Genomic DNA, 461373 nt, shown 5'->3' with positions numbered 1-461373 from the left:
CTCTCCGCCACAAGCGAGGCCAACGGCAAATGCATCGTCGTTTGAGACCGCGAAAGAAAGGTCTTTGTAGCCGCCACTCGCGAGTAGGGACTGCGCTTCAGCGATCACCGTACCTTCCACACAACCGCCAGAAACAGAGCCTTCAAAAGTGCCGTCTGCGCGCACGAGCATCATGCTGCCGACTTGGCGCGGCGCTGAGCCCCATGTTTTGGTTACAACGGCAAGCGCTGCCTTGTGGTCAGCCAATAAGCTTGCGCGCAGGAGAGTTATTATATCTTTCATGGTCCCGGTGTATCTTCAGCTGTCATATCTTTATGGGGAAACGGTAATCGCCAAACACCGACGGGGCAAGCGCAGCTTGGGTGCTTGGTACGGTTTTGCCCGGTTTGGCTTGATTTGGGCCATTCTGGGCTATAAAAGCATGCTCAGTATTGCCTGAATATTGGGGCTAACAGTCAAGAGGGATTTATTATGGCGTCGCTTTTTGCGAATCCGGCAGGGAGGAACTTCCTGGGGAATTCAGCCGAGTGGTACAAGCTTACCATTTTGGCCTTTCTGGTTATCAACCCGATCCTGTTTTATATGGTCAATCCATATGTAGCAGGTTGGGCGCTTGTGCTTGAATTTATCTTCACACTCGCGATGGCACTGAAGTGCTACCCGCTGCAACCAGGTGGTTTGCTGGCATTTGAAGCTGTCGTGATTGGCATGACTTCGCCTGATACATTGAAGCATGAGATTGAGGCTAACCTTGAGGTTATCTTGCTGCTCGTGTTCATGGTGGCAGGCATCTACTTCATGAAGAATATGCTTCTGTTCGTTTTCACCAAGATTTTGGTGAAAGTGCGTAACAAGGTTTTGCTTTCCTTGATCTTCTGCTTCATGGCAGCGTTCCTGTCTGCCTTCCTTGATGCGCTGACAGTAACCGCAGTTGTGATTGCTATCTCTGTTGGTTTCTATTCCATCTACCACAAGGTGGCGTCGGGCAAAGAGTTTCACCATGATCATGACCATATGCATGATGGTGAACTTGATAAGCTTAACGAAGAAGATCTTGAAGGGTTCCGTGCCTTCCTGCGCAGCCTGATGATGCATGCGGCCGTTGGTACAGCGCTCGGCGGTGTGATGACCATCGTGGGCGAGCCGCAAAACATTCTCATCGGTACGCAAGCGAACTGGGAATTTATGGAATTCTTCTTCCGTATGCTTCCTGTAACGCTGCCGGTTCTGATCGCTGGTCTCGCGACCTGTGCGTTGCTCGAAATCACAGGTATCTTGGGATACGGTGCGAAGGTGCCGCCAAAGGTTCTCAACATCATCGTTGACTATGATGCGTATACAAGTGAGCGTCGCACTTCTCGCGACAACGCGTCTCTGATCGTTCAGGGTATTGTTGGTGTTTGGCTTATCATTGCGCTTCTGTTCCATTTCGCGCCAGTTGGTGTGATTGGTCTTTCCGTGATCGTGCTTGCTAGCGCGTTTACAGGTATCACTGAAGAGCATCAGATCGGCCATGCGTTTGAAGAAGCGTTGCCGTTCACCGCGCTCTTGGTCGTCTTCTTCACGATCGTGGGTGTTATTGCGGACAATGCTCTCTTTGCACCGGTAACCAACTTTGTGCTGAACCTTGATGGTCATGGCCAGATTACCGCGCTTTACATTGCAAACGGCGCGCTTTCTGCAATCTCGGACAACGTGTTTGTAGCAACGGTTTACATCAGTGAGATGACCAAGGCTCTCGCAAACGATGTTATCACGCGTGACACGTTTGACCTGATGGCAGTGGCGATCAACACTGGTACGAACATTCCAAGTGTTGCGACGCCTAATGGTCAGGCTGCGTTCCTGTTCTTGCTGACGAGCGCGCTCGCACCGCTGATCCGTCTTTCTTACATGACCATGGTGAAGATGGCGCTGCCATACACCATCGTGATGTCTATTGTAGGCTACATCGGGGTTGCGAAATTCCTCGAGCCTATGACGGATAAGTTGTACGAAAACCACTATATCGAGCATCACCATGAGAAAGTTGGTCAAGCTAGGGATGCTGGCGAACACTAAAAAATCGCTAGCTAAACAATAGCTTGAGTGGCAGCGCCCGTGACAAAACAGTTGCGGGCGCTGTTTTTTATGACTAGCATAACCAAAATTTTACTATCTTTAGTGCTTGTGCGTGGAATTCCTAAGGGGGGAATAGTATGGACGGCCGTAGTACGATCTGTTCTGAGGAACGGCCCGAAGAAATTGGCCAACAGGTAACCGGCAGGGTCAAATGGTTTGATGCTGTGAAAGGTTACGGCTTCATCGTTCCTGATGATGAAGACGGGGATGTGTTGTTGCATTTCTCTGTGTTGCGCAATGTAGGACGCCGCTCCGTGCCGGAAGGCACAACCGTTATTTGCGAGGCTGTTATTCGCGACAAGGGCCGCCAGGCGACCCGTGTGCAGTCTCTTGATCTATCCACAGCTGTTGCGCCCGAAGATTTGGGCCGCTCATCATTTTCACACCCGGGCATGGACATAGATGTCTCTCCTGAGTTTGAAGACGTTATTGTGAAGTGGTTCAATCGCACCAAGGGCTACGGTTTTGTCTCACGGGGGGAAGGTACGCAGGATATCTTCGTGCATATCGAGACGTTACGCCGCGCGGGCCTGACCGACCTTGAACCAGCACAGGAGGTTCGTGTGCGCATTGGTACGGGCGAACGTGGGCCGCTTGTTGCTCAGATCGCATTGCCTGGTGACGCGTAAGACATCTAGCGTTGAGTGGGGAAAGATGATGAAAAAAGCACGGGGGATATATACTGCCGTGCTTTTCTTGTTTTTGCCTCTCGCAGCTTGCAATGCCGCCGATGATGGCGGTGTGCCGGAGCAACCGCTGAGCCCAGACCCAGTGGTTATTGAAAGCGCTACAGGTGAGCACTCTTTTACGGTTGAACTGGCGCTAACCCCTGAGGCGCGCGCACGGGGGCTGATGTACCGGACCGAGCTTGCACCCGATAAAGGCATGTTGTTTGTCTTTGATGATTCCGCGCCACGATCTTTCTGGATGCGGAATACCTATATCCCTCTCGATATCATTTTCATTCGACTCGACGGGAAAATCCTGAATATTGTCCGTGAAGCACGCCCTCGTACTGAAACATCCCGGCAGTCTATCGGCAGCGCCATCGCTGTTTTTGAGATTGCAGGAGGGCGAGCGCAGGAACTGGGTATCGAGGCTGGGGATTATATTCGGCACCCGCTGATTGACGGTTGGCAGCCGCGCTGACATGTCACGCTCCTTGAAAGCCGGCCCTCGTAAAGCGACACCAGAAATGGTTCGGGAAGCGAACCCACCAATGGGTTTTGAGCCTATCCTGTCAAATAGTCCTTTTGGCTGGGAAAATGGGCCAATCTTTGAACGAACAGACGATCAGGGCCGTGAACGCGGTTTTCGCATTGCTGAGCGGCACATCAACGCGGGCGGTGCGTGCCATGGCGGTATGATCATGACCTTTGCCGACATTCTGTTGGCTACTGCTGTTTTCGAGGTGGCTGAACCTCCATTTGTAACCGTTCGCCTGACCACCGATTTTATCGGACCCGCATTTCAGGGCGAGTGGCTTTCGGGTAGGGCTGGGGCCAAGCTGGCGGGGGAGGGGATGATTGCGGTAGAAGGCACCATGAAGGTTGACGACCGCGTCATTGCCACGGCAAGTGGGCTTTTCAAGGCGTTGCGCCCCCGCTAAACTGGCAATGTGCCCTTTTAAACCCCGAGCAATGTGCAGGGAAATCTATGACTGACCAGAAACTTTATGGCGACTTCCTTGGGATATGGGAGTTGGAGCCCGAGACTTGTGAGTATGAGCAAAGTGAGCCGCCGCAACAGGGCCATTATATCATTTCAGAGTGCGCGGAGGGGCTTCTGTTCCAGATGACCTGGACCGATTCCGCTGGTGAAGAGCATAATTATAGCTTTACCGGTGTGCCAGATGGTACCGCGCGGCCCTTCGCGGGGGGTGAACTTGCGGACGCCTTGGCTGTTTCTGTGCCATCGGATAGTGAGCTTACATCATCTGCCTATTATAAGGGCAATGAGCTGATGCGGGCGACGCGGCTTTTGCATGCGGACGGTATGCATATGGATGTGCTCCAGACCGTGCATTTGCCGGATGGTACTAAGCCCACCAATAAAGCCAGATATCGCAGAAAGCTTCATTCCTGAAATCGGCCCGGGCGATGAAAATCAAACAGACGCAAAAATTTCATTTTTCCTCTTGCATTCCCCTCGGCTGAACATTAGAAAACGCGGGCGTCGGGGAGTGGCGCAGCCTGGTAGCGCACCTGTTTTGGGTACAGGGGGCCGGAGGTTCGAATCCTCTCTCCCCGACCACTTACTCTCCAGAGAGCTAAGTGAACGGCAATAAAATGGCTCGGTCTTCATGACCGGGCCTTTTTATTTTCGTCAGGGTCTAATTTCCGCCAAGTAGCGCGATTTCTGTGTTCCCTTTGTGTCTCGTTTGGGCTAGGGTGCGCGTCCGCTCAGGCGGATGATTAATCCGGCCTGTAAGACGATGGTCAACAGACTTTAGGGTGGTGTGCATACACTGGCTTATAGTCACAGTTCGAAGGATAGAAGCCCGTGAAAGCGCGCATTTATCAACCGGCAAAAAACGCAATGCAATCAGGCACGGCAAACACCCACAAGTGGGTGCTTGAATTTGAGCCTGAGCTTGCCAAAGACATTGATCCGCTGATGGGGTGGACAGGATCGCGCGATATGCGCGGACAAGTTCGCATGAAATTCTCCACCCAGCAGGAAGCGGAGGCTTATGCCGTGCGGCACAGCCTTCCCTTTGAGGTCAAGCCGGTGCACAAGAAAAAGCGGCATATTCAGGCCTACGCAGATAATTTCAAATAAGACGGCTTCCTGAGCCTTCTTTGTGCGGTCCCGTAGCTCAACTGGATAGAGCAGCTGACTTCTAATCAGCAGGTTCGGGGTTCGAGTCCTCGCGGGATCGCCATTATCTCCTCCGGTATTTAGTGCCTTCCATGTTCGTACTTTACAAATTGTTACATATGTAACTAATATTCGGCGCTCATCACCCATCAACGCACAAGAGGCCACTTATGTTTTCGCACCTGAACCCGCTGCCCGCTGACCCAATTCTTGGTCTTTCTGCTCTCTTTAAGGCAGATACAAACCCGGCCAAGGTTGATCTCGGCGTCGGGGTTTATAAAACGGCGGATGGCAAGACGCCAATTCTGGGTGCGGTACAACAAGCTTTCGAGCGCCTGAGTGCGAATGAAGGCAGCAAGGTTTATATATCACCAACAGGCTGGCCGGGGTTTACCGAGGGCTGTGCAAACCTTGTGTTTGGCGATGCGCTAGTTGAGAAGATGGGTGACAAACTTGGGGCTATTCAAACGCCAGGGGGCTGTGGCGCCTTGCGTCTCGCGTTTGAAATGATTGCTTTTGCAGACCCCGAAACGACGGTCTGGGTAAGCAACCCAACATGGGCGAACCATATACCAACGCTCGCGGCGGCAGGCCTCAAGCATAAAGTATATGATTATTATAATCGCGAGACCTCCGCCATTGAGGTTGAAGGCATGCTTGCGTCGCTTGAGGCGGCAAAGCCAGGCGATGTAGTGCTGTTGCATGCCTGCTGCCATAACCCGACCGGGGCGGACCTGAGCGCTGCGGATTGGACTAAAGTGCAGATACTTCTTGCGCGGAAGGGATTGGTTCCTTTCCTCGATATGGCTTATCAGGGTTTTGCTGCGGGGCTTGATGAAGACGCGGCAGCGGTACGTGCTATGTTCTCGGCGCTACCGGAAGCGATCCTGTCTTACTCCTGCTCCAAAAACTTTGGTTTGTACCGGGAACGTACAGGTGCTTTGTTCATTAAGGGCGAGAAAGACAACTCGCGCGACGCTTTGGTCACTAACCTCGCGCAACTCGCGCGGGCAAACTATTCAATGCCGCCATCTCATGGTGCTGCGCTTGCGACAACAGTGATGCAGGATGCTGAGCTTATGGCTGTGTGGGTCGCGGAACTGGATAGCATGCGCGACCGCATCAATGGGCTGAGGAACTCGCTTGCGGCGGCGCTCGAGGCAGAAGGTTTTGGGGACCGTTTTGCGGGTGTGGCGCGCCAAACGGGCATGTTCTCGCTTCTGAACCTGAGCCCGGAACAGGTCGCACGGCTGCAGTCTGAAAAATCCATCTATTTCCCCGGCAATGGGCGCATCAATGTGGCTGGCTTAACGGATGCAAATATCCCATATGTGGCCAAAGCAATCGCAAGCGTGGCCTAAAGGTTATCCGAGGGGCTGATCAGGCTTGCTGGTCAGCTGAAACTTCGGCATCTTGCCATTATGGCGATTTTCATAGATGCACCGACGGATTGGGGCCATAGGTTTGGTCCTTCATCTCATCTGATTTCAGATATTGCTGGTGTTGAAGGCACATTCGAGTTGACCGCTTTTGCGGATCAGATCGGTATGATGCCCGCATGGCTACAACATCGAGGCACTGAAAAAGAACATTTCGATCTTTTTGGGCCGCGGATCGACTGGGCGATTTCTTATGGTGCAGAGCTGGTTCACAGACGGAGAATTGTCACCATCATCCGAGAAAAACGCAGTTTTTATGCGTCGCTCAACGTTTGATGGTCTCGCTATAATCGGGGGACAATTTTTTAAGCCACGCGATCAGGTCAGCCCTGTCTGATAGTTCTGTAAAGGGGCGGAAAGCCATGTGAGTTCCGCGCCTGAATTTCTTCTCTTCAAAGATAAAGCTGTTCAGCCGCTCTGGTGTCCAGATGCCGCTTAGTTTAACGAGCTGTTCGCTATAGCCGAAACCTGGCGAAGAGGCGATCTCACGCCCCACCACGCCGTAAAGGTTAGGGCCAATTTTATTGGCGGCTCCAGCTTTAAAGCTATGGCACGCCTGGCAGGGATGAAACAGGCGTTTGCCGCGTTCCGCATCGCCGTTTTCCAGCGCTTGAAGTAAGGTATCTTCAACCTCAATATTGATTGTGCCGGGCCCCTGAAGCGCGAGAAAACTTACCAGGGCTTCTCTATCACTTGGGTTGTTGATCCCGCGGAAAGACATATCTGTACCCATGGCTACGTGATTGGGGCGCTCAATAAAGCTATTGAGGACTTCGGCTGTCCAGACACCGGAATATTCTTTCAGGGCCGGGCTGTAGTCAAAGTCGGGCAGGGAGGCGATCTTGCGCCCCATGATGCCGTATAGGTTCGGCCCGATGCGGTGATAACCACCTTCTTCAATCGTGTGGCAGTTTTGGCAACGTTTGAAAATCTCGCGTCCGCGCTCAATCACTGCATAGGATGTTTCATCAGCAAAACCGGGTGTGCCGATAAGCAGAAAAATGGTCAGCAAAAGTCGCATCTTGCCCTCCGTTGATAATCTCCAGCAAATCACATGACATCTGAAATGGAAACCATTTAGACTAGGGTGCGACGTTTCGTTCGTTTGAAGAGCTGGGCAGGGTACCGATATGCAGATACTGGATCACATGCGCGAGATAGATGTTTGGGCGCTTTTGTTTTTTGCGGTCGTTATCAGCCTCTATACATTGGTGACAGACCACAGTGCGCTTCGGCAGAGGTCGATCTCTGCGGCAATGGACCGTCAGCGCGATAACTGGATGCAGGCGGCGCGTTTCCGTGAGTTCAGAATGCTCGATAGCTCCATTTTAGGTGTTCTGGTCTCGGGTATCAGTATCTTTGCCTCCACCAATATCTTTGTGATTGGTGGGTTGATTGCGGGCCTTGCCTACAATGAGGAGCTGAGCACCGCCTTTTCGTCCATACCTTTTGCTGAGCCTATCTCGCCGGGTCGGTGGGCTATCAAATTAAGCCTGCTTCTCGGCATATTTGTGTATGCGTTTTTCAAATTCGCCTGGGCAATACGGCTCGCGAACTACTGCGCGATCACTGTTGGGGCTATGAGTGAGCCTGAGGAGGGTGCCACCGATGTTGCTGCGGCGCGCGCAGCGGCGGCTTCCCGCCTTGCGGCCTTGTGCGGCCATCATTTCAACAGGGGGTTGCGGGCTAATTTTTTCGGGCTCGCGGTGCTGGGCTGGTTCTTCAGCCCGTGGCTTTTTATGGTGGGAACCCTGTTTGTAGTGCTCATTTTAGTGCGGCGGGAGTTCTTCTCAGGCGCGCTCGCCGTTATGCGAACCACGCCATAATTTTTCATAAGGATCAGGGCGCTACCTAAAAGCCACACTCGGGTAGGCATTGGTGTGCGTTAAAAAACCTTCACCGCTCGTTAACTCAATTGTCACATTGCCAGCAGATCAAAAGGCAGGCCGACACCACATGGTGTGCGGCCCCATACTCATAACAAATTTGCAGGCTCAGAAAATGTCTTTTGAAACGCAACGCAAGCATGTGCGCCGCACCGCTATGGTGTCCGTCAGCGCTCTCGCTATGATCACCGCCACCTCCGCTTTTGCTGCCGATGTCACCGGTAAGGTAAAAACACAAAACAGCGCCGTCTCGCTTGAGGGCGCTGTTATCAAAATTGAGGAACTGAACCGCCGTGCTTCAACGGGAAGCGACGGTACTTTCCGTTTCTCCAATGTGCCGGCTGGCGAATACACCATTATCGTTTCCTACATCGGTACAGAGCCGATGATGAAAAAAGTGACTGTCTCGGAAGAGGGCGGTCGGCTCGAATTCACGATTGCTGGCAAGAAAGACGATATTGAAGAGATATTTGTCCTTGGCCAACGCGGTAGCCTAAACAGCTCGATCTCAAAACAGCGGGCGTCTGACAATGTTGCGAACTATCTGTCTGCAGACGCTGCGGGTAACTTCCCGGACCAGAACGTAACAGAGGCGGTACGCCGGATCGTTGGTTTGTCGGTGGAATCTGACCAGGGCGAAGGGCGCTATGTGATCATTCGTGGTCTTGATCCCAACCTGAGCTCATCGTCGGTTGGTGGTGTGCGCTTACCGTCACCGGAAGGTGGTGACCGTAAGGTTGCGCTTGATGTTATCCCGTCTGAGCTACTGGAGACGGTTGAAGTTACCAAATCTCTCACACCAGAGATGGATGGGGACGCCATTGGCGGTAACGTTGATATCAAGACGCTTTCCGGTTTTGATAAGGACGGCCTGTTCGTTAAAGCCAAAGTTGAAGGTAGCTATAACCGCCAGCAGGATGAGATTAACCCGAAATTCGGCCTTACGGTGGCGAACGCCTTTAACGAGCGTTTCGCGATAGCGGGGTCCTTCAGCTTTTATAACCGCAAGTTTGGTACAGATAATCTCGAGATCGATGGGGACTGGCTGAATGAGGACGACGAAGATCAGGAAATCGATGCGCTCTACCCAGAGGAACTTGAGTTCCGCGACTATGTGGTGGAACGCCGCCGCATCGGTGCTGCACTGAATCTCGACTTCCGCCCAAATGAAGATCACGACCTATACATTCGCGGCCTCTATTCAGACTTCAAGGATACAGAACACCGCAGCCGCATGGAACTGAAGCTGAGCGACGGCGAGTTTGACCTTGATGCCTCTGATGTTGGCGCTGGATACGTGTATCTGGACGGGATCGAGGCAGACCGTGACATGAAGGACCGTATCGAGACCCAGAAGATTTTGAGCGTCGTTGCGGGCGGTGAAAGCCGGTTTGATGAGCTGACAGCCACATACTCTATTGCCTATTCAAGAGCAGAAGAGGCTGAGCCGGACCGGGTAGATACGGACTTTCAGGGTGAAGACTTCAACGGCGGTGTGAGCTTCCTTGATCGTATGATGCCAGGGTCTGTCTTCAAGTCTCAGGCGGACCTTGACGGCATTCGTGACCTGAGTGCCTATGAGCTTGATACCATAGAGTATACCGACAACATCACGACTGATAAGCAACTCGCCTTCAAGCTGGACCTCGCCTATGACACTTACTGGGGTGATAATCCGGTACAGTTGAAATGGGGTGCAAAAGCGCGCCTGCGGGAGAAGATGCTCGACGCCAACTTCCTTGTTTATGAGGACTTGGGCGACTTCAGTCTCGCAGATTTTTCCACAACAATCGATTATCCGCTTGATTTTGCTATGGGCAATGTGGGCCCCGATAATGGTGCTCTCCGTGACTTTTTCTTCGCGAACCGCAGCGCTTTTGAGTTGAATGCGATTGATAGCGCCCTCGGTGATGAAGCGATCGAATATGACGCATCAGAAGACATCTATGCCACATATATGCAGGGCCGCGTTGACATTGGCGGCCTGCGTATCGTTGGTGGCTTGCGCTATGAATATACGGACTTCAAGACAAACAGTAATTTTGTGTTTGCTGGTGAAGAAGTTGTAATCGACCCGGACACTGGCACACCGGTGCTGGATGAAGATGGTGATCCCGAGACAGAAGACGTGCTGAACGTTAGCCCCGTGAGCCGCAAACGGGACTATGACTATTTCTTGCCAAGCGTGAACCTGCGCTGGGAGCCAAGAGAAAACCTCGTCACGCGTCTCGCGTACTTCCGCTCAGTTGTTCGCCCTAACATCAGCAAGGTCGTGCCGACAGGCGTGATCGAGTATGAAGAAGAGCTTGAGGACGGTGAAGTAGAACGCACCACTGAAGGCGAGATCGGGAACCCTGGCCTTGTACCAATGTGGGCAAACAACCTGGATGCCAGCATTGAGTGGTACCCGAACAACGACGCAGTACTGTCGGTTGGTGTGTTCTATAAGGACATTCACAATTTCATCGTTGACCGCACCCTTGAGGAAGTGACCATCAACGGTGTTTATTTCGATGAGGTTGTGCGGCCTTATAACGGCGACAAGGGCACAATCAAAGGTGTTGAACTGAACTATCAGCAAGCGCTTACCTTCTTGCCTGGCCTTCTTGACGGCCTGATCGTTGGCCTCAACTATACCTATGTTGATAGTGAAGCGGAGATTTTCGACGGCGAAGAAACTCGGGTAATCCCGATGCCTAAAACGTCCAAGAATATCGCCAATATTGTGCTCGGCTACGAGAAGGGCCCGATCAGCCTGCGTGCAGCCATGACATACCGCGATGAATATCTTGATGAGTTGAATGCAGGTGGTTTTGGTGACCGCTATGTGCTTGACCACACACAGTGGGACTTCTCTGCGTCATATGCGATCAACGATAATATCAAGATTTATGGTGAGGTCTCAAACGCCAATGATGAACCATTCCGCGCGGTTTACCGCAACGAAGGTGGCGACTTCCTGATGCAGCACGAACAATATGATTGGACCGCCAACATGGGCGTGAAGGTGAAGTTCTAAGCTTAAGGCGATGAGCTAAAAAGGAAAGGCGGGCACAAAAGTGCCCGCCTTTTTCTTGTTTGCAAGATGAGGTTATTTGCCCATGCGGTCCAGAATAGCTTCCGCTTCATCCATCAACCGGTTCATGCGGTTAATGAGGGTTGTGTATGGTACCTCAGACGCCAGATCGATTTTAGCGTCCTTCAGAAGCTCATACGGGTAGCGCGAGCCACCGGCCTCAAGCACGCCGATATAGTCATCACGTGCGGTTTCGTCGCCCGCCAACATACGCTCAGCGAAGGCAGTGCCACCTGAGATGCTGGTCGCATACTGATAGACATAGAAGTTGCGGTAGAAGTGCGGGATATAGGCCCACTCAATGGCGTAGGCATTGTCAATCTCCATCACGCCTTCATCATGGCCGTGGTACTTCTTCAGAAGCTCAAGATACAGCTCTGTCATCTTCTTGCCTGAGAGGGCTTCACCTTTTTCGGACATTTCATGAATGCGAAGTTCAAATTCGGCAAACATGGTTTGGCGGAAGAAAGTGCCGCGAATACCCTCAAGCGCACGGTCAATGTAATAGAGCCGTTCTGCGTCAGGCAGGTCTTTCGCGAGCATATGCTCCTGCAACAGCACCTCGTTTGTGGTTGAAGCAAGTTCAGCCGTGAATGTGGTGTAGCTGAAGTTCTCATACGGCTGGTTTTCTTTACTCAGCATCGTATGCACTGCATGGCCCCACTCGTGGCTGAAGGTGGAAACATCTTCAAAGCCGCTGTTGAAGTTGAGGAGCACATAGGGATGAACATCGTAAGCTGAGCCAAACATATAGGCGCCGGGGCGTTTGCCTTCCTGTGGGAAGACATGCATCCATTGTCCGGCAAAACCTTCTTTCAGGTGATTGAGGTATTTCTCGCCAAACGGCTCAAGCGACACAAGGGTCATTTCCTTGGCGTCATCCACGGTGAAAGTGCGATCAAGCGCGGTGACCTCCGGGTAGATGTCATAGTAGTGCAGGTCATCAAGACCCAAGAGGCGCTGGCGCAGCTTGAGGTACCGGTGCATGCTGGAAAGATTGTCGTTCGCTGCTTTAACGAGCGCGCGGTACACATCGGTTGGGATATTGCTGCCAGACACAGCGCTTTCGAGCGCGTTTTCATAGCCGCGAGACTTGGCATTAAAGATATGCCCCTGAACATGGGTACCAAGCGTCGCGCCAAACATGGCTTCATAGGTTTTCCACGCGCCCCAGAACGTATCAAACACCAGCTTGCGGTCTTCACGGTTGGAGACAGCGCGGAAGCGGGTGTAGGCAGACTGGTTCAGCATGACCTCTTCACCGCTTGAAAGCGTTACCGTAGGCCAGGGCAGGCTAGCGTTGGTCATCAGGCCATAGATTTGGCCGGGACCAGACAACACATCACCAGCATTTGCCAGCACACCTTCAGCTTCTTCGCCAAGGGTGAATTTTTCCTGCCTGAGCGTATCGCGCAGGTTGAAGGCATGTTTCGCAAGGCCAGGTTCCTTGGCGATAAACTTTTCAATTTTTTTGCTGCCTACCTTAATCAGCTCTGGCGATACAAAGGCCGCTGTCTGGCTGAGAGACGAGAGAAGGCTTTGTGCCAGGCTGCGCCGTTCCTGTTTCTCGGAAACCCGAAGGTCTTCATCGGCGGAAAGCACGGCATACACGAGAAGGCGGACAGCTTCTTTCTGGACCGACGAAATCTTGTCCATGGCGGCAAGCAATGTTTTTGCGTCTTTGCCAAGCTTGCCTTTGTATTCCTCAATGCCCTTCATGTCCTCTAGGACACGTTGGCGCTCGGCTTCCCAGGCATCGGCAGAGGTGTACAGATCGCTCAGGTCCCACTCAATTTTGCTGTTGTTCTCCTGGGCAAATGCAGGCGCAGGTGTCATGGCTGCGCTGACAAGAGCCGTTGAGGCTGCAAGCGCAACCAGTGAATATTTAAACTTCTTGGTAATCCCCATTGGTATATCCTCCCACATTGTTGTTATGCGAACTTTGCGAAAAGCATCGCTTAAGGCAAGATGCACTAAAGTTCATGGGCATGCTAACGGTATTGCGTCATGGTTTGCTATAAACAATAATTGATTGGTAGGTTAGGATAGAATTCTATAATGATTATCTTATCTTGACTGATCGACTGGGGGCGCGCGGGTGACACGTTTTTTCATAATCTGTAGTTTGTTTTTGGGTGCTTTCTCAGGCGTGAATGCCGCATCCCTGCAGGTTAACGTGCAAACGAAAGATGGTGCGGCGGCGGAAAACGCCGTGGTCAGTATCACCCCCATAACACCTGGGCTCATGCTGCCAGAGGTAGAAAACGCAGCCACGATGACCCAAAAGGATACTCTCTTTAGGCCATTTGTGCTTCCGATCAGCGTGGGCACAACAGTTACCTTTCCCAACCTCGATGAATTTCGGCATCAGGTATACTCCTTCTCGAAACCCAAGCGATTTGAACTGCGGCTCTATGGTCAGGACACCACAAATTCCATCACCTTCGACAAACCCGGCATTGTGGCCCTTGGCTGCAACATTCATGACAATATGCTTGCCTTTATTTATGTGAGCGAAGCGCCACTTGTCGGTAAAACGGACGCGAATGGCACGCTTTTGCTTGAGGGTTTACCCGCTGGTGAATACGGGCTCACCGTATGGCACCCTGACGAGAAAAAAGGGAAGGCCGTACCCGTAACAGTCACACTTGATGACGCTGCCCAAGCTAGCGCGCTGATGACCGTTGACCTCAGGTCTGTGCGGCGGGAACAGCAACCGCCAGCCGATGAAGGTTATTGATGATGTTGCGCTTTAAGTTCCAGACCAAGCTGACAATTGTCTACCTTGCTTTGTTTCTGGTGGTCATGAGCGTTATTGCGCTCGCTTTCTATCGCTCGGTCACTCAAAACGTACGCGATCAAATTCAAGGCCAGCTCGGTGCCTCGGCGCGGACGTTTGAACGCATTATCGATGATCGCGTGGAGAAGCTTGCAGCCAATGCGCTTTTGCTTGCCCGTGATTATGGGTTTCGTGATGCGATCAATAACCCGGATGATCAGGCGACTGTTATGTCGGCGCTTCGTAATCACCGGGCTCGGCTTGGGGCTGATCTCGCATATATCGTTGACCTCGACGATGAAGTCATTGCCACCACAGGGTCAGGGGAGGATGAACCCCTAACCGCCGCCATCCCCGATGAGATGAAGGTGATGGCGGAGAGCGACGGTGTTGCCAAGCGTATGGTGGAAATTGGGGGTCGTGTTTATGAGCTGGTTGTTGTACCGGTGCTTGCCCCGATCCCAACAGCCTGGATTGCCTTTGGGATGGAGCTTGACGAAGCAACAGCCCGTGAAATCAAGGCGTTATCGCCAATAGCACTAGAGATTGCCTTTATATACCGCGAGGCTGATGGTCAGTATGCGCTTGCGGGTGCCACGTCAGAGCGGCAAGCCATGACCGAGTTTTTAACTGGCTCTTTGCCCGAGGCTCCGGTGTTTGGTGCTGATTTTAACGGGCAAGACCATCTTTTCTGGCGATTGCCGCTCCATGCAAGTGATGATGCAGCGCAGATTAGCGCGCTCCTGTATTATTCCGTGGATGTGGCGCTTGAGCCGTTTGACCCGCTTGTGGTTGCGATGGTTGGTATCCTGATTGGTGGTCTGTTGCTCCTGATCAGCGGTAGCGTTGTGGTTTCGCGTGGGGTTACCCGGCCTTTGAGACGTTTGGCTGAGGCAGCACAGCGCATCATCGCAGGCGAATATCAGGAGGTTGATGCCCCAACAAAAGGCGACGAGGTGGCTGACCTTACCATGAGTTTCAACCAGATGGTTGGTGCGGTGCAGGAGCGGGAAAACAAAATTCGCTATCAGGCTTTCCATGATAGCGAGACAGACTTCCCGAACCGTCTCATGTTTGAGGAGATGCTGGAAGAGCAGATCGCAAAAAGCAGCTCCTTCGTGGTGATGGTGATCGAAATCCAGCAAGTGCCGGAACTGCGCAGTGTCCTGAACCACAGAAATATCAACGACCTGATGGTGTGTATCGGTGAGCGGCTCAATCAACTTTCTGATACAAGCGTTGCACGCATCGCGACAGAGAGCTTCGCGTTTATCCTTGAAGATGCAAGCGAAGCAGATACCGTAGCGTCCCTCGTGATGAACAGTTTCATGACCCCGTTTGACGTTGCCAGCATCATTATCGATGCACGCGCCAAACTTGGCCTCGTGAAATATCCCGGGGATGGTGACGATAGCGCTGTGCTGCTGCGCCATGCATACGCGGCGCTTGATAAAGGGCGCACCGTTCAAAAAGGTTTTGCGTGGTACGACCCGGATAGTGACAAGTCTCAAACCCAGCGCCTGTCGATGATGAGCGAGTTGCGGGTTGGCCTCAAAAACGGTGAGGTACGCTTTGCCTATCAGCCAAAACTGGATGTGGCGACGGGCAAGGTTACCTCGGTTGAAGCGCTGGTGCGCTGGATAAGCCCGACACGGGGTTTTGTGCCACCTGACGAATTTATTCCGCATGCTGAGCGTACAGGCGATGTGCGACACTTGACTGAATGGGGCCTCGAGGCCGCCGTTAGACAGGCAGCGGAGTGGCGCGAAAAGGGGCTGGAGTTAGCTGTAGCAGTGAACCTGTCGACCAACGACCTGATGAACCAAGGCTTGCCGGGGCAAATACTCCAACTGCTCAAACAGCATAAACTGCCTGCTAGCTTCCTGAAGCTTGAAGTGACCGAGAGCGCCGTGATGCATGATATGGACCGTGCGCTAGATGTTCTCAACATGCTGGCTGCCATGGGCCTTACGCTATCGATTGATGACTACGGCACAGGATACTCCTCACTAAGCTACATCAAGAAACTACCGGTAAGCGAGATCAAGATCGACAAATCCTTCGTCATGACCTTGGCGGAAAATGAGGAAGACAATATCCTTGTGCGGTCTACCATTGAGCTTGGGCATAACCTGGGGCTTAAGGTTACGGCCGAGGGTGTTGAAGACGAGGAATCGGTTAGCCGCTTAAAAGAATACGGTTGTGATACGCTTCAGGGCTATCATATCTCGCGGCCCGTTCCTGCGGCGGAGCTCGAGACATTTCTTAAGGAGGGTGGGTATGTCACCGCCTAGGAGGTCAAGCCTTTGTGGGGTCACGCTGCTCGCTGCATTAGTGGTGGCGGACAGAGCCTCAGCTGAGGGCTTGCCCAGTCTCGACATCGACTTTCTCGCGGATGCACGCCTTTCAATCGCTGACGGCGAACCAAGTTGGTTCAATGACTGGCTCGGCAAGGGCCGTTATGGTGGGGAACATTGGGGCAGTGGCAATGAAGAGAAGTTGCGGCTTGCGGAGTTCTCCGTGCTGGCGAAAGCCGAGATTACCTGGGATATCGGCGCCTTTGTGCATGCCAAATTTGACCCTGAGCAGAATAAGCCGCTGGATCTTGTGGAAGGGTATTTGACCTATCATCCAGCCCCCACATCTGCGCTGGCTTATGAGTTTCGCCTGGGGCTCATGTTCCCGCACATCTCGCGCGAGAATACAGGTGTCGCCTGGACAAGCCCCTATACCATCACACCGTCAGCCATTAATAGCTGGGTTGGGGAAGAGATCCGGGCTCTTGCGGCTGAAGGTAAGGCTACATACCGTGCTGGCGCAAACAAACTATCACTCACTGCGGCAATATTCGGATTTAACGACCCGGCGGGCACGTTGCTCGCTTTTCGTGGCTGGGCGCTGAATGACTATAAGGTGGGCGCTTTTAGCCAACTGCCGCTCGCCCATTTGCCGTCTATCGGGCCTGAATCCGATTTTCTTTCCAAACAACCTTTCTGGGTTCATCCCATCAGCGAGGTGGATGGCCGACCTGGCTATTATCTGGCGCTGGATTGGGACTATGCCAGGCGCTTCAAAACGGGTGCCTTTTATTATGATAACCGTGGTGACCCGGAAGCATTCGAGCGCAAGCAATATGGTTGGGATACCAAGTTCTGGAACCTGTATGCGGAGGCATCACCCGTTAAAGGCTTGACCCTCCTTAGTCAGTATATGACTGGCAATACCAAGATGGGTTTTGAGGAATATGGCGGCATGCGATCCGTCGACGTTGATTTTGAAGCCGTTTTTGCCCTTGCGAGTTATAAGTTCGACAAGAACCGGGTCAGCGCCCGTTACGACTGGTTCGAAACGACAGACAACAGCTTTGTAAGCGAAGACAATAACAACGAATGGGGCCATGCCTGGACCGTGGCCGTGTCGCGAGACTTCCGCGCGAGCGACCAACTGATCCTTGAGTGGCTGCGTCTCGATAGCTGGCGCCCCGCACGCAAAACCATTGGTTATGCGGCAGATCAAGAGCAGGACATTGTCCAGCTCAGCTACCGGTTACGCTTTTAGGGGATACGACCTTAGTCTTTAGCGCCAATATGCGCTGCGTAGCGCTCAAGCCCAGCCTCAAGATCAGCAATCAGGTCGTCCGTATCCTCAAGGCCAATATGCAGGCGCACGAGCGGACCGGGCGCATCCCAAGAGGTAGCACTGCGGCTGCCGTTCGGATCACTAGGTAGAATAAGGCTTTCGTAGCCGCCCCAGCTGAAACCCATCTTGAAAAGCTTCATGTCATCAACGAGGGCAGCCGTATCAGCATAGTCGCCGCCCTTCAGGACGATTGAGAACAGGCCGCTTGAGCCAGCGAAGTCGCGGGCCCACACCTCATGGCCAGGGCATTCTTCAAAGGCTGGGTGCAGCACGGTTGCCACTTCAGGTCTCTCCCGAAGCCAGGCCGCCACTTTCAGCGCATTTTCTTCATGCGCCTTGAGCCTAACCCCGAGCGTGCGGAGGCCGCGAGACGCAAGGAAGGCATCATCAGGCGAACAGGTCTGCCCCAACTGGTACGCGGTGCGCTGCAAAGCCTTGAAGGTACGTTTGTTGGCGGTTGCGCTCCCGAGCATAATGTCTGAATGACCACCAATATACTTGGTGCAGGCATGCACGGATATATCCGCCCCCATCGTGAGTGGGTTCAGAAGAAGCGGGGTCGCCCAAGTGTTGTCAGTGATGACATACAAGTCACGCTTTTTCGCGGCCGCGATGATCGCGGGCAGGTCTTGCACTTCAAAGGTGAGTGAGCCGGGCGCTTCGGTTACTACAAGGCTCGTGTTCTCGCGGAACAGCTCTTCAATGCCAGCGCCGACCATCGGGTCATAATAGGTGGTCTCGATCCCCATCTGGCGCAAAAGGCCGTTTGCGAAGGTGCGGGTGGGCTCATAGGCGCTGTCTGTTATGAGAATATGATCACCAGCCTTCACGCATGCGAGGATCGCGCCTGTAATGGCTGCAATGCCGCTTGGATAGAGCATGGTGCCTGTGCCACCTTCAAGCTCTGTGATGGCTTCCTCGAGCGACCACTGGGTTGGTGTGCCCTTGCGGCCATAAAACAGTTTTTTGGCGGACGGGTCGGCGCAGCGCTCCCGCAGTTCCGCATATGTTTCAAACAAGCAGGTCGACGCCCGGTATACCGGTGGGTTTACAACCCCGTGGCTCCACTCTTTACGGCGGCCGCCGGTCACCAGATAGGTGTCTGTTTTTTGCTTGGTATCCGTCATACTGCCTCCGCGGGTCCTGTCTCGATAGGCAGGCTGATATCGCCGCCCCATTCACTCCAGGACCCGTCATAAATGGCCACGTCGTGTTTGCCAAGGCTTGCGAGTGCAAGTTTAAGCACGCAAGCTGTCACACCAGACCCGCAGGTGGCGATGATGGGCCGGTTGAGGTCAACACCTGCCTCAGTAAATTTGGCACGCAGGGCATCACCGGTCAGCAAGGTATTGTCGTCATCAAATAATGTGTTGAACGGCAGGTTGCGCGCGCCGGGAATGTGGCCGCTGCGTAGGCCTTGCCTTGGTTCTGGCGCTGTGCCTTCAAAACGGGCGGTGGACCGTGCATCGAGTATCTGCTCGCCAGCTTTTCCTTTGGCTTGCAGAACCATGAGGATGTCATCGGCCGAGCGCATGATCTCGGGGTCGAATGTCGCGTTAAATGTGGCGGGTTGGACCCTGGTTTCTGCGTCCGTCAGGGCGCGGCCCTCTGCACGCCATTTCGCGAGGCCACCATCCAGCACATAGACTTTTTTGTGGCCCATGACGCGAAAGTTCCACCACACCCGGGCGGCGGAGCGGACGTCGCTGTCGTCATAGATGACGAGTGTAGTGTCGTTTGAGATGCCGAGCTTACCCGCAATGGCCTGAAATTTATCAAGGCGCTGGAGCGTATGCGGTAGCTGAGAGGCTTTGTGAGAGTTTTCATCGATATCGAAGAAAACGGCGCCAGGTATGTGAGCCTTGGCAAATTCTTCTGCTGCGTCACGCTTGCTGTCTGGCATATGCCAGGACGCGTCTACCGGCAGCAGGGTTGCGTCCACAGTTTGCGTTCCGGGGTCGCCGAGGCGGGAAGCCAGCCATTCCGTGGATACCAGTGGTGAAGCCATCATAGTCTTTTTATCCTGATTTCTGTCAGAAAGAACCGACACTATGGGCTTGGGGCGCCTTGTGCAACGGGACAATTGGCATGGCAGGCTTGCATTTCGCGCATGGGTGCGCGGCTTTTGGCCTGTGCAGAAGGCATAGATGAGCCGATAGGATACGATAAAGGCGTCTGCTGGGGTGCAGACGCCTCTACCTACTCATCCCCGGAACTCTGGGGTCATCACTGGGCCTGGGGGCTCGTAAACTCATGCTGAGCGGAGGGGGCGCTCAGTTTACTCGATACACGCAATACTCAGTTCACAATGTGCCGGCTCGCGAAATCACCGCTTCCTTGCGCTACGAACAACCTACTGAGGAGCGGGTGATCAAACGCTTCGGTTTCGGAACAAACTTCAAGATTGTCTTCCGCCACATATGTTGTGTGTGTTTCACCATCCACCAGTACATGGTACCAGGGGCGGTCTTTTGGCGGGTGCGAGCTAGCCATAATGTCATACCATTCAGGAGACTGGCTATACACCGCATCCACATCATAGATCAGGCCGCGATAGCCAAACCGACGATGGCGAACCACCGTACCGGGGGCAAAACGGGCTTTGTGGAACTGTGCCATTGTTCTTCTCCTACTTGTCGACCTCGTAATTCAGTCATGTTGGTTGCCTGAGTCGACCAGATCACTTCTTGATCTGCTACAAACCACTATACTTGGCGTGCATTAATAAATGCTGAACTAAAAATTCAAAAACGTTAAGGATTTGGTAATTATGTTACAAGGGTTAACGCCCGTGCAGCTGGCGTTTCTCTAGGATACCTGCGGTTTTCCGCGAAAAATCTTTGACAAAACCACCTTGGCACCGCATAGGCAGAGGCAAGACGAATTCATGCAGGATATGTGACATGGGCAAAGAAATTTATGAGGGCCTTGGCCAGCTTGGCGCCAAGGTTGACGCACCCCAAACCCCGGAAGAGGCGGTGCTGGAATATGTACCCAATCCGCGGCCCAAAGCAGACTATCTTGTGCGTTTCACATGCCCCGAATTTACCTCGCTGTGCCCGGTCACCGGCCAGCCTGACTTTGCCCATCTGGTCCTTGATTATGTACCGGGCGAGACACTGGTTGAAAGCAAGAGCCTGAAGCTTTTCCTGCAAAGTTTCCGCAACCATGCAGCCTTTCATGAAGATTGCACCGTGGGCATTGCTGAACGGCTGGTGGAAGAGATGAAACCAAAGTGGCTCAGGTTTGGGGGATACTGGTACCCACGGGGCGGGATCCCGATTGATGTATTTTTCCAGACGGGTGACGCGCCAAAGGGTGTGTGGATCCCCGAACAAGCTGTGCCAACCTATCGCGGTCGCGGTTAGGAGAATCTATCAATGCATCTTTGTTACCTTGCATGCCAGGCAACGCTGCCGGGCTCGCTCACACGCCGTGTTGATGCTTATGAGCATGACCAAATGATGGAAAACCTTAGGGCTGCGTTTGAAGCCAAAGGGGGCAGGGTGACAGCTGTGTCGTGGGATGATCCGGCGGCTGACTGGTCGCTCTATGACGCGGTGATGATTGGCACCACATGGGATTATCATGACCGTCTCGATGATTTCCTGGCTGTGCTGGCTGAAATAGAGACAAAAACAAAGCTCTTTAACAGCCGAAGCCTTGTTGAGTGGAACTGCCACAAGCGCTACCTGAAGGATTTAAGCGAGCGCGGTATCGCCACTATCCCCACGCTTTGGGCTGATGACGCGACACCTGCTGTCGTTGCCTCAGCGTTTGATCAGTTTGGGTGTGACACGCTAGTGGCAAAACGCCAGGTAGGCGCAGGCGGGGAGGGGCAGCATCGCCTTGAACGCGGGCAACCCGTACCGGATATGCCGTCGCCGATGAAAATCCAACCCTTTATGGAGAACATCCTCAAGGAGGGTGAGATCAGTTTCATCTTTATCGGCGGCAAGTACGTCTTCGCACTTCTGAAAACAGCGGCAGAAGGTGAGTACCGCATTCAGAGCTGTTATGGCGGTCAAGAGCAGGTGATCACCCCAGTGGCGGCGGACATTGTGGCGGCTTCCAAGGCTGTGGCTGCACTTGATGAAGTACCTCTTTATGCCCGAGTGGATATGCTGCGCGGTACAGACGGCGAATTGTTGCTGATGGAGTTAGAGCTTATTGAGCCCTTCCTCTACCCAGTGCAGGGCCCTGAACTGGGCGCAAGGGTTTTTGAGGCGCTTGGTGACTTGCTATAAAACATCCGGCTTGAGTAGGTCCTCATCCGGCAGGATGATTTTAACGGCGGGAACCTGAGCGAAACGCTGGGCGTCATCCAAGCTATTAACGTGTTGAATATAAACATCTGTGTTTGGTAGCCCATCAGCCAGTTGCTGGTCGAACTGGTCTTTTTCAAGAGTGACAGCGGTAATGCCATTTGCGCCCAACAGATATTTGAGCTTCAAGGTTTCATACAAGCGAATAGGCCATGAACTATGCATCGGTAGCGAAGTTGCCAAAGCGGTATGAATGCCCAAAGGCTTGAACGGGGCCAAGTGTGACGCGCTGTCTGATTCCACCATTACAAAAGGGCGTTTAGTATACCTTGTGGCCATGACCGCAAGCTGGTGCGCTGCGGTGCCCGCTTCGCTGTAGGCTAGGTCGGCCAAGTTGGTGAAGTTTAGCCAATAATGGGTTTTCTCCCCAAACTCGATCAGTATCGTTTTCAGGCGCAGGGGCGCTGCTTTGGCGCCCGCTTTTGGGTTTGCGACGATAAAGTGTTTGGCTTTTGCGTCGTAGGCGATATCCAGCTCAATACCCGGCGCGCCCTTGGCGACAGAGGCACGTATGGATGCCAGCGTATCCCCCCGAGGTTCCTCGGCATACCCACGGTGCGCCCAAACTTTTTGGGTGCTCACATTATAGTAATGATGGTTTTCAACATCCAAACGGTCATATCGGCTTTGGATCACGTAAAGGCCGAAAATTCCTGCAGCGAGACATATGATCATGTATCGAAGTGGTCTGGGAAGTCTGCCAAACAGGGAAGGTGTGTGTGTCATGCCTCGATTTGCGCCGTTTCTTTTATTTGGCGCGACCTTATCAGGGAATTTTTTTCGGTCAAACATATTGTTGGGGCTACGGGGCAGCTTTGGAAAATTACCGCCGAATGCCTATCTATAAGTTATAAATAGTATTTTCAGGAGGTCTGGATGAATGAGGAGCCCAACTCAACGGAGGAAGCGGCGAAAGGTCGCACCGAGCGCAGGGTGAAATACATCGGTGCCGGGCTCGCAATCGGCGTTGGCGTTGGCGTTGCGCTTGGCAATGTTGCCCTCGGTATTGCGCTTGGTCTCGTGTTTGGTGTGGCGCTTAGCCGCAAGGGCGGGCATGCCGCTTAGGGGATACCAATGAACTTATGTGTTTGCACGCTCAGCCGCCATTTTGGGTGTGCTTTGCAATAAGCGACAGCAGCAACTGTGTTTTCTGCCTGTTTGGGGCTGTCCATGGGTTGCAGGTAGAAGTTCTCAAAATCCAGATGCTCAAACTGGCTTGGCTCACCGCCCTCTTGCGGGAAAACAAGTTTCAGCTCTTGCCCTTTGGTGACAATCATCTCAGAGCCGATTTTCGGGCTGATACACAACCAGTCAATACCCGCGGGGGGCTCAACGGTACCATTGCTTTCAACGGCGATCTCAAAACCGGCTGCATGGAAAGCGCTGATGGCGGCGTCATCAAGTTGCAGGAGTGGTTCACCGCCGGTGCATACAATGAAAGGCACACCACCTGCGGCCTCAGGCCACAAAGCTTTAACCGCAGCGGCGAGGTCGTCAGCGGTTTTAAACTTGCCGCCCCCTTCACCGTCGGTGCCAACAAAGTCGGTATCACAGAACTGGCATATGGCTTTTGAGCGGTCCCTCTCAAGCCCACTCCACAGGTTACAGCCAGCAAAACGGCAAAACACAGCCGGGCGCCCGGCGTTCGCGCCTTCGCCTTGCAGTGTGTAGAACATTTCTTTGACCGTATAGACCATGGCAGCTCTAATCCTGATACCGGGTTGGGTCCGCGAGGCCCGCTTCTGAAAAGCCTTTGCGGCGAAGCTGGCAACTGTCGCAGTGGCCACACGCCTTACCTTCGGCGTCAGGGTCATAACAGCTGATGGTCATGGCATAATCAACGCCAAGGCGTGTACCAACGGTCACGATCTCAGCCTTGGTCATATTGATAAGCGGTGTCTGGATACGGATTTTCTCATCTTCCGTGACACCAGCCTTGGTAGCGAGGTTCGCCATCTTCTCGTAAGACGCGATATAATCAGGCCGACAATCGGGATAGCCTGAATAATCAAGTGCGTTCACGCCAATGAAGATGTCTTTTGCACCAATCACTTCAGCGTAAGCAAGCGCGAAGGAGAGGAATATGGTGTTGCGGGCTGGCACGTAGGTCACCGGGATATCATGGCTCATATCGTCGTCTGAGCGGTCTTTAGGGACCTCGATATCCGCCGTGAGCGCGCTGCCGCCGAAAAGGCGCAGGTCCAGTTCTGCGGTTTTATGCTCAAGCACACCCAGGTGCTCAACCACTCGGTCAGCGGCCTCTAGCTCAACGCTGTGGCGCTGGCCATAGCGGAAGGAGATAGCATGGACATCAAACCCCTGATCGCGGGCGATCGCGATCACCGTCGCGCTATCAAGCCCGCCGGAGAGGAGTACCACTGCTTTTTTCTGCGTTGTCATAGTCAACTCTTATAAAACAAAACTGCCGGGCGCCCTATAGCACCCGGCAGCCGGATTGATAAGAAAAACCTGCGTCTGTTTAGTCAACAGCTTCCGCACGGAAGGTTTCTTCGTCAAACTCGCCTTCCCACTTGGCAACAGCCGTGGCGACAGAAAGGTCACCGGTGACGTTCACGACCGTGCGACACATATCAAGTGGCCGGTCGAACGGGAAGATGAACCCAACGATGATGGCGGTTTGCGCGGCGTCGATATCCAGCACGCTGAGAACGGCAGCAAGCAGGAAAAGTGAAGCGCTTGGCACCGCCGCTGTGCCGATGGACACGAGGGTGGCTGAAAGCGCGATCAGCAGATATTCCGCAATGCCCATGTGAATGCCAAGGACCTGCCCGGAAAAGACAGCCAGAATGCCCACATAAAGCGCGGACCCGTCCATATTGATGGTGGCGCCGAGCGGCAACACAGAACCCGCGACCGGCTTTTTGATGCCGAGGTTTTCTTCCGCCACGGTCATGGTAACCGGCAGCGTTCCTGAGCTTGAAGAGGTTGAGAAAGCAACCAGTTGCGCGCCGGTGATATCCCGGAAGAAGCGGCTGGGCGGCAGCTTCAGGAGGAACTTCATGATCGCACCGTGCGTGATGATCACATGAATGAGGCAGGCGCTTATAAAGGTAATAACCAGCGGCAGCACATCAAGAAGGAGCGCAAGCCCGCCCGTTGCCACAACACCCGAGATCAGGGAGAAAACGCCAAATGGCGCCACTTCCATCACCAGATGGGTGATCTTGAGCATCACTTCTGAGCCGGATTCAAAAAGTGTCGCGATCGGTTTGCTTTTCTCGCTCGTGAGCAGTACGCCACACCCGAGCAGCAGTGCGAAGAAGATGATGGCAAGCATGTTGCCTTCCGCCAGCGCAGCAACAGGGTTAAGCGGGATGATGGACAGCAACCGGTCCTTCAGGGACTGGGCTTCCGCAATATCGCGCGCGGCGGAGCCAGCGATATCAACACCGGCACCGGGCTGAATGATGGCAGCGATAACAAGGCCGATGGTGATCGCAACAAGCGTGGTGCCCATATACATCACAAGCGTTTTAACGCCTAACGAGCCCAGCCGTTTCGGGTCGCCCATCGCCACAACGCCGGAAACCAGCGTGATAAACACAAGCGGCACAACGATCATGCGGATCAGGCGAATAAATAGCGCCCCGATCCATTCGATGGAAAGCGCAGCATCTGGCAGCAAGGCGCCAAAAGCAATGCCAAGCACCAGCATGCCCATGATGCGTTTCCATAATGTGATTTTAAACCAGGCGGAAAACATGGCTCTTTCTCCCCAGAACAGCCCAAATTATTTTTGCCTAGGCTTAAGGTATTCTCGTCACATGGCAAGGAAGAATTATAGTTTCCTGAAAACGTAAGGAGATGGCAGGCCGTTTTATGGTGTAATTCTGCCGCTTGCGCTTCTTAAAAACTGCGTTAGCTTAGATGGCGAAAAACAAAACATAGTGCACCACGCATGGGGGACCCGATGTACCATCGTAAACTACTGAAAAATATGGCTTTTGGCGTAGCGCTCTCCGCCGCGAGCTTTGGCGTGTTCGCGGACGAGGAAAAGTCGGACGACCTGCCGATACCCGAGCCCATGCGGGTGGAAAGCCAGCATAAAGGCACGTTTGGTGGTCAGAAGATGGACTATCAGGCCGTGGTTTCCAACATGCTGCTGAAGAATGAGGCGGGCGATGTGTATGCGAGTGCGGTAACAACCGCTTACACAGCAGGCAAGGGCCAGAACCGCCCGGTCACCTTCGTTTTCAACGGGGGGCCAGGGTCATCGTCGGTGTGGCTGCATATGGGGCTGGTGGGGCCAAAACGGGTTGTGGTGCCAAGTGATGCCGAGGATGCGGGCCACGCGCCTTACCGGCTTGAGGCCAACCCGGAAGCGCTCCTTGATATTACTGATATCGTGATGATCGACCCGATCGGCACCGGTTACAGCCGCCTGGCGGGCAAGGGCAAGCCTGAGGATGTGTATGGCCTCGCGGAAGATGCTAGCACGGTTGCGCATATCATCCGCGAGTGGACACGCCAGAACAACCGCTGGAATACGCCGATTTATATCATGGGTGAAAGCTTCGGCACTACGCGCGCGGCAGCGATTATGCCTTACCTAGAGGATGGGCCGGAGCCCCTGCGGGTGAACGGATTAATCTTGATATCCCAGGCTCTTGACTATACCGGCAGCACACCAGCGCATGACAATCTGGTCGCCTTTGTCACGTACCTGCCAACCATGGCCGCGACCGCATGGTACCACGGTAAGGTCGACAAAAGCCGGGATTTGAAAGAGTTTCTGGAGGAAGTGCGGGCGTTTGCGCTTGATGAATATCTGCCAGCCCTTTTTAAAGGGTCAAGCCTTCCGGGTGATGAATTTGACCGTATTGCAACCAAACTCGCGGGCTATACGGGCCTTGATGTTGCGTACGTAAAGCGCGCAAACCTCAGGGTTTTGGGCGGGCGTTTCATCAAGGAACTGTTGCGCGACCAAGGCCTTGTGACCGGCAGGCTGGATAGCCGCTACCTGATTGACGAGATCGACGATACCGCCGACAACCCTCGGTATGACGCCGCTGACGCGGCCAATTCTGGCGCTTATTCCGCCGGGTTTCACCACTATCTGAGGAACGAACTCGGCGTAGAGTGGGACGAGCCCTATTATATCTCTGGCCCTGAAGTGGGTCGCGAGTGGGAATGGGTACGCAGCCCACAAGGCTATTATGAGCCGGAATATGTAAACACAGCGCCGGATCTCGCGCAAAGCATGAGGTTTAACAAAGGCTTAAGGGTGATGGTCGCGTCAGGCTATTACGATATGGTAACCCCGTTTTTTGATGCGGAATATACCTTCTGGCGGCACGGCATTGATATGAGCCGGGTCACGATGACCTATTATGAAGCCGGGCATATGATGTATGTGAACCACCCGTCGCTCAAAGCTATTGCAAAGGACATCCGCGAATTCATCACGGGAAAATAGGTGAAAATTTCAGGTAATTTCTGGAGGTTTGTTCACCGTTCTTTCAGAAATTTATGTTAGGGTGTGTCATAAGTGAGGCTAAATGTGTGGCGTGACTGTGGCGGCGCTATACAGGGGTTAAATCGGGCAGGGAAGGGGCTGGAGTGCAGCATTTCCAACGGAAAACCTGGAAGCATAGCTTGATAAAGGGTGTGGCGGGCCTTGTGGCGTCAACTGTGGCTGCGGGGCATGCGATGGCATGTGTCAGCGCCGTTGAGGTGAAAGCCGATCAGATACGCTTTCTGGACATGCAGCTCCGCGTTGCTGCCCTTCAATGTCGCAACCGGGGGAACGCCTTCCCGGGCCTCTATAACGCCTTTGTCCTAACACACAAGAGCAAGATACAAGCGAGCCGGACACCGGTTGAAAATTACCTCACCCGGCTCTCTATCGGCTCGATGGACCATTACACCACAAAGCAAGCCAACCAGATCTCGTTTGAGAGCACACAGGTGGGCGACTTCTGCCGTGCTGCAGCGCTGGCTGCCACCTTTGCCATTGAGCTCAGTGACCCGATTGACAGCATGGATATCCTGCCAGTGCAATATAAGGCACCGCGCGTGGTGTGTGAGGATGCGGATGCTTTCCTGAAAGCGCGCCGCGCAGGCCCCGCGACCCTGCGCTAGCCTCGTCGCTCAGATCAAAACGCGCGCATGAAACGCGCATGAAAAAAGCCAGCACCGAGATGCTGGCTTTTCGCTATTTGGGGTTCAGCGCGCTGATTAGCGGCGCAGAACAATCTCTGCCCGACGGTTTTGCGGCTCACGCACACCGTCTTCCGTGGATACGAGCGGTGAGCTTTCGCCTTTTGCGTCGGTGATGATGCTGCTTGCGTCCACACCTTCTGCCATCAGCGCGGCTTTCACGGCGTCAGCCCGGCGTTTCGCAAGGCGTGCGTTATATTCTTCTGTACCGGCACGGTCAGTGTGACCGGTGGCAACAAGACGCACAGCCTTGTGCTCCTTGAAGGCTTTAGCGGCTTCACGGATGATACGCGCAGCATCTGATGTGATGTCGGATTTGTCAAAATCGAAGAACACCATGAACGGGCCAGGCAGCGCCACAGGTTTTGGCTCTGGCTTCGGTGCTGGCTGTTCAACAACTTCAGGCGTTGCAACAGGCTCAGGCTGCGCAGCAGGCTTAGGCGCTGGTGCAGGCATTGGCTCAGGTGCACGCTCTGGCTCATCCGCGCCAAACTTCCAGCTCAGGCGAACGAACAGCTCGTTGTTGCGCACTTTATAGCCCGTGGAACCATCAGATGTGTTCATGGAATTATCGAACGTGCGGAAGTGACGTGCGCCAAGACCAAGCTCAAGCCCACCAGGAAGCGACTTGATGATCTGCGCCATCACCTGGCCAGCGGTTGACCAGCTGCTGTCGTTGATGATGACTTTTGAACCGGTGCGGTAGTTGTTGGCGTCGATGTTTGCGACACCAAGGCCCGCGCCTGTGTAAAAGCCCCATTCCTCAGTACCGGCAAGGCGATACCAAACGTTACCCATCAGGGCGGTGGAGGTCAGTTTGCCGGATGCGCCGCGCGCGCCGAGCGGGAGCGCAGTTGCGCCACCACTGGCAACATCGATGCTTTCATAGCGGTTACGGCGCACGGCAAGTTCGCCTTCAACGCGCAAGCGGCCCATGGCTTTACCGAAATAAAGGCCGCCCATGCCACCCATCTTTTTCTCATCTTCCAGGCTCAGGCCGGTCAATGTCCGGTTCAGTTCGCTGTCGGTTGAAGAGCTAAGGCCGGCCTCGAAGCCGCCATAGAGGTGATCGTCGGCCATCGCAACAGTTGATGCGGTGCCAAGAAGAAGGGGGAGGAGTATCTTTCGCATAATTTCACCCTACGGAATATTGAGGTCTGGCTTAAAACAACGGCACGGATTCGCGCCACTAAGAACAATTATTGATCAAATAACCGGGAATTAAGGCGGAAACAAGATTTTTAGCCCCGAATTGCGGCATTTTGTGGCCATGCTGCCGCAGGGGTGTTGCATATGTATCGCAATGAAAATACTGGCAAATTTTAGGTAAAATTGCTGTATGAGGCTTATCGTACCATCTGTGGGGTGAGCCTCTTTGATGCAGAAATGCCATAACATTCCTGCAGGGTCTCAAGGAAGGTGGGCACAAGGGCGTGGTCGACACTGGCGGCGTGCAGTGTGGCTTCAAGCGTTTCTCCGTCACCGCTTTTCAGCATATCGCGGATTTCAAGGAGCGCCCGCCCGGTTGAAAGCGCGAGCGCGCTTTCTGTGAAAACCGTGGCGCCCCGCTGCACCATGGCGAGCATCAGGGCGGGGGTGAGCTTGCGGTTCACTTTAAGCTCGATGGCTTTCGCGTGAATGCGGTTTGGACTGGCACCTTCAAGCTGGTAACAAAGCGCCTCTGAGAGTGCATCCGTGTAAGCATCCTCAAGCGCTTTTGCGCGTTCCGCCCGTGATTTTGCGTTTGGGTCAATGATGAAATGCTGGCTTGAGAGGTGTTCCATGGTCATGAGGGCTCCAACGATACTCTTAAACTCTTCAGGGCATTCTGCCCAAAATGCTGACTACAAATGTTCAGCTACTCAGCGCTGTCGCATCTCTTGTTCTTTCCAGTCTCAACCCTATGAGGTGTGATTCCGGCCCCCACTTGAACAAGGTACTGCGAAAGCGCTTCCATAATAGCTCGTTCGCGTCTTGCGCGAAGCTATAAAAAATTTAGGCGAGTAGTTTAGTTTTTGCCTTTAGCGTCCTGAAGTGCCTGCTGAAGGGCAGAGTTCAGCATTTCCCGGGACGTATCGTCCAACCCAATAAGGGCCTGGTCTTTTTGTGTCTCCAGGTTTTCGAGTGCCGCTACTTGCCCGCCAATGCCAAGTGCCAGTAGCGCCATCGCGGCCAACTCTGCGTTTCTATCGGTTGTCGAAGCATGATAGGGGGCCATCCATTGCACGCTGTTCCACTCGCTAGGCGTGCTATATTTGTTGAGAAAGTCCAGCGTGTTTTGGTGCATGCCGGCTTTAAGGATGTAACCCATGGACATTATAGCGGACGCTCTTGCGCGATAGTCGTCTGCTGAAAGTTTGCCGTTTCCTGGCGAGAAGATGAAGGCATTCAAGGTGGAATACGCATTGGGCGCGGCGACAATACCTAGAATTGTTGCAACATTTGACCAGTGTGCTTCTTCTGCGCGATCGGACAGCCAAGGCTCAATTTGCGCGACCTCAGTTGCTGTATATTGCCTCGCTTCCTGATATTCTATGCCGCTTGGAAAAGAGCTTCTTGCAAAGTCTTCGATTGGAAGTTTGGCGACCACTCCTATGCTTTGTGGTGGTCCGGCTTCTTCTGCCATGAAACCAAGCTGCCTAATTTTATTACATTCGCTGCCAGTGAATTTTTTCCTCAGAGGCGAGATTGATGGATACATGATCGCATCGGTCGAATTTACCCTATGAGGTAGCCCTTTGCTGTGGCCAAATTCGTGTGCCAGCAGAGTACCTTCAAGTGATGGGTGATATCGCACCACCACCATGCATTGACCCGGTGTGTAGGCGCAACCGATAATGCCAGGTTTGGTCTCACCACAATGATAGATGGCGTTCACGACCTGCAGCTTGCGGGGGACACCAAAAAATTCGGCATTTTCTTCACTCAGAAGCCCGGCAGCACAGGCTTTTGACATATCCGTGCTGCTGGTAATGACTGAGGGTATTGAACCGAGGGTGCGGATGGCGCCATTTTGGCGGAAGGTTGCGTTACACTGGCTTAAGTGTTGTGACCCATCCCCCAATATGTTGCCGGCTTCAACCTGAGTGAGGGACGCGTTGGCATGTTTGCCGATATTAATCGGATGGGTAATGAGGCCCAATGGTTGTGGGGTGGGTAAATTTTTATCAGGTGAGTAGCTCCACGCAACGCCAATAATCAGAACAAGTATTATCACCGTAATATACGACTGCTTCATGGCTCTCCCCCTCCCTTTAGGGTTGCATTTGCGACATAATGTCGCATATCATAGGCCCAGTAAAGCATAGATGCGCAAAGGGGGCGCGGATGTGGGGGAAATTATCTCACCTTTTGTGGGTGATGATGTTCGTTTGTTCCGGTTGTGCATACATTTATGACGACGCAAATGTACCAGGTCGGCCGGACGAACAGGCGCTTGCTCTAGCCAACCAAAACACACGCAGTATCGGGTTGATATTTCAGGATAGATCTGTCGCGCTCGACAGTCTTCCTGTCGGGGCTATCATTCCCTTTTATCCATACGGCAATCTCGCGATCCCCGAGAACTGGCGATATTGCAATGGCGATGAGGTTGATGATCAGCTCTCTCCTCTATACGGCCAAAAACTTCCTAACCTGAACGATGACCGCTTTTTAATGGGCTCAACTACCAGTTTTGGCGAGCAGGGAGGAAGCAACAGCCATTTACCCGATGGGCAACACACCCATGTGGCGCGTGCTGATCGCGGTGGCCAGCACGACCACGGGGGGGCTACGGAGACGGAACAAAGTAATGGTGTGCTGAAGGAAATGGAGCAGGCAGGAGAAATCAATGTCAGAATGGTCGAGCAAGGGCACAGGCATGCCATCTCAGCCGACGGGGAACACCGGCACAGTGTCGCGGTCAACCCGTCGGGAGTTCATGATCACGGCGGCGATAACCGTCCCAAGTATTTTGGCGTTCTCTACATCATCAAGATCAAATAACAATAATAACCAGATCAAGGGCGGCTGGAGTTTTACTTCCTACGCCAATAACGAACCATACTCGAAAGCGTATGCTACGGCTTTTCGTGACGCGTTTGGCGCCGCACATATGGACAATGTGGGCACGTATCCCGGCAATGCAAAAAACGACATGATCAGCAGTTGGGGAGATGCCAACTATCTTGAAGCCAGCCATCTGGCGGTTATGCAATGCCACGGGAGCGTGTGGGGACCCAATCTGGAATATGTACCGCGTCTTGAGAAAAACGTAGGGCAATATGAGTGGGGAGAGGGTGGGAAAACCCAGTGGGTTGTGATTGGTGGATGTGATGTTCTTGGTTACACCATAAATGTCGATGGCACGCCATCGCACCATTATCCCAGGGCCAACAGGTGGAATGATAGTTTCAAGGGCATTTCGGGTATTCTCGGGTATCGGTCGTCGTCATGGTATCGGCCAACCGATCGAGGACTGGCAGCGAGTACTGCCCGGCTTTTTGCGAGCCGGTTGTTGTCTGGAGAAACCTTCTGGAACGCCTGGATTTCAGCGACGGACTATGTTCATCGTGTTATTGGCCGGAAGGCGGAGGCCGCTGTTTTTCCCAACTCTCGCGAGGCACTCAGGGATACGTTGCTGCAGTTTCGTTCCGAACGAACGGATGGTCTTGATGAGAGTTCTATTCGGCGCCGCACGGTAGGCCGTGGCCGGGCGCCATGTTATCATTATTGCCATCACGTAGATGCAAACGGAGAGCTGCGGTGTGACCATGCATGTTCTCCAAAGGAAGCATTGGCTGCCAAGCACGAAGTTTCACCGGGTTTTTTCTTAGATCCTGGGCTTGGAGATGCAACGCAAACCTTGCAAACATACAGGCTAGAGAGGGAGAGCAACACCACGCTCGGCACTCAGGTTTTGGCGGGCCTGGGTGGTGAGTATCAGGATGTATTGGGCGACAATGGCGATCTGTTGCTTCGTCGCTGGAATGTTCCCAGAAACGGAGACGGACCTCAAGCGGACGAGCTTGTGACGCGATTTCGAGAGGCCGCAAATGCGGATGGAATCACTTTTATGGTTGATGAGCGGGAAGCCGACCTCGCAGGAGAGGGAGATGGCGCCATTAAATGTATAGCGCTTGATCCAGTTATTTCTGATGCGCAGGGCGATGTAACGATTTCCGACTATGGGGTTGTGCTGGAATGGCGTGACGAGGACTTGATTGTTTCGGAGGGGCCAAGGCTAAAGATTACGCCCACCGGACAAAGCAAAACCATTAACCTGGACAGGCAGGCTTTGATAGGGGCTTTGGCTGGCTTTGTTGAGGAAAACTGGACGGTTGACGTTACCGACGTGGGTGCCATGTATCTTCCGAAAGTTGATGGAGGTGAGTGGGTATTGCAGGCAACGCTCGCGGCTCATGCCATTGTTCAGCGAGAAGAAACCCGACAGGCAGTGCAGGTCCTCTTATAGGAAAGCCGAAAGAAAAAGGGCCTAGCTGGTTTTCAGCTAAGCCCTTCATCAAATTGGCTCCCCAGGGCGGATTCGAACCACCGGCCAAGCGGTTAACAGCCGCTTGCTCTACCACTGAGCTACTGGGGATCATGGTAGATATTCGCTAGCGTCTCGCGCCGCGAATGGGTGCCTTTATACTGAAAAAATTTCGCCTGCCAAGCCCTAATTTCATTTTTCTGAAACGTGGGCTCTAAAACCCGCGAACGATAGGGTTTTTAAGGCTTACCCGGTTTGCCTGTAACGTGGGTGGGCTTGTCTAGCTGTAAAATTTTTTCAAAAGTTCATAGTCGCTTGCGTAAACGTCCCGAAGCTTTCGTCGGTGTTTCTCGCTGAGCTGATCAAGGCTTAATTTGGGGCCGCCAGTTTGCTTATGCGGCATCTCAAGCGTGAGGCCAGTGTGATTGCTCAGAAACGAAGCGGCTTCATCCAGCGCTTCAATCGGGAATACCTTATCATAGCGGCTGAGGTCATCCCCCAGGAAGCTGCTGATCGGGGCAGTGTGCCGCTGGATAGCGCGCGCATCTGCCTGATAATCCTCAAGATGATCGATAAATTCCTCAAGGCTGGGGTTGGGCTTCTGCGTTAGCTTGAGGGTGCCTTTTTTGATGCGCCAGGGCGCAAGGTCACCATGGAAAATGACCCGGTTTGCGTAAGCCGAGAGGAAGCGTTTCAGTGGGTCGCGTACCACAACAAAACTGGTGTGTGGCGAGAAACGTGTGAATACTTTTTCATCAAAGGGTTCTGCCGGGTTCATCACATCATGGATGTTGAGTTTGCGGCCCTTTGCATTCACCGGATGGTCAAACCATTTGCCGTGATTGAGGAAATACATCAGGTGCTTGACTGACGTGCAGGCAACTTTGGGCACGGGATAATAAACGAGGCCATGTTTTTGCGAGACGATAGGCAAGGCTGGTCCTTCTTTTTCCTCTGGTAACGATCGCCGCTAGGCGGTGGTGGGCAAGGCTATAATATATATGGCGGCGCAGGGCTAGGGGGCATATAGCGGCGGTATGCGACATGTAACGGCTTGTGCGTCGATGCAAAGCTGTGTGAAGCTGGCAATGAGGATAGTCAATAAAAGAGGGCATAAGATGCTTAAGAGTTTGAAACGGATTTATATTGGGGCGCTATTGTCAGGCGTCATGGGGGTGTCGGCCTTTGCCGCAGATTACGAGCTGCCGGACGAGGTAACGATCAGTGCCAGCCATGCTGCTTTCCAGAAAGCCATGGAGGAGGTGAATATCCCCGGTGGTTTGATCGCTGTTTATCAGAACGGCAAGATCCTGCATATCAAACCCTTTGGGCTTGCGAATGTTGAGCTTGATGTACCGGTCAAGGAAGACAGCGTGTTTGAGATAGGCTCGATCAGCAAACAGTTCACCACAGCGGCGGTGATGATGCTGGCCGAAGAGGGCAAGCTGGCGCTTGATGACCCGATCAGCAAGTATCTTGGCAACCTGCCGGGTGAATGGACACCGGTGACCATCAGGCAACTGATGCTGCACCAATCTGGCATCCCAGACTATGAAGAGATTCGCAGCTACGACGTATACCGGTTTCGTCTGACGCCGGAGGAAGTGATCAAGATAGCGCATTCCCGCCCGATGGATTTTGCGCCGGGTACCGGGTTTAACTACAGCAATACCGGTTATTTTCTCCTGAGCATGATTGTGGAGCAGGTTGAGGCGAAGCCGCTCAGGGACGTGCTGAAGGTGCGGATTTTTGACCCCCTCGGGATGAACCAGACCCGCTTCGCCGACCCAGCCGCCATCATCAAGCACCGGGTGGAAGGATACTGGGAAAACAAGGTGGGCGATTTGATCAACCGTAACCCGACCGAATATTCCTCAACCCTTGGGGCGGGTGGATTGCTGACCTCGGCTGCGGATATGGCCAAATGGGACGCTGCGCTGAACGGGGACGCGCTTCTCTCCGCCAAATGGAAGGAGGAGATGTGGACATCCGGCAAACTCCCTGACGGGACAGATACCTTCTATGGTTACGGCTGGGATGTGGAGCCTTACGATGCGAACCACAAGGCACGGTCTCACAGCGGGCAGGTTGGGGGTTTCTCGGCTTTTTATGTGCGGTTCCCGGATGAAGGTATCTCCTTCATGATGTTTATCAATCGCTATCAGGCGCGGGGCATCTGGAAGGCGACCCGCGAGATGATCAATACCTTCCTTCACATCCAAAAAGCTGAATAAAGCGGGATGAAGCGCAACTTTTCGGGCCAGACCATCAGCTTTGGCCCGAAAAGTCGATATGCCGTTTCTATTATGCGGTGAGTGACCTTTCTTTTGTTGGTCGGTTGGTAGAGCATGCTTTCTCGCTGGGAGGCATGGCAGGACACGATCAACGTTCCGGAGAAGGGGCAGTCTATATGCGAAAAGTTACAGTCAGTGCGCTGTTCGCCATGATGATGGGGGGCAGCATCCAAGCCGTGCATGCAGCAGAATATACCGAATATTGCGCGGGCATAGTTTTCAGGGAAACACCATTTGCCGATATCCGCTGCGCGCGTCCCCTTAGCCGTGAGGCTGTCGGTGAGACCAAGCATTTTGAGCTTGATTATGATGTAGACGGCAGGCTTCTGGAAGTGCGCCACAGCCAGACCGGAGAGCTGAGAGCTTTTTCTGACCGGTTTGTGAGAGCACCTCGAGTTACCATCCAATATCAAAACGACCAGGAAATTCGCCAGTTCTACAATGAATGGGGGCACCGCAGCCTGGTGTCCGGCGATGTGTATGAAGCGAGGTTCGATCTTGACGAGAAAGGCCGACGTATGGCGCTGGTTTTCTATGGTCTGGACGGCAAACCACTTGATAATGATTTTGGCATCTCGCGCTATGAGTGGGATGTCCGCGAAGATGGTGAGGTGATCGAGCGGCGCTATAACACGGCTGGCGAGTTGGTACGGAACCGGCCCGGCTTTGGCTATATGGTGACCCGGTTTGCCTATGACGCCAGGGGGTTGCTGACGCGCATGTATAACCTGGGTGAAAGTGGGGAGATGTTGACCGCTGACGAGGCCGGTATTGCCATGACCGAGATCAGCTATAATCGGCACGGGCAGTTCTCCGGCTGGCTTAACCTGGATATGGAGGGTAAAGCCCGGCGGGGGATGAGCGATATTGCCGAGATTGTATATGAACCCTCACAATATAGCAGTGAACAGGTTGCCATCTTCAATGACGCAGATGGCTCCCCGCAGACAACAGGGTGGGGCGCACACAAGGTTGTGTATGAGTTTGACCATTACGGCAACGCTATCGCGCGTTTCCTTTACGGTGTGGACGGGATGCCGGTGAATACCAACACCGGAGTTGGTCAGATCAAAAGCACATGGTCTGAGCGCGGGGCGTATCTGCTGAAAGATCAGTATTTTGACAAGGACGGCAACCCCGCCGCCAGCGGCTATTCAGGTGTGCACTCGATTGTCACCAGCTTGGGCAGCAACGGCCGACCGCAGACAATCACCTATCAGGACCTGAACGGAAACCCGACTGTTCATAAAGGCGAGGGCTATGCGACTGAGCAGTTTGAATTTGATGGTGAGGGGCGCCTGATATCACGCCGGTTTATGGACACCAATGGTTCCCTTGTGGACCACGGCACATGGGGTGTTGCCAGGTTTGAATATGAGCATGCCGCAGATGGCCGCCTTGTTTCTGTTCGCAGTTATACGGCGGCGGGGGAAGAAAAGCTCGCGGCATGGAACCCGGCCCATTAACCCTCAGATCAGCGAGTTCTCCTGCTAGAACTTGCGGGCCTGCACAATATAGGCGGGGACGGTTTCGTCCCCCACAGTTTTGCAGGCCTCAAGCCGGTTGACACCCTCAATCAAAACGTAGCGCCCTTTGCCTTCCCGCACGCGGACAGGCTTGCGCGGCACGTCGTCCATCATGGCGCTGACGATGGTGTCAATCTCGCTTTGATTGATCTCCTTACGGCGATCGGTGGGAACGTAGATTTCATCGATTCTCACAGGCACGGTTTTGAGCATGGTTTATCCCCTTATGCCCGCAGCCTATGCCTACCAATGCCCTACGTAAAGCTGATCTTGCAGGCGGGGTAGCGGCATCATCTCGTAAAAAGTGTAGAAACATACACATTCTATGGCCGTAAGGGTGGAACATAGCCGTTTTTTCTTCTACCATTGGCTGAGTAGTGCCGTGTAGCAGAGAGATGACAGATAGCCATATAGGGGGATGAGATGGCTACATGTAACACGTGCCTTGGCACCGGCAATATCGCCGGTTCAGATTATGAAAAATGTGGCGGATGTGGTGGAACTGGTAAAGCCGGGGCCGGCACATGCCCTTACTGTGGCGGCGGGGGTATGTCGTCAATCCAGAAAAGGGAGACCTGCTACACTTGTTTCGGGTCTGGCACAGTGCGTGATCCTGAACCCGTTTCGCGGTCATCTTCCAGCTCATCCCAGAAAGCCAAACCCGCCAAGAAGGACGAAGGTAACCCCCTGCAGGGACTGATTGGCATAGGTGTATTTATCGCCGTTGGGCTGATGACCTACAAAGCGGAGGAAGAGAACGGAGTTGCGGCGCTGATCGTTGGCGCCATCGCGGGCATTATCGCTGCGGCGCTTTATAAGCTCATTGTGTTTATCGGTATCGTTTTGGTCATCATCTATTTTGTGACCGAAGACGATAAGCCCAGCCGGCGGTATGACAGCACGCCTGCGACTTATGAAACGCAGAAGGCACCGCCAAAGACCGAGAAACCTATCGCGCTCCCGCAGCTTTGGGGTCCGAATGTGTATCGCAATTTCTATCTGAACAACCAGTGCCCCCGGACAATCAGCCTGGCGCTTACCTATCTGAATGAACAGAAGCAGTGGAAGACAGACGGATGGTGGACCTTGAGCGGAAACGCACGCCAATGGTTATCCGCAACGGATCGCAGTATAGTTAGGGTGGGGGAGGGCAATATCTATATTTATGCCGAGCTTCCTGATCAGAGTTATGTTTGGGTGGGTGAAGACCATCAGGCAGCATTTAGAGGCAGAACCTTAAAAATGCGCCGTTTTACACCCACACGGTATGCCACACAGAATGGGCCAATGGGCTATGAAGTGACTTTAACGTGCCCGGAGCTGAAGTGAAAAATCTAACCAGAAAATAACGAAAAAGAGCCTAGCTGGCACCAGCTAGGCTCTCTGAATTCTGGAGGCGCGGACCGGAATCGAACCGGTGTACACGGATTTGCAATCCGCTGCGTCACCACTCCGCCACCGCGCCTCTCTGTGGTGTGTCGAACCGTATAGAACCACCATACTAACCGGTCAAGGGACTTTTTGCCCATTAGGCACGCCTGTGGTTACCTGTACCGGCACTTGGTTCAATTTTAAGCTTTTCTTATAGGGCTATGATGATAATGCTGTTTTCACGACGCATATGCATGCGGGGGCATGAGCCATTTGGCATCTAGAAGCGGGGACAGGAATGAGCGCGACTGAAAAAATTCTGGTGATCGATGACAGCCCGGTCATTCTTGAGTTGCTGAAGAAAATTATTGGCGGCATGGCGGATGTAATTACGGCGCCAAATGGCAAGATCGGGCTCATTAAAGCGCTTGAAAGCAAACCCAAGCTGATTGTGCTGGATATTCGCCTGCCGGATATTGACGGCCTTAAAATGTGCCGTGCGATTAAAGCCGACCATCGCACCAAACATATCCCCGTAATCCTCATTACTGGTGAAGAGACCACAGAAGAAGCGGAAAGCGATGGCTTTGCTGCCGGGGCCGCGGATTATATCTGCAAGCCGCTTAAGCCTGCGGTTGTTCAGGCGCGGATAAAAACCCAGCTTGATCTCTATTTGCGCGCGGAAGCGTTGGTGAAAGCCAATTCTGAGCTGCAGCGCATGGTGAGTATCGATATGCTCACCACTTGCCTTAACCGGCATTATTTCCTCGGGATAGCAGACGCGGAGTTGAGCCGCATGCGTAGACACGGGTACGCAGTAACCGTCGCGATGCTGGATATCGACCATTTTAAAGCGATCAATGATACCTACGGCCACGCGGCCGGGGATGATGTCCTGCGCGCTGTTGGTGCCTGCATGAAAGAATGTGTACGTCATGAAGATAGCGTTGGCCGCATGGGCGGCGAGGAGTTTGCTATCCTATTGCCGGTCTCGGACGCTGATGGCGCGATGACTGTGCTCGACCGCATGCGGGAGCGTTTGGCGGCGCTGTCGTTTGACTTTGCTGGCCGCAGCTTTGGCATGACGGTCAGCCTTGGTATCGCCGAGGTTTTTGAAAGCGATTTGAAGATTGAAGATGCACTTAAGCGTGCCGACAAAGCGCTCTATCAAGCCAAAGAAGGTGGCCGCAACCGTATCGTTGTGGCGTGAGAATGCTGAAGTAACGGTATTTCCAGAAATCTCGAAATCAGACCGGTTGCGAATCAGGGGTTGCAACTATGGCCCTCAGAGCGGATACTTGCGCTGCACATGTAGGGTTTTTGCGAGTAAAATATGTCTGACAACCAGGTTTTGATTGTTGAAGATATTCGCGTGATGGCGAAGCTTCTCGAGTCCACCATCGCTGATATGGCGAAGGTGACGACCGTTGAAACCGGCGAAGCTGCCTTGCAGGTTGCGCGGGATCAGCAACCCAGCCTTATTCTCCTTGATATCGTTTTGCCTGACCTTGATGGTTTTGAGGTGTGCAAACGGCTTAAGGCAGATGACGCTACCAAGCATATCCCCATCATCATCATTACTGGCTTGCATACGGAAACCGAGGACGAGACCTCGGGTTTTGCCCTTGGTGCGGTGGATTATATCCTGAAGCCGTTTGAGCGCGCGATTGTAAGGGCGCGGGTAAAAACCCAACTTGACCTTGTGAACCGCACGCGGGAGCTTGAAGCCGCCAATAAGGAACTGGCCTATCTTGCTGCCGTTGATCCGCTGACCAAATGTTTTAACCGCCGCTATTTCATGAATACGGCGGAAAGCGAGATCGCGCGCATGAAACGCCACGGCACCGAGCTTGCCGTAGCCATGCTGGATATTGACCGCTTTAAATCAATCAATGACAGGTTTGGTCATGAGGTAGGGGATCGTATTCTCGCGGAAGTGGCTGAAATATGTGAACAGACGCTCAGGCGTGAAGACACCCTTGGCCGCCTGGGCGGTGAAGAGTTTGGTGTTCTGTTCCCGTCCACTGACCATGATGCCGCGATGGGGGTGTTGCAGCGCCTGAAAAGCCGCATCAGCCATCAGGTTTCTGTAATCGCACGGGAGACAGTGTCGCTCACGATCAGTATTGGCCTCACGGATGTGGACCCTGGCGATGAAAACATCGATGCCGCACTGAGGCGGGCCGACAAGGCGCTTTATATGGCGAAGCGGCTTGGGCGGAACCGGGTAATTTACGAGCCCAGTACACCTGCAGAATTGCCACCCAGCACCTTCCCGATGGAAGACCCGCAGGACGGGGAGTTTCACTGATTAAAGTGCCGAGCGAAGGGTGGGGCTAGGCCAAGCGTAGCATACTAGGGGCTGCAACGTTTTGCCGCAGGAACGCACCGGACGGTCGCAGGCTACGCGGTACGCAGACGCATTTAATGATAAATGCGGTGTTAAAAGAGCATTTTTAGAGTGAAAACGCGTTGCCACCGAGGGCTCGCCTATTTATAAAGCGGCAAAGCCGTATGCAGTTTATTTGAGATAGAGGTTCGAACCGTGACCGAATCAGCCCTTGCCCGTAGCCACATGATCGATTGTCAGCTTCGTGTAAACGAAATGAATGACGAGCGTGTTATCGACGCTGTTCGCGCCGTGCCGCGTGAGCTGTTTGTGCCCAAGGCTAAACGGTCTGTCGCTTATGTCGATGAAGACCTGCCAATCGGTAACGGTCGCTACCTGATGGAGCCGATGGTTTTTGCGCGCCTGCTAGGCGAAGCGCAAATTGGCCCGAAAGACCTCGTGCTCGATATCGGTTGTGCAACCGGCTACTCGGCTGCGGTGATGGCGGGCCTCGCGGATGCCGTTGTGGCGCTTGAGGCTGACGCTGATCTTGTAAAGCTGGCGGAGAAAAAGCTCGCGAGCCTTGAGATCATGAATGTGGCTGTGGTGCAAGGCGCGCATGCGGCGGGCGTTGCCAAACAGGGCCCGTTTGATGTGATTGTACTTGAGGGCGCTGTTGAAGAAGTACCCGCGGCACTCATTAAGCAACTCAAGGATGGCGGTCGCCTTTTGTGCGTGAAGCTTGACGGCGGGCAGGGCCGTGCCCATATCGTGACAATGAAGGCCGGTATCGCAACGGCGATGGATTTGTTTGATGCAAATATCCAGCCGTTACCGGGTTTCGAGAAAGAAGCAGGTTTTGTGTTTTAAAGAAGCCCAGTAGAATTTGATGCTAATTATACAGGCATCTCTAATCTGGGTAGAGTTGAAGTAAAAAAGGTGATAAAAACCACCAACCCCTTGGGTAGAAGCTGATAATCCGGCTTTTGGCCAATAATAAAACAAACAGCGAGGAAACAAGGAGACGCATATGAAAAAGGGGATCATATCACTGTTGGCAGTGACAACAGTGCTATCGGGCACTTTTAATCTTTCTGCAGAATCTCTCGAAGAGGCATTGGCTGCCGCTTACGAGAGCAACCCACAGCTGATGGCTCAGCGTGCGGCACTGCGCGGAGTCGATGAAGGTATTTCTCGGGCGAAGGCTGGCTTCCTGCCATCGCTCAGCGGTAGTTATTCTTACGGCGAAAGCGACACCAAGATTGGCGTAAGCCCAAGTGTTTCTGGTACGTCGGAATCATACGGACTTACCGCCAACATGAACCTGTTCCGCGGTTTTCAGGACCGTAACGGTATTAAGAACGCCCGCAGCAGCGTGATGGCTGGGCGCGCGCAACTGCAATCTGTTGAGCAGCAGGTTCTTCTCGACGCCGTTGGCGCCTACATGAACGTGGTGCGTGACGAAGCGGTTGTGTCCTTGAACATGAACAACGTGCAGGTGCTTGAGCGTCAGCTTCAGGCAAGCCAGGATCGTTTCCGTGTGGGTGAAGTAACCCGTACAGACGTTGCGCAGTCTGAGGCTCGCCTTGAGGGTGCCAAGTCAACGCTTCTCTCTGCGCAAGCAACGCTGGCGTCAAGTCGGGCCCAATACCGCCGTGTGGTAGGCCGCACGCCAGCAACACTTGAGACGCCGGGTGCAAAACCCGAGCTTCCGAGCAATCTGGATGCCGCTATTGAGCTCGCGATGGAACTTAGCCCGGGTGTGATTGCTGCCAAATATAGTGAGGAAGCCGCCAAGCATGCCATGAACCAGGCTAAAGGTTCACTGCTGCCAACTGTTGGTGTGCAGGCTGGTTGGAGCGATTCCACAAGCACTGGTGTTGACCGTGATACTGGTAATCCACTCTCCAGCTCAACTGAGCAGAAGACTATTGGTGTGCAGGTAACTGTTCCACTTTATGCAGGTGGCGCGCGCTATTCTGATATTCGTCGTGCAAAACAGCTGCGTAGCCAGCGTTTGATGGAAATCCGTCAGGCGGAACGTGTGGCGCAGGAGCGCGTGTTTGTAGCGTGGGACCAATACCGCGCGGCCGTTGGCCAGATCACATCATCCGAAGCACAGGTTCGCGCAAGTGAGATCGCGCTTGAGGGGGTTCGTCAGGAAGCCTATGTGGGTTCCCGCACCACCCTTGATGTGTTGAACGCAGAGCAGGAACTTCTGAACGCTCGCGTGGCGCTTGTGCGTGCGCAGCGCGATGAGTTTGTCGCTGCGTATAGCCTTGTTTCTGCAACGGGTCGGTTAACCGCGAAGGATCTTGGCCTTGGCGTAACTCGCTATGACCCAGATGCTTACACCGACAAGGTCGACGATAAATTCTTCGGTATGGATGTAGACTAAAGCACAGTTCATGCTGGATGGGGTTTAGGCCCCTGTGATGAATATGAAACCCCTGCCACCGGCGGGGGTTTTTTCTTGGGCCGATGAAATGGTATGTGGCGCCAATCTTCTCTATGCTATTGATAATAATATATAATTATCAATAAGTTATAAAAATATAGTCTTATAGTTCATATAGGAAAAGTGGCTCAAAAGCATATAGTCCTTCCCATGGTTTGGCTTGGTAACAAGCACATGTTTTGGGAGGGAGTATGCGCCGAAATCAGCTACTATTGGCCCTGGCGGCTACGTTATCTTTGTCAGCATGCGGTGGTGGCGGAGGGGTGTCCCCCGGCTCAGTGCCAAAAACCGCCAGCAACTATGCGCCGTCTCCTACTGTGCCAGCGCTGCCAGCAGCCAAACCTCTGACCGACCCAAACATCTCCACCGATAGCGAGGAATACCGCACGCACGGCGGCCTTGATATGATCAACATGGCGCCTGTGTATGAAGCTGGTTTTTCCGGAAAAGGGCAGATCATTGCTATTCTCGATGGTAGTTTTGATATCGACCATCCGGAGCTTAACGACAATATCCACCCTGCCTCAATCAATATCGCGAACCGCAATTTGGGCATGGAGGCTTTCAAGGATAGCTGGGAGGCGCATGAGCATGGCAACCTGGTCTCTGGTGTTGCGGTGGCGGAGCGCAACGGCGTGGGTATGCACGGCATTGCCTTCAACGCGCAGCTTCTCGCGATAGCGGAAGATGATGGCAGCAGTGATCAGGGCATCATCATTACCGCCGACACCATTGTGAAAGGCATAGATTACGCCATTGCCAATGGCGCGCGGGTTATCAGCACCAGTTCCCTTCTCCTGACCGGGGAGTTTAGCGATAGCGGCAACCAGAAGATATATAGCGCGATGAAACGCGCGGCGGCTAAAGGCGCAATTTTTGTGATTGCCGGTGGCAACGGTGCTCGGCCAACGCCTCGAAACTTCAACCCGGTGGCGCTGGGCCCTGAACTATACGGGCATGTGATTATCGCGGGCGGCTTGACTGAGGATGGAGTGATCCACGCGGTGGCAGACCGCGCGGGCGATGCACGCAGCATATATCTGTCAACACAGGCTAGGGGGCTTGGGCAGCTCAACAACCATGATGGCATCTGGTTTCCCACCCGGTTTCAAGGCACGTCAATTGCCGCGCCTCAAATCGCGGCAGCTATTGCAATCCTCTATGAGGCGTTCCCGAATATTGATGGGGAAGATGCGTTCAATATCCTGATGGAAACCGCCAAGGATCTTGGCGCTCCGGGTGTAGACGAAATTTATGGCGGTGGCCTGATAGATGTGGGAGCAGCAATTCAGCCGCTTGGCCAGCAAAAGGTTGCTGTGCTCAAGAAAGGCGGCAAGGTTGAGTTTGTTGACCTTGGGGCTTCCCTTCTCGCAACATCGCCCGCCTTTGGGGATGCTTTAACGCGAGGCGCCATCGGGAGGGTTATGACCCTCGATAAATACAACCGGTCATTCTTTGTCGATTTGCCGTCTCGTACACTTCAGGGCAGGGGGCCGTCTGACCTCAATCTCTTTATGGATGAGCTCAGGCGCCACCATGCCACACGTTTAACCATGGGCGGCGCCAACCGTGTGGATGTTTACTTCAGTGACAATAGAGAAGACCCGTTGGCGCCAACCACCCTGGCGTTCACGAATAGTGAGGTGGGCCACAGTGGCAGGCCTGCCCTTCGGTATTCCGCAGCTCTCGACGCAAAAAGTGATGCACAGTTTGCCTATGGGTTACCGGTTACGAGCTTGATGGGTGGTGGCCACGGTGGGCCACAGTTTTTCTCCGAAGGCTATAATCAGGATGCTGTGGGTCTCGCATTTACACCTGGTAAAAGTATTGCAGTCTCCCGGCAGTTTGGCGCGCGCTTTAAGGTCAGTATGGCGGTGGGCGAGGGCTGGTATAACACCGATGTTTTGGGTTATGGCCAGCACACTGGCGAAGCGCCACAGGTCTCCAGCGCACTTGTGCAGATAGAGGCCGGCATCGGGCCGTTGGATTTTGGTTGGCAGGTGCGGGCAATTCGGGAGGACGGCACGCTTCTGGGTAGTATGGCCTCCGGCCTAATGCAGTTTGACGCCCGAACTGACAGTACTTTCAATACTATCAGGGCCAACGCTAGGCTTGGCTCAGGGCTACGCATAACGGCAGACTATACGGTGGGCAACACGGATGTGAACGGCCAGCTAAATGCGCTTGTTGGGCGTGTGCGAGATATCCGCACAAATACGTTCCACATATCAGCGATTAAAGACGGCATCTGGGGCCGGGACGACCAGTTGGCGTTTGGTGTGTCCCAGCCGCTTCGTGTCTCACATGCTGTTGTATCCCTGAATACAGCAACAGGTAGGGACTATGAGACAGATACGCTTTTGTTTGAGCGCAGGAACCTGCGGCTTTCGCCAACAGGGCGGGAGATCAATCTGGACCTGGCCTATAGGGCGCAGCTTATGCCCGGTTCCCACTTTCAGGTGAATGCTCTTTACCAGATAAATAGCCGGCATGTAGTGAGTGCGAAACCGGAGACAGGAGTATTGTTGTCCCTTCAGTCCGTGTTTTAACGCCCGAAATACCACTGATTTCATGAATTAAGGGGCTTCTTTGCCCCTTTTTTCATATTTTTTGCTTACTTTTGAAACGCTTCGGCTATCATGGCAGTTGTTGTTAACTACCTTTGTTAGTTTAAGAATTATTGACACGTGACTCTCTAAACGGTACCTGTGGTCTAGGGAGTTCTAACACTGGCTGGTCTATGAGCGATAACGCATCTGAAGACGAACCGACAATGGAAGAAATACTGGCGTCTATTCGCCGGATCATTTCTGATGAGTCGGATGATGAGGCAGCGGAGCCGGAGGTTGAGGAGACCTTCGATGAAGCACCTGAACCTGAGCCGGAGCCAGAACCCGCGCCAGAACCAGAACCTATGCCTGAACCCGAACCTGAGCCGGAGCCAGAACCATGGCCCGAGCCTGAGCCGGAACCAGAGCCCGTTCCGGAACCGGAACCATTTCTGGAGCCCGAACCCACGCCGATGCCGGAACCTGAGCCGGAAGAGGATGTGTTTGAGCTCACGGAGTTCGCGAGCCAGGGTGAGGTTGACGCAATTGTATCGCCCCCGGTTGAGACCCGTACCGCAGAGAGCTTCGCGCACCTGACACAAATGATGGTAGCGGGCTATGAAGGGGCGGATAATACGCTGGAATCGCTCGTGCGTGCCATGCTCAAGCCCATGCTACAAGGTTGGCTGGATGAAAACCTGCCTGCCATTGTGCAGGACGCGGTTGAACGTGAGGTTGCCCGGATCGCTCGCCGGAAATAGGCGCCAGCGTCAAACCATACAAAAGATGCGGAAGCGCGGTCCTTGTGGAGCGCGCTTTTCTCTTATTCGCCGGGTATGATATCTGCGTTGCGGTGATAGGTGTCTACGGGGGTTGCGCTTGGTTTTGGCCGAAAGTCTTTCATGACAAAATCTTCATCGCCGGGCGTATAAATCACGTCATTGCTGATCTGAAAGCCTATGCCGCCATAGCGCACGCGGGGGTGCAGCAGGAGCTTTTCACCGGGCAGGTCAATGACATAGCGAAATGGCAGGAACATGCTCGCACCAATAAGGCCGTCTCTGTCTTCAAGCTGGCCAGGGGCGGATGGGCCGATGAAAACCGGGATATTGCGAAACAGCAGTTTGCCAAACTTCACGATCCCGAAATAGACAACGCCTTTTTTCTCCCGGCGCATTCCCTCCCGTTCAGAGGGCTTGGTTGCGCGGTCGAAATGCGTATCGTCCCAAAGTACAACACCGCCCGGGTAACCGGTGTCGAGCAGAAGTTTCTTTTGGGTCGGCCAGGTCTCCCACGGCAGGCGTGACCGGTGGATAAGGTAGGGCGTACCGTCATGCATGATCAGGTCGTGCTTCAGGCGGTAATGGCCTGAGAGGTCTGTGCCGGGCGGATACAGCTTCATCAGCTTCTCTGACGGCACAACTTCAACCACAAAACGGGCGAGGAAATCACGCCCTAAAATGCCGGTGAACTTGCCGCCGATATCGCCGATCACCGCTTCGCTGGCGCTGATATACAAGGTGGTTTCGCTGGTGAAACTAAAACCCTCCGTATGCAGTTCAAGCCCTCTGATCCGGTAGCCGGTGGCAGATGACGCAAAGGCGGGGAAGCTGATCGCCACACCTTGATGGTAGTTTGGAGGTGTAATGCCGGAGCTTTCAAAAAGCAGGGAGGTTGAAGCCCCGGTATCAAGGAGAAGGTGTTGGTCTCTACCTTCCACGGTGAAGCTTGCATGGATGCGATTGTCCGTCAGGTCTATTGGAACCGAGGCTATTGGTTGCGGTACACTATCCGTCGCACTTGCAAGGCTAACAAAGCAAGCGGATGTGAGCGCAACAAGTACGCATAAACGCATGAAATGGCTGATCCTTCCACGTCCCATACTGCATCATAACATAGCTGCGTACATCGCCCCAATGCCACTTTAGTGGAGTGACGACCGATAGTGTTCAGAAAGCTGGCTGAAAACGGCACTTCGCTCTTTCGTTTTGCGCTATAATTGTGCATTGTGCGCCCCCGGTTTGGCCGTATTTTGGTGAGGCCAGATGATAGGCCCTAACGTGGGGCCACAAATAATGAGATTAAGCGGAATAGAAGATGCTCGATAAGACATACTCCCCGGCGGATATTGAAACCAAATGGTACGAACATTGGGAAAGCTCAGGCGCGTTTGAATGTGGCAAGCGCGAGGATGCTGAGCCCTATGTCATCGTCATGCCGCCGCCAAATGTCACGGGCAACCTGCACATGGGCCACGCGCTTGATAATAGCCTGCAGGACGCGCTTGTGCGTTTTGAACGACTGCGCGGCAAGGATGTGTTGTGGCAACCGGGTACGGACCACGCCGGTATTGCAACCCAAATGGTGGTCGAGCGCCAACTGGACGCCGCTGGTGGCCCAAGCCGCACCGATATGGGCCGTGAAGCTTTTATTGAGAAGGTTTGGGAGTGGAAGGCGGAATCCGGCGGTGCGATCACTCGCCAGTTGCGCCGCCTTGGTGCCAGCTGTGATTGGTCTCGTGAAGCTTTCACGATGGACGAGCCACGCTCTGCCGCTGTGCTTAAAAAATTCGTCCAGCTCTATAAAGAAGGCCTGCTCTATAAAGATCAGCGCCTTGTGAACTGGGACCCGAAGCTCAAGACCGCGATCTCAGACCTTGAGGTGGAACAGAAGGAAGTTGACGGTAACTTCTGGCACTTCAACTACCCGATTGACGGGCAGGAAGGCCGGTTTATCGAGATCGCAACCACGCGGCCAGAAACCATGCTGGGTGATACTGCCGTGGCGGTGCATCCTGAAGATGAGCGTTACAAAGACCTTATCGGCAAGTTTGTAAAACTGCCGCTGGTCGGTCGGCTCATCAAAATCGTGGGTGATGAGCACGCAGACCCTGAGCAGGGCACGGGTGCCCTGAAGGTTACGCCTGCACATGATTTCAATGACTTTGAAATCGGCAAGCGGCACGGCCTTGAGATGATCAATATTTTTGACCGCGACGCGGCGATCAATGAAAACGCACCTGAGAAATACCGCGGTATGGACCGGTTTGAGGCACGCAAAGCCATCGTGGCCGACATGGACGCGGCAGGCTTCCTCGTGAAAGTGGTGCCGCATCGGCATATGGTGCCTTATGGCGACCGTGGCGGCGTGGTGATTGAGCCGTGGTTGACAGAGCAGTGGTATGTAGACGCTGCGACGCTTGCTAAACCCGCCATTGAAGCGGTTGAGACCGGTAAAACCAACTTTATCCCCAAAAACTGGGAAAAGACCTACTTTGAATGGATGCGCAACATTCAGCCATGGTGTGTGTCTCGTCAGCTTTGGTGGGGGCACCGCATCCCGGCATGGTACGCGGAAGATGGCAGTGTGTTTGTGGAAGAAACCGAAGAAGCAGCTTATGAAGCGGCCCGCGCCAAGCTGGGGGCTGACGTTAAGCTAACCCGTGACCCGGACGTGCTTGATACCTGGTTCTCATCCGCCATGTGGCCGTACAGCACCATCGATTGGCCAGATACAGACAGCGCCGCGCTCAAGAAATATTATCCGAATACCACGCTGATCACGGGGTTTGATATCATCTTCTTCTGGGTGGCGCGCATGATGATGTCCGGCATGCATTTCATGGGTGAGGTACCGTTCAAGAATGTGTATATCCACGCGCTGGTGCGGGATGAACACGGCGCCAAGATGTCCAAATCCAAGGGTAACGTGATTGACCCGCTGGAGTTTGTGGAGAAATACGGTGCCGATGCGCTTAGGTTCACGCTGATCGCCATGGAAGCGCAGGGGCGTGACATCAAGCTTTCCGAGAAGCGGGTTGAGGGCTACCGCAACTTCGCGACCAAGCTTTGGAATGCGGCACGTTTCTGTGAAATGAACGAGATCGCGGGCTCAGATAGCGCGGCAGCACCTGAGGCCACGCTCGCGGTTAATAAGTGGATTATCGGTGAGGTTGCTAAAACCGCGACTGCGGTAACCCAAGCCTTTGACGCCTTCCGTTTCAACGACGCGGCAGATGCGATTTACCATTTCACTTGGGGCACGTTCTGTGACTGGTATGTGGAATTGATCAAACCGGTATTCTGGGGTGATGACGAAGCGCAAAAGGCAGAAACCCGCCGTGTTGCTGGCTGGGTGCTGGACCAGATTCTGGTTCTGTTGCACCCCTTCATGCCCTTTATCACGGAGGAACTGTGGCACGCCACTAAGGCAGATCGCGCCTATGACCTTATCCACGCCGTATGGCCGGAAGCTGCTGAGGTTGACGCTGCGGCAGGCGAAGAGGTCAATTGGGCGATCCGGTTTATCTCAGAGATCCGTTCAACACGATCTGAGATGAATGTGCCTGCTGGTGCGAAGGCAACAGCACTTGTGGTGGGCGCGAGCGATGATACCAAAGCTCGCCTCGCAGACTTCCAGGAGATGATCTGCCGTCTTGCACGCCTTGAAAAGGCTGAGGCCGTTGCATCTGCGGAAAGCAAGGGGGCTGCGCAACTGGTTGTGGATGAAGCGACCGTTTACCTGCCGCTTGCCGATCTGATGGATCTGGATGCGGAAAAAGCCCGTCTTGAGAAAAACCTCGAGAAGGTCATGAAAGAAGCGGGTGCGCTTAAAGGCCGTTTGGGGAACGAGAAGTTTGTCGCCAAAGCGCCGGAGCATGTTGTCGCTGAAGCGCGGGAGCAACTAACCGACCTTGAAGCCCAAGCAGAGAAGGTGAAGGCAGCGCTCGCACGGCTTTAATTGCCTGAAAATGATCTGGTTTTGCAAAAGGGGTGCCGGCAACACCCCTTTTAATTTATCCCGAGGTATTTGCTGCGGTAGCGACTCGTGCGAATCGGGTAATGCGCATGATTGCGGGAAAAATTCATAAAAAATTAGGGAAGCTAACAGTATATATTGGTCATTGTTTTTAAAGGTTTAAGACGTATAACCTAGCTGGAGACAATGAGGGGCGGCCATGGAACGCCATCTTTATATCGCTGCCGTTATGATTATGTCGGCCTGCTTCGCGTTGGCCGGGCCTCTTCGCGCGAGTGAAAGCATCTCTTTGGGCGGGCCTTCTATTGAAGGAGTTTTTGCGGCGGATGGTGTGGGGCCTTATTGGGACTTCTTCACCGATGTTACCAGAGCGTCACCTCTGAAGGTCGACATCCGCCTCCTGCCCATCAAACGATATACACGCAGCCTGTTCTCTCGCGAAGTGGACTGCCTCTATATGGCGTCTGACGATGAGATTTTTTATACCGACCACGGCGCACACGTGAGTCAGTTTTTGGTGTCGCCATCGTTCAACCGCATCAACCTGCATGCATTTACATTGAAATCACGCCCGCTCATCCGCGATATGGCGGGTTTAGAAGGCAAGGCAATTGTGGGGGACGATTCCCTGCACGCGAGCACGATTGCACTCCGGCGCTTACCGTTCCTGACCAAAATTCACTATGCCCCCACGGTTGACGATACGTTCGAGCTTGCAATGGCGGGCCGCGCTCAGGTGGTGATTTCCTACATGATCGATGCTGAAGAGTATTTTGCTCGGGCAGGGCAGCCTGCTTTTCATGCGGACCCCAGCTTTATACTCTTAAGCTTGGGGGAGCGTTTTACCTGCTGGCCGTCTGATAAGGCCGAACGTTTCATCGCGTACGTTAGCGAGCGTATAGACCTGCTGCGCGAGCGGGATGAATTGAAGCAGAAATACGGTTTCTCAATGCCGTGAGGCAGTACGTTACGGCGCCGTAAAGATCCGGCGCCGCACCCATATAGGCTTTTACTGGCCGCGTGCTTCCGCAATCAGGTAAAGGATATCACAGGCGATTGTGGCGCCGGCGAGCGCTGTAATTTGGCCCGGCCCTTCATAGTGCGGTGCAACCTCAACCTGATCACCGCCAACGATATTCAAGCCTCTGAGCGCCCTTAACACATCACGTGCATAGGCCACATTAGGGCCGCCAACCACCGGTGTGCCCGTGGCGGGGGCATATGCGGGGTCGAGAAAGTCGATATCGAAGGTCAGGTACGCGGGCCGGTTGCCGACACGCTCACGAATGCGTTTGGCCATCTCGTCCGCGGATGTGCGGAGGCACTCAAGCCCGTCGTGCACCAGCATGCCGTGAGTGTCCGGGTTAGGGGTGCGCATGCCAAGCTGGATCGAGTTTTCGGGCACAATGATGCCTTCCTGAATGGCGTGGTAGAACATGGTGCCATGGTTCAGGTCGTCGTCTGTCCATGTGTCGGAGTGCGCATCAAAATGAATGAGAGCGAGCGGGCCATGCAGCCTCGCATGTGCGCGTAGGAGTGGGTAGCTGATGGAGTGGTCACCGCCGATGGTCAGGAGCTGGGCGCCGGTAGCCAGTACTTTATCTGCAGCTTCTTCAACGCACGGCATCATACGGTCTGTGTACGCGGTGAAACCGGTCACGTCACCAAGGTCTGCAACCTTGAATTTGTCACGGAAGTGATACTCCCACGGCCATACACCCCAAGGAAATTCTGCCATGGTGAGCGACATTTCCCGCACGCCGCGCGGACCAAAACGTGCACCAGAGCGGCCAGTAGTGGCCAAATCGAAAGGCACGCCCATCACGGCAATATCAAGCCCCTCCGCTGTTTCAGCGAAAGGCATACGCAGGAAACTAATCAGGCCCGCATAGGGTTCCATCATGCCTTGAGACACGGCATCTGCTCCTTAAAGGATGAAAAACGAGCCTCATCTATAGGCCGCACCTCGGTTTCAAGCAATGTCTTTGCGCGTAATTAAAATACAAAGATAAGGGTATTTTCTTTTCATTTCTTATCGACAGAAGCATGCACCGAAGTTATTGTCGCGCCCAATATGCATGTATGAAATTGTTTTTCTGTCCGGAGAAGCCCCGAATGCCTGAGTATCGTTCCCGCACTTCCACCCACGGCCGCAATATGGCGGGTGCCCGCGCGCTTTGGCGCGCTACCGGTATGAAGGACGACGACTTCAAGAAACCGATCATCGCGGTTGCCAACAGCTTCACCCAGTTCGTGCCAGGCCATGTGCACCTCAAGGATATGGGCCAGCTAGTCGCGCGGGAGATTGAGGCCGCAGGCGGTATCGCGAAAGAGTTTAACACCATTGCGGTTGATGACGGCATCGCCATGGGCCACGACGGCATGCTCTATAGCCTGCCCAGCCGGGAAATTATCGCGGATAGCGTTGAATATATGGCAAACGCCCACTGCGCGGACGCACTTGTTTGCATTTCAAACTGCGACAAGATCACGCCGGGCATGCTGATGGCTGCGCTCAGGCTCAATATCCCTGCTGTATTTGTTTCGGGCGGGCCGATGGAAGCTGGTGAGGACGACTATGACGGCGAGGTCAGGAAACTTGACCTTGTTGATGCCATGGTTGATGCCGCAAACCCGAATATCTCAGACGAGGAAGTGGCGCGTGTGGAGCGCAGTGCTTGCCCAACGTGCGGTTCATGCTCGGGCATGTTCACCGCGAACAGCATGAATTGCCTGACGGAAGCTTTGGGCCTCAGCCTGCCGGGTAACGGCACGACGCTTGCGACCCATGCCGACAGGCGTGAGCTATTCCTGACCGCCGCGCGCGTAGTGGTGCAGATCACCAAGCGATACTATGAAGATGAGGACGAAAGCGTGCTACCGCGCAATGTTGCGAACTTCAAGGCGTTTGAAAACGCCATGACACTTGATATCGCCATGGGAGGCTCCACCAACACAGTGCTGCATATTCTTGCCGCAGCGCAGGAAGGCGAGATTGATTTCACCATCGAGGATATCGACCGGCTTTCGCGTCGCGTGCCGAACCTCTGCAAGGTTGCGCCCGCCACCAGTAAATATCACATACAGGATGTGCACCGTGCGGGGGGTATTTTCGCGATACTGGGCGAACTATATAGGGCCGGGCTGATTAACGCCGACTGCACAACCGTGCATACCACCACGATGGCAGATGCACTCGCGCGGTATGATGTGGCAGCCAGCAATGACCCGGACCTCAGGCAGTTTTTCCTCGCGGCGCCCGGTGGGGTGCCAACCCAAACAGCCTTCAGCCAAAGCAAAAGATACACGGAGCTTGATCTTGACCGTAAAGACGGCTGCATCCGCTCGAAAGAGCACGCCTATAGCCAGGATGGCGGGCTTGCTGTGCTGTTCGGCAACATTGCGGAAGATGGCTGTATTGTAAAAACTGCGGGCGTTGATGAAAGCATCCTTAACTTCACTGGGCGTGCGCGGGTTTTTGAAAGCCAAGACGCTTCTGTTGCTGCTATTCTTGGCGGCGAAATCAAAGAGGGTGATGTTGTTGTTATTCGCTATGAAGGGCCAAGGGGCGGGCCGGGTATGCAGGAGATGCTTTATCCGACCAGTTATCTCAAATCCATGGGGCTCGGCAAAGCCTGCGCGCTACTTACAGATGGTCGTTTCTCCGGTGGGACATCGGGCCTTTCTATCGGGCATGTAAGCCCGGAGGCAGCGGAGGGCGGCGCGATTGGCCTCGTCGAAGAGGGGGATGTGATCGAGATTTCCATCCCGAACCGAACCATTAACCTGAAGGTTGATGAAGCGACCTTAAAGGCGCGGCGCGCTGCGATGGAAGCCAAGGGTGACAAGGCCTGGCAGCCCGCAAAGGCGCGCCCGCGCAAAGTTACTAAAGCGCTGCGGGCTTATGCCGCGATGACAACCTCGGCCAGCAAAGGCGCTGTTAGGCAGATATAAGCTGGGTTTTGCGTAGATGACGTTTCGATCATCAGTTCCTTCTGACTTGGGCCGCCTGTTCGATATTTGGCACGCGGCTGTTGTCGCAACGCATGACTTCCTGAGCCCGGAGCAAAGGCAGGAAATCGCGGAAGTGGTAAAAGCACAATACCTGCCGAGCGCGGATTTTCTGGTCTACGAAGACACCGATGGCAAGCCTCTTGGCTTCATGGGGTGTTCGGGAGCCAACATTGATGCCCTGTTTGTGGACCCAGAAGCCCACGGGATGGGTATTGGTACGCGCTTCATTGATCATATGAAGGTGCGACATGAGGTGCTGACGGTGCAGGTGAATGAACAGCAACCGCAAGCTCATGCGTTTTACCATAAGTGTGGTTTCCGGGATGTACGTCGTGATCCGACCGATGATGCCGGAAGACCATTCCCGATCATTCATCTGGAATGGGCGCGGTAGAACAGCAATTCATCATTATTTAAGCTTTTCATCCCCGCGCTACCACGCTAGCGTGCAAGAGTTCAATCTGGCATTTTCTCAGGAAGGCGCCATAATATATTGAATTATTTAGGGAAATTATTCAGGGGGTGAATATGCAACGGCTTCCCATTCTCGATATTGTTAAGCAATCCTTCGCGCTGCCCTTTTCTCGTCCGGTCGAGTTCTTCAAAACAATAGGTCTTTTTGTCGGTGTGGGCATACTGGCGGTAATAGCGGCCATGATCGTTGGCATGGCAAGCGGGCTATCGCCTGAGGTTATGATGACAATTCAGGAGCGCGTGGCAAACGGCGATCTCTCGGCATTTGCTGCGATGATCCCGGCCCTGCTGGTGATGGTAGTTTTTATCATGATGGCCGCGGCTTATATTTTTAACTTTTGGGTGCGGGCAGGTGCTTTTGGGTTTGAGCATGCGCGTATCACGCCGTTTGGCTCAGCGATGTCTGCGGCTTTTGTGAACGGTCTAAAGTTTGTCCTTATTGCCATCCTGCTTGGCATCGTTAGTTTTGTGGTGATCAGTATCTTGAGCACACTTGGCCTGACCAGCAGCTTCGGCGAGCAGATGGCATCGGCCTTGGGGGATGATTTGGCAGCAGCAACACGCGCAGGAATGCTGAACCAGATCGTCTCACTTGTAGTTGGCTCAATCATCTATTCGCTTTTCTCAGCTAACCTCACACAGACAGCGATGCGGACAGACGATGAAGGCTTGACCCACCCGCATACGGTGGACTTCGCGGTTGTGTTGATCCTTATTTATCTGGTGCTTCTGGTGCCGGTAACCCTCGCGGGCCTGATGGGGTCAATGTTGCTTTCCACAGTTTTCAATCTGGTGCTTGGCATTTTTATCAGCTTCGCGATTGGGGTCGCCCACGGTATTCGCTACCGCCTGTGCCGCGCCGAAGAACAACAGCCCGCCGATACATCAACTGAATAGGTTACTGAGGCGTTGCCGGGGGGTAACCTCGAACATCGGGACAGCCAAAATGAACGGAGATGCCAACATGCAGCCGAGTTTACCAATCCTAACGCTGCTTAAGAGCTCTGCGTGGGGCATTGCCAGCTACCGCAAAGGATTGATCCTGACAGCAGTATATTGCGTTTTGCTAACAGCGATCATGCTGGTGGCTCTTCTGTTTGCGACAGAGAACGGAGCAGAATATCTCCGGGGGCGCGGGTTTACCGAGAATATTCTGAATGTCGATGTTGTCTGGTCTCGTATGGCTTTTGTTGGTCTATTTCTGCTTGGAGTTTTGGTGTTGGGGGTGGGTGTGTTCAATATGTGGGTGCGTTTCGCCGTACTGGGTATTGATGAAGTCGGTTTCCCAAGCGTAGGCCAAGCCGTTATTGCTGCTGTCATCAACCTCGTGAAATTACTGGCTATCGGGATACTTGCACATGTCATTGGAATGATTCTGCTTTTGTTTCTATATTTGGTGTCAGGCCTAGAACAAAATCAACTGATCGACGATGCTATACCTGCGGTGTTGGCATGTTGTGCGTTTGCATTCTTCGCTGATACGCTTGTAAAAACAGCCCTTGCGCGAGATGTGGGGAATATCGGTCCGAAATATTGGGAACGGTTTGCCCTTCTGCTTTCGCTGCTTTGGGCCTTGGAGTATATGCTAGTGCTGTTACTCCTAGAGGTCATGAGCTTCTTTTGGGTGAGCATAGCGTTTCTGCCATTCGATATCATATCGGTAGCTCTGACGGCGGCACTTTTCGGTTACAGGCAGGTGTGGCGCCTGCGTGTCTTTGTAGGAGAGGACCACGAGGAGATTCCCGTTGAACGCCGCAACGGGGCTTGACGTTCCGGGGTGTGTAAGCCATATCCGCTATCGGTTGCAGATGTCCCGCAGCCTGATGTGAAAGGATAGGCCGGATGAGTAAACCACATCTTGATGGCGCCTTGCGCCCCTTCATGTATGGTAAGTTGCACCGCGTCACCGTGACGGGGGCGGAGCTGAACTATGTGGGCTCTATCACCGTTGACCCCATCCTATTGCGCGCCTCCGGCCTCATGCCTTATTGCGCTGTGGATGTGGTGAACATCACCAACGGTGAACGCATTACCACCTACATTATTGAAGGCACTGAAGGGTCCGGCGTTATCTGCCTGAACGGTGCGGCTGCGCATCAGTTCTCGAAAGGTGATCTGGCCATCATCATGGGATATGAGCAGGTGCCTGCACGCGACCTGCCGGGCCGTATCTCCCGTGCCGTGCATGTGGACAGCAAAAACCGCATCTCAAGCATAGATGAATATATCACGCCTGACCTGCACGAGCTGGGTATGCCAGCCAATAACCGGGAAGGTGAGGTCTACGAAACCGTAGACGCCTAGGCTCTATAGATAGTGTCAGACGTCGAGTTCGACCCACACCGGTGTGTGGTCGCTTGATTTTTCTTTGCCGCGCGGTACGCGGTCTACCTGACAATCCTTGAGGATATCCGCAGCTTGTGGTGACAAGAGCAGGTGGTCAATGCGGATGCCGTGATCTTTCTGCCATGCACCGCGCTGGAAATCCCAGTAGCTGTATGCGGCGCCCGTGGGCTTTATCTGCCTGAGGGCATCAAGGTAGCCAAGATTGATGATTGAGCGCAGGCGTTGCCGGCTTTCCGGCTGTGTGAGCGCATCATCAACCCATGCGGCGGGGTTGTGGCAGTCTTCATCGTGGGGGATTACGTTATAGTCACCCGCCAATACCACAGGCATTTCAAGGCTTAAGAGATATTCTGCACGTTTGATCAGGCGATCCATCCAGCTGATTTTATAGTCAAACTTGGGGCCGGGTTGCGGGTTGCCGTTCGGCAGATAGATGGAGGCGATGCGCACACCTTTGATGGTGGCCTCAATATAGCGAGCCTGAACGTCTTCTTCTTCATTGCCACCATCAAGTGCAGGCAAAGCGCGGTGGATATCCTCAATGGGGTGCTTTGAGATGAATGCCACGCCGTTGAACGCCTTCTGGCCGAAAGTTTCCACATGCCAGCCGCGCTCTTCAAATTCCATGCGAGGGAAGTTGTCGTCTACGCTTTTGATTTCCTGCAGGCAGGCAACATCCGGCGAAAATTCATCCAGCCACTCAAGGAGACGAGGCAGGCGTGCCTTCACGCCATTGATGTTGAAGGTCGCAATTTTCATATGCCTGAATGCCTTTATATAGCGAAAGAGGAGCCGCAGCCGCAGGAAGACGTAGCGTTCGGGTTTTTAACCTGGAAAGACGCGCCAACAAGGTCTTCCACAAAATCGACTTCCGAACCCATGAGATAAAGAAGAGACATATTGTCCACAAGGAGGGTAACCCCATTGCGTTCAATCACGATATCGTCGTCTTTCTGCTCTTCATCGAAATCAAAGCTGTACTGAAAGCCGCTGCAGCCGCCGCCTGAGACCGAAAGCCGAAGCTTCAGGTTGGGGTTGCCTTGCTGTGCGATCAGTGCCGCCACACGATTGGCCGCATTTTCGCTAAAACCAACAGGCGGTGCTTTTTCTGGTGTGCTCATGTAATGCTCATACTCGTTTGGGCTCGATTGGGTGAATCCATGGTCCTTATGTAGGCATGCAGGCGTGCGGCGTCAATTCACGAGGTTGTTGAAAGCCGGAATTCTATATGGTGAGCGGTAGCGTAGCTTAGTCCGCCGGACCGAGGTCGTCGTCGAATGAAACCTCAATTGACTGGCGTTTGCTGAAGTCAAACGCGAGCATCATGGTGTCAAGCACATCAGCTTCACCATTGTGGGAGAAGGGCAGAACAAGCGCAGTGAAGTCGATCGGGCGGGTTTCTTCTGGCTGGAACTGACCTTTGAAGTACATCGGCGCATCAGCTTTCGCGGTACTTGAAAGCATGTTGCGAACAAGCTCCCGCACGTTTTTGTCCGCTGGGTCCACCAGCCGGTCATGTGATTTGCTGAGTTTCAGCACCTCAAGCACAGTCGCGCCGGTGAGGCGGTCGTCATAGTCCTCGTCGCCGTTAACGGATACAATAGCCAGTTGCGGCAGGAAGCGTGGGAACTTCTGTGGACGAAACTCACGTTTGTCTGGGTAGCGCCTGCCGTTCTGGATCTCACGCCAATGATCAAGAATTTCCGCCTGAAAAGCGCCTGGCTCGACAGGAAGATCACCCTCAATTTTTGTAGCGTCTTCGATCATGTGAATCAGCTTAGTTAAAAAAGTATTAACTGGCAATGAATGGAATTAACGTTTTGTTAATAATTTCGATGGTGACAGACCTCTCGGGAGAGGACAAGAAAAATCCAGCAAACAGTTGCCCAAAAAATTGGGCAGCTTTAATGTGCCGAAAACGCGCCTATCATGAATTGGAGAGAGACATATGAACGATGCTTTGCCACGCTATGAAGAGACGCTCGCGTCTTATGCTTGCAAGCCGTCTGAAAGCCGTGGCCGGGTATTCAAGGAGCCCGAGACGCCGAATCGCAGCTGCTATCAGCGCGACCGCGACCGGGTGATCCATTCATCGTCCTTCCGTCGCCTTAAGCACAAGACCCAGGTTTTTGTGTATCATGAGGGTGATCATTTTCGCACACGGCTCACTCATTCCCTTGAAGTGGCGCAGATCGCACGGTCTATCTCACGCTCCATGCACTTGAATGAGGATCTGGCGGAGGCACTGGCGCTCGCGCATGATCTTGGGCATCCGCCTTTTGGTCACATTGGGGAAAGTGTTCTTGATGAGTGCATGAGCGGCTTTGAAGGTTTTGACCATAACGCGCAGGCGCTTCGGCTCCTGACCCGGCTTGAGCACCGCTATGCGTCCTTTGAGGGGCTGAACCTCACATGGGAAACGCTGGAAGGCCTCGCGAAGCATAATGGCCCCTTGATCGACGAGGCGATTGACCCGAAAAAACCACCGGAGCATCTGCCTTTTGGTATTCGGGACTATTTGCCGGAAAATGATCTGGAAATTCACACCTATGCATCGGCTGAGGCGCAGATCGCGGCGCTTGCGGACGACATCGCTTATTCGAGCCATGATCTGGATGACGGCTTGCGGGCTGGGCTGTTTGAGCTTTCTGAATTGAAGCGCATCCCGGTTGTGATGCAGTTGATTGATGAGGTGAAATGGACATATCCGGATGCGCCGAAGGATGTCACCATTCATGAACTGGTGCGCCGCCTTATCAACCGCATGGTGGCAGACCTGATGGTAGAAAGCACCAAGCGCATTACCGCTCTTGACCCCAAGTCACCGGACGATATCCGAAACGCGGGCCAGCCAACGATTGCGTTTGGCAATGACATGCAACAAGCCGTGAAGGAACTGAAAGGTTTCCTCTTTGATCGTATGTATCGCCACTATTTGGTCAACCGTATGGGCAGCAAGGCAAAAAGGGTGGTCACTGACCTCTTCAATCTATATATCTCTGAGCCCGAATGCCTGCCAACGGAATGGAGCGAGCGTGCTGGCGAGCGAAACTCAGCCGAAACCGCCCGTGTGGTGGCTGATTTTATCGCTGGTATGACCGACCGTTTTGCCTTCCGTGAACATGCTAAATTGTTTGATTTGAACCGAGTATCACTATGAATGTTTTTACCCATTTTCGGGGTGTTATTGACGACCTGCTGAACGGCTTTGCTGCAAATGGCAAGTTGCCGGAGGGGCTGAACCTGAAGAATATTGCCGTTGAACCGCCACGTGACGCGAGCCACGGTGATATTGCGACCAACGCTGGCCTTGTGCTTGCCAAGGAAGCACGCATGAAACCGCGCGATATTGCGGAACTTCTGGCCCCAGGCCTTGAGGCGCTAGATCAGGTTGAACGTGTAGAGATTGCCGGCCCGGGATTTATCAACATGCGCTTGGCGCCAGGATTCTGGCAGGCGCAAGTGAAGGCGATACTCGACGCGGGCACCAGCTTTGGTGACAGCACCCAAGGTGGTGGCGAGAAGGTCAATATTGAATATGTGTCTGCCAACCCAACGGGGCCGATGCACGTGGGGCACGTGCGGGGCGCAGTGTTTGGTGATGCACTTGCGAACCTGCTCGGTAAAGCAGGCTTTGAGGTCTGCAAGGAATATTACATCAACGACGCAGGCAGCCAGATTGATACGCTCGCGCGTTCTGCGCACCTCCGGTATCAGGAGGCTCATGGCCGTGATATTGGTGAAATTCCTGAAGGCCTGTATCCGGGCGACTATCTGGTGCCGGTTGGTGAAGCGCTCAAGGAAAAATATGGCGACAAGTTTCTGGATGCGCCGGAAGAAGACTGGCTCGCGCTTTTTAAGGTTGAAGCCTCAGACGCGATGATGGTGATGATCCGTGAGGATCTGCGCCAGCTTGGTGTCGAGCATGACGTGTTCTTCTCAGAGCGCTCACTTCATGAAAGTGGCCGTATCCCTGAGGCGGTGGAAGTGCTGCGTAGCCGCGGGCATATCTATGAGGGCGTGCTGGAGCCGCCGAAAGGCAAAACACCTGAGGATTGGGAGCCGCGTGAGCAAACACTGTTCCGGGCGACCGAGTTTGGCGATGATGTAGACCGGCCGCTGCAGAAATCTACGGGCGAATACACCTATTTCGCCGCAGATATCGCGTATCACCATGACAAATATGTACGTGGTTACAAGCAGATGATCGATGTGCTTGGCGCAGACCACGGCGGGTATGTAAAGCGGATGCAGGCTGCCGTGAAGGCGCTATCGGAAGATGGATCGCTCGATGTGCGGCTTTGCCAACTGGTGAAGCTATACCGCGATGGTGAGCCGTTCAAAATGTCCAAGCGTGCTGGTAACTTCGTGACGCTGCGCGAGGTCGTTGAAGAAGTGGGCGCAGGTGTGACACGCTTCATCATGCTCACGCGGAAAAACGATGCGCCGCTTGATTTTGATTTCAAGAAGGTGATGGAACAGTCAAAAGATAACCCGGTGTTTTATGTGCAATATGCACATGCGCGGGTGTGTTCGGTGCTTGCAAAAGCAAGGGAAGCTTTCCCGTCGCTTGATACATCAGATGCAAGCCTCGCTGCGGCTGATCTCTCGCTTCTATCGACAGAGGGTGAGATTGGCATGATCAAGCAGTGCATGGCGTGGCCACGCATGGTTGAGGCGGCCGCGGAAGCCCATGAACCGCACCGTATTGCATTTTTCCTTTATGATTTGGCCTCAGAGTTCCATACTTTCTGGAACAAGGGTAACGATGACGCGAGCCTGAGGTTCATCATCGAAGGGGATGAGGCTGTTACAAAGGCACGGATGGCGCTTGTACGCGCAGTCGCAATCGTGATTGCAAGCGGGCTTTCTGTACTGGGCGTAACGCCATTGGAGGAAATGCGGTAACATGTCCGATAATGACAGAAGCACACCAAACAGAGAGCCATTAACAGCCGAGAAGGATATTCCGCCTTGGTTGCAGCCCGTGCCGGAAGCGGAAGAGCCGACAGGCTTTCTTGCCGGCAAGCGCATGTGGGTGGCAGCCGCTGTTGCGGTGACGGTTGTGGCGCTTTTTGTTGCAGTTATCTTTTCGCTCTATGACGGCGGTTCAGATGAAGCCCCGCGGCATATCACGGCGGATAACAGTCCGGTTCGGGAAAAACCTGCGGAGCCGGGTGGCATGGATGTGCCCTATCAGGACAAACAGGTTTTTGAGCGTGCGAACGGGAGCCAGACGTCCTCAAGTGAAGTAAGCCTCGCACCGCAGCCGGAAGAGCCGCTTGAGGCGCTACCTGAAGAGGAAGACCTTGCTGGGGCGGATGACCCAATTGGTGATATTGCGGCAGAAGTTACCGAAACAACGACAGCTGCAAAACCGCAAATCGCAGAACCCAAGCCACAGCCGAAAGCTGAACAGAAGCCTGAAGCAACAAAACCTGCGCCTGCGCCCGCGAAAGCTGCGGCATCAGGGTTTAAAGTGCAGCTTGGTGCCTACGGCTCTGAAGAATCGGCGGAAAAAGCGTGGCGGGCTGTGCGCGGCAAGTTCAGCAACTTCCTCTCGGGCCTGAGCCCAAGTTATGAGGCTGTGAAAACAGGTGACCGTACGCTCTATCGCCTTCGTGTGGGCTCACTTGAAACACGGGCTGCGGCAGATGAGGTCTGTTTGGGTCTGCGGGCGCAGCAACAGGCTTGTATTGTTGTAAATCCTTGAAGGTCGAATAGATGATCCCTGTCATTTTTGGCTGCTCGGGCCCGGTGCTCACAAAAGAGGAGCGTGGCTTTTTTGAGCGCATGAAACCTGCGGGCTTCATTCTCTTTAAACGCAACTGCGTGGACGCTGATCAGATCAGGGCGCTGGTGTCTGACCTAAAGAAAGCCGTTGGTCGCCATAAGGTGCCTATCCTGATTGATCAGGAAGGGGGCAGGGTTCAGCGGATGGCGGAGCCCCATTGGCGCAAGTATCCGCCCATGGCCACCTTCGGTAATATGGCCAAGAAAGACCCGACGCTTGCGGCCAGCGCGCTCAGGCTCAATTGCCGTTTGATCGCCGATGACCTGCGCCGGGTAGGCATCAACGTGGATTGCCTGCCTGTCCTTGATGTGATGCGTGACGATGCGGACCCTATCGTGGGGGACCGGGCCTTCTCGCGCGACCCTGACCTTGTGGCCGCTTTTGGTCGTATTGTGGTGGACGCCTTGATGGATACGGGTGTGTTACCCGTCATCAAGCATTTGCCAGGGCATGGCCGTGCGACAGTGGACAGCCACCTTGAGCTTCCGGTCGTAGACACGCCAGTGGCAGAGCTCGATAAAACAGACTTTGTGCCGTTTCGTGCGATCAACGACGCGCCTTTCGGCATGACAGCACATATCAAATATAGCGCGATCGACCCAAAGGCTCCCGCTACGCTCTCAAAGGTGGTTATTGGTCGGGTTATCCGCATGAAGTTCGGATTTAGCGGCATCCTGATGTCAGATGACCTTTCCATGAAGGCGCTGTCGGGTGACTTTGAAACACTCACGCGGGGGTCGTTCGCAGCTGGTTGTGACCTCGTGCTGCATTGCAATGGCAAGTTGGATGAGATGCAGGCTATCGCAAACGCGGCGCATCCTATCTCAGGAAAGCTTGAGAAACGTATCGCTTCCCTCATATCAGAGGCGGACCAGAAGCCAATGCCGGACCGCGCGGACCTCAGGGCCCGTTATGAAGCTCTGATGGAAAAATTCTAAGCCACAAACTGCAGGCACAAGTTAAGAGGACCAATCCTTGTTGGACATGATGGCAGATAAAATTCATTTGCTCAGTATAATGGCGCTGCCGTTTTTGCTTGCGGTTACGCTTCATGAAGCCGGGCATGCCTTTGCTGCTAACGCCCTTGGCGATAGCACTGCAAAATCACAAGGGCGGCTATCTCTAAACCCACTTGTGCATGTTGATAAGGTAGGCACGGTTATCATCCCGTTGGTGGCGGTTTTGGCTAGCTTGCCGTTTCTGATCGGTTACGCAAAGCCGGTACCCATTCAGCCACGATATTTCAAGAATATGCGCCGCGATATGGTGATTGTCGCGCTTGCGGGACCGCTAGGTAACCTTGCAGTGGCGATTTTCTGTGCGTATGTGCTGCGGTTTTCTATCGGTTTTGGCGCGACTGGTGCCGACTGGATCACGAACACCATGTATTACGGCATCTTCATGAATTGCCTCTTTATGGTGTTTAACCTGCTTCCCATTCCGCCCCTTGATGGCGGTGGTGTTGTTGAGCAGTTCCTCCCCTACGAGGCGGCAAAAAGCTATCGTTCCATTGCGCCCTATGGCTTTTTCATCCTTATGGGTATTATCATTCTGGCAAAAGAGATAATCCTTGTGCCAACATTCTTCATGACTGATCTTGTTGTGAGCTTGGTTGGCGTGCCGGTGTAATGGAATTTGAAGAAGACATCAAAGGTGTAACACCCCAGGGGCATGACCCTGATCAGCTTGTGCTCCAGATGGAGGGGTTCGAGGGGCCTCTTGATGTGCTTCTTACTCTTGCGCGTGCGCAGAAGGTCGACCTCACCCAGATATCGATCCTTGAACTGGTAGAACAGTTCCTTGAGTTTGTGGCAGCCGCGAAAAAGTTGAAGCTTGAGCTGGCGGCTGACTATCTGGTGATGGCCGCATGGCTCGCATACCTTAAGTCGCGGCTGTTGCTGCCCAAGGAAGATGACGACGAAGAGCCATCGGCGGAAGAACTGGCTTTTCGCCTGCAACTGCGCCTCCAGCGCCTTGAAGCGATGCGCGAAGCGGGTGCACGCCTCATGGCGCGGGACAGGCTCGGGCGGGACGTGTTCAGGCGCGGTAAACCCGAAGGCCTGAAGCTTCTCAAAAAAGGCAGCTATGATGTGACGCTCTATGAGTTGTTGCGCGCCTACGCCGACAATCGCCAGCGGCATTCGATAACCGAGATCAGAATTGAACGGCGGCCAGTGTATTCCCTTGAGGATGCTATTGAGCGCCTATCCGGGCTGATTGGGGATGCGTTTACGTGGTCCACCCTTTCAACCTTTCTGCCGAATAACTTGAAGGACGACAGGCTGCGGCGCTCTGCGCTTGCAAGCATGTTCGCGGCCTCGCTTGAGCTAGCGAAAGCAGGGCAGGCGGATTTGAGACAAATGGAAACTTTTGGCCCCATCTATCTGCGCCAGCGCGTGCAGGACGATAGTGCCGGGGCAAACGATAACAAGAACGACTGATAACCATGTTGCAAACCGACACCACAGAAACTCAAGGCCGCGAGGCTCAACCCATCAGCCCGGAACTGGCAATCCAGCACCGGCGTATGGTGGAGGCTATTTTGTTCGCGAGCGAAAACCCGCTTTCCGTTGAGGATATTGCTGAGCGAGTGCCTGAGGGCGTTGATGTGGCCGCTCATATTGAGGACCTGCGGGAAGCTTACGCACACGCTGGTGTGAACATTGTGCAGGTGGCGGGCAAATATATGTTCCGTACCGCTGATGACCTCTCATTTCTTTTGCGCCGTGAAGTGGATGAGCCGCGCAAGCTGTCGCGTGCGGCAGTGGAAACCATGGCGATCATCGCCTACCACCAGCCGGTAACGCGGGCGGAGATTGAAGAAATTCGTGGTGTTTCCATCTCCAAAGGCACGCTGGATGTGTTGATGGAAGCCGGTTGGGCGCGCATGATGGGGCGGAAACGTACCCCAGGTCGCCCAGTCACTTACGGTACGACCGAAGACTTTCTCGTGCATTTTGGCATTGAAACAATAAAGGATCTGCCAGGTGTACAGGAGTTGAAGGCAGCTGGCCTTCTCGACAGTGTTGACGCTGCGCTTGACAAGATGGGCGGCATGCCAAACCCAGCGAAAGCGCTTGAGGAGGCCGAAGGCCAGATAGACCTTGAAGAAGCGATCGCAATGTCTGAGCGGGCGGAGCAGTCAGCCGCCGAGCCAGATGAAGGCATTGATGCAGAAATTGAAGACGAGGATGACCGCGCTGAACCATGACTTGTCATGGCTGGCGGGGCTTCCCAGATAGTGATACAAGCCAAAACAACATAACCACCAACCAGTTGGTGGCGAGAGGGAGAATAGAACGATGTTTCCGGGTTGGTTACAAATTGCACTGGTAGTGCTGTTGATTGTGCTTCTGTTTGGTCGTGGCAAGATTTCCGGCCTTATGGGGGATGTTGCGCAAGGCATCACAAGCTTCCGTAAGGGCCTCAAGGAAGGCATGGAAGCACCCGAAGACGAAGCGCCAAAAGCTGTTGAAAACAAAAAAACCATTGATGGTGAAGTTGTTAAAACTGCTGAACAAGAAAAAGACAAAACTGACGCGTAAACCAGCACCATCAGTTCTGAGGTCGGGAGTCCGTATTCATGTTTGATATCGGTGCGATGGAGCTTTTTGTCGTCGCTGTGCTGGCACTTGTTGTTGTTGGCCCCAAAGAGCTGCCGAAACTGCTGCGCACAATCGGCGGGCTTGTCCGCCGGATGCGCGAGCTCTCAGCTGAGTTCCGGCAAGGGGTGGAGCAGTTGGCAGCAGAAGCCGAGCGTGAGACGGACCCCTTCCGTGACCTCAGGAAAAAAGAGGGTCTGCGCCCAGGCATGAGCCCTGAGGAAATCACCAATCACATCATGAAAAACCGGGAAGCTGAGGAAGCTGAAGAAGCCATGAAAGTGGCGAAAAAAGCATCAAAAGGCCCCAAGGTGGTGGGTGATGAAGCGCCAAAGGCAACTGACGACGGGGGGGCAAAAGCATGATGACCCCTGAGCAGTTGGGCAGTGAAATACCGGGCAAACCAGATATAACCGATGAAGATGAGGTTGAAGCCAGCCGCGCGCCGCTTCTTGATCATCTGAACGAATTACGCTCGCGCCTGATCAAGGTGCTGATCGGTATGGCCATTACTTTTGGTATTGGTGTGTATTTCTCGGCGGAGATTTTCCAGATTCTCGCGCGCCCTTATATGGAAGCGCAGGCGGGTAACGAGAACGCCCGCATGATCTTCACCGGCCTGATGGAAGGTTTTGCGGTTAACCTCAAGGTAGCGCTTTATGGGGCGTTCATCGTTACCTTTCCGCTGCTGGCACTCCAGCTATGGAAGTTCGTGGCGCCCGGCCTATACCGGGATGAAAAGAAGGCGTTTTTGCCGTTCCTCGTCGCGACACCCATTCTTTTTGCGATGGGAGCCTCGCTCGCCTATTTCCTTGTCATTCCATGGGCTTGGCAATTTCTTTTGAGCTTTGAGCAGGCTGGCGGCGCGGGCGCTATTGCGATTACCGCTGAGGCGAGGGTAAGCGAATATCTATCGCTTGTGATGCAGATGATCTTTGGCTTCGGGGCTGCGTTCCTGCTGCCGGTTGCCCTAACACTGATGGGGCGAGTTGGTATTGTGTCGGCTGAATCGCTCAGGGCCAAGCGCCGGTATATGGTTGTTGGTACCTTCCTGGCAGCAGCTTTCCTGACGCCGCCAGACCCGATTAGCCAGATCGCCCTTGGCATTCCCATACTGCTCCTGTATGAGATTTCCATCCTGCTGATTGCAGCGACAGAAAAGAAAAAAGCGGAAGCTGAAGCCTTGGAAGACGAGGCGAGCTAAGCCTTCAATAAACCGAGAGTCCCATGTTTGACCTGAAATTCATCCGCGAAAACCCTGAAGCATTTGACGCGGCGCTCAGTCGCCGTGGCGAAGAGCCCCGCGCGAGCGAGATCGTAGAGCTTGATGCCAAGCACCGCGCGTTGTTGACCGAAGCGCAAGCCGCACAGGCGCGCCGCAACGAGGCCTCCAAACTGATTGGTCGCGCCAAAGGGCAGGGAAATGAAGAAGAAGCGCAGGCGTTGATGGATGAGGTCTCGGGCCTCAAAACCCGCCTGTCTGAGCTTGAAGAGGAAGAGCGCACCCTCGGTGAGACCCTGAATACGCTTCTGATGAGCCTGCCAAACATGGTGTATGATGATGTGCCGGACGGGGCAGACGAAAACGAGAATGTGGAAGTGCGCACGTGGGGCACGCCCGCAAGTTTCGATTTTGAGCCCAAGGAGCATTTCGACCTTGGTGAAGCCCTTGGCATGATGGACTTTGAGCGGGCAGCCAAGCTTTCCGGCTCACGTTTTGTAGTGCTTTCAGCTGGTGTGGCGCGGCTCTCTCGCGCGCTTGGGCAATTTATGCTCGACCTTCACACAAGCGAGCATGGTTATACGGAAGTCATCACACCTGCGATGGTGCGCGATACCGCGCTTCTTGGCACTGGTCAGTTACCAAAGTTTGGCGAAGACGCCTTTAAAACCACAACAGATCATTGGCTGATCCCAACCTCTGAGGTAACGCTCACCAATCTGCATTCAGGTGAGATTCTGGAAGAGGAAGATCTGCCACTGCGCTTTACAGCCCATAGCCAGTGTTTCCGCGCGGAAGCGGGCTCAGCGGGGCGTGATACCCGCGGTATGATCCGCCAGCACCAGTTTGAAAAGGTTGAGATGGTCACCGTGACCACCGAAGAAAAATCTGATGAAGAGCTGGAACGCATGACAGCGTGCGCGGAAGAGGTACTCAAGCGTCTTGAAATACCGTTCCGTACGGTAAAGCTTTGCACGGGTGATATCGGTTTTGGCGCGCGCCGCACGTATGACATTGAAGTGTGGTTGCCGGGGCAGGGTCGCTACCGCGAGATTTCCAGCTGTTCCACCTGCGGTGATTTCCAGGCCCGGCGTATGAAGATGCGGTGCCGTCCGAAGGGTGAAAAACAAACGCGTTTTGTGCATACCCTGAATGGATCTGGCCTCGCGATTGGCCGTACGTTGATCGCGGTTATGGAAAATTATCAGCAAGCTGATGGCAGCATCCGTGTGCCGGATGTGCTGAAACCCTATATGGGCGGCCTAGAGGTTATCGGCGCCTGAAAATAACGTAAGGCGGTTGTTATGGCAGCTATTTCTGCAGCACGTATTCTTGTCTCGAACGATGATGGTATCAACGCTCCCGGCCTTGAGGTGCTTGAGCGTATCGCGCGGCAGTTCAGTGACGATGTATGGGTTGTGGCACCCGAGGAAGAGCAGTCGGGCGCGGGCCACTCGCTCACGCTGTCCCGTGTGCTTCGCCTCAGGCAACTTGGTGAAAAGCGCTGGGCCGTGTCTGGCACGCCAACTGACTGTGTGATGATGGCCGTGAATAAGATCATGAAAGAGAATAAACCCACACTTATCCTCTCCGGTGTTAACCGGGGCGGCAATATGGCGGAAGATGTGACTTATTCGGGCACCGTATCCGTTGCAATGGAAGGCCAACTCGCTGGTGTGCCGTCTATTGCCTTCAGCCAATGCACTAGGCCAGATACACGCACGAAATGGGAAACGGCTGAGAAATTTGGACCTGAGGTGATCCGCCGCTTGCTGGAAGCTGGATGGCCAGAGACGGTGCTGATGAACGTGAATTTCCCGGCAGTATCACCTGACGAGGTGAAGGGCATCAAGGTTACAGAGCAGGGGCTGCGTGAGCTAACCGGCACCAATATCGACGAGCGTGTCGACCCCCGTGGTTTCACTTACTACTGGTTCGGGCTTGGGCGTGAAGTAGGCGTGCCTGGGCATGAGACAGACCTTAAAGCGATCAGGGAGAATTATATCTCTGTGACGCCGCTACACCTTGACCTCACCCACCATGAAACGCGGCGCTCTATGCTCGGCCTTGTTGATGGTGCGCTCTAAAATCGTGTTATAAAATAGCATTGGCATATTGCCGAACAAAGGGCATGCAGCTATCTTCAAAGTATGACGGGTGGAGGATCAAAAAGACGGCGGTATTTGGCTCCTATCGCATTGGGGATAGGGGCAATAGCTGTTCTTTCCGCATGCTCCTCCGGCTACCGGACGGTGCCACCGGCTGATATTCCCGCTGTGAGCTTCGTGCGTAACGCGCCAAAGCCCATTCCCTGGCCTAAAGTGAAGCCAAGGCCGCCTGTAAGATATGCATCAACAACACCGAGGTCTCCTGCATCGGTGACAACTGCTCCTACTAGCGCCCGTTCCTCAGGTGGTAGTCACATTGTGCGCAAGGGGGAGACGCTCTATTCCCTGTCGCGCCGCTACGATGTGCCACTGCGCACCCTGGTGGCTGCAAACGGTTTGAAGTCGCCCTATACCCTTGCGGTTGGTCAGCGGCTGAGTGTGCCAAGCGCGCAGGTGCATACGGTTGCAAAGGGAGAGACCGGCTACAGCATTTCGCGCCGTTACGGTGTGACGGTATCTGCTTTGATGCAGGAAAATAAGATCAGGCCGCCATATACGCTTGCGATTGGTCAGACCTTGCGTTTGCCAGGCGGCGCAGCGGGAAATACCACCACAGTGGCTTCTTCAAGCCCGCGCGTTGTAACATCGACACCACCACGAGGGCGATCTGTACCGCGCGCAACGCCACCACCACGATCATCAAGTGGGTTCGATTGGCCGGTCTCTGGCAAGTTGGCATCGCGCTACGGCCCCAAGCAGGATGGTCTGCATAACGACGGTATCAACATTATCGCCCGTCAGGGCACACCGGTTAAAGCATCTGATGCGGGGGTGGTCGTATATGCCTCCAACGCGCTTCAGGGCTATGGCAACCTGCTTCTGGTGAAGCATTCTGGTGGTTGGATTACGGCCTACGCCCACAATGAACGCCTGCTTGTTCGGCAAGGGCAGCAGGTCACTAAGGGCCAGGTGATTGCGCGTGTGGGCAACACGGGTGGCGTTAGTGAGCCACAGTTACATTTCGAGATCAGGAAAGGGCGGCAAGCCCTTGATCCACTTCGCTATCTTCAGCGCACACAGGCGTCCGCGTCACCTTAGAAACGCACGCGCTTACCAAGCTCACCGGCAACGCTGACAACAAATTGCCAGGCGGTCCTGCCTGATCTGTTGCCACGTGTTTTGGCCCATTCAAGAGCGGCAGGTCGCCAGTCGATGTTTCCTTTGAGGTCAAAGGCGGCCAGGTATCCTTCAATCATCTCAAGATATTCTGTTTGGTCACATGGGTGAAAGCCAAGCCAAAGGCCAAAACGGTCTGAGAGAGCGATTGTTTCATCCATTGATTCGTTGGGGTGAATGCCTGTGGCGCTTTCCTGTTCCATCATGGCGCGGGGCAACAGGTGGCGGCGATTGGAGGTGGCATAAAAGATGACATTCTCCGGCCTGCCTTCCAGCCCACCCTCCAGCACTGACTTGAGGGCCTTGAAATCCTGATCGGGGTTGTTGAAGGAAAGGTCGTCGCAAAACACAATGAAATTCCGGTCCGCGTCGCGCAGTTTGGTGAGAAGGCCGGGCAGGGCTGCGATATCCTCACGGTGAATTTCCACAAGTGCTGGCGCGTCTGCTGCTTTCTCCGCCACAACAGCGGCATGCACAGCCTTGATGAGCGTCGATTTGCCCATGCCGCGCGCGCCCCAAAGCAGAGCATTGTTGGCTGAAGCGCCTGCGGCAAATCGTCTGGTATTATCGAGAAGTGTGCGCTTGGCGCGGTCGATGCCCTTAAGAAGGGCCAGATCTGGGGCGGAGACGCGGTCGATGCCGCGCAGATACATACCGTCAGCCTCAAATACAAAAGCATTAGCAGAATCAAGCGGTTGTTGAAGGTTTTTTGTCTTGCCGCTCTGTGCGTCAAGTGCGTCGGTCAACCGTTCTATCGCGGCAATCAATCTGGTGCTGTCTTGCGTGCTGGCCATCGACCCTTGTATCCTTTTGCAGATAGACCCATTTAGGTTTGGCTTGATACCATGGTGATTGTTGCATTTGAAGGCAATGAAGCTATAGTCCCGGCAACGAAATTACCCGGTGGCCGAGGGAGCCACGTTACTTAAGAGGTTTGTCACATGTTCTTTTCACCAGTTTTCGCACAGGCAACCAGTGCGGCGCCACAGCAACCTGGCATGCTTGAGAGCTTTTTGCCGTTTGTTCTGATCATCGCCGTTTTCTGGTTTTTGATTCTCCGGCCGCAAAACAAAAAGATGAAAGCGCACCGCGAGATGGTGAATAACGTTAGCCGTGGTGACACTGTTGTGACCGCCGGTGGCCTCATTGGTAAAGTGAGCAAGGTCAAGGACGACAACGAGATAGAAGTTGAGCTTGCCGACGGCGTGCGGGTGCGCGTTGTGAAAAGCACTCTCACAGACGTTCGCTCCAAAAGCGAACCGGCAAAGACCGAAGAAAAGAAGTAATACCGCAGCCCGGAGCCAAAGGTTCCGGGCGCTCTCATTAGGGGATGCCGCATGTTGACCTTTCCACGCTGGAAAGTGCTGATGATCGCAGCCGTATGCCTGTTTGGTGTATTGGCTGCCCTGCCAAACTTTTTGACCGAAGAGCAGCGCTCTGAGCTGCCTGGTTTCCTGCCATCGAAAACACTGAGCCTTGGTCTTGACCTTCAGGGTGGTGTTTATCTGCTGCTTGGCGCGGAAACTCAGGATGTTGTTGATACCCGGCTCAATAATCTGGCCGATCAGGTCCGGGATATCCGTCGCTCTGTCAGGTCATTGAATTTCCGCAACGTGCGCACAGACGGCCACTCGGTCGTTTTTGAAGTTACCCGAGAAGATCAGGTTGAAGAGGCCCGTAAGGAACTTCTACCCCTGACCCAAAATTCCGTCGGCGCAACAAACCCGCTTATGGGGGGCGGCGTACAGGAAATCGAGATGAGCCACGAGGGGCTGGAGTTTCGTCTTGCGCTTACCGATGCAGGTATTGAGGTGCAAAAGCGCGAAGCGATTGCGCGCGCCATGGAAGTTATTCGCAAGCGCGTGGACCCTGATGGCACTAAAGAGATTACGCTTCAGCCACAAGGCAATGACCGCATCATTCTTGAGGTGCCCGGCGCAAGCGACCCTGAAGAGATCAAACGCCTTATCGGTAAAACCGCGAAACTCACCTTCCATGATGTAAACACCAATGTAAGCCCGGAAGATATCGCGCGTGGACGCCTTGGCCCGCGGGAACGAGCCGTTCCCATGTCTGACCAGCCAGGGTCTGTGGTGATCAAGGAACGTGTGATTGTCTCTGGTGATGACCTCACAGACGCCAAAGCTGCCTTTGACCAGAACGGTCGCCCCGCCGTGGCCTTCACTTTCAACACATCTGGCGCGCGCCGCTTCGGTAATCATACGCGTGATAATATCGGTCGTCCGTTCGCGATTGTGCTTGATAACTCTGTTATCTCCGCGCCGACGATCCAGTCTGCGATCATGGGTGGGCAGGGCCAGATCACAGGCGTTGGCAACTCTGCTGAAGCACAAGAGCTGGCAACACTTCTGAAGGCTGGTGCGCTTCCGGTGCCGCTGACAGTGATGGAGCAGCGCACTGTTGGGCCTGATCTTGGCTCAGATTCGATTGAAGCGGGTGAGTGGGCGGCAACGGTTGGCTTTGCGGGCGTGATCCTCTTCATGCTGCTGGCCTATGGTGGCTTTGGCATTGCCGCGAATATTGCCCTTATCACCAACCTCGTCTTGATAATGGGGGCGCTCAGCATGTTCCAGGCAACGCTTACGCTGCCGGGCATCGCGGGCATCGTGCTTACCATCGGCATGGCGGTTGATGCGAACGTGCTAATCTTTGAGCGGATCAGGGAAGAGCAGTCAAACGGTCGTAAGCCCTTTGGCGCGATGGAGCATGGCTACGGCGAAGCGCTATCAACCATCATGGATGCGAATATCACCACCTTCATTGCTGCAGCGGTTCTCTACATGCTGGGCTCTGGACCGGTGCAGGGTTTCGCGGTGACGCTGGCGATCGGTATTCTTACCTCCATGTTCACGGCTGTGGTATTGACCCGGCTTATCCTTGCAACCTGGCTGAAGCGGGCACAGCCTGCTCGCCTACCAGTTTAAGGGGGCGCGGATCATGCTTTTACGTCTCGTTCCAGAGAATACAAAAATTGCTTTCATGAAGCCGCGCAAGATTGCTTTTGCAGTCTCGGGCCTCCTTATCCTCGCCTCCATCGCGCTGTTCGCGATCAATAGCCTGAACTACGGCATCGACTTCAAAGGCGGTATCGCCATCGAGATCGGTATGAATGACCGCAGTGAAGTGCCGCTCGCAACCGTGCGGGAGACCGCAAGCGGGCTTGGGCTGGGCAATGTCTCGGTTAAGGAATATGGCGACGCATCTGAGGCGCTTGTGCGGGTTGAGCGCCAGCCGGGTGATGAAGAAGCGCAGTCTGCCGCCATGGTTAAGGTGCGGGAAGCACTGGCGGAAGCCGTGCCGGGCATTACCTTCCGGCAGGAAAATATCGTGGGGCCGGTGGTGTCCGGTGAACTGAAGCGCGACGGTACGCTTGCGGTTACCATCGCTGTTATCATGGTGCTGATATACATCTGGTTTCGGTTTGAGTGGCAGTTTGGGCTTGGCGCCGTCGTCGCACTTGTGCATGACGTTTTGCTGACTGTTGGCTTCTTTGCTGTTACCCGGCTTGAATTCAACCTGTCGGTTATCGCAGCGCTTCTGACTATTGTTGGTTACAGCCTTAACGATACTGTGGTGGTTTATGACCGTATCCGCGAGAATATCCGCAAATACAGGAAGCTGCCTCTCGAGGACCTGATCAACCTGTCACTGAATCAGACGCTCAGCCGTACCTTGATGACGTCCTTGACCACGCTTTTGGCGCTTCTGGCGCTCTATTTCCTTGGTGGTGCTGTGATCCAGGGCTTCACAGCGGCGATGATCTGGGGCGTTGTGGTTGGTACCTATAGCTCGGTCTTTGTGGCATCACCGCTGCTGTTGAGCTTCGATATCCGCCGTGATGCGATGATCAATGAGCCCGAGAAGGCTGACCCTACGGTGGACAAATCCCGCCCAACCAACCCGTTTGAGCAGATGTAGGGCATAATGGCAGGCAAAAGCTTCACATCCGGTGGTGTATCGCTTGAGGCACAATCCCGTGACGATCTGCTTCTGGTGGACGGATACGGAGACGGAGGCTTTCGCCTGCTTGGCCGCCGGGTAGAGGGGGGCGTGATGGTCCTGCCTACGGGGTTTTACCCTATCGAAGCGGAAGATGTGAAAAGCCTCACCGCAAACGACGTGGTGAAAGCCCGCGAAGCTGCGCAGAAGCCTGAACTGATCCTGATCGGGACGGGCGAGAAGATGCAGCTTGTGCCGTCTGCCTTCAAAAGTCACTTAGAGGCTGAGGGCATCGGGTATGATGTGATGGATACGGGCGCGGCCGCCCGTACCTATAATGTGCTCCTGATTGAAGGGCGTCAGGTGGCGGCCCTTCTCCTACCTGTGGATTGACCTCCGCCGCGTTTGTCGCTCAGGCACATCGCTTCGTCGCACATCACCGCATTTCGACGCAGTTTCCTGTCCGTCTGTCGATATCGCCTTCCGCTTCCTGATCATTCGGCGCAGTCTCAATATCACAAGAAAGTGATAAGCGCTGGCAACAGCATCAGCGCGTCAGACAGCAACAGGATAGGGCCTGCCAATGGGCCAGAAGTTACGGAGGTTATGATGCCAACACCGATTATCGATATCACAAATCAGGCGTCCTCAATGAAGCGGCGTATTGCCCTTATTGCAGGGCTTTCGCTTTCAACCATCATGCTCGCGGGCAACAGCGGCGCTATGGTCGCTTTTGACGACGAAGACAAGGTCGAGAACGCGGAAGAGAAGAAAGTTGAGAAGAAAAAAATCCGTGTGATCCGATCCGGCGGGCCAGTGACGGTTATCCGCGAAGACAAGGACGGTGCGGACAAGGTCGAAATTCAGAAACACGTCCGTGTGCATATTGACGAGGAGCGCATGCAGGCGATTGCTGAAACCAAAGAAGCGCTTGAGAAAGTGAATGCGCGCATTGAAAAAGCCCGCAAGAAAGGAGAAAAGCGAGCGCTTGAAGCTGCAAAGGATGGCCTTGAAACAGCGCTGAGGGCGCTTGAGAGCAAACGAGAGCATATGACCTATGCCTATGCTTATGGCCCGTCCCACGCAGAAATCCGCCGTATTGAGATTGATGCGCTTGAAGGTGCGCTCCGGGATATGGAAGTCCAGGTCGGTGATCTTGGCCGGATGCGCATTGAGCTGAAGGAAGACCTGGCCGAAGCGCGTGAGGATATCCGTGAGGCTTTTGAGGACATCGAACTGGAGTTTGAGTTTGATGCGGAAGCGCGGGAGCGCCACGTAATTGACCTTGATCATGCAGCGCGGTCACTTGACGAGATGGAAGAGCAGCACCTTGAAGAGCTTCGCCGCGCTGAGGAACAGCTGAAACGCGAGCGTGAGCGCCTTGAGCAAAGGCTTGATGAGCGGCGCGCGAAGGCGTTGGAAGAAGACGCCAAGCCTGAATAAGTGAGCACTATATAGCGAATTTATGGGAGGCAGGCCGAAGGGCTTTGCCTCCTCGCATTTTTGTGAAGCGTGCCAGATTAAAAGTTTACTTGAGCTTTTTGTAATAGTGTAGCATTCTTGGGCCAACTCAACGCTACCGGGGAATAGCAATGAAACCCTTAGCTATCATCGCACTTGCGACCACAGCCATTGTCGGCGGTTCTTCCTTCGCAGGAGAGCAGCTTACCTCATTTGATGGTGTGGGCTCCATGGTGCTTGATATGGCTGATGAGCCGACCCAGATGGCGGATCTATCGCCGGTTGCCTCATCCGAGCACAGCGGTGGACAGTGTGAGGAATCCCAGCAGGCGCTTAATGCTCGTATTGAAGGCATGTATGCTGAGTTTGAGCATAGCTTCAAAATCTCGGAAGCCATGATCACCGAGTTTGACGTGAATAAGATTGAAGCCCGGATTGAAGCTGCAATCGCGCCATTTGCCATGACTGCACCAGAGATGCAGGCAGTTGAGACGCGAGTGGTGGCGAACACCAATGTGCAGAACATGCGCCGGGAAGCGCTGGCTGAGGCACATGCGACGATTGAAAAACGCCGTCATGAACTGAAGGCGCGAATCGCAGATGTGAAAAGCCAGCAAAGCCGCAAAGCACTTATGCAGGCCGAGAAGGCCCTGAAGCGTGCGCAAGAAGCGCTGCACCACTAGTCTGCCTCTTGCATGTGCTAATCAAAGAGAACACCGGGTTTTGCCCGGTTTCTTTTTGTCTGAATGTGATGGGTTCTGCACTCTCACCTTAGATTATATCTATGTGGCGCAATAGAATTACTTAAACGCCATAAAAATCATTTCGATGATTGCGCAATGGCGTTGCACCCGCCGGTTTTATCCCTTAGAGCTAGGCCTTTGATGGCAGAGCCATCTCACTGAACATTTGTGTAAACCAATTCCGGATCAAACCTCATCATGAGCACGCAAGACTTTTACCGTATTCGCCGCCTTCCGCCTTATCTGTTTGCTGAAGTAAACCAGATGAAAGCGGCGGCACGAGCGCGTGGTGAGGATATCATCGATATGGGGATGGGGAACCCGGACCTGCCAACCCCGCAACACATCGTTGATAAGCTTAAGGAAACGGTGGATAACACAACAGCCCACGGCTACTCGGTCTCCCGTGGTATTCCCGGGCTACGCCGCGCCCATGCCGCTTATTATAAGCGCCGTTTTGGTGTGGACATCGACCCTGAGACCGAGAATGTCGTGACCTTGGGCTCCAAGGAGGGGCTCGCGAACCTCGCGTCCGCCATCACCACACCGGGCGACGTTATTCTCGTGCCGAACCCCAGCTTCCCGATCCACCCCTACGGTTTCATGATCGCAGGTGCGGCTGTTCGCCACCTCCCGATGGCGCCAGGGCATGATTTTCTGACGGAGCTTAAGTACGCGGTGCAGCATAGTGTTCCGACGCCAACGGCTGTAATCCTCTGCTATCCGGGTAACCCGACCGCAGAGGTCGTGGATTTGGCTTTTTATGAAGAAGTGGTGGACTTCTGCAAGAAACACGGCATCTGGATTTTGTCTGACCTCGCGTATTGCGAGATCTATTTTGACGATAACCCACCACCGTCCATCCTGCAGGTTAAGGGCGCGAAGGATATCGCGATTGAGTTCACCAGCCTGTCGAAAACATATTCGATGGCGGGGTGGCGCGTTGGCTTTGGTGCGGGCAACAAAGACCTTGTGGCCGCCCTCACGCGGGTTAAGAGCTATCTGGACTATGGCGCTTTTACGCCAATTCAGGTTGCTGCTGTGGCGGCGCTCAATGGCCCACAGGACTGTATTGAGCTTCATCGCCAGACCTATAAAAAACGTCGGGATGTTCTCGTTGAGGGGTTGGCGGCTGCCGGGTGGGAAATCCCAAGCCCCAAAGCCAGTATGTTTGCCTGGGCACCTATCCCTGAGGAGTTTAGGGAAATGGGCTCGATGGAGTTTTCCAAACTGTTGCTGACGGAAGCCAAGGTGTCGCTCTCACCCGGTATCGGGTTTGGGGAGTATGGCGAAGGTTTTGTCCGCATCGGCCTTGTGGAGAATGAACACCGCATCAGGCAGGCTATCCGCAACATTAAGAAATTCATGTCCCGCAAAGATGAGCTGATTGCGGCGTGGCGTGCTAAACAGAAATCAAAGTAATGGTTCGCGCGCGAGAGGCGCGCAAGAGTGGAGATCAGTATGAGTTTGACAGACGGGCAGGACATTGTCCTTGGTATTGCGGGGCTTGGCACCGTTGGTGGTGGTGTCATCAAAATCCTTGAAAAACACGCGAGCCTTCTGGCCGCGCGGTCAGGGCGCAATATCACGATTGGTGGTGTTTCCGCCCGTGACAGAAGCCGTGACCGGGGTGTGGACCTCTCGTCCTACGCCTGGTTCGATAATGCGGTTGATATGGCTGCGGCGGACACCGGCATCAATGTCATTGTTGAACTTATTGGCGGTTCAGATGGCCCGGCACTGGCGCTGGCGCGCGAGGCACTCGGGCGCGGCATCAGCCTGATCACCGCAAACAAGGCGCTTATTGCGACCCATGGCAAGGAACTGGCGGCACTGGCCGAGGAAACCGGTGCTGACCTCCGTTTTGAGGCCGCAGTTGCGGGCGGTATACCCATCATCAAGGCGCTTCGGGAAGGTCTGGCGGGTAACGGTGTCTCGAGCGTGCGCGGTATCCTTAATGGTACCTGCAACTATATCCTGACCCGTATGGAACGCGAGGGCCTGGCCTTTGATGTGGTTTTGAAAGACGCGCAACAGCTTGGTTATGCTGAGGCTGACCCTACCTTTGATATCGACGGCATTGATACAGCGCACAAAACGGCCATTTTGGCTGCGCTCGCGTTTGGTACGGAGCCGGATATCGAAAACCTGCCAACCGAGGGCATTCGCAACATCGCCCCGGTGGATATCGAATATGCCAAGGAGCTGGGCTATAGAATCAAGCTTCTGGGTGTTGCCCAGCAAACGGAAGAAGGTATAGAGACCCGCGTCCATCCTGCCATGGTGCCTATTGCAGCGCCGCTTGCCAATGTGATGGATGCCGTCAACGCCGTTGTTGTACACGGCGATTTTGTGGGGCAGACCGTCTATGAAGGCGCCGGCGCAGGCGAAGGGCCGACGGCTTCGGCTGTTGTGGCGGACATTATTGACGTTGCGCGTGGGCAAGGTGGCCCCCGACTTGGTATTCCTGCATCTAGCCTTAGGGTTGCAGCGCCTGTGCCGGTTTCTAAACATCGTGGCACCTATTATCTGCGGTTGCGCGTTGAGGATCGTCACGGTGTGATGGCTGATATCACCAAGATTTTGGCGGAAGAGCAGGTATCGATCGAGAGCATGCTCCAGCGTGGCCGTGCATCCGATGGTGGTGTATATATCATCATGACAACCCATGAAGTTGTTGAAGCTTCTGTTGCATCCGCACTTGAGCGTTTCACTGAACTGGAATGTGTGCTAGAGACCCCGGCAATGCTAAGAATAGAAGCTTAATAAGGGGAACTATCTTATGTCGTCACAGGATCTGAACCGCATCTTGGTTCTCGAGGTGGTTCGCGTGACCGAAGCGGGCGCAATTGCTGCAAGCAAATGGACGGGCCGTGGTGATGAAAAGGCCGCTGATGCTGCTGCCGTTGAGGCCATGCGCAAAGCGTTCAACAAACTGCCAATCGACGGCACCGTGGTGATCGGTGAAGGTGAGCGCGACGAAGCGCCAATGCTCTATATTGGTGAAAAAGTAGGCGCCGGTGGCCCGAAGGTTGATATCGCGCTTGACCCGCTTGAAGGCACAACAATCTGCGCGAAGGCAATGCCAAACGCGCTTGCGGTACTCGCAATCTCCGCCGAAGGTGGCCTTCTGAACGCACCTGACGTGTATATGGACAAGATCGCTGTTGGTGGTGGTTTGCCACAAGGCGTGATTGATCTCGACAAGAGCCCGTCAGACAACGTGCGCGCTGTGGCCGACGCCAAAGGCAAAGCTATCGATGAGATGACGGTTTGTGTGCTTGATCGCCCACGTCACGCAGCGCTTATCAAGGAACTGCGGGAGCTTGGCTGTGGTGTTGCATTGATTGGTGACGGTGACGTTGCTGGCGTGATCGCAACAACCGATGAAGCAACGGGTATTGACCTTTATATGGGCTCAGGCGGCGCACCTGAAGGTGTGCTGGCAGCTGCAGCGCTCCGCTGCATTGGTGGTCAGATGCAGGGCCGTCTGTTGTTCCGCAACGATGACGAACGCGCACGCGCAGCCAAGTGGGGGATTGAGGACCTGAACCGTAAATACGCCATGGAAGATATGGCATCCGGTGATGTGATCTTCGCGGCAACCGGTGTGACCGATGGTTCCATGCTCAAGGGCGTGCACCGCACGGCGGCTGGGTTCACCACGGATACCATCACCATGCGGTCAAAAACCAAAACAATCCGCCGCGTTCAGGCGACCCATGGGCCAGAAGGTCGGCAATAAGGGCACGCTTTGACACAAACGATTGAGAATACTGATGCGGCGGAGCCTCTTCTTGGGGTCCGCCGTTCTGCTTTGGGGCAGGCATGGATGATGCGGGGCGGTGTGCCGCGCATCGCTGAAGCCATTGCCGAAAAGCTTGGTGTGCCGATGGTGGTGGGCCAGCTTATCGCCGGGCGTGGCATCGGGCTTGAAGAGGCACCTGATTTTTTTGCGCCGTCTCTCAAGGAAAGCCTGCCGGACCCGTCTACCATTCTCGATATGGATAAAGCCGTCACACGGCTCGCAAGTGCCCTTCAGCACGGTGAAGAGATTGCTATTTATGGTGACTATGATGTGGACGGTGCGACCTCAAGCGCTGTGCTGTATCGCTACCTCACTGCTCTTGGCGCCAAGGTCCGCATCTATATCCCTGATCGCATGGTGGAAGGTTACGGCCCCAATGTGCCTGCGCTGCTGGGCCTGGGGGAGGCGGGTGTCAAGCTCATCATCACCGTTGACTGCGGCACGCTCTCATTTGAGCCGCTTAAAGCCGCGAAAGCTGCCGGGCTTGATGTGATCGTGGTGGACCACCATAAAGCTGAACCTGAGCTGCCTGAGGCCGTGGCGGTCGTGAACCCGAACCGACTTGATGACGATAGCGGGCAGGGCCAGTTGGCGGCAGTTGGTGTTGCTTTCCTGCTGGCAGTTGCCATGAACCGGGCGCTGCGGGAAGCAGGATGGTTTGCGGGTGAACGGCGGGAGCCGAACTTGCTTGGCCTTCTCGATATCGTAGCACTTGGTACCGTGTGTGACGTGGTGCCGCTTGTGGGTGCGAACCGCGCCCTGGTGGCCCAGGGGCTCAAAGTGATGGCCCAGCGCCGTACACCGGGGCTTGTGGCCCTTGCAGACGTGGGGCGCGTGTCTGAACAGCCTACGTGCTATCATGCGGGGTTTATTCTGGGCCCGCGGGTGAATGCCGGTGGCCGGGTAGGGGAAAGCTACCTTGGCGCACAGCTTCTCACCACGAATGATATCGTTGAGGCACGTGCGATAGCGGAAAAGCTCGACCGCTACAATGAAGAGCGCCGGGCGATTGAAGCCGAAGTGCAGGCGGAAGCCTTGGCGCAGGTGGAGCGCGCTATTGGTGCGGCGGGCAGCCCGGATACGGTTGTGGTCGCCGCAGGTGAGGGCTGGCACGCGGGTGTTATTGGCATTGTGGCGTCGCGCCTCAAAGATAAATACGGCCTGCCTGCCTTCGTGCTCGCGATTGAAAATGGTGAAGCCAAGGGCTCAGGCCGTTCCATCAGCGGTGTGGATATGGGCGCGGCGGTGATTGAGGCCGTGCAAAAAGGTTTGCTGATCAAAGGCGGCGGCCATGCGATGGCGGCAGGGCTTACGATGGCGCCTGACAAGATTGAGGAATTCACGGCCTTCCTGAAAGATTTCATGGGCAAGGCTGTTGCCAAGGCGTCGTCCAACCGTGCGCTTAAAATTGACGGGGTGGTGAGCCTCTCAGGCGCAACGGCTGAGCTTGTTGACCAGATCGATGCAGTAGGCCCCTTTGGGGCGGGCAACCCGACCCCCAACTTCGTGATCCCGGATGTGGACCTTATTAAGGCTGACCTTGTGGGGCAGAATCATCTGCGCTGTATCTTCAAATCCAAGGACGGCAAATCCATTAAGGCTATGGCCTTCCGGCAGTGGGAGGAACCCTTGGGCGAGCTTTTGCGCACAGGCATCGGCAGGCGCTTCCACGTGGCAGGAAAGCTCAAGAAAGACACCTGGGCCGGGGCCGGTAAAGTGGAAATGACGCTTGAGGACGTGGCGCTTGTTGGTGCACCGTAAGAAAAATGCAAAAAGGTGTTGACCGGGCTGCTGCACCCCGGTATCTAGGCCCCCGTCGCATCGGAGATTGATTTGCGGTCCCTTCGTCTAGCGGTCTAGGACGTCGCCCTTTCACGGCGAAAACACGGGTTCGAGTCCCGTAGGGATCACCATCTCCTGACAGACCATTCAAGTGAGAATGGTCCCTTCGTCTAGCGGTCTAGGACGTCGCCCTTTCACGGCGAAAACACGGGTTCGAGTCCCGTAGGGATCACCACTTCTCACCTTAAATGAGCCTCGCATTTCGCGGGGCTTTTTTGTTTTCACCGGTCATTCGCGATGCGCGAGTTGGCAAACCGTTGCTTTTCCAAAAAAATCTGGCACGTTAACTGGCGATAAAGTGCTTGCTGTTAGCTTTGGGGAGAAGCGATGGGAGTGTGGCATCGGTCGATCGTCATCTTAGCGTCACCTCATGGCCCGATTGTCTCTTTTTCGCCAAATGTTTGTCATATTGCATACACATGGGCTCGGCATAAAGGGTGCGGGCAAGGGATTAGGTGACGTTGAAGAAATTATCTCGCGACATTTTGACGGTGATGGGCGTCTTTGCTGGCATATCGGCAAGTGGTGCCGTTTTTGCCGAGAGTCCTGTGGCAACCGGTGTGATGCCCTCCGCCACACTTCATGCCACAAATGTCGCCACACTTTCCGCCACAGTGGCCCCGAATCCCGCCACAGTTTTGACGTCAGTCTCTCCTAAAAACCTGAACGATGGTGTCAGTCTCAAGGTACTTTCTTATAATATTCATGGTTTACCGTCGCCGCTGCGCAGTAAAACCACCCCGCTTTTTGAACGCATCGCTGAAATCCTACGCGCGCGCCGGGCGGAAGGATCGCAGCCAGAAGTGGTTCTCCTACAGGAGGCTTTCGACGGTGACGCCCGTATAATCGCGGATACCACCGGTTACCGGTATGTGCTTAAGGGCCCGGGGCGTAAGGATAATTCAGAGAAGGGGCGCGCCCACTGGGTGCCGCAAACCCGTAAAACCTATGCCAGTTTCTCGGACCCCCAGAAGTTTATCGGCAGCGGGCTTTATATCCTGTCGGATTATCCCATCGTGAAAGCCCAGCATAAGGTGTTCGATAGCGATATGTGCGCAGGCTATGATTGCCTGTCCAATAAAGCGATCCTGATGGCAAGTATTCAGGTGCCGGGCGTTTCCGTGCCTATCGATATTATCAACTCGCACTTCAATTCACGGCGGTCAGCCAAAGCGCCGTCCAAACATGTGTTTCGCGCGCACCAGCGCCAGACGGATACCCTCAGCTGGTTCATGAAGAAGCTTTGTGGTTCGGCTCCCGCTATTGTGGCAGGTGACTTCAACACCAAGCAGCGGGAGCGGTATGATTATTTCCGTGCGACCCTACCGCTTGTGGATGCCGCAGAAGACTGCCTTGGCACTGAAGGGGTCTGCCGCCTTGATGAAGGCACGCCAAAGGCTCAGGTGCTTTATAACACCAACGATAAACATTTTTTTCAGGGCTCAGAAAACTATCTGATCAAGCCGGTCTATATGGTGCGCAACTTCAAGGAAGAGCTGGACGGGCGAGAGCTTTCTGACCACCTTGGGTATGAGGTTGAATATCGCATTACGCCAAATGCGGCGAGCATAGCACCCGCATCAGGGCAATCTTCATGGACCTCACGCTAGGGCGTTTAACTGTCTTGGGTATTCTGGCGCTGGTGGCAACTCCGGCGTTTGCGCAGACTATTGATCTTGGGCGTACCGGTCAGCCTGTCTATATCGAATCTGTACCTGTGGAAGATGAGCGCAAAAACGATGCCTGGGTGGGGCAGGTAGGGGTTGCACTGAACCTCAGCCCGCGTGCCTTGGGGGCGGGTGAGCACGTGACCTCGCTTGGGCTAGACCTAAGGGTCAGCTACAAGGATACATTTTTTATTGAAAACAATAAGATAGGGGCTGTTCTTACAAGCCGCCGTCTGTTGCGGGCGGGTGTGATCGCGCGCTTTAATGATGGGCGACGTGATGATCTGATCCGCCCTGATCTCGGCCCCGCCGATGAGATTGGCGACGCGGTTGAGGTCGGCCTGTTCGCGGGCACTTCGCTTTATAAACTCTTCTTGACCGCCGAGGCCTATATGGGCACCGGTGAAGTGCATGACGGTTTTCAGGTGGAGCTGGAAGGCGGTTATCTTTTTGAAGTGAATTCAAGGTTCAAGCTCGTGCCCGTTATCGGCGGCACATGGGGCTCACCAGACTATATGCAAGCCTATTTTGGTGTGCCGCAAGGCCACGCCCGCTTCCCGGCGTACAGGGCGGGTGGTGGGCTTTATGAAGTGCATGCCGAGTTGTCATCCGAGCATCGCCTTGCTAAAAATTGGCTGCTGAAAGGCGGTGTTCGCCTTTCCAAGTTGAAAGACAACGCGGCCTTGAGCCCGCTGGCCCGCGAACACCGGGTGCAGGCAAGGGCACAGATTGGCGTTGTATGGCTGTTTTAAGGGATGAAGATGATCAAGGCACTTGTTTTAGGAGCGATGGTGGCCATGGGTGGTACTGCATCCGCTAGTGCGGAAGGCCATGAGGGCTTTGTGAACCTCGCAGACTATATTCCTGGCATTGTGGTTGAAACCCGCTACGCAGGGCACAAGAATTTCATGGGCCGCCCAATTGCGGGTTACTTGGCTGCAAAATCCCTGATGAGCCAGGAAGGGGCCGATGCACTTGCCGCTGTGCAAGACGACCTTCGGCCCATGGGCTATACCCTTATGGTGTTTGACAGCTACCGCCCCCAGCGTGCTGTGGATGACTTTATGGCATGGGTGAAAGACAGCGCTGATACCAAAAACAAGGCCAGCTATTACCCGAATATCAGCAAAGACCAGTTGGTGCCACAGGGGTATATCGCAGAAAAATCTGGCCACACGCGCGGCTCAACCATTGACCTGACCATAGCTAAGGTTGATGAGAACGGGAAAGCGGTTGAGCTCGATATGGGCAGCCCTTGGGACTTTTTTGGCCCAATCTCGCATGCGCTAAACACTGATATCCCGGTGGAGGCGCAGAAAAACAGGGCGCTTCTGCGTGGGCTTATGCTCAAGCACGGCTTCAAGCCGTATGAAGCCGAGTGGTGGCATTTCTCGCTTGCGGACGAGCCTTACCCTGATACTTACTTCGATTTTGTGGTGGAATAGGCGCTTGAGCGAGTAAGCGTCTAGGACGTTTTTACGAGGCGGTTCATATAGTCCTTGCCCGGCATGACCAGATTGTCGGCCTCCGCGCGGGTATACCGTTCCAGCAGTTCGGTTTGTGTCATATAACCGGCACCGTCCCTGATATCTGCTTCAATTGCGGCTTTAAGCCCGAACGGGTTGCGGGTTTCAATGGCCTGCATGATTTCCACATGCCTATCGGTCACATAATGTTTTTCAAGGTTCGCGAGTGCAAGGCGGTGCAATGGGCCAAGCTGCAACCAGATACGTTCGATCATCGGCAAGGTCACAGCGTGCGGGTGCGCCAGATAGAGCGCCCGGTGGAAAGCCTGATTGCCGATGATAATGCCCTGCGGGTCTGGGGCTTCAAAGGCCTTGTTCTGTTCATCATTCAGGGCATGAAGTTCGCTTAGCTTTGCGTCCGATATATAAGGCAGCGCCCGTTCAGCCGCGTGGACTTCCAGCATGATGCGAAGTTCCAGAAGTTCCGCAAGGCGGGCAGGGGACAGGTCAGGCACCATAATGCGGCGGTTGGATTTCAGTTCAAGCGCACCTTCGGAGGTCAGGCGCCTGAGCGCTTCCCGTACCGGCATGGCAGATACGTCCAGCATATCGGCAATACCGCGGATGGTTAGCGCCCGGCCGGGTTGGACCTGACCAGACATCACTGCAAAGCGTAGCGCGCGATATACCCATTCCTGAGCGGTTTCACCCGTCTCGTGCGCCAGCTTGTCAAAATTGATGTCGTTTTTGCTCATATCCTCTTTCTACGCAAGGAAGGCGAAGCCAATCAAGGATAATAGCGCCGCGAGGAATGCATAAGGCAACTGTGTCAGTGCATGCTGGATTGAGGTACAGCCGCAGCTCTGCGCCGTCAGCACCGTTGCATCTGCATAGAGACAAGCATGGCTGCCGAAAGTGCTGGCTGACAACGTCGCCCCGATAATGAGCGGGATATTGGCGTCTGTCGCGATGGCAAGCTCCGCAATAATAGGGAGTGCGATCACAAACATGCCCCAGCTTGAACCCGTGGCAAAGGCGATAAGCCCCATCACACCAAACACAATGAACGGCAGCGTTTGTGCGGTCATGAAGGGTTGGGTGAGCTCGAGGATATAGGTGGTGAGCCCCAGCGAGCCGTTTACGTCCTTGAGCATATAGGCCGCGAAGATGATGGCCAGAGGCTCAATCATGGTCTTAAAGCCTTCGATCACTGTGTCGAAAGTGTCATGCAGGTCAAGGATCTTGAGTGCGAGGACAGCGATAGCAGTCAGGCCCAGCGTCGCGATGGTGGCTCTCAGGAATTCAAGGTCAAAGTAGAGCGTGAGACCAACGAGGGTGAGGAGCGGGATTACAAAGAGCGAAATCCTGCGGTCTACCCCTTTGCGCTCCTGGATCGCGAGGTGCGCCTTGTGGATATGTTCAGCCCCCGGCGGAATCGACTGACCGCCAGCCGCACGTAACTCTGCCGCTTTCATTGGGCCGAAAAGCGGCAGCTTGCCCGATGCCACCAGTGGCACCATCAGCACCGCGATCCAGGGATAGAGCATATAGGGAATGCCGCTGATGTAAGCCATGATGCCGTGGCCTTCCTCTGCCATGCCGACATCAACAAGGATGGTGCCAAAAAACACAGCCCAAGTGGAGATAGGGATAATCACGCTCACAGGCGCTGCGGTGCTATCGATCACATAGGCCAGCATCTCGCGGGAGATTTTGAACTTGTCCGTGATTTTGCGCATGGCGGCCCCCACGGTGATGGAGTTCAGATAGTCATCTACAAACAGTGCTATCCCCATCAGCCATGTCGCCATCAGGGCACCGAAACGCGTGGTCACACCTTTCGTGACCTTTTCCATGAAAGCATGCAGGCTGCCGGTGCGGATAAAGATGCCAATGAGGCTGCCCATGCCGCCACAGACCAGAATAATCCAGGCGAGATCATCATCTTGCAGCGTACGCACGGCCATATCAGCAAAAGCGCCAACGGATTCTGTGCCATTCAGCATGATCACACCCATGATGGCACCTGCGAGCAGGGCCTCAATTGGCCGTTTGATCCATACCGCGATCACCAAAACCAGAAGTGTCGGGATCAGTGACAAGGCCCCCATATGGCTCGCGGATTGAAGCGCGTCTGCCGTTTCCATGATGTTTTTCTCCCCAGAACCCCATCGATCAGGTTTTTGCCTGATTGTTACGTCATCAAAAAAGGCGCGGGCCTAATGCCGCGCCTCTAATTTGCTATAGCTGAACCCACGTGGTTTTCAAGTTTGTATATTTGTCAAACGCGTGGAGCGATTTATCCCGGCCGAAGCCGCTTTGTTTGTAGCCCCCGAACGGTATGGATAGATCACCGGTTGGGTCCCAGCAGTTCACCCAGACGGTACCTGCCTGTAGTGCCCGCGCCATCCGGTGTGCGCGGCTGATATCCCTGCTCCAGACCGCTGCGGCGAGGCCGTAGATGGTGTTGTTGGCAATCTCGATCGCTTCCTCTTCACCATCAAATTCAATCACCGCCAGTACAGGGCCGAAGATCTCTTCACGCGCGATCGTCATCTCAGGCGTTACACCGTCAAATACTGTTGGTTCGATGAAATAACCGCCTGATTCTGCGCGGGCGACACTGCCGCCAACCTCAAGCTTGCCGCCCTCAGACTTGGCTTTCTCAACGAAGCTCATGATGCGGGCGTGCTGTTCCTTGTCGACGATGGCGCCAAGGTTGGTTTTTGGGTCGAGCGGATCGCCCGGTATCCAGCCCTTTGCGGCTTCCAGCACTTTCGCGAGGAACTTGTCTTTGATTTTCTTGTCCACCAACAGGCGGGAACCTGCAGTGCAAACCTCGCCTTGGTTGAAGAAAATAGCGCCAGCCGCAGCGTTCGCCGCTGCGTCAAGGTCAGGGCAGTCATCCATGATGATGTGTGGGCTTTTGCCGCCGCACTCAAGCGCGATCCGCTTCAGGTTCGACTGGCCGGAGTATTCCATGAAATATTTGCCAACCTGTGTGGAGCCAGTGAAAGCCAGGCCGTCCACGTCCATATGAAGGCCCAGCGCCTTGCCGGCGGTGTGGCCAAGCCCGGGCACTACGTTGAAGACACCTTTCGGGATGCCAGCCTCATACGCGAGCTCAGCGAGGCGAAGGGCTGTGAGCGGTGACTGTTCGGCGGGTTTGAGGATTACCGAGTTACCTGAGGCAAGAGCGGGCCCCAGCTTCCATGCGGCCATGAGGGCAGGGAAGTTCCACGGTACCACGGCAGCAACCACACCGATAGGCTCGCGCGTAACCATGGCGAGTGAGCCTGCATCCGTGGGTGCGATCTCGTCCAGCACCTTATCCGCCGCTTCGCCGTACCAGCGCAGGCAGTTCACAACGGCCGGGATATCGATAGATGTGGCGTCCGAGATCGGCTTGCCCATATCCATCACTTCAAGAACAGCAAGTTCATCCGCGTTTTCAGCCACAAGGCGGCTGAAATTGACCATGATCTGCCCACGCTTGGTGGGGTGCAGGTCTGACCAGCCTGTGCCATTAAATGCACGGCGTGCAGCCGTGACCGCTTTGTCCACGTCTGCCTTGTCGCAGCTCGCGATGCGGGCAATCACCTCGCCCGTGGCAGGATTGATGGTCTCGAATGTTTCACCAGAGGCGGCATCTACCCACTCACCATCAATGAAGGCTTTGGTCCGGATTTTGGCGTCTTTAGCTTTAGCTTGCCAGTAGCCACGTGTTTTTTCGCTCATGGTACACTCCTTACATGCGGCCAATTTGCTTTGCGGTGAGGTCAAGCGCGTTCCGTGCTTTTGCAACCAGCTCGTCAATCTCCGCGTTGGTGATAACAAGCGGTGGGCAAAGGATCATGGCGTCACCCACAGCCCGCATGATCAGGCCTGTGTTGAAGCAATGCTCACGGCACTTGAAACCAACGTCCAGAGCTTCATCAAACGGTTCGCGGGTTTCCTTGTCCGCCACCAGTTCAAGCCCACCAAGAAGACCGACCGAACGCACCTGGCCCACAAGCGGGTGGTCCGCCAATGTTGCCAGTTGTTCCTGGAAATAGGCGATACGCGGTTTGGCGGCGTCGCCCACAAGGCCGTCTCGCTCAAGAATCTCAATGTTCTTGAGGGCTACTGCACAGGCAACCGGATGGCCGGAGTAGGTGAAACCATGCACCATTTCGCTGTCACCCTTGGCGATTTCGTCAGCAATATCATGCCCGAGAGCCACGGCAGAGAGCGGCTGATAGCCGGATGTCATGCCTTTGGCCATGGTCATCACATCCGGCGTGATGCCGAAGTATTGACTACCAAACCATTCCCCCGTGCGGCCCCAGCCAGTGATGACCTCATCGGCCCACAAAAGCACACCATATTTGCGGCATACTGCCTCAATGCGAGGCCAATAGCCTGCGGGTGGGGGCATCATGCCGCCAGCACCCATAACGGGCTCACCCACAAAAGCAGCAACATTCTTTGGTCCAAGCTCAAGGATCTTGTCCTCAAGGGCCTGCACGCACTTGTCGGTGAATTCTTCCTCCGTGAGCCCTTGCCCGAACTTATAGTGATGTGGCGTTGGCCCGATATGGTGGATGCCCTCAATGGGGAGGTCAAACTGCGGGTGCATGCCGGTTAGTCCGGAAAGTGACGCTGCGACGGTGGTGGAGCCGTGATAAGCCCGCTCGCGCGCGATAAATTGTTTGCGCTGGGGCTGCCCCTTGAGGTTCCAGTAGTATTTGATGAGCTTATAGGCACTATCAACCGCTTCGGAACCTGAGCAGGCGAACAGTACCTGCGAAATGCCTTCAGGTGTCTTTTCAGCGACCTTTGCCGCGAGCTCAGTGGCATAGGGGTTCGATGTCATGAAAAAGAGGTTGTAGTAGGAAAGCTCACGCATTGCTTTGGTGGCAGCCTCCACAATCTCTTCGTTCCCATACCCCACCTGTGTGCACCAGAGGCCAGCCATGCCGTCGAGGATTTTGTGTTCCTCTGAATCGGTCAGATAGATACCCTTGGCCCCCGTGATCATGCGGACACCCCGCTCGCGAAGCTGCGGGTGGGTGGTGAAAGGATGCAAATGGTGGTCCGCATCCTGGCTCTGCCAGAATTTGGTCTGGTTTGAGAATTGGTTCATTAGTCTTACACCGTGAGTAGGAGGTATTTCGTTTCCCATGGGCTCAGGACGGAGGAATAACTGTCGTATTCCATAGCCTTGGCGTCGAGGTATGTTTCAACAAAGCCTTCGCCGAGAATTTCTTTGAGAGCGCTGCTTTCCCGCATGTTCTTGAGCCCTTCAAGGAAGTGGCTGGGCAAGGACCTGCCGCGTGCCTCATACGCAGAGCCGCGAAACTCTGGCGCTGGTTTAAGCTTGTTTTTCATGCCCAGATAACCGCATGCAAGGGACGCAGCGATCGCGAAATATGGGTTTACGTCAGAACCCGATACGCGGTTCTCGATACGGCGGCTTTCCTTGGCGCCGCCGGGTACGCGCAAGCCCACAGAGCGGTTTTCGCGGCTCCAGTGGGTGTTCGTGGGCGCGGACCACGCAAGCGAGAAGCGGCGATAGCTGTTCACAAAGGGGGCGATCAGCGGCATGGCTTCATGCATATAGTTTTGCAGCCCCGCAATGTGAGACAAGAACAGGTCCGAATGGCTGCCGTCCTCATTGGCGAAGATGTTTTTGCCGGTCTTCAAGTCAACCACCGACTGGTGAATGTGCATTGCACTGCCGTATGTATCCGGGTAAGGGCTCGCCATAAAGGTGGCGAACATATTATGCCGGATAGCGATCTGACGGAGGATGCGTTTGAAGAGGAACGATTGGTCTGCCACATTAAGTGCCGGGCCGTGCACTACGTTAAACTCAAATTGAGCCGGGCCAGCTTCATGAATAAGCTCATCTACATTGATGCGCTGCGCCTCACAGGCGTCGTACACATCATCAAAATAGGGTGCGAATTCATCAAGGCTGTCGATAGAATACGGCGCCGAGCCACTATCCCTGCGACCTGACATTCCAACCGGAGAAATCGGTGAGGATTCAACATCTTCTTGGCGATCTATAAGGTAAAACTCGAATTCAGGAGCAACGATTGGTTGCCAGCCTTCATCTTCATAAAGTTTCAGCACACGCTTCAAAACCTGGCGCGGTGAAAACTCCACCGGTGCGCCGTTGTCGAGTTCTGCATCACAGATCACCGCAGCCGTTGGTTCGGGCTGCCAAGGGGTCATGCAGAGGGTGTCGAGATCAGGGAGAAGCACAACATCCCGCTCGGTCTCCGACAGGTAATCGTTGAGGGCATAATCCCCGGTGATGGTCATGCCAAACACCGTTTCCGGCAGCCTGAGGCCGCGTGTCTTCAAGCCGTCAATGAATTTGGTGCGGGGCATGGACTTGCCGCGGGCAATGCCTGCGTTGTCTGCCACCATGCACTCGATGTCATCGATATTTTCGGCTTTCAGCCATTTATCCAGTTCCTCGATGCGCTTTGCATCATACATGGATCACCAATGCAGGTCCCATTGCTGGGCTCTGTCCTTCTCTAAAGGTTTGGGCTTAAGCCCTTTGTGTTGCACGCACGGCGTTGCCGAACGCTTCAAAAATCTTCGTCGATTGTGGGTTTTCCCACGCCTTCCATTCCGGGTGCCATTGCACCGCGAGGGCAAAATTGGTCGCGTCGTCTACGGATACGGCTTCAATCGTGCTGTCCGGCGCCAATGCTTCAACTGTTAGGCCGGGTGCGAGATCGCGAATGGCTTGGCCGTGCACTGTGTTGACCATAAATTCCTGTTCACCCGTGATCTTGTGAAGTGCGCCACCAGCTTTCACCGTTACGCTGTGAGCCGGGCCGTATTGAACCTCAACCGGGTCGTTTTTGTTTTCCCTGTGGTCCATACGGCCATCAATCTCATGCACGCGCGGGTAAAGCGTGCCGCCGAGCGACACGTTCAACTCCTGCAGGCCGCGACATATACCAAGCATGGGAAGGCCAGCCTCAAGCACTGCGCGCACAAGGGGGAGGGTGTTTTTATCCCGTGCGGGGTCTTCATGTTCCCCTTCAGGGGCGGGAATGTCACCATAGTGGTGACGCTGAATGTTGCTGTAACCACCTGTAAACAGCACGCCATCTGCTATATCGAGAATTGCGGCCGCAGCAATGGGCTCTTCGAGGGCAGGGATAAGCACTGGTGTCACATCTGAGCAGCGAATGAGCGCCTGAATATATTTATCGCCCACCTGATGATAGCGGTGAGGGCCCTGTTGGGTCGTGTCACAAACGATGGCTACAATAGGTTTTTTCATCTTCTTACTTCTTAAGCTTCTTGTGTTTCTTCTTCGTCCGCGTCAGCAGGGGCAGCCTCATGCCACTTGAAGAGGTTCATTTCGATAAAGAAGAAGGCCACGATCCACAGGAAAGCATCCCAGAAGCCCATAAAATCACCCAGCCACGCCCAATAGCTGCAGCAGGCGATAAGGGTTGCATAGAGCACGGCTTTCAGTACGCCGTTCCATTTATAGAGCTTTTCGGTCAGTTCCCGGCGGAGCTGCAGGAAAATATCGATCCAGAGCACGATCACGATCAGGACCCAGGTCGCGGCGTTGATTACATCCGTTAGAGCGAGATTTTCAAGATAGGGCAGCAGTTGAGCCGTGGTAAACGCGTTCAGATGTTCATTAAAGAAGGTGGCCCCTGGCACAAGCATGTTGCAGTTTTCTGTAGTCAAGTCGGGGAACTCATAGAGGTCAACGGCGATGCTGGAAACAGTGCCTACAGCCTCACATCCTGTACCCGTTAAATGAGGTATGAAGCCAAACATCACTTCCATATGATTGATGTAGCCCATGAGCGCTTGCAGGATCAGCACGTAGCAGATGCCTGCGAGTAGGTTCAGGCCCCACTTTAAGGCACCCTTTAGGTTTTCATCTGAAATAACATAGGTTTGCAGCTCAAAGATAAGAAGTAACACGAGCCAGGCGAATGAGTCAGTTGACTGGGAAAACGCGTCAAAAGCGTGGCTTATGCCAATGCCTTCCGGGAAGCGGATAGCAAGCGCGACATATTCCTCATGAAGGAAATAAATCAGGTTGATGAAAATCAGCGTATAGATTGTGTACTTGAACACTTGGAAAAGTGTTTCAGGTTTAAACCCTAGAATACGTCGCTCTGCGGTCACTCTTGTTCCCCCAGCGTCTCGTTGCCGTGCGGGCTTCTAGACGCCTAATTTATCTCGCATGGAATACCACCAGCATCCGATGGTGCTGAGCGGAACACTCAATAGTTGGCCGCCTGGGAAGCTGCGTGCCGGCATCCCGGCAAACACGTCAAACAGGCTGGCGTCGCCATGCACAGCTGCACCAACAAGCCGTCCCATCATGTGAGAGCTTGTCACACCATGGCCGCTATAACCATGGGCGAAATATGTCGCTTTGCCAAGACGTCCGACGTGCGGTAGCCGCGACCAGGTGAGGGCAATGTTGCCCTGCCAGCCAAATTCCACTTTCACGCCTTTGGTTGCGGGGAAAAGCCGCTCCATATTCGGGCGCAGGGCTTTCTCTACGTCGTCCACGTCTTCGCCGCCATAGACTGTACCGCCACCGAACAGCAGGCGCTTGTCGGCGGTCAGGCGGAAATAGTCGAGCACATAGTTGGCATCTTCCACGCACATGTCCGTTGGCAGAATGTCTTTTGCCATGGAATCGGAGAGCGGCTCGGTCACAATGATCTGTGTACTGGCTGGCAAGATTTTGGGGTAGAGCTCCTTCACGGTTTTCCCGAGATAAGCGTTACCAGCGAGCACAACATACCGGGCAGTGACCGAGCCGCTCTCCGTGTGCACAACGGGGGTATCCAGGTGATGATTAACACGGGTTACCCGTGTTTGCTCATATATAGTGGCGCCAGCCGCCTCAGCCGCTGCCGCCTCACCAAGAACGAGGTTGAGGGGGTGAATATGGCCGCCATTATGGTCGAGCCAGCCGCCTATGTATTCGTCCGTGCCAACATGTTTGCGTACATCAGCTTTGCTGAGCAGGTCGATACCGTCGCGCCCGAGCGGCTTCCATAACTCAATCGTCTCGGCAATGTCTTTCATCTGCCGCTCTGTGTAGGCGGTTAGCACTGAGCCATGCTTGAGGTCACATTCGATATCGTATTTTTTCGCATTCTCGCGGATGACGTTGCCACCTTCAAGCGCAAGGGAGGCGAGGGCAAGCGCACCTTCGCGGCCAACGGTTTTCTCAATATAATCAATCTCACGGCTAAAGCCGTTGATAATCTGTCCACCATTGCGGCCAGATGCGCCCCAGCCAACCTTGGCGCTCTCGAGAATCACAACCTTATAGCCAAGTTCAGCCAGCGTCAGGCCCGTGACAATGCCGGTGAAACCGGCACCAACGATACAGACATCGGTTTCAATATCGCCGGTGAGCTTTGGGCGCGCGGGTGCCGAGTTGGCCGTCGCTGCATAATATGAGCCGGTATGTTCAATCTGTTGCATCAAAATTACACCTTGCAAACAAATCGGTCGCTGTGAAGTCAGTGGCCGCTATTGATGAATAAAGTGATCACATTTTTCAGGCCCGGTCAAGCGGTAAAGCTAACGCGGGTAAGAAGGGGTATTGCTCTATTTATATGGCAAATCTTGCAATTTCGCCATAAACTTCTTTTTCTGCGCACAAAAAATCATGCCTCTATGTTGACAGTGTGAAATTATTGTGATCACATTAATTCACTTCGCGGGGGCTACCTCCCTTGGCGGGAGCGCGTATTGTCTTAAGTCTAGTGTCGTTTATTGGAGGTAGCGCCGCTTGCTTGTGCAGGCCCGCGCGGATGTAGGGGATTATCATGAAGTTAAGTGATCAGGCGCTTTTGAAAGCGCATGGCTATATTGGTGGCGCCTGGGTTGATGCAGCCTCAGGTGAAACTTTTGATGTGCGCAACCCAGCCACGGGTGATGTGTTGGCAACACTTCCTGATATGGGGGCGGTTGAGGCGCGATCTGCCATTGATGCAAGCGAAGAAGCATTTCGGTCCTGGCGCACGGCGACAGCTAAGGAACGGTCAGCCGTGTTGCAGCGTTGGTATCGCCTTATTATGGAAGCGCAGGAAGATCTTGCGCAAATTTTGACGGCCGAGATGGGTAAACCGCTTGCAGAGGCGCGCGGTGAAATTGCCTATGGTGCAAGTTTCATCGAGTGGTTCGCGGAAGAAGGCAAGCGTGTTTACGGTGATGTAATTCCGGCACCACAGGGTGACCGCAGGATTATGGTGATCAAACAGCCAATAGGGGTTGTGGGGGCAATCACACCGTGGAACTTTCCGAACGCCATGATTACTCGGAAAGTGGCGCCTGCGCTCGCTGTGGGCTGTGCAGTTGTTGTGAAACCTGCGGCAGAGACGCCTCTGTCGGCCCTTGCGCTCGCGGAGCTCGCGGAGCGCGCAGGTGTACCAAAAGGTGTGCTGAATATTGTTGTGGGCACCAAATCTCGCGATATCGGGGGTGAGCTGTGTGCGAACCAGACGGTGCGTAAACTAACCTTCACTGGCTCAACCGAGGTTGGGCGCATCCTGATGCGGCAATGCTCAGACGACATCAAGAAGGTTTCCCTTGAGCTCGGCGGTAACGCGCCATTCATCGTGTTCGATGACGCGGATATTGATGCAGCCGTTGATGGGGCCATGGCTTCCAAATACCGCAACTCGGGCCAAACTTGCGTGTGTGCCAACCGCCTCTATGTGCAAAGCGGTGTTTATGACGCTTTTGTTGAAAAGTTGGCTGCCAAGGTTCTTGAGATGAAGGTGGGTAATGGCGCGGATGACGGCGTGGTGCAAGGCCCACTGATCAACGATGAAGCGATTGAGAAGGTCGAGGAACATATTGCAGACGCGCTTTCCAAGGGTGGGGAGCTCGTGACCGGCGGTAAGCGGCACAGCCTTGGCGGTAGTTTCTTTGAACCCACACTGATCAGGAATGTAACGAAAGACATGAAAGTGGCCAGGGAGGAAACCTTCGGGCCGGTGGCGCCTGTTTTCCGTTTTGAAACCGAAGCGGACGTAATTGCGCAGGCCAACGATACGGAGTTTGGACTGGCGTCATACTTTTACGCGCGCGATCTCGCGCGGGTCTGGCGTGTTGCGGAAGCACTTGAATACGGCATGGTGGGGATCAACACCGGTATCCTCTCAACCGAGGTTGCGCCGTTTGGCGGTGTTAAACAATCAGGCTTGGGCCGCGAGGGCTCCAAGTATGGAATAGAGGACTATGTGGAGATGAAATACCTCTGCATGGCCGGTTTATAGTAAGGAGCGCGTGGCGCCTATGTCGGTTGATGAAGAGATTTCAAGTTTTCTGGAACAGCACCCTGACTTGGAGATTGTTGAGGTATTGATCGCCGACATGAACGGTATCTTCCGTGGCAAGCAGATGCCAGCCAGTGGCTTGAAGAAGTTGGCTAAAAATGGTGTGCCATTCCCGATTACTGTGCCGTTTCTCACCACCAATGGTGCCAGCGCCGATAGCATTCTTGAAGAATATGGCAGCGATCCGGACCGCATCTGCATGCCAGTTGCCGGCTCTCTGAAGCTTGTTCCGTGGACAGAGCGCAAAACAGCGCAGGTTCTGGTCACCATGCAGGATAGCGACGGCACGCCGTTTTTTATGGACCCCCGCGCGGTTCTCGGCCGGGTGCTGGAGAAGTTCACCAAAGACGGGCTTCGCCCGGTTGTGGCGCTTGAGTACGAATTTTTCCTGTTTGAGGCTGGCTCAATCCCGCCGGTGCCTGTATCGCCGCCTAACGGCATGGCCGCGGCGAGCGGCGCCAATTGCTACAACATGGATGTCTTCTCCGATTTTGAGACATTGATGCGGGAAATTGAGGATGCCTGCACCGCCCAGGGCCTCGATGTCATAGGCCTAGTGTGTGAGTACGGTAACGGCCAGTTTGAAGTTAACCTTCAGCATACTGATGACGTTGAACGCGCCTGCGACGATGCATTGGCGCTCAAGCGCGTCGTGAAGTCAGTTGCCCTCAAGCACGGTTTGCTTGCGAGCTTCATGGCCAAGCCGGTCTATGACGAGGTAGGTAATGGTTTGCATGCTCATGTCAGTATCCTTGATGAAGACGGGCTCAATATCTTCGGCAAGGAGGATAGCGGTGAGACAACGCTGCAGAACGCCATCGGTGGTTTGATCAAAACGATGCCCGGGGCGACAGCCTTCTTTGCCCCCAATGCAAACAGTTTCAGGCGGTTTGACCCTGAATGGTTCGCGCCGGTGGTGCCGAACTGGGGTGAAAATAACCGGCGGCTGTCTGTGCGGTTGCCGCTTTCCAATGCCAAAAACAGGCGTTTTGAACATAGGGTTTGCGGGGCAGACGTATGCCCTCATTTGGTGGTTGCTGCCATTTTGGCAGGCGCGCATTATGGGCTTACCCATGAAAGCGACCCTGGGCCGGAACTCGGTGAGTTTGATGCTGTAGAATTTGATAATGTTTTGCCGCCTCGGTGGCGTATTGCGCTTGACCGTCTTGATGTTAGCAAGGTAATGCGCAGCTATCTGGGCGATGATTTTGTGGACCTCTATCTGCAGGTTCGCCGTGCAGAAGAAGAAGAATGCCACAGGCAGATCAGCCAGTGGGACTATGAACAATACCTACGAGTGATATAGGAGCGCTAAAGCCTTATGCGGGTTCGGGATTCCATACATGACGATCGGTTGCCAAATTCCTATTATACGGCGACATGTAACGACTTGTCTGGCTTCAAACGGCTCGAAGGCAATATCAAGGTTGACGTCTGTATTGTTGGCGGCGGCTTCACTGGGGTGGCAACTGCCCTGCACCTGGCGGAAAAGGGATATGAGGTCGCCCTTGTTGAGCAGAACCGTATTGGATGGGGTGCTTCTGGCCGCAACGGCGGGCAGGTGATTGGTGGCTATGGCCAAGCGCTCTCCGATTTCTCCAAAATTGAGAGTTCATTCGGGGCAGGGAACGCGGCCGCCGTATGGAACATGGGCGTCGAGTGTGTCGACATCATTTCTGACTGGGTCAAAAAATATGGTATCGATTGTGACCTTAGGTGGGGGTACGTTGATCTCGCAATGAAAGAGAGCGAGATCGATGATCTCAAGAAATCAATGGATGCCCTGCAGGCCCGTGGGTACCCCCACGAGCAGAAATTGCTGAATGCGGATGAAGTTAAAGCTTATGTAGGCTCGGACCGCTATATCGGTGGTGTTACCAACATGGGCTGGGGTCACTGCCATGTCCTGAACCTCGTTATCGGTGAGGCGCGCGCGGCGGAGCGTCTGGGCGCCCGCATTTTTGAAGATGCGCGGGTCAGTAAACTTGATGTCCGGGACGACCGCGTTGTGGTGGATATGGACCATTGCCGTGTGACCGCAAACAAGGTGGTGCTGGCTGGTGGCGCCTATCTTGGCAAGCTGGTGCCCAAACTGGCGTCACGTGTGTTGCCGGCTGGCAGCTATATCGTGGCGACGGAGCCGCTTGATGAAGCGCTGGCAAATAAAATCATGCCGCAAGGTTTTGCTGCTTGCGACCAGCGCTGGGCGCTTGATTATTTCAGGCTAACCCCTGACAGACGCATGCTTTTTGGCGGGCTTGCGACATATTCTGGCCGCCACCCACGTGATATCGTCGCTGCCGTTCAGCCAAATATGGTGAAGGTATTTCCTGAACTTGAAGGCGTGCGCATTGACTATGCATGGGGCGGTTATATGGGCATCGGTCTCAACCGTATCCCACAGGTTGGTCGTCTTGAAGATCACATATATTACGCACAGGCCTATTCAGGCCACGGTGTGGCACCAACCCATATGTCGGCTAGGCTGATCGCGGAAGCGATTGATGGTGACACGAGCCGCTTCGAGATCATGGCAAACGTGAAACACCCACCATTTCCGGGGGGGCAGTTGTTCCGGCAGCCGATGTTGGCTGTTGGCATGGCTTACTATAGAATGAAGGATGCAATGGGGCGCTGAGATGGCACTGACCGGCAACATTTCTGGCAGTAACATGGAGCCACCATCTGGTGGTGCGCCGAAGATGACACCTGCGCAAGCATCAGGCTTTCTCGCGCGCGGCTATAAAGCGATGCAGCGCGGTGACTTCAAGGAAGCGGGTGGTTGTTGCAGCCTTGTGCTCAAGTATTTCCCCGATGCTAAAGAGGCCCATTTCCTTGTTGGGTTGATCGGAATTGAAAGCGGTGATTGGGCAACGGCAAAACGCGCGTTCCGCAATGTTGTCAGCCTGGATGAAAGCCATGCGGCAGGTTGGGCGCAACTTGCCCGCTGCTGTGTTACGATGGGGCAGTATAACCTCGCGGAAAAGGCGCTCCAGAACGCCATGGCTAACAAGCCAGAGGACCCGTTGGTATTGGATGTCATTGGTAACGTTCATAGCCTTCTTGGCGATCAGGTTGAAGCCCTGTGCTGGTTTGACCGGGCAAAAGCAAAAGCCAAATCATCCTTCTTTGACCTTAGCCGGGCCAAAGCCTTAACATTCTTGGGGCGCCTTGATGAGGCACGCGAGGCGCTTGAGGCTGTTCTGCGCGAGAAGCCAGATGCCGCGATTGCCCACTGGATGATTTCCCGCCTTGAGACTGTGACTGACCACACGCATCTTAATGTGATGCAGGAGATTGCCGCTCGCATCCCTTCAGGTCATCCGGACGCTTCATTTCTTCACTATGCGATAGGCAAGGAGTTTGAGGACCTGAGTGAATGGGATGAGGCTTTCTCAGCTTATGAAGCGGGAGCCAAGGCTCGCCGCGCGCACGTGACCTTTGATGAAGCAGAGGAAACCCGACTGTTCGAGACGCTTGAAGCCACCTTGACGCCGGAGTGGTTCGAACGGCAGGCAACTGCTGGGTTTGACGATGCTTTCCCTATTTTTGTGGTTGGGCAGCCGCGTACCGGTACCACGCTTATTGAACGCATTATCACCGCGCATTCTGACGTGGAATCGGCGGGTGAACTGCAGCAGTTTGCCATGGCGATGAAACGGGTTAGCGAAACCAGTTCTCCACGCCCGATGACGCCGGAAATTGTCGAGAAAATTGCCAAAGGGGATATGAAGGCCCTAGGTCAATTGTATCTGGAAACAACGAAGACGGTGCGCGGGTCAAGCGCACATTTCGTCGATAAATTACCGGTCAACTACCTTTATGTGCCGCTCATCGTGGCCGCGTTGCCGAATGCCAAGATTATTCACATTGTTCGAGACCCTATGGATAGTTGTTTCGCGAGCTATAAGCAGTTGTTCGCGGACGCCTACTACCATTCCTATGATCAGGAAGAGATGGCGCGCCATCACGTGCGCTACCGCAACCTAATGGCCCAGTGGCGTGAGGTGGTTGGCCCGCGCATGCTGGATGTGGTGTATGAGGACACGGTAGCTGACCTTGAGCCTAACGCGCGGAAGATTATCGATTTCCTTGGGCTTGAGTGGCAGGATGCTTGCCTGAGCTTCCATGAGCAGAAATCAGCGGTAACCACAGCGAGTGCCGCACAGGTGCGCGAGCGCGCACACACACGCTCAGTTGGGCGTTGGAAAAACTTTGAGCAGCATTTAGGGCCGATGCAATCGGTCTTGATAAACGCGGACCTCACAGAGAGGTCCGCATAAACCGGCTAAATCCCGGGGGGGATCGGCCATGTTTTAACATGAGAGCAGCAAACCGGAGATCTCTGTAAGCTGCTTTAAATAGGCCTGATGGCAGATCAGGTATAATCACCCTTAAGGGGAGGAGCAGAAAATGACATCTGTCTATCGTACCCGCAGTTTCAGGGCCAAAGCAGGGGCATCGCTGACGGCGATCCTTCTCTCTGGCGGCGCTGCGATCGCTCAAGACGCTGACTCTAGTGGGTTGGCGATCGAAGAAGTAGTGGTTACCGCTCAGAAACGGGTGCAGTCCACACAGGATGTTCCGGTTTCAATTACGGCGTTTGACGCCAATTTCACCAAGCGGGTCAATCTTGATGACGTTAAGGATCTGGTGAAATTTGCGCCAGGCTTCTCAGGCGACAGTAAAGATAGCTTCATCGACTATATCAACATCCGCGGTATCTCCACGAACGACTTTGGTGTGGGTGGTGATCCGTCGGTAGGTTTCTTCAAAAACGGCCTTTATCAGGGGCGCAACGGTGTTGTTGTGACCTCCATGTTTGATATGGAGCGTGCCGAAGTTCTCCGTGGTCCGCAGGGGTTCCTGTTTGGGCGTAACGCGATCAGCGGTGCTGTAAGCCTTTATACCGCCAAGCCGAATTTTGACGCGGCGTCGGGTTATATCGAGGCAGGTGTTGGTGAGCGCGGTATCTTCGAAGCGGAGGCTTGGGCTAACATTCCGATGAGCGATAATTTTGCGCTCCGTCTCGCGGCTTACCATAGCGAAGAAGATGGCTACGTCGACAACGCCGCAGAAATTGGTGATGACAACCTGGTCGCGCACGACAAGTCGGCCTTCCGGGCGACCGGTAGCCTGCGTGGTGACAATTGGGACGCAACCCTGATGCTCGAGTATGAAGACCGTGAGCAGAGTGGGTCGATCTACCGTCTCATTGAAGATGATGAAGTTGTGCCGCATCTTGAAGATGTTCTCGGGCGCGATATCAGTGTCCGTGGCGGAGTTCGCAGCGTTGATAACGATGCAAAACTTGGCAACTACGATATTGGCGAAATCCTTGCGGTCAGCGCCGAGATCAATGTTGACCTTGGTTTTGCGACGCTCACTTCAGTCACGGGCTATAAAGACCACGACTACAGCTACGCGGAAGACTTTGATGGCATGAACATTGGTTTCAATGATTATGCTCAGGATCAAAGCGGCGACTATTTTGAGCAGGAACTGCGGCTGGTTAGCCAAAGTGATGGCCCGCTTAGCTGGTATGCCGGTGTTTCCTACTATAAGGAAGAGATCAACGCTTTCTTCCGCCAGCGCGGTGATGAAGAGGTTATGTGCGCCGCTTACTATTATTACTCCTGCTCTGAAGTTTTTGCGTACTACGGCTGGGGTGAATTCGTACCAAGCGCTGATGGCCTTCTCGAACAAAACCGGGTTATGGGCGAATTTAGTGGTTGGGGCGCGTATGTAGACCTCACCTATGCTGTGAGCGACAAGTTCGAGCTTGGCATGGGCCTGCGTTACAACAAAGATAAGAAGAAGTTTGCGAACTCTATCTTGCCTGTGGACAGCTATCTCGGGCCGTTTTGGGCGTTTGGTGTGTACACCGATGGCTTCATTGAAGGTGAGCAAACGTGGGATGACTTCACACCACGCTTTGTCGCACGGTACCGCCCGAACGATGACTGGATGGTTTATGCCAGTGTGACCAAGGGCTATAAGGCTGGCGGGTTTGGTAGCTTTGCGATTGAGGCCGACGATGATGACGTCGCAGACGATGGTCTCGTGAGCAATGCAACCCTTAACCAGTTCGACCCTGAGACCGTATGGTCATACGAGCTTGGCACCAAGGGTGACCTGTTTGACCGGCGCATTCGTCTTGATATCAGTAGCTACTACTATCAGTACAAAGACCTGCAACTGAACTACTTCGACAAGGGCACGCGCGTGACCAACGTCGGTAAGGTGAAATCCTGGGGTCTGGAAGGTACCGTTCAGGCGATCGTGAACAAGAATGTTGATGTCTTCTTCGCTACATCGTTCAACGAGAATGAGATCTCTGGTGCGGAAGAAGTGGAAGAAGGCAGCACAGGCAATCGTTTGCCAGGTTCGCCCAAGTTCACTTTTGCAGGTCTCGTGAGCTATCATACTGAAGTTGGCGAAGGCGAACTCAACATGTCCGCTGACTTCCGTACCCAGACCAAAACATATGGTGGTCTGGGCAATCTTGCAGCCTTCCAAAACGATGGTTGGGCAGATTTCTCAGCGCGTGTTGGCTACGAAAGCCATAACCGCTGGGCCGTTACCGCTTATGTGGAGAATATCTTCAATAAAGCTTACTTCGACGGCACATCCGAGGCGGGTGGCTTCTTCCCGGGCCATGGTTTCGGCATTAGCCGCCCGCGCACATTTGGTGTGAAATTCTCATACCGTTTTGGCGAGTAAGCCTTTGGTGTCAAAGAGTTCAGGAAGGCCCGCGGGCCTTCCTTCCTTGTGCAAAATAGGTGTTTCATGGATGGCACAGATAAAAGAATAAACGACGATATGGCAGCCTATTGGATGCCTTTTACTCCCAACAAAGATTTCAAGACCAACCCGCGTATGCTCGAAAGCGCGGATGGTATCTATTATACGACCACAGATGGCCGCCAAGTGATTGATGGCTCCTCCGGCCTTTGGTGTTGTGCGCTTGGTCATAACCACCCGAAGGTTGTTGAGGCGATCCGCAAACAAGCGGGAGAGCTGGACTATGCAACAGCCTTCCAGTTTGGGCATCCAAAGGCGTTTGAGCTTGCCAACATGCTTAAAGACACAATGCCCGGTGATCTCGATCACATCTTTTTCACCAACTCAGGGTCTGAATCAGTTGATACCGCCCTTAAGATCGCGCTCGGCTACCACCGGCTGCGGGGTGAGGGGCAGCGTACTCGCCTAATCGGTCGCCTGCACGGGTATCATGGTGTTGGGTTTGGTGGCATCTCCGTCGGCGGCATGGTGAATAATCGCAAGTTTTTTGGCGCACAGCTCCCAGGCGTGGACCATCTTGCATTTCCATACAGTGCCGATATGAGGTACTCAAAGGGGCAGCCTGAAGACGGTGCGGCTTATGCGGATTCGCTTGAGGAAATTATCTCGCTTCACGACGCCAGCACGATCGCAGCGGTCATTGTTGAACCTGTTGCCGGGTCTGCCGGGGTATTCGTGCCCCCCAAAGGCTACTTGGAGCGTTTGCGCGAAATTACGCAAAAGCACGGTATCTTGCTGATATTTGATGAGGTTATCACCGCGTTTGGGCGCTTGGGTTATGCCACAGCGGCAGAACGGTTTGGTGTTGTGCCCGATTTGATTACAACGGCAAAGGCGCTCAATAACGGTTCCGTACCTATGGGGGCGGTTGCCGTTCGCAAAGGCATTTATGACACCTATATGGACGAAACCAAGGGTGGGATTGAGTTGTTCCATGGGTATACCTATTCCGCTCATCCTCTGGCGGTAGCGGCTGCGATCGCAAGCCAAAAAGCTTACCGGGAAGAGGGTGTCTATGAGCACGTGCGGGCAACCGAAGGCTATTTTGAAGCCATGGTGCACAGCCTGGGTGAAGCTGAAAGTATAACCGATGTGCGAAACCTTGGTTTCATGAGCGCGCTTACTTTTGCTCAGATTGACGGGAAAGTTGCCTCGCGCTCCGGCAAGATATTCCAGCGCGCGTTTGAGAACGGCTTGAAGGTGCGTATGAGTGGTGACCACATCGCGATTGCGCCACCACTGGTGACCAGCAAATCAGATATTGACAACATCGGTGAAATCATGCGGAAAACCATCAGCGAAGTTGGTTAACTGCTGGGCCCGAAACCTGTTCGGACATGTTCCGCATTGGCCGGCGGGAAATGAGAATGGGTTTCGCGTACCATGGTAAGAAAAACCGTAAAAAAAGTAATGCCTGCCAGCCGTCTCGGACGCATCGTGGTGGGCATTATGCTTATTATCGGCGGCATACTTGGCTTTCTGCCGGTGCTGGGGTTCTGGATGGTGCCGCTTGGCCTGTTAGTCCTATCGGTAGATTTTCCTGCTGTGCGGCGGTTCCGTCGTAATCAGGAGGTGCGTCTCGGCAGATGGTGGCAGCGGCGCAAGGCTAGAAACAATAGCGAGGAGGCAGAACTGTGAGTTTGGCGATCAATATTGAAGATATTCATTCGGCGGCAGAGCAGATAAAAGGTGCTGCGGTTCGTACGCCTCTCATTGAGCATCCTGCGCTAAACGAACTTGTAGGCGGCAGGGTCTTCATAAAGCCCGAAAACCTGCAGGTGATCGGTGCTTTCAAATTTCGCGGTGCTTATAACCGACTGTCCCGGCTGAGCGAAGCTGAGCGAGCAAAAGGTGTTGTGGCATTCTCGAGCGGTAACCATGCTCAAGGTGTGGCCAAGGCGGCCCAGATGCTGGGCGTTAATGCCACCATTGTCATGCCGAACGATGCGCCAAAGCTTAAACTCGCGAACACACGCTCCTATGGTGCGGAAGTGGTGCTTTATGACCGGTATAATGAAGACCGGGAGGAGGTGGCCAAACGGGTCGTAGGCGACAGTGGGGCGACTGTTGTACCGCCTTATAATGATCCGTACATCATGGCAGGACAGGGCACCGTGGGGCTTGAGGTCGCCCAGGATCTTGAGCAGATGGGCCTGAAGCCTGATCAGGCGCTTGTGAACTGTGGCGGCGGTGGTTTGGCTTCTGGCACTTTTGTGGCGCTTAAGCACCATTTCCCTGCGATGGATGGTTATGTGGTGGAACCTCAGGCATTCGACGATGTTTGTCGGTCACTGGATACGGGGTCAATTCAAACCGTGGACTTTGGCGCGCGCTCCGTTTGTGACGCGCTTCTCACCCCCAGCGCGGGCGAGCTGACGTTCCCGATTTTGCAAAGCAACGCCATAAAGGGCCTGACCGTCAGCGATGATGAAGCGTTGGATGCTGTACGTTATGCCGCGATTACCTTGAAAATGGTGGTGGAACCGGGTGGAGCAGCAGCCCTTGCTGCTTTGATGAACGGTCGCGTCGAGGCCAAAGGTCGCACAACGGTGATCGTACTTTCCGGGGGCAATATCGAGCCGGAGATGCTCGCGAAGTGCATGGGCTAAGCAAAATACTTGGCCCGCGCGATATGATGCGCTATAGAGCGGGAAATATTTCTTCAGCGTTGAACGCTAAGCAGTTGGGAGCCATCAGAATGGACATTCAAGAACAAGAGCGCACCTTCGAGGGTTTTATGAAGCACGGTACTCGGGCTACTGTTGCGATCATCGTGGTTATGGTGCTTTTGGCTGCGTTTGTTGCGTAACAGCACACGGTGCCAATAAAAAAGCGGCGTTTTGTGCGCCGCTTTTTTTATGAGCTATTCCAGGCCGAGTGTCTTCTAATGCCTCGGGATCGCCTTGAGTTGATATTGGCCTTTGCTGAGGTCCCCAAAAAGCTCGATCACCTCCGGATGATTCACAGGCTCATCTGAGACATCCGCTTCAAGGTTTTGCTGCGATACGTAAGCTTCATAGCTGGTGTCGTCATTCTCGGCAAACAGATGATAAAACGGCTGCTCTTTTGCCGGGCGGATTTCCGCAGGGATCGATTCCCACCACTCTTCAGAATTTGCAAACTCGGCGTCTACGTCAAAAATCACGCCCCGGAAGGGGAAGTATTTATGACGGACAACCTGACCAATGGTGAACAGCGGCGTTTTTACGATTTTGGGCTCGCGTTGCATTTCGCTTTGGCACTCCTATACAGATGCGTGAGATAGGCATCTTGAGCCTTGATGTCAACAGGACTTGCAATTCATCTCAAAGCAGGGCCACCTTAGCGCAAATTGGTTGGCAAAAGATTACCGAGCCACAAAAGTTTCCGACTTTTGACAGGAACTTGGGTACAGGGAAAAATAAGGGGACCGTTATGATCCGACAAACCGTTTCATCCATTGCACTTTTACTGGCGCTTGCTGCGTGCGAACCCGCACAGAAAAATGAACAAAAGACCTTCGGCCAGGACGCTGAGATCGCGCAGGAGCAGCAGGCGGAGGCGTTGGATAAATTTTTTGCCGACGCGATGGAAGCACGCCTTGCGCTCAACCCATTGCAGGCAGAACGGCTTGGTGACAGAAGCAACAACGACAAGTGGCCTGAAATATCAGATGAGGCCGACGCCAAAGAGCTACAGCTTTACAAAGACCAGCTTGCAGCGCTGAGGGCCTTTGATTTTGATACGCTGAGCGAAGAGGACCAACTGAGCTACCGCATTTTTGAGCTGACAGCAGAGCGATATATCAAGAACAACCGTTGGCGGGACTACGGCTATCCGATCAACCAGATGTTTGGCTGGCACACAGGCGTGGCCACGCATTTGATGACCGTGCACCGCATCAATGATGTGGCGGACGCAGAGGCTTATATCACAAGGCTCAATGGCTTGGCTGATTTCCTCGCACAGCTTTCCGCTGACCTGCAAGAACGGGCGGATAAAGGCATTCAGGCACCCAAGTTCGTTTATCCTTATGTGATCGAGTCTTCTCGCAACATCATAAGCGGTGCGCCCTTTGATGATAGCGGCGAGGACAATATCCTGCTCGCAGACTTCAAGAAAAAAGTTGGCAATCTTGAAATTGGTGAAGAAGAGCAAACGGCTCTTATCGCTAAAGCGACAGAAGCGCTGACTACCAACACCAAAGCCGGTTTTGAAACCCTGATCACCAAGCTGGAAGATCTGGAGAAAACCGCCACAACGGATGATGGCGCGTGGAAGTTCCCGGACGGGGACGCTTTTTACGCACAAGCGCTAGAGAATAACACCACCACAACCATGACGGCCGATGAAATACACCAGATCGGTCTGGACAATGTGGCGCGCATCCATGAAGCGATGAAAGAAATCATGGCTCAGGTGGGCTTTGAGGGCAGCCTGCAGGACTTTTTCGAGTTTACCCGGACGGACGACCAGTTCTTCTATCCGAATACGGAAGAGGGTAAGGCTGCGTATCTTCAGCAGGCCAATGACATCATTGATGCCATGCGTGAGCGGGTGCCGGACTTTTTTGACCTGACACCAAAAGCACCAATGGAAGTGCGCGCGGTTGAAAAGTTCCGCGAGGAATCTGCTGGTAAAGCTTTCTACCAGCGTTCGGCGCCAGATGGCTCGCGCCCGGGCATCTTCTATGCGAACCTGCGAAACACCAAATATATGCCAATCTACCAACTGGAAGCCTTGGCCTATCACGAGGGCATCCCAGGTCACCACTTCCAGATTGCGCTGACGCAGGAGCTTGACGGTGTGCCGCTGTTCCAGCGTACGGCACGCTTTACGGCCTTCACTGAAGGCTGGGGCCTCTATACGGAAGAACTGGGTAAGGATATGGGTTTCTACCAAGACCCATATTCAGATTTTGGTCGTCTTGCTATGGAACTCTGGCGCGCATGCCGCCTTGTAGTGGACACTGGTCTGCATTCTAAAAAATGGACGCGCGAGCAGGCGATTGACTATCTGTCTGAAAACACACCGAACCCACACGGTGACGTAGTGGCTGCAATCGAGCGCTACATCGTGATGCCGGGCCAGGCAACAGCTTATATGGTCGGCAAGCTCAAGATCATGGAACTGAGGCAGATGGCGATGGATGAGCTTGGTGACAAGTTTGACTGGAAAGGGTTCCACCGGGTTGTGCTCAAAAATGGCGCTGTGCCGCTTTCCATACTGGAGACCAATGTGAAAGCTTGGGTAGCGGACTTGAAAAAAGCCAGCTAAACTACCATATAGCGAACAAGAGCAGGCAGTGGTTGGGGTGACCTTAGCCGCTGCCTGTTTTATTTCTGTCATCGACGTGACAAAAAACTGTCGCGCTCCGATGTTACCAATGACGGTACCAAAAAAGTAAAATGGAAGAAAAATATGTACCAACCAATCGACAGTGCAGGGCTGCGTCGCCTTGTAAGCCTAGAGCTTAACAAGCTTCATCCTCGCACCCGTGAAGAAGCGCACCGCGCCATGACAGGTCGCATGGGCGCTTATGATACCAGCGGTGATGCGATTGAAGCAGGCATCAATGCCTATTTTGCCGAGAAGGCGCGCGCGCACTAGCACGCATCATTCACATAGGGGCATCAAGCATGCCCTCAAAAGCGACGAAAGGACGATCAAGCGGCATGCTGTTCGTCCTTATTGCTTTTTAGGGATGATGTTGCCTGTTTGGCTTATTCGGAAGGCTCAAGAAGCTTATGCAGGTGCACAACCACATATTTGGTCATTGCATCATCAACGTTCGCCTGGCTGACACTGCGCCATGCTTGCTCAGCTTCTGAGTAGGACCCATAGATGCCCACGATATCAACTTTGTTGAGATCGGCGAATTCGAGAGATTGCGGGTCTTTTACCTGACCGCCAAAGACAAGATGTAAAAGCTGCTGGTCTGCCATGGAACATGTTCCTGTTGAATTGGTTATATCCGTAACATCTGATTGCTTCGGTGGCGTTTATTTAGCAAACTCGCTGGAAAACACCACCCTTTTCTTAGGAGTACCATTGTGAGCACATCTGTGAACGACAAATTTCTGATTTCCATCATCGGGCTAGACCGTGTTGGTGTTGTCTCGGGTGTGACTGGGTATCTGTTTGAGACAGGCGCCAATCTGGCCGATAGTGCTTTTGCTGTCCTTGGTGAGGGATTCGAGTTTTCCTGCATTGCGGAGTTTGAGGCCGGTGCCGACGAAGATGAGGTGTCAGCCGGTTTGGCGGCGCTTGATGTGGTGGCAGGCGCACGTATTACCGTTAGTCGTTTCCCGTTTGCATTAGCCAGAGGCGAGAGTGCAACTATCACTCATATTGTTGATATTTCTGGCGGTGACCGACCGGGGCTGGTCGCACGTATCAGTGATGTGTTGGTGGAGTACGGCGCGAATATCGTTCGGATGAGCAGCAAACGCACAGCTGTTGATGCTGGCTTTGACTACCGTACTCGTTTCGCCATTAATTTGGGGGAGGGGCGATTTGCCGCCCTTGAGGCCGCGCTCTATAACACGGCGGGTAGCCTGAGGCTAAACTGCGGCGTTGAAGCTGTGGGCGACAACACCGCAGAATGATGATTGCTTTCTAGCGGGAAGCTTCCGCCTGAGAACCACTTGGCATGGTGTTTTGTGCACGCAGCCATGCGATCAGGCCGTCAAAACCGTCTTTCTTGATCTTTGACGAGAACAGGTCCCGGTTGGTGATCAGAAGGTTGATGCCTTCAAATTCCAGGTTCACGATCTGGAATTTGCCGTCTTTTTTACGGACGCGCCAGTCAGCCAGGATAGGTTGGCCTTCTTCACGGGTTACTTCTGTTCGAACATAGAGATGGCCCTGTTTACCGGAAGCCGGCTTGGTGCCACTCACTTCAAGTGACTTGAAGCCGATCTGGGCCATACGCTTGTCGAATTCTGCAATGATGTAATCGCCCATGGCCTGCATATAGGTTTCGCGCTGCTCTTTTGAGATCGTGCGGTAGTGCAGGCCCAACATGCCCTGTGCTAGAAGCTCAATATCCGTCGCGTCTTCAAAGATGGCGCGAAAGGCATTGTAGCGCTCTGCGGCGGAGAGCTTGCTGTCGCTCCATACAGCAATGGTCTCGGTGCTCAGGTTTTGCACAAATTCAATCGCCCCCCGAACATCGTCAACGGCACGGTCGCCGCCGTCCTGAGCTTGTGCACCGGGCACAGTCATCAGAAACAGAGTGAATAGAGCAAATAGGCGTTTCATCGGAATATCCTAACTGGCGCTAAGCCTGAATTATTCGCCCGCCACAGTTGCTGTCCGCAGATAAGCCATCAAGTCCATCCGGTCTTGCTCTTTTCTGAGGCCAGCGAAAGCCATCTTGTTGCCGGGCAGGAAAGTTTTGGGTGAGCCCAACCAGGCGTCCAACTTCTCTTCTGTCCATACAAAATCGGCTTCAGCAAGCGCTTTTGAGTATTTATAATCATCTTTGCTGCCAGCTTGACGGCCAAAAAGACCATCGAGGTTCGGACCCATGCGGGACCGTTCCGCAGCCGTAAGGTTATGGCACGCTTTGCAGCGGTTGAAAATACGTTTGCCCTTCTCGGCGTCGCCATGGGCGGAAATAGCCGTTGAGGCCGGGTTGTCGTCCGCCGCTGTCGGTAACGTTGCTGCACCGCAAAGCATTGCGAGGGAAAGGGCGGCCATATATTTTTTCATCGTCTGCTCCTGACATAATTGTGGCGGAGTTACCCCCGCCACATACTTCATTTTCATACTTAATATCGCATGAACATGGTTCAAGGTCGCTGTGTCACTTTGCCACTTCACTTTTATCGTGAGTATAAGGCTTTATCTCACCAGATTTCACTCTGGCAAGGTAGCTCTCCAGCATCTCTTTCACTTCCTTGCGCATGATAATAAGCCCCACGATGTTCGGGAAGCCCATCGCGAGAAGCAGCGCATCTGCCATATCCATTACAGGCGCGAGCGACATCGCGGAACCGATGATCAGGATCATCAGATAGGAAATCTTGAACGCGAAGTCCGCAGCGCTGTTGTTGCCAAACAGGTAAAGGAAAGACCGTTGGCCATAGTAGAACCACGTGATGGATGTGGAGAATGCGAACAGGATAACCGCGATCGTCAGGATATAGGGGAACCAGTCGATTACAGACCCGAAAGCGTTTGAGGTTAGCGCGATACCTGCTGACGTGCCCGACGCGTTTGGATCAAAAGACCCGGTCAGGATAATCACGAGCGCGGTGATCGTGCAGATCACAACGGTGTCAATGAACGGCTCAAGGAGCGCCACAAGGCCTTCAGCTACAGGTTCTTTGGTTTTTGCAGCCGAGTGTGCGATGGCAGCTGAGCCAAGACCAGCTTCGTTCGAGAAGCTCGCGCGGCGCAGACCCTGAATAAGCACACCAATGATGCCGCCCTGAACACCTTCGCCTGTAAACGCGCCAGCAAAAATCTGGCCGAAGGCCGCAGGAATATCAGCGAAATGGCTGAAGATAATCACGAGTGAAGCAGAGATGTAGATCGTTGCCATGATCGGCACGAGGAACTCTGTCACATGCGTGATTTGGCGAATACCACCGATAATTACAAGGCCCACAAAGAAGGCGAACATGATCCCGAAAAGCCACTGACGGCCATAGAACACGCTGTCTACACCACCGGTCAGCGCAGCAATCTCGTTCGTGAACTGCGTGGATGACTGGTTAACCTGGAACATGGCACCCGCGCCATACGCGCCGCCGATACAGATGATGGCGGCTGCGATTGCAAGGATTTTACCAAGGTTAGGCAGCCCGTGATTGGCAAGGCCGCGGGACAGATAGAGCATCGGCCCACCTGTAACTACGCCATTCTCGTCAATCTCGCGGTATTTAACACCGAGCGTACATTCAACAAACTTGCTCGTCATACCGAAGAAGCCTGCAAGGATCATCCAGAAGGTTGCGCCTGGGCCACCAATAGAAACGGCAATCGCAACGCCTGCGATATTCCCAAGGCCTACGGTGCCTGAAACGGCAGCGGTGAGAGCCTGAAAGTGGGTTACTTCGCCCGGATCGCTCGGGTTGTCATAGGTACCCTTGACGATGCGAATGGATTGTTTGAAGCCCCGGATGTTCGGGAACCCAAAATAAAAGCTGAAGAAAACAGCGCCGCCAACAAGCCAGAGCGCGATGAACGGGATACCCGGTGCATCTGCAATCAGCCAGTCCATTGGAACGGTGAAGAAAATCACGTCGGAAATAGCCTGGCTGATGGGGGCCATAACTTCGTTGACGGATTCGGCGAATGTTTTGTCGGTGTCTTGTGCGAAAACCGCACCAGCGCTGCCCAGAATTAGAATTATTGAAGCCAAAAGGCGTTTCATTGTTGCTCCCCAACACTCTGTTGCACTTGGGGCAGGAAAAAATCCTGCCACTTCATCAGTTTGTTCTTGGGACGAAGGCCTCGTCCGGTTAAAATTGTGCCGCATGCTAGCCCCTAATGTGGTTTGGCTCAACGGAAAGATGCTCACGTTTTCCAGAAGACTGGCGCTTTCCCGCCTTTGTTGCTGTTTCGTCTATCTTTTAACGGGCGATTAACCTGTTTGGCATAGCGTGCGCGTAGGACCTTTTTTAGATGGGAAGATAGATTTGTCTGACGCCAATAAGCTTTCAAGCGCCGATGTCGCCAAACTGTTGCAGGATCCGAACGAAAATAACCGGGCGGAGGCTGCGGCAAAAGTCGCTAGTACATTTGGGGCTACGGCGCTGACGGAAAGCGAACGCCAGATCGCGGAAGATATCTTTCGTGTGATGTTGCGTGACGCAGCGGTAAGGGTGCGTCAGGCTTTGTCTGAAAGTCTTAAGGACAACCCGGATGTGCCGCATGACGTTGCCGCAACACTCGCGCAAGACGTTGATGAAGTAGCGATGCCGGTAATCGAGTTTTCGTCGGTCCTTACGGATAAAGACCTGATTGATATCGTCCGCACCCGTGGCACGGATGTGCAAAAGGTCGTGGCGGGGCGCAAGGATGTGTCTGAAGATGTGGCGGATGCGCTGGCGGATGCTGGCGACGAAGAAGTTGTCGCAACTCTTGTGAGCAATAAGGGCGCAAAGATCAAAGAAGCGACTTTTGGCAAGGTGCTCGATAAGTTTAGTGATAGCGATGCTGTTAAAGCGCCGCTTGCGATGCGCGGTGAGCTGCCGATTGGCGTTGCTGAGCGTTTGGTGACGCTGGTGTCTGAGCAGCTGCGCGACCATATCATGACCCACCATGAAATTTCCCCGTCTATGGCGAGTGATCTGCTGATGGAGAGCCGGGAAAAGGCTACAGTTTCGCTTCTTGAAGGTGGCCAGAAGTCGACGACCGTTCAGGAGTTGGTGGACCAGCTGTTCGATAACGGCCGCTTGACGCCGACCCTGATGCTGCGTGCGCTCTGCATGGGGGACACGACATTCTTTGAGGTGGCGCTTGCCAAGCGGGTTGGTATCCCTGTTGTGAACGCATACAAGCTTGTGCACGACAAGGGTGATCTCGGCCTCAAGCGCTTGTTTGAAGTGGCAAAAATGCCTGAACAGTTCCTGCCGATGGCACGTGCGGCCCTTGATGTGGCTGATGAGATGCTGGAAACCGGGGGGGATGACCGTCAACAGTTCCGTCAGTTGATGATTGAGCGCGTGCTGACGGCGGTTGAGGACGATGTTGATACAGAGAACCTTGACTATCTGATTGGTAAACTTCAGCGCCATGAAGGCAGCTCATCTGACGCTGCATAAGAGGCAAGTACAGTCATGAAAGGGAACGAGGCGCCCGAGGGCGCCTTTTTATTTGCCCATCACACGGGGTAGCCAAAGCGCGAGGTCAGGCCAGAGAAGAAGCACAATCAGGCCAAAGAGCTGAAGTAGCACAAACGGAATGATGCCGCGGTAGATATCAGCGAGCCGCACGCCATCAGGCGCTGCGCCTTTCATATAAAAAAGGGCGAAACCAAAAGGCGGTGTGAGGAAACTGGTTTGCAGGTTAACAGCCATAAGGATGGCGAACCATACCGTGACTGTGCCTGCCTCAGGAAGGTGGCTCCCAAAATCGAGCGCAGCAATAATGGGGGCAAACACCGGCAGGATGATGAGGGTGATCTCGATCCAGTCGAAAAAGAAGCCTAAGAGAAAGACCGCAAGCATAAGAACGGCAAGCACAAGCCACGGTGAAATACCGTTCTGGTTGATGGCTGAGAGGATAAGGTCATGCCCGCCAAGCAGCGCGAATACATATGAGAACGCCGTGGCACCCACAAACAAACCAAAAAGCATCGTGGTCGTTAGTGCCGACTTTTCCACCACATCCTTGAGTGTGACGAAGGTTAGCTTCCTATTGAGCGCAGCTAAAACTAACGCACCGGCGGCACCAACCCCACTCGCCTCCGTGGGGGTTGCGAACCCACCAAAAATAGAGCCAAGCACCAGGATGATCAGCAATATCGGCGGTACAAAACTGCGGAGTATGCGCATGAACGTGAGTTGGCCCGCTGCAGCGTCGGCACCCAGTGGCGGTGCAAGGTGAGGGGCCATGGCGGTGCGGCCAAATATATAGAGCATATATAGCGCCGCGAGAAACAGGCTCGGGCCGATCGCGGCCAGGAATAACCCGCCCGCAGATGTAGACAATAGATCTGCCATAACCACAAGCATGATAGATGGCGGCAGCAGGATGCCAAGCGTGCCGCTGGCGGCGATGGTGCCGGTGGCAAGGGCTTTATCATATCCCCGCTCAATCATCACCGGGAGAGCGAGAAGCGTCATCATCACGACGCTCGCGCCAATAATGCCGGTGGTTGCGGCGAGAATGACGCCTAAAACGGTGACAGAAAGCGCAAGGCCACCGGGCACGCGCCGTGTCATCAGTTGAAGGGTATACAGAAGCTCTTTGGCAACGCCGCTGCGCTCAAGCATTGTGCCCATGAAGATGAACATCGGGATAGCGACAAGGACCAGCTTATTGACCACCCCGCCAAAAATGCGGCTCACGACAAGGAAAAAGCTGTTGGGGTTTTCAATGCCCAGCCCCACTGCGATAAGCCAGAAGAGAAGCCCGACACCGCCAAGCACAAAAGCAACAGGAAACCCGCTAAAGAGCAGGGGAACGAGCGCGAGGAACATCAACACAGGCAATAGCTCAATGATCATTTCCATCAGCTTTCTCCCGCTTGTGCATGCGCGCGGCCAAACCCGGTTTGGTCGGCGAGTTTTTTTGCACCGAAGAGATAGATGATCGCATCGCAAAGGCGTGCGAGTGCTGCCAGCCCCAGGAGAGCAAAACCAAAGGGTATGAAAGCCTTGATGATCCAGCGTTCGCTGAGGCCGGTGGGCGACGCCGATGCTTCATTGTAGGTAAGGCTATAGCTTACATAATCCATCCCAAACATCAGGATGGCCGCAACATAGGGAAGGAGGAAGATCAAGCAGCCCCATAGCTCGATCCAGGCACGCGTGCGTGCGCTCGCCCGGTCGCTTATCAACTCGATGCGTACATGTGCGTTGCGGCTGAACGCCCAGCCAAGGCAGGTTAGGAACAAGGCGCCGTGCAGGTGCCACTCCAGCTCTTGCAGCTTGGTGGAGCCGATCACAAACCATCTGCGCAAGGTAACGTCAGTGATAATGATGAGCATCAGAGCGACAATTGCCCATGCGCCGACCCGGCCCAAAAATGCCACCAGACGTTCAGCGCCACGCGCGAAAGTGAAGAGTGCTTGCACGGCTAGTCCTTCAGATAGCCGCGGTCAGCCCACGCCTTGTATTTCTCGCGAAAAGCTTCAAGCGAATGCCATACACGGGCAAACTCCGGGTCTTTTTCCGCGAGGTCTGTGACCACACGGCCCCAGGCTCCTTCAAGTTCATCAAGAATTTCGGGTGACCATGTGTGAATATTGACGCCTTTGGCTTCAAGCGCGGCCATGGCGTCTGCCTGTAAGGCTTCACCTTCGGAGATGCCATAGCGAATATTGGCGGCGCATGTCGCCTCTACCTGCGCCTGTTGTGTTTCGCTCAGGCTATTCCAGGCGTCTAGGTTGATCATCAGCTCAAAGAAGGTGGACTGCTGATGCCAGCCGGGGAAATAGTAGTGCTTCGCGACCTCATAAAAGCCCATGCGGTAATCAACTGCTGGCATTGCATATTCCGTCGCGTCGATGGTGCCAAGTTCAAGCGCTTGGTATATCTCACCCCCAGCAATAAGTTGGGGGGCTGCACCAACTTCTTCCATCACCTTGGCGCCAAGGCCAAAAAACCGAATCTTCAGGCCCTTAAGGTCATCAACGCTGTTGATTTCCTTCTTGAACCAGCCAGATGCCTCAGGCGGGGTCATGCCGCAAATGATGCCGTGGATATTATGTTTGTGGTAAGTCTCTTCAAACAGCTCCTTACCGCCGCCATAGTCGAACCACGCCAGATATTCAGGCGCGGATGGCCCGAATGGCACGCTTGAAAAAAGCTGGAGCGCCGGGTCTTTCCCAGCCCAGTAACCGGGGGTGGACCACCCGGCTTCAACAGCGCCGTAGCTGACGGCATCAAATGTCTCAAAAGGCGGGGCCAGAACGCCGGGTTCATAAAACTTGAGCTTAACCGAGCCGCCGGAGATTTTGGCAACCTCGGTCTCCAGCCGCTTACCCAAAGTGCCCAATTGAATGAGCGTGGAGGGATAGGTGCTGGTCATCCGCCACTCGACAGGCTCACCAACCTGATGAGTGTTTTGGGCGTCCGTGTTTTCGTTTGAACAGGCTGCCAGCATACATAACGATGCTACGGCAGCGGCGTTGACCGGTCGCATGAGCTTCCCCCCTCGTTGCGTCCTACCCGAGACTATTGTCAGCTGAACTTCTTCAGTGCCTGACCTAGCAGGATGTATAGCTTGCCCATGTCGGAAGATACAAGTGTCACCGAAAGGGCGCTGCCCCGGTCCCCCATCATCGCGCGTTCCATCATGCCTTCAAAATCACGGCAGTAACGCGCAACCGCTTCCCTGAACTCAGAGTCTGTCTGGAACTTGTCGGCAATGGCCTTTTTCGTCTTGCGGTCCGCATTTCTGACCGAACGCCGCATAAACACAGACCGATCACCAGACAAATAGGCCTCCCACACATCGTCGGGCAGGTCATGAGAGAGGGCTTTGTTGATATCGATAGAGGTCGATTGCAGGCTTTCCATGAGAAGCTGTGACGTGCGCGCAAAATCATTTTTTGTGGCACCGGCAATGCGCTTTTCAATCTCTGATGTTTTTTCAATGAAATGCTCGGCCCGCTGCGCCACCTTCTCGGCTTCGTTCCCGATCCGCATGGCGAGGAGTGCGCTTTCTTTTTCGGCCTGGTCTGCCGTTTCTTGATATTCCTTTAGTACACGGGCGAGGGTGCTTTGCATTTCTTCCTGCAAGAATGTGATGCGCTCGGCCGCACGGTTGGCAATATCGTCCATGCTTGCGGTCAGCTCGTTCCGTGTGTCCTCAACTGCGCGCTTCATATCGCCCTGCGCACGCTCTGTCTGATCCATCAGCGACTGGCTGGCAGCGTCGAGCCTTGTGGCCGCTTCCATGGAGCCGAGCGCGAAGTTCTCAACCTCTTTGCTCATGCTGTCAGAGGCCTGATTGAGCTTCTTGATCACTTCTTCTGTGTCATGGCCGATACGGTCACGCTCGCCGGCAAAGGCGTCGGCGGCGGAACCAAGAGCCTCGCGGGACTCCGCCAACTCGCTTCTGAGGGCCGAGGTTTTTTCAGAAAGCGCGTCTGATGCGCCTTCCAGTTCTTCGCGGGTTCCTTTGCCTGCGCTCTTCATCTCATCCATCAAGGAGACCAACTCACCAGACCGGCCTGCGATATCTTCTTGTGCAAGTGAGGCTGTGTCCTGAAGCGCTCGGCTCTGGTCACGGAAACGCTCTGCCGCTTCAATTACCCGGTCAGCCGCTTCCGTTGACGCGTCATTGAGGGCATCGCGCTGGGAGGTGAGGTCTTCCTCAAGCCGGGCCAGCTTCATGCGCGTTTCGTTCAGTACGCTTGATAGTACGCCGGTTTGCAGGCTCATTTGTTCCCGCACGTTCGCGAGCTCTTCGTTTGCGCCACCTGCTTTCTCTGCCAGTTCTTCCGCGCTTTCGCCCATCTCCTTCGTGAGGCTCGCGGCCTTGTTGCTCAGCTTGTCAGCGGTTTCGCTGAGGGCAGCGCCACTTTCTTCACCGGCACGAGCAAGCTCTTCCAGCTGTTCTTCAACACCTGCGCGAAGCTGGCGGATATGCTGTAGTGTGCGCTCTGCCGCGTCTTCCGCTTTTGATACGGCTTCATCACCATGGCCGGATATCGCTGCCATGGTAGCTTCAAGCGCGTGCCGTGCCCGCTCAAGCCCTTCACCGAGTACACGGTCAACCTGTTCTGCATGTTCCAGCACCGCTTTGCCTGTAGCTTCGGTGGTCTCCAGCGTTTTCTGGTTAACCTGCTCGCTCGTGGAAAGGGCTGCCGCACAGTGATCCTCAAGCGACTTGCCGGCTTCTTCGAGCAGGTTTTTGGCCCGTTCCACGGTTTCAATCGCCTGTGAGGACATGGCCTGTGTGCGCTCAGCGAAGATGCTGGATACTTCATTCGTACGCTCAAGTGCCTCGGTGGCTGCTGTATGCACTTCACCGACATGGCTTTTGAGTGTCTGCTCGATTTTTGCCGACTCTTGCGCGGCCAGTTGTGCCAGTTCAGCGAGCACAGTGGCCTGGGTCTGCATATGCTCAGATAGCTCTGCCGAGCGGCCCTCAAGGCCTTCAACGTCATGACGGAAGCGGTCCATGCCGGACAGGACGTTTTCCGTCACCGACTGCAGGCGCAACTCAACATCAACAACAATATCCTGCACTTCGCCCGCTTTTTTACCTACGTGTTGGCTGGCTTTGCCGAGCCGTGCTTCCATGGCTTCGGTCGCGCCCGCAAGGGCATCAAGGCTTGTATCTATTTTGCCGCGCGCGGTGTCGGCGGTGCCCGCCGCATGTTCGCCAGCGCCTTCAAGCCGTGCGGCCATTGTGCTGACCATGATCTCGAGGTTGTTGAAGCGGTCCTCAATCTCTTTTGTGGTTTCTCCCATAGATTGCCGCTCACGTTCCAGCAGGTCGCGAATTGAGGATGTACGGGCCTCCGTGTCTGCGGTCGCGGAGAAGAGGTTGCTGATCTGTTCCTGAAAGCGTTTTTCCAGATTGTTAATTCTATCAGATGCTAAATCTGCAACAGCTTCAATATTTTGAAGCTCTTTCTTCAGTGTTTTGTTTAATTGCCCCAGGCGCTGTTCAGCGACTTCAACTGGCGCCACTGCTTTATGGAGGCTTTGCGCCATGGCGAGGCGACGTTCAAGGAGCGGGTCTGTGCGTTGGAAGGCGAGTGCCACCAACCAGAAGATTGCGATTGGCGTAGTCAGACCACCGATAAAACTTGAGAGCGCGGTTGCAGATGCCTGAATTTCAACTAGCGCTGATGTTGACCATAGATAATATCCAGCACCGGAAAGCCACAAAACTGTGAAAGAACTCGCAAGGATGAAGGGAAGCATGCGCCGTGTGTTTCGGGCGGCAACGGCCTTGCGTTCAGCTTCATCCGGCTTGCTGGTTTCTGTGGTTTGTTTCACATCATCTTCCTGCTCAGGTTCAGGAAAATTCATTTCCGCTTTTGACATTGTGCCCTCAATGGTCTTCCCCGCGCGCGCTTTGCGCCTTGTGTTACAGTTTATGATTACATGCCGTCCGTCAATGGCTTGAACGGAGGTTTTTACGTGATGGCTGGTATTTTGTTACGAAGTTATGGCATCATTGAGGACGGGAAGAGGTTTCACGTTTTTCAGGAAGGGCTGCCATGGCCAATTTGACAATCGTGAAGACCGCGGGGGCAGTAAAGCCAAGTGTGGCGCAGCGGCGTTACCTTGAACGTGGTCTGAATGAGCCTGGGGGAAAGTTGCCGCTCTTTGATCGGCACGGCCAACGTATCAATGACCAGACAGTTCGTGCATGTCTGTCGAACGGCTGGTGTGAGCCCTGGCGTCGCAACCCCATCAAGCCAGATTGGCTGGTCTGTAAGCTCACAAGCGCGGGGCGCAAGGTGCTGGAGGCATGATGGGGGCACCACAATCTAACTGGAATGAGGATGTAGTGCTTGACCCGGATCACCTGCGGGGTTTCTCAGGCGGGGACCGCGATTTTGAGGCGCAGATACTTGCAGTGTTTGCCGACAAAGCGCCGGGGTATCTTGCTGACCTCTCCAGTGCTGGCGAGACAGACTGGCGATCAAATGCTCACAAGCTTAAAGGCGCAGCACGTAGCATCGGTGCATGGCGGCTCGCGCGGGAGGCGGAACGCGCAGAACACCAAGACGGCATCCATGAGGATGATACGCTGAAAACACGAGTGTTGCAGGAGCTGGATAGTCGCCTGCAACAGCTTTTGGACACCATTAAAAATCGCTAACGATGTGCATGTGAAATTGAAATGATTGACCGCGCGTAAAGTCAAGCGTTACAAGGAAATCAAAGGTTTATGAGAAGCCGGAGCTGTAGGGCCACTATATGAGCGATTATGATTTCGACCGGGTAAATGTTCTGTTGGCAGAGGATAGCCCCTTTATCCGTTCATTGCTTGTCAACTCCCTCAAGGTTCTTGGTGTGGGCAATGTCTTCGCGGTTGAGCACGGTGGTGACGCTATACACTTCCTGCAGCGGGTGAAAAATGAGCCCATGCGGGTTGGCGTGCAGCAGATTGATATCGTGATATCGAACTGGGACATGCACCCCATCGACGGCATGATGTTCCTGCGCTGGGTGCGGCGCCATAAGGACAGCCCGGACCGCTTTGTGCCTTTTGTGATGATCACAAGCTATACGGAACCAGAGCGCGTGCTTCAGGCTCGTGAAATGGGTGTGACCGATATGCTGGCCAAACCCTTCACCATCAAAAATATCGGTGAAAAACTGATCTCAATCATCGAGCGGCCGCGTCAGTTCGTGCATACCAAGGACTTTTTTGGCCCAGACCGCAGACGACAGAAACTGGATCATGGCGGCCCTGAACGCAGGGTATTGACCGACAAGAGCGAAGGCGTGGAGATTATCCGTGGATAAAAAACAGGTTATCGTACGCTTCTACCGCTTCAAGAACCGCCTCAAGGAAAAGACGGCAGGTTTGGCGCCGGGCAAAGTAAGCATTTCACCTGAAGCGCTGGAGGCCGCCGAGAAGGCCCTGACAAAGATGTCAGAAGACTACCCTGACTGGGTGTCCGGCCTTATTGTGAAACTTCAGGAACAACATGGCCGCTGTGTAGACACGCCGGAAAGTCGCCGCGATTGTTTCGAGGAAATTCATCGTATCGCCCACGATATGAAGGGGCAGGGCGGGACGTTTGGCTACCCATTGATCACGACCTTCGCAGACTCGCTTTACGGCTTTACCTACAAGCGCGATGAAATATCGGACGGGCAGGTTGAGTTGATCAAGGCGCATCTTGATGCAATGCGGGCGGTTATTCGCGGCAGGGTTAGCGGCACCGGCGGTGAAATTGGCGAAAAGCTAACGGACAGCTTGAACGACGCTATCCAGAAATACAGCGCCTAACCCGCGAGTTAGTCTACGTACTAAAAAGGGGACCGCTTGGTCCCCTTTGTGCGTTCTGAAGAGCAGAACTATTCCGCCGCGGCCCGTTCGCGCAGGCCCAGCGCGTGGTCCATGATATGAAAGACCACATTCTGTTCCATGGTGCCGCGTACCAGATGAGCCCAGGGCCCGATACCAAACAGCGCCACATCTTCACCGCCGTGCGTTTCGCTTGAGCGCGGGATGAGCGACTGTTGCAGGAATTTGGGGTCTGTGGTGATCTCGTCCGTAAGCACCGGACGGTCACCAGGTACAGCACCGGGGCCATTGTTGTACCCCAGCGTGGTGTATGGCTTGCCGTCACCCATCAGTGATACTTCACCCGTTACAGGCTCCTTCACGATGCCGAAGATCGGGTTGCCGCGCTGCGGGTACCCAGCCATGGTGAACACGTGGCTGTGGTCTGCGGTTACAAGGATGAGCGTTTCATCCAGGTCAACCATTTCCACGGCTTTGCGCACCGCTGCAGACAACGCAACAGCGTCATTAAGCGCGTTATAAGCACTGCCGCCGTGGTGACCATGGTCAATCCGGCCGCCTTCAACCATCAGGTAGAAGCCGTTTTCGTTTTTGCTAAGCATATTGATGGCGGTTTCCGTCATCTCTGCCAGTTCAGGCTGCTCAGCGCTATGGTCTGCGTGGAAATCCATATGAGAGCTACTAAAAAGCCCAAGCAGGCGATCTGTCGAGCCAAGGTCAACATTCCTCAGTTCCTCTGCCGTTTCCACATAACGGGCATTCTCTGCCGTTTTGGTCCATTCGGCGGTGATATCGCGGCCATCGGTGCGTTTGCCCTTTTTGTCACCTTCAGGCACAAAATTGCGGCGACCACCACCGAGGGCTACTTCGAGGCCATCACCCATCATCGGGTCCAGAATCTGTTGTGCTATATCGCGGCACCCGGCGGCTTTGGCGTCATCGGGTACTTCGCTATCGGCTTCCCAGTCCCGCATGGGGCTGTGTGCATATACGGCGGCTGGTGTGGCGTGGGTGAGGCGCGCGGTGCTCACAATGCCTGTGCTCATGCCTACCTTCTCAGCGTAATATGCAAGTGGGGTAACTGCTGTGAATGTGTCGGCTGCACATTCTTTCTGGTTCTGGGTTGGCGGTGTGTTGATAACGCCGATACGGGTTTTCATGCCTGTGTTTAGGGCCGATGCTGTGCCAGCAGAGTCAGCGACCTGAGCGTCCACGTTGTAAGTTTTGACCAGCGCGGTGTAGGGGAAGCGCTCAAAGCTCAGGTAGTTTTCTTCACCGCTTTCACCGCGAAGCTGGCCTTCCAGGATGCGCGCGGCCGTTAGGGTTGAAATACCCATGCCGTCGCCCACAAACAGGATAACATTTTTGGCGCGCTTTTCGTTGACCTTAACGGCGACGCGGTCAGCGATGGCTTTCTCACCATCTTTGAGCCAGCTTTCTTTCGTGCCGATTGTATCTGTCTCTGCGGCCAGTGTGGCGCCGCTCAGCGCAGCTGCGAGTATAAAGCTGCTGATTACACCGATTTTCATCAGTCTCCCCTTTCAAAGGATAGTCGTTTGTATTGGGCGCCAATAGGCTCAAGCTTTAGCAAAGTATTCCGCTTTAATAAAAGGGGATTTTGACGGATTGGAGTCATTGCCGCCAATTGTGTGCTTTTTCGCGACAATATACCGCGCGCGCATGAGAAATGCGGTTCAGGATATATGACTTACGATCATAAGTTTAGCGACGGGCCGCATATGGCACACGCTTTGTCGCATCACCCCTCAAAAAAAATCAACAGCTTCATATGTTTGAAGGGTCAGCAGGAAAAACTGCGGCAACAACAAAAATATACACACACAGCGACATAGCGAGGAGAATTTCCATGAATAAGAATTTTGCAAAAGGTCTGATGGTAGCGGCGTCTCTTGGTGCCATGACATTTGGCGCGGCTGCGCAAGCGGGTGAAAGCGATGGCTTGAAGGCCTGGTCTAAAGCTGCAGGCGCGTCCGTTGACGCGGAAATGAAGTATCCGGCCATGGCTGTCCGCCAGAATGCGGAGGGTTTTGCCAGCTTCCGTGTAACCATTGATCGCAACGGGAATGTTGTGGACACGGACAACGTGGTGACAGCAAAAAATGGCCTTATCAATGCGGCGGCCCGCCGTGTGGTGAAAAATGCTGAATTTCCCGCACTGCCGTCTGACTATCGCGGCGAGAAGCTGAGCTTTGCATTGCACCTCAACTACGCCATTGCCGCGTCAGGCGATGAAGAGCGCGCACTGAAACGCGATGCGCGTGTGACCGGCCGTGAAATCGCCCGTGCGCGCGGCCCGGTAAGCGCCAGCATTGAAATATTGGATGCCAATGCAGACTAAGTTTCTATCCTAGAATGACAAAGAAGCCCCGGAGTACACACTTCGGGGCTTTTGTTTGTGCCTCATCTACCCCAGAAAGGCATTGGCGCGCGCCTGCCAATCGGCGGATGTGTCGCCAGCATGTGCAAGTAGAATGCAGACCCAGAACAGCATATACCCTTGTATGGCACGGCTTATGCGCTCACCATCGCCAAGCGAGGTCAGCACACCGAGGTTGAGAAGATTGACCCGAGCCTCCGTGTGGAACTGTTCATCAAACCCTTCAATATTGAAGCCTGTGGTGAAGAAGCTCATGGCGCTAAATTCGCCAGGTTCAGCCTTCAATAGCTCCTGGAAAAGACCGAGAAGGCGGATGGTTTCCCTGTCACCTGCCTCATAGCATAGCACCGCCATATTCCAGCGATCGGTCAGCGATGGTTTTTCGATCATGTCAAAGCAGGCTTTGTAGCCTTCAATGGCGTTTTTCGGGAATTTTTGCAGTGCCTCATGTTCACCGTACAGGTTCGCGAGATTTTCAGGGGTTACCATGGCCGTGTAACACTTCAGGTGCGGTAGCAGCGCACTTTCAAACTGCATATCCATTTGAGCGGCGGCTATGGGCAAATCGAGAAGCGAGGTGATTTGCTTTTCTGGCCTGTTGGAGTGGAACATGGCGAGGGCACGGGTGGCGGAGGCAGTTTCCTGTGGCAGCCGGTTTAGCTTTCCACCTTTTGTTTGTACTGTTTCCTGTACAGTTTGCAAAAGCTTCAGGTAGAGCATTTCATAGGAATATTCACTCTCAAGCCGCGCCTTGCCCGCAGATGCGACCGCAGAAAGCCTGTCTGGGTTTTCAAGAAGCGCCAGCGCTTTTGCTTCAAAAGATGCCTCATCGAAGAGGATGATCTCTTCATCTTCCTTGAAGTAGGAACCTATTTTCTGGTCACCGGTTGCGTATTGGGCGTCGATCTGCATTACCACTGCGCCCGCATTCATCGCTTCACAAAGCCGGTAGTTGTACGGGCCGTGCAGGCCAACGGCGTTGAGTACAATTTTGCTGCGCTGTAAATAGCCCAGATAATCGGCTCGGCTCAGGCCATGCTGAATCTCAAGGCGATATTTGTCGCCATGCTTTTCTTTGAATGCTTGAAAGGCTTCATGAACTTTTGCCCGGTATTGCCCATAAATTGGTGTGTAAGTGCCATCAAAGGTGAGGAGAATATCAATTTCGCGCTCCGCGCTTGCGGCCCCTGCAGGGATGAAATGATGGAATGATCCCCAGTTTACACCAAACGGCAGATCGAAGATTTCTTTCTGTGGGAGTGTGGACCTGAAAATCTCGGCGTAGGTGGTTGAGAGCGGGCATATGGCATCATAGCTGTAGGCGAGGTTATGGAGTTCGACCGCCCGGTGGTGATGGCAGAATCCAGCAACTGTCATAAAGGGCAGGGATGCGAGGCCGCGGGGTGTTGTTGAACCACCGCATGCCTGTGGATCCCAATAGATATCAGGCTGGAAACCGAGGGGCAGCTTGTTTACAGCGTCGTCCATCGTATCTGTGATGATGTTGAACGGAATACGATCAGGGCGTTCGTCTTTTGCGTCGGTCGAGAGAGAGGCAACATCTGCTACGCGCAGGAGCGGCATGGTATGAAAATTTGGGTAAATACTGCCGTTAATAAGGCCCAGCAGCACCTTCGGGCGCGGTATTGCCATCAACACAGCGTTCTGAACCCGGAAGCTGTTGCGTTGACAGAGGAAAGCAGCGTCGTGCTGAAGAGTGGGGGCGAGTTCCTCGTAGGCAGCCTCAACCTCCTGAACCGCAGCATTATCAGCTGCAGCAGCCTCCATAGCCTTGAGGTTTTCAAGAGTTTCGGTTGTGCTTGCCATTATATGCCCCAGTCTCAAATGATCAGTTCATTCAAGACTATAAAGGGGGCAGGGTTTACCGCAACGCCTTTATCGCACTTTCTATACCACCGATGGTGAGCGGGAACATGCGGTCTTCCATCAGGGTCTTCATAATCTGGATAGAGTGGGAATAATCCCAATGCGTGTCAGGGATTGGATTCAGCCACACCGCCTTTTGGTAGATATCTGTCATGCGCTTCATCCAGACCTCACCGGATTCCTCGTTCCAGTGCTCGACCGACCCGCCGGGGTATGTAATCTCATAGGGGCTCATGGACGCATCTCCGATGAAGATCACTTTATAGTCGTGCGGGAAGGTGTGCATCAGGTCCATGGTTGGAGTGGTGTTGTTGAAACGGCGGCTGTTATCCTTCCAAACCCGTTCATAGAGGCAGTTGTGGAAATAGAAAAATTCGAGATGCTTGAACTCGGTTCGCGCGGCGGAAAACAGTTCTTCACACACCTTGATATGTGGGTCCATTGAACCACCAACGTCCAGAAACAGTAATATTTTCACGGCGTTATGCCGTTCGGGCACCATCTTGATATCAAGGAAGCCATTATGGGCTGTAGCCTTGATTGTGCCGTCCAGGTCAAGCTCGGTTGCTTCACCCTCACGTGCGAACTGCCGCAGTTTCCTGAGGGCTACCTTGATGTTACGGGTGCCAAGCTCTACCGTATCATCAAGATTGCGGTATTCGCGTTTATCCCAAACCTTGATGGCGCGGCCGTGTCGGCCTTCTTTCTGGCCAATGCGAACACCTTCGGGGTTGTAGCCGTAGGCGCCAAACGGGCTTGTGCCAGCGGTTCCAACCCACTTGTTACCGCCCTGATGGCGCGCTTCCTGTTCCTCAAGGCGTTTCTTGAGCGTTTCCATGATCTCATCCCATGAGCCGAGGGAGTTGATCTTGTCCATCTCTTCCTTGCTCAGGTAGAGCTCTGCCATCTTGCGGAGCCATTCTTCGGGGATATCGACCGTTTCCTCACCGATGAATTCAATACCCTCGAAAACCTTGCCAAAAACACGGTCGAACTTGTCCAGGTTCTTTTCGTCTTTCACAAAAGCAGAACGAGACAGAAAATAGAAATCATCAACACTGCAGTTGGCGCAGCCTGCCTGCATGGCCTCCATCAGCATCAGGTATTCCTTGATGCTGACCGGGACGCCGCCATCTTTCAGGCTGTAGAAAAAATCGGTGAACATGGCGCTTTTAGCTCGACTGCCGGCGGTTCATAAAGGCGAGACGTTCAAAAAGGTGCACGTCCTGCTCATTTTTGAGAAGCGCGCCGTGAAGCGGCGGAATAAGCTTGCTGGGGTCTTTTGACTTCAGCACGTCAAGTGGCAGGTCCTCTGCCATCAGAAGTTTGAGCCAGTCAAGAAGTTCGCTGGTAGACGGCTTTTTCTTCAGTCCCGGCACCTCACGCATATCAAAGAAAATGCTGAGCGCTTCGCGGACCAAAGTTTGCTGGATATCAGGGTAGTGGACCTTGATGATATCTTTCATCGTATCCTTGTCAGGGAACTTGATGAAGTGGAAGAAACAGCGGCGCAAGAAGGCGTCGGGCAGTTCTTTTTCATTGTTTGACGTGATGATCACAATAGGGCGGTTTTTTGCCTTGATGGTTTCGCCCGTCTCGTAAACGTGAAACTCCATCCGGTCGAGCTCGAGCAGCAGATCGTTTGGGAACTCAATATCCGCCTTGTCGATCTCATCAATAAGCAGGACAGGGGTCTCGCCGCTTTCAAACGCTTCCCAGAGCTTACCGCGTTTGATGTAGTTCTTGATGTCTTTAACTTTTTCGTCGCCGAGCTGGCTGTCGCGCAGGCGGGAGACCGCGTCATACTCATAAAGACCCTGTTGGGCTTTGGTAGTGGATTTTATATGCCATTCAATGAGCTTGAGGCCGAAGGCGTCCGCCACTTCCTGCGCCAGCACAGTTTTCCCTGTGCCGGGTTCACCTTTGATGAGAAGAGGGCGCCTGAGTGTCGCGGCCGCGTTAACCGCAATTTTAAGGTCGTCTGTGGCGACGTAATTCTCGGTGCCTGCAAACTTCATGGGGTAAATCTCCGAAACTCTGATCAATAGTGAGCGTTATATAATTCTGTCTGTTAGCTAGCGCGTGAGAAAAAAATGTCCAGCGATAAAACCGGATGATGCCTATACTGATATAAACACAAAAAACCCGTTCCGTGCGGGCTTCTCCCACGCACAGATACAGGTGAAAATAATCTAAACAGCGAAGATTTGGTACTTCGCTATACGCTGTTAAGCACCAAACCTAAGCTTCATCATCTACCGTGAGCCCTGCTACCTCGCGGTAGTAGGACAGAAACTCGAGAATGCTTTCAGGCGGGAACTGTTTGATCACTTCCCCAGATTCATTGTCGATATTCAGATAGACAAAACGTCCTGTTTCATCATCACGGTCAATACGCAGTCGGGTATTCGGTATCTGTTCATTCTCGGGAATAAACTGCTCAAGTGCCTTGGCTGCCTTCTCTAAAGGTGAGCCTGCGGCAACATTTTGTTCCGTACCCTTGCTTTGAGTTAGTACTTCTGCGGAGGGTGCCCCGCTTTTTTCTGGTCCCGAAGAGGCAGAAAAGCGATCGACACCCGCAGATGCAGAAGTACTAGCGCGCGCTGAACGCAGGTCTACGACCTGTGCACTGCTGCTTGTATTTCCTATCTCGGTCATCGGTTCACTCCGTGCGAAGATATTGCTTCACTATTGCCTAGACGTACTCTTCGTTAAAGGGCGGGTGAGCCCCGTTGAGGCTCACCCGAATACCTATTAACGGAAGAGGCCAAGTACTGTCGAAGGCGCCTGGTTGGCGATCGAAAGTGCTTGCAAGCCAAGTTGCTGCTTAACCTGCAGAGCTTGCAGATTTGCAGATTCTTTGGCCAGGTCGGCATCCACGAGGTTACCGATACCCACTTCGATAGTGTCAGAAAGTTTGTCCACAAACGAACGTTGCAGTTCGATACGCTTCGCGCCAGAACCAAGAGCAGACAGAGCATCGTTCACATTCGCAATTGAAGATTCAATTGCTGCCACAGCAGCAGACGCACCAGCGGATGTGCCGATGGACTGTGATGACGTGAGTGTAACGTTCGTGCCTGAAACAGAGAGATCCTGAGCAGCAATCGAAATCACGTTTGAACCGGTATCGTTGGTGATGGCAACAACGGATGAACCGCTGGAGCTAACAACGTTGGTACCGTTGAACTCAGCGTTCGATACGATCGAAGTGATCTGTGAACGAAGCTGGGTGAAGTCGTTGTTCAGGGACGTACGGCTTGCAGTATCAAGGCCGCTGTCTTTTGCAGCAACTGCCTTCTCTTTCAGTTCAATGAGAAGGTCAGATACAGCTTCACCCGCTGCAATTGCAACGTCGATGGTTGAAGTCGCGCGATCAAGTGAGGACTTAACAGCATTCAAACCAGCAACGTCACCACGCAGTTTTTGCGCGATAGCGAAGGTAGCAGCATCATCTTTTGCAGACGAAACTTTCAGACCCGTGTTAATCGAGCTCTGAGTAGTTTGAAGAGAGTTACTTGTCTTGGACAAGTTTTGCAGGGCAGCAAACGCACCTGCATTGGTGTTTACCGAAAAAGCCATTTTGCTTCTCCTTTTTGGAGTTTTTATCGGGCATTTTGCCCACGGGATCTTTTATCCCGAACTCATATATGCAAAAGATGGGCCAGATTATGGTTTTATTTACCTTATCTTAAGGTGTTGTTTTGTTGAGGTTTTTCACAAAAGAGCCAATGAGAGCGTGTGCGAAATTATAGGCAAAAATTGCCTATGGGGCAAAAAGTGTCCTCATCTGATGTGCTGGGTGGGAAAAAAATGCCGATCGAGCCGTGGCTCGACCGGCATGGGTTTTACTGAAATAGGCTGGTGACAGCCTGCGGGGCCTGATTGGCAATCGAAAGTGCCTGCAGGCCAAGCTGCTGTTTTACCTGCAGGGACTGCAAGTTTGCAGACGCTTTAGCCATGTCGGCATCAACCAGGTTACCGATACCAACCTCAACTGTGTCCTTCAGCTTGTTCACAAACTCTTTCTGCAATTCTAGACGACGTGCACCGGCGCCAAGGGATGAGAGAGAGGTGTTCACATTTGCGATGGAGGACTCGATCGAGCTCACAACAGACGCTGCGCCCGTGGCAGAGCCAATGGACTGGCTTGTTGTAAGGGTTACCACAGTGCCCGAAAGCGACAGGTTTTGTGCCGCAATGGTGAAGGTGGAGGAGCCGGTATCGTTGGTGATGGCGACAATGTCATCTCCGCCTGCAACAACAGCGTTGGTACCATTGAACTCCGCATTGTTGACGATGGAAGAAATCTGCGACCGAAGTTGCGTAAAGTCGTTGTTGAGGGAAGAGCGGCTTGCGGTATCGAGGCCACTGTCTTTCGCAGCAACAGCTTTTTCTTTCATTTCAATGAGGAGGTCAGAGACGGCTTCACCCGCAGAGATGGCAACATCAATTGTTGACAGTGCGCGGTCGATGGAGCCAACAGCCGCGCGGAAACCAGCCACATCCGCTCTCAGCGATTGTGCGATGGCAAATACAGCAGCGTTGTCCTTCGATGAAGACACCTTGTACCCCGTGTTAATTTCAGTCTGTACTCTTTCCAGACCGGTAGCAGTTTTGTTCAGGTTTTGTAGCGCTGACAAAGCTGCAGCGTTCGTGTTTACGGAAAAAGTCATTGTCGTCTCCTTTCTGAGATATACGTACTGAGCCTTTCTGCTCTTGCCCGCATATGCGCAATCTATGTGCCAGACGTAACTATCTGATCAGAAAAGAGAAAATTCCTTTCGAAGGGTTTGGTGGTTATAGGTAGGGAAAAAAGTGTCGGCAATATATGCCGAGATGACACAATTGGTTCATGGGAGGCCGGGGGGTGTCACTGCCCGGAATATGGGCAACAAAAATGGGGCCCCGAGGGGCCCCAAAAGGTGAGTTCCTTTAAGGAACCACTTACCGGAAGAGTGAAAGTACTGTGCCGGGTGCCTGGTTGGCGATTGAAAGCGCCTGAAGGCCAAGTTGCTGCTTAACTTGCAAGGACTGCAGGTTAGCGCTTGTTTTAGCCAGGTCGGCGTCAACGAGGTTACCCACGCCAACTTCAATCGAGTCAGACAGCTTGTCTACGAACGAGCGCTGCAGTTCGATACGCTTCGCGCCTGAACCAAGAGCAGACAGAGCATCGTTCACGTTGGAGATTGAGGATTCAATCGCGCCTACAACAGCAGATGCTGCAGCGGCCGTGCCGATGGACTGAGTGCTGGTCAGTGTTACGTTGCTGCCGGATACAGAGAGATCCTGAGCTGCGATCGAAATCACGTTCGAACCAGTGTCGTTGGTGATCGCTACGATCGCGGAACCGCCTGTGTTCACAGCATTGGTGCCGTTGAACTCAGCGTTTGATACGATCGATGTGATCTGTGAACGAAGCTGTGTGAAGTCGTTGTTCAGAGACGTACGGCTTGCAGTGTCAAGGCCGCTATCTTTTGCCGCAACAGCTTTTTCTTTCAGTTCAATGAGAAGGTCAGAAACAGCTTCACCAGCCGCAATTGCAACGTCGATGGTTGAAGTCGCGCGGTCAAGAGAGCCCTTAACAGCGTTCAAGCCTGCTACGTCAGCACGCAGTTTTTGCGCGATAGCGAAGGTAGCAGCATCGTCTTTTGCAGAGGAAACCTTCAGGCCCGTGTTAATCTGGGTCTGAGTGGTGTTGAGTGCGTTGGTGGTTTTGTTGAGGTTTTGCAGGGCAGCAAACGCACCTGCGTTGGTGTTGACAGAAAATGCCATTTTAAGTTCTCCATTCTGAGAGTCTATTTGAGCCTTTTGCTCACGAAAGCCTTTTGCCTTCGCTTTAGCAGATGCAGGGGGTATGCCAATTTTCCTGAAGGTCGGCTAATTTTGCCTAATTGATTGTAAATTATCGGAAATTTTTACCGGTTTCTGGAAATGTGTGCCGGGTGTGCCGATGAAAGTATGGGGAAAAAATTGCCGAGTGGGCAGGAAGTGTCAGGTCGGGAGGGCAGTTTTTACCTAGGGGCGGCAAAAATTACAGGGTGGAGTTCACTGTGCCGGGCTGCGGGCTGGTTGGATTGTTTTCAGCCGCTTTTGCTTGCAGGCGTGCCTGATCTGCCAGGCCTTCCATGATGGTGCGGTTGATATTGATAAGGTCATCAACGGTCTCAGCGCCCCGCGCAACAGCAGAGGAATGTTTGGATACCCAGATAGACAGAGAGATAATGCCCGCGCGCAACTGGTCGGGCAGGCCGTTTCCTTTTGTGCCACAATCGGAGGATAGAACGGACCACATGCGCCGGTTCCAATCCAGCGCCTTCACAAGATCTGCACCCCTGAAGTTTTTATCCCGAGCCTCAATCAGCGCGTTTGTTACTTGTGCAAACAGGCGATACTCGATCTGGCTCGGGTTTTCGGAGGATTGTTGGGCCTTCTGATACGCTTGGTATGACATACTCTTTCCCGGTTAGGTTCCTGTTACTCACTGTCCCCCAAGGCGTTCCTGCTCAAACGCGATCAGCTTTTTACAGGTGATGAGTGCCCGATAATAATTACGGTCCATCACATCGCGGCTTATTTTAACACAGTTTTCAATCGCCGCAGGAGTGCTAATCGCATTCATGAACTCCGTCATGCGCAGAACGAACTCCTCATAGTACTTATCTGTCTCACCTTGCCCCATATACATTAACATAATCGGAAAATAGATCCGTTTAGCTGGGGTATCGACGTTTTCTTCCTGCATAATGTCTTTTTCACGCAGGATCGACGCCTTGTTGTGAACGATCAAAGTCGTCCGCCTATCGGCATTTGCAATTACCGCGCCATTTATCACCAGCCGCTCGTCGGGCTTCAATGAGAGCTTCAGCGCCATATGGTCCTCCCTAAAATACCAGCCTTTGTCGCGCCTGATCTGGCTGGTCCCGTTTAGATTCCTCTATATACCATAAGGACATCGTCGCGAATACGCTACAATAGGCGTTTGGCACCCCCCTTGCAAGCGTGCTGCAACAGGTGCACATTAACGTAACGTCCGGCAAACGCTTCTGCGATCGGGAGGATTTCTTGGCAGCAACCAAAAGAAAAGCGCGCAATACTGGCCCTCAGGCGAAATCCGCTGGGCCGGAAGTTTTCCCAAAGTCCAAGGCGCAAAAAGCAGGGTTCGCTGAAACCAATCTGTCTATCAAGGAAGTCAAGGCTGCGCTCAAGAATGGGCAGCAGCACGCGGCGAAGCAGGAATGGCCTGAAGCTGTAACCGAGCTTTTGAAAGCCTGGGAGGCGTTGCCTGAAGACCTGCATATCCTCACCATCCTCGCGCATGCACTCACGCAGCTTGGGGTGCGAGAGCAGGCGATCTACGTGCTTGAGCGCGCGCTTCACTACCATAAGCCGACACCCGATGTGTGTTCTGTTATCCAGCAACTGGCGCTGGATATGGGATTTGATGAGATCGCGGAGAAGCTTGGGCACCAGCTTGTGTCTATGGATCCAAAAACCGTCAAACACTATATCAACCTGTGCACAGCTCTGAACCGGCAGGAAAAATACGACGAAACCATCGAGATGGCGCAGCAGATGCTGCCCATGTTCCCGAATAGCTCGGATATGTGGAACGTTCTGGCGACGGCCGTAAAGTTTCGGGACGGCAAGGAAGCCTCCATCGTCTTTTATGAAGAGGCGCTGCGGCTCAACCCTAAAAACCACAAGGTATTGAGCAACATTGCTGACGCGATCGCGGATCAGGAAATCGCCCATCAGTATTTAGAGCGTGCGCTTGAGGTTGACCCCAATAACCCTGAGATTCAAATCGGGCATGCCTTCTATCTGTTCCGTACCGGGCAACTTGAAGAAGCATGGAAAAATTACGCCTCACGCCTCAGCTCACGGCGGGTACAGGCGCAGCAGATCACTTATACCCACCGGTTGCCAGAATGGGACGGCAAAACCTCCCTGAAGGATAAGGTCGTGCTGGCGGCGTGTGAGCAGGGCATTGGGGACGAAGTGATGTTTGGCCTCGCCTTGCGTGAAATTGAGCCGCACTGCAAGCAACTGGTTATTGGTGTGGACCGCCGCATGGTCGATATCTACCAGCGGGCATTTCCAGATGCCGTCGTGGGCGCCTACAGGGACGGTATGCTGCAAGGGTACCGCTACCGCGCTTTCCCGGAAATTGAAGGCAAAATCAAGCGTGGCGAATTGAGTGTGGACTATGCCATGCCCTTTGCCTCAATCCTTCAGCACTTCTGGCATAAAACAGCTGACATCAGCTTTCCCAAAAAGGGCTACCTGCGGGCAGACCCGGCCAAGAGCGATGAGTGGCGCAAGCGGGTGGATGCGCTAGGCCCTGGCCTTAAAGTTGGGGTGACTTGGCAAAGCGGGTCGGTCAAGGCCGCGCGCCAGTTCGGGTACCTGAAGCTCGATGATCTGGAGCCCATCCTTTCCGTGCCGGGCATCCAGTTTGTGAACATGCAGTATAGTGATGTCAGCAAGCAGGTTGAGGAATTCACGGCACGCACCGGGCTCAAGCTGCACCGCTTTGAGGATGTAAACCTGAAGGCTGATATTGATGCCAATCTTTCCATTATGGAGCATCTTGACCTGGTGATTGGCCCGGCCATGTCCACGCAGGTGTTTGCGGCCGCCATCAACCGGCCTGTCTGGTGGCTGACGCTCTATAAACCTTGGTGGAGCTTTGGGGCGGAAGAGGGCATTCCGTGGGCGCCGAACGGGCGGTATTTTTCACGCTTCCCGGATAAAGACTGGCGCCGCAATGTGGAAGATGTGGCCAGCGCACTCAAGGAATGGGCAGCCAGTCATGAAAAAGCGTAACATCAACAACAGAAAGGTTGGATGATATGCAGCCGCTTTTCATCTCGGAAGTTTCCAGCAATCACGCGCGGGATATGGACCGCTGCGTTGAGTTCATCAACCGCTCTGTCGCCATCGGGTGTGGCGCTGTGAAGTTTCAGCTTTTCAAGATTGATGAGCTATTCTCACCAGAAATTCTTGAGCGTAGCGCCACACACCGCGCCCGGCGGGAGTGGGAACTGCCGCTTGAATTCCTGCCTGAGCTGGCAAGTGCCTGCCATGACAGGCAGGCAGAGTTCTGCTGCACCCCATTTTACCTGAAGGCGGTGGAGGAGCTGGAACCCTATGTAGATTTCTACAAGGTCGCGTCCTACGAGCTGCCATGGCATGACCTGATTGCCGAGTGTGCACGCACGGGCAAACCTTTGGTGCTGTCAACGGGCATGGCAACGCTGGATGAGATCGGGGCAGCTGTGGATGTGTTCCATGGTGCCGGTGGTAAGGATTTAACGCTGCTCCACTGCGTGTCCGGCTACCCGACCCCGTTTGAAAACTGCAATCTTGCAGCGATTGAGACCATTCGTAACGCGTTTAATGTGCCCGTTGGCTGGTCAGACCATTCCCGCAACCCGGCGGTGGTGCGTCGTGCCGTAAGCCGCTGGGGCGCCACGACGGTTGAATTTCATATCGACCTTGATGAACAGGGTGCAGAGTACCAGACAGGCCACTGTTGGCTGCCGGAAGAGATTGAGCCCGTTATTACCGAATGCCACCAGGCCTATATCGCCGACGGCAACGGTATCAAGGCCCCAACACCCGCAGAAGAGACCGACCGGGAATGGCGGGCTGACCCGTCAGACGGCCTAAGACCTTTCCTGCACGTGAGGGAAACATGGCATCCCGCGTCTTGATCATTGTTGGCGCCCGGCTTAATTCAAGCAGGCTTCCCGGTAAACACCTGCTTGATCTGGCGGGCGAAAGCCTGATAACGCGCCTCAAGCCCCGCCTTGAAGCCGCATGGCCAGATGCGACGCTCGTTCTTGCAACCACATCAGATGACTATAACGCCCCGCTTGTCAGCGAGGCGGGCAGGGCAGGCTATGAGGTTTGCGCTTACGATGGCGACGTGAATGATCTTGTGGGCCGGGTGGATGCTGCCGTCAGGCACTATGATCCTGAAGTGGTTTGTTATATCTGTGGTGACTGCCCGCTTATCGAGCCAACAACACTTGGGAACATGATCGCGAGCGTTGCAGCTGGCGATGATATGGATGTCGCCAAATTGGACCTCGACCATGTTGGTGGGGAGACGATCCACGAAGGGTTTGCTGTTTATAGCCGCCAGTTTTGGGATGCGATTGTTGCTGCAAGCCAAGAGCCGTTTGAGCGAGAGCATGTTGGTGTTGTCTACGGCAGGCTCGGCAAGGTCAGCCCGCGCGCGGTTGCCATGGTGCCCGATGATCCGTTTTTCTCAACCCTCAAGCACCGTATCTCTGTTGATACACCGGCCGACTATGCCTTCATGGAGCGGGTATATGAGGATTGGTATCAAAACCATGAAGCAGATGAGATTGTTGATCTCAAGTGGGTGATGTCCCGCTTGAAGGAGGACCCAAGCCTGGGCGCGCTGAACGCGCATGTGCATCAGAAAGATATGCGGGAAAGCTCGAAACATATCTGCATGCTGGTGGACTGCCGCGAGGGCATTGGCCTTGGGCATCTATCGCGCTGCCGTACTGCGGCGGAAATCCTGCGTGACCGTATGGCCGCCAAGGTTTCTTTCCTGATGATCGGTGAAGCCACAGATGTGGTTGACCTGCAGTTTTTTGCGCATGAATGGCTGGACCATTGGAACGCGGCCGAGGTGGGCGACAAGCTGAAGACGCTCAAACCTGATCTTGTGTTCGCGGATTTTTCCTCCGCCCCTGAGGGTCTTGATGATGTGCTGGCGTGCTGCAAAGCCCTGGATGCCAAGGTGCTGGGCTTTGACCGTATGGTGGAGGTTGATGGGTTTGACGGCTATTATGTGCCGTCTTTTTATGTGCCGGAGCAGTGGCTTTCACGGCGTAACGGCAAGCTGGTTTTCGGCTGGGACTGTTATCTGTTGCCCAACATTCGGCGGCGGGAAAGTCACGCAAGTTCAATGAGCCGGATTGTTGTCCTTACGGGCAGCACGGATGTGTCCGGCGCGGGCGAATGGCTCCCGGCGATGATGGACGCGGCGGTGCCCGCTAGTGTTCAGCTCGAATGGGTGCAGGGCCCCCGGGCACCAGCGCCTCAACTTGAAAGCCTCGTGCATCACGATCGCTGGTCTGTTCTGCAAGCGCCTGATAATCTCTCGAGTAGGCTGCACCAGTATGATGGCGCTGTGACGCTTTTTGGCATGAGCTTTTTCGAATGTGTGGCTGCGGGCTTGCCCACGGTGGTGTTCGACCCCATCCATGCCCTGCAAAAAGAAGCGTGGCAGACCTTTGCGGCTTCAGGCCTCGCGCTTGCTGTGGACGGCGAGGACGGATTGCCTGACGCCATCAGCAAGCTGGCAGCCGGCTGGCAGCCGGCCAAGGATGCGCCGTCGCTGGTGGGTGGCAAGCGGGGAGAGCAGTTGCTTCAGTTCGTACGCAAGCAGCTTGCGGCCTAAACTGGGTCGATCCTTATCTTGATGGTGTCATAAACCCATTTTTCGCGCTCAATGGCGCTTTCGCGGTCATCAGAGGTCAGCACAAAGACGCCGAAACGTTGGCCGTGGCTGCGGGTTTCAGGCAGAATGTCGCCGGGTTTGTACCAGATCTCAAACTTGTGTATCCAGTCCTTCGCCGTGACCTCATCAACCCCTTCAACGGAATGAAAGCGTCCGGGCTCCGCAAAGAAATAGCGGTTTGAAACGGCCCTGTTCATGGTGGGGGTAAGCTCACCAAGGTCAACTGCTTCACCAAGTGCCATGCGGATCACGTTGCGCACATAATTCACCCCGGTACCAAGGGGCACGAGGCTTTCACAGAAATCCCCACCGGAGAGCCGGGCTGCAACCTCGATAATGGCGGGGCCGTCTTTTGTCAGCACCACATCGCCTTTCATCACACCATGATGGAGGCCGAGGGATTTTGCCGCCTTGAGAAGCATGGCTTCAATGCTGTCAAACGCATCCTGATGTTGGCTTGGCTGGATGCCGCCATTTTCCATGATCTGCGGCAGGAAACGCTCCAGCACATCATAGTTGCGGTCCGCATACCCGGGCGTGACGATCTTGCCGTCAACCATCAGGCTTTCCGTTGATATCTGCGGGCCTTCAAGGAAACTTTCAATCAGCACCTTGCCGTCAACCGCATAGGCGAAAGCACGGGCGAATAGCTCGTCGATATCCGCCTTGTCGGTGATAAGGCTCACGCCGCGGGAACCTGCCTCGCTCAGCGGTTTGATCACCAGCTTGCCGTATTGGTCAAAAGCCTCATGCACCTCATGCGCGCTTCCAACTAGCCGATAGTCGGGTATACGCACGCCGCCCCGCTTGAAAGCTTCTTTCATCTCATACTTATTGGTGGCGAGCTTTGCCGTTTCATGGGCGATATGCCATGTGCCCAGTTGCTCGGCCACTTCCGCCACGATATGCGGGATATCGCTGCCCATGGTGGCAACACCGTGGATGGGTTTTTCTTTGATAAAGTCGTCGAGAAAAGCCTTAAGCGTCGGAATGTCGCGTGTGGAGACAATGCCAAAATCGTCCGCGAGCGCGAGGGCCGGCGCGTCCGGGTTCATGTCCACGGCAAGCGTTGTGATGCCCATGGCTTTTGCCGTTTTGACCATGAAGGCCTGATCCTGACCGGCCCCAAGCACAAGAAGGCGCTTATGTGTGTTCGGCATCGTGGTTATTCCATCTCAACTGTTATGGTTTTACGGGCTTCAACAAGCAACTGGTCAAGCATTTCATGGTTGGCGGCATGGCCATAGATAAAGCCGATAACCGCGGTGTTGTCCTTGATGGCGTTCACGGTGAAGCCGGGCCCGCGCCGGACAACCACATCCGTGATGCCGGGCAGGGCGAGGGCGTTTTCAACACCTTGCACTTCCCTTAGGCGACCTGTGGTTTCGGGGAAAATAGCGGCCCAGCCCGCAATGCTCTTTGGTGCGCCATAGTGCTGTGTGATAGGCGGCTTCTCAGCCCCTAGCGCCATCATATAATCCCGGGCGGAGCAACTGCCGTAGGCATGCGGGGCGGAATAGGTGTTGGTTTCACCATGGAAACGCGGTGCGATTTCAAGAACCACGATCTCGTCTCTCGTCATGATGAAATCACCTTTCACCGGGCCGTGGTTTATGCCTGTAGCTTTTGCAGCGCGGGCGAGGGTGTCGAATATCTTCTCGCGGTCCGCCTCCGTCAAATCCTTTGGCGGTGTAACCATACCCAGCGGGTATCTAAGCGGCAGGGGCGAAAAGAAACGCTCAATCACCTCACAGCCATAAAAGTCACCATGCCAGAGAATGCCGTTCACATCGATGTGGCGACCGTCAACCCAGTGCTCAATAATGATGTCGCTGGAGTATTGCCGGGCGTGCTGAAGTGCTGCGGCAAGGTCTGCGGCGTCTTCAACAAAGGTAACCCCTCGGCTGCCGCTGCTGTCCTTGGGTTTAACGATAACCGGCAGGTGAGAGGCGGCGCTGTGTTCATCTGTCCGTTTGGGGACGGTAAGCCCGGCAGCGCGGAACTTTTCAAGTGCCCGGTCTTTACTGAGGCTGATATCAACCGCATCCGGTACGCAGTGGGGGATGCCTAGCGCTTCGGCAACATAGGCAGCAGACTTCAAGCCAAAGTCACCGCCCGCGTATACTTCAACAATGTCATAGTGCTCAAGCCAGACCTGCGCCTGTTCCAGAATTGCCTGGCCGTCAGTCCCATCCGCCTGATGGAAGGCGTCTGCGGTATCTTTCAGGTAGGCGTCCGCGCTGCTATCGGTCAGCAGAACCTTGAGGCCAGCGTCCTGCGCCCATGCCATGGTGTGCCGCTGCAGGACCGAGCCCCCGATCTGGATGATTGCTCGGCTCTTCATGCTGTTTCACCGCTTGTGTCGGTGCGGACAACAGAGGCCAGCCCTTCGGTTTTCGGGAAGGTGCATTCGGCGCGGGTGAGAAGCCCGATTTCCATGCTGAAAAAGTCAGCCCCCGGCCACATGGCGGGGAAAAGTTTGTCCACAATCTGGTCGCCACACAGGCCGGGGTTCACTTCAAAGAGCAGTGGTTCTTCCAACTCATTGAGGCGAAAGGAGAAAAATACAAAACCAGTGGTGCCCCAGCGGGCCAAAAGCTGCGCCACACTCGCGCCGCACATACGCCGCACTTTCGCGCACACTTTCGCCTCACTCGCCACACCTTGGCCGATGAACCGACCGCGCTCGTCCGGGGCTACAAGTTCAGCGAAATAGCCGTGCCATAACATCTTACCGTCGCGTGCAGCGACCGATATGCCAAATTCTTCCCCATTTACAAGGGGTTGGGCTACATACATCCGGTTGATGGAGGCCGCACACGCTTGTTTTATAGCCGTGTCGAGCTCTGCTAGCTCGCGCACGAGGAAGACATTCTCTTTCCCTTTAAGGGGTTGATCTGGCTTGATAATTACAGGCAGTGAGAGTGATGGTTTTTCGCTCTCTGGGTGTTGCATGGTCTCGATTGTGGGCACATTTTCTGCCCTGCATTGCTGGTACAGGGAATATTTGGAAAGCGCCGCTTCTGCCAGATCAGGGCCTTGGCCCGGCACCTGAAGGGCAGCCGCTAGTTTCGCTGCCGTAATATTCGCAGGCCCTGACGTTCTGGCGATAACGTGTTGTATTTTATGGTTATTTTCTTGCCAAGCGAGTGCTGCAGCGACCGCAGCGTCTGCATCATAGGTGCTGACCGCAAGACCTGCATCACACAGGTTTTCATCCGGGGAGCGATCGATCCCCAGCACAGAAAAACCGGCTTGCTGAGCGGCTTCAATCAGCCGTTTCTGCCCGGCACCGGTGCCAATGGATGCAATATAGGGTTTGCTCATTTTCCTATTGGTTTCAGCTCTTTAGGTCTGGCCACCTGGCGGTGATATTTTCGATCAGGCCCTTGCCATCAAGCTTATAGATGCGCTCCAGCTCATCATTCGCGCCGGGTTCAATAAACTTGCAGGGCAGGCCGTGGCGCATAAATTTGCCGTTGAAACCATTTTCCATCAGCATGGTGCCGATTTGCGAGCCAAGACCGCCATCCAGCACCGCTTCCTCAATCACCGCCACACGTGTGGCATTTCGAGTGATTTCCATAAGCTCTTGTTCAGGCAGGGGTTTTATCTGTCTGATGTTCACAAGTCTGGTGCGGGTACCGCGTGCGGTCATATAGTCCTGCACTTCCCTAGCCGCCGCAAACTTGTTGCCAACGGTAATAAGAACCAGATCATCCCCCTCACCAAACACTTCTGGTTTCAGGATATTTGCCTTGTCGTTTGACGAGTTGATGCCGAAGTCCGCGACCGGGCCATAAGGCATCATGATAAGCGTTGGACTCTTCAACTCGTCCAACGCCACGTCAATCATGGTTTGCAGCTCTGGCCCGTCTTTGGGGTAGAAAACCCTGAGGTTGGGAATAGAGCGCAAGAAGGCAATGTCATAAATGCCGTGGTGGGTTGGGTTATCGTACCCACTGAAACCGCTACGGGCAGAAAGGATCAGGGTCGGTACGTTCATGAAACAAACATCGTGAATGATCTGATCAAACGCTCTTTGCAGAAATGTCGACTGGTAGGCGATGACGGGTTTGGCACCGTCTAGCGCCATGCCAACGGTCATGGTCAGCGCGTGCTGTTCTTCCATGCCGGGGTCGAAACAGCGGTCGGGGTATTTCGCGAAAATGCCCGCAAGGCCGGTCGCATAGATGGTTGAGGGCGTGATGCAGGTGATTTTTTCGTCATTTTCCATGCGCCGCTCAAGCACCTGGGCTGCATAATCCGGATAGGTTTTCTGTGGTGCTGCATTTCCTTTCGCGGCCCCGGTTTCAGGGTCAAAGGGGAAGGAAAAATGCAGGCGAAACGGATGGTTATCTGCCGGTGCCCAGCCGTGCCCCTTGACCGTTTTGGCGTGCACAACAGGCATCGATTTCGCTTTTTTTGCTTCCTCAAGTGCGGCTGTCATCTCCGCAATATTGTGGCCGTCAACCGGGCCGATATAGGTGCAGCCGAGGCTTTCGAACAGTGCTTTGGCCTTGCCGTCAGTGGACTGCAGCGCTTCATGCACTGCCCCAAAACCGGGGCTGATGGCAAAACCATTGTCGTTTACGATCACAACAAGCTTGGTGTCTTCAACCGCCGCGTGGTTCAGGGCTTCAAGTGACGCGCCTTCCACAAGAGCAGAATCCCCCACAACTGCAACAACAGGGTCCGTGTTGCCCCTTAATTTCCGCGAAAGTGCCATGCCAAGACCGACAGAGATGGCCGTGCCCGCATGAGAGGCTTCAATGGGGTCATGCTCGCTTTCAAGGTGGGTGAGGAAGCGGCTCATACCGTCATATTTGTTGAGGGTAGGGAACAGATGCGCGCGCCCGGTCAACAGCTTGTGGGTATAACCCTGATGCCCGGTATCAAACAAAAATGGTACGTCAGGCGAGCGGAAACAGGCGTGCATCGCAATGGTCAGCTCAATAGTACCCAGGTTTGCGCCGATGTGCCCGCCGGTCTCACTGATGTTCTCGAGGAGGAACGACCTGACATCGGCCGCGAGCGCATCAAGGTCTGCAGCATCAAGGCTCTGCACATCTTTGGGGTCACGAATGGTCGCGAGAGGTGAGTTCATGATCTTATCCTAAATATTGCCCGCCATTGACGTTGATAACTTGCCCGGTGATGAAGGAAGCGGCGTCTGACGCCAGAAAAACGGCGGCATGCGCAACATCTTCCGGTGTTCCGATGCGCCCTATGGGCACTTGGTCGATCATGGCCTGTCTGTCGGTTTTTGTGGCCATGTGTTTCATCATGTCGGTTTCAATAAAGCCGGGAGCGAGGGCGTTTACCCTGACACCGTGGGGTGACAGCAACCGGCATAGCGATTTTGTAAGGGTCAGGAGCGCGCCTTTGCTGGCCGCATAGTGCGGTGCCTTGGGGCCACCAAACTGACCGCCAACCGAGCTCATGTTTATGATCGAGCCTTCGCCGCGCTCGATGAAATGGGGTGCCAGCGCCTGAACCAGAAAGAAGGGAGCCTTCAGGTTGGTGTCAAACATCTCGTCCCACTCGGATAGCGTGATATCCTGATAGGGCTTTTGCTCTAGTATACCAGCATTGTTCACCAAAATATCAACCTTACCACAGGCCTCAATCGCGCTGGATGCAAGCGCCTTGGCGCTTTCAGCATTGGCCGCATCGAACTGGAGCACGGGCGCGCCGCCGCATCTCTTGGCAACGCGGTCTGCGGCATCCTGGTTCTGGTGGTAGGTAATGACAGGGTGCCCGCCAGCCTGAAAGACAGCTTCAGCAATGGCGGCACCAATGCCCCGTGAGGACCCGGTAATTAACGCGACTTTTCCTTCCAGCGAAAACGAGGTAAGCATGTCTTGTGTAGTCCTGCTTGCAATACAAAGGCTTAGGGTTAGTTTGGTACGAGCTTATCAGTTGTGTCGGTGAAAGCAATAAATGTACCATTGTATTGATCGGCCCGGTTTAATTTGCGTATATGTTTCGGACGCGAAACGCATTGGAGTGAGCAATTGAAGCCAACGCTATATACAGCGTTCCATTTAAATCTCGCGTTTTCTTCCATCGAGGCATCACAGCGTGCGGATGTGGTGGAGAGATGCTACTGGCCCTTGCTCAGGCTGGCTCGCGAGGGCTACCCCATAGGCCTTGAGATGACAGGCTTTACGCTCCGTGTGATACGTGACCTTGACCCGGCGTGGGTGGATGAGGCAAGGGCGCTTTCTAAAGCAGGGCTGGTTGAGTTTATAGGTAGCGGTTATGCGCAGCTCATTGGCCCGCTCGTTCCACCTGAGGTGAATGAGTGGAACCTCAAGCTTGGGCAGGCAGATTTCGGGGAAATACTTGGTGAAACGCCAAAAATTGCACTGGTGAATGAGCAGGCCTATTCGCCGGGGCTGGTGCCGATATATAAAGCTGCGGGTTTTGAAGCGATCATCATGGATTGGGCGGAGCCCGCGAGCCATCATAGTAACTGGAAGAAGGAATTTGCGTTAGCGCCGCAAACCTTGCTTGGCGCGGACGGAGAAACCATTCCCGTCATCTGGTCGGACGTGATTTCATTCCAGAAGTTCCAGCGTTTTGCTCATGGGGAGCTATCAGCCGCGGAATATATGGAGTTTTTGGTATTACAGCTCAGCAAGGGCATGCGGGCGATGCCGCTTTATACCAGCGACGCGGAAATATTTGATTTCAGGCCCGGACGATTTGAGAGCGAAGCTACTATAGACGGCATGAGCGAATATGAGCGCATTGGTCTGTTATTGCGGGCATTAAAGGATAGCGGCGGCGTTAAGTTTGGCTTGCCTCGGGATGCCCTCAAACTCTTGGCCGCAGATGGTGAGGCGATCCAGTTGGAATGTGCCTCGGCCCCAGTGCCAGTTAAAAAACAGCGTAAATACAATGTGTTGCGCTGGGCTGTGACGGGTCGGAACGACCTGGCGCTCAACACGCACTGCTGGCGTATCTACCAAAGCCTGATGGACCAAGGGGCGGATGAGCCCGAGGCCTGGCGAGAGCTTTGCGGATTTTGGGCAAGTGATTTCAGGACCCATATAACCGAAACTCGGTGGCGAGAGTTGCAGGACCGTCTTCCGTCGGTGGGTGCAAGATCAGCGGAATCTGTACCAGCTAAGAATACGGGGAATGCCGCTCCGCCGAGCATTGAGCGTCGTGGCCGCTGGCTTGAGATTGAAGCGGGGGACTGCCATCTCGCGCTCAATACGGCGCGGGGCCTCGCGGTTCAGGCAATGGGATTTGGCCCCCTAGTACCACAGGAAGCGGGCGCGCCGGGAGAGGCGAGCCCGATTGGCACCTTGGCGCATGGGTTTTATGACGACATCGCGTTTGGTGCCGATTTTTACAGCGGCCATTTTGTCTATGAACCTCATGACAGCCATAAGGTAACCGACCTTGTGAAATGTGAGCCCACGGTTGCGGTGAATGAGCACGGTCAAGTTGACATTCGTGCAACAATCGAGACCTCCCTGGGGCCGATTACCAAACAACTGTTGTTTGACCCTGCAGATTGCAGCCTTACGGTCGAGTATCTGCATGATTGGCTGATGCCACTGCCCGGTGCATTTCGGCTTGGTTTTGTTACGCTCAACCCGCTCGCATTCGACGTGAAAAACCTGTTTTTTGAAACTCATAACGGGGGAAGAACGATTGAGCGGCATGCACTTTCACATGACGGTGCATTGCTGAGCGTTGACCATGGCCGCGCCGTGTCGCGCCTCGTTTCGGCAACAACGGGACTTGGCATGACGGGTGGGCTTCTCCGAATGGGCGATCACCGCCACACCGTCACCCTCCATATGGCGCGCGGCGATGCAGCGGGGGTTGGGTTGATTACAGCCCAGACGGTGAGGGACAGCTATTTTGTGCGGGCTGCGATTAGCGTTCGAGAGTCGGATGAGACCTCGTCGCGGAAGGCGTTGGATATGTCAGAAAATATTGAGGCGCCAAAACTCTGCTATAAGGTTTCGCTACAGAGGGCTGGATACTAATGCGGCAAAGAAGTTCTTTTGTTGACGCGGTGTGGGTGCTAAGTTTCTGTGTGCAAAGCAAATTTGGGATCAGGGAGATACCATATGTCTTTTTCAGGTTTCGGGGGATCGTCGGCGGACTTTGATGGCAAGTCGGTTCTCATCACCGGTGGGACAGGATCGTTCGGAAAAACCCTGATGCGTCGCCTGTTGGCAGACCATAACCCTCGTAAGGTTATTGTGTTCGCCCGGGGTGAGTTGAACCATTTCCTCCTCCAGAACACATTGACGGAAGAAGAGCAGAAAAAGGTCCGCTTCTTTATTGGGGATGTTCGTGATCTCGAACGCCTTGTGATGGCCATGCGCGGTGTTGATATCGTTGTGCACGCGGCAGCACAGAAACAGGTGCCGCTCGCGGAATATAACCCGTTTGAATGTATCCGGACCAATGTGATTGGCGCCGAAAACGTTGTGCAGGCATCTATTCGTGCAGGTGTGAAGCAGGTCATCGCGCTTTCTACCGACAAGGCGGTGAACCCGATCAATCTATATGGCGCCAGCAAACTTGCCTCGGACAAGATTTTCGTGGCGGCGAACTCGCTCGCGTCTGGTACGGGCACCCGATTTGCTGTCGTTCGCTACGGCAATGTTTTGGGTTCACGCGGCAGCGTTATTCCCTTTTTTCGGGCTCTTCTCAAAAAAGGTGCGACGGAACTGCCAGTTACCGATGAGCGCATGACCCGTTTCTGGATCACACTTGAAGAGGCGGTGAATTTCACCATGTCATGCTTCCCTATTATGCGGGGCGGTGAGATATTTGTACCCAAGATACCCTCCATGCGCATACCGGATTTGATCGAGGCGCTGGCGCCCGGTATGGCGATCAAACACGTAGGTATCCGCCCCGGGGAAAAACTGCACGAAATTATGATTACCGAGCATAATGCGCGCAACACCATTGATCTGGGCGACCGCTATGTGATTGAGCCTGAATGGCACTTCTGGAACAGGGATGATCTGCTGGATGAGGGCCATAAGGGCATGCCGGAAGGTTTCGAATATTCAAGCGACAAGAATGATGATTGGCTTGGTGTTGAAGCTTTGAGGGAAATACTGACCAAGATTCCCGAGGAAGGCGAATAGAAGGCCAAAATGTCGGATGACTTTCTCCCTTACGGTCGCCATCAGATAGACGAAGATGATATCGCGGCTGTTGTTGATGTGCTGCGACACGGTGCCCTTACCGGAGGCCCGAAAGTTGACGAGTTTGAAGCGGCCTTCGCGAAAGCGGTTGGTGCCGCTGAAGCAGTTGTGTGCTCAAATGGCACAACCGCGCTGCATCTGGCTGTGATCGCGGCGGGAGTAGGGCCTGGTGATCAGGTCATTGTGCCTGCTGTAACTTTCCTCTCAACCGCAAATGTCGTCCGCATGGCGGGCGCAGATGTCGTTTTTGCAGATGTTTGCCCTGAAACCGGGCTTCTGACTTCGGAAACATTAGCGGCAGCGCTTGAGAAAAGCGAAAAGGCGGTTGCTGTCATGCCGGTGCATCTCAACGGGCAATGCGTTGAAATGCCTGATCTTCAAGGGCTGATAGAGGCGCATAATCTCAAGGTTATTACTGATTGCTGCCACGCGCTTGGCGCGACCTATAAAGCCGGTGGGTTTCCGGGCGACGGGCAATATGAAGACTTTGCCTGCTTCTCATTGCATCCGGTCAAGTCAATCGCGATGGGAGAAGGCGGTGTTGTCACGACGAATGACCCTGTGATGGCAAAACGACTGCGTCACCTTCGTGGGCATGATATGCGTAGGGATCCGAGAGACTGGAAGATGCCAGACGGTTTTGCCCCGGACGGCCAAGCAAACCCTTGGTACTATGAGATGCACGAGCTTGCCTATAACTACCGGGCGACGGATATGCAGTGTGCGCTGGGGTTAAGCCAGCTCGGTAAACTCAGGCAGTTTGTGGCAAGGCGGGCAGAAATTGCCGAGCGGTATGATAGGGCTCTAACCGGCGCGTCAAATGTTCTCAAACCAGTGCGGCGGACATCACTCGCCACATCTGCGTGGCATCTTTACCCGGTTTTGATCGATTTTGACGCTGTAGGCGTAAGCCGCGCTGAACTTATGAAGCGGTTGCAAGCCAAAGGCGTGGGCTCACAGGTGCATTACCTGCCTGTGCCATGGCAGCCATATTACCGGAATCTGTACGGAGAACCCCATTTCCCTGGGGCGGGCCGCTATTACGAAGCGGTTTTGAGTTTGCCTATATTTCCAGCCATGAGCGACGCTGATGTTGACCGTGTTGCGCAGGTTTTGAAGGAAATTGTGGGCGAAGCCAAGTAGGGAAGATATCCTCTGACTGTTGTTTCCAGCCGGGTCAGAAACGCTTGCGCGCTTCTGACCATATGGCGTGGGTATAAAGTCATGAGCCTCTTCGGATGCTCTAGCCTTGGAAGAGCGAGAGGATAGACTGAGGTGACTGGTTGGCGATCGAGAGCGCCTGCACACCCAGTTGTTGCTTCACTTGCAGAGCCTGCAGGTTAGCGCTTTCTTTAGCCATGTCGGCGTCAACAAGGTTACCGATACCAACCTCAATCACATCTGCAAGGCGACCCGCGAAGGAGCGGTTCTGTTCAAGGGATGTTGAGCCGGAGCCCAGCTTGGTCAGAACAGAGTTCAGGTTGTTGATCGCTGCGCTGATGTCGGTCACAGCGGCAGAAGCGGTTCCTTGTGTAGAGATTGTCTGCGTGGTTGTGATCGGAATATTTGTGCTGCTGAGCGTCAACGTCTGGTGTGACACTGTCAGCGTTTGTGTGGCGTCAGCGTTGGTGATCGCTACAATAGCGTCCGTGCCACCATCAATCAGGTTGGTGCCGTTAAAGCTAGCGTTCTGAACCACGGTGGTGATCTGGTCGCGAAGGGCTGTAAAGTCCTGCGAGAGTGCGTCACGGCTTGTGGTATCGAGGCCCTGGTCGGCGGCGGCAACTGCTTTTTCCTTCATCTCCAGAAGGAGGTCGGAAATAGCGCCGGCTGCGGCAAGCGCCACGTCAACGGTGGAGATTCCACGGTCGAGAGACTGCTTAACAGCGTTCAGGCCTTTAAGGTCACCACGCAACTTTTGCGCGATTGAGAAGACTGCTGCGTTATCTTTGGCGGAAGAAATCTTCAAACCCGTGTTGATGTGGGTTTGTGTTGTTTCGAGCTGCTTGCTCGTGTTGTTCAAGTTACGGAGTGCATCAAGGGCACTAGCGTTAACATTAATTGAAAAGGTCATTTAACCTCTCCTTCTCATGACAGTTATACCCGGCCGTCATTTCGGCTTGCATCGGTTGATGCAAGTGGTGTGCCAATTTTTAATATTTATAACTATATGAAAATAAACAATAAAAATCACATCTTCGCGCTTTGTCGTCATGAATGGAAAAGTCGTCCGAGGGCATAATGTGCCAGTGGTGAGGGCAGAAAGTGCAACATCTACCGGTTAAGGAGCTGGCCACGAAGGAGATACGATCTTGTTTTTGAGGGTGGGGTATTATTTGCCCTGGGGCTGAAACGTAGCGGCCCTGACAGGGGTGCCTGTTCTCTTTTGAGGTTTCTTGCTACTGCCACGCTTTGAGGTTGTGTTTTGACCAGCCGCCATGCCTGCTTCAGGAATGAAGACTGAAGGACGGACTGAGCTCACAAGCTGAGTGGTGGCTTGGCTTGAAACACTTTCCTGACGATGAAAGGCCAGGAGTTCATTTTGGAAGCGACCAGACGCGGAAAGATCGGGCGCTTGAGAGGTCGTGCCGACAGGGATGCGCAGGAGCGCGAGTAACGCTGCCTGCGGGTTAACCTGCATTTCTATATGACCTGGTTCAGGGCGAGAGAGGTTGGGCGAGATCTTGGCGCTGGTTGTGTGGCGGCGTTTTTGCCGTATCCCACAACCGGGCGGTTTCTTTTGGCTACTTCTTCGCCCACGCTGCGGATTAATCCTTCGCTGACAGATTTCAGGCGAAGGACAACACGGGCGTGGTCTCGCAAGACGGCACGAAACGTATCCGTTAGGTCTTTGAGGTAGTTCCGCTCAGGAGATCCTTTTGGCCCCAGGGTGTGTTCGTTTACCCGAACCCGGTTCAGGGTCTCCCGGTATTCAGCCATAAGGCGGCTCTTCTCACCGTGCAACTTCTGGGCTTCGCGCGGTTTCCGATCTTTGAGAAGATCTGTTTCGCGGCTGATTAGCTCGGTCAGAGAGATCGTGAGTTTTGCAAGCTGCGAGCCGTGGCCCGTAATAATCGGCGCGTCTGGTGTGTTTGATTTCAAGGGAAGGGGATCGAGTGGCATTTAAACCTCCTGCATCTTGAGAAGTTCGCGATACACATTGTCCGCGATACCAACACCGCCATTGCGGGCGATCGACTTGCTTGCTTCATCGACCATCATTGAGCGGTAAACGCCCTCTGCGGGCCCGCCACCCATCAAGCCATCGGTTGGAATGGCTTCAAACATCGGGTTCAGCATTTGTGAGATGAACACAGCCTCAAACTGTTCCGCAGCTTCGCGGGCGGCGGCTTTTTGTGCATCGGTGAGGTTGCTGCCAACTGCGCCGATACCGTTGCGGGCGGCGGCGAACTGGGCTTCCATCACTTGCGCTTGCGCCATATTTACGTGCTGGGTCTGCATTACATCACCTGTATTTCGGCTTGCATGGCACCTGAGGCTTTAATCGCCTGCAGGATCGAGATCATGTCACGTGGGCCCACGCCAAGGGCGTTCAGGCCGTCCACAAGGTCTTGCAGGGTCACTGAAGGCGGCAGGACAGTAAGCTTCTCTGTACCGGTCTCTTCCACATTCACGGTACTGCGCGGCACAACCTGGGTCTGGCCACCTTGCGCAAAAGCGCCGGGCTGAGACACTTGTGGTTGCTCGGAAATACTGATCGTCAGGTTACCTTGGGCAATGGCGACAGAATTGATGCGAACTTCAGAGCCCATCACGATGATGCCTGTACGTTCATCAATAATCACCCGCGCTTTTTGGTCAGGTGTAACGGCGATCTGCTCAATAGTGGTGAGGATGTCCACCAGCGCCATCTCGTAACCGATTGGGCGATCAAGCTGGATCGTGGCGGGATCGAGAAGCCGCGCCATGTTGGTTTTCAGGTGCGTATTGATCGCCTGCGTGATGCGCTGCGCTGTAGTAAGGTCAGGGTTGTGCAGCGACAGTTTAACGGCTGTGAGGTCGCTCAGCTCGAAAGGTATCTCGCGCTCCACAATGCCGCCGTTTGCCACGCGGCCGTTGGTTGGCACGCCCTGAACGATCGAGGCAGCTTCACCTTGAGCGCTGAAACCTGCAACAGCGACAGACCCCTGCGCAACAGCGTAAACTTCACCGTCTGCACCAAGAAGCGGGGTCGCGATCAGGGTACCACCCTTGAGATCTTCGGCGTCACCCATGGAGCTAACCTGAACGTCAATGCGGGTGCCTTGACGCGCGAATGAGGGCAGCGTTGCCGTAACCATAACAGCCGCCACATTCTCGGGCCGCATGGTTTCGCCTTTGGCATTAACGCCGAGGCGTTCAAGCATGGCAGTCAAGCTTTGCTCGGTATAGGGGGTGTTGCGAAGCGTATCACCGGTGCCGTTCAGGCCCACAACCAGGCCGTAGCCGATCAGTTGGTTCTCCCGGATACCTTCAACCGAAACGATGTCTTTGATGCGGGATGAAGCTGCGGCTTCATTTGGCATCATCACAGCCAGGGAAAGACCGGCTATAGCAACGAGCTTCTGGAAGAAAGATTTATGCAACATGCTTCGGCACCTTTGTAACAAGCCCGGCGCTTTTTGCCGGACATTAAATTCTCAGCCTGACTAATGCGAAGATTGTGCCAATTTGGCGTGTCGTTTAATGCATTGTTATTAAAAGAAAAAATATCGCACGATAGTTTAACGTGGATAAAATTTCCGGATAGGTGTAGCAAAGCTTGCTCATAGCGCTGCCAAGGATTAATTTGATAGCATGAAGATTACCGGCCCCGGGCAAGTACAATCCAAGACCATCAAGAAGACGTCGCGAAAGCAGGCGAGCGAAGGCTCTGCCTTTAGCGGTGAGCTTGAGGGCCCCAGCAGTACGCATGCCGCATCTAAAGCCTCTGCCGCGAGTCCTCTGGCGCCCGTGAATGCATTGCTATCGCTTCAGGAGGTGCCAGACTCGACACAGTCTCGCTCGAAAGGACTGAAGCGCGCGGAAGAAATGCTTGATATCCTTGAGGAAATCAGAAAAGGCATTCTTCTTGGTTCTATTCCCGCCAGCAATCTGCGTGGTCTTGCCGACCTTGCAAGGAATCAGCGCGGCAAGACAGAAGACCAGAAGCTCAATAGCGTGCTGGAAGAAATTGAACTGAGGGCCGAGGTCGAGCTCGCGAAACTTGGTGTTTGATTCCAAGCACTTGGCATTCTTCCAAAACTTGCTGAAAGCGCCGCACTCGGCGCTATTTTATTACGCCTTGTACTGACAGCCGGAAATCATTATATAACGGCCCGGGTCTTCGGGGGATTACTAGGCGAAGGCCGGCAAAGTGTATTTGTTAGGGAGTGACAATGGCGGAAACAATGACAGCGACAGCAACCGTATTGCCCGAAGGGTACCAGCCGTCGCCAGACGAAGAATTTATGAATGATCTCCAGCTTGAGTATTTCAGGCGCAAGCTGGAAGGGTGGAAACAAGACATTCTCCGTGAGTCTGCGGAAACACTGCAAAATCTTCAGCAAGACAACCTGCGTGAGCCAGATATTGCTGACCGTGCGTCGTCAGAGACGGATTGGTCAGTTGAACTGCGCACAAGGGATCGTCAGCGCAAGCTTGTTTCAAAAATTGATTCAGCGCTTCGCCGTATTGAGAATGGCGAATATGGATACTGTGAAGTAACCGGCGAACCGATCAGCCTTCGCAGGCTTGACGCACGGCCGATTGCGACCATGACCATTGAAGCGCAGGAAGCCCATGAGCGCGCGGAAAAAGTACACCGCGACGATTAAGACATTGAAAATCAGTCAACGGGAAGGGGGCGCAGTGCGCTCCCTTTTTTTTGTGCCCTATCAGGTCGTTAGAGTGGTTCCTGGATTGGCTTCTGAGACAAAATCAAAATTTGAGTTTATGGGGGCACGAAAGCACTAAGAAAACCCTAAGATTCGAATCGATTCGTTAGGATTCCTAATCAGCAAAAAAGAGGCCGGGACATGATGCCCGGCCTTTGTCAGTTGGCTTTATTTTCGGTAAGTAGTTCCTAGTTTCTCTCCATAGTCCTCCTTGGTTAGATCACATTAGAACGGGAATATGATGTCATACAGTTGGGTCCCATAACGCGGCTGTTGGACATCGGTAATCTGGCCTTTGCCACCGTAACTGATACGGGCTTCGGCAATCTGGGTGTGCGAGATCGTATTGCCGCTGGAGATATCTTCCGGGCGTACGATCCCTGCGAGCAGAAGCTCGCGTTTTTCAAAGTTTACACGCACTTCCTGGCGGCCCTGGATCACAAGGTTCCCGTTTGGAAGAACTTCGGTCACGATAGCTGCAACTGTCATGTTAATCGCTTCCGAGCGGTCAACCGACCCTGTGCCGGTGTAGGATGAACCGGAGTCTGCTCCCACGAGGGAGCTTGCACTGAAGGCATTGGCAGCCGCTGCGTTACCATTTGTGGCACCGGCATCGGCTGCGCGCTGGTTAAAGAGCGCGTGTGGAATAGCGGCCTCTAGCCCTAGGAAGTTTGGCAAGCCCGCACTCTCCGCTGTCGAACGCGACCGCGCTGTCGAGTTGCCGATCTGTGCACTATCTGAGATCGCGATGTTCACGGTCAGGATATCGCCGATGTTGGAGGCACGCTGGTCTTTGAAGAATGCGCGTGCGCCTGTGCGCCAAAGCGAGTTTGGCTGGTACCGGTCTGGTGTATCCTGTGGCATGGGCAGGCTGATAGAGCGCTGCGCCACCGGGGCTTTGATATCCTTGATAGGGGTCAGGTCAGGCGCCTTGCCGATGTCGGATATCCGGTCAGCGGCACCACAAGCTGCGAGCGAAGTGAGTGCGGCAACAAGAATTGTTTTTTGAACGATCTGTTTTAACATGGTTGCCTCCTCATTACATCGCGGCAAGCGTTAAAGAGTTACTGGATACCTGTACCTGGCCCGAGTTGAGCACCTTCGCATCCACTGTTTGCTTGGATTTGGTGTTCATCACGCGGATGGTGTCTCCGTCTCCGCCATTTTCGAGCGCGCGGCCCGACGCGGTGAGAGACAGCGCGCCTGCGCTTACAATCATGGTGACAATGCTGCCTTTCTCAACCACGACGGGCAGGGCCACATCGGTTGAGAATATGGTTTTACCAGGGCGTACAGCGCGCTTGACGACCAGACCAACAAGCTCTGCCTGATCAAGCACGACCCGTGCGTTGATCTGACGAACCGGAAATTTGATCCATTCAATATCGCTTTTGCGAATAACTTCGCCCGGTGTCAAAATGCGGTTGAGCGTAGGCACCATACGGACTTCTTCAATCCGACCTGAGATGCTCAGCCGGTCAGCCTCAACACCGCCGGTTGGGATCAACACCACGGCGTTAAAGCGGTCACGGCGGTCGCTCATCTCAAAGCTTTCGATCTCTACATCATTGGCTGTGGCATCTGCAGGCAAATAAAGCCCGGTGCGCCGGCCGTAGATCTGCACTTCAACGTCGCTCGTCAGCCCTTGTGCTTGTATCTCAGCCATTACAATGTCATTGAGGTCATCAAGGGTGAAGCTGTTGCCTTCCCGGTAAACCCGTATACGTTTCAGGTAGGTTGGGCGCTCCCAATCCAGCTCAAACTGGTTGGCAATGCGTTCAAGCTCATAAGAGCTAAGCTGCTTTGCTTTCCCGGGCGCAGGTGCCTCCATCACGATGGTTTCGGCGGCAGCGCCTGCGTCAGTGAAAAGATCACCAAGCTTGATAACCGGATCGATAACCGACAGTTGCTCACGTAGTTCGTGCGCGGCTGTTGCAGGCGCGAGAACCCCGCACATGAGGGCGGCGATTACCGCCCTTTTGTATGTTTTCTTAAGCGTCTGCATCATGCCCCCCTATTAGCGAAGGTTATTGGCAGCTTGGAGCATCTCATCGGAGGTCTGGATGACCTTGGAGTTGAGCTCGTAAGCGCGCTGTGCAGATATCATCGATGTGATTTCACCGACCGCATTCACGTTCGACTGTTCAAGGAAGCCCTGAACAATCTTGCCGAAGCCGGGGAGGCCTGCTTGGCTTACGTTAGGTGCGCCGGATGCTTGGCTTTCTAGATACATATTCCCGCCGATGGCCTCAAGGCCCACTTCGTTCGGGAAGGTCACAAGGTCAAATGTTCCGATGTCTGCTGGGTTGGTCTGGCCATCCTGCTTCACGGAAACAACACCTTGTTCGTTGATTGAAACGTCAACCGCATCCTGTGGGATCACGATTTGAGGCTGAACGGGGTAGCCCTCAGGTGTTACGAGACGACCGTCCTGATCAACCTGGAAGGAACCTGCACGGGTATAAGCCGATTGACCATCTGGCAATTGGATGTGGAAGAAACCACGGCCGTTGATGGCAACGTCATAAAGGTTACCAGTGCTTGAAAGGCTACCTTGGTCAGTGATGCGGTACACCCCTGCGGCGCGCACACCAACACCGACCTGAATACCACTTGGAACCGTGGTGCCTGCGTCTGAAGAGCTGGCGCCTACACGTTCGATGTTCTGGTACAGTAGGTCCTGAAATTCTGCCCGCTGGCGCTTGAAGCCAGTGGTGTTCATGTTAGCGATGTTGTTCGAGATCACCTCGATATTGAGCTGCTGTGCGAGCATGCCCGTCGCTGCTGTGCTTAATGCTTTCATCTTTCAATCCTTTCCTCAGTTTCCTGGTTGATCAGGCCGGTTATTGCACACGGGCAAGCCGGTCGAGGGAGTCTTTGCGCATGTCTTCATAGCCGGATGAGTTCTTGGAGGCGCGTTCATAGGCGCGCATCACGTCGATCATCTCAACCATGCTTTCAATGGCGTTTACGTTTGAGCCTTCAAATGCTTTGGCGCGAAGCGAGACATCGGTCATATTCTCGGGCGGTATAGGCGCTTGGTCTGTCTCATAAAGCGAGGAGCCGCGCCGTTTCATGCCTTGCTCGTTGGCAAAGGACACGAGGCCGATCCTGCCTTTTTCACCCTGGTTGGTGGAAATGGCGCCATCAGGTGCGATGTGAATGTCGGTGTCTTCTTCGTCGAACTGGATGGTTTGCCCGCCATCGTCGAGGACTTTCTCGCCAGAGAGCAGTGACAGTTCACCATCTTTATCGACCATCATGCGACCGTTGCGGGTATAGACCGTCTGGCCGTCGCTTGCTGTTACTGAAAGGTAACCGCGCCCCTTGATAAAGACATCAAGTGGATTATTGGATGAAATCATGCTGCCTGTATCAGTGTTGCGAGTAACCCCCGCATCCATGACATAAGCAATCTTGCCACCTGTAGTGGCTGCTGCACCCGGCGCATCCATAAGATGCTGGCGGAATACAACTCGTTCTTTGTTAAACGCTGTTGTCGACATGTTTGCGATATTATGTGCAACAACGTCCATGCGCCTTTTCAGTGCGCTTCTATGTGCCAACCCGACAAAAAGTGCGGTATCCATCTTTTTTCTCCTGCATTCGCAGCTTCTGCTTGTCGCAGATTTGGTTTGCCAGAGAATAAGCAGGAACCGTGCCAGAAATTTTATTCAATAAAATCATTGCGTTATGTGGTTTGAAGATGAGTTTGACCAATGATGAGGAAGTTTTGGTATCGAGTTTTTTGCCGCATCAGCGGGTTTTGCCCACCGGGGAACGGTAAAATTATTGCCTGATTTCTTTACGGGGATTTCACGGCTTGTTAACTATGTATAAATAAAGATAAAGTTGAACAGAGAATAAAGACGCCGGGGTCCATTAACTGCGGTGTTCATCAGGCAATGATAGAGGTCATAGATATTTCATGTCCGATAATATGGAAGACACCTTAGGGGAAGCGGAACTCGTCGAAGGCTTGGAACGCAAGAAGGTCAGCGGCAAGAAGGTCGTCATTGGCGTCGCGGGTCTGGTGATTGTTGCGCTCGCGGGTCTTGGCATCATGTCCTTCATGGGCGGCGAAGACACGCCAGATGAAGATGCTGACCTGCATGAGATGGCGGAAGCTGCGGCAGACAAGCGAGAGCAGGCACAGCTTGAGCAGGATGTACCGACTGAGAAACTCAAGACCTTGTTCTATGTGATACCCGCCCAACAGTATAATTTGAATACAGGTGGGCAGGGCTCAAGTTTCCTCCGGGTTCAAATCCAACTGGAAGTGGACAGAGAGAGCTATAAAGCTGACCTGGATGCCAAGCTTCCGCGGATTTTGGATGAGTTTAACGTCTACATGCGCGAATTGCGCCCCGAGGACCTTGATGGCGCAGCAGGTATCTTTCGCCTTAAGGAGGAGCTGTTGATGCGCATCAATCAGGCTGTGGCGCCTACCCGGGTTCGGGACGTGCTATTCCAGGAATTTCTGGTGCAGGGCTAGTCACGCAAGGCGTCTGAGAGGTTATCATGGCTGACGAAGAAGAAATTGACGACGAAGCGGTTGCTGCCGAGTGGGAAGCCATGGCTGGTGGTGGCGACGATGAGGAAGACGATACCGACCAGGATGCCATGGCTGCCGAATGGGAGGCAATGGCAGGCGGTGAGGACGACGACGACTCTGGTGGACCGTCACCGGGGCGTGTTCTTGACCAAGACGAGATTGACAGCCTACTTGGGTTTGATGGGGACGGCGATGCGGGTGAGATGACCGGCATTCATGCCCTTATCAACAGCGCACTTGTCTCATACGAACGCCTGCCCATGCTCGATATCATCTTCGACCGTATGGTGCGGATGATGTCGACCTCACTGCGGAATTTTACGTCCGATAACATCGAAGTTTCGCTGGATAATATTACCTCTGTTCGTTTCGGTGACTATCTGAACTCAATCCCGCTTCCGGCAATGCTGGCTGTTTTTCGCGCGGAAGAGTGGGACAACTATGGCCTGATGACCATTGATTCCAGCCTGATCTACTCGATCGTGGACGTTCTTCTTGGTGGTCGCCGGGGTACGGCTGCAATGCGGATTGAAGGCCGGCCTTATACGACGATTGAGCAGACACTTGTTGAGCGAATGATCTCGGTGGTGCTCAAAGACATGTGCGGGGCGTTTGAGCCGTTGAGCCCGGTGAACTTCACCTTTGACCGACTTGAGACAAACCCAAGGTTTGCTACCATCGCGCGCCCACCAAATGCCGCGATCCTGATCAAGCTTCGTGTTGATATGGAAGACCGGGGCGGGCGCCTTGAGGTGCTGTTCCCATACGCGACGCTTGAGCCCGTGCGGGAACTCTTGTTGCAGCGCTTCATGGGCGAGAAGTTTGGCCGGGATTCTATCTGGGAAACGCACTTGGCGACCGAGCTATGGCGCGCGGATGTAGATCTCCACGCCATTATGGACGAGACAACCATGTCTCTCCGCGATGTGATGAACCTGGAGGTCGGGCAGACCATTCTCTTTAATAAGACCCCGAACGACGAAGTTGTGTTAAAATGCGGGGATGTACCTATGGTGAGTGGTGCAATCGGCCGGGCGGGCCAGCATGTGGCCGTTCAGGTTCGGCAGACTGCTGAACGCTTAAATCCGACCGATGAAAATGGCTATTAAGGAAACGCATGGACCTCGTATCTGAAATGATAGTTGATGGTGTGCTGGCGCTCCTGCTGATCTCGTCGATCACGGTGTCGATCATCGTTTATCGCCGTTTGGGTACAATCCGGGAAGGGCAGGCCCAACTGCGCACGCTGGTTGATGACCTGAATAAGGCGGTTCAGGACGCGCAGCGCAGCGTCGCCGGGCTCAAGCAGTCTGCCGTCGATGTGGAAGAGCGTCTGCAAAGTCAGGTCCAGAAAGCTGGTGCGCTCGCGGATGAGCTTGGCATGATCACAGAAGCTGGCAACAATCTTGCAGACAGGATTGAACGCGGGCTGACAGGCAATGCGGCGAAAACTGAAGCTGCTGAAGCGCCGACCAAGAAGGCGAGCAGCAAACAGCAGCAGGAAATATTGGCGGCCCTAAGGGAAGCCCGGTGAGCCCTTGTGTGGGCTCCAATGGTGAAGGAAAGATGAAATGAGTAATGCAGTTTTGAGCAGGGTACGCATTTTTCCCCTCCTGATTTTATTCGCCTTTGTCGCGCTCGGCATCAGAGGCATCAACCTCTACACGGGTTACAACCTCCTGATTGGTCCGGTTAGCGCTCAAGAGCAAGAGGGTGGCGACAACGCCGATACCGCGCAAGCGAACAATGAAGCCGCAGACACCGCAGCATCTACACCACCTCAAGAACGCCCACGCCAGCCGTTGGTGGTGGGGCTTCCCAGCAATGAGGAAATGGAGTTGATCACGCAATTGCGTGAGCGGCGCGAGGAGCTTGAGCGGCGAGAGACACAGCTGGACCTGCAGGAACAGTTGCTTGCAAGCACCGAGAAGCGCATCAACGATAAAATTCAACAGCTCGAAGTTCTTGAGACACGGATCAAGGAACATCTGAGGATTTTTGAAGATGCCGAAGACAAGAAACTGCAGGATATCGTGAAGGTTTACGAGACGATGAAACCAAAGGATGCCGCGCCACGGTTTGAGGCGTTAGCGTTGCAGACCCAGATCGATCTCGTTTCAAAAATGAAGCCGTCAAAAGTCGCCGCTCTGATGGGGGAAATGTCTCCGCAGGCGGCCAGCGTTTTGACGACGGAGCTAGCGACCTTGGCGCAGCCGCCTCGTATTCAGGACCTGAACAACGAGGGCAACTAAGCCAAGGAATACCAAGGCTTAATAGAATTTAGTGACTTACTTTGGGGGCGGAGGAGTTGTTGGAATGGTGAAACAGGCAGCAGTGGTTAGCCTGGAACAGAGGGCCAAGGCATTGCGTCAGGACCGAGGTGACAATGTAGCGATTGACGAAATCGCGAACGTTGTGGGAAGCCTCGTCAAGGGACGTACGCACGATGAGGAAATTGACCAGATCGCGGGCGAACTCCGTGAGCTGCTGTCCTACATTAACGCTGCAAAAAGTGAACTGATTGGCATGCAGCCAAAATCCCTGTCCAACCGGGATATCCCGGATGCAGGTGAACAGCTCGACGCGATCGTAAAGTCTACAGAAGAAGCCGCGGAAACCATTATGGATGCTGCCGAAACGGTAGGGCAGATTTCTGAAGAGATGGGTGACGATGCGGCCGAGCGATTGGCGCAGGTGTCGACTGATCTTTTCCAGGCATCAAGTTTTCAGGACCTTACAGGTCAACGCATCACAAAGGTTATGCGTACACTTGGTCACCTTGAAGAGCGCTTGAACGCGCTCGCTGACGCGATTGGCGATGACTATATTGAGCCCGAAGAGGAAACGATTGAGGTTGATGACGAGGGTGTCGCCACGGACGATACAGACCTTCTGCACGGCCCGCAGCTCGAGGGTGAAGGCAACAGCCAGGCCGAAATCGATGCAATTCTCGCAAGTTTTGACTAACTGTTCGGACCAATAATCAGGCAACGATGTTTATAGAGCATAATCAGACCAAGAAACTATTTGGGAGCGACAACACACTCGGTTTGTTTGTCGCTCTTTACCTGATTTTGCTCGCGTTTTTTATCGTCCTCACTTCCGCGTCTCAGCATGCCGCATCCCGCGCGGCGGCAGCGATGGAAAGTGTGAACACCACATTTCAACCTGAAGCGCCGAACAAGCGTTTGGATATCGATCCGCGCGCCTCGGAGGATGCGTCCAATGATCCCATATTGCAGAATTTCCAGCGGGCATTTTTCGCGGAGTTTAATATAGAGGGCCGGTTCTCAAATCAGGGCGGTAATACATTTGAGGTCCAGTTTCCGGAAAACTATCTTTTCCCCGCAGGCTCGTTTCGGGTGCGCCCGGATATGCACCCCTTCCTGAACCAGTTGGTGGCTGGGCTAAACCAAACCGGGAGCGGACGGCAAGAACTGGCTATCCTTTTTGGCGTTGGTGCAGGCCCGGTTGACGCTGAGATGACAAGACCGCAGGAAGTCGCTGTGCGCCGGGCTGGATCGCTTGCGCGCTACCTTCTTGAAAATGGTGTGGAAGAGGGAACTTTCACGACTGGGTTCGCCGCCGTGCCGGAGGGTGAGATACTCGCCGTCTTTCGGTCCATCCCGCCATCCGGAGCAGTTGCGCCGCTCGGAGGGTACCGCTGATGTGGGCGCAGAAAAAACAAAAGCGAGCCGATGCAACGTCGGCACCATGGCTGCTTACCTTCGCAGACTTGCTGTCACTTGTGCTCACGTTCTTTGTGTTGGTGTTCTCAATGAACACGGTGACGTTCGAGAGCTGGAAGGCCGTTGTGCATACAATGTCGGAAGAGTTTAACCCCTTGCGACCAACAGTTGATCCTATACCGCATGATGCACCTGCGTCACTGATGACGCGGAACGTCGCGGGGCTTAATCTCTCATATCTCCAGTCGCTGCTGTCACGGCAGTTGAAACAAATGCCGCTGTTTCAGGATGCTGCTGTTTATCGGCGCGGCGATTCTGTGGTGGTTTCATTGCCTGCCAGCTTGATGTTTGAGCGCAAAAAGGCGGTGTTGGCACCTGATGCTGCGCGAGCGATGCGGCAACTGGCAGGTGCGCTCGTACAGATACGGAATAGAATGCAGATAGCGGCTCATACAGATGGTGCACCCATTTCCAACGGGTTGTTTCGGTCGAACTGGGAGCTTTCGATGACAAGGGCGCGTGTGGTGGCAGGCGCGCTCGCAGATTCCGGTTATTTGCAGCCGATTACCGTACTTGGATACGCAGATACCCGAAATGCGGAGTTGAGCCAGGCTCTCTCAGCCAACAGCAGGATCGAGTGGGCCGAGCGTATCGATATCGTCCTTATTAACGAAAGACGTGGGCAAAGCGCTTATGACATTTTCTAGGTGGCAAAATCTGATTGGCGCGGTTTGCCTGTCTGTGGCGCTTGCTGCCGCACCGAGTGCGTTGGCGCAGTCTTCTGGCGCGCAAGTTGTTGTGCAGGGTGCACAGCAGTCAAATGCAGCCCGTCTTGTTTTTCCGCTACCTAGAACGGTTGGTTATAGCATCAATAAACAAGGTACGGAGCTTACCATCAGCTTTGAAGCTGATGTGGAACTGGATTTTTCTGCCATACTCGCTACTCCACTTAGGCAAGCAACGAACCCGCGTGTCGGCAAGCAAGCTGGCCGCACTATAGTGACCCTTGATGTGCCGCAAGATGCTGGACCGCGCGATTTTTGGTCAGGCCAATATCTCGTGATTGACATCTACTCAACTTCGGCTGCGCGTGTGCAATCGGCCGCGAATATGGCGCCTGCGCCCGCTGAGAATACGGGCGATACGGAGACTGCTGAGCCGCTTCAGGAAAATGAGGATGGCACGGCAGCGAGTGATGCTAGTGGCGACACAGGGGTTCAGGCTAATGATCCTGAACCACAGTCACAAACGGATGGCAGTCCAGCTAATGCGGATGGGCAGGTCCAGCAGCCGTTACCCGAAGAACCGGTCGTTCAGGCCAATGCATTTTCCGGTATCGACATTCAGGGTGTTACCGCCTTTTCGCCTGACGACAAGGTTGTGCCAGTCTCGGTTTCTGAGGTTGAAGCTGGTATTCAGCTTCGTTTCCCGTGGCCGGAAGAAGTGGCCTCAGCGGCGTTTGAACGCGGTGGCTATCTGTGGCTTGTTTTTGACCAGCCTTATAAGTTTGACCCAAGCGGCCTTCGTGCCGGGCAGGGCATTATCAAGGATCGTATCCGGGCCGTTGAGTTGCAGGACAACAGCGATGCCCTTGTGATGCGGCTGGGGCTAAAGAACGGACAATCCGTTGTTGTGGAACGTGATGTAAATGACTGGTTGATCAGCCTCAAAGATACACCAACCAAGCCACGCTTCCCGCTTGAGCCAACACGCCAAGCTGAGGGTGTGCAGGGCCAACAGATATTCGTGCCCGCAACAGATATCGGCCGCAAGATCGATGTCGAAGACCCGGCTGTTGGCGATTTCCTTGTGGTTTTGCCGATGCTTGGGGAAGGGCGTGGTATGGCGCAAGAGTATAGCTACGCGTCTTCCCAGCTACTGGAAACGGCCCAAGGCGTGGTGGTTATGCCAAAGTCAGACTTCGTTGATGTAGAACGGTTTCGGGACGGCATTGCTATCCGTTCGGCGGGCAACAACATCCTGTCAGCGACGAAACTCTCGCGCGATACAGGCCTCTCGCAGGCAGCGCGGGATGAGCAGTTTTCGAGGCTCATAGATTTTGATGCTTGGCGTATTGGTGAGCCGTGGGAGTATCGCAAGATTAAATCCCGCCTGTTTTATGAGCTTTCACTTCAACCGCTAACGGACCGCAACGCTGCCCGCTGGAAGCTCGCCCGCTTCTATATCGCACATGGTCGTGCGTCTGAAGCTATAGGGGTGCTTGAGCGCATGCTTGATGAAGACCCGCTTCTGGCGCAGAACAGCGAATATCTCGCGGTGCGCGGTGTAGCAAACTTCAAGCAGGGCCGACTTGAGGCCGCAAGTTCTGACCTTTCAAACAAGGGCCTTGAGGCTGAACAGGATGCAGAACTGTGGCGTGTTCTGGTGGCTGAGGCATTGGGTCAATACGACGCCGCGCTTGAGCATTATCGCCGCGGCAAAGACGTGATGGGCACCTATGACGACTTTGATCGGGCTGAAATTCAGCTTGCTGTCGTTCGGGCTGCGCTTGAGCTTGATAATCTTGAATTAGCGTTACGTGAGCTTGACCTATTGAACGGGTTGAACCTCAATGATGAACAACTGGCAGAGTCTGTGTTCCAAAGCGCGCGTATCGCAGCGCGGCAAGGGCAGATGGACGCTGCGCTCGCTCAGTTTGATGACCTGACAAACGTACCGTACCGCTGGATCGCGGCACGCGCCCGCTATGCGCAAACCACGCAGAACCTCAAGAACGGGGACATTACCCAAGAACAGGCTATCGATCAGTTGGAGCGACTAAGATTTGCCTGGCGAGGTGCCCGCTTCGAGGCGCAGCTTCTGGATGACCTTGCTGACCTGTATTTTGATACCAAGCAATATGAACTGGGGCTTGAGGTGCTGAGGCAAGGGGTGTCCTATTTCCCCGATCTCGCGCGAGACCGCCAGATGATCTCACGCTCGGCTGCCATGTTTAGAGAACTGTTCCTTGAGGGCAAAGCCGATGTCCTGACCCCGATCAGTGCCATCAGCCTTTATTATAAATTTCGTGACCTGACGCCTTTGGGTGCTGAGGGTGACCTGATGATCCGGCGGCTTGCAGACCGGCTCGTGTCGGTTGACCTGCTGGATCGCGCTGCGGAACTTCTTGAGTATCAGGTTCGTGTTCGCACCGAGGGGGCTGGGCGTGCGCTCATCGCGGCGAATCTCGCGAAAATATATATCCTGAACGAGCAACCAAATAAGGCGCTTGAGATCATGCGTGCGACGCGTGAGCCACGACTGCCGGAAGATATCGATGCGACCCGTCGGCACGTTGAAACCCGCGCGTTGATTGAATTGGGCCGGTATGAGGAGGCGGAGGTGCTCCTCGAAGGCGACCGTAGCCGCGAGGCCGAGCAGTTGAAGGCCGATATCTATTGGGGTAGCAAGGCCTGGTCCAAGGCTTCGGCAACTATTCGCCAACTTTTGGGGGATGGTTGGCGGCGCAATGAGGCGCTTGACCCGCTTGAGCGTTTGAACCTCATTCGCTTAACCATCGCGCTCACCTTTATGGAAGACCGTGCGGGGCTTATTGAGATGCGTCGCCGCTATGGCTCGCAGATGCGGGTTGGTGATTTTGCCAATGCGTTCGATCTGCTGACCAATGATCAGGAGCTCTCGGGCCGTGAGCTTGGTGCAATTGCCGGGCAAATCGCGAGTGTTGAGAAGCTGCAATCCTTCATGCGGGATTACCGCAGCGATTTTTCAGGTAGATAAAATCTAACTATTTTATGCCGTTATGCCGCTTGGTTTTTGCTCGCGCGTGGCTCACCAACTCGTGAAAGGGATATTATTTTCTATTCTGCGCGGCTTGGGCAATGATGTCTTGGCAAGGGCGGCTGTTGGAGGGCCGCGAAATTATCACCCTTCAGTACAAAACAGAGGAAGTGCAAAATGAAACTCAATAAAATTGCAAAAACAGCAATTGTAACGACAAGCGCTGTTGCGTTTGCCATGACTGTAGCGGCGGGTTCCGCATCTGCTGACGATAAAAAAGGCAAAAAAGAAAAATGCTACGGCGTTGTGGCAAAAGGCATGAACGACTGTGCCACATCATCTCATAGCTGCGCGGGCCAAGCTTCTGTAGACCAGCATCCGGAAGAGTGGGTTTATGTGCCAGCTGGTCTTTGTGATCGCATTGCCGGTGCGTCAAAAGAGCCCAAGAAGTCCTAGAGGCTTTTCAGTTATTGAAGCGCCGGGGTACAGTGCCACGTGGCAGCGTATCCCGGCGTTTTCCTTTTTGGAGCCTGAGCAGAAATGAGTGTTGAGAGCGACTGGTGGCAAAACCTGGAAAGCCCCCCAGTTGGTGTTGGCTTGAAGAGCGAACACTATGCAGATGTGTTGTCATTGCGGCCAAAGCTATCGTTTTTTGAAGTACATGCGGAAAACTATATGTCCGAGGGCGGCGCACATCATCGCTACCTGGAAGAAATCGCCAATCATTACGCTATATCAGTTCATGGTGTCGGGCTCTCACTCGGCTCTGCTGAGGGGATAAACCCCAAGCATCTTGAGCGGTTTAAGCAGGTGGTCGAACGTTATAATCCCGTATTGGTATCGGAACATCTCGCGTGGTCTGTTCAGGAAGGAACCTACCTGAATGACCTGCTGCCGCTGCCCTTTACAAAAGAATGTATGCAGATACTTCATGATAATATCAGTCATGTTCAGGATGTGCTCGGGCGACAAATCTTGATTGAAAATCCATCAAGCTATGTGTCCTTCACCGAAAGTGAATATGCAGAACCTGACTTTCTGTGTGAGCTGGCGAGCCGCACACAATGTGGTCTGCTCCTTGATATCAACAACGTTTATGTCTCGGGCTCCAATATGGATTGGGACCCCCATACATATCTCAGCGCTATCTCCGCTGACTTGATTGGTGAGGTTCATCTCGCTGGTCATACTTTGAAGAATGTTGGGGAGGGGGAAATCCGGATCGATGACCATGGCTCAGAGGTATGTGAAGAGGTGTGGGATTTATTTCGTGAAACGATCCAGCGGATTGGCAGGAAACCAACATTGATTGAATGGGACAGTAATATCCCGCCTTTCCCTCAACTTCTGGCCCAAGCAAACCGGGCAGCTGATGTATTGGGGATGGCTGTCGAAAATAAGGCGTTTGAAGATGCCTAACTTGCTGGAGCTACAGCGGGACTTCAAGGCTGCCGTATTATCCGGAGAGGCTTCAGATAGTCTGATATCAGCACTTGAGCCGGGCGTTCTCAATGCTACGGATCGCCTAAAAATTCACGGCAATAACTACCGTCAAACCCTGACAGCAGCCTTGGCTGGTATTTTCCCGGTTGCTCAGGCATTTGTAGGTGATGAATTCCTTGGAGGTATGCTTAGGCGGTATGTACTGGAAGTACCACCCCAGGAAGCTGTGCTTAGTGTTTATGGCCAAGGAGTACCTGCGTTTGCCCGGTCATTCTCACCGGCGCAGAATATACCTTATCTGGCTGATATCATGGCGCTTGAATGGGCAGTTCATGAGTTGCAACATGCTCGGGAACAAAGATCGCATGATAGTACAGCGTTGCGCGCTGCTTTGAAAAATGGACCTTTATGCTTGTCACCCAATGCGCGGATGGTAGACAGCGCTTTCCCCGTTCTCAATCTCTGGATGGCAGGTACGGGGCAAATACCGCCCGAAGCCGTTCATGTTAAATCGGGCGGCCAATGTGCTTGTGCGGTGTTGACGAATGGGGAGGTCAGGCTTTTTGGTTTGTCAGGTGAGCTGACGGATTATCTGGCAATGGTGCTCTCGGAGGAAAGCCCTGCCGCTGCGGACGGTGATGATGCCTTCGATCAACTCGCGGCAATGGGTTTGCTTTCAATAGATGCCCAAAAGAAAGGGAAAGCTTGTGGCTAGTTATATTGTCCGTCTTCGGCGGTTGATGGATCGCGGGTCAAGCATCTTTAACGCTCAGGACTTCTTGGTGCTTTGGTTGCGGTGTTGGCTTGCCAATATCTTTTATGCGAGCGGCCGCACAAAAGTCTCTGGGGGCTTTCTGGAGCCGTCAGAGATCACTGTGGCGCTGTTTGAAGACGAATATGCCCTGCCATTCATTGACCCTGAGCTGGCGGCCCAACTCGCTGTGTATGGTGAGACATTCTTGCCAATTCTTCTTATTGTGGGACTGGCTTCCCGCCTAAGTGCGCTGGGTCTTGTTGGTATGACCCTCGTGATCCAGATATTTGTCTATCCCGCTCTTTTTGCTGAACATATATTGTGGTTGGCTGCAGGCCTTGCTGTATTTGTGTTAGGGCCGGGGCGTTTGTCCCTTGATCACATTCTATTTCGCAATTTTGGCAAATCGAGAATAACCTAGGGTCAAAAAGCGTGTTTCCTTAGCAGGAACGCTCTTTTTTTGGTTTAAATAATAGAAAAAACGGCTAATACAGAAAAAACAATGACGCGGGGATGTGTCATGAGTAGGAGCATATAATCATGGATGAAATTGACCGCAAGATACTGAACCTTCTGCAGAAGGATGCGACGCTGAGTACAGCGGAGATCGCGGAAGCTGTGGGCCTTTCGACAACGCCTTGTTGGCGACGTATCCAGATCCTTGAGCAGGAAGGCTATATCACACGCCGGGTCGCGCTTGTTGATCGCAACAAGGTCAATGTGCCGCTTGATGTATTTGTGGCGATACGCACCAACGAGCATAACTTTGAGTGGTTGGATGAATTTGCGCGTCTGGTGTGCGAGTTCCCCGAGGTGGTAGAGCTCTACCGCATGAGCGGCGAGATCGACTATCTGATGCGTGTGGTGGTACCTGACATGGCTGCTTATGACACTTTCTATAAAAGCTTGATCAAGAAGGTTCAGCTTACTGATGTAAGCTCTTCATTTGCGATGGAGCGCATCAAATATACAACTGCATTGCCGCTTGATTACGCGATAGACGCAAACCGTTCCCGGCGCCGGAGAGGCTGATCGTGGACGCATCAACCGCGGCCGTCGCGCCAAAACAGGAAATCAAGTTAGCAGATTATAAACCCTCTGCCTTCGTGATAGAGGGTATTCATCTAACATTTAAGCTCTATCCTGAGTTGGTAGAGGTGACCGCGACCTCTCGTTTGCGGAGAGTAGGGGATGCCACGGACCTCGTGCTTGATGGTGGCCCTTACATGAGGCTGGTGTCTGTTGCCATCGACGGTGAAAGGCTTGCGGGCAGCGCTTATACGCTGAGTGATGATGGTCTGGTACTGCATGATGTGCCCGATGCGTTTTCGCTCACTATTGTCACTGAGCTGAAGCCCAAGGAAAATACACGCCTTGAGGGGCTATATTACTCAGGCGGAAACTTCTGTACTCAATGTGAGGCGGAAGGCTTTCGGCACATCACCTATTTCCTCGACCGTCCGGATGTTCTGACGACTTATGATGTCAGGATTGAAGCAGATAAGACCCAGTTCCCGCTTTTGCTTGCCAATGGTAATCCTGGCGCTTCCGGTACACTTGAGGAGGGAAGGCACTATGCAGAGTGGCACGATCCTCACCCCAAACCGTGCTATCTTTTTGCCATGGTGGCAGGAGACCTTGCCTGCTTGAATGACACATATACAACCCAGTCGGGTCAGCAGGTTGAGCTCAATATCTATGCGGCCAAAGCTGATATCGCCAAATGTGATTATGCCATGGGCTCGCTTAAGCGAGCCATGAAATGGGATGAGGAGGTTTTTGGTCTTGAGTATGACCTGGATGTTTACAACATTGTTGCGGTTTCTGACTTCAATATGGGGGCTATGGAGAACAAGGGCCTTAATATCTTCAATACCAAATATGTGCTCGCAAGCCCTGAAACCGCGACCGACACAGACTTTGACCACATTGAAGGTGTGATCGGACACGAATATTTCCACAACTGGACCGGCAACCGTGTTACCTGTCGTGACTGGTTCCAACTTAGCCTGAAAGAGGGCCTCACCGTATTTCGGGATCAGGAATTTTCCAGCGACATGACATCGCGCGCGGTTAAGCGGCTTGATGATGTGCGCACGCTACGCATGCTTCAGTTCCCGGAGGATGCTGGCCCGCTTGCGCATCCTGTGCGGCCCGAGAGCTATATAGAAATCAACAACTTCTATACCACGACGGTCTACAATAAAGGCGCGGAAGTCATTCGCATGATGCACCGATTTATTGGCGCAGATGCTTTCCGCCGCGGTATGGACCTCTATTTTGAACGTCATGACGGTGAGGCAGCTACCTGCGAAGACTTTGTCGTCGCCATGGAAGCAGCAAGCGGCACGGATTTGTCTCAGTTCCGTCTCTGGTATTCGCAAGCCGGCACACCGACATTAACTGTGACGCGATCCTTTGAGGATAGCGATGTTATCTTGGCTGTTGAGCAGGCTTGTGCTGCCACACCAGGACAACCGATCAAACACCCGATGCATATGCCGCTTTTGATAGGGTGGCTTGATAAAAACGGTGTCGAGGTGAAACCAAGTGTGGTTTCTGGTGGTAAGTGGACGACCGAAGGGTGCCTGCTGGATGTTAAGTCTACAGTTCAGCATTACCATTTTAAGGATGTGCCAGTGGGTGCAGTGCCCAGCCTGTTGCGCGGCTTCTCAGCCCCTGTGACGTTAAAACATGACCTGAATGCGGAAGAGCTGGCTCTTCTGGTTCGTGCTGATGCTGACCCTTTTGCGCGGTGGGAGGCTTCACAATCACTTTACAGCGTTTGTCTGCAGTCCTGCATAGCTGGGGCCGCTGAGCCCAGTGATATTCCTGAGTATATTCTGGATGCGTTTACTGGTCTTATTGAGGATAGAGAAACCGATCAGGCTTTGTTGGCAGAACTCTTGACGTTGCCGTCTGAGATTTCGCTCGGGCAACAGCTTGAAACCTTGTTGCCGCAAGAAATTCATATTGCCCGGCATGGTGTGACGGAGGTGCTCGCCCAGCGGTTTGGTGATCAGATTGTTGAACGATACTGTGAGCTTGCGCATGAGCCTTACTCACTAACGAAGGAGAGCAAAGCTAACAGGCGCCTGAAAAATGCTCTCTTGCGCTACATCGCACACATGCCACAGGCAGAAGAGCTTGTGACGGCACAACTCAGACAAGCTGATAACATGACGGATAAAATCGCGGCACTCGCTATTGTAGCAAGTAGCGACGTTGCCTCCTGTGATGCACTTCTGTCTGCGTTCTACGAAGAGTGGAAAGCAGACGATCTGGTCATCGATAAATGGTTTGCCTTGCAAGCGCAGAACACACGTACGGATGCTGTGAGCAAAATTCGTGACCTGATGGGGCACCCGGCATTCAAATATACCAATCCCAATCGCCTGAGGTCGTTGATATCTACGTTCTCGATGCTCAATCAGTGTCGTTTCCACGATGCTAGCGGGGAAGGGTACACACTGCTGGCGGATACGATCGCCAAGATGGACCAGATCAACCCCCAAACGGCGGCGCGGCTTGTGGCCCCATTGGGGAGATGGCGACGCTTGCCAGACGCGTTACAGGTCAAGATGAAAGGCCAGCTTGAGCAACTAAGAAGCCGAGTGGAAAGCGATGATGTTCGCGAACTGGTAGAGAAGTCGCTTTAACCCAAGGACAGGGTGATTCGCGTCAGTTTTGCGCCGATACCTAAAAGATGCCGGGCTCAATGCAGGGCGTTCAGCGCCTTCTGTATAGGTAAACAACCAATTATCGCCTAGTGATTGATATTAAGTGATTGTTAGGTTGTATGTATGTAGAATGGTTTTGCAGCCTTCGCACGAGGTTGCGGGGTGAGATAATATACTAGAGATAGCATATTGCTCGCCTTATAATGGGGTCAGCCAATCACCAGAGAGAGAGTTATATGAATAAGAGTCCTGATCCGATTGATGTACACGTCGGTCAACGTGTCCGCGCACGTCGTAAAATGCTGGGTTTGTCTCAGACCCAGTTGGGTGTTGAGTTGGGTGTTACCTTCCAGCAAGTGCAAAAATATGAACGTGGCACCAACCGCATAGGTTCAAGCCGGTTGTTCCGGATGTCCACCACGTTGGATGTGCCAGTGTCCTACTTCTTTGAGGGTGCTGAGACCAAACTGCCAGGGTATAATGCCGCGAGCGAAGGCCTTGATGCTGACGCCTTCGAGCGCCAGGAAACTCAAGAGCTTGTTGAGGCATACTACCGTATTGCAGACCCGCGCATTCGCAAGAAAGTGCTTGGGCTTGCCCGCCTGCTCGCGAGCGGTGTTGATGAATACGGCATGTAGCTAAATCTGACCAAAAACAGTTCACCACTGTAGAAAATGAAACGCGGCATACCCTAGGGTACGCCGCGTTTTCTTATTAACCATCAAGTGTGGCTAGCTAAGTCTTCTTCTTGGCTTTTCGCTTTTCGCGTTCACGGCGCGCGATATAGATAAGACCAGGAGTGAGAAGTAGGAAGCCTGCGGGCTCCGGCACCGTAAATATCTTGATAATCGCGGTGTCCAGACTCGTCAGGATCATGTCGCCTGGCAAGAAGATACTGCCGCCGGTGATAACGTTGAACGTTTCACCATCATTGATAAAGCGTCCATCATAACGAACATTCACGCTTACCTCATAGTCACCTGTGCGGGTGAACAGCGTTCCCGCGCCAGTTTGAACAAGGAAGCTCGTGCCTGTACCGATAATCTGGTCGCCCAACATCCACACGAGATCGAAATCCGCATTGTCAGTTAGCTGGCAAACAAGTTCCGCCTCAAAGGTTGTGCCGCAGCCATCAAGCGTGAAGTCCTCACCAAGCGGAATTGGATCATAAACACCAGCGTCAGCGATAAGCTCCTTCGGTGCAGGTGTTGGCTCTGGCGTCGGCGCAGGCGTTGGTTCCGGCGTCGGAGCTGGTGTTGGTGCAGGTGTTGGCTCTGGTGTCGGAGCCGGTGTTGGCGCGGGCGTTGGTTCCGGCGTCGGAGCTGGCGTTGGTGCAGGTGTTGGCTCTGGTGTCGGCGACGGCGTTGGCGCGGGTGTCGGTGCTGGCGTTGGTTCCGGCGTCGGCGCAGGTGTAGGTGGCGGCGTCGGCTCCGGTGTCGGCGCAGGCGTTGGTGATGGTGTTGGTTCCGGATCTGGCTCAGGATTTGGGCTGGGCTCAGGCTCTGGTTCAGGCGAGCTTGTCACCGGTGTTGGTGTCGCCGCCTGTGACTCCGTCGTGGGCAAACCAGCTGAGTTGTCAGCAAACACGGCTACGGGGTCGATAATTGGTGTTTCAATCCCGAGCACTCGCTCAACAGAGATGTTTTCACCTGCCGCCGGTGCGATACGCTCAATAAACTCAGCGATCTCTTCCGCGAGTTCTTCTTCGATGTCGTTTGAAGGTTCAGGATAGATGATAACTGCCGTTACATATGTATCCTGCCCACCAAGTTGGCGGAAACTGATGCGAAGTGTGCCATCGACAACCTCGGCACGCGTAACAAGCATGTGGCCAGCTGCGGGTGCGCCGCCCCCGCCACCATCTGCCTGCATGAACGGGCCAAAGTCATCCAGCGTTTTTGATACGCTCACCGAGAGGATAGAAGAGGAAAAACCACCAATCATGCCACCACCCAGCGCAAGCGCCGGAGCGGCAGAAAGGTCTTTTGCCTTCGTAGCTACTATCGATCCGTGCGCATCGGCGGAAAGCTGGAACTCAAAGTCAGTGGAATTTTGCGCGGTGGGTTCACCTTCAGGCTCACTCGTTGATGGCGCATCCGATAGGCGCCCAGGGCCTCCGCTCGAGAGCTTCATCACAGGCACTAGATCGTCTGTTGCCCGGGTATCAACCATGTTAACTGTGCCGCCGTTTCGCTTCACGTCTACCCCAAACGGATAGAGCGGCGAACGACCATTGGGCCGAGGCGCTGTGAGGATAACAACACGGTACCGACCGTTAGGGATGTTGGAAGCTACAAATTGCTCAACGTTTCGCACGCCGTTCGAGACGATGGACGGGCCACCTGTAGCAGCCTCATCTTCCATGCCCTCACCAACAAGCATCTTGCTGTCGGCGCCCACGCGGGTGAACTTGTCGTATGGCTCCCGGTTGCTTGGCCCGAGGTCCCAGCCCATAGCACCGTCCGCCAGCTTGAAGTTTTCATCAAGCACGAAAGGTGCCATGAAGGCGGTCCAGTGTGTGCGGGCGCCAGCCTCGATAATCAGGTTTGCAGCGTCAGAAATCGTCGCGAGGTCATAATCACCTGCGGCTTCCTCAATTTTTTCGAGCAAGGCTTCCATACGAGCCTTCAGGGCCTCATCGTCGCCCATGGCTTGATTCAGGTAGGACTGAACGACCTGAAAACCCCATTCATCAACCGATAGAGCGCCCTCAACAGCTTCCTCGAGCGTAACGGTCGGGAATGTTTCAATGCGTGCCTCGACAGGAGACCGGATAAGGTCTGCACTGCGTGTGCCGGTGAGGTAGAATTCTGATGCCTGCTCAGCGGCAGCGTTTACCTGTGGTGCGCTATCCGACCCAGGAACAGCAGGGTTTGCGAGAGCAGGGCGCACAATACGCAAACGGCGAATACCGGGGATCTCGACCGGTGGCGGTGTGGTCATGACATAGGTCGCGGGTGGCGGCAACAGGCCGTTGCCAATCACCGGTGGTAGAGTATCGTCGAGGATGCTGAGTTCTTCATCCCCTTGATACACACCATAAAGCAGTGTTCCCGTCGCGACAGCGGTACCTGTCAGCAAAGTGGAAATCACGAGCGATCTATTGCTTTTGAACATACCTGTTACCCTAGGCCTAAACGGCACAAATTAAATATAATTTGACCGAGTTTATATGTTTGTGTGCGTTGGGCCAAATAGATTTTCCATGGCGCCTCACCTCTGCGTAGGTTATAGCCTAGTCCGCAGTCAGGCAAAGTGCCGCAAATTACCAACTCTAATTGTAAAACCAGGTTATAAACAACATGTTAACAGGCCGCCCCTTTGATGACCTTAATTCCATTGTTGCCCAATTTCCTGCAAAAGATGATTGTGGCGAGCGGAAATTTTTGGAGAATTGTCAGCATTTAGGGGGGCGGGACGACGGGTTTGTTGCGCTCGGTGCATGGTTGGCAGCTTGGCAGGGTAAGTCAGAGCCCAAGACAAAAGACACCCATATTTGCTTCATTGCATCGTCATATCAAGGTGCGGCTGACCCAGCGATCGTTAAGGAGTATATTGCCGCCACGGCTAAAGGTAGGGCACCGGTTAATCTGATGTGCGTAGACAAGGGTATTGGCTTGCGTGCGCTTGAGATGGCGCCCGAAATGCCCCATGACCCGGCCGCGGATTGGCCGGAGGCGGAATGCATGGCGGCTGTTGCTTTTGGTATGGAGGCCGCCGCCGCTGGCGGAGACCTGCTGGGGCTTGCCACATACGCCCCTGGCGGTGATGAACCCGCGAAGGCAGTGTTGCAGGCTTGCTTGCTATCGGATGGGAAGGATGAATATGCCCCACTGGAGGCGCTTCGCTCGTACGGTGGCCGTGAGATCGCCGGGGCTGTTGGGGCGCTGATCGCAGCCCGCAGCCGTCGGTTGCCCGTTCTGGCCGAAGGGTGGGCTTGTCTTGCTGCTATTGCGGTTCTGGAGCAAATGGCCAAGGGTTCGGCGGATCACGTCGTGGTGGCAGCAGCAACAGATGACGAGCAATTACTTATCTGTGACAGATTAGGAAAGAAGCCTATCATCGGGCCGACAATTGGAATAGGGCCCGGTTGTGCAAGTGCTGCGGCTGTTTCTGTTTTGGCTGCAGCTTGCCTTTTGCCGAGCATGCCCACTCGCTAAGTATAGCCGTGGTGGGTGGATGACATCACAGGCTATATCAGATCTTCTCTCGCGGATAATTGATCCAGCACTTGAACATTAAAATTCAAGCGCTTAGGGTTAATTAGTTGGGGAGGTCGCCTTGGTTAAGGGGTGGTAAGCCGGGATGGTTCGAATTTTTCGTCACTATGTGTCGCCAGTAAAGCTGACGCTTGCCGTAGTTGACCTTATCGCAATTCTGCTGTGCGTGGTATTGGCTGAATACTTGCGCTATGCTGCTATCGGGCTTGAGTGGTCTGTTGGGCTTGGCCTTGAAGCGTGGTTTGCAAAATTACTGGTGCCTCTCGCTGGCAGTTGCGCACTGCTGGGTGTCGGAGCTTATCATGCTGATGCCATACAGGATTTTCGTGTATTTTCACTACGTCTGGCGGTGTCACTAGTTGTGACAGGCGTTTTCCTGTCCGCCGTACTCTATATTTTGCCCATGTTGCCTCTATGGCGCTCTATTCTGTTATTGGCGCTCCTTTTATCAGCGTTCACGATTTTTGCAGTGCATGGTTTATTTCAGCTCTTTGGTCGCATAGATCTTATCGGGCAAAGAGTCCTGATCCTTGGGGCTGGCGAGGTTGCAAGAGAGCTACAGCAATATGCGGAGCGTTCACGAGAGTCTGGCTTAAATATCGTTGAGGTGATTGCCCTTCCGGACCAAAACCCGGTGGTTGAGACAGCGATAAAGCTTGATGATATCAACACGCTGGATGCCTATGCGCTTTCGCGGGAAATTGAGATGATCATCATCGCAGCGGAGGAGAATGATCAGCGGCTTCCTCTCGAGGCATTGATTGCGTGTAAGCTCGCAGGCGTGGAAGTAAAGGACAAGCTATCTTTCTATGAGCAGGTACGCGGCTATGTAGACGTCAATTCCGTTAAGTCAGAGTGGATAATTTTTTCTGATGGTTTTAAGGGCGGAACCGGTGTTGAAAGGATAGGCAAGCGGCTGCTGGATATCAGTGTGAGTCTGCTCCTTCTCGTTATTACGCTCCCGCTCATGCTGATTGCAGCTATTCTCGTGAAAATCACTAGCCGGGGCCCTATATTCTATCGCCAACAGCGCGTAGGCCTGAATGGCGAGTATTTTGACCTGCTTAAGTTTCGTAGCATGAGGGTGGATGCGGAGGCCGAGGGAGCGCCGCAGTGGGCGCAAAAAAACGATCCCAGAGTAACACTGGTTGGCGGTTTTTTACGGAAAAGTCGAATTGATGAACTGCCGCAGGTTATCAATGTCTTGAGTGGTGTGATGAGTTTTGTTGGGCCTCGGCCAGAACGTCCCTATTTTGTTGATCAATTGGTGCAGGAAATACCGCTCTACAGAGAACGGCACTGTGTTAAGCCCGGTATCACTGGTTGGGCACAAATACAGTATCCGTATGGAGCTTCTGTTGCAGACGCGAAGCGGAAACTTGAGTATGACCTATATTATATTAAGAATTACTCCCTGTTTTTGGATTTGTTGATTATTCTCCAAACAGTGCGGGTGGTTATATTTCCAAGCGGGGCTCGATAGCATCATGACATCACTTCTTGGCCGACAGTTCAGATCGCCCAAAATTGGGCAGACTTGGCTCTCGCACGTTTCAGCGGCCGCGATGCTGTTGGGGTTATCGACCACAGCCTATGCGCAATCTAGCTACCCTGAAGCTCGTGCGCTGTTGGAGCAGCAGAAATATCAGGAGGCGGTCGATCTCCTGCAGGCGCGACGAGATAAAGAGTCCGCGGATAGCGAATTTTATCTTCTGCTGGCGCGAGCCTACCTTGAAACAGGAGCAGGCATCGCGGCGGAAGCGTCTATCGAGCGTGCCCGTCGGCTTGGCGCAGATTATGCGGGAACAGCCGTCCTTTTCGCCAAGTCATTGCTGGTGCAGGGGAAATATGCTGACGCGCTCGCTGCAATTCGCGGCATTACCATTCCGAAAGAAGAGCAGACAATTGCCTATATAATTGCGGGCGATGCCAACTTTGCGCTCAAGAACACGAAGGAAGCCCGGCGGAATTATGAGCTTGCTCAAAAGCAGGGCGATCATAGCTTCCAGGCCTATCTGGGGCTTGCGCGGCTTGATATGCGGGAAGGAAAGCTTCTCGCGGCGGAGGAGATGATCATCAAAGCGGCTGAATACGGCCGTGACAATACCATGGTCCAGTATACATGGGGGCTGATTGATCGCTATCTCGGTAAAATGGATGAGGCGGAGCAGCATTTTCTGGAGGCACAGCGGTTGTTCCCGGCCAATATTATGGCCAATCTTGAGCTGGCCTCGATCCGGATCGATCAAGGAGCTTTAGATCAAGCGGAACAGTATCTGGATGCGGTCTATAGTGTATCCGCTAACTATCCAATGGCGCTTTATCTCTCCAGTGTTATTCACGCTAGCAGAGGCGAATTTGAAGAAGCGAACGCACTTCTAAACCGCGCCAGAAACATCACCGATAGCTATCTACCCGCCATGTATGTTCGTGGCCTTGTTGCGTTCCAGCTCGGAAACTATGCCGTGGCTGAAAATCAGCTGGCCAAAGTGCTGAACGCCCGGCCTGCAAACCAGCCCGCGCGTATGGCGCTGGCGGGAACCTATCTCAGGCAGTCGCGACCGCAGGATGCCTATCGTACTTTGCAGCCGCTTCTCGAGATAGGGCAACCGGACCCGAGTGTTATCGCAATGGCAGCGGCTGCTTCGATGGCCTCCGGTCAGCCTGAGCGGGGGCATGAGCTTTATGAGCTTCTCGCGGCGGATGAGACACAAACACCTGATGAACTGGTTGACGGACTTGCCTCGAAACTCGCGCTCGCCCGCTATGTTTCAGGGAATACCGAGGCAGCTTACGATGCTATTCTAACGCATCCGAGAACCACGGATGTGGATGCGCGAGAACTGGGCGTATTGGGGGGAATGCAGCTCCGATCCGGTGATTATGAAGGGGCCGAGCTAACCATCAACAAGGTTTTGAGCGCACTGCCAGATCGTGCCCTTGGCTACAACATGCGTGGTACACTAGAATATCAGCGAGGCCAGTATGCCAAGGCACTTGAGAGCTTTAGGGCCGCAATCAGCCGCAATGACGATTACTACACCGCTATTCGCAACAAAGCGCTCGCTGAGCTACAGCTCGGGCAAAATGCAGCCGCAGAAAGTGACCTGAAAAGCCTGCTGAAGTCGCAACCAACGGATGCTCGGGCCAAGGCAATGCTCGGTAGAGCGCTCCTGAGGCAGGAGAAAGGCGAAGAGGCGGTTACCTACTTCAGCGAAGCGGTGCGTGTTATGCCTAATGCGACCGAGATGCTGGCGGACTATGCGGATGCACTTGCGATCGCGGGCCAAACAAGCAAGGCGATTGAGCAGGCGCGGGAAACCGCGGTTCTTGCCGCTGACAACCCGGTGCTCCTGAAGCGTATGGGGCTTTTGCTCTTGCGCTTGAACCAAGCGCGCATCGCGGTTCGCCCACTATCACGTTACGTTGCGTTCAACCCTGATGATGGCGAGGCCCACCTGATGCACGGCCGTGCGCTACTTTCAATGGGGTTGAGCACGGGTTCAAAAATATCGTTTGAACGTGCACGCAATGCAGAGCGCAACAAGCCTGATGACGCAATGCTAGCATGGTATCTTTTTGCTGTGGATGCGTTGTCTGGCCGGTACAATGAGGCGCTCAGAGGTATGGGGCGGCTGGAGGTTTCCGCACGACCGGCAGACCTCAAATCAAGCCTGATTGGTGACACCCTGGTGCGTGCTGGCAGGCTGGAAGAAGCCATTGCAGCCTATGAAAAATCACTTGCTATTGAGGCCACATCTGATTTGGTGGTTGGATTGGCATCTGCGCTTGAAGAGAGCGGTGAGCGGCAACAGGCCATTGAAAAGCTTGAGGATTTTGTGAAAACCACACCTGCCGACCGCAATGCGCGCATGGCACTTGGTGGCCTTTTTGAGCGCGCGGGTCTTCCGTCTGCGGCAACGGATCAGTATGAGGCAGTGTTGCGCGGCGGTATTGCGGATGCCCATGTTGTTGCGAGACTTGCGCGGGCCTACCTGCGGCTTGGGAACGTCAGGAGCGTACCGCTTGCAAAACAGGCCTATCTCATCCTGCCGGAAGATCCCTTCATTCTCGATATATATGGCTGGGTGATGCTGCAGGCGCAGCGGGATTCCGCGCTGGCTGAAAAAGCGCTTGAAAAAGCCACGAGAAGGGCCCCGGCGGAAGCACTGTATCGGTATCACCTGGGCATGACCTATCTTACACAAGGTCGCCGCAGAGAAGCGCTTGAGACGCTCAAGCAAGCGCTTCGCCTTAATCCGAATTTTGAGGAAGCGGATGAGGCCAGACGCCAGATCGACCTTCTTGAATAACTTTAAAAATGGAAAGCAATAAATTGAACATATTGCTTTTTTCTAGCTTGTTTCCAAATGCCGTTGATCCTGTGCTTGGGGTGTTTGTCGAAACACGTATGCGACATCTGTTGAAGGATACAGATGCCAGCGTCGCGGTGATGGCGCCTGTGCCCTGGTTTCCGTTTAGGGGAAAAATGTGGGGTTCATACGGCAAGTTTGCCGAGGTCCCAAGGCAGGAGACGCGGCACGGCGTAGCGGTTGAACATCCCCGGTTTTTGGTTGTCCCCAAAATCGGTATGTCGCTCACACCAGGGTTTCTATACCGCGCCGCAAAAAGTGCGCTTGAAGCCCGGTTAAAAGCTGGTGAGAAGATTGACGTTATCGACGCACATTATCTATACCCGGACGGTGTAGCGGCGGCGAAGTTGGGGGAAGCCTTCGGCATCCCCGTAGTTATGACCGCCAGGGGAAGTGATGTTACCGAGATTGGCCGTATGCCGGGTCCTCGGCGCAAGATCCTGAAGGCCATAAAATCAGCGGCGCACACCATATGTGTCAGCAACTCCCTGCGGGATGAATTGATCTCTTTTGGCGCGGATGCCGGCAAAATCACCACGCTCAGAAATGGTGTTGACGCTGAGCGTTTCAAAGAAGTCAGGCGCAATAAGACACGGGAAAAATGGCAAATTTCCGGGAAAGTTGCTCTGTTTGCAGGGTGGCTCATTGAGCGCAAGCGAGTGGACATCATGCTCGATGCCGTTGCGAAACTGGATGATGTGACAGCCGTGATCGCGGGCGAGGGGCCGCTGTTGGGCGACTTGAAAGCCCAGGTAGAACGGCTGGGCATCGCTGCCCGTACCCGGTTTTTGGGCAAGTTGGTGCCGGAAGAGATGCCTGCGGCATTCTCCGCAGCCGACGTGTTGGTCTTACCGTCCGAGCGGGAGGGTTGGGCCAATGTTCTATTGGAATCAATGGCTTGTGGTACACCTGTCGTGTCGCGCGCTGTTGCGGGGGCGCTTGACCTCGTTACCTGCCCGGAAGCAGGACGTCTGGTGGATGGAAGCGACCCTGAAGCTTATGCGGGCGCGATACAGCGGGTGCTGGCCTCCCCAGAAGACCGTGAAAAAACAAGGCGATACGCGGAGAAGTTCGGGTGGAGAGAGATATCCCTCGCGCAAAAGGAAATCTTTGAGCGTGCCATCGCAGGCTCTGCTGAGCCCAAAAAATGATCTGGTAAAGGGACGAGAAAATAGGGTCTGGCTGGAAGTTGTATTCTTATCCATCACGCTGTGGCATAAGTGCTGCGTACCTGTGGCGCAAGTGTGCGTGAAAGTGTGGCGTATGTGTGCGCGAAAGTGCGGCGCATGTGTGGCGTAAAAATCGGGTGTTAATGATCAGTGTCCTCACTTTTCAGGAAACGTTCGTCTTCGCTAAAAACAAGGAACTGTCGTGTTTGAATCGTTATACTTTCTGTTCTTCTGTGTACTGATCGCTTTCATCATCTATTGGGCGCTCAAAAACGATGATCAGGAAACATTCCTGAATGGTCCAATCAAAGGCGCCAAGGAAAGCGGCAAGGCAGAAAAAAAATAGACGCAGGTTGTTAGTTTTCCAAGGAAATCTGCGTCAATTGGCACAATATTCGCTTGATTTTCAGGGCCTTGCCTTGGCATAGTGTAGCCAAGAATACTTGGGAAGCCTTTTGGCTTATTAATCAAGGGTTTAAAGGAAACGTCAGGTGGTACTAAATCTCAAGACCGGAATGAAGGCGGTGGGCCTCGTTTTGTTTTCGCTTGTTCTTGCAAGCTGTGGCCCGCGTGAGCTCTTGCCATCTGCACCTTTTGTGCCGCCGGATGAAGGTCCTGGCCCGCATTATGTGATTGGTCCGGGGGACGGGCTCTATATCCACGTTTGGCGGAACCCTGAGCTTTCCACCAACGTAACCGTGCGCCCGGATGGCCGTGTTTCCATTCCGCTTGCGGAAGACCTGCCCGCCACAGGTAAAACACCAAGCCAGCTTTCCCGCGACATCGAAGAACAGCTGAACGTCTATATCCAGCAACCCATTGTAACTGTGATGCTGCAGTCCTTCTTTGGGCCGTTTTCCCAACAGGTCCGGGTGGTTGGTGAAGCGGCGAGCCCGCAGGCTTTGCCGTACCGTGCAAACATGACCCTGTTGGACGTGATGATCCAGGTTGGTGGTTTGACCGAGTTTGCAGCCGGCGACCGCGCTTCCCTCATCCGGTTTGAGGATGGTGAACAGAGAGAATATCGGATCAAGATTGAATCGCTCATTAAAGACGGCGACATCACTGCGAATGTGAAGATCCTGCCCGGCGATGTGCTGATTATACCTGAAAGCATCCTTTAACCTTGTTATAGTATGCTGACAGCAACAGTCTGACAGACAGCGGAGAGACAAGATGGCAGTGCAAAGTGGACTGCACGACATATTCCAGCAGATCAAAACCATCGCCTACGGCATTTGGCGAAAGAAGTGGTATATGCTGGTGACAACATGGCTTGTAAGCCTGCTTGGCTGGGCCCTTGTCTCTACCATGCCGTATAAATACGAGGCCTCTGCGCAGGTGTTCGTGGATACGGAAACCGTGCTGCGGGCCAGTGCCGAGCGTATGGGGATTAACGTCGACCTCAGCCGTAAGGTTGATATCGTGCGCCGCACGCTGGTCACCCGCCCGAACTTAGAAAAGATCATTCGCCGCTCGGACTATCTTGATCGGTTGGCGAAGGACGACAAGGAGCTAGACTCTCTTGTTGCCAGTCTGCAGCGGGATATCCGGATTATCTCCCTCGAAGAGGGCATGTTCCGCATTCAGTTTGAGATCGACGATGACCGGTTGAGCGACCGTCAGCGTGCTGAGGTTGCGCGCCGGGTTGTGGCGAACCTTTTGTCTTTCTTCCTTGAAGGGAACTCGGCTGAAGGTGCGCAAAAGTCTGAGAGCGCAATTGAGTTTATCAACCAGCGCATTCAGGAATATGGCAAAATGCTAAGCGACGCGGAAACGCGGCACGCTAAATTCCAGCAGGATAATATTGAGTATCTCGGCGGGCAGGGCAGCTTCCTCGGGCGGCTTGACACTGCCAAAGCGGAACTTCGCAAGACGCGGAATGCCATTGCTGAAGCACAGGTGACGCTGCAAACGCTCGAAACCAACATCAAGAACGTACCACCTACTATTCGGGAGGCACGCTCAAGCCGGTCTGGCGGCGGCGGTGATAAAGATCCGCTGCAGGAGCGCATCGCAGACCTTCAGAAGAAATATGATTCCCTGAAGACCCTTGGTTTGAAGGACCGTCACCCTGATGTGATAAACGTAAGCCGTCAGATCGAGGCCTTGCAGGCGGAGCTTAAAGACAAGCAGGATGCGCTTGCGCAGGAACTAGCAGATTCTGCAGAGGCAGGCCGTAGTTCAAACCTGACGACAGAGACACCAAACAGGCTCTATGAGCAGCTGATGCTGCAAATCATTGAGACCAAGACATCTGTCGAAACGCTGAAACAGCGTGAGAATGACCAGCGTAATGTCGTGGCTGAGATGGAAGAAAAAGCCAAGCGTGTCCCTGAAATTGAGGCGGAAGAAAGCCGCCTGAACCGGGACTACAAAACCATCCAGCGCCAGTACAAAGAGTTTGTGGAACAGAAACAGCAGCTTGATCTTCAGGCAGATGTGGAAGCAACCGATGAGGCCATGTCGTTGCGGGTGGTTGAAGAACCGATTGTGCCACAGGCGCCAAGCGGACCAAACCGGCTTCTGTTCTTCACTGCTGTTCTGGTAGGCGGTATTTTTGCAGGGCTCGGTGTTGCGCTCGTGTTGTCACAGCTTCGTCCGGTGGTTATTACGGTTGAGCAGCTTCGCAGCCACTTTGACATGCCCGTGCTCGGGAACGTAACCCGCACCATTTCTGAACAGGAACACCGCCAGCGTAGTGTTGAACTTCTGGCGTTCGCGGGCGGAACTTTGTTGTTGATGTTGATATTTGTCGCCTTCCTGGCGTTCGACATCTTCGGCGGTCTGTCAGCCACTTAAGTGTAGTGAGTAGGTAATTCATGGATCTTATCGAGCGCGCAGAGCAGAAGAAGAAAAAAGAAGAAAAGGCCAGTTCTCTTGTTGAGCGGGCCGCTGCGAAGTCAGGCCCTGCAAAAGGGATGGGTATTGGTAACCCTGCGGCTCGCGGGGAAGGCCGGTCTGACCCATCTTCTTTGAACCCTGCTCAGACTGAAGAGAAAGCGCCGTCTCCGGCGTTCCGGGGTATTGGGCAACCCGGCGGGCCGTCAAAGCCGCGCCCTGTAGATGGGGCTGAGCCTGGGGCAAAACAGTCCGACGCACCAGAAAGTGCGTTTGAAAAAGCCGCTGCCAAATCAGGTATTGGTCAGGTCAAGGAAGGTGGTGGGTTGCGCCCGCAAGGTGAAACCACCAACGAGCCGAAGGTTCATGTTCGTCCCGGTTCCAAGCCTACGAAACCCGTTAGTGTCGGCATGGAGCCGAAAGGCAAAACGACACGCAAGGTCGAGGAAGTTGACCTCGTGGCGCTGCGTGAGGCGGGTTATATCACACCGGACATGCCACCCAACCTGATGTCAGAAGAATTTCGGATCATCAAACGTTCTATCCTTCTGAATGCCTTCTCGAAAGGCGACAAGAAGGTCGAGAACGGCAATGTGATCCTTGTAACAAGCTCCAACCCGGGTGAGGGCAAGACCTTTTGCGCGATCAACCTGGCGCTTTCCATCGCGACCGAGCAGGACGTAACTGTGCTTCTGGTGGATGCTGACTTCTCGAAACCCGAGGTATTGAACCGTCTGGGCGTCAGCGGGGGGCGCGGCTTGATGGATGTTGTGGCCGATGAGGATATCGACCTCGCGAGCTGCCTGATCAGAACCAGCATCCCCAATCTGGTGCTTTTGCCTGCCGGTCGTCAGCATAACCTGACGACAGAACTTCTTGCCAGTGAGCGCATGGAGGCGATGGCGCGGGAGATAGGCACCCGTTACCCGGACCGTTTGGTTATTTTTGATTCACCCCCTGTGCTGGCAAGCTCTGCCGCGTCGGTGCTTGCGCTCTATATGGGCCAAACCGTTTTTGTGATCGAGGCCGAAAAAACAACCGAGCCTCAGATCAAGGAAAGCATCGGCATGATTAGCGCATGCGAGCATATAAATCTGATTTTGAACAAGACCCGTTATAGCGACAGCAATAAGAAATTTGCGTCCTATTATGGTTACGGGGGTCGATAGGGATCATACTTTGTGGCGCAGGTAGGCCGTACATTTCCGCATAAGCTTGCGATGCTGTTGGTGGCGCACCTTGGTTGCGCCACTGCCGTATCTGCGCAACATGTTTGGGTGGACCCGCGCGCCGAAGGCAAGGTGACGGTTTCCGACAATATCAATCTGACCGAAGCTGACCGAACGGTGGGCACGGTACTTAATGCATCTCTTGGGCTTAACACTCGGGTAGAAGGGCGAAAGCTTAAGGGTGCGCTCGATTATGCCTACGATTATTATTATTTTCTCGATGATGGCAGCTCGGATGTCAGGCACAGCATGTTTGGTGTGCTGGACGCCGAGATATGGCGAAACCATTTATCTGTGAATGCGAGAGCGAGCCTCAGACAAGTATTTCTGAGCCAGAGCGAAGCTACCTCTCATTCTGCCGCAAACAAAAGTGATAACCGCCGCCTTATTCAGAACTATACCGGCAGTGCCCTGTTGAAAGGGGGGCTTCGGGATTTTGCCGACTGGCGGCTTAACTACCGGTACGGGATTACACTTTCGCCCGCTGACAATCTGGATGATGAAACACTGCCTACCAACTTTTCGGATACGCAAAGCCACGAAATCCGCGCTACAGTTGGTTCTGGTGACAGGTTCAATAATCTGGAGTGGACCCTTTTTGGCAGCAGTAGCCGGGTATTGCGTAACCTAGATGTAAACGACTACCGGGTTGAAGAGGTGGGGGCGGAGCTTACCTACAAGTTCAACCGTTATTTCTCGATCACGGGACAGGTGAACCAGTCGCGCAACGGTTTCCAGTCTGAACTTCTCAGCCAGGACGGTCTGGGCTGGGAAGGCGGCTTTCGCTGGACACCGGGGCCTAAACTTGACCTGTCAGGGCGGTATGGCAAGGTTGGCAATCGGGAAACTTGGTATGGTCGGCTGCAGTATTTGTTCTCGGCTCGGTGGGATTTTACCGCGACCTATACAGATACCCTCTCCGCCGACGCTGTTGTGTTGAATGATAACTTGCAGCAGTATCAATTCAATGATGAGCAGGGCATCACAGATGGTGCGGGCTTGCCGGTTGATGAGCGTGACCCTAGGTTTACCCTGACAGATTTTGATTTTAGGCGGCAGAATACGACCGGTATCCTGCGTTGGCGCAAGCGGCGGCTGGACGTTTATGTAAGCGGCAATATGGAGTGGCGGACCTACGATAGCACCGGAGGCGAGGACGCGAGTTCCTGGGGTATCTCAAGCGGTTTCAAGCGGAGAATAAATCCAACAACCACATTGACCGGACTTTTTTCCTATCGTCGGAGTAGATTTGAAGAACAGCTTCGGGTAGACAACTACTATGTAGGAAATCTACAGTGGAATAAGCGGTTGTCTCGTCATGTGAAAGTTGCAGTTTCGTTTGACCATACACAGCGACAGAGTACAGAAGTGGGCGGGGATATGATGGAGAACGCCGTAACTGTACATCTACGAGGGATTTTTTAGGGGCAGCATGTACGAAAGTTTTTACAATCTTCAGGGTCGGCCTTTCCAACTTACGCCTGACCCACGGTTTTATTTCAGCTCTCGCACGCACAAAAAGGCGATGGCCTATCTCACCTATGGCATGAACCAGGGAGAGGGCTTTATTATCGTCACGGGTGACGTAGGCACCGGTAAAACAACACTCGTACGGCACCTTTTTGAAACCCTCGACCGTAATGAATATATCGCCGCGATGATCGTGAGCACGCAGCTCAGCGCTGAAGACCTGCTCCGCAGCGTGGTTGCTGCCTTTGGGCTTGACGCACAGGCCGAAGATAAAGGTCAGCTTCTGGCGCGGCTCGAGAAATTCCTGCGTGAACAGTTCCGCATGGGGCGCCGCGCGCTTCTGGTGGTGGACGAGGCGCAAAACCTCTCAAACGCAGCGCTCGAAGAGATGCGCATGCTTTCCAACTTCCAGGAAGGCGATAAAGCGCTTATCCAGAGCTTCCTTGTTGGCCAGCCTGAGTTCCGGGAGCGTATTTTCTCGGCACCCGAACTTGAACAGCTTCGCCAGCGTGTGATTGCCACCCATCACCTTGAGCCGATGGAAGAGGAAGAGCTTGCCGGCTATATTGAGCACCGCCTGAGCTTAGTGGGGTGGGATAACGACCCCTGTTTCACTGCTGATGCGGTTGAAGAGATTTACCGGAACAGTGCAGGGGTGCCGCGGCGCCTGAACACGCTTTGTTCGCGGGTACTTCTCTATGGTTCGCTTGAAGAGTTGCACACCATTGATGGCGACACTATCAAAGCGGTTGTTGCCGATATGGCAAGCGATACCCGCCAGGTGACAGCAACGTCGTCCGCGTTGCCGCCCCGACCGTCAGCACCCGTGAACCGCCAGAACGATTCCACTGTCCCCCTTGAAGCCCGACAGGACACCAAGGAGGTCAAGCAGATGGAAAACCGACTGGATCAGCTTGAGAGCATGATGAAAAATCAGGATGAAACCCTGAAGCGCCTGACAGAGCTGATGGCAACAATGGCGGGCGGCGGCTCCAAGGATGACAAATAGCTCTTCAGACCCACTAGCAAATGCAGTGCCGGTGTCTGCGAGCACGCAGTTCCCAGACGTATACGCGTTTACCGTTGATGTGGAAGAATGGTTCCAGGTCGGCGCCTTTGAAAATACCATCAAACGCTCTGACTGGCGTGGCCTCGAAAGCCGTGTCGAAGAACAGACCTACAAGGTGCTTGGGCTTCTTGACCATTGCGGTGTGAAAGCCAGCTTCTTCTGCCTTGGTTGGGTTGCCGAGCGCTACCCGCTCCTGATCAATGCGATCCATAATGCGGGGCACGAGGTGGGATGCCACGGTATGGACCACGAGCGGTTGTTCCGTTTCTCCCGCAAAGAATTCACCGCAGATGTGTTCAAGGCCAAGGCGTTACTGGAGGACGCCATTGGCGTGGAAGTGAAGGGCTACCGCGCACCAAGCTTCTCTCTCACGCCGGATGTCTGGTGGGTGTATGAGGTGCTTGAGCAGGCCGGGTTTTCTTATTCCTCCAGCCTTTATCCGCTGAAAACTGACCATTACGGCATGCCGGACGCCCCGAGGCGACCGTTCTGGCCCATTGGTGAAGGCCGCATCCTTGAGGCCCCAATGACGGTATGCAAGATGCTTGGGCGGTCGCTCCCGGGCTCAGGCGGCGGATATTTCCGCCTGTTGCCCTATGCGCTTGGCCATCACCTTTTGAGCGCAGGCGCGAAGCAAAACAGGGCACCAGGTATATTTTATATGCACCCTTGGGAGGTTGACCCCGACCAACCCTATAGGGACGACGCACCGCTTCTATCCCGGTTTAGGCACTATACGGGGCAGGCGGCACTGCCCAAGAAGCTAGAGCGGCTCTGTGCCGCGCATGAATGGATGCGGCTTAGGGAAGCGATCGTAGCGCCCGCCTATCAAAGCCTTGAGGCGCGCGGATGACGCTTGCGGTTAAACATCTCACGCGGGAAAGCGCTGAAGCTTGGGACGCCTATGTAGCACAGCATGGGACAGGTACCTTTTGCCACCGTGCGGGCTGGAAGTTTGCTGTTGAAGCAGGGGCGGGGCACAGCTGTCCCTACCTTTATGTCGAGGAAGACGGTGAAATAACCGGCGTGTTGCCGCTGACCTTGCGCCGCAGCGCCCTATTTGGCCGCGCGCTGGTTTCCAGCATGTTTGCCGTTTACGGCGGCGGCCTGTATTCGAGCGAGACCGCTAAACAGGTGCTGGACGAAGCCGCGTGGCAAATTGCCGAAGACGCGGGCATCGGTGTGTTTGAAAACCGTACCATCAGCCCCGCGCATTGTGGTGTTGAGGAGTGGTCGTCACCGGGGGTTAAGGCGGCAACATTTATTCGTGAGCTTGAGGGGGGCGACGAGGACGCGCTCCTGCTCACGATCCCTCGCAAACAGCGGGCTGTAGTGCGTAAATCCCTGAAAGCCGAGCTTGTATGTGACTGGGCGCCCACCGTGCGACAGGTTTATGCGCTTTATGCTGAAAGTGTTCGCAATCTGGGCACCCCGGTGTTTCCGCTTAAACTTTTTGAGGCGTTTGCGGTCGAGTTTCCCGACAATCACCTGCTCCAGCTCATCAAGGCACCCGACGGTACTGCTGTGGCGAGCCTGTTCAGCTTTTATGATGAGAAAACAGTACTGCCTTATTATGCGGGCGGTACAACAGAGGCACGGCGGTATAACGCGCATGACTTTATGTATTTTGAACTGATGAAACATGCGGCTCAAAAAGGGATCGGGCAGTTTGATTTTGGTCGCAGCAAAGTTGATACCGGGCCATATGCGTTCAAGAAAAACTGGGGCTTTGAGCCGACACCGCTTGAGTATGAATATCGGTTGGCGGAAGACGCGGAGCTGCCCGACCTGTCACCGCAAAGTGGCAAATACGCTGTTTTGGTGAAAGTTTGGAAGCGGCTACCGCTCCCCGTCGCTAACCTCATCGGGCCCATGCTCGCCCGGCATCTGGGGTAAGCGTATGGCCCGCATTCTTTTCCTCGCGCACCGTATCCCCTATCCACCCAACAAGGGGGACAAGATACGCTCCTGGCATTTTCTGGACCATCTTCTTGAGCATCATGATGTGCACCTCGGGTTTTATATTGACGAATCCGCTGATGAAAAACATGTGGCCTTTCTTGAGGGTAAGGCGAAGAGCCTCTGTTTTGAGAGGGTCAGCAAACGGGCACAGAAACTGATGGCACTTCGCGGCCTTATTGATGGTCGTCCCCTTACCCTTGCCGCATACCCAAAAAACAAGCTGGCGACTTACGTGAGGGACCTCACCTCTGCAGGCGGGATTGATCTTATCTTTCTTTTCTCGGGTGCGACCATGCAACTGATTGAAGGGGTGGCATCAGATATCCCGGTTATTGCCGACCTTGTGGATGTGGATAGCGCCAAATGGACGGCATACAGCCATGTGAAGCCGTGGCCACTTTCATGGCTCTATCGGCGTGAGGCCCAGGTTCTGTCAGATTATGAACGTCAGATAACGACGGCTACCGATGCCACGCTATTCGTGAGCGAAGATGAAGCTGCTGTATTTAGAAAAACGCTGGATGCAAGCTTAAGCGCTAAAGTTCGCGCGGTTTCAAATGGCGTGAACCTCACCCATTTTGATCCCCAGCGGTTTGAGGCGGCGAAAGCTGAGAGTGATCCCCTCAAGGTCATTTTCACTGGCGCGATGGATTATGCTCCCAACGTAGAAGCGGCGGAATGGTTCACACGCAGCATATGGCCGCGCGTTCGCGCGAAATACCCAAGTGCGGAGTTTCTCATCGCAGGTGGGCCAAAAGTGTCTGAAGTTGTGGTGCTCGAGCGCGCGGAAGGTGTGCGTGTGCTCGGTTATGTCGATGATATGGCAGAAACAATTGCATCTGCCAACGTGGTTGTTGCGCCACTTCTGACCGCACGCGGTATTCAAAACAAGGTGCTTGAGGGCATGGCCATGGCAAAGCCGGTTGTTGCAACCCCTGCCGCGCACGAAGGCATTGCCGCGACGGCGGGCGACCATCTGTTGGTTGCCGCGAATGAGGATGAGTTTACGGCGGCGCTTGATGAGCTTCTTACCTCAAAAGATAAACGCGAAACGGTTGGAAATGCAGCGCGGGCCTTTATTGAGGATCACCATAGTTGGGCGAGTTGCCTGTCTAAGTTGGATAAGGTGATTGCTGAGGTCATGGAAGCGAGGAAGAAATGACGACACAGGCCTCGTTTATCAATAAATATCAAAGGCTTATCGTGCTTGTTCTGGCACTCGCTGCCGTTCTGTTTGGGTGGTGGGATACGGTTACGCATATTGCCAACATCGTATGGCGCGATGATGCTTATAGCCACGGTCTTCTGGTGCCGCCCATTACGCTTTGGCTTGTCTGGCGCCGCCTAGGCGAGGGTGGAATGCCACCCGCTCGCCTGTTTACGCCCGCTTTGGGGCTGGTCGCGGCTGCAGTGCTCCTGTGGATGCTAGGGCGCGCAATGGAGGCTGCGCTCTTCGAGCATATTGCGCTTGTTGTCACTGTTCAGGCTATCGTTATCCTGTTGTTCGGGCTAGATTTTTATCGGCAACTGCTGTTCCCCATGCTGTTCCTGTTCCTTGTCATCCCGTTTGGTGGTGAGTTGGTGGAACCGCTGCAGAACATTACGGCAAAGTCAGTTATTTGGGCCCTTGGTGTTCTTGGTGTGCCCTATAAAGCCGACGGTGTGCTGATTGAGCTTTCAAGCGGGCTTTATGAGGTGGCGCGTGCGTGTGCGGGTATCAAGTTTCTGTTCACCAGCATGGTATGTGGCGTGCTGCTGTGTCATTTGGCGCTTCGGTCCTGGTGGCGGCGCGCCGCCATAATGTTGGCGGCCTTTTTGGTGCCGATCCTTGCCAATGCGATCCGGGTGCTCACAACTCTCTTGATAGCGGAAGCAACCGACCAGAGCTTCGCGAAAGATGTGGACCATGTGGTTTACGGCTGGGGGTTCTTGAGTGTTGTGCTCCTGATCCTGATAGCGCTTGCTTACCGCTTTTCGGATCGCGGGGTTGAGGTGGCTGAAGGTGAGGGCACAATGCCCACTATGCCAACCCTTAATGCCAAGGGCCTTGCTATACTGCTACTTGCAGCTTTGTTGCCGCCGGTGGCTGCGCTTTGGATGTATCAACCGCCTGAAGGCGCCAGCCAATGCAGAATTGCGGACGTTTTGGCACCAGAATGTGAGGACTGCGGTTTCAGGTCTTTACCCCGGTTTGATAACACGGGGTACGTGATCTATGAGGCAGCGGACGCTGAGTTCCTTCACCTCTACCGGTCAGGTGGGAACCGGGTGACAGCTTATGGAGCGCTTTTTCAGCCCGATCGGCCAGAGCACAGGGTTATCCAGGGGTTGCAGAAGAACCTGCAGGATGACTGGACCGTGCTTTCTGGTGTTCCAACACAGAATGCAGCTGTAGGTGGTGTGCCTTTTGAAGAGATTGTGATCTGGCGGTCTGAGCGGAAAGTGTTGCTCTGGTGGGCGCTTTTTGCTGGCGGTAAGTTCCAGGACGGGGCTACGGCTAGCAAAATAGCACTCGGTAAGGCGCGCCTTTTTGGCGGAGACACCAGTGCGGCAGCTCTCATCTTTACCGTGAATATGGATGATGATTTAGATTCTGCACGTGAACGGCTAACAAAATTTCTATCGACATTTTCGGCAGATCAGTTTTTATGGAGCCAGCTTAAAATGCCGGAAGGACACGCTATATGTGCGGAATAACGGGGGTGATGATTGCGGGAGATGGGCCGGTAGACCAGGCCAGCCTGCGCCACATGACCGACCTGATCGCACACCGTGGGCCGGATGATGACGGCTTTTTCTTCGGCGCTGGTGTAGCCTTTGGCCATCGCAGGTTATCTATCATTGATGCTGAAGGCGGACACCAGCCCATGTTCAGCCCCGATGAGCGGGTGGTGCTGACCTATAATGGTGAAATATATAATTTCCAACAGCTGCGGCGCGAGCTTGAAAACCTGGGGCATCGCTTCAAAACCAATAGCGATACGGAAGTTTTGCTCACAAGCTATCTAGAGTGGGGCACAGACTGCGTTAACCGCCTTCGTGGCATGTTTGCCTTTGCTATATGGGATACCCGCACGCAGGAGCTGTTTCTGGCGCGCGACCGTCTCGGTATTAAACCTATTTATTATAGTACGCTCCCTGACGGTACCTTCCTGTTCGCGTCGGAACTAAAATCACTGGTGGCCTACCCGGGTGTGCGCCGGAAATTACGGATCGATGCGCTTGAAGACTATATGACACTTGGATACGTGCCGGACCCAAAGTCTATTCTGGATGGTTTTGACAAGCTTCCGCCCGCGCACACCCTCACTATACGCAAGGCCACGGGTCAGCAGCGCATGCGCTCCTACTGGAACCCGGATGTGGTCACACCTGCAGTGGGTGATGAACAACCCGGTGAACTGCTGGAGCGGCTGGAAGAGGCTGTGAAACTGCGCATGATTGCGGATGTACCGCTTGGTTCTTTCCTTTCTGGCGGTATTGATTCAAGTACTGTTGTAGGGCTCATGAGCCGCAATAACCCTGATCCCATTGAAACCTGTGCCATCGGCTCTGACGACCCACTGTTTGATGAAAGTGGTCACGCGCAACTGGTCTCTGACCATTTTGGTACGCATCACCGCTTAAGGCTCGCCTCCGCTCGCGACGGTGAGCTGATCGACCTGATGGCAGACGTATATGACGAACCTTTTGCGGATATGTCTGCACTGCCGACTTATAGGGTTTGTGCCCTGGCGCGCGAGAAGGTGAAGGTGGCCCTGTCTGGTGATGGTGGGGATGAGCTGTTTGCCGGCTATCGTCGTTACCGTTTCCATATGATGGAAGAGGAATTGCGCTCCCGCGTGCCGCTGGCCATACGGCGGCCAATATTTGGGGCCCTTGGTGCCATATACCCGAAGCTGGACCGAGCCCCTCAGTTTCTGCGGGCAAAATCAACATTTGAGGCTTTGGCTCGTACGTCAGCTGAGGCTTACTGCCAGTCAGTCAGCAAGACGCCTGATAGTGTGCGGCTCAGGCTTTATACCCAGAAGATGCACAACCGGCTGTTTGGGTATCATCCACATGACCGGTTTAAAAAACTGGCGGCTGAGGTGCATGGTGCACACCCACTTTCTGTGGTGCAGTATATTGATTTCAAAACCTACCTGCCGGGCGATATCCTGACCAAGGTAGACAGGGCCAGCATGGCGCATTCACTTGAGGTGCGTGTGCCGCTTCTCGACCACAAGTTTGTCGAGTGGGGGCTGCGGCTTGACCCTGAAAGCCGAATAAAGGATGGCATAGGCAAGGCGGTGTTTAAGGATGCCGTGCGTGGGCTGTTGCCGGATACCATTATCGACCGGCCCAAAAAAGGGTTCGATATCCCTATGGCGAACTGGCTTCGGGGCGAACTGGCACCTGAGCTGGCCAAACTGCAAAACAGCGAACGACTGCTCGATCTTGGGGTGTTTGACCGCAAGGCACTCAGCAAGCTTGTTGACGAACATCTGGCAGAAAAAAGGGACCACCATACAAGCCTGTGGTCCCTCATTATGCTTGATAAAAGCCTTGAGCGGCTTGATGTCAGCTACAGCTAACTGCTGCCTCTACATACGGCTATCGAGCGCATACCCCGCTGAGCGTACTGTGCGGATATAGTCGCTGGTGCCGTCAAAGTTCATGGCTTTGCGCAAACGGCGGATGTGAACGTCAACTGTGCGCGGCTCCACATATACGTCGTGGCCCCAAACACTATCGAGCAGTTGTTCACGCGAGAACACGCGGCCCGGGTTTTCCATAAAGTGCCGAAGCAGGCGGTATTCAGTAGGCCCGAGGTGCACAAGCGCGTCACCGCGGGTTACGCGGTGCGATACGTTGTCGAGCACAATGTCTTCAAATCGCAGTTGTTGGCCAGCAAGGGCGGGGCGAACGCGGCGAAGGACGGCTTGAATACGGGCAATCAATTCCTTCGGTGAGAAAGGCTTGACGATATAATCGTCCGCGCCGGTTTCAAGTCCGCGAATGCGGTCAGGCTCATCAGCACGTGCGGTCAGCATGATGATCGGCACGTTTGCCGTTTCTGTATTCCGGCGAAGCTGACGACAAATCTCAAGGCCGGAAAGGTTCGGCAGCATCCAGTCAAGGAGGATGATGTCCGGCGCTTCCTGAGTGGCACGGTAGAGGCCGTCTTCGCCGTCTGCTACGGCTTCAACTGTATAGTCAGCACGTTCAAGGTTATAACGCACGAGCTCGGTGATGCTCTCATCGTCTTCGATCAATAAAACACGGGTTTTCACTGGGCTTTGCCTCCGATAACCAAACGTTATTGCTCTTCAACCAGCTCGGTGCTGGTGAAATCCTGTTTGGGGCGCCGGGCATCTTCAAGCATGATGCCGGTTATGGTGTAATAAACTTGTTCTGCGATGTTGGTGGCCTGATCCCCGATGCGTTCAAGGTTCTTTGCAATCATCAGGAAGTGGGTCAGGGCGCCGATCTGGCTCGGGTTTTCCATCATACGGGCGAGAATTTGCCTGTAGGCCGCGTTGTGGAGGTTATCAAGTGCCTCATCACGCTCCCACACTTCCATGGCGGCTTCTGCGTCGCGGTGAACAAAGCTGTCCATCACGTCCTGAATCATGCGGCGCGCTTCGCCGCTCATCTGTTCCAGAAGCGGCGGCATGACAACGGGCGCACCTTCAGTTACCGCAAGCGTGCGCTTGGCGATGTTTTTGGCATAGTCGCCGATGCGTTCAATAATGCCGGTCATCTTCAGTGCGGCAATCACCTCGCGCAGGTCGTCGGCCACAGGTGCGCGGCGCGCAAACACGCCAATCGCTGTGCGTTCGGCTTGCAGCTCAAGCTGATCAAGTGCCTTGTCGCTGCTGCGGACATGCCATGCGCCGTCCACGTCGCATTCCTTGAGGGCTTTCATTGCGGCGACAAGCTGTTCTTCCGCGAGGCCACCCATGCGGCTCACGATGCTGCGCAGTTCTTTCAGTTCGTCGTCGTAGGCTTTTACAATATGGTCATTCATGTCAATTCATCCTAACCGAAGCGGCCAGTGATATAGTCACGGGTGCGCTCTTGTTTTGGCGCTGTGAATATTTGTGTTGTATCGCCGTGTTCCACGAGGTCGCCCATGTGGAAGAAGGCGGTTTTCTGTGAGATACGAGCCGCCTGCTGCATGCTGTGGGTCACGATGATGATGGCGTAACGGCCCTTAAGCTCATCAATCAGAGCTTCAACCTTGGCGGTTGCAATCGGGTCAAGCGCCGAACATGGCTCATCCATCAAAATGACTTCAGGGTTTACAGCAATAGCGCGCGCGATACAGAGGCGCTGCTGTTGACCACCCGAAAGTGCCGTGCCGGGACTGTCGAGGCGGTCTTTCACCTCGGCCCACAGGCCAGCTTTTTCAAGTGAAACCGCGACGATCTCGTCCAGGTCTGCCCGTTCACGCGCGAGGCCGTGAATACGAGGGCCATAGGCAATATTGTCATAGATCGACTTGGGGAAGGGGTTTGGTTTCTGGAAAACCATACCAACCCGGGCACGAAGTTGCACCACGTCGATCTGCGGGTCGTAGATATCGTCACCATCAAGCGTGATCTTGCCTTCAACCCGGCAGCTTGCCACCGTGTCGTTCATGCGGTTCAGGCAGCGCAGGAAGGTTGACTTGCCGCAGCCTGACGGGCCGATGAGTGCGGTCACTTCATCCCTGTAGAGATCAAGCGAAATGCCTTTCACTGCGTGATTGTCACCGTAAAAAACATTTACGTCTTTAGCGGCCATCTTCGGCGTACGAGGTTCTGTCATTGCGTCCACTTTTGTTGCCATATCAAGCATCTTACCACTGCCGTTCAAATTTTTGACGGAGCCAGATAGCCAGCCCGTTCATCGAAATGAGGAATGCCAGCAGCACCATAATAGCGGCTGACGTTTTTTCTACAAATGCCCGTTCGGGACTGTCTGCCCACAGGAAGATCTGAACCGGAAGTGCTGTTGCCGCATCAGAAAACCCGCCGGGGATATCAACAATAAAGGCCACCATGCCGATCATCAGAAGGGGCGCGGTTTCGCCAAGTGCTTGCGCCATGCCGATAATGGTGCCGGTGAGGATGCCGGGCATCGCAAGCGGCACAACATGGTGGAATACCACCTGCATGGGGGAAGCACCAAGCCCACGCGCGGCATCACGGATGGATGGCGGCACCGCCTTAATGGAGGCGCGTGAGGCAATGATGATGGTTGGAAGCGTCATCAGCGCCAGCGTCAGGCCACCAACAAGGGGGGCAGAGCGAGGCAGGTGCATCACACCAAGGAATACCGCGAGGCCAAGCAAACCGAACACAATCGACGGAACGGCCGCGAGGTTGTTGATGTTGATCTCGATGATATCCGTGAGCCGGTTTTGCGGCGCAAATTCTTCAAGGTAGATCGCGGTCAATACCCCAACAGGGAAAGCAATCAACAGCGTTACGATAAGGGTGAAGGCTGAACCCACGGTCGCGCCCCATATACCTGCAAGTTCCGGGTCACGGGAATCGCCGCTTGTAAAGAAAGCGGTGTGGAAGTTCAGAGATACCCGGCCATCGTCATAAAGCTTTTGGTACCAGCCAAGTTCCTTGTCCTTAACCTTCCGGTTTGCCTCGGGGAGGCTGCCATCGATCTTACCTTTACGGAGCTGATCGATATCATCTGCGGCCAGAATTCGAACACGTTTGGTGGAACCGACAATTGCCGGCGTTTCCAGTACCATGTTCCGCAGTTGCTCACGTGCGCCGCCACTAACCATACGGAGAAGGGCGCGACGATCCCGACGGCTTTCAACGTCAGGGAAATAATTCGTGAGCGACGCATCGATGACGCGGATCATGTTGGCTTGCCGAACTTTCTCTTCAAAAGCCTTGGCATCCATTGAGCGAGGGTCACCGAGAATTTCAGCGCTGAACGTGATGTCCAGATCAAGGCTTGTTTGCATAAAGCCCATAGACCCATCCCGCACGATCTTGCCGATCAGGATGAAAAGGAACATGGAGGCCAGTGCCACGGCAAAGATGCCGAGATAGCGGAAGTTGCGGTCGCGGCGATAACGGCGGCGAATGCGCGCCTTCATCTCAGGCGATTTCCAGTTGGTCGGTTCAAAGTCTGTCGTATTAGACATAAGTGCCAGCCTTAATCATATGCTTCGCGGTACTTGCGTACGATGCGAAGAGCAAAAATATTGAGCGCCATGGTAGAAACAAAGAGCGCAAGCCCAAGCGCGAAAGCGGAGAGCGTCTTGGCGCTGTCAAATTCCTGGTCACCCGTCAAAAGTGCCACAATCTGCACGGTCACAGTGGTTACGGCTTCAAACGGGTTTGCCGTGAGGTTGGGTTGCATGCCGGCTGCCATCACCACGATCATGGTTTCGCCAACCGCACGGCTAACAGCGAGAAGGAAGGCGCCGACAATGCCGGGCAGGGCTGCGGGCAATAGCACACTCACGATTGTTTCAGACCGTGTGGCGCCAAGCGCCAGGGAGCCGTCTTTGAGCGAGTTGGGCACGGCAGTGATAGCGTCATCTGAAAGTGACGATACAAACGGGATAATCATGATGCCCATCACAAAACCCGCTGCAAGCGCGCTTTCACTGGCGATCTCAACACCAATGAAATCACCTGCATCACGGAAGAAGGGGGCAACGGTGAGCGCTGCGAAGAAGCCGTACACCACCGTTGGAACGCCTGCAAGAACCTCAAGCACCGGCTTGGCGATCTTGCGCACACGCGAACTGGCATACTGCGTCAGATATATCGCGGAGAAGAGGCCAATGGGCCCGGCAACCATCATGGCCAGCAAGCTGATAAGGAGTGTGCCTGCAAAAAGTGGCACCGCACCAAATGCACCTGCAGCAGCGACCTGATCAGCGCGCAGGGCGGTTTGTGGGCTCCAATGCAGGCCAAAAACAAAGTCAACCACCGAGATTTCCTGAAAGAAGCGCAGGCTTTCAAATAGCAGCGATGCAACAATCCCAAGCGTGGTGATGATTGCGATCACAGAACTCAGCACCAGAAGGATGGTCAGCACACGCTCAAATGAGTTACGCGCCCGAAAATCTGGTGAGGTTTTGTTGGTTGCGAAGAAAATTCCGATAAGCCCAAAAGAGACAGAAAGCGCAAATGCTGCCCAAATGCCTTTCAGGTACAGCGCATGAAACTGCTGCGCTGCGGCTAGGATATCCGGGTTTTTCTCATTGCCGCCTGAATTTTCGACAGCAAGACGAATACGGTTGAGAATCAGGGTTGCTTGCTCGTGATACTGAGCGGCGAGGTTATCTGGCAGACCAGAGATGACCAAACCTTCAATAATATTTTTGCCGAAGATAACCCACACCAGAAAAACGGCGAGCCCGGGAATAAGAGCGCACACCGCAGCATAATAGCCATAGTGGCGAGGGAGGCTGTGCAGTTTTGAGGTATCTCCTGACACCGCGGCGAGGGACCGTTGACGCACGGTCGCGAAAGCAATGATGGCCAGCAGGATAAGGGTCAGAAAAATCGCGGCACTCGTCATCTTCGTCAGCCTTTACTCGTGCCGTTATTCACTATGGCACTGATTTGGTGATTTGGGACGACCGCATACCACAAGGGTGGCAATCGTCCCAAAGCGAATATTCTATTTAGTCCAGAACGAGGTCTGTAAGCGCTGCAGCATCATCTGCAAATTTCTGACGCTCGTCTTCTGAAAGCGGGATCAAACCACGGTCAGTAAGATAGCCGAAATCACCCCAGGCTTTGTCGCTCGTGAATTCACCAAGATACTCACGGATACCCGGTACTACGTCAACATGTGCCTTTTTCACATAGAAGTAGAGCGACCGTGAAATCGGGTAACTGCCTTCGGAGATGGCTTCAAATGTTGGCTCAACCGCGTCCGCGCCTTCACCCACCGAGTGGGCTTTGATAGCATCAGCGTTCTGGTCAAGGAAGCTAAAGCCAAACACACCAACAGCTTCGTTGTTTGCTTGCAGTTTTTGGACGATCAGGTTGTCGTTTTCGCCTGCTTCAACATACGCACCGTCTTCACGAATACCGCGACAAAGTGCTTTGTAAGCGCTGCTGTCAGAGGATTTCAGGGCTTTCATGCCTGAGAATGTCTTACAGCCACCTTCGATCGCCAGTTCGTTGAATGCGTCGCGGGTGCCAGAGGTTGGCGGCGGGCCAAGAACAACGATTGGGCGGTTCGGCAGGCTTGAGTTTACATCAGCCCAAGTTTTGTTCGGGTTATCGATCATGTTACCCGCGCCGCCTTCGGTGCCCGGCGCTGGTACTTTAGCAGCCAGTGCGAGGTAAAGGTCGCGAAGTGACAGGGTCATGTCTGGCGCACTTTTGTCTGCAGCCAGCACGATACCGTCAAAACCGATTTTTACTTCAACGATGTTTGTCACACCGTTTTGCGCGCAAAGATCAACTTCTGACTGCTTAATGCGGCGTGATGCGTTAGTAATGTCCGGGTGGTTGGTGCCAATTCCGGAACAGAACAGCTTCAAGCCACCACCGGAACCGGTCGATTCGACGATTGGTGTCTTGAAGGTTGAGGTCCGACCGAATTCTTCCGCCACAGCTGTGGAGAACGGAAATACGGTAGAGGACCCTACGATGCGGATCTGGTCCCGCGACTGGGCTTGCGCGCCCGAAGATGCAAAAAGGGCTGCCCCAGCAACGGCAGCCACAAAAGCGAATTTTTTCATGTCAGTTTCTCCAGGCCACATCTTTGCGGCGATAACTCTGGTTCCTGTGTTGCTGGACCACTCTAGCTTCTGATTGTTTAGCTTTTATGCCAGCAGGCGTAGGCTTACGCGTGGAATGTTACAGGAAAATGACACTAGGGATTTTCGGCCTTTTTTTGCGGGATAGGCAGCTTGAAGCTGAAAACAGTACCCTTGCCGAGCTGGCTCTTGATATCGAGCCCGCTGTTATGTCTGAGGAGGATATGTTTCACAATTGCGAGGCCCAATCCGGTGCCGCCCATCTTGCGTGACCGCGCTGTATCAACGCGGTAAAAACGCTCTGTCAGGCGCGCGAGGTGCTCCTGCGCAATGCCCGGGCCTTCATCCGTGATTGAGAGCAGGGCATGCTTGCCCGTGCGCCCCATTTCGGCCTTCACATGAACCTTGGTGTTAGGGTCAGAATATTTGGCAGCGTTCGTCAAAAGGTTAAGGAAAACCTGGGTTATCTGGTCACTGTCAGCCACAACGTCCTGGATATTTTCCTCATGTTCATAGGTGAACTCTATGCCTCGTTCCGCGGCCACGCCTTTGACGGAATTGATGACGCTACCCACGAGTTTATTGATGTCTGTGACGGCGTTTGGCGCCATATAGCGGGTCATCTCAATGCGGGAGAGCGAGAGCAGATCATCGATCAATCGCACCATGCGCTCGGCTTCGGTTTGCATGATGCCGAGGAAGCGCTTGTGTGCGTCCAGATCGCCTACCGCGGGCCCACGAAGGGTCTCGATAAAGCCAAGAACGGAGGTGAGCGGGGTTCTGAGCTCGTGACTGGCATTTGCAACAAAATCTGCCCGCATGCGCTCGGTTCGTAACAAACTTGTCACTTCATAGAAATATACGATCGCGCGCACGCCATCGTTCATTTTCTTGCCCGCAAGCACAGGGGCGACCGTGACATCGAAACTGCGTTCCTTACTCGTGGTGTAACGGATAACACCGAAGTCGCCAAAGCGACCTTCAAGGATATTATCAAGCGCCGTTACAAAGTTTGACTGGCGCAGGTATAAAAACACGTCGTTGCCATCTATATCGGAACCGAGGAGCTCACGCGCAGATTCGTTGGCAAAGGCAATCTTTTTATCCGCATCCACAAGAAGGAGCGGGGAGGGCAAGCGATCAAGCGCACTGGCACCAAGAAGAACGGAGGTTCCGGTTTTGGACTTTCGTTTCTCCCTGATGGCAGACCGGCGGTTTTCCAGGCGTTCCATGCGGCGCTTTATCTCAAGCTGCAGCAAAAAGGCTGCCGCGACGGCGCCAACAAAAAACGCACCAATGAAGGTTACTTGCCCAACAGACCACATCAGCGCCAGTGTGAAGATCACAGCAGCAACCGTTGATCGCTCTGTCAGGAGGCCTTGGTATTCTTTAAAGGGTTCGTTCATGGCTCGATCAGATTCCGTGCGGCTCGATAAAGTTCATCGAACTTCCGCGCCTGATGTTAAAAAAGAACTCAACTCCTTTAAATTACAAGCGTTGCACTTTTGTGACATTTTTATTTCGTCCAAAAATGATGTTTTTTTGTGATTTCCTCAAATGAAGGCGATTTATGGCCTAGACCGTGTACATTTTACCCTGTTAAACTATATTTAACTCTAGCGAATTAATGATTTAGACGGTACACGGTTGGGATAAGTCTTTGGAGGCCGCATCAAGTGGACGATCAAAAACAAGATACCAGTGATTTTCTGGAGCGCCGCCGCCAGCTTTTAAAGCTTGGCGCAGCAGGCATGCCCATGATCCTGACACTGAAGGCATCTGCCAACCAGACGGTGCACTCAGCCCTCGACTGTGTGTTCAAGCTCACCTCCGCCGTTAATATCCTCGTTGATCACGAAGGCAAGGTTTGGGTTGGCAGCAGCACGATCGACCAAGGCTCTGGCGGTACGCTGAAAACCAGTGATATTACAGCCTTCAAGAGCAATGCGGATTTTGCGTTTCCCGCAGGCACGGCACCTGAAGATTATATTCCGGATGAATGCCCGGATGATCCTTGTGACGGTGATAGTAGTGGCGACTGGGATGATGACGACTGGTATTTTGGTGGTACGGGCCGCGACTTGTTGCAGGAGTTGATGGACAGCGGCAGCATCTCGTCCTTTAAAAAGGGCGGTGGTGGCGACGACGATGACTGCGGTAGCAGTGACGACGATGATGATGATGACGACGATTGGGATGATGACGACGGTGGCTCAGGTGGCTCCGGCAGCACATGGACCGATTGCGGCTACAACTATTATGAAATTTCTGCCAACACGACTATCACACCGCTTGATTATCTGAACGGCAACGGTGACTGGCAGATTAGTGGCACCAATGGCCTATATATCGTGCTCGGTGCCAAATATCTGGATTACTACGGTAATGATGGTGGTTTCCCGGGTATCTCCTGCCTGCATTCGATCCTGACATATCTCGAGACGGCATAAGGTCTTCCACCAGGCGATGCCGCAGGGCGACAAGATATATGATGATGACAGATGGCTTTGGTATGCTGACCAAGGCCATTTTTCTGTCCAGACACTGGGCGACATCAGTTACGTCTATTGCCGCCGGTCCGGTAGCACCCATGTGTTCAACCTCGTCTCAATCGAGATGTTAAGATATCTGTCTGAGGCACCCCGCCGTGTGTCTGAGCTTGCGGAGAATTTCCCTGATATGCTTGGCGTTTCGCGGGAAGAATGCCCTCGCGGATTTGTAAAACGCATTTTTGCTGAATTGGACGACGCGGGGCTTGTGACAGCCCGCCCAGCGAGGCAAGCATGAGCCTGATGCGCCTAGGTGACCTTGGTCGGGATAAATTAGCTGCGGCCCTTAAGGGGGGTAGCCTGAACCTGCACCTTGGGCCGTTTGTCACCTCCCTTAAGAGCCGAAGCGTACTTGTTGCAAATTTCCTCACAGATACCTACCGGGATTGCCCGGTAAGCCTGAACCGTGATGAGTTGGTGGACTATGTGCTCCGCGTAGGGCCACCGAATATGCTCAGGCGTTTTATCAAGCCGCAGGTGCTGCCAGACCCCGGATTTTACTTTCCGGCTATACCACTGCCCGCTCGTATGGCGCCGCTTGCCCTGGAGATGGGCATGAATTTGAGCGCAGCTTTGCAGTGCTTTCGTTTCACCATGTTTCATGCTGGCGTTGTGTCCAAGGATGACAAAGCCATCATGATTGCGGCCAACTCGGGCGGCGGCAAAAGCACGTTGACGGCCGTTTTGATGGAACGTGGGTTTCGGTTGCTATCTGATGAATTCGCGGTGCTGGGGCGTGAGGTTCCGGAATTGATGCCCTATCCGAGGCCAGTTTCATTGAAAAAAGCATCGGTCGATATTGTTCGGGCGTTTGCAGGGGCCGAGGCGGTGAGCCCCGCACTTGAAGGTACACCAAAGGGGACCGTGGCATACAGGCGCGCGCGTGCAAGCGATATTGAAGCAATGGCACGCCCGGCCGTGCCAAAGCTCCTTGTTTTCCCGAAATTTGAAGAGGGGGCTGTGGCATCCCGTGAGCCGGTGGAGCCGGCGGATGCACTCATGCGGCTTATTGCAGGCTCCCCCAACTATCAGGTGATTGGTGAGGATGCTTTCCGCTCCACCATGCAGATGATGCAGGGGGTGAAAGCGTTTGAGCTCACATACGGCAATACGGATGACAGCATTTGGTTGGTTGAAGAGCTGTGGGCTGAGGGTGTGCCATGAAACCAGCCTACTTTAAAAGCGCAGTTGGCCTGCAGCCTTTCCCCACAGACCCGCGAGAGCTGAACGCCTTTGTGCGCTGGGCTGCGCGTGGGCATATCATGGGGCAGGTGGCTGCGGCTCATGAAGGTGAAGCCGCTGGTAAGCTTAAGGATATCCTAGAGAATGCTCGTGTTCGAAGCGCTCACGACAGGCGTATGCTTGAATTTGAAGCTGGGCGTATCCGGCGTGCGCTGCTCGGTAGCGGTATTGACCCCATCATCCTCAAGGGTGGTGCTTATGTGGCTAAAGGGCTGAGAGCCGGGCGCGGCCGACGGGTAAGTGACATCGATATTCTCGTGCCTGAGGTTTACATCAACAAGGTGGAAGAGTTGCTGACCGTGGCAGGCTGGCAGGCAGAACGAACCACAGCCAGCAACTATGACCAGCAGTATTACCGCAAATGGATGCACGAGTTACCACCCATGCGGCATGGTAGGCGCCGCACGTTGGTTGACGTGCACCACAGGTTATTGCCGCGTACAGCCCGCCTACAACCTGATCATCTGGTGATGGCCGATGCGGCGGAGCCTCTTAAGGATATGGGCGTAAAGGCATTCGCCCCCCGTGATCTGTTCATTCACGCCGCGATCCATATTTTTGCTGATGGCGCGCTTGAAACCCCGGCGCGCAGTTTGATCGAGCTCTATTATCTGTTTGATGACTTGGGCGCGGAAGAACGCCGTAGTCTTGTACACCGTGCGGCAGAGGTTGATGCTATCAAGCCTGTGCGGGCGGCCTTGTGGGCGGTAAGCCGATATTTCGATGATGCGCATGCCAAGGTTGCGTTGAGGTCCATTGGTCCCTGGCGCATGGGATTTGTGTTGAGGGCTTGTGTGAAAACGCTGGTTGCGGAAAATGGGTTTGTGCCCATTGCCAAGCTCGCGCTTTATATCCGCAGCCACTATATGCGTATGCCGCTCGGCCTCCTGCTCACCCATCTATTTAAAAAAGCTACCCGGCGAAACTAAGCAGTGGTGGAAGGTCACTTAGGCTGCTGATTACCTTGTTTGCCCCCAACTCATGTGGCGGGATATCAGTATAGCCAAAATCAACCGCCACGGATGGTGCGCCTGCGGCTTTCGCTGCCGCTATATCATTGATACTGTCGCCTACCATAAGAAAGGCGCCGGTTCCGGGCATCTGTGCAGCGGTAGACGTCAAGTGTCTGGGGTCAGGTTTTTTGTATGAAAAACTGTCACCGCCTGTAACGGCATCAAAATACTGTTCAATGCCCAAGGCTTTCAGAAGCGGGGTCGTTAGCGTCATCGGCTTATTGGTGCATATCGCGAGAGAAAAACCTGCCGCTTTCAGGGCTTCCAGCATCTTTACGCCACCATCAAACACATGTGTGTCATCAGCGATATGTGCACGGTAATAGTCAAGAAAAACGGGTAGGAGGTCTGCCGGATCGCGGTCATCCAGTCCGCCTGTTGCTTCAAGCCCCAGTTCAATCAATCGCTTTGCACCAAAGCCCACCATATGACGGACTTGGTCGAGTGTCACCGAAGGCCGACCAACATGCGCGAGCACATGGTTTGTCGCGGCATATAGATCTGGGGCGCTTTCGATAAGGGTGCCATCAAGGTCAAATATGACCTTCTGAACTGCGAACATGCTCAAAACCTGATCCTGAATATTTGCGGAGAATAGTTTAACCGTAAAATAGTGTGCCTGAAGCTACAGATTAGAAATGGGTGCGCGCAAGTCCTTTTAAAGGCTGTTATAACGGCTGGACTGGCCCGAAGCAGCGTTTTCGGGCATGATATGGCTTGCGCCCTTGTGATACTCATGGTTTATAGGGTCATTAAGTTGCGTAAAAAGAGTTTCTTTTGAAACTTTTGGAAATATTAACAGGAACGATGCCGAGGTAAAGTGATGAGTGACTGGCGGCCAGATAGCTGGAAATCGCGCCCTATTGTACAGGTGCCTGAATACCCAGATGTAGACGCAGTAAACCGTGTGTATGACGAGCTTACGAGCTATCCGCCACTAGTGTTTGCTGGGGAAGCCCGCAATCTTAAAGCCCAGCTTGCAGATGTCGCGGAAGGCCGGGCTTTCCTGCTGCAGGGCGGTGACTGCGCCGAGAGCTTTGCCGAGTTTCACCCCAATAACATCCGTGACACCTTCCGTGTGTTGCTGCAGATGGCTGTTGTGATGACTTTTGCGGCGTCGTGCCCTGTGGTCAAGGTCGGGCGTCTCGCAGGTCAGTTTGCCAAGCCACGTTCTTCCAATTCTGAGGTGCAGGACGGCGTTGAACTCCCAAGCTACCGGGGCGACATTATCAATGGTCCTAATTTTGATGCTGAAAGCCGGATGCCAGACCCCGCGCGCATGTTGAAGGCGTATAGCCAATCAGCCGCGACGCTAAACCTGTTGCGGGCGTTTGCGCAGGGTGGTTACGCAAACCTTATGTCGGTTCATAAGTGGAACCTCGACTTTGTGTCGAAAAGCGGCGCCGGTGAGAAATACCGGGAGCTCGCTGACCGGATCGGCGAGGCTCTTGCGTTCATGCAGGCGTGTGGCATTGACCCTGATAGTGTGCATCAGCTTCAGGGTACGGATTTTTACACGAGCCACGAAGCTTTGCTTCTGGGCTATGAGCAAGCGCTTACACGTGTGGATAGCACCACGGGCGACTGGTATGACACATCAGCTCACCTTCTGTGGGTTGGTGACCGCACGCGCCAGCTTGATGGGGCGCATCTTGAGTTCCTGTCCGGCATCGGTAACCCGATTGCCGCCAAAGTGGGCCCTACAACCGAGATCGACGGCTTGCTGAAACTCATCGAAAAGCTGAACCCGAAGAACGAAGCAGGTCGCCTGACCCTGATCACTCGTTTTGGTGCCGACAAGGTTGAGGAGCACCTGCCGCGCCTGTTGCGGGCGGTTAAGGCTGAAGGGCGCAAAGTTGTTTGGTCGTGTGATCCGATGCATGGCAACACCCAAACTTCGCAAAGTGGCCTCAAGACACGTCCATTTGACCGTGTGCTCAAAGAAGTGAAGCAGGTGTTCGCCTGCCACCGGGCTGAGGGCACCTATGCGGGCGGTATCCATCTTGAGCTCACGGGCCAGAATGTGACCGAATGCATCGGCGGTGCGGTTGCTATCACGGAAGAGGGGCTTTCAAGTCGCTACCATACACACTGCGACCCACGTCTCAACGCCAGCCAGTCGATTGAAATGGCCTTCCAACTCGCGGAAGCGCTCAAGGAAGAGCGGCTTGCGATGGCGGAAAACGCCGCAGCTTAACAGGCAGATGTATATGAGGTTTAAAGGGCGGCCAAATGGTCGCCCTTTTTCGTTACCTCTGGGGTAGTTGTGCCGCTTCCTAACCCATAGCTAGTATTTGCTGATAGTCACGTCATGGCGTGTATAGCCTATATAAAATGAAAGGTTGATTATGTTGGAGAAAGTTGCGTTCACCATGTATCCGGTGACTGATGTGAAGCGCGCGCGGGCATTTTATGAAGGGCTTCTTGGCCTTGAGACGCACGGTACGGAGAAGATCGGTGAAAACATGGCGTGGATTGAATACGATCTACCGGGCGGGGGATGTTTTGCCTTGGCTGATTTTACCGAAGATGTGCCGCACGCCAACTCTGGTGGGACTATCGCCTTCGAGGTGTCGGACCTTGATGGGCTAATAGCACACCTTAAAAACAACGGTGTTGCGTTCGCCGGTGATATGTTTCACAGCCCTGTGTGCCGTATGGCTGTGTGTCTCGACCCGGACGGCAACTCCTTGCTCCTGCATCAACTGAAGAATAAATAGCGAGGGAGTTGCGGCTTAAAAGGCACATGAACAGGGTGTTTCAAGGGCGGTCAGCGGGCCGCCTTTTTCTTGTCTTGTTCACATTCGCCAATAAGGGTAAAAGCGCCCCATGAAGAAAGCTTTGTCCATATATCTTGCCCAGTTGAACGCGACAGTAGGTGCTATCGAGGCGAACGCTGCCCGCATTAAGGAGGCTTATGAGCGTGGTGCGACTGAAGGCGCCGATCTTGTGCTGACGCCTGAACTGTCGCTCACGGGCTATCCGCTTGAAGATCTGGTGCTGAAACCCTTTTTTGTGCGTCGCGCCATGGAAATGGTTGAGACTCTGGCCGGTATAACTTCAGGTGAGGGCAAACCTGGGCTTATCATCGGCGCGCCGTGGTATAAAGGCAAGGCGCTTCACAATGCCATCTTCCTGCTGGAAAGCGGTGAGGTCAAGGCGGTCCGCTTCAAACAGGAACTCCCCAACTATGGCGTGTTTGACGAAAAGCGGGTGTTTGTGCCCGGCGAGGCCACTTCTCCGATTGAGTTTCGTGGGGTCAGCCTTGGTGTGCTGATATGCGAGGATATGTGGTTCCCCAGCTGCACAGCGGCACTCAAAGCCCAAGGGGCCGATATTCTGCTTGTGCCCACCTGCAGCCCGTTTGAGCTTGATAAACATCCTGAGCGTAAAGTACATGCCCGCAACCGGGTGGATGAAACTGGCCTGCCGCTTGTGTTTTGCAACGAAGTATGCGGGCAGGACGAACTGGTGTTTGAGGGCGCGAGTTTCGTGATGAACTCAGACGGCGGTGTGCCAGTGCAGTTGGATGCGTGGGCCGAGCAGGAATTGTTGACCACCTGGCACCGCGCAGAGGGTGTGCTTGAATGTACCAGTGCGTTTCAAGGCTATATGCCCGAACGCATGGAAACCATGTATCAAGCCATGATCCTTGGACTGAAAGATTACGTGAACAAGAATCGTTTTCCGGGCGTTCTACTGGGGCTTTCCGGCGGAATAGATAGCGCGCTATCCGCCGCCGTTGCCGTTGATGCGCTGGGGGCGGAGCGTGTGCACTGCGTGATGATGCCGTCGCGCTATACATCTGGTGAAAGTGTCAGCGACGCGGAGAAATGCGCGCAGGCACTTGGTGTGAAGTATGACACCATTGCGATCAAACCCGGCGTAGATGCATTTGATGAAATGCTGAAAGATGCGTTTAAAGAAACCGCGCCCGATACAACGGAAGAGAACATCCAGTCTCGCCTTCGTGGCTTGCTCCTGATGTCATTATCCAACAAGTTTGGCCATATGGTTCTGACTACCGGCAACAAGTCGGAAGTGTCAGTTGGCTATGCTACGCTCTACGGCGATATGTGTGGCGGGTATAACGCGCTGAAGGATGTGTATAAAGCGGATGTATTTGCACTTTCACGCTGGCGAAACGCAAACGTCCCCAAGGGTGCACTTGGGCCGTCTGGTGAGGTAATACCGGTAAACATTATCACCAAACCGCCAACGGCTGAACTTCGGGACGATCAGAAAGACGAAGACAGCTTGCCACCCTATGACGCGCTTGACGATATGCTCAGGTGTTTGGTGGATGAGGAGATGTCTGTCGCTGAAGTGGTGGAACGAGGGCATGATGCAGCGGATGTCGCGCGCATTGAGCATCTTTTATACATCGCCGAATATAAAAGGCGGCAGGCGCCGCCGGGTGTTAAGATCACCCGCAAGAATTTTGGCCGTGATAGGCGCTACCCTATCACCAACGGCTTCAGGAGTGCGAGGCGGGACTAGATGTTGCCTCGAAATTCCATAATAAACTATATATAGTAATTACTTAGCTAAGCTAACTGGAAATAAACATGACTGTTAAGGTACGTTTCGCCCCATCACCCACCGGTAAACTGCACGTGGGTAACATTCGCGCTGCTTTGGTGAACTGGTTGTTCGCCCGGCAGCAGGGTGGAACTTTTGTTCTCCGTATCGATGACACCGATCAGGAGCGTTCTACGCTTGAGAATGAGGAAGCCATTCGGGCTGACCTCACTTGGTTGGGCCTTGTATGGGACGAAACCTTCCGCCAAAGCGATCGCTTTGCACGCTATGATGCGGTGGTGGAGCAGTTGAAGGCGGAAGGTCGCCTTTATCCATGTTTCGAGACCGCCGAAGAACTGGATATGAAACGGAAGATCCAGATGGGGCGCGGCAAGCCTCCTGTGTATGACAGGGCGGCGCTCAACCTCACGGAGGAAGAGAAAACGGCGTTTGAGGCAGAAGGGCGTAAGCCACACTGGCGCTTTAAGTTGAATACCCCCGCTCGGGTGGACTGGACAGACCTGATCCGGGGTGATGTTTCCATCGACCTTGAGGCGCTTTCTGATCCGATCCTGATCCGTGAAGACGGATCTTACCTCTACACGCTACCAAGCGTTGTGGATGATGTGGATTATGGCATCACCCACATCGTGCGCGGTGAAGATCATGTGACCAATTCGGCAGTGCAGGTACAGATTTTTGAGGCGATTGGCGGCAAGGCGCCTGAGATGGCACACTTTGCACTATTGACAGGCAAGGGGGGCGAAGGCCTTTCCAAACGTCACGGTGCCATGTCTATTGAAGAATATCGCGATGAGGCAGGCATAGAGCCGATGGCGATTGTAAGCTTGCTTGCGCGCGTCGGCACCTCTGAGCCGATTGAACCGTTTGCTGAAGCGCAGCCGCTAATTGACGGATTCGATTTTGGCAAGTTTGGCCGCTCAACAGCAAAACTTGATCCTGCGGACCTCGATATGCTCAACGCCAAAATCCTGCATATGACACCGTTTGAAGCGGTGAAAGACCGGCTTGATGGTGTTGATGAAACCTTCTGGGCGACTGTGCGGCCTAACCTCAATAAACTGTCTGACGTGAACGAGTGGCTTAGCATCGTCAACGGCCCTGTAACACCGGTGATTGAAGATGCTGACCATATGGCGAAGGTGCGTGACCTGCTGCCCGAAGGTGAGTTGACGGCTGATAGTTGGCAGGTTTGGACCAGTGCGATCAAGGAAGCGACAGGCGCCAAGGGACGTGCGCTTTTCATGCCGCTTCGGCAGGCCTTGACCGGCCAGAGCCACGGCCCGGACATGGGCGCGCTGCTGCCTCTAATCGGGCGGGAGAAAGTTCTCAAGCGCCTTGAGGGCCAAGCCGCATGACCGATATCTATCTCTACAATACCCTCGCACGTGAAAAGCAGAAGTTTGTACCGATAGACCCCAAAAACGTGCGTATGTATGTGTGCGGCCCCACGGTGTGGGACTACGCCCATATCGGTAACGCACGGCCTGTTGTTGTATTTGATATGTTGTTCCGACTGCTACGGCATGAGTATGGCGACGATCATGTCACCTATGCCCGTAACTTCACGGATATTGACGACAAGATCATGAAACGTGCGGATGATGAGGGTGTTTCCATCCGCACTATCACAAACAGGTATGCGAAGGCCTATGTGGAAGATATGGCAACGCTCGGTGCCATGACACCGACGATCCAGCCGAAGGCGACTGAGCATATCCCTGAGATGATCCGTATGATGCAAACGCTTATTGAGCGGGGGCATGCCTATGAAGCTGAGGGACATGTGATGTTCAATGTGCCCTCAATGGAAAATTACGGTCGCCTCTCGCGCCATAGCCGGGACGAGCTTGTTGCTGGCGCGCGGGTCGATGTTGCTCCTTTCAAGCGGGACCCTGCTGATTTTGTGCTCTGGAAACCTTCGTCAGAAGAGCAGGTGGGGTGGAACAGCCCTTGGGGCCGGGGTCGGCCAGGTTGGCACCTAGAATGCTCATGCATGATCGAGAAGCACCTTGGTGAAACGATCGATATTCATGCTGGTGGCCAGGATCTGATCTTCCCGCACCATGAAAATGAGATCGCTCAGAGCGAATGCACCCACGGCAAACAGTTTGTGAACTACTGGATGCACAACGGATACCTGACGGTTGATGGTGAGAAGATGTCCAAATCCTTGGGCAACTTCCACACGGTGCATGACCTGATCGCAGAACATCCGGGCGAGGCTATCCGATTAAGCTTGCTGACGGCACATTATAGGCAGCCGGTAGATTTTTCCCTTGAAAGTATGCGTGAACAGAAACGCCGGCTTGATCGGTGGTACCGGCTAACGGACGGTGTTGTTGCTGCAGCCGATGTGCCCACAAGTGTGATTGAGGCGCTTAAAGACGACCTCAACACGCCAAAGGCAATCGCGGCGCTTGACGCCCTTGCTACCCCAGAGACGGCGGCTGACCTTAAAGCGGGTGCGCAGTTTATGGGGCTACTCGCCGTTGGGGCCACAACGTGGTTTCAGGGTGAGGCGCCAGAGGGGATCAGTGTGGCGGATATTGAGGCGAAAATTGCCGAACGCCTTGATGCCCGCAAAAATAAGGATTTCGCGGCAAGTGACCGCATTCGTGACGAGCTTTTGGCGATGGGCATCCTTCTGGAAGACGGGGCTAGCGGCACCACCTGGCGTAAGGCGGATTGATGTCAGACGTGAAACAACCCGCAATTATCCTTGTGCGCCCGCAGCTTGGTGAAAACATCGGCAAAGCGGCGCGCGCGATGCTCAATTTTGGCCTGACCGACATGCGGCTTGTGGCGCCAAGGGATGGCTGGCCCAACCCTGCCGCTGGGCCGTCAGCCTCAGGCGCCGATATCGTGCTCGAAAACGCGAAGGTATTTGAAAGTGTTGAGGAGGCTGTGGCTGACCTTAGCCATGTGTATGCGTCCACTGTGCGGGACCGAGATATGCCCAAACCGGTCGTAACGCCGCGCGAGGCTGCAGCCCAGATGCACAAGATGATCGCAGGCGGTGAAGGCCCAGGCATTTTATTTGGGCCTGAGCGCTCTGGTCTCACGAACGATGATGTTGTGCTGGCAGATGCTGTGCTGACAGTGCCGGTAAACCCAGGCTTTGGGAGCCTAAACCTTGCACAGGCCGTTATCCTGACAGCATACGAGTTTCATTCACAAGCGGATAGCACACCAGCGTATCAACCGGCTCACCCGGAAGGCATAGCGCCCAAGGAAGATTTGATAGGCTTGATGGAACATCTGGAAGGAGAGCTGGATAAACGAGGTTTCTTCCGCTCCGAAGGCAGGCGCGCGCCCATGCGGCGGACACTGAGGAATGTGCTCCAGAACGCCGGTTTCTCCAAGCAGGAGATATTTACGCTCAGAGGCGTTGTAAAGTCGTTAGCCCGCCGCCCTAGGGATGAAGACTAAGTCATACCCGGAGTTCATTTGTTCATCACCCATACAGGTACTTCCCATCAAACTGTATGTTGGTTAGGGTACTTACCTTACGAGTGACGGAGGCAATATGTCGATCTTGGCGAGCATGGTAGTAGCGCTGAATATGATGATGCAGGGCATCGACGATACGGGCACGGCTGTCGCGCGCCCTATCGGCGAGGTGCACTTCAATGAAGATACCGGCAGTTATTACCAGATTTTCGATTTTATTGGCAAACCGCCTCACACATGGGTGCATGCGCGTCGCATGGTGAAGGGGTATCGCTACAAGGACCGAGAGGGACGCCTTGCTGTCATCAAGGATATTTCCCTCCATTATTTCCTGCTTCTTAACTTTCCTATGCTTCGGCAGCAGAAAATGTGGATTGGCTTGAGCGTGGAATGCAATGAAACCGCCGACATGACATGGGTGGATGGCAGCTCACTCGCCGACCAGAGTTTCCGTGGGTTTGGAGAGGGCGTTTTGCGCGACATCAGCCGCACGTGCAGGGCCCGCAAGGACAGTGGCGCGCTTTATCCAATCTACTATGAACCTGACCAGTTCGGGGTGAGGTGGCAGATGGCTGACGCGCGCGCAAACCTCACCTATATGATGGTTGAGTTTCCAGTGCCTGAAGAAGAGGCTGAGGGCGCAGCCGTGGACGCAGAGCGCGAGGCCACAACACCTCAGCAATAGTTGAGGTTTCAGCCTTGTAACAATTTGGCGGCTTCGGGGGCGAAGTATGTCAGTACGCCGTCAGCGCCCGCACGCTTGAAGGAGAGTAGGGCTTCCATCATCACTGTGTTGCGGTCCAGCCAGCCGTTCTGAGCGGCTGCTGTTAGCATCGCGTATTCGCCAGATACCTGATAGACATATGTAGGCACACCGAAGCGATCTTTCACTTCACGGATGATGTCAAGATACGGCATGCCGGGTTTGATCATCACACTGTCTGCCCCCTCGTCGATATCCATCGCGACCTCACGAATGGCCTCAAGCCGGTTGGCTGGATCCATCTGATAGGTCTTCTTGTCACCCTTAAGTACGCCGGTTGAGCCTACCGCGTCCCGGAAAGGGCCGTAAAATCCTGAAGCATATTTGGCACTATAGGCCATGATCTGAACACCGCTAAAGCCCGCTTTGTCCAGCTCTGTGCGGATCGCACCGATCCGGCCATCCATCATGTCGCTCGGGGCGATGATATCCGCGCCCGCTTTGGCTTGCACAACGGCCTGCTGCACCAACATGCCAACGGTTTCGTCGTTCAAGACCTTACCGTTTTCAACCAAACCGTCCTGACCATGGCTGGTGTAGGGGTCCAAGGCGACATCCGCCAATAGTCCGATCTCAGGCACTGCGTCCTTGATCGCGCGCATGGCGGTGTTGATCAGGTTGTCATAATCAAGGGCCTCTTCGCCCCGCTCACAGCGTTTGTCAGCTGGTGTGTTTGGGAAAAGGGCCAGAACGGGGATGCCGAGGCTTCTTGCTTCTCTCGCGACCTCAACGGCTTTATCGACTGAAAGCCGGTTAACGCCTGGCATTGAAGTGACGGCTTCTATCTCTCCCTTACCCTCACGCACAAAGATGGGCCATATCAGGTCATCTATGGATACCTGATTTTCTCGCACGAGGCGGCGCGACCAGTCAGAGCTTCTGGGGCGACGCAAACGAGTGGCAGGAAAACGTGCGGTCATGAGGTATCCTTCTTTAAACTCAGCGATATATCGAGCAATACTTTATTGTGTTGAAATCCAACTGTCACCTGCTGTGATAAATCATGTGGCAGCGTGCCGCAGAACACGAAAATTTGCACCGAATTATCAAGCCAAACATAGCAAATTTAGCTAGAATTTTATCATTAACATTGCGTTAAACCTTATGGAACAGAGTGTTTCCTCGAAGATTCGATGAAAATTCACACTAAATCAGGCGAATGACCATGAGTGGATACGACTTTAACGACCCAAAATTTCTCTTTCTTGACATACTGTCGCTGGTGGAGCGCCTTCACAGGCGGCTTCTCGATGTGATCAAGAACCACCTTGAACACATTGGGCGCAATGACCTGAACCCTGTGCAGGCCTTGCTTCTTCATAACATTGGAGAGCATGAAATGACTGCGGGTGAACTGAAAACACGCGGCTATTACCAGGGCTCGAACGTTTCCTATAATCTCAAAAAACTGGTTGAGATGGGATACCTCAGGCATGAGCGCTCGGACTATGATCGCCGTGCTGTTCGCATTTCATTAACCGATCAGGGGTATGAAATAAGGAAACTTATTGATGATCTCTACATGCAGCATCTTGAAGAGCTGATGCAGGATGATCTGGTAAGCCACGACGAGTTGAAGAATTTGCGGAAGAATCTCCGGAATCTTGAGCGCTATTGGTCTGACAAATTGCACTTCGGTCTTTAAATCGATCGCCACTTGACATAAGTCATAGATGAAATCGATTTCTGTGTGCGACATTTTCGCCGCTAGACGCGGGCCAAAACATTGCGTTAAAAGGTCCGCGTCGGTAAACTCGGCCTGTTGTACACAAGACGGAATGCGTGATGGACTACGAAAAGATTTTTGCGGACGCGATTGAAGCGGTGAAGGCTGAAGGCCGCTACCGGGTTTTCGCTGACATCTCTCGCGAGCGGGGCAACTATCCACGGGCGCTTCGTCACGATGCGGGTGACAACGCCCGCGCCATCACTGTTTGGTGTTCCAATGACTATCTTGGCATGGGCCAACACCCTAAAGTTATTGGGGCTATGCATGCAGCGCTCGATGAAACGGGCGCCGGTGCGGGTGGTACACGAAACATAGCGGGTACCAACCATTATCACGTTCTTCTTGAGGAAGAGCTTGCTGATTTGCACGGCAAGGAAACGGCTCTGCTGTTTACCTCGGGCTATATCTCCAATGAGGCGACGCTTTCAACGGTGGCCAAGCTGCTGCCGGGCTGTATCGTCTTTTCAGACTCGATGAACCACGCTTCAATGATCCAGGGGATTAGGAACAGCGGTGCCCAAAAACATATTTTCCGCCACAATGATCTGGAGCATTTGGAAGAGCTACTGAAAGCAGCCGATCCAAAAGCGCCGAAGATTATCGCATTCGAATCCGTTTATTCTATGGATGGTGACATCGCGCCGATTGGCGCTATCTGTGATCTTGCAGATAAATACGGCGCGATGACTTATCTTGATGAAGTGCATGCGGTTGGCCTTTACGGCAAGCGGGGCGGGGGCGTATCAGAGCGTGATGGCGTCGCACACCGCCTGACCATCATTGAAGGCACGCTTGGCAAAGCATTTGGAGTGATGGGCGGTTATATTGCGTCCTCTAAAGCTCTTGTCGATGTTGTAAGAAGTTATGCATCCGGCTTTATCTTTACGACCGCGCTGAGTCCTGTGCTGGCAGCAGGTGCGCTGGCTAGCATTCGTCATCTCAAAGACAGTAATGGTGAGCGTGAAGCCCATCAGGAACGGGCAGCAAAGCTCAAGCATCGCCTTAAGGCAGCTGGCATTCCTGTTATGGAATCGGAAAGCCACATTGTCCCTGTGTTTGTGGGCGACCCGGTGCTTTGCAAAGATGTATCCGACCTTCTGCTTAACGAATATGGTATCTACGTGCAGCCTATCAACTATCCGACCGTACCCCGTGGCACCGAGAGGCTACGGTTTACACCAGGGCCGCTTCATGATGACAAGGTTATGGATAGCCTTGTTGAAGCGCTGGTCGATGTTTGGGCCCGTCTGAGCCTTAAGCGAAAGGTCGGCTAAGCCGAACTGGTGACGCCTTGCCGGTGCCAAGAAGAATCATCTTTGAATTTATCACTGTAGGCAACGTACTGAAGGTTAGTGCGATCTGCGAAGACACGGGCACGGAAGTCAGCATCGTGGGCGACCCAAGAGCAAGCCAGAAAGAACTTGAGATGGTTGCCGCACGTAAACTCAGATATGTGATGGCGAAAAAAGACGCTGAAATACAGCAACGCCGACGCGGAATCGATGTATAGCGAACACGAAATTCCAGTGTTTTTCCGAATATAAAAAGACCCGCAACTGATGATGCAGGTGCGGGTTTTCTATTCTTTCGCAAAGATTGTAATTAACGCTTTTTGCCGAGGCCTATTTTTTTTGCGAACTCGGACCGCTTGGCGGCATAAGACGGTGCAACCATGGGGTAGTCTGCAGGCAACCCCCATTTGGCACGATACTCCTCTGGGCTTAATCCATAGCGCGAACGCAGATACCGCTTGAGCATCTTCAATTTTTTGCCGTCTTCCAGACAAATCAGATAGTCATCCGTGAACGACTTCTTGACTGGAACGGCAGGGGAAGGTGCTTCTTCCTTGGAATGAGCAAAGCCATTCAACTGGTTAAGCGTTGAATAGACTGTCTTGATAACTTCAGGCAATTGCGCAGAGTCCACACGATTATTGCTCACGTAAGCTGTGACTATATCCGTAGCAAGGCCGAGCATTACATCTTCGCCACTTGTATGTATTGTATTGTCGGGCATGAAATCGACGCTCCGATTGGAAGTTAACTTGCGTTGTTTATTGCAGCATTTCATAGAGGAATTCAACAGCAAATGGTTGCGATGTGCAATTTTAGTTATTAATAAATTGTTAATAAATACAGTGGGCAAGTAATTAGATCGCCTATTGTTGCAGGTCCTTTCGTCCCTCGTGGAAGTCAACTGGAAGCTTGGGTTCGCGCGGGAACTATGATAATCAGGCGCAGAATTTGGCGCGCTGGAACCAGAAGTTGCCTTGCTTCAACCCCCAAGACGGGACCCCTCGACAATGACTGCTGAAACAATCGCCATCGCCAGTGATCATGCTGGATTTGACCTCAAAGAAGACCTTAAAGAAGATCTGAAAGCACGCGGGTTTGATGTGCTTGATCTTGGATGCCATGACCTTCAGTCGGTAGACTATCCGGATTATGGCAGAGCGATGGGGGAAGCCATCGCCGAGGGCAAAGCCAAGCGCGGTGTGGTGGTTTGTGGCTCTGGTATTGGCATCTCTATTGCCGCGAACAGGAACCCGGCGGTGCGAGCCGCATTGGTGCAAACCGGTCTCGCGGCGCGCTTATCGCGCCAGCATAATGATGCCAATGTATTGGCACTTGGTGCGCGCCTTATTGGAATTGAAACTGCCAAAGATTGCCTCGAAGAATTTTTAAATACCGAGTTTGAAGGCGGCCGCCACCAAAGGCGGGTCGACAAACTTGGCTCCTAAGAGTATTCCAAACCCAGTCCGACTTCTTACCTCATTTCTGTGCCTAGGGATTTCCGCTCATGACAAATTTTGCCCAACCTGGATTTTTCTCCGCCCATCTCTCTGAAACTGATCCTGATTTGCTTGCCTCACTGGATGGTGAACTGAAGCGCCAGCAGGACCAGATCGAGTTGATCGCTTCGGAAAACATCGTAAGCCGTGCTGTTCTCGAAGCTCAGGGCTCGGTGATGACTAACAAGTATGCGGAGGGTTATGCAGGCCGCCGTTACTATCAGGGTTGTCATCACGTTGATATCGCTGAGAGCTTGGCGATCGAGCGCGCAAAGAAACTTTTCAATGCAGGTTTTGTGAATGTGCAGCCGCATTCTGGCGCGCAAGCAAACGGTGCGGTTATGCTGGCGCTGACCAAGCCGGGTGACACAATCATGGGCATGTCGCTGGATGCGGGTGGCCACCTTACCCACGGTGCTGCGCCTGCGCTCTCGGGCAAATGGTTTAATGCCGTACAATATGGTGTACGCCGTGAAGACGCCTTGATTGACTATGATCAGGTTGCCGAAATGGCGCTTGAGCATAAACCAACCATCATTATCGCGGGCGGTTCCGCTTACCCACGCTTTATCGACTTCAAACGCTTCCGCGAGATTGCCGACAGTGTTGGTGCGCTGTTGATGGTTGATATGGCTCACTTCGCAGGGCTTGTGGCGGGTAGTGCGCACCCAAACCCGGTTGAGTTTGCGGATGTCGTGACCACCACGACCCACAAAACTTTACGTGGCCCGCGTGGCGGCATGATCCTCACAAACCGGGAGGATATCGCGAAGAAGATCAACTCGGCTGTATTCCCTGGTTTGCAAGGGGGGCCGCTCATGCATGTAATTGCTGCAAAAGCTGTTGCATTTGGTGAGGCGCTACGTCCTGAATTCAAGGAATATGCAGCGCAGGTTATTAAAAACGCAAAAGTGCTGGCAGCTCGGCTCAAGGAAAACGGCTTTGATATCGTCTCCGGCGGCACGGATACGCACGTTGTGCTTGTTGACCTGCGGCCTAAGGGTATCACGGGTAAAGCAGCAGATGAGGCGCTTGAGCGCGCCCGCATGACCTGCAACAAAAACGGTGTTCCGTTTGACCCGGAAAAGCCGTTCATTACGTCAGGTATCCGGGTGGGAACGCCTGCGGGTACAACACGCGGTTTTGCGGAAGCCGAGTTTACTGAGATCGCCGATATGATGACCGAAGTACTCGACGGTCTGGCTGCAAATGGCGAAAACAATGGCGCTGCAGAAGAATCTGTCAGGAAAAAAGTAGCTGTCCTTTGTGAACGCTTCCCCATCTATAGTGAATTGGGCTAAGGTCGTTACCAGATGGTGTGGGGCGCTGGCGTCCCGCACCTTATAATGACCAAACTTGGGGAGTAGGGGCACCATGCGTTGTCCGTTTTGTCAAAACGAAGACACACAGGTAAAAGATTCACGGCCGACTGATGATAAGTCGGCTATTCGCAGGCGTCGGTTCTGTCCGGCGTGCGGGGCACGCTTTACGACATTCGAACGCGTTCAGTTGCGCGAATTGACGGTCGTTAAGAAGACGGGCCGCAAGGTCCCGTTTGAGCGAAACAAGCTTGAACGTTCACTGGATATCGCGCTCAGGAAACGCCCCGTTGATCCAGACAGGGTAGAGCGTATGATTAATGGCATCGTGCGCCGGCTCGAATCAATGGGCGAGAATGAGATAGATAGCGACCAGATTGGCCGTCTAGTTATGGAAGGCTTGGAAAGCCTCGATCAGGTCGCTTATGTGCGTTATGCCTCTGTTTATCGGAATTTCCGGGAAGCTTCAGATTTCGAGAAGTTTCTGGGGAAAATGACCGGAACGGAAGAAGACGAGGTTTTCCGCGAGGAGCCTTGAGCGGGAGCCAGATGTGGCAACCATAAATCAAGACGAAGCCTATATGAAGGTCGCGTTAGGGCTTGCCCAGCGCGGCCTTGGTCTTGTGGCGCCCAATCCCGCAGTTGGCTGTGTGATTGTGAACGGCGGGGTGGTTGTTGGGCGCGGGTTTACGCAAAAGGGCGGTAGACCTCATGCTGAAACTGAGGCGCTGCAGCAAGCGGGCGAAAGAGCGCGAGGCGCAACAGCCTATGTGACGCTTGAGCCATGCTCACACACAGGTGTTACCGGGCCGTGTGCCCAAGCGCTTATTGATGCCGGTATAACACGTGTGGTTGCAGCGATTGGGGACCCGGACGACAGGGTGGCAGGCCTAGGCTTTGCGATGCTCAGACAAGCAGGTGTGCAAATCGAGATAGGTATATGTGAAAGGGAAGCCACACTCATAAACCGAGGTTTCCTGAATAAGGTAAGCTTGGAGCGACCCACGTTCACGCTCAAGATTGCTTCAAGCGTCGATGGCAAAATTGCACTTGAAAACGGCGATAGTCAGTGGATTACGGGCTCTGTTGCCCGTGCATATGGGCATTTATTGAGAGCGCGGCACGACGCCATTCTGGTTGGTATTGGCACTGTGTTGGCCGATGATCCCATGCTCGATTGTCGCTTGCCGGGGCTGGAGGATCTTTCGCCACAACGTGTGATACTTGATAGCAAGCTGCGAATACCGCTTGATAGCAGGTTGGTGGCCACAGCCAGGCAGGTGCCAACGCTGATGCTGAGCGAGACGAGTGACGGAGGCAAAATTAATGCGCTCCGGTCAGCGGGTGTGACGGTAGAAGTTCTACCAACACTCTCAGATGTCAGTGTCGTTGCCAATAAGCTTGCAGGCCAAGGCATAACACGTGTTCTTGTGGAAGGTGGCGGGCGCGTTCACGCCTCATTCCTCCGCGCAGGCATCGTCGATAGGCTATTGCATTTCATCGGGCCGAAGCTTCTTGGCGGAGAAAGTATACCCATGGTTGGTGATTTGGGGCTTGCCTCTCTTGATGAGGCGCCCCATCTAACGTGCACATCGCTGCGCCGATTGGGTACGGATATACTTGCATCATACGAAAAGCCGGAGTAACTCAGGCCCATGTTTACCGGAATTGTTACAGATATTGGCCGCATCACCGCACTTGAAGGCACTGGGGACCTCAGTGTCACCGTTGCCACGGCATATGATATGGCAAAAGCGCAGATTGGCGCTTCGATCGCCTGTGCAGGTGTGTGCCTGACCGTTGTGGACAAGGGCGAGGGCTGGTTCAAGGCTGATGTGTCCGCTGAAACGCTCAAAGTTACCAATCTTGGCGAGTGGAAAGTTGGCAGTGAAATCAACCTCGAACGTTCTCTGAAGGTGGGGGATGAGCTTGGTGGACATATTGTCACCGGACATGTCGACTGCGTTGGTCAGATCGTTCGTTTTGAGGAAGTCGGCGGCTCAATCGTTATGGACATCGCGGTGCCGCGTCATCATGGCGCCTACGTCGCACAGAAAGGCAGCGTTGCTATCGATGGCGCGTCGCTGACGGTGAACGCAGTTAAAGACAGTGCCGATTCCACGCGTTTCTCCATTAATCTGATTCCACATACTCAGGCAGTGACGAGCTTCAGGAACAGCTCAAATGGCGACAAGGTTAATGTAGAGTTTGATATTCTGGCGCGCTATGTGTCGCGCCTTCAAGACAAAGGTTAGGTTGTGCCACAAGATTTTCTCTCCCCCATTGAAGATGTGATCGAGGATGCGCGTAACGGGCGCATGTATATCCTTGTGGATGACGAAGATCGCGAAAATGAAGGTGATCTGATTATCCCGGCGCAGATGGCAACTCCTGAGGCGATCAATTTCATGGCCCGCCACGGTCGTGGGCTGATTTGTCTGCCGCTCAGTCGTAAACGCGTTGAAGCGCTCGAATTACCGCTGATGAGCAGCAACAATAACGCGCGACATCAGACAGCATTCACAGTTTCTATCGAAGCAAAGGTAGGGGTAACGACGGGTATTTCTGCGGCAGACCGCGCGCGCACTATTGCTGTTGCCATTGACGCAGCTAAGGGAAAAGATGACCTGGCGAGCCCGGGTCATGTGTTCCCGCTTGTTGCGCAGGATGGTGGCGTGCTGGTGCGGGCAGGGCACACCGAAGCATCTGTCGATATCTCGCGTCTTGCCGGTCTCAATCCGTCAGCCGTGATCTGTGAGATCATGAATGAAGACGGCACGATGGCGCGTCTGCCTGATCTGGTTGAGTTTGCTAAAGAACACGGCTTGAAGGTAGCTACTATTCGTGACCTGATTGCCTATAGACTGAAGAATGACGTGTTGGTGGAGCGGGTATCAGAATCGAGCTTCCCGCGCAGCTCTGGCAGGGAATGGAAGGTTATCGTATACCGCGCAACCGCTGACAGACGCGAGACTGTTGCCCTCGTGCTCGGTGATGTCGACGCAGAGAAACCCACGCCGGTGCGTATGCACTCTCTAAACCCGTTTGAAGATATTCTCGGTATGGATCATCCACGAACGGGGCAATTACAGCGCGCGATGGATGCGATTGAAGCCGAAGGGGCCGGTGTTGTGGTTCTTTTCCCAGGGCTTACTGCCATGCGGCCGTCGCAGCTGCTGCAGGGCGAAAAAGCACCTGCTGCCAAAAAGGAAGGTGCGCTCAAGGAATATGGTATTGGTGCACAAATTTTGCGGGATATTGGTGTGCGCCACATGGTGCTCTATTCAAATACGCCAAGCCACATTGTTGGGCTTGAAGGATACGGCCTTGATGTCGTAGAACAGCGGCCAATCCCCGAGGCTTGAGTTTAGCTAGTTATTAACAAGGAACCGATTATGGCATCACCCCACCTATTGATTGTCGAAGCGCGCTTTTATCAAGACCTCGCCAATGAAATGGCAGCAGGCGCTATTGAAGCAATTGAGGCGGTAGGCGCTACGTGGGAGCGCGTAGCCGTTCCGGGTGCTCTCGAGATACCTGCGGCGATCAAGTTTGCTCATGACGGTGAAAAGGTGTCATTTGATGGTTATGTGGCCTTGGGCTGTGTAATCCGCGGTGAGACAACACATTACGATTATGTGTGCGGTGAAAGTGCGCGTGGCCTTCAGGACCTTGCCCTCAACCATAACCTTGCTATCGGGAACGGTATTTTGACCGTAGAAGATGACAAGCAGGCGTGGGCACGGGCAAACCGCAGTGACAAAAATAAAGGCGCGGGTGCTGCAGAAGCTGCATTGGCTATGATCGGCCATAAACAAGAGTTTGGAGTTTTATAATGGCGGAACGCCGCAAAAAGAACGTAACCGGTGGCCCAAGAAGCGCAGCGCGCCTTGGCGCTGTTCAGGCGCTCTATCAACTTGAAATGTCTGACGATCCCAAGATTAAAATGGTGATAGAGGAGTATGTCCGTCACCGGCTTGGCGCTGAAATTGAAGGCGAGCAATATGTCGACGCAGACGCAGACCTGTTCGCGGATATCGTTGAAGGCGCTTGGCAACGGTTTGATGAATTGAATGAAGCGATCAAACCGTGCCTATCGAAAGATTGGTCGCTGGAGCGCATTGAGGCAATTGTAAGGGCTATTTTGCGCGCGGGAACCTATGAGCTTATCGCCCGCCCTGATGTGCCGACGGCAGTTATCATCAACGAGTATGTTGACGTTGCGCACGCGTTCTATGAGCGCACAGAAGCGTCCTTTGTGAACGGCGTGCTCGACAAGATCGCGAAAGCTGTACGCTGAGGCTATTCGCGTGTGATCTGACCGGTTTGTGTGAAAGCCGATCACTAGAGGTGACATGGCGAACGAATTTGATCTCATTCATCGGTATTTTTCGCCCCTTGCGGGGCCTGAGGGGCTGGGTCTTGAAGACGACGCGGCGTGCGTAACCGTAGAGCCTGAGTGTGATCTTGTAGTTACGAAAGATATGCTTGTTGAAGGTGTGCATTTTTTCGGGAATGACCCCGCCAGCAGCATCGCACACAAGTCTCTCGCCGCAAATCTCTCGGACCTTGCAGCTAAGGGCGCCAAGCCTAACCATTATTTTCTCGGCTTGAGCCTTCCTGGCACCATCGATGATGCTTGGCTTCAGAAATTTTCAGATACGCTGGCGAAATTACAGCAAAAGACAGGTATTCGCCTGGCTGGCGGCGACACGACCCGCAGTTTAAGTGGCGTCGTGGTATCCATCACCGCGATGGGAACAGTTCCTCACGGCAAAATGGTTCGCCGGTCCGGGGCTCAAGTGGATGATCTAGTGTTCGTGACCGGCACACTGGGAGATGCTGCTCTTGGTTTGAAATGCCTGGAAGGCCATATTGAGCCTACCGATAGCCTTATTGAGCGGTATCGCTATCCGGAAGCCCGGTTTGCGCTAGGGATCACGCTTGCACCGCACATACATGCCTGTGCGGACGTCTCCGACGGTCTGCTCGCTGACCTTGGCCATATCGCAGAAGCTTCCGGCCTGGGTGCAGACGTTACCCTAGCGGATATACCCTTGTCTCCTGTGGTTAGGCAGCTCATTACCCAGAACCCGGAGTACGAAAATAGCATCTACGCTGGTGGTGACGATTATGAACTGGTGTTCACCGCTGCCGTTTCAAAACGTGCTAAGTTGGAAAAGGTTTGCGCTGATGCCGGCGTGCCTCTTGCAGTTGTTGGCCGTATCACCGAAAACACGGGCATCCGTCTTATTGATCAAAACGGCAAGCTGGTGCACACTGAGCGCACAGGCTTTCAACATTTTGAAACTTAAGGAATAAAGGCGCAGATATGGCACAAGACCCAAGCGCGATGGAGCCACAGGGTGGTGGTTCTGGCAAAGTACTTCTCATTCTAGGGCTGTTGGGTGGTTTGGCTCTAGGTGGTGGTCTCGGATATTATTATTCGAAGAACGCAGGTGTTGGTCCCGACGCTGCGAAAGAAGAGGTCAAAAAAGCCCCGAAAGGCCCGATCCTCTCCGTTGATTTTGAACGGGTTGCTGTACCTCTTTATTCAAAAACCGATTCGGGTGCGCGCTTTCTCGGCAATTACTTCATCGATCTCGTTGTGCAGGTGCGGGGTGAAGAGCGTCAGATCGCTGTTCGTCGCGCAGAGACACAGCTTCAACACGCTTTTGTTTCAGCCATCTCTCGTGCTGACCTCATGCGTGAAGATTCTCCGCTTGAGCTTGATGTCGATAAAGTTGGCAAGGTTTTACAAGCCAAAGCCAATGAGGTACTGGGCTCGGGTGTGGTTGAAGCCGTACTCGTAAAAAATGCGATGCGATTGAACCGCTAGAAGCACCACTTTCCGCCATAAAACATCAATTGTTTGCTCTTAGCCGCCTGAAGCATTGCTTTTGGCGGTTGCAAGCTTTGATTTTGCTTCCTAAGGTTGGCACTGGCCACCCTGTCTAGTCATGAGTTAGTCAGGAGTAAGGGGTTTGCCTAGAATGAAGAGGGCTGGGCGGTTTTTGTAGGGGAGTATCGCCGCCTGTAGAAGCCTGAGCTATTGGGTTCGTTTTAGGGAGGGGATATCCCATGGTAGTATTGTACGCCGCGCTTGGATGCGGTGTTGCGGCCGTCCTTTACGGTATTGTGACGCGTCAGTCTATTCTAGCTGCCGACGCAGGCAGCGAAAAAATGCAAGAAATCGCCAAAGCCATTCAGGAAGGTGCACAAGCCTATCTGAACCGGCAGTATAAAACCATTGCCATTGTAGGGCTGGTCGTTGCCATTGGCCTCTTCTTGGCACTTGGGCAGCTGGCGACCCTCGGGTTCGTGATTGGTGCTGTACTTTCCGGCGTTGCTGGTTACATCGGCATGTTGATTTCCGTGAAGGCTAACGTGCGTACGACGCAAGCCGCCAGCACAGGGCTACAGGAAGGCCTGACAATGGCTTTCCGTTCTGGTGCAGTTACGGGGATGCTGGTTGCAGGCCTCGCGCTGCTCGCGGTCGCCGGTTACTATTATATTCTAGTTGGACCAATGGGCATCGAGCCAACCGCGCGTCCGGTGATCGATGGTTTGGTGTCGCTCGGGTTTGGCGCGTCGCTGATTTCCATCTTTGCTCGTCTCGGTGGTGGTATCTTTACCAAAGGCGCTGACGTGGGCGCCGACCTTGTTGGTAAAGTGGAAGCCGGTATCCCGGAAGATGATCCTCGTAACCCGGCTGTTATCGCAGACAACGTTGGTGACAACGTTGGTGATTGCGCGGGTATGGCGGCAGACCTCTTCGAAACCTATGTGGTAACCATTGGCGCTACGATGGTGCTTTCGGCACTGTTTATTGCATCGGGCGCTGCAGAGATCATGCAGCTTCCGCTCATTATTGGCGGTGCGTGTATCCTGACATCTATCGTTGGCACATTCTTTGTGAAGCTGGGCAAAAGCCAGTCGATCATGGGTGCGCTATACAAGGGCTTTATCGTGACAGCTGTATTGTCGGCCGTTGTGATGTGGTTCGCGATGGATTGGGCGCTTGGCGGTTCCATGGAAAAAGGCTTCATGGCTGGCTCTACCATGTTTACCGGTCGCGACCTCTATTACTGCGGCCTTGTAGGCTTGGTGGTAACCGGGGTGATCATCTGGATCACGGAATATTACACCGGTACCGACTACCGCCCAGTGCGTTCTATCGCTAAAGCATCCGAGACTGGTCACGGTACCAATGTTATTCAAGGTTTGGCTGTTTCCATGGAAGCAACGGCGCTTCCTGCGATCGTGATCTGTGCTGGTATCATTATTGCCTATAACCTTGCCGGTATTCTTGGGCTTGGCTTTGCTGCGACTGCAATGCTTGCTCTTGCAGGGATGGTCGTGGCGCTTGATGCTTACGGGCCCGTTACCGATAACGCAGGCGGTATCGCAGAGATGGCTGGCTTGGACGACGAGGTTCGTGGCCGCACCGATGCGCTGGATGCTGTTGGCAATACCACAAAAGCGGTGACCAAAGGCTATGCTATCGGTTCTGCAGGCCTTGCAGCACTTGTGCTTTTCGGGGCCTATACGGCTGATCTCAACACCTACTTCAGTCATGTGACGGTAGACTTCGGCCTTTCCAATCCATATGTGGTTGTTGGGCTATTCATGGGTGCGCTGCTGCCGTATCTGTTCGGTGCAATGGGCATGATGGCTGTTGGTCGTGCAGGCGGTGCGGTTGTTGAAGAGGTCCGGGCTCAGTTTCGTGAAAATCCAGGTATCATGGCGGGTACGTCCAAGCCAGATTACGCACGATCTGTTGACCTCCTCACCAAAGCTGCGATCAAGGAAATGGTTATTCCGAGCCTGTTGCCAGTGGCCGCACCGGTTGTGATCTACTATGTGATCAATGCCATCGCGGGGCAGGGCGCAGCGTTTGCTGCGCTTGGTGCGCTTCTTCTTGGTGTGATCGTTGGCGGCCTCTTTGTGGCGCTTTCCATGACCGCAGGTGGCGGTGCATGGGATAACGCCAAGAAATACATTGAGGACGGCAACCACGGTGGCAAAGGGTCTGAAGCCCACAAAGCCGCAGTGACGGGTGATACGGTTGGTGATCCATACAAGGATACGGCTGGCCCAGCTGTGAACCCAATGATCAAAATCACCAATATCGTGGCGCTACTGCTGTTGGCGATGCTGGCGCACTAAAAACACTATACACAAACAAGAAAGCCCCGGTTTTGCCGGGGCTTTTTCTATTAGCGTATGCCTGAATTCAGGTATCTAGCCGTTCGGGCCACGGGTCGGGCCTGAGCCAACCGGAGCAGCGCCTGAGAAACGGCCAACGTTTCCAAAAATCTGCTGGAAGAAGTTGAGGTCACGGCCGCGGGTTGGTGTTTTGTCTCCAACCGGGTTTACGCTGCGCATGTCGCTTAGGTCAAAGTTTTCAACATCTGTTACAACACCTTTGTCGTTAAAGGCGACGGCCATAACGCGATGTTCTTTTGGGTCGGGCCAGAAAACGGGGCGTACCCGCACGGTGGTGGATACATAGTACCATTTGTTCTCGTTAAAAGCCGCACGAACCGTTGGCGTACCAAGGGTGGATTCTACAGACTGCCGGTTATCAACGCCGGGCTGAATAGCATCTGCGAGTTGCTTGTCAAAAACATAGCCGCGAACCATGCGGCCATTACCACAGGCGGAAAGGGCCAAGCCCGCTGCAACACACAGCAAAACAGGGGTAGAAGTGCGGGCTTTAAATCGTGTTGTCATCGTGTAAACCTACTTTCCGTCGCTTGCGGATCAAAACTTGCCTTTGCCTTAATAACCGCCACCATTGCATGGCGCAAGGCTCCGTGTTAGAGCCTCGGCGATTTATCAGCTCGGCGCACACCAAAAGTGGGCTGTTTTTGCCATAAGTACAGATTACGGCGATTTGGAGGACAAAACATGTTTGGGCGTTTGGCCGCAGGGATGGCGAGTAAGAAGACGGCTTACGCGATATATGGTAAGCTCGTTGCTCAGGCTCGGCAGCCTGATTTTTATACAGATTATGATGTTGCCGATACGCTTGACGGTCGCTTCGACATGATCCTCGTCCATATGTTTCTCATTCAAAACAGGCTAGGGCGTGACGGTGACGTAACCGCGAAATTGCGCCAACAGCTGCAAGAAGCCATGGTTGCAGACATGGACCGTTCTCTCCGTGAGATGGGGGTCGGAGATATGGGCATTGGCCGGGAAGTCAAAAAAATGGGTGTAGCATGGTTTGGCCGCCTGAAGGCATATGGTGCGGCACTTGAGGCTGAGGACAAAGTAACAGCTCTAACCGAGGCAGTTCGGCGCAACCTCTATAAGCGGGACAACGCACCAAAAGCTTCTGCAGTTGCACAATACATGATTTCCGCTCAGGAAAAACTCGCGGGCTATAGCCTCGCTGAAATGAAGTCGATATCATTTGAGTTCCCCGCGTTTGATAAGCGTGGTTAAAAAAAATTGGAAGGATAAGATCATGAGCACCAACATTTCCCTCGATTTTGTCCTGGTAGCGGATGAGGTTGATCGTTCGGGCCGCAAATATACCTTTGAGGCGAGTGATGCGGAGCGCGCTGTGCTTACGGAGCGCTTTGGTCTTATTGATCTCGCGAATTTTAGGGCGGATGTTGAGGTTAAAGACCAAGGTGAAGCGCAGGGGATTTTTGTGTCAGGTAGCCTCAGGGCTTCGCTGACACAGCGCTGCGTAGTGACGCTTGAGGCTGTACACGAAGATGTCGCCACTGATTTTACCTTGATGTTGGTAGAGCCGGAGATGGCTGACCGCATGGATGAAGAAGAAGTCTATCTAGATCCAGACGCACCAGAGTATGATGCGATTGAAGACGGTAAAATTCCCTTGGGGGACGTGATTGCCCAAACACTTTCGATCAATATGAATCCTTATCCGCGAGCTGAGGGTGTTGAATTAAATATCGAAAATAAAAAGGGAATTTCTGTCAACGAACCACAGGAAAAGCGACCAAATCCGTTTGCTGTTCTTGAGAAGCTGCGTGACGAATCTTGAAGTAGCCGTTAAATTCGCTATGGTCTGCCCAAGAAGGGTAATTGTGTCAGGTTTGTTACCTGTCGCATCTCAAGTATAATAAAAGCACGGGCCAACGTTTGAGATTGGATAATAATTCGTGGCAAAAGAAGTAACGATCGCAGTCGATGCCATGGGGGGGGACCATGCGCCAGGCATGGTCATTGAAGGCATCGCGCAGGCGCGCACACTATTTCCAGGAACACGATTTCACATTTATGGCGATGAAGCGCAGATAAAACCGCTTCTCGAGGCTCATCAGGAATTAGCCGCCGCCAGTGAAGTGTTTCATACCGAGGAAGTCGTCACCAGCGACATGAAGCCATCTCAGGCACTTCGTCGGGGTCGCAATTCGTCTATGGGGCTTGCATTGCAGGCTGTTAAAGATGGTTCGGCAGATGTCGCGATTTCAGCTGGAAACACCGGAGCCTTGATGGCTCTCTCTAAGTTCATCCTGCGTACCATGCCGGGAATCGATAGGCCGGCATTGACGTCACCACTGCCAACATTGCGCGGTGAGAGTGTGATGCTTGATCTTGGCGCCAACGTGGAATGCGATGCGAATAACCTTGTGCAGTTTGCTATCATGGGTGCGGCCTACGTACGCACAGTGTTGGGGCTTTCGAACCCGACTGTTGCACTTTTGAACGTGGGTGTTGAAGACCTGAAGGGCAAAGATAGCATTCGTGCGGCTGCGGAAGTGTTACGGGCATCCGAGCACCTGCCACTACAGTTCACGGGGTTTGTTGAGGGTAACGATATCGGGGCAGGGGTCGTGGACGTTGTCGTGACCGACGGCTTTACCGGGAACGTGGCGCTGAAGATGGCGGAAGGAACCGCAAGGCTGATGACGGAACTGCTTGGTCGTGCGTTCCGGTCATCCATCTCTACCAAGCTTGGTTACCTCCTGTCACGCCACGGCTTGCGCTCACTTCGGGACCACCTTGACCCGAACAATCATAATGGCGGCGTTTTCCTTGGTCTTAACGGGTTGGTCATGAAAAGCCATGGCGGTGCAAATGCCCACGGTTTTGCCTCTGCGGTTACGTCTGCTATCGACATGGCGCAGAACGATCTGATTCGGCTTATCAGTGAAGATCTGGAACAAATACCGGCGGATTCGGCTGATACGGAGGCTGCAGGCGCGGCATAAAAGATACATCTGTGATTTATATGTATCATTTTGTGTCAACGAAGGTCTGTAAACCATTCAAAATAAAGGCTAAACGCGGGCTACTGGATTGACAGTCCCCTTTGCTTGCACTAGCATTTTCCGCTAGGGCCCCAATTCGACCTCAGGGGCGTTGACGCAGCGGAGGCAGATATGAGTGAAAAAACACTTACCCGTGCAGACCTGACAGAAGCGGTATACGAAGAAGTGGGGCTTTCTAGAAACGAGTCTGCTGATCTCGTTGAAGCTGTGCTCGGTGAAGTTTCTGATTGCTTGGTAGCGGGAGAAAACGTGAAGATTTCTTCGTTCGGCAGTTTCCTTGTTCGTCAGAAAAATGGCCGTATGGGTCGTAACCCTAAAACCGGTGAAGAAGTGCCAATTGATCCGCGCAGGGTTCTTGTCTTCCGCCCAAGCCAAGTGATGAAAGATCACATCAACGCTTGATGTGCAGGAGGAATGCGGCGTGAGTATGCCAGCAGACGACGGTCGCGACAGACCGCGCGGCGAAAAGGGCCGCGAAGCGTTTCGGACAATTTCAGAAGTTGCGGACGAGCTTGACCTACCGCAACACGTTCTCCGTTTTTGGGAGAGCAAGTTTTCACAGATCAAACCTTTAAAACGTGGCGGCAACCGGCGGTACTATCGGCCCGATGACGTGATGTTGTTGCGTGCGATTAAGGCGCTTTTGCATTCGGACGGGTATACAATCAAAGGTGTGCAGAAGCTTTTTAAGGCGCAAGGGCTGCGCTCAACAGTAGCTCAGGCATTAGGGCTGGAGGACGACGCTAGTACGGAGCAGCTCCAACCGGCTAACCCAGAGCCAGATGTCGAAGCGGGCAAAGATGAGCAGATTGGCGATGAGGTCACGGACCATTCTGGGCTCAAAGACTTGCTTGCCGACCTAAAAGCCATTCGCGCACGCCTGAACTAAGCTGCCCATATATCCTAGTCTGAGGTTGGGTGGATGCGGTAAGCACAGCGCCGTGCGCCTGAGAGTATATGTTCTTCACGCTCCACCGTGGCTTTACCCTTAACCAGCTCTTGAAACAGGCTAAGCTCTTTGTTGCATAAGCCGCTGCACGCTTTTGCGGCTTCACATACAGGGCAGTGGTTCTCGAGAAGCAGGAAATCTCCGTCGTCAGTTTCTCGTACCTCGGCCATGTAGCCTTCGCGGCTGCGCTCTTTCGCGATCACCTCAAGTCGATCTTTCAGGGCTTTGTTGTCGCCCATAATCGTGCGGTAACGCTCACTTTGTTTTTCTGTTCGATGCGCGACCAATCTTTCAAGACCTTCCTTACCCATAAGGGTTCGGATGCTGTCGATCAGGTCGAGAGATAACTCGCGGTGTGCGTCCGGGAAATAGACATCGGCTTTATCCGTGAGTTCCCAATGTTTAGCTGGACGTCCACGCCCACTGGGGCTGGTACAGCAAACTACTGCACCTTCGTCCTGCAGTTGATAGAGGTGCTGTCGCACCGCCATTGCTGTCAAATCGAGGGTTTTGGCGAGGTCGTCAGCGCGTGCGTGGCCGCGCCGTTTCAGCTCTGTAAGGATTGTTTCGCGTGTAGTTCCCATGGGTATTTCACTTGCCTATATCTATCGAGACATTTTTCTAAAGAAATATGTTGCATAAATCAAGTTGTATCATATATGACATTTATTAAATAATTTTCTTTATAAAAGTAGGCCGCGATGAATCGTGAGCTCGCGTGGATAGAATACAGCGAAATCAGGGCCGAGTTACGTAAGCGAGGAGAAGGTACATGGGCGCGCAAACCAAAAGAATTACTGCCGTCGATGAAGGTTTTGTCAATCTGGGTCGCGTTCCGGACCTTAAAGAGAAAGGTCGCGCTGTCGTAAAACACGGTGGGCGGCAGATCGCTCTGTTTGAGGTGGATGGCGAAATTTTTGCCATCAATAATGGATGCCCACACGAGGGCTACCCTCTAGTTGAGGGAAGCCTGAAAAAGGACTGCAAGCTCGCCTGTAATTGGCATGGCTGGACGTTCGACCTTAGGTCTGGCAAGGCTTTGCAGGGCAGGGACGCTGTGAAAACATATCCCGTTGAGCGGCGGGGCGGCGAAATCTGGGTTGATGTAACGCCAGTGCCGCCTGAAGCCCGCCGCCGAGCAGCCTATGCGGAGCTTGGCGAAGCTGTTGCTGAGCACGACTATGAGCGTATCGCGCGTTCTATCGCGCGATTAGGAGCTGCGGGTGAGACAGGAGATGACCTTGCGCGCTATATCATAAAGTGGAGTCTGCCGCGTTTTGAGCGTGGCATAGGGCATGCCCATGCGGGTTTGGCTGATTGGCTTACTTTAGCTGAGGCGTATCCGGCAGTGGAGCGCGTGGCTTTGTTGGAGGCGCTTGGCCATTTCTCATACGACGGCATGTATAGCGCCAAGCCGTCTTCCATTGGGCAACCAGTAAGGTGGAATGCTTCCGGTCTTGTTGCTGCGATTGAGGCGATGGATCAACCTCTGTCTCTTGCATATGTGCACGCCGCATATACGGCAGGTTTTGGCTTTGATGACCTCAAACCTTTGTTTCTAAAGGTGGTGTTTAATCACTACGCAGGTTTTGGCCACCCTGCGATCTATATCATGAAGGCTGAACAGCTTATTGATCGGCTGGGGCAGGAGGTGAGCGAGCCGCTTTCGTTGCAGATTGCTCGCTATCTTTGTCTGGCTGCTCGCGAAGACCTAATTCCTGAATTCCGGGGATTCTCTGACTATCTGAAGCTGGAGCCCGGCAACGCCTGTCCTTCGGCGACGGATAACCTCTCAGGGCAAGGTGTGAGAAACGCCATGGCGCTGACGGCAGCTTCGTCCGCCAGACATCAGGAGACATGGGACACCTTGGTCGCAGCCTGCGCGCTCAACATGCTCCATTTTGATCTTGAGCGACAGAACATTGTGAAGCAGCCGATCGCAAAGAATATTGGATGGCTCGACTTTACACATGCACTGACGTTCGCGGAAGCAGTGCATTTTCACGCATCACATGACAGCAAGTTATGGCAATCGGGCCTCATGCAGCTAGCGTGCTTCGTGGGGCGGAATAAAGCCTTCCTGGGCGCGGGTGACATAGACGCATGGCGTGTTGAGGATGCTGTTACCTTCTTAAAAATGCAAAAAGAAGCACTTTTTGATATGGATGAGGGTGAGTATATTTTCGCAGTACACCGCCTTAAGATGATCCTTGCCTGTGAAAATCTGGTTGCGCTCGTGAGTGCGAAAACAGCTGACCTCGTGCTTGCAGCTCTGAACCGGTATCTTTCAAGCCGACTTCGGAAACGGCATGCCGCCCGTACCGCTTTTCAGGCGTATGAGACAGTGATGCGAGAGGGCTAATTTTTTGGAAAAAGCTGGTTGCACGCCAGATAGGCGAAGGCTATAGTCCGCGCCACCCAAGCCCTTGATGGAAAACCATCTTATCATCGGGAAGTAGCGCAGCCTGGTAGCGCATCACACTGGGGGTGTGGGGGTCGCAGGTTCAAATCCTGTCTTCCCGACCAAAAGAGACCACTGTATCCATCTGGATACAGTGGTTTTTTTATGCCGATTAATGTGAAAGATTCTTTCTTGCGATTTTGCTGCACTGCACTAAAGTGCGGCAAACGTTATCGCGCTGCACAAAAAGTGCAATCTGCTTCATAGGAGGGAAGGGCCAGTTGGAACAGATGCTTTTGCACAGTTTGCCTCTCATTGGCGCCGGACTGGTGGCAGGGTTTCTTGCTGGGCTTTTGGGCATTGGGGGCGGTATTGTCACCATTCCCGCGCTCTTTCTGGTTTATGCAGAGATTGACGTGCCGTTTGAATGGCGGATGCATGTTGCGATCGCCACATCGCTGACCATTATTATCGCGACGAATATGTCCAGCGTGTGGGCCCATCACCGAAAGGGCGGCGTTGATTGGAAGATCGTGAAAGACTGGTGGTGGGCTATTGCTATCGGTGCCGTCCTTGGCAGTTCTTTCGCGAAAACTTTGAAGACGGTAGAGCTTGTGTATTTTTTTGCAACGCTGGCGGCTTTTCTGGCGGCCAAGATGTTGCTCCCACTAGACCGCTGGCGTATTGGCGATGATTTACCAAGAGGTGCCTTCCGCTTCTTTGGGCCCGGCCTGATTGGTTTTTTCTCCGCAGTTATGGGGATAGGCGGAGGCAGTTTTTCGGTGCCGTACATGACGCTCTTTGGGGTGCCTATTCACCGCGCGGTTGGCACGGCGGCGCTCGCAGGCTTGGTGATCAGTGTATCCGCCGGCTTGGGCTACCTATTCGGTGGCTGGAACATTGAGGGAATGCCGTTAGGGACCGCGGGTTTTATTCATCTGCCATCAGCCTTTGTAGTGGCTATTGCCGCTGTGATTATGGCGCCGGTTGGTGCTAAAGTAGCGCATCGTTTACCCAAGCGTCTTTTGAGCATCGCCTTTGGGCTATTTCTTGTATTGGCGACAGTTCGGCTCGTCACCGCTGTTTGAGTGAGGGATCAATATGACAAATGATAAACTAAGTCTTGCAGCGGATTTTCCTGAAGCCGACAACGCCCAATGGATGGCGTTGGTTGAAAAGGCATTGGCGGGTAAGCCCTATGACAAGGTCATGCGCAGTAGTACCTATGATGGCATAGCAATAGAAGCGCTTTATACGCCGGATAATGCTCGCATAGACACCCATACGATATCTCGAAGCGGCGAATGGCATATCATGACACCGCACTGGAGCGATGATCCCGCGCGTGTGAATGCTGATCTGCTTGAAGACCTTGAACGCGGCGCGAGTGGATTCGCTATCCGTTTGAAGGCTGGGGCATTTCCTGGTCTTGATTTGAGCGAATTAAAGGCCGCCCTCAATGGCGTCTATCTTAACATGGCACGTTTTCAGTTGTTGCCAGGTGAAGAATTTGAAGCAGCGTCAGAGGCTATGATGGCGCTTTTGAAAGCCGATGGCCATGATGTAGAGGCTTACAGTGGCACACTGGGTGTAGATCCGATCGGTACACTCGCTCAGACGGGCAGGTTGAGACACGATTTGGACGTGGCACTTCGCACAGCAGCCTCAATAGCAGCCGGAAACTCCTATCCGGGTATCAGCACATTCAACGTAGATGGGTCTGTATACCATTCGGCTGGAGCGGCCGAGGCGCAAGAGCTTGCAATGACAGTGGCAACGGGTGTGGCATATATGCGCGCGATGGAGCAGGTAGGCATGTCAATACAGGCCGCTGCAGATGCCATAGAACTTACCCTTGCGGCCGACGCGGATATATTTATTGGCATGGCAAAGTTTCGTGCTGCTCGCAGGGTGTGGGCTAAGGTGCTTGAAAGCTGCGGTGTGGTTGGCGCGAAAGAAACTCGTCTGAATGCGGTAACCAGCCTCAGAATGCTGACAGTGAAGGACCCATGGGTGAACGTGCTGCGTGGCACTGCGGCTTGTTTCGCCGCCGGGGTTGGGGGCGCTAGCTCGATTACAGTGTTGCCACATGACACTCTGCTTGGCGTTAGTGGTAAGTCGGCGCGCAGGATCGCACGCAACATTCAGATCATCCTGTCTGATGAAAGCAGCCTTTCGCGCATGGATGACCCTGCTGCTGGTTCATACGCCATTGAATCTTTCACGTCAGAATTATGTGATAAGGCATGGAAAATATTTCAAAACATTGAAAGTGACGGTGGTGCTCTTTCAGTTCTTCGTTCCGGTTTTCTCGCGAACGAGATCGAGGCGTCGTGGCTGGAGCGCCGCAGGAATATTGCCAACCGGAAAGACCCTATCACTGGTGTTTCCGAGTTCCCGGATATCAATGAGAAGCCATTGCGGGATGTAACACCGCCGCCTTCTTTGCCACCCGAAAGTGTCTCTGCGAGAGAGACACTTTCTCCGCTTCCCTTCCATCGCCTTGCAGAGGAATTTGAGGAGCTGAGAGCCAAAAGCGATGCCCTATATGCGGATTGGGGTAAACGCCCGAGAATATTTATTGCCGGTTTAGGACGCCCAGCAGATTTCACCGCCCGTGCAACATTTGCAAAAAGCTTCTTTGAGGCCGGTGGTATTGAGGCGATACCCAGCGAGGGTTTTACCGACATGGATTTACTGAAGCGTGCCTATGAGGAAAGCGGAGCAAGTTTTGCCGTCATCTGTGGGACAGATGGGCAATATGGAGATGTGGGTTTATCTGCCGCAGAAACGTTGAAAGGCGCGGGATGTGGCCGGGTTTTCCTTGCCGGAAGACCGAGTAATCTCGAAGCATTGCAGGCAGCAGGCGTGGACGAGATGATCTACATGGGGTGTGACGTGCTTGACATTCTTGGGCGTGTTTATGAGTTGCTGGGAGAGAAATCATGAGCCGTATCCCTGATTTCACCCAGGTTTCGTTCGAACCAGTAGCAAGTGACGCTTCCCGTAGACAGGATGAATGGCTGACGCCGGAGGGAATCAACCTGAAACCTAGTTATAGCGAGAGCGATACTGCGGAACTGGATTTTCTCAATACCCGGCCAGGCATTGCCCCCTTCCTGAGGGGCCCGTACCCCACAATGTATGTGCAAAGGCCTTGGACCATCCGTCAGTACGCAGGCTTTTCAACAGCAGAAGATAGTAATGCCTTTTACCGCCGCAATTTGGCCGCGGGGCAAAAGGGGCTTTCGGTTGCGTTCGATTTGGCTACTCACCGGGGATATGATAGCGATCATCCGCGCGTTGTCGGTGACGTGGGCATGGCGGGTGTGGCGATCGACAGCATCTATGACATGCGCACCCTTTTCAGCGGTATCCCGCTTGATCAGATGTCTGTTTCCATGACCATGAATGGTGCCGTGTTGCCCATTCTTGCGCTTTATGTTGTCGCGGCTGAAGAACAAGGTGTGAGCCCTGATAAGCTAGCGGGGACCATCCAGAACGATATTCTTAAGGAGTTTATGGTGCGGAATACCTATATTTTCCCGCCGGCTCCCTCAATGCGCATTATCTCTGACATCTTCGCCTATACCTCAGAGAATATGCCGAAGTTTAATTCAATCTCTATCTCCGGCTATCATATGCAGGAAGCTGGGGCGACCGCGGACCTTGAACTGGCATATACGCTCGCTGATGGGGTGGAGTATATTCGTGCGGGTATTGAAGCCGGCATGAATGTAGATGCCTTTGCACCACGTCTCAGCTTCTTCTGGGCGATAGGTATGAACTATTTCATGGAAGTTGCTAAGATGCGAGCGGCCCGCATGCTGTGGGCCAAGCTCGTGAAACAGTTTGACCCGAAAAACCCGAAGTCGCTCTCTCTGCGCACGCACTGCCAAACATCGGGCTGGTCCCTGACCGCGCAAGATGTCTATAATAACGTAAGCCGAACTTGTATTGAAGCGTTGGCTGCCGCGCATGGGCATACCCAAAGCCTGCACACAAACGCACTTGATGAAGCATTGGCCCTGCCAACTGACTTCTCCGCCCGCATTGCACGCAATACTCAGCTCTTTATCCAGCAGGAGACGGGTACAAACCGCGTGATCGACCCATGGGGCGGGAGCTATTATGTTGAAAAACTGACCGCAGAACTCGCAGCTAAAGCCTGGGCTCATATCGAAGAGGTTGAGGCGCAAGGCGGTATGGCTAAAGCAATCGAGGCAGGCATACCAAAGCTTCGCATTGAGGATGCAGCCGCCCGTACGCAAGCGCGCATCGATAGTGGCCGTCAAACGGTGGTAGGCGTTAACAAATATCAACTGGATGAGGTTGAGGAAGTTGATGTCCTGAAGGTAGACAACACGGCAGTGCGCACGGCGCAACTTGAAAAACTGAAACGTTTGAGAGCTGAGAGAAACCAAAGTGATGTTGATCTAAGCCTTGATGCCTTGACGAACGCGGCGGAAAGAGGCGAGGGTAACCTGCTCGCACTTGCGATAGACGCTGCGCGGGCAAAGGCAACGGTTGGAGAGATTACCGACGCGCTGGAGAAGGTTTATGGTCGCCACAAGGCGGAGATCAGGGCTGTGACAGGTGTGTATAAAGCTGAGGTGGGTAAAAATAATCCGGCTGTGAAGCGGGTTCATGCACTTGTGGATGAATTTGAGGCCGCAGACGGTCGTCGTCCTCGTATCCTTGTCGCCAAGATGGGGCAGGATGGCCATGACCGTGGTCAGAAGGTGATAGCATCTGCGTTCGCGGATCTCGGTTTTGATGTTGATATTGGCCCACTGTTCCAGACACCAGCAGAGGCTGCGAGGCAAGCTGTAGAGAATGACGTTCATATCATCGGCGCTTCCTCGCTGGCAGCGGGGCACCTCACGCTTGTGCCCGCCCTTAAAACCGAGTTGAAAGCATTGGGCCGCGAAGACATCATGATCGTTGCGGGTGGTGTTATCCCGCCGCAGGACTATGAGGCGCTCTATAAAGCGGGAGCAGAGGCTATATTTCCTCCAGGCACTGTCATTGCAGATGCGGCAGGTGAGTTGATCGATAAGCTCAACAAGCGGCTCGGATACGAGCAGTCTGTAGTTTAGGAGGCTTTGTGGCGGGAACTGTCAGGCAGCCAACGATTGATGAGTTATTTGATGGGGTACGCATGGGTGACCGCGCGATCATTGGGCGTGCCATTACCCTGATTGAAAGCCGCAACCCGGAACATCAGGAAAAAGCGCAAAGGCTTTTACATAAATTGTTACCCTACGCCGGGAAAGCACAGCGTGTGGGCATATCGGGGGTCCCTGGGGTGGGGAAGTCTACATTCATTGAAAACCTTGGCATGTGGCTTGTCTCTAGGGGCCATAAGGTTGCTGTGTTGGCTGTTGATCCATCCAGTGGGCGAACTGGCGGCTCAATCCTTGGTGACAAAACGAGGATGGAACAGCTTTCGGCTTCTGAAAGCGCGTTTATTCGGCCAAGCCCTAGTGCGGGAGTGCTTGGCGGGGTGGCGCGCGCTACCCGCGAGACCATGGTGGTGCTAGAGGCTGCAGGTTTTGACACTGTGCTAGTTGAAACCGTAGGCACGGGGCAGTCAGAAACCATGGTGGCTGATATGGTAGATTTCTTTCTGGTTCTGATGCTCCCTGGCGCAGGGGATGAGCTTCAAGGCATAAAAAAAGGCATTCTCGAGCTAGCCGATATGGTCGCCATCAATAAGGCCGATATATTTGCTGAAAAGCTTAGGCAGGCGGTGCGTGAGTATAAATCAGCCCTGCATATCCTCACCGACGCGAGCCCTAGCTGGCACCCGCCGGTAGTTACGTGCTCAGGTCTAAAAGGCGACGGTGTACCCGAGCTGTGGGACCGTATTGAGAAGCATCGGCGTATCATGGCTGAGAGTGGCGAACGTGAGGCCCGGCGCCGCGAGCAGCGGCTGACCTGGCTTGACGCCCAAATCAAAGACAGGCTTCTATCTGACTTTTATGGAAACGCAGCCGTCAAGGCTAATCTGATTAGCCTGACAGAAGCTGTACGCGAAGGCGAGGTTACGGTATCTGCCGCTGTTGAAAAATTGCTAAGTGGTTATCAATCCGAGTAGTGCCCTGCGAGGGGCTAGGGCCCTAGCTACGTTCTAGGCCGGCCCAATCATAAAAACTGATCCGTTCACCAGACTTTTCGCATGCAGGAGATGCGAGCTCTACGAAGAGCGGTGCAATATCTGCTGGGACAGGCAGCTTGCTTGCATCTTCGCCCGGTACAGCACGAGCACGCATGTGCGTGGCAATGGGACCGGGGTCAATCATGTTAACTTTAATGCCCGATATTTTACTTTCAGCAGAGTAGGTTAGTGCAAGTTCTTCAAGTGCTGATTTAGTAACGGCATATCCGCCCCAGTGTGGCTTGTGCTTACCAGCGGCGCCAGAGGTAACAAAGATGGCGCGCCCAGCATCGGACTGCTTAAGGAGTGGGTCCATAGACCGGATCAACCGCCAATTGGCTGTAATGTTGATGTCCATCAACTCAACCCAATCTTTAACCGTTATATGCCCAAGCGGGGAGATAGGGCCCAGTACAGCCGCATTGCCGACGAGGATATCCAACTTGCCCCAACGTTCATAGATGGCGCCGCCAAGCCGATCTATGGCGTCACCGTCCCGTAGGTCCATGGGAACAAGCGTACAGGTCTGGCCTTTAGCTTTGATGGCATCGTCAAGTTCTTCAAGGGCACCTTGGCTGCGCGCGCGGGCAACGGCAATAATATCTGCCCCGGCGTCTGCAAGCGCGAGAGCTACTGCTTTGCCAATACCGCGGGATGCGCCGGTTACCAGCGCCCGGCGCCCTTCAAGAATTTTACTCATGGATCAGGCCCCTGTTGACGCGATAAGGTCGAGTTGGTTTTCGTCTTTTTCTGCTTCTGACTGGTCGGTCAGAACGGTCGGATAATCACCCGTGAAACACGCATCGCAGTACGCAGGGCATTTATTGTCCCGCCCATTCGGCTGATTCACCGCACGGTAAAGGCCGTCAATGGACAAGAATGCAAGTGAATCTGCACCGATATGTTCACGCATGGCGTCAATATCCATACGGGCCGCCAGTAGTTTTTTCCGCTCAGGCGTATCAACCCCATAGAAACAACTGTGGGCCGTTGGTGGGGAGGCGATGCGCATATGCACTTCCGTAGCACCAGCTTCGCGCATCATGTTTACGATCTTCATCGAGGTCGTGCCGCGCACAATACTGTCGTCCACAAGAACGATGCGTTTGCCCTGGATGTGCCAGCGGTTTGCATTGTGCTTAAGTTTTACACCGAAGTGGCGGATCTGGTCACTCGGCTCAATGAAGGTACGGCCAACATAGTGGTTGCGGATAATGCCAAGCTCAAACGGTATGCCGCTTTCCTGCGCGTATCCAATCGCTGCAGGCGTGCCGCTATCGGGCACGGGGATCACGAGGTCTGCATCAATCGCATTCTCGCGCGCGAGTTCGGCACCGATACGTTTGCGCACCTCATAAACATTCATGCTGTCCATGTAGCTGTCAGGACGAGCAAAATAAACATGCTCAAAAATGCAGGGACGGGGCTTTTCCTCAGGGAATGGTTTGTGGCTCTTGATGCCTTCGCTTGTAATGATCACAAGCTCGCCAGGTTCGATGTCCCGGACATATTCAGCGCCAATAATATCCAGAGCGCAGGTTTCCGAGCACATGATATAAGCATCATCAAGTTTGCCGAGCACAAGCGGACGAACACCCATGGGGTCGCGTACACCCACGAGGCCTTCTTTAGTAAGGGAAACGAGCGAGTAGGCGCCCTCGATCTGGCGAAGGGCATCAATAAAACGATCCATCAGCGTACGATAGCGGCTCATGGCAATCAGGTGAATGATCACCTCTGAATCTGATGTGGACTGGAAGATTGAACCGCGCTGCACCAGAGATTTGCGAAGATGCGAAGCATTTGTCAAGTTGCCGTTGTGGGCAACAGCAAAACCGCCAGAAGAAAACTCCGCAAAAAGGGGCTGACAGTTCCGGAGCACCGTATCGCCGGTTGTCGAATAGCGCGTATGGCCGATGGCGGCATGACCGGGCAAACTCTCGATCACTTCCTTACTGGTGAAGTTATCGGCTACATGACCGAGAACGCGTTTCGTTGAGAAGTTCTCTCCATCAAATGCTGTGATACCTGCGGCTTCTTGGCCGCGGTGCTGCAGGGCGTGTAGCCCGAGCGTACAGTGTGCGGTAGCGTCTGGTGTGCCGAAGATGCCAAAAACGCCGCACTCTTCACGTAATTTGTCGTCATCAAATGGATTGGTGGTGAAATCCGGATGCTCTGTTGTCATTCGTCATTCCTGCATAAACGGGGCGCGAAGGTGGTGTTGCCCGCCCCGTATATCGTCTGATGGCCTCGCTGCCTAGGGATAATTCAGAATTACAGAAATATTGCGGTAAAAAGACACTCTTGGGCGGTGTCAGTTTCCGTCATTTTTCTTTTTTTCCTTCGCCAGTTCGCCAACGAGATCGTCAAGTTGATCGCGCTGTTCCTCAATATATTTTGCGGCCTGTTCTTCCAGTTTCTCATTGATGAACTGGCTGGGAACGGAATCAGCAGCTTTTTGCAGATAATCACTGCCCACGCCGGTTGGGTCTTTGCCCATGGCTTCTGACGCGAAGCCTTCAATCATACCTGCGGACCAAGCAACGAGCGGCTTTAGGCGCGCTTCCTTTATCCATTCAGGCTGGCTGGAGGAGGGGAAAAGCTTATCGAAACCCAGATAGATTACCGAAACGATCACCACGCCACGTAGCAGGCCGAATAGCGCACCGAGTGAGCGGTCCAGAAGGCCGACGGGGCTATCCTTTACCATACCGCCAATAAACTCAGCGATCTGCTTGAGCACAAAGAGAGTGACAAAAAATATAACAGCAAGGGTTATCAGATCAGCGAGTTCAGGCGGGCTGATGATGTCCCGGCCATAAGATTTAGCGAGTTCAAAGCCAAAAACGGTCGCGAGTAAGGCACCCGCCCATGCACCAAAAGACAGGGCAACGGTCGCAAAGCCTCGGCCAAAAGCAAACAATGTCGACAGGCCCACGATGATCAGCACTGCAGCATCAAAGGCGGTCAATGTATTGCTCGACAGGTCCACTCTTTTCACTCCTTAGATATTTTGAATACCCATATGGGACTTCTTTTCGCCAATTGTAAGGCAAACAGCATGGCGCAGGCTATAGGGACTTAAGGTAAGCCATGTGGGAAAAACTGCGCGACGAGGTCTCCCACACGAGCGATCGTTTGTTGCTTGATCGTTTTAACCGGGTTCTTCTTCACTTTTGGGGTTAGCGCGCCGGAAAACCCTAGCTTGGCGGATTCTTTCAATCGTGCTTCCGTTTGGGAAACGTTACGCACATCCCCTGACAAGCTAATTTCACCAAACACAACGGTTTCGTCGGGCACCGGGGTTTGGGAAAGGCTTGATATTAAGGCTGCTGCAACAGCAAGGTCAGCTGCAGGCTCAGTGATTTTGAGGCCACCTGCAACATTGAGGTATACGTCACATCCGGCAAGCCCAAGGCCCGCGCGGGCGTCTAATACCGCCAGGACCATTGCGAGACGACCGCCATCCCAACCAACTACGGCGCGGCGGGGGTTTGCTGCGCTTGAGCGCGCCACAAGTGCCTGTATCTCAACAAGGACGGGGCGAGAGCCCTCAATGCCAGCAAAAACAGCGGAGCCAGGCTCCCGCGCATTATGGTCTGCAAGGAAGAGGGCTGAGGGGTTGGTAACCTCATTTAAGCCAGCCCCGGTCATCTCGAACACGCCAATTTCATCGGTGCCGCCAAAACGATTTTTTACAGCCCGCAAAATACGGAACTGGTGGCCGCGATCTCCTTCGAAATAGAGTACGGTGTCTACCATGTGTTCTAAAACACGGGGGCCTGCGATCTGCCCGTCTTTAGTAACATGCCCAACAAGCAGGACGACGGTGCCTTTGCGTTTGGCGAAGCTGATTAGCTCATGTGCGCAAACGCGGACCTGACTAACAGTACCAGGCGCAGATTCGACGTGGTCTGCGAATAGTGTCTGTATACTATCAATAACCACCACGCGAGGTGGCTTGCCTTCGTCAAGCGTGGTGAGAATATCCCGAAGGCTTGTCTCGCAGCCAAGCTTGAGCGGGGCGCCTTTGAGGCCCAGGCGGTTGGCGCGCATCTGAATTTGGGCGGTCGCTTCCTCGCCCGAGATATAAACACAGTCTTCGCCTTTGATGGCCATTTTGCCCATGGCTTGCAGAAGGATTGTTGACTTGCCGATGCCGGGGTCACCGCCAATCAGGATTGCACTTCCGGGTACAAGGCCGCCACCGAGCGCACGGTCAAACTCCGCAATTCCGGTCATGAGGCGAGGCGCCTCATCAAGCGGCGTATCGAGGGAGACAAAGGAAACGCGGCTGCCTTTCTTGCCGGAGAGGCCTTTAGGGGCACCAGAGACCGCAGCTTTTTCTTCTGAAAGAGTATTCCAGCCGCCGCATTCGTCACATTTACCCTGCCAGCGGACGTAGGAAGCGCCGCAGGCTGTGCAGGTATATGATGTGAGTTTCTTCGCCATCAGAGCTTCAATATTTCCATCTCAATCGGCCCTTGGGCGCGCCCATTGATGAATTGATCCACATGTGCGTTGCCTGAGTGGTCAACGTCGCCTTTTGCGCCTTCCCATATAATCTTGCCGTGGTACAGCATGGCAATGCGGTCTGCTATTTTCCGCGCGCTGGCCATATCATGAGTGATAGAAAGTGTTGTTGCACCAAGGTCTTGTACACATTCTACGATCAGATCGTTAATAACATCGGCCATGATGGGGTCGAGACCCGTCGTTGGCTCGTCGAAAAAGATGATCTCCGGCTCGCTTGCAATGGCGCGGGCAAGGCCGACACGTTTCTGCATGCCGCCAGACAATTCAGCCGGGGACAACAGGCCTACATCAGGTGACAGACCAACCCGACGCAGTTTTTCCGTCGCGATCTCGCGGGCATCATGCTTGTTCATGCCCTTACCCTGAATGAGGCCAAAAGCCACATTTTCCCACACGGGCAAACTGTCGAATAGCGCGGCGCCTTGGAAGAGCATGCCAAATTTGGTCAAAACTTCTTTGCGTGCGCGCCCTTTTAGGTGGGTCACATCACGGTCATCAACATGAATAGTCCCTGCATCCGGCTCGAGAAGGCCGAGAATGCATTTGAGCATGACTGATTTGCCTGTGCCAGAACCGCCGATTATGACGACGGATTGACCTTTTGCGACGTTAAGGTCGATGCCTTTCAGGACTTGTTTTGTGCCAAATCCCTTGTGCACATCTTCAAGCCTGATCATTGGGGAGCCATTCATGCTACGCGCCCTCCAAAGACAATTACGGTGATGATAAGATTCGCGAGCAGTATTGTAATGAAGGCGGATACCACAGCATTTGTGGTTGCTTTGCCGACGCCCTGAGCGCCACCACGGCTGTGATAGCCATGGTAACTACCCATCAAGGCGATAAAAAATCCAAACACGGCAGCTTTGACGAGCGACGAGATCACGTCTGTTTGCTCGAGGAAGTCAGCGGTCACCTGCAAATAGGTCGCCGCGTTGAGGCCAAGCCGCTCTGTCCCGATCAGGTACCCCCCGAGTACGCCAATGATGTTTGCAATAATCACCAATAGCGGGAGTGTGATAACCGCAGCCACAAGGCGCGGCGCGATCAAATATTTGAACGGGTCGGTTGAGAGTGTGACCAGAGCGTCGATCTGCTCAGTTACCCGCATGGTGCCAAGTTCAGCCGCCATGGCGCTTGAAACGCGACCAGCAACCATCAGGCCACCAAGTACAGGCCCGAGCTCACGCACGATGGCGATAACCACAACTCCCGGGACAACAGAGGCGGCATTAAACCGGCTTCCACCAACATAGATCTGTTGAGCGAGGGCGGCACCTGTAAACAGCGCTGTAAGACCCACAACTGGCAGGCTGTTATAACCGATGAGCCACATTTGCTTGAGAATATGCCGCCAGTAAATGGGGGGCATCGCGAGGCTGTAGATTGCCGTTGCGGCAAAACGGGATAGTTTGCCGATCTCAGCCAGAGCGGATAGGAAAACCTGTCCGACTAATGCAAGGGGGTTCCGCACAAATGGATGCCTTTGTTGCCGTTATGTTCTCGTTGGTCTTCATTCTATGTAACGCCCCCGAATAGAAATGAAAAGTGGCGATTTGGCGACGGGCAATGGGAAACGGGTAAAAACACCTTCTCAGCGGCCTTTAAAGCGTGCCTCACGTTTTTCAATAAAGGCCATAACGCCCTCAATACAGTCCTCCGAGCGGCCAGCTTTGCGCTGCGCTATAGCTTCAGCCGTCAGTTGTTCGCTGTAGCTGTTGTTATCGCTTTCCGACAGTAGTTTACGAATGCCGGATAGCGCCATCGTTGGGCCACTCGCGAGGCGTTTGCCGAGAGCAAGTGCTGTTTCCACCAGCTTGTCATCATCGACTACATCATAGACGAGGCCCCATTCGAGCGCTTTTTCTGCGGGAAGACGTTCGCCCAGCATCATCATTGCCCGTGCGCGGGCGTTACCCACTAGTCGTGGCAGAATATATGTGCTGCCTGCATCTGGCACGAGGCCGATGTTGACGAACGCCTGTAGGAAATAGGCTGAGCGGGCTGCAAGGACGATATCGGCAGATATGGCTATGCTCATGCCAGCGCCGGCCGCGACACCGTTCACCGCTGAGATCACCGGCATATCGAGAGCGGCGAGTTCAAGAAGGATAGGGTGGTAGGTTTCGATCAGGTTCGCGCCCATGTCGCGGTCAGCGCTCATGCCACCTTCGGCTAGATCAGCGCCCGAGCAAAAGGCGCGGCCTTCTCCCGTAATCAACAAAGCTCTTACACCGCTGCCGGGTTTAGCGATGTGGCGAATGGCGGCGAGCAAATCTTGTTTTAACTGGATACTCAGTGCATTGAGCCGCTCTGGCCGGTTAAGCCGAACAATGGCGAGACCATCTTCGATATCAAGAATGAGCGTTTCAAAATCCGACACCTTGTTCCTCCCGCATAATGTCTGGTTCAAGATGAACTAGAGCCGAAGGGCGCGAGGGCAAGGTGATGACTATACTTGCTGCAGGGCGAGATTATGCCGTGGGCTCGTCACTTTTGTTGCGGCCCAAGTCAACCGGACGCGCAAGAAAAGCGGGCATATGAGGGCCCATGCCTACAAATGGTTTTTTCGGCATATCGTCGGCTGCGACCTTCGGTTTGGGAGGCGTTAGGTCAATCTTTTCCTGCCGGGGTAGCTTGTTGCCAAGCATCTTTTCAATGGCATCAAGAAACTTCGTATCGTTTTTGCCGTTTGTCGCAATTGTAAAGGCTTTACCTTTGCGGCCTGCGCGACCTGTACGCCCGATACGGTGAACATAATCTTCCGCGTGGCTTGGTACGTCGAAGTTAAACACATGGCTTACATCTGCGATATCGAGGCCACGTGCTGCCACATCAGATGCGCAAAGAAGTTGAAGTTCGTTCGCCTTGAACTGGCGTAGAACCTCAAGCCGTTCGCTTTGGTCCATATCACCGTGCAACTGCCCCACGTTAAAGCCGTGCCGTGCAAGAGAATTGTATACCTCTTTCACATCGACCTTGCGGTTGCAGAAGATGATGCCGTTTTTGACGGGCTCTTCCTTCAGGAGCTTACGAAGTGCGACGCGTTTTTCGCGAGGGCCGACGAACACTACTTTCTGTTCAATGGTTTGCGCGGCGGAGGATGGCTTTGCCACTTCAATAACCCGCGGGTCATCAAGAAACTGCTTGGTGAGGCGTTCAATTGGTGGCGGCATCGTTGCTGAGAAAAACAGGGTCTGGTGGTTCTTTGTGATGCGCTCGCAGATTTTCTCTACATCAGGGATGAAACCCATGTCGAGCATGCGGTCAGCTTCATCAACAACAAGGATGTCAATGCCGGTGAGCAGCAGTTTACCGCGCTCAAAGTGATCAAGCAGCCGCCCAGGCGTTGCGATCAGAACGTCAACACCGCGATCAAGCAGCTTCTCTTGGTCGGCGAAGTTCACACCACCAATGAGAAGAGCCATGGTAAGCTTGTGCTCTTTGCCATATTTCTCGAAGCTTTCAGAAACCTGAGCTGCGAGCTCGCGCGTCGGCTCAAGAATAAGGCAACGCGGCATGCGCGCACGGGCCCGGCCTTCCGAGAGAATATCAATAAGGGGCAGGGTGAAGGAAGCTGTTTTGCCGGTGCCGGTTTGGGCGATGCCAAGTACGTCCCGCCCCATCAAAACCTGCGGAATTGCTTGCGCCTGAATGGGGGTTGGCTCTGTATAGCCAGCCTCGTTCACGGCTTTCATTGTCGGTTCACTTAGTCCTAAAAGGTCGAAACCCATTCGCATCCTGCCAATTTATAAGCTACAAATTCGGGCGCAGCATAGGTGCACAGGGCGCAATGTCAATGCGGGATGCGGTTTCATGGCTTTTAAGACAGATGCAATTCTCTTCCTACCGGCACTTTTATGTGACAGTCGGCTATATAAAAGCATGATCAACCACTTCGCTGACAGTGTTGAAGTATCAGTGGCGGATACCTTGTCTGACAATAATTTGAGAGCCATGGCAGAACGCGCGATCCACAGTATGCCTGAACGTTGCGCATTAGTGGGCAACTCAATGGGTGGATACCTAGCCCTTGAGATCGCGGCTCGTGCACCTGGTAGGGTAAGCCATCTGGCGCTTATTGGAACCAATTCACATGCTGATGATGCGGGGGTGCGCACCAAGCGGGAGCAGGCCATCAGGCTGGCGGAGCGCGGGAAGTTTTCATCTTTTGTGGACGGTTATGTTGAGAGTGCTCTGAGCTTTTCAAATCGGGCTGAGCATGCGCCTCTGATGAGGGAGATGGCACGAGATTTAGGGGCGGATACTTTAGTCGCGCAGCAGCGAGCGATCATGGATAGAAAGTCATATGAGGATGATCTTAGCAGTATCAAAGTGCCGTCGCTTGTGATGGTTGGGCGGGAGGATGGCTTGGCAGACACTGCTCACCAACAAACGATGGCAAAGCGACTACCGAATTGCAGGTACATGGAAGTGCCGAAGTGCGGCCATCTGGTACCCCTTGAGGCACCAGAGATTCTGAATTCAGCGCTGACAACCCTGTTCAGTGCCTAGATATCGAGTTCATCGACCGCCGGGGCGTTATCGCGGATAAATTCGAAGCGTTTTTCCGGTTTCTTGCCCATCAGATCATCAACCAACTGGTTCACGACAGCTCTGTCACCATACTCAGCGGGCAGGGTTACCCTGAGGAGTGTCCGGTTCTTGTGGGCCATCGTGGTTTCCTTTAGCTGAGCCGGAGGCATTTCGCCAAGACCTTTAAATCGGCTGATCTCAACCTTGCCTTTGCCAGCGAACTCTGTAGCCATTAACTCGTCTTTGTGGGCATCGTCGCGCGCATAAATCACCTTGCCGCCCTTAGCGATGCGGTAAAGAGGTGGCATCGCTAGATAGAGTTTCCCGTCTTTAACGAGCTGTGGCATCTCCTGAAAGAAGAAGGTCATAAGGAGGGTGGCGATATGTGCGCCGTCCACGTCAGCATCGGTCATGATGATGACTTTTTCATAACGGAGCGAGGCACCGTCATATCCGTCGCGGGTCCCGCAACCAAGGGCTTGTATTAGGTCGCGAATTTCCTGGTTTGCAGCGATCTTGTCGCGGGTAGCTGACGCAACATTGAGAATTTTCCCGCGAATGGGCAGAACCGCCTGTGTTTTGCGGTCCCGCGCTTGTTTCGCCGAGCCACCAGCAGAATCACCCTCCACGATATAAATCTCGGTACCTTCCGGTGAGGCGCTTGAACAATCTGTCAGTTTGCCGGGTAGGCGCAGTTTGCGTTTGCCAACAGCAGTCGCGCGCTTGATCTCTCGTTCCTGTTTGCGGCGCAGTCGATCTTCAAGCCGTTCAAGTGCCCAGGTTAGCAAGCTGTTGGCACGGTCCGGATGGTCCGCCAGCCAATGGTCGAAGGCGTCTCGCACGGCGTTTTCAGTGAGCCTGAAGGCGTCGAGCGTGGAAAGCTTATCCTTGGTTTGCCCCTGGAACTGAGGGTCACGAATGAAAACCGACAGCATAGTGCAGGACGACCCATGAATGTCGTCGCCCGTCAGTTGTGCTGCCTTTTTGTTGCCGGTAAGCTCAGCATACGCTTTCAACCCACGTACGAGGGCACTGCGCATGCCATTTTCATGGGTGCCGCCCTGTGGCGTGGGGATGGTGTTACAGTAACTATTGGAAAAGCCGTCGCCAAACTCTGGCCAGTGGATCGCCCATTCAACACGCCCGGCATCATCCGGGAACTTAACGAACCCGCTGAAGGGTGCTTCGGTAACACATGTGCGTTTTTTGACCGTATCCGCGAGAAAGTCTGCTAAGCCGCCGGGGAAGTGCAGGGTTGCTTCTGCTGGGGTGTCATCATCCTCTGCAATTAGGCTCGGTGCGCAGCGGAAACGAATTTCAACACCACGGAACAGATACGCTTTGGAGCGCGCCATACGGTATAGGCGTGCGGGTTTAAGTTTCGCCTTTACCCCAAAGATTTCATGGTCTGGCAGAAAGCTCACTTGTGTGCCGCGCCGGTTGTTGACCGCACCCATGTCTTCAAGCCCGCTTGTGGTCTTCCCTCGAGCATAACTTTGGCGCCAAAGTTGTTTGTCTCGGGCAACCTCGACCGTCATCCACTCGCTTAGAGCATTCACGACGGAAATACCCACACCGTGCAATCCCCCAGATGTTGCATAGGCGTCAGAGCTGAACTTGCCGCCAGAGTGCAGGGTGGTCATAATTACTTCGAGGGCTGACTTCCCCGGATACTTGGGGTGAGGATCAATGGGGATACCACGGCCATTGTCTGATACGGATACCGAGCCATCTTCGTGCATGGATACAATAATGCGACTCGCGTGCCCCGCAACGGCCTCGTCCATCGAGTTATCAAGAATCTCAGCAACCAGATGGTGAAGAGCACGTTCGTCAGTGCCACCAATATACATACCGGGCCGTTGCCGGACTGGCTCAAGTCCTTCAAGGACCTCGATATCTTTGGCTGAATAGTCTGATTTTGTTTGTGTAACTTCGAACAGATCGCTCATAACCCACCCCGGTAAACGCGTTATATTGAGGGGGTAAACCAAGGGCGCCCCGTCGTCAAGCGTAACAATATATAGGGGTTTCTGCGGCTTGCGAAAGAAAATATAGTGTGTGTTCTCAGAAAATTCACATAGAATTCACGGGTGATTTAAAACTTCCTTAAGGGGTTGTTTGTAGCCTTGGATGTCTCGGCAACTCATTGGAGATGACAGATGCAGAACGGTAGCTCACTTGGATTGCTGAAGCGCCTTTTCAGGGGCGAAGGCAGGGCTAACGCTGCCCCCGGGGTGGTTGTTGGTGCACGTTATTCTGATCGCCACCACCTTACTTCTGTCTGGGTTGTTGAGCGGATTAGCAGCATTGGTGCTAGCACGTACCCCTTGGTAAGCTTGGCGCGTGAAGGACGGCCTGACCTCAAGAAAACTGTCTCTCTTGCCGTTATTGAAGAAGGCGAGGATTATCGTCCGGCCATTTAAACTCCTGGCGGTTTTCTGCCTTCGGTATGGCCGTTGCTTCCAAATTGTGTTCATAGTAAAGGTAGGCAGGCTTAATCGAACAGTTTGTCGATATCTTCCTGAGTTTGCGCGCTTTCTTCCGTTGGTTCCTCAACCAATTCAACAGCATCTTCAAGCTTACCGTGGATAACCTGATTGAGTTTCATCAGGAGCGCCTGAATAGCCTCGACACGCATACGGATCAGCTCCTGGGCTTTTGGCGTAAAACCCCGCTCCGCCACGTTCACCGCCGCCATACCCGCAAGGGTGGATTGAATAAGCTGATCGAGTTCCGCGCAGATTCTCTCAAAGACCGAGCGTATCTCCATCGGTGCAAGGTTATAGGCCTGCACTGCGAGTTCTTTCGCTTGAAACCCACTATCCATGAAATGCTGATTGTAGCTTTTCGGCGCCCATTCTGCAGCATCCTCTGCAAGCTCGGGCATATCAGGTACCATCTCAAGGAGCATTACGATCTCGTTGAAATGATTTAGATAATCCGTCGCGAGGAAGGTGTCTGGGTTAATGTTGGCGCTGGCTAGGCGTGGCTGGATGGCTGCCTGTTCAGCGGTATACTCAATCTGCATTACAGTGCAATCCCGTCCTGAAGGTTTTGCGGTACCATGGGTCGTGCTTACGAAATTCACTCATATGAATGACTGTATAGTTGACGGGTTGTTAAATCGTAAACGCCGAGGAAACTATATATATTCTGCACAAAAAAAAGAGGAAGCGGTGTGCGCTTCCTCTTTTGTTGTTTATTTGTCGCACTTATGCGCTGTAGTACATCTCGAACTCAACAGGGTGCGGCGCCAGGTCCAGCCTGTTCACTTCTTCCATCTTCAGCTCAATGTATGCACTGATCTGATCATCAGTGAACACATCGCCTTTCTTGAGGAAGTCGCGGTCGTTGTTGAGCGCTTCCAGTGCCTCACGTAGTGAGCTTGCAACTGTTGGAACGCCGAGCAGTTCTTCCGCTGGCAGCGCGTAAAGGTCTTTGTCCATTGCGTCGCCTGGGTGAATTTTGTTCTCGATACCGTCAAGGCCAGCCATCAGCATTGCTGCAAAACCGAGGTATGGGTTTGCGGTCGCGTCAGGGAAGCGAACTTCAACACGCTTGGCTTTCGGGCTTGTACCATAAGGGATACGGCAGGAAGCGGAACGGTTGCGTGAGGAATATGCAAGCAACACAGGTGCTTCAAAACCTGGCACCAGACGCTTGTAGCTATTGGTACTTGGGTTCGTGAAAGCGTTGATCGCTTTGGCGTGCTTGATGATACCGCCGATGTAGTAGAGGGCGGTTTCTGAGAGATCAGCGTAGCCTGAGCCTGCGAAGAGGGGCTTGCCGTCTTTCCAGATGGACTGGTGACAGTGCATGCCTGAGCCGTTGTCTTGTGCAACAGGCTTTGGCATGAAGGTCGCCGTTTTGCCATACGTGTGGGCAACCTGATGCACAGCGTATTTGTATATCTGTACGTTGTCCGCGGTCTGTGTGAGCGTTGAGAACATCATGCCAAGTTCGTGCTGGGAAGCAGCCACTTCGTGGTGGTGCTTGTCCATCTTGAGGCCCATTTCTTTCGCTACTTTTACCATCTCGCCGCGCAGGTCTACACAGCTGTCAACTGGCGCAACAGGGAAGTAACCACCTTTAACTGCGGGACGGTGACCATAGTTGCCGCCTTCGAACGCTTTATCAGTGTTGTATGGGCCTTCGACATCGTCGATCTCATACATGGCGCCGCGGTAGCCGGATTTGAACTTAACATCGTCAAAGACAAAAAACTCAGGCTCTGGCCCGAAGAAAGCAGTGTCACCTACACCAGAGAACTTCACATACTCTTCAGCTTTTTTCGCGGTTGAGCGTGGGTCGCGATCATAGGGCTGGCCGGTTGCTGGCTCGAGAATGTCACAGAAAACAATCAGCGTAACATCGGCAGTGAAGGGATCGAGTGTTACCGAGTTGAGGTCAGCCTTCAGGATCATGTCGGATTCGTTGATAGCTTTCCAACCAGCGATGGAGGAGCCATCGAACATGAAGCCTTCAGAGAGCATATCCTCGTCAACAACGTCGGAAGCCATGGTGAGGTGCTGCCACTTGCCTTTTGGGTCGGTGAAGCGGAGGTCGATCCATTCAGCGTTGGTTTCTTTCACCAGCGCAAGAAACTCTTCGACACTCAAATTCGTATATTTGGACATTTCCATTTTTCCCTATTTTAAAACGACCTTGATGGCTCGCGGGAGATTGGGCGCCCGCAACTTCCACAGGTTATGTTGGCTAGTGCCTCAGGCACTGGCCGGTTTAGATTGCATCCCTGCCAGTTTCGCCTGTCCGGATGCGGATTGCTTCTTCAACCTGGCTGACAAAAATCTTGCCATCGCCGATGCGACCGGTGTGCGCAGCATTTTTTATGGCTTCAACAGCCCGCTCTGCCTCATCCGCAGCCACAACAACCTCCACTTTTACCTTGGGAACAAAATCAACCACATATTCCGCGCCGCGATACAGCTCGGTGTGGCCCTTCTGGCGACCAAAACCCTTGGCTTCGGTAACCGTGATCCCTGAAATGCCGATGTCGTGAAGGGCTTCCTTCACCTCATCCAGCTTGAAGGGCTTTATAATTGCTTCGATCTTCTTCATTTCCTGGTACCATTGTTATCGTTATGTCTGTGATAAAGCAGGGTTCGTGCCAACGAGAGGTAGGCGCAGGAAACAGCGGATTCTGAATATTTGGACAGCATAGCTGACTGTTCTTTGTGCGACTTGATGCACAATTTTTGTGCAGATGCATGGTTGGTGACCACAAGTGTGCAGGGAAAATGCAGGCGGAAATTAATTCTCTAAACTTTCCGACTTGACGAGAACGGTTCGATGCGCATAAACAGGCGCCACGTTCAGAGATGGCGGGTGTAGCTCAGTTGGTTAGAGCGCCAGTTTGTGGTACTGGATGTCGCCGGTTCAAATCCGGTCACTCGCCCCACTCTGAAACGAAAACCTCCCAACCAAATCCCGATAATTCAGTTTTTTGAAGAACACGCTTTGCGAAGACGTGGCATTTGCTACACTGCTGCTGATTCTTGTTCGAGTCCTTTTTGATTCTATCAATTAGGTCTGGGCTTCAGGGGGAGGGGGCTTCAGTGTCGGATTCCGGCAACGCACATATATTGCTAACAGCAGAGCAGGCTCGCGCTGCAGACGCGTGGGCTCTCGATCATGGTGTGAGCAGCCTTTCGCTGATGGAAGTTGCAGGCAAAGCCGTCGCAGAGATTACAGCAGAATATCTTGGCCCTCCGTCTGAAGTTGATGGGGATGTCGTAATTCTGTGTGGCCCGGGCAACAATGGCGGAGACGGTTATGTGGCTGCGCGCTACTTAGGCGCGCAGGGCTATTCGGTTTCCTTGATGACCAGTTGCCATACCGACGCGCTAAAGGGTGATGCGCGCGAGATGGCGGGCCAATGGGCGGGTGGCCAAGCCACTATCAATACAGCTAAATTCAAGAAAGCCAGCGCGATTATCGACGCCTTGTTTGGTACGGGGCTGAGCCGCGCAATCGAAAGCGAACTGGCGGAAGTTATTGATGCCATCAATAAAAGCCGGGCCCTCAAAATTGCGGTTGATATACCAAGTGGCCTTTGCGCTAACACGGGCCAGCCGCTTGGTCCTTGCGTGCAGGCAGATGCGACCGTTACTTTCTTCAAGAAAAAAGTGGGGCAAACTGTGGCGCCAGGCCGGTTCTTGTGTGGCGGGCAGGAACACATTTATATTGCGGACATCGGCATCCCGGAAGCCTGTATTTCTGCACTTTCTGTGAGTGCTTTCGAGAACATACCGTCCCTTTGGGGTGTGGCATTCCCGCACGCAGGCCCCGCCACACATAAATATCATCGTGGGCACCTTCTCGTTCTGGGAGGGAAGGAACCCACCTTGGGCGCTTCACGCCTCGCCGCATTGGCGGGCCTGCGTGTCGGCGCAGGCCTTGTGACGCTCGCCTCGCCCACAGAAAGTTACGCAATTCAGGCATCTGCGCTGACGGATGTAATGGTCCGCCGGTTTGAAGGACCGGTGGGATTTATGGGGATCGCAAGTGACGCCCGTATGAACACAGTGCTCATGGGACCAGGAGCCGGGGTGGGGGAGAAGACCGCCGATCTGGTGCAAGACGTCGCTGCAAGCGGCAAAAGTCTGGTGCTAGATGCGGATGCCTTGACGAGCCTAGTGGGTAAAATGAATGACCTTAGAGGTGCGGGTGGTGATGCGGACGTCATCATGACACCGCACGATGGTGAATTTGGCCGTTTGTTCCCCGAGATCTCCTTGGTAGGGGATAGAGTTGCGGCGGCGCGTCAGGCTGCCTCTGAGAGCGGTTGTTTTATCGTCCTTAAGGGTGTGTCGACTGTCATTGCGGCGCCTGATGGCAGAGCAGCCGTTACCACAAACGCGCCCGCGTGGTTGTCTGTCGGTGGTACAGGCGATATTCTCTCAGGTGCAATCGCTGGCCTTATGGCGCAAGGAATGCCTGGATTTGAAGCTGCGTGTGCGGGCGTCTGGCTTCAGGGCGAGGCCGCGATGCGAGCGGGCAGGGGGCTTATCGCCTCAGACCTCCTTACCCAGTTGCCCAAAGTACTACCCTAAAGCTCAGTGGCCTCTCTCTGGGGCTCAAAATGAGCAAAATGTGTTCCCTCGGTATCGCTGGATACGGATTTTGCTGGCAGCTGTTACAAAAATACTTGTACTCAGCGGCGCGCCTGTTATAAGCCCCTCCAATCCACGTGTAATAAATCCGGTGGTGACCGCTTTCGGGCGGGGTAACCTCGGGGTTCGGAGTGCGGGCGTGGCGAAATTGGTAGACGCGCCAGATTTAGGTTCTGGTGTCTTCGGACGTGGGGGTTCAAGTCCCTTCGCCCGCACCACCCCCGGGTAGTTTGACCGGAAAAACAGAATTAAAGAGAGTTGGAAGACCCATGCAGATCGAAGAACTGCTGAATGACGGCCTGAAACGCGAATATAAAATTGTTGTCGAGGCCTCTGAGCTGGATGCCCGTCTTGATAATGTGCTGACCGAGTTTCGCGCTAATGCAAGAATTAAGGGTTTCCGCCCTGGTAAGGCGCCTCTGTCGCTCTTGAAGCGCATGCATGGCGACCGCGCGAAAGGCCAAGTGCTGAACGAAGCACTGCAGGAATCATCTGCCAAGCTTTTCGAGGAAAAAGAAATCCGCCCGGCAATGCGTCCTGAGGTGGACATGGCTTCCGAGTATGAAGACGGTAAAGACCTTGAGTTCACTGTGAAGGTTGAAATCCTGCCACAGGTAGACGTGGAGGGTTTCAAAGCACCTGCGCTTGAGCGCTGGGTTGCTGAAGTTGACGACAAGGACGTTGACGCCTTTATCGAGCGTATCGCTGGCCAGCAGAAATCGTTCAAAAAGGCGGCTAAAACCACCAAAGCCGGTGAAGGCGATGCGATCCTGATCGACTTTGTCGGTAGCGTGGACGGCGTTGAGTTCGAAGGCGGCAAGGGCGAAGACTACCAGCTTGAGCTGGGTTCAGGCACCTTCATCCCTGGTTTTGAAGAGCAACTTACTGGCGTTAAAGCCGGTGACGAGAAAGTTGTGAAAGTAACTTTCCCTGCTGAATACCACTCTGAAGACCTCAAAGGTAAAGATGCCGAGTTCAAAGTGACAGTGAAAGAAGTGCGCAAGCCTTCCGAAGCGAAAGTTGACGACGAGCTCGCTAAAAACCTCGGTTTTGAAGACCTCGCTGGTTTGAAAGAATCAGTAAAAGGCCAGTTGGCGAACGACAACAACTCTCTCACGCGTGCTCACATGAAACGTGGTCTGCTCGATGCGCTTGCAGACGAGTATGATTTTGACGTGCCGCAGGGCATGGTTGATCTTGAGTACCGCCAGATTTGGGACCAAATCAAACGCGACGCTATCCAGACCGGTGAAGCAAAAGCTGAAGATTTTGAAGGTCAGGACGAGCCTGCGGATGCTGAGGAAGCTGCTGAGTTCCGTTCAATAGCAGAACGTCGTGTGCGCCTTGGCCTGCTTCTCTCCGAACTGGGCGTTAAAAATAACGTGCAGGTAACCCAGGAAGAAGTGAACCGTCGTGTTATCGAAGAAGCACGCCGCTTCCCTGGTCAAGAAGCTCAGGTTTTTGAGTTCTACCAGAAGAATGAAGAAGCTCGTGCCCAGCTCCGCGCCCCAATCTTCGAAGAGAAGGTTGTGGACTTTGTGATCGAGATGGCTGAACTGACAGACAAGTCTGTTAGCCGAGACGAGCTTGAAGCTGCAGTTCGCGCCATTGACGAAGAAGACGCGAACCCAACCAAGGGCAAAAAAGCTGCGCCGAAAAAGAAGGCCGCCGCTAAAAAGCCAGCAGCAAAGAAAGCTGCTCCCAAAAAAGAAGCTGCTGAGAAAAAGCCAGCGGCTACAAAAGCGGCACCTAAAAAAGCTGCTGCTGAGAAAGCAGAGCCAAAGAAAGCTGCCGCTAAGAAACCGACTGCTAAGAAGGCACCTGCGAAAAAAGCTGCTGCGAAAAAATAATTCACCGGTTTTCCGGCTTGAAAAGGGGTCTTCGGGCCCCTTTTTTTGTTCCACCCTTTAATTGTCTCGACCCGTACCTATCTATTTGTGCCCGCAAGGGGTTATTTCCTTGCCGGGCGTAATGTCTGTTTGCTACAGCTTGCCACAAGAACGTTTGGCCACAGTATTTAAGCATATTGGCCGGTATGAATTGGAGTGCCCGATGAGCGATATCCTTGAGCCTATTAAAAGTGCCCTTGTCCCTATGGTGGTGGAACAGACCAACCGGGGTGAGCGGTCCTACGATATTTATTCGCGGCTGCTGAAAGAGCGCATCATCTTCCTTACCGGTCAGGTTGACGATCATATTGCGAGCCTTGTGGTGGCACAGCTCCTGTTTTTGGAGGCAGACAACCCGAAGAAGGATATCTCCTTCTACATTAACTCACCGGGCGGCATCGTTACCTCAGGTTTGGCTATGTATGACACCATGCAGTATATCCGCCCGAAAGTGGCTACTATCTGCATTGGTCAGGCGTCATCCATGGGGTCGCTTCTCCTAGCATCTGGTGAGCCAGGCATGCGCTATGCACTTCCGAACGCCCGTATCATGATCCACCAACCATCCGGTGGTGCGCGCGGGCAGGCGGCTGATATCGAAATTCAGGCACGTGAAATTCTGAAACTACGTGAACGGCTGAACAATATCTATGTCAAACACACGGGCCAGAAACTTGCGGCGATTGAAAAAGCAATGGACCGGGATAACTTCATGAACGCGGAAGAAGCCCAGAAATTTGGCCTCATTGACCACGTCTATACCTCACGCGAGGAGATTGGCGAATAATCTCGTTGGTCCGCCGCGACTATGCTGGCGTACAAATTGTGAGATTTTTTGTTGTAAGCATCTTTTTAACCAGTCTACGATAAAAAGAAGCGATGAAAGTAAGCGGTGACAGATTTGAGTAATAGTGATTCGAAAAACACGCTCTATTGTTCCTTCTGCGGCAAAAGCCAGCATGAGGTCAGGAAGCTTATCGCGGGACCAACGGTCTTTATCTGCGATGAGTGCGTAGAGCTGTGCAATGACATCATCAAAGAAGAGAGCAAGAGTGCTCTCGCTAAAGGCACTGATGGTGTTCCGTCACCTTTGGAAATTTTGGGCGTGCTGGATGACTATGTTATCGGCCAGCGCAACGCGAAACGCGTGCTGTCTGTGGCTGTTCACAACCACTACAAGCGCCTCAATCATGCAAGCACAACAAGCCAGGATGTTGAACTCGCGAAGTCAAACATTCTGCTCGTGGGACCAACCGGGTGCGGTAAAACCCTTCTGGCCCAAACACTTGCACGCATTCTCGACGTTCCGTTCACCATGGCTGACGCAACGACGCTGACCGAAGCGGGCTATGTTGGTGAAGACGTTGAGAATATCATTCTTAAACTTCTGCAGGCTGCCGACTACAATGTTGAGCGGGCGCAGCGCGGTATCGTCTATATTGATGAGGTCGACAAGATCAGCCGCAAGTCTGACAACCCATCCATCACGCGTGACGTGTCGGGCGAGGGTGTGCAGCAGGCACTTCTGAAGATTATGGAAGGCACAGTTGCGAGTGTACCGCCTCAAGGTGGACGCAAACATCCGCAACAGGAATTCCTGCAGGTCGATACGACCAATATCCTCTTTATCTGTGGTGGCGCGTTTGCGGGACTCGATAAAGTGATTGCCAATCGTCTTCAGGGCAAATCAATCGGCTTCGGTGCTTCGGTCGCCAGTCCGGACGAACGCAGCGCTGGTGAACTCTTTAAGGAGACCGAGCCGGAGGATCTGCTTAAGTTTGGTCTGATCCCCGAATTTGTTGGCCGTCTGCCGGTGATTGCAACGCTTGAGGATCTGGACGAAGACGCACTTGTGCAAATTCTTTCAGAGCCGAAAAACGCACTTCTTAAACAGTATCAGTGCCTCTTTGACATGGAAGATGTGAAACTCACTTTCTCTGAAGATGCGCTGTTTGCTGTCGCCAAGAAAGCGATTGAGCGCAAAACTGGCGCCCGGGGGCTTCGCTCTATTATGGAAGATACACTGCTGGATACCATGTTTGATCTGCCATCCCTTGAGGGTGTGGAAGAGATTGTGGTCAATGGTGAGGTTGTCGACGGTAAGGCGACTCCTCTCCAGATCTATGCAGACCGCCGTGATGAGGCTGGTCAGCCAGCTTAAAGAGACTTAGTTGACGCTTTAAGGGGGTTGAAACTGGTGTTTCAGCCCCCATTTTCATGATGAACAGCGTAAAATGGGCGTGTTAGCCAAAAAATCACGTCTTTTCCTTTCTTATTCGCGAGAAGGGGCCTAAAATCGGCCCTCTTATTTCGCCTGATCTAGTTCTGGATGTTTTTCCTATGTCAGATTCTGCTCAAACAGATACAAACACAGTAGTTTTGCCGGTTTTGCCGCTCAGGGATATTGTTGTTTTCCCTCACATGATTGTGCCGCTTTTTGTTGGCCGCGATAAATCAGTCCGCGCTCTTGAAGAGGTGATGGCAAAGGACAAGCAGATTTTGCTGGTCGCCCAGAAAGAAGCTGGTGAAGACGACCCGAGCACCAAGGATGTGTTTGATATCGGTACTGTTGCGAGTGTGCTGCAGCTTCTGAAGTTGCCGGACGGCACCGTGAAGGTTCTGGTAGAGGGCTTCAACCGCGCGAAGATTGATGAGTTTGTGCGCGAGGAAGATTATTTCGAGGCGCAGGCAACCATGTTGACTGGTGACGAATCAGACCCCGCCGAAGCGGAGGCTCTCGCCAGGTCCGTAATCTCCCAGTTTGAGCAGTATGTAAAGCTCAACAAGAAAATCCCGGCTGAGGTTCTGGTGACCGTTGGCCAGATTGATGAGCCGTCAAAGCTTGCTGACACAGTTGCCTCACACCTGGCGCTCAAGATCGATGACAAGCAGGAGCTATTGGCTGCAACCTCTGTTGCGGACCGCCTTGAGCGTATTTTCGGCTTCATGGAAGACGAAATTGGCGTGCTACAGGTTGAGAAGAAGATCCGAGGCCGCGTAAAACGGCAGATGGAGAAAACCCAGCGCGAATATTATCTCAATGAGCAGTTGAAGGCTATTCAGAAGGAACTTGGGGAAGGGGATGACGGCCGGGAAGAGATTCTTGAGCTTGAAGACCGTATTAACAAGACCAAGCTTTCCAAAGAGGCCAAAGAAAAGTGCCTAGCTGAGCTCAAGAAACTCAAATCCATGAGCCCAATGTCGGCGGAAGCGACAGTGGTGCGTAACTTCCTCGACTGGATGCTGAGTGTTCCGTGGTCGAAAAAAAGCCGGGTGAAGAAAGACATCAAGCTTGCTGAGAAGGTCCTTGATACAGACCACTACGGCCTTGAGAAGGTGAAAGAACGCATTATTGAGTACCTGGCCGTTCAACAGCGCGCCAAGAAACTCAAGGGCCCGATTCTTTGCCTCGTTGGCCCGCCCGGTGTTGGTAAAACCTCGCTTGGTAAATCGATCGCTAAGGCGACAGGGCGCGAATTTGTGCGCTTCTCATTGGGCGGCGTCCGGGATGAGGCTGAAATTCGTGGGCACCGCAGAACCTACATTGGTTCCATGCCGGGTAAAGTCATGCAGTCGATGAAGAAGGCTGGCACCACGAACCCGCTGTTCCTCTTCGATGAGATCGACAAGATGGGGCAGGATTTCCGCGGTGACCCGGCGTCTGCACTTCTCGAGGTGTTGGACCCAGAGCAAAATAGCAAATTCAACGATCACTATCTTGAGATCGACTATGATCTCTCGAACGTGATGTTCGTCACAACGGCCAACTCGCTCCGTATGCCGCGCCCGCTTCTCGACCGGATGGAGATCATCACGCTCGCAGGCTATACGGAAGATGAGAAGATCGAGATTGCCAAGCGTCACCTTATCCGCAAGCAGATGCGCGACCATGGCTTGAAAAAAGACGAATGGTCTATCTCTGACGGTGCTCTCAAGGATGTGGTTCGCTATTACACCCGCGAAGCTGGTGTGCGGAGCCTTGAGCGTGAGATCGCCAAACTTGTGCGCAAGGCTGTAAAAGAGATTGTTGAGGGCTCAAAAGACAAGATTCAGGTTACGAGCCGCAACCTCAGCCAATATGCAGGTGTTCGCAAATACCGGTATGGCGAAGCGGAACTTGAGGATCAGGTTGGCCTGACAACCGGCCTTGCTTGGACAGAAGTGGGCGGGGAACTGCTTGCGATTGAAGCGGTTACCGTGCCGGGTAAGGGCAATATCAAACAAACTGGTAAGCTTGGTGACGTAATGAAAGAATCGATCCAGGCGGCGAGGTCATATGTGCATTCGCGCTGTGTTGAGTTTGGTATTCATCCGAATGTATTTGAGAAGCGCGATATTCACATTCACGTGCCGGAAGGTGCGACTCCAAAAGATGGCCCATCCGCAGGTGTTGCCATGTGTACCTCAATCGTTTCCGTGCTTACTGGCATTCCGGTGAGAAAAAACATTGCGATGACAGGCGAGGTGACTCTGCGTGGCCGAGTCTTACCAATTGGAGGGTTGAAGGAGAAACTTCTGGCTGCGCTGAGGGGCGGAATTACTAAGGTTCTTATCCCGAAAGACAATGAAAAAGACCTCGTCGAAATTCCAGACAATGTGAAGAAAGGCCTTGAAATCGTTGCAGTTTCAACGGCTGATGAGGTGCTGCAGCATGCACTTGCCGGCGAGATGACACCCATCGAGTGGCCCGAAGAAGATGACACCAAAAAAGTGGTATCTGAGGACGACTCATCCGGGGAAGAGTTGACGACTCATTAGGGGCCTTGTTCCTTATTGATGAAAATTCAAGAAAAAAAAAGCTAAAAGCCGCAGTTTTCTGCGGTTTTTTGCTTTGACAAGCGTGAATTTTGTGGCCAAGATGCCCTCGCATTTCGGAACTAAACAACGAAATCAATCTCTTCAACTCAGAGGGGGATACCTTGAATAAAAACGATTTGATCGCAAAAGTTGCTGAAGCAGCTGACCTGTCCAAAGCTGACGCAGGTAAAGCAGTTGACGCTATATTTGATTCCATCAGCGGTGCGCTGGCGTCCGGCGGCGAAGTTCGTCTCGTCGGCTTCGGTACCTTTGCTGTTGCTTCTCGCGCAGCTACTAAAGGCCGTAACCCACGCACGGGTGAAGAAATCGACATCCCTGCTTCCAAGCAGCCTAAATTCAAGGCAGGCAAGGGTCTTAAAGACGCAGTAAACAAATAAGTTTGTTTACAGTCTGAATTGCTGAAACGGCTGTGGAGAAATCCGCAGCCGTTTTCTTTTAAGAAATTGCAAAAAAAGGGGTGGACAGAGCCCCGATTTCCCCCTAAAAGCGCGCTCACCACACAGCATGTGGGCGATTAGCTCAGTTGGTAGAGCATCTCGTTTACACCGAGAGGGTCGGCAGTTCGAGCCTGTCATCGCCCACCATTCATCCCCCAACACCAAACGGGGATTTGAGCCTTGTGAGGGCGATTAGCTCAGTTGGTAGAGCATCTCGTTTACACCGAGAGGGTCGGCAGTTCGAGCCTGTCATCGCCCACCATGGCATCCCGTGGTTTCCTCACTCAAATGATGTTACTCACTCGATCGGTATCGGGTTATTCTATGTTTGCGGGTGCCTGAAACGGGCATGTGGCGATGAATACATCTGAGGTTGGTATGGGCAATGGAACAAGCAGCCATGAAATGGCGAAACGCACTGGCAAAGAAGCTCAGGGGCGATCCGAAGCCAAACCCGATCACCCCGTTGAAATAGAGGCTTCCTGGGCACCAAAAGACCCGCGGGATCGTCTATACGACAGCAATGCCGCGGGGCCAGAACGCACTATGTCTATGGTCCGCATCATCGCCGCGTTTCATCCTGTGCTGAATGTGTTCGTGCTTCTGAGCGACATGGCGCGCAGGGCACCGCTCAGCACAATATCTGTGATCATAGTACTAGCTCTGCTAGTCTACTGGTTTCTCGGTTAACCAAACCTATTTTAATCCACTAGAATCGGAACAAGCGCCACACCATCCTGCAAGGGTTCGTCAATCTGGTCTGCCCATCCCCCGTGCCCGAAACGTATGATATAACAGGCGTATCCATCATCGATGGGTGGATTCTGAACACCTCTTATAGCATCTAGAAGATCGACATCCTCGTTTACACTGGCTGCGCTAAAGTTCGCCTTGAACTCAAGGGCAATATTATGTGCCCCGTTACCGGTGTCATAGGTGATCATAATGTCTGCGCGGTTTGCAAACCCACCATAGGCAACTTCGGTGCGAACCAGATAATGATTTATGTTTTCGTTGGCGGTGATCCAGGCATTTATGCACTGAAACGCAACAGCCTGTACGGTATACTCGTTGAAATATCCCGATGGTGAATAATATTGGGCGACGTTGTGGAAATTTTGAACTTTACGATTCAAATACAAGGCCACGTCGTTACTGAGGTTGTTACTTATATAATCGTTCATTTCTTGTAGCGGCATGCGGGCCTCCTTTCAGATATATGCTGTAGGGTAAGGACCGACTTGCAGTGGTTTTGTGAAGTCGAATGGGTGGGTTAATTACATTTCTTTCCCGAGGCTGAAAAAGGGTGTTGACACTCGCGCGGGCAGGCCCTAAACACCCCCTCACGCAAGCGATGCGCGGGTGTAGCTCAGTTGGTTAGAGTATCGGCCTGTCACGCCGAGGGTCGCGGGTTCGAGCCCCGTCACTCGCGCCACTTGCTCCCTCAGATGAGGGTTCAAAAAGCCTCCGGATTTATCCGGGGGCTTTTTTGCTTTTTTCCGCGATGGAAGTGGGATAGACGCCCCATAGGTCAAGTATTGGAGTGGTGACGATTCGAGTATCCATGTCTATACACAACAAGAGAGCCGAGCGAATGATTAGATGTTTTTGTCGTAATTTATGGCTGGTCTGAAAAGTATGAAAATTTTGTCATTCAATGATTGACAAGGGTAGGGCAAAATCATAAACACCACCCCGCAAGCAGTGCGCGGGTGTAGCTCAGTTGGTTAGAGTATCGGCCTGTCACGCCGAGGGTCGCGGGTTCGAGCCCCGTCACTCGCGCCACTTGCTTGACCCTTCAGGGTATAGAAAACGCGTACCGGCATGTTCGGGCGCGTTTTTTTATTTGTGCGACTTTTTGCCTTAATGCGCTGAAACGCACGGCTCGTAAGCTTTTCATTAAGCATTTCCGGGTCTATACTCCTCTCCGATAGCTTCCGGGGCAAATTCACCCTTTACTGTCGTCACCTCGGTCGATAAAAGGGCGCAGTAATTAGGGCCAATAAACAAAAAGGGACTCTCATGGAGTCTTTGCTCATACAATATCTTCCGATCCTGATTTTCCTTGGGATCGCAATTGCATTCTCACTTGTTTTCGTTGGTGCTGCGGTTCTCATTGCCAAGCAAAACCCGGACGACGAAAAACTGTCAGCATATGAGTGTGGTTTCGAGGCATTCGACGACGCGCGTCATCAATTCGACGTCCGTTTTTATCTCGTCGCCATTCTCTTTATTATCTTCGACCTTGAAGTTGCTTTCCTTTTCCCGTGGGCGGTGTCCCTTGGTGATATTGGTCTCTACGGCTTTTGGTCGATGATGGTGTTTCTTGGTGTGCTGACCGTGGGCTTCATTTATGAATGGAATAAAGGAGCGCTGGAATGGGAGTAGCACAACCCGATAGCCCTCTGGGGCCAACAGGAACTGGCACGCCAAGCGAAAGCGCGTTCCTTGAAGGGCTCAATGAAGAACTGACAGAGAAGGGCTATGTGGTCACGTCTCTGGAAGACCTCATTAATTGGGCTCGTACAGGGTCACTTTGGTGGATGACGTTTGGTCTCGCGTGCTGTGCGGTTGAAATGATGCACTCCGGCACACCGCGGTATGATGTGGAACGCTTTGGTTTTGCACCTCGCGGCAGCCCACGTCAAAGTGATGTTATGATCGTGGCCGGTACGCTGACCAATAAAATGGCGCCAGCGCTTCGTAAGGTTTATGACCAGATGCCAGAGCCACGCTACGTGATCTCAATGGGGTCATGTGCGAATGGTGGCGGGTACTATCACTATTCCTACTCTGTGGTGCGCGGTTGTGACCGCATCGTGCCAGTTGATATATATGTCCCTGGTTGCCCTCCGACCGCTGAGGCGCTTGTTTACGGTATTTTGCAGCTTCAGCGCAAAATTCGCCGGACAGGAACCATCGTTCGGTAGATCTCATCCGAAGCATCCTGACCTTCATGTCGGGGTGCTTCGCATTGTGCCTGCAGCCCTGCGCTGCACATCATAAAAGGAGCGCGAGAGCGCATGACTGATAAGGCATTAGCTGCACTTGGTGAACACATCGCCAGCAGCCTTGAAAATGAAGTAGCTTCGGCAACTGTCGCCTTTGGTGAGCTGACAGTGACCGCCCGCGCTGAGCATATTCAGAAAGTTCTGACCTTCCTTCGGGATAACCAGGAATGCATGTTCAAGCAGTTGATCGATATTTGCGGCGCTGATTATCCAGAACGGGCGAAGCGATTCGACGTGGTTTATCATCTCCTTAGCATGCAGCTGAATCAGCGCGTGCGGGTGAAGGTGGAAACTGACGCCGATACACCGGTGCCAAGCGTGAATGACGTGTTCCCGGCCGCAGGTTGGTATGAGCGTGAAGCTTGGGACATGTACGGTATTTTCTTTGCAGACCACCCTGATCTTCGGCGCATGTTGACGGATTATGGTTTCCAGGGGCATCCGCTCCGGAAAGATTTTCCGCTCACCGGTTTTGTTGAGCTTCGTTATTCCGAAGACAAGAAACGGGTTGTTTATGAGCCTGTGAAACTAAAACAGGAATTCCGTGACTTTGACTTCATGAGCCCTTGGGAAAGCGCAAAATATGTGCTGCCGGGTGATGAAAAGGCTGATGGTGAAGATGCGCCCAAGAAAGAGGGGGCAAAATAATGGCTGAAGTTGATATCAAAAACTATTGCCTGAACTTTGGTCCGCAACACCCTGCAGCACACGGCGTGCTTCGTATGGTTATGGAATTGGACGGTGAGGTGATTGAGCGGATTGATCCGCACATCGGCTTGCTGCACCGTGGTACTGAGAAGCTGATTGAGCATAAGCAGTATCTGCAGGCGATGCCGTACTTTGATCGCCTCGACTACGTTGCGCCCATGAACCAGGAACACGCTTTCTGCCTTGCGATTGAAAAGCTGATGGATTTAGAGGTGCCGGAACGTGGTCAATACATTCGGGTGCTTTACTGCGAGATTGGCCGTATCCTGAACCACATTCTCAACTTGACGACACATGCCTTGGATGTTGGCGCAATGACGCCAATTACATGGATGTTTGAAGAGCGTGAGAAGCTGATGGAATTTTACGAGCGTGCTTCTGGCGCCCGTTTCCATGCTGCTTATTTCCGCCCAGGTGGTGTGCACCAGGACCTGCCAGCGGGCTTGATCGAAGATATCATGGCCTGGACTGAAACCTATCCGCAGATGATCGCGGATATGGAATCACTTCTGGTCGATAACCGCATTTTCAAACAGCGGAATGTCGATATTGGTACGTTCTCTGCGGAAGACGCGTTCGCTTGGGGCTTTACAGGCCCGATGCTGCGTTCAACTGGCGTGGCATGGGACCTCAGGAAGTCGCAGCCCTATGAAGTTTATGACAAGCTTGATTTCAAGGTAGCCATCGGCAACGCGGGTGATTGTTATGACCGCTTTATGCTCCGTATTGCGGAGATGCGGGAATCATTGCGGCTTATCCGTCAGTGCTGTGAGCAGATGCCTGGTGGGCCTGTTATGTCGGTTAATACCAAGGTTGCGCCACCACGCCGTGGTGAGATGAAGCGCTCCATGGAAGCGCTTATTCATCACTTCAAACTCTATACCGAGGGTTTCAAGGTGCCTGAAGGCGAAGTTTATGCCGCCGTGGAAGCGCCAAAGGGTGAGTTTGGTGTTTATCTTGTGTCGGATGGTTCCAACCGTCCGTACCGCTGTAAAATCAGGGCACCTGGGTTCGCGCATCTACAGGCGATGGATTACCTGTGTAAAGGGCATATGCTCGCGGATGCTCCGGCCGTACTTGGAGCAATGGATATTGTGTTTGGTGAGGTGGACCGATGAGCGCGGCAGCCCAAAAAGACGAACAGAAGTTTGTGTGGACACCTGAAAACGAGGTGCTCGCACAGAAACATGTCGCAAAATACCCTGAAGGTCGTCAGCAAAGTGCTGTGATGCCTCTTCTCGATATTGCGCAGCGCCAAAATGGTGGGCATGTGACGCAAGAGATAATGGAGTATATCGCGGACTATCTCGATATGGCACCGATCAAGGTGATGGAGGTTGCAACCTTCTACACCATGTATAACCACAAACCTGTAGGGAAACACCATGTGCAGGTATGTGGAACCACACCATGTTGGTTGCGCGGTGCGGATGACATTATGTCAGCCTGCAAAAAGCATCTGGGTGTAGAGAAGGGCGGTACCACAGAGGACGGCATGTTCACGTTGTCTGAGGTTGAGTGCGCGGGTGCCTGCGTTAACGCGCCAGTTGTTGCGATTGGCGACGATTATTTCGAGGACCTGACACCCGAGAGCATGATTGAGCTTCTGAACAAGTTGAAGGCTGGTGAGGCCGTGAAGCCTGGCCCGCAGATCGACCGCCAGAACAGTGCGCCATTTGGTGGACCAACGACCCTGAAGGACTTTCAAGGTACAAAAGGGGGAGATGCATAATGCTTGCAGATAAAGACCGCATCTTCACAAACCTGTATGGTTTTGAAAGCCCCGGCATTGAAGCCGCAATGAAGCGCGGTGACTGGAACGGCACCAAAGACCTTATCGGCAAAGGCAAAGACTGGATCATCAATGAGATGAAAGAGTCCGGGCTGCGCGGTCGTGGCGGTGCAGGCTTCCCGACGGGCCTTAAGTGGTCATTCATGCCGAAGGAATCAGATGGTCGCCCGTCCTATCTCGTTGTGAATGCGGATGAGGGCGAACCTGGCACCTGTAAAGACCGTGACTTGATGCGCCATGACCCGCACAAACTGCTGGAAGGCTGTTTGATTGCCGGTTTCGCGATGAACGCAATTGCGGCTTACATCTATATCCGTGGCGAATTTTATCGCGAAGCCGAAGCGCTTGAGAGCGCGATTGAAGAAGCCTATGCAAAGGGTTTCCTCGGCAAAAACGCCTGTGGTAGCGGCTATGACTTCGACATTTATGTGCACCGTGGCGCGGGCGCCTATATCTGCGGTGAGGAAACGGCTCTGATCGAAAGCCTTGAGGGCAAAAAGGGCCAGCCGCGCCTGAAGCCACCATTCCCTGCGAACGTGGGTGTTTGGGGCTGCCCCACCACGGTTAACAACGTTGAATCGATTGCTGTTGCTCCAACAATCCTACGTCGCGGCGGCGCCTGGTTTGCAGGGCTCGGCCGTCCAAACAACACAGGCACGAAGGTGTTTTCGATCTCTGGTCACGTTAACAACCCATGTAACGTGGAAGAAGAAATGGGCATTCCGCTTAAGGAGCTCATTGAAAAACACGCTGGCGGTGTTCGGGGTGGCTGGGACAATCTTCTCGCGGTTATTCCGGGCGGATCATCTGTTCCTGTGCTTCCAAAAGAGATCTGTGACACCGTTTTGATGGATTTCGATAGCCTTCGGGACGTTCAGTCTGGTCTCGGAACCGCAGCGGTAATCGTGATGGACAAGTCAACGGACATCGTGAAGGCGATTGCACGCCTCAGTGAGTTCTATAAGCACGAAAGCTGTGGTCAGTGCACACCGTGCCGTGAAGGTACTGGCTGGATGTGGCGTGTGATGGAGCGGCTTGTTGAAGGTAAAGCTGAGAAGTCAGAGATCGACACACTTCTGGACGTGTCCAAACAAATTGAAGGCCATACCATCTGCGCGCTAGGTGACGCGGCGGCATGGCCTATTCAGGGTTTGATGCGCCACTTCAGGCATGAAGTGGAAGCTCGTATCGATTCATATCATGCCAAAGCGGCTGAATAGAGCGCATGGCAAGGAGAGTTAGATGCCCACGCTAACCATTGATGGAAAAGAAGTAACCGTAGAGGCGGGCACCACCGTGCTTCAGGCCTGTGAGGAAGTTGGCGTTGAAGTGCCACGCTTCTGTTATCACGAGCGCCTGTCGATTGCGGGTAACTGCCGCATGTGCCTTGTGGATATGGAACGTGCACCAAAACCGATTGCAAGCTGCGCAATGCCAGCGGGTGACGGAATGGTAATTCACACCAATACCGAGCGTGTTAAAAAGGCGCGTGAAGGGGTAATGGAATTCCTGCTGATCAACCACCCGCTTGATTGTCCAATTTGTGACCAAGGTGGTGAATGTGACCTGCAGGACCAAGCCATGGCGTTTGGTCGCGGTGCAAACCGCTACGACGAGAACAAGCGCGCGGTTGAAGATAAATATATGGGGCCGCTGATCTCCACCACCATGACACGCTGCATTCACTGCATGCGCTGCGTTCGTTTCTCGGAAGAGGTGGCTGGTGTTGATAATATGGGGTCTCTCTGGCGCGGTGAGCATACAGAAATCACGACTTACCTCGAGAAAACGCTTGATAGCGAGATGTCGGGTAATGTGATCGACCTTTGCCCTGTTGGTGCGCTTACCAGCAAGCCATACGCGTTTACAGCGCGGAGTTGGGAGCTGAAGCATACGGAAAGTATTGATGTGATGGATGCTGTAGGCTCCAACATCAGCATTGATACGCGTGGTGCTGCAGTTATGCGTATCCAGCCACGTCTCAATGAAGACGTGAATGAAGAGTGGATTTCTGACAAAACCCGCTTTGTTTACGATGGCCTGAAAAAACGCCGGCTGGATCGGCCATACGTTCGCAAAAACAAGAAGCTGGAAGAAGCTTCCTGGGCGGACGCTTTTGCAGCTATCAAAAAGAAGCTCAAGGGCGTGAAGGGTGATGAGATCGCTGCTTTGGTTGGTGATCTTGCGGATATGGAGAGCATGCTGGCTCTCAAGGACCTGATGGCGTCTCTGGGTTCAAGCCGGATTGAGGCACGTCAGGATGGTGCGGCGATCGACCCGAGCGTTCGCGCGGGCTACATCATGAATGCTGGCATCGCGGGTGTTGAAGAAGCGGATTATCTGCTCCTCGTTGGGTGTGACCCGCGCACCGAAGCGCCGATTATCAATACACGTATTCGCAAAGCTGTTCGGCACCTTGGCCTTAAAGTTGGCAATATTGGCAACGCAAACGACCTCACCTATAAAGTGGAAGAGTTTGGAGACGACGCTAAAATCATCAAATCGGTATCAACCGGACGCCATGACGCCGCGAAAGCACTTAAGGCAGCTTCCAAGCCGATGATCATTATAGGCCAAGCAGCGCTAGCCCGCGAAGACGGTGCAGCTATCCTGAAAGCCGTTCGCGACATTGCAGACAAATACTGTGTGCGTGACGGCTGGAACGGTTTTGGCATGCTGCATACCGCTGCATCACGGGTCGGTGCGATGGACCTCGGTTTGACTGCTGAGGGCGGTGTTGATGGCATCTTGGATGATGCTGAGGCCGGTAAACTTAAAGCAGTGTTCCTGCTGGGCGCCGATGAAGTTGATACCACAGCGCTCAAAAAGGCCTTCACGGTTTATATCGGCACCCACGGTGATGAGGGCGTCAAGAATGCTGACGTAATCCTGCCCGCTGCGGCTTATACGGAAAAATCAGGCACTTACATCAACACTGAAGGCCGTGTTCAGCGTACTGAGAAAGCACACTTCGCACCGGGTGATGCCCGCGAAGACTGGACCATCTTGCGGGCTCTCTCTGATATTGTTGGGTCGACGCTGCCATACAACACGCTCGGCGAGCTGCGTGCCCGCCTCGCGGATGCAGCACCAGCGACGGCAACACTAGACGAATTGCCGAATGAGGCTTGGGGCGACTTTGGCACCAAAGGTGATATCGCTGAAGGTGGCATCGCACCAATCATTGATAACTTCTATCTGACCAACCCAATCGCACGAGCAAGCCAGATTATGGCAGATTGTGTAGACGTTCGTGGATTTGAGGCTGAGGAGGCGACAGGGACCCATGGTTGAGGCGCTTTATAACCTGTTAGGCGGCGAAGGGCCGTTCCTGTATTTCCTCGCGATCACAGCGTCAATCCTTGCAGTTGTGCTACCGCTGACGATTGCAGTTGCTTTTGCGGTATATTTCGACCGCAAAATCTGGGCTGCAGTGCAAATGCGGCGCGGTCCGAACGTGGTTGGCCCCTTTGGGCTGCTTCAGTCTTTCGCGGACGGTATCAAGCTTTTCCTCAAGGAAACCATCATCCCGGCGGGTGCGAACAAGGGCATCTTCTTGATGGCGCCGATGATTACTTTCACGCTGGCACTGATTTCCTGGGCGGTAATACCGTTTGATGAGGGCATGGCGCTCTCGGACCTGAACGTTGGTGTTTTGTACATCCTCGCGATTTCATCGCTGGGTGTATACGGGATCATCATGTCAGGCTGGGCATCAAACAGCCGCTATGCGTTCCTGGGCGCTCTTCGGTCAGCCGCACAGATGGTTTCCTATGAGGTTTCCATCGGGTTCGTGCTCGTGTGCGTGCTCGTGAAAGTAGGTTCATTGAACCTAAGCGATGTTGTTTATGCTCAGGAAGGTGGCGTGCTGGCATGGCACTTCATTCCATTTTTCCCGATCTTCATCATCTTCTTCATATCAGCGCTCGCAGAAACCAACCGTCCGCCGTTCGACCTACCGGAAGCGGAAGCCGAGCTTGTGGCCGGTTATCAGGTTGAATACTCATCGATGGCGTTCGCGCTTTTCTTCCTTGGGGAGTATGCGAACATCCTTCTGATGTCAGCAGTGATGGCCATCCTGTTCTTCGGTGGTTGGTATGCGCCTATTCCAGCACTGGACTTTATTCCAGGGTTCCTCTGGCTTTTTGCCAAAACAGCGCTCTTCTTCTGGATGTTCGCTATGGTGAAGGCTTTTGTGCCGCGCTACCGCTATGACCAGTTGATGCGCCTTGGCTGGAAGGTATTCCTGCCGCTGTCGCTCGCATTTGTCGTAATTTACTCTGGGGTACTGGTCGCTTTTGACCTGCTCCCCACCAACGGATAAGGAGGCTTGAAACATGACCGCTATCATCCAAGCCACTAAAAGCTTGCTGCTGAAGGAATTTTGGGCCGCACTCGTGTTGTCGACCAAATATTTCTTCCGCCCGAAAGTGACAATCAACTATCCGTACGAAAAGGGTCCGCTGAGCCCTCGTTTCCGCGGAGAGCATGCACTTCGCCGGTATCCTAACGGGGAGGAGCGCTGCATTGCCTGTAAGCTGTGTGAAGCTATTTGCCCCGCGCAAGCCATTACGATTGAGGCAGAACCACGTGAGGACGGCTCACGCCGCACCACGCGGTACGACATTGACATGACCAAATGTATTTACTGCGGTTTCTGTCAGGAGGCGTGCCCGGTAGATGCGATTGTGGAAGGCCCGAACTTTGAGTTCGCGACCGAGACACGTGAAGAGCTGATGTACAACAAAGACAAGCTGCTTGCCAATGGCGAGCGCTGGGAGCGCGAAATCGCGGCGAATATCGCCCTTGACGCGCCATACCGTTAAGGCAGGGGTGGAACAGATGGATCTTGCTTCGATACTTCCTGCGGCCGCCTTTTGGCTGTTCGCTGCCATTACGGTCCTTGCGGGCCTGATGGTGATTTCATCAAAGAACCCCGTGCATTCTGTGCTCTGGCTCATCCTTGCGTTTTTCTCAGCCGCAGGGCTGTTTGTTCTGATGGGCGCTGAGTTTCTCGCTATGCTGCTTGTCATTGTTTATGTGGGCGCGGTTGCTGTGCTGTTCCTCTTCGTGGTGATGATGCTTGACGTTAACTTTGTTGAGTTACGTCAAGGCTTTATGCAGAACCTTCCAATCGGGATTGTTGTTGGACTTCTGCTTCTCGCTGAGCTTGGTACGCTTGGCGCTGCCTGGACATTTGGTGATGATGTGGCGCGAAATGCGGCAGCCCCAACACCATCAGTCGAGCAGGTGGAGAACACCCGTGCGCTCGGGCAAATTATCTATACGGACTATATTTTCATCTTCCAGACCTCGGGCTTGATCCTGCTGGTGGCGATGATTGGCGCGATTGTATTGACTCACCGTGAGCGGGTTGGTGTGAAACGCCAAAATATTGCCAAACAGAACGCACGGCGTCCTGAAGATGCATATGAACTTGTTGATGTGGAAGTTGGTAAGGGCGTGTCCCTGCCAACCAAAAAAGGTTAGGGGACGATAGTCCATGACTATTGGGTTAGGACATTATCTGACGGTTGCCGCGATCCTGTTCGTATTCGGGATTTTTGGTATCTTCCTGAACCGGAAGAACGTCATCATCATTCTTATGTCGGTCGAGCTGATGCTGTTGGCCGTCAATATCAACCTCGTGGCCTTCTCCACATATTTGAATGACATGGTTGGCCAGGTATTTGCGATGTTTGTGCTGACGGTCGCTGCGGCTGAGGCCGCAATTGGCCTCGCCATTCTCGTCGTCTATTTCCGTAGCCGTGGTTCGATTGCGGTTGAAGATATCAACCAGATGAAGGGGTAGGACGATGATGTATAAGTTTATTGTTTTCCTGCCACTTATTGGCTTCCTGATTGCTGGCATGTTCGGTCGCAAACTTGGCGATAAGCCGAGCCAGATACTGACCGCAAGTCTTGTCAGCGTTTCTGCAATCCTGTCGTGGATGGCATTTGGGGACATTGCGCTTTCTGGCAACAAAGCCAGTGTACATGTTCTTGATTGGGTGTCGTCGGGCACACTGAGTTTTGCTTGGGCCTTCAAGATTGATACGCTTACGGCGGTAATGTTGGTTGTCGTCAACACGGTATCGGCGCTCGTGCACTGGTATTCCATGGGCTACATGGAAGAAGATCCTGATAAGCCGCGCTTCTTTGCATACTTGTCGCTCTTTACGTTTGCGATGCTGATGCTCGTTACGTCAGACAACCTTGTGCAGATGTTCTTTGGTTGGGAGGGCGTTGGCCTTGCCTCATATCTGCTGATTGGCTTCTGGTTCAAGAAACCGAGCGCGAATGCGGCTGCTATCAAAGCCTTTGTCGTTAACCGTGTTGGTGACTTTGGATTTGCGCTCGGTATCTACGCGTGTTTCGTGTTGTTTGGCTCGGTTGAGTTTGACGTCATTTTCGCGAACACAGAGCAGTTGCAGACAGCAACGATGACCTTCTTAGGCCATGAGTATCATGCGCTGACAGTGATTTGTTTGCTGTTGTTCGTTGGTGCGATGGGTAAATCAGCTCAACTTGGTCTGCACACATGGTTGCCAGATGCGATGGAAGGCCCAACACCTGTGTCCGCTCTTATCCATGCTGCGACCATGGTAACAGCGGGTGTGTTCCTTGTCGCGCGCTTTAGCCCTGTGTTTGAGTTTGCGCCGGATGCGCTTGTTGTGGTGACGATTATCGGCGCGGCAACGGCGTTCTTTGCGGCCAGTGTTGGTCTTGTCCAGAACGATATCAAGCGCGTGATCGCATACTCAACCTGTTCACAGCTTGGCTATATGTTCTTCGCACTTGGTGTAGGTGCTTATGGGGGTGCGGTGTTCCACCTGTTTACACACGCCTTCTTTAAAGCCCTGCTGTTTCTAGGTGCAGGCTCGGTAATCCACGCGATGCACCATGAGCAGGATATGCGCAACATGGGAGGGCTTCTTAAGAAGATACCGCTCACCGCCGCTGTTATGTTCATTGGAAACTTGGCGATTACCGGTGTTCCGTTCCTCTCGGGCTACTACTCGAAAGACATGATCATTGAGGCAGCATATGCTTCACACGCACCGGGCGCAGAGTTTGCCTTTGTGATGGGTGTTGCTGCTGCTCTGATGACAAGCTTCTACAGCTGGCGCCTTTGGTTCATGACCTTCATGGGGGAGACCCGCGCCGACCATCACACATATGATCATGCGCATGAAGGGCCGTGGACCATCCGCTTCCCGCTGGTCGTGCTTGCGCTTGGTGCGGTATTCGCGGGCTTTGTTGGGCACGAATATTTCATCGGTGTAGACCGTGTTGCATTCTGGAATGGCTCATTGGTCACAGCGGCACACGATATCATGGAAGAAGCTCATCACGTTCCGCTAGGCGTGAAGCTCGCGCCGTTGTTTGCCATGCTAATTGGTCTCTCGTTGGCGGCTTGGTTCTATCTCCGTAAAACTGACCTGCCACGGCGTACGGCTGAGATGTGGGATGGGCTCTACGCCTTCCTTCTCAATAAATGGTATTTCGACGAGCTTTATAACTTTGCGCTTGTTCGTCCGGCTTTCTGGCTTGGTCGTGTATTCTGGAAACGCGGCGATGAGCAAACAATCGACGGCTTTGGCCCGAACGGTGTTTCATCCACGGTGGCGCTTGTGGCCGCAAAAGTTCGAAAGCTTCAATCAGGATATGTTTATCACTATGCGTTTGCGATGATTATCGGCCTTGCGCTCGTGGTGACGTGGTTTATGGCCCATGGTGGCGGACACTAAGGGCAGGGGATATTTAAGATGATTTTTCTGGAACATTACCTGCTCTCACTGATGATGCTGGTACCCATGATCGGGGCGGCGTTTGTCCTGATCGTGCGTCATCAAGACAAAGAAATTGAGAAGCGGAACATCCGCTGGGTAACACTGCTCGCTACTCTCTTTACCTTTGCCCTCAGCATTGTGCTCTGGATGGGGTTTGATGGCGCTACCGCCGATTTCCAGTTTGTTGAGAAATACAACTGGGTAGGCGATAGCATCAGCTATCATGTCGGTGTGGACGGCATTTCAATGCTGTTTGTTGTGCTGACGGCCTTTCTGATGCCGATTGTGGTATTGGCGAGCTGGGAATCGATTGAGACCCGCGTGAAGGAATATATGATTGCCTTCCTGCTCCTTGAAACGCTCATGATCGGTGTTTTCTCGGCACTTGATATCTTCCTGTTTTATGTCTTCTTCGAAGGTGGTCTGATCCCGATGTATTTGATCATCGGTGTCTGGGGTGGCCTGAACCGCATCTACGCGAGTTTCAAGTTCTTCCTCTATACGCTTCTCGGCTCGGTTCTGATGCTTGTTGCAGTGTTCTATATGTTCATTGAGACAGGCACGACCGATATTCCGGCCTTGATGAACCATCACTTTGATACGGATATACAGAACCTGTTGTGGCTGGCTTTCTTCGCGTCTTTTGCGGTGAAAATGCCTATGTGGCCTGTTCACACTTGGCTTCCAGACGCGCACGTGCAGGCACCAACTGCGGGTTCCGTAATTCTGGCGGGTGTGCTGCTTAAGATGGGAGGCTACGGCTTCCTGAGATTCAGCCTGCCAATGTTCCCGGATGCAACGCAACATTTTGCGTGGTTGATCTTCGGGCTTTCGATCATCGCTATCATCTACACATCGCTGGTGGCGCTTGTGCAGGAAGACATCAAAAAGCTGATCGCTTACTCGTCTGTTGCGCATATGGGTTTTGTTACCATCGGTATTTTTGTGTTGAATGCGAACGGTATCGAAGGTGCAATCTTCACCATGCTGAGCCACGGTATTGTCTCTGGCGCATTATTCCTTTGTGTTGGTGTGATCTATGACAGGCTGCACACGCGGGAGATTTCCCGCTATGGCGGCCTCTCTGTCAATATGAAGATATACGCGACGATCTTTGTGATCTTCTCCATGGCGTCGGTTGGTTTGCCTGGCACCAGTGGCTTTGTGGGCGAGTTCCTCGTTCTGAACGGTTCATACACCTACAACAGTTGGGTTGCTTTCTTTGCCACTACGGGTGTGGTGCTGGGGGCGGCCTATATGCTGTATCTGGTCCGGCGGCTCGTGTTTGGTGAGCTAGACAAGGACGATGTGAAAGCAATGCCGGATTTGAGCCTGCGTGAGAAAATCATCTTCCTTCCGCTCATCATTGTTGTTTTCTGGATGGGGATCTATCCAAATAGTTTCCTCGATCCGATCCATGCCTCTGTTGAGAACCTGATTGAAACCAAGTTTCCCGTCGTAGCTGCCGAAGTTGTTGCTGAAGAAGCAACAGCGGCTACGTCGCACTAAGGAGTATTTGAGACATGACTGGTGATATGCCAATCCTCCTGCCTGTATTGCCCGAGTTGATTTTGGCGATAGGCGCTATGCTCCTGCTGATGCTTGGTGTTTTTCAGGGCGACAAAAGCTACAGCCAGATGGCTAACCTGTCGGTGGTGTTGTTGATTGTTACTGCTTTTGTGATGTTCACCCAAGTGGGCGGTGACCGCCAACTAACCTTTGGCGGCATGTTTGTAACTGATGCTTTTGCTGTGTTTGCCAAAACCTTGGTTTTTGTGGGTTCTGGCATCGCTATTTTGATGTCGTCCGCCTATCTCAAGCAAATGAATATCGCGAAGTTCGAATATCCGATCCTGATCCTTCTCGCCACACTCGGTATGATGATCATGATTTCCGCCAACAATCTGATGAGCCTTTATGTCGGACTGGAGCTACAGAGCCTGTCACTCTATGTGCTTGCAGCGATGAACCGGGATCGCTCGCGTTCAACGGAAGCGGGCCTTAAGTATTTCGTTCTTGGTGCACTTTCATCGGGCATGCTGCTCTATGGCGTTTCATTGGTTTATGGTTTTGCGGGAACTACAGACTTCGACATTCTCGCAAGCACACTAAAAGCCGCGCATGAGCCACAGATTGGCATAATCGTCGGCATGGTATTCTTGATGGCTGGTTTGGCATTTAAGGTATCAGCTGTGCCGTTCCACATGTGGACACCAGACGTATATGAAGGGTCACCAACACCGGTAACCGCTTTCTTTGCCGCCGCGCCTAAGGTGGCCGCGCTTGCGCTTTTCGTGCGCGTAATGATGACAGGGTTCCCTGCGATGACGGCAGAATGGCAACAGGTCATCGTGTTTATCTCTATCGCCTCCATGCTGATTGGTGCATTGGTTGCGATTGTTCAAACCAACATCAAACGCCTGATGGCCTATAGTTCAATTGGTCACATTGGTTATGCTCTTGTTGGTTTGGCTGCTGGCACGCAGGCGGGTGTTGAGGCGCTGCTCATCTATATCGCGATCTATGTGACCATGACCCTCGGTACTTTTGCTGCTATACTGACCATGCGCAGGTCAGAAGGCATGGTTGAGGATATCGCTGATCTGTCTGGGCTTTCACAAACCAACCTACCTCTCGCCATTGCGATCGCAGTGTTTATGTTCTCGCTGGCCGGGATTCCTTTGCTCGCAGGGTTCTGGGGCAAATGGTATGTATTCTTGGCGGCGGTAGAAGCTGGGCTTATTCCGCTTGCGATCGTCGGTGTGCTTACCAGCGTGATTGGCGCGTTCTATTACCTGCGCATTATCAAGGTCATGTTCTTTGATGAGCCTGCGCCGGCGTTTGAAAGTGGCCATGGCCGCGCTGTTTCAGGTGTGATTGCCATTACCGCAATAGTGAATTCACCGGTTAGCTATTTTGTGCTGATTGGCCCGCTTGTGGCTGCAGCTAGCTGGGCGGCGGGTTCACTCCTGTTCTAGTGATAGCTGAGTTTGAAGATTGGGGAGCCTCGGCGCCGGCTGGTGTCGGGGCTAGTTTTTTGCCAGAATGCGATAGCACGAATGCTGTGGCGTCCAAGCTTGGACAATCGGGTGAAACAGGCCCTTTATGGATAGTCGCGGGCCGTCAGAGCGCGGGCCGTGGCCGTCGGGGTAAGATATGGAAGTCTGAGGGGGGTAATCTATACGCGTCCTTGTTATTCAAACCGGCTATTGAACCATCTGATATGACCGCCATCCCCTTTCTCGTTGCGCTGGCCGTGCGAGATACTTTTTTAGACTTCGGTGCAGATGATGTGCGTTGCAAATGGCCGAATGACGTTCTGATTGGAGGGCACAAGGCAAGCGGCGTTTTGATTGAAAGCAGTGCGAGGAACGCCAAGGAACTAGATTATGTAATAATCGGGATCGGTATAAACCTGATGCATTTCCCGAACGACGCTCAGTTTCGAGCGACAAGTCTAAAGGCTGTAACAGGCAATGTTATAGATGTGAGACATGCATTCCAGGCACTTTCCCATCATTTGTTTGATCGCCTAACAAACTGGAAAACGTCGGAAATCACGCCAATTGCAGAGGAGTGGACCAATAGCGCTTGGGGTTTGGGGCATCGCTGCGTATTGAGAACAGCGACGGATACGTTCGAGGGCACGCCTCTCAGGCTTGCGGGGGATGGTGGTCTTGTTGTCGGTTTGGATAACGGTGAGGAACGCTCCCTGTATGCCGGAGACATCTTCCCTGTAGGTGGAATGGAGTAGAAGTATGCTGTTGACGATTGACGCTGGGAACACCAATACGGTTTTTGCCCTGATTGAAGGTGAGGCCATTGTTGAGCAGTGGCGCATATCAACGGGTGATCAGCGTACGGTTGACGAATATATGGTGTGGGTGAGCCACTTGATGGCGCTTCACGGACGGGACCCAAAGAGTGTTACCGGCGCAATTATTGCAAGCGTGGTGCCGCAGGTCGTTTGGCCGCTTACCCAGCTTTGTAAAAAATACTTTGGCTGTGAACCGCTTATCGTCGGTGCGCCAGGTGTTGAACTTGGTGTTGATATTCGGGTGACGAACCCTGCTGAGGTTGGTGCGGATCGATTGGTAAACGCTGTGGCAGGCCACGAACTATACGGCGGCCCATTGGTGGTGGTTGATTTTGGTACGGCGACAACGTTCGATGTGGTTGGACCAGATGGTGCGTACCTCGGGGGGATTATCTGCCCGGGCATTAACCTTTCACTACACGCCCTTCATCAGGCTGCCGCGAAGCTCCCACGCATTGCGGTCAGTGCGCCATCCAGTGATAGGGTGACAGGAAAATCGACGCTTGAAGCCATGCAGTCGGGCATCTTCTGGGGGTACGTTAGTATGATTGAGGGGCTAGTATTGCGCCTGCGTCGTGAGCATGGCGAAGACATTAAAGTATTGGCGACGGGTGGTCTTGCGCCTGTGTTCGCAAATAAAACTGATGCGATCGGTGAAGTTGTAGGAGACCTAACACTTCAAGGCCTCCGTCTCATTTACGATCGCAACAACTAGGACAGCTTATGCCCTATATGAAACCCGACGATCAGCGCCTGTTGTTTGTGCCCATTGGAGGTTCGGGCGAGATTGGCATGAATCTTAACCTATATGGGCATCGTGGTAAGTGGCTGATGGTGGATTGCGGTATGAGTTTTGCCGACAATCATTTGCCAGGTGTGGATCTGATTTTCCCTGATCCAGAGTTTGTTGAGGATGAGCAGGAAGATCTCATTGGTCTGGTTCTAACGCACGGGCACGAGGACCATATTGGCGCAGTACCCTACTTATGGTCGCGGTTTCAGTGTCCGATATATGCAACACCCTTTACTGCGGCTCTTGTGGAAGACAAGCTTCGGGAAGCTGGGTTATTAGATCAGGTTGAGCTCCACGTTGTTGATGCGCTTGAGGTTATTGAACTCGGACCATTCAGCATCCGTTATGTTCCACTCGCGCATTCGATTGCGGAAGGGCATGGCCTCGCGATTACGACCTCAAAGGGGACGCTCTTTCATACGGGCGACTGGAAGCTGGATGACCGACCGCTTATTGGTCCGGCCTGCCCATCGCCTGTGCTGACGGAACTCGGTGAGAAGGGGGTGCTCGCGCTTATCGGTGATAGCACCAACGTGTTCAACGAGAGCGAATCTGGCTCTGAAGCCGCTGTTCGGGAAAGCCTGAAGGAACTGGTTGCAGGTCTGAAGAATAGGGTAGTGATCACAACCTTCGCTTCCAACGTGGCTCGCTTAGAGACGATAGGAGAAGTCGCAAAGGCTACTGGGCGTAGACTAGTACTTCTTGGCCGATCGATGGAACGTATTGTGAAAGCCGCCAAATCAACTGGTTATTTGACCGATTTCCCTCCGCTCGTGGATGAGGAAGACGCTGACTATTTGCCCAAAGATGAGGTACTCATCGCGTGTACGGGCTGCCAAGGTGAGCCCCGTGCGGCAATTGCCCGCATCGCACGGGACGACCACAAGCATCTACAATTAAGCCCAGATGACAATGTGATTTTCTCGTCAAAGATAATACCTGGAAACGAATTGGTGCTTGGACAATTGTTTAATACGCTCGCTAGCAAGCACATTAATGTAATCACCGAAAAAGATACTTTTGTGCATGTTTCGGGTCACCCTGGACGGGCGGAGTTGAGAAAGATGTATGGCTGGGTCAAACCCCAATGCGTGATCCCGGTGCATGGCGAAGCGCGACACCTTCAACGGCACGCGGCGTTAGCCCGTGAAATTGGCATCAAACATACCATCGTACCCAAAAATGGCGATATCATTCAGATTAGCACCAAAGGCCTCAAGCTAATTGATGAAGTACCTGTTGGGCGATTGGCTTTGGATGGAACAGAGATTGTTTCTGTGGCGGACGAGGCCATTGCAGACAGACGCAGAGCCGCGGTTCAAGGTTTTGTGACGGTTAGCTTGGTATTTGATGACGATGGAGCGTTGGCGGCAGAGCCGCTTCTAGCGATACTGGGGTTACCTCGCGGTGATGACGATGTGTTCTACGACGGAATGTTGGATGCCATTGAGACAGGGATTGAGCGTATGCCTAGTGCGGCGCGGCAATCGGATACCTTGGTTGAAGAAGCAGTGCGTATCGCCACGCGTCGTTTTTGTCGGCGTGAGATAGGGAAGAACCCTGGGGTTGCTAGTCTTATCAACCGGCGAAGTGAACTTGAGTTTCAGTAAAGGAGGTCAAATATGATCGGACGTCTCAACCATGTTGCTATTGTTGTGCCTGATTTGGCGGCAGCAGCGGCAACCTATCAGAACACGCTAGGTGCCAGCGTGACCGACCCTGTTGACCTTCCTGACCACGGCGTGACAACGGTTTTTGTAGAGCTTCCAAATACGAAGATAGAGCTTTTGCATCCATTGGGGGAGGGGTCACCCATCGCAAAGTTTTTGGCCAATAATCCGTCAGGCGGCATGCACCATATATGCTACGAGGTTGATGATATTATTGCTGCGCGGGACAAGCTTAAAGACGAGGGTGCTCGCGTTTTAGGTGACGGGGAGCCTAAAATTGGCGCGCACGGTAAGCCCGTTCTTTTTCTCCACCCTAAGGACTTCTGCGGTACCCTTGTCGAGATTGAGGAAGTTTAAAGACCATGAATATTGCAACAGTCATACTCGTATACGTTATTGCATGGTGGATGGTGTTCTTCTGTATGTTGCCAGTGGGTATCCGTTCCCAAACTGAGGCAAACGCTCACGAGGCGGAGGGTGTTGATCCAGGTGCCCCGGTGAATCCAAATCTAAAAAAGAAGATTCTTATTACGACGTTCGTAGCTCTGGTGCTTACAGTCGCATACTATTTCTTGGCAACATCAGACCTGATTACCTTTAGGGCACCGCGGCCCTAGAATCTAAGTCATCAGCTAAAATTGAAAAAGCAAGGCCGATCAGCCTTGCTTTTCCTAATTAATTAACAGGCAATTTCTCTCGAGCCCGTCATATTATAGCGCAAAGTCCTCCCTGAGCGTGGACCACATAAAACGTGAGCCATTCAGCTCTGCGCAACACCGAAGCTATGGAAACGCAGCAGGCGTGTCATCATTTTAGAGGCGATAAACACAACATCTAGTGTTTGTTTGTGGGTATTGTTGCAGCTGTGCAACAATGAACGCGCAGTGCACCTTTAAATTGCGCTGATGGGTTCAATTATTGCGTGAGCGGCGTGGGAAAATACAAGAAAGCCGTTGCTATTCCGTGCGACCCCCTGCAAAAGAAGCGTAAGTCTGTGGCGTAAGAGACTCCAAAGTCATAGGCACCAAGAATGATCAACAGCATACATGAGTAAGCCATGCGTCTAAGCCGCTATTTTCTACCGACCTTAAAAGAGAACCCTGCTGAAGCGCAGATTGCGTCTCACCGTTTGATGTTACGAGCTGGCATGATCCGCCAAGGTGCGGCTGGTATTTATAGCTGGCTCCCGCTCGGGCTCAAGGTCTTGAAGAAGATTGAGCAGATCGTTCGTGAGGAGCAGGACCGGGCTGGTGCGCAAGAAGTACTCATGCCCACTATTCAATCTGCTGATCTCTGGGTGGAAAGTGGTCGATACGACGACTACGGCAAAGAAATGCTGCGCATTGAGGACCGTCACGGGCGCCAGATGCTGTATGGCCCGACAAACGAAGAGATGATCACCGACATCTTCCGGCGGGAAATCAAGTCCTACCGGGACTTGCCCAAAAACCTTTATCATATTCAATGGAAGTTCCGGGATGAGATTCGCCCACGTTTTGGCGTGATGCGCGGCCGGGAATTCCTGATGAAAGACGCCTATAGCTTTGACCTCACAGAAGAAGATGGTGTCAAATCGTACAACTCTATGTTTGTGGCTTATCTCCGCACCTTCGCGCGGCTGGGGCTCAAAGCAATTCCTATGCGAGCGGATACTGGCCCCATAGGTGGCGACTTGAGCCACGAATTTATTGTGTTGGCAGATACCGGCGAGAGTGAAGTTTTCTTTGATGCGGGCTTTGATACGCTTGACTCTATGATTGAAACAGACGCGGACGCCGACTTGCAGCCGATCGTGGATGAATGGACAAGCATGTATGCCGCAACCGATGAAATTCACGACGTAGCCAACTGCCCAGTGGACCAAGATAAACTTATAACGGGCCGTGGTATCGAAGTTGGGCACATCTTCTTCTTTGGGGAAAAATACTCAAAGCCGCTGAATGCCTCAGTGCAGGGGCCTGACGGAGAAACCGCCAATGTACAAATGGGCTCATACGGCGTAGGTGTCTCGCGACTTGCCGGTGCTATTATTGAGGCATGTCACGACGAAAATGGCATCGTTTGGCCAGAATCAGTGGCGCCTTTCAAGGTTGGCTTGATGAACCTTCGCGTAAAGGATGACGACTGCACGGCCGCATGTGACAAGATGTATGCTGATCTTACAGCTGCCGGGATTGATGTACTATATGATGACCGGGACCAGAGCGCAGGCGCTAAGTTCGCGAACATGGATCTGATTGGCCTTCCTTGGCAGTTAGCTATTGGCCCGCGCGGCCTTAAAAATGGCGTTGTTGAGCTCAAAAACAGGAAAACAGGTGAGCGGGTGGAGCTTTCTCCCGCTGATGCGCTGGCAAAGCTTAGCGCTTAGAAATTCGGGAGACAGCGGTGATAGCACGGGGATTTGAATGGTCTGTGGCCATGCGGTATATGCTTGCCAGAAAGCGTGACCGTGTAATCTCTGTAACCGCTACGCTCTCCGTAACCGCCATTGCTCTTGGTGTTACTGCGCTTATTGTCGTCATGGCGGTAATGAACGGTTTTCGCGCTGAACTCATGGATAAAATCCTTGGTTATCATGGCCATATCTTGATTCAAGGCTATGGGGGTAAGCTTTCAGGTTACGAAGAAATAATGCACGACCTGAAGGATACCCAAGGCATTACCAAGATGATGCCTTTCAGTGAAAACCAAGTCATGGTGACGAACGAAGGTGAAGCCTGGGGCGCGATTGTGCGTGGTCTGCCGGATGAGTTCTTCAGCGTGGAGAAGCTAGGCCTCGTTGGCGTTAAAGAGGGTAAACTGGAAACAGCGGTCAATACTGGCGGTTTGGTCTTGGGCTACCAGTTGGCCAACAGGCTGCGTGTTACCGCAGGCGACCGTGTTACAATTGTAAGCCCCAAATCTGTGCCAACGCCGTTTGGCTCGACACTCCGGTATCTGTCCTACCCAGTTGCCGCCGTTGTTGAGATTGGTGTCTATCAATTTGATGAGAGCTTTATTGGCATGCCACTTGAAGAGGCTCAGCGATTTTTCCGTCTTGAGGGCGCTGTTGCCAATATTGAACTGATGCTGACAGACCCCGAAGCGGTAGACACTGTAGGCCCGGAAATAGCAGACATTGTGGGGGAGCGTGCCTATGTGCGGTCATGGCGTTCCCTTAATCAAAGCCTTGTAGGCGCACTGCAAACCGAACGCGTAATGATGTTCCTGATTGTCGGGCTCATTATTCTAGTGGCGGTGTTCAATATATCTTCCAGCCTTTTCATGCTTGTTAAAGATAAATCACCTGACATTGCGATCTTGCGCACTGTTGGCGCCAGCCAAGCATCCATTCGGCGGATTTTTGTCACTATAGGTCTATTTGTTGGCTCAGCAGGCATTGTTTTCGGAAGTCTCTTTTCTTGGCTAATCATTGCCAACATTGAAACCATCAAGGCGTTTATTGAGCGTGCCTTTGGCTTGAATATGTGGGATCCCTCCGTGAGGTTTATTACAAGCCTTCGCGCGGAAGTGAACTTGACCGAGGCGGGGCTGACTGTGGGGCTGGCGCTTCTTCTCTCTTTTGTGGCTACCATAATCCCGGCGCGTCGCGCGGCGAAAATCGACCCCGTGGAGGTGCTGCGCTATGAGTAAAGCAGTGCTAAAACTAGAAGGGATCGAAAAGGCATTTCGGCAGGGCCACAAAGTGGTAGAGGTGTTGAAGGGTATCGATCTCACCATTCAGGCTGGCGAGCTTGTGGGGCTGGTGGGGGCTTCTGGTTCGGGTAAATCTACCCTGTTGCAGATCGCGGGTCTTTTGGACCCAACGGATAGTGGGGTGGTCACCATTGGGGGTATGAATGCCACGAGCTTGAAAGACGATGCACGTTCGGGCCTTCGCCAGAGCCAACTGGGGTTTGTCTATCAGTTTCATCATCTTCTCCCGGATTTTACTGCGGTTGAGAATGTGGCTATGGCTCTCCGTATCGGCGGTGTTGCCGAAAAAGTAGCAAATGAACAGGCAGCAGAACTCCTTGTCAGAGTGGGTCTTGAAGACCGGCTGGAGCACGCTCCAAGCGAGCTTTCCGGTGGCGAACAACAACGTGTCGCGATTGCCCGCGCGCTGATTGGTAACCCGGTATTGTTGTTGGCTGACGAGCCGACTGGGAATCTGGATGAAAATACCGCAGGACGGGTGTTTAAGCTGTTTTTGGAGCTGGTGCGCGAGAGGGGTTTGTCTGCTTTGATCGCTACCCACGATACGACCCTTGCTGCCAAAATGGACCGCCGCTTGACCCTCCGCGAGGGAACGCTCCACGAAGCTTGAGTAAGTCACGTCCTCGGAGTAGGTTTGATCATACTACTTCGGAGGGGGAATACATGGAAAATTTATCGGACATCAACTGGCTCGCAGTGCTGCTCGGCGGGGTAGTCTATATGGCGGTTGGTAGCATTTGGTATGGGCCTATCGCGGGCAAGGCTTGGATGGCAGAGATGGGAATGACGGAAGAAGAGTTAAAGCAAGCGTCAAATAATCCTGCAAAGGCGATGTTTTTGAGCTTTATAGCTTCTCTCTTTATGAGTTTCGGTTTGGCTGTTGTCTTGTCAATGTCGGGCATGGTGGGAGGCGGTTGGCTCGCAGGCATGAAAGTTGGACTTATGCTTTCGGTATTGATTGTTGGTGGCGGCACCTTCGCGAATTATGCGTTCGAAAGTAAGTCTCTTCGCCATTTTCTGATTCACATGGGGAATATTACGCTCAGCATGATGGCTATCGGCGCCATGATGGGGGCCTGGTCTAACTAGTTTGTTTGGAGTATCTCTCTCATGAGCCACGCTGGCTTCATACATCTTCGTGTTCATACGGCTTATTCGTTGTCTGAAGGTGCCATACACGTCAAAGACCTGGTGAAGCAGTGTGTCGGGCACAAGATGCCCGCTGTCGCGATGACTGACACCGACAATATGTTCGCCGCGCTCGAATTCTCAAGCTACGCGACGGATGCAGGTATTCAAGCGATCATTGGTGTCACGCTTCACGTGCAAAATCCATACAAGGATCATCAGGCAAGAGGTAAGCGGGCTGCAAAGCCCGACCAGCTAGTGCTACTTGCACAATCTGAGGTCGGCTACAAAAACCTGATGAGGATTGTATCGAAAGCACACCTTGAAAGTGATGTGCAGGAAGGCGTGCAGTTTCTGTTCTCGGCTTTCAATGGCCTAACAGATGGTCTTATCTGCCTGACAGGTGGGGTTACAGGGCCGGTCGGTGCCTTGCTGCTTGAAGGAAATAGAGATGCGGCCGAAAAGTGCCTTCTTGACCTGAAGGCATTATTTGGTGACCGATTATATGTCGAAATCGCTCGGCATGGCATTAAGCAAGAGGAAATCACGGAAGAGGATTTCCTGGATTTTGCTTATGCCCACAACCTGCCCATCGTCGCCACCAACCAGCCCTTTTTTGTGGGGCCGGACATGTATGAACCCCATGATGCGCTTCTGTGTATGGCGGAAAGTACATATGTCGCCGTACAAGACCGACGAAAATTAAATCCCGAATTCAGGTTCAAAAGCGCAGAAGAGATGAAAAATCTCTTTAAAGATATTCCTGAAGCTATTGAAAATACTGTCAATATAGCGCTGCGTTGTGCGTATAAGGTGGATAAAATTGATCCACTTCTACCTAACTTCACAAGCGGTATGGACGTGTCCGAGGCTGATATGCTTCGGGACGAATCTGTCAAAGGCTTGCGTGAGCGCTTGGATTTCAAAGCGCGGGAAGAGGGGCTTGTTGCAGGACAAGATCAGGAGTGGGAGAAGGAATACTGGGAGCGGCTTGATTATGAGCTCGGAATCATCAATCAGATGGGTTTCCCGGGGTACTTTCTGATCGTTGCTGACTTTATCCAGTGGGCAAAAGACAATGACATTCCTGTGGGACCTGGGCGTGGTTCTGGTGCCGGCTCGGTGGTGGCATGGGTTCTCAAAATTACCGACCTCGATCCTCTGCGGTTCTCCTTGCTTTTTGAGCGTTTCCTCAATCCTGAACGGGTATCAATGCCCGACTTTGACGTGGATTTCTGCCAAGACAAACGCGAGCGCGTGATCAGGTACGTGCAGGACAAATACGGATATGACCGTGTAGCCCAGATCATCACCTTTGGTAAACTGCAGGCCCGTGCCGTCGTGAAGGCATGCGGCAGGGTAATGCAGCAGCCTCACGGCCAAACCGACCGTCTGTCAAAGATGATCCCGAATGACCCTGGAAGTGCGATGACCCTTAAAGAGGCCATCGATAGCGAGCCGAGGTTACAGAATGAAATCAATAGTGATGAGCTTACGCGCCGCGTGATGGAACGCGCTCTAAAGCTTGAGGGGTTTTATGCCCACTCGTCAACGCACGCGGCGGGTGTGGTTATCGGAGACAGGCCGTTAGACCAATTAGTGCCTCTCTACCGTGACCCAAAATCTGATATGCCTGTTACCCAGTTCAATATGAAATGGGTGGAACTTGCGGGCCTTGTGAAGTTCGACTTCCTCGGCCTTAAGACGCTGACCGTGCTCGATCGGGCAGTTGACTATATCAAAGAGCGAGGCATTGATATCGATCTTGCCGCAGTTCCCTTGGATGACGGCCCTTCCTATAAACTTTTGGCGGCGGGTGATGCTGCCGGGGTGTTTCAGCTGGAGAGTACCGGCATGCGGTCTGTTCTGAAGGGGCTGCGACCAGATAAATTTGAAGATATCATCGCTATTGTGGCGCTTTATCGGCCTGGCCCGATGGATAACATTCCAACGTATGTGAACCGGAAACATGGCCGCGAGCAGGTGGAGTATCCCCACCCAATTCTGGAGGATATTCTGTCGGAAACATATGGCGTGATCATCTACCAGGAACAGGTGATGCAGATCGCGCAGGTTATGTCCGGCTATAGCCTTGGCGAGGCCGATATTCTCCGCCGTGCTATGGGTAAAAAGATTCAGGCCGAGATGGATAAGCAGCGTGGCCGCTTTTGTGATGGTGCTGTGGAGCGTGGTATCGATGCGGAAAAAGCGAGTTATATCTTCGATCTCGTTACCAAGTTCGCGAGCTATGGTTTCAACAAATCCCATGCGGCTGCGTATGCCCTTGTTGCCTACCATACGGCTTTCCTGAAGGCGAACTACCCTGTTGAGTTTATGGCGGCGATTATGACGCTTGATATGGGCAACACGGATAAACTGGCTGCATTCAAGCAAGAATTGCAGCGGGCAGAGATTCCGCTTCTTCTACCCAACATCAACCGCTCGGATGTTGCTTTTGTGGTTGAAAAGGTGAGCGAGCCGTATTGTGACGAAGGAGACCCCAGATTTAACCAAGGGGTACGTTATGCACTCGGCGCTATTAAAGGTGTTGGCGAAAAGGCGATGGAAGCCATCGTGGCGGAACGTAAAGCCAATGGTGACTTTAAGGATATTTTTGATTTTGCCGAGCGAGTTGATCCAAAGCTGCTGAATAAGCGCCAGATGGAGAGATTGGCGGCGGCTGGTGCTTTTGATTGTTTGTTAGATAACAGGGCGCAGGCCTATGCAGCAGCTGACATTGTCATGCGGCTCGCACAGATGCAGGCCAAGGAGCGGGAGAGCGATCAGGTCAGTCTTTTTGGTGGTGAGATGGCCAAGGCTGTTGATCGCCCAAGCTTGCCAACGATCAGAGCATGGACAGACACAGAACAGCTTGAGAACGAAAAGAGTGCCGTTGGTTTCTATATCTCGGCGCACCCACTTGATGCCTATGAAACTATTCTTGAACGGGAACGTATTATCCCGGCCCGCGAAGTTTATCATGATCCGGGTCTCGTGGGACAGACAGTAAGAATGGCTGGTGCGATAGCAGGTTACAGGGAAGGGAATACCAAGCGTGGTAGCAGGTTTGGACGCTTGACCCTGTCTGATCGCTCGGATGCATTCGAGATCATGGCATTTGAAGACGACCTTGATGGTATTCGGACGTTGGTGGAGGAGGGGGCACCGGTTGTTGTGTCGGTTCAGATCAGGAAGCGGGACGATGATGACACTGTAGGACTTTCGTGCCGAGGAATTGAAAGTCTTGAAACCGTCGCTTCGCAGTCCAGTAAAGGACTGTTTATTGAAATTGAAGAGAGCAAGGCGTTTGTCTCAATCAAGTCGACACTAGACCGTAAGTCAGGCGGCAAAGGCAAGGTCACGATAAGAGTTCCTGTATCGAATAGTAGCCGGTTTGCCGAGTTTCGCCTGAGTGGAAGATACAAAATTACACCTGAACTGAAGCAGGCGGTTGCAGCTGAGATTGGCGTGCTTTCGGTTGAGGAGGTGTGATGGCTGACAGATACGGAAAAGTTGCCAAAGCACTGCCCGCCTCATCGATACTCTTGATCAGGGACGGCATGGGCGGCGTTGAAGTTCTGATGATCGAACGCGCAAAAACCATGAAGTTCGCGCCCGGTGCTTTTGTTTTCCCTGGTGGGAAGGTTGATGCGACCGATCAGCAGAACTGGCGCTGGCAGGGAATTACTACAGGCCGGGGTGTATACAGGGATTTCAGTTTCAGGGTAGCCGCCTTGAGGGAGTTATATGAGGAAGCGGGTGTGTTGCAAATAGATCGCCCGCGCAGGAATACATTGTTTGGCGGACTGCCATTTGCCGATCTGGTGCGATATTCAGGTGGCAAACTTGATATCGCAAACATGGTGCCCTTCGCACATTGGGTAACGCCTGAACCCATGCCGAGGCGTTTCGACACTCATTTCTACCTCGCCGAACATAACGGCCAGGTAGCGCAGCACGACGGCAATGAAGCTGTTTCCTTGAAGTGGGTTAACCCACGAAAAGTGTTAAGCGATTGGGAAGAAAACAAAGTGCCGTTGATGTTTCCAACCCGTTTGAACTTGATGAAACTGGCGCGCTCAAGCACTGCTGCGGGTGCAATCCAACAAGCAAGGCGCGCTCCTGTCGTGCGCACCCTGCCGGTCGTTAATATGAGCGCTGCAGGTGTTAAGTTGGAGATTGATAGGGCTACCGGGTACGCGGTTACCTCCGCTACCGAGAAAGAATTGGCTGTGGAAGCCGGTGGAGTGCAAAAAAAGCCTTGATATTCCTTAAAAACGCGCCTATACGAGCCGCGACTTCACACGTGGGGTAGGCTACTTGCTGTGTTGGCAGGGCGCCATCCGGTGTCATAACTCAAATTCATGAGTTGCGGCGCACGCTCCACGGAGGCTTAACCGGAAAAGGAGTAGTATTATGGCAATGCCGCAAGTCGATATGCGTGCGCTTCTTGAAGCAGGCGTGCACTTTGGTCACCAAACCCACCGTTGGAACCCGAAAATGGCGCCGTTTATCTTCGGCGAACGTAACGGCGTTCATATCGTAGACCTTTCACAAACAGTTCCTTACATGACTCGCGCGCTTCAAGCTGTGCGTGACGTAGTTGCTGGTGGTGGTCGCGTCCTCTTCGTGGGTACGAAGCGTCAGGCTTCTCCAATCATTGCAGAAGCAGCGAAACGTTGTGGTCAGTACTATGTTAACCACCGTTGGCTCGGCGGCATGATGACAAACTGGCAGACCATCAGCCAGTCCATCAAGCGCCTGAAGCAGCTTGATGAGCAGCTCAACCAAGAGCACACCGGCCTGACCAAGAAAGAAACTTTGCAGCTGACACGCCAGCGTGACAAGCTCGAGCTTTCTCTTGGCGGTATTCAGGACATGGGCGGTCTTCCAGACATTCTCGTGATAGTAGACGTGATTGGTGACGACCTCGCTATCGCGGAAGCTAATCGTCTTGGTATCCCTGTAGTTGGCGTGATCGACACCAACTGTAAGCCAGACGGTATTGATTACCCGATCCCAGGCAACGATGACGCGACCCGTGCGATCCGCCTGTATTGTGATCTCGTTGCTGAAGCAGCGCTTGACGGTATTCAGGCTGAACTGACAGCACAAGGCGTTGACCTTGGCGCCTCCGAAGCACCAGTTGAGGAAGCTGTTGTTGCTGAGGAATCGGCTCCTGCAGAAGAAGCAGCTGAAGCTGCAACCGCAGAGTAACATTTCTCATTTAATGCTCCCGGTAAGCCGTGCGCCTGCCGGGGGCACCTTGTTATCTACACTTAGGCTCATATCTGGGCTGTAAGGGGAATACCAATGGCACAAATTACCGCCGCTCTCGTTAAAGAACTGCGCGAACAATCTGGCGCAGGCATGATGGACTGTAAAAAAGCACTGGCAGAAAATGACGGTGACCTTGAAGCTGCTGTTGATTGGCTGCGTACCAAAGGCCTTGCCGCTGCTGCAAAGAAATCTGGCCGTGTGGCCGCTGAAGGCCTCGTTGCCGTTAAAGCTGCTGGCACTAAAGCTGCCGTGATAGAAATCAACTCTGAAACGGACTTCGTTGCTCGCAATGAGAAGTTCCAGCAGTTTGTTGGTGATCTTGCTGGTGTTGCGCTGGAAGTGGGTACAGATGTTGAGGCGATCAAAACGGCTGCATATCCTGGCAAAAGCAAGCCAGTTGGCGAAGTTCTGACAGACAATATCGCGACAATTGGCGAGAATATGAACATCCGTCGTGCGGTTATTCTCGAAGTTGAAAATGGCCTCGTGGCTACTTACGTTCACAACGCTGTTGCTGACAACATGGGCAAGATCGCTGTTCTCGTAGCTCTGAAATCAGATGCGTCTGAAGAAGTTCTCGCCGGCCTCGGCAAACAGCTCGCTATGCATGTGGCTGCCGCAAACCCAGCATCGCTCTCGGAAGCTGACCTCGATCCTGAGCTTGTTGAGCGTGAAAAGCAGGTTCAGATCGAAAAAGCTAAAGAATCTGGCAAGCCAATGGAAATCATCGAAAAGATGATTGTTGGCCGTATGCGTAAATATTACGAGGAAGTTGTTCTCCTGAACCAAGTGTTCGTAATGGATGGTGAGAGCAAAGTATCTGACGTAATCGCGAAAGCCGCAAAAGATGCCGGCACTGCAATCGAGCTTACGGCTTACGCGCGTGTTGAGATGGGCGAAGGTCTTGAGAAAAAAGAAGACGACTTCGCTGCAGAAGTTGCCGCTGCCGCTGGCGTTTAAGCCATCATAGCGTGAGTGAATTAAAGCCCAGGAGGTTTCTCCTGGGCTTTTTTATGAGCAAATGTCGATTTGGGCAATTTCTGCTTAAGTCTCGGAAAAAATTTAGATAAAACTACGGTAGCCTTTGTAAGGCCTAGCAGATAAGCTGCGGCGGGCGGCAATGGCACAGGGGAGAATGCAGGCGATGTCCAGTGGGCCTAAATATAAGCGTGTGCTTCTGAAATTGTCAGGCGAAGCATTGATGGGAGGTGGGAGTTACGGTATCGATCCGGAAACCGCCGCCCGAGTGTCCCGAGAGATAAAACAAGCGCGCGAGATTGGCACTGAGGTTTGTGTTGTTGTCGGTGGTGGGAATATCTTCCGGGGGCTAAAGGGTGCCGCTGAAGGGCTCGACCGATCTACCGCTGACTATATGGGTATGCTGGCCACAGTTATGAACGCGTTGGCACTTCAAAATGCGCTTGAAAAGGTCGGTGTTGATACGAGGGTACTTTCCGCCATTCCCATGGCGAGTGTTAGTGAACCCTACATTCGTCGTCGTGCTATTAGGCACCTGGAGAAGGGGCGTGTCGTTATATTCGCTGCTGGTACTGGAAACCCATTCTTCACTACCGATACAGCGGCAGCCTTGAGGGCTGCGGAGATGAACTGTAACGCTCTTCTGAAGGGTACGCAGGTGGACGGGGTCTATAACGCTGACCCCAAAAAAGATCGATCTGCGGTTCGCTATGAAAGCTTGAGCTATATGGATGTATTGACCCAGGACCTGAAGGTTATGGACGCGTCTGCCATCTCGCTTAGCCGCGAAAATAATATTCCGATCGTTGTCTTTTCCATCCACGCCCAGAACGCGCTTGTCGATGTTCTGCAAGGGAAAGGCATCTGTACCACTGTAGGTGAGGAGCAATAATATGAGTGATGACGATTTAGACTTAAGTGACATCGAACGCCGCATGAAGGGCGCAGTTGATGCGCTAAAGCATGAATTTGCTGGCCTGCGGTCGGGGCGTGCAACCACAAGTATGTTGGATCCTGTGACGGTCGACGTATATGGCTCAAACATGCCTTTGAACCAAGTCGGTACAGTCTCGGTTCCAGAGCCTCGCATGTTGAGCGTTCAGGTCTGGGATAAGGCCAACGCATCAGCAGTTGAAAAAGCTATCCGTAACGCAGGGCTTGGTCTCAATCCTATGCTCGACGGGCAGTTGGTTCGTATTCCTATTCCGGAGTTGAACGAAGAACGTCGGGCTGAGCTTGCAAAAGTGGCTGGGAAATATGCGGAACAGGCACGTATTGCGGTGCGTAACGTACGCCGTGATGGCATGGACCAACTGAAACGCATGGAAAAAGATAAAACGATCAGCGAAGACGATCATAAGATGTACGCAGACGAGGTGCAGGACCTGACGAACAAATTTGTTGGGGTGATAGACGAACAGCTGCAAAGCAAAGAAAAAGAAATCATGCAGGTTTAATATGGCTGCTAGTGCACATCAATGTGCTGAAGATACTTCCGGAGTCTCGTCTCTTTCTCACGTAGCCATTATTATGGATGGCAACGGCAGGTGGGCGACGAAAAACGGTAAATCACGTTCTTCGGGGCACAAAAAAGGTGCCGAAGCGGTTCGAGAAGCCATCGAGGGTGCACTTGATTGTGGCGTTAAGGTGCTGACCTTGTATGCTTTTTCGAGTGAAAACTGGAATAGGCCGACCGAAGAGGTGACAGACCTGATGGCGCTTCTGAAGCTGTATCTGCAGCGAGAAGTGAAGACTGTTCACAAACAAGGTGTACGGCTGCGAGTAATTGGTCGGCGTGACCGTTTGTCGGCTGATATTGTCAAGATGATTGAGAAGGCCGAAAAGAAAACCGTAGCCAACGCGCGCATGACCCTTGTTATTGCTCTCAGCTACGGAAGCCGTGACGAAATAATTGAGGCGGCAAAGGCATTTGCGAACGAGGTGGCTGAAGGCAGGGCGGATCCTAACCAGTTGAATGAGGCAAGATTCTCGAATGGTTTGTGGACCAGCGATATTCCAGACCCAGATTTGATCATTCGCACAAGCGGCGAACAGCGGTTATCCAACTTCCTGTTGTGGCAAGCTGCATATGCCGAGTTCTTGTTTCTTGATTTACTTTGGCCCGATTTCACCAAAGCTGATTTTGCCGCCGCAGTTGACAACTACCTTGGTAGGAACAGGCGCTTTGGCGCTCGGCCATGATAGGACAATAGATGCCCCTTGGCCTTTCAGATAATCTTTTTCAACGCATAGTGTCCGCACTTCTCTTGCTGCCGCCCGTTCTATGGGTCACCTATGAGGGTGGCGTTTGGTTCTCAGGCCTGTTGGCTTTGGGGGGTGTGCTTATGATACTGGAGTGGTGCCAACTGACGGACAGGCGTGGGGCGATTGAGAAAGTTGCCGGGACAGCCTTGATCGTGTCCCTGATCCTTCTGCTTGAAGATGGCACTATGGAGATTAGGTTCTGGCATGTGCTGACAGCCTTGGGCGTGCTCGCTTTCCTTGGTGTCTTGCTCGTTCGTGCAGGCATTGCGGTCGGTTGGTGGCTTACAGGGGTCGCATATGTCGCGTTGCCCATCTCTTCGCTATGGTTTTTAAGGAACGATAATGGCCTTTTGGTTCTTTGGGTGTTTCTGATTACATGGGCAACGGATGTTGGTGGTTATTTTGCTGGTAAAGGTATTGGCGGACCAAAGCTCGCTCCTAAAATCAGCCCAAAGAAAACATGGGCAGGACTTTGGGGTGGGGTTGTGCTCAGCGGGTTGGTCTCGGTCATCATGCACCAAATCGCGCCCTTTACGGCAGCTACACTCATTGTGGTTCTTCTATCAGGCGTACTAGCGATTTGGGCCCAAGTGGGGGACCTCCTCGAAAGTGCGGTAAAGCGGCACTTCAATGTTAAGGACTCAGGAGGCTTGATTCCTGGGCATGGCGGTTTGCTCGACCGAGTTGATGGCCTAGTATTCGTTGCGCCAGCAGTCGCGAGTATTGTTCTGCTGTCGTACTATTTGGGTTTTGAGTTTTAGCGATGAGTGTTAATCCTATAAAGCGCATATCGGTGCTTGGTGCTACTGGGTCTGTCGGCCTTAGCACTTTAGATTTGGTTCGAAGAAATTCTCATAAATTCAAGGTGGTATCTCTTACTGCTTACAGTAAAGTTGAAGATTTGTCTGCGCTCGCTATAGAGTTTAATGCCGAGCTGGCTGTAATTGGTGACGAAAAAAAATTAGATGCTTTGAAAGAGCAGCTTGCCGGTACGGGGATTGAGGTCGCGGCGGGTGAAGTAGGGTTGATTGAGGCGGCAGAACGCGAAGCTGAGATTGTTATGGCCGCGATCGTTGGGGCTGCCGGGTTAAGACCAACCATGGCGGCCGTGCGGCGGGGTGCGACGGTGGCTCTTGCCAATAAAGAATGCTTGGTGTGTGCGGGTGATCTGCTGATGGAAGAGGTGAGGGTGCACGGAGCCACGCTTCTCCCTGTCGATTCAGAGCACAATGCCATCTACCAGGTTTTCGAAGTGGAGCGCGCGAACAGCGTTGAGCGCGTCATACTGACAGCGTCAGGTGGCCCCTTCCGTGGGCGGTCATATGAAAGCCTGAAAGCAGTGACACCAGCCGAGGCTATCGCTCATCCCAATTGGGACATGGGCGCTAAAATATCCGTTGATTCTGCCACCATGATGAATAAAGGTCTAGAAATCATTGAGGCTTACCATCTTTTCCCAATCAAGAAGTCACAAATAGAGGTGGTGGTCCATCCCCAGTCAGTTGTTCATTCGATGGTAGAGTATTCTGATGGGAGCGTTCTTGCTCAGCTCGGTTCACCCGACATGAGAACGCCGATAGCATACAGCCTCGCGTGGCCTGAGCGTATGGAAGCACCAGTAAAGCGCTTGTCGCTTTCGGAGATTGGTGCGTTGACTTTTGAGGAGGTTGACCTTGAGGCCTTTCGGTGCCTGGCACTTGCTCGTGAAGCATTGGAAGCAGGCGGTGCGGCACCTGCCATTTTAAACGCGGCCAATGAAGTTGCTGTGGCAGCTTTTTTGTCGGAAAAGCTGCGTTTTATTGATATTCCATCTGTGGTAAGTGACACTTTAGCGCTCTGCGACATTAAAGCGCCACAATCGCTTTCGAATGTATTTGAAATAGATAAGGTTGCCCGAGAGGCTGCCCAAAACCAACTAGCGTTGCGTGCGATATAAAATGATGGCGCTTCTGGTGTATAGAGCCTGATGGAAACGTTGAGATAGAAACCGAGGATAGAGATGGAAACCGAGGGCCCAGGGCTTCTGTTCACGATAGCTGCATTCATTGGTGGTTTTAGCATTTTGGTGTTCATTCACGAATGGGGACACTATGCGGTAGCTCGTTTGTTCGGCGTAAAAGTGGATACGTTTTCTATCGGTATGGGCCGGGAGTTGATTGGCCGGACAGATAAGAATGGAACACGCTGGAAAATTAGCATTCTGCCGCTTGGTGGCTATGTGAAGTTCTTCGGCGATGCTTCTGCAGCCAGCAACCCAGGTGATGTTCCGGAGGACATGAGTTCGGAGGACAGGGAAGTTTGCTATCACTTTAAGCCGTTGTGGCAGCGGGCTCTTATCGTTTTTGCCGGCCCAGCGATCAATTTGATCGCAGCAGCTCTCGTATTCGCCGCTTTCTTCTATTCATACGGTATAGGGGTGTCTGATCCGATTATTGAAGCTGTCGCTGAAGAGTCGGCCGCATTTGAAGCTGGTCTGCAACCGGGCGATCGCATCCTCAGCATCAATGGCGAGGAAGTTGAACGCTTCTCTGACGTTGGCGCAGTGGTTCGTCTGTATCCTGGTGGCGATGTCACCATGTTGTTGGAGCGTAACGGAGAGCAGATTACCAAGGTCGTGACACTCGGTATTGCTTATATGGAGGACCGATTTGGTAATCGGTATCCATATGGTCGTCTTGGTATAAGCTCTCCTCAAGTTGAGCGCATTGAGCTTGGCCTGATAGGGGCACTTGCTGAAGGCGGCAGGCAAACGGTAGCCATGACCGATACGATCTTTACCACCCTTGGTCAGATGATCATGGGCTTAAGGTCAGTGCGGGAACTGGGTGGACCGGCGCGAATTGCGAATATGGTTGGTGAAGCAGCTCATATCAGTGTGCAGAACTTTATCTGGCTATTGGCGCTTCTGTCGTTGAATTTGGGAATACTGAATCTATTGCCTATCCCGGTGTTAGATGGCGGCCATTTGCTCTATTACGGGCTCGAGGCAATCAAGGGTTCACCGCTTAGCAAGAAGGCTCAGGAAGCCGGATTTGTGGCGGGTTTTGCCCTAATGCTGATTTTTATGCTTCTTGTAACACTGAATGACTTGCAATCCATGGCACTCTAGGCCAATTTCACCGCCAAAGTTGCCGAAAAAATAAGAATGGGCTGAAAAGTTGCGTTTAAATAAACTGAGTTTGACGTGGCGCTTTATTCTAGCGCTCACCATCGGGGGGATATCGTTTACTGGGTCAGTGTCGGCTCAGCAACAAACGGCCCAGCAGGTACCAATCATCCGCCAGATTAGCGTGGTCGGCAACGAACGCGTTGAGCCTGAGACTATCGCGTCATATCTTTCTGTGGCACCAGGTGAGCCATTTGATCCTGTGAAACTCGATGAAAGCCTGAAAGCTCTCTTCGCAACGGGTCTTTTCTCTGACGTTGAACTCTCCGAAGTGCAAGGCGCGCTTCTGGTGCGCGTAGTTGAAAACCCCATTATCAACCGTATTGTATTCGAAGGAAATAAACGTCTGGATAGGGAAGAGCTTCTGGAAGAAGTTCGTCTTCGTCCCCGGATGGTTTTCACCCGCGCGAAGGTGCGCTCTGACGTGCAGCGTATGCTCGAACTCTACCGCCGCTCTGGCCGCTTTGCCGCGATCATCGAGCCCAAGGTGGTACAGCTTGAACAGAACCGGGTCGACCTCTTGTTTGAGGTTCAGGAAGGCCCGAAAACAAAAGTCAGCAGCATCAAATTTATCGGGAACAAGAAGTTCAGTGACGGTGACCTGCGTGATGTGCTCGCAACGAAGCAAGCACGTTGGTGGAAGCTCTTCACCTCCAATGACACATTCGACCCTGATCGCCTCGCCTATGATCAGCAGGTCTTGCGGCAGCACTACCTGAATGAGGGGTACGCGGATTTCCGTACAGTTTCTGCTGTGTCAGAGCTTACGCCTGACCGGAAAGACTTCTTTATCACCTTTACGGTAGATGAAGGCGAGATCTATAACTTCGGGAAAATTGACGTTGAGAGCGAAATTCGTGACGTCAATGTCAATTTGTTCCGAGCGTTCCTGCTGATGCGGGAAGGTGACACCTATAACGCGGAAGCTATCGAGAAAACAATCGAAGCGCTCTCAAACGCGGCGGGCTTGTTGGGCTATGCCTTCGTTGACGTTCGCCCACAGATCAACCGGAATCGTGAAGAGCGCACAATCGATATCAACTTCCGGGTGCTTGACGCACCGCGTGTGTATGTCGAACGCGTTAACATCACTGGCAACGTGCGTACACTCGACCGGGTTATCCGGCGTGAGTTCCGTTTGCAGGAAGGCGATGCCTTTAACTCCGCGCTCGTTACGCGGTCTGAAAACCGTCTCAACCGTTTGAACTTCTTCCGCGAAGTGGAAGTTGAGCAGGTTCAGGGCAGCCAACCGGATCGTATGGTGCTTGAGGTTAATGTTGAAGAACAGGCGACAGGTGAACTTAACCTCGGCGCTGGTTTCTCAAGCCTTGAGAATTTCATCTTCGACTTCTCCATCCGCGAGAGAAATCTAATGGGTAAGGGGCAGGACCTTCGACTTGGCCTGCGCCTGTCTGGTACGCGGCAAGAGATCGACCTCGGCTTTACCGAGCCTTATTTCATGGGACGGAATGTTGCGGCTGGTTTTGATATCTTTGCTCGCAAGATTGACAGCAGCAGCTACGGTTCGTACTTCGATACCAAGTCTATCGGTTTCTCGCTCCGTGCAGGTATGGCAATTAACGAGTTCTGGACACTGTCCACTCGTTATACGCTTAGGCAGGATGACGTGTCGCTGCTCGATAACTATTTGAACGCGGTGTATGACACCTACTTTAACGCACGGACTACAAACGGCATTACCGATCAGGTTGAGTTTGATCGGCGCGTTAGTCGCTTCGATAGCAATAATGACGGTGTAGTTGATCTCAATGACTTTGATGCAGACGGCAATGGTACCATCAGTCAGGAAGAGAAGCAGGTCGCACTGAGCCGCGGTGTTCAGGACTCTATCGGTAAACGCTATCAGTCGATTGTTGGCTACACCGTAGGTTTCGATACTCGCAATAGCATCATTCGACCAACACGCGGACATAACTTCTTCTTTAGCCAAGACTTTGCTGGCCTTGGGGGCGATGTAAGATATCTGCGCTCGACGGTTACGACCGACAACTATTGGACACCATGGGAAGGCTGGACTTTCCGTCTTGGTGGTGAAGCTGGTATTATCCACGGGCTGGGCCAGGATGTGCGCCTATCTGACAAGTTCTTCATTGGTGGCCCCCGTATCCGCGGGTTTGATACCGCAGGTATGGGCCCGAGGGACTTCGGTAATAACCAAGCGATTGGTGGTACCGCTTACTACATTGGCCGGGGTGAACTATTCTTCCCGCTCGGTGATGCGGCACTCGAAAGCGGGATTAATGCATCGGCGTTTGTTGACGTTGGTTCACTGTTCCGTGCTCAGGAGGACGCGCTGCAGGCATGTACCTTCAGCCGTTCAGAGTATGACGCTGCGGTACTTGATAACGACTTCTCGGGGCTGAACCTGAACTGTATGTCAGGGAACAGCGCCAAGCCACGCCTGTCGGTTGGTATTGGCTTCTCCTGGCAGTCACCGTTTGGCCCGTTCCGGATCGACCTTTCCAAACAGCTGCGTAAACAGCTGGGTGACCGGACGCAAACGCTGCAGTTCAATGTCGGCACGACATTCTAAAAAAGATCATAGGGAATATAAAATGGGTACGTTCTTCAAAACACTTAAACTTGGCATGGTTGCTGTCGCTGCATTGGTGGGGATCAGTGCGGCTTCAACAGCGCAAGTGCTTACTGTCGATGACGAGCGCGTTGAGCGTGAGGCTGCGGCTTATAAAGATTTCAATCTGCAGACCAATGAGCTGCGTCAGAGCATTCTCCAGCGTCGGCAAATGGTAACGCGCGGCGGTGCTATTGAGCAGCAACTCGCGGACCTTGAGAAGCGTAAGGCTATTATCGGCAACGACAAATACGAGGAAGAAAAGAAGAAGCTGGAGCAGACATACGTGCGCTTCCAGCAAGAACTTGCTCAGCTCGAGTATGTCTTTGACCAGCTACGTCAAGAAGCAATGGTGCAGGTTGAGCGTGCGCGTCAGCCTGTAATCCGCAGCCTTCTCGCTGAGCGCAATGCGCAGGTGATCATGATGAAGCGCCTTCTTCTTGGTTCCGCGGCTGGTATCGATGTTACGACACAATTTATTGAGAAGCTTGACGCTGAGTTGCCAAATGTGACGCTTAATCTGCCAAAAGCAGGCGATGCCCCTGCTGCTGAGCAGCCTGCACAGCAATAGCTTGAACTAGGCTGTCAATAATGACATTCGATATCGAAAAAATCATGGAACTGATACCGCACCGGTATCCGTTCCTGCTTGTGGATAAAGTTGTTGATATCGTGCCGGGCGAAAGCGGTACAGGGATCAAGAATGTCACAATGAATGAACCGTTCTTTCCTGGGCATTTCCCACAGAAGCCAGTCATGCCGGGGGTTTTGATCCTTGAGGCTATGGCACAAACGGCAGGTGCCCTTGCGATTGACTTCCTTGGGGATGATGCAAAAGGCAAAGTGGTCTATTTCATGGCAATTGATGGTGCTAAATTTAGGAAGCCAGTTATGCCGGGTGATCGTTTGGAAATGAAACTTGAGAAAGTTCGCGGCCGTGGCGCCGTTTGGAAGTTTGACGCCAAAGCCTATGTAGACAGTGAGTTGGTAACTGAAGCAACCTTGACGGCAATGTTGGGCGGAAATTAACCCAATCGCATTTCAATGTAGATAGAAGGCGGTCGTTTGGGCCGCCTTTTTTATTGGACGCTAAAGTTGCTGTATGCCGAATGCTTAGCAATGCCAATTTGAAGTTAGCATATATTGCGTTATCTTTTACTAAAGATGCAGCTCAGATAGAAAGCTGTTCGGCGAGCGAGGTCGGCATATGTATAAGTTTCCCGTCAATGATCTTAACCGGATATATGCCGGTTTTAACGATGATTTTCAAAACAAGACCACACCCTATGACTTCTTCAAGGTTGGTGAAGCCGCGTCAGCAAACGGTGTGCGATTGGAACTGAACGACCGGGTAGCCTCAGGATACTGGGAGCTTTTTCGCCCGGATAGTGGCATTCTTATCTGCGTGGCAGACGGGTTATATCACCGTGCCTATCATGAGACGATTACGCCAAAACAGGATGTGATCACGGTGCGGTTTGTGCTGTCGGGTAAGATGTCCGTGCGTCTCGCGGGTAAGAGAAGCATCGATATTCCACAATGCAGCGCTTCTGTTCTGCACATAAAACAATCCAAAGACTTTGACCTAACAATCGACAGCAACAGTCACCTTTGTTCGGTTAGCTTTCACCTTGAGCCGGCAATCCTTCGAGACAGGTTCCATCTGGATGGCGATCGTTTGCCTCCGCTTCTACGTGACTTGGTGTTTGGGCCCGGAGGAACACGCCCCCCGTATAACTTCCCCATGTCGGCGCACACAATAAATGTCGTGCATGATGTCCTGAAAATGCGGTTTGAAGGCGGGCGACGCAGCGCTTACGTGCAAGCCAAGATGGTTGAGCTGTTGTGCAGGCTTTTCCAAGAAGTTGAGGATGAATACCTTGGTAATCGCCCGACGCTGACTGGGCCGAAGCAAAGTGTGCGAAAAAAGGTGCACCGGGCACACCAAATCCTCATTGCGAATTATATGAAACCGCCATCCATAGCGACCCTAGCAAGGGAGGTTGGCCTAAACCGCAGCACATTGAGTGCGGAATTTAAAAAGGTTTTTGGAATCAGCATCTTTGCCTTCTCTCAGGATTATCGTCTTGATAAAGCGCGAGAGCTTTTAAGTAATCGGGACCTCTCCGTGCAGGAAGTTGCAGAGATTGTAGGTTACGATTATGCAGCGAACTTCACCGCTGCGTTTAAGCGCAAGTACGGCCTTTTGCCGAAAGACATCCGTGTTTCGCCTGAAGCGGCTATCCTTCAGTAGCCCAACCTTGGCTGGTAATTTCTGCTTATGCGGAATTGACGATCTCAATGTTATTTTGGATGACCGCATAATTCCTTGTCAGAAAATTTCAATATCATCCGGGAAGCAATAACAGGATTGCTCTGACAATGAGGGTTAACAGCCATGAATAAAAAACTTGATGCCTGCGCGAGACAACGCAGCATTTTCAGGGAAGGGTTGGCGGCTTCTACCGCTATTTCGCAGTGCTTAGCACTGGGTTTGCTGGGGGCTTCCGCATTGAGCGGTAGCGTGTCAGCTCAGCAAGCTGATAACAGTGATATGACGTTTGAAGAGATTGTGGTTACATCTCGGAAGCGCTCCGAATCCATGATGGATATTCCTATGAGCATCAATGTGGTCTCTGAAGGCCTCATAGAGAAGATGGGGGCATCCGACTACACTGATCTTCTGGCATCTGTGCCGAGCTTGACCGCTTATCAGAACGGACCGGGCCGCACTCGGCTAGTCATTCGCGGCGTGGCAAATACGTCAAGTGGTGCCAATGACAATGATACCCAAAATCAGGAAACCGTTGGCATCTACCTTGACGAAATTCCGATCTCAACTGGCGCGCTAAACCCGGAACTGGGCCTGTTCGATCTGGAGCGTGTTGAGGTTCTACGTGGACCACAAGGAACCTTGTACGGTGCAGGTTCGATGACGGGGACTATCCGGCTCGTTTCTAAGAAGCCTAATCTGAGGGAATTTGAAGGTAAAGTTGACGCATCGCTTTCGACCATCAACAAGGGTGGTGAGAACTACGATGTCAAAGCGCTGGTGAACATTCCAGTGGTGGAAGACAAGTTTGCACTTCGCACCTCAGCTTATTATGAGAAGAATGGCGGTTATATAGATAACGTTCTGACCGGCGAAAAGGATATCAACAACGGCAGAGCTGTTGGTGCGCGGGTATCTGCTCGTCTTCAGGTGAATGAAAACTTTACTGCGGATTTCTCATTCTTCCATCATGACTATTCGGACAATGGTCGCCCGGAAGACCTCGACCACACACCTTTGTTCTCGCGTGATTATCCATCAAACGACGGATATGACGATGAGATGCAAATCTATAACCTCACGCTCAACTATGACTTAGGGTGGGGTGAGATCGTTTCGTCAACCTCATATTTTGATCGCCAGGTCGTTAACCGTAGGTCTCTTGATCTCCTGTTCGACACTCTGCCGCCACAAATTGTGCCGCATGAGTTGATCGATACAACGGATACAGACGTATTTGTGCAGGAGGTCAGGCTTGCTTCACAAACGGAATCTCCACTTCAGTGGACAGTGGGCGCCTATCTGGACAAGAAGGATGTATTTTACCTCAATACGTTCCCTGTGCCGGGCGCCGATGCAGTTCTTGGCGATTCCAGTAACTTCGGGGCACCAAAGGATCACCTCTACTACGGCTATGATGACTTAGAGGTCAAAACTTACGCGCTGTTTGGGGAAGCCTATTATACGTGGGATAAATTCACCTTCACGGCAGGCCTTCGGTACTTCAACTGGAAGCAGGATATCGAGTTCTATCAATCTGGTTTGTTTAACGGGGGCTCCAACAGCGACGTACGCCCGCAAAGCACAGTTGATGGGGTGAACCCGAAGTTTAACGTTTCCTATCAAATCAATGACGATAATCTCGTATACGTTCAGGTGGCCAAAGGTTTCCGTTATGGTGGCATTAACGGTGCAATACCAGAGTCTGTGTGCGCGGATGAGTTGGCTCAAGTAGAACGTGAAGGTGGCGATACCCGCTTCTTCAACCCTGACAAGACTTGGAACTATGAGATTGGCAGCAAAAACACGCTGGCTGATGGTCGGGTGACATTGAATGCGAGCTATTTCCACATCAAGTGGCAAGACATGCAGACATCGCGTGGTTTCGAGTGCGGTTTTGGCTTCAAGGAAAACGTTGGCGAAGCGACCAGCCAGGGTATCGAACTGGAGCTGAATACAAGGGTCACTGAAAATCTAAGCCTGTATTTCGGCGGTACTTACATCAACTCTGAGCTTGCGCAGGATGTTCCGAATCTTGGGGCAGAGAAGGGCGATAACGCTCCCTTCGTGCCAGAATTTGCGTTCAATACTTCCGCTGACTATGTGCGGCCGCTTACCGACACGATGGATGGCTTTATATGGGCGAATGTTCAGTATGTAGGTGAAAGGAATAGTCACTTCTCAGAAGACGACCCTAACTTCAGGGAAATGGACGGCTATTTTGTTTCCAACCTTCGTGTTGGTACTCGTTGGGATAATCTTGAATTATCCATCTTCGCTAACAATCTGTTCGATGGACGCGGTGTTATACGGGCAATGCGTAGGCCCCCGTTTGACCCGGACGCGACGATCAAGGTCGAGCCTAGAACAATTGGTGTTTCCCTACGCGCCAATTTCTAACGAGATAACGATCAACGACGTCACGCTTTGTGTGGCGTCCTTGGTTAAATGAAAAGGGCTGCGAAATTCGCAGCCCTTTACGTTTGATATAAGAAGATTGTTATCCGCGCTTATCAACTTGCACGTAATCGCGTTTTGGCGCGCCGGTGTATAGCTGACGAGGACGACCGATCTTTTGAGTTGGGTCTTCCACCATTTCTTTCCACTGCGCAATCCAACCGGCCGTACGAGCGAGAGCAAAGAGCACGGTGAACATGGCTGTAGGGAAGCCCATCGCTTTCAAAATGATGCCGGAATAGAAGTCCACATTCGGATAAAGTTTCTTTTGGACGAAATATTCGTCCTCAAGCGCAATCTTTTCCAGCTCCATGGCGACATCAAAGAGCGGGTCATCAACACCCAGCTCTTTAAGAACCTTGTGTGCTGTGTCACGCATAACGGTCGCACGAGGGTCAAAGTTTTTATAAACCCTGTGACCAAAGCCCATAAGACGGAACGGATCGTTTCGGTCTTTCGCGCGCGCAACAAACTCAGGAATACGGTCAACTGTGCCAATTTCCTGAAGCATGTTCAGGCAGGCCTCATTTGCACCGCCGTGAGCTGGTCCCCACAGGCATGCAATACCTGCAGCGATACAGGCAAATGGGTTGGCGCCCGATGACCCAGCCAAGCGCACGGTTGATGTAGATGCATTCTGTTCATGATCCGCGTGAAGAATGAAAATCAGATCCATCGCTTTTTCAAGCGTAGGGCTAACTTTGTATTCCTCAGCCGGAACCGAGAACATCATATGAAGGAAGTTCCCGGCGTAAGATAGTTCGTTGCGTGGGTATACAAATGGCTGGCCAACAGAATATTTGTAGGCCATTGCCGCGATTGTAGGGATCTTCGCAATCAGGCGGTAGCTTGCCACCATCCGCTGGTGAGGGTCATTGATGTCTGTGCTGTCATGATAGAAGGCAGCCAAAGCACCAACGACACCAACCATGATCGCCATTGGGTGAGCATCGCGACGGAAACCGCTGAAGAAGCGGTGAAGCTGCTCATGAACCATCGTGTGATGGGTAATATCGTGAACAAATTTCTCTTTTTCCGCCTTGGTTGGCAGTTCGCCAAACAACAGGATGTAGCAGACTTCCATGAAGTCACTGTTCGCAGCCAACTGCTCAATCGGGTAGCCGCGATACTGAAGCTCACCTTTTTCACCGTCGATATAGGTGATTTTAGACTCACAGCTTGCTGTGGACGTAAAACCAGGGTCAAAGGTAAACATTCCGGTTTGTGCATAAAGTTTCCGGATATCCATTACCTTCGGACCTACAGACCCCTCCATGATAGGAAGATCGACGTCAGCGCCGGCGCCGGCCAGTTTAAGGGGATCATTCGACATGGTCCTTACTCCTTCTCATAAATCAATCGTCCGGGTGTCCGGACTAAAGGATTACGCGGCAACGCGGTCCCTCAAGCGACCGATCGTCTCGCTCTGGCCTAATATCTCCAGAGTTTCTACGAGGTCGCCGGACTGTTTCCCTCCGGTCACGGCGGCCCTTATCGGTTGCATCACTTTGCCTAGTTTAAGGGCTTCTGCTTCAGCAAAAGCCATAATGGCAGCTTTGATCACCGATCCATTCCAGTCGGTGAGGGCTTCCAATTCGTTCGCTACTCCAGCAATCACAGGAAGAGTTTCCTCCGTCAGTTGCTTAGCAGCATTTTCCGTTAGGTCTAACGGTCGTGTGTTACAAAAAAGAGACGCGCTTTCAACAAGTTCAGGCAGCCTGTTTGCCCGTTCCGTGAGCGCAGGCATCGCGCGTATAATCCTTGATGCCTCTGTCTCCGTGAGTGCATGACCCACATTATTTTCTAGTGCACTTTGCAAAATTGACAAGAGACGATTAGTATCGGCCTCGCGAATATAGTGATTGTTGAGGTTATCGAGCTTATCGAAGTCGAAACGCGCAGGGCTACGGCCCACGTTATCAAGGGTGAACCATTCGATAGCCTGTTGGGTCGTAATGATTTCGTCGTCACCGTGGCTCCACCCCAACCGAAGCAGATAGTTCCGCATGGCTTCAGGCAGGAAGCCCATCTCCTCATAGCCCTCAACACCCAATGCACCGTGCCGTTTGGACAGCTTTTTGCCGTCAGGACCGTGAATAAGGGGGATGTGCGCAAACACCGGGGTTGCCCAGCCCATCGCAGTATAAATCTGATATTGCCGAAAGGCGTTGTTGAGGTGGTCATCGCCGCGAATGACATGCGTTACGCCCATGTCATGGTCATCAACAACAACAGCAAGCATGTAGGTTGGGGTGCCGTCGGAACGAAGGATGATCATGTCATCCAGTTCAGCATTTTTAACGGTTACGTCACCCTGAACTGCATCCGCAATCGTTACTTCGCCGTCACGTGGCATTTTGATGCGGATAGAGTAGGGCTGCTTTTCTACTTCTTCGTCGGGCTCGCGATCTCTCCATAGATCACCACGGAAGTTACGGCCCTCAGCACGGGCTTTTTCACGCTCTTCCGAGAGTTCTTCCGCTGTTGCATAACAGCGGTAGGCATTGCCGTTCTCGAGCATTGCCAGGGCAACTTCCTTATGGCGGTCAGCACGTGCCGCTTGACTGACGGCTTCACCATCCCAGTCAAGCCCGAGCCACTTCATGCCGTGCAGAATAGCTTCGATTGCCTCATTGGTAGAGCGCTTCTTATCTGTATCTTCGATGCGAAGTAAGAAGTCGCCACCATGATGACGAGCAAAGAGCCAATTATAGAGAGCTGTCCGGGCACCACCGATGTGGAGGAAGCCGGTTGGAGACGGCGCAAACCGCGTTACCACTTTGGGCATGTCACTGTGCATGCTCAGGATCTAAACCTTTGTTGTTTCTAACAAAATACCGGCACTGGAAATGTGCTGTAGCGCCAGTGAAGAAATCTTGGAAGGCTTTTAGCACAAGTTTTCGAACAACACAAATTGCTGCAGAGCAAAAAAATATTATCTGTTTTTTTTGGACGCTTCCTACAAGGTAGAGTGTTCGTCAGTGGTTGCTTTGTTGGTTGGATGGGGGTGGACTATTTATGCTGAGGCAACTGAAGGAGTTTCTTGCCAAAAGCGGCAAGCCCGATGGCAGTATTACGCTGCATAGTGAATGGCGGCTGATCGGGCTGACAATCTGCTTCGGCGTGGCATGTGGTTTCTATATATGGTTTCCCTGGGACCTGCCGGGCGTAACGTTCTTTCTGGCACTCACAGGAGTGACCGTCGCCCTTGTTACAATTAGGCGCGCGTGGCGAAATGGCGCTGCCCTCTGTTTTGTGATGCTACTGTTGGGTTTTTTGGCGTCGAGCATCCGTGTGGCCCATGTATCCGCACCGCGGTTCACTGTTGAGAGATTTGTCACTCTGGAAGGTGTCGTTGCAGAATATGAGGTGAGGCCAGATAAAGCACCTCGAATGATTATCAGTCCTACTAGAATTAACCAGACCTCCCAAGGCTTACCCTCCTATGTCCGATTGATTGTAAGGACCAAAGCGACCGAACCGATTGAGGCTGGGGACCATGTCAGTCTAAAGGCAATCCTTACACCTCCCTCGGGGCCAGCCGTGCCTGGCGGATTTGATTTTGCGCGGCGAGCATTTTTTGAGCGCATTGGCGCGGAAGGCTATGCCGCTTCAGCGATAAAGGTACTCGATCAACCAGAGCAGAGCACAAAATTTACGGGCGTCGTCAATGATATACGCCGCAGTATCGCAGACCAGATAACGGAGGTAGTTCCGGGTCAAGCGGGGGCAGTTGCTGTTGCACTGATAGTTGGCTATCGCCATCTAATTGATAAGGAGACTGCTGCCTCTATAAGGGACGCTGGTTTGGCGCATCTATTGGCCATATCCGGGTTACATATGGGTCTAATCACAGCTGCAGCATTCTTTATTTTTGAGTATGCGTTTGCCGCTGTGCCAGCTATCGCCTTAAGAATGCGCCCTAAGAAGATCGCCGCCGTTCTCGCTTGGGGAATCGCTCTGTCATACCTGATGTTATCTGGCATGGGGGTTGCCACGGTGCGAGCATTTATCATGATCAGTGTGGCCTTGTTGGCCGTCCTGGTTGATCGGCGTGTACTCTCGCTTAGAAGTATAGCGTTAGCGGCGCTTAGTATTCTTACAATTTGGCCAGAAACCATCTTAAGCGTGAGCTTCCAGATGTCGTTTGCTGCAACTGCAGCGCTGGTTGCGGTTTACGAATGGCTTTCAAAGTTTGATTGGATGCGGGTAGGGCACCAGGCCGGTGGATTGGAACGCATAACCCGTTATTTAGGTTTCATGGCTTTAACCAGCCTCATATCGCAGTTCGCGATAGCACCATTTGCCCTTTATCATTTTCAAACGCTCTCAATCATTGGGATTGTCGCGAACGTCATTGTTGTACCGTTCATGAGCATGGTTGTTATGCCGCTCGCACTTGTAAGCGTGGCGCTGATGAGTATAGGGCTGCATCATTGGCCGTTAGTGGTTCTTGGCTTGGGGTTGGAGGTTGTCATCGACCTTTCCCACTATTTCGCGTCGATGCCCTATGCGGTCTTTAGGTCTGGTGCGCCGTCCGACGTTTTCCTCCTGGCTAGCAGTATCTTATTCATCGTTATGTTGGTGATGAGGAGCACTCGTGTTGTGGGTATTGCTGGGGCACTCTATCTGATCGCAATAATGGCGCCATATGGCACTACGGCCGATATTCTTGTCGACAATAGTGGGCGGGTCATAGGTCGTGCGGATCAGTCTTCAGGGAGGTTGTTGATAGTCGGGGGACGCCGAGACGGTTTTCGAGATGAGAGTTGGCTGCGTTATTGGGGACTTAACCCTGAGGGAGGCGTAGGAGTTCTTCACAGGCATTGTGATGCTTATGCGTGCCGTACAGCGGTCGGAAATAATCGCTATGTTACTGTTCTCAAGTCTATGAGCGCCCTGAGGCGAGCATGTGATGGCGATGACATTGTTATCGGAACAAAGAGGTGGCAACGATACTGCCACGGCACAGGCATCTATGTGCCTGAAGAAGATATGGATACTACTTCACCTCTGGCAATTTATGATAATGACGGAAAGCTAACTATCGCCTTTAGCAAGCCGTTAGGAAACCGTCCTTGGCATTATGCTTCTGACCGTTAGTGCAGGTGGAGTTTAATGATGATATTGCCGCAGGAGGCCAACAAGCCGTCCCTGCACTTGCACTCGACCGGCCTCGAGTACCTGCGTTGAGTAGTCACGGTTGGCCGGTACCAGTTCAATGAATTGGCCGTTGCGCCGCAATGTTTTAAGCGTCGCCTCTTCACGATCCACCAGAGCCACAACAACTTCACCATCACGCGCGGTATTCGCGCTTTCAATCACGACTGTGTCACCATCTAATATACCGAGTTCGATCATAGAATCACCAGAAACTTCAAGTGCATAGCAGTTTCCGCGTCCCAGCATATGGGGTGGGATGGAGACAAAATTATCTCGGTTCTCAAGTGCTTCAATTGGTGTGCCGGCGGCAATTCGACCATGCAGGGGAATTTCCACACCGGCCTCTTGCTCGGAGGCTGGTAGCCTGTCATTCTTTTTGCCAAAATCAGGCATAACCACGTTGGTTTCGCTAGGTTTGGCTGAAACCGGGCTGTCAGGCATCTTGAGTATTTCTAGTGCACGGGCGCGGTTTGCCATCCGGCGAATGAAACCTCGTTCTTCCAGAGCGTTAATCAACCGGTGAACGCCAGACTTTGATTTGAGGCCCAACGCGTCTTTCATCTCGTCAAAGGATGGAGAAACACCATTTTCAGAAAGCCGTTTTTGAATGAAGCGAAGAAGTTGCTGTTGTTTTGACGTGAGCATGGGTGCCTCCACCGGTTTGTTTTCGGTATGTTCTCTTTTAGTTCACCTTTTGGTTGCTTGTCAAGCGGAACAAGAAGGTTACAGAACGGGGAACCTGCATGCATTGCACACTTAGAAGGGGAGGAAGGGCACCATGTCGCCAATTTTTGCTTCAGGGCAATGCGGAGGACGGATTATCAAGCCATCTGACTGTGCTAGCACGCTCAGTAGGCTACTATCCTGATCAACAGCGGGATCAAGTTTACGTTGCCCCGGTGTGCCAATCAACCTCGCGCGTACATAGTGCTGGCGCGGCCCATTTTCAGGCATTGACGCTGCAAGCGGCAACGGAACACCTGCGGGTAACGGCGCGGGTCGCCCCATCAGTTTATCAACAAGGGGGCGTGCGAACAGCAGGGCACAAACGAATGCGGAAACGGGGTTTCCGGGCAGGCCTAGTACGATGGTATCATTGATTTTACCGCTGATGAGGGGTTTGCCGGGGCGCATGGCAACTTTCCAGAAGTCTAGGTGCATGCTCTCAGCGGAGAGAGCCTTCTGCACTAGATCTTTATCCCCAACAGACGCACCGCCAATGGTAATGAGAATATCAGCATCGGCAGCAGCTGCGATATGTTTGCGCAGGGAGGACAAATCGTCTTTCGCTTGACCTATAAACGAGCAATCTGCACTCGCACTGGTTAGGAGCGACATTATCTGCGGTGCGGTGCTGTTAACCGTCTCATGGGCCTGAAACTGCTTCTTGTCGGGCGCGACAAGCTCATCTCCCGTTGAGAGAATAGCAACCTTAGGTGCACGGTGTACCATTAGATAACCATGTCCCGCTGCTGCGGCCAGCCCAATTGTTTTAGGCGTTAGAAACGTTCCAGCGTCCAAGACGCACTGTTTATCATTAAAATCTATGCCCTTGGCGCGAATGTTTTTGTGTGGAGCGGCTATCTCTCTCGTATAGATCAGGCCGTTGCGCGCTTCGGTATTCTCCTGAATGACAACTTGATCTGTATCATCAGGAACCGCAGCTCCCGTGAATATACGAACAGCTTCACCAGCTTTAACAGCACCTATGTACGGTGCCCCTGCGGCACTTTCGCCAACCAGTTTGAGCGATACCATATCACCGCTAAGGTCTGTGCTTTTTACCGCATATCCGTCCATAGCAGAAAGGTCGCAACCGGGCTGTGAGCGACGTGCCGAAATAGGAGCTGCCAGCACACGTCCAGAAGTATTCTCAACGGGTAGGCGCTCAGTAGTAAGTGGCTTCGCGGCAGCAACAATAGATTCAAATGCTTTTTCAACGCTCAACATGATCAGGGTGCCTCATATCGGCCAGATTTCCCGCCTTCTTTCATCAGTAGTTTTGTTTCCTGAATACAGATGCCTTTATCAACAGCCTTTGCCATATCGTATAGTGTTAACGCGGCAACAGAGGCCGCTGTGAGCGCCTCCATCTCCACTCCTGTCTTGCCACTTACCTTGACCTTAGCAAGTATGCTAATGCGTTCCGCATCCAGGCGTTCAATTTCTACGTTTGCGCTGGTTATCGGTAGCGGGTGGCAGAGCGGGATAAGGTCGCTGGTTTTTTTGGCGGCCATGATGCCCGCCAGTTTCGCCGTTGCGATTACGTCACCTTTTGGAAGTTTGCCCTCAAAGATGAGATCAATGGTGCTGCTTTGAGCTTTGACGATGGCCTGAGCTGTCGCAGCGCGCGCTGAAATATCTTTGGAGCCGACATCCACCATGTGCACGGCACCTTTTTCGTCAACGTGGCTTAGTTTTCCCATTCTGTTAGCTCGCCTTCTGGAGTTTTTTCACCGCCGCTTCAACGTCATGTTCGCGCATGAATGTCTCACCAATCAAGAAGCATCCCGCCCCGGCCTCCTCGCAGGCTGATAAATCTTGAGCAGTTTTTAAGCCGGATTCCGCGACAGCCAACCGCTCTTGAGGGAAGGTTGGTACTAAATCAAGTGTGGTGTGGAGCGACACTTCCATGGTCTTCAGGTTCCGGTTATTTACACCGATAAGGGAGCTTCTGAGCTTCAGCGCCCTCCGAAGCTCCGCTTCATTATGCACTTCGATAAGGACATCCATTCCCCACTCATGTGCTAAACCTTCAAGCTCTCTCGCCAATCCGTCATCAAGCGCTGCCATGATAAGCAGGATACAGTCTGCACCGAGCGCTCTTGCTTCAACAACTTGATAGGGGTCTACCATGAAGTCTTTTCTCAGGACTGGCAACTTGCAAGCAGCTTTGGCGGCTATGAGATAATCGTCGTGTCCCTGGAAGTAGGGGATATCTGTCAAAACTGAGAGGCAGCTTGCGCCCCCTCGTTCATAGGCGGCAGCGAGAAGAGCTGGGTCAAAGTCATCTGGGCGGATAAGGCCTTTGGATGGGCTGGCTTTCTTGATTTCGCAAATAAAGCCATACCGTCCCGTATGGCGGGTTGATTTTAGCGCCTCAATAAATCCACGTGGTTCTTCCGCGGTCCGAGCCTGGTCCTCAAGCTCGCCAAGGGTAGCTATTTGTTTCTTTTCAGCAACATGGTCACGTTTCTTGTCGCAGATTTCCGCCAGTATATCAGGCATCGGTAGCCTCCGGCTTGTGTTCCTGGGTGAAGGCAATCCACTGCTTGAGCGTATGTGCTGCAGCCCCACTGTCGATTGTTTCGGCAGCAAGAATAACGCCTGCCTGTAATGTATCGGCCTTACCTGCGACCACAAGCCCGGCGCCCGCATTCATCAACACAATATCCCTGTAGGCCGAGGGTTCACCGGCCAAAAGACGCTCAATGGCCTGGGCGTTTACATCAGCATCGCCGCCTTTGAGTTCTTCAATATCAGAAATTGTCAGGCCTACCTCTTGAGGTGTTATATCGAATTCTGTGATCGCGCCGCTTTTGAGTTCAGCAACGTGCGTGACACCGGTCGTGGTGACCTCATCAAGGCCATCACCGCCATGAACGACCCAGACGTGTTCACTTCCCAGCTTTTTAAGTACCTGAGCCATCGGGCGTAGCCATTTTTTGTCGAATACGCCAAGCACCTGACGCCGGGCTTGGGCTGGGTTGGCGAGGGGCCCGAGAAGGTTGAATATTGTACGCAATTGAAGTGATGCGCGGGCCGGCGCAACGTGGCGCATTGCTCTGTGATGCGCAGGCGCGAACATGAAGGCAAAGCCAAACTTGCGCAGACTTTCTTCATTTGCTTCCTTGCTCATCTCAAGGTTCGCACCGAGGGACATAAGGACATCTGCCGAACCGGATTTTGAGGATACCGAACGGTTACCGTGCTTCGCAACAGGCGCGCCAGCAGCTGCCGCAACCAGAGCCGCTGCAGTAGAGATGTTGTAGGTGCCGATACCGTCTCCCCCGGTGCCACATGTATCAATGTGCCCGGATGGCGCCTCAATTTTATCCGCTTTTGCCCGCAGCACACGCGCACCACCGACAATCTCGTCAACCTGCTCGCCGCGTACTCTTAACGCCATGATGAAGGCCGCCATTTGGGCTAAGTCTGCTGAACCAGACATGATGATCTCAAAGGCCGATTGAGATTGTTCTGCACTCAGGTATTGGCCGTCAGCCAACATGGCGAGGATGGGGCGAAGGTCCGACATGCTATCTAGCCCTCTCGCAGTGGTTGATGAAGTTCTTGAGTACCGCGTGACCATGTTCTGACGCTATGCTTTCCGGGTGGAACTGTACGCCAAACAGAGGATAATCCTTGTGTTGGAGCCCCATGATAAGGCCGTCCTCAGTTTCCGCAGTTACCTCCAGGCACTCGGGCAGTGTTGATCTTTCAACAATAAGGGAGTGATAGCGGGTCGCTTCATAGGGTGACGGCAGGCCCGCAAAGATGCCTTTCTCGTTATGATTTATACGGCTGGTTTTGCCGTGCATAACGTATGGCGCTCTACATACTGTGCCGCCAAACACCTGACCAATGCTTTGGAAACCCAAGCATACGCCGAAAATGGGTATGTCAGACTTGGTTTTTTCGATCAACTCGAGGCAAATGCCAGCTTCATTAGGGGTGCAGGGACCTGGGCTGATGATGATGCCTTTCGGCTTTCGCGCAATCACCTCATCAACGGTAATTTGATCGTTTCGCACCACGTCAACTTTTGCCCCTAATTCAACCAGATAATGGTACAAATTGTAGGTAAAGCTGTCGTAGTTATCGATCAGAATATACATTGTGGTCGCCCGTGATTCTTAAAACAATTGGACAATGCGGCTTTCGAAGGGAATGTCAATGGCGGACTGGGTGTTTTAAACCCTCCAATGCCCTGAATTTACAGAAGTGATGAAGCGTAGAGTGGTTAGGCAAAAAAAACTAAATGTAAGCTCAAAAAATGATCAGGGTGGCATATCGAACAGGCTTACATGGGCTAGTGCCAAAAGGACTGCCATTTATGTTTATGTCGTTGTCGTTGCTCTGACATCATACGGGCTCTATTCAGTTTTAAAGGACGACACCCTGCCGCCTGTGGCTCCTGCTCCAGAAGGGACCTCCGAGAGTGTGGTGGCGGTGCTTGAGTCCATGGATGGTGTTGAGGAAGTCCAAATTCCTATTCAGGAACTCGATAATGCCATGCCCGTTCCGCGTGAGCCCGCCTGGCGCCGGAATGCTGTACCGTCGAGCGAAACAGGCAAGCAACCTGTTGTAGCTGTGGTAATAGACGATTTGGGGCTATCTGAGGAAGCGAGTCTTCTCCTTGGGCAGATGCAGGGGCCCTACACATTAGCGTATCTGCCATACGCGGATAACCTGCCTGAACAGACAGCGTATGTGCGCGCTGCAGGGCATGAGCTGATGGTACATCTACCAATGCAGCCAAAGAACGATGATGCTGACCCAGGCGCAAATGCCCTGCTGTCAAGTTTGTCTCAGGAAGAGTTTGATCGCCGTGTAAACTGGAACTTAAGCAGATTTCAGGGATATGTGGGCATCAATAACCATATGGGAAGTGAGCTTACTGAGGACGCGGGTGCCATGGTCCGGGTAATGGTCAAGCTGCGTGAGGGAGGTCATCTGTTTCTGGATAGTCTGACTTCATCCAAAAGTGTTGGGGTGCGGGCCGCTAAGGCAACTGGGGTGCCCTATATCGCTCGCGATATATTCCTCGATAACGTTCGGGAGGCCAGCGCAATCGAGGAGCAACTGCAGAAACTAGAGCGTATTGCCCGCATGCGAGGATACGCGATTGCCATAGGCCACCCTTATGACATTACATTAGAAACACTAACTAAATGGCGGGAAACCTTAAAAGATAAGGAGATTTCACTGGTGCCGCTAAGTGAGATCGTATTGAGGCAAGAGCGAGTGCGTCACGATACCGTAACCGCTCGCTAGAGAGCATATGCTGTATTAGCCTCGGTTAGATTTGGCGAACCTAAGGGCCTCTTTGGCCGCTGTGACAAGTGCACGAGCTTTATTTTCACATTCCTGATATTCGGATTCTGGCACACTGTCAGCGACGATCCCAGCACCAGCCTGTACATGCATCACGCCATCTTTAACAATTGCCGTTCTCAGTACGATACAGGTGTCCATCGCGCCGTTTGCGCTGAAATAACCAACACTGCCTGCATAGGGACCGCGCGCGTCAACCTCTAGCTCGTCGATGATCTCCATTGCACGGACTTTGGGGGCGCCGGAGACTGTTCCAGCGGGAAAACCCGCCGATAGGGCATCAATCGCGTCATACTTATCGTCGATCTGACCAACCACGTTGGAGACGATATGCATGACGTGAGAATAATATTCGATGGTATCCCGAGCAGTTACATGGACTGTTCCCGGCTTAGCAACTCGCCCTACATCATTCCGCCCAAGATCGAGCAGCATCAGATGTTCCGCACGTTCTTTCTCGTCAGCAAGAAGGTCGTCAGCGAGTGCGGCGTCTTCAACGGGGTTAATGCCGCGCTTCCGCGTACCTGCAATCGGGCGGATTGTTACCTCATTGTCCCTCAACCTCACCAATATTTCCGGGCTTGATCCGACAATAGCAAAATCTTCGAACGCCAGATGGTACATGAAGGGGGAGGGGTTGGTTCGGCGAAGCGCCCGATATAGGGAGAACGGCGGTAGCTCAAACGGCATTGAGAAGCGTTGGCTGAGCACCACCTGAAAGATATCGCCGGACAGGATATATTCTTGAGCTTTAGCTACCATCTCAAAGAAGCGTTTGCGAGAGGTGTTCGACCGTGCATCCGCGATTGCGGGGGCCGCAACAGACGCATTGACTGGTAGTGGTCGGTCAAGGCGCTCCAGCATCTCTTCCAGCCGGGCATCTGCTTCCGCGAGGGCGTCTCCAGCGTCAACTCCCACTTGCGGTCTTACCGGAGTTACAAGCGTAATAAGATTGGTGACACTGTCAAAAATCGCCATGACGGTGGGGCGAATGAAAATGGAGGTCGACAGGTCTAAAGGATCGGCTTTGCCTGCGCCAATATCCTCCATTTGCCGGACCATATCATAGCCCATGTAGCCAACGATGCCTGCAGCCATCGGGGGAAGGGGGTGAGGGAGCTCTATCAGGCTCTCTTGTTGCAAAGCCCTGAGGCTTTCAAGAGGTTTTTGCATGATGTCTTCATAGGTTTGGTTCGTGAGTGCGTTCCGGCGAATGCGCACCCGGTCACCCTCTGCACGCCAGATGATATCGGGGCGTAACCCGATAATTGAATAGCGCCCGCGATTTTCGCCTCCTTCGACAGACTCAAGGAGACATGAATAGGTCTCTGCTTCGCTTAGCTTAAGATAAGCAGAAACAGGCGTGTCAAGGTCTGCAACTATCGTGGTTGAGACGACTTGCGCTGTTCCTGCCGTATAGGCATTCAGGCGCTCATCGTAGTTCGCCGACGCTGCATCTAAATCTGTCGTCACTGATCTACATCGCTACGGAAGAGTTGCTGTACGATATTTGTTTTAATTTCAGGCTCATACTTGTCGAGGAGATAGCTCTGATACTGCTCGAAAATCTCTGTCTGGGTCTGCTCGACTAGCTGAGCGTACAGGGCATCTACAGCATCTGGACTGCTGGAGGGCTCGCCCGGCATGGCGGCATCCACACGTACCACAACATATCCATTGCCATCAGCCGCGCGTTCAGCGTCAGCAGTTCCAACAGCAAGCTCAAAAATCAAACGACGAATATTCTGTGAAAGACCAGAGTTGCCTTCAGCTGTGCGGCTCACATTTTTGGCGTCGAATGAAGTACCACCCAATTCCTCAGCAACCACTTCTGCATCCTCACCAGCCTGAAGTCTGACTTTTGCCATCTCTGCAATTTCACCGGCTCTGCGTTGACGTTCCTCGGTTTCCCAAGCTGTGCGTACTTGAGATGCAATATCCTCGTACGCGCGTTCAGCCGGCTCCTGAACATTTGTCAGTTCTACAAGATAGATGCCTTTGGTGTTGTCTTGAGGGTCAAGGTCGGTGACCTGTGCTTCAACGCCCATCTCGCGGCGAAAAGCATCCTGCATCACGATGTATTCGTTCTGCTGTGTTACGATTTGCTCACCTGAAGGACCTTTGCCTTGCGCGTCGATGTCGGTGACGGTCGCAAGATCGATATTCAGTTTAGTGGCTACTGGAGTGAGCGCCCCGTCTTCCGCGATTGCGTCTTCGAGCTCAGGCAAGAAGTCAAACATAAGATCGACAGCCAGCTCCTCACGGAGAGCGGTTTCGAGCTCCGCCCGAACCTCATCAAGCGTGGTTGAAACACCAGGGGTCACGCTGGTGACCTTGAATACGTTCCAGCCAGCGAGGCCCTCAATTGGCTTTGAGGTGGCGCCTTCTTCTAGGGCGAAGATTGCGTCAGCAGTATTTTGGTCCAAACTAACAGCGAGATCAGCTTTACCGATTTCACCGAGGCTGATTTCATCAGCGGTAAAGTCAGTTGCTGCCGCACCTGCCTCAACAAAGTCAGCGCCGCCTTGGACTTGCTCAAGGAAGTTTTGCGCTTCATCCTCGGTCTGGAAGCTTACCTGCAGTAGGTTGCGTAGCTCGGGTTGTTCATATTCGTCGCGGCGGGTTTCAAATGCTGCAACAATATCATCCTCGGTGATCTCAACCTTGTCAGTGAACTGCGCAGGTGTGAGCATAACATAGCGGTAGCTACGCCGCTCCGGCGTCATGTAGGAAGCTTTGCTGGCTTCATAATATGACTGCAGTTCTTCCTCACTTGCTTCTGCAATATCTGCGATATCACTCGCGGAAATATTGATCATAGACGCACGACGGCGCTCCGCCTGCCAAACATAGAGCTGTTCTGCCATAGCGCGCGGCAGAAGGTCATTATTCGCCATGCTGTTAAGCAGTTGCTCACGCGAAATGCTGCGGCGCAGATCTGCATAAAGCTCTGACTTGGAGAAACCGGCGCTTTGAAGCGCACGTTCCATCATGTCGACGCTGAAACTTCCATCAGGTGCCTGAAAGGCTTCAAAAGAACGCAGATTTTCAGCGAGTTGCGCTTCAGTAGCACGGAAACCCATCTCGCGGAGGTTTTCTTCAATGGCAGCGTCCGTGACCATCTGATTGAGTACCTGATAGTCAAGATTCATCAAGCGGATGATTTCCTGCGTATTCATTTGGCCGCCAAATTGTGCCTGCAATTGAGTGGCGCGGCGCTGAACAGCGTTTGCGAACTGTTGAGTAGGGACCTCAGTATCACCAACCTTGGCAACGGTTCGGGTGCTGCCCGCCAACATGCCGGGACCAATGCCCCAGATCGCAAATGCGGCAATCAAAACACCCAAAAGGGCTTTAACAAAGATGGAGTCCAAAGCCCCGCGAAGATTGAAAAGCATGCACCCGTGCTCCCGTCGGCATAACGCTACAATTATTATTCGGACATCATTGATGTGACCATCCGTATTAGGGCGCGCATCATAAGCATGGATTTTCGTGGCGGCAACAAGGGAATCGCGGATTTCAACCAGCTATGTTGATTGTATTCCTGGTAGCGGACAAATTACCCCTCGAAAGTCTGGTTATTCACGGCCCAATTTGCTAAGCAACGCGTCATAAACCATCAAAAATATAAGAGGCCCCAATATGAAACCTACCGCGCTTGTTGCAGGTAACTGGAAAATGAATGGCTTGGCCGCAAGCCGCTCAGAACTTGAGGCGTTAGCCGTACTTCTCAAAGGCGGGGCAAAAGCTGCCTGCAATGTGCTGATTTGTCCCCCTTATACTTTAATCTCGACCTTTGCGGAGATGAATACGGATGGCATTGCTGTTGGTGCACAAGATTGCCACACGGGCGTGAGCGGTGCTCACACGGGTGACATTTCTGCACAGATGCTCCGTGATGCGGGCGCAAAGTATATCATCGTGGGCCACAGTGAGCGCCGGGCAGATCACGCTGAAAGCAGTTCACTGGTATGCGAGAAAGCCTGTGCGGTTCATAGCGAAGGCTTAAGAGCTATTATTTGTGTTGGAGAAACCGAAGCAGAGCGTGACGCAGGGAATACGCTAGCAGTTGTGCTGGAGCAGCTTGCTATCTCCGTACCCGAGGAGGCATCGCCGGAGAATACCATTATTGCCTATGAGCCTGTATGGGCCATCGGCACCGGACGCACCCCTACCGTTGACGATGTGGCCGAAGTACACACAGCGATTAGGCAAGCTTTGGAAGAACGGTTTGGGGCCGAAGGTACTGGGTTTGCAATTCTTTATGGCGGGTCGGTTAAGCCATCAAATGCGAAAGAGCTTATGTCTGCTCCTAACGTAAATGGCGCGCTCGTGGGCGGTGCGAGTTTGAAAGCAACGGACTTCAATGGCATTATAGACGCTTATCGCTGATAGAAATCACTCAGCGCTGTAATTTGGGCTTGGCAAAGGCTATCTTCATGAGATAGAAACCGCGCTTTGGATAGCTGCCGTTATCTATGGTATCGGTTTGCTAGGGCAAATGAGTTTGTAGGAACAGGTTAAATGGAAACCGTATTACTGAGCATTCACCTGATTGTTGCCATCGCGCTGGTCGCTGTCATTCTATTGCAGCGTTCCGAGGGCGGCGCACTGGGTATTGGTGGAGGACAGGGTGGCATGATGACAGCCCGTGGCGCTGGCAACTTGCTGACCAAGACCACCAAGTGGCTTGCAGTGGTCTTTCTTGCAAACTCTCTTCTTCTGGGCTGGTTCGCGGCAAACAAACGTGGCGATGACGCGGTCCTGGATGCGGCGGTCGAACAGACCCAGCAAGAAGATAGCCAACTGCCTGAGTTGCCTACCGTTCCTGAGGACGGTGAGGGCTAAGAGACTTCAAAGCGGGGGCCAAGAGCCCCCGCTTCTCTTTGTGTAAGCAAGTAAGAAATTGAATTATCCCGGCCTTGGCCGTTGGATCGCTGTGTGCTTTTTGGGATATTAGAGAGGCTTCATGACGCGTTATATTTTTATCACCGGTGGTGTGGTTAGTTCGTTGGGTAAAGGGTTGCTGTCTGCGTCGCTAGGCGCTCTGTTGCAGGCTAGAGGCTACTCTGTGCGGCTACGGAAGTTGGACCCGTATCTGAACGTCGATCCGGGAACAATGAGCCCATACCAGCATGGTGAGGTATATGTAACAGACGATGGCGCTGAGACGGACCTTGACCTGGGCCACTATGAGCGCTTTACCGGTGTTGCATCACGCCAGAGCGACAATATCACCTCGGGTCGCATCTATCAGCAGATCATTCAGCGTGAGCGTCGTGGTGATTATCTTGGCGGCACGGTGCAGGTGATCCCGCATGTAACCGATGCCATTAAAGAGTTTGCGCTGGCTGAGCAGGATGGCATCGATTTCATGCTGTGCGAAATTGGTGGTACGGCTGGGGATATTGAGGCTGCTCCATTCATGGAAGCGATACGTCAACTATCAATTGAGCTTGGCAAAGGTCGTTCGATCTTCGTACACCTCACGCTTGTTCCATACCTTGCTGCAGCGGGTGAGCTGAAGACAAAACCAACACAGCATAGCGTGAGAGATTTGCGCTCGATAGGGATTCAGCCAGATATTCTCGTTTGTCGTTCGGAACATCCTATTCCTGACGGAGAGCGCCGTAAGATGTCGCTTTACTGCAATGTGTCAGAAACAGCGGTTATTCCAGCCCTTGATGTGGGCACCATCTATGAAGTGCCGATTTCCTATCATAAGGAGGGGTTGGACGTAGAGGTGTTGAAGGCCTTCGGTTTGGCGCATTCACAAAAACCTGATCTTGCGCCATGGGAAGACATTGTTGACCGCATCAAAAACCCGGAAGGTGAGGTTACGATTGCGGTTGTTGGCAAATACACCGGCCTGAAAGACGCCTACAAGTCCCTCAACGAGGCTATTATTCACGGCGGTATCGCCAACCGCGTGAAAGTAAATATTGAGTGGTTTGAATCGGAAGTGTTCGAGCGTGATGACGCTATGTCTCGCCTTGAGAATGTGCACGCGATTTTGGTGCCGGGCGGCTTCGGCAAACGTGGCACTGAAGGCAAGATTGCTGCCGCGCGCTTCGCACGTGAGCGCAATATACCGTATTTTGGTATCTGCCTTGGTATGCAGATGGCAACAATTGAGGCTGCGCGCAACCTTGCGGGTATAACTGATGCAGGTTCCACCGAGTTCGAAGAGCAAAAGAATCCGGTGGTGGGTCTGATCACCGAATGGGTGCGCGAAGACGGTAGTGTTGAAACCCGCACCGAAGATACCGACCTAGGTGGTACCATGCGGCTTGGCGCGTACGACGCGCGGCTGAAAGAAGGGTCTCTTGTCGCGGAGATATACGGGAAAACCGAAATATCCGAGCGCCATCGTCACCGTTATGAAGTTAATATCGGTTATGTCAAACAGCTTGAAGAGGCTGGGGTGTTGTTCTCTGGCATGTCTCCTGACGGTGAGCTACCAGAGATAATGGAAATCCCCGGTCACCCCTGGTTTGTCGGCGTGCAGTATCACCCCGAGCTGAAGTCCAAGCCATTCGATCCACACCCACTCTTTGCCAGCTTTGTGGAAGCGGCTCTAAGGCAGAGCCGTCTGGTTTAGTCGGTCTAAATAACTGATTTTCGTGGAAAAGGAGGCATTCGGCCTCCTTTTTGCATTCTGTTTCCTAGAGAGAGCCAAAACCGGTAGAATATGCCTACGTAGGCTAAGGGTAGACAGGGAATAGCTTGTTATGATTCGTCAGATTTCGGTGTTCGTCGTTGCTGCATCATTGTTTATGACACCTGCGCATGGCGCAACGGATGAGGAACGGGCTGCGGAAGCTCTTCAAAACGCTCAAATAATGGTGGCAGACTTTGCAAATGAGCGTGATGAAGCAACGCTCGAGCGAATTGACCGCAGCGTGGAGCGCGTTTGGCAACAACTGATGGAATATTACGGCATGGGGAGTGACCTGGTGCCTCAGCTTGCGCTCCTTCGGGCCCGCAGCGCCAGCGCAGAAGGTGATAAACATCGTACGGTTCCGGCATGGCAGTTGGCTATTCAATCCAACTCAAGCATTTCTCCCGCATTTGTGTTGGGATTGAACATTGAAGCGGCACACGCTGCTGCAAAAGTGGGGGACTACGACGCATCCGCCCGTTTCTTTGCCGCGGCCCGTGCCTATGCATTTGTGCGGGGCGAGCAAAGCGAGGCGGCTCGCCTTCAGATGCGGGTCACCGAACTACAGGTCTTGGGGGGGACAATGCCGTGGCGGGATCTGAGTGATGCACTTACCGACCTTCGCGATTTTTCAGAAACCTTCCCGATGTGGACATTGCCCAGACTTGAGGCGCTGTTGAGTGAAGGAGAGATCCGGCTTGTGAACCAACCAGAAGGAAACGAGAAGCGTGGCGCGCTCTCCACCCTCAAGGCGGAAATCCTATTGATGCAGAAGGGCATGAATTTAAACCTGCCTGCCACATTCACCGCTCGCATCAGGGCTTTCTTCTACGCGCTTGAAGACAACTACGACCTTTAATCCTCAAGGCCGAATTGCGTCAAAACAGCTGCATAGATCTCAATGGCATCCCACAGGTTCTGAAGCCTTAGGTTTTCGTTTCTGCCGTGCTGATTATTGTCATGGTTCGCTATGGGGAGCAGGATGATGGGCGCGTCTAGGGCCTCTTCAAACAGGTATATTGGTAAACTCCCTCCCATGGTGGGGGTTAGCAGCGTTGGTTTTTGGTCTACAGAATTGAGAATGGTGATCAGTTTACGGGCCGTTGGGCTGTCCAGATCGCTTCTAAATGCACCGTAGCCGCCATCTACCCATTCCACCTTTAGCACCTTCTCGTGTTGTTTGAGCTCTTCATCTGTTGGTGTGTTTGCAGTCAACCAATACCCTTCAGTTTCAAAAAACTTGTTTAAAGTGGCGATAACGCGCTCTGGTGTTTGCGCGGGCACCAGACGCAGGTTTAGCGACGCTGTAGCGCTAGGCATAATGATGTTTCTGGATTTGCTTCCTGTGCCACCACCTTCAAAACCCTTAACAACGATAGCAGGCGACATGATGAGCTCCTCAAGCCGTTTGCCACCACCGTCGGTATCGCCAAGGGCCAACTCGTCTTTCAGGGCATCATCCATCTGGGGTAAGGAGTCAATCGCAGCCTGTTCGGCGGGTGTGATACCCCGAACATCGTCCAGATAACCGGATACAATAATGCGGCCTTCTTCGTCTTTCATCTTTGCGAGCAGATGAATGAGCCGATCATTTGGATTCGGTGCCCAGTTGCCATAATGGCCGCTATGGAGCGGACGTTTGGGGCCATATGTGGTGAGATGAACAGTCATGGCACCGCGAACACCGAAGACGAGTTGCCGCTGACGGCTTTGATGCATTGGTCCATCGCAGAATAGCAAGAGATCTGACTGGAGCTTCCCGGCGTGCTCCTCAAGGATTTTGTCGAGGGTAGGGGAGCCAGCTTCTTCCTCGCCGTCCAAAATCAGTTTGATATTGACGCTTGGTGTGACCTCAGAGATTTCCAATGCGTCGATGGCTGCCATCAGTGCAATGACCGGCGCTTTGTCGTCACCGGCCGAGCGCGCAAAAATACGCCACTCTGGGTCAAAACCTTCTCCGGCTTTGGGCCATGGGACTATATTTCCCCCGTTTTCTATGGTGTTGTCGCGCAGTGTTGGCTCAAAGGGCGGGCTTGCCCAGTTCTCTGCGGCAACGGGCTGACCATCAAAATGAGCGTAAATGAGTACGGTTTTAGTCGCTCCTGGGATCGTCTTTTCTGCGATGATATAGGGAGCCCCGCCCGCACTTACCGTCTCAGAGGTAAAACCACGGCTGGCAATATAGTCGGTGATCCATCTGGCGTTTTTGTCCATGTCAGCCCGGTTCGCGGCCACATTGGGAAGGCTCAGTAGATCTCGGAAATCCTCCACGATTCGGTGCGCGTTATCACCGATATAATCTTCAATCGATTTAGAAGCACCGGACGCAAATACGGCCGAACTTGTGGTGAGTGCGCATATTATCCCAAAGCTCAGTAATGATTTCATGATTTCCTCCCCATATCGAACGACTTTAGCAGCCGGATAGCGTTTTTCCAGCCTGTCTGCGTCGAAACCTTGCACCTTTGCGATGGAAAGGGTAACAATCCGCGCGTAATTTCTTGTTTTCTCCATTTGAGCATTTAAGGACAAGCCAATGAGCGCGATCATCGATATCATCGGCCGCGAAATCCTCGATAGCCGCGGTAACCCCACAGTAGAAGTTGATGTAATTCTGGAAGATGGTGGCTTTGGCCGCGCGGCAGTGCCGTCAGGTGCATCAACTGGCGCTCACGAAGCTGTTGAGTTGCGTGATGGCGGCGGGCGCTATCGCGGCAAAGGTGTACTGAACGCTGTTGAAGCGGTTAATGGTGAGCTTTTCGATGCGCTAGTGGGGCTTGATAGCGAAGACCAGTTGGCAATTGATCAGGTGATGCGCGAACTCGACGGCACAGAGAATAAGAGCCGCTTGGGCGCGAACGCGATCCTGGGTGTCTCACTCGCTATTGCCAAGGCGAGTGCTGACAGTGTTGGATTGCCACTCTACCGCTATGTGGGCGGACCTAACGCTCATGTGCTTCCTGTGCCCATGATGAATATCATCAACGGTGGTGAGCACGCAGATAACCCCATTGATGTGCAAGAATTTATGATCATGCCCGTGAACGCGGAAAGTGTTCGCGATGCAATCCGCATTGGCGCCGAGATTTTCCACGAACTGAAGGCTAAACTTCACGCCGCGGGTCACAACACAGCGGTTGGTGACGAGGGTGGTTTTGCGCCCAACTTGAATGGTACTGTTGATGCGCTTGATTTCATTATGGAAGCGATCAAAAGCGCTGGTTATGCGCCGGGTGAAGATGTTTATCTGGCGCTTGATTCTGCGTCTACAGAGTTTTTCCATGACGGGAAGTATATTCTGAAAGGCGAGGGCAAAGAGCTCGATAGCGCTGGTCTCGTCGATTATTACGCTGACCTCGTTTCCAAGTATCCGATCATCTCGATTGAAGACGGCATGGCTGAAGATGACTGGGACGGCTGGAAGATGTTGACTGACCGTATCGGTGACAAGGTTCAGCTTGTTGGCGACGATCTGTTTGTTACCAACCCTGTGCGCCTTGCTGATGGTATTGCCAAAGGCGTAGCGAACTCCATCCTCGTTAAAGTGAATCAGATTGGTACTTTGTCTGAGACCATGAAGGCCGTGGACATGGCTCACCGCGCTTCTTACACTTCCGTGATGTCTCACCGCTCTGGCGAAACGGAAGATGCAACGATTGCCGACCTGGCGGTTGCCATGAACTGTGGGCAGATCAAAACAGGTTCGCTTGCTCGCTCTGACCGGTTGGCGAAATATAATCAGCTTATCCGTATTGAGGAAGAGCTTGGCGCGAGTGCGGTGTACGCTGGGCGCTCCATCCTGAAAGGCTAGTTTCTCCCTTACTCATGTAGCGCCAGATATGGCGCTACATCCATCTTTGTCAGTACTCCAAAAAACTTCGTTTTTTGAGTGTGATTATTCTTGCCTACCTGATTCGCATATGAGATGATTCGAATCATGAAACGAGTCGGAAAAATATCGCGGTATCTTGGGCAGGCCTGGTTGGCAGGTGTTTGGCTGTTTCTGTTCGGATATTTCGCGTTTCATGCTTTCCAAGGCGATAATAGCATCGCTGCACTCAAGCGGCTTGAAGCGCAGGAGCTTGAGTTAGCTCTTCAGGCTGAGCAAGTTGCTTCAGTGCGTCAAGCTCTTGAAACGCGCACCAAGAAGTTAGCTGGAAAAACGATCGACCCAGATATGCTGGAGGAGCAGGTGCGGTTACGCCTTGGCTTTACACACCCTGACGAGGTTGTGGTTTTTATTCCGGCTGATTGATAATTAACTAATTATAAGTTAATTTATAATTTGGTATATTTTTCAATAATTTAGACCCTATTGCAAAATCCGGAAAACGGCGTTATCCATTAGGCCATACACGCTAGCGCGATGGGCACCCCGCCCACGACCTTTTCTGGAAGGCCGATATGACTACAAAGAAGACTACGAAAAAGTCGACGGCTGCAAGCCGCCGCCGCAACACTGGTCCGGCGCTTTATGACGCGTCGAACGACGAACTCATTGAATTCTACCGCCAAATGTTATTGATCCGCCGCTTTGAGGAAAAGGCCGGGCAGATGTATGGCATGGGCTTGATTGGTGGTTTCTGTCACCTCTACATCGGCCAAGAGGCCGTGGTGGTTGGTATTCAGACCGCTTTGAAAGAGGGTGATTCTGTTATTACCGGTTACCGTGAGCATGGTCATATGATCGCTGCTGGTGCAGATGCAAAAGCGGTAATGGCTGAATTGACCGGTCGGTCAGGCGGTTGCTCTCGCGGTAAGGGCGGCTCCATGCATATGTTCGACCCGGAGCGTGGCTTCTATGGTGGTCACGGTATCGTGGGCGCGCAGGTGTCCTTGGGTACGGGGTTGGGTTTCGCGGCTAAATACCGGAAAACGGATAACGTTTCCGTCGCCTACTTTGGTGACGGTGCTGCAAACCAGGGGCAGGTGTACGAAAGCTTCAATATGGCACGTATCTGGGATCTGCCGGTGATCTATATTATCGAGAACAACCAGTACGCCATGGGTACGAGCGTCAGCCGTTCTTCGTCACAGGTTGAACTTCACCGCCGTGGTGAAAGCTTCAAGATCCCGGGCAAGCAAGTTGATGGCATGAACGTGCTTGAGGTACGTGCTGCGATGGATGAGGCTGTTGCTCACTGTCGCGAGGGCAAAGGTCCTTTCATTCTTGAGATGAAGACGTATCGCTATCGGGGTCACTCTATGTCTGACCCAGCGAAGTATCGCTCCAAAGAAGAAGTTCAGAAGATGCGCGCGGAACATGACGCCATCGATCAGGTCAAACAACGCATTCTGGATGCTGGTTTGATGGATGAAGCTGCGCTTAAGGATCTTGATAAAGAAATCAAGGCGCTGGTGGCAGATGCTGCAACTTTTGCAACAGAATCGCCCGAACCTGAGCTTTCCGAACTTTATACTGATGTGCTGGCGTAAGGGAGCATCCTACCATGGCTATTGAAATTACCATGCCGGCCCTGTCTCCCACGATGGAAAAGGGCACACTTGCCAAATGGCTCGTGAAAGAAGGCGATAGCATCGAATCCGGTGACGTGATCGCGGAAATCGAGACTGATAAGGCGACCATGGAAGTGGAAGCTGTTGATGAAGGTGTGATCGCCAAACTTGTCGTTGCTGAGGGCACAGACGATGTGCCGGTCGGTGAGTTGATCGCGATTGTTGCCGAAGAGGGCGAGGACGCAGACAATATTAGTGTATCCAAAAAGCCCGAAGCAAAAACTGAGGAAGCGCCAAAGGCCCCGAAAGAGGACCCGGATGAGCAGGAAACGGTTTTTGCAGGTGCTGTTGTAAGCGCTGAAAACCTTAAAGATCCTGAAATCCCATCGGGCACCAACATGGTGAAGTTGACAGTGCGCGAAGCACTTCGTGATGCCATGGCTGAAGAAATGCGCAAAGACGGTGATGTTTTTGTCATGGGCGAGGAAGTGGCAGAATATCAGGGTGCTTATAAAGTGACCCAAGGCCTTCTCGACGAATTTGGTGCTGATCGTGTTATCGACACACCGATCACCGAGCATGGTTTTGCGGGCCTTGGTGCGGGTGCCGCATTTGCGGGCCTCAAGCCGGTTATTGAGTTCATGACCTTTAACTTCGCGATGCAGGCAATTGACCACATTATCAACTCGGCGGCCAAAACCCGCTATATGTCTGGCGGCCTGGTTGCGTGCCCTATCGTTTTTCGGGGGCCTAACGGCGCGGCAAGCCGTGTTGGCGCGCAGCATAGCCAAAACTATGCGTCCTGGTATGCCAATGTTCCCGGTCTCAAGGTTATCGCCCCTTATGATGCGGCAGATTGTAAAGGCCTGCTGAAAGCAGCGATCCGCGATCCGAACCCGGTTGTTTTCCTTGAAAACGAACTGATGTACGGCGAAAGCTTTGAGGTGCCTGAGCTGGATGACTATGTGTTGCCAATTGGTAAAGCGCGTATTTTCCGTGAAGGCAGCGATGTCACGATCGTGTCCTACTCCATTACTGTTGGTGAAGCACTTAAAGCTGCTGATAAGCTGGCGGAAGAAGGCATCAATGCAGAGGTTATTGACCTTCGCACCATTCGCCCGCTTGATATCGATACGGTGATTGAGAGTGTGAAGAAAACCAACCGCTGTGTTGTTGCGGAAGAAGGTTGGCCACAATGCTCGGTCGCGAGCGATGTATCCGCTCAACTGATGGAAAAGGCCTTTGATTGGCTGGATGCGCCAGTGACCCGAGTGAATAGCGCTGACGTGCCGCTGCCTTACGCGAACAACCTGGAAAAAGCGGCAGTGGTAAGCGCTCAGGACATCATCAAAGCTGCGAAAGCAGTTTGCTACGCTGATTAGATAGGGAGCTCTGACAATGGCTATTGAAATTTTTATGCCAGCACTGTCGCCCACCATGGAAAAGGGTACGCTCGCTAAATGGTTGGTAAAAGAAGGCGACACCGTTGAAAGTGGTGATGTGATCGCGGAAATCGAAACCGATAAGGCGACGATGGAAGTTGAGAGCATTGATGATGGCACGGTTGCCAAAATCCTGGTGGATGAGGGTACTGATGATGTTCCTGTAGGCCAGATTATAGCAATGCTTGCGGAAGAGGGCGAAGATGTTTCTGACATCGAAGCTCCATCTGAAAGCAAACAAGCTGCTGCGCCTGAAAAAGAGCCAGAGGGCAACAAACTAGAGGATAAGAAGGACGAGGAGAAGCCTTCCAAATCTTCCTCTGATGACAAATTTGCGGAGGGCGAGAGCAAGCGATCGAAAGCTGATGGTGAACGTATCAAGGCGTCCCCGCTCGCGAAGCGTATCGCAAGTCAGGAAGGCCTTGACCTCGAGGCGCTTGAGGGCACAGGCCCTAACGGACGGATTGTCAAGCGCGATATTGAAGCTGCTCTTGAAAAAGGTGTTGGTAAGGCAGGTGAGGCTTCACCTGCGAAAGAAGCTGCGAAAGCACCTGCCGCCCAAGCCGCTGCGCCAGAATATGGGCCTCATGCAGATATTCCGTATCGCGAGGAGCGCTTGTCTGGCATGCGGAAGACGATTGCGCGCCGCCTGACAGAATCAAAAACAACGGTGCCGCATTTCTATCTCACAATTGATTGTGAGCTGGATAAACTCCTCGCGCAGCGTAAAGAACTTAATACCAAGCTCGCAGACAGTGGTGTGAAGCTCTCGGTGAATGACTTTATCATCAGAGCAACGGCCCTTGCGCTCAAGAAGGTTCCTGCTGCGAATGTTCAGTTCGCTGGTGATAAGATGTACTGGTATGAGCGGGCTGATATTTCAGTCGCGGTCGCCATTGATGGCGGTTTGGTGACGCCAGTCGTGCGCGGGGCCGATAACATGGGCCTGACGGAAATTTCAAACACCGTGAAAGACCTCGCAACACGTGCCCGCGACGGCAAGCTGATGCCTGAGGATTATGCGGGCGGTACCTTCTCGATTTCCAATCTGGGTATGTTTGGTATTCGCGAATTCAGCGCGGTCATCAATCCACCACAGGGTGCTATTCTCGCGGTTGGCGCGGGTGAGCAGCGTGCGGTGATCAAGGACGGTGCTGTCGCTGTTGCGACTGTGATGAGCTGCACCATGTCATGTGACCACCGGGCGATTGATGGTGCGGTTGGCGCAGAATTCCTCGCGGCGTTCAAAGGGTATATTGAAGACCCGATCACCATGCTGCTTTAAGGAGCAATTGGATGGAAGCGATTAATCTAAAAGAAAAGCTCGGCCTGTTCAGCGACACATGGACCCCCAAGATTGTTGGTAACGTAGATGATAATCACGTCTACCTGGCCAAACTTGAGGGGGATTTTATCTGGCATGCGCATGATGACCAGGATGAGATGTTTCTTGTTGTCGATGGTCGCTTCCGACTGGACTTCCGGGACCGTGAGGTTTGGGTGGAACAGGGTGAGATGATCGTGGTGCCGAAGGGCGTGGAGCATAAGCCATATGCTCCCGAGATTTGCAGCGTTCTCATCATTGAAAAAGCGGATACGGACCATACCGGCGGTATCGATGACCCGCTTCGCAAAGAAAATCACGAACGGATTTAAGATGTCTCAGAGTTTTGACCTTGTAGTAGTTGGTGGTGGGCCTGGCGGGTATGTCGCGGCGATCCGCGGTGCCCAGCTCGGCATGAATGTAGCCTGTATCGAACGGGAGCACCTTGGCGGTATTTGTTTGAACTGGGGCTGTATTCCCACGAAGGCGCTGCTTCGCTCTGCTGAGGTCCTGCATCTGGCGAAACACGGTGCCGACTTTGGTCTGAAGATTGGTCAGATTGAGTTTGACCTCGAGGCTATCGTTAAACGTAGCCGCGGTGTGGCGTCACAGATGAACGGCGGCATCAAATCGCTGCTGAAGAAGAACAAGGTTACCCACATTGAGGGTGAAGCGAAGGTCGCGGGCCAAGGCAAGCTCACAGTTAAAGGCAAGGACGGTAAAAACACCGAACTGACGGCTAAAGAGATCATTATTGCAACCGGCGCACGGGCGCGCGAGTTGCCCCACCTCAAAGCAGATGGCGAGTTGATCTGGACCTACAAACATGCCCTAACGCCAAATGTGATGCCGAAGAAGCTCTTGGTAATCGGCTCTGGCGCCATCGGGATAGAATTTGCCAGTTTCTTCAATGAACTGGGCTCAGACGTCACCGTGGTCGAGATGATGGACCGGGTTCTTCCTGTTGAAGATGCTGATATCTCAAAGTTTGCCGAGAAATCGTTTAAGAAACAGGGCATGAAGATCAAAACCCACGCCTCTGTAACCGAGCTTAAAAAAGGCGAAAACAATGTGACATGCGTTGTTGAGGCTAAAGGCAAAAAAGAAGAGATCACGGTCGACCGGGTGATCGTTGCCATTGGCATTACAGGCAATATTGAAAACCTTGGTTTGGAAGACGTTGGTATTAAAACCGATCGTGGTCATATCGTTACTGATAAGTGGGGCCACACGGGTGTGGATGGTTTCTGGGCTATTGGTGACGTTGCTGGCGCACCTTGGCTTGCGCACAAGGCTAGCCATGAGGGTGTGATTGCGGTTGAGAAGATTGCTGGCGTAAAAGGCCTTCACCCCATGGATAAAGGCAATATTCCTGGCTGTACATACTGCAGGCCGCAGGTGGCTTCAGTTGGCCTCACTGAAGTCAAGGCGAAAGAGCAGGGCTTTGATGTTCGTGTAGGCAGTTTCCCGTTTATCGGTAACGGGAAGGCTGTTGCGCTTGGCGAGCCTGAGGGCCTTGTTAAAACCATCTTTGACAAAAAGACCGGCGAGCTTCTGGGCGCGCATATGGTGGGCGCTGAGGTGACGGAGATGATCCAGGGCTATGTGGTTGCGAGAACGCTTGAAACAACAGAAGCCGAGCTTATGCATACGGTATTCCCGCATCCAACTCTTTCTGAGATGATGCATGAAAGTGTGCTGGACGCTTACGGTAGAGCTATACATTTCTAGGGGCTTTAATGCGCTTAAAGGTACATCCGGTTGTATCCCATATGAAGGCCATGCTGGCGAGCATGAAAGCCCGTACGGGTAAATCACCGGATGACTGGGCAACAATTGTCCTGCGCTATGGCGCGACGGATGTAAACAAAGCGGCTGCTCAATTGAAAGCTGACTATGGCCTTGGGAAGCCAACTGCATGGTTGCTGGCCAGTCGCGCGCTTGGTGAAACGCCGGAAGATTATGATGAGGCAGCCTATCTGTCTGCGGCAACCGATCTTTTCAACGCGCAGTTTGCTGGGAAAAAGGCGGAGCTGGCGCCTATAGCACAAGCACTTGCCACTGAGGCCACGTCGCTGGGCGATGATGCTAGGGTAAGCCCCACTAAGACCATGGTGCCCTTCTATAGACATCACGTATTCGCTCAGGTAAAAGCTGCTACGCAGAAACGGGTGGATCTCGGCTTGGCATTGAAGGGTTGCGATGGCCCGATTGACGAGCGCCTTAAGCCTACTGGTGGCGCAGCAAAAGGCGACCGCATCACTCATGTGATTGGGATATTCGCGCTTGCTGATATCGATGACCAGTTGAGAAAATGGCTGAAGATCGCCTACGAGTTGGATGAGAAGTAATGAGCACGAACGACAAACCAGAGTATCAACGCAAACCAAACTGGATCAGGGTAAAAGCCCCGGTTAGTAAAGAGTATGCGGAAACACGCAAAATGATGCGTGACCTGAAGCTCCATACGGTTTGTGAAGAAGCGGCTTGCCCCAATATCGGTGAATGCTGGAAACAGAAGCATGCCACTATCATGATCCTGGGGGATACCTGCACGCGTGCATGTGCCTTTTGTAATGTGAAGACCGGTCGGCCCATGACCGTTGACCCGCTTGAGCCAATGAACACTGCGATCGCATGTGCTGAAATGGGTCTCAATCATATCGTGATCACGTCCGTTGACCGGGATGATCTTGATGATGGCGGTGCGCGGCAGTTCGTTAAAGTTATCGAGGAGCTGAGAAAACGCAGCCCCAAGACGACGATCGAGATTTTGACACCCGATTTCCGCAACAAACCCGGCGCTATTGAAATGGTGGCAGAGGCACGGCCTGATGTGTTTAACCACAATTTGGAAACGGTGCCGCGGAACTACCCCAAAATCCGACCCGGTGCACGTTACTACCATAGCCTACGCCTGCTTGAGACTGTGAAGAAAGTCGACCCTTCCATCTTCACCAAATCAGGCATCATGGTTGGTTTGGGTGAGGAACGTATGGAAGTGAGCCAGGTTATGGATGATATGCGCATGGCGGATATCGATTTTATGACCATTGGCCAATATCTCCAGCCAACACCACGGCATGCGAAACTGGAGCGTTATGTCACTCCAGATGAGTTTAAGTCATATGAACGTATGGCGAAAGGCAAGGGTTTCCTGTTGATTTCCGCGACACCGCTAACGCGGTCAAGCTATCATGCGGGCGATGACTTTGCGCGCCTGCGGGCGGCACGTGAGGCTCGACTTAAGGCTGCCGAGTAACTGACCACAATATTATGGGGGGTATATGTCGCAACCGGTTGACGTTATCGATGATACTGAATGCCGGAACTGTGGTGCCGTTCTCACGGGGAAATACTGTAGTGCCTGTGGGCAGCGCAGTCGCGGTGTTGGCCTTGATGCGGGGGAACTGGCGTCCGAAGCTCTCGATTCAATTGTAAAAATAGACGGGAAACTTTGGCGCACTTTCCTTGGGCTCACCAAAAACCCTGGGCTGGTAGCGAAAAACTACGCTCAAGGCAAGAGGGCGCGATACGTCAATCCGCTCCGCTACTGTTTTGCGGCCGTCGCTATATCAATAGCCGCGACGATCTGGACCGGCGAGTTCGATGCGATCAGCGAAAGCCTTATTTTCGTGCAGTTGGAAGGCGCTGCAAATGATCCTGTGGTGCAAGAACTCAATACCTTCCTCATGCGTTACCTCAATATTATGTCGCTTCTTACCGTGCCCGTATACGCCTTCGTGCTCATGCTGTTAACCCGGCGCTCTGGGTACAGTTACGCCTCTCACTTTAGCTTTGTATGTTACGTTGTGGGGCAGGGCGCACTTCTCGGCGTTCTGGGTACGTTTTTTAACAGTTACGTCTATTTTCTGGGTATTCTGCCGTCACTGATGATTACCAATTTTGTCTATATCTACGGCGCTATGCGATTTTATGGCCGTGGAATATGGGCCTCCACACTTCTTATCAGCACGTCGTTTTTTGCTTATATGGTCATACTTTTTGCCATTATCTACCCGCTTTTTATCCTTGATATCCTTTAGTAGGAACAGCCTTGCGGCTCATCGAGGCGACAGCTATAAAGCCTTCAAAAGAAGGATGATTGGTGCCGCATTTCAGCGAAAAAAAAATACTGCCTTACACGCAGGAACAGCTTTTCAGGCTAGTGGCCGACGTTGCGCACTATCCTGAATTCCTGCCGTGGTGTACCGGCGCGCGGGTTTACAATCGTCAGGAGAACCGCTTCGATGCCGATGTAATCATTGGTTTTAAGATGTTTAGTGAGCGTTTTACCTCGCGAGTACGCCTGGAGCCCAATAGCAAGGTTGACGTCGACTATATTCGAGGCCCAATGAAGAGGCTCTACAATCATTGGAAATTTACCCCTGAAGGGTTTCACTCGTGTCTTATAGACTTTGAGGTGGAGTTTGAATTTTCAAACCGGATGCTGAATCAGATGATTGGTGGATTGTTCGGAGAGGCCTGTAGAAAAATGGTCCAGGCGTTTGAAGAGCGCGCCGCAGCAATATATGGCGAGCCACGCGAAGATGAGGCTAATCCTTAATCGCTTCGAGAACGAGCGACAGTGCTTTTTCTGTTGTTAATGTTCTTATTTCATCTCGTGGTCTGTCACCAAAACGGCATTCAAGCGCTGTGGGGGCCATGCCCTGCATCGCAACACCAATCCATACCAAACCGACGGGTTTCTGGGCACTGCCGCCCCCTGGGCCCGCAACACCGGTGACAGACACCGCGATATCACCACGTGAATTAGCAAGCGCACCGTATGCCATCTCTTTAGCGACAGCCTCCGAGACAGCGCCAAATCTGTTTAGACTTTCTGCGCTTACATCGAGCATCTGATGTTTTGCTTCATTGGAATATGTCACAAACCCACGCTCAAAAACATCTGAGGAACCCGGCACCTCAGTGAGCGCTGCGGCGATAAGACCGCCTGTACAACTTTCAGCCGTCACAATCTTGATCCCTCCAGCGCGCGCTTCTGAGAGCACGGTTTCTGCCAAGGTATATATTTGTTGATCGACCATCAGTTCACCACATAGGGCAGGCACAGCAAAACAAGTACTGCGAGCCACACCGTCTCAGCTACCATTAATAGGATGGGGCGCCAGCCCAGCGTAGCAATGCTCTTGAGGTTACTCTTCAATCCTATGGCAGCAATGGCGGTAATGAGACATGTTCTCGAGACAGTGGTCAAGCCGGACTTGATCTCGCTTGGAATGCTGATGAGGCTGTTGAGGATTACCAACAGCACAAACGCAACCAGAAAGCCGGGAAGAAGTGGCGGTTTTTTACCTGTTGCCATTTCGGCACCACAGGTGGCCCGAAATACCATTACAAATATCAGCACGACAGGGAGCAGGAGCGCCACGCGCATCAACTTGGTAAGCGTGGCGAGGTCACCAGCCTCTACAGATATAGAGTAACCAGCACCGACAACTTGGGCTACATCATGAATAGTGGCGCCGATAAAAATGCCAGCCTGTGTTTCGCTCAGGTCAAGCATGCCGCCGATCATGGGATATATAATCATGGCGAGCGTTGATAGCGCTGTGACACCCACAACAGCAAAAACTGTGTCCCGTTCTTGAGAGTCGCTTTTCGGCATGATTGCAGAGATCGCAAGGGCGGCTGACGCGCCGCAAATAGCAACCGCGCCACCTGTAAGGGCACCAAAACGGTGCTTAAGTCCAAACAGGCGTGCTATGACTAGACCAAACAAAATGGTGAGTGCAACCCCGGCAGCCATCAAGGCGAAGGTTTGCCAGCCTAGTGCCATCACATCAGACAATGCGATGCGTAAGCCAAGGAGTGCAACGCCAATTCGTAGGACTGTGGTGCCCGTGAATGCGATACCAAGCTGGCACTTGGGGTCTTCATGAAGGAAGTGCAACGCCATGCCCAGTAGAAGGGCAAAAAGCATTGCTGGGGCACCATAGTGTTCGCCCAGGAAACTTGCCGCCAAACCCACAGTTAGAGAAATTATAAATCCGGGGAATATGCTGGCAGTGCGTTCTTGAATTGAGGATACCATTAATATAAACCATCTAACAAACCTGTAATTTGAAGAATGATTATACCAAAGCCGGCTAGAATGCCAGCGACAAGGTCATCCACCATCACACCGAATCCTCCGGCGACTTTTTTGTCTAACCATCCGATGGGCCATGGCTTGATGATGTCAAAAAACCTGAAGAGCAGAAAAGCAAGCACATAGAGGATAAGTGAGGGTTCAAACATGGTGAGCGGAACTAGCGCAAGCCACTGGCCCGCTACTTCATCGATGATGATCTCAGGTGCATCATGAATACCGATACGAGCTTCAATCTTATTGATCGCGAGACTTGATACGACGGTTAAACCGGCAACGAGTACAACGAGCGTTATGGCGTCAGTTTGAAGTTTGAGTAGGCCGTAACCCATAAGAACGCCGAGGAGGGAACCCCATGTTCCGGGCGCTGGCCTGAGCATGCCCACGCCTAAACCTGTGACAAGCCAAAATAAGGGAGACTTGTTGCGGTCATGCCATGTCCGAAGCGAGGTTTTAGCCATATTGCTATCCTTTCAGCGGAAGGCGAACGGTTGCCGTTGCTTGGGCGGCAATACCTTCTTCTCGGCCTGTAAAACCAAGTTTCTCGGTAGTTGTGGCCTGTACGCTCACGCGGTCGATATCAATATTCAGAAGTTCCGCTATGCGTGCTCTCATCGCTGCATTGTGCGGTCCAATTTTCGGCTTTTCGCATATCAGGCAGACATTGACGTGCGCAATCATGCCACCCTTCGCTAAAACCCTGTCTCTCGCGAATGTGAGGAACCGATCACTTGGGGCACCCCGCCATTGTGCGTCTGTAGGCGGGAAATGCTGCCCGATGTCGCCGTCAGCGATAGCGGCGAGGATAGCATCGGTGAGCGCATGCAGGCCTACATCTGCATCTGAATGACCCTTTAGCTTTTTTGTAAAGGGCACTTTCACACCACAAAGCCAGACATGATCACCGTCTTCAAACCGGTGCACATCGTAGCCGGAGCCAACTCTGATATCAGGCAGTTGCGTCATGAAATTCTGTTCAGCTTTCTCAAAATCAGCAGCTGTAGTGATTTTAAAGTTTTCTGGGTTTCCTTCAACGATCTGTACCTGAAAACCAGTTGCTTCCATCACCGCACCATCGTCGGTGAGTTCGTTGCCGGTCGTGGCAGCATGCGCATCAATGAGGCTATCAAAATGGAAAGCTTGGGGTGTTTGAACCGCATATAGATGTTCCCGATCAACGGTATGCGCAATCACGCCATTCGATACGGATTTAAGCGTGTCTGTCACTTTGGTGGCGGGAAGAACTGCCTTTGCGCCACTTCTCAGTTCGATGAGAAGGCGTTCAATGGTAGCCGCATCGATAAAAGGACGCGCAGCATCATGGACCAACACAAACTCCGGCTCATGTTTCTGCAAGGTCATAAGGCCATTCTGCACACTTTCCTGTCTGGTGCCCCCGCCAAAGACCGGCGGCTCGATGGCACGATCTTGAGCGGCCATGTCATATAAGCGGGTGTCATCCGGGTGAATAACAACCTGAATAATAGCATCAGGGAGAGCACCTGAAAGGGCATCAAGTGTATGAGACAGAAGGGCTTTGCCCGCGATGGAGCGATATTGTTTGGGGAGGCCTTCGCCAGCCCGGCTACCGCGTCCGGCGGCGACGATAAGGACTGCAACAGGTGCAGGGCTCGGTTGCGAAATCTGAGGCTGGCTTTTTGTCATAACTTCTGGCATAAGCAGTGCCCAATATTTAGGCAGTGAAGTGTTTTAGGTAGTTAATGATGGCTCTTAGCATTGGTCCGGTAGAAATCAAAGACCCAGTTATCCTCGCGCCCATGTCTGGCGTGACAGATATGCCCTTTCGTCGTCTGGTAAAACGGTACGGCGCAGGGCTGGTCGTGTCTGAAATGATTGCGTCTGAGGCGATGATCCGCGCGACTGAGCGCAGCCAGAAAATGTCCACCAACTGTGCGGAAGAATTTCCCATGTCTGTGCAGCTTGCAGGCTGCGAAGCCAGCAAGATGGCGGAAGCTGCGAAGCTCAACGAAGACCGGGGTGCCGCTATTATTGATATCAACATGGGCTGCCCGGTTAAGAAGGTCGTTAACGGCCATGCGGGCTCGGCACTGATGCGTGACCTTGATCATGCTGGTGAGCTTATCCACGCAACCGTGAATGCTGTTTCCCTGCCGGTTACACTCAAAATGCGCCTGGGTTGGGACGACAGCAGCTTTAATGCGCCTGAACTTGCGAAGATTGCAGAACAGGCTGGTGTAAAGATGATTGCTGTGCATGGGCGCACCCGTTGCCAGATGTATCGCGGGCACGCCAACTGGAAGAAGGTTGGTATCGTCAAACAGGCCGTCGATCTGCCTGTAATCGTGAACGGCGACATTAACGAGTTTGACGATGTGACCCAGGCCCTTACCGATTCCGGGGCCGACGGCGTGATGATTGGCCGTGGTTGTTACGGAAAACCCTGGCTTATCGGCCAAGTGATGGAGTTTCTCCGCAGCGGGGAGCGCAAAGCATCGCCAGGCTTGCCTGAGCAGATGGAAACAGTACTCGAGCACTATGAAGATATGCTGCATCACTATGGTGTTGAGGGCGGTGTCCGCATCGCTCGTAAGCATCTTGGTTGGTATACAAAGGGCCTGCACAGCTCTGCTGACTTCAGGAATGAAATCAACCGTATGGATGACCCTTCCGAGGTCAAATCAGCTCTTCGGGAATTTTACCTGCCTCTTTGTGAGCAAATGGCGGCTTGATGCAAACCGGGGGGGAGGCATCTGAGGACATAGGCGTGCAGGATATTCTGCACAGCCTCTCTCAAGCCATATTCCTCATCAACAGTTCTAACCAGATCGTGAGTGTCTACGCTCAAGCGGAAACGATTTTTGAGCGCAGCAGGGAAAGCCTGTGTAACAGCCCGATCGCGCATCTACGCGGGGTTGGCTACGCAGCAGATGGCCTGGTAACCCGCGCGCGTGAGGAAAATACTCCTCTCAATAGCTATGACGTCTCGGTTATGCCGCCCATCGGCGATATCGAGCTGATGGATATGCATGCCCACCCGCACGGGGATGGGGGAGATATCCTGCTTTCGGTACAGCCCAGGCGGATTACCGCGTTTCTGGAGAAACGTGCAGAGATGGAGGCTGCGGCGCGCTCGGTGAGTGGTTTGGCTTCCATGCTGGCGCATGAGATTAAAAACCCACTCTCCGGCATCCGTGGTGCAGCCCAACTGATGGGACGTGCGCAAGACGGTAAACACGCCCGCCTGACCGAGTTGATCGTCAAGGAAGTTGACCGTATTAAAGGACTGGTAGATGAACTGGAGACCTTTAGTGCGCCGCACGCCCACACCAATGAGGCGGTTAATATTCATGAGGTGCTCGACCACGTTCTAGACGTTGCTGTCGCGGGCTTTGGTGCAAAATGCAGTTTTCGGCCCCGGTTTGACCCTTCATTGCCGCCAGTTTACGGGAACTTTGACCGTTTGATACAGGTGTTTCTCAATCTCGTGAAAAATGCAGTTGAAGCGGCAGGGCCAGAGGCTGACATTACCATCACAACCTCATACAGGCATGGGATTTGGCTCACTGGGCGGAACGGAGAGCGCATTCGTCTCCCCATCGAAGTGAACGTTCTTGATAACGGCCCCGGCATTCCTCATCACTTGCGCGGGCACCTGTTTGACCCCTTTGTGAGTGGCAAGGAAGGTGGCACCGGCCTTGGGCTGGCGCTGGTGGCACGATATGTGAGTGATATGGAAGGGACAGTTACCTGCGACAATAATCCCAACGGTGGGGCGCATTTTAAGGTACAACTGGCGTTGGAAGAGGATATGAACCGTGGCGCGAACTAAACCAACCATCATTGTCGCTGATGACGATATGGCAATTCGCCTTGTTGTCGGCGAAGCTTTGCGGCAGGAAGGCTGGATGGTTCTTGAGGCGGAAGACCTGCCCGAGCTGCGGCGGCTGGTGGAACGCGGGCAGGGTGATGTTGTCATCTCAGACGTGATGATGCCGTCAGGTAGCGGTCTTGATGCATTGCCGGCACTTCTGGAAAAGCGCCCGGACCTGCCATTCGTGATCATGAGCGCGCAAAATACCCTGTCGACCGCTATGGCGGCGACAAATAACGGTGCGTTTGATTATCTCCCAAAACCTTTTGATATTGATGAGTTAATATCAATTGTTAAGAAAGCACTTAAGGAGAAAGCCACCACACTGACCGGTGACCTGGAGCGAGACGAAAACCTCCTGATTGGCCGATCGCCTGCCATGCAGGAGATTTACCGCACGATGGCGAGGGTGGTGAAAACCGACCTGACAGTCATGGTAACCGGTGAGAGCGGCACGGGTAAGGAGCTGGTCGCTCGTGCCCTTCATGCGCATGGTCCACGTGCCAATAACCCCTTTGTGCCGGTTAATATGGCAGCTATCCCTCGAGAATTGATCGAGAGCGAGCTATTCGGGCACGAACGCGGCGCTTTTACTGGGGCGGAAACCCGTACACTTGGCCGCTTTGGGCAAGCCAAGGGGGGGACGCTTTTCCTTGATGAGATTGGTGATATGCCGCTTGAGGCGCAGACGCGCCTGCTTCGTGTGCTACAGGAAGGCGAATACCGTACGGTTGGCGGGCAAAAGAGCATCAAGTCAGATGTGCGTATTATCGCGGCGACGAACCGCAGTCTTCAGGCCATGGTGCGGTCAGGGGATTTCAGGGAAGACTTGTTTTTCCGCCTCAATGTGGTGCCGCTTGCTTTGCCACCCTTGAGGGAACGTCCCGGCGATGTTCCTGATCTAGCAGAGCATTTCCTTCGGAAGGCCGTCGATAAGGGCTTGCCACAGAAGAAGCTAACCGATGGTGCCAAGAAGGCACTGCAATCGTTCGATTGGCCCGGTAATGTGCGTGAGCTTGAGAACCTGTTGCAGCGTATATGTGCGCTATATCCGGGCAAGGAAATCAGCGGCACTGTCATCAAAACAGAGTTTGACCGCTCGACATCCGAGTTGGCGGGTGGTCCTGTCAGCATTATGGCAGACGTCAGCGGCGGCAACCTTGCTCAGACCCTGAGACTCCATCTGGATCAATATTTTGACTATCATGACGACGGTTTACCGCCCGCGGGGCTCTATCAGCGCATTTTAAGGGAGGTCGAACGCCCCCTCATCCAGAAGGTGCTGCAAGTCACGAACGGAAATCAGGTTAAAGCCGCAGAACTCCTGGGTTTGAACCGAAATACTCTCCGGAAAAAAATCCGTGAACTGGATATTTCGGTTAACCCTCGTTTGACCTAACTTTGCCATAGTCTTGGCTCAGCGTGTGATATATCTGGAACAATAGTGACAAATATGCATCATAGGCCGCATGTCGAAGATTAACCCGTTGCAAACACCTGAGTTAAACCCGGGCCCGCCCAAGCTTCCGAACCGTCGCTGGGCTCGTTTTATGCTTTGGTCACGGCGCCTGAAACTCGCGGGGCGCATTGAGATTGTTCTCTCCGTGCTCGCGGTGATCTCCGCTATAGCGACCTATATCGTGATGTCCCGAAAGTCCGGGCCTTTTGAGCTTGCTTCCGGGCGCACGATGCGCGCCCTTCTTGCGATCAACCTGGCGCTCTTGCTCGCGCTTGGCGTTTCAATCGGCCGATGGTTTGTGAGGATCTGGTTATCCCGCAAGGGCATGGCGGCAGGGTCACGACTGCAGAACAAGGTCACCGGCTTTTTTATTGCGATTGCCATCGTGCCTCCCATTATCATGACCGTGTTCTCCGCGCTTTTCCTGGAGTTCGGCATTCAATCATGGTTCAGCGATAAGGTGCGCTCTGCACTCAATAACTCGCTTGAGGTCGCAGAGACCTATATGATTGAGCACCGCGCCTCCATCGAGAAGGACATGCAGGCCATTGCGCTCGCTTTCAATCGGCTCAGTCCGCTCCAGCAAACAGATAGTCTGACGTTGCAGCAAGTTGCCTACAGCGCCTTGAACACTCGTCTGCTGTCAGAGGTGTTGTTGATTGAGATGCAGGACCTGGACACGGAAGGTGCAGTGGTAGCCCGCGCAAATCAGGGACTCGAACTTACAACGTCCCGCCTGCAGAAGAGCATGCTGGACCGGGTGCGTCAGGACGGCACGTTTGTCGCGTCAAACACGGCGGATAACACAGTGGTTGGCATGATCAGACTCAGCGGCTTCCTGCGTCCGACCTATCTCTATGTGGCGCGTGACCTTAACCCGCAAGTGCTTGGCTATCTGCAGGCAACAAGAAGTGCGGTCGCTGACTATGAAAGCCTTGAGGGCCAGCGCAGCAACATCCAGCTTCAGTTCAATGTTGTTTTCATTATCGTGGCGCTACTGATCCTCCTGGCTGCGATATGGATAGGCCTCTGGTTCTCGGCGCGGCTTGTAACACCGCTCTCTAATCTGGTAGATGCGGCAGAACGCGTGGGGCAGGGTGACCTTGCTGTGCGCGTGCCCAGCCCGCCCACGAGCGACGAGGTTGGCACGCTTAGCCGCGCGTTTAACCGTATGACGGACCAGATCGCACGACATCAGGATGCGCTGATTGAGGCAAACAGGGAGCTCGATGAGCGGCGCAGGTTCCTTGAAGAGGTGCTTGAGGGGGTTTCCGCCGGTGTGATCGGTCTTCAGCAGGACGGCACGATCTTCCTGCCCAACAGGGCGGCGGCAAATCAGCTTGGTATCGCTTATGAAGATATGATTGGCCACCGTCTCCACGAGGTTATTCCTGAGTTCGAAGGGTTGCTGCGCCAAAGTGAGCAGTCAGTCGCTGGCGAGGTGAAAAGTCAGGTTGTTATTGAAGTGAATGGCGAGACACGAACCTTGCTTGTGCGGGTGTTTGTGGAACGCGGCGAAGATGCGGCGGGTACTATTGGCGGCTATGTGGTAACATTTGATGACCTGACGGAACAGCTCGCTGACCAGCGCACGGCAGCATGGGCTGATGTGGCGCGCCGTATTGCACATGAAATTAAAAACCCGCTAACACCTATTCAACTTTCAGCAGAGCGCCTTAAACGTAAATATCTCAAAGAGATAGCGAGTGATGCTAAGGTGTTTAGTCAGTGTACTGATACCATCATCAGGCAAGTCGGCGACTTGAGGCGCATGGTGGATGAGTTTTCATCTTTCGCACGGATGCCGTCGCCAATCCTCAAGGAAACTGATATCGCGGATGTCGTGAAACAGTCTGTGTTCCTGCAGGACGTAGCGGCCAGCCGCATTCAGTTCTCCACTCGGTATCCAGCGGAGACCCGCACGTTGATGTGTGATGGCCGTCTCGTGGGGCAGGCGCTCACCAATATCCTCAAAAACGCTGTGGAATCTGTTACCGCCCGAACAGAACGCGACATGACGGAGGGTGCGGACACCATTGAGCCAGGTTTGATCAAGGTTGAACTGGTGCAGGACAAGGATCGCACTGAAATCCGGGTCGATGACAATGGCCTCGGTCTTCCACAAGAACAGAAGGACCGCCTGATGGAGCCTTATGTGACGACGCGGGCCAAAGGTACGGGGCTTGGTCTTGCGATCGTGCGACGCATTATGGAAGAGCATGGCGGCACGGCGCGAATTGCAGACCGGACGCCTCTGGGGGCAAGGGCTGTGCTTGTGTTCTCGCACCGCGCACTTGAGAAGAAAGCTGCAACAGCCGAGGCTGAGAGTTCAGATAGTAATGCAAAGAAAAGTGGCGCAGCGGCCGCAGAATAACGACTAGGGAGTGAGCCAGTTATGGCGCTTGATATACTGATCATTGATGACGAAGAAGATATCCGCGAGCTTGTTTCCGGCATCTTGGAGGATGAAGGCTACAGCACCCGTACCGCACACGATAGCGACAGCGGGTTGGCAGAGATTGAAGCCCGCCTTCCTTCCCTGATGGTGCTCGATATCTGGCTGCAGGGGAGCAAGCTGGATGGGTTGGAAATTCTGGAACTTGTGAAATCTCGCCACCGGGACTTGCCTATCGTCGTTATCAGTGGGCATGGCAACATCGAAACAGCCGTCGCGGCCATCAAAAAAGGCGCGTACGACTTCATTGAAAAACCATTTGAGGCGGATCACCTGTTGCTCACCATACAGCGTGCAACTGAGGCTGACCGTCTGAAGCGCGAGAATGAGGAACTCAAGAAACGTTCTGCCTTCTCTGTTGATATCACGGGCAGGAGCCACGCAATCAATACAGTCAGGCAGAATATTGAGAAGGTGGCCGCCACAAACAGCCGTGTGCTTATCAATGGTCCGTCTGGTTCCGGTAAAGAGGTGGCAGCGCGGCAAATACACAGCCGCTCACACCGTTCAGGCAGTTCATTTGTCGTCATCAGCGCCGCATCAATGGAGCCGCACCGGATGGAGCAGGAGCTTTTTGGTGTGGAGCAGAATGGCGGTGTGGTTAAAACAGGCCTGTTTGAGCGCGCTCATGGCGGTACACTGTTCATCGATGAGGTTGGTGATATGCCGTTGCCAACCCAGGCTAAAATCCTGCGTGTGCTGACTGATCAGGCGTTCGAGCGTGTTGGCGGCAACACTGGCGTTAAGGTTGACGTACGGGTGATCTCAGCCACCAGCAAGGACCTCTTGAACGAGATCAGGGAAGGGCGTTTCCGCGAGGATTTGTACCACCGTCTTAATGTGGTCCCTCTCAAAATGGCGTCTTTGTCGGAGCGACGTGAAGATATACCGATGCTGGCGCAAAACTTCCTTGATGCCCTTGCGGAAGCGACGGGTCGCCCAAAAGCCAAGCTGGCCGATGACGCCATCGCGGCACTGCAGTCGTATGACTGGCCGGGCAACGTCAGGCAGCTTAAGAACATTATGGAGCGCTTGGTTATCATGGGTTCCGATGAGTTCGATAGTGAAATTGGTGCCGATCAGCTACCGCAGGAGATAAGGTCAGGCTCAAGCGATCTGTTGCACTCAGGTGGCAACAGCGCCATTATGACCACGCCGCTGCGGGAGGCTCGGGAGGCTTTTGAGCGTGAATATCTGAAAGTGCAGATCAACCGTTTTAGCGGGAACATCTCGCGAACGGCGGCATTTATTGGTATGGAACGCTCTGCACTACACCGTAAGCTCAAGTCGTTGGGCCTTACGGGGGTGTCACGGGGTGAAGAGGTCGAATAGGGCCGCGACAATAGAGTTTTCAGGAAAGTCGGTTTGAAACGATGAAAGTTATTGTTTGTGGTGCAGGGCAGGTGGGCTTCAATATTGCGAAGCACCTCGCTGACCAACAGAATGATGTGACGGTGATTGACCGGTCACCTGAACTCATTCGCAAGATTAGTGAATCGCTCGATATTCAGGCGCTTGTGGGTCATGCGTCGGACCCTTCAATGCTGGAGAAGGCAGGTGCCGCGGACGCGGAACTCCTGATCGCAGTCACATGGTCTGATGAAGTGAATATGGTGGCCTGCCAGGTGGCGCATTCGCTTTTCAGTGTTCCGACCAAGGTTGCACGTATCAGAAATCAAACCTACCTGAAACCCATGTGGGGTGACCTTTTCTCGCGCGAGAATATGGCGATCGACGTCATTATCTCGCCGGAACTTGAGGTTGCACAGGCGCTTCATCGCCGCCTGCAGGTGCCGGGCGCCTTCAATATGGTGCCATTTGTGGACGGCAAAGTACGGCTTATAGGTTTGGTGCTTGATGAAAACTGTCCGGTGGTGGATACACCACTTCGGCAGCTAACAGAGCTATTCCCAAATCTGCAGACCACAGTGGTTTCCGTTGTACGCGGCAATAAGATTTTTGTGCCGCGAAGCGATGACCAGTTGCAGGCCGGTGACGCCATTTATATTGCTGTTGACGCCGCCACCACTGAGCGTGCAATGGCTGTTTTTGGCCACGAAGAGAAGGCCGCGCAAAGGCTTGTGATTGTTGGTGGTGGCAATATTGGGCTGTTCCTCGCGCGCCTTCTGGAGCAAACCGCGCGAACCAACGTCAAAATCATTGAGTATGACAAGGAACGTGCGGCAGTGATCGCCGAAAAACTTAAGCACACCGTTGTTATCAATGGTGACGCGCTTGACCGCGAAATCCTGCAGGAAGCGAATATTTCGCAAGCGGATACAGTTGTCTCGGTTGCGAATGATGATGAAGTGAACATCTTGTCCTCGCTTCTTGCCAAGCAGCAGGGTTGCCCGCGCGCTATCACACTGATGAATAACCCGATATACGGTAGCCTCGTGGGGTCGCTTGGTATTGATGTTGCGCTCGACCCGCGCGAGACTACAGTTTCCAGCATTGTGCGCCATATCCGGCGCGGGCGTATCCGCGATCTCTACAGCATTTTTGAAGGCAAAGCCGAAATCATCGAAGCTGAGGTTATTGAGGGGTCAGTTGTCGCAGGTAAGGCTATCGGGGCGCTCAGGCTCCACGGTGATGTCAAGTTTGGCATGATTGTCCGGGAAGATGAGGCGCTCGTGCCGCATGCTGACACTGTCCTCCAAGGCGGCGACCGGGTTGTGATCCTCGCGCTGTCTGAGGCTGTGAAGAAGATCGAGCAACTATTCTCCGCGCGAGCGGACATCTTCTGATTTTCCGTCATGTGGACAAGCCGCCTCTTTTTCCTTGTTGGTTGCTGGATAGTTATCCTGACATTGCTTCAGCTTGTGCCGTTTTTTACCGCCCTCGCGCTTGAAGAGGGCGTGGCAGCGAGCAGTTTTTTTGCGTCTATGTCTGTCGGCTTGCTGGTTGGTGGCTCGCTCTATATGGGATTCCGCTCATCAGAGCGGGTGCGCATCAGAAAGCTGACGATCCTGCTGCCGCTTGTTGGCGGTGTAGCGCTTGCCTTTGCTGCAGGGCTGCCCTTTTTCTTTCTGTTGCCGGATGCTGGGCTCATCACAGCCTTTTATGAAGGCATGTCGTTGATCACAACAACCGGCGCCACGGCATATGATGGTTCCCTTTCCGAGATGCGCTCGGTTCAGTTGTGGCGGTCTATGGCGGCGTGGTTTGGCGGCTTTATGGCTGTTTGTGTCTCGCTTTCGCTGCTGACAGCGTTAAACAGTGGTGGGATCCAACTTCACCGGTCTGCCTTGCCATTTGGCGATAGCGAGAAGGGGTACCCTCGGCTTAAAGCAACAGCTGTGACACTATGGCCGGTTTATGCGTTGTTTACCGCGATCTGCTGTCTTTTGTTGATGCTTGGGGGTATGCCGTTTGACAGCGCTGTGATGCTGTCGATGGCAAGTGTGAGCACGACAGGCATAACGCCGGACGGCGGGCATGTTGTCGCTGGCTTTTGGCCGCAACTTGTTGTGGTTGTTTTCACGATCTGCGCCGCGCTTAGCTGGGACATGCATTACGCCCGGCTTAAACAACTGCGTTTCAATATCCAGTTCACGCTGGAGACACGCGCATTTACATTGGCGCTTGCCTCAGCGGCGGTTGTCCTTTTTTTCCTCTCGGATGAAGGGTGGATGAATGCGTTATGGGGCAGCATTTTCGCCTCTGTCTCTGCGGTAACCACTTCCGGCTTTGCGTCCGGCGACAGTCATTTTTCAACAGAACTGCCGCTTGCCAGTGCCATTGTATTAATGGCGCTTGTGTGTTTGGGCGGTTCTGTTGCGGGCACGTCAGGAGGGATCAAGATGTTGCGGGGCGTCATCCTTGGTATGCTTGGAAAAGCTGAGGTAGAACGCCTCGCGCTACCGCACGGTGTGCGGGCGCTGCGCTATGAAGGGCAGAGCGTGCAGCCACGCGATATTGAGGCTGTCTGGCTCGTGTTAGGTGGCTTTGTCTTTGTATTTGTGGTCGGCGTACTGACACTCGCCATTTTTGGAATTCGATTTCAGGAGGCGATTGCGCTCGCGCTATCATCACTCGCGCTCTCGGGTCCGATGGCATTCGCGATTGACCCCTATTTTCCGGGCTTCACGGGCATGCATGACAAAGATTATATTGTACTCTCCATCCTCATGCTCGTCGGGCGCGTTGAAGCGTCACTCTTTCTGGCGCTTTTCGCAAAATCGTTATGGCGTGGATAATTATCCTAAAGCCTGTTGACCGAAAGCCCAGACCTCTGACATATATGTATCCGCACGCAATTTCCGGTGACGGGGAGTTACTATGGCCTTATTAGCTCACGATAACAGGGGATGCGCGCTATCGCTCTTAAGGTTGATATAAACATAAACAAATAAACATACGGACAGTCCATGTCAGAAAAAAATCAGAACCTCCAGGACGTCTTTCTTAATGCCGTTCGCAAATCCAAAACGCCGGTGACGGTGTTTTTAGTCAATGGTGTTAAACTGCAGGGAGTTATAACCTGGTTCGACAACTTTTGTGTGTTGTTGCGCCGCGATGGGCACTCTCAGCTTGTGTACAAGCATGCTATTTCTACCGTGATGCCGTCTGGCCCCGTACAATTGTTCGAGCCGGAAAAAGACCTAGAGGGTTAATTGGCAAATAAAACTGATGACCGTTCGGCGAAACAGCCGGGCGGCGGCTGGTCAACCGAGGGACTTGGCTATCTCCAGGATGAGGGGGCCAAGCAAAGGGTGTATGTTGTGCACCCTTATCTCCGTGACCGGCGCGAAGCCTCACATCTGAAACGCTCACCAGAAGCCCGGCTTGATGAAGCCATGGGGCTTGCGCTCGCTATTGACGTTGACCTTGTCGGCGGCGAGGTAACCCACTTGCGTGAACGTCGCCCCGCGACGCTGATTGGCTTAGGCAAGGTGGACGAGTTGAAGGCGATGGTTGAGGAAGAAGAGATTGATCTTCTTATTTTCGACTGTGAACTATCTCCCGGCCAACAGCGCAATCTGGAACGTGGTACCAAATGCAAAGTGATTGACCGTACAGCGCTCATTCTCGAGATATTTGGCGCGCGTGCGAGCACCAAGGAAGGTGAGTTGCAGGTAGAGCTTGCCCACCTTGAGTATCAACGAAGCCGTCTTGTTCGGTCGTGGACCCACCTTGAACGCCAGCGTGGCGGCTCAGGTTTTATGGGCGGCCCGGGTGAAACCCAGATCGAGGCCGACAGGCGCATCATCGCCGAGCGCATTACGCGTATCAAACGCCAGCTTGAGCAGGTCACGCGTACGCGTACCCTTCATCGCGCGCGTCGGCAAAAGGCACCGTACCCCGTGGTCGCGTTGGTTGGATACACCAACGCAGGCAAATCAACGCTTTTTAACCGCTTGACCAAAGCCGAGGTATTGGCGGAAGACATGCTTTTTGCGACGCTCGACCCAACGATGCGGGCGCTTGAAATGCCAAGTGGGAAGCGTATCATCCTTTCAGACACGGTTGGTTTTATCTCAGAACTTCCAACAACCCTTGTGGCGGCATTTCGCGCGACACTTGAGGAAGTATGCGAGGCCGATATCATCGTTCATGTAAGGGACGCATCACATCCTGACAGCGAGATCCAAAAGCTGGACGTTGAAGAGGTGTTGGCGGACCTTGGTGTTGAAATCACCGAGGAAGGTGAGGGCACGCCCACGATTGAAGCACTCAACAAGGTTGATTTGATGAGTGAGGAAGAGCAAGCCGCGCTTGTGACCAAGGATGACCGGATACGGCACATGGCGGCCCTTTCAGGCCTAACCGGCGAAGGTTGCGACCGCCTTATCGCGACGATTGATGACCTTCTGGGCACCACAGACCTGCATATGGAGCTGACGGTACCCTATAGCGACGGTGCAACGCAGGCGTGGTTGCATGCAAACTCCAGCATTCTTCGTGAGGAGCACGGGGAGGAAGGGGTTACATTTGAGTTTAATGTTGACCCGATTGCCTGGGCGAAGTTTTCACAGCGTCATTAGCAGGTAAGCTATTCTGCGGCCTTCTCTTCTGCTTTGGCCTGATCCCACAGCGCATCCATTTCCTGCAGGTTGGATTGGGCCGGTGAGCGACCCTCTGCCGCCAACAGCGCTTCTATACGCTGGAAACGGCGGATAAACTTTGCGTTTGCCCCTCTGAGAGCTTCTTCCGGTTCGATCTTCATGTGGCGCGCGAGGTTAGCCATAACAAAGAGCAGGTCGCCAAACTCCTCCCTAAGGCGTTCATGTGGTTCACCGTTTTTGTGGGCTTCAACAAGCTCAGATGCTTCTTCCTGCATCTTATCAAGGACCTGAGTGGTGTTTGGCCAGTCAAAACCTACCCGTGCGGCACGGTTCTGCAGCTTCAGGGCGCGGAGCAGGGCGGGAAGCCCTACGGTCAATCCATCCAGAACGGAAGGAATGCGCCCCTCGGCTGAGGCTTTCTCCGCTCGCTCTTTCGCTTTTTGCGCCTCCCACGCGCTTGTCTGTGCGTCTGCGTCTTCAATGGTCGCGTCGCCAAACACATGTGGGTGCCGGCGCACCATTTTTTCACTTACGTTTTGAACCACATCTGCGAAGGTAAATGCACCTGCTTCCTTGGCCATCTGTGCATGAAAAACAACCTGAAACAGCAAATCCCCCAGTTCGTCCTTCAGGGAAGCCATGTCGCCAGCCCGGATGGCTTCCTCAACCTCGTAGGCCTCCTCAATGGTATAGGGGGCAATGCTCTCGAAATTCTGCTCTACGTCCCAGGGGCAGCCATTTTCCTTGTCTCGCAGGCGAGACATGATGGAGAGCAAGTCCTCAAGGGTATAGTGATCAGACATTCGTTTTTCCGCGAAAATAGTTGAATTTGGCCCAAGCATCATGCCTTAAAGGACCTGCGTCAAGGTGGATGACGCTGCAACATGGGACAATTTCATATGATCACGAGATATCTGTTTGCTGGTCTGATGCTGATCGCCGGTATGGGCCCCTTGGCATGGGCTGAGACTGTGCCTGCGCCAAAGGACCTTGACGCTCGTTATTATATCGAGTTGCCCGCAGGTGGCGCGGAAGCATTCTTTCAGTACACACCTAATAGAATCCCCCTGATTAGCCATCACAGAGGCGGGCCTGCGCCCAGCTATCCGGAAAACGCTATTGAAACCATGGATAACGCGCTCAGGTACGGTTTTGGCCTGATGGAGGTTGACGTTGCGCAGTTGGCTGACGGCGCGCTTGTGCTAATGCATGACGATACGCTGGACCGCACTACCACCGGTACGGGTGCGATGAAAGAGAAGACCAGCGCTGAGCTGGCCGAACTGAAGCTCGTTGACAATGGTGGTCAGACGACAGAGTACCGCATTCCAAGCCTTGAAGCGGCGCTTCGCTGGGCAAAAGGCAAGACAATCCTGACCCTGGATATCAAGCGCGGCACGGACTTCAAGAGGGTTGTTGACGCTGTGAGGAACGCGGGCGCAGAGGACTATGCGGTCATCATCTCCTACACGCTCGAGCAGGCGAAGGCATTTCATCAAATCGCGCCAGAGCTGATGCTGACGGTATCCGTGTATGATGAAGAAGATATCGCTGAACTGCTGGCCAGCGGCATTAACCCGCGCAAAATTATCGCCTGGACGGGAACGTCGCTCAAGGCGCCGGAGTTCTACTCGGCACTGCACACCCAAGGGTGGCGCGTTATCACAGGCACTTTCTCGTTAGATGACCGTTTGGCAGAGCGGGGCGACGCTGGTGAATATCTTGCAATCTATTCTTCCGGTGTTGATGTGATCGCGACAGACCGCTTCTGGGCAGTACAAGCACAGATCAGGAATCCGAACCTGTTTTATTTTGTACGACGCGCTGCTCAATAAGGCTAAGTTATGGGTAACAAAGGGGAGGGCTCAATGAACGCATTAAAACAGTTAAATCTCAAGGCGCTTTTTGCGGGCGCGCTTGTGTTTGCAGCGTGGGCATATGCGACATTTTCTGACTTTCTGGAAGGTTTTGACCGCTGGGGCCTGATGTTGTTTCGCAAGGAAACGGACGGCAATTTCCTGCCAATTGGGCCAGAGGGTACGCCTGATATCGTCATGGCAGTGACCCATATGGGGGACACGATCACCCTGATAGTGGTATCGCTGGCGCTTGTGGGGTGGATTCTAAGCAAACACTCAAAAACGCTGGCTACTCGCTGTGCTGCCGCGATTACAGGGGTTTTCCTGATATCACCCATATTCAAATTTCTTTTTGACCGGGACCGGCCGGACATAGTGGAACAATTGGCTCATGCGTCCAGCAAGAGCTTCCCAAGCGGGCATGCGCTGCGCTCTGCCGGTATTTATCTTATCCTTTATGTTGTGCTGTCCGGCTTCCTCTCCGTACGCGGAAAACAATTATTATTTACAATAACTTCCACTGTTATCGTGCTCACGAGTATCAGCCGGGTGTATCTCGGTGTGCATTGGCCCACGGATATTGTGGCCAGTTGGATTATCGCGCTCACGTGGCTCTATTTCTGTAAAAAGCTGCTGACGTTAAGAACTCCATAAGGTCTCACTGCTACTGTGTGGTGCTATGAGATCATTGCGTTTGCAAGATCACTCCGCTATGCATGATATGACAAATATGTGAACAGTTCACGCTTGGGGGAGTTGTGAACTGTAGTAAAGGCGCCAGTTTAGGCGTGGGTTTTTAGGGTAAGAGGGGGAAAACGGGGCATGAACGAAATGGCCATCTTTGAGTTTGAGGCTAACAATCATCCCGAATGGTCACACGAATTTCATCCGTATTGGCAATCAATCTATAAGGGCACCCGCGACTTTACGGCGGTTGTGCTCGCGGGCACTCGGTGTGCTGATGACCCGGTTGCAGCGTTAATTGGCGGCCAGTTCAAGGCACTTGTGCCTATTTGCGGTGAACCGATGATTTTACGTGTGGTGAAGTCGCTTGCGGGCTCCAGTGCCGTCAAGCGGATTGTGATTGTGTTTGACGAGCCTGAGATGCTGTATGAAGCATGCCCGGGCCTACGTGAGCCGGTGAATGACATTGAAGTGGATGTTGTGCCGTGTGGGGAGACCATATGCTGCAGCGTGGGCAGCGCAATAGAAGCCGCGGGCGGGCAGTGGCCATATCTGGTCACAACAGCTGATCATGCACTTCTGACACCTGCAATGGTTGATAAATTTTGTGAGGACGCGCGCGGTGCCTCTGGCCTTGCCGTGGGTTTTGTTGAGAAGAGCTATCTGGATGCTGAGCATCCTGGCTCCAAGCGTACCTATCTGCCGTTCAGGGAAACCCAGCTGTCTGGCGCGAACCTGTTTGCTTTCCTTAATGAAGATGCCGTACCGGTGCTGGATTTTTGGCGCGCGATTGAGCAGAAACGCAAAAAGCCATGGAAACTCTTCAAGGCGTTTGGGTATCGCAACCTGTTTGGCTTACTGTTCCGCCGTTTCACCGTTGAACAGGCTTTTGAGCGGGCATCTGATGTTCTGGGCGTTAAAGCCTGTGCTGTAAAATTGCCATTTGCCGAAGCAGCTATCGATGTGGATAGCGCAAACGATTACGAACAGGTGAGCAGAATACTGGAGTTGCGTGAGGCCGTTGCTGCCACGTAACACTTTGATAGAACGTAAGAATATCTAAAGCGGTCTACTCTGTGGGCCGCTTTTTTCGTATGGGGGAATTGCAGTGCGGACATTTCAACTGGCGCCTGAGGAGTAGTATGTGCTGGGGGATGGCAACATTGAAAAAATGACCGCAAGAACCGCACCTCCGGCGGCGGCGTAGCAGCATATGTGCGCCAACAGCGACAAGGCCAATGCCAAGGAGAACTGCAACCTCTATTGCGGGCACCAAAATCAGTGCCGCAGGCATCGCCAGAAAAATGAAAAATATCCCGAAGAATTTATCAGCCGTCGTCATCGTGTTAGAACCGTCCATTGCTTTAGTTGAACGTGATTTTGCCCCTAACTACCGATTACAACATAGTCATAAACAATCAATAAATGCTTAAAATTTTATCAATAAGTTTATTTAATAAACCATAGGTTTATGTGAAGCCGAAGGCGCAAAGAAATTTCACATATCGACGAATAAGAGAAAAATCCGTCGAGTATCGGGATGCTTTGCAGCATAGCCGCGCCAATTATGACCTTCGAAATCCCCTGTTTTGAGGTATCACAGTTCGGGTCACATAAATGTGAGATGAAATTAATCCAATCGACGAGGCCGCTTGCAGCTAGTCTTTTGCAGTCACTTCATTGAGTTTTTGTTGAATAGTACACTGAGCGGGTTCAACAAAGGCTCCAACCCAAGCCTCTTGTGGCTTGCCCGTGCAAAAATCAACGCCCTCATACCCTCTGGCGGCGCGCATGAGTTCTTCCGGTTCATAAGGGCTGAGGTCAAAATTATTTTTGCCGGGGAAAAGTTCACTCAGGTCGCGCTCAACAATATTATTAACTTCACGGAACCGGCCATTGTCGCGGCCATTGATGCGTCCCTCGATGATATTGTTGGCCATAAGCGCAAAGCTGCCAGAGAAACGTACGTCCACGCCCTTGGTGTTGATGATGGTGTTGTTGACCATGCGTGTGCTAGCAGCGTTGTTGAGGTAAACCCCTACATCTGCTGGACAATTCATGATGACGTTGGACTTGAGGGTGCCTTTGTAGTGCTGAATTTTGCACGAGCGACCCTGGCAAAAACGCGGGTCAGTGGTGCCACCACCACCGAGAGAAAGGCCCAAACGAGTGCCACCTTGATGGCGCCATTCGCAGATCACCAGATTGCGCTCAAAGAGGCCGTTATCGGAATTGCCCTTGAGGAAGGCGGCGTAACTCACTGTATTGCCACCGTCTTTCTGGAAATCTGCGATAAAGTTATCAATCACCGACCAATAGCGGCCGCCAACCACGTCAATTGTGGTAACCGGATTGCTGGTGCGGCGAGGGCGACGATTGAAAATCTGATTCCCCTCGATCAAAACGTGATCTGGAAAATATTGTTGTTCATCAATGATTTGCCCATTTCCTTTGATAGCAGCATTGAAGTCTATCAGGCGGTTATTGCGTACGGTAGTATGGTCTGCGGTGCCCACGATCTGGAAGGCATGCTCACAGTCACCATCATTGCCGCAAACGCCAACAAACTCCAAACCCTCAATGATCCAATGCTCTCCGATCACTTTGAAACCAATGGCGCGGGGGACCTCTATGACAACTTTACCCGCGGCGGAAGGTCTTATAGTTATTGGGTTTTCTGCGGTTCCGGAGGCCTCAAGCAGAACCGTGGCGGGCAGACGATAGATACCGGGATAGACCGCAAATACATCGCCAGCTTGCGCATTCTTGATAAACTTGTTGAAATCATCGTCTGCGATCAGAATTTCGTCAGCGAATGCTGGGCTTGATCCCAATAAAAACAAGCCGATAAGCATCTGAAATAGACGTTTCATAAGACGATGTCCTCCGCGCGGTGTTAGGTGTCAAAAACACTTTAGCCTTAGCGTCGCATTTACTCAACGGTATAGTCAGGCCTCAAAAGTGTGGCATTTTCCCTGAAAAGTGTGGCGGAATCTGTGTTATAATAGCGGATATGTGCGGCCAAAGTGTGGCGCGAATAATTCGCCATTATGTTGAGTGACAATGTGACTAAGCATTTGTAAATAATGAAGATAATCGCGTTGTTTTTCCCGCACGGTTGACCTTGAGGTGCGGCATGCGCTAGCGTCCCGTTTCGCCACACATCGGTTTTGGGGGAGGAAGCGCGCGCGATGATGGTATTTTCCCACTTCACGCTGCTTATTTTATCGGTCGCGCTTTTGCTGGTTGTCGCCATCGTCGAGGTCGCGCGCAGTACCCGCCGGGACAAGCGCCGCAAATGGCTGCTGTGGCATCTGGTGGCAACATTGGCCTTCTGTTTGTGCTCGCTGGCGGATGAAAGCATCTACACCCCAACGGTGCGCATTTCATATTACCTCGAATACCCCACCATCCTGGCGGCTGCGCTGCTGTACGGTGAATTATGTTATGCGGTTGCGGGGCTGGGGGGCAGCAAACAGCTCAGGATATACAGAGGCGTGGTGTACACAGCCACCGCCATTTGGACCGCCGCCTTCTCCTATGCGCTTTATAACAGCCTCGACTATACGCAAGCCATCTATGGGCAGCTGCTGATCCTGCCAATCGCTCTATTCTGCTGGCCGTTGGTCATTTTCTCGCGGGAGTTAACACGAAGCGGCGTCCGTTTCCTGAGTTTTGAAACCTATACGGCCGCCGCACCGCCAATCAGTGATGCCAACAAGGCGATGATTGGCTTCCTGATCACCACCTTCCTGCGGCTTCTGAGCTCAGCAGCCCCTGTGTTTGGCCGCATACCGGGTATGCCGATGGAATTTGTCTACGGCTTTTTCTTCACCAACAACCTGCTGATTGTGGCGGGCATGGTGATCACCTTCCTTGCCTATATTGAGCGCCGCGCTAACCTGGCCGCCCGCATCACTGGCGTGCTCTCCGTTGCGGTATTGATCACATCTGTGTTTGTCACGCTGGCCTTTTTCGCCGACCAACCACCCATGCGCGGGCAGGATATGGCGATGCTGCGCCAGGGCGGGATAGAGATCACCCCTCAGGCAGACGGCTACCGCGCGACCCGCAGTGACGGTTTTGCAAGACCCGAGGACTTGGTGCGCCTCACCTATGAGGAAAAAAAATCCGTCAACATCGCGCTGCCGTTTGAGTTTCCTTTTTTTGGCAAAAGCTACAGCAGGCTGGATATCTTCCCCGATGGGCAGGTCACCCCCACCAATAGTGGGGATGAAGACACAGTCGGGCTTTGGGACGTGTTTTTCTGCCGCAATGGCCAGCCGGTGATCGCGGCTTTCTGCCTGTCGGGCACGGAGCTTGATATCTATGTATCATCAGCGCCAGAGGTTCAGTATATCGTCTGGATGGTGCCGAGCGAGAATACAGGCAGCCAACCTTCCATGGCGTTTGGTGCTGCACTTCGCTCAAGCGGTGTGATCTCGCTGGCCTATGATGCCTTCCCGGTGACCGCATCACTCAGGCGCGCCAATGCGATCGGGGTGCTGGACGGCACCATCTGGCCGCCAGAATCGCTTTCGCTCGCCGATATGCCGGTTGCCAGCACGGGCGGCTCACTGTGGTTCGATCTGGCGCTTGGGCGGCGCCTTGATACGCACGATAGGCTTTACCCGCTCGCCTTCATGCTAATCATCATCATCGGCCTTCTGCTTGTGTTCCTGCGGCCGTACCTGAGCCGCGTCATCGTTAAACCGCTGGACCGTATCAGGGCCGGGGTGAAGCAGGTGGATGAAGGAAACTTTGACCACCGGCTTGATGTGGGCATTGAGGATGAAGTGAACGATATTGCACACGGCTTTAACGCCATGCTGCATTCGCTTGACCGCGCCCGCCAGCGCGCTGATGAGCAAACCGAACTGCTTGAGGCTGAAATTCAGTACCGCACCATTGAGGCCGCGAAGAAGATTGATCCGGATATCCTCTCGAAAGATCAGGTTTTTGAACAAAAGCTGCGGGCAGCGATTGAGGAAAACCTCGGCGACTTCAACTTCCAGGTCACGGAGCTTGCGGAAACCCTGGCTGTCAGCACGAGGCAATTGCACCGGCGGGTTGTGAACCTGACAGCACAAACCCCGGCAGCGCTGATCCGCACCCTTCGCCTGGAATATGGCCACAAGATCCTCTCGGCTCGTGCGGCCAATGTGTCAGAAGCTGCCTATAAATGCGGTTTCCGAGACGTGAGTTATTTCACCAAGCTGTTCACCAGCCGCTACGGCAAAACGCCGTCTGAAATCCTGAGCGACGCTGAAAAATAAGCGATAACCCGCACTTCTTGTGCAGGTGACAAACCTGCCATATGCGGTGACATTCCTGCCATGGCGGAAATGTCAGCCTCGCTGGCAGGATTTTCTTGTCAAGCACAGGTACAACAAGAAGCGTAGGAAACCCGTAACCGAGAGGCGCTTCATGTCACCGTCATCGATCATCAAGGCAATCAAAGAGCGTGGTCAGGCAAAGCCTGCCGCGCAACCTTTGGTTAAAGAAGCACCCGCGATCACCAAGGCGGACGTGGAGCCGGGGGATATTCTGCTTCTTCATTATGTGCCGGAGAAAAACGCCATTGCGGAGATGCTCAAGCTCTTGGGGCTTGCGAAACAGGCGGTTGAAGATTGGAGGCACTGGGCTGAGTATGATCAGAAAACGCGGGAAGAGCATTTCAGCGCCTTGATGCCGCTTATCCATTTTGCGATCACAGCGTTCGACAGTAACCACTTCTTCCATGCTGCCATCGTAGGCAAGGATGCCGCAGGCGATAAAGTTGTGATCGAAGCCGGGCCAAAAGGCATTATGCAGACACCGCTCAGCAACTACTGGGACGGCCCGATCAGCGTTCTCAGGTACCAGAAAGATGCCATATCCCTTGGCGACAAACTGTTGCCGGCTGAGCCTGTGCTTAAAAAAGCGTCCTCGCTTCATGAACGCGGGGATATTGAGTATGGCTATTTCCATGCGGGCCTGCTTGCGGTGTGGTGCCTTTTCCGCGCAGGGGAAGACAGCGTGATGGACCGGCTGCATGCGGCACTTGTGCTCGCTTTTGGGGCACAAACCACCGATATGCTCTTCAAGCTTATCGGGCGGGAGACCATCCGGCTGTTTCTGGTCGATATCTTTCATAAGGCGCTTGACCGCTGGCGGCAGAACAAGCATCTGGTCTGCTCAGAAATGGTGGCGGCGTGCTTCAATCAAGCGGATGGGCTTGGAACCTATACCATCAGCCGCAAGCTCTCAGAGCCGCAAGGAGATGTGGCGGGGGTGATGGGCGCGGATCAGGTCGTGACATCAGAGCTTGAAGCAGCTGCGCGAGAGCTGGCTGGCGCGTTCGAGGGGCTGGAGATCGACCGCCCGCTCAGGGCCGTAGATGTTGCGCTGGCGCTTGTAAGCAGTGACGTGCTCTATACGCCATCAGATCTTGAGCGGTCCATCAGCACTTTCACGATCGGGAAGCTCTAACGCCCCGGGACTGTCTAATATTTATTCAGGGAGCACCTCACCATCCGACCAAATCCGGGTGGTGTTTTTTTGTGTTGCGCCTGCCTATGGGGGGCTAATGACGGTAGGGGTGCCCTCATCGATTGACGTTACGGCTTCCTCGCGTTTCACACGCATTTTTCCATCGGAAATTCCTGCCAATTCACTATGACATTTCTGCCAATGCAGAAAATTCAAGGCTTCTGGCAGGATTTTCCTCAGTGATCATGGGAACTTAAGGGCGAGACAGTTTTGACGCCCAACGGCCAATCGGCATGCGGGCATTGCCACCAGATGGCGGCCAACAGATGGCGGGAGGACCCCATGACCAACTATAAAGCAGTATACGGATTTGACCGCGAAGCAGCGCGCGAGCTTCTGATCATCGACCCAGATGTGAAGGATGTTGAAATCCTGCTTGATGAGCTTTCGCCATCGGTTGAGATTGTCTATCTCAATAAATGCCAGAACCCGCTTTTCCAGATCGCGCAGGCGCTGGCGTCGCACACCCGCATTGAGACAGTACACATTCTGGCACACGGCTCCCCGGGGATGCTGCATCTTGGCGGTGTGGATGTTGATGAAGCCTATCTGCACACCCAAGAAGGCATGCTAACGGCCATCAACGCCTTGCTGGCTGATGATGCCGAGATTGCACTATGGGCTTGCTCGGTTGCCTGGACAAGTCGGGGTGAAAGCTTCATGCGCACACTGGCGGCGGGCGCGGGCGTCAAGGTGTACGGCACAGACAGGCCGGTGGGGGCAGAGGCGCTTGGTGGCCACTGGGACATCGGTGTGCCAGCACCGTTCACCAAAGCCGCGCAGTCATCCTACCCGCATACCCTACCAATGTTTGATTTTTCAAGCGGGTCACTCTCAAGCGGCGATACGGTTTATACGGAAACGCAAAACGGTGTGACCATGACAGTCACCTTCACGGGTGGCACGGTCATCATGTCGTCTGTCGGGGGTGGTGGTGGCTCTGACGGTGTGTTCGTCTTTACGCCAGGTGGGCAGTCTGTCACCAATGTGACGTTTGAGTTTTCCGAGAATATTCTCATCAACCGCCTGCAGCATATTGAGATTGATAACTCTGTCACGGATCACCCAGTTTATCGGGTGACGGAAGGATCACCAAGGGCTGTCCTGTATGCATACGGCCACTTCAGCAGCATTGAAGGGGTTCAAGGCTTCAATCCCGGCGATACAAGTACCTTTCCTTTCTCCAATGCAGGCAACCTGATCATCACCATGGATGCTGGCGGTACCTTTAACCCAGGTTTTGATAATCTGGTGTTCAACCAGTATGCGCCAGAATTTGATGATGCGGACGACACGGTCAGTCTGACAGTTGATGAAAACGACGGGGCGACAACAATCCCGGGTCTTGCCGTTACTGATGATAACGAAGGCGATACACTCACTTGGACCGTTCTTTCAGGCCCCAGCAAAGGGGCTGTCACCCTTACCGGCACCGCGACAGCCACATCCATCGGCGGTGACCTGCCGGGCACCTATACTTATACGCCAGATGCTGACACATCCGGGTCAGACAGCTTCACGGTGCAGGTATCGGACGGTATCGATACTGATACACTCACGGTGAATGTGACAATTGTACCCGATAACACGGCGCCGGTGATCACGCTGCCGGCGAGCCCAAGCGTGACAGAGGACGCAACGAACGTTGCCATCGCGGACACCATCGAGATTGCCGACGCGGAAGATAACGACCAGACCGTTACGCTTACGGTGACGGGCGGTACTGTCTCGCTTGATGGCACCGACCTTGATTTCACTGTGGGTGACGGCAACGACGATGCCACCATGACCTTCTCAGGCACGGAGGCTGAGGTTAACGCGGCGCTCGATAGTCTCACCTTCACGCCAACAGCAAACCTGAACGGCATAGGCGCCGCCAGTATCAATATCGTGACAACGGACTCTGAAGGCGCAAATGACGACGAGACGATCACGATCGACATCGATGCCGCGAATGACGCGCCAACGGTGACGGGCCTAAGCGATGAGTTGAGTTTTGCGGAAGACACAGAAGGCAATGTGGACCTGACTGGTGTGACCGTTGCCGATATCGATGGTGACACGGTTACGGTAACGCTGACAGTCTCGGGCGGCAGCTTTACAACGCTCGCAGACGGGCAGGATGTTGGGGCGGGTGTTGAAGAGGTGACGCTTGCGCCTCCGGTTATCACCCTTGAGGGCACACCGGATGACATCAACACCTACCTGAGTACCGCCGGTAATATCCGCTATACGGGGGCCGAGAACGTAAATGGAGAGGGTGCGGCAACACTTACGGTGTCTGTCAGCGACAATGTGACATCCGCCAGCGATACGGCCAATATTGACATCTCTGCGGTGAATGATGCGCCGAGTGCGAGCGGTATGCCAACAGAGGTGAGCGGCAATGAGGACACCGCCATCTCGCTCGACCTCGACGGCGTTGCGCTGACGGACGTTGATGATACTGAGCTTACGCTCACGCTCACGGCCTCAAGCGGCACAATCTCCGCGGGAGGTGAGCGGGGCATCACCATTGAGGATAATGGCACGGCGGAGGTGACCATCGCCGGCACCATCAGCGCGCTCAACACCTATCTCGCCACAGATTCGGTGACCTTCACCGGAGACGAGGATGAAAACGGCGATGACTATGCCACGGTGACCATTGAGGCTGACGATGGTGACGGACAGGTAGAGCTTGGCACCATTACGGTGGATGTGGATGCGGTGAACGACGCGCCAACCATCTACGGCGTGCCGGAGGGCATCACTGTTGCCGAGGATACCGCTACATATCTCTCGCTCTCTGATGTTGAGGTGACGGATGTTGATGGTGATACGCTCACGGTCACCATCACGGCGAATGAGGGCAGCTTCAGCACGCCAGCAACCATGAGCGGCGTGACCGCGACGCTGGTAGACGCGCAAACCATTACGCTGACCGGTGGCGCGAGCAACATCAACAGCTATTTTGATCAGGCGAGCGCCATTGAATACACCGGGGCGGAAAACGAAAACGGCGTGAATGCGGACCGTATCACCCTCTCTGTCAGTGACGGTACTTTGTCGGCTGACGGTATTGCGCTCGTTACCATCACGGCTGTTGATGATGCCGCCGTGGTGAGCGGTACCACGACAGGGGCTGTTACTGAAGGGGATGAGGGCGACCGGGCAGCGACCGCAACGGGCAGCATCACGATCAGCGACGTGGACACGGGCGATAACCCAAGTTTCGCGGATGTGGCAGAAACGGCGGGCGATAACGCCTATGGCAGCTTCAGCCTTACGGCAGGCGAGTGGACCTATACGCTTGATCAATCTGCGGTGCAGGACCTGGACGACGGGGATACGGTCACGGACACCATCACCTTCACCGCAACCGACGATACTGAGCAGCAAATCACAGTGACCATCACCGGCACTGATGATGAGGCTGAGGTTAGTGGTGCCTTCACGGGGCGCGTTTCAACCACAGGCGACGCAACGGCAAGCGGGGCGCTGACGATCAGCGATGCCGATGAAGACGACACACCGGCGTTTAGCGACGTGACCTCAACGGCAGGTGACAACGGCTATGGTACGTTTGAACTGACAGGTGGGAGTTGGAGCTATACGCTTGACCGCGCGGCAGTTGTGGCGCAGGGGGCAGGGGATACATTAACGGATACCTTTACCTTCACCGCGTCAGACCGCACCACCCAGACGGTTACCGTCACCATTGAAGGCGGCAACGACGCCCCTTCCGGCCCAAGGCTTGTGTCTTCCGGGGTGAATGAAGACGAAGCGGGCGCCTTTGTTGGCACCCTGCACGCGACAGACCCTGAGGGCGACGACATCACATTCATTGTCGCCGATAGCCGTTTTAAGGTTGTTGGCAATGAGCTGTATCTCGCGGATGGGGTGGCGCTCGATTATGAAGAGATTCAAAGCCTGAGCATTAAGGTAACCGCAAGTGATGGCGGTAAAGGCAGCTCTTCACTGTTAGATGTAAATGTTAAGGATATCATTGAACCCATTGTGAATAAACCAACAAATGGGAACGATGAAGCAATGGGTGGGGGTGGCCGTGATACCCTCACTGGCGGCGCGGGTGATGACACGCTTGATGGCGGCATGGGCGATGACACTATCATCAAGGACGACGATGATGACGGGCAGGACGTCCTCGTCGGCGGCGGCGGTAACGACATAATCCGCTCAGGCGGCGGTAACGACTTCATCATCGGTGATGGCGCCTCTGATGGCTCAACCCGTCAAACTATCCCGCAGAACAGCGATACCTCAAGCGATGGCTCTGATACGATCCGTGGCGGCGCAGGTGACGACACCATTCTGGGTGGCGGCTGGGATGATGACCTGGTCAACGATAACGGCCGCTATGACGACGGTGAGGAAATCGCGAGCGGTAGTGGCCAGAATCGTATCTGGGCTGGCGCAGGCAGCGATGTTGCCGTGGGCTCTGGTGGTGCGGATATGATTGGTGGCAGCACCGGAGACGACAAGCTGATTGGCCTTGGCGGTGATGACACGCTTTTTGGTAATGTGGGCGATGATCTTGTTCTCGGCGGCGCGGGCGATGATCTGGCCTACAATGGCAGCGGCAACGATACCGTTGATGGCGGCGCGGGTGATGATACCTTGTGGGCCGGGGCAGGTGACGATCAGCTTACCGGTGGGGCAGGCGCCGATACCTTCTGTTTTGGCAGCACCAGCGGCAATGATGTTGTGACCGACTTCAACCTTGATGAAGACACACTTCACCTTGCCTATCGTAACGACTTTGAAAGCCTTGATGACGTGCTTGCAGCGTCATCTGAAACCACAGTAGGGGGTAGCGCTGGCGTTATGATAGATTTCGGGAATGGCGAAAGCGCCTTCCTGGTTGGACTAACGCTTGATGACCTCGGCAGCGCGCAGATCACGCTTTAGGGTAATCCGCCGATGAGCCTGAAACCAGCACCCGGAATGTGGTCGCATTCCTGGTGCTGGTTGAACTTTTCTTGGTGTTAAGGCTTATGGTTGATCGTGATGATCAACATTTGTGAAGCCAACGCGCGGGCAGAAGGTATAAATATTGTCTGAATTTCTGCTCTTGCCGTCCCCAATCGTCCAGCGGAATTTCAGGCAATGCTCTGGCCCGTCCAGCTCTATGATCTCTATCCTTGTTGGTTCACGTGAAGGATAGACACGTACTTCGCCTTCCTTCCAGTACCCAAGTGGGAATTTACTCCCCAATCCGTTATACGTTCTGGCACCCCAACGCTTTCGTTTGTCATAAATTCTCACCAACCCATCTCTTGAGGCGTTGATCGTGAAATATGATTCCACCATGCCCGTGCGCCGGTTGTTGAATGTCCGACGGTAATATTCAATTTCATCGCCAGCCCACTCAATTTTGGTATCATTACTCTCTGTTTTGAAAGGACCGCTGATGTGATAGTTGTCGCATGGTTTCCCGCCGGAGGAGGCACAAGCTGTCATGGAGACCTCCTTTAAGGATAGCTCGTGTTTCCCGTCCCAATCTCCACCAGTAAATAGTTCAACAGGAATAAACCGTTCTTTGGTGACACTATTATAAGCTTGATCCCAAGGGTTCGTCTCATCGGCGATTAACGCCTGATTGGCACCGAGCAATAAACACAAAATGGTCGCAGAAAAATACTTCAAACAATTTTTCATTCTTAATTATCTTATAAATGAGTAGATAACGGTATTGGCTGGATCTTGAGCCCTATCTGCCGGCTCTGGCTTTTGTTTGGCTCAATGCGACACCCAAACAAAGTCCTAGCGGAAGCCAAAGCCCAACGTTGTCCAGCGCAATTCCGGTCAGCAAGCCCAACATTAGCCCCGTCGCTATAATCTGCGTTTTGGGAAGGTTTTTTCGTCATCTAATATCCTCTAATTGTCTGAGATGATTTTGTTTTTATGCCATATCAGATCATATACTTGGGTATCCGCAGGGGCCTGGTTCAAGGTTTGAACTCAAATAATCCCGCAACTTGCTCTGTTCGGGGGTGTGGGGTGGCGATCAATTACAGTCATTCCCGACATGTAGGAATAGCCAATTGTAGGTAAAACCTGAATCACTTTGTCTCCCATGAGGCGCGCGCTTGGCAGCGATCGTGGTCGAGTAGGTGCGACGGAGCATAAGCTGCACTAAGGTCGTACCGGTGTAACTCGGGTTAAAGGGGCTTGTTGGGGTGGCAAGTACGGTACGCTATATTAATCGCATAATTTATATTATGGGAAATTTCTAGATATCTTTGGCACAGGCTCGTTGTGCCATCACTGTGACGTGTCACTGAAAATGTCAGACTGCCAGCTATCGCACGAGCAACTAACGTATTCCGGCACGTTTGAGTTGGTCTCGTGCGAGCTGGATACGTTTGCGCACCGTATCGGTCCTCAGATGCAGGCGCTCTGCAATCTCTGGGTAAGACCATCCCTCCACGCAGCGCAGAAAAAGCGGCACACGGAGATTATCAGATAAAAGGCTCATGGATTGATGCAACTGGTCCAGCTGCTCTTGGCACAGCGCGATCTCTTCCGGTGACTGTTGTGGATCCGTATAGAGCGTATCCACAACCTGCATGCCTTGCTCTTGGTCAAACGGCCGGCTTTCTGTGCGTTGTTCGCGCCTGAAATGGTCTATGCACACGTTATAGACAAGTTTGCTGAGCCACGCGCGCTCGTTCACGATGCTGTCTGAATATGCCTCAAACTTCTGTGATGCACGTAGCATGGCGTTGCTTAATGCATCTTCCGCATCCGCCATATTGCCCGACATCATGCGAATGCATTGCCCGCGTAAATAATCCTGATGGCCGAGCCAAACGTTCCAGAATGCCTCATAGGCAGCGCCTTCACCGTGAGTTTCAACATCCTGTTCAACAAACTCCGGCGCGTCGGTTTCAATCGGCCTGAGCGGCATCTCTTCAAAAAAATCGCTGGTATCGGCCTGATCATACGTGTCTGGCGAAACTGCAGGCTGATTGGGCGCTGGAGGCTCATTTGGCGTCGTGGCGGGTGTACGCGCAAATGGTGTGTTAAGGCTGTCAGCGATGATTTGCGCGGGGTTTGCGCCAAAAAGGCCCATGTTGAAGCCCTCGAGGGCCTTGGTGATCGGGTGTTCCGTCCAATCCGGTTTGCTGGGCTCAGGAATGGCATTCTCCGACTGGCCCGCAGGCGTTTGCCTGGCCTCAACGTCTGGCTCTGGCGCAGGTTCGGTAGTTTGCGGTTTTTTCGCTGTCAGTCGGTTTTTGGGGAATAATCGATGGACGTTGGCGGGACGGTGTCCGTTAAGGGCGGTTTCACTGGTTTGAGGCGAGTTTTCTGCGGTTTTTCTACGCTTTCCTGTGCCTTGCCTTTGATGCCAGTTCGCGCGCAAACTCTCCTGTGAAACGTCACTATACCTCCCCATGTCCCGCCCCTTTCGGTATAAGTCATCATTGTAGGTGCCCCCTCGATCACAATCTTTAGTTCTCGAAGTACAACTGAGACGTCACCAAACAGGGTTTCGTGAACCATAAGATGTATTAAAACACGTTACGCGATATTTCAGTTATGTGAATATTTGTATGTGGGAAGGGCGAAATACGGTGAATTTTTGCGCTGATTTTCTCAATCGTGCGGCACTAAGATCGCAATACCAACGGCAAAAGCCGGACAGAAACCCCTGCCCGGCAAACATTTGAGCTTTAAAAATTAGCCTAGGACCGAGGAAAACTTGAAACGACAGTACCTGCTGCCGAGCCAACTGCCGCGAAATTTTCCTGAGCGCTTGTAACGGCCCCCGTTGCCGCCTCGATAATAGGCGTGTATTCGGCAGCCAGGGCCGGGTTTTCTATCATCAACTGCAGACAAACACCCTGTGCGGTGCCTGCTATCGTCATGATATTACGAAGATAATCGGTTGCATCCTGCACGGAAAATGCTGCAGCCTGCGCAACTTTCTGGTAGGCAATGCCCGCAGCTTCTGGCCCTGCCGCGCCCAATACGACGCTGTTGGTCATATCAACAGCCTGGACGATTTGCTGGTTTAGGTCCTTTGTGACCAAACTGTTTGCAGGAGCCACCGGGTCGGTATCATCATTTGCGTCGATGTCATCATTGTTTCCAGCCATCTAACTTCCCCTGTAACATTAAAAAATATCTGTAAGTATCAGATATTAAGTCTTTCCACCTCCAGCTGCGGCCAAGATCATGGTGATGGCGCTAGAGGTAACGGCATTGCCGATCTGCTGCAGTCCACCCTGTGCCTGCTGTGCGTTTTGCATGGAAAGGCTGATTGAATGCGCCATAGTTTGGTATACGAGCCCCATGGCTTGCGCTGGCGCTTCCGCCACAACCTTAACGTTGCTTTGGGTGACAGCGTCTGTGATCTGTGAGTTTACGGGTGTGTTATCAGCCATTGTCTTAAGCCTGTGTTATCGCCGTTGCCGGACTGTTTAAATCCTACAATTCTCTTTTAAATCCTGTTTAAGGCGGCAAGAACCACCAGAAGCGTGAGCATTGTTGAGGTGGTATCGCTGCGCGCTACTTTTGCGGCACTCGTGGCCGCCGCCATCGAATTCACGCTATAGATCTGCATTACGCCCAGATTTGCTGCAGCTTGTGCCGATATGGCGCCTTGTTGTTGGGCCTGGACACTGTTTTGGAACATGATCCCGGTGGAATGTGCGGCGCTTTGCTGCATTGCTGCTTGTGCCATCGCGGGCGCGCTGCCGAGAACCATCAGGTTACTTTGGGTAACCGAGTCCGTGATCTGACCATTTACATATGTTGGTATCGCCATGATATTTCCTGCACGAGCTTTGATAGCTACCCTGAACAAGCGTTATCGGATCTCTTCATGATCCCCAGTATTGTTTAGACGGGCCCAGATGGCCTTTGTGAACCGGATATTTTAGCTGGCACCTGCTTTGATGATCAGCGTCACCACCGATGAAGTGGCGGCGTTGCCAACCTGTTGCATGCCGCCCTGGGTTTGTGTGGCATTCTCAAGCGCCAAACCAACAGAGTTGGACATGCTTTGAAATGACATACCTACAGCTTCCGCCGGTGCTTCACCCAGCACCTTCACATTGGTCTGGGTTACAGCATCTGTGATCTGTGAGTTTACGGTCTTAACTGCCATGGTGGGTCCCCTTCCCCGTTTTGTGGCCCATTGTTCACCCCGGGTTTTAGCCGGTTGCCTGAACTATTGAGCTTAATAACAAGCGAGATCGTTCTTGTTTGTGAGAATATAGTCCTTGAGTAGATCCTTCAGGTCTTTGATGGCCTGGGTTTGCTCAGCGTTTGTCGCAGCCACCCGGTCTTCTCTATCTTCATGCCGCTCCTGATGCTGGCTTGCGAGCGTGGCTGCACCACCGAACCCATAACCGTTCACCATATGAGCAAACAGCACACTTTGGGACTGAGCGAGCGCGAGCGAGGTCTGCGCGACGGATAAAGCGCTACTGTTTCCAAGGGCCGAGATATTCGCTTGAATGACAGCATCGATAACCGCCGGGTTAACATATTGGTCTTTGTCAGCCATGGGAGTGATCCTTTTTCGCTGCTACACCGGGCCTGGTGAGGACTTCGGGCGAAATGCCGAAAATATCCGCGGTGTACTTGAGCACGTCGAGCTGGCTTTCCTTTGTCATGCGGCGCTGCTCTCTCACCATCGTGGCAAAGAGAGCGGCTTGAGCCTGCGACTGCGCAAAAATAGCCTGATCGATGGAAACGGCGGCGCTGCTCGCGATCCCGTTCAGCACATCAGCTGCTACACCTTCGGAGGCGCGTTCAGCAGCGTGATCCTGCCTGTCTGAGGACGGCGCGGTGTTTTCTTCTTTCTTCTTTCGTTTCCAGCGTCCAAACATAATTCTCTCCCGTCTCCTGAGGCCGGATAAGTGCTCAAACCTGGCGTCCACTCAGGGCTTTCCATGTTGACGGGTCACGGGGATGGTTTGTGAAGGTGGAGAAGAAAAATATTTCAAAGCATAAAAATAGGCGCAGGAACACCGCTCCTGCGCCAGTGGCTGGTGATTTTAGAGAATTTGATCGGTCGCAATCAGTGCTGAACGTGTTGTCAGCACCTCGTTTGGTGTATCGCTCTGTGCAATTTTGGTCGCCGCTGCAACACTTGCCATCGTATTCACTGTGTAGATCTGAATAACGCCCTGGTTTGCTGCTGCTTGCGCTGCAATCCCTAGCTGCTGCTGCTGCGCAACAGCAGACTCAAACATCAAGCCGGTTGAATGTCCAAGCGACTGATAAACCGCCCCCATTCCTGTTGCTGGCGCCGCACCAAGTACCTGCACGTTTGCTTGTGAAACTGAATCGGTGATCTGGCCATTGACCGGGGTATTACTTGCCATGCTTATTCTCCTTACAACCCGGAATGGGTTCCTGAATGCTATACGCTCGGTATGTCAGCTGGTCCTGACACGCGTATATAGGTAAGACGACCTTTGCGGGTGCTTGTGAAGAAGCTTTAGCGCTTAATTGCAAATGCTTCAGGCAAATAGAAACCCACGGTCAGCATGACGCCAACACGTGGGTTTAAGGTGCTTTGGGGAACTATCGTTAGCTTTGCGTCGCCTTGAGCGCTGTCAGGAGTGACAGCATGGTGTCTGGTGTGTCGCTCTGCGCAATCTTGGAGGTTGCAACCGCACCCGCCATCGTATCGATGCTGTAGATCTGGATCACGCCCTGGTTGGTGGCTGCCTGAGCTGCAATTGCAAGCTGCTGCTGGGATCCTACCGCATTCTCATAGAGGATACCGCTTGAGTGCGCGAGAGATTGATAGATAGCGCCCATGGCCATTGCTGGTGCGTCGCCGAGCACCTTGACATTCGCCTGGGTTACTGAGTCAGTAATCTGACCATTAACAGGTGTTGGAATTGCCATTGTGTTTCTCCTTCGAGACTTGTGTCAAATGAGCTTCGGGTTGCCGCCTGCTGGGCTTGATCCGCTCATTATATCGACGGGAAAGACAAGGCTTTGTGAGAAAAAAAGTGAAAGAAATAGCCGAAAATTTTACCGAAGATACGAAAGCCGCGCCAAAACCGATAAGGTCTGTGACGCGGCTTTGTAAGCAGCCTGCACTCGCTTAGGACTGAGTAGCCTTGAGTGCGGTGAGCAGGGAAAGCATGGTGCTTGGTGTATCGCTTTGTGCGATCTTGGAGGTCGCAACCGCGCCCGCCATTGTGTCGATGCTGTAGATTTGGATAACGCCTTGGTTGGTGGCTGCCTGCGCGGCAATACCCAGCTGCTGCTGTGAACCAACGGCATTTTCATACAGAATACCGGTTGAGTGTGCGAGGGCTTGAAAAATTGAGCCCATGGCCATTGCTGGCGCGTCACCAAGTACTTTAACGTTTGCCTGTGTTACTGCATCTGTGATCTGGCCATTCACTGGGGTTGGCATAGCCATAATAGTTTCTCCTTAAGAACCTGTTGTCATGTGAGCGCGCTTACGGCCTTGTGCGGGGCCACGCTGTACTCAGATTAAGGACGGTGTAATTGACGCTTTGTGAGCATATTTTTGCTGTTTCCTGCGAAAAAAAACGATTTTTGGCAGTGTGGTATCATGCCGAAACAGCACCAACCCGCTCCATTTAAAACAGAGCGGGCGGTTTGGGGTGCTGCAGCTTTTGGGCTGGTCTGTGATTAGGTGACTGGCCCTTGCGTTGCCTTCAGAGAGGTCAGGAGCGACAGCATTGTGTCTGCTGTATCGCTTTGGGCAACCTTGGACGTGGCAACGCCTGCGGCCATGCTGTCAATGCTGTAGACCTGGATCACGCCCTGATTGGTTGATGCCTGCGCGGCAATCGCCAGTTGCTGTTGTGCGGCCGTTGCATTCTCATAAAGAATACCGGTTGAATGCGCGAGGGACTGATAAATAGCACCCATCGCCATTGCAGGAGCATCGCCCAGAACCTTGACATTGGCCTGGGTGACAGAGTCAGTAATCTGATCATTTACAAGTGTTGGATACGCCACGTTTCGTCTCCTCGTCTGATGTTTCCATGAGCCCGCAGCGCCTGTGTGCCTAATACGGTCTCTTGCTGATAAGACGGACATGCCGAGGATTTGTGATGTGATATTTTATCGCGATGAAGAAATAATATATGTCTTTATAATCAGTGATATATAAATATTATTTAAACAAAAACATTGCCGACACACGCATGTGCGTATGTCGGCATCAAGTTCTACTCAGCTTAGTCTCTAGCTCACTGCGCCCTGGGTTGCTTTCAGAGCTGTCAGAAGTGACATCATGGTATCTGGCGTATCGCTTTGCGCGATCTTGGATGCTGCGGTCGCGCCAGCCATGGTGTTCACGCTATAGATTTGAATAACCCCCTGGTTGGTGGCTGCTTGCGCGGCGATGTTCAATTGCTGTTGGGATGAAACACCGTTTTCAAACATGATGCCGGTGGAATGCCCCAAAGACTGATAGATTGCGCCCATGCCCATAGCAGGTGAACTGCCGAGCACTTCAACGTTTGCCTGGGTGACGGAGTCCGTGATCTGGCCGTTCACGGGAGTTGGCGTGGCCATATTTTATCTCCTTCGAATACAAATTTTGACGAGCCAGGTGAGCGCCGCAAAGCTATGAAGCGCACTGCTCGTTGTCATGACGTAGGAGTTGGGGATTTGTGAGCAAGAAGTTGAAATTGATCAGCCCGCGCACTGTTTTAGCGGCACGCGGGCTCTCACTATAAGAACGAACTAGCTTTCAAGCGGCATCGGGAGCGGTTCTTTCAAGCCCGCTGCTTGCGCTAGAACTGCAATCGAATATTCCGTTGCGACCTTGGTTAGGCTCTGAAGTTCAACACAATTTCGGTGGATCATATGGATGGAATGCGCAGCAATCTCATTCTGCTGGGCTTCGGCCTGCTCAAAAACACGGGCCATTGACGGATTCCATTTGATAACATCAATCCATTCACGGGCGATATCCGCGCATGATGGTTGTTGCTTTTCATTATTTTCACCAGCTTTAGGCGCTGCCAAAGGCGATGACTTTTGTGCTTTAGTCATTCAAGCTCTCCTCATAATGGTGCCGATACAAGGATAGCACGCTTTTTAGCGCATGTCTCGCTCCAGGCGCGAGTTGCACAGTCGTTTCATGGGGGAGTGACTTTTTGGTTCGTAAATCGAACATTGCCGCGTCTAGCCAGCATAAACAGGAGAACTAAGGAGCATCACAATGGCAGATCAGACACCCGCCAGCCTTCAGGCGTTGGCCGACAATATGCTCAAGAGCGATGAGGCCCTTGCAGCGGTTGAGCAGTCAGTCCAGACGGCACTCGCAAACTTTATGCAAACCGCTGACAAAGAGATATCAAAGCTTGTGCAAACGAATTTCGTCGGACCGGACGTGAGCTCAGAGATGCTGAAAATGCAGCAGGCGACGATCGACAAAACCATAAAGCTCATCAATGAAGGCCCTGCGGGCGCGTTCAAGGCGAATTCGTCACGCGAATGAGCTAATGTCAGAACCTTGAGGTCACAAACATGTGCCCTCCTCCGCTTTAAAAGCTCTGTAGCTTCCCGAAAGCCCCCTAGTCACATAAATATTGGTTCACAAAAAGGCCTGTTAGCCGTTGTGAAACTGCGCATTTATCGCATTGAGCTAAAAATGGGGAGTGCGTAAGGGCGTGCGCGCGGTCAACCGCCCAGCGCACGGGGACAGCCAATACCGCCGACGGCATCATCTTGAAGCATGCCGATGGGCCAAAGCGAACAGGAACGAGCGAAATGGCTAGAAATGCACGAGACCGTGACGATGAAGAGTTGATCGACGACATCGAAGATATGGAAGACTTCGAAGACGACTTCGATTGCGAAGGCTATTCGATGGAAGAACAGGCGTTTGAGATCGAGCGCGATGCCTTTCGGTTCGAGGAAAGAGTAATTGCCTTCAGCCGCGCCTGTCGTCGCCGCGCGCGCCACGATGCTAAAACTATCGAGCGCGAGGTTGACCGGCTGGAGCGTGATGCGATGCGTTTTGCACGCTGGGTGCGTAAATTCAGTAAATACTGCCAGAAGAGAAGTTCTGCCGCGGCCCGCTCGGTTGAGGAACAGGCCGAGGACCTTGAGCGCGAAGTACGTCGTTATGAGCGCCGGATTGAGGCAAGAGAACGCGCCAGAGAAGAAGCGGCACGCCGCCATGAAAAAGAAGTGGCACGTCGTCAGCGTGAGCTTGAAGAAGAGATGGAAGCAGCATGCAGGGCCCAAGAGGAAGAAGAGGAACGTGAGGTGAGAGAAGCATCAGAGGAAAGCCCGCTGGAGAAACTCGCCCTTGAAAGTCGCGAGATCGCTAAGGAGGTTCTGGACGAGAAGCCGAAACCCGCGAACGCGAAACCCAAGACGGCCGCTTCTAAAGCAAAACCCAAAGCGCGTAAGAAATAGCGTGATCGCGCTGGCGGGAGATGAAATGTGAGCAGCCCTTCGGAAAACACAGATGCTGCTTCCCCTGCGGTTGGACCGCAACAAGAGAGCGCGCGACCAGCAATGTCCGAGAGGGAACTCATTGAAGCCGCTGCGCGGGCGGCCCCTGCGGCAAAAGGTACGACGTCAGACCGGGCCATGAACATTATTCAGGCATCGGTTATTCAACGAGAAGCCATCACACAGGCCTATGAGGCACAGAAGAAATCCATCAACGATGCTGTCCAGAAACAGCGTGTATCAGCGATGGAGCAGATGAACACGGCGCGAAGCCAACTCAATGAACGGGAGGCAAGAGAGAAGATGCAACAAACTCAATCTTCAAACGTAAATCCAGCTTCAGCGACAGCGCCGCAAGCCAGCGCCATACTGGGTGCACCACCGGCGGCTCAGGCACAGCATCCTAATGCAGTTCAGCCGCAGCCCGCGCCGTCACACGCCACAACACCGGCAGCGAACCCTGGGCTGGCGCCTGAGGCACCAATCGCTAACGAGCTTGCAAACACGATCCGTGCGATTATCTCGGAAGAGGTCGATAAGCAGCTGAAGGAGCTATTGGCAATCTACACAGCGCAAGGTACTGCACCGCCGCCGACCGACGGCGCCTAATGGCGCCCTAGCGGCGCCCTAGCCCGCCAGCGGCTTCTAGCGCGGGCGAGGTTTGTGGTATTGTGATGGTGAAGGTGCAGCCATTTCCTTGTTTGCTCTCAAGCAAAATTGTCCCGCCAAGTTGGCTTTTTACAACATTGTAGACGAGATGAAGCCCAAGACCGGTCGACCCTGTTTCCCTGCTTGTGGTGAAAAATGGTTCGAATGCATTCCGGAGAACGTCCTCGCTCATTCCTAATCCATTATCTGAATATATAACTGTAATATTATTGTTGTTATTAGATAATTCTATTTCTATTTTTTTGCTTAGGTCTGCTTTAAACCCGTGCTGGGCGCTGTTGGAAATCAGATTGGTGATAATCTGCGCAATGGCACCTGGGTAGCTCACCACTTCAATTGGACTATGCGAGATAACAGCCACCTGATGGTCGCCTGCGTTCCAGATGGGAGCAATGCTTGCGACAACTTCCCTCACATAACCATCAAGATTAAAGGAACGGCGTTCATCATGGGTACGGTCGGCCGCTACCTGCTTGAAACTCCTGACAAGCTCTGCCGCACGTGAAAGATTGCTCTCAATAATGGAGTTTGCGGAGGAGGCATCCTCAAGAAAGTCTTTCAGGTCCCCCTTGGTCATGCCGCCCTGCGTGAATTTATCGTGCAGTGTCTTCACGCGCGCGTTCAAACTGCTCGTGGCGGTGATTGACGTACCAAGGGGAGTATTGATTTCGTGTGCAACGCCTGCGACCAACGCCCCCAGAGATGCCATTTTCTCGGCTTGCACCAGTTGGGCTTGTGTATCCTTGAGGGTCTGGTGGGCCTCTTCGAGCGCCCTCTCCCGCTTCCGGTCTGCGGTCACATCAACAAAAACCTCGACAGATGTGTTGCCTTCGGTCTGTTTCACCCGATGAACTAGGGTTGTTCCATCGGGAAGCTGCATCTCGCCATCGTCTTTTATCGTTACACCGCGCGCCTTCAGCGCTTCCAATAACTCCGCGCGGTTCATGCCTTCTTTGGGTACAAAACCAATAGTGCCGAGAAGTTCTTCAAACCTATCATTCCAAAGACTGAGGTCATGCTGTGCATCAAAAGTCACCAAGCCCTCGCTCATGCTGGTCATGGTCGTATCCAGGAGGTTCGAATAGGCTGCGACCGCTTCTGTGCGCTCCCTGACCTTGCTCTCAAGGTTCGCGTTTACATCAGCCATATCCCCGTAAAGGCGCGCGTTTTCAATTGAAAGCGCCGCCTGGTTGGCGATGTGAGCGGAGAGTTCACAACGGTCCTGAGTGAATGCGCCCGACGTGAGGCGATTCTCGAGATACATAACGCCCCTAAGGTCACTTTTATGAAGAAGCGGCAACACGAGAACAGATTTAGGGTCGTAATCGCGGATATAAGGGTCCAGCTCAAAGTCAGCCAGCGCTTTAGCGTCGCGCAGCACAACCATCTCGCGGGTCGAAATTGCGTGGTCAATTATTGTCTGGGGGTAAGTGATGGTAGTTTGCTCAACTTCCTCAAGTACCTGAACCGATAGCTTGGCATTATTGATTTGCGCAGCCGCACTCGCTGATACACCACCATCACGCTCTGTTTTCAGGAGCAACACACCCTGGCTCGCCCCCGACGCCGTGAGCATTAATTGCATCATTGTCCGCAGCAGATCGGGCAGCTGAATTTCGCTGGCCAGCAAACGACTGGCTTCGACCAGCAGACTGATATCGAAGCGATCAGTATGCTCATTACCACCAGCTTTTGGGCTGGCTTTGGATAGAAGATGCTCGAACTCTGTTTCGAGCGAACTGCACACAGGTGCGGCGCCCCAGCTGCGATAGCCTGCGATAGCTTGGGCTATGTAGGCGGAGCCACTATCTCTGCGTCCTTCATTCAGGCATAGGCGCGCCATTTGCTCCAAAGCCCAGGCTCTGTCTTGTTGGAAACCTGCGTCATCTGCTTGGATAGCGGCTTGCTCATAGGCCTTCAGGGCATTTTCAGAATCTCCCCTGCTTTCCTCATAGGACGCGTGCACGAGTGTTTTCAGGTGTGCATAGTTGAAAGGAGCGTTTTTGGCACGGGCTTTCAGCAGCTTTCGTGCTTTCGCAAGTGCGGTTTTGGCTTTCCTTCGTTCTGCTTTTGCTAGTTCTTTCCACCCTTTAAGATAAGCGATTGCAATAAGTGCGGTGCAGCGCACACCGGTAACGGTGCCGATCAGATTGCCCTCAAATGGCTCAAAACGATCAGCATATGCGCGGGCTTCTGTATACCGCCCGAACAGGACTTCGATGTAGATCTGCCCCGCGAGATAGAGGGCCGTCGTATAGCGTTGACCATTTGAGAGTGCGGCTTCAAGGTCGTTCTCCGTGACTATCTCACTATAGGGGGCAACAGGATCGCCCGCATGGCCGGTCATCTTGTGAAGGAAATGGCGGGGAACGTTTAGTGCCGCCAACGATGCCATGTTGCCGTGACGCTCGACGGTACTGGCATAATCATCCACCTGTTCTTTGAGAGTGAACAGGTTTTGGCCACTCGCAATCATAAGGTTGGGGATATTGTTGTAGGAGTAGCAGCCCCAGTGAATATCGCCGTCCTCAAATGATTGCGCTGCAACCGTCTTGAATTTCTCGATCACCTCCGAGATTGGCATAAACCGGTGATAGTTATAGTAACTTGTGGCAAAGAGAGTACGGTTCGGAAACGGGCTTTCAGCTTGGGTTGCGAGTGTGTCGGCAACGTCAGTCATCATCCTCATGGTTTTGAAGTCACCGAATATCTCATCGGCCAACACCCCATAGGAAGATATCGCCTGTACTGACGCAGGGCTTAAGCCTTCCTTGACAGTATGCCTAACGAGACGAAGAACAAGCACCAACCAAAATTCGGTGTTGGAAACATAGGCTGCAGGCGCCACGTCTGTTAAAAGCTCTGATATCAGTTTGGTTTTCTCATCCCTCACCCACGGGAGCGCCAGCAGGTGATCACGCTTTTTGCCCGTCATAAGAATTTTGGTTTTGACGATTTCAATAAGGATGTTGAAGGCGCTTGGTTTTAACGGCGTTTCCGATCCTATGCGGCTTAACGCTGAAGCGCCTGCCATCACAGACTTCGCCACATCAAGATCGATATTTGCGGTCAACAGCTCGGCGCGATCAATATGGATAAGCTCCCAGGCATCCGTGGAGCGCGCACGTACGATGTCGCTTAAGGTAGTGACGGCACCTCTGTGATTGAAGATGGCGGCAAGGTTAAGCGTATTCAAACATAGTGCCATTGCGTCACCACGCCGCGCCTGCCAGATATCCTCTGTGAGCATTGAAACCGCGGTACGATAATATTCAAATGCCATCTCGAAGGCGGCGCCCTCTTCCGCCCGCTGACCTGCGCGAGCGTTAAGCTGCTGTACAACGGCTCGTTCATCCGAGGTGAGGCGAGGTGCCACTATATTCAGGTGCCGGACTGCCTGAAAAAGCTCGTTATCAGCTATCTCATCCCGTTGCAGGAAGATCCTGCCCAGAATCAGATGAATATCTTCGCGGGCATTCACGGTCATCAGGCTATAAGCAGCCTGCTCTATTCGCGCATGCACAAAGCGGAGGGAGTTCTCTCCTTTGGCAGGAAGCAGCAGTCCAGCCTTAAGCGCGGGAAGAAGATCAGACTGAAATGCCTCAGCGTCTGTTTTTGTGAGGCCTTGCAAGAGTTCCTTGTGGCATGTGGCGCCCACAATGGCAGCGGCACTCAGAAGTTTTTTTGTTCCTTCAGGCAGGCTTGTCAGACGCTCAAGCATCACTTCCGCTAGGTCTTCACTTGAGGTTGCCGAAGCGGTTGCGAGTTTCTCAGCGTCCCAGCGCCAGGCGCGAGCGTTTGTATCAAAGTACAACAGGTTCTGTTCGGCCAGATATTTCAGCAATACCTGAAGAACCAGCGGGTTACCGGCGCATTGTTGATGCAGGATGTCTGATAGACCTGCGGCCCTCTCATAAGGTTCCTGCAGGGTCGCTGCTATGAATGCCTGAGTGTCATTCGGCTGCAGCGCCTGCAGCTCAACCTTAGTAATTCTGAAGGTTTTGTTCGACACTTTGGACATCAGATCAGTAAGCGGGTGGGCTGGCCCGACCTCCTCACCTCTATAGGCCAAACAGACCGTGATATGCTGGAGGTCGGCGTCTAGCAGGATATCCTCAAGTATTCGAAGAGACGCGACATCAGCCCACTGCACATCATCAAGCGCGATGAAGAGTTGATGCTCCCCGGTCGCCAGGGCTTTCAAGAAACGCCGGATGGCCAAACTCAACTGTCTTTGAATGTCGGATGCAGGTAACTCGGGCGCATATCTGGGCAGGGATACCAGATTTTTCAGCCGTAGAGCCACCCGCGAAAGCAGCGTAAGGCCCGGCCCGACAAGTGTGCCGATACGATCAGCCCATAAGGCTTTGTCACCGAAGGCGCCTGACTGAACCTGAAAAATCAAATCATCAAGGAGGCCACCCAAACTAGCGTAAGGCGCTTGGCTCTTGTAGCGATCAAAAAGGCCTGTGACGTAGAACCCTTGCTGCTTGAGCACTAAACGCTGGCTACTCTCGATGAGGCTGGATTTGCCGATGCCAGACAAGCCAGAGAGCAGCATGAGTTCCGGGTTACCCGCACGAGATCGAATGATTATATCCTCAATGGCTTCGCGCTCTTGTTCCCGCCCAAAAAGTTGATCGGGGAACGTCAGGATTCCGCTGATGTCCTGACTTGCCAGGATGTGTGATCCAATGGCGCCGGTGTCTTTGTGCGCCGTCAGGCATGTGTTCAGGTCAAACAATAGCCCGCTTGCGGTCTGGTAACGCTGATCTGGTGCCTTATGCGTCAGCTTGCGAATGATATCCTTGATCTGCTGAGGGGTCTCCGCTGGATAGCTATCATCGCCGGGGAGGCCATAGGCAAGATGGGCATAAAGCCGCGACAGGTCATCCTCAGCCTGAAACGGGGGATGCCCGGTCAGGCAATAATAAAACAGGCAGCCAAGGCTATATAGGTCAGCCCGGTGATCGATAGCGATATTAAGCCGGCCAGTTTGTTCCGGCGCGATATAATGATAGTCGACCGCACAGTCGGAGCGCATCGCCACGGGTGAAACCAAGCCGGTCTGGCGGGCAGCCTCAAACTCGACAAAGATTACGCTATTGCTCGCCTGGTTCCACAATACCGTGCTCGGGCTCAGGCCTCCGTATACAACGTCAGCATCCATGATTGCCTTCAATGACGTTGCGCAAGCAATCGAGAAGCGAAGGAAGTCTTCGATCGCCATCGGAGATTCTTGAATTACGTCTTCAAGGAATGCGCCACCGTTATCCGGACCGGTCAGGAAGATCTCGCTGCCGTTCTGATGAAACTCAACGCCATCATCAAGCCCCGCCTGACGGAGCAGATCATATTCTTTTCTGAGAGTTGGTTCTCTAGCGGAAAGATTGCGGGCGGACTGGTGCGTGAGCAAGATGGGCGTGCCATCAGTTTCACGTATAGTACGGTATATCTTGGTGCCGTTCGCTTTTTCGCGCAGCAGGTGAGCGTTGTTTGTTTCCCCCAACATCTTATTTTTACTGCCCTTCCCCGTCTGACCTGCTGTGGGTGTAGTTTCAACAAAAACGAGCAGAGGTTCAAGCTCTTATCATTTATTTGCAATCGGAATATGCATGTTTAGTGTGGATATATTCATGTGGGGAGATCGAGCGAAATGGCAGACAGGAAAAAAGTAGCTGTACTGGGGGGCGGCGTCGCTTCCCTTGTCGCAGCCTATGAACTCAGCAAAACTGAAGCAATGCGCGAGAAATATGACGTCACCATCTATCAGATGGGGTGGCGTTTAGGTGGCAAAGGCGCCACTGGTCGGGATGAGCATGGCCGCATCCAAGAGCACGGCCTGCACGTCTGGTTCGGTTTTTACATAAACGCCTTTACCATGCTCCGTGACGTTTATGCCGTCTGGGAGCGGGATGACCTGAATGCAATGCGAACGATCCACGATGCATTGAGGCCGCGAAACTATACACCACTCGGTACATCGGTTAACGACAACCCGGCATGGTGGGACTTCACTTGGCCTCATATGGGCGGCATGCCGTGGGACGATAATGTGCTGCCCACCCTGCCCCAACTTATTGGAACTATCGCGGGGGTGATCGTGGACCTGATCCTCAATGGGGAGGAACTGACGTCGATGATGGTACGCGGCAAGCAGGTCCCCTGGTCTCAACTATACTCCAAAGAAGATTATGTTGAGGCGATGGAAGAGCAGATCAAGGAGATCATCATCTCCGTCAAGAATGCGAACGAGGATATCCTGAAGTGGGTCAAAGAGTTGCTGGTTAGCAACTATGCACTTACGCCCGCTGAAGAAGCATATCTCGAAAAACTATTGGAAGTTGGCCATCACACCAGCATCGAGGACGCGGCAGAGACACTTAAGATTCTGACCGGCTTCCACAACAGCCTGCCCCCAAACTCAGACCAGCATCGGCCCGACATCTTTGTTGATGCGCTGCGGATCATCCTGACGTTTCTGGCCGCGCCTATGCAAAACCAGGTGCTAAAGGACGCTCTCGATTCCCTCGTTCCGTTTGCTATTGGCATCATCTCAGATTTTGTGATTGGGAATAAAACCGCCGATGAGTTGGACGCGGAAGGACTTGAGTTCACCCAGTGGCTCGTTCAACACGGTGGCAACCCGAAGCTCCTGAAGGAAAGCCATCTTCTCCGCATCGTCTACGACACCTTTATGGAGTTCAGGGACGGCGATGTAACTCAGCCCGACTATGGCGCAGGCGTTGCCGCACAGGTATGTGTGCGCCTGTTTTTCACCAGCAAACACGCAGAGCTCTGGAACATGCAGGCGGGCATGGGTGAAGTTATCATTGCTCCGCTCTATGAGGTGCTAAAGCAAAATGGTGTGAAGGTGGAATTCTTCCACAAGGTGAAGAACCTCGGGCTGGACGCCACGGGCGAAAATATCGCAACGATCGAGATTGAGCGGCAGGTTAACCTTAAGAATGGGGGCTATGACCCGATTTACCCGCTTCCGGTGCAGGATGCGGCCACTCACCTATTGGTGTGGCCAGCGCAACCTCTATGGGATCAGATTGAAGACGGGCATACTATTGCAGCCGAGCTTGACCGAACCGGCTCTTCGCTTGAAAGCCACTGGAACCCGGTGCCACCTGTTGGAACGGTTACGCTGAACTTGGGTGAAGATTTTGATGAGTGCGTGCTCGGGATTGCCCTTGGTGCCTTGAAGAAGCTGAACGAAGAACCAACAATGGTCGACGAGTTGAAGACGCATAACGCACGTTTCGCTGCCATGGTCGATAATGTCGGCATTATTCCTACCCAAGCGGTGCAGTTCTGGCTCAACCGAGACGAACGTGCTTTGGGGTGGGAAGGAGATAGGCCCGATGCTGTTGGTGGTCCGGAAGCTTTCTGCATCTGGGCGGATATGTATCAGACGCTTAAATACGAACCATGGCCCGGCTTTGCTGTCCGCCCTCGTTCTGTTCACTATTGGTGCGGTGTATGGAAAACGGATCTTTATGCGCAGCCATCAACCGATCTGGCAGTGCCAAAACAGGCACTCGAAGATGTTACCGTGAATGTCAGCAACTGGTTTGATTTTAACGTGCAGTATTTCTGGCCGCGCGCAACCGTGACCCCCGGTGTACGGTTTGACCCGGATATCCTTTTTGCCTGCAACCCGGACTCAGACGAAGGTTTACTGGCGCAACAGTTTATCCGTCCCAATGTTGACCCAACGGAGTGTCTCACCTCAAGTGGGGCGGGCGTGAATCCATATAAGCTAGCAGCAGGCGAAAGCGGGTTTGACAACCTCTATCTTGCGGGTAGTTGGATAAAAACCGGCCTCAACACAGACTGTGTGGAGTGCGCAACCATGTCCGGCATGCAAGCAGCGCGTGCGTTGTCTGGTGTGCCTATCCCCGTTCCCGGTGAATTCTTTATGCAGGTGAAACGCCCATGAGTATGCCCTCATATATCTCCTATTCCGGTGTTGGTGAAAGCTCCTGGCCGGCGCCAGGTATTTTTGCTGACAGCATATTAACCGGCTTTTTTGTGCCGGCAGACCATGCATCAATGCAGACGCTTGTCGATAGCATCCTCAACAACCTGCCAAACTCACCTCTGCGGTATGAGGTACTTGGTAGCAATATGTTCTGCACCTTCATGCAGATCGGGAAGTGTTATAGCGGCAGCGCGCAAACCGGTTATTTCCCCTATCGGGAGGCAATGCTCGTAATCCCTCTCTTGCAGTGGCGCAAAGGACATATCTTGCCGGAGCTGGTTGCGTGGCCAGCTTATATGATCCCGGATGAAGTCATCCCAACAGTGACTGGCCGTGAAGGATGGGGGTATCCTAAGTCAATCGGGTCAATCGAAGTCCCGGCTGATAAAAGTGGCTCCGCACCGTTCTCGCTTTCGACTATGATCTTCAAGCGCCTGAACAATGACTGCATGGGGAGTAAACAGACGCTGTTTTCCATTACGCATTCGGGACTGAATGCGAGTGATCCTGTCGAGGACTTTGGTGAATTTTCCTCATCATTATCAAGTTTTTTCAACAACTTGGATATTGAGGCTAAAGTTCTTGATAAAATCACGCATGACCTGCTCCATGCATCGGCGGGCTTCACGCTAACGAATATCAACCTGAAGCAGTTCCGTGACGCGACAGAAACAAACAAAGCCTGTTACCAGTCGCTAACCACAGCGCCGCTGGTGATGACAAACTTTCGCAGCGGCCGCCTGCTCACAGGCGACCTGAGCTTCTTTGCCGAGCGCTGCCAAAGCCATCAGATCATTGAGCAGTTCGGCCTGACCGCCCCAAGTAACAGCAATGCCAATGTGCCAGTTCACCTAGGCATTGAAATCGCGTTGGACTTTGAGATCAGAGCCGGCACAACGGTCTGGAGCCCTTCTTAAGCCTTGAAATGAACGGCGATTGCAACACCTGCGTCCAGGCCGGAAGCAATCGCCGATTCCGCACTTCCCATGCTATAGAGCGTTTTTGTCCAGTCCCCCGCCAGGAACATGTTGCTGAAACCACTTTCTGATGGTTTCAGCCGTTTCGCAATGGTACCGGGGCGCGACTGTACATAAAGCTCGGTCGGGTCCCAGTTATAGCGGTAGTACGCCGACACAAGCGACAGATTGTCAAAGTTATGCTTATGTACAACATTGGGCCATAACACTTTCCCGTTGTTATCGAGCCACTTCATGGCAATCTCACGCAGGCGTAGCGGGAACTGGTCGCTGTTGGCGATCATGGCTTCTTCATCATCCTCAAAGAACGGCATCGGGCCACAGAGATATTCAACAGCTTGAGGCTTAATGTTGTAACCTTGCCATGGTTCAGCAGGCAGGGTCTGGCTCATCTCGCCCCAGCTATCTAGGGGTTGCACGTTGCTTACCGCAACCGTTGGCCCTTCGGTCCAACCTAGTCCTTCAAGGTCTGGCTTGAACCACAGTTGCACATTGCCAGTGGGAACTGCACTTGAGCTTTCCAGCATCTCCGCATATCGGGCGTTATTTAGTGCCAGGTCGCTTGCATAGCGAGCCTGTGACGCGGGCGGAATGGCCATGACGACAGCGTCAAAATCCTCACCAGCCGCGAGTGTCAGTGTGCCAACATGATAGTCACTTGAAATGGATTCGAGATTGCCTGCCACAGCTGCGGTTTCCTCACCGCCAACAATCTGGTCCCACAACGGCGCGGAAGGCCAACAATAAAGAAACTGATTGTTGTCTCCATAGGGCACAGAAATAAGGGGGTCATACGTGCCCCCTTTAAGGTCCACCTGCCGCGAGAGATGGAGGGACTGCACGGAAGTACCGTCTGGCGCAACCTCAAGGTTCTGGAACCGGTGAAACAGTTCCACCGTAACACCACGCTGTTTTAACGTTTCATAGATGGGAGTGAAGACCGTATCACCCATGCCTGCCCTCATCTTCCATATCGGTGCGTCTTTGTAGCCGAAGAAAAGCAGGATCATGACATTTGCGGCTGCTCCGGCGGACATGGAGGCGGTGCGCTCTTCATGCTTCGTTTTGCCGAGTATATACGCGAACGTCAGGTCGTATAATGACCGAACTGGCGCCGAAAAATGGAAGGTTTCACCCAGGCCGTTTGCCGCCAGCCAGTCTTTGAAATCCTGATCGTTGATCCGCTCAAAGCCAAACTGGCCGTATGGAACAACGTCCCTCAATAGCCCGATGACAAACGTCAGACCAAAATCAACAAGGCAGCTGAGTTTCCAGCCTGCGGTAAATTTCGTGGCGATTGGCTCAACGTGCGTCTGGAACCAATCTAGAATCTCTTCGAGAAGCGAAACCAGCTTGTCGATAGCACTCGGGTCAAGCGCATCAAATACGGCAAGAAGGTCAAGAATAGCGTCGAGCTTATCAAAACCACTCAAGTCCGCGAGTGTGGCCAGCGCTTCATGTTCACGTAGTTCCGGCATCAGCCTGCCAACAATGTGTTCAACGATCCGGGGGATATAGATATTGGCATCGACAATTGTCGGGTCGCCAGGCTCTCCCGGTGTTTTTGGCAGATTGAATATCCATGGCTCCCATCTCTCACCCAGGAGAGTAGGAAACTTCTCCATCAGGGTCATGGAATATTGCGGGTCAAAAGCCTCTTTCCATGTCTGGAAGGCATAGTCAGCCGGTTTCTGCCACTCGGCATAAGTCTCCTGCATAACGCTGAAGGCTGTATCATAGAAACCGAGGAAAACATGCAGCCCGTGCTCTTCAATGCGGTCCCCTTGTTCCTGGTTTCGGCCGCTCGCACCTTTGCCACCCAATCGCCAACCCTGACTATAGAGGGTGACATCAAACTTTGAGCGCAGCTCAGGTGAGCTTGATAATGCCAAGGCTGCGCCTACGCCGCCTAAGCCACCACCAATAATGGTAACCTTCTTTTTTGTCATATCCCCCTCCCCGTGCTGTGGCTTTAGCAAACGCCGATCCCCATCAGGTGAACAGTAATATAAAAAACCGACGCCGCAAGGACTTAGGCGGAAAATGTCGCAATATTGAATAGTTAGTCTTTCACGCTTTGTTTTTGACAACTGGCACAGAAATCTGCACTTTGAGCCAGTGGATTGTAAGGGCAGATGTTTTAGGGGCAGGCAGTATGGCTGATCAGGCAAAGGGCGATAAATCGGAGAACCTGACGGACGATAGCGATGAGCTTTTGTTCGCTGAGGATACCGTGCCTTTGGCCAAAGAAGCGCCTACTGGTATTGATCGCAAGGAAAAACCCTGGCTGATGCTTGTGGTCGATGATGACGAAGGCGTGCACGCTGTTACCAAGTTCGGCTTAAAAGGCTTTAGTTTCATGGGGCGTCCCATTGAGATGCTTCATGCCTACTCTGCGAGAGAAGCTCAGGAGATTCTGGCACAAAGCGGTCAAGTCGCTGTGGCCCTTGTTGACGTTGTTATGGAAAGCAACCAGGCGGGGCTGGAACTTGTCAATCACATACGTCATGCCCGCGCGGACAATAAAATGCGTATTGTCCTCAGAACTGGGCAGCCCGGTTATGCGCCTGAGCGTGATGTGATGATGAAATATGAGATCAACGACTACCGCTCAAAAGCTGAGTTGACCCATGACCGCTTGATCACAACGGTAGCATCAGCCCTTCGAAACTTCTCGGACCTCCACGAACTGCAGCGCAGCCGGCAGGAACGGGCAGCGGCCAAGGCTCAAAGCGAAGCGAAATCGCTGTTCCTTGCGTCTATGAGCCATGAAATCCGTACCCCAATGAACGGGGTGATCGGGATGCTTGACCTCTTGAGGGTTACGGACCTGACGCCGGATCAGCTTGAGCTTGTCGATACCTGTTCTGACAGTGCCAGCATGTTGCTCACAATCATCAACGACATCCTCGACTTCTCCAAGATGGAAGCTGGCAAACTGAAGCTTGCCCCTACCCCCACTTCAATCGAGGAAATTGTGGCATCGGTGGTGGACGTGGTCGCCCCGAGGGCTTGGCAAAAAGACCTTGAGATTATCATGGAGATAGCGTCGGACGTGCCCGATGTGGTCTCTGCCGATCCTGTGCGTCTGAAGCAGATACTGATTAACTTGGCGGGAAATGCCGTCAAGTTCACGCGCCATGGGCATGTCTCTGTTCGCGTTGAAACGGTTGCGATGACGCCTGATCAAAGTGAAGCCTCGGTGCGGTTCCTTGTAGAGGATACCGGTATCGGTATTTCAGCGGAACAACAGAAGCGGCTTTTCAACGCCTTTGAGCAGGCGGAGGACACCACAGCCAGCCAGTTCGGCGGCACCGGGCTCGGGCTCGCTATTTCCCGGCGCCTGGTGGAGCTCATGGGCGGACAGATTGGTGTTAAAAGCAGCCTGGGTGATGGCGCAACCTTCTGGTTTGATATTCAAATGCCTGTCGACCTGCTTGCGCCTGAAATCAGGCATGAGCTCAAGGGCAAACGCTTCGCTGTTGTTGGCGACATGAGTGAGCTCTCGCGCGTTAGTGCGAAAACCCTTGAAGGACACGGCGCGCAGGCAGCCGTGTTTAAGAGCGCAGACGACTTCTTCGAATTTGCCCGTACTGAAGCGAAGGGCGCAATATTTGATGGCGTCGTGATGAACGAAGTCGTGGATGGCATGCACTGCTTGCGAGCTATCCGGGGCATGCAGGATTTCCCTACACTCACCGATACACCGGTGCTCGTGATGGTACGCAGGAACAATATGACGCTTATTGAGCGGTGCAGGAACGAAGGCGTATCTCACTTCACCTACAAGCCGCTCAGGCCCAACCTTTTGATGCGGGGTGCGGTCGATATGCTCAACCCGCGCCAGCCCTCCAGCAATCTCACTGGCCCAGCTGCCTATGACCGGCCCTACCGGATCGGCGCGGCGTATGAGACCAAAGTGCGTCTGGATAACGCCACGGTGCTTGTCGTGGAAGATTCGCGTACAAACCGGGTGGTTATCTCAAAACTTCTGAAACAGCGCGGCTGTATGCCCGTGCTGTGCGAAAATGGCCGCGAAGCACTCACGCGTCTTGAACGGGGCGAGACCTATGACCTTATCCTGAGCGATTGTTTCATGCCGGAGATGGACGGTTTTGAGTTCACCCGCCGGGTACGCGACATGGAAGCGGTTGAAGGGACTTATACCCCAATCGTCGCGCTCAGCGCCGGTGTGATGAAAGAAGAGATCGACCGCTGTATTGCAGTTGGCATGAACGAATTCCTCTCAAAACCCATCAATCAGGCGGATCTCGACCGCATCCTCATCGAGCATGTGAAGGCTGACCCAAAAGCGCCTCTCAAGAAAAGCCCCATCGTCAGGACCGATGAAGAGGTCATTGATGATGGCCGCAAGGTAGGTGTGGATATCAGCGTCATGCTCGATATATTTGACGGCTTTACCGCAGAGTTCCGGGATATGGTTTTTGGGTATATCGATGATCAACCGGTTCTTATCGCTCAGCTTGAAGAGGCCATCATGTTGCGCCTCTGGGATGAGGCTTCCCGCAGTGCACATCGTCTCTCTGGCGGCGCAAGTGCTATGGGGGCACTCGAATTCGGGGCACATTGCAGTAATATTGAGCTTCATATTGCAAAACAAAACTATGAGACGGCCACCATTCTCTCGCAAGAAGTTGGGAAAAGATTTGAGGTCGTGAGAAACTTCCTCATGAGCATTCGCTGGGCTCACGCAGATGTGTGATATAGCACTTTCAACACGTCATGGTCTTGATATATAAGAAATAAAACTCACATCATACGATACGTCAGCTAATTGGGGGCATTATGGATATGGTATCGTTCGCGGGGAAATCAGCGCTTATTGTTGAGGATGACCCGACTTCAATGAGCTATGTATCCCGGATGATTGTTCAGGTTGGGTTCAAAAGTTTTGGCGAGGCCAAAGACGGCTCCGACGCCCTCCACCTTCTCGACCATAACGACTATGATGTGATTCTGTGTGATATCTCGATGGACGGCATGAACGGCATTGAATTCGTAAAGGAGTTCAAGAATAACTACCGTGGCCGTTATGCTCCCAACAAGGTGCGAACGCCTGTGATTTTCATCACCAGCAGCCGCGACCCCAAGGTCGTAGAACAGGCAAAACTGCTGGGTGTGAAGGGTTATCTTCTAAAACCTTTTGGCAAGGATAAACTGGTCCAACGCCTGACTGTGGCAGGGGTACACCACTAGGTAATCACCCCTGTTCGAGCTCTACCAGCTTTTCCTCTGCAGCTGATGCCTCAAGCTGTTTTTGCCACATTCGTGCATAGAGCCCGTTATGCCGCAGGAGATTGTCATGGCTGCCGCGCTCAACAATCTCGCCAGCGTCCAGGACAAGGATTTCATCGGCATTCACCACCGTTGAAAGCCGGTGTGCGATGACAATCGTGGTACGCCCCTCCGCAATCCGGTCAAGCGAAGCCTGAATGTCCCGCTCTGTGTGGCCATCAAGGGCGGACGTCGCCTCATCAAGCAGCAGGATAGGCGGGTTTTTGAGAATGGTGCGAGCAATTGCTACACGCTGCTTCTCCCCGCCAGAAAGCTTGAGGCCTCGCTCGCCAACCTCGGCGTTATATCCTTCCGGCAGACTTTCAATGAATTCATGAATATGAGCGAGCCGTGCGGCCTCAAAGACCTCCTCTTCCGTTGCATCAGGCCGACCATAGTTGATGTTGTACTGGATCGTATCGTTAAACAGCACTGTATCCTGCGGCACGACGCCAATGTTTTGCCGCAAACTCGTTTGGGTAACATCGGCAATATTCTGCCCGTCGATCAGTATTTCGCCATTCGCAATATCGTAGAAACGGAAAAGTATGCGTGAGATCGTTGATTTTCCCGCGCCGCTGGCGCCGACAATGGCTGTGGTTGTGCCTGCAGGTACATCAAAGGACACGCCTTTAAGAATGGGACGCGACGCGTTATAGTGAAACTCTACGTTTCGGAAGCTTACATGCCCGCCGGACACCCTCAGTTCACGGGTTTCAGACGCATCCCTAACGTCGGATTGCGTGCCGATGATATCGAACATCTTTTCCATATCCACGAGAGACTGTTTGATCTCCCGGTAGACAAAGCCCAGAAAATTGAGCGGCATATAGATTTGAATGAGCAAAGAGTTCACCAGAACAAACTCACCAATGGTAAAACGCCCATCCACAACGCCTTTTGCGGCCATCATCAGTACGATCACAAGGCCGATAGATATGATCAGCCCCTGCCCTACGTTCAGCAGTGTAAGGGAAACCTGGCTACGAACCGAAGCAGCTTCAAAACCAGCGAGCGCTTTATCGTACCGCCTCGCCTCATGCTCTTCGTTCGTGAAATATTTCACCGTTTCAAAATTGAGCAGGCTATCGATCGCCTTGGTGTTGGCTTTTGTATCCTGTTCGTTCATCTCGCGGCGAAACTTGAGCCGCCAGTCGGTTACAGCGATCGTGAAATAGATATAGCTCGCTAGGCACACAAAGGTAACGAGTGCATAGTAAAAGCCAAACTTCGCCCAAAAAATGCTCGAGATGAGTACAATCTCAAGAAGCGTTGGCAGAATGTTGAAAAGCATGAAACGAAGGAGAAAGTCGATCCCCCTCGTTCCGCGTTCAATAACCCTGCTAAGCCCACCCGTCCGGCGCTCCAGATGAAAGCGCAGCGACAGACCGTGCAGGTGCCTGAAAGTTGAGAGCGCGATTTGTCTGAGAGCGTGTTGACCCACTTTGACAAAAACCGCGTCCCGTAATTCACCAAAAAGCTGGCTGAGGACACGTGCGGTGCCGTATCCCAGAATAAGACCAGTCGGAACCAGCAAAACCAGGGTGGCAGTATCAGCCTGAGCGCCGGTGCCAGTTAGCGCATCAACAGCATCCTTGAACAGAAACGGAACATAAACGCCGAGCAGCTTGGCAAGAACCAACAAGCTCAAGGCTCCAACAACCCGCACCTTGAGGTCGGTGCGACCTTTGGCCCAAAGGAATGGTAGAAGGCTTTTAACCGTATCCCAATGGTTTTCCTGGCCGGGCTTATCGGTGCCGGGTGTCGCCTGTTCTGCCATACAATGAGGTCCCTGCTGTGCCAACGAATATCAGCGGCTATTTTCTAAAGAATTTTATATCAAAAAATATGGGCGGCAGCTTGATGATTGCAAGGGCAAAAAATAAAAGACCTTTAGTGACGCAGGATCAACATATCACCACGGAACTCAATACTTGCAAAATGCTGTAGAACTGACATGCCTAGGAGCGAGCCTTGCATCTCCGCACCGTTCACGGTGACTGGTACATCATAAAACACAGAATCACCGAGCCCAAGTTCACGTACCGTGGTTCGCGCAAATCGCACTTCACCGTTTGCGGTTGTTGCACGGCCGTTAAAGTCGAGAAGGCCTGTATTTATGCCAACACGCTGGGCATCATCAGGACTTAGAACGACATTTGAAGCACCCGTATCAACCATGAAATTAACGGTAACGCCGTTCATGCGAGCGCGAAGCCAGAAATGCCCGTCTTGCGAACGATGCACCAGCATGCCTTCGTCTGTAGTGGTGACACCCATGGGGTCAATGGCACTCATAAAACGAGTGCCGAGGTCGGAGCGGTAGAGATAGAAGGTCGCAATGCCGCATATGATGATGATCCAGAGGCCCGCAATCTTGATGAGACGCATAAGGCTCGACCTGCTCCAGAACGCAGCAGCACCCCCGAAGATGAACAGGATGATAGACCCTCTCACCAGGTACGGGTCGGCCATCATGTCAACTGGGAACGCAAGAGAGAGCCCGAACAGCAGCATTGTCATGCCAGCGAGAAAGATTGCTAGCCGAACAAGCTTTGATGGCTGTGTTTCATAGTCGCGCCTGCGCTGATGAACGCTTGAACGTTCGTCATGATCAGGGACACGCCAAGGTTCACGGCTCATATCTTTCCTCCATAATCTCAAGCATACGAGATGAAAGATTTTCAGCCAACAAGTGTTTGATGCACAAGCATCACGGCAGTGTGATCGTCATACCGTCGTAAGCGGGTTCAACGTTCGGAGGGAGCTCTTTGCAGAGAGTGTCATAGTCCATATCCCATGTCATATGGGTCAATATGGCTCTATCAGGCTTAACGCGTTCTATCCAGGCCAGCGTCTGTTCAAGATGCGAGTGTGTTGGGTGCTTTTCATAGCGAAGTGCATCAACCACCCAGACTTTAACCCCCTTCAGCGCATCGAAGGCACTTTCCGGTAACCGGTCAAGGTCTGTAGAATAGGCCATATTCCCAAACCGGTAGCCAAGGCTTAGGCCCGCGCCGTGTCCTTGCTCAAACGGGACCATTTTAATCGAGCCGATATGTTTGGCGCTTTTGAGAGTATGACTTGTGCAGATAGCAGGATACCCAGCCTGGGAGCGAAAGATATAGGAGAAGCGGTCTCTCAGCACGCTGATTGTGGCTTCGTCCCCATACACCGGCACGCGTGTTCTTGAAGCTTGATAGAACCCGCGAAGATCATCAATGCCGTGTGTGTGATCAGCATGATCATGGGTATAAAAAACGGCATCCAGATGTTTAACGCATGCGGCCAGCATCTGCTCACGCAGGTCCGGTGTGGTATCAATAAGGATGGAGGTGTCTCCGTCTTCAATCAGCACACTTGCACGCCGGCGGCGATTCTTCGGGTTGTTTGGGTCACATGCTCCCCAATACTCCGGCATTTTAGGAACACCGCCCGATGTACCACAGCCAAGAATGGTCAGTTTCATGCGGCTTGCCTGTGTGGTGGTACGGCTTTGGAGAAGAGCTTGAAGAAGTTTGCTGTTGTGATTTCACGCAGCTCGATCAGCTCAACACCTTTCAGCTCCGCAACAAATGCGGCCGTGTCTGCCACATATGCTGGTTCACACGTTTTCCCCCTGTGCGGTACAGGCGCGAGGAAAGGAGAGTCCGTCTCAACAAGCAAGCGGTCAAGCGGCAGGGTTTTAACAGTTTCCTGAAGGTCACGTGCGCTCTTAAACGTCACAATGCCTGAGATTGAGATATAAAGCCCCATCTCAAGGCAGGCGTCAGCCAGCCGTTGGCTTGCCGTAAAGCAATGGATAACGCCCTTAAACGGCCCTTTGGCCATCTCTTCACGCAGGATATCGATACAGTCATCATCTGCATCCCGGGTGTGAACGATAACGGGTAGCCCGGTTTCACGGGCGGCTGTGATATGCGCACGGAAATTTACCTGCTGCATCTCCCGCGGCGCATTATCATAATAATAATCAAGCCCGGTTTCACCGATACCAACAATCTTTGGGTGGTCAGCGCGCTTAATAAGCTCTGCTACCGCAACATCGGGTTCATTTTCAGCTTCGTGCGGATGAATGCCAACGGTGCCGTATACATCGTCATATTTTTCAGCGATCAGACGAACCTCATCATATTCTTTGAGCTTCGTGTTTATCGCGAGCATGCAGCCCACGCCTGCTGCCCTGGCGCGCTTTACGACACTGGCCTCGTCTTCGCGAAGGCCTTTGTAGTTCAGGTGGCAGTGGCTATCGACGATATACCCAAAAGCAGACATCAGGCTTCGCTTTCTTCCGGCAGTTCAAAGCGCGGGAACACGCCTTCAGGCTTTGGTATTGCTTGACCAGGCTGCAAACGTCCTGCGGCGCCAATCTGGTTAAAGCCACGCTCCGTCACACCAAGCTGGGACAGCAGTTTATCGACCGAAGCTGGCATAATAGGCTGCGCGAGGATTGCTATTTGACGAATAGCTTCAGCCAATACGTAAAGCACCGTATTCATGCGTTCAGGGTCTGTTTTTTTCAGCTTCCATGGCTCTTGCACAGAAATATAGGTATCCGCCGCGCTGGCTTGGGTCCAAATGGCATCAAGCGCCAGATGGAAAGCCTGCCGGTCCATGTGACCGCGAACAACTTCAAGTGTACCCTCAATATTAGACAATAAATCATTGTCCTCTTTCGAAAAATCCAAGGGCGCCGGAAGTTTTTCATCACAATTCTTGTGAATCATCGAGAGGGTGCGCTGGCTCAGGTTGCCAAGACCGTTGGCAAGGTCAGCATTGCAGCGCAACACAAATGACTTGCGCGAGAAATCACCATCATTGCCAAACGGTACTTCGCGTAGCATGAAGAAGCGCGTCGCATCCAGTCCGTAGCTTTCCACAAGGTCATAAGGATCAATCACATTGCCTAGTGACTTGGATATCTTCTGGCCTTCGTTGGTCCACCAGCCGTGCGCGAAAATGCGTTTTGGTAACGGTAGATCCGCAGCCATAAGGAAGGCAGGCCAATAAACCGCATGGAAGCGCAGAATGTCTTTGCCAACCATGTGCACATTTGCGGGCCAGAACTTCTTGTAAGCCTCTGCATCAACGTCCGGATAGCCAACAGCAGTAAGATAATTCGCAAGCGCGTCGATCCACACATACATGATGTGCCCGTCTTTTTCCGGTACAGGCACGCCCCACTTGAATGTCGTCCGTGAGATTGAGAGGTCTTCCAGACCGCCAGCAACGAAGCTGCGAACCTCATTCAGCCGCGACTTGGGCAGCACAAAATCCGGGTCATTGTCATAAAGCGCGAGCAATTTTTCTTCAAAGGCAGATAGTTTGAAAAAGAAGCTTGGCTCTTCCACCCACTCAACCGGTGCGCCTGTGGGGGCTAGTTTTTCGCCACCTTCCCCATCAATCAGCTCGCTTTCCGCATAAAAAGCTTCATCGCGGACGGAATACCAACCGGCATAACTGTCCTCATAGATGAAACCTTTCTCCTCCAGCACTTTCCAAAGGTGCTGAACCGCTTTTTTATGACGATCTTCCGTTGTGCGAATGAACTGGTCGTTGGAGAAATTCATGGCCTCGGCAAGGTCTTTAAAATGCGCCGATACCTGATCGCAGAAGGTTTGTGGGTCAATGCCTGCTTTCTCGGCGGAGCGCTCGATCTTCTGACCGTGCTCATCTGTGCCGGTCAGAAACATCACGTCATACCCGTCAAGCCGCTTGAAACGCGCGAGAACATCGGCCGCAAGTGTGGTGTATGCGTGGCCAATATGTGGCTTGTCATTCACATAGTAGATTGGGGTCGTGACATAGTAGGACGGACGGCCGGTCATAATTATTTTCTCGATCTGAAATCTAAAAACTCAAGCTCAGGGTCGGGCGAGCGAACCAAGCGATGAAAACAGGTTCACTATCACCTGTTTGCGGTCCAGGTTCACTGCGTCTGCGCGTGCCACCAAGCGGCCCATCTTTTCCCACAGGTCCAGCCAGTGATCAAGCCTTGCGAGCGCAGAAATACGTGCCATCTCTGCACTTTCACCCGCCATAATGTCATTTGCTGCAACACCGCTGGCGCTCTGTCGGATCAAACGCTCAATCCAGTTCAGGAACATGGTTATAAAAAGACGGTATTCTGCATCTGCTTTTGGGGCTGCAAGTTGGCCTGCGAGTGTATGAATATGAGGCACGTTAACGCGCGGCAGCTCCGCGAGCCGTGTCGCCATTTGCCGGTAAAGCGATACGCCGTCAAGGCTCGCCATCTCAATGGCGCGCCCGGGTGCCCCCGATGACAGCCGCGCAAGTGCTGTAAGGTCCTCGGGGCCCAAGGAAGGATATTTGGAGGCGAGCACGGCCCTCACGCTGTCTTCTTCAAGTGGTTTGAGCTTTAGCGTGCGGCACCGGCTGCGGATTGTCGGCAATAGTTTACCTGGGGAGTGCGCGACCAACAGCAATATGGACTTCGCGGGCGGTTCTTCGAGCAACTTGAGGAGCGCGTTTGCCGCGTTTGTATTCATCTCGTCGGCAGCGTCAACAATGGCGATACGCCAGCCACCTTCTGCACTGGTTTGTGAGTAGAAACTGGTAAGCTTTCGCACATCATCAATGATGATGTCGGTGCGTAGCTTGCCGGTCTTTTCATTTTCGGTACGCTCTGCAACGGCAATGCCGCCAAAACCGCGGCCAAGTATGCGTTGAATGATTGGATTTTCTGGCGATACGTCCATGCTCTCCGGTTTGGGTTCGTCCCCAAACAGGCCGCCGTCTGCCTTACTTGGCTGTACAGCCAAAAACTTGGCGATGCGCCACGCAAGTGTCGCTTTACCGATGCCCTTCGGCCCGGTGAGTAGCCAGGCATGATGCAAGCGGTCATTATTGAACGCTTCAAGGAACTGACGCTCTCCTGCCTCGTGGCCAAAGATCTGCATCGTGGCGCGCGGATGGCTCAACTCATCAGTGGTTTCATTCATGACAATAGAGCCTTGTCCATGATGATTGTCCTGAGGTTTTCCTGTAGCCGTTCGATGGCTTGGTCAGCATCCAAGACCACGCAACGCTCGGGCTCCCGCTCAGCTATCGAGAGAAACGCCTGACGGAGTGTTTCGTGAAACGATCGTTCCATACGTTCAAACCGGTCCTCCATGTCAGACTTGGCACCCTCGCGAGCCAAAGCGCGTTTGAGGCCAATTTCAACCGGTAGGTCGAGGATTAGCGTCAGGTCTGGTCGCATGTCACCAAAAGCGATCTCTTGGATATGCTGTACTTCTTCAATGCCGACGCCTCTGCCCGCCCCCTGATAGGCCACACTGGAATCATAGAACCTGTCACAAAGTACCCACTTACCAGCCTCAAGTGCTGGTTTTATGGTGCGTTCGATGTGATCGGCACGGGCTGCGGCCAGCATCAGCGCTTCGCTTATCGGCAACCAGCGGTCAACAGCCCCCTTAAGCAGAAGGTCCCTGATAAGCTCTGCTCCCGGTGAACCACCCGGCTCACGAGTAAGCAGAACCTCAACGCCTTGTGTTTCCAACCAATTGGCAAGCAAGCGTATCTGGGTGGACTTCCCTGCCCCTTCGCCGCCCTCAAATGTCAGAAAACGGGCTTTTCCACTCATTGCGGTTGTTGTTCCGGCGTCTCGGCCCCGGCCGAGCCAAAGAGCATATACTCAAGCGCTGCCCCAATGCGGCCAAAACCGCCAACCTCGGCAACGTCTTGCCCAGCGAGCAGCGGCGTACGAACGGCCGCCCGGTCTGGCATTTCAATCACGAGCTCACCAAGCTTGTCACCACGCTGAATTGGTGCGGGTGTTGGGTTGGTAAACTCAACCTTCACTTCCATCTGCGCCCGCTGGCGGCGCGACATAGTGATGGCCACATCTTCACCAACAACCATGGGAACAGTTGCTTCTTTGCCGAGCCACACTTCGGCATAGTCTACGGTCTCACCCGCGCGAAACAGCGGATAATGGCTAAAATTGCGATAGCCATATTGCATCAGCCTTGTGCTCTCGCGCATGCGTTCGTTCTGGGATGTAAGCCCGGCGACAACAAGCACCAAGCGGCGCCCTTCCCGTTCGGCAGAGGCTGCGAGGCCATAACCAGCTTCTTCTGTATGGCCGGTTTTCAAACCATCAGCGCCCGGAAAACGTGCGAGCAGCGGGTTACGGTTATATTTGTTGCGCTCAAAATCTTTGTAGAGATATTCGCGCTCAGCAAACATCGGATATAGGGACGGGAAATCTGTTGCCAGCTTCAAAGAGAGCGTCGCGAGGTCGCGAGCCGTCATCACATGTCCCTCAGCGGGCCAGCCGTTTGCGTTCTCAAAATGGCTTCCGTTCATGCCGAGCTCTATGGCTTTGGCATTCAGCCACTCTACAAAAACATCGTGCGAGCCCGCCATATGCTCAGCAAGCACAACACATGCATCATTGCCGGAAAGAACGATAATGCCACGTAAGAGATCCGCAACTGTCACCACATCCCGTGCACGCAGGAACATGGTGGAGCCACGGTTGTTCCAATCGCGCCAGGCTTGGTCGGAGACAACAACCTGATCATCGAGCCGCATGGTGCCGTTCTTGATGGCTTCAAACGCCATATAAACGGTCATCAGTTTGCTCATAGAAGCAGGAGGAAACGGCGCGTCCGCGTCTTTTTCAAAAAGGATGCTGTTTGTTGAGGCATCGAGCAAAATGGCGTGCTCAGCGGGGGTGGCCATTTGTGCCTGAACGGGTGCCCACATGGCGAGAGCGCCGATTAATAGGACTGCGAAATGTGCCTTCATCCTGTAAAGCATTGTTTTCCCTTGAACTTCTAGTGTTACCGCGCGGATTCGGTGAAAATGCGCGCTTCATAAAACCCATCTGATACTATGCGGTCAAGCTTCTCTTCAGCGAGTAGCTTCTCGATAAATGGCCCGATACGGACCCGCCATAAGCTACGCCCGCCGCTTTCAAAACGATCAAGCTGGGCGTTATGTCCGCGGCTATTCAGTCTTCTAATCTGAACTTCTGCATTTTCCCGCTGACTATAGGCGCCAACCTGAATGAAGTGTGAGCCCGCGCCGGCTGCAGCCGGTGCCTGATTGCTCGTCGTATTCGTGCTGGCTGTGCGTGTTTGAGGACGGGCAATCTTGCCATCCTCATCAAGCGCCTGGACACGAACCTTGGTTACGCCCTGTTTGTCAAACCCAAGAAGCTGCGCGCCCCGTCGTGACACGTCAATGATCCTGCTTTTCACAAACGGACCACGATCATTAACCCGAAGCACGATCGACCGGCCGTTCTCTAGGTTGGTAACCTTAACAAATGTCGGGAGCGGCAAGGTTTTGTGAGCCGCAGTAAGCGAGTTCATATTGTACCGCTCACCGTTCGCAGTGGCTTTACCGTGAAAATCAGGGCCATACCATGAGGCATAACCCACCTCATCATAGTGCGGGTCTTCCTTGGGATAATACCATACCCCGGCAACCTTATATGGATTGCCAACTTTGCGTTTGACCCCTTGCGACCCAGTGGGCAATTCATCGTCGTCGGGCATGCGTGTATTGGGGCCGACTTTATACGAGCCGGAGGAACAAGCCGCGAGCGTGAAGGCAAGAACTAACAGAATAACGCGCACCGTTTCCCCCTATTTGATCGCGTCAGACAAAAGACCAACAGCCAGCGCATATTTAAACGACGGATTATAGCGCATGATGGAGCAGAAGTTGCTGTAGACCAAATACCCTTCGTCATCACCCTCGTCAGCAACAACAAGAGCGGCTGGAATTGAGCGTTCCGGTAAATCTTTACCCGTAATACGCCTTACTCCCAGTTCCTGCCATTCCTGAAGGTCGCGCCATACACCAAGGGTTTTATAGGCCGCGCACCAACGCGCTGGCTCAAGGCCTGTTTCCTGGGCCGCCTGCAGGGTCTGCTCCCCGCCTTTGGGCAGCTTTACCTTGCGCCCCCAGGTCTTGCCGCTATCCCAGCCGTATGACTTCAGGTAGTTGGCGATAGATGCGAACACATCAACCTTGTTGTTCCAGATGTCGCGAACACCATCTCCGTCATGGTCAACCGCAAACTTCAAATAGGCTTCAGGCATAAACTGCGGTTGCCCCATTGCACCAGCCCATGATCCCTTCATGTCTTCGTATGGTGCGTAGCCCTGATCAAGTATCTCAAGTGCTGCAAAAAGTTCTCGCCGGAACCGAGCGGCCCGCCGCTTGTCATATGCAAGTGTGGCGACGGCATCGAAAACGGAATAACTAAGGGGTACGGTGCCGTAATTGGTTTCTATGCCCCAGATCGACGCAATAAAGCGTTCCTGTACGCCGTATTTCTCTGCAGCGGCTTTGAGTGTCTCGCTATGCTCTGTCATCATCACAGCGCCCTTGTTTTTGCGCCAGTCGCTGACACGTGCAGTGATGTAAGCTTGATAGGGTTGTTTGATCTCAGGTTGGTTGCGGTCGCGGGTAATCACCCGTTCAATCGGGGTGATGTGAGGCAGAACCTGATCCAGCGTTTCAGCTTTTATGCCGCGTTCAAGGGCTTCTGTTCTCACCTCATCAAGCCAGGCCTTGAATGCTTCATCCTGCGTTGGGGCTTCAACTGTGTTCTCTGCCTCTGCTTCTTGAGCAATAGCGGCACCAAATGGCGACATGACAAACGATGTCAATAAAACAGTTAACCCGAAACAAAACCCACGCTTGGCTGGCATGTGATGATAGCTCCCACTTTTCCCATTGCTGATCCTTTGCCTACTTTAGGCGCTAGACCACCTTAAAAACAAGGACAGAAAGGAGGCATTTTGGAGGCGCTAAGCGAATGTTGGACTTGTGTGAGAAAAGCAAACAGTGAAGATGCAAAAAGGCCGACGCAATGACGCATCGGCCTTTTGGAATTGGTGAGCCCGACAGGGTTCGAACCTGTGACCTACTGATTAAAAGTCAGTTGCTCTACCAGCTGAGCTACGGGCCCACTTTTCAGTGGTTTCGCGGGGCATCCCCCGGGAACGCGGCGGACCATAGGGCCATCATTCCGGACCGTCAAGCAAAAGTGTCATAGAAAATGAAATTTTTCTGACGGCCTTGTTTTACATACTGAAAATTGCGCTTTCAGCAAAAGAAGAATAGGCTGAAAACTATGAAGAAACTTATAACAATAGCGCTGATTTATATCGCCCTAGCACCTCTTGATACGCCTCTCTTTGCACAATCAGAAACCGACCAGCCGGTAAAATGCTCAGCAGGCTTTTTGGAAACATCCGCCAGCACAGATCTATGCGTATGGTCTGATATGAACACGAAGCTTTATGTGATTCACCCCAAGGGCGGCAGCTCGAGTTCTGACGAGCCTGTCCTCTATCTGCTGGGTGGACCAGGCAGTAGGGGCAACGTACACCTCAATCACATGGCTTTAATTGCCAACCGGCTTGGTCGCACGGTCTTGTTGCCTGACCCGGCCGATAGTGTACCTGAACTGGAATGCAGCCAAACCGACATGGATGATGCACAGCGCGGCATCGCTTCAACCGCGGACGCGGCCATCTTTTATACTCGTTCGTTGCAGCAAACCCGCCTGGACGGGTGCCTGGAGCAGATAAAGGCCTCGCCAGCTCTTCAAGGTACAATCTCGACGGAACAGCAAGCGGCAAGGCTCGCAGAGCTTCGTGAGGCATTGGGCCTCAAGGCTTGGGTGATATTCGCCGAATCATATGGCGGAAGACTGGCACTCGCGACCAGTGCGGTTGATGCGGCCGGTATATCCGCGCTCATTCTTGATTCTCCTGAAACACCTTGGGTATCTTCCTTTTGGCACACGGGCCAGAACTTCAAACAAGCGCTGAGTATCTTGAGCGATTTATGCAGAGACCAGTACCGCTGCCCAGCCAAACGGCTGCACCTTGAGAGGCGCCTTCCACAGATCATCTCTGTTTTTGAACGGGAAGATGTTGAGCCACTTGAGCTCAAGGACTTTTACACACGCCAAGTGGTGGCATATGCCCGACCCACACAGGAACAGCTTTTTATCACAACTTTTATGGCTCTACGTTCGTCAAGTCGTGCAGAACTCATGCCTTATATTGCGGCAGCCCCTAATGATGAGGGGCTTAAGAAGCGATTTGGCCTCCTCCTTAGCGAACTACTGCGACCGGGAAGCAGCTTGAACATGGGGTTCCACCATATTGTCAGGTGCAGCGAGCTGCCGCTGGAGACGTGGTATAGCGCCCTCAATGCCGATAAGGCCGAGCTGCCTGAGTTGACGCCATTTCTTGACTATCTGGAATGGCGACAGAAATATGTCTGTCACGCGCTCAATATAGAAGCCCCTGCGCAGGTGAAACATTATGCACCACCAACAGTGAAGACACTGGTGTTAAGTGGTGGGCTCGACCCGGTAACGCCGTCTTCTGTTATTAGCGCGGCCTTTCCGCAGACCGCCAACTTTTCCTCAATACAGTATGAGACCCTCGGGCATGTGGTGCACACGCAGCTGGATTGCGTCATGGACGACGTTGCGCAGTTTCTGGATAGCAGAGGTCATGCGCTTCAATCGTTTCAAAGCGCATGTAGCAAAAAAGAGCTCAAGATGAGGTTCTACTCGCCTGTGGTGCGTCGCTAGGTTATAGAGGCTCGATATCCCCGGACGCATACTGTTGGCGGAAACTGCTGGCAAAAGTACTCAGCTTACCTTCAGAGATCGCGTTTCTAAGGCCCGACATCAGGTCTTGATAGAATTGCAGGTTATGCCACGTGAGCAGCATTGCGCCTAGAATTTCGCCTGCGCGGATAAGGTGATGCACATATGCTCGGCTATAGTTCTTGCAGGCAGCGCAAGCGCAGCTATCGCTTATAGGGCGTGGGTCGTCCTTGTGGCGCGCGTTTTTGAGATTAATTGCACCATTCCAGGTAAACCCTTGCCCAGTACGACCCGAGCGTGTGGGCAGTACGCAGTCAAACATATCGATACCGCGCTCAACAGCGCCTACTATATCGTCCGGTTTGCCCACCCCCATGAGATAACGCGGTGTCTCGCTCGGCATGCGCGGCATCGTGAAATCCAGAACCTTGAACATGGTTTCCTGACCCTCGCCCACAGCCAAGCCGCCGACTGCATAGCCGTCGAACCCAATTTCCTGCAGTGCGTCAATCGATCTGAAGCGCAGATCATCGTACACACCGCCCTGAACGATGCCAAAAAGTGCCGAGCGTGCCGCGTGGTTAGCCCCGCTATCAAAACCGTCGCGGGAGCGCTTCGCCCAGCGCATGGATAGCTCCATTGATGTTTTAGCTTCGTCAAATGTCGCAGGAAACGGCGTACATTCATCAAAACTCATCACGATATCTGAGCCGAGCAGCCGCTGAATTTCCATCGAACGCTCGGGTGAGAGTAATATCTTGCGGCCATCCAGGTGAGACTGGAAGGTAACACCTTCTTCGCTCATCTTGCGAAGCTGGGTGAGCGACATCACCTGAAATCCCCCGGAATCCGTGAGGATGGGGCGATCCCAGTTCATAAATTTGTGAAGACCGCCAAGGTGATCGACCCGCTCTGCCGTTGGCCTCAGCATCAGGTGATAGGTGTTCCCGAGCAGAATATCTGCACCAGTTGAGCGAACACTTTCTGGCAGCATTGCTTTTACCGTGCCTGCTGTACCCACAGGCATGAAAGCGGGCGTGCGAATTTCACCACGAAGCATCTGGATCGCGCCGGTGCGCGCCGCGCCATCTGTCGCATGGACATTAAACTTGAAGCGCTCTGTCATGATACATCCTTATTGGGGAACAAGAGGCTGCTATCTCCGTAGGAGTAGAAACGGTAGTTTTCCGCAATGGCAGTCTCATACGCATTACGCATAACCTCCATGCCCGAGAATGCCGAAACCAGCATAAAAAGGGTTGAGCACGGCAAATGAAAGTTGGTCATCAGCAGGTCGACGCCTTTGAAGCGATACCCCGGGGTAATGAAGATATCTGTATCACCTTTAAAGGGCATGATCTCACCCTCCGGCGATGCGGCACTTTCGAGAAGCCTTAAAGACGTGGTCCCGACAGCCACAATGCGCCCACCCTCTTCTCTCGCTGCATTTAGTGCGGCAGCTACCTCAGGTGTAATCTCACCCCATTCGCTGTGCATTTCATGATCATCGGTGTTTTCAACCTTCACAGGGAGAAAGGTACCAGCCCCAACATGCAGTGTCACACCAAACCGTTTCACGCCCTTATTCTCAAGGCTTGCAAGCAACCGATCGGTAAAATGCAGGCCTGCCGTGGGTGCTGCAACCGCACCGTCCGCTTTAGCAAAAACGGTCTGATAGTCTGACTTGTCGCGCTCGTCTATATCACGCTGACTGGCAATATAGGGCGGCAAGGGCATTACGCCGTGTGCCTCAAGCGCAGATGTCATTGCGGTATCAGGTACATCGAACCTTACGGTGCGTTCGCCGTCTGGTCCTATCGCAATCACTTCAGCCGCTAACCCGCTGAAATCCAGCTTGTCTCCAAGGCGGCATTTTTTGGCAGGTTTGGCAAATGCCCGCCAAACAGTGTCGCTCTCGCGTTTATGTAGCGTGAGTTCTACCTTGGCATCGCCGCGCTTTCCGGTCAGACGACCGGGAATGACTCTCGTGTCATTAAAAACCAGCACGTCTTTGTCTGTCAGATAGTCTGCGAGATCGAGCACACCTTTATGCTCAAGCCCATCAGGCTTCACAACAAGCATTTTGGCCGCATCTCTTGGTGAGGCGGGGCGGAGCGCGATATTGTCGCGCGGAAGGTCGAAATTAAACAGCTCTATATCCATGGGGCGCGCTTGTATCGAAACTTGAGACTGTTCACAAGCAGGAAGCTGCGCAAAAATAAAGAGGCGCTCAATAGCGCCCCTTGTTCTTCTGATGCTTTCGCCTAGTTATTCCTCAACGTCGGCAGCAACCTGCATCTTAATGATTTTTGATGGCTCGGCGGGTGGTTCACCCATCGCGATCATGTCAACAAACTCCATCCCACCAACGACACGCCCCCAGGCGGTATAGCTACCGTCCAGGAAGCTTGAACGGTCGAAACAGATGAAAAACTGGCTGTCACCGCTGTTCGGGTCGTCAGCGCGTGCCATTGATACCGTTCCCCGCAGGTGCGGCAGGTTATTGAACTCCGCGTTGATCTTCTGGCCTGAGCCGCCCATGCCGGTGCCGGTTGGGTCACCGGTTTGGGCCATAAAACCGGCGATCACCCGGTGGAAAATAATACCGTCATAGAAACCCTCACGCACGAGTTCTTTGATGCGTGCCACGTGATTGGGCGCTGCATCAGGCCGCATTGCAATCACCACACGACCGAACTCAAGGTCCAGATACAGTGTATTTTCTTTATCCAGTTCAAACGCTGCGGAAGTTTCGCTCATCAGGCCCACCATCATCATTAGTGTAAGGAAAATTCGTTTCATCACTCTCTCATAACCTATCGTGTCGATTGGTTTTATCGGTCAGCGCGGCTTTCAGCCACGCGTTTGACCACAGCTTCCGCCACCCGTGACGGTACGAAGCTGGAAATCTTTCCATCATAACGCGCGACTTCTTTCACCAGTCGCGACGCAATTGTTTGGTACTTAGGGTCCGCCATCAGAAAGACAGTCTCGATATTCGGGTTGATCTGATAGTTCATACCGGTCATCTGGAATTCATATTCAAAGTCCGCAACCGCTCGCAACCCGCGGATAATGATATCCGCGCCTACCCGCTCGGCAAAGTGCATCAAAAGCTCATTGAACTGAACAACCTCGAAGTCTACCCCGGCGGCTTCCGCCAGTGGTCCGGCCTCACGAGCAACCATGGCGACCCGTTCTTCAAGTGTAAACAAGGGGTCTTTGCTGGGATTAGTAGCAACACCAATTACCAGGCGATCAACGAGGCGTAGCCCGCGTTTTATAATATCCAGATGACCATTGGTAATCGGATCAAAGGTGCCCGGGTAAATTCCAACTTTTGGCGCGCTCACGATACCTCCCACTTCTAACCCTGTGCGACTGTCGATTGGCCTTTGAGGCCATGTAAACATTGCAATCGCCAAACTTTGCAGCAACATTCACGAATACGACACAAAAAACAAGAGCCAACTACCCATAAAGCGCTGATCCAAGGACCACCGATGTCATTTATTGACCCCGTTCTATATGCTTTTTATATCGGCGCTGTGGCGGTGTTGGTGTTTACACCAGGTCCCGTGGTAAGCCTGATTATCGCCGAAACCTTGAGCCACAGCTCAAGACACGGGATGGCCGTAATTGCTGGTGCTGCCCTAAGTACATCAATTCTTCTAGCGATCTACGCGGTCGGTTTTGGCGCCGTTATTAGCGAAATTTCTGACGAGATGCTTTATGTCATCCGGTTATTGGGAGCGGCATATCTTCTCTATCTCGCGCTTGTTGCATTCCGGAGTAAGCCCGGTGGCAGCAGCGGTGTAGAGATGAAAGTAGAACGTTCCGCGATGAAAGCCTTCAAGGCCGCTCTTATAGTGGGCGCAACCAACCCCAAAGCCGTTCTGTTTTTCGCGGCCTTCTTCCCACAATTTATCTCACCTGACCTACCTGCTCAGCCTCAGCTTATAACCTTGACTGTAACATTTGCCATATTGGCTCCTCTACTTGATAGTTGTTGGGTCATAGCGGCGGCGTCTGCCCGTAAATTTTTGATGAAAAGCGGGTCAATTGTGGTCATCAACCGCATATCCGGCTCCGCATTGGCGTTAGGCGCCCTCCTTTTGCTCACGCTGAATAGATAAAAGGCTCGCCCTATACATCAAGAGCGAGCCCTTACTGATTGTTTAGATAGAGTAATTTCTACTCAGGTGAATCGTCGCTTTCTGCCCCAGCCTCTCCAGCGTCACTGACCACAGATACCTCTGCGCCTTGCCCAGCATCGGCCAGATCGTCGTCTTCCTCTTCAGTTTCCTGAAGTTTGGCGACAGAAACTATCGTCTCCTCGTCAGCCACCTTAAAGAGTGTAACACCCTTTGTATTCCGGCTGGCAATACGAACGTCGTGAACAGGCGTGCGGATCAGCTTACCGTGGTCTGTCACCATCATAATCTGTTCATCGGCAGTAATCGGGAAGGCAGCAATTACACCACCAATTTGTTCCCGTAGGCGAGCATCAGACGGCACGTTCCAGATACCCTGTCCGCCGCGATTGGTTAAGCGGTACTCGTGGCTGCTCGTGCGCTTGCCAAAGCCCTTGCTTGTGACGGTCAGGATAAACTGCTCACACGCTTCCAGTTCGGTCATCCGCTCGGCTGAGAGTGTTGCCTCATTTGGTTCTGTTTTCCACGGTGCTGCTTTCAGGTAAGCGTCACGTTCCTCCGTGGTTGCGTCCGTGCCATTAATAATGTGCATGGAAACCACTTCGTCACCTTCCGCGAACTTCATACCGCGAACACCGGTGGATGTACGGCCTGCAAACAGGCGAACATCCGTAGTTTTAAACCGTACGGCACGGCCACCTTTAGCCGCCAGAAGGACATGGTCGTCCTCCGTACACACATCAACACCGATCAGCTTGTCGTCTTCGCTTGAGAAGCGGATTGCAATCTTACCGTTCGACATCACATTCGAGAAATCTGAGAGCTTGTTGCGTCTGACGTTACCAAACGCGGTTGCGAACATGACCTGAAGCTCGCCCCAGCTGTTTTCGTCTTCAGGGAGAGGCAGGATGGTCGCAATCGTCTCGTCCTGCTTGAGCGGCAGGAGGTTGATGACCGCTTTCCCTTTTGACTGCGGATTGCCAAGCGGCAACTTCCATACCTTAAGCTTATAAACCTGCCCAAGATTTGAGAAGAACAGAACCGGCGTGTGAGTATCGGCAATAAATACGGTGGAGAGGAAATCCTCGTCCTTCGTTTGCATGCCGGAACGCCCTTTACCGCCGCGCCGCTGAGCCCGGTATGTGGAAAGAGGCACGCGCTTGATGTAACCAGACTGCGTAACCGTCACCACCATGTCTTCGCGCGCGATCAGGTCTTCATCATCGAAGCCTGTAATCGCATTCATATCGATCTCAGTGCGGCGGTCATCGCCAAATTCGGCACGTACAGCGTCAAGTTCACCCCGCAACACTTCATAAAGACGAACGCGGGATTGAAGGATTTCGAGATATTCACGGATGCGAGCAGCCAGCTCTTCGAGTTCCGAGCCAATCTCGTCACGGCCGAGCGCGGTCAGGCGATGCAGACGAAGATCAAGAATTGACTTAATCTGCACCTCAGAGAGCTGATAGGTACCGTCTTCATTGAGGCGTCCAGCTTCGTTGATAAGCTCCAGATATGGCAATATCTCTGTTGCATCCCAGCGGCGTGCGGCAAGCGCTTCCCTAGCGTCTGCTGGTGATTTGGCGCCACGGATAATCGCCACAACTTCATCAATATTGGTGACTGCGGTAACCAGACCAACCATGATGTGGGCACGGTCGCGCGCTTTGTTCAGCTCAAACTTCGTACGGCGGGTGATGACTTCTTCCCTGAAGTCGATGAACGCCTGCAGCACTCGTTTGAGTGAGAGTTGCTCGGGGCGACCGCCATCAAGGGCAAGCATATTGATACCGAAACTGGTCTGAACCTGCGTGAAACGATAAAGTTGGTTGAGAACAACTTCAGCCACGGCATCGCGCTTAAGTTCAACAACAACACGCACGCCATCACGATCACTTTCGTCCCGAATGTCCGAGATGCCTTCAATGCGCTTGGTTTGCACGCACTCAGCGATCTTTTCAATCATGGAGGATTTGTTGACCTGGAAAGGTATTTCCGTGATCACGATGGCCCAGCGATCCTTGCGAATCTCTTCAACGTGGGACCTGCTTCGGATGGTAATCGAGCCCTTACCGGTCTCGTAGGCCTGCCTGATACCGCCTGCCCCGAGAATGATGCCCCCAGTTGGGAAATCTGGGCCTTTAATGTGCTCCATCAGTCCCATAGTGTCGATCTCAGGGTCGTCGATCACCGCACAAACGCCGTCAATGACCTCTCTCAGGCTATGGGGAGGGATATTTGTCGCCATACCGACAGCGATACCCGTGCCACCATTTACCAGGAGGTTGGGGAAGCGTGCGGGCAGAACAACTGGTTCATGCTCGCTTTCGTCATAGTTCGCCTGGAAATTGACGGTATCTTTATCGATATCCGCCAGAATCATGGACGAAATTTTGGCCATACGCGCTTCGGTATAACGCATTGCAGCAGCGCTATCGCCATCCATCGAGCCGAAGTTTCCTTGGCCATCAACCAGCGGCGCCCGCATGGAGAAATCTTGCGCCATGCGCACGAGAGCATCGTAAATCGCGCTATCGCCGTGGGGGTGGTATTTACCCATCACATCCCCGGTTACGCGCGCAGACTTACGGAAAGGTTTGTTCCACTCAAACCCATTCTCATGCATGGAGAATAATATACGGCGGTGAACCGGCTTCAAGCCGTCACGCACGTCAGGAAGTGCCCTCGATACGATTACGCTCATCGCATAATCGAGGTAGGACGCCTTCATTTCATCTTCGATAGTAATCGGCTGGATGTCACGCTCTTCCGGCGTAATGGGTGTATTATCGCTCACCAGCTTCAGCCCCTTGTCTTGCGGTCGGGTTCGACCATTACCTAGAACATATAGCCCACATCATCGGCTTAACCCCCGAGATGTTGTGGGAAAGATAGTCTTGTCTATCAATTCCCGGCAGCCTGTGCAAGGCATCAGGACGCTAATTTGAGAGAGATTGTCAACTTGTTGAGAAATAGACTAGACGAAGGCGATTTGAGCCGTTAAAACGCTCGCCAGTTCAACGCGAACCTATGTCCCGGGCAGGTGGCAGAGCGGTTGAATGCACCGGTCTTGAAAACCGGCAAGGGTGCAAGCCCTTCGTGGGTTCGAATCCCACCCTGCCCGCCATATAGGCCTTTGAGTTCGTATGAACAAGAGCGGTGAGCAATGTCTTTCATTAAGGCTTGGTGACTGTCATGACAAAACCGCGCATTATCGGTTGGGGTGAAGCAGCCCCGATGTTCAGGGCACCCTCGCCCGTCAACCCAATTTTCGATTTTTCATCAACAGCGGGTCGCTATATCGCGCTCGTGTTTTTTGGTGGCAGCCAGAATCCCCGGGCCGCTGAGTTGATTAAGAAGATCGCTTCAGAAGCGCCAAACCGGAAGGGTGTACTCTATTTTGGCGTGACCTCAAGGTCTGAAGATTTCACCAATGACCTGGTCAAGACCGCGTTCCCCTACGGTCATATGTTCCATGACGAGGATTGGAGTATCGCCAAACAGTACGGCTTGGTCCACAAGAGGGAAGAGGACGGCGCGACCGTTTTCAAGCCGTCATGGTTTCTGCTAGATCCAACCTTGAGAGTATATGCAGCAGGCGAACTAGAGAAAATCGACCGGCTTCTCCAGATTGAAAAAAATCTACCACCTGCGGAACATCACGCTGTTCAGGATGAACCTTGGGCACCTGTGCTTGTTGTGCCCCGTGTCCTATCCAAAGACTATTGTGAGCGACTGATACGTCATTACAATGATGGAACCCCGGGTGAGAGCGGCTTTATGCGAGTTCGGGACGGCAAAACAGTTCCCGTATTCGATCACTCATTTAAACGTCGGATGGACGTTAGGATTGAAGATGAAGCACTGAAAGCGGAGCTCCGTACATCGCTCCAGCGGCGTTTGATTCCCCAGATCAAAAAAGCATTTCAGTTTGAGGCTACACGTATCGAGCGCTACATCGTGGCCTGCTACGACAGTAAGAGCCAAGGTTTCTTCAAACCGCACAGGGACGATACCACACCAGGCACGGCACACCGGCGTTTTGCAGTAACCATCAACCTGAATGCCGAAGGCCATGAGGGCGGCGGTCTTCGCTTCCCAGAGTTCGGGAGCCGCGTTTATCGGGCACCAACCGGCGGCGCGGTCGTATTTTCATGCTCGCTCCTCCACGAGGCAACGCCGGTTATCTCCGGTGTGCGATACGCAACCCTTCCCTTCTTATATGGTGAGCAAGACGCCGCCATCCGTGAGGCTGGTAAGTCTACGATTGAAGACCGCCCATTACCAAAAGCTGAAGAAGTCGCTTAAAACTCATTCAGCACATGTTCATGCTTCCCCGCTTAGGCTCTGATCAGATATAATATCGGTGGTGAGAAGAAAGCGAGAGAAGTTATGAAGCAAGCACTCCATTCGGCAGCGGTCACGATGCTCTATCTTGGTACCGCCTTTAACGGTCCTGCTGCTATAGCTGATGACAATAAAGAAGTTTGCCTGTTCTACGGTAATGTCGGCGCAGCTGCAGTTGATTTTATTCTTCCACTTAAGGTCCAGCAGGTGGTGGATATGATTAGCGGCAAAGACACAGCTCTCGTTGAGAAGATGCAAAAAAGCGTTGAAGGCATTGGTAATGCGAACGCCAAAGCGGCGATGAAAGCCATGGGTGATGACGCGGCAGAACACCTGGGTGCATCCGCAGGCTTTCTTGCTTTTCAGCTTGTGATGACCGGGCAAGCCACATCAGCGCAGGAGGTGTTTTCTGTGCTCTACAAAAGCTGCATGGACACCGGCGCCAGTAAGATCGTAGAGAACCAGCGCGCTGCCACTCAATCTGAGCCGGAATAGGCGTCTTGTTAGCTAGCTCATGAGGACTTTGCCAATACCGCTCAACCAGCGCCGAATATTTGGCCTACTCTCTAGCGACAGATTAGCGTCTTCCGCAAACTGGCTGTAGGCCTTCAACGCGACATCTGCGAGGCTAACACGATCACCGACCATCCATTCATTTTCAGTGAGGTGCCGCTCCATCAAATCAAGGACGGCATTTCCCTTTTTAATCAGGATGGGATCAATATCTGACAGCGGCACGCGTTGAAACTTGATCTTGAAGCGAAGAACAGCAACCGCTGGTTCATGGCTATACTGTTCCCAAAACAACCATTCATCCATTTTGGCTGCTAGCCAGGGATCATCGGGTATTAGATCGCTTCCGCGCGCCAAATATCTCATTATAGCGTTTGATTGAGCGAGGATTCGCCCTTCACCAAAATCTACGAACGGCACCTGCCCTGCCGGATTGATGGCAAGAAACTCTGCCGTCCGCGTTTCCCCCTTGAGTACCGAGGTCTCTATCCATTCGTATGGTAGCCCAAGATGACCAGCCACATATTTGACCTTCAGGCAGTTTCCCGAAATGCTGTCGCCATAAACTTTCATAGACCTCTCCCTCGCCGTTCTAAACTAACAAGGAACGGCCTACCCGTCCCCTCAATTTCTTTCATGAATATATGAGACAGCGCTCTGATTAAAATTTATGCACTGACTTAATATTAGTCATATGTGCTGTCGACTATATTGGCAGATATCTCACAACTCATTGAAAATAAACAATTTCGTTTCTTGGCACGGATGCTGCTCTAAGGAAGAGCAAAATATATATCCAACCATAGGGAGCGATTATGAAATATGTCATAGCCATTATTAAGCCTCATCGGCTTGATCCTGTCCGTGATGCCCTTGCGGAAATCGGTGTGAACGGAATGACCGTAACCGAGGTGCAAGGTTATGGCCGTCAGCGCGGCCAAAAGGAAATCTACCGCGGTGCTGAATATGAAGTGCACTTCCTACCCAAGGTCAAACTAGAGATTGCCACCGACGATCCCGTTGCGGATCAAGTCGTTGAAGCAATCCAGCAGGCAGCGCACACCGGCCAGATTGGGGACGGCAAGGTATTCGTATTGGATCTCAACCAAGTGGTGCGCATTCGCACCGGCGAAACCGACGCCTCAGCCCTTTAAGGAGTTTTCTCATGTTGGATAAATCTATGCCCAAAAAAATAATAGCTGCCGGCGTCGGCGCTCTATTGCTCACGGTTCCTGCATCTGCTGAAGTGACCGGTGAAACAGCTTATATCTTCAACACCCTGCTCTTTCTGATTGGCGGTTTTCTCGTTATGTGGATGGCTGCTGGCTTCGCCATGCTTGAAGCTGGCCTTGTTCGCTCAAAAAACGTCGCCGACATCTGTGTCAAGAACGTGGCACTTTACGCCCTTGCTTCCATCATGTGGATGCTGATGGGTTATAACCTGATGTATAGCGGCGTTGACGGCGGGTATGCGGGTGCATTCTTCTCACTTTGGAATCCTGATGACGCTGCTGCACTGGCCGAAGGTGCCGCACACGACCCTGCCGGTTATGCAGCGGGTTCCGACTTCTTCTTCCAGATGGTGTTTGTTGCAACAACAGCCTCCATCGTTTCAGGTACTGTGGCAGAGCGCATCAAACTCTTCCCCTTCCTTATTTTCACGGCTGTCCTGGCTGGGTTGATCTACCCAATTCAGGGCGCATGGAAATGGGGTGGCGGATGGCTTGATGCTGCCGGTTTTGCTGACTTCGCAGGTTCCACTCTTGTTCACTCAACAGGTGGCTGGGCTGCTCTCGTTGGCGCAATCATTCTCGGACCACGCCTTGGTCGCTACACCAAAGAAGGCAAAGTTCGGCCCATGCCAGGCTCAAGCTTACCGCTTGCAACACTTGGTACGTTCATTCTTTGGTTCGGCTGGTTCGGCTTCAATGGCGCATCACAACTCGCGCTTGGAACAGCCGCTGACTCCATTGCGATCTCAAATATTTTCGTAAACACTAACATGGCCGCCGCTGGTGGTGCGTTCGCGGCAGCGATTGTGACCAAGCTTGTGTACAAGAAAGTGGATCTCTCGATGGTACTCAACGGCGCGCTTGCCGGCCTCGTGTCCATCACTGCAGGACCAGACACGCCGCTGCCATACCAGGCAACCATCATCGGTGCAGTTGGTGGTGTTCTTGTCGTATTCGCGGTACCGTTCTTCGACAAACTCAAGATTGATGACGTTGTCGGCGCGGTATCAGTACACCTTGTGTGCGGTATCTGGGGCACGATGGCTGTTCCGTTCACCTATGCGGACGCCAGCTTTGGTACGCAAGCCCTTGGTGTCGCCGCAATCGGCGCATTTGTTATCGTTACCAGCGCGATCACATGGTTCGCATTGAAGTTCACGCTCGGCATCCGCCTTTCTGACGAGGAAGAAGAGCTTGGCTCTGATCTCGCAGAACTCGGGCTTGAGGCCTACCCAGAGTTTGGGCGTGGGTCACAAAAGCTCAGCGCCTAACTAGTCGATCTTTTCAACCTCGGAGCCCTTCTCTCCCTGGTCAACTCGGCAGCCGCTACCAAGCGGCTGCCTTTTTATTTGCCATGTCTTTGTCTGCCTTGCCTCACTATTGACAATTTTATCATTTACCTGTTCAACCGTCACTGGTATCTTTTCTGGACGTTTGCGTCTAGTATAGGGCCGTACGACAACCGGAGGGGAAGATATGGCGTTAGATCCACTGTATGCCAATGCTGTTGAAGATTGCGCATGGGAAGTGCCGCAAGACTTTGAAGCACTATTTAACTGGCAATATTCCGACGACCGCAAAGACTTGCTGGGTCTCTACTCCAAGGGCAAGACAATGCAGTGGGACACCGATAGTCGCATTGATTGGTCGCATGAACTAAACCCGGAAAACCCGCTTGGTATCCCCATTGAATATTTTCCGCTCTATGGCGCTGATTTTTTCATGAAGATGTCAAAAAAAGAGCAAGGCGAAGCCCTGCTCCATCAGGCTGCATGGAGCAATTCCCAGTTTTTGCATGGTGAACAGGGCGCTCTTATTTGTAGTGCCAAGATCGTAACCAACGTGCCAGACACCGAGGCCAAGTTCTATGCCGCCACGCAGGTGATGGATGAAGCCCGTCATGTTGAGACCTATAAAAAGCTTGTTGAAAAAATTGGCCTCGCCTACCCCATCACAGGTCCGCTGAAAACATTACTAGATCAGGTCTTGCGCGATAGCCGGTGGGACATGACCTACCTCGGTATGCAGGTCGTTATTGAAGGGCTTGCGCTCGCGGCGTTCGCCAATATTCGGGATCATGGCTCAGACCCTCTCGCCTCATCCGTCAATGCCTATGTGATGCAGGATGAAGCGCGCCACGTGGCTTTTGGCCGTCTCGCCCTAAGAGAGTTCTACCCACAACTCACTCAAGCCGAGCGCAACGAGCGTGAGGAGTTTCTCATTGAGGCCTGCTACCTGATGCGGGACCGGTTTCAAAACAAGGAAGTTTGGGAAACACTTGGATACCCGATGAAAGAGTGCCTGGAGTTTCTTGAGCAAAGCGATGCCATGAAGATGTTCCGCACCAATCTGTTCAGCCGCATTGTACCAATCGTGAAAGATATCGGCCTATGGGGAGACAAAATCCAAAGCGCCTACGGCCAAATGGGCATTCTTGGTTTTGCCAACATCGATATTGATGCCATGCAAGCCAATGATATGGCGGTTGCGGACGAGCATGATGCCCGGCGCGCCCACGTTGACGAGATGGTGAACCTTGGGAAAAGCGCTGCGGAATAAGATGGGCTTTGAACAATAAGAAACCCAGAGGGCGATGGGGGTAAGCCCTCTGGGTTAAGCAGCGTGAACGCTGGTACGCTCACTCATGCTACTTGAGAAAATTATATGCTCATTGTGGTTAAATAAAACCTATTATTTCTAACTTCCCGGCTTTGTGCTGCTAACAATCTTTCAGCCAACTTGACTACATGGTTACCAAGATGTTCTCTTGAAAAGAAGCTATCTCATTGGGGTGTGTTGTGACCGAGATTGACTGGAAAACCAAGCTCCTCGCGATGAAAAGAGACCTGCAAGCGACCGATAGTGCCGCAAAAGATTCCCGCGGCGCCGTCGTCGAGCTTGATCAGAGCCGTGTTGGCCGTCTCTCCCGGATGGATGCTCTGCAGAGCCAGGCCATGAACAATGCGATAGCTGTCCGGCGTCAGCAAATGCTGTCGCGCTTGAATTCCGCACTCGAGCGAATTGAGGCCGAGGACTTTGGCTATTGCCTTGAATGTGGTGATGAAATCTCAGCCAAACGACTGGAGCTGGACCCAACAGTGTGTTTCTGCACGCAGTGCGCTAAAGCCTAAAGCGCGGAACTTTTCCGCTCTTCGTTGTTGACATCGTCCCACACTATAAATTCGTGGGCGATGCTCCATTCAATCAAATGGCGATATATGTCTTCAATATAATCTGCGTTGCCTGAACGCTTCTCAGCTTCCGCTTTCACCTTTGAAACTACATCCTCAATGCGCCATTCGTCCCTCACCGTATCGCGGTCGCCTTTGATATGGCCAGCTTGCGCTATATAGGTAAGGCGCTCCAAAAGAAGCGGGACAATCAGGCGATCTACACGGTCAATTTCCGTGCGAACTTCATCCATGTTCTGGCACTGTTTCAAAGCGTTCATCCGGTCAGGTACAATACAGGTACTTAAATGTTGGGGCACTGTTACCCCGCATCGCTTCAACAGACAAGGGGGCATTTTGCCTCACTTGCCGTTCAGTTTTTCAATGGCATTGGTTGGGATGCGCCCAAACATGGCAGCCGCAGCCCTCTCCTCTCCTTGAAGCTTAGGGAGGAGCTGATAGAAAACCCGCATATTATTCGCTTCCTCAAGGGGCATTGCGCCGCGCGCAATGTGCATCGCCGCGTCTGTTTGGCCAGAAAGCGCATAGATGATGGCAAGACTGCGCTGGGCTGGCAGTTGGGCTGAAGGCCGGTCCATCGCTTTCTGAATAAGGGCAACAGCGCTTTCAAAGGCACCGTCCAACGCGTAAGAGAGCGCGAGATGCTGTAGTACCGATGGGTTCTCTGGCTCCAGCTTCAAAGCTTTGTCAAAAAATATTCGAGCACCATCCGGTGCTCCGGATATATAGGCTAGCCGCCCAGCGGTGTCATACACTTCCGCCGAAGAGGCCGATGTTATCAGCGGCTGAAAAGTTTGTAAGGCGCTCTTATAATCAGCATTGGCGATGTAGGCGTCAACAAGGGCCGACCGCGCTTCCGTCGCTTCAGGGCTCTCTTCCACGAGAGCCTGAAGCAGCCGCAAGCTTTCTTCCGGACGTCCCATCGGTGTAAGAATGCGGGCAACGGCGACGTTGGCTGCCATCAAGTCCGGCGCTGCGGCTAGTGCTTGTTGATAGAGCGCCTGCGCGGCAGCATAGTTTCCTGCACGCTCAAAGCCCTCCCCCACCTTGACGAGACCTGCGGGGTTTTCAGTTGCCAAGCTGTTTCGTGCGCGAACAGATACTGGTCCCACATCCTCAGTCGCGCGCTTTGAAGGTCCTCCGGACGCGCAGGCGGTCAGCAAAATCAGTGCGCCTGAAACCATGGTATTCGCTATTTTTTTCCGCATGCAAAAACTTCCACTACAGGCTGACTTCGGCTTCAAACCAGCGGTTTCCTTTAAATCTTGGGTTTTCTTCCCATATAGTGTATAGTCTAACGTGTTGAGAGAGCGTGTGTCATGGGTAAACGCACGCAGGTAGGAGCAAATTGTATGGATATTCAAGGAGCATCCACTGCCAATGCTGCCGATGTTTCGGCCGCTGGGCGTTCAGGGTCACTTGAATCAGCTGCGACTGAGCGAAAGTCTGCAGAAGACAGCGCGATCGAACGTAAAGAGATCGAGCCTTCTTCTACTGGCCCGGGCGTGGGTGAAAGAGTAGATATCCAAGCCTGATTTGGTTTGAACGAAGCCTGTTGGCCTGCAACTCGTATGAGATGCGGGCTTTTAGTGTTTTTAAAAAAGATGATATCTGAGCAAGGTGAAAAGCCGCCTGAGATTGCCGATCTCATGTCCCTGCAGGTTGAACGGATTGCCACCTGCGCACTTTAATGCGCTCAGATGTTTGCCGCTTAGGCTATTCAGCGCGAGCACAGGTTTCACCGCGCGCGCCGCACCAGCTGTTCTACTGGCTTCTAGTTGATCGGTGACGTACGCGGTCATCTCATTCACCATGGGCTGTAACTTCTCTGCCACCTCCGAGCTTTTCAGGGCGGAAAGTGATTGCCCGAGCTCACCCAACACAGAAAACTCTTTAGTGTCACTCAGTTGAAACGGGAGCGCCCTGATAATACCAAGCATCGCCCACGCAGACCCCGACGCATGAAGTGCTTGGAGGGTTTCTTGGTCGGCCTGTGGCGCTAGAATGAGGCCCCCGGCCACGCTTAAAGCACCGCCCGTTTGTTCAGCATAAGTTTTAAGGGCGTCAAAACTGACATCACCCTCTCCATAAAGGTCTTGCGCCCTGCCATCGATCACTTCTTGCAGGTGTGGTGAAAGTTGTTCGACGTTATCGATGCTGGCCAGTGCCTGAACAACTGGGTGTTCCCTTGGCGTACCGGCACGGATGCCCTCTAGCGCTTCCCGCCACCACTGTAGACGGATTTCGCCAATCATAGGCTCTGACACGCTTTCCCGGGTCTTCGCGACTTCCTGGTTAAAGGCGTATAGGGCCCATAGGTCCGCCTGATGCCGACTTGGTGCAAACAGGGCTGAATAATATCGCTCGATATCATCCTCCCGCACCATAGCGCGGCAATATTCTGTATTTGTTTGGCCGTTTTGCATGCGCGGGAACATGGCTCGCCGCGCTTTGAAAATCAAATGAAATCCGGCGCGCTGAGGCGGCAACTCCTAAGGGCGGCTTTGGCATGTCATTGTTTTCCTTGTGAAACAATGACCGGAACGGTAAGATTTGCGTTCCAACACAATATTTGCAGTTGCAAATTGGGGAGCTAGGAAATGGGAAAAATTCTTGAATCACTGCAAAACACAGTGATTGTCGGCTTTGTTCTGATGGCTATTTTGCTTGGCGTCATGATGCAGGGCGGCGTTGCATACGACATGTCATTTTACGCACGGTATATTCATGTACTCTCGGGCGTGATGTGGATTGGCCTTCTCTGGTATTTTAACTTTGTTCAAATCCCGACAATGCCATCTATTCCTGACGAAATGAAACCTGCGATCGGTAAACACATTGCGCCAAAAGCGCTATGGTGGTTCCGCTGGGGCGCTATGTTCACACTGCTGAGCGGCCTTTGGCTGGCGTCCGCCAATGGTTACATTGTCGATGCGCTGACCCTTGGTGAAGGGTTCCGCTCTATCGGCATCGGCATGTGGCTTGCCATTATCATGTGGTTCAACGTGTGGTTTATCATCTGGCCGAACCAGAAAATCGCACTGGGGATCGTTGAAGCGGAAGCTGACGCAAAACCGGCCGCTGCACGCAAGGCGATGCTCTTCAGCCGCACGAATACAATGCTTTCAATCCCGATGCTTTACTGCATGGTAAGCGCTCAGAACGGCGCTGCGGGCTGGTAATAGCCGGGTTATGACCAAAGAATATGAAAAGGGCCGGATAACCGGCCCTTTTTTTTGCTGATCAGTACCAAAACTACTATTCAGCAGCTTTTGCTGTAGCCGCACTATAGTTTGCAGCAGCAAACTGCCAGTTCACCAGGCTAGATAGGAACGTCGCGATATAGTCCGGACGACGGTTCTGGAAGTCGAGATAATAAGCATGTTCCCACACGTCCATGGTCAGGAGCGGTGTCTTGCCGTCTGTGAGTGGACATTCTGCGTTCAAGGTTTTGGTTACCTCAAGCTTGCCGGCTTTGTTCAGGACGAGCCATGCCCAGCCTGAGCCAAACTGTGTGGCCCCTGCTTTCTTAAATTCCTCAACAAATGCATCAAAGCTGCCAAAGTCTGCTTTGATTTTGTCGGCCAACTCACCTGTAGGCTCGCCGCCGCCGTTCGGGCTCATCGAATGCCAGTAGAAGGTGTGGTTCCAAATCTGTGCGGCGTTATTAAAAACACCCGCTTTGTCAGCTTTCCCTGCTGTGGCTTGCATAATAGCCTCAAGAGACTGCCCCTCAAACTCTGTGCCTTCCACAAGGCCATTCAGGTTCGTGACATAAGCATTGTGGTGTTTACCGTGGTGAAACCCGAGCGTCTCTTTTGAAATGTGAGGCTCAAGGGCATCTTGTTCATATGGCAATTGGGGGAGTTGAAAAGTCATGGGGATACCTCTTTGTCGCTAAAAATACCAAGACAAGCAATAACTTGGAGTGTCTAGCTAGCGAAACAAGGGCGCAAAATCAATGCCACTTACATCAATATTTTATTATTATTTGGTGCCTGCGCTCACATGCCGCATGCGGCGACGCTTTACATAAGCGCTGAGCCCTAAATAACAGAGATAAAACGTTGCTACGCCAGAGAGTGCGACCAGGAACTGCCACAACAAACCACCTGTTTTGCCAGAGTGCAGCGGATATATGGTGTCCGCCATATTGTGGCCTAAAGCAGCCTCTGGTGCGTTATAGGTAACAACCGTTTGCCCTTCCAGGTCGACTTTCACCGTGCTTCGGCCGTTCGGGTGCCACTCGTCTGGCATTTTGAGGCGAATGCTGTACACACCGCTTTGGCCACGCGGGGGAATGTAGAGTGTGCTCATGCCAGCCGGAAAAACCTGGTCTTTTCGATCAAACAGCGCCGCCCTCACATCCGTAGCCTGAGGCAGCATGTGTGTAACAGTTGGCTGTTCGCCGCCTAAGAGCGCCGTCAAGCCCGATCGCACCGCGGAAGAATAGATCATGGCAGTGCCTGTGACCGTCGCCACTAACAACAGAGGCGCCACGATGATACCTGTGGTGACGTGCGCACCGCGGTAGGAAGCAGCGCGACTGTTTGCAGGCACCGCCGTGCTGAGGCTAAAGCCCTTGCGCCATGGCCACCAAAGATAAAGCCCGCTTAGGAGGGAGAAACAGGCAAACAGGCCGAAGACCCCAACGATCTCTTCCCCGACCTCACCAAAGGTAAGCCTATGGTGCACATCAAAAAGGAAAGCAAAGAGAGGCACCATATGGATGGGATCATAGACGGGCTCCAGCGTTTTGGCATTCACCAGAAACTCTGACTTGTCATTCAAGTAGAGCTTATAAGCGTTAACCCCATCACGCGGCAGCTTGATCGAGCGAACCCCAGGGTTTTGATATTGGCGCTCAAGTTTTTCAAGAATCGTCGCCTGGCTGGCGGGTGCATGAGTGGCGACCGTGGTCGCCAGCTCAGGTACTGCGGTCCGCAGTATCGCATCTTTATAAACGAGCAAGGTGCCCGTAAGCGCCATCACAAGCATGTAGAGCGCAACAAACAGCCCTACCACCTGGTGTATTTTCTTCAAAATACGGCGCATCAGCAGGTTACCCGCCCCTAGAACTCTGCCTGGTATGACAGGGTGATTGCACGACCGCGACCTGCAAAGTAACGGTCACCCCGTGTTGTACCTGCTTGTGAGTAATAGGTGACATACTGCTTGTCGAAGAGGTTCTGCACACCAAGCTGCATCTTGCCACTTTCAAGCCGGTAGCCGATATGGAGGTCCACAACGTCATAGCCTTTGAACTCGGCGGCCAGAGCATCCGCAGCGTTGGTGAAGTCACGATCAAAGAGATGAGCAAGCTGCACACGGGCAGACCAGTCGCCATGCCTGTAAGCCGCATACATATTGAAACGGTTTGGTCCGATGTTGACCGCATCCAGGTCGGCATCCAGCACACCGTCATCATTTGTATCAACACGACCTTCCTGAACCGAGACATTCGCCCCAACGTTCAGCTCTTCCGTTACCGTAAGTTCAAGCATTGCTTCAAAGCCACGAATGCGGGTCTTCTCGCGCTGTACACGCAGGAAACCATCAGGGTCTGCCACATACCGTGCACCATCAGAAGACTTGGACTGGAACACACTCGCCTGCGCCTGCACACGACCCATGGTAACACTTGTGCCGAGCTCAATATTGTCAGCTTTCACCGGCTGCAGGTCGAAGATGGTGTCAACAGATGAGCCAGGAGTGGAGATACCGCGCAAGACGCGACCCACGTCTGGCATGGTGAACCCTTCCGAGTAGGAGGTGTAAATCGTCCAGCCCTCAACTGGCTCCACCATCAAACCACCGTTAATCAGCAGGTCGTCAAAGGAGGGGCTGCCACCTTCAACGGTGAGGACCGCATAGTCACTGGATGCACGGTTGCCTGCGAGTGTCTGGAAATCATCCACCTTCAGCTTTGCGTTTTCATAGCGCAAGCCGCCGGAAAGCGTGAAGATGCCAGCAAATGGCAGTTCTGCCTGCACGAAGGGGGCAATATTCTCAAATTTGGTTTCCGGTACCCAGTTCCTGTTCGTGAAAATCAAACGCTGGAACGTTGTATCTTGCAGATAGTCAACGCCTGTAAAGACGTTCACGCCCGAGCTGCCAATGCCCTGTCTATCCCAGCTTATGCGGGCACCGCGTTTTTCTGAGTTGTTTTCGGACTGGTCAAAAAGCGTGCCGACGGGTGCAATGGCTGGGTCCTGGAATGAGCCAAAGGTGCCGCCGCCAAAACTTGCGCGAAAATCCTGCGAATAGAGCTGTACCGTAAGCGTTCCATCAGCAACAGCCTTATGGGTGTAGTCAAGCGAGATGGTGGTCACATCATTAGTGCCAGGCTCACCTTCGGGGCTACCTGCAATGGCAGTCGCCGGACGCCCTGTCGCTGGGTCACCGGCAAGCGTTCCATAGTCCCCATCACCAGCAAGATTGAAGTCATTGATCGTAAACTGGATACGCTGGTTCTCAGTGGGTTCAAACCCCACTTTGGCGAAGAGGTTGCGCTGTTCGCTATCCCCCAGGTCACCCTGCGTTTGGTCAACACCGATGCTGCGGCCCTGCCCGTCAAACATCAAACCACGCTTGTGGTAGCTTGCGGATGCCAGATAATCGAAGTTGCCAATTTTTTGGGTCGCATAAATGCTGCCGCGATACTCAAGGCCCTCGTCCCCCAAATTATCGGTTGTTGTCAGCGCTGCCTGCACACCAATCTTCATATCGCCACTGTTGTCAGGCTTTTTGGTGACGAAGTTAATGATACCACCCGTGGCGCCAAGGCCCTGGATCGCGTTGGCGCCGTGGATCACTTCAATCCGGTCAACAACCGCGAGGTCGATGGTGTAACCGTCGCGGGAGCTATCCCGCAAAGGATTTGATTGCGGCACACCGTCGATAAGATAAAGCGGGCTGCGACCCCGGAAACTCTCACCAAATCCGCTCATCTTCTGGCGGCTGGGGGAAAAGCCGGGAACCAGATTGGCAAGAATACCCGCCGTGTCGGTCGCAAGCGTGAGCTGCTCGTCCAAGTCCTCCGGGCTGATAACCGTCACCATGTTGGGGATGGTACTTGCAGGTTTTGCCGTGCGGGTTGCTGAAACGATAAGCTCTTCAACAACACCTGCTTCTTCTGCGACCGCAAGAGATGACATGGCAACGCTTGCAAGCAGTGCCGACATAAGGTTGGTTTTGGATACCATGAATACGCTCCTCTGAACCCGAGCGCGTGTGAGATAAAGCTGCGCTCGGTAATCTGTTTGGGCGTCCAATACTAATAATGCGAATGCCTTGCAATAGCGACTTTTAGAAACTCGGTGGGATGCGACAATATTGCCACAAAAACTATGAGGTTCTACTTATGGGTAGGGCTTCTCCGCCACCTGCCCAAGGCTATCGAAGCGATGCTGCTCGGCCAGCAGGCGGTAATGCTCAGCCATGCTGCGGTTTTTCTCAAGCTCAGTCGGGGTCACCATACGCATGAATTTTGCGGGGCTACCTGCCCACAATTCACCACTTTTAATGCGCTTGCCAGGCGTGAGCATAGCGCCCGCCGCCAGCATACCATCTGGCTCAATCACGGTGTTGTCCATCACGATAGCGCCCATGCCTACAAAAGCATTGTCTTCAAGCGTACAGCCATGAAGCATGGCCATGTGGGCAATCAGCACATCGTCACCGACAAGTGTTGGATAGGTGTGGGTGCTCACGTGAATAACGGTGCCGTCCTGAACGTTCGTGCGCCGGCCGATGCGAATGTAATTAACATCACCCCGCAACACACAGTTATGCCATATGCTGGCCCCCTCGCCGATCTCAACATCCCCAACCACTTGCGCGCCGTGGAAAATATAAGCGCTCTCTGCCACACGAGGCCACATCCCCTTAAAAGGACTTAAGCGACCACCGAGTTTGGTATCTCTATAGAGGGGATACGAAACGATGTCCGTCATGGGAACATTGCGACCTGCTCGAGCCCTGCCATCTCGTCAAAACCCATCATCAGGTTCATATTCTGGATCGCTTGCCCAGACGAGCCTTTCACTAGGTTATCGATAGCGGACACAATGATCGCGCGGTTCTTGATGCGATCCTCAAACACATTGATAACACAACCGTTGGCGCCGCGAACCATGCGCGTGGCGGGTGCAACATTGCCCGGCAGCACAGACACGAACGGTTCATCCGTGTAAAACTCCGCCAACGCCGCTTTCAGGTCTGCGGCCGTACTATCGCCAGCCAGCTTCACATAGATCGTCTCGAGCTCACCGCGGTTCATGGGCACCAGATGCGGCGTGAAGCTGATTGAAACCGCCTGCCCCGCAGCCAGCGAGAGTTCCTGCTCAATCTCTGGCATATGCCGGTGATGACCAATGCCGTATGGATGCATCGCCTCGGACACCTCAACAAAAAGGTTCGGCTCTCTCAACGAACGCCCGGCGCCGGATACGCCTGACTTGGCATCAATGATGATGTCTTCTGGGGTAATAGCACCGCTTCTCAGTGCCGGAACAAGCGCGAGCAGTGCTGCTGTCGGGTAGCACCCAGGGCATGCTACAAGGCTTGCCTCTTTCACGCTCTCGCGGTTGATCTCTGGCAAACCATAAACCGCCTTTGGTTGCAGCTCAGGCGCGCCATGCTCGCGGCCATACCACTCGGCGTAGGTGTCTGTATCCCGGAGGCGGAAGTCAGCGGACAGATCAATCACTTTGACCTCGCCGGAGATGGATGAGGCCAGATCGGCCCTCGTCTCAACAATAAGCTCATCCAGTAGGCTATGGTTGGTGGCATGCAACAGGCCTTTGATTACTTCCTGGCTGGTGGCATGCGGCAGTGCGCAGAAAACCACATCAAGCTCAACACCGTGCCATTCCACCTCATCAAGCCCGATGAGGTCAGGAAGGCCAAGGCCCATCAAATGTGGGAACACATCGCCAATCGGCATGCCTGCCTTACGCTCAGCCGTCATCAATGCGATTTCAACATTGGGGTGGCGAACCAATAACCTTACGAGATCTGCGCCCGTGTAGCCGCTTGCGCCTAGAATTCCGACCCGAATTTTTCTGCTCTGTGTCATGGTGTCACCGTGTTTGCGTTTAATGGAGTACAAATAAAAGCGCGACCATTTTGATCCATGGCCGCGCGCTCGTCATTGTTTTTCTTGAGAAAACTTAAATGTCCGGCGGCAGCTCCGCGATTGCCTCTTCCAGCTCAATGAAAGTGGGCATCAGATGGCTTGGCACGTTACGTCGGCCAAGCTCAACCGAAATCTGTGGCGGGTTGCCCTGAAGGTGCGATACCAGCACGATTTTCACGAGTTGCATAAATTGGCCATCCTCCGTCAGAATCTGGTTCAGACGGCCCGCGATGGGTGCAATCATCAGATAAGACAGGAAAATCCCGAGGAAGGTACCAACAAGCGCACTACCAACCATGCCGCCGAGTACCTCAACCGGTTCCGCAATCGCAGCCATGGTTTTAATAATACCAAGAACCGCGGCAACAATACCAACAGCAGGCAAGCCATCAGCCATGATCTGCAAAGCGTGCTGCGGCTCATGCTCTTCGGCGTGATGCTTCTCAAGGTCAGCATTCATCGCGTCTTCCATCTGGTTCGGGTCATCGAAGTTCATGGTCATCATGCGCACATAGTCACAAATGAACTCCACAACATGATGGTCTTCAACAATGCGCGGGAACTGCTGGAAAATCTTTGATTCTTCGGGGTTTTCGATATGGGCTTCGATCGCCACAACGCCCTTGCTTCTGATGGTTTTGGTCAGCAAAAACATAAGGCACAAAAGGTCGCGGTAATCGTCCGCTTTCCAGTGTGGTCCCTTCATCACCTTGCCAACACCGCCAAGGGCAGCCTTGATCACGCCTGTCGAGTTCGCGCTGATGAATGCGCCGATCGAGCCACCGAAGATGATCATCAACTCAAACGGCAAGGCCTTTATGATGATGCCAAACTTGCCGCCTGCCATAGCAAAGCCGCCAAACACCATCACGAGGACAACAACGAGACCAATGATTAGAAACATAGGGCGTGCCTGCCTTGCCTTAAGTTAATTGTGTCACCCACACAAAACGTCTGCTTGTGTACATCTTACAGCGCATTCAGTCTCAATCAATAGCCTTAACACACCTTTAATTTTGGCTATCGTGCTGAAAATTATGTGAAATCCAGCTTGATTAACCAGCGTGAACCTTATTCCGCATATTTAACCGTGCAGCCATAAGGCTTGGTATTGCTTTCGCTAACCGGTTTTCCAGCCTTCACTTCATCCCATGCAGCAAGCGCATAATTGTGGGCGCCCTCAAGCGAAGATGGCCGCGCGGATGGCTTGTCATCAATCGCACCCATATATTCCAATGTGCCGGAGGCATTGATGAGAAACATATGCGGTGTGGTTTTAGCATCATACAGCCGGCCAATTGTACCTTCAGGGTCAAGGACCACATGGCTTGGATAGGCACCCCGGGAGGCCGTGAGTTCATCGGCGTCCTCTGGGCTCACATGCCCCTGTGTTCCCGGTGCGCTCGAGATGATCGATAGCCAGACCACCCCGTCTTCGGTAAGCGCGCGCTGGGTTTTCTGCATGTTGCCGCCGTCATAATGTTTCTGCACATAAGGGCAACCGTGGTTCGTCCACTCAAGCATTATCGGCGTGCCTTTAAGATCAGCAAGCGAGATGGTTTCCCCACTCGTGGTCATCCCTTCGAACTGGGGCGCGGGTTGCCCGATAACCGGCTCAGCGGCTGCAGATAAAGAGAATGCAGTACATAAACAAGCAACACTAAGAGATTGTAACAAAGTCTTTTTCATCACTTACTCCTTCAGCTTATGGCGTCACGCACGGCGCCTGGTGTTAGTATTTCAGGAAGCAATACAGCCTCTGCCGCCCCTGGGGCATAATAGAGGTAAAGCGGCACACCCGCCCGGCCGTAGCGTGCAAGCACACCTGCGATCTCAGCGTTCCGGTTGGTCCAGTCACCCTTGAGTACGGTGATATTTTTTTCGGCAAACAAACCTTGAATGTCATCCGTCATCAGCACGACTTTTTCATTCACCTTGCAGGTGATGCACCAGTCGGCGGTGAAATAGACAAACACAGGTTTGCCCTCAGCCCGTAAGGCGGCAAGGTTTTCTGCGGAATATACACCTTCCGCCTCCATCGCCTGATCGCCGGTTTCCAAAAGACCGGCCCACGGCTTGCTGGCGACAAAGGTAATGCCACCAACGATGATCAACAGTGAGATAACCTTGAGCACGCGCCCCTGCCCCTGTTTTGAGAGCCAGACACCGAAGATACAAATGATAAGCCCAACCAGAAGAAGGAAGGTCGCAACCGCACCCAACTGGCGATCAAAAATATAAAGCAGCCACGCCGCTGTCAGATACATCGGAAACGCAAGCGCTTCTTTCATCTTCTCCATCCAGGCACCGGGTTTTGGCATCATCTTGGCAACAGCGGGAATGAAAGAAAGCGCGAGAAACGGCAGTGCCATACCTATCGCCAGCAGGCTAAAGACTGTAAAAACCGTTACAATAGGCTGGGTTAGCGCAAAACCGATAGCGGGCGCCATTAAGGGCGCCGTGCACGGTGTCGCCACAAGTGCCGCAAGCACGCCTTTGAAAAACGCCCCTTGCGCACCCTCGCGGGAAGCAAAGCCCTGCCCCGCCCCTTCAAAACCAAGGCGGATATCAAAAAGCCCCGAAAGCGAGAGCGCCACAAAGGTCATCAGGAGCACCATGAGTGCCACAAATAGCGGCTCCTGAAGCTGAAAGCCCCACCCAATCGCCGCACCACCAGCCCGTAGAGCCAGAAGAACCGCTACAATCGCCATGAAGCTCACCCAGATACCAAAGGTATAGGCGATGCCTTCAAACCGGCGCTTGGCCTCGGTTTTATAGTTTGCCGAGATGAATGAGAAGGCCTTCAGCGACAGGATCGGGAACACACAGGGCATCAAATTCAGGATCAAACCGCCAAGAAGCGCAAAGAGCGCCGCCCGCCACACGGGCATGCCGTCTGTGGTCAAAAGTGTGCTGGTTTCTGTGGCGGCGGTGTGGCTAACATTCTCGTCCGAAATTTTGAGCATAGGATCGAGTTTGTAGGCTGTTGTGCCGCCCCCCTCTGTGGTCAAAAACAGTAGGCCATCTGCGGCTTTCGGGTTCAGCGCTCCTGCGTCCCGAGGAAGCGTTAGAACCAGCCCTTTTTCGCCCCATGACCAGCTTTGGGGTGTGGCATAGTTGAGCACACCCTCCTGCCCCGCAAAAAACACGGCATCGGTGATGCCGCTGACATCGTTTTTATCCATATAAACGGTGAGCACGGAAGACGTGCCCTCAACCCGCAACAAACCACCCCAATAGCCCGGCTCCGGCAGTTTTGAACGCGCGGTGACAAATAGATCAGCGTCTTCGCTAAACGCCGGGTTTGCCTTCCGGTCTAGCGTAAACTCAAGCGTCGCGAACTGGGGAACACATTCCACCTCACAGATCAACCATTCGGCATCGAGCTTTAGGGCGGTATTCGCGTTCCCGGTTTTCATCTCAACCAGCATCACGCTTGCGCCCGAGTAGCCGTAGTTCGCGAGTGGGCCAACAGGTATCAGTTTGGGTACGGGGAAAAGCGGGTCGGTAAAGCTTACGTCCGCCGGGCTAGCGGTCCATTCCAGAATGGGGGCTGCGCCACTATCGCCCGGGTTACGCCAATAGCTATGCCAGCCGTCTCTGGGGGTAATCTCGATAGCCAACCACTGACGGCTGTTAGGGTTAAGCCCGTCCAGTTCGCTATAGACGCGCAGCGTGCTATGGCTCGCCTCCACTTCCCCGAGCGGCGCAGCGAAACCCGCAACGTTCAGTGTCAAAACCATGGAAACAATAGCGATGAGGGACTTCAACAACCGCACGGACAACCTCTCTCAAATTGCATTTGACCAGTGATACCCGAGGATACCACTGGTCGTCATGTCACATCTGCGTCAGGAAAGCGGGATTATTCTGCCGCCTGAGGCTTCTCAAACGCACCCATGGGGCCCGGAAATACCACGGGGCTCTCCAGACCATCATTGGCAACCGCCGCTACACCAAAGAAATAATTGTCGATCACCACATTCTCGAGCGTGTGGGAGCGTGCATCAGCTGGCACAAAATGGCTCCAGCGCCACTGCGCGTCGGTTGTCAGGCGCCAATAGATACGGAAGCCTTTGAGGTTCGCTTGCTGGCGCTCATCACCCGGCACATTCCAACTGATGGTGGTTGAGGGCTGCACAGCACCCTCGAGCTTCACATCGCTCGGGAAAGGCGGTGCACCTGCCATTGATGCCAGCGTCACCACGTTCAGGGATGTCAATTTGGCTGCATAGTCAAAGTTAACGCCCTCAATCACGTCACCGTAAGCAATACCGTTTTCCGTACGGATGTCCTGATGCTGGCGGTTATAATTCTCGTTGGTTTCCATGATGCGCACGCCGGGCCAGCCCGCTTCATTAAACGGCCGGTGGTGCCCGCCACGGCCGAAACGATCAAGCCGGTAGATCATCATCACATCGAGGTTAGGGATATATTGGTCGGCCAAACGGTCAACAAGACGCGCGATATTACGGCTTGGGCTATCCACCTCACCGCCTGAAAAACGACGCGTACGTGCTTCTTCCGGCGTTTCCGTATCCCGCGTTCCTTCAGAGAACACGCGTGCCGTGGTGTTATTGATAACACCGTTGATGCCCTCAATGTTGCCGATCATGTCGTTATTGAGCACACCCATCACACGCCAGCCTTTTTCCTTGGCATGACGCGCCAGAATTTCACCGCCATAGAGCCCCTGCTCCTCCCCTGACAGGCCCGCATAAACAATGGTGCCCGGGAATTTGGTTTGGCACAGCACACGGGCAGCCTCAATGGTGCCCGCCATGCCGGAGGCGTTGTCGTTGGCACCGGGAGAATCGTCCACGCCGTTCAGCGGATCTGAAATACGGCTATCAATGTCACCCGACATCATCACAACGCGGTCAGGGTCGAGGATGCCGCGCTGGACAGCAATCACGCTGACAACCTCCGTCGGTTCCGGAATGCGGCGTCCTGTCACCGTGTCAGATACGGTATAAACCTCCAGCTTGGCTTCACAGCCTTCGGAAATGCGCTTGAACTCGGCCTCAATCCAGCGCCGGGCGGCGCCAATGCCGCGGGTCTCGGATTTGGTGTCAGACAGTGTGTGTCTGGTGCCAAAACCCACAAGCTTGCGGATATCAGCCTCTATCCGGTCTGCTGATACATCAGCCACCATATTGTGCAAACGCTGCACCTCAACAGGCGGGTCTATATGCCCGTCAGCGATGGTTGCGCTCGCGAGCGTCTGTGCTGCAATTGCAGCGCATGTCAGTGTTTTGAGTTTCATCTTGTCCCCCTGGTTCGGTTTATTGTGTGAGCCCCAAATTAATATATTTCTTTTGTATAGACGGAACGGTCCATGTCACGACAATCAACACTCAGTGATTGAAGTGGCAGGCGCAGTTTTTTCATGTGAGTAAGCACAGTCTCTGCCAACGCTTTTTGTGTTGGCTGATCTCGCCCAGAAAGCAGATACACGGTTATATGCACTGAACTGGCGGCCCTGCCGCCCACAAGGCTATGGCCGCACCCATAGGCCCGCACCTTGATATCATCAACGCCAAAAAGCCGGGATTCAACCGCAGCGTCATGTGCCGCCTGCATCATGGCCGATACCTTGGTGTGGCTCTCAAGCTCGCTGCTATATTCGATCACCAGATGTGGCATTCCTGTATATCCTCGTTGCTAATTCATACGCTCGGCCGCAGCTTAGGCATATATTTCAAGTGGATGAAGCATAAATCGGCGTGCAGCGCTACCACGTGCAAAGATACAATTCAAACTTGCCTGTGGCCCACATTCCGGTACGCTATCTTCATGGATACGAAGAAGCGCTGCCTATGAAACTGCTTGTACCGGTTGTGGTTGCCCTGCTGACGCCACACACCCTTATGGCCGATGACAAGGGAGAGATGACACACGCCGCGCTTTCCAAAATCCCGCGCTTGTCAGAGTTTTGTGGCACACCACCCGAAGCCCCCACGAAGGTGCGTGGCAGTTCCCCCTTGAAGCCGTTGAGGCCCAGCGTATCTCGGTTCGTTGAGGACGTAGACGGTTGGGTTTCCTGTGCTTCTGATACCCACGATCACATACAGCAAGTAATCGACGATATGCCTGCAGGTGATGCGAACAAACAGGTGGTTGCACACTTGAATAATGACTATGAGCAGCATTTCTCAATGCTCAATGGCGAGATTGAAACCTTTGCCAACCGCGTTAATCGCAGTGGCAACTGGCAAACGGTATCCCTCGTGGTGGAGGATTTGAAGACAAGAGGCTGTGGTGGTTCCAAGCAAACAGAGGTTTTGTGCGCAATGCGCCGTCAAACTTTTGCGAGCCACCTGAACAAGCCCTTACCTGTTAAGCCAGATGGGCCTGTTCATTGGACTGCCGTTAGCCCGCCTCGGTTCACCACAAAGGCTGAAGGCATGTAGCGGAACGTCGGCTACTCCACAATCGTGATTGTGATTTTCTTGGACGTCACGGCCGGGCTGTGCGGGATATGATTCTGGTCACCAAGCAGCAGTTGCAGTGTATGTTTCCCGGGGCTGAGCTCGATCGTCGTTTCCGTTTGCCCGCCACCAAAATGGATATGCTGCTCATCCATGGGAATGTTCTCGTCAAGCGGCGGCAGGTCTGTATCAATGATCAGATGATGATGGCCGGTGCCTTCTTTCTCAACGCCCGCCGGGGCAATGCCCATACCCTTTAGGCCAAAACGAACGGTGATTGGGCTTTTCAGGCTTTCCCCATCCATTGGGCTGATAATATAGACCTCAGCGCCCTGTTTTGAGGGAGTGCCGTCATCCGCGATACCACCGGTCATCGGTAAGGTTGCGCCCAACATCAGGGCAAGCATCAGCCGCTTCATGCCTTATCTCCTTGTCTATAAAATCAGCGAAGGGAGTATTTCACAACCCTTGGCGGTTGTCATATATTATCCCACTAAAGCAATGACATAGAGCTTGCGACAATCCTTGATTGTCTCCCAAGTGCCTTTGAAACCAGCGGAAATCGTGAAACGGTCCCCTGCCTTGAACCGGCTCGCACGACCCTCCCCGTCCACAAGTTCAACCTCGCCTTCCAGCAAGTGACAGAACTCTTCTTCACCATCATAGTTCACGTGCCATTTGCCTTTGGTAGAGGACCAATAGCCGGTGAAGAACTTCTCGGACTTGCTGGTATAGATGTTTTCTGTTTGCTGTTGCGGGCTGCCCGAGATCAGCTTCTCAGCTGAAACAGGCCCGTTTTCTACCTCGGGATCTGTTTCCCGAAAGTTTAGCACTCCTTTGGCACTCATGGCGCACTCCTTGATGGTTATATTCGCGAAAATGCGCTCAGTTAGGTCGGTAGGCAAGTATAATGTGATCACATTGAAGCCCTTACTTGAGATTTCAACCAAGGCACAGGCAAACGCCGCTGGCAATTTCATTCTGATGGCGGTATCAGTAGCGCTGGAATCATAATGGTGAGCTGTATGACCAATCTGAGCCTGATAACTGCCCCAAACCCCATCTTCCGCCAGAAAGCTGTTGCAATTGATGACGTGAATGACGACGTGCGCGCGCTCGCCAATCAGATGCTGGATATCATGTATGGAAGCCGGGGCATCGGTATTGCCGCCAATATGGTTGGGCTTCTCAAACGCATCGTGGTGCTTGACCTGCAACCAGAAGGCCGCCGCGAGCCTATGGTTTGCATTAACCCCGAAATCCTGTGGCGGTCAGACGCGACCTCAACACATGAAGAAGCGTCGCTCAGCTTTCCGGGTATCTCCGCCGAGATCACCCGGCCTGATGCCATCCGGCTCGCGTATCTGGATATGGAAGGCACGCGGCACGAAATTGATGCGGATGGTTGGCTTGCCACCGTTTTGCAGCACGAGATCGATTATCTCGACGGCAAAACATACCTTGATCACTTGTCCAAGATGAAGCGCGACCTACTGCTCAAGAAGATGCAGAAATACATCAAACAGATGAAGAACCACGTACACGGCCCTGGCTGTGGCCATGATCATCACCACCATGATCACGACCATGTGCACGGCCCAGGGTGTGGGCACGACCACTAGAAATTCGGGTGCTTCTGACTCTATAGTCGTAACCCATGTCGATCTATAATCTCCGCTATCGCATCGGCATGAGTGTCGACCTGTTCATATACCCACGTGTAGTGATCCGTCTTCCAATAGTTTAGAAGTTCATCCGCTTTTTTGTTCCCGAATATTTGCTTCATCGCATCGATCTCGAGATAGCAAACCAGCACATGAAGATATGTCGCGCTCTCATCTGGCGAACCGTATGGATAGCCGACTTTTGCTGGTCCCAATAATTTGGCGAGGTCCGCTCGTGCGGCCATATCAGCATCATGGTTAGCATCGAGATGCCAGTGAATCTGCTCGTGGATAAATGTAGAATACAAGAGATAGGGTTTTTCAAGGTGTCTGGTATGTAGCGTCAGAACCGGGTGGCTATGCGGTATGGCTCTTATGTCCACATGAAGTTTACTGGTAAACATCCACTTGGATACATCATGGCTTTCCGTAAATTCCTGAATTACGGCACCAGTTCGATATTCGCGTTCGTGGTTGTTTTCCGTCGTAATTAGAAGCTCAGCTGCTGTCGCGCTGACATTAATCATAATTATCATTACCCAAAAGGTAATAATTTTTGTCATTTTAGGATTTCCTAGTTTTATCTACGATTATTTACCCATATATTAGTAGTATAATTCTACGTCAAGACGCTATTGCCCAAGCTTTCTCACAACACACTAAGTTATCGGTATCCGGAATAGCCAACTCCCTACTCGACCACAGGTGACAAAGCGATCTCCACTCGGCGGTTCATGGCACGGCCAGACGCTGTATCGTTGCTCGCGATCGGGTGCTGTTCCCCATAACCGCGGACAACAAGGCGCACAGGGTCTACACCTTTTTGAGTGAGTACGCTGGCCACAGTCTGCGCACGCCCTTGAGAAAGCTGCATGTTATAGCTGTCGGAACCGGTCGAATCCGTATGGCCCATAACGTCCACGTAGGTTTTGTCATATTCATCCAGCACCAATGATACAGAGTGGAGAACTTCCATAAAGTCCGGCTTTACTACTGTGCTGTCCGTATCGAATGTAATGTTACCGGGCATGTTGAGAATAATATTATCCCCGTCCCTCACGACCTGTACGCCGGTGCCCTGAAGCTGGCGCCTGAGCTTTGCTTCCTGCTGGTCCATATAAAAACCAACACCACCACCGGCGAGCGCACCAATGCCCGCGCCGATGAGCGCGGCTTTACGTTTGTTTGAACCGCCAACAATGACACCACCCACGGCACCAGCCGCAGCACCAATGGCTGCGCCGATAGCAGTGTTGGAGACCTTCTTCTCACCCGTGTACGGGTCCGTAGAGCATGCCTGCAGCACAAAGACACTGCCAAGCAACGCGCAGATAAGCTTAGAATTCCTAACCATTATTCAGCCCTCACATTGTTATCTGAGGCCATGCTAGGCGCGCGCGCATCAATGATCAGCCTGATATAGGCGGGTACAGCATAAAGAAGCGATAAATACGATGGCGGGTAAAGAAAAGGCCGCCCCATGGGACGGCCTTTTGAACTCGAAACTGAATTTTTGGATACTCGAAACTGATACTCGAAACAAAAACTCGTATGCGCTTAACGCTTGGAGAACTGGAAGGAACGACGAGCTTTCGCTTTACCGTATTTCTTCCGTTCAACAACCCGGCTATCGCGGGTAAGGAAGCCAGCAGCCTTGAGCGAACCGCGAAGTTCTGGCTCAGCAAGCTGAAGCGCTTTGGAAATACCGTGCTTTACCGCACCAGCTTGGCCTGAAAGGCCGCCGCCTTTAACGGTTGCAACAACATCATACTGGTTTTCGCGGCCAGCAACTTGGAAAGGCTGGTTCACGATGAGGCGCAGTGTTGGGCGTGCAAAGTAAACTTCCTGATCGCGACCGTTTACAGTCACTTTACCAGAACCTGGCTTTACCCATACGCGTGCAACAGCGTCTTTACGCTTGCCGGTTGCGTAGGAACGGCCCTGTGCGTCAACAACAGGCTTGCGCTCTTCAGCGGCTTCCACCACAGCAGCGTCAGCCGCACCGGTGATTTCTTTAAGGTCTTGAAGATCGGCCATGTCGCTTACCTCTTATTCTTCGGGTTCATTGCGCCAACGTCCAGAACTTCAGGGTTCTGTGCAGTGTGCGGGTGTTCGCCGCCTGCATAAACACGAAGGTTGCGCATTTGCTGACGGCCAAGCGGACCCTTAGGGATCATACGCTCAATCGCTTTTTCAATCACACGCTCAGGGAAACGACCGGTGAGGATCTCGCCTGCAGTTGCGGACTTGATACCACCAGGGTGACCAGTGTGACGGTAGTAAACCTTGTCGGCCATTTTCTTGCCGGTCAGCTTTACTTTTTCAGCGTTGATAACAATCACGTTGTCACCGCAATCCATGTGCGGAGTGTACGTGGGCTTGTGCTTCCCGCGGAGAACAACAGCGATGGCTTGAGCCAGACGACCGAGAACTACGTCCTCTGCGTCAACGATCAGCCACTTCTTTTCGATCTCCGAAGGTTTTGCGGAATAAGTTTTCATCGCAATTATGCCTCGGTTACCGCCCTTGGCTTTCATGCGCCTTGGGCCAGTGTTAAAACTAAACGGATGAGGCAAAACAGACGCCGTCATCACATTGGCGCGGAATATAGGCATATTTAACAAACTGTCAAACGCTTTTTTAGGACCACTGACTTAAATTATACATTAAAAACAATATGTTAAAAAAGCGGTAAATAAATACCCCACAGAAAATGTCTATTTCTTGCCGTGTCCCTGCCCTCGCTCCATATCAAGGGAGAGCAAAGTTCAAATCAAGGGACCAAAACCATGAGCAATAAACAGATCCTTCTGAATAGCCGCCCAAACGGCTGGGTAACAGCTGACAACTTCAAGCTGGCTGAAACGGCTGTCCCTGAACCCGCGGCGGGCGAAGTGTTGCTTGAGACAGTCTATATGTCCGTTGACCCCTACATGCGTGGCCGCATGAACGATGTGAAAAGCTATGTACCTCCTTTCCAGATCGGTGAACCGCTGCAGGCTGGTATTGTCGGCAAGGTGGTTGCTTCAAACGGCGGAAAGTTCCCGGTTGGGACATATGTTACCGGCATGGGCTTGTGGGCCAATTATATGACAACGAATGGTGATGGCTTCCAGCCTATTGACCCCAACCTCGCGCCGCTTTCCTATTACCTAGGTATCCTCGGGATGCCGGGCATGACCGCCTATGTGGGCCTGAAAGGCGTGGCGGAGCTCAAAGAAGGTGAACAGCTATTTGTCTCTGCCGCTTCGGGCGCTGTGGGCCAGGTTGTGGGCCAGATTGGCAAAAACATGGGCTGTCATGTGGCTGGTAGCGCCGGTACCGACGACAAAGTTGCATATTTGACGGACGAGCTCGAATTCGACGCTGCCTTCAATTACAAGACCTCGGATATCCATAAAACTACCCGCGACGCCAATCCCAAGGGCATTGATGTATATTTTGAGAATGTGGGTGGCCCGCAGCTTGAGGCGGTTATCAATAATCTCAACTTCAACAGCCGTGTGGCACTCTGTGGCATGATCTCGCTTTATAACGCGACACTGGACGACATGCCCCCCGGCCCTCGTAATCTCGCTTTACTGGTTGGTCGCAGCGTGAAGATGCAAGGCTTCATCGTCGTAAACTACCCTGATCTATGCAAGGAATGGATCGGTGTTGGTGCAGGCTGGCTCAAGGAAGGCAAGCTCAAATATCGTGAAAGTATCGCCGAAGGTGTTGAAAACGCGCCCCAGGCCTTCATGGATGTGCTGAAGGGCAACAACTTCGGCAAGCAGGTTGTTCGCCTTTCCGACGCCTGATATCATCCCGTTTATAAGCTGGTCGGCCAATAGCGCCGACCAGCACATTATAAAGCGGGGAGCCTAGAATGGCCGAGCAACTGTTCCGACCCACGCCACGGCCACGAAATATCCTTCTGGCGCTGGCATTCTGTGCCTCTTATTCCTTCTTCCCGCTCTTGGCAAATGACACACCACCTGATGAAAGCCGCATCAAAGAAGCGGTGATTGTCTCGGCTGAGAACCCTGCTCTCGCCATTCGCATGGCAGATGACGCCATGCGCACAATTGGCCGCCACGCCATCACAATCGGGGACAGGGCTTCCGGCGAACGTTTCATATTCGGTGAAACTGACGGGGCTGAGGTCAAACGGTTGTTTATCGCCCAGTTTGAAGCTTTTCATGCAGATAATGACGGCACCTACAATTACGATCTAAGCAAAAGCCCTGAAGTCGCGGGCTATCGCTGGCGCAGTAACGCCTATGCTTTCGACATGACAGCCTCAAGGCGCGACAATCCGGCCGGCGAAGCAGCTGGAACCGCTGCCCTCCTTGAAAAGTTTGAGCTTAACGTGCCCGAAAACTGGCTGATGTGGCGATCTCTGACCGTGACCGATGAAAACCGCAAGGGCGAGCTGATCTTGTTCTACGTAGAATTTGGCAAAGATCACAACATGACCCTGGCTGATATATATGTGGGTGACGATGAGACGCCCGAATGGATCAGTTTCCAGAAAGATCTTGAACGCCGCGCCAATGCCGTGTTTGAGCTCGCCCCCGTAGTAGACGGTATACCACTCGGCGAAAGCTGGGTTCACATTCCTGTCGGCGGCGAATGAGACGTCATAAGAAAAAACTCATAACACTTGCGGTGATTATCATCACCGCGACCTATCTCTTTTGGCCTGGCCTCAAACCTGATCACAATGGACCCTTGCACCTTCATCTGAGCCATGCTGCAAGTTTTGGTGAAGATGCTGGCAAGGGTAACGTGGTTGGTATTGAACCGGTGATAGAGCCGCTTGATTACGCCACCCCTGAACGCTTTAAGGCAAAGATCGCGGGCTACCTTAATGAGGCTCAAGAGAAAGGTTGGCTCAACGCCAATACTATCGTGCTCCTCCCCGAACATCTTGCGACCTGGTTGGTTGCGACGGATATGGGAGCGCGAGTTTATAGTGCAGATGGCAGCGCCCTACCCCTTATGCGTATTTTGGCAAGCGAGCCAGTTGAAGCGCTTAAAAGCCTTTTTATCTTTGATGATGCAGACCCTTGGGCGGCAGCACTTTTCCGCGCGCGAGCGGATATCCTCTCTGAAAATATTGATCATGTATTTGGTGGCTTGGCCAAGGAATACGGCGTTACCCTTATTGCAGGCTCAGCCGCCCTGATGACGGCGGGCATCTATGATGAAGGGCTTTCTTACGGTCATGGGCCCATCTTCAACGCGAGTTTCGTCTTCGGTCCTGATGGTCTGCCGATAGAAGACGCGGTGCGCAAGAGCCACCCTATTCCCTCTGAGCAAGGATTTATCAAATCATTCCCTGCCAAGACCCAGCCCGTGTTTACGTCGGATGACCTGGAATATGCCGTCCTCATTTGCGCCGATAGCTGGTTTGATGATATGTACCCGCCAGCCGCCGAACTCATCCTCGTACCAGCGTTCCTGACCGGTGCAACTTGGGACACCCCATGGGCGGGATATGTGGGCGATGAACCTGCCGGAGACGACTGGAGGGCAGATATAGGCAACATTACCGAAGGTGAAGCGTGGGTGAGATATTCCCTGCCCGCCAAAGCAAAAGCACATGGCGTAGCCAATGGTATGACGGTCTTTTTGAAAGGGTCGTTATGGGGAGTGCGCGGCGATGGCCGCGCCCTAATCCTTCAAGACGGCACTCTTCATATTGGTGAAGCAGGCCCATCCGAGGCTGCCATATATAATCTTTGGCTAACCGTCGCGCCTTAAAGCCCAACCTGACGCTTCACCCAATCCAGATAATCGGCATTCGCACCAACGATCGGCATTGCCGTGATGCACGGTACCTCATAGCTGTGCATTTCCTTGATGCGCTTGATCGCAGCGTCCATTTTGCTAACGTGCGTTTTCATGAAAACCGTGATTTCGTTGTCAAGCTGAATAATACCGTCCCATTCATAGATGGAGCGCGTGCCCGAGTTTACATTTGCGCAGGCGACCAGCTTTTCCTTCACCAGTGCCGTTGAGATATGCACAGCAACGTCTTCACTTTCAGCCATTAGGTAGATTGTTACAAATTCATGGTTATCGCTCATGAAACCGGTCTCCCCCTGAGTATATGCGTTAAATATATGGTTGCTGCCAGGACGACAACACCCCCGCCCTGATGGGCTGTGCCCCACGATACCGGCACTTCCAGAAGAAGCATCACGATACCCAGTGTCATTTGCATGACAACTGAGGCCATAAGAAAGCTCGCAGCACCTTTTACGGTTGAATTTGCACGGCGAGCAACAAACCAGATCACTACGGCAAGCGCAAAAAGGACGTAAGCGCCAATACGGTGGTCAAACTGCGTGGTCACCGCGTTATCGACAAAGTTCCGCCACATGGGTTCCATAACAAGCAGGCCTTCCGGCATGAAGGTCTCACCCATGAGCGGCCATGTATTGAAGATATGCCCGGCCTTCAACCCCGCAACGAGAGCGCCCATAACAAGCTGAAAAACCAGCACCAGCGCGAATAGGTGGCTCAGGCGCTTCATAACCTTCGATCCCTGGGTAGGAGCAGGATTTAGAAGCGAAAGCGCGGTCGAGAACAGAGCCGAGAAGATAAGAAGCGCTAATGAGAGATGCGCCGTTAGCCGGTAGTGGCTCACAGCGGGCTCATCAACAAGCCCGGACTTCACCATATACCAGCCAAGCAGTCCTTGGAGTCCGCCGAGCACAAAGAGAACGATCAAACGCGGCTTGTACCCCTCAGGCACACGGCCCTTGAGCCAAAACCACACCATGGGAACAAAAAAGAATAAGCCAATCAATCGGCCGAGCAGCCGGTGAGCCCATTCCCAGTAGAAAATGCCCTTAAAGTCCTCAATGCTCATATGATAGTTCTTGAGCTTGAACTCGGGGCTCGTCTGATATTTGGCAAACTCCTCCTGCCAGGCTTCATCACCGATTGGCGGAAGCACACCCGTAACCGGACGCCAGTCTACAATTGAGAGACCCGATTCCGTGAGGCGCGTTGCACCGCCTACCACCACCATCACAAAGACGGTGAAGGCCATGAAAAGCAGCCATATCCCTACCGCGCGCCGGTCTCTGTCATTCGTTTGGAACATCATGGCGCTGTGCTAACCTTTTCCGACTTCGCGGGCAAGTGTTTGTGAACCTGATGGCATCTTGTCGCACCTTTACGCCAGTTATCTCTGCGATCTGGCTATCGGCGATATGCAAGCATCCACCGTTCCAGCGCTACAAAGCTATAGAATATCAACACCCCGAGGATGCTGAGCAGAATCAGTCCTGCAAACATCTTTTCTACCTGCAGCCGGTTACCCGCTTCAAGAATACGCCACGCAAGCCCCGTTGCCCCACCAGAACCGGCCACGAACTCAGCTACGACCGCACCAATTAGCGCAAAACCGCCACTCACCTTCAGGCTAGCGAGGAGGTATGGCATCGCCGTGGGCCACAGGAGACGCCAGAATCGTTGCCAACGCCTGGCGCCATACAGGGTGAACAAGTCGCTCAAATGAGGGTCAACTGACCTGAGACCTGCAGACATATTCGCCAAAATTGGGAAGAATGCCGCAAGCCATGCGATGATGATCAAAGCGCGCTCCACATTGTCAATTCCTACCCAGATCAAAACAAGGGGCGCGATTGACACAATAGGCGTAACCTGTAACACAACCGCATAGGGATAAACCGTCATCTCAAGCGTACGGCTCAAGCTGAATGCCAGCGCAAGCAGAACCCCGCTAATGGCCGCCCCTGCGAGTGCGAGCAAAGTGACTTTCAATGTCGCCATTGCAGCGGAGAAAAACGTACCGAAATTATCGATCAAGGCGACCAGCACATCCCATGGTGCAGGTAGAATGAACTTTGGCACATCCCCAAGCTGAACGGTTAAATGCCAGACCGTCAAAATGGCCAACAGCGCTATTAGAGGCAGCAACACCCTTTTCATCGCCGTGTCTCCAAAAGCTTGGATATCTTGCTCACCGCCTTGCTAAATTCCGAGGAACTCCGCTGGTCGAAGTTTGGTTTTCGCCTATCAAGTTTTGGTGAAATTTCGCCGGCCAAGCTACCGTTTTTCATAACAAAAACACGATCTGATAGGTAAGCTGCCTCATAAACGCTGTGCGTGACAAATATAGCGCCCCAGCCTTGTTTTCGGCGTAGTTTCAGCAGCATCTCGTTCATCTGAAAACGCAAGATTTCATCTAGTGCAGCGAAGGGCTCATCCAAGAGGAGAAGCTCTGGTTTGGCGACAAGCGCTCGTGCGATCGAAACTCGCATGCGCTGACCACCGGAGAGCTTGTGCGGAAACTTGTCACCGTGCCCCTTCAGGCCCACCGCCTCTATGAGTTGAAGCGCCAGATCATGGTCCTTTTGTCCGTTGAGGCTTAGCGGCAGTAAGATATTGTCTTCCACCGTTGCCCACGGCATGAGCGCTGCATCCTGAAAGACAAACGCGAGGTTTTTCTCTCCCTGTGGCCAGCTGACGACACCGCTTTGAGGTTGCAAAAGCCCAGCAACCAACCGCAGGACCGTAGACTTTCCACAACCACTTGGCCCGAGCAGAGAGACAATTTCACCCTGCTCCAATGTGAATGAAAGATCGCGCACCACATGAGCGGGGTCATCTGGATATGCAAAGTTGAGGGCATCAACCGCAAGCATCACTCGCCGCCTTTATTGGACAGGAACTCGAGAGTATAGGCGTCTTTAACGTCTACTCCCTTTGATACGATGCCCAGCGAAGACATCTCATCATAGAACTGTTTCCAGCGGGCATCTGTCATGGAACCAACAGCCTCACGCGCGCCAAGCATGTTATTTTGCTTCATCGCTTCAATCGCATAGGCAATCAACTCAGGGGTCATTTCGTCATTGTCTTTGAGGATGAGAGCGTTACCCGGCCCTGGGTCACCCCAAATATAGTCTTGCCAGCCGAGAATGCTGGCATCAACAAAAGCCTGAACGGCCGCGCGGTTTTCATTCATATAATCGGCGCGCACCATCACCATGCCCGCATAACCGGGATAGCCTGCATCAGCAAACAAAAACACTTTGGGCACCACACCTGCCTGCCCCGCCGTATAAGGTTCAGACGACAGGTATCCTTCCTGCACGGTGTTTTTGTTAACGAGCCAAGGCGCGAGGGAATAGGTGTATTTCCTAACCTGGCCATCCTCAAAACCAAAACGAGCCTGAAGCCACGGCCAGAATGTCGCCACAGCGCTATCCGAGATAAACACTGGCATGCCCTTCAGTTCAGAAACATTTGTTGCCTGAACATCAGGATGGATCATCAGTATCTGCGGGTCTTTCTGGAAAGACGTCATCACGGCTTTCACGTCCGCACCAGCGGCGATCAGGTTGAGAGGTTGAAAATTATTTGATGCAATTGCTATCTCAAGCGCACCAGCGGCCATAAGACGGGGATTGTCTGTCTGCGGGCCGCCGGGGCGAATAGTGACCTTCAGGCCCCGCTCGGCATAATAACCCTTTGCAAGTGCTTGATAAAAACCGCCATGTTCAGCCTGCGCCTTCCAGTCGGTCGCAAAGGTAATAGGGGTATCCTCCGCGTGCACTGCCGTACACGCAAAGACCAACCCCAGCAGTCCCTTAAAAATGTGCCTCATGGCGCATGATAATAATGCGCAATCCGCCCGCGTCAAAACAAAGCGATAAGAAGCTATCTCTTTTTGCGCCTGCTCTCGTAAGGGTTCTTGCCCTTCTTGAGCAGAATACGGATCGGCGCGCCCGGCAGATCAAAGTCCCGGCGCAACTCGTTTTCCAGATAGCGCTTATAACTGTCCGGCAGGTCATCCGGGCGGTTACAGAACATCAGGAAGGTTGGCGGGCGAGTTTTGATCTGTGCGCCATAACGAATCTTGATCCGGCGACCAGCAACAGACGGTGCCGGGTGCTTTTCAAGCGTATCACTTAGCCACTGGTTAAAGGCTGATGTCGGAATGCGCGCATTCCAGATTTCATATGCTTCCGCAACTGCAGGCATCATCTTGTGAATACCTGCGCCAGTAAGCGCAGAGAAGTTCACGATTTTTACGCCCTTAAGCTGAGGCAAGCTGCGTGTTAACGCATCCTTGAGCTGTCGTTGGGTCTCTAGCCGGTCATCAACTGCATCCCATTTATTGAGTGCGATGATAAGCGCGCGGCCTTCATCAACAACCTTTTCCGCAATCTTGAGGTCTTGCTTTTCGATGCCAACTTCCGCATCTAGGAGAAGAACCACCACTTCAGCAAACTGCACCGCGCGCAGCGTATCGGCTACTGAGAGCTTCTCAAGCTTCTCAGTCACTCGTGAGCGCCTGCGAAGGCCCGCAGTATCAAACAGCTTAACCGGCAAGCCGTCCCATTCCCAATCAACAGCGATGGAATCACGCGTCAGGCCTGCCTCAGGCCCTGTTATCAAGCGATCTTCACCCACAAGCGCATTGATGAGGGTGGATTTGCCCGCGTTTGGACGCCCAACAATAGCGAGGCGAAGTGGTTTGATCTCCTCAGTCTCGTCTTCAGGGTCAATGAACTCATAGTTCATGTCGCCCTCTTCCGGTCCGGTGTCGATACCGCGTGGTCGGTCAGCGGAAGCCTCATCTTCCCCTTCATAGGGGTCAATACCCTGCTCCTTCAATGCAGCAACGATTGCCGCATAGAGCTCACCCAGTCCTTCACCATGCTCGGCAGAGAGGCCGATCGGCTCTCCAAGGCCAAGGCTATATGCCTCGTAGATATTGTCGATAACCGCATTGCCTTCGCATTTGTTGGCCGCGAGGATCACGGGCTTGTTGCCGCGCCGCAGCCATAGGGCAAAATGCTCATCCATATTGGTAACACCGGCGCGCGCGTCATAAAGCATGAGCGCGATATCGGCTTCTTTGAGCGCCTGCTCGGTTTGGCGCCGCATACGGTCCGGAAGTGATCCCTCCTCGCCTTCTTCAAGCCCTGCGGTATCGATTATCTCAAACTCAAGGTCCGCGATGCGACCTTCCCCATGACGGCGATCACGCGTTACCCCAGGCGTGTCATCAACAATGGCAATTTTTTTGCCAACGAGACGGTTAAACAGCGTCGACTTCCCAACGTTGGGGCGACCAACAATGGCAACGGTAAAGCCCATGACTTTTTCTTTCAGTTTGGCCTAAAAGGTGATGGTTACCTTAACGGTAGGCAACCAGTTCACCTGAATCTGTGAGCACGATAAAGGTGCCGTCTACCACGATTGGCGCTACAGAGCTACCCGCTGGCAACTCTACGCCGCTTAGCACTTCGCCCGTGTAGGGTGATAAGCTCAGCGCATAGCCGTGCGAACTGGTGACCAGAAGACGATCGCCCGCAAGCACTGGGCCGTTCCATTTGATCAGATCGCGGCGTTTTTCCTGATTCTGGAAGCGCTGCAACTGACTTACCCAGCGCACACGGCCGTCACCAAGCGATACCGCAACAACCTGACTATCAATCGTCGTCACAAACGCGAAATCACCAGCAACCCACGGCATGTTCACGCCCGCTATATCGGCTTCCCATGACCGCTCGCCCGTGCGCATATCAATTGCCACCATGCTACCCGCGTGACTAACAGCATATACTTTGCCTCGGTCAATCACCGGCTCGCCATCAATATCGGACAGCGTAGCGAGAGGCGTAAGCCGACGAGAGGACGAAAGAGCATCCTGCCACAGGATACGGCCATTCGCGCCACGAAGAGCAATCAACTCACCAGACGAAAGCGCAGCAACAAGGGCTGTGCCGTCGAAAGCTGGTGTCGCTGCCCCGAGCATGCCCGCTGTCTCCGCAATACCGACCTGATCCCAGATTTGGGAGCCGTCATTGGCATTGAACGCCAGCATCTGGTTATCATGCGTAATAGCAAAAACGCGGTTACCACTTGCGGTTGGAGCTCCCCGGAATGGTACCACACCTTGGTACCGCCACAGCTCACGCCCCGATGCAGCATCAAGCGCCACAAGAAAACCAAAGCCTGAAGTTACAAAGAGTTTGCCACCAGAAAAGGCTGCGCCGCCGCCAAAGCCAACGTCGCTGCGCTCATCATTGTCATCGAGTTTGTTTTTCCAAATCTCGCGGCCGTCGGCAAGCGACACAGCACTTACGCCGCCTTTAACGTCAACCGCATATATTCTTCCCTCCGCCGCAACCGGGCCAGAGATCATACGCTCATATTTGTCGTTCCCTGGCCCGATTTTACGGCGCCATGCAACGGAAAGTGTATCGCCAAGAGCCAGGTGTTGAACCCGGTGCGATGCGTTGCCGCCAACAATCGCCCAGTTACCGTTACGGTACGGGCGCGGCAGCACGATAGAAAGACCTGAGATCGCGCTATCCGCGCTAAGGGTCTGCGTAGAGCTCAGGATCGGGATACGCTCCCTGCCCTCATCATCATACTTGTTGCGCGGTTTTTTACTATTGCCGCTACAAGCGGCCAACGCCACAGTAAGAGCTATTAACATGCTGTTGCGAAACGCTGCATTCATTGTTGTGGGCGATTTCACTGCGCCTCTCCTTCTTCTGCACCGTCATCAGTGCTTGTCTCGCTTTCAGGCACAGTTGTATCTACCGCCGCAGTTGACGCTGCTTGGCGCGCTTCAACAAAACTACGGAACTGAGATGCACGGGCGCGAACGCTTTGTGGTGTGTCTGCGTCTTCCGCCAGCAAGGTGAACTTGCTCAACGCGGCATCTAGGTCGCCATCCTGAAGATCAAGAAGCGCGAGCTGTTCTTGAGCAGAAAAATACCAGGCCTTGCCTTTAACTGCGATGGTGGAGAGTTGGCTGCGGGCCGCATCCGCGTCACCCAGCTTACCGGCTAACAGCATACCAGCTTGAAGGGTTGCAAAATCACGCATTGCAGGCTCTGCATCGCTATCGGCTGCAAGAGCCTCATAGGCCGTGAGCGCGCGCGAATAGTCACCTTTCGCGATCGCTGCGCTCGCGAGATGCAACCTCGCGGGCACACCGTAGCCCGAACCGAGCTCAGGCAGCGCAGCCTCCCAAATCGCAAGCGCATCGGCGCCTTCTTCAAGTGATGCTTCACGCGCCGCCTCAAATGCAGTGGAATGTGCACTTTCAACAGATTTAACGTAGGCTTTGTATCCCTCGTTACCTGCTACAAGCACAACAATACCAACAGCTATACCAATAAGGTATTTGCCGTATGCTTTCCAAAGATTGAGCATGCGCTCGCGGCGCACCTCATCGTCGACTTCCTGCGTGAGAAGATCGGAATTCAGGTCCGACACACCATACTCCCCAGACAAAGCCGCCTCTCATACACCTGGAGGCGGCGTCAATTAAAACATTAAACCGCAGGCACCTGCCTGCGAATTGGTCGCTACAATACCCAAAGCCTCTCTGAGACGCAAACCCAGAAAGCACTAATTACCAAAGCACCGGATTGTGGTCATATTTCGGCACGTGGAGGCGCCAGCAATCATGTGCTTATTGGTTATCGAAGTCCGATCAAAACAGGCTTTCTACTCTTTTCGCGAACTCAAGCAAGCGAGCTTTCTCATTTTCCCGCGAATAAGTGGTGGCCAACTTGGCCAAACCCTCCACAAATGCGGGTGAGCTGAGACCTCCATCCTCTATATACTTGATCGCTTCGAGCGTTTTCTGGATGAAGCTTTTTACATCACCGTTGTGTACCTCATTGAACACCGGGCTTTCAAAATACTCTTTGCCAGCTTCACCGGTATATCCCACCACCACATTACCGCAGAGGGCCGCCTCAATCGGCGGCAAGCCCACCCCTTCCATGGCCGAGAAAGACCAGAAAATGGAGCTTTCCGAGAATTTCTCGGCGACCCCGGCCTCGGGCAAGCCATCAACCGCTTGGATGCCCCAACCTGCAGGCAGATATTCTCGAATGAAGAAGTTCATGAGTTCCGAATGTTGAGGTAGTCGCCGCGGCATATAACTTATAAGTTTCTTCCTCGGCATTGTAATACCGCCAAACACACCACCGACGCTTAGCTGCACCCGAACAATCTTGTCACTATCAAGACTTGGGAACGCCAGTTTGATCATAGAAGTCGTATCATCGGAGATGGAGAGTATCAGGTCTGCCGCTTCATAAACCTTACGTAACCTGTCGTAGGTAGAAGGATCAAACCCTTGGGCAAAAAGATATCCGTTCTGAACAAAGATCGCGAAACGCGCCTGTTGTTCAACACACTGATTTCCTGAAGTGTTGGCCCACATCTCAGGAACAACAAAAAAATCGCGGGTCCGGTCAAAACCGAGTTTCTTCTTAACCCGTGCATTATGGTCAAACCATGAGCAGGTAAAACCAGGGTCGCTTGGGTGAAACACGCAACAGTTCACACCTTGGCGGTCAAGGAGCTCAACGTGACGGTAGAGAACCTTTACACCACCTGTGGGCCTATTGGTGGCTGGCGCGAGATAGACAATTGCCATAAAAATCCGGCCTATATTTAGCGCTGTTCGGCGATGAGTGTCGGGAAATCAGGGCTGGCAGCCTAGCTGTTCGCGCCCCGCATCTTATAGGTATGCTCTTCACCCGGAAACGCTCTGCTGCGAACCTCGCGCGCGTAAGCGCCGATCGCTTCTTCAATGTCGTGGCCAATTTCAGCAAAACGCTTAACAAATTTCGGATTGATAGCGAACAGCCCGAGCATGTCTTCAGTAACGAGGATTTGCCCATCACATGCGTTCGATGCCCCAATGCCAATAACGGGAACGGCAACCTCGGCGGTCACCTTGCGCGCCAAAGGCTCAGCAACTCCCTCAAGAACGATAGAAAAAGCACCTGCCTCGGCGATTGCTTTTGCATCATCAATAATAGGTTGCCATTCATCGACCGAGCGCCCGCGCGCGCCATAACCACCATTCGTGTTAACCGATTGCGGCATCAGGCCAACATGCCCGAGAACCGGGATGCCGCGATGGGTCAGGAACCGCACGGTTTCCGCCATTTCAACACCGCCCTCAAGCTTCACGGCACCAGCCCCCGTTTCCGAGAGCACGCGCGCCGCATTCCTGAAGGCCTGTTCTTTTGATTCCTCGTAGGACCCGAATGGCATATCGATCACCACAAGCGCTTGCTTGGCGCCTCGGCATACTGCCCGTCCGTGCCGGATCATGGTCTCCAGATCAACCGCCAGCGTACTTTCGAGCCCATAGAGTACCATTCCGACACTGTCACCAACCAGAAGAAGGTCGCAGTGCTTATCAAGCCGAGCCGCCATCGGCGTAATATAGGCCGTCAAACAAACAACCGGCGTCCCGCCTTTGCGAGTAGCGATATTTTTTGCTGTTTGTTGACGCTTGGGCCGCGCGTCTACGGATACGTCTTTTGGTTCGGTCGACATGGATACTCGCTTTCTGGAAACACCATGCAGGATGCTAGATGTCTCCCTACCTGACGGTATGGATTTAACCTACCCTACATATTGGCTTCAACCGTCAAAAGTCCAGTAGAAGACGAACGGTCATTTAATCCTATTGAGGGTTATAGCGTAAGATTGCGCTTCGCCGCCTTCGTCCGTCCACTTCTGTATGACAGCAACTTCATCGTTAGAACGGCGCTGCCATGAGAATGAACTAGGCGCATTAATAGGTTCAAAATGCACTGCAGCGGAGGAAATGCTAGAGGCTCGCCACTCGAACTCGCCCCACTTTGAATTTACTAATCCATCTTCAAAAGCGACAACGCTGCCGTCTGAGAAGTTGGTAAATGTACTATCCGTCGCCCTAAGAGACCGCATTTCAACATCTGAGGGGAAGGCATATTCCTCATAGAATTCAATGCCATCAGGCGCCTTGCCTACCCAGCGACCTTCCAGAAACCTGATTTTTGCAAAGTCTTCTTTAGTAAACATAGGTATATCCTGCGCCGTCGCGCCTACAAAGGTTGATATCAACATTACAAACAAAAGCAATACCACGCGCATGAGATAAGTTCCTAATTTTTGGCAAAATCAGCCTAGTTATCGGGCAAAGTTAAGCACTACACAGGATTATTCCCACTCAATTGTTCCGGGCGGCTTGGATGTTACATCATAGACCACCCTATTGATTCCCCGTACTTCGTTGATGATGCGTGTGGCTGTACGGCCTAGGAAATCATGCGGGAACGGGTAATAGTCTGCCGTCATGCCGTCTGTTGAGGTAACCGCACGCAGGGCACACACATGGTCATATGTACGTGCGTCGCCCATTACCCCTACCGTCTTGACTGGCAGCAGAACAGCAAAGGCCTGCCAGATGGTGTCATAAAGCCCCGCGTTTCTGATTTCTTCCAGATAGATCGCGTCAGCTTTGCGAAGAATATCCGCCTTTTCCCGCGTGATCTCACCCGGAATACGAATAGCAAGACCCGGGCCCGGGAACGGGTGACGGCTGACAAAATCGTTATGCAAGCCGAGCTCACGCCCAAGCTCGCGAACTTCGTCTTTAAAGAGTTCGCGCAGTGGTTCCACCAGTGCCATGTTCATGCGCTCCGGCAAACCGCCCACATTATGGTGCGATTTGATGGTTACCGACGGCCCACCGATGAAGGACACAGATTCGATCACGTCCGGGTAGAGAGTTCCCTGCGCGAGGAAATCGGCGCCGCCAACGGCTCTGGCCTCTTCTTCAAATACGTCAATAAAGAGCTTACCAATGGTTTTGCGCTTAGTTTCAGGGTCTGTAACGCCGGACAAAGCACCAAGAAACAGCTCAGACGCATCCCGATGCACAAGATTGATGTTGTAATGCTCACGGAACAGGCTTACCACCTGATCGCTTTCGCCCTGGCGCATCAAACCGTGGTCTACATACACACAGGTCAGTTGATCACCGATAGCCTCGTGAATAAGAACAGCAACCACGGAGCTATCCACCCCGCCAGACAGACCGCAGATAACCTTGCCGTCACCAACCTGCTCACGAATTTCCTTGATCTTGGTTTCCCGGAAACTGGCCATTGTCCAGTCCCCCTTGCAACCACAGATATTTTTTACAAAATTCTGAATCAGCTGAGCACCATGAGGGGTGTGCACGACCTCAGGGTGGAACTGGACACCATAAAACTTGCGATTATCATCAGCAACGACAGCGAAAGGTGCACCTTCACTCGTGGCAACCACCTCAAAACCATTTGGCAATCGGTCAACGTGGTCGCCGTGGCTCATCCATACCTGCTCACGATCACCAACATTCCAGACGCCCTCAAACAGGGCACATGGTTTTTGGATGTCTACAAAAGCACGACCAAATTCCTGATGGTCCGATGTTGTGACGTTACCACCAAGCTGGGCTACCATAGTTTGCTGGCCATAGCAGATGCCGAGGATAGGAATACCCATGGTATAAATTCGGTCAGGCGCGCGCGGTGTGTCAGCATGTGTAACACTCGCTGGTCCGCCGCCAAGAATGATGCCAGCCGGGTTAAAACTGCCAAGTATCTCGCTTGCAGCATTGAAGGGGACGATCTCACAGTAAACACCAGCCTCGCGCACACGGCGCGCGATCAACTGCGTTACTTGTGAACCGAAATCTAGGATGAGGATTTTATCGTTCATTCGGGCGGTCTCACTATTTAGTGCGGTCACAGGGCTGGGTGGTCTACCCTGCCAACAATGGCAAGATGGGGCCGCGCGGGCCCCATCATCATATGTTACTCTGTCTCTTTTTTCACCGGCTCAACGCAGCGAATGTGGAGCTCTCGAAGCTGCTTGGGCTCGACCGTGCTCGGCGCACCCATCATCAGGTCTTCGGCTTTCTGGTTCATCGGGAACAAGATAACCTCACGGATGTTTGGCTCATCAGCCAGCAGCATCACCATACGGTCAACGCCTGGCGCAAGGCCGCCGTGTGGTGGTGCGCCATATTTGAACGCATTCAACATGCCACCAAATTCTGCCTCAACTGTCGCTTCGTCATAACCCGCGATACCAAATGCCTTGATCATAATATCAGGACGGTGGTTCCGGATAGCGCCGGAGGACAGCTCGATACCGTTACAGACGATATCATACTGGTATGCGAGGATATTGAGAGGATCTTCATTTTCAAGTGCTTCCATCCCGCCCTGTGGCATTGAGAATGGGTTGTGCGAGAAGTCGATCTTCTTGTTTTCCTCGTCATACTCGAACATCGGATAATCAACGATCCAGCAGAATTTGAACTCGTCACCAGAAATGAGTTCAAGGTCTTCGCCAACCTTGGTACGGGCAACGCCTGCAAGCTTGGCAGCACCAGCTTCCTTGTCACACGCAAAGAAAACACCGTCATTAGCACCAAGGCTGAGTTGGTCGATCAACTGCTGGGTGCGTTCTTCACCAAGGTTTTTAGCAATCGGGCCACCCGCGACACCGTCCTTCATGTTGATATAACCGAGGCCCGCGAAACCTTCGCGTTTCGCCCAGTCGTTCATGCCATCGAAGAATTTGCGAGACTTGAGGCCAGCCTCTGGTGCTGGAATCGCACGTACAACCGAACCATTCTCGATCATGTTCGCGAAAATACCGAATCCTGAACCACGGAAGACTTCCGTAACGTCCTGAATTTCAATCGGATTACGAAGGTCTGGCTTGTCATTGCCATACTTGAGCATTGAGTCTTTATACGCGATACGCGGGAACGGTGCTTCAGTGATTTTCTTATCTGAAAACTCCTTGAACACACCCACAAGAACAGGCTCAATTGCATTGAACACATCGTCTTGCGTTACAAAGCTCATCTCAACATCAAGTTGGTAGAATTCACCCGGGCTACGGTCTGCGCGCGCATCCTCATCACGGAAGCATGGCGCGATCTGGAAGTAACGGTCAAAGCCCGACACCATAATCAGTTGCTTAAACTGCTGCGGCGCTTGCGGTAGCGCATAGAACTTGCCCGGGTGCTGACGTGCAGGCACGAGGAAGTCACGGGCGCCCTCAGGGCTTGAAGCTGTCAGGATCGGAGTCTGAAACTCGGTGAAGTTTTGATCGATCATGCGGCGACGAAGGCTGTTGATAACGCCTGAACGCAGTAGGATGTTTTTGTGAAGGCGCTCACGACGCAGATCGAGGAAGCGATACTTCAGACGAATATCCTCTGGGTATTCTGTATCGCCAAACACTGGCATCGGAAGATCACCAGCAGCAGACAACATTTCCATGTCATCAACATAGATTTCAACGTCACCCGTTGGCAGGTCTTTGTTGATGGTTTCTTCCGTGCGGGCTTTTACTCGGCCATCGATACGGATAACGCTTTCCGCCCTTACGGCTTCAGCCTCGCCAAAACACTTGCTGTCGGTATCAAATACAAGCTGAGTGATACCGTAATTGTCACGCAGATCGATGAACAGCAGACCGCCATGGTCCCGTTTGCGGTGAACCCAGCCTGAAAGCCGGACCGTTTCGCCTACATGGCTGTGGCGAAGCTCGTTACAGGTGTGTGAGCGATATGCGTGCATGGTATCCTACGTCTTTTAGTGTCTTGAGCGTACGAATTTACGTACAAATTTGGCCCGGAAAAGCGCATGAATGGGGCCGAATGTCAAGACCACGATAACATGAATGTAGAGAAAGGGTGACGGCTGCGTCTTCCTTGTGTATTAGATGCGGCAAACAACAACGGATATTTGCATGTTGCCGATTACGGACACCAACGACCTTATTACGCTCTGCCAGCGCCTTGAACAGGCGGACTTCATTACCGTCGATACAGAGTTCTTGCGGGACAATACCTATTATCCCAAGCTTTGCCTTATTCAGGTCGCGGATGACGAAGGCGCGCATGCAATCGATCCCCTCGCTGAAGGGCTTGACCTGAAGCCTTTGCTCGACCTTTTTGCCAACGAAAAAGTGCTGAAGGTTTTACACGCCTGCCGTCAGGATATGGAGATTTTTTATCTCCTTATGAATGACCTGCCCAAGCCGGTGTTCGATACTCAGGTTGCCGCCATGGTATGCGGCTTTGGTGATTCGGTTGGCTATGAGACGCTGGTGACCAAAATCACGAAAGCACAGCTTGATAAATCAGCACGATATACCGATTGGTCCAAACGCCCTCTTTCCGATACGCAATTGAATTACGCCCTTGGTGACGTGACCTACCTGCGCACAATCTACCGCCGCCTCAGCACGGAGTTGAAAGCCACGGGTCGTGAAGCTTGGGTGGATGAAGAGATGGCCGTGCTTCGCGATACAAACCTCTACTGGATTGCGCCGGAGGATGCTTGGCAACGCCTCAAAGTCCGCACAAACAAACCCCGTTTCCTCGGGCTTTTGAAAGAGCTCGCAGCTTGGCGTGAACGTCAGGCACAAGAGCGCGACCTCCCTAGAAACCGTGTCGCAAAAGATGAGACACTGTTCGAGATTGCCGCGCACCCGCCTCGCGATGAAGCTGCACTTGACCGTATCCGCGGTATTCCCAAGGGATTTAGTCGCTCACGCGCTGGCAAAAGCCTTCTTGAAGCGCTTGAAGCGGGCATGAACATTCCAGACAAGGAACTGCCTCATATTGAGCGCGCTAAACCACGCCCGGCGACACCGCCCATGGCGGATCTGTTGAAGGTCCTGCTCAAGATCAAAAGCCAGCAAGCAAAGGTGGCGGCGCGCATGGTAGCAAGTTCGCAGGAGATTGAAGCCTGGGCCGCAGAACCCGAAACGACAGATATCAAAGCCATGCACGGCTGGCGGTACGAAATATTCGGCGCAGATGCGGTAAAGCTGATGGAAGGCGATCTGGGCCTGACCGCGCGTGATGGCGATATTGATGTTGTTGAACTCGTCGCCGACGATGAAGACTTCGACGAAGAAGCAGCAGACTAAGCCCTAAGCGGGCTCATATTTCTCGGAAACTCAATCACCGGGCGCCGTCCCATAAGTTGGGAGAGCTGCGTGAGCCGCTTAAGCACCACGTCATTGGTCAGGTCCTTGTATGAACGTGGTACGCCCAGGAACAGTTTCGCCTTGGTGATACGAAGACGGGATACGGTAAGTGCGGTAACCGCACCGCCTGAAAGCCGCTGAGCAAGCCGCAGTGCCGCCCCCATCATCCGTGCTTCCATCAATTCGTTGATCTTGAGGAGTGGCAGTATGTGGGCAACATGTGGCGCATCAATCGCCGCACCATACGCCTGATTGAGCGCCACGGCCAGATAGGCACGGTCCCGGTGGCTCAGGCCAACAAAGTGCCCGTGAAGTACAGTCTCGACCGCCTTCTCTGCCCTAAAATCTGGATGTCCGCGCCATGCAATATCGCCCAAAAGGCAGATGGCATGATGCAACTTGTCACGATGGTCGGGGTCAGAAACCCGTCGCTGGAAAAGTGGCCTTGTCCACTCGTAGATGGTCTCCGAATGTTCCGGGAAACGACAACGTTCAGCCGCCAGAACGTGACAAGTGAAGATAAACGGGTCCATCTCTCGCGCCTCATCCGACAATCGGTCAAAAATGAAGCCCTCCCTAAGCCCGTAAGTTGATACTACAGCCGAACGCGCGCGTATCGCCGCCATCACCTCTGCGAGAATAATCGCTGCCACAGGCAAAACCTCGCGGCGCGCCTCAGGCAAAGAGTTCCCGAAAGGAATATCCTGCGGGCGAAGGCGGCTAAGCCTTCGGCAATAGTCCGTCATTTCACTCCGGCTGGTACGATACCCATGAAGGATAGGAAGCGGGTTAGATTTCTCCCGCATCATCAATTTGGCAATATTCCGCCAAGCACCGCCAACCAGATATAAATTCTGGCCAGAGCAGTTCTCCAACCAATCAAGCTTGGCAAACTCTTCGCGCAGAAAACGTCTTATATCCCGGCGGTTGGTCCCAAATTTACTCATCAGGCGCAAGGGGCCTATCGGTAAGCTCACTGTATGAAAAACCTGTCCATCCTTAAGCTGTGCAAGTTCAAGCGAGCCGCCACCGAGGTCTCCCATCAACCCTGTTGCCGTAGGTTCACCTGAGAGCACACCAGACGCTGACAAGCGCCCTTCCTCGGTGCCTTCGATGATCGTTATATCAATACCGCATTCTTTTTTGACTTGCCTGACGAAAGAAGGCCCGTTTTTCGCGTCACGCACCGCAGCTGTCGCAATCGCATGAATATGCTTGACCTCCATCTGGTCACATAGCGCCTTGAAGCGCTTGAGGGTGGAAATAGCCAGCTTGATAGAAGCCTTTCCCATGCTCCCTGTGCTGCCTAGCTCCGCCCCGAGGCCACACATCATCTTTTCGTTGAAAATAGTGTCTGGTACGCGCCGCTGACCCGAAAACACCACAAGCCGCACAGAGTTTGAGCCAATATCGATAACAGCCAGATATTGGTCAGCGTGCGCAACGGCTTCAAACATACATATTATTCCTTGATATCATACGCGATCACCGGCTCGATTTTCCGGTCGCCCCCTAATGCCTTACCCCGGCCAGAAAGGGAACTGTTTGTCATGAAATAATGGTGCGCAATGAATTCTTTGCCACCCTCTTTCACCGCAATCCGATCGAACGACCCATCCGGGTTCATCGACCAGCTTTGTGCATTGTCCTTGAGGTTTGCTGACATCACCTGCCCCATGATCTGATCATGAACGGTGGGGTTCTCAATCGGCACCAGCGTTTCAACTCGCCGGTCAAAGTTTCGCGGCATCCAGTCTGCCGAAGATATAAACACTTTCGCTTGCCGGGATGGCAAACCATGACCATTGCCAAAACAGCATATCCGGGCGTGCTCTAGGAAACGCCCCACGATAGAGCGGACGCGGATGTTCTCGCTCAAGTTCGGGATACCGGGCCTCAGCGTGCATATACCACGCACCACGAGGTCAATCTGAACACCGTTGCATGATGCTTCATAAAGCTTATCGATAATCTTGGCATCCAGAAGGGAATTAAGTTTAACCCATATTGCTCCCGGTGCCCCTGTGCGTGCGATCTCAATCTCACGGTCGATCAGCCTCATAAGCTGATCCCTGAGCGCGAACGGAGACAGAATGAGCTTCTCCAACCCCACGGGCTCAACATAACCTGTCAGATAGTTGAACATCCGGTTGGCGTCCCGCGCCAACGCCGGATCTGCCGTAAAGAAGGAAAGGTCAGTGTAAACTCTTGCTGTAACGGGGTGGTAGTTCCCGGTTCCGAAGTGGCAGTAACTTCTGAGCTTTCCACTTTCACGCCTCACCACCATCGATACTTTCGCATGTGTTTTCAGGTCGATAAACCCAAACACCACATGTACGCCCGCACGCTCAAGATCGCGTGCCCACTTGATATTCTGTTCTTCGTCAAAGCGAGCCTTCAGCTCAACGACAGCGGTGACAGACTTTCCCGCCTCCGCAGCCTCAATAAGTGCACGGATAATCTGGGATTGGGAACCAGCTCGATATAGGGTTTGTTTGATCGCCACCACATCCGGGTCGTGCGCAGCCTGCCGAAGAAAATGATGTACCACTTCAAACGATTCGTAAGGGTGATGCACCACAAAATCCTTGGCCGCGATAGCGCCAAAGATATCACCACCGGAATCGCGCACACGCTCAGGGTAGCGCGGATTATAGGGTACAAACTTCAGGTCTGGCAGGTCATCAACGATCAACTCGCTTGTATCGTCGATTCCCACAATACCATCTACAAGAACCACTGTTTCCGCGTCGGCATCAAGGCGTGAAATCACGAGATTGCGAAGTTTTTCAGGCATCACCGTTTCAATTTTCAGCCTGATAACACGGCCACGGCGCCGGCGTTTTAGCGCGCTCTCAAACACACGCACAAGGTCCTCGGCCTCTTCCTCAATTTCAATATCGCTATCGCGTACGACCCGGAAAACACCGCTGCCTTCGCACCGGTACCCCGGGAAAAGCTGGTCAAGAAACAAGGTTAACATGCGCTCAAGCGGTATGAAACGAACGTCACCTTGCCCTGGCAAACGGATGAAACGCTGTACGTGGCGCGGCACTGGCAAAAGGGCAACCATGGCCTTGCCGTCCGTGTTGCGTACCATTGAAAGCGCGAGGGTCAAGCCAAGGTTTGGGATAAATGGGAACGGATGCGCTGGATCAACGGCGATAGGCGTCAGAACAGGAAGGACGCTCTCAAGGAAATAGTTTTCAATCCACTCCCGGTCCGTATCCTCCAGACTTCCTTCGTCCAATACAGCGATGCCAGCCTTGCGCATTTCTTTCTTGAGTTGCGCCCAAACCTTCTGCTGTTTTGCCATAAGGGTCTCGGCAACGTCGTTAACTTGCTGTAATTGCTGAAACGGCGTTAATCCGTCGTCCGAGAAGACTTCGAGCTTCAGGTCGCTTTGCCCGCGCAAGCCAGCAACCCGAACCATATAAAACTCATCAAGGTTGTTACCTGAGATGGACAGGAACCGCAGACGTTCCAGCAACGGATGCCGCAGGTTCTCAGCTTCCTCAAGTACCCGCATATTGAACTGGAGCCAGCTAAGTTCCCGGTTCAGATACTTCTCGGCCTTGGGAACGTCTTTAAGCGCAGCCACGATATCCTCGCGGCTGGGTAGCGCCGACTGAGGCACCTCAGCCGAACTTTCAATCGCTTGTTTTTGGTCACCGTCGGCCATCGCGTCACTCCTGCATTCTGTTGAATGCGTTGCCATACACGCACTTTGTTACAATTATTGCCACCTACCGCTCTCAAGGCAAGTTTTGGCAAGTATACGGGTTATTTTCCGTTTCTCGGCCAGCGCAAGCCGATCAAGCTCTTCAACCACTGCTTTTGCTGTCGCGAATGAGCGTTCGATACGCGGCAATATGTAATCTATCACTGAAAGATCAACTTGTAACTGCCTGTCAGAAAACAGTTTTACCATCAAGACCATAAGTAGGTGATCGTCAGGCTCTTCAATCTCCGCCACCGGTAGGGTCGCGAGACGAGACCGGAGATCAGGCAGTTCCACCTGCCAGCGGTTCGGTGCCGTACATCCTGTAATGAGCAGGCTGGTGCCCTGCTCCTTGGTCCAGTTATAAATATGGAACAGACTTTCATCGTTTCTACTCAAGCCATCAGCATCGTCGACCAGAACCGCCTTACCCGCTGGCAGTGAATCTATTTTCATATCCGCCTTGATAGATACCGCACCCACACGGTGTGCCCAGGCCGTTGCAAGATGTGTCTTTCCGCTTGATTTAGGGCCAACCAGCGCAATTGCATGATGCGGCCAATCTGGCCATGCCTCAAGTACGCCGAATGCTGTTTCATTTGAACTTGAGACAATAAAGTCAGAGAGGTCAAAACTTGGCCTGTGCGGTAGATCAAGTGGTATCTGAACGATGTTTTCAGTCATCTAACTCTTTTCTAACTCTGTATCGCCCGGCTCAGTTGGTTCATTTTTCGGCTGCAGATCATAATGATCAAGATACTGATCAATATAGAACCGCACGAGTACGGCGATGGCAGCAGCTGCGGGCACAGCAATCAGCACGCCAACAAACCCCATCACCTCACCACCAGCGAACACCGCAAACAATACCCAGACCGGGTGCAGGCCAACACG

At 53.2% G+C, this 461373-nt stretch carries 427 protein-coding genes, 15 tRNA genes and 1 pseudogene (2 of these 443 running past the window's edge); 267 read left to right on the top strand and 176 right to left on the bottom strand.

The window, feature by feature from the left end; all coding sequences use genetic code 11:
• A protein-coding gene (locus ACN0XZ_RS09175; RefSeq protein WP_417457436.1) for an XdhC family protein crosses the window boundary here: on the bottom strand, window positions 1–282 show its 5' end (the start). It extends 669 nt beyond the left edge of the window; the window shows 282 of its 951 coding nt (coding positions 1–282); its start codon is at window positions 280–282; its stop codon lies beyond the left edge, outside the window.
• A 189-nt stretch (window positions 283–471) separates the two neighbouring features.
• Between ACN0XZ_RS09175 and nhaB the strand changes: the two genes are divergently transcribed.
• The 10 genes from nhaB to ACN0XZ_RS09125 all read left to right on the top strand — a co-directional run bounded on the left by nhaB (window position 472) and on the right by ACN0XZ_RS09125 (window position 6656).
• Complete coding sequence (nhaB, locus tag ACN0XZ_RS09170; protein ID WP_417457435.1) at window positions 472–2061, top strand: sodium/proton antiporter NhaB; 1590 nt, start codon at window positions 472–474, stop codon at window positions 2059–2061.
• A gap of 137 nt (window positions 2062–2198) precedes the next feature.
• A complete protein-coding gene (locus ACN0XZ_RS09165) occupies window positions 2199–2750 on the top strand; it encodes a cold-shock protein (RefSeq protein WP_417457434.1) in 552 nt (183 codons plus the stop codon).
• Window positions 2751–2778: 28 nt separating this feature from the next.
• Window positions 2779–3270, top strand: a complete 492-nt coding sequence (locus ACN0XZ_RS09160) for a DUF192 domain-containing protein (protein WP_417457433.1) — start codon at window positions 2779–2781, stop codon at window positions 3268–3270.
• A 1-nt stretch (window position 3271) separates the two neighbouring features.
• Complete coding sequence (locus tag ACN0XZ_RS09155; RefSeq protein WP_417457432.1) at window positions 3272–3730, top strand: PaaI family thioesterase; 459 nt, start codon at window positions 3272–3274, stop codon at window positions 3728–3730.
• 47 nt (window positions 3731–3777) lie between these two features.
• Complete coding sequence (locus tag ACN0XZ_RS09150; protein WP_417457431.1) at window positions 3778–4206, top strand: hypothetical protein; 429 nt, start codon at window positions 3778–3780, stop codon at window positions 4204–4206.
• 91 nt (window positions 4207–4297) lie between these two features.
• Window positions 4298–4374: transfer RNA gene (locus tag ACN0XZ_RS09145), tRNA-Pro, on the top strand.
• Window positions 4375–4623: 249 nt separating this feature from the next.
• Window positions 4624–4902 carry an ETC complex I subunit gene (locus tag ACN0XZ_RS09140; protein WP_417457429.1) on the top strand — a complete coding sequence of 93 codons (279 nt, stop codon included), beginning with the start codon at window positions 4624–4626 and terminating at the stop codon, window positions 4900–4902.
• A gap of 26 nt (window positions 4903–4928) precedes the next feature.
• Window positions 4929–5005: transfer RNA gene (locus tag ACN0XZ_RS09135), tRNA-Arg, on the top strand.
• A gap of 106 nt (window positions 5006–5111) precedes the next feature.
• On the top strand, window positions 5112–6302 hold the full coding sequence (locus ACN0XZ_RS09130; RefSeq protein WP_417457428.1) for an aromatic amino acid transaminase: 1191 nt from the start codon (window positions 5112–5114) through the stop codon (window positions 6300–6302).
• A 60-nt stretch (window positions 6303–6362) separates the two neighbouring features.
• Entirely contained in the window at window positions 6363–6656 is a 294-nt protein-coding gene (locus ACN0XZ_RS09125; RefSeq protein WP_417457427.1) for a DUF4031 domain-containing protein, read from the top strand.
• Here ACN0XZ_RS09125 and ACN0XZ_RS09120 read toward each other — a convergent pair.
• The gene (locus ACN0XZ_RS09120; RefSeq protein ID WP_417457426.1) at window positions 6646–7401 is read right to left on the bottom strand and encodes a c-type cytochrome; all 756 of its coding nucleotides are present in this window, start codon (window positions 7399–7401) and stop codon (window positions 6646–6648) included. The genes ACN0XZ_RS09125 and ACN0XZ_RS09120 overlap by 11 nt on opposite strands.
• Before the next feature lie 109 nt (window positions 7402–7510).
• Between ACN0XZ_RS09120 and ACN0XZ_RS09115 the strand changes: the two genes are divergently transcribed.
• Window positions 7511–8206, top strand: coding sequence for a DUF599 domain-containing protein (locus ACN0XZ_RS09115; RefSeq protein ID WP_417457425.1), 696 nt, complete (start codon window positions 7511–7513; stop codon window positions 8204–8206).
• Between the two features lie 175 nt (window positions 8207–8381).
• On the top strand, window positions 8382–11285 hold the full coding sequence (locus ACN0XZ_RS09110; RefSeq protein WP_417457424.1) for a TonB-dependent receptor: 2904 nt from the start codon (window positions 8382–8384) through the stop codon (window positions 11283–11285).
• A gap of 72 nt (window positions 11286–11357) precedes the next feature.
• On the opposite strand, the gene pepF is transcribed toward ACN0XZ_RS09110, so the two are convergent.
• Window positions 11358–13250 carry an oligoendopeptidase F gene (pepF, locus tag ACN0XZ_RS09105; protein WP_417457423.1) on the bottom strand — a complete coding sequence of 631 codons (1893 nt, stop codon included), beginning with the start codon at window positions 13248–13250 and terminating at the stop codon, window positions 11358–11360.
• 190 nt (window positions 13251–13440) lie between these two features.
• On the opposite strand from pepF, the gene ACN0XZ_RS09100 reads away from it, so the two are divergent.
• Genes ACN0XZ_RS09100 through ACN0XZ_RS09090 form a run of 3 tightly spaced genes read left to right on the top strand, consistent with a single transcriptional unit; the run spans window position 13441 to window position 17679 of the window.
• Window positions 13441–14082: a methylamine utilization protein gene (locus tag ACN0XZ_RS09100; protein WP_417457422.1), complete on the top strand. Its 642-nt coding sequence runs from the start codon at window positions 13441–13443 to the stop codon at window positions 14080–14082.
• On the top strand, window positions 14082–16415 hold the full coding sequence (locus tag ACN0XZ_RS09095; protein WP_417457421.1) for an EAL domain-containing protein: 2334 nt from the start codon (window positions 14082–14084) through the stop codon (window positions 16413–16415). Before ACN0XZ_RS09100 ends, ACN0XZ_RS09095 begins: the two co-directional genes overlap by 1 nt.
• The gene (locus ACN0XZ_RS09090) at window positions 16402–17679 is read left to right on the top strand and encodes a hypothetical protein (protein ID WP_417457420.1); all 1278 of its coding nucleotides are present in this window, start codon (window positions 16402–16404) and stop codon (window positions 17677–17679) included. Before ACN0XZ_RS09095 ends, ACN0XZ_RS09090 begins: the two co-directional genes overlap by 14 nt.
• Before the next feature lie 11 nt (window positions 17680–17690).
• Here ACN0XZ_RS09090 and metC read toward each other — a convergent pair whose 3' ends face one another.
• The 3 genes from metC to hspQ (ACN0XZ_RS09075) form a co-directional block, all read right to left on the bottom strand.
• Window positions 17691–18887, bottom strand: a complete 1197-nt coding sequence (gene metC, locus ACN0XZ_RS09085) for a cystathionine beta-lyase (RefSeq protein WP_417457419.1) — start codon at window positions 18885–18887, stop codon at window positions 17691–17693.
• Window positions 18884–19771 carry a 3-mercaptopyruvate sulfurtransferase gene (gene sseA / locus ACN0XZ_RS09080; protein WP_417457418.1) on the bottom strand — a complete coding sequence of 296 codons (888 nt, stop codon included), beginning with the start codon at window positions 19769–19771 and terminating at the stop codon, window positions 18884–18886. Before sseA ends, metC begins: the two co-directional genes overlap by 4 nt.
• Before the next feature lie 287 nt (window positions 19772–20058).
• Window positions 20059–20379 (bottom strand): heat shock protein HspQ, encoded by a 321-nt coding sequence (gene hspQ / locus ACN0XZ_RS09075; protein ID WP_417457417.1) that lies wholly within the window; start codon window positions 20377–20379, stop codon window positions 20059–20061.
• 284 nt (window positions 20380–20663) lie between these two features.
• On the opposite strand from hspQ (ACN0XZ_RS09075), the gene queF reads away from it, so the two are divergent.
• Entirely contained in the window at window positions 20664–21128 is a 465-nt protein-coding gene (queF, locus tag ACN0XZ_RS09070; RefSeq protein ID WP_417457416.1) for a preQ(1) synthase, read from the top strand.
• A gap of 12 nt (window positions 21129–21140) precedes the next feature.
• Window positions 21141–22007 carry an ATP-grasp domain-containing protein gene (locus tag ACN0XZ_RS09065; protein WP_417457415.1) on the top strand — a complete coding sequence of 289 codons (867 nt, stop codon included), beginning with the start codon at window positions 21141–21143 and terminating at the stop codon, window positions 22005–22007.
• Here ACN0XZ_RS09065 and ACN0XZ_RS09060 read toward each other — a convergent pair.
• Window positions 22002–22721, bottom strand: a complete 720-nt coding sequence (locus ACN0XZ_RS09060; protein WP_417457414.1) for a hypothetical protein — start codon at window positions 22719–22721, stop codon at window positions 22002–22004. The two genes, ACN0XZ_RS09065 and ACN0XZ_RS09060, sit on opposite strands and share 6 nt — an antisense overlap.
• A gap of 240 nt (window positions 22722–22961) precedes the next feature.
• Here ACN0XZ_RS09060 and ACN0XZ_RS09055 point away from each other — a divergent pair, with 240 nt between their 5' ends.
• The gene (locus tag ACN0XZ_RS09055) at window positions 22962–23150 is read left to right on the top strand and encodes a hypothetical protein (RefSeq protein WP_417457413.1); all 189 of its coding nucleotides are present in this window, start codon (window positions 22962–22964) and stop codon (window positions 23148–23150) included.
• Here ACN0XZ_RS09055 and queE read toward each other — a convergent pair.
• From queE to ACN0XZ_RS09040, 3 genes are all read right to left on the bottom strand, one after another.
• Window positions 23147–23782 (bottom strand): 7-carboxy-7-deazaguanine synthase, encoded by a 636-nt coding sequence (queE, locus tag ACN0XZ_RS09050; protein WP_417457412.1) that lies wholly within the window; start codon window positions 23780–23782, stop codon window positions 23147–23149. The two genes, ACN0XZ_RS09055 and queE, sit on opposite strands and share 4 nt — an antisense overlap.
• A 7-nt stretch (window positions 23783–23789) precedes the next feature.
• Window positions 23790–24485 (bottom strand): 7-cyano-7-deazaguanine synthase QueC, encoded by a 696-nt coding sequence (gene queC / locus ACN0XZ_RS09045; protein ID WP_417457411.1) that lies wholly within the window; start codon window positions 24483–24485, stop codon window positions 23790–23792.
• A 79-nt stretch (window positions 24486–24564) separates the two neighbouring features.
• On the bottom strand, window positions 24565–25809 hold the full coding sequence (locus tag ACN0XZ_RS09040) for a dicarboxylate/amino acid:cation symporter (protein ID WP_417457410.1): 1245 nt from the start codon (window positions 25807–25809) through the stop codon (window positions 24565–24567).
• Window positions 25810–26016: 207 nt separating this feature from the next.
• Here ACN0XZ_RS09040 and ACN0XZ_RS09035 point away from each other — a divergent pair, with 207 nt between their 5' ends.
• Window positions 26017–27522, top strand: a complete 1506-nt coding sequence (locus ACN0XZ_RS09035) for a S10 family peptidase (protein ID WP_417457409.1) — start codon at window positions 26017–26019, stop codon at window positions 27520–27522.
• A 143-nt stretch (window positions 27523–27665) separates the two neighbouring features.
• Complete coding sequence (locus tag ACN0XZ_RS09030) at window positions 27666–28187, top strand: hypothetical protein (RefSeq protein WP_417457408.1); 522 nt, start codon at window positions 27666–27668, stop codon at window positions 28185–28187.
• Window positions 28188–28283: 96 nt separating this feature from the next.
• Here the strand turns inward: ACN0XZ_RS09030 and ACN0XZ_RS09025 are convergent, their stop codons facing one another.
• The 3 genes from ACN0XZ_RS09025 to ACN0XZ_RS09015 form a co-directional block, all read right to left on the bottom strand.
• Entirely contained in the window at window positions 28284–29396 is a 1113-nt protein-coding gene (locus tag ACN0XZ_RS09025; RefSeq protein WP_417457407.1) for an OmpA family protein, read from the bottom strand.
• Window positions 29397–29611: 215 nt separating this feature from the next.
• On the bottom strand, window positions 29612–30055 hold the full coding sequence (locus tag ACN0XZ_RS09020; RefSeq protein WP_417457406.1) for a DUF2336 domain-containing protein: 444 nt from the start codon (window positions 30053–30055) through the stop codon (window positions 29612–29614).
• 218 nt (window positions 30056–30273) lie between these two features.
• Window positions 30274–31503, bottom strand: a complete 1230-nt coding sequence (locus tag ACN0XZ_RS09015; RefSeq protein ID WP_417457405.1) for a hypothetical protein — start codon at window positions 31501–31503, stop codon at window positions 30274–30276.
• An 89-nt stretch (window positions 31504–31592) separates the two neighbouring features.
• On the opposite strand from ACN0XZ_RS09015, the gene ACN0XZ_RS09010 reads away from it, so the two are divergent.
• Both ACN0XZ_RS09010 and ACN0XZ_RS09005 read left to right on the top strand, forming a co-directional pair.
• A complete protein-coding gene (locus tag ACN0XZ_RS09010; RefSeq protein WP_417457404.1) occupies window positions 31593–32252 on the top strand; it encodes a hypothetical protein in 660 nt (219 codons plus the stop codon).
• Window positions 32188–33720: a DUF6345 domain-containing protein gene (locus tag ACN0XZ_RS09005; RefSeq protein WP_417457582.1), complete on the top strand. Its 1533-nt coding sequence runs from the start codon at window positions 32188–32190 to the stop codon at window positions 33718–33720. The genes ACN0XZ_RS09010 and ACN0XZ_RS09005 overlap by 65 nt, the downstream gene beginning before the upstream one ends.
• Window positions 33721–33774: 54 nt before the next feature.
• On the opposite strand, the gene ACN0XZ_RS09000 is transcribed toward ACN0XZ_RS09005, so the two are convergent.
• Both ACN0XZ_RS09000 and ACN0XZ_RS08995 read right to left on the bottom strand, forming a co-directional pair.
• A tRNA-Asn gene (locus ACN0XZ_RS09000) sits at window positions 33775–33849 on the bottom strand.
• A gap of 169 nt (window positions 33850–34018) precedes the next feature.
• Window positions 34019–34672: a sulfotransferase family protein gene (locus ACN0XZ_RS08995; protein WP_417457403.1), complete on the bottom strand. Its 654-nt coding sequence runs from the start codon at window positions 34670–34672 to the stop codon at window positions 34019–34021.
• A gap of 184 nt (window positions 34673–34856) precedes the next feature.
• Between ACN0XZ_RS08995 and ACN0XZ_RS08990 the strand changes: the two genes are divergently transcribed.
• Both ACN0XZ_RS08990 and ACN0XZ_RS08985 read left to right on the top strand, forming a co-directional pair.
• Window positions 34857–35972 carry a serine hydrolase domain-containing protein gene (locus ACN0XZ_RS08990; protein WP_417457402.1) on the top strand — a complete coding sequence of 372 codons (1116 nt, stop codon included), beginning with the start codon at window positions 34857–34859 and terminating at the stop codon, window positions 35970–35972.
• A 176-nt stretch (window positions 35973–36148) separates the two neighbouring features.
• Complete coding sequence (locus ACN0XZ_RS08985) at window positions 36149–37498, top strand: hypothetical protein (protein ID WP_417457401.1); 1350 nt, start codon at window positions 36149–36151, stop codon at window positions 37496–37498.
• A gap of 24 nt (window positions 37499–37522) precedes the next feature.
• On the opposite strand, the gene ACN0XZ_RS08980 is transcribed toward ACN0XZ_RS08985, so the two are convergent.
• Window positions 37523–37771 (bottom strand): ParB N-terminal domain-containing protein, encoded by a 249-nt coding sequence (locus ACN0XZ_RS08980; RefSeq protein WP_417457400.1) that lies wholly within the window; start codon window positions 37769–37771, stop codon window positions 37523–37525.
• Between the two features lie 210 nt (window positions 37772–37981).
• On the opposite strand from ACN0XZ_RS08980, the gene ACN0XZ_RS08975 reads away from it, so the two are divergent.
• On the top strand, window positions 37982–38887 hold the full coding sequence (locus ACN0XZ_RS08975; RefSeq protein ID WP_417457399.1) for a hypothetical protein: 906 nt from the start codon (window positions 37982–37984) through the stop codon (window positions 38885–38887).
• A gap of 62 nt (window positions 38888–38949) precedes the next feature.
• On the opposite strand, the gene ACN0XZ_RS08970 is transcribed toward ACN0XZ_RS08975, so the two are convergent.
• Window positions 38950–39023 (bottom strand) — tRNA-Cys (locus ACN0XZ_RS08970).
• A 204-nt stretch (window positions 39024–39227) separates the two neighbouring features.
• Between ACN0XZ_RS08970 and ACN0XZ_RS08965 the strand changes: the two genes are divergently transcribed.
• The 6 genes from ACN0XZ_RS08965 to ACN0XZ_RS08940 all read left to right on the top strand — a co-directional run bounded on the left by ACN0XZ_RS08965 (window position 39228) and on the right by ACN0XZ_RS08940 (window position 47026).
• Window positions 39228–40139: a diguanylate cyclase gene (locus ACN0XZ_RS08965; protein ID WP_417457398.1), complete on the top strand. Its 912-nt coding sequence runs from the start codon at window positions 39228–39230 to the stop codon at window positions 40137–40139.
• 123 nt (window positions 40140–40262) lie between these two features.
• A complete protein-coding gene (locus ACN0XZ_RS08960; RefSeq protein WP_417457397.1) occupies window positions 40263–41240 on the top strand; it encodes a diguanylate cyclase in 978 nt (325 codons plus the stop codon).
• A gap of 234 nt (window positions 41241–41474) precedes the next feature.
• On the top strand, window positions 41475–42128 hold the full coding sequence (locus tag ACN0XZ_RS08955) for a protein-L-isoaspartate O-methyltransferase family protein (protein WP_417457396.1): 654 nt from the start codon (window positions 41475–41477) through the stop codon (window positions 42126–42128).
• A gap of 160 nt (window positions 42129–42288) precedes the next feature.
• Window positions 42289–43656, top strand: a complete 1368-nt coding sequence (locus tag ACN0XZ_RS08950; protein ID WP_417457395.1) for a TolC family outer membrane protein — start codon at window positions 42289–42291, stop codon at window positions 43654–43656.
• 251 nt (window positions 43657–43907) lie between these two features.
• Window positions 43908–46265, top strand: coding sequence for a S8 family serine peptidase (locus ACN0XZ_RS08945; protein ID WP_417457394.1), 2358 nt, complete (start codon window positions 43908–43910; stop codon window positions 46263–46265).
• 191 nt (window positions 46266–46456) lie between these two features.
• Window positions 46457–47026, top strand: a complete 570-nt coding sequence (locus ACN0XZ_RS08940; RefSeq protein ID WP_417457393.1) for a DUF2497 domain-containing protein — start codon at window positions 46457–46459, stop codon at window positions 47024–47026.
• A gap of 62 nt (window positions 47027–47088) precedes the next feature.
• Here ACN0XZ_RS08940 and ACN0XZ_RS08935 read toward each other — a convergent pair whose 3' ends face one another.
• Window positions 47089–48120 (bottom strand): hypothetical protein, encoded by a 1032-nt coding sequence (locus ACN0XZ_RS08935; protein WP_417457392.1) that lies wholly within the window; start codon window positions 48118–48120, stop codon window positions 47089–47091.
• A gap of 242 nt (window positions 48121–48362) precedes the next feature.
• Between ACN0XZ_RS08935 and ACN0XZ_RS08930 the strand changes: the two genes are divergently transcribed.
• Window positions 48363–51005 (top strand): valine--tRNA ligase, encoded by a 2643-nt coding sequence (locus ACN0XZ_RS08930; RefSeq protein ID WP_417457391.1) that lies wholly within the window; start codon window positions 48363–48365, stop codon window positions 51003–51005.
• Window positions 51006–51222: 217 nt separating this feature from the next.
• Window positions 51223–51981 (top strand): hypothetical protein, encoded by a 759-nt coding sequence (locus ACN0XZ_RS08925; RefSeq protein WP_417457390.1) that lies wholly within the window; start codon window positions 51223–51225, stop codon window positions 51979–51981.
• A 51-nt stretch (window positions 51982–52032) separates the two neighbouring features.
• Here ACN0XZ_RS08925 and speB read toward each other — a convergent pair whose 3' ends face one another.
• Window positions 52033–52938, bottom strand: coding sequence for an agmatinase (speB, locus tag ACN0XZ_RS08920; protein WP_417457389.1), 906 nt, complete (start codon window positions 52936–52938; stop codon window positions 52033–52035).
• Window positions 52939–53138: 200 nt separating this feature from the next.
• Between speB and ilvD the strand changes: the two genes are divergently transcribed.
• The 5 genes from ilvD (at window position 53139) to panD (ending at window position 57815) form a co-directional block, all read left to right on the top strand.
• Window positions 53139–54977, top strand: a complete 1839-nt coding sequence (ilvD, locus tag ACN0XZ_RS08915; protein WP_417457388.1) for a dihydroxy-acid dehydratase — start codon at window positions 53139–53141, stop codon at window positions 54975–54977.
• Window positions 54978–54993: 16 nt separating this feature from the next.
• Complete coding sequence (locus tag ACN0XZ_RS08910; protein ID WP_417457387.1) at window positions 54994–55431, top strand: acetyltransferase; 438 nt, start codon at window positions 54994–54996, stop codon at window positions 55429–55431.
• 134 nt (window positions 55432–55565) lie between these two features.
• A complete protein-coding gene (locus tag ACN0XZ_RS08905) occupies window positions 55566–56408 on the top strand; it encodes a hypothetical protein (protein WP_417457386.1) in 843 nt (280 codons plus the stop codon).
• Window positions 56409–56457: 49 nt separating this feature from the next.
• Window positions 56458–57279: a hypothetical protein gene (locus ACN0XZ_RS08900; RefSeq protein ID WP_417457385.1), complete on the top strand. Its 822-nt coding sequence runs from the start codon at window positions 56458–56460 to the stop codon at window positions 57277–57279.
• Window positions 57280–57353: 74 nt separating this feature from the next.
• Window positions 57354–57815: an aspartate 1-decarboxylase gene (gene panD / locus ACN0XZ_RS08895; protein ID WP_417457384.1), complete on the top strand. Its 462-nt coding sequence runs from the start codon at window positions 57354–57356 to the stop codon at window positions 57813–57815.
• Window positions 57816–57830: 15 nt separating this feature from the next.
• Here panD and xth read toward each other — a convergent pair whose 3' ends face one another.
• The 3 genes from xth to ACN0XZ_RS08880 form a co-directional block, all read right to left on the bottom strand.
• The gene (xth, locus tag ACN0XZ_RS08890; protein ID WP_417457383.1) at window positions 57831–58616 is read right to left on the bottom strand and encodes an exodeoxyribonuclease III; all 786 of its coding nucleotides are present in this window, start codon (window positions 58614–58616) and stop codon (window positions 57831–57833) included.
• A gap of 14 nt (window positions 58617–58630) precedes the next feature.
• Complete coding sequence (gene erpA, locus ACN0XZ_RS08885) at window positions 58631–58978, bottom strand: iron-sulfur cluster insertion protein ErpA (protein WP_417457382.1); 348 nt, start codon at window positions 58976–58978, stop codon at window positions 58631–58633.
• 127 nt (window positions 58979–59105) lie between these two features.
• A complete protein-coding gene (locus ACN0XZ_RS08880) occupies window positions 59106–59624 on the bottom strand; it encodes a PAS domain-containing protein (RefSeq protein WP_417457381.1) in 519 nt (172 codons plus the stop codon).
• 181 nt (window positions 59625–59805) lie between these two features.
• Here ACN0XZ_RS08880 and ACN0XZ_RS08875 point away from each other — a divergent pair, with 181 nt between their 5' ends.
• From ACN0XZ_RS08875 to ACN0XZ_RS08815, 13 genes are all read left to right on the top strand, one after another.
• Window positions 59806–61017: a deoxyguanosinetriphosphate triphosphohydrolase gene (locus ACN0XZ_RS08875; RefSeq protein WP_417457380.1), complete on the top strand. Its 1212-nt coding sequence runs from the start codon at window positions 59806–59808 to the stop codon at window positions 61015–61017.
• Complete coding sequence (gene argS, locus ACN0XZ_RS08870; protein ID WP_417457379.1) at window positions 61014–62765, top strand: arginine--tRNA ligase; 1752 nt, start codon at window positions 61014–61016, stop codon at window positions 62763–62765. The genes ACN0XZ_RS08875 and argS overlap by 4 nt, the downstream gene beginning before the upstream one ends.
• A gap of 1 nt (window position 62766) precedes the next feature.
• Window positions 62767–63570 (top strand): SPOR domain-containing protein, encoded by an 804-nt coding sequence (locus tag ACN0XZ_RS08865; protein WP_417457378.1) that lies wholly within the window; start codon window positions 62767–62769, stop codon window positions 63568–63570.
• A gap of 11 nt (window positions 63571–63581) precedes the next feature.
• Window positions 63582–64589 carry a beta-N-acetylhexosaminidase gene (nagZ, locus tag ACN0XZ_RS08860; RefSeq protein ID WP_417457377.1) on the top strand — a complete coding sequence of 336 codons (1008 nt, stop codon included), beginning with the start codon at window positions 63582–63584 and terminating at the stop codon, window positions 64587–64589.
• Window positions 64590–64635: 46 nt separating this feature from the next.
• Window positions 64636–65280, top strand: coding sequence for a site-2 protease family protein (locus tag ACN0XZ_RS08855; protein ID WP_417457581.1), 645 nt, complete (start codon window positions 64636–64638; stop codon window positions 65278–65280).
• Window positions 65280–66092: a segregation and condensation protein A gene (locus ACN0XZ_RS08850; RefSeq protein WP_417457376.1), complete on the top strand. Its 813-nt coding sequence runs from the start codon at window positions 65280–65282 to the stop codon at window positions 66090–66092. The genes ACN0XZ_RS08855 and ACN0XZ_RS08850 overlap by 1 nt, the downstream gene beginning before the upstream one ends.
• Window positions 66093–66097: 5 nt before the next feature.
• Window positions 66098–66862, top strand: coding sequence for an SMC-Scp complex subunit ScpB (scpB, locus tag ACN0XZ_RS08845; protein WP_417457375.1), 765 nt, complete (start codon window positions 66098–66100; stop codon window positions 66860–66862).
• A 91-nt stretch (window positions 66863–66953) separates the two neighbouring features.
• A complete protein-coding gene (locus ACN0XZ_RS08840; protein WP_417457374.1) occupies window positions 66954–67196 on the top strand; it encodes a twin-arginine translocase TatA/TatE family subunit in 243 nt (80 codons plus the stop codon).
• Between the two features lie 38 nt (window positions 67197–67234).
• Window positions 67235–67618, top strand: coding sequence for a Sec-independent protein translocase protein TatB (tatB, locus tag ACN0XZ_RS08835; RefSeq protein WP_417457373.1), 384 nt, complete (start codon window positions 67235–67237; stop codon window positions 67616–67618).
• Entirely contained in the window at window positions 67615–68457 is an 843-nt protein-coding gene (gene tatC / locus ACN0XZ_RS08830) for a twin-arginine translocase subunit TatC (protein ID WP_417457372.1), read from the top strand. Before tatB ends, tatC begins: the two co-directional genes overlap by 4 nt.
• Before the next feature lie 23 nt (window positions 68458–68480).
• Window positions 68481–69758, top strand: coding sequence for a serine--tRNA ligase (serS, locus tag ACN0XZ_RS08825; protein WP_417457371.1), 1278 nt, complete (start codon window positions 68481–68483; stop codon window positions 69756–69758).
• A 21-nt stretch (window positions 69759–69779) separates the two neighbouring features.
• Entirely contained in the window at window positions 69780–70562 is a 783-nt protein-coding gene (gene surE / locus ACN0XZ_RS08820; protein ID WP_417457370.1) for a 5'/3'-nucleotidase SurE, read from the top strand.
• A 339-nt stretch (window positions 70563–70901) separates the two neighbouring features.
• Window positions 70902–71681 (top strand): peptidoglycan DD-metalloendopeptidase family protein, encoded by a 780-nt coding sequence (locus tag ACN0XZ_RS08815; protein ID WP_417457368.1) that lies wholly within the window; start codon window positions 70902–70904, stop codon window positions 71679–71681.
• On the opposite strand, the gene ACN0XZ_RS08810 is transcribed toward ACN0XZ_RS08815, so the two are convergent.
• Window positions 71678–72553: an ATP-binding protein gene (locus ACN0XZ_RS08810; protein WP_417457367.1), complete on the bottom strand. Its 876-nt coding sequence runs from the start codon at window positions 72551–72553 to the stop codon at window positions 71678–71680. The two genes, ACN0XZ_RS08815 and ACN0XZ_RS08810, sit on opposite strands and share 4 nt — an antisense overlap.
• A 147-nt stretch (window positions 72554–72700) precedes the next feature.
• Here ACN0XZ_RS08810 and yajC point away from each other — a divergent pair, with 147 nt between their 5' ends.
• The 15 genes from yajC to ACN0XZ_RS08735 all read left to right on the top strand — a co-directional run bounded on the left by yajC (window position 72701) and on the right by ACN0XZ_RS08735 (window position 86685).
• Window positions 72701–73045 (top strand): preprotein translocase subunit YajC, encoded by a 345-nt coding sequence (gene yajC, locus ACN0XZ_RS08805; protein WP_417457366.1) that lies wholly within the window; start codon window positions 72701–72703, stop codon window positions 73043–73045.
• 51 nt (window positions 73046–73096) lie between these two features.
• A complete protein-coding gene (secD, locus tag ACN0XZ_RS08800) occupies window positions 73097–74704 on the top strand; it encodes a protein translocase subunit SecD (protein WP_417457365.1) in 1608 nt (535 codons plus the stop codon).
• Between the two features lie 13 nt (window positions 74705–74717).
• Window positions 74718–75698, top strand: coding sequence for a protein translocase subunit SecF (secF, locus tag ACN0XZ_RS08795; RefSeq protein WP_417457364.1), 981 nt, complete (start codon window positions 74718–74720; stop codon window positions 75696–75698).
• 6 nt (window positions 75699–75704) lie between these two features.
• The gene (locus ACN0XZ_RS08790) at window positions 75705–76112 is read left to right on the top strand and encodes an Mth938-like domain-containing protein (protein WP_417457363.1); all 408 of its coding nucleotides are present in this window, start codon (window positions 75705–75707) and stop codon (window positions 76110–76112) included.
• Window positions 76113–76328: 216 nt separating this feature from the next.
• Window positions 76329–77162 (top strand): hypothetical protein, encoded by an 834-nt coding sequence (locus ACN0XZ_RS08785; protein WP_417457362.1) that lies wholly within the window; start codon window positions 76329–76331, stop codon window positions 77160–77162.
• Window positions 77163–77311: 149 nt separating this feature from the next.
• Entirely contained in the window at window positions 77312–77863 is a 552-nt protein-coding gene (locus tag ACN0XZ_RS08780) for a hypothetical protein (RefSeq protein ID WP_417457361.1), read from the top strand.
• 258 nt (window positions 77864–78121) lie between these two features.
• Complete coding sequence (locus ACN0XZ_RS08775; RefSeq protein WP_417457360.1) at window positions 78122–79345, top strand: LL-diaminopimelate aminotransferase; 1224 nt, start codon at window positions 78122–78124, stop codon at window positions 79343–79345.
• A gap of 39 nt (window positions 79346–79384) precedes the next feature.
• Window positions 79385–80689 (top strand): homoserine dehydrogenase, encoded by a 1305-nt coding sequence (locus ACN0XZ_RS08770; RefSeq protein ID WP_417457359.1) that lies wholly within the window; start codon window positions 79385–79387, stop codon window positions 80687–80689.
• A 16-nt stretch (window positions 80690–80705) separates the two neighbouring features.
• On the top strand, window positions 80706–81668 hold the full coding sequence (glpX, locus tag ACN0XZ_RS08765; protein WP_417457358.1) for a class II fructose-bisphosphatase: 963 nt from the start codon (window positions 80706–80708) through the stop codon (window positions 81666–81668).
• Window positions 81669–81677: 9 nt separating this feature from the next.
• Window positions 81678–83492: a single-stranded-DNA-specific exonuclease RecJ gene (gene recJ, locus ACN0XZ_RS08760; RefSeq protein WP_417457357.1), complete on the top strand. Its 1815-nt coding sequence runs from the start codon at window positions 81678–81680 to the stop codon at window positions 83490–83492.
• Window positions 83493–83568: 76 nt separating this feature from the next.
• Window positions 83569–83644, top strand: a tRNA-Glu gene (locus tag ACN0XZ_RS08755).
• Between the two features lie 28 nt (window positions 83645–83672).
• Window positions 83673–83748: transfer RNA gene (locus ACN0XZ_RS08750), tRNA-Glu, on the top strand.
• 280 nt (window positions 83749–84028) lie between these two features.
• Window positions 84029–85183 carry an endonuclease/exonuclease/phosphatase family protein gene (locus tag ACN0XZ_RS08745; RefSeq protein ID WP_417457356.1) on the top strand — a complete coding sequence of 385 codons (1155 nt, stop codon included), beginning with the start codon at window positions 84029–84031 and terminating at the stop codon, window positions 85181–85183.
• Window positions 85168–85992, top strand: coding sequence for a MipA/OmpV family protein (locus tag ACN0XZ_RS08740; protein WP_417457355.1), 825 nt, complete (start codon window positions 85168–85170; stop codon window positions 85990–85992). The genes ACN0XZ_RS08745 and ACN0XZ_RS08740 overlap by 16 nt, the downstream gene beginning before the upstream one ends.
• Window positions 85993–86001: 9 nt before the next feature.
• Window positions 86002–86685: a M15 family metallopeptidase gene (locus ACN0XZ_RS08735; protein WP_417457354.1), complete on the top strand. Its 684-nt coding sequence runs from the start codon at window positions 86002–86004 to the stop codon at window positions 86683–86685.
• A 20-nt stretch (window positions 86686–86705) separates the two neighbouring features.
• Here ACN0XZ_RS08735 and ACN0XZ_RS08730 read toward each other — a convergent pair whose 3' ends face one another.
• The 8 genes from ACN0XZ_RS08730 to ACN0XZ_RS08695 all read right to left on the bottom strand — a co-directional run bounded on the left by ACN0XZ_RS08730 (window position 86706) and on the right by ACN0XZ_RS08695 (window position 96195).
• Entirely contained in the window at window positions 86706–87461 is a 756-nt protein-coding gene (locus ACN0XZ_RS08730) for a GntR family transcriptional regulator (protein ID WP_417457353.1), read from the bottom strand.
• 9 nt (window positions 87462–87470) lie between these two features.
• Window positions 87471–88853 carry a Na+/H+ antiporter NhaC family protein gene (locus ACN0XZ_RS08725; protein WP_417457352.1) on the bottom strand — a complete coding sequence of 461 codons (1383 nt, stop codon included), beginning with the start codon at window positions 88851–88853 and terminating at the stop codon, window positions 87471–87473.
• A gap of 94 nt (window positions 88854–88947) precedes the next feature.
• Window positions 88948–90444 carry an aldehyde dehydrogenase gene (locus ACN0XZ_RS08720; RefSeq protein ID WP_417457351.1) on the bottom strand — a complete coding sequence of 499 codons (1497 nt, stop codon included), beginning with the start codon at window positions 90442–90444 and terminating at the stop codon, window positions 88948–88950.
• A 10-nt stretch (window positions 90445–90454) separates the two neighbouring features.
• The gene (locus ACN0XZ_RS08715) at window positions 90455–91831 is read right to left on the bottom strand and encodes an aminotransferase (RefSeq protein WP_417457350.1); all 1377 of its coding nucleotides are present in this window, start codon (window positions 91829–91831) and stop codon (window positions 90455–90457) included.
• A 5-nt stretch (window positions 91832–91836) separates the two neighbouring features.
• The gene (locus ACN0XZ_RS08710; RefSeq protein ID WP_417457348.1) at window positions 91837–93198 is read right to left on the bottom strand and encodes a glutamine synthetase family protein; all 1362 of its coding nucleotides are present in this window, start codon (window positions 93196–93198) and stop codon (window positions 91837–91839) included.
• A 55-nt stretch (window positions 93199–93253) separates the two neighbouring features.
• On the bottom strand, window positions 93254–94000 hold the full coding sequence (locus tag ACN0XZ_RS08705) for a gamma-glutamyl-gamma-aminobutyrate hydrolase family protein (protein ID WP_417457347.1): 747 nt from the start codon (window positions 93998–94000) through the stop codon (window positions 93254–93256).
• Window positions 94001–94011: 11 nt separating this feature from the next.
• Window positions 94012–94872 carry a hypothetical protein gene (locus ACN0XZ_RS08700; RefSeq protein WP_417457346.1) on the bottom strand — a complete coding sequence of 287 codons (861 nt, stop codon included), beginning with the start codon at window positions 94870–94872 and terminating at the stop codon, window positions 94012–94014.
• A gap of 36 nt (window positions 94873–94908) precedes the next feature.
• Window positions 94909–96195, bottom strand: a complete 1287-nt coding sequence (locus tag ACN0XZ_RS08695; protein ID WP_417457345.1) for an NAD(P)/FAD-dependent oxidoreductase — start codon at window positions 96193–96195, stop codon at window positions 94909–94911.
• Between the two features lie 347 nt (window positions 96196–96542).
• Between ACN0XZ_RS08695 and ACN0XZ_RS08690 the strand changes: the two genes are divergently transcribed.
• From ACN0XZ_RS08690 to ACN0XZ_RS08650, 9 genes are all read left to right on the top strand, one after another.
• Entirely contained in the window at window positions 96543–97997 is a 1455-nt protein-coding gene (locus ACN0XZ_RS08690; protein WP_417457344.1) for an NAD-dependent succinate-semialdehyde dehydrogenase, read from the top strand.
• A 19-nt stretch (window positions 97998–98016) separates the two neighbouring features.
• Window positions 98017–99363 (top strand): glutamine synthetase family protein, encoded by a 1347-nt coding sequence (locus ACN0XZ_RS08685; protein ID WP_417457343.1) that lies wholly within the window; start codon window positions 98017–98019, stop codon window positions 99361–99363.
• 15 nt (window positions 99364–99378) lie between these two features.
• Window positions 99379–100695: an NAD(P)/FAD-dependent oxidoreductase gene (locus tag ACN0XZ_RS08680; protein ID WP_417457342.1), complete on the top strand. Its 1317-nt coding sequence runs from the start codon at window positions 99379–99381 to the stop codon at window positions 100693–100695.
• Window position 100696: 1 nt separating this feature from the next.
• On the top strand, window positions 100697–102340 hold the full coding sequence (locus ACN0XZ_RS08675) for a tetratricopeptide repeat-containing sulfotransferase family protein (RefSeq protein WP_417457341.1): 1644 nt from the start codon (window positions 100697–100699) through the stop codon (window positions 102338–102340).
• A gap of 130 nt (window positions 102341–102470) precedes the next feature.
• Window positions 102471–104780, top strand: coding sequence for a TonB-dependent receptor (locus tag ACN0XZ_RS08670; protein WP_417457340.1), 2310 nt, complete (start codon window positions 102471–102473; stop codon window positions 104778–104780).
• 66 nt (window positions 104781–104846) lie between these two features.
• Window positions 104847–106172 (top strand): aspartate aminotransferase family protein, encoded by a 1326-nt coding sequence (locus ACN0XZ_RS08665; protein WP_417457339.1) that lies wholly within the window; start codon window positions 104847–104849, stop codon window positions 106170–106172.
• 72 nt (window positions 106173–106244) lie between these two features.
• Window positions 106245–106499: a PGPGW domain-containing protein gene (locus ACN0XZ_RS08660; RefSeq protein WP_417457338.1), complete on the top strand. Its 255-nt coding sequence runs from the start codon at window positions 106245–106247 to the stop codon at window positions 106497–106499.
• A complete protein-coding gene (locus ACN0XZ_RS08655; protein WP_417457337.1) occupies window positions 106496–107470 on the top strand; it encodes a threonine ammonia-lyase in 975 nt (324 codons plus the stop codon). The genes ACN0XZ_RS08660 and ACN0XZ_RS08655 overlap by 4 nt, the downstream gene beginning before the upstream one ends.
• A gap of 89 nt (window positions 107471–107559) precedes the next feature.
• Window positions 107560–107670 carry an aa3-type cytochrome c oxidase subunit IV gene (locus ACN0XZ_RS08650; protein WP_417457336.1) on the top strand — a complete coding sequence of 37 codons (111 nt, stop codon included), beginning with the start codon at window positions 107560–107562 and terminating at the stop codon, window positions 107668–107670.
• 75 nt (window positions 107671–107745) lie between these two features.
• On the opposite strand, the gene hspQ (ACN0XZ_RS08645) is transcribed toward ACN0XZ_RS08650, so the two are convergent.
• On the bottom strand, window positions 107746–108090 hold the full coding sequence (hspQ, locus tag ACN0XZ_RS08645) for a heat shock protein HspQ (RefSeq protein ID WP_417457335.1): 345 nt from the start codon (window positions 108088–108090) through the stop codon (window positions 107746–107748).
• 185 nt (window positions 108091–108275) lie between these two features.
• Between hspQ (ACN0XZ_RS08645) and ACN0XZ_RS08640 the strand changes: the two genes are divergently transcribed.
• Window positions 108276–110117: a DUF885 domain-containing protein gene (locus ACN0XZ_RS08640; RefSeq protein WP_417457334.1), complete on the top strand. Its 1842-nt coding sequence runs from the start codon at window positions 108276–108278 to the stop codon at window positions 110115–110117.
• Between the two features lie 144 nt (window positions 110118–110261).
• Window positions 110262–110450: a hypothetical protein gene (locus ACN0XZ_RS08635; RefSeq protein WP_417457333.1), complete on the top strand. Its 189-nt coding sequence runs from the start codon at window positions 110262–110264 to the stop codon at window positions 110448–110450.
• A gap of 113 nt (window positions 110451–110563) precedes the next feature.
• Here the strand turns inward: ACN0XZ_RS08635 and ACN0XZ_RS08630 are convergent, their stop codons facing one another.
• A complete protein-coding gene (locus ACN0XZ_RS08630; RefSeq protein ID WP_417457332.1) occupies window positions 110564–110785 on the bottom strand; it encodes a DUF4170 domain-containing protein in 222 nt (73 codons plus the stop codon).
• Between the two features lie 108 nt (window positions 110786–110893).
• Here ACN0XZ_RS08630 and ACN0XZ_RS08625 point away from each other — a divergent pair, with 108 nt between their 5' ends.
• Window positions 110894–111448 carry a glycine cleavage system protein R gene (locus tag ACN0XZ_RS08625; RefSeq protein ID WP_417457331.1) on the top strand — a complete coding sequence of 185 codons (555 nt, stop codon included), beginning with the start codon at window positions 110894–110896 and terminating at the stop codon, window positions 111446–111448.
• A gap of 10 nt (window positions 111449–111458) precedes the next feature.
• Here the strand turns inward: ACN0XZ_RS08625 and ACN0XZ_RS08620 are convergent, their stop codons facing one another.
• From ACN0XZ_RS08620 to ACN0XZ_RS08610, 3 genes are all read right to left on the bottom strand, one after another.
• Entirely contained in the window at window positions 111459–112103 is a 645-nt protein-coding gene (locus tag ACN0XZ_RS08620; protein WP_417457330.1) for an MlaC/ttg2D family ABC transporter substrate-binding protein, read from the bottom strand.
• Between the two features lie 30 nt (window positions 112104–112133).
• The gene (locus ACN0XZ_RS08615; RefSeq protein WP_417457329.1) at window positions 112134–112556 is read right to left on the bottom strand and encodes a c-type cytochrome; all 423 of its coding nucleotides are present in this window, start codon (window positions 112554–112556) and stop codon (window positions 112134–112136) included.
• Between the two features lie 94 nt (window positions 112557–112650).
• Entirely contained in the window at window positions 112651–114225 is a 1575-nt protein-coding gene (locus ACN0XZ_RS08610) for an alanine/glycine:cation symporter family protein (protein ID WP_417457328.1), read from the bottom strand.
• Between the two features lie 265 nt (window positions 114226–114490).
• Between ACN0XZ_RS08610 and ACN0XZ_RS08605 the strand changes: the two genes are divergently transcribed.
• Complete coding sequence (locus tag ACN0XZ_RS08605; protein WP_417457327.1) at window positions 114491–115618, top strand: DUF2336 domain-containing protein; 1128 nt, start codon at window positions 114491–114493, stop codon at window positions 115616–115618.
• 48 nt (window positions 115619–115666) lie between these two features.
• Here ACN0XZ_RS08605 and ACN0XZ_RS08600 read toward each other — a convergent pair whose 3' ends face one another.
• From ACN0XZ_RS08600 to ACN0XZ_RS08585, 4 genes are read right to left on the bottom strand one after another with little or no spacing between them, the layout of a single operon-like run.
• Window positions 115667–117031 (bottom strand): TRAP transporter large permease, encoded by a 1365-nt coding sequence (locus ACN0XZ_RS08600; protein ID WP_417457326.1) that lies wholly within the window; start codon window positions 117029–117031, stop codon window positions 115667–115669.
• On the bottom strand, window positions 117031–117594 hold the full coding sequence (locus ACN0XZ_RS08595; RefSeq protein ID WP_417457325.1) for a TRAP transporter small permease subunit: 564 nt from the start codon (window positions 117592–117594) through the stop codon (window positions 117031–117033). Before ACN0XZ_RS08595 ends, ACN0XZ_RS08600 begins: the two co-directional genes overlap by 1 nt.
• A gap of 2 nt (window positions 117595–117596) precedes the next feature.
• On the bottom strand, window positions 117597–118664 hold the full coding sequence (locus tag ACN0XZ_RS08590) for a TRAP transporter substrate-binding protein (RefSeq protein ID WP_417457324.1): 1068 nt from the start codon (window positions 118662–118664) through the stop codon (window positions 117597–117599).
• 38 nt (window positions 118665–118702) lie between these two features.
• On the bottom strand, window positions 118703–121525 hold the full coding sequence (locus tag ACN0XZ_RS08585; protein WP_417457323.1) for a hypothetical protein: 2823 nt from the start codon (window positions 121523–121525) through the stop codon (window positions 118703–118705).
• Window positions 121526–121701: 176 nt separating this feature from the next.
• On the opposite strand from ACN0XZ_RS08585, the gene ACN0XZ_RS08580 reads away from it, so the two are divergent.
• The 4 genes from ACN0XZ_RS08580 (at window position 121702) to ACN0XZ_RS08565 (ending at window position 123449) form a co-directional block, all read left to right on the top strand.
• A complete protein-coding gene (locus ACN0XZ_RS08580) occupies window positions 121702–121959 on the top strand; it encodes a hypothetical protein (protein WP_417457322.1) in 258 nt (85 codons plus the stop codon).
• Window positions 121959–122309: an Hpt domain-containing protein gene (locus tag ACN0XZ_RS08575; RefSeq protein WP_417457321.1), complete on the top strand. Its 351-nt coding sequence runs from the start codon at window positions 121959–121961 to the stop codon at window positions 122307–122309. The genes ACN0XZ_RS08580 and ACN0XZ_RS08575 overlap by 1 nt, the downstream gene beginning before the upstream one ends.
• Before the next feature lie 98 nt (window positions 122310–122407).
• Window positions 122408–122959, top strand: a complete 552-nt coding sequence (locus ACN0XZ_RS08570) for a response regulator (protein WP_417457320.1) — start codon at window positions 122408–122410, stop codon at window positions 122957–122959.
• Window positions 122952–123449 (top strand): hypothetical protein, encoded by a 498-nt coding sequence (locus ACN0XZ_RS08565; protein WP_417457319.1) that lies wholly within the window; start codon window positions 122952–122954, stop codon window positions 123447–123449. The genes ACN0XZ_RS08570 and ACN0XZ_RS08565 overlap by 8 nt, the downstream gene beginning before the upstream one ends.
• 68 nt (window positions 123450–123517) lie before the next feature.
• On the opposite strand, the gene ACN0XZ_RS08560 is transcribed toward ACN0XZ_RS08565, so the two are convergent.
• On the bottom strand, window positions 123518–124996 hold the full coding sequence (locus ACN0XZ_RS08560; protein ID WP_417457318.1) for an alkaline phosphatase: 1479 nt from the start codon (window positions 124994–124996) through the stop codon (window positions 123518–123520).
• A 338-nt stretch (window positions 124997–125334) separates the two neighbouring features.
• On the opposite strand from ACN0XZ_RS08560, the gene ACN0XZ_RS08555 reads away from it, so the two are divergent.
• Window positions 125335–125826, top strand: a complete 492-nt coding sequence (locus tag ACN0XZ_RS08555) for an energy transducer TonB (protein WP_417457317.1) — start codon at window positions 125335–125337, stop codon at window positions 125824–125826.
• Window positions 125827–125892: 66 nt separating this feature from the next.
• Here ACN0XZ_RS08555 and ACN0XZ_RS08550 read toward each other — a convergent pair whose 3' ends face one another.
• From ACN0XZ_RS08550 to flbT, 9 genes are all read right to left on the bottom strand, one after another.
• Window positions 125893–127692 (bottom strand): glycosyltransferase family protein, encoded by a 1800-nt coding sequence (locus tag ACN0XZ_RS08550; protein WP_417457316.1) that lies wholly within the window; start codon window positions 127690–127692, stop codon window positions 125893–125895.
• 55 nt (window positions 127693–127747) lie between these two features.
• On the bottom strand, window positions 127748–128917 hold the full coding sequence (locus tag ACN0XZ_RS08545) for a vWA domain-containing protein (RefSeq protein ID WP_417457315.1): 1170 nt from the start codon (window positions 128915–128917) through the stop codon (window positions 127748–127750).
• Window positions 128918–128924: 7 nt separating this feature from the next.
• Window positions 128925–129770, bottom strand: coding sequence for an AAA family ATPase (locus ACN0XZ_RS08540; protein ID WP_417457314.1), 846 nt, complete (start codon window positions 129768–129770; stop codon window positions 128925–128927).
• A 223-nt stretch (window positions 129771–129993) separates the two neighbouring features.
• The gene (locus ACN0XZ_RS08535; protein ID WP_417457313.1) at window positions 129994–130410 is read right to left on the bottom strand and encodes a flagellar protein FlaG; all 417 of its coding nucleotides are present in this window, start codon (window positions 130408–130410) and stop codon (window positions 129994–129996) included.
• A gap of 96 nt (window positions 130411–130506) precedes the next feature.
• Complete coding sequence (locus ACN0XZ_RS08530; protein ID WP_417457312.1) at window positions 130507–131334, bottom strand: flagellin; 828 nt, start codon at window positions 131332–131334, stop codon at window positions 130507–130509.
• 266 nt (window positions 131335–131600) lie between these two features.
• Window positions 131601–132428, bottom strand: coding sequence for a flagellin (locus tag ACN0XZ_RS08525; RefSeq protein WP_417457311.1), 828 nt, complete (start codon window positions 132426–132428; stop codon window positions 131601–131603).
• Between the two features lie 271 nt (window positions 132429–132699).
• Window positions 132700–133527, bottom strand: a complete 828-nt coding sequence (locus tag ACN0XZ_RS08520) for a flagellin (protein ID WP_417457310.1) — start codon at window positions 133525–133527, stop codon at window positions 132700–132702.
• A gap of 259 nt (window positions 133528–133786) precedes the next feature.
• A complete protein-coding gene (gene flaF / locus ACN0XZ_RS08515) occupies window positions 133787–134206 on the bottom strand; it encodes a flagellar biosynthesis regulator FlaF (RefSeq protein WP_417457309.1) in 420 nt (139 codons plus the stop codon).
• Window positions 134207–134233: 27 nt separating this feature from the next.
• Complete coding sequence (gene flbT / locus ACN0XZ_RS08510) at window positions 134234–134626, bottom strand: flagellar biosynthesis repressor FlbT (RefSeq protein ID WP_417457308.1); 393 nt, start codon at window positions 134624–134626, stop codon at window positions 134234–134236.
• 191 nt (window positions 134627–134817) lie between these two features.
• On the opposite strand from flbT, the gene ACN0XZ_RS08505 reads away from it, so the two are divergent.
• The 3 genes from ACN0XZ_RS08505 to ACN0XZ_RS08495 are packed head-to-tail and all read left to right on the top strand — an operon-like array spanning window position 134818 to window position 139198.
• A complete protein-coding gene (locus ACN0XZ_RS08505; RefSeq protein ID WP_417457307.1) occupies window positions 134818–136581 on the top strand; it encodes a tetratricopeptide repeat protein in 1764 nt (587 codons plus the stop codon).
• Window positions 136582–136607: 26 nt separating this feature from the next.
• Window positions 136608–137471, top strand: coding sequence for an N-acetylneuraminate synthase family protein (locus tag ACN0XZ_RS08500; RefSeq protein ID WP_417457306.1), 864 nt, complete (start codon window positions 136608–136610; stop codon window positions 137469–137471).
• Window positions 137453–139198, top strand: coding sequence for a cytidylyltransferase domain-containing protein (locus ACN0XZ_RS08495; protein WP_417457305.1), 1746 nt, complete (start codon window positions 137453–137455; stop codon window positions 139196–139198). The genes ACN0XZ_RS08500 and ACN0XZ_RS08495 overlap by 19 nt, the downstream gene beginning before the upstream one ends.
• Here ACN0XZ_RS08495 and ACN0XZ_RS08490 read toward each other — a convergent pair.
• From ACN0XZ_RS08490 to ACN0XZ_RS08470, 5 genes are read right to left on the bottom strand one after another with little or no spacing between them, the layout of a single operon-like run.
• On the bottom strand, window positions 139195–140418 hold the full coding sequence (locus ACN0XZ_RS08490) for an ATP-grasp domain-containing protein (RefSeq protein ID WP_417457304.1): 1224 nt from the start codon (window positions 140416–140418) through the stop codon (window positions 139195–139197). The two genes, ACN0XZ_RS08495 and ACN0XZ_RS08490, sit on opposite strands and share 4 nt — an antisense overlap.
• A gap of 5 nt (window positions 140419–140423) precedes the next feature.
• Window positions 140424–141602, bottom strand: a complete 1179-nt coding sequence (locus ACN0XZ_RS08485) for an ATP-grasp domain-containing protein (protein ID WP_417457303.1) — start codon at window positions 141600–141602, stop codon at window positions 140424–140426.
• Complete coding sequence (locus tag ACN0XZ_RS08480; RefSeq protein WP_417457302.1) at window positions 141599–142585, bottom strand: ATP-grasp domain-containing protein; 987 nt, start codon at window positions 142583–142585, stop codon at window positions 141599–141601. Before ACN0XZ_RS08480 ends, ACN0XZ_RS08485 begins: the two co-directional genes overlap by 4 nt.
• Window positions 142586–142598: 13 nt before the next feature.
• On the bottom strand, window positions 142599–144365 hold the full coding sequence (locus ACN0XZ_RS08475) for a 1-deoxy-D-xylulose-5-phosphate synthase (RefSeq protein ID WP_417457301.1): 1767 nt from the start codon (window positions 144363–144365) through the stop codon (window positions 142599–142601).
• Between the two features lie 4 nt (window positions 144366–144369).
• Complete coding sequence (locus ACN0XZ_RS08470) at window positions 144370–145119, bottom strand: SDR family NAD(P)-dependent oxidoreductase (RefSeq protein WP_417457300.1); 750 nt, start codon at window positions 145117–145119, stop codon at window positions 144370–144372.
• Between the two features lie 156 nt (window positions 145120–145275).
• Between ACN0XZ_RS08470 and ACN0XZ_RS08465 the strand changes: the two genes are divergently transcribed.
• The 3 genes from ACN0XZ_RS08465 (at window position 145276) to pseC (ending at window position 149595) form a co-directional block, all read left to right on the top strand.
• Window positions 145276–147270: a glycoside hydrolase family 57 gene (locus tag ACN0XZ_RS08465; RefSeq protein ID WP_417457299.1), complete on the top strand. Its 1995-nt coding sequence runs from the start codon at window positions 145276–145278 to the stop codon at window positions 147268–147270.
• An 84-nt stretch (window positions 147271–147354) separates the two neighbouring features.
• Entirely contained in the window at window positions 147355–148392 is a 1038-nt protein-coding gene (pseB, locus tag ACN0XZ_RS08460) for a UDP-N-acetylglucosamine 4,6-dehydratase (inverting) (protein WP_417457298.1), read from the top strand.
• A 9-nt stretch (window positions 148393–148401) separates the two neighbouring features.
• Entirely contained in the window at window positions 148402–149595 is a 1194-nt protein-coding gene (pseC, locus tag ACN0XZ_RS08455; RefSeq protein WP_417457297.1) for a UDP-4-amino-4,6-dideoxy-N-acetyl-beta-L-altrosamine transaminase, read from the top strand.
• A gap of 100 nt (window positions 149596–149695) precedes the next feature.
• Here pseC and ACN0XZ_RS08450 read toward each other — a convergent pair whose 3' ends face one another.
• The 4 genes from ACN0XZ_RS08450 to ACN0XZ_RS08435 all read right to left on the bottom strand — a co-directional run bounded on the left by ACN0XZ_RS08450 (window position 149696) and on the right by ACN0XZ_RS08435 (window position 153041).
• On the bottom strand, window positions 149696–150526 hold the full coding sequence (locus ACN0XZ_RS08450; RefSeq protein ID WP_417457296.1) for a flagellin: 831 nt from the start codon (window positions 150524–150526) through the stop codon (window positions 149696–149698).
• A gap of 569 nt (window positions 150527–151095) precedes the next feature.
• Window positions 151096–151575 carry a hypothetical protein gene (locus tag ACN0XZ_RS08445; protein ID WP_417457295.1) on the bottom strand — a complete coding sequence of 160 codons (480 nt, stop codon included), beginning with the start codon at window positions 151573–151575 and terminating at the stop codon, window positions 151096–151098.
• Window positions 151576–151914, bottom strand: coding sequence for a rod-binding protein (locus ACN0XZ_RS08440; protein WP_417457294.1), 339 nt, complete (start codon window positions 151912–151914; stop codon window positions 151576–151578). It abuts the gene before it with no gap.
• Complete coding sequence (locus ACN0XZ_RS08435; RefSeq protein ID WP_417457293.1) at window positions 151914–153041, bottom strand: flagellar basal body P-ring protein FlgI; 1128 nt, start codon at window positions 153039–153041, stop codon at window positions 151914–151916. The genes ACN0XZ_RS08440 and ACN0XZ_RS08435 overlap by 1 nt, the downstream gene beginning before the upstream one ends.
• 208 nt (window positions 153042–153249) lie before the next feature.
• On the opposite strand from ACN0XZ_RS08435, the gene ACN0XZ_RS08430 reads away from it, so the two are divergent.
• A complete protein-coding gene (locus tag ACN0XZ_RS08430) occupies window positions 153250–153669 on the top strand; it encodes a flagellar assembly protein FliX (RefSeq protein ID WP_417457292.1) in 420 nt (139 codons plus the stop codon).
• 161 nt (window positions 153670–153830) lie between these two features.
• Window positions 153831–154268: an RNA polymerase-binding protein DksA gene (gene dksA / locus ACN0XZ_RS08425; protein ID WP_417457291.1), complete on the top strand. Its 438-nt coding sequence runs from the start codon at window positions 153831–153833 to the stop codon at window positions 154266–154268.
• 285 nt (window positions 154269–154553) lie between these two features.
• On the opposite strand, the gene flgH is transcribed toward dksA, so the two are convergent.
• Genes flgH through ACN0XZ_RS08405 form a run of 4 tightly spaced genes read right to left on the bottom strand, consistent with a single transcriptional unit; the run spans window position 154554 to window position 157918 of the window.
• Window positions 154554–155354 (bottom strand): flagellar basal body L-ring protein FlgH, encoded by an 801-nt coding sequence (gene flgH, locus ACN0XZ_RS08420; protein ID WP_417457290.1) that lies wholly within the window; start codon window positions 155352–155354, stop codon window positions 154554–154556.
• Window positions 155355–155367: 13 nt separating this feature from the next.
• Window positions 155368–156333 carry a flagellar basal body P-ring formation chaperone FlgA gene (flgA, locus tag ACN0XZ_RS08415; protein ID WP_417457289.1) on the bottom strand — a complete coding sequence of 322 codons (966 nt, stop codon included), beginning with the start codon at window positions 156331–156333 and terminating at the stop codon, window positions 155368–155370.
• A 12-nt stretch (window positions 156334–156345) separates the two neighbouring features.
• On the bottom strand, window positions 156346–157131 hold the full coding sequence (gene flgG / locus ACN0XZ_RS08410) for a flagellar basal-body rod protein FlgG (RefSeq protein ID WP_417457288.1): 786 nt from the start codon (window positions 157129–157131) through the stop codon (window positions 156346–156348).
• A gap of 40 nt (window positions 157132–157171) precedes the next feature.
• Complete coding sequence (locus ACN0XZ_RS08405) at window positions 157172–157918, bottom strand: flagellar hook-basal body complex protein (RefSeq protein WP_417457287.1); 747 nt, start codon at window positions 157916–157918, stop codon at window positions 157172–157174.
• A gap of 338 nt (window positions 157919–158256) precedes the next feature.
• Here ACN0XZ_RS08405 and ACN0XZ_RS08400 point away from each other — a divergent pair, with 338 nt between their 5' ends.
• From ACN0XZ_RS08400 to ACN0XZ_RS08330, 15 genes are all read left to right on the top strand, one after another.
• Window positions 158257–158823 carry a flagellar basal body-associated FliL family protein gene (locus tag ACN0XZ_RS08400; protein WP_417457286.1) on the top strand — a complete coding sequence of 189 codons (567 nt, stop codon included), beginning with the start codon at window positions 158257–158259 and terminating at the stop codon, window positions 158821–158823.
• Between the two features lie 26 nt (window positions 158824–158849).
• The gene (gene fliM / locus ACN0XZ_RS08395) at window positions 158850–159992 is read left to right on the top strand and encodes a flagellar motor switch protein FliM (protein WP_417457285.1); all 1143 of its coding nucleotides are present in this window, start codon (window positions 158850–158852) and stop codon (window positions 159990–159992) included.
• Window positions 159993–160000: 8 nt separating this feature from the next.
• Window positions 160001–160417: a DUF6468 domain-containing protein gene (locus ACN0XZ_RS08390; RefSeq protein WP_417457284.1), complete on the top strand. Its 417-nt coding sequence runs from the start codon at window positions 160001–160003 to the stop codon at window positions 160415–160417.
• A gap of 37 nt (window positions 160418–160454) precedes the next feature.
• Window positions 160455–161135 (top strand): MotE family protein, encoded by a 681-nt coding sequence (locus ACN0XZ_RS08385; RefSeq protein ID WP_417457283.1) that lies wholly within the window; start codon window positions 160455–160457, stop codon window positions 161133–161135.
• Between the two features lie 64 nt (window positions 161136–161199).
• The gene (locus tag ACN0XZ_RS08380; RefSeq protein ID WP_417457282.1) at window positions 161200–161850 is read left to right on the top strand and encodes a protein phosphatase CheZ; all 651 of its coding nucleotides are present in this window, start codon (window positions 161200–161202) and stop codon (window positions 161848–161850) included.
• 26 nt (window positions 161851–161876) lie between these two features.
• Window positions 161877–162551, top strand: coding sequence for a hypothetical protein (locus tag ACN0XZ_RS08375; RefSeq protein ID WP_417457281.1), 675 nt, complete (start codon window positions 161877–161879; stop codon window positions 162549–162551).
• Window positions 162551–163279, top strand: a complete 729-nt coding sequence (locus tag ACN0XZ_RS08370) for a flagellar motor protein MotB (protein WP_417457280.1) — start codon at window positions 162551–162553, stop codon at window positions 163277–163279. Before ACN0XZ_RS08375 ends, ACN0XZ_RS08370 begins: the two co-directional genes overlap by 1 nt.
• Complete coding sequence (locus ACN0XZ_RS08365) at window positions 163266–166310, top strand: tetratricopeptide repeat protein (RefSeq protein WP_417457279.1); 3045 nt, start codon at window positions 163266–163268, stop codon at window positions 166308–166310. The genes ACN0XZ_RS08370 and ACN0XZ_RS08365 overlap by 14 nt, the downstream gene beginning before the upstream one ends.
• Window positions 166311–166487: 177 nt before the next feature.
• Window positions 166488–166766 (top strand): DUF2282 domain-containing protein, encoded by a 279-nt coding sequence (locus ACN0XZ_RS08360; RefSeq protein ID WP_417457278.1) that lies wholly within the window; start codon window positions 166488–166490, stop codon window positions 166764–166766.
• An 84-nt stretch (window positions 166767–166850) separates the two neighbouring features.
• Window positions 166851–167729, top strand: a complete 879-nt coding sequence (locus ACN0XZ_RS08355; RefSeq protein ID WP_417457277.1) for a DUF692 domain-containing protein — start codon at window positions 166851–166853, stop codon at window positions 167727–167729.
• Window positions 167683–168468, top strand: coding sequence for a putative DNA-binding domain-containing protein (locus ACN0XZ_RS08350; protein WP_417457276.1), 786 nt, complete (start codon window positions 167683–167685; stop codon window positions 168466–168468). The genes ACN0XZ_RS08355 and ACN0XZ_RS08350 overlap by 47 nt, the downstream gene beginning before the upstream one ends.
• On the top strand, window positions 168461–168928 hold the full coding sequence (locus ACN0XZ_RS08345) for a DoxX family protein (protein WP_417457275.1): 468 nt from the start codon (window positions 168461–168463) through the stop codon (window positions 168926–168928). Before ACN0XZ_RS08350 ends, ACN0XZ_RS08345 begins: the two co-directional genes overlap by 8 nt.
• Window positions 168929–169047: 119 nt before the next feature.
• Window positions 169048–169539 carry an Lrp/AsnC family transcriptional regulator gene (locus tag ACN0XZ_RS08340; protein ID WP_417457274.1) on the top strand — a complete coding sequence of 164 codons (492 nt, stop codon included), beginning with the start codon at window positions 169048–169050 and terminating at the stop codon, window positions 169537–169539.
• Between the two features lie 2 nt (window positions 169540–169541).
• Complete coding sequence (pepN, locus tag ACN0XZ_RS08335) at window positions 169542–172166, top strand: aminopeptidase N (RefSeq protein ID WP_417457273.1); 2625 nt, start codon at window positions 169542–169544, stop codon at window positions 172164–172166.
• A gap of 257 nt (window positions 172167–172423) precedes the next feature.
• Window positions 172424–172825 carry a helix-turn-helix domain-containing protein gene (locus ACN0XZ_RS08330; protein WP_417457272.1) on the top strand — a complete coding sequence of 134 codons (402 nt, stop codon included), beginning with the start codon at window positions 172424–172426 and terminating at the stop codon, window positions 172823–172825.
• A gap of 97 nt (window positions 172826–172922) precedes the next feature.
• Here the strand turns inward: ACN0XZ_RS08330 and ACN0XZ_RS08325 are convergent, their stop codons facing one another.
• Window positions 172923–175304, bottom strand: coding sequence for a hypothetical protein (locus ACN0XZ_RS08325; RefSeq protein WP_417457271.1), 2382 nt, complete (start codon window positions 175302–175304; stop codon window positions 172923–172925).
• Window positions 175305–175489: 185 nt separating this feature from the next.
• Here ACN0XZ_RS08325 and ACN0XZ_RS08320 point away from each other — a divergent pair, with 185 nt between their 5' ends.
• The 15 genes from ACN0XZ_RS08320 (at window position 175490) to ACN0XZ_RS08250 (ending at window position 195097) form a co-directional block, all read left to right on the top strand.
• A complete protein-coding gene (locus tag ACN0XZ_RS08320) occupies window positions 175490–176347 on the top strand; it encodes a nicotinate-nucleotide--dimethylbenzimidazole phosphoribosyltransferase (protein ID WP_417457270.1) in 858 nt (285 codons plus the stop codon).
• A 145-nt stretch (window positions 176348–176492) separates the two neighbouring features.
• Window positions 176493–177890: a TIGR03013 family XrtA/PEP-CTERM system glycosyltransferase gene (locus tag ACN0XZ_RS08315; RefSeq protein WP_417457268.1), complete on the top strand. Its 1398-nt coding sequence runs from the start codon at window positions 176493–176495 to the stop codon at window positions 177888–177890.
• A gap of 4 nt (window positions 177891–177894) precedes the next feature.
• On the top strand, window positions 177895–180720 hold the full coding sequence (gene prsT, locus ACN0XZ_RS08310) for an XrtA/PEP-CTERM system TPR-repeat protein PrsT (protein WP_417457267.1): 2826 nt from the start codon (window positions 177895–177897) through the stop codon (window positions 180718–180720).
• A gap of 98 nt (window positions 180721–180818) precedes the next feature.
• Window positions 180819–181931, top strand: coding sequence for a glycosyltransferase (locus ACN0XZ_RS08305; RefSeq protein WP_417457265.1), 1113 nt, complete (start codon window positions 180819–180821; stop codon window positions 181929–181931).
• A 220-nt stretch (window positions 181932–182151) separates the two neighbouring features.
• Window positions 182152–182295, top strand: a complete 144-nt coding sequence (locus tag ACN0XZ_RS08300) for a hypothetical protein (RefSeq protein ID WP_417457264.1) — start codon at window positions 182152–182154, stop codon at window positions 182293–182295.
• Window positions 182296–182464: 169 nt separating this feature from the next.
• Window positions 182465–183073 carry an XrtA/PEP-CTERM system exopolysaccharide export protein gene (locus ACN0XZ_RS08295; protein ID WP_417457580.1) on the top strand — a complete coding sequence of 203 codons (609 nt, stop codon included), beginning with the start codon at window positions 182465–182467 and terminating at the stop codon, window positions 183071–183073.
• Between the two features lie 52 nt (window positions 183074–183125).
• Window positions 183126–184751: an XrtA system polysaccharide chain length determinant gene (locus tag ACN0XZ_RS08290; protein WP_417457263.1), complete on the top strand. Its 1626-nt coding sequence runs from the start codon at window positions 183126–183128 to the stop codon at window positions 184749–184751.
• Window positions 184752–184771: 20 nt separating this feature from the next.
• Complete coding sequence (locus tag ACN0XZ_RS08285) at window positions 184772–185959, top strand: XrtA-associated tyrosine autokinase (protein ID WP_417457262.1); 1188 nt, start codon at window positions 184772–184774, stop codon at window positions 185957–185959.
• A gap of 12 nt (window positions 185960–185971) precedes the next feature.
• Window positions 185972–187444: a TIGR03016 family PEP-CTERM system-associated outer membrane protein gene (locus ACN0XZ_RS08280; protein WP_417457261.1), complete on the top strand. Its 1473-nt coding sequence runs from the start codon at window positions 185972–185974 to the stop codon at window positions 187442–187444.
• A 7-nt stretch (window positions 187445–187451) separates the two neighbouring features.
• Entirely contained in the window at window positions 187452–188498 is a 1047-nt protein-coding gene (locus ACN0XZ_RS08275) for an XrtA/PEP-CTERM system-associated ATPase (RefSeq protein ID WP_417457260.1), read from the top strand.
• The gene (locus ACN0XZ_RS08270; RefSeq protein ID WP_417457259.1) at window positions 188488–189411 is read left to right on the top strand and encodes an XrtA system polysaccharide deacetylase; all 924 of its coding nucleotides are present in this window, start codon (window positions 188488–188490) and stop codon (window positions 189409–189411) included. The genes ACN0XZ_RS08275 and ACN0XZ_RS08270 overlap by 11 nt, the downstream gene beginning before the upstream one ends.
• On the top strand, window positions 189408–190454 hold the full coding sequence (locus tag ACN0XZ_RS08265) for a FemAB family XrtA/PEP-CTERM system-associated protein (RefSeq protein WP_417457258.1): 1047 nt from the start codon (window positions 189408–189410) through the stop codon (window positions 190452–190454). The genes ACN0XZ_RS08270 and ACN0XZ_RS08265 overlap by 4 nt, the downstream gene beginning before the upstream one ends.
• 4 nt (window positions 190455–190458) lie before the next feature.
• Window positions 190459–191682, top strand: coding sequence for a TIGR03087 family PEP-CTERM/XrtA system glycosyltransferase (locus ACN0XZ_RS08260; RefSeq protein WP_417457257.1), 1224 nt, complete (start codon window positions 190459–190461; stop codon window positions 191680–191682).
• The gene (gene xrtA, locus ACN0XZ_RS08255; RefSeq protein WP_417457256.1) at window positions 191679–193217 is read left to right on the top strand and encodes an exosortase A; all 1539 of its coding nucleotides are present in this window, start codon (window positions 191679–191681) and stop codon (window positions 193215–193217) included. The genes ACN0XZ_RS08260 and xrtA overlap by 4 nt, the downstream gene beginning before the upstream one ends.
• Window positions 193205–195097: an XrtA/PEP-CTERM system amidotransferase gene (locus ACN0XZ_RS08250; protein ID WP_417457255.1), complete on the top strand. Its 1893-nt coding sequence runs from the start codon at window positions 193205–193207 to the stop codon at window positions 195095–195097. Before xrtA ends, ACN0XZ_RS08250 begins: the two co-directional genes overlap by 13 nt.
• Window positions 195098–195106: 9 nt before the next feature.
• Here the strand turns inward: ACN0XZ_RS08250 and phoB are convergent, their stop codons facing one another.
• The 7 genes from phoB to ACN0XZ_RS08215 all read right to left on the bottom strand — a co-directional run bounded on the left by phoB (window position 195107) and on the right by ACN0XZ_RS08215 (window position 202070).
• A complete protein-coding gene (gene phoB, locus ACN0XZ_RS08245; protein WP_417457254.1) occupies window positions 195107–195796 on the bottom strand; it encodes a phosphate regulon transcriptional regulator PhoB in 690 nt (229 codons plus the stop codon).
• A 26-nt stretch (window positions 195797–195822) separates the two neighbouring features.
• Window positions 195823–196533, bottom strand: a complete 711-nt coding sequence (gene phoU, locus ACN0XZ_RS08240) for a phosphate signaling complex protein PhoU (protein ID WP_417457253.1) — start codon at window positions 196531–196533, stop codon at window positions 195823–195825.
• Between the two features lie 11 nt (window positions 196534–196544).
• Window positions 196545–197345, bottom strand: a complete 801-nt coding sequence (pstB, locus tag ACN0XZ_RS08235) for a phosphate ABC transporter ATP-binding protein PstB (protein ID WP_417457252.1) — start codon at window positions 197343–197345, stop codon at window positions 196545–196547.
• A gap of 1 nt (window position 197346) precedes the next feature.
• Window positions 197347–198663, bottom strand: a complete 1317-nt coding sequence (pstA, locus tag ACN0XZ_RS08230) for a phosphate ABC transporter permease PstA (RefSeq protein ID WP_417457251.1) — start codon at window positions 198661–198663, stop codon at window positions 197347–197349.
• 11 nt (window positions 198664–198674) lie between these two features.
• Entirely contained in the window at window positions 198675–200054 is a 1380-nt protein-coding gene (pstC, locus tag ACN0XZ_RS08225; protein WP_417457250.1) for a phosphate ABC transporter permease subunit PstC, read from the bottom strand.
• A gap of 106 nt (window positions 200055–200160) precedes the next feature.
• Window positions 200161–201231 carry a substrate-binding domain-containing protein gene (locus ACN0XZ_RS08220; protein ID WP_417457249.1) on the bottom strand — a complete coding sequence of 357 codons (1071 nt, stop codon included), beginning with the start codon at window positions 201229–201231 and terminating at the stop codon, window positions 200161–200163.
• A gap of 134 nt (window positions 201232–201365) precedes the next feature.
• A complete protein-coding gene (locus tag ACN0XZ_RS08215) occupies window positions 201366–202070 on the bottom strand; it encodes a sensor histidine kinase (RefSeq protein WP_417457579.1) in 705 nt (234 codons plus the stop codon).
• Between the two features lie 855 nt (window positions 202071–202925).
• Here ACN0XZ_RS08215 and ACN0XZ_RS08210 point away from each other — a divergent pair.
• The 4 genes from ACN0XZ_RS08210 to ACN0XZ_RS08195 are packed head-to-tail and all read left to right on the top strand — an operon-like array spanning window position 202926 to window position 205969.
• Entirely contained in the window at window positions 202926–203699 is a 774-nt protein-coding gene (locus ACN0XZ_RS08210; protein ID WP_417457248.1) for a hypothetical protein, read from the top strand.
• 16 nt (window positions 203700–203715) lie between these two features.
• A complete protein-coding gene (locus tag ACN0XZ_RS08205; protein WP_417457247.1) occupies window positions 203716–204036 on the top strand; it encodes an HPr-rel-A system PqqD family peptide chaperone in 321 nt (106 codons plus the stop codon).
• Window positions 204033–204962 carry an HprK-related kinase A gene (locus ACN0XZ_RS08200; protein ID WP_417457246.1) on the top strand — a complete coding sequence of 310 codons (930 nt, stop codon included), beginning with the start codon at window positions 204033–204035 and terminating at the stop codon, window positions 204960–204962. The genes ACN0XZ_RS08205 and ACN0XZ_RS08200 overlap by 4 nt, the downstream gene beginning before the upstream one ends.
• A complete protein-coding gene (locus ACN0XZ_RS08195; protein WP_417457245.1) occupies window positions 204959–205969 on the top strand; it encodes a nucleotidyltransferase family protein in 1011 nt (336 codons plus the stop codon). Before ACN0XZ_RS08200 ends, ACN0XZ_RS08195 begins: the two co-directional genes overlap by 4 nt.
• On the opposite strand, the gene gph is transcribed toward ACN0XZ_RS08195, so the two are convergent.
• Window positions 205953–206615 carry a phosphoglycolate phosphatase gene (gene gph / locus ACN0XZ_RS08190; protein ID WP_417457244.1) on the bottom strand — a complete coding sequence of 221 codons (663 nt, stop codon included), beginning with the start codon at window positions 206613–206615 and terminating at the stop codon, window positions 205953–205955. The genes ACN0XZ_RS08195 and gph overlap by 17 nt on opposite strands.
• A 261-nt stretch (window positions 206616–206876) precedes the next feature.
• Between gph and ACN0XZ_RS08185 the strand changes: the two genes are divergently transcribed.
• From ACN0XZ_RS08185 to ACN0XZ_RS08155, 7 genes are all read left to right on the top strand, one after another.
• Window positions 206877–208250, top strand: coding sequence for a class II 3-deoxy-7-phosphoheptulonate synthase (locus tag ACN0XZ_RS08185; RefSeq protein ID WP_417457243.1), 1374 nt, complete (start codon window positions 206877–206879; stop codon window positions 208248–208250).
• 151 nt (window positions 208251–208401) lie between these two features.
• Window positions 208402–208773 (top strand): VOC family protein, encoded by a 372-nt coding sequence (locus ACN0XZ_RS08180; protein WP_417457242.1) that lies wholly within the window; start codon window positions 208402–208404, stop codon window positions 208771–208773.
• 109 nt (window positions 208774–208882) lie between these two features.
• Entirely contained in the window at window positions 208883–210553 is a 1671-nt protein-coding gene (locus tag ACN0XZ_RS08175; protein WP_417457241.1) for an NAD+ synthase, read from the top strand.
• Between the two features lie 68 nt (window positions 210554–210621).
• On the top strand, window positions 210622–211953 hold the full coding sequence (gene gltX / locus ACN0XZ_RS08170) for a glutamate--tRNA ligase (RefSeq protein WP_417457240.1): 1332 nt from the start codon (window positions 210622–210624) through the stop codon (window positions 211951–211953).
• Window positions 211950–213287: a cysteine--tRNA ligase gene (cysS, locus tag ACN0XZ_RS08165; protein ID WP_417457239.1), complete on the top strand. Its 1338-nt coding sequence runs from the start codon at window positions 211950–211952 to the stop codon at window positions 213285–213287. The genes gltX (ACN0XZ_RS08170) and cysS overlap by 4 nt, the downstream gene beginning before the upstream one ends.
• Window positions 213287–214027, top strand: a complete 741-nt coding sequence (locus ACN0XZ_RS08160; RefSeq protein WP_417457238.1) for an RNA methyltransferase — start codon at window positions 213287–213289, stop codon at window positions 214025–214027. The genes cysS and ACN0XZ_RS08160 overlap by 1 nt, the downstream gene beginning before the upstream one ends.
• 97 nt (window positions 214028–214124) lie before the next feature.
• Window positions 214125–214733, top strand: coding sequence for a C-type lectin domain-containing protein (locus ACN0XZ_RS08155; RefSeq protein WP_417457237.1), 609 nt, complete (start codon window positions 214125–214127; stop codon window positions 214731–214733).
• An 8-nt stretch (window positions 214734–214741) separates the two neighbouring features.
• Here the strand turns inward: ACN0XZ_RS08155 and hemB are convergent, their stop codons facing one another.
• A complete protein-coding gene (hemB, locus tag ACN0XZ_RS08150; RefSeq protein ID WP_417457236.1) occupies window positions 214742–215731 on the bottom strand; it encodes a porphobilinogen synthase in 990 nt (329 codons plus the stop codon).
• Window positions 215732–215976: 245 nt separating this feature from the next.
• Between hemB and ACN0XZ_RS08145 the strand changes: the two genes are divergently transcribed.
• From ACN0XZ_RS08145 to ACN0XZ_RS08135, 3 genes are all read left to right on the top strand, one after another.
• Window positions 215977–216456 (top strand): MarR family winged helix-turn-helix transcriptional regulator, encoded by a 480-nt coding sequence (locus ACN0XZ_RS08145; RefSeq protein ID WP_417457235.1) that lies wholly within the window; start codon window positions 215977–215979, stop codon window positions 216454–216456.
• A gap of 140 nt (window positions 216457–216596) precedes the next feature.
• Window positions 216597–217814: a 5-aminolevulinate synthase gene (hemA, locus tag ACN0XZ_RS08140; RefSeq protein ID WP_417457234.1), complete on the top strand. Its 1218-nt coding sequence runs from the start codon at window positions 216597–216599 to the stop codon at window positions 217812–217814.
• A 23-nt stretch (window positions 217815–217837) separates the two neighbouring features.
• On the top strand, window positions 217838–218050 hold the full coding sequence (locus ACN0XZ_RS08135; RefSeq protein ID WP_417457233.1) for a DUF6898 family protein: 213 nt from the start codon (window positions 217838–217840) through the stop codon (window positions 218048–218050).
• A 92-nt stretch (window positions 218051–218142) separates the two neighbouring features.
• Here the strand turns inward: ACN0XZ_RS08135 and ACN0XZ_RS08130 are convergent, their stop codons facing one another.
• Window positions 218143–218556, bottom strand: a complete 414-nt coding sequence (locus ACN0XZ_RS08130) for a MucR family transcriptional regulator (RefSeq protein WP_417457232.1) — start codon at window positions 218554–218556, stop codon at window positions 218143–218145.
• A 286-nt stretch (window positions 218557–218842) separates the two neighbouring features.
• Here ACN0XZ_RS08130 and rpiB point away from each other — a divergent pair, with 286 nt between their 5' ends.
• The 11 genes from rpiB to ACN0XZ_RS08075 all read left to right on the top strand — a co-directional run bounded on the left by rpiB (window position 218843) and on the right by ACN0XZ_RS08075 (window position 228819).
• On the top strand, window positions 218843–219280 hold the full coding sequence (gene rpiB, locus ACN0XZ_RS08125; RefSeq protein WP_417457231.1) for a ribose 5-phosphate isomerase B: 438 nt from the start codon (window positions 218843–218845) through the stop codon (window positions 219278–219280).
• Between the two features lie 59 nt (window positions 219281–219339).
• Window positions 219340–220632 (top strand): serine hydroxymethyltransferase, encoded by a 1293-nt coding sequence (gene glyA / locus ACN0XZ_RS08120; RefSeq protein WP_417457230.1) that lies wholly within the window; start codon window positions 219340–219342, stop codon window positions 220630–220632.
• 73 nt (window positions 220633–220705) lie between these two features.
• Window positions 220706–221188 (top strand): transcriptional regulator NrdR, encoded by a 483-nt coding sequence (gene nrdR / locus ACN0XZ_RS08115; protein ID WP_417457229.1) that lies wholly within the window; start codon window positions 220706–220708, stop codon window positions 221186–221188.
• Between the two features lie 13 nt (window positions 221189–221201).
• Entirely contained in the window at window positions 221202–222296 is a 1095-nt protein-coding gene (ribD, locus tag ACN0XZ_RS08110) for a bifunctional diaminohydroxyphosphoribosylaminopyrimidine deaminase/5-amino-6-(5-phosphoribosylamino)uracil reductase RibD (protein ID WP_417457228.1), read from the top strand.
• A 9-nt stretch (window positions 222297–222305) separates the two neighbouring features.
• Entirely contained in the window at window positions 222306–222905 is a 600-nt protein-coding gene (locus tag ACN0XZ_RS08105; protein ID WP_417457227.1) for a riboflavin synthase, read from the top strand.
• 3 nt (window positions 222906–222908) lie between these two features.
• Entirely contained in the window at window positions 222909–224015 is a 1107-nt protein-coding gene (ribB, locus tag ACN0XZ_RS08100; RefSeq protein WP_417457226.1) for a 3,4-dihydroxy-2-butanone-4-phosphate synthase, read from the top strand.
• A gap of 30 nt (window positions 224016–224045) precedes the next feature.
• Window positions 224046–224486 (top strand): 6,7-dimethyl-8-ribityllumazine synthase, encoded by a 441-nt coding sequence (locus tag ACN0XZ_RS08095; RefSeq protein WP_417457225.1) that lies wholly within the window; start codon window positions 224046–224048, stop codon window positions 224484–224486.
• On the top strand, window positions 224486–224950 hold the full coding sequence (gene nusB / locus ACN0XZ_RS08090) for a transcription antitermination factor NusB (RefSeq protein ID WP_417457224.1): 465 nt from the start codon (window positions 224486–224488) through the stop codon (window positions 224948–224950). The genes ACN0XZ_RS08095 and nusB overlap by 1 nt, the downstream gene beginning before the upstream one ends.
• A 55-nt stretch (window positions 224951–225005) precedes the next feature.
• Complete coding sequence (gene thiL / locus ACN0XZ_RS08085) at window positions 225006–225965, top strand: thiamine-phosphate kinase (RefSeq protein WP_417457223.1); 960 nt, start codon at window positions 225006–225008, stop codon at window positions 225963–225965.
• A gap of 17 nt (window positions 225966–225982) precedes the next feature.
• Window positions 225983–226489: a hypothetical protein gene (locus ACN0XZ_RS08080; protein ID WP_417457222.1), complete on the top strand. Its 507-nt coding sequence runs from the start codon at window positions 225983–225985 to the stop codon at window positions 226487–226489.
• 242 nt (window positions 226490–226731) lie between these two features.
• Window positions 226732–228819, top strand: coding sequence for a sodium-translocating pyrophosphatase (locus ACN0XZ_RS08075; protein ID WP_417457221.1), 2088 nt, complete (start codon window positions 226732–226734; stop codon window positions 228817–228819).
• Between the two features lie 75 nt (window positions 228820–228894).
• Here the strand turns inward: ACN0XZ_RS08075 and ACN0XZ_RS08070 are convergent, their stop codons facing one another.
• Complete coding sequence (locus ACN0XZ_RS08070; RefSeq protein WP_417457220.1) at window positions 228895–229386, bottom strand: outer membrane protein assembly factor BamE; 492 nt, start codon at window positions 229384–229386, stop codon at window positions 228895–228897.
• 177 nt (window positions 229387–229563) lie between these two features.
• Between ACN0XZ_RS08070 and ACN0XZ_RS08065 the strand changes: the two genes are divergently transcribed.
• From ACN0XZ_RS08065 to ACN0XZ_RS08045, 5 genes are all read left to right on the top strand, one after another.
• Window positions 229564–230103: a ubiquinol-cytochrome C chaperone family protein gene (locus ACN0XZ_RS08065; RefSeq protein ID WP_417457219.1), complete on the top strand. Its 540-nt coding sequence runs from the start codon at window positions 229564–229566 to the stop codon at window positions 230101–230103.
• Window positions 230104–230125: 22 nt separating this feature from the next.
• Complete coding sequence (locus ACN0XZ_RS08060) at window positions 230126–230674, top strand: YceD family protein (RefSeq protein ID WP_417457218.1); 549 nt, start codon at window positions 230126–230128, stop codon at window positions 230672–230674.
• A 118-nt stretch (window positions 230675–230792) separates the two neighbouring features.
• Window positions 230793–231845, top strand: coding sequence for a phosphate acyltransferase PlsX (gene plsX / locus ACN0XZ_RS08055; RefSeq protein ID WP_417457217.1), 1053 nt, complete (start codon window positions 230793–230795; stop codon window positions 231843–231845).
• Window positions 231846–232016: 171 nt separating this feature from the next.
• Window positions 232017–232307 (top strand): integration host factor subunit alpha, encoded by a 291-nt coding sequence (locus ACN0XZ_RS08050; protein WP_417457216.1) that lies wholly within the window; start codon window positions 232017–232019, stop codon window positions 232305–232307.
• 25 nt (window positions 232308–232332) lie between these two features.
• Complete coding sequence (locus ACN0XZ_RS08045) at window positions 232333–232794, top strand: MerR family transcriptional regulator (protein ID WP_417457578.1); 462 nt, start codon at window positions 232333–232335, stop codon at window positions 232792–232794.
• 14 nt (window positions 232795–232808) lie between these two features.
• On the opposite strand, the gene ACN0XZ_RS08040 is transcribed toward ACN0XZ_RS08045, so the two are convergent.
• On the bottom strand, window positions 232809–233438 hold the full coding sequence (locus ACN0XZ_RS08040) for a helix-turn-helix transcriptional regulator (RefSeq protein WP_417457215.1): 630 nt from the start codon (window positions 233436–233438) through the stop codon (window positions 232809–232811).
• 188 nt (window positions 233439–233626) lie between these two features.
• Here ACN0XZ_RS08040 and ACN0XZ_RS08035 point away from each other — a divergent pair, with 188 nt between their 5' ends.
• The 6 genes from ACN0XZ_RS08035 to meaB all read left to right on the top strand — a co-directional run bounded on the left by ACN0XZ_RS08035 (window position 233627) and on the right by meaB (window position 241355).
• Window positions 233627–235216: a Rieske (2Fe-2S) protein gene (locus ACN0XZ_RS08035; protein ID WP_417457214.1), complete on the top strand. Its 1590-nt coding sequence runs from the start codon at window positions 233627–233629 to the stop codon at window positions 235214–235216.
• An 87-nt stretch (window positions 235217–235303) separates the two neighbouring features.
• Window positions 235304–235380, top strand: a tRNA-Pro gene (locus tag ACN0XZ_RS08030).
• A gap of 165 nt (window positions 235381–235545) precedes the next feature.
• Window positions 235546–236343, top strand: a complete 798-nt coding sequence (locus ACN0XZ_RS08025; protein WP_417457577.1) for a sulfite exporter TauE/SafE family protein — start codon at window positions 235546–235548, stop codon at window positions 236341–236343.
• A gap of 13 nt (window positions 236344–236356) precedes the next feature.
• Window positions 236357–238204, top strand: a complete 1848-nt coding sequence (locus ACN0XZ_RS08020; protein ID WP_417457213.1) for a methylmalonyl-CoA mutase family protein — start codon at window positions 236357–236359, stop codon at window positions 238202–238204.
• Window positions 238201–240354, top strand: coding sequence for a methylmalonyl-CoA mutase (scpA, locus tag ACN0XZ_RS08015; protein ID WP_417457212.1), 2154 nt, complete (start codon window positions 238201–238203; stop codon window positions 240352–240354). Before ACN0XZ_RS08020 ends, scpA begins: the two co-directional genes overlap by 4 nt.
• A gap of 8 nt (window positions 240355–240362) precedes the next feature.
• Window positions 240363–241355, top strand: coding sequence for a methylmalonyl Co-A mutase-associated GTPase MeaB (meaB, locus tag ACN0XZ_RS08010; protein WP_417457211.1), 993 nt, complete (start codon window positions 240363–240365; stop codon window positions 241353–241355).
• A 22-nt stretch (window positions 241356–241377) separates the two neighbouring features.
• Here meaB and ACN0XZ_RS08005 read toward each other — a convergent pair whose 3' ends face one another.
• The 8 genes from ACN0XZ_RS08005 to ACN0XZ_RS07970 form a co-directional block, all read right to left on the bottom strand.
• The gene (locus ACN0XZ_RS08005; protein ID WP_417457210.1) at window positions 241378–242115 is read right to left on the bottom strand and encodes an SDR family NAD(P)-dependent oxidoreductase; all 738 of its coding nucleotides are present in this window, start codon (window positions 242113–242115) and stop codon (window positions 241378–241380) included.
• A 3-nt stretch (window positions 242116–242118) separates the two neighbouring features.
• Entirely contained in the window at window positions 242119–243600 is a 1482-nt protein-coding gene (gene purF, locus ACN0XZ_RS08000; RefSeq protein ID WP_417457209.1) for an amidophosphoribosyltransferase, read from the bottom strand.
• 129 nt (window positions 243601–243729) lie between these two features.
• Window positions 243730–244407, bottom strand: a complete 678-nt coding sequence (locus ACN0XZ_RS07995) for a CvpA family protein (RefSeq protein ID WP_417457208.1) — start codon at window positions 244405–244407, stop codon at window positions 243730–243732.
• A gap of 89 nt (window positions 244408–244496) precedes the next feature.
• Complete coding sequence (gene radA, locus ACN0XZ_RS07990; RefSeq protein ID WP_417457207.1) at window positions 244497–245867, bottom strand: DNA repair protein RadA; 1371 nt, start codon at window positions 245865–245867, stop codon at window positions 244497–244499.
• Window positions 245867–246643, bottom strand: a complete 777-nt coding sequence (locus ACN0XZ_RS07985; protein ID WP_417457206.1) for an ABC transporter ATP-binding protein — start codon at window positions 246641–246643, stop codon at window positions 245867–245869. Before ACN0XZ_RS07985 ends, radA begins: the two co-directional genes overlap by 1 nt.
• A complete protein-coding gene (locus ACN0XZ_RS07980) occupies window positions 246640–247425 on the bottom strand; it encodes an MlaE family ABC transporter permease (protein WP_417457205.1) in 786 nt (261 codons plus the stop codon). The genes ACN0XZ_RS07985 and ACN0XZ_RS07980 overlap by 4 nt, the downstream gene beginning before the upstream one ends.
• A gap of 120 nt (window positions 247426–247545) precedes the next feature.
• Window positions 247546–248334, bottom strand: coding sequence for an enoyl-CoA hydratase-related protein (locus tag ACN0XZ_RS07975; protein ID WP_417457204.1), 789 nt, complete (start codon window positions 248332–248334; stop codon window positions 247546–247548).
• Window positions 248335–248425: 91 nt separating this feature from the next.
• Window positions 248426–249685 carry a DEAD/DEAH box helicase gene (locus ACN0XZ_RS07970; protein ID WP_417457203.1) on the bottom strand — a complete coding sequence of 420 codons (1260 nt, stop codon included), beginning with the start codon at window positions 249683–249685 and terminating at the stop codon, window positions 248426–248428.
• Between the two features lie 82 nt (window positions 249686–249767).
• Between ACN0XZ_RS07970 and ACN0XZ_RS07965 the strand changes: the two genes are divergently transcribed.
• A complete protein-coding gene (locus ACN0XZ_RS07965) occupies window positions 249768–250466 on the top strand; it encodes an alpha/beta fold hydrolase (RefSeq protein WP_417457202.1) in 699 nt (232 codons plus the stop codon).
• On the opposite strand, the gene parE is transcribed toward ACN0XZ_RS07965, so the two are convergent.
• Window positions 250463–252439, bottom strand: a complete 1977-nt coding sequence (gene parE, locus ACN0XZ_RS07960) for a DNA topoisomerase IV subunit B (protein ID WP_417457200.1) — start codon at window positions 252437–252439, stop codon at window positions 250463–250465. The two genes, ACN0XZ_RS07965 and parE, sit on opposite strands and share 4 nt — an antisense overlap.
• Before the next feature lie 210 nt (window positions 252440–252649).
• On the opposite strand from parE, the gene ACN0XZ_RS07955 reads away from it, so the two are divergent.
• Entirely contained in the window at window positions 252650–252913 is a 264-nt protein-coding gene (locus ACN0XZ_RS07955; protein ID WP_417457199.1) for a hypothetical protein, read from the top strand.
• Window positions 252914–252984: 71 nt separating this feature from the next.
• On the opposite strand, the gene ACN0XZ_RS07950 is transcribed toward ACN0XZ_RS07955, so the two are convergent.
• The 3 genes from ACN0XZ_RS07950 to ACN0XZ_RS07940 all read right to left on the bottom strand — a co-directional run bounded on the left by ACN0XZ_RS07950 (window position 252985) and on the right by ACN0XZ_RS07940 (window position 255569).
• Window positions 252985–253518, bottom strand: coding sequence for a hypothetical protein (locus tag ACN0XZ_RS07950; protein ID WP_417457198.1), 534 nt, complete (start codon window positions 253516–253518; stop codon window positions 252985–252987).
• 184 nt (window positions 253519–253702) lie between these two features.
• Complete coding sequence (gene glnA / locus ACN0XZ_RS07945; RefSeq protein WP_417457197.1) at window positions 253703–255127, bottom strand: type I glutamate--ammonia ligase; 1425 nt, start codon at window positions 255125–255127, stop codon at window positions 253703–253705.
• Window positions 255128–255230: 103 nt separating this feature from the next.
• Entirely contained in the window at window positions 255231–255569 is a 339-nt protein-coding gene (locus ACN0XZ_RS07940) for a P-II family nitrogen regulator (RefSeq protein WP_417457196.1), read from the bottom strand.
• Between the two features lie 263 nt (window positions 255570–255832).
• Between ACN0XZ_RS07940 and ACN0XZ_RS07935 the strand changes: the two genes are divergently transcribed.
• From ACN0XZ_RS07935 to ACN0XZ_RS07885, 11 genes are all read left to right on the top strand, one after another.
• Window positions 255833–255909 (top strand) — tRNA-His (locus ACN0XZ_RS07935).
• A 157-nt stretch (window positions 255910–256066) separates the two neighbouring features.
• Entirely contained in the window at window positions 256067–257563 is a 1497-nt protein-coding gene (locus ACN0XZ_RS07930; protein ID WP_417457195.1) for an NAD(P)H-hydrate dehydratase, read from the top strand.
• A gap of 193 nt (window positions 257564–257756) precedes the next feature.
• A tRNA-Leu gene (locus tag ACN0XZ_RS07925) sits at window positions 257757–257841 on the top strand.
• A gap of 51 nt (window positions 257842–257892) precedes the next feature.
• A complete protein-coding gene (tig, locus tag ACN0XZ_RS07920; protein WP_417457194.1) occupies window positions 257893–259473 on the top strand; it encodes a trigger factor in 1581 nt (526 codons plus the stop codon).
• Window positions 259474–259675: 202 nt separating this feature from the next.
• Window positions 259676–260299 carry an ATP-dependent Clp endopeptidase proteolytic subunit ClpP gene (clpP, locus tag ACN0XZ_RS07915; protein ID WP_417457193.1) on the top strand — a complete coding sequence of 208 codons (624 nt, stop codon included), beginning with the start codon at window positions 259676–259678 and terminating at the stop codon, window positions 260297–260299.
• 114 nt (window positions 260300–260413) lie between these two features.
• A complete protein-coding gene (clpX, locus tag ACN0XZ_RS07910; RefSeq protein WP_417457192.1) occupies window positions 260414–261673 on the top strand; it encodes an ATP-dependent Clp protease ATP-binding subunit ClpX in 1260 nt (419 codons plus the stop codon).
• Between the two features lie 179 nt (window positions 261674–261852).
• Window positions 261853–264270, top strand: a complete 2418-nt coding sequence (lon, locus tag ACN0XZ_RS07905; RefSeq protein WP_417457191.1) for an endopeptidase La — start codon at window positions 261853–261855, stop codon at window positions 264268–264270.
• A 161-nt stretch (window positions 264271–264431) separates the two neighbouring features.
• The gene (locus ACN0XZ_RS07900; protein ID WP_417457190.1) at window positions 264432–264707 is read left to right on the top strand and encodes an HU family DNA-binding protein; all 276 of its coding nucleotides are present in this window, start codon (window positions 264432–264434) and stop codon (window positions 264705–264707) included.
• Between the two features lie 131 nt (window positions 264708–264838).
• Window positions 264839–264914 (top strand) — tRNA-Val (locus ACN0XZ_RS07895).
• A gap of 39 nt (window positions 264915–264953) precedes the next feature.
• Window positions 264954–265029: transfer RNA gene (locus tag ACN0XZ_RS07890), tRNA-Val, on the top strand.
• 95 nt (window positions 265030–265124) lie between these two features.
• On the top strand, window positions 265125–265457 hold the full coding sequence (locus ACN0XZ_RS07885; RefSeq protein WP_417457189.1) for a hypothetical protein: 333 nt from the start codon (window positions 265125–265127) through the stop codon (window positions 265455–265457).
• 11 nt (window positions 265458–265468) lie between these two features.
• Here ACN0XZ_RS07885 and ACN0XZ_RS07880 read toward each other — a convergent pair whose 3' ends face one another.
• A complete protein-coding gene (locus tag ACN0XZ_RS07880; RefSeq protein ID WP_417457188.1) occupies window positions 265469–265966 on the bottom strand; it encodes a hypothetical protein in 498 nt (165 codons plus the stop codon).
• 159 nt (window positions 265967–266125) lie between these two features.
• On the opposite strand from ACN0XZ_RS07880, the gene ACN0XZ_RS07875 reads away from it, so the two are divergent.
• From ACN0XZ_RS07875 to ACN0XZ_RS07680, 40 genes are all read left to right on the top strand, one after another.
• Window positions 266126–266202: transfer RNA gene (locus ACN0XZ_RS07875), tRNA-Asp, on the top strand.
• A gap of 273 nt (window positions 266203–266475) precedes the next feature.
• Window positions 266476–266552 (top strand) — tRNA-Asp (locus ACN0XZ_RS07870).
• Window positions 266553–266789: 237 nt separating this feature from the next.
• Window positions 266790–267155 (top strand): NADH-quinone oxidoreductase subunit A, encoded by a 366-nt coding sequence (locus ACN0XZ_RS07865; protein ID WP_417457187.1) that lies wholly within the window; start codon window positions 266790–266792, stop codon window positions 267153–267155.
• Complete coding sequence (locus tag ACN0XZ_RS07860) at window positions 267146–267697, top strand: NuoB/complex I 20 kDa subunit family protein (RefSeq protein ID WP_417457186.1); 552 nt, start codon at window positions 267146–267148, stop codon at window positions 267695–267697. The genes ACN0XZ_RS07865 and ACN0XZ_RS07860 overlap by 10 nt, the downstream gene beginning before the upstream one ends.
• Before the next feature lie 93 nt (window positions 267698–267790).
• Window positions 267791–268426 carry an NADH-quinone oxidoreductase subunit C gene (locus ACN0XZ_RS07855; protein WP_417457185.1) on the top strand — a complete coding sequence of 212 codons (636 nt, stop codon included), beginning with the start codon at window positions 267791–267793 and terminating at the stop codon, window positions 268424–268426.
• On the top strand, window positions 268426–269604 hold the full coding sequence (locus ACN0XZ_RS07850) for an NADH-quinone oxidoreductase subunit D (protein WP_417457184.1): 1179 nt from the start codon (window positions 268426–268428) through the stop codon (window positions 269602–269604). The genes ACN0XZ_RS07855 and ACN0XZ_RS07850 overlap by 1 nt, the downstream gene beginning before the upstream one ends.
• Window positions 269601–270218 (top strand): NADH-quinone oxidoreductase subunit NuoE, encoded by a 618-nt coding sequence (nuoE, locus tag ACN0XZ_RS07845; RefSeq protein ID WP_417457183.1) that lies wholly within the window; start codon window positions 269601–269603, stop codon window positions 270216–270218. Before ACN0XZ_RS07850 ends, nuoE begins: the two co-directional genes overlap by 4 nt.
• Window positions 270218–271498 (top strand): NADH-quinone oxidoreductase subunit NuoF, encoded by a 1281-nt coding sequence (gene nuoF, locus ACN0XZ_RS07840; protein WP_417457182.1) that lies wholly within the window; start codon window positions 270218–270220, stop codon window positions 271496–271498. Before nuoE ends, nuoF begins: the two co-directional genes overlap by 1 nt.
• Window positions 271499–271520: 22 nt before the next feature.
• A complete protein-coding gene (gene nuoG / locus ACN0XZ_RS07835) occupies window positions 271521–273572 on the top strand; it encodes an NADH-quinone oxidoreductase subunit NuoG (protein ID WP_417457181.1) in 2052 nt (683 codons plus the stop codon).
• Window positions 273565–274602, top strand: a complete 1038-nt coding sequence (gene nuoH / locus ACN0XZ_RS07830) for an NADH-quinone oxidoreductase subunit NuoH (RefSeq protein ID WP_417457180.1) — start codon at window positions 273565–273567, stop codon at window positions 274600–274602. The genes nuoG and nuoH overlap by 8 nt, the downstream gene beginning before the upstream one ends.
• 13 nt (window positions 274603–274615) lie before the next feature.
• Window positions 274616–275104 carry an NADH-quinone oxidoreductase subunit NuoI gene (gene nuoI, locus ACN0XZ_RS07825; protein WP_417457179.1) on the top strand — a complete coding sequence of 163 codons (489 nt, stop codon included), beginning with the start codon at window positions 274616–274618 and terminating at the stop codon, window positions 275102–275104.
• A 16-nt stretch (window positions 275105–275120) separates the two neighbouring features.
• Complete coding sequence (locus tag ACN0XZ_RS07820; protein WP_417457178.1) at window positions 275121–275768, top strand: NADH-quinone oxidoreductase subunit J; 648 nt, start codon at window positions 275121–275123, stop codon at window positions 275766–275768.
• Window positions 275769–275781: 13 nt separating this feature from the next.
• Window positions 275782–276090, top strand: a complete 309-nt coding sequence (gene nuoK, locus ACN0XZ_RS07815) for an NADH-quinone oxidoreductase subunit NuoK (protein ID WP_417457177.1) — start codon at window positions 275782–275784, stop codon at window positions 276088–276090.
• Window positions 276091–276097: 7 nt separating this feature from the next.
• The gene (gene nuoL, locus ACN0XZ_RS07810) at window positions 276098–278029 is read left to right on the top strand and encodes an NADH-quinone oxidoreductase subunit L (protein ID WP_417457576.1); all 1932 of its coding nucleotides are present in this window, start codon (window positions 276098–276100) and stop codon (window positions 278027–278029) included.
• An 18-nt stretch (window positions 278030–278047) separates the two neighbouring features.
• Window positions 278048–279580 (top strand): NADH-quinone oxidoreductase subunit M, encoded by a 1533-nt coding sequence (locus tag ACN0XZ_RS07805; protein WP_417457176.1) that lies wholly within the window; start codon window positions 278048–278050, stop codon window positions 279578–279580.
• A gap of 14 nt (window positions 279581–279594) precedes the next feature.
• Window positions 279595–281049: an NADH-quinone oxidoreductase subunit NuoN gene (gene nuoN / locus ACN0XZ_RS07800; RefSeq protein ID WP_417457175.1), complete on the top strand. Its 1455-nt coding sequence runs from the start codon at window positions 279595–279597 to the stop codon at window positions 281047–281049.
• Window positions 281049–281825 (top strand): biotin--[acetyl-CoA-carboxylase] ligase, encoded by a 777-nt coding sequence (locus tag ACN0XZ_RS07795; protein ID WP_417457174.1) that lies wholly within the window; start codon window positions 281049–281051, stop codon window positions 281823–281825. Before nuoN ends, ACN0XZ_RS07795 begins: the two co-directional genes overlap by 1 nt.
• A 4-nt stretch (window positions 281826–281829) precedes the next feature.
• Window positions 281830–282603 carry a type III pantothenate kinase gene (locus tag ACN0XZ_RS07790; protein ID WP_417457173.1) on the top strand — a complete coding sequence of 258 codons (774 nt, stop codon included), beginning with the start codon at window positions 281830–281832 and terminating at the stop codon, window positions 282601–282603.
• Window positions 282604–282611: 8 nt separating this feature from the next.
• Window positions 282612–284291: a ribonuclease J gene (locus ACN0XZ_RS07785; RefSeq protein WP_417457172.1), complete on the top strand. Its 1680-nt coding sequence runs from the start codon at window positions 282612–282614 to the stop codon at window positions 284289–284291.
• A gap of 12 nt (window positions 284292–284303) precedes the next feature.
• Window positions 284304–284708 carry a methylmalonyl-CoA epimerase gene (gene mce / locus ACN0XZ_RS07780; RefSeq protein ID WP_417457171.1) on the top strand — a complete coding sequence of 135 codons (405 nt, stop codon included), beginning with the start codon at window positions 284304–284306 and terminating at the stop codon, window positions 284706–284708.
• Window positions 284709–284713: 5 nt separating this feature from the next.
• Window positions 284714–284968 (top strand): DUF1467 family protein, encoded by a 255-nt coding sequence (locus tag ACN0XZ_RS07775; RefSeq protein ID WP_417457170.1) that lies wholly within the window; start codon window positions 284714–284716, stop codon window positions 284966–284968.
• A 440-nt stretch (window positions 284969–285408) separates the two neighbouring features.
• Window positions 285409–286719: a proline--tRNA ligase gene (gene proS, locus ACN0XZ_RS07770; protein WP_417457169.1), complete on the top strand. Its 1311-nt coding sequence runs from the start codon at window positions 285409–285411 to the stop codon at window positions 286717–286719.
• Between the two features lie 17 nt (window positions 286720–286736).
• Window positions 286737–287984 carry a lipoprotein-releasing ABC transporter permease subunit gene (locus ACN0XZ_RS07765; RefSeq protein WP_417457168.1) on the top strand — a complete coding sequence of 416 codons (1248 nt, stop codon included), beginning with the start codon at window positions 286737–286739 and terminating at the stop codon, window positions 287982–287984.
• Window positions 287977–288657: an ABC transporter ATP-binding protein gene (locus ACN0XZ_RS07760; protein WP_417457167.1), complete on the top strand. Its 681-nt coding sequence runs from the start codon at window positions 287977–287979 to the stop codon at window positions 288655–288657. The genes ACN0XZ_RS07765 and ACN0XZ_RS07760 overlap by 8 nt, the downstream gene beginning before the upstream one ends.
• 53 nt (window positions 288658–288710) lie before the next feature.
• Complete coding sequence (locus tag ACN0XZ_RS07755; protein WP_417457166.1) at window positions 288711–289136, top strand: DUF1761 domain-containing protein; 426 nt, start codon at window positions 288711–288713, stop codon at window positions 289134–289136.
• Between the two features lie 21 nt (window positions 289137–289157).
• On the top strand, window positions 289158–292667 hold the full coding sequence (dnaE, locus tag ACN0XZ_RS07750) for a DNA polymerase III subunit alpha (protein ID WP_417457165.1): 3510 nt from the start codon (window positions 289158–289160) through the stop codon (window positions 292665–292667).
• Window positions 292667–293440: an NUDIX hydrolase gene (locus ACN0XZ_RS07745; RefSeq protein ID WP_417457164.1), complete on the top strand. Its 774-nt coding sequence runs from the start codon at window positions 292667–292669 to the stop codon at window positions 293438–293440. The genes dnaE and ACN0XZ_RS07745 overlap by 1 nt, the downstream gene beginning before the upstream one ends.
• A gap of 151 nt (window positions 293441–293591) precedes the next feature.
• Window positions 293592–294392: a 30S ribosomal protein S2 gene (gene rpsB, locus ACN0XZ_RS07740; RefSeq protein WP_417457163.1), complete on the top strand. Its 801-nt coding sequence runs from the start codon at window positions 293592–293594 to the stop codon at window positions 294390–294392.
• Between the two features lie 96 nt (window positions 294393–294488).
• Complete coding sequence (gene tsf / locus ACN0XZ_RS07735) at window positions 294489–295415, top strand: translation elongation factor Ts (protein WP_417457162.1); 927 nt, start codon at window positions 294489–294491, stop codon at window positions 295413–295415.
• A 184-nt stretch (window positions 295416–295599) separates the two neighbouring features.
• Entirely contained in the window at window positions 295600–296325 is a 726-nt protein-coding gene (gene pyrH / locus ACN0XZ_RS07730) for a UMP kinase (protein ID WP_417457161.1), read from the top strand.
• Window position 296326: 1 nt separating this feature from the next.
• Window positions 296327–296890, top strand: coding sequence for a ribosome recycling factor (gene frr / locus ACN0XZ_RS07725; protein ID WP_417457160.1), 564 nt, complete (start codon window positions 296327–296329; stop codon window positions 296888–296890).
• Window position 296891: 1 nt separating this feature from the next.
• A complete protein-coding gene (locus ACN0XZ_RS07720; RefSeq protein WP_417457159.1) occupies window positions 296892–297635 on the top strand; it encodes an isoprenyl transferase in 744 nt (247 codons plus the stop codon).
• Window positions 297636–297646: 11 nt separating this feature from the next.
• Complete coding sequence (locus ACN0XZ_RS07715; protein ID WP_417457158.1) at window positions 297647–298459, top strand: phosphatidate cytidylyltransferase; 813 nt, start codon at window positions 297647–297649, stop codon at window positions 298457–298459.
• A 2-nt stretch (window positions 298460–298461) separates the two neighbouring features.
• Window positions 298462–299634: a 1-deoxy-D-xylulose-5-phosphate reductoisomerase gene (locus ACN0XZ_RS07710; protein ID WP_417457157.1), complete on the top strand. Its 1173-nt coding sequence runs from the start codon at window positions 298462–298464 to the stop codon at window positions 299632–299634.
• Between the two features lie 63 nt (window positions 299635–299697).
• A complete protein-coding gene (rseP, locus tag ACN0XZ_RS07705) occupies window positions 299698–300807 on the top strand; it encodes an RIP metalloprotease RseP (RefSeq protein WP_417457156.1) in 1110 nt (369 codons plus the stop codon).
• Between the two features lie 49 nt (window positions 300808–300856).
• On the top strand, window positions 300857–303418 hold the full coding sequence (gene bamA / locus ACN0XZ_RS07700; protein WP_417457155.1) for an outer membrane protein assembly factor BamA: 2562 nt from the start codon (window positions 300857–300859) through the stop codon (window positions 303416–303418).
• 22 nt (window positions 303419–303440) lie between these two features.
• Window positions 303441–304028, top strand: coding sequence for a hypothetical protein (locus ACN0XZ_RS07695; RefSeq protein WP_417457154.1), 588 nt, complete (start codon window positions 303441–303443; stop codon window positions 304026–304028).
• Between the two features lie 20 nt (window positions 304029–304048).
• On the top strand, window positions 304049–304486 hold the full coding sequence (fabZ, locus tag ACN0XZ_RS07690; protein ID WP_417457153.1) for a 3-hydroxyacyl-ACP dehydratase FabZ: 438 nt from the start codon (window positions 304049–304051) through the stop codon (window positions 304484–304486).
• A gap of 178 nt (window positions 304487–304664) precedes the next feature.
• Entirely contained in the window at window positions 304665–305711 is a 1047-nt protein-coding gene (locus ACN0XZ_RS07685) for a helix-turn-helix transcriptional regulator (RefSeq protein ID WP_417457152.1), read from the top strand.
• Window positions 305712–305855: 144 nt separating this feature from the next.
• Window positions 305856–308129, top strand: coding sequence for a TonB-dependent receptor (locus ACN0XZ_RS07680; RefSeq protein WP_417457151.1), 2274 nt, complete (start codon window positions 305856–305858; stop codon window positions 308127–308129).
• Between the two features lie 100 nt (window positions 308130–308229).
• Here the strand turns inward: ACN0XZ_RS07680 and ACN0XZ_RS07675 are convergent, their stop codons facing one another.
• Together ACN0XZ_RS07675 and gltX (ACN0XZ_RS07670) are read right to left on the bottom strand one after the other, a co-directional pair.
• On the bottom strand, window positions 308230–309519 hold the full coding sequence (locus ACN0XZ_RS07675; protein ID WP_417457150.1) for a citrate synthase: 1290 nt from the start codon (window positions 309517–309519) through the stop codon (window positions 308230–308232).
• Between the two features lie 51 nt (window positions 309520–309570).
• Window positions 309571–310974 carry a glutamate--tRNA ligase gene (gene gltX / locus ACN0XZ_RS07670; RefSeq protein ID WP_417457149.1) on the bottom strand — a complete coding sequence of 468 codons (1404 nt, stop codon included), beginning with the start codon at window positions 310972–310974 and terminating at the stop codon, window positions 309571–309573.
• A gap of 230 nt (window positions 310975–311204) precedes the next feature.
• On the opposite strand from gltX (ACN0XZ_RS07670), the gene ACN0XZ_RS07665 reads away from it, so the two are divergent.
• Window positions 311205–313289 (top strand): ComEC/Rec2 family competence protein, encoded by a 2085-nt coding sequence (locus ACN0XZ_RS07665; RefSeq protein ID WP_417457148.1) that lies wholly within the window; start codon window positions 311205–311207, stop codon window positions 313287–313289.
• Between the two features lie 12 nt (window positions 313290–313301).
• On the opposite strand, the gene lexA is transcribed toward ACN0XZ_RS07665, so the two are convergent.
• The 6 genes from lexA to ACN0XZ_RS07635 form a co-directional block, all read right to left on the bottom strand.
• On the bottom strand, window positions 313302–313994 hold the full coding sequence (gene lexA, locus ACN0XZ_RS07660) for a transcriptional repressor LexA (RefSeq protein ID WP_417457147.1): 693 nt from the start codon (window positions 313992–313994) through the stop codon (window positions 313302–313304).
• A gap of 111 nt (window positions 313995–314105) precedes the next feature.
• A complete protein-coding gene (glp, locus tag ACN0XZ_RS07655) occupies window positions 314106–315299 on the bottom strand; it encodes a gephyrin-like molybdotransferase Glp (RefSeq protein WP_417457146.1) in 1194 nt (397 codons plus the stop codon).
• 2 nt (window positions 315300–315301) lie between these two features.
• Complete coding sequence (gene moaC / locus ACN0XZ_RS07650; RefSeq protein ID WP_417457145.1) at window positions 315302–315775, bottom strand: cyclic pyranopterin monophosphate synthase MoaC; 474 nt, start codon at window positions 315773–315775, stop codon at window positions 315302–315304.
• Window positions 315776–315779: 4 nt separating this feature from the next.
• Window positions 315780–316577 (bottom strand): indole-3-glycerol phosphate synthase TrpC, encoded by a 798-nt coding sequence (trpC, locus tag ACN0XZ_RS07645; RefSeq protein WP_417457144.1) that lies wholly within the window; start codon window positions 316575–316577, stop codon window positions 315780–315782.
• The gene (gene trpD / locus ACN0XZ_RS07640; protein WP_417457143.1) at window positions 316570–317607 is read right to left on the bottom strand and encodes an anthranilate phosphoribosyltransferase; all 1038 of its coding nucleotides are present in this window, start codon (window positions 317605–317607) and stop codon (window positions 316570–316572) included. The genes trpC and trpD overlap by 8 nt, the downstream gene beginning before the upstream one ends.
• 1 nt (window position 317608) lies before the next feature.
• Complete coding sequence (locus ACN0XZ_RS07635; RefSeq protein ID WP_417457142.1) at window positions 317609–318187, bottom strand: anthranilate synthase component II; 579 nt, start codon at window positions 318185–318187, stop codon at window positions 317609–317611.
• A 328-nt stretch (window positions 318188–318515) separates the two neighbouring features.
• Between ACN0XZ_RS07635 and ACN0XZ_RS07630 the strand changes: the two genes are divergently transcribed.
• Window positions 318516–319346 (top strand): divergent polysaccharide deacetylase family protein, encoded by an 831-nt coding sequence (locus tag ACN0XZ_RS07630; RefSeq protein ID WP_417457140.1) that lies wholly within the window; start codon window positions 318516–318518, stop codon window positions 319344–319346.
• A 15-nt stretch (window positions 319347–319361) separates the two neighbouring features.
• Here the strand turns inward: ACN0XZ_RS07630 and trpE are convergent, their stop codons facing one another.
• Both trpE and ACN0XZ_RS07620 read right to left on the bottom strand, forming a co-directional pair.
• Entirely contained in the window at window positions 319362–320879 is a 1518-nt protein-coding gene (gene trpE / locus ACN0XZ_RS07625) for an anthranilate synthase component I (protein WP_417457139.1), read from the bottom strand.
• A complete protein-coding gene (locus ACN0XZ_RS07620) occupies window positions 320876–322804 on the bottom strand; it encodes a SurA N-terminal domain-containing protein (protein WP_417457138.1) in 1929 nt (642 codons plus the stop codon). The genes trpE and ACN0XZ_RS07620 overlap by 4 nt, the downstream gene beginning before the upstream one ends.
• Window positions 322805–323051: 247 nt before the next feature.
• Here ACN0XZ_RS07620 and tpiA point away from each other — a divergent pair, with 247 nt between their 5' ends.
• From tpiA to ACN0XZ_RS07600, 4 genes are all read left to right on the top strand, one after another.
• Window positions 323052–323801, top strand: coding sequence for a triose-phosphate isomerase (gene tpiA / locus ACN0XZ_RS07615; protein ID WP_417457137.1), 750 nt, complete (start codon window positions 323052–323054; stop codon window positions 323799–323801).
• Between the two features lie 132 nt (window positions 323802–323933).
• The gene (secG, locus tag ACN0XZ_RS07610) at window positions 323934–324257 is read left to right on the top strand and encodes a preprotein translocase subunit SecG (RefSeq protein ID WP_417457136.1); all 324 of its coding nucleotides are present in this window, start codon (window positions 323934–323936) and stop codon (window positions 324255–324257) included.
• Window positions 324258–324378: 121 nt separating this feature from the next.
• The gene (locus ACN0XZ_RS07605) at window positions 324379–326010 is read left to right on the top strand and encodes a CTP synthase (protein WP_417457135.1); all 1632 of its coding nucleotides are present in this window, start codon (window positions 324379–324381) and stop codon (window positions 326008–326010) included.
• 130 nt (window positions 326011–326140) lie between these two features.
• The gene (locus tag ACN0XZ_RS07600) at window positions 326141–326929 is read left to right on the top strand and encodes a hypothetical protein (RefSeq protein ID WP_417457134.1); all 789 of its coding nucleotides are present in this window, start codon (window positions 326141–326143) and stop codon (window positions 326927–326929) included.
• Here ACN0XZ_RS07600 and ACN0XZ_RS07595 read toward each other — a convergent pair.
• Entirely contained in the window at window positions 326926–328458 is a 1533-nt protein-coding gene (locus tag ACN0XZ_RS07595; RefSeq protein ID WP_417457133.1) for a M20/M25/M40 family metallo-hydrolase, read from the bottom strand. The genes ACN0XZ_RS07600 and ACN0XZ_RS07595 overlap by 4 nt on opposite strands.
• 148 nt (window positions 328459–328606) lie before the next feature.
• On the opposite strand from ACN0XZ_RS07595, the gene eno reads away from it, so the two are divergent.
• From eno to ACN0XZ_RS07540, 11 genes are all read left to right on the top strand, one after another.
• Window positions 328607–329881, top strand: coding sequence for a phosphopyruvate hydratase (gene eno / locus ACN0XZ_RS07590; protein WP_417457132.1), 1275 nt, complete (start codon window positions 328607–328609; stop codon window positions 329879–329881).
• A gap of 126 nt (window positions 329882–330007) precedes the next feature.
• Entirely contained in the window at window positions 330008–330325 is a 318-nt protein-coding gene (locus ACN0XZ_RS07585) for an FtsB family cell division protein (RefSeq protein WP_417457131.1), read from the top strand.
• A 149-nt stretch (window positions 330326–330474) separates the two neighbouring features.
• Window positions 330475–331506 (top strand): pyruvate dehydrogenase (acetyl-transferring) E1 component subunit alpha, encoded by a 1032-nt coding sequence (pdhA, locus tag ACN0XZ_RS07580; protein ID WP_417457130.1) that lies wholly within the window; start codon window positions 330475–330477, stop codon window positions 331504–331506.
• Window positions 331507–331520: 14 nt separating this feature from the next.
• Complete coding sequence (locus tag ACN0XZ_RS07575) at window positions 331521–332909, top strand: pyruvate dehydrogenase complex E1 component subunit beta (RefSeq protein WP_417457129.1); 1389 nt, start codon at window positions 331521–331523, stop codon at window positions 332907–332909.
• Window positions 332910–332925: 16 nt separating this feature from the next.
• On the top strand, window positions 332926–334254 hold the full coding sequence (locus ACN0XZ_RS07570) for a pyruvate dehydrogenase complex dihydrolipoamide acetyltransferase (protein ID WP_417457128.1): 1329 nt from the start codon (window positions 332926–332928) through the stop codon (window positions 334252–334254).
• An 11-nt stretch (window positions 334255–334265) separates the two neighbouring features.
• The gene (locus ACN0XZ_RS07565) at window positions 334266–334625 is read left to right on the top strand and encodes a cupin domain-containing protein (RefSeq protein WP_417457127.1); all 360 of its coding nucleotides are present in this window, start codon (window positions 334266–334268) and stop codon (window positions 334623–334625) included.
• 1 nt (window position 334626) lies between these two features.
• Window positions 334627–336024, top strand: a complete 1398-nt coding sequence (gene lpdA / locus ACN0XZ_RS07560; RefSeq protein WP_417457126.1) for a dihydrolipoyl dehydrogenase — start codon at window positions 334627–334629, stop codon at window positions 336022–336024.
• 8 nt (window positions 336025–336032) lie between these two features.
• The gene (locus tag ACN0XZ_RS07555; RefSeq protein WP_417457125.1) at window positions 336033–336644 is read left to right on the top strand and encodes a DUF5655 domain-containing protein; all 612 of its coding nucleotides are present in this window, start codon (window positions 336033–336035) and stop codon (window positions 336642–336644) included.
• Entirely contained in the window at window positions 336644–337555 is a 912-nt protein-coding gene (lipA, locus tag ACN0XZ_RS07550) for a lipoyl synthase (RefSeq protein ID WP_417457124.1), read from the top strand. Before ACN0XZ_RS07555 ends, lipA begins: the two co-directional genes overlap by 1 nt.
• Before the next feature lie 25 nt (window positions 337556–337580).
• Window positions 337581–338339, top strand: a complete 759-nt coding sequence (locus ACN0XZ_RS07545) for a DUF3667 domain-containing protein (RefSeq protein WP_417457123.1) — start codon at window positions 337581–337583, stop codon at window positions 338337–338339.
• A 62-nt stretch (window positions 338340–338401) separates the two neighbouring features.
• A complete protein-coding gene (locus ACN0XZ_RS07540) occupies window positions 338402–338860 on the top strand; it encodes a type II toxin-antitoxin system RatA family toxin (RefSeq protein ID WP_417457122.1) in 459 nt (152 codons plus the stop codon).
• Here ACN0XZ_RS07540 and ACN0XZ_RS07535 read toward each other — a convergent pair.
• From ACN0XZ_RS07535 to ACN0XZ_RS07520, 4 genes are read right to left on the bottom strand one after another with little or no spacing between them, the layout of a single operon-like run.
• Entirely contained in the window at window positions 338850–339344 is a 495-nt protein-coding gene (locus tag ACN0XZ_RS07535) for a CinA family protein (RefSeq protein WP_417457121.1), read from the bottom strand. The genes ACN0XZ_RS07540 and ACN0XZ_RS07535 overlap by 11 nt on opposite strands.
• Window positions 339344–340351, bottom strand: coding sequence for a YeiH family protein (locus tag ACN0XZ_RS07530; RefSeq protein WP_417457120.1), 1008 nt, complete (start codon window positions 340349–340351; stop codon window positions 339344–339346). Before ACN0XZ_RS07530 ends, ACN0XZ_RS07535 begins: the two co-directional genes overlap by 1 nt.
• Window positions 340351–340869, bottom strand: coding sequence for a phosphatidylglycerophosphatase A (locus tag ACN0XZ_RS07525; RefSeq protein WP_417457119.1), 519 nt, complete (start codon window positions 340867–340869; stop codon window positions 340351–340353). The genes ACN0XZ_RS07530 and ACN0XZ_RS07525 overlap by 1 nt, the downstream gene beginning before the upstream one ends.
• Window positions 340870–340873: 4 nt before the next feature.
• The gene (locus ACN0XZ_RS07520; RefSeq protein ID WP_417457118.1) at window positions 340874–342085 is read right to left on the bottom strand and encodes a bifunctional 2-C-methyl-D-erythritol 4-phosphate cytidylyltransferase/2-C-methyl-D-erythritol 2,4-cyclodiphosphate synthase; all 1212 of its coding nucleotides are present in this window, start codon (window positions 342083–342085) and stop codon (window positions 340874–340876) included.
• Between the two features lie 47 nt (window positions 342086–342132).
• Between ACN0XZ_RS07520 and dusB the strand changes: the two genes are divergently transcribed.
• From dusB to hflX, 9 genes are all read left to right on the top strand, one after another.
• A complete protein-coding gene (gene dusB, locus ACN0XZ_RS07515; protein WP_417457117.1) occupies window positions 342133–343119 on the top strand; it encodes a tRNA dihydrouridine synthase DusB in 987 nt (328 codons plus the stop codon).
• A 35-nt stretch (window positions 343120–343154) separates the two neighbouring features.
• Entirely contained in the window at window positions 343155–344219 is a 1065-nt protein-coding gene (locus ACN0XZ_RS07510; RefSeq protein ID WP_417457116.1) for a two-component system sensor histidine kinase NtrB, read from the top strand.
• Entirely contained in the window at window positions 344206–345660 is a 1455-nt protein-coding gene (gene ntrC, locus ACN0XZ_RS07505) for a nitrogen regulation protein NR(I) (RefSeq protein WP_417457115.1), read from the top strand. Before ACN0XZ_RS07510 ends, ntrC begins: the two co-directional genes overlap by 14 nt.
• Before the next feature lie 151 nt (window positions 345661–345811).
• Window positions 345812–348094: an ATP-binding protein gene (locus ACN0XZ_RS07500; protein WP_417457114.1), complete on the top strand. Its 2283-nt coding sequence runs from the start codon at window positions 345812–345814 to the stop codon at window positions 348092–348094.
• A 21-nt stretch (window positions 348095–348115) separates the two neighbouring features.
• Window positions 348116–349507, top strand: a complete 1392-nt coding sequence (locus ACN0XZ_RS07495; protein WP_417457113.1) for a sigma-54-dependent transcriptional regulator — start codon at window positions 348116–348118, stop codon at window positions 349505–349507.
• A 41-nt stretch (window positions 349508–349548) separates the two neighbouring features.
• Window positions 349549–350922, top strand: a complete 1374-nt coding sequence (gene trkA, locus ACN0XZ_RS07490; protein WP_417457112.1) for a Trk system potassium transporter TrkA — start codon at window positions 349549–349551, stop codon at window positions 350920–350922.
• 9 nt (window positions 350923–350931) lie between these two features.
• On the top strand, window positions 350932–352374 hold the full coding sequence (locus ACN0XZ_RS07485; RefSeq protein ID WP_417457111.1) for a potassium transporter TrkG: 1443 nt from the start codon (window positions 350932–350934) through the stop codon (window positions 352372–352374).
• A 171-nt stretch (window positions 352375–352545) separates the two neighbouring features.
• Window positions 352546–352791, top strand: coding sequence for an RNA chaperone Hfq (hfq, locus tag ACN0XZ_RS07480; protein ID WP_020398945.1), 246 nt, complete (start codon window positions 352546–352548; stop codon window positions 352789–352791).
• Window positions 352792–354162, top strand: coding sequence for a GTPase HflX (gene hflX, locus ACN0XZ_RS07475; protein ID WP_417457110.1), 1371 nt, complete (start codon window positions 352792–352794; stop codon window positions 354160–354162).
• A gap of 8 nt (window positions 354163–354170) precedes the next feature.
• Here hflX and mazG read toward each other — a convergent pair whose 3' ends face one another.
• Complete coding sequence (gene mazG / locus ACN0XZ_RS07470; protein ID WP_417457109.1) at window positions 354171–354986, bottom strand: nucleoside triphosphate pyrophosphohydrolase; 816 nt, start codon at window positions 354984–354986, stop codon at window positions 354171–354173.
• 96 nt (window positions 354987–355082) lie between these two features.
• Here mazG and ACN0XZ_RS07465 point away from each other — a divergent pair, with 96 nt between their 5' ends.
• The 3 genes from ACN0XZ_RS07465 to ACN0XZ_RS07455 all read left to right on the top strand — a co-directional run bounded on the left by ACN0XZ_RS07465 (window position 355083) and on the right by ACN0XZ_RS07455 (window position 357761).
• Window positions 355083–356018 carry a glycerophosphodiester phosphodiesterase family protein gene (locus tag ACN0XZ_RS07465; RefSeq protein WP_417457108.1) on the top strand — a complete coding sequence of 312 codons (936 nt, stop codon included), beginning with the start codon at window positions 355083–355085 and terminating at the stop codon, window positions 356016–356018.
• Between the two features lie 33 nt (window positions 356019–356051).
• Complete coding sequence (locus ACN0XZ_RS07460; protein WP_417457107.1) at window positions 356052–356696, top strand: phosphatase PAP2 family protein; 645 nt, start codon at window positions 356052–356054, stop codon at window positions 356694–356696.
• 168 nt (window positions 356697–356864) lie between these two features.
• Window positions 356865–357761 (top strand): nucleotidyltransferase family protein, encoded by an 897-nt coding sequence (locus ACN0XZ_RS07455; protein ID WP_417457106.1) that lies wholly within the window; start codon window positions 356865–356867, stop codon window positions 357759–357761.
• 623 nt (window positions 357762–358384) lie between these two features.
• On the opposite strand, the gene ACN0XZ_RS07450 is transcribed toward ACN0XZ_RS07455, so the two are convergent.
• Entirely contained in the window at window positions 358385–359599 is a 1215-nt protein-coding gene (locus tag ACN0XZ_RS07450) for a chondroitinase-B domain-containing protein (RefSeq protein ID WP_417457105.1), read from the bottom strand.
• A gap of 318 nt (window positions 359600–359917) precedes the next feature.
• Between ACN0XZ_RS07450 and ACN0XZ_RS07445 the strand changes: the two genes are divergently transcribed.
• The 3 genes from ACN0XZ_RS07445 to ACN0XZ_RS07435 all read left to right on the top strand — a co-directional run bounded on the left by ACN0XZ_RS07445 (window position 359918) and on the right by ACN0XZ_RS07435 (window position 368168).
• Window positions 359918–362002, top strand: a complete 2085-nt coding sequence (locus ACN0XZ_RS07445; protein ID WP_417457104.1) for a helix-turn-helix domain-containing protein — start codon at window positions 359918–359920, stop codon at window positions 362000–362002.
• 151 nt (window positions 362003–362153) lie between these two features.
• On the top strand, window positions 362154–363197 hold the full coding sequence (locus ACN0XZ_RS07440; protein WP_417457103.1) for a hypothetical protein: 1044 nt from the start codon (window positions 362154–362156) through the stop codon (window positions 363195–363197).
• Window positions 363198–363539: 342 nt separating this feature from the next.
• Entirely contained in the window at window positions 363540–368168 is a 4629-nt protein-coding gene (locus ACN0XZ_RS07435) for a DUF4347 domain-containing protein (protein WP_417457102.1), read from the top strand.
• A gap of 84 nt (window positions 368169–368252) precedes the next feature.
• Here ACN0XZ_RS07435 and ACN0XZ_RS07430 read toward each other — a convergent pair whose 3' ends face one another.
• The 14 genes from ACN0XZ_RS07430 to ACN0XZ_RS07365 all read right to left on the bottom strand — a co-directional run bounded on the left by ACN0XZ_RS07430 (window position 368253) and on the right by ACN0XZ_RS07365 (window position 376271).
• The gene (locus ACN0XZ_RS07430; RefSeq protein ID WP_417457101.1) at window positions 368253–368918 is read right to left on the bottom strand and encodes a hypothetical protein; all 666 of its coding nucleotides are present in this window, start codon (window positions 368916–368918) and stop codon (window positions 368253–368255) included.
• A 658-nt stretch (window positions 368919–369576) separates the two neighbouring features.
• Window positions 369577–370659: an RNA polymerase sigma factor gene (locus tag ACN0XZ_RS07425; protein ID WP_417457100.1), complete on the bottom strand. Its 1083-nt coding sequence runs from the start codon at window positions 370657–370659 to the stop codon at window positions 369577–369579.
• Window positions 370660–370948: 289 nt separating this feature from the next.
• Entirely contained in the window at window positions 370949–371362 is a 414-nt protein-coding gene (locus ACN0XZ_RS07420) for a hypothetical protein (RefSeq protein WP_417457099.1), read from the bottom strand.
• 45 nt (window positions 371363–371407) lie between these two features.
• Window positions 371408–371650 carry a RebB family R body protein gene (locus tag ACN0XZ_RS07415; protein ID WP_417457098.1) on the bottom strand — a complete coding sequence of 81 codons (243 nt, stop codon included), beginning with the start codon at window positions 371648–371650 and terminating at the stop codon, window positions 371408–371410.
• Window positions 371651–371706: 56 nt separating this feature from the next.
• Entirely contained in the window at window positions 371707–372033 is a 327-nt protein-coding gene (locus tag ACN0XZ_RS07410) for a RebB family R body protein (protein ID WP_417457097.1), read from the bottom strand.
• A gap of 111 nt (window positions 372034–372144) precedes the next feature.
• Window positions 372145–372375: a RebB family R body protein gene (locus ACN0XZ_RS07405; RefSeq protein ID WP_417457096.1), complete on the bottom strand. Its 231-nt coding sequence runs from the start codon at window positions 372373–372375 to the stop codon at window positions 372145–372147.
• A 72-nt stretch (window positions 372376–372447) separates the two neighbouring features.
• The gene (locus ACN0XZ_RS07400) at window positions 372448–372777 is read right to left on the bottom strand and encodes a hypothetical protein (protein ID WP_417457095.1); all 330 of its coding nucleotides are present in this window, start codon (window positions 372775–372777) and stop codon (window positions 372448–372450) included.
• The gene (locus ACN0XZ_RS07395; protein WP_417457094.1) at window positions 372770–373102 is read right to left on the bottom strand and encodes a hypothetical protein; all 333 of its coding nucleotides are present in this window, start codon (window positions 373100–373102) and stop codon (window positions 372770–372772) included. The genes ACN0XZ_RS07400 and ACN0XZ_RS07395 overlap by 8 nt, the downstream gene beginning before the upstream one ends.
• A 168-nt stretch (window positions 373103–373270) precedes the next feature.
• The gene (locus tag ACN0XZ_RS07390) at window positions 373271–373600 is read right to left on the bottom strand and encodes a RebB family R body protein (protein WP_417457093.1); all 330 of its coding nucleotides are present in this window, start codon (window positions 373598–373600) and stop codon (window positions 373271–373273) included.
• Between the two features lie 208 nt (window positions 373601–373808).
• Window positions 373809–374132: a RebB family R body protein gene (locus tag ACN0XZ_RS07385; RefSeq protein WP_417457092.1), complete on the bottom strand. Its 324-nt coding sequence runs from the start codon at window positions 374130–374132 to the stop codon at window positions 373809–373811.
• A 202-nt stretch (window positions 374133–374334) separates the two neighbouring features.
• Window positions 374335–374658, bottom strand: coding sequence for a RebB family R body protein (locus tag ACN0XZ_RS07380; RefSeq protein WP_417457091.1), 324 nt, complete (start codon window positions 374656–374658; stop codon window positions 374335–374337).
• A 236-nt stretch (window positions 374659–374894) separates the two neighbouring features.
• Entirely contained in the window at window positions 374895–375227 is a 333-nt protein-coding gene (locus ACN0XZ_RS07375) for a RebB family R body protein (protein ID WP_417457090.1), read from the bottom strand.
• Window positions 375228–375455: 228 nt separating this feature from the next.
• Window positions 375456–375788, bottom strand: coding sequence for a RebB family R body protein (locus ACN0XZ_RS07370; protein WP_417457089.1), 333 nt, complete (start codon window positions 375786–375788; stop codon window positions 375456–375458).
• A gap of 171 nt (window positions 375789–375959) precedes the next feature.
• The gene (locus ACN0XZ_RS07365; RefSeq protein WP_417457088.1) at window positions 375960–376271 is read right to left on the bottom strand and encodes a hypothetical protein; all 312 of its coding nucleotides are present in this window, start codon (window positions 376269–376271) and stop codon (window positions 375960–375962) included.
• 169 nt (window positions 376272–376440) lie between these two features.
• Between ACN0XZ_RS07365 and ACN0XZ_RS07360 the strand changes: the two genes are divergently transcribed.
• The 3 genes from ACN0XZ_RS07360 (at window position 376441) to ACN0XZ_RS07350 (ending at window position 378293) form a co-directional block, all read left to right on the top strand.
• Window positions 376441–376719, top strand: coding sequence for a hypothetical protein (locus tag ACN0XZ_RS07360; protein ID WP_417457087.1), 279 nt, complete (start codon window positions 376441–376443; stop codon window positions 376717–376719).
• Between the two features lie 272 nt (window positions 376720–376991).
• Window positions 376992–377645 carry a hypothetical protein gene (locus tag ACN0XZ_RS07355; protein WP_417457086.1) on the top strand — a complete coding sequence of 218 codons (654 nt, stop codon included), beginning with the start codon at window positions 376992–376994 and terminating at the stop codon, window positions 377643–377645.
• Window positions 377646–377672: 27 nt separating this feature from the next.
• A complete protein-coding gene (locus ACN0XZ_RS07350; RefSeq protein ID WP_417457085.1) occupies window positions 377673–378293 on the top strand; it encodes a hypothetical protein in 621 nt (206 codons plus the stop codon).
• 7 nt (window positions 378294–378300) lie between these two features.
• Here the strand turns inward: ACN0XZ_RS07350 and ACN0XZ_RS07345 are convergent, their stop codons facing one another.
• Entirely contained in the window at window positions 378301–383865 is a 5565-nt protein-coding gene (locus ACN0XZ_RS07345; RefSeq protein ID WP_417457084.1) for an AAA family ATPase, read from the bottom strand.
• A gap of 144 nt (window positions 383866–384009) precedes the next feature.
• Here ACN0XZ_RS07345 and ACN0XZ_RS07340 point away from each other — a divergent pair, with 144 nt between their 5' ends.
• Complete coding sequence (locus ACN0XZ_RS07340; RefSeq protein ID WP_417457083.1) at window positions 384010–386301, top strand: NAD(P)-binding protein; 2292 nt, start codon at window positions 384010–384012, stop codon at window positions 386299–386301.
• A gap of 113 nt (window positions 386302–386414) precedes the next feature.
• Window positions 386415–387260, top strand: a complete 846-nt coding sequence (locus ACN0XZ_RS07335) for a hypothetical protein (RefSeq protein WP_417457082.1) — start codon at window positions 386415–386417, stop codon at window positions 387258–387260.
• Here ACN0XZ_RS07335 and ACN0XZ_RS07330 read toward each other — a convergent pair.
• Window positions 387257–389269 (bottom strand): FAD-dependent oxidoreductase, encoded by a 2013-nt coding sequence (locus tag ACN0XZ_RS07330; RefSeq protein ID WP_417457081.1) that lies wholly within the window; start codon window positions 389267–389269, stop codon window positions 387257–387259. The two genes, ACN0XZ_RS07335 and ACN0XZ_RS07330, sit on opposite strands and share 4 nt — an antisense overlap.
• Window positions 389270–389475: 206 nt before the next feature.
• Here ACN0XZ_RS07330 and ACN0XZ_RS07325 point away from each other — a divergent pair, with 206 nt between their 5' ends.
• Window positions 389476–392043, top strand: a complete 2568-nt coding sequence (locus ACN0XZ_RS07325; RefSeq protein ID WP_417457080.1) for a response regulator — start codon at window positions 389476–389478, stop codon at window positions 392041–392043.
• A gap of 83 nt (window positions 392044–392126) precedes the next feature.
• Window positions 392127–392537 carry a response regulator gene (locus ACN0XZ_RS07320; protein ID WP_417457079.1) on the top strand — a complete coding sequence of 137 codons (411 nt, stop codon included), beginning with the start codon at window positions 392127–392129 and terminating at the stop codon, window positions 392535–392537.
• Between the two features lie 4 nt (window positions 392538–392541).
• Here ACN0XZ_RS07320 and ACN0XZ_RS07315 read toward each other — a convergent pair whose 3' ends face one another.
• The 11 genes from ACN0XZ_RS07315 to ACN0XZ_RS07265 all read right to left on the bottom strand — a co-directional run bounded on the left by ACN0XZ_RS07315 (window position 392542) and on the right by ACN0XZ_RS07265 (window position 403569).
• Complete coding sequence (locus ACN0XZ_RS07315; RefSeq protein ID WP_417457078.1) at window positions 392542–394395, bottom strand: ABCB family ABC transporter ATP-binding protein/permease; 1854 nt, start codon at window positions 394393–394395, stop codon at window positions 392542–392544.
• Between the two features lie 113 nt (window positions 394396–394508).
• A complete protein-coding gene (locus tag ACN0XZ_RS07310) occupies window positions 394509–395258 on the bottom strand; it encodes a retropepsin-like aspartic protease family protein (protein WP_417457077.1) in 750 nt (249 codons plus the stop codon).
• Window positions 395259–395328: 70 nt separating this feature from the next.
• Entirely contained in the window at window positions 395329–396084 is a 756-nt protein-coding gene (locus ACN0XZ_RS07305) for an MBL fold metallo-hydrolase (RefSeq protein ID WP_417457076.1), read from the bottom strand.
• Window positions 396081–396890, bottom strand: coding sequence for a TatD family hydrolase (locus ACN0XZ_RS07300; protein WP_417457075.1), 810 nt, complete (start codon window positions 396888–396890; stop codon window positions 396081–396083). Before ACN0XZ_RS07300 ends, ACN0XZ_RS07305 begins: the two co-directional genes overlap by 4 nt.
• Window positions 396890–398443: a methionine--tRNA ligase gene (gene metG, locus ACN0XZ_RS07295; protein ID WP_417457074.1), complete on the bottom strand. Its 1554-nt coding sequence runs from the start codon at window positions 398441–398443 to the stop codon at window positions 396890–396892. Before metG ends, ACN0XZ_RS07300 begins: the two co-directional genes overlap by 1 nt.
• Window positions 398444–398479: 36 nt before the next feature.
• Entirely contained in the window at window positions 398480–399577 is a 1098-nt protein-coding gene (locus ACN0XZ_RS07290; RefSeq protein ID WP_417457073.1) for a DNA polymerase III subunit delta', read from the bottom strand.
• On the bottom strand, window positions 399574–400221 hold the full coding sequence (gene tmk, locus ACN0XZ_RS07285) for a dTMP kinase (RefSeq protein WP_417457072.1): 648 nt from the start codon (window positions 400219–400221) through the stop codon (window positions 399574–399576). The genes ACN0XZ_RS07290 and tmk overlap by 4 nt, the downstream gene beginning before the upstream one ends.
• On the bottom strand, window positions 400218–401402 hold the full coding sequence (locus tag ACN0XZ_RS07280; RefSeq protein ID WP_417457071.1) for a D-alanyl-D-alanine carboxypeptidase family protein: 1185 nt from the start codon (window positions 401400–401402) through the stop codon (window positions 400218–400220). The genes tmk and ACN0XZ_RS07280 overlap by 4 nt, the downstream gene beginning before the upstream one ends.
• Before the next feature lie 23 nt (window positions 401403–401425).
• Window positions 401426–402226 (bottom strand): septal ring lytic transglycosylase RlpA family protein, encoded by an 801-nt coding sequence (locus tag ACN0XZ_RS07275; RefSeq protein ID WP_417457070.1) that lies wholly within the window; start codon window positions 402224–402226, stop codon window positions 401426–401428.
• 9 nt (window positions 402227–402235) lie between these two features.
• A complete protein-coding gene (locus ACN0XZ_RS07270; protein WP_417457069.1) occupies window positions 402236–403309 on the bottom strand; it encodes a lytic murein transglycosylase in 1074 nt (357 codons plus the stop codon).
• Window positions 403310–403493: 184 nt separating this feature from the next.
• Window positions 403494–403569, bottom strand: a tRNA-Lys gene (locus ACN0XZ_RS07265).
• Window positions 403570–403734: 165 nt separating this feature from the next.
• Here ACN0XZ_RS07265 and ACN0XZ_RS07260 point away from each other — a divergent pair.
• A complete protein-coding gene (locus tag ACN0XZ_RS07260; protein ID WP_417457068.1) occupies window positions 403735–405213 on the top strand; it encodes an alpha/beta fold hydrolase in 1479 nt (492 codons plus the stop codon).
• Window position 405214: 1 nt separating this feature from the next.
• Here the strand turns inward: ACN0XZ_RS07260 and tgt are convergent, their stop codons facing one another.
• From tgt to coaD, 4 genes are all read right to left on the bottom strand, one after another.
• Window positions 405215–406357, bottom strand: a complete 1143-nt coding sequence (tgt, locus tag ACN0XZ_RS07255; RefSeq protein ID WP_417457067.1) for a tRNA guanosine(34) transglycosylase Tgt — start codon at window positions 406355–406357, stop codon at window positions 405215–405217.
• A complete protein-coding gene (gene queA / locus ACN0XZ_RS07250) occupies window positions 406354–407394 on the bottom strand; it encodes a tRNA preQ1(34) S-adenosylmethionine ribosyltransferase-isomerase QueA (RefSeq protein ID WP_417457066.1) in 1041 nt (346 codons plus the stop codon). The genes tgt and queA overlap by 4 nt, the downstream gene beginning before the upstream one ends.
• A gap of 105 nt (window positions 407395–407499) precedes the next feature.
• On the bottom strand, window positions 407500–408033 hold the full coding sequence (locus ACN0XZ_RS07245; protein ID WP_417457065.1) for a peptidylprolyl isomerase: 534 nt from the start codon (window positions 408031–408033) through the stop codon (window positions 407500–407502).
• Between the two features lie 32 nt (window positions 408034–408065).
• A complete protein-coding gene (coaD, locus tag ACN0XZ_RS07240; RefSeq protein WP_417457064.1) occupies window positions 408066–408584 on the bottom strand; it encodes a pantetheine-phosphate adenylyltransferase in 519 nt (172 codons plus the stop codon).
• Window positions 408585–408659: 75 nt separating this feature from the next.
• On the opposite strand from coaD, the gene ACN0XZ_RS07235 reads away from it, so the two are divergent.
• Window positions 408660–409367 (top strand): LysE family translocator, encoded by a 708-nt coding sequence (locus ACN0XZ_RS07235; protein WP_417457063.1) that lies wholly within the window; start codon window positions 408660–408662, stop codon window positions 409365–409367.
• Between the two features lie 58 nt (window positions 409368–409425).
• Here ACN0XZ_RS07235 and gyrA read toward each other — a convergent pair whose 3' ends face one another.
• Window positions 409426–412185 carry a DNA gyrase subunit A gene (gene gyrA, locus ACN0XZ_RS07230; protein ID WP_417457062.1) on the bottom strand — a complete coding sequence of 920 codons (2760 nt, stop codon included), beginning with the start codon at window positions 412183–412185 and terminating at the stop codon, window positions 409426–409428.
• Between the two features lie 240 nt (window positions 412186–412425).
• Here gyrA and ACN0XZ_RS07225 point away from each other — a divergent pair.
• The 3 genes from ACN0XZ_RS07225 (at window position 412426) to ACN0XZ_RS07215 (ending at window position 414230) form a co-directional block, all read left to right on the top strand.
• Window positions 412426–412515, top strand: a tRNA-Ser gene (locus tag ACN0XZ_RS07225).
• A gap of 68 nt (window positions 412516–412583) precedes the next feature.
• Window positions 412584–413696, top strand: a complete 1113-nt coding sequence (locus ACN0XZ_RS07220; protein WP_417457061.1) for a 2OG-Fe(II) oxygenase — start codon at window positions 412584–412586, stop codon at window positions 413694–413696.
• 84 nt (window positions 413697–413780) lie between these two features.
• A complete protein-coding gene (locus ACN0XZ_RS07215) occupies window positions 413781–414230 on the top strand; it encodes a hypothetical protein (protein WP_417457060.1) in 450 nt (149 codons plus the stop codon).
• A gap of 12 nt (window positions 414231–414242) precedes the next feature.
• On the opposite strand, the gene ACN0XZ_RS07210 is transcribed toward ACN0XZ_RS07215, so the two are convergent.
• A complete protein-coding gene (locus ACN0XZ_RS07210) occupies window positions 414243–414821 on the bottom strand; it encodes a glutathione S-transferase family protein (protein WP_417457059.1) in 579 nt (192 codons plus the stop codon).
• Window positions 414822–415063: 242 nt separating this feature from the next.
• On the opposite strand from ACN0XZ_RS07210, the gene ACN0XZ_RS07205 reads away from it, so the two are divergent.
• From ACN0XZ_RS07205 to ACN0XZ_RS07190, 4 genes are all read left to right on the top strand, one after another.
• Window positions 415064–415402, top strand: coding sequence for a P-II family nitrogen regulator (locus tag ACN0XZ_RS07205; protein ID WP_417457058.1), 339 nt, complete (start codon window positions 415064–415066; stop codon window positions 415400–415402).
• 11 nt (window positions 415403–415413) lie between these two features.
• On the top strand, window positions 415414–416751 hold the full coding sequence (locus ACN0XZ_RS07200; RefSeq protein WP_417457057.1) for an ammonium transporter: 1338 nt from the start codon (window positions 415414–415416) through the stop codon (window positions 416749–416751).
• 205 nt (window positions 416752–416956) lie between these two features.
• Complete coding sequence (locus ACN0XZ_RS07195) at window positions 416957–418039, top strand: ferritin-like domain-containing protein (protein WP_417457056.1); 1083 nt, start codon at window positions 416957–416959, stop codon at window positions 418037–418039.
• A 239-nt stretch (window positions 418040–418278) separates the two neighbouring features.
• Entirely contained in the window at window positions 418279–418611 is a 333-nt protein-coding gene (locus ACN0XZ_RS07190) for a TraR/DksA family transcriptional regulator (RefSeq protein WP_417457055.1), read from the top strand.
• Here ACN0XZ_RS07190 and ACN0XZ_RS07185 read toward each other — a convergent pair.
• Window positions 418608–418970: a chorismate mutase gene (locus ACN0XZ_RS07185; protein ID WP_417457054.1), complete on the bottom strand. Its 363-nt coding sequence runs from the start codon at window positions 418968–418970 to the stop codon at window positions 418608–418610. The genes ACN0XZ_RS07190 and ACN0XZ_RS07185 overlap by 4 nt on opposite strands.
• A gap of 42 nt (window positions 418971–419012) precedes the next feature.
• Window positions 419013–419879: a tetratricopeptide repeat protein gene (locus ACN0XZ_RS07180; RefSeq protein ID WP_417457053.1), complete on the bottom strand. Its 867-nt coding sequence runs from the start codon at window positions 419877–419879 to the stop codon at window positions 419013–419015.
• A gap of 144 nt (window positions 419880–420023) precedes the next feature.
• Between ACN0XZ_RS07180 and ACN0XZ_RS07175 the strand changes: the two genes are divergently transcribed.
• On the top strand, window positions 420024–420206 hold the full coding sequence (locus ACN0XZ_RS07175) for a hypothetical protein (RefSeq protein ID WP_417457052.1): 183 nt from the start codon (window positions 420024–420026) through the stop codon (window positions 420204–420206).
• A 60-nt stretch (window positions 420207–420266) separates the two neighbouring features.
• On the opposite strand, the gene ACN0XZ_RS07170 is transcribed toward ACN0XZ_RS07175, so the two are convergent.
• Window positions 420267–421133, bottom strand: coding sequence for a phytoene/squalene synthase family protein (locus tag ACN0XZ_RS07170; RefSeq protein ID WP_417457051.1), 867 nt, complete (start codon window positions 421131–421133; stop codon window positions 420267–420269).
• 138 nt (window positions 421134–421271) lie between these two features.
• On the opposite strand from ACN0XZ_RS07170, the gene ACN0XZ_RS07165 reads away from it, so the two are divergent.
• Entirely contained in the window at window positions 421272–421853 is a 582-nt protein-coding gene (locus ACN0XZ_RS07165) for a urate hydroxylase PuuD (RefSeq protein ID WP_417457050.1), read from the top strand.
• Window positions 421854–421929: 76 nt separating this feature from the next.
• On the opposite strand, the gene ACN0XZ_RS07160 is transcribed toward ACN0XZ_RS07165, so the two are convergent.
• The 11 genes and pseudogenes from ACN0XZ_RS07160 to ACN0XZ_RS07110 form a co-directional block, all read right to left on the bottom strand.
• Window positions 421930–422550, bottom strand: a complete 621-nt coding sequence (locus ACN0XZ_RS07160; RefSeq protein ID WP_417457049.1) for a superoxide dismutase — start codon at window positions 422548–422550, stop codon at window positions 421930–421932.
• Between the two features lie 108 nt (window positions 422551–422658).
• Window positions 422659–423726, bottom strand: coding sequence for a PepSY-associated TM helix domain-containing protein (locus ACN0XZ_RS07155; RefSeq protein WP_417457048.1), 1068 nt, complete (start codon window positions 423724–423726; stop codon window positions 422659–422661).
• A 17-nt stretch (window positions 423727–423743) separates the two neighbouring features.
• Window positions 423744–425876, bottom strand: a complete 2133-nt coding sequence (locus ACN0XZ_RS07150) for a TonB-dependent receptor (RefSeq protein ID WP_417457047.1) — start codon at window positions 425874–425876, stop codon at window positions 423744–423746.
• 156 nt (window positions 425877–426032) lie between these two features.
• Window positions 426033–426554, bottom strand: a complete 522-nt coding sequence (locus ACN0XZ_RS07145) for a gamma carbonic anhydrase family protein (RefSeq protein ID WP_417457575.1) — start codon at window positions 426552–426554, stop codon at window positions 426033–426035.
• Window positions 426555–426622: 68 nt separating this feature from the next.
• Window positions 426623–427750 (bottom strand): N-acetyl-gamma-glutamyl-phosphate reductase, encoded by a 1128-nt coding sequence (gene argC / locus ACN0XZ_RS07140; protein WP_417457046.1) that lies wholly within the window; start codon window positions 427748–427750, stop codon window positions 426623–426625.
• A gap of 94 nt (window positions 427751–427844) precedes the next feature.
• Window positions 427845–428714, bottom strand: a complete 870-nt coding sequence (gene motA, locus ACN0XZ_RS07135; protein WP_417457045.1) for a flagellar motor stator protein MotA — start codon at window positions 428712–428714, stop codon at window positions 427845–427847.
• Between the two features lie 167 nt (window positions 428715–428881).
• Window positions 428882–429499 carry a redoxin domain-containing protein gene (locus ACN0XZ_RS07130; RefSeq protein ID WP_417457044.1) on the bottom strand — a complete coding sequence of 206 codons (618 nt, stop codon included), beginning with the start codon at window positions 429497–429499 and terminating at the stop codon, window positions 428882–428884.
• Window positions 429500–429510: 11 nt separating this feature from the next.
• Window positions 429511–431010, bottom strand: coding sequence for a protein-disulfide reductase DsbD family protein (locus tag ACN0XZ_RS07125; protein WP_417457574.1), 1500 nt, complete (start codon window positions 431008–431010; stop codon window positions 429511–429513).
• 138 nt (window positions 431011–431148) lie between these two features.
• A pseudogene (locus ACN0XZ_RS07120) lies at window positions 431149–431553 on the bottom strand (protein-disulfide reductase DsbD domain-containing protein); the annotation flags it as partial.
• 122 nt (window positions 431554–431675) lie between these two features.
• Window positions 431676–433076, bottom strand: coding sequence for a M28 family metallopeptidase (locus ACN0XZ_RS07115; protein ID WP_417457043.1), 1401 nt, complete (start codon window positions 433074–433076; stop codon window positions 431676–431678).
• A gap of 38 nt (window positions 433077–433114) precedes the next feature.
• Complete coding sequence (locus ACN0XZ_RS07110) at window positions 433115–433456, bottom strand: 5-carboxymethyl-2-hydroxymuconate Delta-isomerase (RefSeq protein WP_417457042.1); 342 nt, start codon at window positions 433454–433456, stop codon at window positions 433115–433117.
• 173 nt (window positions 433457–433629) lie between these two features.
• Here ACN0XZ_RS07110 and ACN0XZ_RS07105 point away from each other — a divergent pair, with 173 nt between their 5' ends.
• On the top strand, window positions 433630–434223 hold the full coding sequence (locus ACN0XZ_RS07105) for a hypothetical protein (protein ID WP_417457041.1): 594 nt from the start codon (window positions 433630–433632) through the stop codon (window positions 434221–434223).
• 11 nt (window positions 434224–434234) lie between these two features.
• Here ACN0XZ_RS07105 and ACN0XZ_RS07100 read toward each other — a convergent pair whose 3' ends face one another.
• Window positions 434235–434660 (bottom strand): DUF4399 domain-containing protein, encoded by a 426-nt coding sequence (locus tag ACN0XZ_RS07100; protein ID WP_417457039.1) that lies wholly within the window; start codon window positions 434658–434660, stop codon window positions 434235–434237.
• A 66-nt stretch (window positions 434661–434726) separates the two neighbouring features.
• Window positions 434727–435089, bottom strand: coding sequence for a cupin domain-containing protein (locus ACN0XZ_RS07095; RefSeq protein WP_417457038.1), 363 nt, complete (start codon window positions 435087–435089; stop codon window positions 434727–434729).
• A gap of 177 nt (window positions 435090–435266) precedes the next feature.
• Here ACN0XZ_RS07095 and def point away from each other — a divergent pair, with 177 nt between their 5' ends.
• Entirely contained in the window at window positions 435267–435863 is a 597-nt protein-coding gene (def, locus tag ACN0XZ_RS07090; protein WP_417457037.1) for a peptide deformylase, read from the top strand.
• A 20-nt stretch (window positions 435864–435883) separates the two neighbouring features.
• On the opposite strand, the gene ACN0XZ_RS07085 is transcribed toward def, so the two are convergent.
• The 4 genes from ACN0XZ_RS07085 to rplM all read right to left on the bottom strand — a co-directional run bounded on the left by ACN0XZ_RS07085 (window position 435884) and on the right by rplM (window position 438406).
• Window positions 435884–436468: a hypothetical protein gene (locus ACN0XZ_RS07085; protein WP_417457036.1), complete on the bottom strand. Its 585-nt coding sequence runs from the start codon at window positions 436466–436468 to the stop codon at window positions 435884–435886.
• A gap of 128 nt (window positions 436469–436596) precedes the next feature.
• A complete protein-coding gene (locus ACN0XZ_RS07080) occupies window positions 436597–437259 on the bottom strand; it encodes an OmpA family protein (RefSeq protein WP_417457035.1) in 663 nt (220 codons plus the stop codon).
• 203 nt (window positions 437260–437462) lie between these two features.
• Window positions 437463–437942, bottom strand: a complete 480-nt coding sequence (rpsI, locus tag ACN0XZ_RS07075) for a 30S ribosomal protein S9 (protein WP_417457034.1) — start codon at window positions 437940–437942, stop codon at window positions 437463–437465.
• 5 nt (window positions 437943–437947) lie between these two features.
• Complete coding sequence (gene rplM, locus ACN0XZ_RS07070) at window positions 437948–438406, bottom strand: 50S ribosomal protein L13 (protein ID WP_417457033.1); 459 nt, start codon at window positions 438404–438406, stop codon at window positions 437948–437950.
• A gap of 288 nt (window positions 438407–438694) precedes the next feature.
• On the opposite strand from rplM, the gene ACN0XZ_RS07065 reads away from it, so the two are divergent.
• The 3 genes from ACN0XZ_RS07065 (at window position 438695) to ACN0XZ_RS07055 (ending at window position 441653) form a co-directional block, all read left to right on the top strand.
• Window positions 438695–439705, top strand: coding sequence for an NADP-dependent oxidoreductase (locus tag ACN0XZ_RS07065; protein WP_417457032.1), 1011 nt, complete (start codon window positions 438695–438697; stop codon window positions 439703–439705).
• Window positions 439706–439773: 68 nt separating this feature from the next.
• Window positions 439774–440523: a hypothetical protein gene (locus tag ACN0XZ_RS07060; RefSeq protein WP_417457031.1), complete on the top strand. Its 750-nt coding sequence runs from the start codon at window positions 439774–439776 to the stop codon at window positions 440521–440523.
• Window positions 440520–441653, top strand: coding sequence for a hypothetical protein (locus ACN0XZ_RS07055; protein WP_417457030.1), 1134 nt, complete (start codon window positions 440520–440522; stop codon window positions 441651–441653). Before ACN0XZ_RS07060 ends, ACN0XZ_RS07055 begins: the two co-directional genes overlap by 4 nt.
• Here ACN0XZ_RS07055 and cutA read toward each other — a convergent pair.
• From cutA to aspS, 13 genes are all read right to left on the bottom strand, one after another.
• Window positions 441650–441979, bottom strand: coding sequence for a divalent-cation tolerance protein CutA (gene cutA, locus ACN0XZ_RS07050; protein WP_417457029.1), 330 nt, complete (start codon window positions 441977–441979; stop codon window positions 441650–441652). The genes ACN0XZ_RS07055 and cutA overlap by 4 nt on opposite strands.
• Window positions 441976–443007 (bottom strand): COX15/CtaA family protein, encoded by a 1032-nt coding sequence (locus ACN0XZ_RS07045; protein WP_417457028.1) that lies wholly within the window; start codon window positions 443005–443007, stop codon window positions 441976–441978. The genes cutA and ACN0XZ_RS07045 overlap by 4 nt, the downstream gene beginning before the upstream one ends.
• Before the next feature lie 95 nt (window positions 443008–443102).
• Window positions 443103–443855, bottom strand: a complete 753-nt coding sequence (locus ACN0XZ_RS07040; protein WP_417457027.1) for an ABC transporter permease — start codon at window positions 443853–443855, stop codon at window positions 443103–443105.
• Window positions 443852–444571 (bottom strand): ABC transporter ATP-binding protein, encoded by a 720-nt coding sequence (locus ACN0XZ_RS07035; protein WP_417457026.1) that lies wholly within the window; start codon window positions 444569–444571, stop codon window positions 443852–443854. The genes ACN0XZ_RS07040 and ACN0XZ_RS07035 overlap by 4 nt, the downstream gene beginning before the upstream one ends.
• Complete coding sequence (locus tag ACN0XZ_RS07030; protein ID WP_417457025.1) at window positions 444571–445536, bottom strand: ABC transporter substrate-binding protein; 966 nt, start codon at window positions 445534–445536, stop codon at window positions 444571–444573. The genes ACN0XZ_RS07035 and ACN0XZ_RS07030 overlap by 1 nt, the downstream gene beginning before the upstream one ends.
• Before the next feature lie 53 nt (window positions 445537–445589).
• Window positions 445590–447035, bottom strand: coding sequence for a ribosome biogenesis GTPase Der (der, locus tag ACN0XZ_RS07025; RefSeq protein WP_417457024.1), 1446 nt, complete (start codon window positions 447033–447035; stop codon window positions 445590–445592).
• Between the two features lie 40 nt (window positions 447036–447075).
• A complete protein-coding gene (locus ACN0XZ_RS07020) occupies window positions 447076–448425 on the bottom strand; it encodes a PQQ-binding-like beta-propeller repeat protein (RefSeq protein ID WP_417457023.1) in 1350 nt (449 codons plus the stop codon).
• Complete coding sequence (locus tag ACN0XZ_RS07015) at window positions 448422–449171, bottom strand: tetratricopeptide repeat protein (protein ID WP_417457022.1); 750 nt, start codon at window positions 449169–449171, stop codon at window positions 448422–448424. The genes ACN0XZ_RS07020 and ACN0XZ_RS07015 overlap by 4 nt, the downstream gene beginning before the upstream one ends.
• Before the next feature lie 220 nt (window positions 449172–449391).
• Window positions 449392–450348 (bottom strand): glycosyltransferase, encoded by a 957-nt coding sequence (locus ACN0XZ_RS07010; RefSeq protein WP_417457021.1) that lies wholly within the window; start codon window positions 450346–450348, stop codon window positions 449392–449394.
• A 62-nt stretch (window positions 450349–450410) separates the two neighbouring features.
• Window positions 450411–451262, bottom strand: a complete 852-nt coding sequence (gene panB / locus ACN0XZ_RS07005; protein WP_417457020.1) for a 3-methyl-2-oxobutanoate hydroxymethyltransferase — start codon at window positions 451260–451262, stop codon at window positions 450411–450413.
• A 120-nt stretch (window positions 451263–451382) separates the two neighbouring features.
• Window positions 451383–451844, bottom strand: coding sequence for a hypothetical protein (locus tag ACN0XZ_RS07000; protein ID WP_417457019.1), 462 nt, complete (start codon window positions 451842–451844; stop codon window positions 451383–451385).
• Window positions 451845–451910: 66 nt separating this feature from the next.
• Complete coding sequence (guaA, locus tag ACN0XZ_RS06995; protein ID WP_417457018.1) at window positions 451911–453458, bottom strand: glutamine-hydrolyzing GMP synthase; 1548 nt, start codon at window positions 453456–453458, stop codon at window positions 451911–451913.
• Window positions 453459–453553: 95 nt separating this feature from the next.
• The gene (gene aspS, locus ACN0XZ_RS06990) at window positions 453554–455338 is read right to left on the bottom strand and encodes an aspartate--tRNA ligase (protein WP_417457017.1); all 1785 of its coding nucleotides are present in this window, start codon (window positions 455336–455338) and stop codon (window positions 453554–453556) included.
• 172 nt (window positions 455339–455510) lie between these two features.
• Here aspS and rnd point away from each other — a divergent pair, with 172 nt between their 5' ends.
• Window positions 455511–456698 carry a ribonuclease D gene (gene rnd, locus ACN0XZ_RS06985; protein ID WP_417457016.1) on the top strand — a complete coding sequence of 396 codons (1188 nt, stop codon included), beginning with the start codon at window positions 455511–455513 and terminating at the stop codon, window positions 456696–456698.
• On the opposite strand, the gene ACN0XZ_RS06980 is transcribed toward rnd, so the two are convergent.
• The 4 genes in view from ACN0XZ_RS06980 to ACN0XZ_RS06965 are tightly spaced (at most 54 nt apart) and all read right to left on the bottom strand, a layout consistent with a single transcriptional unit that may run on beyond the window.
• Window positions 456695–458215, bottom strand: a complete 1521-nt coding sequence (locus ACN0XZ_RS06980; RefSeq protein ID WP_417457015.1) for a Ppx/GppA family phosphatase — start codon at window positions 458213–458215, stop codon at window positions 456695–456697. The two genes, rnd and ACN0XZ_RS06980, sit on opposite strands and share 4 nt — an antisense overlap.
• Before the next feature lie 5 nt (window positions 458216–458220).
• Entirely contained in the window at window positions 458221–460440 is a 2220-nt protein-coding gene (locus tag ACN0XZ_RS06975; protein WP_417457014.1) for an RNA degradosome polyphosphate kinase, read from the bottom strand.
• 54 nt (window positions 460441–460494) lie between these two features.
• On the bottom strand, window positions 460495–461163 hold the full coding sequence (locus ACN0XZ_RS06970) for an HdaA/DnaA family protein (protein ID WP_417457013.1): 669 nt from the start codon (window positions 461161–461163) through the stop codon (window positions 460495–460497).
• On the bottom strand, window positions 461164–461373 hold the 3' portion of the coding sequence (locus ACN0XZ_RS06965; RefSeq protein WP_417457012.1) for an AI-2E family transporter. It continues 879 nt past the right edge of the window; 210 of the gene's 1089 nt are visible here — the last part of the coding sequence; its start codon lies beyond the right edge, outside the window — the gene reads right to left on this strand; its stop codon occupies window positions 461164–461166.

It is taken from the genome of Kordiimonas sp. (genome assembly GCF_048264555.1).
Taxonomy (GTDB): domain Bacteria; phylum Pseudomonadota; class Alphaproteobacteria; order Sphingomonadales; family Kordiimonadaceae; genus Kordiimonas.
This window is presented reverse-complemented; position numbering and strand designations above follow the sequence as displayed.

Bases quoted from the DNA above. Each gene is read 5' to 3' on its own strand.
- nhaB (WP_417457435.1), top strand. From the start codon at position 472: ATGGCGTCGCTTTTTGCGAATCCGGCAGGGAGGAACTTCCTGGGGAAT.
- ACN0XZ_RS09165 (WP_417457434.1), top strand. From the start codon at position 2,199: ATGGACGGCCGTAGTACGATCTGTTCTGAGGAACGGCCCGAAGAAATT.
- ACN0XZ_RS09160 (WP_417457433.1), top strand. From the start codon at position 2,779: ATGAAAAAAGCACGGGGGATATATACTGCCGTGCTTTTCTTGTTTTTG.
- ACN0XZ_RS09155 (WP_417457432.1), top strand. From the start codon at position 3,272: ATGTCACGCTCCTTGAAAGCCGGCCCTCGTAAAGCGACACCAGAAATG.
- ACN0XZ_RS09150 (WP_417457431.1), top strand. From the start codon at position 3,778: ATGACTGACCAGAAACTTTATGGCGACTTCCTTGGGATATGGGAGTTG.
- ACN0XZ_RS09130 (WP_417457428.1), top strand. From the start codon at position 5,112: ATGTTTTCGCACCTGAACCCGCTGCCCGCTGACCCAATTCTTGGTCTT.
- ACN0XZ_RS09125 (WP_417457427.1), top strand. From the start codon at position 6,363: ATGGCGATTTTCATAGATGCACCGACGGATTGGGGCCATAGGTTTGGT.
- ACN0XZ_RS09120 (WP_417457426.1), bottom strand. From the start codon at position 7,401: ATGCGACTTTTGCTGACCATTTTTCTGCTTATCGGCACACCCGGTTTT.
- ACN0XZ_RS09115 (WP_417457425.1), top strand. From the start codon at position 7,511: ATGCAGATACTGGATCACATGCGCGAGATAGATGTTTGGGCGCTTTTG.
- ACN0XZ_RS09110 (WP_417457424.1), top strand. From the start codon at position 8,382: ATGTCTTTTGAAACGCAACGCAAGCATGTGCGCCGCACCGCTATGGTG.
- pepF (WP_417457423.1), bottom strand. From the start codon at position 13,250: ATGGGGATTACCAAGAAGTTTAAATATTCACTGGTTGCGCTTGCAGCC.
- ACN0XZ_RS09095 (WP_417457421.1), top strand. From the start codon at position 14,082: ATGATGTTGCGCTTTAAGTTCCAGACCAAGCTGACAATTGTCTACCTT.
- ACN0XZ_RS09090 (WP_417457420.1), top strand. From the start codon at position 16,402: ATGTCACCGCCTAGGAGGTCAAGCCTTTGTGGGGTCACGCTGCTCGCT.
- metC (WP_417457419.1), bottom strand. From the start codon at position 18,887: ATGACGGATACCAAGCAAAAAACAGACACCTATCTGGTGACCGGCGGC.
- sseA (WP_417457418.1), bottom strand. From the start codon at position 19,771: ATGATGGCTTCACCACTGGTATCCACGGAATGGCTGGCTTCCCGCCTC.
- hspQ (WP_417457417.1), bottom strand. From the start codon at position 20,379: ATGGCACAGTTCCACAAAGCCCGTTTTGCCCCCGGTACGGTGGTTCGC.
- queF (WP_417457416.1), top strand. From the start codon at position 20,664: ATGGGCAAAGAAATTTATGAGGGCCTTGGCCAGCTTGGCGCCAAGGTT.
- ACN0XZ_RS09065 (WP_417457415.1), top strand. From the start codon at position 21,141: ATGCATCTTTGTTACCTTGCATGCCAGGCAACGCTGCCGGGCTCGCTC.
- ACN0XZ_RS09055 (WP_417457413.1), top strand. From the start codon at position 22,962: ATGAATGAGGAGCCCAACTCAACGGAGGAAGCGGCGAAAGGTCGCACC.
- queE (WP_417457412.1), bottom strand. From the start codon at position 23,782: ATGGTCTATACGGTCAAAGAAATGTTCTACACACTGCAAGGCGAAGGC.
- queC (WP_417457411.1), bottom strand. From the start codon at position 24,485: ATGACAACGCAGAAAAAAGCAGTGGTACTCCTCTCCGGCGGGCTTGAT.
- ACN0XZ_RS09040 (WP_417457410.1), bottom strand. From the start codon at position 25,809: ATGTTTTCCGCCTGGTTTAAAATCACATTATGGAAACGCATCATGGGC.
- ACN0XZ_RS09035 (WP_417457409.1), top strand. From the start codon at position 26,017: ATGTACCATCGTAAACTACTGAAAAATATGGCTTTTGGCGTAGCGCTC.
- ACN0XZ_RS09025 (WP_417457407.1), bottom strand. From the start codon at position 29,396: ATGCGAAAGATACTCCTCCCCCTTCTTCTTGGCACCGCATCAACTGTT.
- ACN0XZ_RS09020 (WP_417457406.1), bottom strand. From the start codon at position 30,055: ATGACCATGGAACACCTCTCAAGCCAGCATTTCATCATTGACCCAAAC.
- ACN0XZ_RS09015 (WP_417457405.1), bottom strand. From the start codon at position 31,503: ATGAAGCAGTCGTATATTACGGTGATAATACTTGTTCTGATTATTGGC.
- ACN0XZ_RS09010 (WP_417457404.1), top strand. From the start codon at position 31,593: ATGTGGGGGAAATTATCTCACCTTTTGTGGGTGATGATGTTCGTTTGT.
- ACN0XZ_RS09005 (WP_417457582.1), top strand. From the start codon at position 32,188: ATGATCACGGCGGCGATAACCGTCCCAAGTATTTTGGCGTTCTCTACA.
- ACN0XZ_RS08990 (WP_417457402.1), top strand. From the start codon at position 34,857: ATGCTTAAGAGTTTGAAACGGATTTATATTGGGGCGCTATTGTCAGGC.
- ACN0XZ_RS08985 (WP_417457401.1), top strand. From the start codon at position 36,149: ATGCGAAAAGTTACAGTCAGTGCGCTGTTCGCCATGATGATGGGGGGC.
- ACN0XZ_RS08980 (WP_417457400.1), bottom strand. From the start codon at position 37,771: ATGCTCAAAACCGTGCCTGTGAGAATCGATGAAATCTACGTTCCCACC.
- ACN0XZ_RS08975 (WP_417457399.1), top strand. From the start codon at position 37,982: ATGGCTACATGTAACACGTGCCTTGGCACCGGCAATATCGCCGGTTCA.
- ACN0XZ_RS08965 (WP_417457398.1), top strand. From the start codon at position 39,228: ATGAGCGCGACTGAAAAAATTCTGGTGATCGATGACAGCCCGGTCATT.
- ACN0XZ_RS08960 (WP_417457397.1), top strand. From the start codon at position 40,263: ATGTCTGACAACCAGGTTTTGATTGTTGAAGATATTCGCGTGATGGCG.
- ACN0XZ_RS08950 (WP_417457395.1), top strand. From the start codon at position 42,289: ATGAAAAAGGGGATCATATCACTGTTGGCAGTGACAACAGTGCTATCG.
- ACN0XZ_RS08945 (WP_417457394.1), top strand. From the start codon at position 43,908: ATGCGCCGAAATCAGCTACTATTGGCCCTGGCGGCTACGTTATCTTTG.
- ACN0XZ_RS08940 (WP_417457393.1), top strand. From the start codon at position 46,457: ATGAGCGATAACGCATCTGAAGACGAACCGACAATGGAAGAAATACTG.
- ACN0XZ_RS08935 (WP_417457392.1), bottom strand. From the start codon at position 48,120: ATGCGTTTATGCGTACTTGTTGCGCTCACATCCGCTTGCTTTGTTAGC.
- ACN0XZ_RS08930 (WP_417457391.1), top strand. From the start codon at position 48,363: ATGCTCGATAAGACATACTCCCCGGCGGATATTGAAACCAAATGGTAC.
- ACN0XZ_RS08925 (WP_417457390.1), top strand. From the start codon at position 51,223: ATGGAACGCCATCTTTATATCGCTGCCGTTATGATTATGTCGGCCTGC.
- ilvD (WP_417457388.1), top strand. From the start codon at position 53,139: ATGCCTGAGTATCGTTCCCGCACTTCCACCCACGGCCGCAATATGGCG.
- ACN0XZ_RS08910 (WP_417457387.1), top strand. From the start codon at position 54,994: ATGACGTTTCGATCATCAGTTCCTTCTGACTTGGGCCGCCTGTTCGAT.
- ACN0XZ_RS08905 (WP_417457386.1), top strand. From the start codon at position 55,566: ATGCAACGGCTTCCCATTCTCGATATTGTTAAGCAATCCTTCGCGCTG.
- ACN0XZ_RS08900 (WP_417457385.1), top strand. From the start codon at position 56,458: ATGAACGGAGATGCCAACATGCAGCCGAGTTTACCAATCCTAACGCTG.
- panD (WP_417457384.1), top strand. From the start codon at position 57,354: ATGAGTAAACCACATCTTGATGGCGCCTTGCGCCCCTTCATGTATGGT.
- xth (WP_417457383.1), bottom strand. From the start codon at position 58,616: ATGAAAATTGCGACCTTCAACATCAATGGCGTGAAGGCACGCCTGCCT.
- erpA (WP_417457382.1), bottom strand. From the start codon at position 58,978: ATGAGCACACCAGAAAAAGCACCGCCTGTTGGTTTTAGCGAAAATGCG.
- ACN0XZ_RS08880 (WP_417457381.1), bottom strand. From the start codon at position 59,624: ATGATCGAAGACGCTACAAAAATTGAGGGTGATCTTCCTGTCGAGCCA.
- ACN0XZ_RS08875 (WP_417457380.1), top strand. From the start codon at position 59,806: ATGAACGATGCTTTGCCACGCTATGAAGAGACGCTCGCGTCTTATGCT.
- argS (WP_417457379.1), top strand. From the start codon at position 61,014: ATGAATGTTTTTACCCATTTTCGGGGTGTTATTGACGACCTGCTGAAC.
- ACN0XZ_RS08865 (WP_417457378.1), top strand. From the start codon at position 62,767: ATGTCCGATAATGACAGAAGCACACCAAACAGAGAGCCATTAACAGCC.
- nagZ (WP_417457377.1), top strand. From the start codon at position 63,582: ATGATCCCTGTCATTTTTGGCTGCTCGGGCCCGGTGCTCACAAAAGAG.
- ACN0XZ_RS08855 (WP_417457581.1), top strand. From the start codon at position 64,636: ATGATGGCAGATAAAATTCATTTGCTCAGTATAATGGCGCTGCCGTTT.
- ACN0XZ_RS08850 (WP_417457376.1), top strand. From the start codon at position 65,280: ATGGAATTTGAAGAAGACATCAAAGGTGTAACACCCCAGGGGCATGAC.
- scpB (WP_417457375.1), top strand. From the start codon at position 66,098: ATGTTGCAAACCGACACCACAGAAACTCAAGGCCGCGAGGCTCAACCC.
- ACN0XZ_RS08840 (WP_417457374.1), top strand. From the start codon at position 66,954: ATGTTTCCGGGTTGGTTACAAATTGCACTGGTAGTGCTGTTGATTGTG.
- tatB (WP_417457373.1), top strand. From the start codon at position 67,235: ATGTTTGATATCGGTGCGATGGAGCTTTTTGTCGTCGCTGTGCTGGCA.
- tatC (WP_417457372.1), top strand. From the start codon at position 67,615: ATGATGACCCCTGAGCAGTTGGGCAGTGAAATACCGGGCAAACCAGAT.
- serS (WP_417457371.1), top strand. From the start codon at position 68,481: ATGTTTGACCTGAAATTCATCCGCGAAAACCCTGAAGCATTTGACGCG.
- surE (WP_417457370.1), top strand. From the start codon at position 69,780: ATGGCAGCTATTTCTGCAGCACGTATTCTTGTCTCGAACGATGATGGT.
- ACN0XZ_RS08810 (WP_417457367.1), bottom strand. From the start codon at position 72,553: ATGGCCAGCACGCAAGACAGCACCAGATTGATTGCCGCGATAGAACGG.
- yajC (WP_417457366.1), top strand. From the start codon at position 72,701: ATGTTCTTTTCACCAGTTTTCGCACAGGCAACCAGTGCGGCGCCACAG.
- secD (WP_417457365.1), top strand. From the start codon at position 73,097: ATGTTGACCTTTCCACGCTGGAAAGTGCTGATGATCGCAGCCGTATGC.
- secF (WP_417457364.1), top strand. From the start codon at position 74,718: ATGCTTTTACGTCTCGTTCCAGAGAATACAAAAATTGCTTTCATGAAG.
- ACN0XZ_RS08790 (WP_417457363.1), top strand. From the start codon at position 75,705: ATGGCAGGCAAAAGCTTCACATCCGGTGGTGTATCGCTTGAGGCACAA.
- ACN0XZ_RS08785 (WP_417457362.1), top strand. From the start codon at position 76,329: ATGCCAACACCGATTATCGATATCACAAATCAGGCGTCCTCAATGAAG.
- ACN0XZ_RS08780 (WP_417457361.1), top strand. From the start codon at position 77,312: ATGAAACCCTTAGCTATCATCGCACTTGCGACCACAGCCATTGTCGGC.
- ACN0XZ_RS08775 (WP_417457360.1), top strand. From the start codon at position 78,122: ATGAGCACGCAAGACTTTTACCGTATTCGCCGCCTTCCGCCTTATCTG.
- ACN0XZ_RS08770 (WP_417457359.1), top strand. From the start codon at position 79,385: ATGAGTTTGACAGACGGGCAGGACATTGTCCTTGGTATTGCGGGGCTT.
- glpX (WP_417457358.1), top strand. From the start codon at position 80,706: ATGTCGTCACAGGATCTGAACCGCATCTTGGTTCTCGAGGTGGTTCGC.
- ACN0XZ_RS08740 (WP_417457355.1), top strand. From the start codon at position 85,168: ATGGACCTCACGCTAGGGCGTTTAACTGTCTTGGGTATTCTGGCGCTG.
- ACN0XZ_RS08735 (WP_417457354.1), top strand. From the start codon at position 86,002: ATGATCAAGGCACTTGTTTTAGGAGCGATGGTGGCCATGGGTGGTACT.
- ACN0XZ_RS08730 (WP_417457353.1), bottom strand. From the start codon at position 87,461: ATGAGCAAAAACGACATCAATTTTGACAAGCTGGCGCACGAGACGGGT.
- ACN0XZ_RS08725 (WP_417457352.1), bottom strand. From the start codon at position 88,853: ATGGAAACGGCAGACGCGCTTCAATCCGCGAGCCATATGGGGGCCTTG.
- ACN0XZ_RS08720 (WP_417457351.1), bottom strand. From the start codon at position 90,444: ATGAGCGAAAAAACACGTGGCTACTGGCAAGCTAAAGCTAAAGACGCC.
- ACN0XZ_RS08715 (WP_417457350.1), bottom strand. From the start codon at position 91,831: ATGAACCAATTCTCAAACCAGACCAAATTCTGGCAGAGCCAGGATGCG.
- ACN0XZ_RS08710 (WP_417457348.1), bottom strand. From the start codon at position 93,198: ATGTATGATGCAAAGCGCATCGAGGAACTGGATAAATGGCTGAAAGCC.
- ACN0XZ_RS08705 (WP_417457347.1), bottom strand. From the start codon at position 94,000: ATGAAAAAACCTATTGTAGCCATCGTTTGTGACACGACCCAACAGGGC.
- ACN0XZ_RS08695 (WP_417457345.1), bottom strand. From the start codon at position 96,195: ATGCAACAGATTGAACATACCGGCTCATATTATGCAGCGACGGCCAAC.
- ACN0XZ_RS08690 (WP_417457344.1), top strand. From the start codon at position 96,543: ATGAAGTTAAGTGATCAGGCGCTTTTGAAAGCGCATGGCTATATTGGT.
- ACN0XZ_RS08685 (WP_417457343.1), top strand. From the start codon at position 98,017: ATGTCGGTTGATGAAGAGATTTCAAGTTTTCTGGAACAGCACCCTGAC.
- ACN0XZ_RS08680 (WP_417457342.1), top strand. From the start codon at position 99,379: ATGCGGGTTCGGGATTCCATACATGACGATCGGTTGCCAAATTCCTAT.
- ACN0XZ_RS08675 (WP_417457341.1), top strand. From the start codon at position 100,697: ATGGCACTGACCGGCAACATTTCTGGCAGTAACATGGAGCCACCATCT.
- ACN0XZ_RS08670 (WP_417457340.1), top strand. From the start codon at position 102,471: ATGACATCTGTCTATCGTACCCGCAGTTTCAGGGCCAAAGCAGGGGCA.
- ACN0XZ_RS08665 (WP_417457339.1), top strand. From the start codon at position 104,847: ATGGATGGCACAGATAAAAGAATAAACGACGATATGGCAGCCTATTGG.
- ACN0XZ_RS08660 (WP_417457338.1), top strand. From the start codon at position 106,245: ATGGTAAGAAAAACCGTAAAAAAAGTAATGCCTGCCAGCCGTCTCGGA.
- ACN0XZ_RS08650 (WP_417457336.1), top strand. From the start codon at position 107,560: ATGGACATTCAAGAACAAGAGCGCACCTTCGAGGGTTTTATGAAGCAC.
- hspQ (WP_417457335.1), bottom strand. From the start codon at position 108,090: ATGCAACGCGAGCCCAAAATCGTAAAAACGCCGCTGTTCACCATTGGT.
- ACN0XZ_RS08640 (WP_417457334.1), top strand. From the start codon at position 108,276: ATGATCCGACAAACCGTTTCATCCATTGCACTTTTACTGGCGCTTGCT.
- ACN0XZ_RS08635 (WP_417457333.1), top strand. From the start codon at position 110,262: ATGTACCAACCAATCGACAGTGCAGGGCTGCGTCGCCTTGTAAGCCTA.
- ACN0XZ_RS08630 (WP_417457332.1), bottom strand. From the start codon at position 110,785: ATGGCAGACCAGCAGCTTTTACATCTTGTCTTTGGCGGTCAGGTAAAA.
- ACN0XZ_RS08620 (WP_417457330.1), bottom strand. From the start codon at position 112,103: ATGAAACGCCTATTTGCTCTATTCACTCTGTTTCTGATGACTGTGCCC.
- ACN0XZ_RS08615 (WP_417457329.1), bottom strand. From the start codon at position 112,556: ATGAAAAAATATATGGCCGCCCTTTCCCTCGCAATGCTTTGCGGTGCA.
- ACN0XZ_RS08610 (WP_417457328.1), bottom strand. From the start codon at position 114,225: ATGAAACGCCTTTTGGCTTCAATAATTCTAATTCTGGGCAGCGCTGGT.
- ACN0XZ_RS08600 (WP_417457326.1), bottom strand. From the start codon at position 117,031: ATGGAAATGATCATTGAGCTATTGCCTGTGTTGATGTTCCTCGCGCTC.
- ACN0XZ_RS08590 (WP_417457324.1), bottom strand. From the start codon at position 118,664: ATGCGACCGGTCAACGCCGCTGCCGTAGCATCGTTATGTATGCTGGCA.
- ACN0XZ_RS08585 (WP_417457323.1), bottom strand. From the start codon at position 121,525: ATGTCAAAAGCGGAAATGAATTTTCCTGAACCTGAGCAGGAAGATGAT.
- ACN0XZ_RS08580 (WP_417457322.1), top strand. From the start codon at position 121,702: ATGGCCAATTTGACAATCGTGAAGACCGCGGGGGCAGTAAAGCCAAGT.
- ACN0XZ_RS08575 (WP_417457321.1), top strand. From the start codon at position 121,959: ATGGGGGCACCACAATCTAACTGGAATGAGGATGTAGTGCTTGACCCG.
- ACN0XZ_RS08570 (WP_417457320.1), top strand. From the start codon at position 122,408: ATGAGCGATTATGATTTCGACCGGGTAAATGTTCTGTTGGCAGAGGAT.
- ACN0XZ_RS08560 (WP_417457318.1), bottom strand. From the start codon at position 124,996: ATGAAAATCGGTGTAATCAGCAGCTTTATACTCGCAGCTGCGCTGAGC.
- ACN0XZ_RS08555 (WP_417457317.1), top strand. From the start codon at position 125,335: ATGAATAAGAATTTTGCAAAAGGTCTGATGGTAGCGGCGTCTCTTGGT.
- ACN0XZ_RS08550 (WP_417457316.1), bottom strand. From the start codon at position 127,692: ATGGCAAGCACAACCGAAACTCTTGAAAACCTCAAGGCTATGGAGGCT.
- ACN0XZ_RS08545 (WP_417457315.1), bottom strand. From the start codon at position 128,917: ATGTTCACCGATTTTTTCTACAGCCTGAAAGATGGCGGCGTCCCGGTC.
- ACN0XZ_RS08540 (WP_417457314.1), bottom strand. From the start codon at position 129,770: ATGAAGTTTGCAGGCACCGAGAATTACGTCGCCACAGACGACCTTAAA.
- ACN0XZ_RS08535 (WP_417457313.1), bottom strand. From the start codon at position 130,410: ATGACCGAGATAGGAAATACAAGCAGCAGTGCACAGGTCGTAGACCTG.
- ACN0XZ_RS08530 (WP_417457312.1), bottom strand. From the start codon at position 131,334: ATGGCTTTTTCGGTAAACACCAATGCAGGTGCGTTTGCTGCCCTGCAA.
- ACN0XZ_RS08525 (WP_417457311.1), bottom strand. From the start codon at position 132,428: ATGACTTTTTCCGTAAACACGAACGCTGCAGCTTTGTCAGCGCTACAA.
- ACN0XZ_RS08520 (WP_417457310.1), bottom strand. From the start codon at position 133,527: ATGGCATTTTCTGTCAACACCAACGCAGGTGCGTTTGCTGCCCTGCAA.
- flaF (WP_417457309.1), bottom strand. From the start codon at position 134,206: ATGTCATACCAAGCGTATCAGAAGGCCCAACAATCCTCCGAAAACCCG.
- flbT (WP_417457308.1), bottom strand. From the start codon at position 134,626: ATGGCGCTGAAGCTCTCATTGAAGCCCGACGAGCGGCTGGTGATAAAT.
- ACN0XZ_RS08500 (WP_417457306.1), top strand. From the start codon at position 136,608: ATGCAGCCGCTTTTCATCTCGGAAGTTTCCAGCAATCACGCGCGGGAT.
- ACN0XZ_RS08495 (WP_417457305.1), top strand. From the start codon at position 137,453: ATGGCATCCCGCGTCTTGATCATTGTTGGCGCCCGGCTTAATTCAAGC.
- ACN0XZ_RS08490 (WP_417457304.1), bottom strand. From the start codon at position 140,418: ATGCCGAACACACATAAGCGCCTTCTTGTGCTTGGGGCCGGTCAGGAT.
- ACN0XZ_RS08485 (WP_417457303.1), bottom strand. From the start codon at position 141,602: ATGAAGAGCCGAGCAATCATCCAGATCGGGGGCTCGGTCCTGCAGCGG.
- ACN0XZ_RS08480 (WP_417457302.1), bottom strand. From the start codon at position 142,585: ATGAGCAAACCCTATATTGCATCCATTGGCACCGGTGCCGGGCAGAAA.
- ACN0XZ_RS08475 (WP_417457301.1), bottom strand. From the start codon at position 144,365: ATGAACTCACCTCTCGCGACCATTCGTGACCCCAAAGATGTGCAGAGC.
- ACN0XZ_RS08470 (WP_417457300.1), bottom strand. From the start codon at position 145,119: ATGCTTACCTCGTTTTCGCTGGAAGGAAAAGTCGCGTTAATTACCGGG.
- pseB (WP_417457298.1), top strand. From the start codon at position 147,355: ATGTCTTTTTCAGGTTTCGGGGGATCGTCGGCGGACTTTGATGGCAAG.
- pseC (WP_417457297.1), top strand. From the start codon at position 148,402: ATGTCGGATGACTTTCTCCCTTACGGTCGCCATCAGATAGACGAAGAT.
- ACN0XZ_RS08450 (WP_417457296.1), bottom strand. From the start codon at position 150,526: ATGACCTTTTCAATTAATGTTAACGCTAGTGCCCTTGATGCACTCCGT.
- ACN0XZ_RS08445 (WP_417457295.1), bottom strand. From the start codon at position 151,575: ATGCCACTCGATCCCCTTCCCTTGAAATCAAACACACCAGACGCGCCG.
- ACN0XZ_RS08440 (WP_417457294.1), bottom strand. From the start codon at position 151,914: ATGCAGACCCAGCACGTAAATATGGCGCAAGCGCAAGTGATGGAAGCC.
- ACN0XZ_RS08435 (WP_417457293.1), bottom strand. From the start codon at position 153,041: ATGTTGCATAAATCTTTCTTCCAGAAGCTCGTTGCTATAGCCGGTCTT.
- ACN0XZ_RS08430 (WP_417457292.1), top strand. From the start codon at position 153,250: ATGAAGATTACCGGCCCCGGGCAAGTACAATCCAAGACCATCAAGAAG.
- dksA (WP_417457291.1), top strand. From the start codon at position 153,831: ATGGCGGAAACAATGACAGCGACAGCAACCGTATTGCCCGAAGGGTAC.
- flgH (WP_417457290.1), bottom strand. From the start codon at position 155,354: ATGTTAAAACAGATCGTTCAAAAAACAATTCTTGTTGCCGCACTCACT.
- flgA (WP_417457289.1), bottom strand. From the start codon at position 156,333: ATGCAGACGCTTAAGAAAACATACAAAAGGGCGGTAATCGCCGCCCTC.
- flgG (WP_417457288.1), bottom strand. From the start codon at position 157,131: ATGAAAGCATTAAGCACAGCAGCGACGGGCATGCTCGCACAGCAGCTC.
- ACN0XZ_RS08405 (WP_417457287.1), bottom strand. From the start codon at position 157,918: ATGGATACCGCACTTTTTGTCGGGTTGGCACATAGAAGCGCACTGAAA.
- ACN0XZ_RS08400 (WP_417457286.1), top strand. From the start codon at position 158,257: ATGTCCGATAATATGGAAGACACCTTAGGGGAAGCGGAACTCGTCGAA.
- fliM (WP_417457285.1), top strand. From the start codon at position 158,850: ATGGCTGACGAAGAAGAAATTGACGACGAAGCGGTTGCTGCCGAGTGG.
- ACN0XZ_RS08390 (WP_417457284.1), top strand. From the start codon at position 160,001: ATGGACCTCGTATCTGAAATGATAGTTGATGGTGTGCTGGCGCTCCTG.
- ACN0XZ_RS08385 (WP_417457283.1), top strand. From the start codon at position 160,455: ATGAGTAATGCAGTTTTGAGCAGGGTACGCATTTTTCCCCTCCTGATT.
- ACN0XZ_RS08380 (WP_417457282.1), top strand. From the start codon at position 161,200: ATGGTGAAACAGGCAGCAGTGGTTAGCCTGGAACAGAGGGCCAAGGCA.
- ACN0XZ_RS08375 (WP_417457281.1), top strand. From the start codon at position 161,877: ATGTTTATAGAGCATAATCAGACCAAGAAACTATTTGGGAGCGACAAC.
- ACN0XZ_RS08370 (WP_417457280.1), top strand. From the start codon at position 162,551: ATGTGGGCGCAGAAAAAACAAAAGCGAGCCGATGCAACGTCGGCACCA.
- ACN0XZ_RS08365 (WP_417457279.1), top strand. From the start codon at position 163,266: ATGACATTTTCTAGGTGGCAAAATCTGATTGGCGCGGTTTGCCTGTCT.
- ACN0XZ_RS08360 (WP_417457278.1), top strand. From the start codon at position 166,488: ATGAAACTCAATAAAATTGCAAAAACAGCAATTGTAACGACAAGCGCT.
- ACN0XZ_RS08355 (WP_417457277.1), top strand. From the start codon at position 166,851: ATGAGTGTTGAGAGCGACTGGTGGCAAAACCTGGAAAGCCCCCCAGTT.
- ACN0XZ_RS08350 (WP_417457276.1), top strand. From the start codon at position 167,683: ATGTATTGGGGATGGCTGTCGAAAATAAGGCGTTTGAAGATGCCTAAC.
- ACN0XZ_RS08340 (WP_417457274.1), top strand. From the start codon at position 169,048: ATGGATGAAATTGACCGCAAGATACTGAACCTTCTGCAGAAGGATGCG.
- ACN0XZ_RS08330 (WP_417457272.1), top strand. From the start codon at position 172,424: ATGAATAAGAGTCCTGATCCGATTGATGTACACGTCGGTCAACGTGTC.
- ACN0XZ_RS08325 (WP_417457271.1), bottom strand. From the start codon at position 175,304: ATGTTCAAAAGCAATAGATCGCTCGTGATTTCCACTTTGCTGACAGGT.
- ACN0XZ_RS08320 (WP_417457270.1), top strand. From the start codon at position 175,490: ATGTTAACAGGCCGCCCCTTTGATGACCTTAATTCCATTGTTGCCCAA.
- ACN0XZ_RS08315 (WP_417457268.1), top strand. From the start codon at position 176,493: ATGGTTCGAATTTTTCGTCACTATGTGTCGCCAGTAAAGCTGACGCTT.
- prsT (WP_417457267.1), top strand. From the start codon at position 177,895: ATGACATCACTTCTTGGCCGACAGTTCAGATCGCCCAAAATTGGGCAG.
- ACN0XZ_RS08305 (WP_417457265.1), top strand. From the start codon at position 180,819: ATGCGACATCTGTTGAAGGATACAGATGCCAGCGTCGCGGTGATGGCG.
- ACN0XZ_RS08295 (WP_417457580.1), top strand. From the start codon at position 182,465: ATGAAGGCGGTGGGCCTCGTTTTGTTTTCGCTTGTTCTTGCAAGCTGT.
- ACN0XZ_RS08290 (WP_417457263.1), top strand. From the start codon at position 183,126: ATGGCAGTGCAAAGTGGACTGCACGACATATTCCAGCAGATCAAAACC.
- ACN0XZ_RS08285 (WP_417457262.1), top strand. From the start codon at position 184,772: ATGGATCTTATCGAGCGCGCAGAGCAGAAGAAGAAAAAAGAAGAAAAG.
- ACN0XZ_RS08275 (WP_417457260.1), top strand. From the start codon at position 187,452: ATGTACGAAAGTTTTTACAATCTTCAGGGTCGGCCTTTCCAACTTACG.
- ACN0XZ_RS08270 (WP_417457259.1), top strand. From the start codon at position 188,488: ATGACAAATAGCTCTTCAGACCCACTAGCAAATGCAGTGCCGGTGTCT.
- ACN0XZ_RS08265 (WP_417457258.1), top strand. From the start codon at position 189,408: ATGACGCTTGCGGTTAAACATCTCACGCGGGAAAGCGCTGAAGCTTGG.
- ACN0XZ_RS08260 (WP_417457257.1), top strand. From the start codon at position 190,459: ATGGCCCGCATTCTTTTCCTCGCGCACCGTATCCCCTATCCACCCAAC.
- xrtA (WP_417457256.1), top strand. From the start codon at position 191,679: ATGACGACACAGGCCTCGTTTATCAATAAATATCAAAGGCTTATCGTG.
- ACN0XZ_RS08250 (WP_417457255.1), top strand. From the start codon at position 193,205: ATGTGCGGAATAACGGGGGTGATGATTGCGGGAGATGGGCCGGTAGAC.
- phoU (WP_417457253.1), bottom strand. From the start codon at position 196,533: ATGAATGACCATATTGTAAAAGCCTACGACGACGAACTGAAAGAACTG.
- pstB (WP_417457252.1), bottom strand. From the start codon at position 197,345: ATGCTTGATATGGCAACAAAAGTGGACGCAATGACAGAACCTCGTACG.
- pstA (WP_417457251.1), bottom strand. From the start codon at position 198,663: ATGTCTAATACGACAGACTTTGAACCGACCAACTGGAAATCGCCTGAG.
- pstC (WP_417457250.1), bottom strand. From the start codon at position 200,054: ATGACGAGTGCCGCGATTTTTCTGACCCTTATCCTGCTGGCCATCATT.
- ACN0XZ_RS08220 (WP_417457249.1), bottom strand. From the start codon at position 201,231: ATGAAAAAATTCGCTTTTGTGGCTGCCGTTGCTGGGGCAGCCCTTTTT.
- ACN0XZ_RS08215 (WP_417457579.1), bottom strand. From the start codon at position 202,070: ATGCGGGCAGATTTTGTTGCAAATGCCAGTCACGAGCTCAGAACCCCG.
- ACN0XZ_RS08205 (WP_417457247.1), top strand. From the start codon at position 203,716: ATGCCGCAGGGCGACAAGATATATGATGATGACAGATGGCTTTGGTAT.
- ACN0XZ_RS08200 (WP_417457246.1), top strand. From the start codon at position 204,033: ATGAGCCTGATGCGCCTAGGTGACCTTGGTCGGGATAAATTAGCTGCG.
- ACN0XZ_RS08195 (WP_417457245.1), top strand. From the start codon at position 204,959: ATGAAACCAGCCTACTTTAAAAGCGCAGTTGGCCTGCAGCCTTTCCCC.
- gph (WP_417457244.1), bottom strand. From the start codon at position 206,615: ATGTTCGCAGTTCAGAAGGTCATATTTGACCTTGATGGCACCCTTATC.
- ACN0XZ_RS08185 (WP_417457243.1), top strand. From the start codon at position 206,877: ATGAGTGACTGGCGGCCAGATAGCTGGAAATCGCGCCCTATTGTACAG.
- ACN0XZ_RS08180 (WP_417457242.1), top strand. From the start codon at position 208,402: ATGTTGGAGAAAGTTGCGTTCACCATGTATCCGGTGACTGATGTGAAG.
- ACN0XZ_RS08175 (WP_417457241.1), top strand. From the start codon at position 208,883: ATGAAGAAAGCTTTGTCCATATATCTTGCCCAGTTGAACGCGACAGTA.
- gltX (WP_417457240.1), top strand. From the start codon at position 210,622: ATGACTGTTAAGGTACGTTTCGCCCCATCACCCACCGGTAAACTGCAC.
- cysS (WP_417457239.1), top strand. From the start codon at position 211,950: ATGACCGATATCTATCTCTACAATACCCTCGCACGTGAAAAGCAGAAG.
- ACN0XZ_RS08160 (WP_417457238.1), top strand. From the start codon at position 213,287: ATGTCAGACGTGAAACAACCCGCAATTATCCTTGTGCGCCCGCAGCTT.
- ACN0XZ_RS08155 (WP_417457237.1), top strand. From the start codon at position 214,125: ATGTCGATCTTGGCGAGCATGGTAGTAGCGCTGAATATGATGATGCAG.
- hemB (WP_417457236.1), bottom strand. From the start codon at position 215,731: ATGACCGCACGTTTTCCTGCCACTCGTTTGCGTCGCCCCAGAAGCTCT.
- ACN0XZ_RS08145 (WP_417457235.1), top strand. From the start codon at position 215,977: ATGAGTGGATACGACTTTAACGACCCAAAATTTCTCTTTCTTGACATA.
- hemA (WP_417457234.1), top strand. From the start codon at position 216,597: ATGGACTACGAAAAGATTTTTGCGGACGCGATTGAAGCGGTGAAGGCT.
- ACN0XZ_RS08130 (WP_417457232.1), bottom strand. From the start codon at position 218,556: ATGCCCGACAATACAATACATACAAGTGGCGAAGATGTAATGCTCGGC.
- rpiB (WP_417457231.1), top strand. From the start codon at position 218,843: ATGACTGCTGAAACAATCGCCATCGCCAGTGATCATGCTGGATTTGAC.
- glyA (WP_417457230.1), top strand. From the start codon at position 219,340: ATGACAAATTTTGCCCAACCTGGATTTTTCTCCGCCCATCTCTCTGAA.
- nrdR (WP_417457229.1), top strand. From the start codon at position 220,706: ATGCGTTGTCCGTTTTGTCAAAACGAAGACACACAGGTAAAAGATTCA.
- ACN0XZ_RS08105 (WP_417457227.1), top strand. From the start codon at position 222,306: ATGTTTACCGGAATTGTTACAGATATTGGCCGCATCACCGCACTTGAA.
- ACN0XZ_RS08095 (WP_417457225.1), top strand. From the start codon at position 224,046: ATGGCATCACCCCACCTATTGATTGTCGAAGCGCGCTTTTATCAAGAC.
- nusB (WP_417457224.1), top strand. From the start codon at position 224,486: ATGGCGGAACGCCGCAAAAAGAACGTAACCGGTGGCCCAAGAAGCGCA.
- thiL (WP_417457223.1), top strand. From the start codon at position 225,006: ATGGCGAACGAATTTGATCTCATTCATCGGTATTTTTCGCCCCTTGCG.
- ACN0XZ_RS08080 (WP_417457222.1), top strand. From the start codon at position 225,983: ATGGCACAAGACCCAAGCGCGATGGAGCCACAGGGTGGTGGTTCTGGC.
- ACN0XZ_RS08075 (WP_417457221.1), top strand. From the start codon at position 226,732: ATGGTAGTATTGTACGCCGCGCTTGGATGCGGTGTTGCGGCCGTCCTT.
- ACN0XZ_RS08070 (WP_417457220.1), bottom strand. From the start codon at position 229,386: ATGACAACACGATTTAAAGCCCGCACTTCTACCCCTGTTTTGCTGTGT.
- ACN0XZ_RS08065 (WP_417457219.1), top strand. From the start codon at position 229,564: ATGTTTGGGCGTTTGGCCGCAGGGATGGCGAGTAAGAAGACGGCTTAC.
- ACN0XZ_RS08060 (WP_417457218.1), top strand. From the start codon at position 230,126: ATGAGCACCAACATTTCCCTCGATTTTGTCCTGGTAGCGGATGAGGTT.
- ACN0XZ_RS08050 (WP_417457216.1), top strand. From the start codon at position 232,017: ATGAGTGAAAAAACACTTACCCGTGCAGACCTGACAGAAGCGGTATAC.
- ACN0XZ_RS08045 (WP_417457578.1), top strand. From the start codon at position 232,333: ATGCCAGCAGACGACGGTCGCGACAGACCGCGCGGCGAAAAGGGCCGC.
- ACN0XZ_RS08040 (WP_417457215.1), bottom strand. From the start codon at position 233,438: ATGGGAACTACACGCGAAACAATCCTTACAGAGCTGAAACGGCGCGGC.
- ACN0XZ_RS08035 (WP_417457214.1), top strand. From the start codon at position 233,627: ATGGGCGCGCAAACCAAAAGAATTACTGCCGTCGATGAAGGTTTTGTC.
- ACN0XZ_RS08025 (WP_417457577.1), top strand. From the start codon at position 235,546: ATGCTTTTGCACAGTTTGCCTCTCATTGGCGCCGGACTGGTGGCAGGG.
- ACN0XZ_RS08020 (WP_417457213.1), top strand. From the start codon at position 236,357: ATGACAAATGATAAACTAAGTCTTGCAGCGGATTTTCCTGAAGCCGAC.
- scpA (WP_417457212.1), top strand. From the start codon at position 238,201: ATGAGCCGTATCCCTGATTTCACCCAGGTTTCGTTCGAACCAGTAGCA.
- ACN0XZ_RS08005 (WP_417457210.1), bottom strand. From the start codon at position 242,115: ATGAGTAAAATTCTTGAAGGGCGCCGGGCGCTGGTAACCGGCGCATCC.
- purF (WP_417457209.1), bottom strand. From the start codon at position 243,600: ATGACAACAGAGCATCCGGATTTCACCACCAATCCATTTGATGACGAC.
- radA (WP_417457207.1), bottom strand. From the start codon at position 245,867: ATGGCGAAGAAACTCACATCATATACCTGCACAGCCTGCGGCGCTTCC.
- ACN0XZ_RS07985 (WP_417457206.1), bottom strand. From the start codon at position 246,643: ATGAATGGCTCCCCAATGATCAGGCTTGAAGATGTGCACAAGGGATTT.
- ACN0XZ_RS07970 (WP_417457203.1), bottom strand. From the start codon at position 249,685: ATGGGTTTCGACCTTTTAGGACTAAGTGAACCGACAATGAAAGCCGTG.
- ACN0XZ_RS07965 (WP_417457202.1), top strand. From the start codon at position 249,768: ATGGCTTTTAAGACAGATGCAATTCTCTTCCTACCGGCACTTTTATGT.
- parE (WP_417457200.1), bottom strand. From the start codon at position 252,439: ATGAGCGATCTGTTCGAAGTTACACAAACAAAATCAGACTATTCAGCC.
- ACN0XZ_RS07955 (WP_417457199.1), top strand. From the start codon at position 252,650: ATGCAGAACGGTAGCTCACTTGGATTGCTGAAGCGCCTTTTCAGGGGC.
- ACN0XZ_RS07950 (WP_417457198.1), bottom strand. From the start codon at position 253,518: ATGCAGATTGAGTATACCGCTGAACAGGCAGCCATCCAGCCACGCCTA.
- glnA (WP_417457197.1), bottom strand. From the start codon at position 255,127: ATGTCCAAATATACGAATTTGAGTGTCGAAGAGTTTCTTGCGCTGGTG.
- ACN0XZ_RS07940 (WP_417457196.1), bottom strand. From the start codon at position 255,569: ATGAAGAAGATCGAAGCAATTATAAAGCCCTTCAAGCTGGATGAGGTG.
- tig (WP_417457194.1), top strand. From the start codon at position 257,893: ATGCAGATCGAAGAACTGCTGAATGACGGCCTGAAACGCGAATATAAA.
- clpP (WP_417457193.1), top strand. From the start codon at position 259,676: ATGAGCGATATCCTTGAGCCTATTAAAAGTGCCCTTGTCCCTATGGTG.
- lon (WP_417457191.1), top strand. From the start codon at position 261,853: ATGTCAGATTCTGCTCAAACAGATACAAACACAGTAGTTTTGCCGGTT.
- ACN0XZ_RS07885 (WP_417457189.1), top strand. From the start codon at position 265,125: ATGAATACATCTGAGGTTGGTATGGGCAATGGAACAAGCAGCCATGAA.
- ACN0XZ_RS07880 (WP_417457188.1), bottom strand. From the start codon at position 265,966: ATGCCGCTACAAGAAATGAACGATTATATAAGTAACAACCTCAGTAAC.
- ACN0XZ_RS07865 (WP_417457187.1), top strand. From the start codon at position 266,790: ATGGAGTCTTTGCTCATACAATATCTTCCGATCCTGATTTTCCTTGGG.
- ACN0XZ_RS07860 (WP_417457186.1), top strand. From the start codon at position 267,146: ATGGGAGTAGCACAACCCGATAGCCCTCTGGGGCCAACAGGAACTGGC.
- ACN0XZ_RS07855 (WP_417457185.1), top strand. From the start codon at position 267,791: ATGACTGATAAGGCATTAGCTGCACTTGGTGAACACATCGCCAGCAGC.
- ACN0XZ_RS07850 (WP_417457184.1), top strand. From the start codon at position 268,426: ATGGCTGAAGTTGATATCAAAAACTATTGCCTGAACTTTGGTCCGCAA.
- nuoE (WP_417457183.1), top strand. From the start codon at position 269,601: ATGAGCGCGGCAGCCCAAAAAGACGAACAGAAGTTTGTGTGGACACCT.
- nuoF (WP_417457182.1), top strand. From the start codon at position 270,218: ATGCTTGCAGATAAAGACCGCATCTTCACAAACCTGTATGGTTTTGAA.
- nuoG (WP_417457181.1), top strand. From the start codon at position 271,521: ATGCCCACGCTAACCATTGATGGAAAAGAAGTAACCGTAGAGGCGGGC.
- nuoH (WP_417457180.1), top strand. From the start codon at position 273,565: ATGGTTGAGGCGCTTTATAACCTGTTAGGCGGCGAAGGGCCGTTCCTG.
- nuoI (WP_417457179.1), top strand. From the start codon at position 274,616: ATGACCGCTATCATCCAAGCCACTAAAAGCTTGCTGCTGAAGGAATTT.
- ACN0XZ_RS07820 (WP_417457178.1), top strand. From the start codon at position 275,121: ATGGATCTTGCTTCGATACTTCCTGCGGCCGCCTTTTGGCTGTTCGCT.
- nuoK (WP_417457177.1), top strand. From the start codon at position 275,782: ATGACTATTGGGTTAGGACATTATCTGACGGTTGCCGCGATCCTGTTC.
- nuoL (WP_417457576.1), top strand. From the start codon at position 276,098: ATGTATAAGTTTATTGTTTTCCTGCCACTTATTGGCTTCCTGATTGCT.
- ACN0XZ_RS07805 (WP_417457176.1), top strand. From the start codon at position 278,048: ATGATTTTTCTGGAACATTACCTGCTCTCACTGATGATGCTGGTACCC.
- nuoN (WP_417457175.1), top strand. From the start codon at position 279,595: ATGACTGGTGATATGCCAATCCTCCTGCCTGTATTGCCCGAGTTGATT.
- ACN0XZ_RS07790 (WP_417457173.1), top strand. From the start codon at position 281,830: ATGCTGTTGACGATTGACGCTGGGAACACCAATACGGTTTTTGCCCTG.
- ACN0XZ_RS07785 (WP_417457172.1), top strand. From the start codon at position 282,612: ATGCCCTATATGAAACCCGACGATCAGCGCCTGTTGTTTGTGCCCATT.
- mce (WP_417457171.1), top strand. From the start codon at position 284,304: ATGATCGGACGTCTCAACCATGTTGCTATTGTTGTGCCTGATTTGGCG.
- ACN0XZ_RS07775 (WP_417457170.1), top strand. From the start codon at position 284,714: ATGAATATTGCAACAGTCATACTCGTATACGTTATTGCATGGTGGATG.
- proS (WP_417457169.1), top strand. From the start codon at position 285,409: ATGCGTCTAAGCCGCTATTTTCTACCGACCTTAAAAGAGAACCCTGCT.
- ACN0XZ_RS07760 (WP_417457167.1), top strand. From the start codon at position 287,977: ATGAGTAAAGCAGTGCTAAAACTAGAAGGGATCGAAAAGGCATTTCGG.
- ACN0XZ_RS07755 (WP_417457166.1), top strand. From the start codon at position 288,711: ATGGAAAATTTATCGGACATCAACTGGCTCGCAGTGCTGCTCGGCGGG.
- dnaE (WP_417457165.1), top strand. From the start codon at position 289,158: ATGAGCCACGCTGGCTTCATACATCTTCGTGTTCATACGGCTTATTCG.
- ACN0XZ_RS07745 (WP_417457164.1), top strand. From the start codon at position 292,667: ATGGCTGACAGATACGGAAAAGTTGCCAAAGCACTGCCCGCCTCATCG.
- rpsB (WP_417457163.1), top strand. From the start codon at position 293,592: ATGGCAATGCCGCAAGTCGATATGCGTGCGCTTCTTGAAGCAGGCGTG.
- tsf (WP_417457162.1), top strand. From the start codon at position 294,489: ATGGCACAAATTACCGCCGCTCTCGTTAAAGAACTGCGCGAACAATCT.
- pyrH (WP_417457161.1), top strand. From the start codon at position 295,600: ATGTCCAGTGGGCCTAAATATAAGCGTGTGCTTCTGAAATTGTCAGGC.
- frr (WP_417457160.1), top strand. From the start codon at position 296,327: ATGAGTGATGACGATTTAGACTTAAGTGACATCGAACGCCGCATGAAG.
- ACN0XZ_RS07720 (WP_417457159.1), top strand. From the start codon at position 296,892: ATGGCTGCTAGTGCACATCAATGTGCTGAAGATACTTCCGGAGTCTCG.
- ACN0XZ_RS07715 (WP_417457158.1), top strand. From the start codon at position 297,647: ATGCCCCTTGGCCTTTCAGATAATCTTTTTCAACGCATAGTGTCCGCA.
- ACN0XZ_RS07710 (WP_417457157.1), top strand. From the start codon at position 298,462: ATGAGTGTTAATCCTATAAAGCGCATATCGGTGCTTGGTGCTACTGGG.
- rseP (WP_417457156.1), top strand. From the start codon at position 299,698: ATGGAAACCGAGGGCCCAGGGCTTCTGTTCACGATAGCTGCATTCATT.
- ACN0XZ_RS07695 (WP_417457154.1), top strand. From the start codon at position 303,441: ATGGGTACGTTCTTCAAAACACTTAAACTTGGCATGGTTGCTGTCGCT.
- fabZ (WP_417457153.1), top strand. From the start codon at position 304,049: ATGACATTCGATATCGAAAAAATCATGGAACTGATACCGCACCGGTAT.
- ACN0XZ_RS07685 (WP_417457152.1), top strand. From the start codon at position 304,665: ATGTATAAGTTTCCCGTCAATGATCTTAACCGGATATATGCCGGTTTT.
- ACN0XZ_RS07680 (WP_417457151.1), top strand. From the start codon at position 305,856: ATGAATAAAAAACTTGATGCCTGCGCGAGACAACGCAGCATTTTCAGG.
- ACN0XZ_RS07675 (WP_417457150.1), bottom strand. From the start codon at position 309,519: ATGTCGAATGATCCCCTTAAACTGGCCGGCGCCGGCGCTGACGTCGAT.
- gltX (WP_417457149.1), bottom strand. From the start codon at position 310,974: ATGCCCAAAGTGGTAACGCGGTTTGCGCCGTCTCCAACCGGCTTCCTC.
- ACN0XZ_RS07665 (WP_417457148.1), top strand. From the start codon at position 311,205: ATGCTGAGGCAACTGAAGGAGTTTCTTGCCAAAAGCGGCAAGCCCGAT.
- lexA (WP_417457147.1), bottom strand. From the start codon at position 313,994: ATGCTCACGTCAAAACAACAGCAACTTCTTCGCTTCATTCAAAAACGG.
- glp (WP_417457146.1), bottom strand. From the start codon at position 315,299: ATGTTGAGCGTTGAAAAAGCATTTGAATCTATTGTTGCTGCCGCGAAG.
- moaC (WP_417457145.1), bottom strand. From the start codon at position 315,775: ATGGGAAAACTAAGCCACGTTGACGAAAAAGGTGCCGTGCACATGGTG.
- trpC (WP_417457144.1), bottom strand. From the start codon at position 316,577: ATGCCTGATATACTGGCGGAAATCTGCGACAAGAAACGTGACCATGTT.
- trpD (WP_417457143.1), bottom strand. From the start codon at position 317,607: ATGTCGGACCTTCGCCCCATCCTCGCCATGTTGGCTGACGGCCAATAC.
- ACN0XZ_RS07635 (WP_417457142.1), bottom strand. From the start codon at position 318,187: ATGTATATTCTGATCGATAACTACGACAGCTTTACCTACAATTTGTAC.
- ACN0XZ_RS07620 (WP_417457138.1), bottom strand. From the start codon at position 322,804: ATGCTTTTCAATCTTCGCGGGGCTTTGGACTCCATCTTTGTTAAAGCC.
- tpiA (WP_417457137.1), top strand. From the start codon at position 323,052: ATGAAACCTACCGCGCTTGTTGCAGGTAACTGGAAAATGAATGGCTTG.
- secG (WP_417457136.1), top strand. From the start codon at position 323,934: ATGGAAACCGTATTACTGAGCATTCACCTGATTGTTGCCATCGCGCTG.
- ACN0XZ_RS07605 (WP_417457135.1), top strand. From the start codon at position 324,379: ATGACGCGTTATATTTTTATCACCGGTGGTGTGGTTAGTTCGTTGGGT.
- ACN0XZ_RS07600 (WP_417457134.1), top strand. From the start codon at position 326,141: ATGATTCGTCAGATTTCGGTGTTCGTCGTTGCTGCATCATTGTTTATG.
- ACN0XZ_RS07595 (WP_417457133.1), bottom strand. From the start codon at position 328,458: ATGAAATCATTACTGAGCTTTGGGATAATATGCGCACTCACCACAAGT.
- eno (WP_417457132.1), top strand. From the start codon at position 328,607: ATGAGCGCGATCATCGATATCATCGGCCGCGAAATCCTCGATAGCCGC.
- ACN0XZ_RS07585 (WP_417457131.1), top strand. From the start codon at position 330,008: ATGAAACGAGTCGGAAAAATATCGCGGTATCTTGGGCAGGCCTGGTTG.
- pdhA (WP_417457130.1), top strand. From the start codon at position 330,475: ATGACTACAAAGAAGACTACGAAAAAGTCGACGGCTGCAAGCCGCCGC.
- ACN0XZ_RS07575 (WP_417457129.1), top strand. From the start codon at position 331,521: ATGGCTATTGAAATTACCATGCCGGCCCTGTCTCCCACGATGGAAAAG.
- ACN0XZ_RS07570 (WP_417457128.1), top strand. From the start codon at position 332,926: ATGGCTATTGAAATTTTTATGCCAGCACTGTCGCCCACCATGGAAAAG.
- ACN0XZ_RS07565 (WP_417457127.1), top strand. From the start codon at position 334,266: ATGGAAGCGATTAATCTAAAAGAAAAGCTCGGCCTGTTCAGCGACACA.
- lpdA (WP_417457126.1), top strand. From the start codon at position 334,627: ATGTCTCAGAGTTTTGACCTTGTAGTAGTTGGTGGTGGGCCTGGCGGG.
- ACN0XZ_RS07555 (WP_417457125.1), top strand. From the start codon at position 336,033: ATGCGCTTAAAGGTACATCCGGTTGTATCCCATATGAAGGCCATGCTG.
- lipA (WP_417457124.1), top strand. From the start codon at position 336,644: ATGAGCACGAACGACAAACCAGAGTATCAACGCAAACCAAACTGGATC.
- ACN0XZ_RS07545 (WP_417457123.1), top strand. From the start codon at position 337,581: ATGTCGCAACCGGTTGACGTTATCGATGATACTGAATGCCGGAACTGT.
- ACN0XZ_RS07535 (WP_417457121.1), bottom strand. From the start codon at position 339,344: ATGGTCGATCAACAAATATATACCTTGGCAGAAACCGTGCTCTCAGAA.
- ACN0XZ_RS07530 (WP_417457120.1), bottom strand. From the start codon at position 340,351: ATGGTATCCTCAATTCAAGAACGCACTGCCAGCATATTCCCCGGATTT.
- ACN0XZ_RS07525 (WP_417457119.1), bottom strand. From the start codon at position 340,869: ATGGCTAAAACCTCGCTTCGGACATGGCATGACCGCAACAAGTCTCCC.
- ACN0XZ_RS07520 (WP_417457118.1), bottom strand. From the start codon at position 342,085: ATGCCAGAAGTTATGACAAAAAGCCAGCCTCAGATTTCGCAACCGAGC.
- dusB (WP_417457117.1), top strand. From the start codon at position 342,133: ATGGCTCTTAGCATTGGTCCGGTAGAAATCAAAGACCCAGTTATCCTC.
- ACN0XZ_RS07500 (WP_417457114.1), top strand. From the start codon at position 345,812: ATGCTTTGGTCACGGCGCCTGAAACTCGCGGGGCGCATTGAGATTGTT.
- ACN0XZ_RS07495 (WP_417457113.1), top strand. From the start codon at position 348,116: ATGGCGCTTGATATACTGATCATTGATGACGAAGAAGATATCCGCGAG.
- trkA (WP_417457112.1), top strand. From the start codon at position 349,549: ATGAAAGTTATTGTTTGTGGTGCAGGGCAGGTGGGCTTCAATATTGCG.
- ACN0XZ_RS07485 (WP_417457111.1), top strand. From the start codon at position 350,932: ATGTGGACAAGCCGCCTCTTTTTCCTTGTTGGTTGCTGGATAGTTATC.
- hfq (WP_020398945.1), top strand. From the start codon at position 352,546: ATGTCAGAAAAAAATCAGAACCTCCAGGACGTCTTTCTTAATGCCGTT.
- mazG (WP_417457109.1), bottom strand. From the start codon at position 354,986: ATGTCTGATCACTATACCCTTGAGGACTTGCTCTCCATCATGTCTCGC.
- ACN0XZ_RS07465 (WP_417457108.1), top strand. From the start codon at position 355,083: ATGATCACGAGATATCTGTTTGCTGGTCTGATGCTGATCGCCGGTATG.
- ACN0XZ_RS07460 (WP_417457107.1), top strand. From the start codon at position 356,052: ATGAACGCATTAAAACAGTTAAATCTCAAGGCGCTTTTTGCGGGCGCG.
- ACN0XZ_RS07455 (WP_417457106.1), top strand. From the start codon at position 356,865: ATGAACGAAATGGCCATCTTTGAGTTTGAGGCTAACAATCATCCCGAA.
- ACN0XZ_RS07450 (WP_417457105.1), bottom strand. From the start codon at position 359,599: ATGAAACGTCTATTTCAGATGCTTATCGGCTTGTTTTTATTGGGATCA.
- ACN0XZ_RS07445 (WP_417457104.1), top strand. From the start codon at position 359,918: ATGATGGTATTTTCCCACTTCACGCTGCTTATTTTATCGGTCGCGCTT.
- ACN0XZ_RS07440 (WP_417457103.1), top strand. From the start codon at position 362,154: ATGTCACCGTCATCGATCATCAAGGCAATCAAAGAGCGTGGTCAGGCA.
- ACN0XZ_RS07435 (WP_417457102.1), top strand. From the start codon at position 363,540: ATGACCAACTATAAAGCAGTATACGGATTTGACCGCGAAGCAGCGCGC.
- ACN0XZ_RS07430 (WP_417457101.1), bottom strand. From the start codon at position 368,918: ATGAAAAATTGTTTGAAGTATTTTTCTGCGACCATTTTGTGTTTATTG.
- ACN0XZ_RS07425 (WP_417457100.1), bottom strand. From the start codon at position 370,659: ATGGGGAGGTATAGTGACGTTTCACAGGAGAGTTTGCGCGCGAACTGG.
- ACN0XZ_RS07420 (WP_417457099.1), bottom strand. From the start codon at position 371,362: ATGGCTGGAAACAATGATGACATCGACGCAAATGATGATACCGACCCG.
- ACN0XZ_RS07415 (WP_417457098.1), bottom strand. From the start codon at position 371,650: ATGGCTGATAACACACCCGTAAACTCACAGATCACAGACGCTGTCACC.
- ACN0XZ_RS07410 (WP_417457097.1), bottom strand. From the start codon at position 372,033: ATGGCGATACCAACATATGTAAATGGTCAGATCACGGACTCGGTTACC.
- ACN0XZ_RS07405 (WP_417457096.1), bottom strand. From the start codon at position 372,375: ATGGCAGTTAAGACCGTAAACTCACAGATCACAGATGCTGTAACCCAG.
- ACN0XZ_RS07400 (WP_417457095.1), bottom strand. From the start codon at position 372,777: ATGGCTGACAAAGACCAATATGTTAACCCGGCGGTTATCGATGCTGTC.
- ACN0XZ_RS07395 (WP_417457094.1), bottom strand. From the start codon at position 373,102: ATGTTTGGACGCTGGAAACGAAAGAAGAAAGAAGAAAACACCGCGCCG.
- ACN0XZ_RS07390 (WP_417457093.1), bottom strand. From the start codon at position 373,600: ATGGCAAGTAATACCCCGGTCAATGGCCAGATCACCGATTCAGTTTCA.
- ACN0XZ_RS07385 (WP_417457092.1), bottom strand. From the start codon at position 374,132: ATGGCAATTCCAACACCTGTTAATGGTCAGATTACTGACTCAGTAACC.
- ACN0XZ_RS07380 (WP_417457091.1), bottom strand. From the start codon at position 374,658: ATGGCTATGCCAACCCCAGTGAATGGCCAGATCACAGATGCAGTAACA.
- ACN0XZ_RS07370 (WP_417457089.1), bottom strand. From the start codon at position 375,788: ATGGCCACGCCAACTCCCGTGAACGGCCAGATCACGGACTCCGTCACC.
- ACN0XZ_RS07365 (WP_417457088.1), bottom strand. From the start codon at position 376,271: ATGACTAAAGCACAAAAGTCATCGCCTTTGGCAGCGCCTAAAGCTGGT.
- ACN0XZ_RS07360 (WP_417457087.1), top strand. From the start codon at position 376,441: ATGGCAGATCAGACACCCGCCAGCCTTCAGGCGTTGGCCGACAATATG.
- ACN0XZ_RS07355 (WP_417457086.1), top strand. From the start codon at position 376,992: ATGGCTAGAAATGCACGAGACCGTGACGATGAAGAGTTGATCGACGAC.
- ACN0XZ_RS07345 (WP_417457084.1), bottom strand. From the start codon at position 383,865: ATGTTGGGGGAAACAAACAACGCTCACCTGCTGCGCGAAAAAGCGAAC.
- ACN0XZ_RS07340 (WP_417457083.1), top strand. From the start codon at position 384,010: ATGGCAGACAGGAAAAAAGTAGCTGTACTGGGGGGCGGCGTCGCTTCC.
- ACN0XZ_RS07335 (WP_417457082.1), top strand. From the start codon at position 386,415: ATGCAGACGCTTGTCGATAGCATCCTCAACAACCTGCCAAACTCACCT.
- ACN0XZ_RS07330 (WP_417457081.1), bottom strand. From the start codon at position 389,269: ATGACAAAAAAGAAGGTTACCATTATTGGTGGTGGCTTAGGCGGCGTA.
- ACN0XZ_RS07325 (WP_417457080.1), top strand. From the start codon at position 389,476: ATGGCTGATCAGGCAAAGGGCGATAAATCGGAGAACCTGACGGACGAT.
- ACN0XZ_RS07320 (WP_417457079.1), top strand. From the start codon at position 392,127: ATGGATATGGTATCGTTCGCGGGGAAATCAGCGCTTATTGTTGAGGAT.
- ACN0XZ_RS07315 (WP_417457078.1), bottom strand. From the start codon at position 394,395: ATGGCAGAACAGGCGACACCCGGCACCGATAAGCCCGGCCAGGAAAAC.
- ACN0XZ_RS07310 (WP_417457077.1), bottom strand. From the start codon at position 395,258: ATGAGCCGTGAACCTTGGCGTGTCCCTGATCATGACGAACGTTCAAGC.
- ACN0XZ_RS07305 (WP_417457076.1), bottom strand. From the start codon at position 396,084: ATGAAACTGACCATTCTTGGCTGTGGTACATCGGGCGGTGTTCCTAAA.
- ACN0XZ_RS07300 (WP_417457075.1), bottom strand. From the start codon at position 396,890: ATGTCTGCTTTTGGGTATATCGTCGATAGCCACTGCCACCTGAACTAC.
- metG (WP_417457074.1), bottom strand. From the start codon at position 398,443: ATGACCGGCCGTCCGTCCTACTATGTCACGACCCCAATCTACTATGTG.
- ACN0XZ_RS07290 (WP_417457073.1), bottom strand. From the start codon at position 399,577: ATGAATGAAACCACTGATGAGTTGAGCCATCCGCGCGCCACGATGCAG.
- tmk (WP_417457072.1), bottom strand. From the start codon at position 400,221: ATGAGTGGAAAAGCCCGTTTTCTGACATTTGAGGGCGGCGAAGGGGCA.
- ACN0XZ_RS07280 (WP_417457071.1), bottom strand. From the start codon at position 401,402: ATGCTTTACAGGATGAAGGCACATTTCGCAGTCCTATTAATCGGCGCT.
- ACN0XZ_RS07270 (WP_417457069.1), bottom strand. From the start codon at position 403,309: ATGCCAGCCAAGCGTGGGTTTTGTTTCGGGTTAACTGTTTTATTGACA.
- ACN0XZ_RS07260 (WP_417457068.1), top strand. From the start codon at position 403,735: ATGAAGAAACTTATAACAATAGCGCTGATTTATATCGCCCTAGCACCT.
- tgt (WP_417457067.1), bottom strand. From the start codon at position 406,357: ATGACAGAGCGCTTCAAGTTTAATGTCCATGCGACAGATGGCGCGGCG.
- queA (WP_417457066.1), bottom strand. From the start codon at position 407,394: ATGGATATAGAGCTGTTTAATTTCGACCTTCCGCGCGACAATATCGCG.
- ACN0XZ_RS07245 (WP_417457065.1), bottom strand. From the start codon at position 408,033: ATGAAACGAATTTTCCTTACACTAATGATGATGGTGGGCCTGATGAGC.
- ACN0XZ_RS07220 (WP_417457061.1), top strand. From the start codon at position 412,584: ATGACAAAACCGCGCATTATCGGTTGGGGTGAAGCAGCCCCGATGTTC.
- ACN0XZ_RS07215 (WP_417457060.1), top strand. From the start codon at position 413,781: ATGAAGCAAGCACTCCATTCGGCAGCGGTCACGATGCTCTATCTTGGT.
- ACN0XZ_RS07210 (WP_417457059.1), bottom strand. From the start codon at position 414,821: ATGAAAGTTTATGGCGACAGCATTTCGGGAAACTGCCTGAAGGTCAAA.
- ACN0XZ_RS07205 (WP_417457058.1), top strand. From the start codon at position 415,064: ATGAAATATGTCATAGCCATTATTAAGCCTCATCGGCTTGATCCTGTC.
- ACN0XZ_RS07200 (WP_417457057.1), top strand. From the start codon at position 415,414: ATGTTGGATAAATCTATGCCCAAAAAAATAATAGCTGCCGGCGTCGGC.
- ACN0XZ_RS07195 (WP_417457056.1), top strand. From the start codon at position 416,957: ATGGCGTTAGATCCACTGTATGCCAATGCTGTTGAAGATTGCGCATGG.
- ACN0XZ_RS07180 (WP_417457053.1), bottom strand. From the start codon at position 419,879: ATGCGGAAAAAAATAGCGAATACCATGGTTTCAGGCGCACTGATTTTG.
- ACN0XZ_RS07175 (WP_417457052.1), top strand. From the start codon at position 420,024: ATGGATATTCAAGGAGCATCCACTGCCAATGCTGCCGATGTTTCGGCC.
- ACN0XZ_RS07165 (WP_417457050.1), top strand. From the start codon at position 421,272: ATGGGAAAAATTCTTGAATCACTGCAAAACACAGTGATTGTCGGCTTT.
- ACN0XZ_RS07160 (WP_417457049.1), bottom strand. From the start codon at position 422,550: ATGACTTTTCAACTCCCCCAATTGCCATATGAACAAGATGCCCTTGAG.
- ACN0XZ_RS07155 (WP_417457048.1), bottom strand. From the start codon at position 423,726: ATGCGCCGTATTTTGAAGAAAATACACCAGGTGGTAGGGCTGTTTGTT.
- ACN0XZ_RS07150 (WP_417457047.1), bottom strand. From the start codon at position 425,876: ATGGTATCCAAAACCAACCTTATGTCGGCACTGCTTGCAAGCGTTGCC.
- ACN0XZ_RS07145 (WP_417457575.1), bottom strand. From the start codon at position 426,554: ATGTGGCCTCGTGTGGCAGAGAGCGCTTATATTTTCCACGGCGCGCAA.
- argC (WP_417457046.1), bottom strand. From the start codon at position 427,750: ATGACACAGAGCAGAAAAATTCGGGTCGGAATTCTAGGCGCAAGCGGC.
- motA (WP_417457045.1), bottom strand. From the start codon at position 428,714: ATGTTTCTAATCATTGGTCTCGTTGTTGTCCTCGTGATGGTGTTTGGC.
- ACN0XZ_RS07130 (WP_417457044.1), bottom strand. From the start codon at position 429,499: ATGAAAAAGACTTTGTTACAATCTCTTAGTGTTGCTTGTTTATGTACT.
- ACN0XZ_RS07115 (WP_417457043.1), bottom strand. From the start codon at position 433,076: ATGAAACTCAAAACACTGACATGCGCTGCAATTGCAGCACAGACGCTC.
- ACN0XZ_RS07110 (WP_417457042.1), bottom strand. From the start codon at position 433,456: ATGCCACATCTGGTGATCGAATATAGCAGCGAGCTTGAGAGCCACACC.
- ACN0XZ_RS07105 (WP_417457041.1), top strand. From the start codon at position 433,630: ATGAAACTGCTTGTACCGGTTGTGGTTGCCCTGCTGACGCCACACACC.
- ACN0XZ_RS07100 (WP_417457039.1), bottom strand. From the start codon at position 434,660: ATGAAGCGGCTGATGCTTGCCCTGATGTTGGGCGCAACCTTACCGATG.
- ACN0XZ_RS07095 (WP_417457038.1), bottom strand. From the start codon at position 435,089: ATGAGTGCCAAAGGAGTGCTAAACTTTCGGGAAACAGATCCCGAGGTA.
- def (WP_417457037.1), top strand. From the start codon at position 435,267: ATGACCAATCTGAGCCTGATAACTGCCCCAAACCCCATCTTCCGCCAG.
- ACN0XZ_RS07085 (WP_417457036.1), bottom strand. From the start codon at position 436,468: ATGACAAAAATTATTACCTTTTGGGTAATGATAATTATGATTAATGTC.
- ACN0XZ_RS07080 (WP_417457035.1), bottom strand. From the start codon at position 437,259: ATGGTTAGGAATTCTAAGCTTATCTGCGCGTTGCTTGGCAGTGTCTTT.
- rpsI (WP_417457034.1), bottom strand. From the start codon at position 437,942: ATGGCCGATCTTCAAGACCTTAAAGAAATCACCGGTGCGGCTGACGCT.
- rplM (WP_417457033.1), bottom strand. From the start codon at position 438,406: ATGAAAACTTATTCCGCAAAACCTTCGGAGATCGAAAAGAAGTGGCTG.
- ACN0XZ_RS07065 (WP_417457032.1), top strand. From the start codon at position 438,695: ATGAGCAATAAACAGATCCTTCTGAATAGCCGCCCAAACGGCTGGGTA.
- ACN0XZ_RS07060 (WP_417457031.1), top strand. From the start codon at position 439,774: ATGGCCGAGCAACTGTTCCGACCCACGCCACGGCCACGAAATATCCTT.
- ACN0XZ_RS07055 (WP_417457030.1), top strand. From the start codon at position 440,520: ATGAGACGTCATAAGAAAAAACTCATAACACTTGCGGTGATTATCATC.
- cutA (WP_417457029.1), bottom strand. From the start codon at position 441,979: ATGAGCGATAACCATGAATTTGTAACAATCTACCTAATGGCTGAAAGT.
- ACN0XZ_RS07045 (WP_417457028.1), bottom strand. From the start codon at position 443,007: ATGATGTTCCAAACGAATGACAGAGACCGGCGCGCGGTAGGGATATGG.
- ACN0XZ_RS07040 (WP_417457027.1), bottom strand. From the start codon at position 443,855: ATGAAAAGGGTGTTGCTGCCTCTAATAGCGCTGTTGGCCATTTTGACG.
- ACN0XZ_RS07035 (WP_417457026.1), bottom strand. From the start codon at position 444,571: ATGCTTGCGGTTGATGCCCTCAACTTTGCATATCCAGATGACCCCGCT.
- ACN0XZ_RS07030 (WP_417457025.1), bottom strand. From the start codon at position 445,536: ATGAGGCACATTTTTAAGGGACTGCTGGGGTTGGTCTTTGCGTGTACG.
- der (WP_417457024.1), bottom strand. From the start codon at position 447,035: ATGGGCTTTACCGTTGCCATTGTTGGTCGCCCCAACGTTGGGAAGTCG.
- ACN0XZ_RS07010 (WP_417457021.1), bottom strand. From the start codon at position 450,348: ATGGCAATTGTCTATCTCGCGCCAGCCACCAATAGGCCCACAGGTGGT.
- panB (WP_417457020.1), bottom strand. From the start codon at position 451,262: ATGTCGACCGAACCAAAAGACGTATCCGTAGACGCGCGGCCCAAGCGT.
- ACN0XZ_RS07000 (WP_417457019.1), bottom strand. From the start codon at position 451,844: ATGCGCGTGGTATTGCTTTTGTTTGTAATGTTGATATCAACCTTTGTA.
- guaA (WP_417457018.1), bottom strand. From the start codon at position 453,458: ATGAACGATAAAATCCTCATCCTAGATTTCGGTTCACAAGTAACGCAG.
- aspS (WP_417457017.1), bottom strand. From the start codon at position 455,338: ATGCACGCATATCGCTCACACACCTGTAACGAGCTTCGCCACAGCCAT.
- rnd (WP_417457016.1), top strand. From the start codon at position 455,511: ATGTTGCCGATTACGGACACCAACGACCTTATTACGCTCTGCCAGCGC.
- ACN0XZ_RS06980 (WP_417457015.1), bottom strand. From the start codon at position 458,215: ATGTTTGAAGCCGTTGCGCACGCTGACCAATATCTGGCTGTTATCGAT.
- ACN0XZ_RS06975 (WP_417457014.1), bottom strand. From the start codon at position 460,440: ATGGCCGACGGTGACCAAAAACAAGCGATTGAAAGTTCGGCTGAGGTG.
- ACN0XZ_RS06970 (WP_417457013.1), bottom strand. From the start codon at position 461,163: ATGACTGAAAACATCGTTCAGATACCACTTGATCTACCGCACAGGCCA.